Here is a 461,373-nt window from a genome sequence, read left to right as displayed (position 1 = left end):
TGAAAAATAGATGTAGGGGGAACTACAAATGAAATTAGCAAAGCGAGTAGCTGCTTTAACACCGTCTTCAACTTTAGAAATTACAGCAAAGGCACAAGCATTAAAAGCAGAAGGTCATGATGTAATTGGATTAGGAGCAGGAGAACCTGACTTTAATACACCAGAACATATTATGGATGCCGCGCATAAAGCGATGTTAGAAGGACATACGAAGTATACACCAACAGGTGGATTACAAGCGTTAAAACAAGAAATTGTGAAGAAATTTACTCGCGATCAAGGAATTGCGTATGATCCATCTGAAATTATTGTATGTAATGGTGCCAAGCATGCATTATATACATTATTCCAAGTGTTACTTGATGAAGGAGATGAAGTTATCATCCCAACTCCTTACTGGGTAAGTTATCCAGAACAAGTAAAACTCGCTGGTGGTAACCCAGTTTATGTAGAAGGTCTAGAAGGCAATGAGTACAAAATTACAGCAAAGCAGCTGCGTGGGGCAATTACAGAGAAAACGAAAGCAGTTATTATTAATTCACCGAGCAATCCAACAGGGATGATTTACAGCAAAGAAGAATTACAACAGCTTGGAGAAGTGTGCTTAGAACATAATATCTTAATTGTTTCAGATGAAATTTATGAAAAATTAATTTATGGTGCTGCAGAATATACTTCGATTGCCCAGCTTTCTAATGAATTAAAAGAACAAACACTTATTATTAATGGTGTATCTAAATCACATTCTATGACAGGATGGCGCATTGGATATGCAGCAGGAAATAAGCAGCTTATTAAAGCGATGACGAACTTAGCGAGTCATAGTACGTCAAACCCTACTTCAATTGCTCAATACGGTGCAATTGCTGCGTATGCAGGCTCACAAGAACCTGTAGAAACAATGCGTCAAGCGTTTGAAGAAAGATTGAACATTATTTATGATAAATTAATTCAAATTCCTGGTTTCACTTGTATCAAACCACAAGGTGCTTTTTACTTATTCCCAAATGTAAAAGAAGCCGTAGCGTTAGCTGGGTATGATACAGTTGATGAGTGGGCAAAAGCATTATTAGAAGAGGAAAAAGTAGCTCTTGTTCCAGGTACAGGATTTGGTGCACCAAATAACGTTCGATTATCGTATGCGACATCTCTTAAGCAAGTAGAGAAAGCATTAGAACGAATTCATACGTTCATGAAAAGCAAAGTACAGGCGTAATCTTCTGTCTTTTATAGTAAATGGCAAGTAACCTCCCTATATATAGGGAGGTTTTTTTGACGAATTGTGGCAAAAAGAAATGGCTGAAGGTGTGTTATACTAGAGAACGAGGTGTTTGGTGATGAAAAAGAAAATGATGTTACAATGGTTTGAACAGGGAAGCATAGCAATTCCTAAATTGCTTATGATGCATTATAAAAAGCTAGGCTTAAATGAAACGGAATTTATGGTGGTACTTCATGTACACACATTTTTAGAATCAGGTAATTCGTTCCCGACTCCTTCAGAGATTTCAGAGCGGATGACGATAACAGAAATGAAATGTATGGAAGTGATTCAGACATTAATCCAAAAAGGTTTTTTAGCGCTAGAAGGTGGACAAAGATCAGAAGCGATGATGTGTGAAAGTTATTCTTTACAACCACTTTGGGAAAAAATATTGCATTTTTTAATGGATGAATCAATAGAGGAAGAACAGCAAGAAAAAAAGAAACTTCAAGTAAATTTATATACAGTATTTGAAAAAGAATTTGGAAGACCGCTCTCACCGTTTGAATGTGAAACATTAGGAATGTGGGAAGATCAAGATCAACATCATCCGAATTTAATTCAAGCTGCTCTCAGGGAAGCTGTTATGAGTGGTAAACTTAATTTCCGGTATATTGATCGTATTTTATTTGAGTGGAAAAAGAACGGAATTAAAACGATAGAGCAAGCGCAAAATCAAGGCCAAAAATTTAGAGCGAATCAGCAACGTACACAACAAACAACAAAACAAGAAACAAAATTTACTGGGAAAGTGCCTTTTTACAATTGGTTGGAGCAGTAATGTAGGAGGAAAGACATGTTGAATAAAACGCAAATTCGCTATTGTTTAGATACAATGGCGGATATGTATCCAGAAGCGCATTGTGAATTAATTCATGATAATCCATTTGAACTTGTAATCGCAGTGGCATTATCTGCGCAATGTACAGATGCACTTGTGAATAAGGTGACGAAAAACTTATTCCAAAAATATAAAACACCAGAAGATTATTTAAGTGTGTCTTTAGAAGAATTACAACAAGATATACGTTCCATTGGATTGTTTAGAAATAAGGCGAAAAACATTCAAAAATTGTGCCAGATGTTGCTAGATGATTATAACGGGAAAGTTCCAGAAGACCGTGACGAGCTGACGAAGTTATCAGGAGTAGGGAGAAAGACAGCGAATGTAGTTGTTTCGGTAGCTTTTGGGATTCCAGCGATTGCTGTTGATACGCATGTAGAGAGAGTGAGTAAACGGTTAGCAATTTGTAGATGGAAAGATTCTGTGTTAGAAGTGGAAAAGACGTTGATGAAGAAAATTCCAATGGATGAGTGGGGAGTTACACACCACCGTATGATTTTCTTCGGACGTTATTACTGTAAGGCGCAGCGACCACAATGTGAAGAGTGCCGATTACTAGAAATATGTCGCGAAGGAAAGAAACGAATGAAGGGGAAATAAAGGGTGGAGCGAGTTATAGAAATACCGAAAGAGTTTCGGTGCGTACCATTTTTTAAAGAGAGTGCAAATTCGATTACGTATCACACAGACCAATCTTTTGAAGAAATAATACAAAATACTTACTTTATATTTGATATTGAAAGACAATATGAGCCATGGAATGAAATTGAAACAAGTATTCCAGCGGTGTTAAATATATGGAAAAGCAAGCATGAAGAAATTGCTACACTATTTCGGAACAGAAAAAAACAAGAAGCTGAGGGTCCGATGATTCTTTTTGCAGCTCACTTTCTATCGGTTATATATTGGTTAAATGAGCAGCCTGTTCATAGTTTGAACGAGATGCAAGTAAATACGAATAAATTGGAAGTACAACCTGTTAATTTTATGGAGCGATATTCATTTATTATAAAGAAACCGAGTAATTACCATTCATATATTCAATTAGCACAGTTGTATATCGAAATAGAAAAGCTATATGTAAAGAAAATGATAACAAAAAAGAAGTCGGTTTCTCGTTAAGAGAAACCGACTTCTTTTTTTGTTTATTAAGACTCTGTTGTAACAACATTTCCGTCTGCGTGAGGTGTATCTCCTACGGTATGTTGTTGTTGCTGTTCTTCTTCAGCTTTTTTTCTAGCTTCTTCTTCAGCTTTTCTCTTAGCTTCTTCTTGTTTTAGCTTATCTTCATTGGCCTTTTTCTGTGCTTCTTCATCAGCCTTCTTCTTAGCCTCTTCGTCAGCAGCCTTCTTTTGAGCTTCTTCTTGCTGTTTACGTTGTTCTTCTTGCTGTTTACGTTGTTGTTCTTGTTGCTGTTGTTGTTGTTGATCTTGTTGTTTGCGCTGATCTTCGTCAGCTTTTTTCTTAGCTTCTTCTTGTTTTAGTTTATCTTCATTGACCTTTTTCTGTGCTTCTTCGTCAGCTTTTTTCTTAGCTTCTTCGTCAGCCTTCTTCTTAGCCTCTTCGTCAGTTTTTTCCGCATTTGGAGTTCCGCCAGGCGCAGTGAAGGATGCACCAACTGCAGGACTTGTTCCAGTACCCTTTTTCGCTACTACAGAGAAGCTGTAAGTAACACCTGGTTTAATACCACCAAGAGTAGCTGTCGTACCGCTTACTGATAAGCTACCACTAGAACCGTCAGTAGCTTTATAGCTTGCTGCGTATGCATCAACATTTGATGATGGTCCAGACCAGTTCAGTGTCACTGTGCTAGCGCCATCGAAAGCGACATTAAGGCCACTAGGTGGATCTACTTTAATTTGTTTAACTGCATCTTTTTTCGCACCTTTTACGTACAATTCTTCATTTATTTCTTGTACAGAAGAAGGACGTTCGAAACGAGATTTATCTGTAGCGAATTTGCTCATCATTACTTGGAACATTTGTTGTGCAATTTTAGTATAACGATCGCTAATGTAATTTTCTGGACCATTCTTTTCGTAACCAGTCCACACAGCCATCGTATATTGTGGTGTATATCCAGCGAACCAGCTATCTCTGTTTGCATCAGCTGGGATGCCATATTTTTTTATATCTTTTGCATCAAAGTTTTGTGTTCCTGTTTTACCAGCAACGTCGAATCCAGAAACATATGCTGTTGGCCCCGTACCGCCAGAACCAGGTTTTACTACGTCACGAAGAACATCAGTAACCATATAAGCTGTATAGTCGTGCATTGCACGTTGTTCTTTCGGTTTAAAGCTTTTCTTTTTCCCGTCTGGGAAGATGACTTCTTTTACGAAGTGAGGTTTATTATAAACACCGTCATTACCAAACGCTGCATATGCACCTGCTACTGCTAATGGAGAACTATCGTTACTACCAATTGCAGTAGATTCATGTACTCCATTTTCAAACGTCATGCCTAAACCTTCAGCAAACTCTTGTGACTTAGTAAGACCAACTGTTTGAGCTGTCTTTAAAGCCGGGATGTTTAATGACTTCTTCAATGCTTCACGAAGTGAAACGTCACCTTTAAAATTACCTGTAGCATTTTTAATCTTTGTGCCATTAGAGTAAGTGTAATCAGAGTCATTTAATTGATGATAAGTAGACCATTGAAGATTCTCAATTGCTGGACCATAGTCGAAAATTGGTTTCATTGTTGAACCAACTTGGCGTTTTAAATCAACTGCCATATTATGACCTTTGAAAGTAGACTTACTTTCTTTACGCCCAGCACCAATTGCTCGAACTTCTCCAGACTGTGTATCCATAAATACAAATGATCCTTGGAACTGATCGTTTGGATACTTAATGAGATTGCCATCCATAATTTTTTCAGCGTAATCCTGAGCATCTTGATCAAGTGTTGTATGAATCGTTAAACCATCTGAACCGATATTTACATCAGGGTATTCTTTTTCAACTTCCTTTACAGCAGCATCTATAAATGCTTGATACTTCATTTCAGTCACTTCTGAAGATGGAAGAAGTCCTTGTGTTACAGGGATTTGCATTGCATCATTCATTTCTTGTTTCGTTATATACCCGTGTCGGTTCATTAATGTTAATACGATATTACGACGTTTCGTTGCTCTATCAATGTTATCTGGTTTTGTTGGGTCATAAATGTTAGGACCTTGGGGTAAACCAGCGAGCATTGCAGCTTCGTGTAGTTGTATGTCTTTTAAATCTTTGCCGTAATATTTTTTGGCAGCTGTTGAAATACCATAAGAGCGATTACCTAAGTTAATCTTATTTAAGTACATTTCTAAAATTTCATGTTTTGAGTACTGTTGCTCTAACTTATAAGATAAGTACCATTCCTGCACTTTTCTCTTTGCAGTTTTGTCCATCGTTAGAAAATAGTTTTTAACTACTTGCTGTGTAATCGTACTACCACCTTGTGAGCCAAAGCCACCAGTGACATTTTCCATAATTGCCATTCCAGTACGTCTAAAATCAATTCCATCATGCTCATAGAAGCGAGCATCCTCAGTCGCAAGGAATGCACTTTCAATTACTTTGGGAATTTGATCGTAAGTAACATGGGTTCGTTTTTCAGCACCGTATTCATAGAAGAAGTTCCCGTTTTTATCAAGGAATTTTGTTGATAAAGGATTGACAAGTTTTGATTTGTCTAATTTCGGAGCGTCCTTTACCATAACAAAGAAAGCCGAAACGCCAGCTACGAGGCCGACGATACCAAGAAGTAGACAACCTATAAGGAATTTCTTGAAAAAGGAACCTTTTTTCTTTGGCTTTTCTTCTTTATGAGTTTCTTTCGTTTGATTTTTTACATGATTTCGTTCTGTACGAGAACGATAATTATCTGACATTATACTTTCTCCTACCTTTCATTCTCTCCCCCAAAAGTCGAAAAAAGAGCCTTAGTGATGACTCTATCACGAAAAATAAACCGTGTCTAGTACGCGGATATAATCAATTCGAGGGTGATAACCGCATGATAATAAAGACCCATGCTCTTCTATTTCTTGTTTTGTAATCGATTTACGTCCACCAGTATTTTGACGATTCCAAAATGCAATAATATGTTTTGCATCTAATAAATAAAATTCATCAAAAAGTGTAAATTTAATAATAACAAATGCAATTCCATTATGAGCGACTACTTGCTTCATATGTTCAATTTGATGAAGGTGGAAGTTTTGAAGTGGAAAACTGGTTTTATTTTTAGTCTCTTTCGCTTCAAAATCGATATATTTCCCTTTGTATACACCGTTGTAATCTGTTGTAGAAGGTTGTTTGAAATACGCTTCTTTTACCACTGCAGCACTTCGAGCGGGGTAATCTACTTTTACAATTTGAAGAGGTGTAGGTTTTTTATGTACGCATGCAATATTATGGGTTAAGTAATATTGATTGGTTTCATTCAATTCCTCTTCAAGGGACATACCTCTATTACTGTAAGTATGTTTTTTTATTGGTGTTTTATGAGGTTGTGAAGCTTGATCGTACCTTTTTCCATTTGGGTAACGAATGGTCATATTTTGTCCACTCCCAACTTGATAAGATTTACTTACAAAGGTGATTATATCAAAAAATGAAAAAAGATGTGACCTTTTTCAAGAAAGGTATGGTGACTTACTCATGTTTCGATGGAATGATTACGAAAAAATTAAACAGAGCCGTAATGATATTTTTTGTACAGAAGAGGAAAAAGCTATAGTTCTTAATATTAAGGAGAGAACGGATGTAGCTAACGTAGATAATATTTCACGTACACAATCTTACCAAGAATATTATTTGAGAAATAGAGAAATTAGATGGTCTTTTTTAGCAAGCATGGTTTCAAGGAATGGGGGATGGAACATGACAGATTTAGAAGGGGAATATTATTCTAATCTTTTATCTCAAACAGTTAAGAGACGATTATTTCATTTGTATGAGAAAGCCAATTGGCTCATTTTCTTAGATGCATTTCCTCAACTATTACTGTATGAGGAAAGTAAAAAGAGATGTGCGCCGCTCTTTCATTTGTTACAATTTTTCAACATATCAATTTTTATGGAAAAAGAATGGATCGCGTTTTGGGAGAAAAAAGATATAAATAGGCTTATGACGGCACTTATTATTAATGAACAAAATAAAATTCAAAAACCAGTAATTGAGAATGCATACTTTCAAAAACATGTATTTGATACTGCACTATTTAAATTTCAAGAAATATTTCACCTTAGTGCAGTTATTTTTCCGATGGTGGAAGGGGGAATGTATGGATTTTCAGTTTATCAATTTGAAACGTTGCAAAAACGTATAGAACTGGGGAAGCAATTAGCTTGGTTATTATTTCATTCAAAGTATAAGGCTTCTTTTTATAAATTTGCAGTGCAAACTAGGCATACAGGATCAAGGATGGATTATGAATGTAATATAAGGGGAATTAGAAAATCAGGTACGCCGGCTCTTAGGGATGTGTATTCTATTGTCACTCATGAAAAATTAATTGAAAAAGATTGGTTTAGTGAAGGATTGGAAATAGATTCTTTATTTTCACTTGAAAAACCTAAGGGGGAAATTAATATAACAGAATGGTATAGAAAGAAGAGGGAACAAATACATACTCTTTCTATATTAAGTAGTTTTGTTAAAAGAATAGATGAGTTCATGATATAATAAAGAAGTCCCGCCTTCCTAAATGAAGGCGGGGCTTCTTTATTAAAAGTAATATGCTCTACAATAAATTACTTTCTAAGCTGCTATTTGCCGGCAGTAAAACTCCCACCTCAAAATTTGGCTGGAGCAAAGAAGTTAGGTGGGAGCCCTGCTGCCCGTAAACGCCCGATTGGTGAAGGTTAATAATCAGTGGGGGATGAACAAAACCCCACTGATTAAAGTTTCACTTTATGTAGCGGGGAAATTTGGACCATCAAGCTTTGGATTACCAGTCTCAGGTTTATTTTGTTGTTTGTTTTGCTTTTTCTTTTTTTCGTTTTTATTTTTTGCCATCGTAATACACCTCCTTTTTGTATTGTTACCATTTCTAAAAATGGCATACTAAATGATTTCTTTGACGAATATCAACTAGTTTTGTCATGTGAGAAGGAGTAATCAATCAATCGGCGAAATTACATGACAAAGGAAAGGCAAAGAAGGGGGCGTTTTAAATATGGCGATGGTTCAGAAGGAAGATATTATGAAAAAAATGGATCAAATGTTAAGTTCTCTCGATTTGCTGGAAATGAATATTGGGATTAGAATGAATCATGCATTAAAGGGTAAAGGTGAAAAAATATGCAATAAGATAGAAATAACAGAAATGCATATAGAACATATGGAAAATAAATTAGTGCATCACGAAGAAAAAGGGAGCTGGGTAAAGACATTTCAAAACGTCGTAGTGAGTGCATAATAAGGTGGGAACAAAATGGGATATGAAGCATTAATCCAGTCCTCGGAGAAGTTAATGCAGTATAATGATGAAGCGAATGTGAAAAAAAGAGAAATGGCGGAATATGATTTTTATAAGGATATGAAGCCATTTGTTGATATTGTAGATGCGGAGTTAGAGATGTGGAAAGAATTAGCTTATAGGTGGATAAAGGAAGAACAACCTAAGTATATACATGTACAACAAATTGATCAAGTGTATGATAATTTGCAAACTAATGTGCTACAATGTTTTGTTAATAAGGGAAAAGGTAAACGTTTCTTTGAAACTCATCAAGCTATTTCGTATACTTTGCAAAATATCGTAGATCAATGTAAGTAACAAGAGGGAAAACCCTCTTGTTTTTTTTATGCTTCTGTCACTGTTGTAGGTTTTGTTGCACCGTTTATTTCTAACTCGCGTATTAATGTTCGGTAATCTGATATGCATACTTTTCCTTCAAGATAACAATGTCTCGCAAAGTCTAACAGTTCATTCGAATTTTCAGTGTAATACCCCTTTTTTTGAGAAAACGCTTGTTTTAAATCCCCTAATACCATGTTGATTCCTCCCCAATGAGAATCTTCTTCCTTATTATCATAGCATGGAAGGGTTTACTTTCTAATTTTTTTAAAAATTTAAACTTCCGACAAAAATAGACAGATACTCCGTTACACATTTTATTTTATAGGTACATATTCTATATGTAGAAACTTATGCGAAGGAGGAGAGAATGCATGTTTCAACAACCTAATGTATATCAGCAAGCAAATCCATATGCACAGCAAAATATGTATCAATATAATGAGGATACATATTTACGATATAATATGTATCCTTTCGAGCCTCATTATGGAAACCAAAATTATTATCAACCATTTGAAGTGTCGTTTGGGAATCAGCAGCAAGCACATATGAATCAACCGCAGCAAGCACATATGAATCAACCGCAGCAAGCACATATGAATCAATCGCAGCAAGCACATATGAATCAACCGCAGCAAGCACATATGAATCAATCGCAGCAAGCACATATGAATCAACCACAGCAAGCACATATGAATCAACCGCAGCAAGCATATATGAATCAACCACAGCAAGCGCATATGAGTCAGCCGCAGCAAATGTATACGAATCAACCACAGGAAGCGTATATGAATTCACAAAACTACATGTCGCCATCTCAATATGCAAATCAACAAGCTATGTTTTATCCACCAAAACAACCATATCCAACGATGAATAAACAAAAGCAACAGCAACCAAGTCAGTTTTCTAGTTTTGTTTCACAATTTAAATCATCAGATGGTAACTACGATGTAAATAAAATGATGAACACAGCTGGACAAATGATGAACGCGATGAATCAAGTAACAGGGATTGTTAAGCAAGTCGGGGGCTTTTTTGGTAAATAATATTAGGGGGTTGTCTATAATAGGTATTACGTATGAAATTGAATACTAGACAAATTTCCATGAAATAAATGGGTATATATAACAAGCGGCTTTACTTCCTTTCTCATATTGTAAAGTGTAATCAGATTTTCTTAACGAGAGAGGAGAGAAAAAACTATGCATCATTGTCATCCTTGCTTTGGAGGGCATAAGCCTGTAGGACCTATTTGTACAACTGCTCCTGTCATTCATCCGGCAAAACAGTGCGTAACACATTCTTTTTCAACAACGGTGGTGCCACACATTTTCCCAACGCATACAACACACGTACATCATCAACAAATTAAAAATCAAAACTTCTTCCCACAAACAAACTCGAACGTAAATGTTGTAGACCCTGGTGATCCAGGATCTGTTGGTGGATTCGGCGGAGGATGTGGACCATGCGGTCATGGCCATCATCACCATGGGCATCAAATATCACCATTTGGACCAGGACCGAACGTATCACCATTTGGACCAGGACCGAACGTATCACCATTTGGACCAGGACCGAACGTATCACCATTTGGACCAGGACCGAACGTATCACCATTTGGACCAGGACCGAACGTATCACCATTTGGACCAGGACCGAATGTATCACCATTTGGACCAAATATAGGACCAAACGTTGGTGGAATGTTTAAAAAGTAAATGATATGTTAGAACTAGCGAAATGCTAGTTCTTTTTTTGTAATTGGAGTGTTGATATGAAAGTTGTTGCTGTAACAGGATATAAGCCATTTGAGCTTGGAATATTTAAAAATGATCATCCAGGAGTAGAATGTATAAAAAAGGCAATTCATCGTAAATTAACTGCTTTTGTAGAAGAAGGTTTGGAATGGGTTATTATTAGCGGCCAGTTAGGAGTAGAGCTATGGGCTGCTGAAGTTGTTTTTGAAATTCAAGTAGAATATCCAGATTTAAAATTAGCGGTATTTACTCCTTTTTTAGAACAAGAAGAAAATTGGAAGGAAGATAACCGTGAATATTACGAATTTATTCTTTCGCAAGCAGATCACATTGATAGTATTACGAAACGGAAGTACGAAAGCCCAGAGCAATTTAAATTAAAGAATCAATTTTTTATTGAAAAAAGCGATGCACTTTTAGCTGTATATGATGAAGAAAAGTCTGGGAGCCCTAAATATATTGTAGAAGCAGCTAAGAAAAAAGGAGAAATAGAAAATTATCACAGTTATTTCATTCTTTTTTCTGATTTACAAGATATAATGGAAGAGGAACAGTGGAATAATGCAGAGTAAGATGTAATATAGTACTCGTATATTTGATTGACAAAAGGCATTGTTTCTGAAAAAATTTAGTTAATGAAAGCTTTGGCAAAAATTTGAGGTGAAGAAAATGATTTCGGATAAAATTAAATTAACAGCGAAAGATGTTTTAGAAAAAGAATTTAAAACAGGTATGAGAGGTTATCAACAAGAAGAAGTAGATAAGTTTCTTGATATGATTATTAAAGATTATGAAGCGTTTCATAAGGAATTTGATCAATTAAAACAACAAAATGCTCGTTTGAAACGTGAATTAGAAGAGCAGAAAGTAGCGGCAACACAAGTTCCGCAACAACCGGTACAAACACCAGTTGCACAACCTGTATATAACAATACGAATACGGATATTTTAAAACGTATATCTAATTTAGAAAAAGCTGTATTTGGAAGTAAGTTATACGAATAATGTAAGGTGGTAAAAAGGTTAAAGCATTTTACATAGAAAAAAACATTGCAAAATCTTTTTGTTTCCACTATACTAATGTTTGTCATAACGTTTGGGTAATCGCTGCAACGCCAACGTTGTAGAGGAAAGTCCATGCTCGCACAGCCTGAGATGGTTGTAGTGTTCGTGCCTAGCCAAGTCATAAGCTAGGGTATTCTGGCTGTGAGGCTGGTTTAACGGCAGGGAAAAAACCTAAGTCCTTTCGGATATGGTTTGACTACCTTTAAAGTGCCACAGTGACGAAGTCCTTGAAGAAATGATAGGAGTGGAACGAGGTAAACCCCACGAGCGAGAAACCCAAATAATGGTAGGGGAATCTTTTCCAAGGAAATGAACGATGGGAAAGGACAGGTTTTCATAACCTGTAGATAGATGATTACCACCGGAGTACGAGGCGTGGGCCGTTTGCAGTACAAAGGAACAGAACATGGCTTACAGAACGTTATGAACCAACTATGAAATAACTCAGCTCTCCTTTGTTAGAGGAGGGCTTTTTATTTGTATGAATTTATAAGTTGTGAGTTAAAATGGTAAATGAGAATATTCTTCGTGATATGTGATAATTAATAGGACAACATGTTATTAATTATTGTTTGATTATACATAAGAGGTGAATATAAATGGGAAAAGTTACTTTAATTGCAACAGCGGCAATGGGTATTGAAGCGTTAGTTGCCCGAGAAGTTCGCGATCTTGGTTATGAATGTGAAGTGGAAAACGGAAAGGTGACGTTTGAAGCGGATGAAAAAGCGATTTGTCGTACGAATTTATGGTTACGTACTGCAGACCGTGTGAAAATTAAAGTCGGCGAATTTAAAGCAACAACATTCGATGAGTTATTTGAAAAAACAAAAGCGTTAAACTGGGGAGATTATATTCCAGAGAACGGAGAATTCCCTGTTATTGGGAAATCTTTAAAATCAACATTATTTAGCGTTTCAGACTGCCAACGTATCGTTAAAAAGGCTGTTGTTGAGAAATTAAAAACAACGTATAGACGCACAACTTGGTTTGAAGAAGATGGTCCGTTATTCCGTATTGAAATTGCAATGCTCAAGGATATTGCAACATTAACAATCGATGCGAGTGGTGTAGGTCTTCATAAACGTGGATACCGTCTTGAGCAAGGTGAAGCGCCTTTAAAAGAAACATTAGCTGCGTCTTTAATTAAGTTAACAAACTGGAAGCCGGATCGTCCTTTCGTTGATCCTTTCTGTGGATCTGGTACAATTCCAATTGAAGCTGCATTAATTGGACAAAATATCGCACCAGGATTTAACCGAGGCTTTGCATCGGATGAATGGGGCTGGGTTGGTAAACAAAATTGGCGCGAAGCTCGTCAAGAAGCTGAAGATTTAGCAAATTATAATCAATCATTGCAAATCATTGGATCAGATATCGATCACCGTATGATAAGAGTTGCCCAAGATAACGCAGATGAAGTTGGATTAGGGGACCTTATATCATTTAAACAAATGCAAGTAAAAGATTTCACGACAAAAGAGGAATATGGCTATGTTGTAACGAATCCTCCATACGGAGAACGTTTAAGTGAAAGAGCGCTTGTTGAAAAATTATATAAAGAAACGGGAGAGGTATTCCGCCCATTAGATACGTGGTCAATGTATTTATTAACAAGTTATGAAGCATTTGAGAAGTGTTACGGAAAAGATGCATCGAAAAAGCGTAAACTGTTTAACGGATTTATCCGTACAGATTACTATCAATACTTCGGAAAACGTCCACCGCGTAATTCATAGTATAAAACTCCTCCAGCGCGCATATACTGGCTATTATGTAATGCGTAAAGGAGGAAGTGATATGGATAGTTTCCAATTATCAATGATTCAAAAAGCTATTCACCGTACGTATGATGAGCTCGGAAAAGAAGTGGATAGTCAAGGTGCGATTGTAGATGAAATACAAAAAGCGCAGGAAGAATATTTGTCAGCTCTTTCACATGAAACAGCGATTGATAAACGGTATTTAAAGTCATTAATATAGAAAAAAATTTTCCTTTTTCGAAAGGAAAATTTTTTTTCGTGTATTTCTATGTATTGCAACAGGGGAAAGTGGCTGCACACATGTGAGTAGCAGTTGCTATATCTTTTTATAGAAAAATTGTTTGGTTGGAGGCTAAGGATGTTTACTGAGAATAGGTTACCATTTGAAGTAGGGAAACAAGATAATTTTTATGATAAGTTGAATGAGTGGATTGGAGATGTGTTTTACGACATTCTTCCGGAAAAAGGCTTTGAAGAGCGTGATGAACAGATTTTTATGGCGTTTCAGTTAGAACGTGCTTTCCAAGAGAAGAAAGTTATGTTTGCAGAAGCAGGTGTAGGAACAGGGAAAACAATTGTATATCTTCTATATGCAATTTGTTATGCACGTTATACAGGGAAGCCAGCTATTATCGCTTGTGCAGATGAAACGTTAATTGAGCAGCTTGTGAAAGAAGAAGGAGACATCGCTAAGTTATCTGAAGCATTAGGGCTATCTGTTGATGTTAGACTTGCGAAATCAATGGATAATTATTTATGTTTGCGTAAACTTGAAGATGTTATGAGTGGACGAGCTCCAGAAGTAATTGAAGATGTATATTACGAATTACCTCAGTTCGTATTCGATCATGGTACGATGCAGAACTTTACTCACTATGGTGATCGAAAAGAATTTCCACTGTTAAATGACGAGGAATGGTCAAAGGTAAACTGGGATTACTTCCAAGATTGCTTCACTTGTGATTCTCGTCATCGTTGTGGTCAAACACTTTCTCGTGAACATTATCGTAAAGCTGCAGATTTAATTATTTGTTCTCAAGATTTCTATATGGATCATATTTGGACATATGATGCACGTAAACGTGAAGGGCAAATGCCATTGTTACCTGAAAGTAGCTGCGTTGTATTCGATGAAGGACATCTTGTAGAGTATGCAGCGCAAAAAGCTTTAACATACCGTTTAAAGCAAACGATGATGGAGCAACTTTTAACGAGATTATTACAAAACGATATTCGTGAAGAGTTCGCACATTTAGTAGAAGAAACAATTTGGCAAACTGAACAATTCTTTGGGGTACTACAAGAGAATAAAAAGGAAATTGAAGGTTCTGATCGTTTAGAAATTACTGTGACAGAAAAGGTAACTGCTGAGGCAGAAAGACTTTATGCGAAAATCGGTGAAGTCGGTGATGCATTAGTATTTGAAAGTGAAATGCATACAGTAAACACATACGATTTAAATATTGTTGATGAGCATTTAGATGTGTTAGAGCATTCACTTCGTCTTTTCATGCACGAGAAAAATGTAATTACATGGGGTGAAGAAGGTGATGGTGCCTTTACGTTAGTTATTATGCCGCGTGCAGTTGAAGAAGTGCTACAAGAAAAAGTATTCTCGAAGAAGATTCCGTATATTTTCTCTTCTGCGACATTATCTGACAATGATTCGTTCGCATTTACTGCAAATAGTCTAGGGGTAAAAGATTACTTATCATTCTCAGTTGCTTCGCCGTTTGATTATGAAGAGCAAATGACTGTAAACTTACTTCCGTATACGAAAGAAAATGAATGGGAAAGAAAGTGTCAATATACACTTGAAAATATACAAAAAACAAATGGACGTACACTCGTATTATTCCGTACAACGCAAGAACTTGCAGCGTTTAAAGAATATGTAAGTAAAGAGCAAATGTCAGTTCCGTTCCTATATGAAGGTGATCAAGAAATTAGTCAGCTCGTTTCTCGTTTCCAAAATGAAGAAGAGACTGTACTTTGTGCCGTTCATTTATGGGAAGGTTTAGACATTCCAGGTTCATCATTATCACATGTTATTATTTGGTCATTACCATTCCCTCCAAACGATCCTGTGTTTGAGGCGAAGCGTAAACATGTGAATGATCCATTTTGGGACGTAGATGTGCCTTATATGATTTTACGTCTTCGCCAAGGAATTGGACGTTTAATTCGTACAAGTGAAGATAAAGGTGCTATATCATTATTCTTATCAGATAATGAAGATGAAAAAGTGATAGAAGCAGTGAAGAAAGTGCTTCCGGTAGAAGGAAAAGTACTTTAAGCGAAAAAATGTTGTAGGGAAAAGTTTGGCATTTGCCAAGCTTTTTTTCTATTAGAAAAGGAATTTATGTTTTAATGTCGAAATAAGGTTGAGGTAGAAAAAGGAGGTTTTTTATACTATGACAGTTGCTACATATGAAGTAGAAAAACAATTTTTAGCATATGTGAAGAAGATAGAGAATTATGGAGAAGCATTAAGCTTAATGTTTTGGGATTTAAGAACAGGTGCACCAAAACAAGGAGTAGACCAGCGTTCAGAAGTAATAGGAATGCTTTCATCCGAAGTGTTTGCGATGTCGACTTCAGATGAGATGGGGAACTATTTAACTGAACTAGAATCTTTAATTGTTGAAAATAAACTTTCTGAAACGACAAAGAAAATGGTTGAAGAGTGTCGTAAAGAATATGATAGAAATAAGAAAATTCCACAAGCGGAATATGAAGCGTATGTGAAATTAGAAGCGAAAGCGGAAAGTGTATGGGAAGAAGCTCGCGAACAATCTGACTTCGAAATGTTCCGTCCGTATTTAGAAAAAATTGTTGAATTCAAAAAGAAGTTTATTACATATTGGGGTTACGAAACGTACAAATATAACACGCTATTAGACATGTATGAGCCAGGAATCACAGTAGAAGTGTTAGATCATGTATTTGGTCAACTACGTGAACGTATCGTTCCGCTTGTGAAAGAAATTTCTGAGTCTAAAAAAGAATTAAAAACAAATGCTTTATCCGAACATTTTTCAAAAGAAAAACAAAAGAATTTTACTTTAGAGTTATTAAAACAATTGAACTATAACTTTGAAGCGGGTCGTCTTGATGAAACGGTACATCCTTTTGAAATTACATTAAATAGAGGGGATGTTCGTATTACGACTCGTTACGATGAGAAAGACTTCCGTATGGCTGTTTTCGGCACGATTCATGAATGTGGTCATGCTGTATATGAGCAAAATGTTGCAGAGGAACTAGAAGGAACACCACTTTGCAGTGGAACATCAATGGGAATTCACGAGTCACAATCGTTATTCTTTGAAAACTTCATTGGCCGTAATAAGTCGTTCTGGAAGAAAAACTATGATTTGTTAAAGCGATATAGTGACGGTCAATTTGACGGTGTATCAGTAGACGAGTTTTATGATGCGATTAATGAGTCAAAACCATCCTTTATCCGTATAGAAGCCGATGAACTTACATATCCGCTTCATGTTATGGTTCGCTATGAGCTGGAGAAAGAATTATTTGATGGCACATTGCAAGTAAAGGACTTACCAGCGGCATGGAATGATAAGATGGAAACGTATTTAGGTATTCGTCCAGAGAATGATGCACAAGGTGTATTACAAGACGTTCACTGGGCTGGTGGTTCATTTGGATATTTCCCATCTTATGCGCTTGGTTATATGTATGCAGCGCAATTTAAACATAGGATGCTAAAGGATATTCCAAACTTTGATGTATTATTAGAAGAAGGAAACGTGACACCAATTCGTGAATGGTTAACAGAGAATATTCACCAATACGGCAAAACGAAAAAACCACTTGAAATTTTAAAAGATGTGACAGGTGAAGGTTTAAATGCAAATTACTTAGCTGATTATTTAGAAGCTAAATATAAAGAGATTTATGAGTTATAAAACAGGAGCTGCTTAATTGCAGCTCTTTTTTATGAGGGAGTGAGAGAAATGGACTATATGTTTACAGTAATGCCGCAAGCGGAAGCAGAAGAAATTGCATACAACTGGCATTATGAAGGGGAGTATTCTTTTTATGATATAGAGGCAGATCAAGAAGATTTAGTGGAGTTTTTAAATGCTCATATGAGAGGGAATACTACATTTGTCGTGAAAGAAAACGATATTATAATTGGCTTCTTTAGTTTTTGTAAAATAAATAATCAAACGGTTGATATAGGCCTTGGAATGAGACCTGATATAACAGGCAATGGATTAGGTTTACAGTTCGTAAAAGCTGGATTAGATTTTAGTAAAGAAAAATATAAATGTGACTATATAACATTATCAGTAGCGGCATTTAATGAAAGGGCAATCAAAGTATATAAAAAAGCAGGGTTCGAAGCAGTTGGGACGTTTATTCAAAAAACGAATGGCAGCTGTTTTGAGTTTTTGAAAATGAATTATATATGTAAAAATGATTAAGAAACAGAAGGGGGCTTCTGTTTTTTTATTTTGATGTAGTTAGAAGTTTTGAAATTTTGGAAGAGGGTGTGTATGATTGAACTTTAGTAGCAAATAGCAAGTTTAGTAAGGAGAGGTAGTATGATTACAATTAAAACGAAAAATGAAATAGATTTGATGCATGAATCTGGGAAGTTACTAGCTTCTTGTCATAGAGAAATTGCAAAAATGATGAAACCAGGTATCACTACACAAGAAATTGATACGTTTGTTGAAGCATATTTAGAAGAGCATGGTGCCAGATCCGAACAGAAAGGGTATAACGATTATCCATACGCAATATGTGCATCTGTAAACAATGAAATGTGTCATGGGTTTCCAACAGATGTTTCTTTAAGTGAAGGAGATATTGTAACAATTGACATGGTAGTAAATTTAAATGGTGCGCTTTCGGATTCTGCATGGACGTATATAGTTGGAGATATTTCTGATGAAGCAAAAAGGTTATTGTTAGTAGCAGAGAGTGCTTTATATAAAGGGATTGAGCAAGCGATAAGTGGTAACCATGTTGGAGATATTGGATACGCAATTGAAAGTTATGTAGCTTCTGAAGGGTTTTCTGTTGCAAGAGACTTTACGGGACACGGAATTGGTAAAGAAATTCATGAGGAACCAGCAATTTTTCATTTTGGTAAGCCAAGGCAAGGACCAGAATTACAAGAAGGAATGGTAATTACAATTGAACCTATTGTAAATGCCGGTATGCGATATTCTAAAGTAGATTTAAACGGATGGACTGCACGGACGATGGATGGGAAATTATCTGCACAATATGAGCATACAATTGCGATTACGAAGGATGGTCCTATCATATTAACGACGTTGTAATATGAAATGTGAAAGTTGGGAAAACTCGAACGAAAACGGTGTTTTCATAAAATTCGTACGTGTTTTTTCGATAAATGCTTTTCAAAGTGAAAAAAGTGCGTTATAATCCTTCTATAAATAAATAAGTTAGCTACACTCATATAATCGCGGGGATATGGCCTGCAAGTTTCTACCGAAGTACCGTAAATACTTTGACTATGAGTGAGGACGAATATATTTGCTTGTTTAGCATTCTTTTTTGCGAAACTCCAAAAGCACGTCTCTCACTTGTAACGAGTGGTGGCGGCTTTTGGAGTTTTTTATTTGCATAAGAGGAGGAACTAACATGAAAGTATTACAAGAAAAGATTTTGAACGAAGGAAAGGTTTTATCTGGTGATGTATTAAAGGTAGATGCATTTTTAAATCATCAAATTGATCCAGTACTTATGCAAGAAATCGGAAAAGAATTTGCTAAGCGTTTTAAAGAAGAGAACATTACAAAAATCGTGACGATTGAATCTTCAGGCATTGCGCCAGCGGTTATGGCTGCTTTAGAGCTTGGTGTAAAAGTAGTTTTTGCAAGAAAGCGTAAATCGTTAACGTTACAAGATAATATGTATGTTGCGAAAGTATACTCATTTACAAAACAAGAAACGAACGAGATTTCATTATCTCGAAATCATATTGATGAAAATGATCATGTATTAATTATTGATGACTTTTTAGCAAATGGTCAGGCTGCTTTAGGTTTAATAAGTTTAGTAGAGCAAGCCGAGGCAAGTATTGCGGGAATTGGCATTGTTATTGAAAAAGCATTTCAAGATGGAGGAAAGAAACTGCGTGAACAGGGAGTTCGTGTTGAATCACTAGCAGAAATTGCATCACTTGATAACGGCACAGTTACATTTGTACAGCAAGAAACTGCGGAGGTGAACTAACGATGAAGCAGCACCCATTTAAAATTGCATCGCTTGGCATTCAGCACATGCTTGCCATGTACGCTGGCGCAATTATTGTTCCGCTTATTGTTGGCGGGGGACTTGGTTTAAATCAACAAGAATTAACGTATTTAGTATCGATTGACTTATTAATGTGCGGCGTAGCAACGATTTTACAAGCATTATCAAATCGCTTTTTCGGTATTGGGCTTCCGGTTGTACTTGGTTGTACATTCACAGCGGTTGGACCGATGATTGCAATTGGTAAACAATACGGCGTGTCCTCTATATATGGAGCAATTATTGCTGCGGGATTATTTGTTGTTATTTTCGCGAAATTATTTGGGAAACTTGTAAAACTGTTTCCTCCTGTTGTAACAGGATCTGTCGTTACAGTCATTGGGGTTACACTTGTTCCAGCAGCTATTAATGATATGGCTGGAGGAGTTGGAAGCAAAGATTTCGGAAGTCTAGAAAATTTAGCTTTAGCATTTGGTGTTTTATTATTTATCATTATTATGTATCGGTTCTTTGACGGATTTATCCGTTCAATCTCTATATTACTTGGTCTTTTATTCGGTACAATCGTTGCAGCATTTATGGGGAAAGTAAGCTTGCAAGCGGTTGGAGAGGCAGATTGGTTCCACGGTATTCAGCCGTTTTACTTCGGTACACCAACATTTGAATTAACGCCAATTATTACGATGATTCTCGTTGCTTGCGTAGGGATTGTGGAAGCAACAGGTGTATATTTTGCATTATCTGATATTTGCAATAAAAAGATCGGTGAAAAAGAATTAACAAAAGGTTATCGAGCAGAAGGATTAGCAATGGTTCTAGGTGGTATTTTTAACGCATTTCCATACACAACATATTCTCAAAACGTAGGCCTTGTTCAATTAACTGGAGTAAGAAATCGCGTTATTATCTATACTTGTGGTGGTATGTTAATTGCTCTTGGGTTTATTCCTAAAATCGCAGCCATTACAACAATTATTCCGAAATCAGTACTTGGCGGTGCGATGTTAGCAATGTTCGGCATGGTAATGGCGTATGGTATTAAAATGTTAAGCAGTGTTGATTTTGGAAAACAAGAGAATTTATTAATCGTTGCATGTTCTGTCGGAATCGGACTTGGTGTTACAGTCGTTCCAACGTTATTCTCACAGCTTCCGGAAAATATTCGTATTTTAACCGATAACGGAATTGTACTTGGAAGTGCATCAGCAGTACTTTTAAATATTGTATTTAATATGGTGCCGCAGCGTAAAGTAAAAGAAGAGCCAGTTCCGATGCAAAGTGCAGTAAGAGAAGCATAGAAAAGCAAGGTCTCATTATGAGACCTTGCTTTTCTTTTTAAGTGGCATCATCTTACCGTACGTACCAAGGCGCCAAATGTATTCAAGTGGTCCGTATTGATAACGAGAAAGCCACCAGCGGCTAATGAAGATTTGTAACGTATAGAAACCGATACAAAATAGTGGTCCGACCCATAACGGAGCGGGATAATAATTTTTGAAAAATAGACCGAATACAAGTAACGTAACAATGGTATGGGTGATGTAATTTGTTAACGCCATTCGTCCGACATATTGGAATGGGCGTAATAATTTTTGCCATCTTTCTTTTTGTAATAAGCGCATGAGTGTGAAAATGTAAAAGATGAATAATGTTTTTCCGCTTATCATCGTAATGCCCATAAGGGTAAATGGTGTATAAGGTTGGTTGTTAATAAAGAAGTGAATCATAATAAACCACATCGGCAATGTTAAAATGAACATAATAATTTGCCATTTTTTTAGTTTTGGATCTAATTCTTTTGCACGACGGAAAATATCTTTTTTACCAGCGTATAATCCGAGTAAAAACAACCCTAGTGTTTCAGGAAGCATAATGAAACTGTTTCCTATTGCTTCCGAATAGAATGAATGGAATCTGTCTTCGATTTGTAAGCCCCAGTTTTCTAACGGTATAATTGCTGAGGAAAGGTCTAATTCATTTAACGGCACTAGTGCCATTAGAAGAGAACCTAATAATGTGAACAATTGTATGAAACTTAATAGTACAATTGACCATATTAAAATAGTACGTGGCTCTCTCTTATAAAATAGAAATAAGAAAAATCCAGCGATTGCATAACTATGTAAAATGTCCCCGTCCCATAAAAGAACGTAATGCAAGAACCCAAATAATAATAAAATAAGCAAGCGGCGAACAAATAAAGTTTTCGGACGATCTGTTTTCGCCTCAGCACGATTCATAAAGATATAAAAACCTAATCCGAATAAAAATGAAAAAATAGTATAAAACTTCGTTTGAATAAACATGTCATAAAACAAGCGAATATAGCTGTCTAATCCATCATAAACGCCGGAAATGTCTCGAGAATCAACACCAGCGATAACTGGCCAGTTAACAAGAAAAATACCGAGTACAGCTATTCCTCTAATAATATCAATTGAGTGTATCCTCTCGCCTTGTGAAAGATCTTGTGTCATTATTTTCCTCCTTGTTAAGTAATTCCCTTTTATCCTGCATTAACAAGCAGTAAGACTCCCACCTCAAAATTAAGTGAATACGAGGAAGTTAGGTGGGAGATCAACTGCTTGTAAAAGCCCGATTTGTTCAACTAATAATTAGTGGTGATGGGAAAAATCCCCACTAATTACAGTTTCACTTTATTATACAAAATGTAAGAGGGAGGGGATAGGGGAGATTTCCAATTTTTAAAACTGTTAAGATGTGTATTATGAGATATAATAAGAGTGCACAGCAAGTTTTAAACTTCTTCAAAACAGGCAGTAAAGCTCCTTTTCCCGAAGGAGCTTTCTTTTTTAGAAAATTGTTGATAATGATTCTCTTTAATGGTAAAATGTATTTAAAAGTGATAATCATTATCAAAAGGTTGGTGTATTAATATGGTGTATGCACTTGTTGCAGGAACGATTGCTATATATGTTGGTGTTACAAAGTATGTATTAAATGGAGTAGGAACAACAAAATGAATAATATTACATAAAATCCCTTTCATTTGTAAAAAGAATGAAAGGGATTTTTTATTTTTGATGTGAATATGCTGAAAATTTAGTATGATAATAAAGTGAAACTTTAATCAGCGGGGAGGTCTATCTCTCACTGATTATTAGCCCGCACGAAACAGGCTTTTACTGCCCACAAATAGCGGGATAAAGTATATACATCTTGGATAAAGGGGAACAAGGGGATGACAAACATAGTACAGACAAACGGTATGAAAAAACTTGTTTGTTTTTATGAAGAGTGGCAAAAAAACGGTGATGCAGAGAATAGTTTGAAGTTGTTTGAAGTGATTCAAAAATATAAACAAGAGCAGCTTATGCTAGCTTTTTGTGGTCATTTTTCTGCGGGGAAATCGACAATGATGAATCACCTATATAAAGCGCAATTATTACCGACAAGTCCGATTCCAACGAGTGCTAACGTCGTTAAAATTGAAAAGGGATCTGATCGCGTTGTTGTAACGATTAAGTCTGGAGAACAGTATGAATATGACGGCGCATATTCAGCAGAAGAATTAAAACAAATATGTAAAGACGGTGATGAAGTAATTGGTGTTCATATTTATCGAAATGATGCGCCAATTCCTGATGGGGTTATGTTAGTTGATACGCCCGGAATTGATTCTACGGATGATGCCCACCAATTAGCGACAGAATCAACACTGCATCTAGCAGATGTTATTTTCTATATGATGGATTATAACCATGTCCAATCAGAGGTTAACTTACAATTTGTTAAAGAATTGAAACAACGTAATAAAACGGTTTATCTCATTGTAAACCAAATAGATAAACATAAAGCAAATGAGATATCGTTTGAAGAGTATAGAGATAGTGTAAAACATTCTTTTTCTAACTGGGATATTGAAGTAGATGGTATTTTTTATACATCATTGCGAATGATGAATCATCCATACAATGAAATTCAAAGTTTAGAAGCATTAATTTTTTCTATCATGAAAGAAAAAGAGCAGTATGTAAGAAAGGGAATGGAGCGAGAAACAGAATATTTACTGCAAGAACATTGTTCGTTTATTCTTTCTGAAAATGAAAAACATCTTATGAAATATGAAGAAGAATTAACATCACCACTGTCACTTTCAGAGATAGTTGAAAAAAAGGAAGAGTTAACTGAAAATAAAAATCGCGCGGCTAGTAAAGAATCTGATGCGAGAAATGAATTTATAAAAGGTTTACAAGCCATATTAGATAACGCGTATTTAATGCCATTTGAAATGAGAGAATTGGCAAATGAATATTTAGAAACGAAATTAACGAAGTTTAAAGTTGGTTTGTTATTTGCGAAAGGAAAGACGGAGCAAGAAAAACAGAGACGTGTAGATGCTTTTTATTTTGCTCTTCAAAAGACTGTTGAAACGCAACTTGATTTTCATGTGAAAGAATTTATTGTAGCCTTCTTAAAAGAAGAAGGGTTATTTACAGAAGAAATAGGGAAAGACATATATGCGTTAGAGATTGCTTTCGGACCGGAAGTGTTGGCTGAAACAATTAAACAAGGGGCTGGATTTACCGGTGATTACTTACTTCTTTATACTGCTGACGTTGCAAATGAGTTAAAGAAAAGATACTTTATGAAATCTCAGCAAATTTTCGGGAAAAGTACGGGTATATTGCAGAAGAAAGTGAAGATAGAGATTGCTCGTATTGAAGAAGAAATTGAAAAACACACGATGTTACAAACAGCAAAAGAAACGAAATTACAATATATTAAGAAGTATGAGGAATATGAGAGCTATTTAGGAGATATTTGGAATGAACATGTTTCTATACCAGATGGATTGCAAATAGACGAAATATTACAAAGTAAAAAACAAGTTGTTAGTGAGAAGTTTACACTACAAGAGCAAGAAATTGTAAATGATAACGTAGCGGCTAGTGAAGAAGAGATTAAAGGAACGAAAGCTTTAAATATTCAGCGTATATTAGAAAAAGTGAAGAAAGCTGAAACGATATTAGATCCATTGCCTACACTGAAACATTTACAGCAAGAAGTAGTTGGAAAAAGACAGCGTGTAGAAACGAAGCAATTTACAGTAGCGTTATTTGGAGCTTTTAGTGCTGGGAAATCATCATTTGCTAACGCATTGCTCGGTGAAAAGGTACTTCCTGTATCGCCAAACCCAACGACAGCAACAATAAATCAAATTCTGCCAGTTACAGAAGATAAACCACATGGAACGGTAATTGTCCAGTTTAAGTCAGAGCAAGCGCTGTTAGAAGATATGAAAGCTGTTTATAAAATGTTTCACTATGAAATTGCTACATTGGGAGAAGCGTTAACGCAAATTGATAAAATTATGAAATATCCTTCACCAAGCGGGAAGCAAAAAACAACATTTAGCTTTTTACGAGCGGTACAAAAAGGATATGAGGCAGTTGCTAATCATTTAGGGGAACAAGTACAAGTTACGTTAGAGGAGTTCTCTGATTATGTAGCTAATGAAGAAAAATCATGCTTTGTTGAGCATATGGAGCTTTATTATGATTGCGCTTTAACAAGGCAAGGAGTAGCTCTTGTAGATACACCAGGGGCGGATTCTATTAACGCTCGCCATACGGATGTTGCATTCCAGTATATTAAAAACGCAGATGCTATTTTATTCGTAACATACTATAATCATGTTTTCTCTCGTGCAGATCGTGAGTTTTTAATTCAGCTCGGTCGTGTAAAGGATACATTTGCACTTGATAAAATGTTCTTCTTAATAAATGCTGCCGATTTAGCACAATCCGAAGAAGAACTTGAAATGGTAAAAGGTTATATTGCGGATCAGCTCTTGCAATACGGTATTAGAAATCCACGTTTATTTGCAATTTCAAGTTTATGTGCGCTTGAAGAAAAGCAAGGGAAAAGTATTGATAAAGAAAAGTATGGTATTTTACAAAACTCTGGGATTACTAAGTTTGAAGAATCATTTACGTCCTTTATGATGAGGGATTTAATGCTTGTATCTGTGCATGCTTTATATGGTACATTGCAAGGAGCGAATCAGCTTCTTGTAAATATGATAAATGGCGCAAAGCAGGGAAATGATGAGAAAGAGAAGCAAACAAAAAAATATGAAGCAGAGCGTAATCAGCTACTTCATATTATTTCATCATATAGTGTACTTGCTGAAGAGCAAGCAATGCAAAATGAAGTGAAAGAACTGCTTTACTATGTACACCAACGTCTATTTTTACGCTATAACGATGTGTTTACTGAATTTATTAATCCGGCGTCGTTACGAACAGATGGGAATGTGAAAATGCAGTTGCAACAATGTGTAATGGAATTAGTTTCATTTATTCAACATGATTTATTACAAGAAATGCGTGCGACATCATTACGTCTTGAAAAATGGATAGATGAAGCGATGAAGCGTGCAAAGGATGAAATTGTTGTGAATTGCAAAGTGGAAAATGAATCGATTTCTATGGGTGGAACAGTGGATTATGAATATAAAGTTATTACACATAAAGAGCCGTTTCCTTCAATAGAAATAAAAGATTTTAAAAAGGCACTAGCACATTTTAAAAATGAAAAAAGCTTTTTTGAAAAAAATGATAAAGCTTTTATGCAAGAAGACGCTAAAGGAGTGTTAGAACCTTTCGTATCAAACTATGTAGCTGATGAAGAAGATTTATTCGTTCATCATTATAAGCAAGAGTGGGATGCAAAATGGAACCTATTCCAAAAAGTGATGCAACAAGATGTTGAGAATTATTATGAAAGTATATTATTCGCATTAGCTGAAACAATTGATGTATCACTATATGAGCAAAGTAAAGAAGAGCTACAAAAGCAGTTAGTAGAAATTGAAAAAGAAATTTATAGTAAATAGCCGTTATGAAAAAAAGATTCGTTCAATTTTCTTTTGTAGTACAGTATCTAAAGATTTTACAAACCCTGCAAACTCATCAGTAGAAATCATATGGGTAAGAACTAAGCGTCTGCCGTCTGGTGTTTCACCGCATAAGACGAATGAAGAAAATTCATACGTTTTGTTTTCTACTACTAATTTTGGATAGGAATATGTGTCGCTCTTCTTTTTCTTTCCATCAATAGAGATGACGTTGCATTTTTTCTCATTGTTGTCCATGGTGAATCCCTCCTTTCTATTATCTATGGTAGACAAGGGGGGTTTAGAACAATAGGGAAGGGGGAATTTTTATGTCTGTTGTAATTGAGCGTATTTCGAAAGAAGCTATACCGAAATCTTTATTGCTCCTTGCTGATCCAAGTGAGAGCCAAATTGATGCATATGTACAGAGAGGATTTACGTATATAGCTAAACAAGAAGAAAGAATTATCGGTGTATATGTGCTTTTGGAAACAAGACCAAGGACAATGGAAATTATGAATATTGCGGTTGTAGAACATATGCAAGGAAAAGGTATTGGTAAGGGGTTATTGTTGCATGCAATAGAAAAAGCTAAAGAATATAATATGTACAAGCTTGAAGTTGGTACAGGTAATTCTAGCATTTCACAACTTACGTTATATCAAAAATGTGGATTTCGTATTTTTTCTATTGATTTTGATTACTTTTCAAAGCATTATGAAGAAGAGATTATTGAAAATGGAATTGTATGTCGTGATATGATTCGGCTTGCAATGAAATTAAACAAATAAGTATAAATTATTTAGGGGGAAGAGAAGATGGAAGTACATAAAGCAATTACAGCACATTCTCGTAAACAAAATGAGATTGTAAAAATATTTTTACAATTAGATGCGCAACGCGAAGCAGCGATTGAGGCTGCGATCGCACTTGCATCAAATGGAAAACATTTCTCAGTTGATGCAATTAATATGGTAACAAAGCAAATTAATGACCTTGCAAAACGCGGCGTTGCGCCGCAGCGTAAACTTGTTACAACAGATATGGTTATGGAGTATGTAGGTCGCGTGAACGAGAAAGAAGGGCGTTAAGGATGATTGTTACAGTCGAATGGTTGCGTGAGCATTTAGAAGATGAACATGTCCGTATAGTCGATTGTCGTTTTGATTTAGCGAATCCAAATTGGGGTAAAGAGAAGTATGAGGAAGAACATATTCCCCATGCGTTATATTTTGATTTAAATTTAGATTTATCAAGTTCTGTAATAGAGCATGGTGGTCGCCATCCATTACCGAATATAGAGCAGTTTGCAGACAAGCTTTCACAGGCTGGGATTGATGAACATACAACAGTGATTGCGTATGACAGTCAAGCTGGTGCAATGGCTTCTCGTTTATGGTGGTTATTAAACTATGTAGGACATGAGAAAGTGTATATATTAGACGGTGGATTTCCAGCTTGGAAAGAGAATGGATTACAGACAACGTCGAATATCCCATTTATTGCACGAAAACCTTTTATACCGGAAATACAAGAAAATATGCTTGTAACGATGGAAACGGTCAGAGAGAATATTCATGCAGGTATAGATATTACGTTAATTGATTCTAGAGAGCCGAAACGTTATGCAGGTGCGGAAGAGCTTGTTGATTCGAAGGCAGGGCATATTCCGACGGCAGTAAACTATTTTTGGAAAGATGGAATTTTAGAATCGGGACACTTTAAAAACGAAGAGGAACAGCAAGGGCGTTTCCAAAATCTTGATAAAGAGAAGGAAACAATCGTATATTGTGGTTCTGGTGTTACAGCGTGTCCGAACATAGTTGCATTAAAATTAGCTGGTTTTCAAAATGTTAAATTGTATACCGGTAGCTGGAGTGATTGGATTTCTTATCCAGAAAATCAAATTGCAAAAGAAGAAGATTAATCACTTGCATGCAAAAATAATTTGTATTAAAATAAGGTCACAAGCAAGAGATTGCTTCAAAAATATTATATTTTACACATTGGAAACAATGTGATAATATAACGACAAGTAAATAATACATCCTGCGGTGTACGTAACTTATTTATGTCTAAAACCGATGTTAGTTTTACGGAAGCTCAATATTTAGTGACCATTATCAAGCCTTCCTTGTGGAGGAAGATATACGGTAACTGTGAGGGCATCCACCTGCGAGTAGCGGGTTTTTGGACATTTACGAGGAACGGCACTTGCGGGGGTCTTATTTCAACTAACATTATATAAAATTCCTACGGTGTACGTGGCTTGTGTATGTCTTAAACCAATAAGTATAATATGGAAGTTCAATATTTAAATGTAGATAGCAGGCCATCTTTTTAAGAAGGAAGTTACAAACATTTGTGAGAACATCCACCTGTGAGAGCAGGTTTATGGACATCTATAGATAACGGCATATGTGGGACTATATAAAAAACCTTACGTTTTATACGTAAGGTTTTTTTGTTGAATAAATATGCTCATGTTATCTCGATTTACCTGTAAAGTTTCCATAATAAATATAGCACTTGCGGTCTTCATCAATTTCTCTTGAATCTAGAGTGAATTCCAAATGTATTTCATCCCGTTGAATATATATAATATCTGAATGGAGAGAGGGTAAGATGTCCTCGTAATTCCACACATCTTTACTTTCTATTATAATTGAGCTTGCTTCCTTTAGTTCTCTAATTTCAAAACCTATGTGCGAGTATGTAGGATCTGAAGGATCGTTGAAAAAAACTTCTTTTTGTATATATAACACTGCTGTCCCGTCTGGATCTACTGAAGTTGCAGTAACGACATATGTATTTCCATCTTTTATAAAATATTCACAAGTCATGCGCGTGACAATTTCAGAATTAGAAATATTTGCGTAGTTCCATAAAGCCGGATACCCGTTAGTTTCATCATTGAGCCGATATTCCAATCGCATTTTATCCCTCTTCTTCCTTTTTCTTCTACTTTATCATGACATCTTATATAATAGAAATATAATTTAAAAAGGGGAGTGCAAAGGTGACAAAAACGAAATGGCTAGTAGGTGGTGTCCTGACATCTTTAATGACGGGCACTTTATTTGGCTGCGCGCAAGATATTCCCCCCGAACCGAATGATAATAGTTGCTCTGATTGGGATTGGGATGATGAACTTGGTGTTTGGCAGTGTGATGATAGTAGTTCAGGTTATCGTGGACATTACTTTTATGGTGGTAAATACTATCAAAATAAATCCACCTTCAAAAATTCATCAGCGTTTAAAACTTATCAATCTTCGGCCGAATTTAAAGGTGGAATTGGAAGCGGTTCAAAAGGTGGATTTGGAGGTTAAAATATGTCGCAATACATAAAGGAACGAAAAGGATTTTATTCGAATTATCCGCATTTCTGGTCGGATTTATATGAATGTGAGTATAGTTTGTTTCATGCTTTCCCAATAACAGAGCAAACGATGAAACAATTACAATTAGCAACTCAACGAATGGGGAAAATATTTTTTAAGACTGCTAGACTTCTTCGGGATTTATCTAATGAACAGCTTCTTGAACTTGGTTTTCCAGCTGCAAGCTTGCCTTTTATTAGACTGAAAGGAATGTATCCTGAATCTGTTATTTCACGATTTGATTTTGCTTTAACAGATGATAATCGTATTAAAATGCTTGAGTTTAATAGTGACACTCCAACTTTTATTGTGGAATGCTTTCAAATGAATGGAAAAGTTTGTGAAAAATTAGGCTATGATGATCCAAATGCAAATCAAGAGCGCTTACTTTCTTCCGGTATTACAAAAGCCGTAATGGAGTTTACAAAAGGAATGGAAGATCCAAATGTTGTTTTCACAGCTCATCATGAACATATAGAAGATTGGAATACGACTATGTATTTGAGTGGGCTATGTCATGTTGAAAATAAAGTGATGCCAATGACAGAACTTAGAATTACAGATGATGCTTTAGTAGATAGAGATGGTGTACCAATTGATGTTTTGTATCGCCAAACATATCCAATTGAAGACTTAATTGAAGATCAAGATCCAAAAACGGGGGATTTGGTGGGAGTAGAACTTTTGCAACTTGTAAAAGAAGGAAAGCTTTTTATTATAAATCCTTTGTCGGCCTTTTTACTTCAGCCGAAATCAATTCAATGTCTTATTTGGGGATTAGCAGAAGAAGGTGCTTTTTACACAAGTGAGGAGCAAAAGTGGATTAACGAATATATGCTTCCTACATATTTAGAGCCAGATTTATTTTTTGGGAAAAGTCCTTTCGTTCAAAAACCTTCGTTCGGTAGGGAAGGTGACACGATTACGATTCGTGATAAGGATACAAATATTATGATTCGAAATGCACATGAAACGTATAAATCATCACTTCCTATATTTCAGAAATATACAGAGCTTCCAGTTGTATTTTTGGAAACTGAAAAAGGAATTGAGAGGCTGTCGTACGTGTTTGGGGCATTTTTAATTGCTGGAAAAGCGAGCAGCATCGGTATACGTGCCGGAGAAAAAATTACGGGAAATGAATCGTATTATTTACCGGTAGGTATTAAGAAGGAGGAAAATAAATGATTAATTTTTTACTATATTTAGTAGTATCACTTGCACTTTTATGTATCGGTCTTTTTCTTATGGAAGTGACAACGAAAGTTAAGGAATTTAAGTTAATGGCTCAAGGGAATAAAGCGGTAAGCTATGTACTTGGAGGAAGACTACTTGGTCTTGCTATCGTTTTATATTCAACGGCTGCTAATTCTATTTCAATTCTTGATATGGTTTCATGGGGGGCTGTTGGGATATTAGCTCAAATTATTGTCTTTTATTTAGCGGAATGGCTTACACCACGTTTTAATATTAATAAAAGCCTTGAAGAAGATAATCAAGCAGTTGGTCTTTTCCTTATGTTTTTATCACTTTCCATCGGAATTGTAATTGCTGGTTGTGTAACATATTAAAACCCTTACATTTTAACGTAAGGGTTTTATTTTTCATGTGCTAATTTTTTGCAATATGTGTTCAATTAATTTATGTAGCCGAACGCTGAGCAGGATGCGTATTAGTGTACTAAACTCGAGATAGTTATTGTAATAAGGAAAAGTTTCCATACAAAGTGTTGACATCTATTTTAAATAAGAGTAACATTTTCTATGTAATTATAATAAGTCTCTGTTAGGTGAGGCTCCTGTATAGAGAAATGCTACTGCCCAAAAATGTCGAGAGACGCCAATGGGTCAACAGGAATGATCGAATTAAGGTTTTTCTTAACGTAGCTGGTAATGAACCTATGCTATACAGTGCTAAAACTCGGCGAGGGAGAGGTCCGTAGATTTCTAATTATATTATATTGGGAATCGCTTATTTGTGTATGCAATGACCTTTGCTCTCTTATGAGTAAGGGTCTTTTTTGTTAGCAAGCTATGAGTAATTTCATAGTATAGATTATAACTAAAAAATTAAGGAGGAGGTGAGGAGCATGTCAAATTCTGACTCGGTTCCGTTACCCATATACTTCAAATCAAAAATATATGATGTAGGCAGGAAACGACTTGTTCCTCCCTCTATATTTATCATAATGTAGCGTTTATTCGAGTATTTAAGCGCTAGACACTTTCACGGTAAAGTGGATAAATTGAGAAACAAAGCGTTTCTTCCTATGTTGTAAAGGAGGAGACGATAATATGTTATATGTAAATAAAAGTGTGGGTAACACTTCGTATAAATTAAGTAAAAAAGCAATGAAAGAACAAACAATGCTTCAAAAAAATAAAGATCTATTAATTGAAATCGCAACAAGAGATGTAAAATCTGTATTTGCGTATTTTAAAACAACAAGAGACGGACTATCTATGAAAGAGGCACAAAAACGTATTCAAGTATACGGCCGAAATGAATTAACTTCAAAAAGAGCGCGTATTGCGGAAGTAATGATGAAGCTAAGTGGAATGATCCCGGGTCTTTCAAAACAAAATGTGTGTGATGAATTACAATGTGAAACAGTTACTGTTTCTAGAGTAGAAGCTTCTAGCATAACAGGGCTAAATAATGAATTGAAAATGATGAAATTGCCAGTACAAGAGCTTGTACCTGGAGATATGATTTTTCTTTCAGAGGGCGATACAGTGCCAGCAGATGTACGTATTATTTATGCAAATGATTTATTAGTAAATGAATCTATGCTGACAGGAAACGATGCTAGTATTGAGAAATTTGAAAGTTGCTATCATCTTGAACGTAAACGATTTATTCCATTAAAACGGATGAAAGACTATAATCCACTTGAACTTGAAAATGTATGTTTCAAAGGTACGTATATTGTTGGGGGAAATGCAAAGGCTGTAGTTGTTTCGACAGGTAAAAATACGTATTCAGGAATACTTCATACTTGTTGCGGTAGAATGTCTTAATGTGTTAATGATGCCAAATATACAAAAACAATGTATAATAGAAAAAGTTGAATAAAAACGTAGAATGGTAATCTATATATAACCTTACGTGATAACGTGAGGTTATTATTTTTTGTTAGTAGGAGAGGAATTATGAAAAAAGTATTATTAGTTGATGGTATGGCACTATTATTTCGTGCTTTTTACGCAACAAGTGTACATGGACAATTTATGAAACGACAAGATGGTACCCCGACGAATGGGATTCATGGTTATATGAAGCATTTATTAACAGCAACACAAGCAATCGAACCAACGCACATTGTAACGTGCTGGGATATGGGAAGTACGACATTTAGAACGGAATCTTTCTCGAATTATAAAGCAAACCGTGCAGCACCGCCGGAAGAATTAATTCCGCAATTTGATTTAGTGCAAGAAATGACTGCGAAATTATCTATGCCTGTAATCGGTATGAAAGGTTATGAAGCGGATGATTGTATCGGTACGCTTGCAAAACAATATTGCAATGAAGCGGAAGTTTATATTTTGACAGGTGATACAGATTTACTTCAACTTGTTGATACGAATGTTACAGTTATGCTTCTTCGTAAAGGAATTGGAAATTACGAGTATTACACACCGGAAAAAATCATGGAAGAGAAAGGTGTAGAACCTTGGCAAATTGTTCATGCGAAAGCTTTCATGGGAGATACAAGTGATAATTATCCGGGTGTAAAAGGTATTGGTGAAAAAACAGCGTATAAGTTTATTCAAGAATACGGGACAGTATCGGCAGTACTAGAAAATATAGCATCATTAACGAAAGCGCAGCGCACAAAAATTGAAAGTGATTTAGAGAATTTAAATATCTCTTTACAATTAGCGCAAATTCATTGTGAAGTTCCAATTTCATGTTCGTTAGAAGAAGGGTTACACACAATGAACGAAGAAAAACTACGATTCGTTTGCGACGAAATGAATTGGGGAAGACCTGAAATATTAATTAATATGCTTTAAAGAGCATGGAAAGGTTGATCAAATATATTTTTGATTAACCTTTCTTTTTTTTGTTCACAAAGTTGTCAGAAAATAAACGGAATTTTCATATGAAGTTCAAATGGAATTCACAACAATCAACTATTATAAGGACACACAGATAAATCCTTATCCCGCATTAACGGGAGATAGGACTTCTATCTCAGTATTATAGCTGAATAAAGAGTGATGATGGAAGAGTAACTCCCTGTAAAAGCCCGATTGATGTAGGCTAATAATTAGTGAGGGTAAATCCTCTCATTGATTAAAGTTTCAAGTTATCTTTTATATAAACCATCCCCCAAGGAGGAAAATAAACATGCGAAAAAAAGTGAGAAAATCCTTTAAACAATTATTAATAGAAAATAAACAATCCCTACTAACTAATAAAGAGAATATGAAAGAAATTGAAGAACGGATTGAGAAACGACATGTAGCATATAGTGCTGCTAGCAATTGATAATTTTGTTTATGAAAAAAGCTTGTAGTTTGGATATTATCCGAACTACAAGCTTTTTCTTTTTTGATTAACGCCACCAAATCCAAGTCCAAAAGTAATTTCGTATATTTCGAGGAGTAATGCGTATGAAACGTTCACCGTCAAAGAAACAATTTAAATTTGGAAGTGTTTTATCTGGATTTTCTGGAATAAAGGTGACGTTGTTTTCGTTACTTGTAATGGTTACTGTGATTGGTGGATCGGTAGGAGAGACTTGAAGTTGTAAAGAAACGTTTGCCGTGTTTTTAAATTCATTATTAATAGGTGGACTTATCACTTGTACTGTGAATAACACGATAATTGTTTCGTTCGGTTCCAAATTAGTAGCGACTAGGAAACCGATATTCGGATTCGCTAGTGGAGAGCGTTCCCCATTAATGAAGACCGTACCGTTCATAAATTGTAAACCTGCTGGAATGGTGTCTTGTAATGAAATATTTGAAAGTGAAATCTCGGAAGTATTCGTAATACGCACTGTATAATCAAAATATTGGTTTAAATAAGCAGAGCTGACAGAAGCATTTTTTATCACTGCTGCCGTTATAAATTGAACTGGTATACGAACAATATTCGAATTAACAATGAAAGTAATAATCGGATCCTGTGGTGTCAATTGGAAAGCGGCTGTAACTGTTGCAGAATTAATAATTGTACTGTTTGAAGGAATAGAAGTTACGAGAACTTTAAATGTTATAGTTGCTATTCCATCTGCAGCCAAGGAACCAATATTAATACCAGTGTCTGGTCGAATATTTGGAACCGGAGTACCGTTAATTGTTACACTGTTTTCTATAAATGTTGTACCAGCTGGAATCATATCTAAAACGGAAGTACTTACTGTAGGAATTGGGGAATGGTTAAATATCTCTAATGTGAATGTAATAATATCTCCTATAACGACAGAAGATTTGTCAGCGTTTTTCTCAATGCGCACCATTGGATCAACGATCATTGTTGTAACGGTATTTGTTTGCTTTGTAATTGTAATAGGTGGTTCGGTTGGATCGACGATAAACGTATAGGAGATAGTAGCATCGTTATTGATAGCAGATTGAAGAGTCAAAGAAGATATTGTTATTTGGAACGTAATGACAACAGATTCATTAGGAGCAAGGTTTCCTAATGTAATACCGTTTTCGGGATTCGCATTAGGTTGATTGATTCCGTTAATCGTAACACTACCAGTAACGAAGGTTGTATCTACTGGTACAGTGTCTACAATAAGAAGATCGTCAATAGTCACATTGCCACTATTAGTAATTGTAATTGTATACGTTAAAGTTTGACTAGGTAATGCATTCGTGGCATTAACAGATTTTATGGCAACGACATTATCATTTTGGACAGTTGTTGTGACGGTATTTGTTGTAGTCGTATTTGTAACAGGTAAGTTATTTGGGTTGACTATATAGTTAAAAGTAGTAATTGCGTTGTTGTTTAGTTCATTTGGTGTTGGAATAGAAGTTACAGTTACTTGGAACGAAGCGATAGCGTCTCCACCTACAATTATAGTACCAATTGGTATGCCGCTTACTGGATTCACTCCCGGAAGAGTTTCTCCGTTTACAATGACGCTATTTTCTATAAACGTAGTACCTTGAGGAATAATATCTTGAATGATTACATCATTTGCTGCAACATTACCAGTTTGATTTAGTGTAATCGTATACGTTAACGTATCACCAACTGTTGCAAATGCAAGGTCTACAGTTTTATTGCTATTCAAATTCGCGTGATGAATTTCTGTTACGGCAGCTGATGAAATAATAGTTTCGGTAATAGGTGGCCTATCTGGTACCGTGTATTCATATTCAATTGTACTCGTGTTAGAGATTGGGTTTGTTTGCGGAATGGAAGTAACCCGGACTTGGAATAGAATAGTTGCTGTCGTATTAGGCGGAATGTTATCAATTGGTATACCGCTAAGTGGATTGTCATTTGGACGAGCGTTGCCATTCACAATAACACTATTCTCTATAAAGCTCGTATTTGCTGGAATGATATCTGTAACAATAATGTTTTCCACTTGTATATTCCCGTTATTTATGATGGAAATTGTATAAGGGATAATAGCTTGTAGGTCAGCATATTGGATAGGCGTTGTTTTTGTAGCAATTACATTAGCTGAAATAACTTCAGTGAAGGTAATATTACTAGTCGATATTTGTTCTTCCACATTTATTGTATAACGAGAAGTTGATTGATTTTGAACATGGCCGCTAGCTGGAAGAGCTACGACGGTAACAGAAAATGTGACTGGGATAGAAATGTCAGGAGCAATCGTTCCTACAAGTATACCGGCACTTGGATTGGCGTTAAGCTGAGGAATATTATTTACTAAAACACTACCGTCTATAAAGGTTGTTCCATTAGGAATATTGTCTGTAAATACAACAGCAGTAGCATCTGTATTCCCTGTATTCGTTAAAGTTGTTGTATAAGTTAAAATGTCACCAATCGTTACAGAAGTCAAATCAACAGTTTTAAGTGAAACGATATCAGCATCATTAATTTGAACGAAAGTAGTGTTGGAAGTAGTAGATTTTTGAATTGGTGCAAAGTCAGGGTTGAAAATAAAGTCGTAGACGATGTTTGCAGTATTAGGTGTTGGATTTACAGCTGGTAAATTCGTAACGGAAACTTGGAATGTTATTGTTGTCGATTGACCTGATGTGATATTAGGAATGGAAAAGCCGATATTCGGATCTGCTGCAGGAAGTACAGTATTGTTAACTATTACACTTCCTGGAATAAATACTGTTCCATCCGCTATAGTATCTGTAAAAAAGATGGAATTAGTTGTAGTGGATCCGTTATTTTGAATGAATACTGTATATTCAATGGTTTCATCAATATTAGCTAATACTGTATTAGCGGATTTTGTAGCGATAAGAATAGCATCAATAAATTGTATATTTGTAGTATTAGAAGAGGTCGTTTCTGAAATTGGTGGTAAGCTTGGATCCGGTTGATACTCATAGTGGATGACGGCGATATTATTAATGTTATTTTGAGAAGGTGTAGAGACTACATTTACCTGGAATGTAACGATAATCGTATTATTTGGAAGGATAATATCAAGGGTGATTCCGGTAATTGGACTTTCGTTAGGCCTTGGTATGCCATCTACAAGAATGCTATTTGGAACGAATGTGGTGCCAGCTTCAATCGCGTCAATTAGGAGAGTATTTGTAATAGGTACTGTACCAGCGTTTGTAACCGCGACTGTATATGTGATGATTTGACCGATGCGTGTAATGGATCTATTGGCGGATTTAATTGCACTAACATTTGCTGTCCGCACTTCCGTGTTTACTGCATTTGATAACGATCTACGCTGAATAATTGGAGAACTAGGGTCAATTTGGTATTCGTACGAAGTGTCTGAAATATTAATGACTGTATTGCCGGACGGTATACTTGTAAGTTGTACTTGGAATGAAATAGTGACTGTTTCATTTGGTTGTATCGTGCCGAGAGTTACTCCGTTTTCAGGATTCGCGCCAGGCTGAATCACATTATTTATTGATAAGCTATCTTCAATGAATATAGTACCTTCTGGAATGTTATCAATGAACACAGTATTGTTAGCTGGAACGGTTCCTATGTTTTGTAGTGTATTTGTGTAGGTAATATTTTGCCCAATTGCTACGAAAGTTACATCCGCGCTTTTGACAGAAATAATATTTGCATTTTGAAGTGATGTTGTAACAACGTTAGAATTTGCAGAGCGATTCACTGGTGGAGCTGTAGGAATACTTACATATTGGTAAGTTGCTGAAGATTGATTTACAATTTCGGTTTCATTAGGTGGATTATTTGTTTGCACTTGAAATAGTATCGTTTTGGAACTGTTTGCTGCAATCGTTCCAATTGGTATGCCGTTTTCTGGATTTACACCTGGCTGAAGGACACCGTTAATTGTGACACTATCGGGAACGAATGTAGTCCCAGCTGGAATAGAATCTGTGAAAATAATATTTATTGCGTCAACATTGCCGATATTTTTCACTTCAGAAATATAAAGTATAGTTCCACCAATATCTACAGTTATTGGATTGGATGTTTTTGTAATTGTCAATTGTGCTTGCACGAAATTTGTAATGACGATATTACTTGTAGATGTTTCAGTAATAGGCGGCTGGCTTGGATCTGGTTGAATTGTATATGTTGTATTGGATTGATTTGTAATCGATTCTTGCGAGAATGGATCGTTAATAAGAATTTGGAACGAAATAAGGTGAGTAGCGTTTGCTGCTAGGTTAGGCAAAGTAACACCTACATTTGGATTTGCACCAATTATAGCTGTTCCGTTAAGTGTAAAACTATTTTCTACGAATGTAGTCCCTTGGGGGATAGTATCTGAAAATATGAGATTAGTAGCTGGAATATTTCCGGTATTTTCTAGTGTTATCGTATAAGTCAAAATATCACCTGTTGTTGCTTGTTGTGCATTGACTGCTTTTAAAGAAAGAACATTCGCATCCGAAATTTGTGTGAAAGCTGGATTAGACGTAATTGTTCGAGAGATGATAGGAGCAGTTGGATCGGCGATAAAAGTATAGTCAATACGGGCTATATTAGAAATTGGATTCACGCTTGGAATGGATTGAACGATAACTTGGAATGTGACGGTGACAATTTCTGACGGCGCAACGGAGTTTAATGGTATTCCTACGTTTGGATTGGCACCTGGAACTGAAACGGCATTAATGGTCACGCTATTCGGAATAAATGCAGTTCCTTCTGGGACCAAATCTGTTAAAGTAACTGTATTTGCAGTTGTATTGCCGTTATTTTGAACGACTACTGTATAAGTGATTGTACCGTCAGTAGATTGTACGAGAGAATCTGTATTTTTAATTGCGGATAGCGATGCATCAACGACAGCTGTATTAACCGTATTAGATGAGGATGTTGCTGTAACTGGAGGTTGACTTGGATCGACAATATATGTGTAACTTGTAATGGCTTGATTTATAATCGCGCCTTGCGGTGGAATAGAACTTGCAAGAAATTGGAACGTAATAGTAGCAGAATCACCTGGTGCGATAATACCAACTGGAATACCGAGAGTTGGACTGGCATCTGGAAGTGAAATCCCGTTTAGCTTAACACTATTTGGAACAAATAATGCCCCTTCAGGAACTCCGTTAATGAGTAATACAGAATTTGCAGGGAAGTTTCCAGTATTCGTTAATGTTGCTGTATACGTAATTACATCTCCGATAGATACGATTGTTCGATTTGCTTCTAAAACAGTTGTAACAGTAGCGTTATTAATTTGTGTTGAAGCGCTATTAGAATTTATGGTGCCTGTAACAGGAGGAGCTGCCGGATCAACAATGAATGAGTATTGAATAGATGCAACGTTTGTAATTGGGTTTGAAGGCGGAGTAGATGTAACTATGACTTGGAAAGTAACAGGTAATGAACTGTCTGCGTTAACGGTTCCGATATTAACTCCGTTATTTGGATTTGCCCCTGGAATGGTACTTCCATTTACAGAAAAACTATTTTCAACAAAAGTCGTTCCAGCTGGAATAATGTCTGAGAAATTTAAATTTGTAGCGTTTGTATTTCCGTTATTTTGAATAAGCACAGTATAAGTGATTGTATCTCCGATGTTTGCAAAGGCTGTATTAGCAGTTTTTACGGCCGAAAGTATTGCTGAATTAATAGAAGTAACGAAGACGTTCGTTTCCACATTTCCAGGCTGAGCCTGTAATGAATTGCCTACGTTATATTGGAAGTTAACAAATCCTAAGTTTTGGAGTTCAGGTGTGAACGTTGTTGGGTTGCTTACAATTTGAACTTGGAATACAATTGTTACGATTTGATTTGGAGTTATTGTATTTATGCCAACACCATCAATGATAGAAGCGGATGTTAATGGAGTTCCATCAACAATAACTGATCCTGCAACAAATTGTGTCCATGTCGGTATAGGGTCTGAGAAAACAACATTGTTAGCGGGGATATTTCCTATATTCGTAATAGTCGTTGTATACGTAATTGTATCACCAATAGTTGCAAATGCTTTATCTCCTATTTTAATAGTGTTTAAAATAGCACTTTCAATTTGTGTTGAAACGCTATTAGAAGTAATGTTTTTTGAAACTGGAGGATTAGCTGGATTAACGATATGTTGAAAACTAACGCTAGCTTGATTGGTAATTGGATTTATAGGCGGAATTTCATTGGCATTAATATGAAATGCTACGATGACAGATTCGTTTGGCGCGATATCACCAATTGGAACGCCTGTAATTATGTTTGCATTTGGGATGCTAGTTCCGTTAAGTGTAAAACTATTCGGTTCAAAGGAAGTTCCGTCTGGAATAAGGTCGGTAAAAATAACATTCGTCGCACTAACATTTCCGCTATTTGTAATTGTAACGGTGTAGACGATATCCTGCCCAATATCTACCGTTGACACATTTGAATTTTTTTGTGCAGTAAGGATAGCGCTATTAATTTGTGTTGTCGTTGTATTAGATTGATTGGAAGTTGTAATAGGTGGTTGGCTAGGATCAACGACATAATGATATGTGGTAGAAGCGGAATTAGAAATTGGATTAAGTGTCGGAAGTGTAGTAACAGTTGCTTGGAATGTAACGATTGCCGTATTACCACCACTAATTGAACCAATATTTACACCAGTAGATAAATCAGCGTTTGGAATGGTTTGCCCATTAACTGTGAAACTGTTTGGAACGAAACTTAAATTACTATCAAGAATATCGATAATAGTTACATCAGTTGCAGCGACATTTCCTGTATTAGGAAGGTTAAGTGTAAATGTTATTGTATTACCAACATCCGCAAAAGTAAGATTTGCTGTTTTTGTGCTCAAAATATTTGCATTGTTTATTTGAAGAAGTGTAGTGTTGGAACTAGCTGTATTCGATACCGGTGGATTACCTGGATCAACAGTAAATTCATACGTCGTTGATGCTGTATTCGGTGCTGGATTAAAAGGTGGGATGCTGTTAACCGTAACTTGAAAGACGATACTATATATTTCATTTGGCGGAAGTGCTGCCAGTAATACACCTGTATTTGGATTCGCATTAGGTTGTAAAACGCCATCGACAGTTAATGTGTTAGGAACAAACGTGATTCCACTTTGTAATACATCTGTGAATACAATGTTAGCTGCATCCGTATTTCCTATATTCGCAATAGAAGTAGTGTAAAAAGCAGTTTGCCCGATATCTGCATAGGATACACTTTCGTTTTTCGTCATGGATAATATGGCTTCTCTAATTAGCGTTGAAACAGGGTTACTAATCGAAGTTTCTGCCTCAGGTGGTGAGACCAATTGATACGATGTCGATGAGAAATTTACAATTGGGTTTTCGGTTGGTAATGACGCCACGTTTACTTGGAATGAAACAGTTACTGTAGACCCAGCTGTTATAGGCCCAATATTTACACCGTTCGATGGGTCCGCACCACTTTGAGAAACCCCGTTAATAGAAAATGAGTTTGCAATAAATGTAGTTCCGCTCGGCATTGTATCTGAGAAAATAACATTTTGTGCGGATGAGTTTCCATTGTTTGTTAAAGTAACAGTATAGGTGAGTGTGTCTCCAACACGACTAAAGGATTTATCGACTTGTTTTAATGAAAGAATGGTAGCTGTGTTAATTGTAGTGAACACTGTGTTTGAAGTAACATTCCTTGAAACAATAGGGGCATTAGGGTCAGCGATAAATGTGTAAGAAGCACTAGCCGAATTGGCAATAGGATTTTGAACGGGAGTAGAAGTAGCGGTAACTTGAAATGCTATTGATATTGAGTTGTTAGGAGCTATTGCTCCAATCGTTATACCTGTATTAGGATTAAGACCAATTTGCGTGATGCCATCTATTGTAACGCTATCAGTAATAAATGTTGTACCATCTGGTATAAGGTCAGTGAAAGTAATATTAGTTGCGTTTGTATTACCACTATTCGTTAAAATTGTCGTATAGGTAATGGTATCACCTAGCGTTACAAGTGTTTGATCGACTGATTTAATCATCGTAATCATAGCATCTAATACAGGGTTTGTAACAATATTCGTTGAAGTAGAAGTTGTAGTAGGAGTTCCGCTTGGATCAACAGTATAAGAATATAAAATTGTGTCATTATCCATAATCGAGCTTGAAGGGGGAATAGAAATAACATTTACTTGGAAAGTAACGGTTACTGTCGCGCCAGGAGCGATATTTGGTAAATTTACTCCAAGTGCTGGTTGCGCACCAGGTTGCTGAACTCCATTTACTGTAACTGAATTTGGTATGAATGTAGTGCTAGCTGGAATAGCGCTTGTGAATGTTATATTCGTTGCTGCTGTATTCCCTGTATTTGTAATAGTAGTGGTATACGTAATCGTATCTCCAACTGAAACTATAGATTTATCAGCACTTTTTTGGGTTGTTAAAATTGCACTATTAATAGTTGTCGAAACCGCATTAGATACATTCGTTTGTGATACGGCAGGTTGGCTAGGATCGACCACATGTGCAAATTGTACAGAACTAAAATTAGAAATTGGATTTATACTTGGAATGTTTGTAACAAGTACGTTGAGAGTAATAATGGCCGTTCCACCTGGATTTATATTTTCAATCTGTATCCCGCTAGCTGGATTTCCAATTTGCTGTGTACCAGAATCGCTTGTAAGAGTCCCGGAAATAAATGTCGTTCCGTCAGGTAAAATATCTGTGAAAATTATATTTTGTGAAGTGACATTTCCAGGGTTATTTAATGTAATTGTATAAGAAATGGTATCGCCGATCGTTGCGAAATTTTTATCCGCGGATTTAACCGCTACAATTTCCCCGGAATTTATTTGTGTCGAAACAGAATTGGATGTTGTACTTCGTGAAACGAGTGGTAAATTAGGTCCTGTCATAAATTGGTAATTAATAGAAGCACCGTTTACAACCGGTGAGTTTGGTCCCCCAGGCCCAATTGTGAAAATTGGATTTGGAATACTAACTACTTGCACGCGGAAGGTGACGTTTATAAAATCTCCTGCAATAATATCTCCAATTGGTATCCCATTCGCTGGATTTACTCCAGGTAATAAAACCCCACCTACTCGAACGCTATCTTCTATAAATACTGTATTATTTGGAATCGGATCTGTAAAAATGATATTAGTAGCAGTCGTGTTCCCTATATTTTCTAATAAAACAGTATACGTTAAAAATGAATTTCCAGGTGCTACGTCAGAAAAGATACGATCCACACTTTTCGTTGCTTGAATGATTGCTTCATTTATTTGAACTAAGACCGGATTACTAGTAGCCGTTTCTGTAACAGGCGGCTCGGTAGGATCAATAATAATAGAGTATGTTGTGCTAGATTGGTTCATCGTAGGGTTTGAAGCTGGTATTGAACCGACAATGGCTTGGAAAGTAATGGTTGTCGTTCCTCCAACTGGAATTGGGTCTAAAGGAACCCCGTTATCTGGCCTAAATCCAAGTTGTGGGATGGTATTAATTTGTACGCTATCAGGCACGAATGAAAGTTCAGGTGGTAATATATCTATAAAAACAGGTGTGTTTGCAGTTGTATTTCCGCTATTGGTAAGGGTTGTTGTATACGTAATTGTATCTCCAACAGCAGCAAATGCACTACTCGCAGTTTTTGTTGCGATAACGGAAGCAGTATTTACTTGTGTAAAAGTTTTATTGGATTTAACTGTTCGTGAAACAGGTGGTTCATTAATATCTACAATAAAACTATATTGAACCGATGATTTATTAGGGATTGGATTAGGATTGGGAATCGTTGCAATGTTTACTTGAAAGCTGAGTATAACTGATGCATTTGAATTTATGTTACCGATATTGATACCATTTTGTGGATTTGCATTAGGAATGGTTGTTCCATTTACTGTAAAACTATTTGGAATAAACGTTGTGCCATCTGGAATTAAATCTGTAAAAATAACATTGTTTGCGGTAGTGTTACCGGAATTAGTAATGGTGGAAGTGAAAGTAAGTGTATCTCCAATAGTAGCGAATGTTGAATTGACAGTTTTATTTATAGATAGAGTAGCATCAATGATTGGAGTAACTGTTGTGTTTGTAATTGTACTACCAACAGCAGGTGATTGGTTTGGATTCACTGTATATTCATAATTTACAAGGGCGTTATTTGTTAATGTGCCACTAGGCGGTATCGCTAAAATTTGTGCTTGAAAAGAAATAAATACAGTATTACCTGGTGGAATATCTGCTAAGTGAATACCAAGTGATGGATCTAATCCTGGTTGTGGAACATTATTGATAGTTACGGAGTTTTGGATAAATGAAGCTCCTGCGCCAAGCCCATCCGTTAAAACATTTGCACTAGCAGGGATATTTCCAGTGTTTGTAACTGCAATCGTATAGGTAACGATATCTCCAATTGCAGCTGTCGGTGTATTCACTGATTTAGTAGCGACGATCGTAGCATTATTAATTTGAGTTGTTATTACGTTACTTAACGCATTGGCGGATGCTGGAGGTAAGTTAGGATTTACGAAATATTGGTACGTTGTATTACTTTGGTTCGGGATTGGATTTGGACTAGGGATGGAATTTACTATTACTTGAAATGAGATTGTTGTATTTGTATTGGGGTTTATTGGATCAATTGCTACGCCATTTGCTGGATTTATATTAGGGAGTGTAGTACCATTTACTGTTACACTATTTGGAATAAATGAAGTCCCACTTGGAATGGCATCTGTAAATACTATATTTGATGCAAGTGTATTCCCGCTATTTGTTAAAGTAGTCGTGTACGTAATAATATCATTTACGTTAGCAAACTGTTTATCTGCAGATTTTGTAGCGGCAATTGAGGCGTTATTAATAGTTGTCTGTACCGTGTTAGAAGCCACCATCTGCATTACAGCTGGTTTGGATGGATCGTACGTATATTGGAATGTTGTGCCTGATTGATTCGTAATCGGATTTACAGCAGGGATAGTTGGTACAAGAACCTGGAATGCAACGGTTCGTGATGAATTCGCTCCTATCGTACCGATAAAAATACCGTTAGCAGGATTTGCATTTGCTATAGGGACATTGTTAATCGTTACAGTATTAGGAATGAACAGGGTACCCGCTGGAATGATATCTGTAAACGTTACATTAGAAGCAGGGATATTCCCGTTATTTGTTAAAATAGTCGCATATAATATGACATCACCAACATCAGCGAAATTTGTGCTTGTTAGTTTTGTAGCAACAATATTAGCAGTATTAATTTGTGTAGTTACTATATTGCTAGCAGCGTTTCTAACAACAGCAGGTAAACTCGGATCGGTGATAAAGCTATATTGAAGTGAAGCGCTATTTTGAATTGGATTTGGTAAAGGTAGCCCATTTGCACTTATTTGAAAAACAATCGTTGTAAAACCACCAGCAGGAATGGAGCCGACTTGAAGGCCGGTACTTGGGTCTGCACCTAGCTGTAAAGCGCCACCTATAAAAATACTATTTGGTACGATAGTGGTGCCGGGAGGGATTATATCGGTAACAATAACATTGTTTGCTGTAGTATTGCCAAGGTTAGCTAAGGAAATTGTATATGTGATTGGTTGCCCGACATCGGCAATGGTTAAATCTACCTCTTTGACAATAACAACATTTGCTAAATTAATTTGTGTACTTACAGTGTTACTTAAAGATGTTTCTATAGTTGGTGGATCGCCCGGATTTAGAATAAAGCTATACTGTGTACTAGATGAATTTATTGTTGGATTTTGTGTTGGTAAAGAGGTAACAATTACTTGATAAGAGACGGTAAGGGAGCCGTTAGTAGGAATGGAAGGTAACGGAACACCTATATTTGGATCTGCGTTATTTTGGAGTACACCGTTAATAAGGAAAGTGTTTGGAATAAAGGTAGTGCCATCTGGATTTGTATCTACGAAAGTTGGACTATCAGCAGAAACACTTCCTGCATTCGTTAAAATAACGGTATAAGTTAATATATCTCCAACGGTAGCGAACTCTCGATCCACTGATTTTGCCGAAATGACATTTGCATCGTTTACTTGAGTAAATGTAGTAGTTGAAGTTGTATTTTTACTTACAGGTGAAGCATTTGGATCAACAATAAAGTTATAGGAAATGGAAGCGCTATTTGAAATAGGATTTGGGTTTGGAATGCTAATTATTAATACTTGGAATGAAGCTGTAATTGTACTACTAGCATTGATACTACCAATATTAATGCTAACTGGTGTTGCGCCCGGCTGAGTAATACCGTTAACTATAACACTGTTTGGTACAAAGGAAGTACCGTTCGCAATTGAATCGGATAGTAATACATTGTTCGCCGCAACATTTCCATCGTTTGTAAGAGCAAAGGTGTAAGTTAATACATCTCCAACTTCCGCAAACGTTTTATCTACAGATTTACTAGCATGAAGATTTGCTAGTCTAATTGTTGATGTAACAGAATTAGAATTTGCAGTTTTTGAAGTTGGTGGCAGGCTTGGATTTACAGTGTAAATATAAGAGGCGAAAGCGTTATTAATGATAGGGTTTTGTGCAGTAATATTGATGACTGTTACTTGGAAGGATAAGGTGAAAGTAGCTCCGCCAGGAATTGTGCCGATAGGTAAAGCAACGAGAGAATCTACATTTTGCAAAACTCCGTTGAGCGTTACAGAACCTAATGTTAATATCGTTCCATTTGGAAGTGGATCTGTTAGTTGAACGTTATTAGCGGCCGTATTTCCACTGTTTGTAATAAGGATTGTATAACTTATCGTTTCGCCAATTGTGGCAAATTGTTTATTTGTAGACTTTGTTAATGTTAAATTCGCATTGTTAATTTGAGTAGTAACGATGTTAGAAGAAATGTTTTTCATAATGGGTGATTGGCTAGGGTTAACGGTGTACTGATAAGAAGCGCTTGATCCGTTAGATACGGCATTTGACGCGGGTATTGTGTTTACTACTACTTGAAATGAAACACTTTTGGTTGTGCCAGTTGGGATGGATCCTATGTTCACACCATTAGCGGGATTAGCGCCAACTTGTGTCGAGCCATCTATTGTTAAACTGTTTAGGACAAAAGTTGTTCCTGTAGGAATGACATCTGTAAAAATAACATTGTTCGCATTCGTATTACCTGTACCTGTAAAGGCAACAGTGTAAGTCAGTGTATCGCCAATATCTGCATAGTTTTTATCTACTGCTTTCGTCATTGTTACAGTAGCATTATTCACTTGAGTGGAGACAATATTCGTCGTGTCAGTCCCGCTTACTGCCGGCTGGTTTGGTACAGGAATGTATTGATATGTTGTTGTACCACTATTTAATATTGGATTTGTTTGGGGGATAGAAGGAACGAATACTTGAAAGGAAATAGTAGTAGTAGAATTTGCAGCAATAGATCCAATTGATATACCATTAGCGGGATTTGCTCCAGCTTGAGTAACTCCGTTAACAGTTACACTCCCTGGAATGAAAGTAGTCCCGCTAGGAATCGGATCTGTATATATAACATTAGTTGCAGCGATATTTCCTATATTAGCTAAGGTAATACTGTAAGTTAATGTTTCACCAATATCGGTAAAAAGTTTGTTAACTAATTTTGTACCATTAATATCTGCGAGGTTAATTTGTGTTCCTGCAGAGTTACTTGTTGCAATACCGTTAAATGTCGTTCCTCCGGCAATTGGAGTATATTGAAATGTAATATTAGCAGTGTTAGAGATAGGGTTTTGACTCGGAAGGGAAACGACAGTCGCTTGGAAAGTTACAGTACGAGAAGAGCCATTATTAATTGTTCCAAGAGAAATACCAGCAGCCGGATTTGCGTTTGTTTGTGGTACGTTATCTATCGTTACGCTTCCAGGTATAAAGGAAGTACCGTTAGGGAGTATGTCTGTAAAAGTAACGTTATTAGCGGGCAGAAGACCAGTGTTAGGAATAGTAACTGTATAAGTGAGAATATCTCCAATTGCAGCTACACTTTTATTCACGCTTTTCGTTGCTTGTATGTTAGGTGAGTTTATATTAATTTGTAAACCGACTGTATTTAACATATATGCATCTCCGTTAGTAGTTAAACGGATTGCGGCGGAAACTTGGGAGTTTGTTAAATAAGGAGAAATATCAATGGAAGTAATGTCCCACCCTTGCCTTCCTGCGGAGATGTTTGTACTTGTAGAAGCGCTTTGATTTCGCGTTCCAAATGTCCCAGTTGTATCTAAGTTTCCTGCGGCATTATTAATTTGAGAACCGAAGAAATTATTTATAGCATTGTTTGGTCCAGATAAAGCATTTAATGAACTGAAATTTGGTCCAAATAAAGCTTGATCCCCGGTTAAATCAGCATCTCCTTCTGTAGAACTTAAAAATAATCTCCCGCTTACAGGTCCTCCTGAAGGTGTTAAAAATCCTGAAACAGATACATCGGCACTACCAGTTTCTGCAGAAACACGGTTACCAGCTACATAAATTGTTAAGTTTCTTGCAGGTAATGTCCCGTTTTGGTAAGCGACGATAAGCGTCCATCCAGCCGAATTAATTGTTCCATTAGAAGCATCTATGGGATCTACAAGTCCAGGGACAGCTCCCGTAGTATAAGAACCAGAACCTCCAGCTTGAATAAGAGTTGTTACGTCTGCTGATCGTGTATAAAATCCAAATGTGACAGATCCAGAAACGAATGTTTGATTTGAAGCTGTAACAGCTGAAGGGGTAATTGAGTATGTTGACACAGGTGTTGTAAAAGAAACGGGGTTTCCTAATACACTCGTAATGTTTTGATCACGAGATAAATAGTTTCCGCCCCAAACAAGTTCTGCGTAAAGGATAGTACTACCAGCAGGGATATTTAAAATAGCGGTAGAACTATTTTGTGTATAGTTTAATGTTGTACCAGCAGGAAAAGTCGTTACTTGTAAAGCAGTATTCGTAGTTACGAATGCACCAATTGCCCCGATTGTACCAGCACGGTTTAGATTACTAATTTTACTTAAGCCTAGTGTATTTCCTGTAATAGCGAGTGCGCCGTTAGTGGTGGTAGAAAATCGATTCGTAATGGGCATGTTGTCACCTCATTTACATTATAGTCTTGGTCAAAATAGGATATGTGTATGACAGATAAAGGGAAACATGTACAAGTTGATTCGGAAAGAATGATTCAAACGTCTAAATAATGAGGTGGAGAATGATTGAATTGGCGTTTAGAGTGGAGCGTCTTAGGGAAGAAAAAATAGGGGATATTGTAGCATTATCTTCTTATATTGGGTGGGATTATAACAGAGAAGAAATTGAGACGATTTTGAATACGGGTATAGTATATGGTGTGGTAAATGCGAAGGAAGAGCTTATTGCTAGCGCGGCAATTATATTATACGGGGAGGCATTAGCTTCTATCGGAATGGTAATTGTACATCCAGATTATAAAGGAAGAGGGATTGGAAAGATAATAACGGATTCATGCGTTAAAAGCGTATCAACTCAAATCCCAATTATGCTTATTGCTACGGATGAGGGGAAGCCTTTATATAAAAAACTAGGATTTAGAGCTGTTAGTTATGTTTCTAAATACATATGTAACTCGTACAATGCGAATTATCATTGTGTAGGAAATGAAGAGCATATTGTGAATTATGAAGAATGTGATTTAGAAGAAATAATACAAATAGAGAAGAGTTTTTAAAGTATCGAATTATACAAAGTGAACAATGTATCGTTATAAAGGATACAAAACAAAATGTATTAGGATATGGTATAAGTATACAAACGCCAGAAAATAAAATAATAGGACCAGTTGTTGGTGAAAATGATGCGATGGCAATGAGAATGGTACATTATTTAGCAAAAGGGCATAAAGGTAAATTAAGAATAGATGTACCAGAAGGGAAAGTGAATTTTATGAAAGGATTAGAGAATTCTGGTTTTCGAAAGGTGAATATGCCGCCAATTATGATAAAAAATAGCAATCAATTATTAAAAAGGAATAATGAGTTATATAGCATTGCAGCACAAATTTTTGGATAAAAAAGAATCCTTTTCACGTAAGGATTCTTTTTTATCGTTAATTTAGTCGCGATATTGGTCATGAATTGGTTGAAAGATATCTTCCTCGACATCTCTAACAACGGAAAAATGATCAACATTATAATGACCGTGTAAAGTTTTATTATGATGTTCGATAATTTGCTGTGCAGTTAATACGTTAGAATCAGTTGTTGAATGGCCATTTTTAATTAATGTAACATCGAATCCTTGTACAGTTGCTGTTCTAACAGCTGTGTCAATGCAATGTTCTGTTTTACATCCACCTATAACGAGATGATGTATCTTCTCTTCTTTTAAAAGTTCAAGTAAAGAAGTGCCATAGAATGAATTTGTTGCTGCTTTATTAATAAGGATTGCAGACTGAGGTACTTTAATTTGATTATGTACTTCAAAGCCCACGCCGCTACCAGAGGCAACATCGGTATCTCTTACGAAAATAATAAGGGCATTTGAATCTATTGCTTTCTGTACGGCTGTATTTAGTGTAGATAATAGCTCGGTTTTACGAAAAACTTCATTTTCTTGTTCATTTCCATCAATTAATTCTTGCTGAGCATCGATAATTAATAGAGCTTGTTTCATTGTTTCTCCCCTTTAATACAGAATAATTTTCACTTTATATATTCTGTAATAGTGTATGAGAATCCTCTATCATTAGTGAAGTAGACGAGCGATTTACAAAGTTGTCAAAGAAATTTCATTCTCATAGAGTATAAAAACATGTATGATAGGAAGTGGAGAATTTTTGAGTAGGTGGGAATATCATGCAAACAGTAGAAGATTATCTTTCATTCTTACATACGAAAGGATTTAAATTATCAGAGGAAGCACACGGGTTTATTATGTTTGGACAAGGATATACTGGTGCATCTGATGGGATTGTGAACGTAGCAATAGAAGCGACGATTAAACATCAGTTACAGTTTGATGGCAGTTATTTTGTTGCGTTATTAGAACGATTGAAAGAAGAAGAAATTACAGATAAAAAAAGCGCTAAGGCTTTTATGCGGAAGTTGCAAGCGTAACTTTACGCAGCCCGCGCTTCTTTTTTTGTTTTTGAAGGTAATTCAACAAAAATCATACCTAGGAAAATACATAGACACCCAATAACAGCAGAAATAGAAAGCTGTTCATTTGCTACTAGAACGCCTGTTAATGCTGCAAAAACAGGCTCCATTGCGAAAATAATGGCTACTCTCGTTGGAGAAGTGTGTTTTTGTGCAGATGTTTGAATGAAAAAGGCAATTGATGTCGCAAACAGAGAAGTTAGAAATAGAGCGAATAAAAAGGAATGATTTGTCCATAGTGATACTGAAAGTAATTTTTCCCAATCTTCAAACAAAAAAGCGCAAATAGAAGAAAATATACCGACAGCTAATACTTGAGAAGTGCTTAGTAATAAAGGTGATATTTTCTTAGAAAAGAAACCGTTAACAAGAATATGGGCAGCGAAAGCGACAGCACAACCGAGAACGAGTATATCTCCAATGTTTAATTGAAAAGAATCACCAGCCGTTAATAAATATAAACCTGCTGTTGCTACAGTAATACCAAGTGCAATGAAAATTGTAGCTCGCTGTTTTAAAAAAATAAAAGACAAGATTGGAACCATAATGATACTAAGCCCTGTTAAGAAACCAGCTTTTGAAGAGGTTGTATAAAGTAAGCCGAATGTTTGTAATAAATAGCCAACACATAAAAAGAATCCAACAATCAATCCAGCAAGACTGCTATGTTTTATATCTTGTTTTGAAGTTTTTTGAGAGAAAATCATTTGAACGAATAATAAAATAATTCCAGCGAATAAAAAGCGAATAGCATTAAAAGTAAAAGGACCAACAAAAGACATAGCATTTTGAACGACAACAAACGTAGCTCCCCAAATAAAAGAGACAAATAATAATGCGAGAGGAGCAATCCACCCTTTTTTCACACTCATACCCCCGTTAATTTTGTGAAATAGCTTTTCTAGCTAATTCATCAGCGACTTTATTTTGACTACTTGGAATCCACTTAATAAAAAAGAGATCGAAATTTTTTATGTACTGCAGTGCTTCTTCTAGAAGCGGTGCAAACATTTTATTTTTTGCGTATTCTTTTTCAATAGCCCGCTCAACAAGTTGGGAATCTGTACGAAAAGATACAATGCTATAATTATGCGCTGCGCAATACTTTAATGCTGCAAGTAAAGCGTGGTATTCTGCTTCATGGTTGGACATTGTTCCAAGTGGTAATGACAATTGTACAGGTGGCTGTACTCCTTTAATAAAAACTCCCGCACCAGAAGGGCCAGGATTTCCTTTTGATGCACCATCGATATATACTTCAATCAAAATGAGAAACCTCCAGTTATAAGGTTATCCCCTACTTGAAAATCTTTTTAGAAGTAGGGGATAGAGTACTTATCCAATTGTAATGCTATAACGACATGTAAATGTTTCATTCGCTTGTAACGATTGAATTCCTTTTTTTTCTTTAAAATCTTTTGCTTGCTTTACTTCATCAGCAATTCCGTACCAAGGTTCAATACATAAGAAAGGTGCGTTATCTCCTGGTGTCCATATGCCGACAAATGGGAACCCATCAAATGCTACTTTTACAAATTTATTATGTTTATGTGAGCGAATAGAAATTTCATTCGTATTCATATTTTCAAAAATAAGCGCGTCATTTTTGAATAAATCATATGCCAGTGGCAATTCTTTCGTATTTTCAGCGATTAGTTGCTTTTCATTTGAAAGAAAAGGACCTTCTAATATGCTAGTTTCTAAACGTTCAGATCCGTTAAATGATAAATGATAATCTGCAAATGATTCGCCTTCTAATAAAGGACAGTTGAATCCAGGGTGTGCTCCGATTGAGAAGAACATCTCTTTTGAAGAAGGATTGTTTACTTCATATGTAACATGTATATTTTGTTCGTCTACTTCATAAGAAACGAGTAATTCAAATTCATATGGATACTTTTGTAACGTATCTTCATTACTAGTAACGACATAAGTGATTTTTGTTTCACTTTGTTCTTTAACAGAGAACGAAAGATCACGGGCAAAACCATGCTGTGTTAATGAATAAGGTTTATCTTCTACGTAGTATGTATTCTCTACTAATCGACCGACGATTGGAAACAAGATTGGTGCACGACGTCCCCAATAAGTAGAATCACCTTGCCATAAATATTCTGTATTGTCTTCTTTTAAGCGAACGCTTTGTAATTCTGCACCTTTGTCAGAGATGGAAACGATCACTTTTTCATTTTGAATTGTTGCTGTCATGAAGTGAAACCTCCTAAATCTTTCATATGTTTTATCCCGTATTAACTGTCCGTAAAAACCCGATTGGTGCGGGCTAATAATCAGTGGGGGATGGACAAAATCCCGCTGATTAAAGTTTCACTTTATTATACGTTGTCTAAAAGAAAAAAGGTAGTAAATGATAGGAATCTATTGACGAAAGAGTACCTATTGCGTAAAATATAATCTTGTTGCTTAAAAACGAATAACGTGGTTCGAAACCATCCCACGTAAAAAAACTAAGGAGATTTTGTCATGAATATAAGGACATTAGTCGGTAATGGTATTTTAGCGGCATTATATATTGCTGTTTCTATGCTTATTCAGCCATTTGGCTTTACCAGTGTACAGTTTCGTATTTCAGAGATGTTTAATCATCTCGTTGTATTCAATAAGAAAGCAATTTACGGGATTGTATTAGGTGTATTTTTAACGAATCTCTTTTTCTCACCTATGATCGCTTATGATTTAGTATTTGGAGTAGGGCAATCCATTCTTGCATTACTTGCAACTATTATTTCTATGCGCTTCATTAAAGGTGTTTGGGCTCGTATGATTTTTAATACAGTTATTTTTACAGTCACAATGTTTATGATTGCAATTGAACTTCATCTTGCGTTTGATCTGCCATTTTTATTGACATGGCTAACTTGTGCAGTTGGTGAATTTGTTGTAATGGCAATTGGTATGCCTGTAATGTACTGGATTAATAAGCGAGTGCAATTTGAAAGATTTATGCAATAGATGAAAGAGCTGTCCTTACTTAGGATGGCTCTTTTTGTATGTGATTAAATTGTATATAATACTGTGACTCTTGATAAAATATAATAAAATAAATATAAGAAGTCTTATAAAAGGGGAATCTAGTATGAAATATAAAATACATTGGTTGTATAAAACGAAGCGTGGTTTACAAACTGAATTAACAACAGATTATATGAATATAGAAGAAGTGCTTCAATTTGCGGAGGATTTTGAGAAAACAGGTAGGGTGAAAGAACTTTTATTTTACGATGAAATGGATGCAGAATGGTCATTAAAAGAAATGAAAAAACTGAGTAAGCAAGTGGAGGAAGATCCTCAAGAAATTCAAGTTTATTTTGATGGTGGTTATGATGTGCAGACGAAAGAAGCTGGGGTTGGCATATGTGTATACTACAAAAAAGGAAATACAAATTATCGAATTCGTCGCAATGCATACATAGAAGGCATATATGATAATAACGAAGCGGAGTATGCTGCATTATTATACGGGATGAATACACTCGAGGAATTAGGAATTAAATATGAAGCAGTTACACTTCGTGGAGATTCTCAAGTTGTACTGCAACAATTAGCCGGTGAATGGCCTTGCTATGATGAACATTTAAATCATTACTTAGACCAAATTGAACAAAAAGCGAAGCAAATGAAATTAAAACTTGTTTGTGAACCGATATCTAGAAAACAAAATAAAGAGGCACATCAATTAGCAGCGCAAGCATTAGAAGGGACGACAATTGATAGTCATAAAGAAATAACCGAATAGAGAGGTGCACACGTGAAGAAGAAGCAACTCATTACAGAGGTAAATGACTTATTAGAAACGTATTGCGGAGGGTGTTTCCTGCAGGAACATAATCGGAAAAATCATAGTAAATACTATGCCCATTCTTTTTGTATACGGCAATGTACGGTTGGAGAGAAGTTGAAAAAGTATGGGGAGCAATTGTCATAAAAAAAACATCCAGAGAATTTTCTCTGGATGTTTTTTAGTGCTTCGCTTCGTGTAATTGATGCTCGCATTTACTTAATTTTTTTTCTTCATTCATTAGAAATGGCTCATCTAAATCCGTTGCAACGGATTTCATGACTTCAAGCTGAGAACGAGCCGATTCTACTGCAGTAGTGGCATGCTCTAATGTGTCTGGATCCATTGAAATTGTTGCAGAACCTACCATTTTTTGTGCAGTTTCTACACGGAATTTTACTTCTTCAAAATCATTTACATGTGACCCCATTGTTATTGCCTCCTTTGGATTTTGCGCATTTCACATAGTTTTTGCTCTGTAAAACGGAAATATACAAAGGAATAACAAAGGAGGTTACCAAGTAAGGTAACCTCCTGTCATATGTGGGATTAAAGTTTTGCTACGTTAGCAGCTTGAGGTCCACGGTTTCCTTCAGTAATGTCGAAAGATACTTCTTGACCTTCCTCTAAAGCTTTGTAGCCGTCGCTTTGAATAGCAGAGAAATGTACGAATACATCTTCAGAGCCTTCCATTTCGATAAATCCAAAACCTTTTTCATTGTTAAACCATTTTACTTTTCCTTGCATGTCACAATTCCTCCTAAAAACGATTCCTTTTTTCATTTAGTGAAATTCATTTTAAAAAATAATATAAATAAAAAATGCTATTTTCTCGAATATTCTGCTAAATGATTAATTTAAATATACACGAATTGGTAGAATTTAGTCAAGTAAGCGCTTTGAAATCTTTGTATTTTTAAAAAGGTATAGGACAAGCCGAGTATGTAATATTCTTAAGTGAATGCTGTACATAATGAGGTGAAAGAATGGATGAGTCTTATTTATTAGATAATGAAGGAATGAAAAATAGAGGCGACATACCGAATTGGGTTGCAAAAGAATTTCAAAATTTTTCGAGTGTCGTGTTAGAACCAACTTTTCCGTGTTATTTCGGTTTAACAGCTTTGAAAAAGAATGAACTTCGTTATTCATTTCTCTCTCATAATGATTGGGGGCATTTACCCAATACAATGTTATCTTTTTTAGAGTTAATGAGAGAGCGGCCGATTGTAAGAAGGGGCTTTTTTCTTTTTGTGGAACCGGAATGTGAAGAAAAATCAATCGAATATTATCGAGATTATTTTTGGAAAGTACTACAATATTTACATGAACAAGATAATCAATTATGGCCAAAGCAAATCCCGAAAAATCCAGAGCATTATTTATGGGAATTTTCATTTGGTGGTGAACCAATATTTGCATTTGGGAATGCGCCAGCTTATAAACAGCGAAAGACTAGGCATTTAGGAAATTCTCTCGTTATTGGATTCCAGCCACGAACTATTTTCGATGGCTTAGAAGGAGATCGTCCTAAAGGTTCGTATTCAAGACAAATGGTCCGTGAACGAGTTGAAAAGTGGGATCAGTTGCCGAAACACCCTAACATTAGTCACTACGGCGATCCTAATCATCGTGAATGGAAACAATATTTCATAGGGGATGATATTGAGCCGATTAAAGGTAAATGTCCTTTTCATCATAGAGTAGAGAAATAAGAGCCATCAACAGGATGGCTCTTTTGTATATTTTGGATAAAAAAGGGTACTGTATTAGTGAATAATTTTTATGAAAGCTAGTCTATTTTCTATATTTACATCATTACTTAATAGTAAAAGAAGTAGAAAGGATAGAGCGATGTTTGGAGCAATTATACAACAAATAGTATTAGGTATTTCATTAGCTGCGCCTGTAGGTCCGATTAATATTGAAATGTTAAAAAGGGGAATTGAACGTGGATTTTGGCATGCATGGATTGTTGGAATTGGAGGAATGACTGCTGATATTTTGTTTATGCTTCTTATTTATTTCGGTTTATCTTCTGTGTTTATGTATACATATGTACAAGCTTTTATGTATTGCACTGGGTTTTTCTTGTTGTTTTATTTAGGGTTTCAAAGTGTGAAACAAGGAATTTCTCACTCTAATATGGAATATAAACAAGAAGAGATAGGTGGACTTAAACAATCTTTTATGGCAGGATTTTTTATCGCGATATCCAATCCATTAAATCTCGTTTTTTGGTTTGGCATATACGGAAGTACACTTAGCTCTTTGCTTACAAAAGTAACGAAACAAGAAGCTTTTTTGTACAGTCTTTGCATTATTGTTGGTATTATTTTGTGGAACTTAAATATTGCTTTTTCTGTACATTTCGGAAGAACTTTATTAAAGCAAAAAGCACTTGGCTATATTACAGCCGGAGCAGGTATTATTTTAGTAGGATATTCTATCCATTTTGCATACAAAGCTTTACAGTTGTTCATATAAGATTGAAGGGGAGATTTTTATGTATCGAACCACTATTGACGGAAAAGAAATTATCATCACTTTAGCACCAAAAATCCGAAAAGAAATTACTGATAGGAATCCACTATATGAAGCGGTATTTAAAAATGCAGCAAGGTTGCTGCAAACGAAACAACCAACGTTTGCGGTAAACCATGAAGTATTTGGGCTTATTATTGGAGAAGTACAAAGGGGTGAAGTAACAGTGTTTGCAGTAGAACACATTATCCCAAAGCAAAATATATTTGGTCCGAACACTTTTTTCTCGACAATAGAACAGCAGGCAAATTTGTAAAGTGAATAGAATAAGAATAAAATAGAAAAGAAATAGTCGTAACGATATGTTGCGGCTGTTTTTGTGGAGAAGGGGGAAGAAAGATGAAGAGAGTGGTAAAGGAGTTCTTTTTGCAACATGATATTGTTATTATGTATAGTGTTCTATTAATTTTTATCCTTATTTTAAAAATGCAATTTTTTACATGGATCGGTATGTTAGCGTGTCTGTTTGGGATTGTTTTTTATACGCTTAACGAATATATGACACATCGTTTTTTATTCCATTTAAAGCCGCCTAAAAACGCACTTTTATTAAAAATGTTAAGAAGATTACATTATGATCATCACGTCTATCCAGATGATTTAAAACTTTTATTTTTGCCTGTATGGTTTAGTATACCTAGCTTTACTATCTATTTACTTATATCATATGGTATTACAAAAAGTGTTACTGTTACACTTTCATTTGGAGTCGGAATGATTATCATGCTCCTCGTTTATGAATGGAAACATTATATTGCACATAAACCGATTCGTCCCTTCACTAAGTTTGGAAGATGGCTAAAAAAACAGCACATATTACACCACTATAAAAATGAAAAGTTTTGGTTTGGTGTTTCAAATCCAGTATTCGATTTTATATTTGGAACGCTTAAAGATGGAAAAGACGTTGAATTAAGCGAAACAGCTCGTAATTTAGAAAAGGAGACAAAGACAGAAGTAGTGCGATAAGCACTATTTTTTTTATCCCGCTATTTGCGAGCAGTAAGACTCCCACCTCAAAATTCGGCGAATACGAAGAAGTTAGGTAGGAGTCATGCTGCCCGTAACCCCCCCACGCTGATTAAAGTTTCACTTTATTCTGTTTTAACGGGAATAAAAGTTTAATCGAATCAATCAAATTTTATGTTAAAAAAGTATATTGAAAATTTAAGAGAAAATGACGAAAAATGTCTATCGAAAAATCTTTGCAGGAATGTACGGATTGTCTAAAATAAAAATAAGTTTCTGAATATTTGCAAGATTTATTCTTTTGGTATACAAGGGTAAATTGTATTTTAAGTTAAGAGAGGGGACCAGAGAATGAAACGAGATGATACGTCAGCACGTAAGTTACAAAGTGAGGTGAATTATACAGAAGTTGTTCAGTCTGAAGAGTTTCAATTGTTATTAAATACAAAAAAGAAGTTTATCATTCCGATGAGTATTTTCTTTTTAAGTTTTTTTATTACATTACCTATTTTAACATCGTATTCAAAGGTACTTAATACACCGGTATTTGGTGATGTTACATGGGCGTGGGTATTTGCTTTTGCGCAATTTATAATGACATGGGCATTATGTATGATTTATAGCAAAAAAGCAGAATCCTTTGATGAAATCTCGCAAAAAATTCTGCAAGATATGCAAAAAGGGAGGGGCTGACTTTGAACACAACCGCTTTTGCACTATTTTTAATTATCGTCCTCGGTACACTCGTTATAACCTATTTTGCATCGAAAAAAACGAAAAATGCGAGTGAATTTTATACGGCTGGCGGGGGATTAACTGGTTGGCAAAATGGTCTGGCTATTGCTGGGGATTACATGTCTGCTGCGTCATTTCTTGGCATCGCCGGAGCGATAGCTTTAACAGGATTTGATGGGTTCTTTTATAGTATAGGTTTCTTAGTTGCTTACTTAGTTGTATTGTACCTAGTTGCAGAACCGCTTAGAAATTTAGGGAAGTACACGTTAGCGGATATGATTGCGGCGCGTTTTGATGCGAAAAAGGTTCGCGGTATTGCAGCGCTTAATACGATGACGATTTCAATTTTTTATATGATTGCACAATTAGTCGGTGCGGGTGCACTTATTAAATTATTATTAGGTATCGAATATACAACATCTGTATTAATCGTGGGTACACTTATGACTGTTTATGTTATTTTTGGAGGAATGACAGCTACAAGTTGGGTACAAATTGTAAAGGCTGTACTACTTATGGCAGGTACATTTATTATTTCTGTTATCGTTTTCTCCAAATTTAATTTCAGTGTGACAGAAATGTTCGCTCAAATGAAAACAGCTACTCCATTGAAGGAATCATTTTTAAATCCAGGAGTAAAGTATAAAGATGGTCTGGATACACTTTCTTTAAATTTAGGACTAGTTCTTGGTACGGCAGGATTACCGCATATTCTTGTCCGCTTTTTCACAGTACGTGATGCAAAAACAGCACGTCAATCAGTAGTGTACGCTACGTGGTTAATTGGAGCATTTTATATTATGACGATTTTCTTAGGATTTGGTGCGGCGGCTTTTGTAGGGAATGAGGCAATTATTCAGGCAAATCCAGCCGGTAATATGGCAGCACCGTTATTAGCTAAAGCGTTAGGTGGCGATTTCTTATTCGCATTCGTATCGGCGATTGCTTTTGCAACAATTTTAGCTGTAGTAGCAGGTCTTGTATTAACAGCGGCTTCCGCATTTGCTCATGATTTTTATAACGAGATTATTTGCAAAGGAAAATCAACGGAAAAAGAACAAGTTTCAATGGCTCGTTATGCGTCTATTGGAGTAGCGATAGTATCTATTATACTTGCTTTATTTGCGCAAACATTAAACGTAGCATTTTTAGTATCACTAGCATTTGCAGTTGCAGCGAGTGCAAATTTACCAGTTATATTATTTACAATATATTGGAAGCGCTTTAATACAACGGGTGCAATTTGTGGTATGATCGTTGGTCTTGTATCAGCAATTGTTCTTGTTGGGTTAAGTCCAAACGTTTGGAATCCTGTGGTAGGGAAAGCTATATTTGTTGGAGAGGCGATATTCCCATATACGACACCTGGAATTGTTTCTATTCCGCTTGGATTCCTTGCAGCATATTTAGGAACTGTTTTCTCTAGTAAGAAAGAAGATGCAGCAAAGTTTGATGAAATTCTTGTGAAATCCAATACTGGTCATGGTATTAGTGATGCTTCTTCACATTAAAAAAAGAGGAGCTTTTCGAATTAAAAGAAAAGCTCCTCTTTCTTTTGGAATTTTCTTATAAATATTACTTTATTTTTGGTAGGATTTGTCTTGTGTTTGTGGAATGAAAATAGGCAGGGAGAAATTTAACTCATTATGGCACCAGCGCAGCTTTGTGAAAAATAAGTTGTTATGGAAGGTGGAAGAAATGATGAAGACAAAACAAACCGATGAATTATTAGCAAAAGATGAGCAATATGTTTGGCATGGAATGCGTCCCTTTAGCCCGAGTAGTACAATGGTAGGGGCAAAAGCAGAAGGGTGCTGGGTTGAAGATATAAAGGGGAAAAGATACTTAGACGGTATGAGTGGTCTTTGGTGTGTGAATAGTGGATACGGAAGAAAAGAGCTCGCAGAGGCAGCTTATAAGCAATTGCAAACATTATCATACTTTCCGATGTCACAATCACATGAGCCAGCAATTAAGCTCGCTGAAAAGTTAAACGAGTGGCTTGGTGGAGAGTATGTTATATTCTTCTCTAATAGTGGATCAGAAGCGAATGAAACAGCTTTTAAAATAGCAAGACAATATTATGCTCAAAAAGGTGAACCGCATCGTTATAAATTTATGTCACGTTATCGTGGTTATCACGGAAACACAATGGCAACGATGGCAGCGACTGGACAAGCACAGCGTAGATACCAATATGAGCCATTTGCGTCAGGGTTTTTACATGTAACGCCTCCAGATTGTTACCGCATGCCAGAAATGGAATCGCAAAATATTTATGATGTAGAATGCGTAAAAGAAGTAGATCGTGTTATGACATGGGAATTAAGCGAAACAATAGCAGCATTTATTATGGAGCCAATTATTACAGGCGGAGGTATTTTAATGCCGCCACAAGACTATATGAAAGCTGTTCATGAAACGTGTCAAAAACACGGTTCGTTACTTATTAGCGATGAAGTTATTTGTGGTTTCGGGCGTACAGGAAAAGCATTTGGATTTATGAATTATGACGTTAAGCCTGATATCGTTACGATGGCAAAAGGTATTACGAGCGCATACTTACCATTATCAGCAACAGCTGTGAAAAAAGAAATTTATGAGGCATTTAAAGGAACAGGGGAATATGAATTCTTCCGTCATATTAATACATTTGGTGGAAATCCAGCGGCTTGTGCATTAGCGCTTAAAAACTTAGAGATTATGGAAAATGAAAATTTAATTGAGCGCTCTGCCCAAATGGGTTCACTTTTATTAAATCAATTAAAAGAAGAAATTGGGGAACATCCGCTTGTTGGTAATATTAGAGGGAAAGGGTTATTAGTTGGAATCGAACTAGTAAATGATAAAGCGACGAAAGAACCAATTGATAACGACAAAATTGCAAGTATTGTAAATGCTTGTAAAGAAAAAGGACTTATTATTGGGCGTAACGGTATGACAACAGCGGGGTATAATAACGTTTTAACATTAGCACCGCCACTTGTTATTTCAAGTGAAGAAATTGCTTTTGTTGTTGGAACGTTGAAGACAGCGATGGAACGTATTTAATAAATAGAACGAGAGGAGCGAGCTGTAATATAAGGCCCGCTTTTGTTTACTAGGAGGAGCTTTTAATGGAGAAATATGATCCTAACAAACATTATCACATCGGATATTATGAAGACGGATATGATTTAGAAGTGACAGCGTACAAAAGAATAAATGAGCCAGTTTGGGATGCTTATATTCCAAAATATGAGGCAGACGATTTTTATAAAAAGGTGGAGGAAATGAAACTTGGGGAATATATAGATGACTATGGCATAAAAGTATATTCATTTCGTGATGATATCGATGATGAAGAAGCACGAACTATTTTTGAAAAATGGTTAAAGACGAATGAGATTGTTTAAAGGTGAAACGAAAAAGGAGATTGCTATCTTATAAGATAGCAATCTCCTTTTATTATAGTAAACTTATTTACTTGCTTTCATTGCTTTATCTTTTGCACCAAAAGTGTATTTTAACATTGGTGGTGTAATCATCGTAGTTAAAATAACGACAATAACGATTGCTGTAAAGTAATCTTGTGCTAATAGGCCAGAAGAAAGTCCTGTTCCTGCGATGATAAGTGCAACTTCACCACGAGAGACCATACCAGCACCGATAATTGCAGAAGACTTTGCATCAAATCCAGTGATTCGTGCACCGAATCCACAACCGATTAGTTTCGTTAATACAGCGATAACTGTTAATGCTAAGATGAACCAAATTTGATCACCAATACCGTCAAATGTAATATTCATACCGATACTAACAAAGAATACTGGAACGAACATAGCGTAAGCAATTGGTTCTACTTTCTTTTCTACTTCATGTTTGTAGTTCGTTTGAGAAATAGCGATACCAGCTGCGAAAGCACCGATAATACCAGCAATTCCTAATAATTCGCCGAAGTATGCGAATGAGAAACAGATGATAAGTGCTGCGCTAACGATAGACTCAGATACGCGTAGTGGTGATAACCAACGCATAATCGCTGGAACACCTTTCCATCCGATTAAAATAATAGAAGCAAAGAATACTACTTTCTTCAAGATAACCATTGTTAAATTCACATCATCTGTACCTAAGAAGCTCATTGCGAATGCTAATAAAATAACAACCAGAATGTCATCAAATACAGCTGCTCCAAGCATTGTTGTACTTTCACGTGTTTTCATCTTACCTAAATCGCGAAGTGTTTGAACGGAAATACTAACACTTGTCGCACATAGAAGTAATCCTAAAAAGACAGCGTTCCCTTGTTCCATGCCCATAACAAGACCGGCAACGTAACCACCTACAAATGGAAGAACGATACCTCCAATTGCGACTGCTAAAGAAGAATTACGGTTTTCATTTAATTCTTTTAAGTCTGTTTCAAGTCCAGCCATAAACATTAAAAGAATAACCCCGACATTACTTAATTGCGTTAGAAGTTCTGAATTCTCAATCCAACCTAATAAAGCTGGACCGATAACGATACCGACAATTAATTTACCCAGTACAGAAGGTTGACCTAATCTAACACTAAGGTCACCAGCGAGCTTTGTACTTAATAAAATAAGTGCAATTTGAAAGAAAAATTCGAATTCCATCTAATCCTCTCCTCATCATTTTTAGTTTTATCATACGATTTCTCGGAATTTGCCTAATGAAAATATGTAAAAAACCATTAAACAAAGGGTCTGATTACAAGTTCTTTTGAACTCGTAATTTGAACCTGTAATTAATATATAATAAAATTTACTAAAAATCAATGAAAAAATAGCAGATTTTCATGATAGGATTCGATTTAGGTATGGAGGGAATCACTATATAATAAGAAGAAATAAGGCTACATTTTTAATGAATTGGAGAAGGGCATATGTTATTAAATAAACGTTTTACAATTGGGGAAATGGCAAAAATGCATAATATAGCGGAATCTACATTACGTTATTATGATGAGAAAGGGATTTTTCATCCGTCAATTGTGGACCCGCAAACGAATTATCGCTATTACACAATTGATCAGTTTTCACTATTAGACACGATTAAATTTTTACGCCAATTGAATATCCCGTTAAAGGAAATAAAGAAATATATTGATGAACGAAATCCGTCTTATGCGCTGAATTTACTTGAAAAACAACAAGAAATGATGCTGAAAAAGCAAAGAGAAATCGAGTATGCTTTGGCAAAAATGGAACATAAAATCCATTTAATGAAGAAAGCGACGGAATCAGAAGCGAATCAAATTATTTATAAAACGATACCGAAGCGAAAAATAACAGCGATTGCAGTTGCACCAAATACAACGGATGATATGTTTGAATATTATATCCATTCGCTACAAAAAAATATGAAGCAAATTGATAATAGTTTATTTTCTGGAGATATCGGTGTAACAGTTTCCAAAAAAGCATTACTTCAAAATGAGTTTCAAGCATATAACAGTGTGTTTATTTTATTGGATTACATGCCTTTTCAATTGCATACCTCAGATGAAATAAAAGAAGGGATATTTGCTTGTTCTTATCACCATGGACCATATGAAGAAACAGACGCAACGTATACGAAATTATTAAAGCATATTGATAACGAAGGATACGAAGTATGCGGAGATGCGCTTGAGCTTGCGTTAATTGATTGGTCTGTAACAGAAAACCCGAAGGAGCAAGTAACGGAAATTCAAATACCTGTTGTTAAAAAATAGGCTTATATATTTTTCGATTCTCTATTGACCTTCAAGTAACTTGAAGGTTTAAACTGTGAACAGAGCATTGAAAAAGGAGCATTTATATGATGGAAACAACAGAAAAATTAAGAGAAAAACCTATTAAAAGTTTATTTATCACTTATTTAATACCAGCTGTTCTTGGGATGGTATTAATGTCGGTTAATATTGTGATTGATGCGGTCATGATTAGTAGAGGAGTTGGAGCGAACGGTTTGGCTGGAGTAAACGTAGCTATTCCAGCGTTTTCAATTTTCTTTTCTATTTCATTATGGATTGGAATGGGCGGAGCAACGTTATATTCCATTGCACTAGGGGAAAATAAACTGGAAAGAGCAAGGTCTATTTTTACTCAATCTATGACAGTGGCAGTTATTATCGTAGGTGTTTTAGCGGCTATTTGCTTATGGAGAATAGAAGATATAGCATATCTATTCGGTGCAAATGAAGTGATTTTGCCATATGCGTTAGACTATTTACAAGTGTTATTAACATTTGGAATGATATACGTTTTAGAAAATATTTTAAGCACATTTATACGAAATGACGGAAATCCTAATTTAGCAATGGCAGGTCTTGTCGTAACAGCTGTATTGAATATTATCTTTGACTATATCTTTATCTTTATCTTTGGATGGGGCGTAACAGGTGCTGCCTCAGCAACTATTCTTTCGGCGGCAATTGGTTTCCTTGTATTATTAACTCACTTCTTTAGAAAAAGTAGTGTTTTAAAGTGGACGAAATTCCATTTTGAATGGGATACGGTTAAACAAATTATGGTGATTGGTTTCCCAAGTTTTACAACTGAGATTACAGTAGCGATTGTAACGGTTGGTTTTAATATCGCTTTTGTTCAATATGCAGGAGAAGTAGGTGTCGCTTCTTATGCGATGGTCAATAGTATTCATGCAATGACATTATTATTGTTCTTCGGTGTTGGAGCCGCATTACAACCTATTGCTAGTTTCCACTATGGTGCAAATTTACCAGAAAGACTGCGTGAAGGATTACGGTTAGCTGTAAAAACTGCAGTTGTACTCGGAGGCGTAGCAATTGTTGTCGGTTTATTCTTCGGGAAATATATAATTGGTTTGTTTGATGTTCAATCCCCAGAACTATTGGAGTTAACGTTAACAGGTATTAGTTTATTCTTTATCCAATATGTATTTTTAGGCTATAACATTGTGTATGGAGAGTATTTCCAATCAGTGCGACAAACGACAAAATCAGTTCTTATTATTTTGAGCCGTGGTTTACTATTTATTATTCCATTGTTATGGATTATGCCGAAATTATTTGGTGTAAATGGAATTTGGCTCGTTATGCCAGTAGCGGAAATATTGACAGCAATCATTGTATTTACGATGAATCGTATGAAACATCCTGTTCCATTAAACTTGGCAGGAAAGAAAGAAGAAATATAGTGAAGAAAATCCCCTTGAACAAGTTAAGGGGATTTTTTTATTCTTTTAAACTAATCGCAAAAGATCCATCTGTCTCCTGAACAGAAGCGAAGGCCACATTTTTAATATTTGTAACGCCTTTCTCCATTAACTCTGCATGTAACCACTTTTCATTTTTATGGATTAATTTTAAGTTATCGTATTGAATTTGTGAATCAACGATAAGAGCGATTGGTAACCCTGCATACTTAACATCTATATTCATATCTTTTGGAGTCAATGGTACGAGTTCTCTCTTTGGCAAAATACTTATAGATCCATTTGATTCTAAAATTGCATATTCAATTTCATGAACACTTGGATATCCTGCTACTCGGAGGTTTGAGAGTAATTCGGCAATCGGGTATCTACTTTTCTTTAAGTTCTCAAAAATAATATCCCCATGTTTTATTAAAATAATGGGATGCCCAAGAATAAAGCGATTTAATTTATTGAATAAGCTTAGTTTTGTAAGAAGTAGATGTAAGCATGTAATGGTAACCATGCCGAAAAATGCTTGTAAAGCACCGTCAACTGGTATTGCTTGAAAGGCTAAATAAGATAAAAAAATAATAGCGCCAAAATCATGAGGGGTTAGTTGTGCTAGCGCGGATTTCCCCAATAACTTAAGTGACATTAAAAATAAAATAAAAAAGAACGATACATTACATAAAAAAACGAGCAATATGTACACTCCTTCGTGCGAAGTTGTACTTACTATTCCCAAAGATATGATTAATATTACTTTAGAGGGGAATTTATGCTGAATTGGAATTTATCTGTATACAAACGAATAAATGGATATTATCATGAAGGAAGTAAAGGAAATAGGAGTATATGAATATGAGAAAGAAGAAAATAATTAAGTACATTTTAGTTGTTATAATGATTTGCGCCGTGTATGCGGGGTTTTTACAATATAACATCTATAAGCATGGGCATATGAATGCAATTGACGATGCGGATTATATAATTGTACTAGGCTCGAAAGTAAATGGGACGAAACCATCTTACTCATTGCAATATCGTATTGATAAAGCAGCTGAGTATTTAAAATCACATGATAAAACAATTGCTATCGTATCTGGAGGCCAAGGAAAAGGTGAAGATATTACAGAAGCATTAGCGATGAAACAAGGATTAATGGAACAAAATATTGCAGAAGACCGCATTATAATGGAAGACCGTTCGACGAGCACAGATGAAAATATTAAATTTTCAAAACCTCTTATCCCGGAACATATGAAAAAAGGGATGATTGTAACGAACGATTTCCATATGTTCCGAGCAAAAAAGATTGCAGAAAAACAAGGAGTGACATTAGAAGGTCTTCCGGCGAAAACACCGAAGCCAATTGTTATTCAATCGAACGTTCGAGAATATTTAGCAATCACACAATATTGGTTATTAAATCGAATATAATGAAACTCAAACTAAAATCCACCTGGAATCAGGTGGGTTTTAGTTTGAGAAAAATCTTACAAAGATGTCATGTTCATGAAAGGTAAAGCGATAGTTTCTAAAGTGGTTTCCTGACATAATGAAGGTAACAAAAAACTTTAGAGGTGAATCGGATGAAAGGAAATAATATTTTATCTTCGCTATGTTACTTTAGTATCTTTTTTGCACCATTTTTACTGCCAATTATCGTGTACTTCGTTGCGGAAGATGAAGTGAAATATCACGCGAAAAAAGCATTTTGGTCACATATTTTCCCGTACGCAATCTTATTTGGCGGATTAGCTTTATCAGGGGTATACGGTTTAAGTTTCAATCAATCTGAGAGCGTTGGAATTGGAATGGTTATAACGTATGCAGTGTTTATTCTTGTAGGAATTTATTACTTCATTTGGAATATTGTCAAAGGAATTAAAGTTTTGAAAGCAGCTTAACAACAATTGCATAATAGCATATAAATCTTTCGTTATTTGTTGATAAGTCGATATCCTTTGTTGAAACGACCGATATAATTTCATATACCGTATTAATAGACATTAAAAAAGGAGTAATTCACAAAGAATTGCTCTTTTCGTGCTTATAAGTTGTGAATAATGAAAAAGATATGTTAATTTTTCATTATGAAGAGAAAAAAGGAGTGATTTTCATGAATGAGATGATACATAAAATGGAGCAACACGTTTCAGTTCGTAAATATAAAGAAGAACCAATTTCAAAAGAGATAGTAGAAAGAATGGTGCAAGCTGCTCAGCATGCGGCTTCCTCACATTTTGTACAGGCGTATTCTCTTATATATGTAACAGATCAAGAACTAAAGGCTAAACTAGCTGAATTATCCGGGAATCGTCACGTGAAAGACTGCGCAGCATTCTTTGTGTGCTGTGCGGATTTAAAACGTCTAGAAACTGCATGTGAGAAACATGGAACAGAAATTAAACATGAGGGAGTAGAGGACTTTATTGTAGCGACAGTAGATGCCTCATTATTTGCACAAAACTTAGCACTTGCAGCTGAATCATTAGGATACGGCATTTGTTATATTGGCGGAATTCGTAATAACCCGAAAGAAGTGAGTGAATTGCTTCATTTACCGGATAAAGTATATCCGGTATTCGGAATGACAGTTGGCGTACCAGATGAAGATCATGGAGTTAAGCCACGTTTACCGGTAGCGGCCATTCTTCATGAAAATGGATACGATGAAAAGAAATATGATGAATTATTAAACGAATATGATGAAACGATGAGTGCGTATTACAAAGAAAGATCGTCAAATCAAAAAAACGTAACATGGACGGAATCAATGAGCACATTTATGTCAAAAGAGAAGAGAATGCATATGAAAGAGTTTTTAAGTGAGAAAGGATTAAATAAAAAATGAGTAAAAGACAAACCTGAGATGTGGGTTTGTCTTTTTTTTGAGGAGAAATGTATTTTGTTTGCTATCATATATATAGAAATAAAAATTAATAAATTTTTACAAAAGTGATAGAAAATGAGAATGAAATGCCAATAGTAAGTAAAAGCAGCTGCTAAAGGGGAACTGAGGAAGGATGATGTTTATGATTTTCAATTCTGAAGAGGATTTAATTATAGCTATGAAAAAACGTGATCAAGATGCTTTGAAAGAAGTCATTGATCAATATGGAAAATTAATTTTATATATTATTCATAAATCATTAAGTACCCCTATTGAGAAACAATATGTGGATGATTGTTATAACGATGTATTTACTGTCATTTGGTTTAATATTGACCAATTTGATATAGAAAAGGGAAACTTAAAATCTTGGATGATTGGTATTACTAAATTAAAGGCATTGGAATATAAAAAGAAAGTATATAGAGAGAACAAAATGGATAAAGACGTAGAAATAGATAAAGGTATCCATGATAGTTATGAAATAGAACAAGAAGAAGAGATTATGGAAATAGTGCAAGATTTAAATAAAAAGGATCGATATATCTTTTTAAAGAGGTATATTGATGGATATTCCATTGACGATATTGCAAAAGAATTAAAAGTAACAGCGGATTATATATATAATGGAATTTCTCGAGGGAAGAAAAAACTTCAAAAACTGTGGAAGGGGAGTGTGTAATATGGATAAAAGACTATTATCGATGTTAAATGAGCTCCAATATTCAGAAGAAGAAATTACAAGTTTAGAGAAAGAAGCGAATGAGTCTATAAATATAGATAAGTATTATGTGAGAAATGGTGAACTGCTAAAAAAATTAACTTTACAAATGCTTGAAGAATCAATTCGCGAAGAGTTACAAGAAGATGAAGAAATTGAGAAGGAACTGTTAGTAGAAGAGGGATGCATGGTAAATACAAAAGTAATACCGAATATTTATACTGTAGGTGCAACTTTTTACTATTATATCGTTTTAACAAATAAAAGGTTGCTGATGAAAGGATTAGATTGTTATTTTAAAAAGGTAAATGAATACAGTATGTTAATAGAAGATATTCAAGCAATTTCACAACATAAAAAAATGAAAAACGTATACGGGATTAAATATAATAAAAAATATATACAATTTAGAAGTATAGAGCACGAACAGGAACTAGCTATGATTATTATGAAATTAAAACAGCATGGAGTAAAAGAAGAGAAATATAAAGATTTTGAGAAAGGCTGGATGATTTATTTCAATGTTCTTGTCATAGTAACATCCGGTCTTTTATTTTTAAAATATTTAATGTAAAAAGCGGCATAATAGCCGCTTTTTATGGTTTAGTTAGTATTCTATTGATGAACTTGTAGCTTTAAAATATTCTTCTCACGAAAGAATCATCAGTGGGATTACTAATTGTAAACTGACAATAAAGTTATTTAATTTAAAAACTTAAAACACGTATAACCCCGTTCTGATTTTAAGACGGGGTTAAAATAAATTTGTTTAATTTTTGATTTGAAATACTCCACTGCATTTAAAAATACAACAATAATTTCGTTTAAATCTATTTATTATTGCACAATTTAAAGCACCTTTTATCTTGAAAAACGTATTTATAATACATCCAAACTTTCAAGTAAAAGATAAATACCTGTACAACTCAAAAGGATATATGTAAATATTTTGAAAATCCGTTGATTAAGCCATTTGAAAATAATTTGGCCTATAAACAAACCTAGAAATACGATTGGAATTGCATAAAAACTTGATTCCCAAATTGTTTTGTTAGTGCCAGTAAAGAGTATTTGAGTTAGTAGACTAATGAAATATATAAATAGATAAAAAGCTAAAGTAGTTGCTCTCAACTTCTCTTTTTTCGTATCAGTTCCTGTAAAGTAAAGTAACAGGGGTGTTCCTGGCATACCGATACTGGTCGTTAAAAGCCCTGATAATCCACCAACTATAAAATCTCTAAATGGTGTTGATTTAACCTTAAAGTTGCATATTAGCATCAATGTTAATAGTAAGAGCAGGATGCTAATTGCTAATTTAAAAGCGGTTATATTAATGGAAATGAAGAGTAAAATACCAAAAGGCACACCAACTATACTTCCAATAGTTAACCTTTTCAGTAGAATAAAGTCAATGTCCATTCTTATTTTCCAAATGAGTGATATTGAAATAACTAATGATAAAATAATATTAATTTGTATAGCTTCTTGTGGTAAGAATAACATTAGTAAGAAAGGTGTTGCCATTATGGAAAAGCCAAAACCTGTACTTGTTTGCAAAACAGAAGCCACCAATATAATACATATGAAAATTAATGTAGTCCCCAAAATAGCCCCCTATTTAATCAAATTCAATAAATATTTTTTCACTATGAAAATCGAATTTAACTGATTCGAGCCTATAGATTAAGTGTAATACTTCACAATCTCACTTTTATTTTAACATAAATATTTAGTTTCTTCTCAAATAGTATTACTTACATTTTTAAACAATTTTATTGTTACTCAGCATTAATGAATGGTATCAAATAAAAATTAGCGAGGAGCTATTGATTATCAATAGGTTCTTCACTAAGTTCCCCACGATAAAACAAGAAAAGCCATATAAAACTAACAAAAATACAGCATATAGCTAACAAGCTACCAATCACTTGAGGAGAAAGGATTTCTAAAAACCATCCTGTAATAAACATAGATAACTGAATAAGCGATCCGTAGATGGAATAATGAAATGAAAAAACTTTACCAATCATGTTTTCTTGCGTATACGTTTGTAGTAATGTCGTATCAAGTGGAACGATGATTCCTCCTGCTATACGCATACAGAGTAATGTAATGATACCGATAATAAGTTGATCGGATAGAATGAATCCGAGAAAGAAAATTCCTTGTAGTAAATAGGCCCAACCAAATGCTCTTTTCATTTTGTCTTCATTTTTAGACATATAAAGATTAACGAAGAGACTGCCAATCATAAGTCCAGCCCCTTGAACCGCATATAAAATACCAATGTTAGTGTGGAAGATTCTTTCGGCATAGATTGTTAGAAGTAACTGATAGGCACCTCCAATAATGCCCCATGAAATGCCGACAAGAATTAATGTTAAAATAATTTTGCTTTGTAATATGTATGTATAACCATCTTTTATATCAGTGAAAAACGCTTTTTTCTTGCTAAAAGTGTCACGAGAAGGGATCTTTATTTTATAAATAATATAGGCTGAAATAAAGTATGATAGGCTATTAATAAAAAAGGCAATCTCGATACTTAAAGATTGTGCAATGAGCCCACCTAAAGAAGCTCCCATAATAGACATAAAACCATTGATTGTACTAGAAAGAGAGTTAGCGGTTACGAAATGCTTTTGATGTACGATATTTTTTAGAGTTGATTGCTTAGCAGGCTCGAATAAGCAAGAGAGTACTGATAAGCATATATTAGAAACGAAAATAATTTCAATTTTGTAGAATGCTAATAAATAAGTGAGGACGATAATTCCTCGTAAACTATCGGTAAAAATCATAATTTTCTTTTTTGAAAAACGGTCTACAATTCCGCCTATGAATGGGCTCAGAAGAAGTTGAGGTAACCCTTTGCTCATAAAGGTGAGTGCTAACATAAATGAAGATTCTGTTATGCTATAGACGAGTGTTAATAAAGCGACAGTATGAAACCAATCCCCAAGTACACTTAATGTTTGACCATAAAATAGTTTTTTAAAGTTTTTATTTGTTCTAAGAAGTGTGGAATAAGAAACTGATTGCACTGACATAAAAATTAATCCCTATCTATTGGCGATGTTTGTACATGCTTTTTCCATTCACTTAAATACATTTTCTCTGCTTTAGGTAGTCCAACAGGTAATTGTGCAATGAATTCTAAACTATTTCCATCAGGATCGTTAAAATATACGGAGGCGTGTGCTAATTCTGGAAAAACGATTGGCTCAATTGGCTCCATTCCAAAGTCTTTTCGCGCTGGAATTCCTTTCTGTTTGAGCCAGTGTATTGCGTTTTCTAAATCGTGTAAGCTTACTTGGAAAGCGATATGTCGTAAGGATGGATGATAATTGACTTTGTATTCTTTTCCTTCCCAAAGACCAATCCAACTTTCATTTTCTACAATCCAAAAGAAGGCGATATCGTTGTCTCTTTTATATAATTTTAACCCCAGTGATTCATAAAAAGGTATCGAAATTTCTAAATTACAGACAGGTAAATGTGCCTCATAAAGACCTTTAATCATTATAATCCTCCTTAGTAAAAATGTTTCTTATTCCATAGTAAACGATTTCTTGTTAGTTGAAATCACAAAAAAGATGGACATAAATTCATACGAAAGTATGAAAAAACAGCTCAAATATGAGCTGTTTTCGTATAGTTTTTAGTTAACATATTTCATTCATTTAGAGTTTAGCGAAAAGGATACGTATTATATTTAAAACCCTCCGCCGCCACCCCAACAGCTACATCCGATAATGATTAGAAGGATGAATAGCACGATGAGTAAAGCAAATCCACCGCCGAAACCAGCGCAACTACCACCAAAGCTCATGTTTTTTCCTCCTTTTTAGGAAATTAATCTATATAACTAATGGATTACTTTATAAGATATGTTTTTATTTAGAAAAGGAGCAAGTCTTACTTCTAATTAGACAAGAGCCTGTGATCGGATTTAAATGTGATATTTACTTTGTTTCATAGCGCTTTTTTAAAAATGGTAAAACAATATGGAAGTGTATACTAGGTGAATGTATTGCAAATGAAAGGGGTATGTAACTTACAATTACATTAAAATTTCTTTTCATAAATATAAAATTTGTAAAAAAAGCCATTTTTTTATTTTTTTATGAGTGGAAATGTACTATAATTTTACAAGTAATATTATGGGAAAAGGGAGTTTTAGTATAGAGATGGAGATGGGACAATTACACAATAAAATAGAACACAAAAAGAAAGAGTTAATTCAACTTGTTGCTAGGCATGGATTAGATCATGATAAAGTTTTGTTATTTAGTCGAGATTTAGATATAATAATTAATAAGTTTATGAATATAAAAGACAAAGTATGTAAGTGATTAATCTTTAATTTTTTATATTAGGGTTATTTACTGATCAAGGAGAGAACAGTTATTGGAACATTTACAAGAAGAGTTGTATAAACAAATAAAAGAAGAAAAAGGTGCAGTTACTATATTTCTAAAGAGCGGAGTAAGAATAGTAGGGGAAGTAGTTGGAGTAGATAGATTTACAGTATTAATATTAGTAGATGGAAAACAACAACTTATTTATAAGCAGGCAATATCAACAATTATGAAATAAGACACTCATTTTGAGTGTCTTATTTCATAATTAAATGGTTACTGTTTGCATGCTTCAACGTCAATGCCGGCAGCGAGTAATTTTTTTTCTCCGTCTTGTTCAATGATTTTTTGTAATTTAGATAAGAAAGAGTCAAAATCTGTATGTTTACCAACTTGGAAAGTCATTTTATGCTCAATTGGTAACCAAGTATCAATATCAGCTTCGTTATGCTGAATTTTCACTTCAAGTTTATCAAGTGCGTTAGCAACTTTTGCTTCATACGTTTCTTTCGCTTCGAACTCCATCCATAAATCGTATAATTCCACGCCGAGAGGACCTTCTAGTGTACGTTTAATATTTAAAATGGCCTCTAGCTCATTTTTCTGTTTTTGTAATTGTAATTCACGGCTATTCATCGTATCAAAGGCAGGAATATCACCAGCTTCTGCTTCGACAAGGTCATGAATAATAACCATTTTAAGTAATTTTTCTATATTTACTTTTTGATCCAAATAAGGCTCAACTAAGATAGCCATTAGGGACATACGCCACGTATGTTCAGCAACACTTTCTTGACGTCCGTTAGAAAGCCAACTATGTCGCATTTCATATTTTAGTTTTTCTGCTAATGCAATGACTTGTAAAATGTTATGTTCCATCGTGATCCTCCTCATATTTCCATACTATAATTCTAATATAGAAATGAAATGTGTCAATTTAATGAGTATATTGCGATAAATAGATGATACGCGTATAATGATTGTTATATGTGAAAACGCATTATTAAAATAAAAAAATGTTTTACGAAAACGAAAAAGGAAGGGCAGGAATATGGGAGACGAAAATCAAGGATTAGCTAGACCGCAAAGGAAAAAAAGGAAGTTTGATATTTCTAGCCCCTTTGGCATTGTAGTAGGTTTCGTTATTTTAATTGCAGCGATCATGCTTGGCGGTGGTGGAATAAAAGCTTTTAAAAATTTCTTAGATGTTTCATCTATTTTGATCGTTATAGGGGGAACAACAGCGACAATTATTGTGGCATATAGATTTGGAGAAATAAAAAAATATACGAAAAGTATTTTTACTGTTTTACATAGAAGAGAGGAAAATCTAGAACAGTTAACGGATTTGTTCGTTGATTTTTCAAAGAAGTCTAAAAAACATGGTTTACTCTCGTTAGAAGTTGATGGAGAGCAAGTAGACAATCCTTTTATTCAAAAGGGGATTCGTTTAATGTTAAGTGGATATGATGAAGCAGAATTAAAAGAAGTATTAATGAGAGATGTTGAAACAGAAGTATATGAGTTAAGAAAAGGAGCAACATTATTAGATAAGATTGGTGATTTCGCTCCAGCGTGGGGTATGATAGGAACTTTAATTGGTCTTATTATTATGCTCCAAAACTTGCAAGATACATCGCAAATTGGTACAGGAATGGCAGTTGCTATGTTGACGACATTGTATGGATCTGTTATTGCAAACATGATTGCAATACCGTTATCTGAAAAAGTGTATCGTGGCATTGAAGATTTGTATACAGAGAAGAAGTTTGTAATAGAAGCAATCACAGAGCTTTACCGAGGACAAATTCCTTCTAAGTTAAAGTTAAAACTTGATACATACGTATATGAAACGAAGATAAAAAAAGAAAAACGAGCAGCCTAATATTTCAAGGAGTGGTATGGTGATGATAAAACGACCGCAAAAAGGATCGCCTCGTTGGATGACGACTTTTACTGATTTAACGATGTTGTTATTGACTTTTTTTGTACTATTAGTTGCTACATCAAAACAAGATACAGTAAAATTATCGAAGATGCTTGAAAAGTTTAGTGATGCAGAACAAGTGGATGCGAAAGTAATGGAAGGTACAATACCAGATATTTCACATGAAAAAAATGATGAAAAAGCAGTTTCAAAAAAACGAATGGATGAATTGTATAAAAAGTTAAAAGCATATGTAGATAATAATGGTGTTAGTCAAGTGAATGTATATCGAGAAGATACAGGTGTTAGTATCGTTATAGTAGATAACTTAATATTCGATACAGGTGATGCGAATGTTAAGCCGGAAGCAAAAGAAGTAATTAGTCAATTAGTAGGGTTCTTTCAATCGGTACCAAACCCAATTGTTGTAGAAGGACATACAGATAGTAGACCGATTCATAATGAAAAATTTCCTTCCAACTGGGAATTATCTTCAGCACGAGCAGCTAATATGATTCACCACTTAATTGAAGTGTATAATGTAGATGATAAACGATTAGCAGCGGTAGGATATGCGGACACAAAACCAGTAGCATCAAATGATTCACCGCAAAATTGGGAGAAAAACCGGCGCGTTGTAATATATATTAAAGAATAATATATTTCCATTTTATTAATAAAATAATAAAAATACAGAAATTCTTTTAAAAAAATATTAAATTTTCTCGTTTTATTTTGTATAATGAGTGAGAATGATAAGATGAAATATTAAGATATATTTATACATAAAAGGAGAGAACCGAAAAGAATGGCACATAAAATTTTAGTTGTAGACGATGCGATGTTTATGCGAACAATGATTAAAAACTTATTAAAAAGTAATTCTGAATTTGAAGTTATCGGTGAAGCAGAGAATGGGGTAGAAGCGATTCAAAAGTATAAAGAACTTCAACCTGATATTGTAACACTAGATATTACTATGCCAGAAATGGACGGACTTGAAGCATTAAAAGAAATTATGAAAATTGATTCGAGTGCAAAGGTTGTTATTTGTTCTGCAATGGGACAACAAGGTATGGTATTAGATGCAATTAAAGGCGGGGCAAAAGACTTTATTGTAAAACCATTCCAAGCCGATCGTGTTATCGAAGCTTTAACAAAAGTAGCAAATAGCTAATATAGAAGGGGTGCCACAAAGAATCAAATCAATGATAGCGGATAGACGTGTGGCCCCCTTTTTTCTCGTTATAAAACACTAAATTGTTATACATAAATGAAATGTTTGTTAGACAGGTAGGGGATTAAAATGCAAACAGATCTATTAAATATATTTTTTGAAGAAGCAGAAGAACATTTACAGTCGCTAAATGAAAATGTGCTAAATTTAGAACAGAATCCTGCCGATATGGGTGTTGTAGGGGAAATATTCCGCTCAGCTCATACATTTAAAGGTATGTCTGCGAGTATGGAATTTGCGGAAATGGCAGATTTAACTCATAAGATGGAAAATGTTTTAGACGAAATCCGTCATGGAAATATGATGGTGAATGCTAATATTATTGATGTTATTTTTGAGTGCATTGATAATTTAGAAAAGATGGTTACAGATGTGCAGCAGGGCGGAATGGGTAATATTGATGTTGTATCTACAAAGCATAAATTAGAAGCATTATTAAATGGGAATGTAGAAGCTTCTATGGAACAAGTAGAGCAAAGTAGTATAAACAATGATGATACAGTTTCACATGAAGTATATATAACCGTCGAACAACAAGCCATTTTAAAAGCAGTACGTGCCATTATGTGTATTGAAGCATTACAAAATGTAGGGGATATACAAAAAACGGTTCCAAGCATTGAAGAAATCGAAGCGGATGCTTTTGGATTTGAGTTTACAGTATATATGGATACTGATCGTAGTGTTGAAGAATTGAAACAGGTGGTGCTTCACGTTTCTGAAATTGAGAAAGTAGAAGTGAAGCAAGGAAATATAGCTGAAGAAGGAATCGTACAATCTATTGCAGCAACGCAGCTGGATCCATCTCTAGAGGCACGAACTCCAACAGCTAGTACTACACCGGCTAAAAGTAATACAAAAACGAAAAATGCTAAAGTAGAGAATCGTTCTATTCGTGTTCAGTTAGAAAAAATCGAAAGATTAATGAATATGTTTGAAGAAAGTGTAATTGAGCGTGGACGAATTGATGAATTAGCAGAAACGATTCAAAATAAAGAATTAATCGAGCATTTAAATCGATTAGGGGATATTTCAAAAGATATCCAAAATGTATTATTAAATATGCGTATGGTACCGATTGAAACGGTCTTCAATCGTTTTCCGCGTATGGTACGTATGTTAGCGAAAGATTTAGGTAAAAAAATCGATTTACAAATTAAAGGTGAAGATACTGAAGTTGATAAAATTGTTATTGACGAAATTGGTGATCCACTCGTTCATTTAATTCGTAATGCAATTGATCATGGTATTGAAACTGTCGAAAACCGACGTGATGCCGGGAAAAATGAGACAGGTACTATTAAATTAGAGGCGTTTCATAGTGGAAATCATGTCGTAATTCAAATTACTGATGATGGAAATGGTATTCATAAAGGAAAAGTATTAGAAAAAGCGATAAAAAATGGTGTTGTAACGGAATCAGAGGCAAATAAATTAACGGATCGTGAAGTGTTTGATCTTATCTTCCAACCGGGATTTAGTACAGCGGAAGTTGTATCTGACCTTTCTGGACGTGGGGTTGGATTAGATGTTGTTAAACATACGATTCATAGTTTAGGTGGGCATTTAATTATTGATTCTGAAGAAGGAAAAGGAAGTACATTCAGAATTGAACTTCCTTTAACATTGTCTATTATTCAATCAATGCTTGTTCAAACAAATGATAAGCGTTATGCCTTGCCTCTTGGCAATATTGCTGAAGCCATTCGAATTAAGAAAGAAGACATACAATCGTTACAAGGGAAAGACGTTTTAAACTATCGCAATCAAATTATTGAAGTGAAACATTTAAGTACTGTATTTGGTGAAAAAACAGTAGATGAGGCGTTCGCATCATATGATAGTCAAATGGTTCCTGTGTTAATTGTTCGTAATACACATCGTAGCTATGGACTTATCGTAAACACAATTATCGGTCAAAGAGAAATAGTTTTAAAGTCATTAGGTGATTTCTTTGCAGAGAGCTCTAACTATTTCTCTGGTGCGACAATTCTCGGTGATGGACGAGTGGTCCTCATTTTAAACCCAGAAGGTTTATAATAGGAATGAAGGAAGCTCCCCACTTGTATACAATTGGGGAGCTTTTTGGGTAGAACTAATAATATAAGTATATGAAAACCGTCGTTTACACATATTGTGGAAATAAATACATGTTCACAATTCGGATGATAAGTTTGGTAAAATATAACGAGTGTAATAGAGAGTTTAAATCATTTGATAGAAAAACAAAAATGAGGAGGCAGGAAAAATGCCTGAGCAACACACAAAAGGGGATACTGGCACAATTGTGCTAGAAAAAGAAAATGAACATTTAACGCCTCAAGAATGCGATATTCTTGGCGAGATTGCTAATATATCATTTGGTTCAGCTTCGACTGTATTATCAACAATTTTAAATAGGCAAGTAAGTATTACTGCTCCTCAAGTAGAATTGGTAGATTTATATGATACAAGTGATGTTGAAATCCCACATGTTGTATTAAATATCCATTTCACAAAAGGATTAGATATGGAAAATCTTCTTGTCTTAAAGCAAGATGTTGCTTTATCTATTGCTGATTTAATGATGATGGGAACAGGTGAAGTTGAAGAGGGAAAAGAGCTTGGTGAATTAGAGCTAAGTGCAGTACAAGAAGCTATGAATCAAATGATGGGATTCGCAGCAACATCTATGTCAGAATTCTTCCAAGATACGGTAGACATGTCTCCGCCAACAATTAAAGTTGTGCAACTTACAGAAGAGATGGAGAAGATTTCTGGTATTAATGGGAATAATATGGTTGTTAAAGTATCGTTTGAATTAAAAATAGATAATCTTGTGAATTCTCAGCTTGTACAGGTTGTTTCAGTTGAACATGCGAAGCGAATGATAAATAAATTGTTACAATTATCTGGTGGTGTGGAAGAAGAGATAGATGAGCCGGCGGAAGTGCAGGAAACTGAGATTGTAGAAGAGCATGTAGAAAAAGAGCAATTAACACAAGAAGAGAAAGATGTGCTTGGTGAAATTGCGAATATTTCAATCGGTTCGGCTTCAACAGTACTATCGACGCTTTTAAATCAGCCGGTCACTATTAGTACACCAAATGTAGAGGCGATTAATGTTCGTCATTATGAAGGAGTACCGGTTCCGTTTGTTATTTTAAATGTCGATTTTGTTGAAGGACTAAAAAATGAGAATGTATTCGTATTTACGAAAGATGTTGCTTTAACAATGGTAGATTTAATGATGATGGGAACGGGTGAAATTGATCCGGAGAAAGAGCTAAGTGAATTAGAGTTAAGTGGCATTAAAGAAATTATGAACCAAATGATGGGGCATGCTGCAACAGCGATGTCAGAAATGTTTAAAGAAAAAATGGATATGACACCACCAGACGTTAAATTTGTTTCTTTAAAAGAAGAAATGGAATATTTGGGAGAGTCGATGGCAGTTGACGAACTCGTTCAAATTACTTTTAATCTTGAAATTGGTGATCTCCTTCAATCAAAGATGTATCAAATACTACCGATATCAGAAGCGAAAGAAATGGTTAGAAGACTTCTATATCCGATGGTGGAAGAGCAAGAAGAAATAGTTGAGGAAGTTGTTGAAGAGGAAGAAATTCATGCACCAGTCGTACAGCCAATTGAATATAAAGAAGTCAAGCAAGTTGAGCCAGTATATATGGATGCATCTATTCTACAAAATGTAGAAATGAATGTTAAATTTGTATTTGGAAGTACAGTGAGAACAATTCAAGATATTTTAAGTCTACAAGAAAATGAAGCGGTCGTACTTGATGAAGATATTGATGAACCGATTCAAATTTATGTGAACGATGTATTAGTGGCGTATGGAGAACTTGTAAATGTAGATGGATTTTTCGGAGTAAAAGTGACGAAATCGCTATAAGGCGTCAAAATAGGAGTTTGAACAAATAGATGAAAAACGTAAAGTTTTTTCTAGTTAGTTGGCTATTCTTACATATATGTATATTTTTACCATTACAAGGGAAGGCAGAAGAAAAAAGTGTACAAGATCAAAATATAAGCGAAGTGAATGACCAAGAGGGAAAAAATAAAGAAGTTCAGGAACAGCCGGAACAAGTGGAAATGCCCTCGGTTGAAGATGAAAAAAAAGCAGTAGAAAATGAGCAAGGGAAAGAACAAAAAGAAGAAAGAACGATAGAAACAGACCGAGGGGTTATTACAGTTAATAAGCAGGAGCTAAAGGTTGGCGAAGAAGTGTGGATTGCTGTAGAACCAAATGAAAAAAACATTCAAAGTGTAAAAGGCATATTACAATTACAAAAAAATGGTGAGCAGTACAGACAAGAGAGAATAATATCTTTTGAGTATGAAGAAGAAACGAAGCGATGGATCGCTAATTATAAGGCCGGAATATATGATTTACAAGGTGATTGGAACCTTAGGCTCGTTGAAAGCTATAAAGAAGATGAGAAGGAAGAAGTAATAGAGAACGAATTAAATGTCCCGCTCATTCGTATAAACAATGAAGCACCAACTATAGATAAAGAATTGCCGAAGTTAGAGAAAGTTAGTATTGATGAGGCAAAAGGGAACTTAATTGAACGGAAAAAGGGAGAATCCGTTCATATACGAGTACAAACGGTAGATATAGAATCGGTTGTTAAAGAAGTGCGCGTTATATTAAAAGGAAAAGAAGACGGTAACGATATTACTTTTTTATTAGACTATAATAAACACGACATGGATTGGCAGAAAATATTTGAAATAACAGAAGCTTTACCTGTTGGGCCGCATCAACTTATTGTGGAAGTAACAGATGGGGCAGGTAACAAACTTGTGACAGAGAGTGAATATATCGTTTCTATCATCGAACAAAAAGTGAAAGATGATGAAAAGATAGAAGAGCAAGAGAATCAAATTGAAGTAGAAGATAAGAAAGAAATTGAGAAGCAGGAAGATCCGAAAATAGAGATTTCGCTTCCAGAAGAAAAACTTCCAGTTGTTCAAATTCCAAAGCAAGAAGAGAAAGTGAACTCTTATATAAAAGAGCCGTTGAAAGAAAAAGAGGAAATCAACTACGTTATAAAAGAGTCGTTAACAGACAACAAGGAAGTAAATAATGTGAAGGTTCATAAAGAGAAAAAAAGCGGAAATGACAATCAAGTCGTTTCTAAAAAGAAAGAGAAAATAGAAGAACAACAAGAAAAGAAAGAGGAAAAAAGTGAGCAGGGAGTACAGGCTTCTAATGTGTTTGCTGTTATGTCAGGATTATTTGTACTGTTTTTAGTTTTAAAGAGTAATAAAGAATGGGGCTAATAATTTGATAGTAGTGGAGGCGCTTAAATGGAAATTAAACGTACGACAATTCAAAATAAGACGCTACAACCATTAAAACAGCCTGCAGCTATTTCAGAACATGAAATTCAGAAAGAACGAAAGCGGAGTAACCTTGTGTTTACTGGGCAGCCCAAAATCATTTCGAAAAACAATGAAATAGGGATTTTGCTTGCAAATTTAGGTGATGGAAAGATTGTAAAAGAAATGCTTTCTAAGGAAATGGATACGGTGTTGCAGTTGTTTTCAAAGTTACATATGTTGTCCGAGGAAGGAAAGCAATCGGAAAAAATATATGAACAAATTGTTAGAAGTTTACAAGGGATTATTAAGCAAGCGTATATAAAAGATATTCCGTTACTCGATGGGACGTATGATTTCGCTGAAGTACAGCTTTCATTCGGGCGAAAAGTACATATTCCTTTACTTGACGTAAGTGCTCTCATTTCTAGAGTGGAAAGTGATTCTTCAGAAGGAAATATAAATTTAATGATAACGGTTATTACAGCTTACATGACGAAATTGTCTAATGAAACAATCTTAATTAGCGGTACAGATCGTATTTCTAAAGAACGTGATGTGAGCGTGTGGAGAGCACTTGCAGAAATGAATATGACGCAATTATCTCATGCGTTGAAACATACGATTCAAGAGCATAAATGGTCTGTTACGGCTCTATTTCTCTTCATGTGGGTTATAGGTATCATATTGATTCGTATTATATAATAAAAAAAGGTCGTCATTTCAATTATGACGACCTTTTTTTATACTTTTTCGTAAAAGAATGTATCAAAGCGCTGAAGATTGTAGCGTTCAGGTGTTAAAATTTGTTCAGTGCTACCAACGAATAGTACGCCGCCCTTTCGTAATGAACGACTAAACTTTTCATAGAGCTTTACTCTTGCTTCTTCTGTAAAGTAAATCATTACATTACGACAAATGATTAAATCGTAATTTGTATCGAATGACTGCATTAATAAATCATGTTGTTTGAATGTGACTTGTTGTTTAATGTTTTGGTGCAATATATATGTATCATCTTCTTTTGTGAAATGACGCTGTTTCAAATCATTAGGTAATTCTTTTAAAGAGCGTTCTGTATATTGACCGCGTTTTGCTGTTTCTAAAATATGGTAATCGAGATCTGTTGCTTGGATTTCAAAGCGAAATGGAGTTAGATGCTTCGATAAGATTAAAGAGAGTGTATACGGCTCTTCACCAGCAGCACAAGCGGCACTCCACACTTTTAATTTACCATTATTTTGTTCAAGTAGCTTTGGTAGAGCTTTCGTCTCTAACGTTTGCCAGCGATCTTTATTTCTGAAAAATTCTGATACGTTAATTGTAATATAGTCAATAAAACTTAAAAATAACGTTTGATCAGTACGTAAATGATCTGAAAAGTTTGTGTAATTTTCAAAACCTTTTCTCGAAATGAAAGCATCGATTCTTCGGCGCATTCTATCTTGTTTATAGGAAGCAATATCCATATTAAATTGTTGTTTAAAACTCGTGATAAAATAATCATAATCTTGTTCAGTTTTCATATTTACAATAGGCACAATAACGATATTGTGCCTCCCCCTTTACATCATACGAATTTTTTGTTCAAAGCTTTTTTTCATCTGCTTTTCATGTAAGCCTGGTAAATCATAAATAACAGCATCAATTCCTGCTTCTTTTGCAACGTCAACGGGAATGACAGACGTATGTTTATCTCCGTTATAAAAACAGAGAACTAAATCGGTATCTTCGACAATTTGCTTTACAAAAAACATATAATCTGATCGATAAATGGAGTCGGAAGGATGATCAAAAGCAATATACTCGGCTCCGTGTTTTTTTAAGTAATCAACGACTTCTTGAAATTCGTCTGTTAATACTTGTAACGGTTGTAGTGTGTAAAGACATAAATTTTGAGCAAGTCTTTCGTTTTCAATGAAGAAACGAAGAACCTCATTTTCAATAGATTTATAACATAATATGTAAATTTTATGTTTGTGAGCATAGTCAATTAAAAATTTTTTTATTTCTTCCTGATCTAATGCTGTTAATTGATTTGAACCACAAAGAAAAATATTCATAGATTTGTGCCACCTCATGCTAAATTGTAACATATCTTCTATAAAAAATAACTGCAAAATATCATTGTACAGAGTATAATTATAAATAACTAGATTTTACGATTAAGTTTAGAAGGAAATAAAAAAATAAATAGGTGATATATATGCTGCGTTCTATCTCGCATAATCCAATTTTATCGCATATACCGCCTGCTACTCAAATGCCGAAAGAAGCAAATGTCAGGACAGGACTTGCTTTTTCGGATAATTTGCATGCGGATCCGAAAAACGATAAATTGTTAGAACAAATGGAAGCACTTGTTGATAACATTGGAGAAATTAAAGAGAAAATTGAACTAGAGTTAACGCTCGATAATGTAATGGAATACAAAAATACTGTAAAATCATTTTTGAATTTTTACGTTGATAACGTATTGCAGTATAAAGATGTTATGTCTCGTCATCCGCGTTACGGATATTCGCAGAAAATGACGATCGTAAAACAAGCTGAAATGGGATTAACTGAGTTAGAAGATGTTATGAATTTAATTAATACGAAAACAGGGCATTTAGAAATGTTAAATCAAATTGGAGAAATTCATGGTTTGATTGTAAATTTAGTCTTGTAAAGGAAAGGAAGCTATATGTACATACAATTATATGAAAAGCTCGTTATTATTCAAAAGGCATATGAAAATATTCAAACGCTTGGGGAACAAATATATGAGAATTTAAAAAATAAAAATGTAAATGCAGTTCAAAAGTTGCAAGTAGAGCAATTGCAGTACATAGAAGGTGTTAAAGGATTATCGCGATCTTTTGAGGAAATGGTTGTTCAGCTTTGTAAAGAAAAACAAGTTGAACCGTTGCGTATGCGTTCGCTATTTTCGTATTTTTCACAGGAAGAAAATGAAAAAATGGAAGAATTACAAAAAAGTTTAAATGAATTAGAAGAAAATGTAAAAATGATTCTTTTGAAAAATCAATATTACTTAAACGTACTATTAAAAACTACAGAAAGTATTGTGGATTCCGTTTCTGAATACAATTTGGAGAAAAACAATAATTCGCAAATCTTTATGAATGAACTATTGTAAAGGAGAAGTGAAGCATTATGAGATTATCTGATTATAATACGCCGTTATCTGGTATGCTAGCGGCCCAAATGGGATTACAAACGACAAAACAAAACTTATCTAACATTCATACGCCGGGTTATGTTCGTCAAATGGTAAATTACGGATCTGTTGGAGCAAGTAACGGTCATACGCCTGAACAGAGAATCGGTTATGGTGTACAAACATTAGGAGTTGACCGTATTACAGATGAAGTGAAAACGAAGCAATTTAATGATCAGTTGTCACAGTTCTCTTACTACGCATATATGAATTCTACTTTATCACGAGTAGAGTCTATGGTAGGAACGACAGGGGAAAATTCATTATCTAGTTTAATGGATGGATTCTTCAATGCTTTTCGTGAAGTTGCAAAAAATCCAGAACAACCAAACTACTACGATACATTAGTTTCTGAAACTGGGAAGTTCACAAGTCAGATAAATCGTCTTGCGAAAAACTTAGATACAGCAGAAGCACAGACGACAGAAGATATTGAAGCACATGTGAATGAATTTAATCGTCTTGGTGCTAGTTTAGCAGAGGCGAATAAAAAAATTGGACAAGCGGGGACACAAGTACCTAATCAACTATTAGACGAACGTGATCGCATCGTTACAGAGATGTCTAAGTATGCCAATATTGAAGTATCTTATGAATCTATGAATCCTAATATCGCGAGTGTTAGAATGAATGGTGTTTTAACAGTAAATGGACAAGATACATATCCACTTCAATTAAATAAAGAAAAAGAACCAATGTCTGTTGCGATTTATGGATCGGATATTCCTTTAAATGGTGGAGCAATTCAATCAGCGATAGATACGAAAGCGAAGATTGCTAGTTATAAGAAAAACCTTGAAGAATTAATGAGTTCTGTAAAAGGTCAAGTGAATACAGTGATGGGAAAAGATTTCTTCGTTGGAGATCATGCGAAAGATATTCAGTTAAACCCTGAGTTCGCAAAAGATGTTTCGAAAATGAAAATCTCCGCTGAAACAGCAAATAAACTAGCAGGAATTACAGATGGAGATTATAAAGAAGGTCTTTCTTATAAACAAGCATTAGACCAATTTATAGTTGGTGTAGCTTCTGATAAAAGTGCAGTGAATGCTTATCAAAATATTCATAAAGATTTATTAGAAGGTATTCAACAAGAAAAAATGAGTATTGAAGGCGTAAATATGGAAGAAGAAATGGTTAATTTAATGGCTTTCCAAAAATATTTTGTCGCAAACTCTAAAGCTATTACGACGATGAATGAAGTGTTTGATAGTTTGTTTTCGATTATTAGATAATGCGAAGTAGAAACGAAGCCCCTTTTTCTTTTATGTTTAGAGAGAGGGTCCTGCGTTGGGTAGAGGCGGACAGTGCCTATTAGTGGACCGAGCGATGTGAGACCAGAGATATGAAATGGTTGAAGGGTAAGCTAGCTAAGAGGAAAGCCATGTTTAGTGAATGCATCGCCCTCGTGTTAAATAAAAATGACAAAGCTCTCTTTTATGAGGAAAGAGAGTATCCGTCGTAGTGTAGAAGCAGAGAGCCGTATATAGTTGTGGTTGCTTCCCCGCACCAATTCAAATATAGATAAAGGAGAAGGTAAAGATGAGAGTATCTACATTTCAAAATGCAAACTGGGCAAAGAATCAGATGATGGATTTGAATGTGCAACAGCAATATCATCGAAATCAAGTAACTTCTGGGAAGAAAAATCTTTTTATGAGTGAAGATCCACTTGCGGCAAGTAAATCATTTGCGATTCAGCATTCGTTAGCAAATATTGAACAAATGCAAAAAGATTTAGCAGATTCGAAAAATGTATTAACACAAACTGAAAATACATTACAAGGTGTTTTTAAATCTTTAACAAGAGCGGATCAATTAACATTACAAGCGCTAAATGGGACGAATAGTGAAAAAGAATTGAAGGCAATCGGTGCAGAGATTGATCAAATTTTAAAACAAGTTGTATATTTAGCGAATACGAAAGAGCAAGGCCGTTATATTTTCGGTGGGGATAGTGCTGAACAGGTTCCATTTACAGAAGATGGTACGTATCAAGGTGGAAAAAATGATGTGAACTGGCAGCTAAATGATGGTTATGATTTAAAAGCATTTCGTAACGGAGAAGAATTATTATCACCAGTTATAAAAACGTTAAAACAGATGAGTGAAGCGCTGAATAACGGTGATCAAAAAGCTTTGCAACCGTTATTGGGAGAAAATAAGAAAAACTTAGATAGCGTCATTAACGGTACAACTGAAGTTGGTTCAACTATGAACACGATGGAGACGTTTAAAACAATTTTAAGCGAGCAAAATTTAGCGCTTCAAGAAAATCGTAAAGAAATTGAAGATGTTGATTTAGCGGTAGCAATTTCTGACCTAGCGTATATTAATGCAACTTATGAAGCAACGCTTAAAGCAGTTAGTACGATGAGTAAAACGAGCATTTTAGATTACATGTAAATGATAAGGAGTGAAAAATATGGCAGGGACAATATCTAATTATGGTGACAGACAGCAAATATGGAATTTAGGAAATAACATGATAGATACAAAGAAGTTAGTAGATTTAGAGTTACAAGCATTGGAAATGAAAAAATCACCATATACTACACAAAAACAAACGTTAACAAATGAAAACAAAGTGTATGCGAGCATGAAAAAAGAGTTTGCAAATTTTGTGCAAGTATTCAAAGATTTAAACACATTTAAAGGTGATGAAAAGAAAACAACTCTATCCAAAGATGGTTTTATGACAGCACAGGCGGATGCTGCTGCAATTCCTGGAACATACACAATTACAGTAGAGCGAGTAGCAGAAAGGCATCAAATAACTACAGCTCCACTTACTCCCCCAAAAACTCCTGAAGGTACGGAGCAAAAATTCAGTTTAGATTTAAAGCTTGGAGTAGATGATGTATTTCAGATAAATGGAAAAGAAGTTAAAATTTCGGAAGATATGACGTATAAAGATCTTGTCAATAAAATTAATAATGGAAATTATGGTGTATCCGTATACACATTAGGGGATCAACTATTTTTCACATCTACTATTGCAGGAAAAGAGGGAGAGCTGAAATTAACGGATGGTGCCAATGGCTTTTTACAAAATATAGGGCTGGTTACTTCTGCGAAAAATACGGATGGAACGAATGCCATTGCACATCAAGTGACAGGAGCAGTAAATGCAGAATATACAATAAATGGAATTAAAGGAACTAGTAAAACAAATAAGATTGATACAATTCCAGGATTAACTATTAACTTAGAAAAGGTAACTACAGAGCCAATTAAATTAACTATCGAAGATTCAGATATAAAAAATTCGATAGATTTAATCAAAAAAATGAAAGATGAGTATAATAACGCTGTTAAAAGTTTAGATTTGTTTTCTGGTGAAAATGGAGTAATGCAAGGGAATAATGTTTCATTTGCTATCAGTAATGCAATGACAAGCATTTTTAGATTTTCCCAAGATGATAAGTATTTATTTTCTTTTGGGATTCAAATTGATAAAACAGGAAATATGACTCTTGATGAAGAGAAATTGAAAATAGCTTTTAAAGAGAATCCAGAATCTACAAAACAATTTTTCTTTGGTTTTAATGGCATTGGTCATGATATAGATAAAAAGCTCGAGGGAATCTTTGGAGATGAAGGGATTATTGGAAAACGCTCTAAAAGTATTGAAAAGCAAGTAACTGATTTAGAGAGAAAAATTCAAGATATTGATACAATTAATAAGAAAAAACAAGAATCAATTATTGATAAATATGCAAAGTTGGAAAGCCAGCTAGCATTGCTTGATAGTCAGCTGCAGACAATCAAAGCAATGACAAAAACAAAAAGTGATGATTAATGAAAGCTGAGGAAGTGATTATATGCAAGCATGGCAACGTTATATGCAAAACGATATTATGACGAGTAATCCGATTAAAAATACAATATTTATTTATGAAAGATGTATCGTAGAGTTTCGTAAATTAGAAGAACTTTTAAATACATTTAAACTTCAAGAAGGAGACGACCTTCTTGAAAAGTTAGAACGTATATTTGAAGAGTTGAAGCTTCAATTAAATCCTGATATTTCGAAAGATTTATATGACAGTCTATTCGGTTTATACGATTGGATTAGCATTCAAATTCAAACGATGAAAGTAACGCGTGAAGCAAAAGACATTGATGCGATTGTACAAGTGTTACAAGATTTAATAGACGGTTACCGTGGAGCGCTCGAAAATGAACAATGATATTTATCGAACGTTTGTCAGTTGTTTTAATGGAATCGGTGAATTGCAGGTTTCAGATGAAGAATTTGCTGAGAAAAGTGAGATGTTAAATCGTTGGATGATGACATTGGATGAAGAAACGCGCGCAGATGTTGCAACGGAAGTTACCCCGTGGATTATTAAGGCAGCGCAGCATATTCGAGATAAGCAAAAGATTTTGGAAGAAATGATTATGGAAAATGATGGGAGAATGAAAGCTAATTCATTTTATGGTAAATATTAATGATAAAGTATGGAAACGGATTCCCCTTTTTAAAAGGGAATCCATTCCTTGTTTAAATAAAGAGTTCCGCTGATTGAGGTTTCACTTTATGCCTGTAATGAGAAAGTAATCTAAATAATATAAAAATTGAATTTGATTTGTATTTCATATATCGAAGTATTTCATGGATTACTACGTGTATACATTTTTTTGTATTCTTTTTTATATTTTTGTATTTTTCTAAAGACAACAATGGAAAAATGGAATAAAATATGTAAGGGTACATAATAGTTAATATTTTAATAAACACATATAAGAAAATAAATAATGAAGTGAAACTTCCATCAGTGGATCATTAAGGTAGAAAAGGAAGAGTGTGGAGTATGCCGGATTTAGTGAGTGATGTAAGCCATTATATGAATTATTTAGTGACGAAACGAAATACTGTTTCTAGTAATATTGCAAATGCGAATACGCCTGGCTATAAAGCAGAAGATGTAACATTTGCTGAGCAGATGAGTAAGAGTAGTGCGTTATATAAGAACAATGCGGCTGATTTAAAGAGTAATCCAGATTTATATCAAACGAATGAAATGCACTTACCGACAGTAAATATGAAAAATACATATGCAAAGATTCAAACGAAATCAATGCAAACGAATCAAGATGGAAATAGTGTGGATGTAACGACAGAAATGCTAGATTTAATGAAAGCAAATCAGTTATACGGTATTTCAATTAATGCAATTAATACACAATACGCAATTAACCAAGCAGCACGTGGACGTTAAAGGTAGAAGGAGAGACAACGATGTTTCAGGCAATCAATGCAAGTGGCTCAGGCCTAACTACAGCGAGAAAATGGATGGAAGTTACTTCTAACAATATCGTAAATGCAAATACGACGGGAGCACCGGGTGCAGAGCCGTATCACCGTCGAAGTGTGGTGTTAGAATCAAACAATAGTTTTGCAAGTATGCTAGATGGAGCTCCTACTAACGGAGTGAAAATAAAAAGTATTGAAACGGATCGAAATGAAAATCTTGTGTATGATCCGACGCATCCGCATGCAAATGAAGAAGGATATGTACGTTATCCGAACATTGATGTGACAGCTGAGATGACGAATGTAATGGTTGCTCAAAAAATGTATGAAGCAAATACAAGTGTATTAAATGCGAACAAAAAAATGCTCGATAAAGATTTAGAAATCGGCCGAGGATAAGAGGGAAGAGGGAAAATATGAAAATTCAACCAATGTTAAATACACAGCCATTTGGAGCGATTCAGCCGATTGGCACACAGAAAACTTCAGAAACATCTGTAGTTGAAGGCAAAAAGTTTATTGATTTATTGGAAGATATGAATCAAACGCAAAATAATGCCCAAACAGCAGTATATGATTTACTGACAAAAGGGGTAGGAGAAACGCATGACGTTTTAATTCAGCAGAAGAAAGCTGAATCACAAATGAAAACAGCTGCTCTCGTACGCGATAATCTTATTGAAAATTATAAGTCACTAATTAATATGCAAATTTAGGAAAATGGACGGGTGTATTTAAATGGAAAAGATAAAAAATGTTTTCCAATCGTTGAAAACGTGGCATAAGTTAGTGATTGGTGCTGCGCTTTTAGCGATTGCAACAGGAGCACTTTTATACTTCACCTTGCCAGATAAATATGTTGTTGTATATCAAAATTTAAATGATACAGATAAGCAAGAGATTACAGCAGAATTATCGAAGCTAGGTGTTGATTACCAATTAGCAGCCGATGGTTCGATTCGAGTGCAAAAGAACGATGCTCCATGGGTTCGAAAAGAAATGAATGGAATGGGCTTGCCGTTTAATTCAAAAAGCGGTGAGGAAATTCTATTAGAAAGCTCACTCGGTTCAAGTGAACAAGATAAGAAAATGAAGCAGATTGTCGGTACGAAAAAGCAATTGGAGCAAGATATTGTACGAAATTTTGCGACGATTGAAACGGCAAATGTGCAAATTACATTACCTGAAAAAGAAACAATTTTTGATGAAGAAAAAGCAAAAGGAACAGCGGCGATTACTGTTGGTGTGAAGCGTGGACAATTATTAACAGCTGATCAAGTTGCTGGTATACAGCAAATGATTAGTGCAGCCGTTCCAGGTGTGAAAGCAGAAGAAGTAAGTGTTATTGATAGTAAAAAAGGTATCATCTCAAAAGGAGCAGATGAAGCGCATTCTAACAGCTCCTCTTCTTATGAAAAGGAAGTAGAGATGCAGCATCAAATTGAAGGTAAATTAAAGCAAGATATTGACGCAACGTTAATGACGATGTTTAAATCAAATGAATATAAAGTGAATACGAAAGTGTCTGTAAACTACGATGAAGTTACACGTCAGTCAGAAAAATATGGCGATAAAGGTGTACTTCGCAGTAAACAAGAGCAAGAGGAAAGCTCTACTGCGCAAGAAGGAGCAGATACGAAGCAAGGTGCGGGTATTACAGCGAACGGTGAAGTGCCGAACTACGGTACGAACAATAATCAAAACGGTAAAGTTGTCTACGATAATAAAAATGGTAACAAAATTGAAAACTATGAAATAGATAAAACAGTTGAAACGATTAAGAAACATCCAGAATTAACAAAAACAAATGTTGTTGTATGGGTAGATAACGATACGTTAGTAAAACGAAAAATTGATATGACAACATTTAAAGAAGCGATTGGCACAGCAGCTGGGCTTCAAGCTGATCCGAATGGAAACTTTACAAACGGTCAAGTTAACGTTGTAACTGTTCAGTTCGACCAGCCGAAAGTTGAAAAAGAGAAAGAGCCAGAAAAAAGTGGTATGAACTGGTGGTTATTCGGTGGAATTACAGCTGGCTTGCTAGCACTAATTGGCCTAGTATGGTTCTTCTTAGCAAGACGTAAGAAAAAGAGAGAAGAAGAGGAATATGAAGAATACTTAGCAGAAGAGGAAGTTGCTGCTAGTAGTGAAAGTATTTTTGAAATTCCTGAAGAAAAAATAGTACCAGAACCAAAACCAGAGCCAGTAGAACCATCAGAGCCTACATTAGATGATCAAGTGCAGGAAGCTACGAAAGAGCATGTAGAAGGTACTGCAAAAGTAATTAAAAAATGGTTAAACGGACAGTAAGGGAGGAAAAACAATGTTAGATGAAATCTCCTCCAAAGAGAAAGCTGCCATCCTCATTCGTACATTAAACGAAGAGGTGGCAGCAAAAGTCATTGAATATATGACGGCTGAGGAAAAAGAAGTATTACTTCGTGAAATCGCGAAGTTTCGTGTATATAAACCAGAAACGTTAGAAAATGTATTAGGGGAGTTTTTGTATGAACTAAATGTAAAAGAATTGAATTTAGTAACTCCAGATAAAGAATACATTCGTCGTATATTTAAAAATATGCCAGAAGAAGATCTGGAAAAATTATTGGAAGACCTTTGGTACAACAAAGATAATCCATTTGAATTCTTAAATTCACTTACAGATTTAGAGCCACTGCTTACAGTGCTTAATGATGAATCGCCACAAACGATAGCGATTATTGCTTCTTATATTAAGCCGCAACTTGCTTCTCAATTAATTGAGAGATTACCAGATCATAAACGTGTAGAAACGGTAATGGGGATTGCAAAGCTTGAACAAGTAGATGGTGAATTAATTAATCAAATTGGTGAGTTATTAAAAGCAAAATTAAATAATATGGCATTTAGTGCTATTAATAAAACAGATGGATTGAAAACAATAGTGAACATTTTAAATAATGTTTCACGAGGTGTTGAAAAAACAGTCTTTCAAAAGTTGGATGAAGTCGATTATGCGTTATCTGAGAAAATTAAAGAAAATATGTTTGTCTTTGAAGACTTACTTGGTCTTGAAGATCTTGCGCTTCGCCGTGTATTAGAGGAAATTACAGATAACGGTGTTATCGCGAAAGCACTTAAAATTGCAAAAGAAGAAATTAAAGAGAAACTATTTACATGTATGTCTTCAAACCGTAGAGAGATGATTCTTGAAGAGTTAGATGGCTTAGGACCGCTTAAGATGACGGATGCTGAAAAAGCACAACAAACGATTACAGGTACGGTGAAAAAGTTAGAAAAAGAAGGAAGAATTATCGTTCAAAGAGGTGAAGATGATGTCCTTATTTAAAAACAGAATTCCGAAGAATTCTGTTTCTTTTTCTGAAGAAACGTATGAATTACAATTTCCGAAACCAGTATTAGTTCACATTGAAGAAGAGATACAAGTGGATCATGCAGAACTTCTTGCACAGCAAGATGCATTACATATTGAAATGAATCAGCTAAGGCAGCAGCAGCAAATGCTAGAACGAGAGCGTCAGCAGTTGTTGCAAGATAAAGAACAGTTTCAAATGCATATTCATGAACAAATGGAACAGATGGAAGCAGCGCGTATACAGTTTCAAAAAGAACAACAAGAAACAGCATACGAATGGACAGAGTTATTATGGAATCAATCTTTTCAGTTAGCAGAAAAAGTAGTGAATCAAGCGGTAGATTCGCGCTTATTAGACGTTTTGCCGATTTTAACAGGCATCGTGCAAACATTGCCTACTTCATTTGAAAAATTAATTATAACGGTTCATCCAGAAACATTTGAACGTATACAAGAAGAGAAAGAAAATACGAAAGAGTATTGGCTACTACAATTAGTAGAATGGAAGTATGATTTTTCTTTACAGTTTGGCGAATTTGTTCTGGAAGAAGAGAAAGAGTTTTTTGAATTTAAATTTGCACCGATATTTGCGAAGCTTCGTCATAAATGGGAAGAAGAGAAGTTGTTTGAGGAGCAAAACGTATGAACAACGAGCTAATGAATGAGCATAATAAATGGAATACATTTATTGAAACACCGTTTTATACGAAAGTTGGCAAAGTTCATAGTGTACAAGAGCAGTTTTTTGTAGCGAAAGGCCCAAAAGCGAAGATTGGAGATGTTTGTCTCGTTGGAGAGCATAGCGTCTTATGTGAAGTTATTGCAATTGAAAAAGAAAACAATATGTTACTCCCATTTGAACAGACAGAAAAAGTATGTTACGGAGATTTAGTTACATTAATTACAGAAGATGTCGTTGTTCCCCGTGGTAATCATTTACTTGGCAAAGTGTTAAGTGCAAATGGAAAAGTGTTAAACGAAGATGCCGAGAACATTCCACTGCAAAAAATAAAATTGGATGCACCGCCGATTCATGCATTTGAGCGTGAAGAAATTACAGATGTATTTGAAACGGGAATTAAATCAATTGATTCTATGTTAACGATTGGGATCGGTCAAAAGATAGGTATTTTTGCTGGATCAGGTGTTGGTAAATCTACTTTACTTGGAATGATTGCGAAAAACGCAAAAGCTGATATTAACGTTATAAGTTTAGTAGGTGAGCGTGGCCGGGAAGTAAAAGACTTTATTCGAAAAGAATTAGGCGAAGAAGGTATGAAAAAAAGCGTCGTTGTTGTAGCGACGTCAGATGAAAGTCATCTTATGCAACTCCGCGCTGCAAAGCTTGCAACATCAATTGCCGAATATTTCCGCGATCAAGGTAATAACGTACTACTTATGATGGATTCTGTTACACGCTTTGCTGACGCACGCCGAAGTGTTGATATTGCAGTAAAGGAATTACCAATCGGTGGTAAAACACTGTTAATGGAAAGTTATATGAAGAAGTTATTAGAGAGGTCAGGAAAAACACAAAAAGGATCCATAACAGGTATTTATACAGTACTCGTTGATGGTGACGATTTAAATGGTCCTGTACCAGATTTGGCGCGTGGTATTTTAGATGGACATATTGTATTAAAGCGTGAGCTTGCAACGCTTAGTCATTACCCTGCAATCTCTGTACTAGATTCGGTAAGTAGGATTATGGAAGAAATCGTATCGCCGAACCATTGGCAGGTTGCAAATGAAATGAGAAAAATTTTATCTATTTATAAAGAAAATGAATTGTATTTCAAATTAGGAACAATTCAAGAGAATGAAGAAAATGCCTATATTTTTGAATGTAAAAATAAAGTAGAAGGTATAAATACGTTTTTAAAACAAGGTCGAACGGATAGTTTTCATTTTGAAGATATTGTCCAAGCGATGCACCATATTGTATAAGACCTCATGCTCATGCCTTGGGGTCTTATTTTTTTGTTTTTTAATATTTCACAGATTTTTTTGTAAAAAAACTATATAATAGAAAAAGGTAACGTTATAATAGGAAGGAGCTATGAAAACAGGTGAATAAACAGCAGTACGACACGATTAAATTGCAGATTAATCAAGAGAAAGAACATATCTTGAAAGAAGTGTACGAACTAACAGCTGAAAAAAGAAAAATAGAACGAAAAAAAGAATATGATCTATATGTTGTGAAATCACGCAATAAGGTTGTACAAACGGGACAACGTATTATGGCTGGTATGCTGTCTTCACATACATTTTCACCTGAAAGAATAGAAGAATGGAATCGAAAAATTAAAAAAACAGAAGGTTTTATTCAAAAAAATGAAAGCCTTTTAGAGCAAATAAAAGAAAAAGAACGTGTCATTGATGAAATGTATCAAGAAGATTGTAAGAAGCTTGCGAAAGTAAAAGAAAAGCTGGAAGAAAAAATGCTTCTTGATTTAAAAATGTGTATGAACGGATGAGGTGGATGTAGTGATACAGTTTGTATTACCGGTGCAGCAAAGTTTACCTCCGCAAAAAGAAAAAGGGCTAGAAGTACAATCGAAAAATGAAAATTCTTCATTCGATAATACAATGAGAATTGAAAATAAAAAACAGCCGAAAACGGAGAAACCGAAACGAGAAGAAGCACCAGAAGAAGAGAAGCAAGAATATATTCTCGCAAAAAAAACGGTAACGAAAGAAGAGCCAATTGTAAAGAAAGAAGAAAAGAAAGAGACAGAACAATTATTACTAGCTGTATCTGAGCAGATGGTTGCAATTGAGCAATTGCGTGTGCAACCAGAATTGTTATATCAATACATACAAAAAATACAGGCGTTATATAAAGAATACGGAAATATTAAACTGAATGAATTGCCCGCAGCTGAATTACAGCAATTACAAGAGCTTTTTTCTAACATGAATATTAAAAATGCCATATGTTTAGAAGATACAATGCAAATGGTGCTAGACAAGGTGACGATGCCAGAGCAAACGTTGCAAGTATTAAAAGTCGTAGAAACAGAAACTTGTAATATCGCAAAGAAACAAGAGGAGTCCAAGGAAGTAGAACTCCAGAAAGCTGAAAGCGATGATGTGAAGTTAGAGTTACCAGAAGTCGATCAATTAAACGATTCAAGTTCGGCCGGAGCTGAATTATTAAATAAGGCAACGGGGACTGATCAAATAGGAAAACAAAATAGTGGAGCTGAGAAGGTTACATTACCTGACTTAGGCAAGAAAATGGAAGCACAAGTAGAGGCTCTGCAAAAGTTTGTAGTGAAACAAGAACGTGTTTTATTCCAGCTAAATCCAGAGAAACTTGGTTCATTAACTGTATTTATGAAAAAGCATGGAGATCAAATTGAAGTCCATGTAGAAATGGAAAAACACGATGCGAAAAAGCGTGTTGAAATAATTTTTGACGAATTGAAGCTGAAATTAAAAGAAAAAGAAATTAATATTCAAATAAGTTATTCAGAAAAAGATGAACAACGTAAAGAACAGCGAGAACAAGAGCAAAGACAAAAACAAAAATTAGCAAGTACGAAGCAAGAGAAACAAGAATCGAAAGAATTTGCAGGATTATTGGAGGAATAAAGCGTGCCAACAGTTGGATTAAACACAACGAGTACAAATCATATTCCATTGCAGGCAGGAGCGCAAAAAAGTAATGCACCTGTTAATGGTGTACAATCGCCAGTTCAACAAACAAACGGAGTATCAGAAAGTGCTCAAAAAACTCCTGGTGTAATGGGGAAAGACGATTTTCTAAAATTATTTTTATCGAGTTTCCAGCACCAAGATCCGTTCAATGCGATGGATATGAATCAAATGATGAATCAGACAGCGCAGTTATCTCTTATGGAACAAGTGCAGAATATGACAAAAGCAGTTGACTCTTTAAGAACGACGATGTATTCGACAGCGCTTGATGGTGGAATGAAATTTTTAGGGAAATACGTAAGAGGTATTGACGGTGAAGGGAACAAAGTAACTGGTCAAGTAGAGACAGTTCGCCTTGCAGAAAATAACGATGTACAGCTCGTTATTAATAATAAAGTAGTATCTCTTCGTTTCGTTGAAAGAGTGTCTGATAAACCGATTGGAGAAACGAATCCAGAAGATGCAAAGAAAGACGATCAAAAAGTAACTGAAGAAGTAAAAACTACAAATTCATAAGGAGTGTACATACGTTATGATTAAAGCGTTATATACAAGTATTACAGGAATGAACGCAACACAAAATGCATTAAGTGTAACTTCAAATAATATTGCCAATGCACAAACAGTTGGTTACAAAAAACAAAAAGCAATGTTTGATGATTTACTGTACAACAATTCAATTGGTTCAAAAGGTGACGATAGATACGCAGGGACGAATCCGAAAAGTATTGGTAACGGTGTGAAAATGAGCGGAACAGTTACAGACTATAGCGATGGTACAATTACGTTAACAGGTGGCAAAACACAAGCTGCGATGGAAGGTAATGGTTTCTTCGTAGTTGGTGATTCAAAAGGCGGCAACATGGAATTTACGCGTAAAGGTACGTTCGGGATATCTTCAGAGTATTATATTACGAACACAGAAGGGCAATATGTGTTCGCTTATCCAGCAGATCCAGCAACTGGTAATGTTAATTTATCTGGTATTCCAGGACCGTTGCAAATTCCGATGGGATCAGCAATCGGTGGCATTCGGACGTCAAAAGGCGTAATTGGAGGGAATATTCCAGCGGATGCAAAACAAATCACACAAGATTTACCTGTATATGATAATGCAGGGAATACATGGACAATGCGTGTAGAATTTAAACAAACGAGCGAACATAATTATACATATAAAGTACAGATGCGTAATGATTCGAAAAAAGAAACAGAGTTTCAGGATGTTCAAGGTGCAGGTGGTAATATGACATTTGATGCAGTAGGAAATCCAAATCAGCAAAATCCTGGAGCAGCTATTCCGTTTAATGGTGGAACAGTAAATTTAGATTTTAGTAAATTAACAAACCATCCGACAGATAAAACATTATCAGTAACAAACGTAGATGGTAGAGCGGCGGCGACTGTTAAAGATTGCTTTATTGCTGACGGTGGATATGTGATGGTAAAATATTCTGATGGAAGTATGAAATCTGCTGGTCAATTAGCTGTTGCGATGTTCCCGAATGAAGGCGGTTTGATGAAAACTGGAAATGGTAACTATACAGCGACGAATACAACTGGTATTTTAGCGTTAGGTGCATCTGGCCAAAACGGTGCAGGAAAAATACGTGGTGGTGCACAAGAAGGTGCAAACGTAGATTTATCTGTAGAATTCGTTGATTTAATGTTATACCAACGCGGATTCCAAGGAAATGCGAAAGTAATCAAAATTTCAGATGAAGTATTAAATGAAGTTGTGAACTTAATTCGATAATAAATCGTAAAGAAAAATTGTAACGTAGTAGAAAGGGTTTTATATTCGTATGACAAGACAAGAGCGAATTTTACAATTGCCTTTTTTCGAAAATAAACGTGAGCTTGCTGAGCAAGTGTTAAAAATAGAACGAGAAGAGCATGTATATTTACCAGATCAATTTGAAATCAAACAAGTGCCTCCATATTCGTTTGGTGAAAAACAAGCAATCATTGGCCGTATACACGAGTTTTATTTCGTAAGTATTGGTAGCGATAGTGTTTGGAAGTATCAACTGTTTAAAGATGAGATGAAGTGCCGTGAGTTTTTCGTTATGTTGCCTGATATTACGGATCAGCAGCTCGCTTTTTGGTTCAATAACATTGAGCTGTTGAAGGGGGCTTAAAATCTCTTAAAAGCTTTCTTTTAGGTTTTGAGAGAGGGCCTAGCGATGAGTAGTAGCGGTTAGTGCCTATGAGTGGCTCGCGGATTGTGAGAACAGAGATATGGAGTGGTTCTAGGTTAGTTGAAGAGGGGCGAGGACCTAGCTGAGTGTAGTAGAGGTCAGTTGCCTATGAGCGGCTCGTACATTGTAAGACGAGAGGTGTGGAGTGGTTCTAAGGTAGTTGAAGAGGCCAAAAGCCAAGTGTTTAGGTGGTGCCTCTGCACTTTTGGGAGAGAGGATTTATCCGAGTCTAGAAGCATTGATTTGAAATAGATTTAGATTAATTAAGATATTGTACAATTAGACTAAGTTTATATAAAAGGAGAGGTGAGGAGGATGGCGCAGAATAAGTATCGCGTTACATTCATTTCGCCAAGTGAGGTTGAGCAACGTACTGTAATGGCGGCGAGTAGTTTACCTAATTTAATACGTCAAGTAGAGAGTATTATTGCAGATCCGAACGGTTATTTTGTAAATGATAAAAAAAATAATTGCTATTTTAAAGTTATTAAAGAAAATGTTACGTATATTCAATATGAGTTACTATTTTCTGATAAGGAAATTCACATTGAAAAATTAAAGCATATGGCGCCTAGTGTACTGAAGAAATTATTTGAGAAAATAAATGATCCTGAACTATACGCTCTTTCGCTTATCGATGTTGATATAGCGACGAAAGAATATGTGCTAGGAGAAATGGGTCCAGAGCTAAGAATGAGAGTGGAAACAGAGCTTTCAAAAAAATGGGAAGCGATGCCGACAGAAATTGTAGGAGCACAAGAAGTGTTACTAGAGGCACTTGCTTCGTTTATACAAGATTAAGTTTTACCGGTAGTATTTCTACTTTAAAACTGTGAGGATCACTCAACTATCTATATTTTTCATATAGGTAGTTGACTTTTGGGGTTTAATAAAGCTTAATAATTAGATATACGGAATTAACGGAAGGGGAGCGACACCTTTATGTCACAAGCACAAAGTATTTTATTAGAAAGCGGAACAAACGAATTAGAAATCGTAACGTACACTGTTGGTGAAAATTTATTTAGTATTAATGTAATGAAAGTGCGTGAAATTATTAATCCATTCCCTGTTACAACTGTGCCAGAATCTCATCATGCAGTTGAAGGTGTTGTTCAAGTACGTGGTGAAATTTTACCTGTTATTAACTTAGCAACGGCTCTTAATTTAAAATCTATAAAACCACTTGATCAAACGAAATTTATTATTTCAGAATTAAACCAAATGAAAGTTATTTTCCGTGTTGATGAAGTGCATCGTATTCAACGTATTTCATGGGAACAAATTGATGAACCAGCTTCATTATCTATGGGACTAGAAGAAACGACGTCTGGAATTGTAAAGCTAGATGGGAAAATTATCTTACTGTTAGATTATGAAAAAATTGTTTGCGAAATTAGTAACACTGGTTATGACAATAAAACACTTTCAGGATTAGAGCAAAAAACAGATCGCGCTGAAAAAGTTATTTATATTGCAGAAGATTCAGCGATGCTTCGTCAAGTACTAGAAGAAACATTATCATCAGCTGGATATACGAAAATGAACTTCTTCAGTAATGGTGCTGAAGCATTAGCTCAAATTGAAAAATTAGCAAAAGAGCAAGTTGAAAGAATGTATGAGCATATTCACCTACTTATTACAGATATTGAAATGCCGAAAATGGATGGACACCATTTAACGAAAGTAATTAAAGATAGTGAAGTAATGAATCAATTACCAGTCATTATTTTCTCTTCATTAATTACAAATGAATTATTCCATAAAGGTGAAGCGGTAGGAGCGAATGCTCAAGTAAGTAAGCCAGATATTCAAGAGTTAATTGGGTTAGTTGATAAGTTAGTGTTGTAAAAAAGTTTTGAAAAGCTCTTTTTTAGTTGGGAGAGAGGCTCCAGCCAAGAGAGGAAGCGGTTAGTACTTAAAAGTGCCCTGTGCGTAGTAAGAACAGAGATATGAAGTGGGTTTTAGGTAAGTTAAAGAAGAGGGAGGCCGAGTTGTTGATGAACAGGCTTAAATTCTTTTCTTATTAGCTAAAATTGAGGAACTAGCCATTGTAGTAGTACTGGTTAGTTCCTTTTTAGTATCCCATGTTCTATAAAGGCAGAAAAATTGAACGTTTCTAATGTAGTCGCGGCTGTGTATATTCATAGTTTCTTTCGTCTTTTTAGTTGTTTTTATATTTGGAAATATAGATAGGTTTAATTGTTTTTTCTCATCTTTACTACTTGAAAATATAAGAGATAATGTCACTGGATTGTAGAGTGAGATTTCGTGATAGCGCAAACTTTTTCGGTGAAATCAAATTGGAAATACCATATAATATAATTAAACATATTTTATCGATATAATATTATGTTGTATTGCATTTTTTAATATTTTCTCAAAAATTTTTTCTATTATTTATAGACTTTTCATACCTTTTTGTATGTTAATTATTTGACAGATAATTTCGAAATGTTATAATATGGATATGTGGAAATTTCTATTTTCTTAAAAGACATGGGAGTCCGATGAGAATTGTGAAAGGATGAGGGGAGTGGCACAGATTATGTATCACCACACAGCAATCAATGTATTAAATCTTTTACAAAACATGTCAAATAATAAAACGAACGATAGGAAATTAGACGCGGAATTCAAAAAAATAGAGAAAGAATTCCGAATAAGGTATGAAGAGCTAATTGATTTATATAATAGAATGGTATTATTTCAAATAGATATAGAAAAAAATGGCGGTATGCGAGTATATGAAAAATCAACGATTACATGGTTGAAGTCTGAACTAGAACTACTGTATGAAGTATATCAATTTTGCCAACGTCACGGTTTAAACATCGCAAATATTTCAAAATATGTTAGTAAAAATGAATTGAATCTTTTTCCGAAAACGGAAAGCCAATTACAAAATACGTATTATAAATTAAAAAAACAAGAGATGCCGTTTGAAAATATTGAAAAACAAAAACCGGGGCGAAAACGAAAATATATATCTGTAAAAGAGACGATTGCTGAGACGAAACAAGAAAGCAAATGGGAAGTAAAAGAAGATGTTCGAGGTGAAGAGGATGAAAAAAGCCTCGTAACAGTTATATCGGGTATCGTTGACAACTTTGAAACAATTAGTCAATGTAATGAAAAGAAAGAACACGAATTGCATCAGTTCATGGCGGGGATTTATAAGCTTTCTAGCATGGCTGCCGAGCGTTCGAAAGATGAAAAAAACGCACGTGGTCTTGAAGGTGAATTACATTCATTACGAGCTGAAAATGAAAGATTAAAACGAGAGAAGGAAGAACTCGTTCATGATATTAAAGAGATGACGCATCATTTAATTCATTTCATTACGAGCTCTGATATCGATCAAATTCGTACATTGCCTTACTTCGTAAAAGAATGCAAACAAGATCTACATAAGCTAGGGTTATATAACGCTCAAGACGGAAAAATGAAAATTATGGTTGACCGTAGTGGACAAGTTATGACCGTAACACAATAAAAAAATTGGGTACAAAACAAAAGGGAGATACATAGTGTATATGTATTTCCCTTTTGTTTTGTATGGAATCATTTCGGGCAGAGGAAAAGTTATAATTAATTTTAGTAAATCAAAAATTTGTACAAAAGGAAGGAGCTAGGTCTTACTTTGTAGTATTGTGATCCGAAAAATACTGGGAATATGCGTATTGTCACTGTGAAAGGGCTTAATACATAATGATTTTAAAGATAAACCGACTCTTCCTCAATATTTAACTGATTTAATTGAGGTGAATAAGTTGTATAATCGTACAGTTGTTATTACATTTCATCAACAAACTTTTAATACGGAGAATTGAAGAGTAAAGTAGGATTCCAAAGCATAGCCAAAAAGGTGGCTGTTATAAGTTATTTGCCTACCAAAATAATCAATATTTGTTTAAAATATAAGATTACTATTTTATTATACCGAGTAATTATTCACATTATATAATAATTACTTACTACATAATTAACATGGTTATCTTACAAAAATGTAAGGTTTTTTTAATTGACACTCGTACATATAAGTAACTATACTGGTTACACGACGTTGGTGAATATATTTAATAGTCTCTGTCTATAAGTGTATGTCTCAGGATTCTTTTTGGAATAATAGTTAGATTTAAATTTATTATCTGTAATATAGTGATAATACCTATTTAATCTATTCTTTATTCTAGGTCGTATTATTTAAAGATTAACTATAAATGATATATTTACCAAGTTGTAATAATTTTTTAGAGGTGTTACATTTTGAAATACAAATTAATTGCTACAGGAATTCTTGCTGGAAGTCTACTATCCTATTCATCTAGTGCATTTGCAAATACTCATAAATTCCCAGATGTTCCTGCATGGGCTGACAAATCCGTTAATTATTTAGTTGATAAAAAAGTATTGAGTGGTTATCCAGATGGAACTTTTGGTTCAAGTGATACATTAGATAGGGCTTCTGCGGCAACAATTATGACAAAGGCCCTTGGTATACATATTGACTTAAATGCAAAACCATCTTTTACAGATTCACAAAACCACTGGGGAACGCCGTATATTGCCGCAGCTGAAAAAGCAGGAATAATTAAAGGTGAAGGAAATGGAATATTTAATCCTTCTGGAAAAGTTACTCGTGCTGCTATGGCTACAATGCTAGTGAATGCATATAAACTACAAAATATAAGCACTAGCAATGGACAAAGTAAATTTGAAGATTTAAAAGGACATTGGGGTGAAAAATTCGCCAATATTTTAATTGATTTAAAAATTTCAGTTGGTACAGATAACGGCTGGCAACCAAATAAATTCATAACACGTGCAGAAGCCGCACAACTTACTGCCAAAACAGATACCCTTCAATCCAGTCCGAAAAATCCTTTAGAAAATAAAACAATCATTATTGATCCTGGACATGGTGGCGAAGATCCTGGAAAAGCCACAAAGGGATTGCCTGAAAGTAAAATTGTATTAGACACTTCCTTACGCCTACAACAATTGCTTGAAAAACATACACCATTTACAGTTTTATTAACTCGTGAATCTGATACTAGACCTGGACATGATCAAAAAAGCTCTTTACAGGAACGTGTTAAATTTGCTAAGCAAAATGAGGGGGATATCTTTATAAGTATTCATGCAAATGCTTATAATGGTAATGCAAAAGGGACAGAAACATACTATTATAAATCTTCTGAATCCGAAAAAACAAATCCTCATGTGGAAGAAAGTCATGTGTTAGCGGAAAAAATCCAAGCACGTTTAGTAGAGGCCCTTCAAACACGTGATAGAGGCGTTAAACATGGAGATCTTCATGTTATAAGAGAAAACGGCATGCCAGCTGTGTTAACGGAACTGGCTTTTATAGATAATGGTATCGATTACAGTAAACTATCTACGGCAAACGGTAGACAGATTGCAGCACAAGCCATTTATGGAGGGATTTTAGATTATTATGAATGGAAAGGAAATAATGTATCTGAATATAGGTTGAAATAAGTAAAAGGGAATTTAGTAATTCTAGGAATAAGTAATTTATAAATTGCTAAAGTATAATTTTGTTATTTGTAATGTGTTTTAGTTTTATAGTGTATACTGGCGCCGACTTATTAAGGATTATAAATAAGTCGGTGTTTAAGTTAGCGTACTTAATGAATACTATAGAAGTTATGAAGAAAAAAAGATAAATAGATAGGGGCATACACCTACATTCATTATGTTTACGTGAAATTTTAATTTGAAAATAGTTAAGTTATATGATTCAGATGGGCAGTAGCTAATGAGTTCAAAGAAAACATTCTTTGAACTCATTAGCTATTAAATAAACTTGTTACATAAATAGTTCGTATAATAATAATTGATAGTGTTAAGGACATAGCTGTTCATATTTTTTGAAATTCCTGTTATGGAATTATTAAATATTTACAGGTGTAATGTAAGGCTGCTTTATTTTGAAAGAAATCTTTTGAAATGGCCATAATATGAATAATAATTAGAAACAAATTTTTGAAAAAATGATGAAAGACTTAAGAAGGTGAATATATTGCTTAAACATTCACATTTGCAATTTATCTTATTAACGATAGCTCTAATATTTTATATAAGCTTTTGTTTTATATTTTTATTTGTTTTTCCGAATCATTATTTTGTATCAGATTTTAATATCCGACTATCATCCTTAGTTGTTGAAACTACTGTATTTATCTCATTACTTTATTCTATATTATCCGGAAAAATTAAGTTAGGAGTATTCTGGGTTTGCATTACTATTGCAATAGGGTGTTTCTTGATCGGGAATTTTATATCCGCTTTTCAAGTACTTAATGTAGAATTGCCGATACAAAATTTTAATATCTCTGATGTGTTTTTGTTGTTTTTCTTATTCTTCTTTCTCTTTGCATTCTTTTATAAAATCATTATGGAATGTAACAAGTGGGAAAAAGCGTATTTAATTTGTGATTTATGTATTGTTGTTACTGCCATTTTTACATTAGAGTGGTACCTGTTTAATAAACCTTCTGCAAATATCTTATTCTTATCAATTGGAGATGTTTTTCTCTCATTTATTTTTCCGATTATAGATTTATTACTTCTTTTATTAGGAGTTAGTCTAATCTTTCGACCAGCTATTTTTAATGCGAAAAGTAAATTATTTATTTTTATTCTCGTATTAACTGGATTGGCTATTACGGACTACTTGTATTTTTACTTACAAGATGATTTGTCAGATCGTTCACTTATATTGTTAAGGTGTTTGTATAGAGTTTTCCTATTATTTATCGCTATTGCTGCTTCGATCTCAAAGAATGCATCTTCTAGAAGGAATTATTTTATTATTGATCCGACATTCGGAAAGAAACTTCTTGTCATATTTCCTTATCTTGCAGTTGCAGTCTTAATTGGTTTTACTCTTAAAGAGCAAACTTCCTCGGCTACACTTATTACTGGAAATTGTATTGCATTTGTATTTGTGCTGATTCGTCATACAATCGTACGAATGCAAAACAGAGATTTAACTGAGATGTTAAAAGTGTTTAATAATCAATTAGAACAAAAAGTATCTCAAAGAACAGAAGATTTAATAAACAAATCCAATGACTTGGTCAAAAATCAAGAGAGATTTAAGTCATTATATGAGTATCATCCAGATCCTATATTAACGATTGATTCAAATGGTACTGTGTTAAATATAAACCAGGCTGGAAGTATGTTATTAGGAAAAAACAGCGATGAATTAATAGGTAAAGAGTGCTTCTCAATTTTTTTAGATGAAGATAGATCTGAATTGGAAGCGGCTCTACAGGAAGGGAAACGATGCAGTTCGGCTTCGTTACAATTACGTGTGAAAAATAATAATGAGAAGGACATTCATTTTTGGTACGTCACCATTGTTCCTATTATGATAGAAGGGCAAACTTTTGGGAGTTATGTAATGGTAAAAGACATTACGAGAATGAAGCAACAACAAGATGAGATAAACTATCTAGCATTCCATGATACAGTGACGGGGATTGGAAATCGAATATTCTTCCAACAAGAATTAGAAAAATCCATTGGGCGTGCACAAAAAACGCAGGATGAATTTGGACTCTTGTATATAGATTTAAATCGTTTTAAGACCATTAACGATACACTGGGACATTCAATTGGTGACAGTGTTTTAAAAGAAGTTGCTAAACGTTTTAGGACATGTCTGTCACCGGCTATTCCTCTAGCGAGAATAGGGGGAGATGAGTTTGCGATCATAGTCCATAACCACACAGAGCAACAGCTATTGGATTTGTGTGAAACTCTATTTCGTATAACTGAAGAACCATTTGTAGTAAATCAGCATAGCTTTTACTTATCTCTTAGTATAGGAATAGCAGTGTATCCGTTTGGAGGAATAAATACTACTACACTTTTACAACATGCTGATATTGCTATGTATAGTGCAAAGGAAAAAGGTAATAATGCTGTTTGCATGTATGACGAGACATTATCAAAAAAAATAACAAGACGATTACGATTAGAACAGGATTTACCTAATGCATTAGAAAATAATGAGTTGTTTCTATTATATCAACCACAAGTTGATAGTAAGGCTGGTATGGTTATTGGTACAGAGGCTTTAATACGTTGGCAACATCCAGAGCTGGGGCTGATTTCACCTTTTGAGTTTATACCTATCGCGGAAGAAACATCGCAGATTATTTCAATTGGGAAATGGACTTTACAGGAAGCGTGTCGACAACTGAAAGAATGGCATTCTGCGGGCTATTCAAATCTAAAAATGGGGATAAATTTATCAGCTATAGAGTTTGAACAGAAGAACTTTGTTCAAACAATCATATCTACTATAGAAGAAGTAGGGGTACCTGCTAGTTCGATCGATTTAGAATTAACTGAGCGGATAGCAATGGTAGATGAAAAAGAAACGTTAGCGAAGTTAAAAGCATTAAAATCATATGGTGTACATTTATCAATTGACGATTTTGGCACAGGGTATTCTTCATTAGCATATCTCCCTTTGTATCCAATTGATACCTTAAAAATTCCAAGAGAATTTGTTAATAGGATCGGAAATTCTACTGATGGAAATGAAATTATTCATACCATTATTTCACTAGCGCATACTTTAAACATGAAAGTGATCGCAGAAGGGGTAGAAACGAAGGAACAATTAACAGTGTTACAACGTAATGCATGTTATCTAATTCAGGGCTATTACTACAGTAAACCTGTAAGTGAAGATGAATTCATCAAGTTTTTAAGCAGAATGTAGCGTCACCCTGTCTAAGAAAAACACAATCTAGACTTGTTTTTTGTTGAAATTATAACAAATAGAGGACAGCAAATTAACTGTCAAAATGTTTTAGCATTTAATTTGTCTTAATAGGAAATTCTATTGAGTAAAGACCTTATCTGATTTTAGTTTTAGAAAGGAGAGAAGCGGATGGATTCAATATGGCTAGAGTATGCGTGGGCATTATTAATTTTAATCGGATTAGAAGGTTTGTTATCGGCTGACAATGCCCTTGTACTAGCAGTTATAGCCAAGCATTTACCTGAAGAACAGAAGAAAAAAGCTATAAATTACGGAATTATTATGGCTTTTGTTTTTCGATTTGCAGCCCTGTTTGCGATTTCATTTATTGCAAATGTTTGGCAAATACAGGCGATAGGAGCAGCTTATCTTCTTTACCTAGGATTAAAGCATGTTATTCAGGCGCAATTCGGAAAAAACAATCAAAATATTCACAAGGAAGATGAAAAGGAAGCAGCAGGAAAAAGCTACTGGTTCACAGTAGGAAAGATTGCATTAGCTGACCTTGCTTTTGCGATTGATTCAATATTAGCTGCAGTCGCTCTTGCCCTCGGTCTTCCGGATTCACCGCTAGAAGATTTCGGTGGTATGGATGGAGGACAGTTCATAGTTGTACTTCTCGGAGGAATTGCCGGACTTATTTTAATTAAATTTGCGGCAACTTGGTTTGTACAATTACTGGAGAAACGTCCGGCACTGGAAACAACAGCATATGCGATTGTTGCTTGGGTCGGCGTCAAACTTGCTGTCATTACACTTGCCCATGAGGATATCGGTATTTTAGACCATGATTTCCCGCACAGTACAACTTGGACTTTAATCTTCTACGGAGTATTAGTTGCTATTGCACTAATTGGTTGGTTTGCACCAGGAAGTAAGTCATCTCAGAGTAATCCTAAAATGTAATACAAAGGTCAGAGCATTATGTGCTTTGTCCTTTTTAACGCATTATCCGAAAGAAGTCTCTTTTCTCAAGTACGTGAAGGACAATAGCTCAACGGTAGGTGGGAGATGAAATTCTGTTACCGATCGCTGTAATTTTCGCTGTCGATACTGTTATGTGGCGCGGACCAATGTTAAACAAATGGATTCAAAACTTCCTTGCGAACACGCACTGGGGAGAACTAGACTATCTTCTTCTTGATTTACCACCTGGAACAGGAGACGTTGCGATAGATGTCGCTGCGATGATCCCACAAGCGAAGGAAATTATCGTTACAACTCCTCATAACGTAGCTTCATTTGTCGCGTCTAGAGTAGGAGTAATGGCGAAACATACGAAACACGATATTTTAGGTATCGTTGAAAATATGGCATATTATGAAGAACAAGATGGTTCAAGAAACTATCTCTTCGGAAAAGGTGGCGGCGAAATGTTAGCAGAACAACTGCAAACAGAAGTAATCGCTCAAATACCGTTTGCGAAACGTGAAGAAAATAATGGTTCATGTGTATATGACGAAGATTCGCTTGTTGGGGAGATATTTACTTCTTTAGCTGAGGATATTATTTATAATGAATAAACTAGTGTAAAAGTAAAAGGGAGATACATAAACGCTATGTATCTCCCTTTTATCTTATTATGAATCATTCCAATAATTATGAAGGTATATTTACGATTGTAGTAACTTAGAAACCATTTGCGGTATTTGATTTGCTTGTGAAACCATACTAAGTGCAACTTCAGTTAACAATTTAAACTTAAAAAAATCGCTCATTTCCTGCGCCATATCCGCGTCTTCAATTCGAGAAGAAGCACCTGTTAGGGCCAGACTCTGATTATTTAAATTTTCAATATTAAACTGTAAACGCTTCATCATAGCCCCAAGATCAGCACGATGAAGTGATATATTTTGTAAAGCCTCTTCAATTTTACGAATCGCCACTTGTATACCACTCGCTCTCGCATGCATACGAGTCACAATAGCTACATTCGCTGGAGTATCAGAAGCAGTATTTAACTTCTTACCAGTCGCCATCTTCATGCGCTTCTCATTCTCATACAACGACTGGCTAGCATTCATACTCAAAACATTCGTACCAATACGCATAATAGACACTCCTTATAGATTGATATAGTTAGTGTTCTAAAAGTAATAAACGGCTATGGAAGGATAAAAAGACTTATGCTTATTTTATCTTTTTGTTTTAATACAAGGGACGAGGGTAAAGTAAGCCCTGACCGCTACTAAATATAGAGCTTCTATTTAAGCAAAAGAGAAGTCTTTAATCTGTTTATTCATGAAACTAATTCAAATGGCTTATTGTAATAATTTAGAAACCATTTGTGGAGTTTGGTTAGCTTGAGAAAGCATGCTGATGCCTGCTTCATTCAAGATTTTAAACTTTGTCATGTTAGACATTTCTTTTGCCATGTCAGCATCTTCAATTTGAGAAGCAGAAGATGCCATATTAGTAGCTTGGCTCGTTACGTTGTTTAAGTTATGGTCTAAACGGTTTAATTGAGAACCGAAAGTTGCTCTTGCGTCAGCAATACCTTGAATAGCAGTGTCAAGAGCTGTGATTTGAGCTGGTGCAGAAGCTGCATTTAAAGCCTTATCTGGGCCTGTAGCTGTAGCTGTAGCTAAAGTTGCAGTTGTTATAGCTTTTGTATCGATAGCTGTGATTTTCATTGTATCACTTGAAGCATCAGAAAGTTGAATCGTGATATCTTTCCCACCAGCACCAGTACCACCTAAAAATGCGTTACCGTTGAAATTTGTTTTATCAGCAATATGATCAATTTCTTGTGCTAATGCTTGATACTCTTTGTCCATAGATGCGATATCTTTATCGTTGTTTGTACCGCTTGATGCTTGTGTTGCAAGGTCACGCATACGAAGTAAGATGTTTGAAACTGAACCTAATGCAGCGTCACCAGTACGTAAAGCAGACATAGCGTCTTGTGTGTTACGTGCTCCAACGTTTAAGCCGCCTTCTTTCGCACGCATACGAGTAGCGATAGCTAAGCCAGCCGCATCGTCAGCTGCACTGTTGATTGATTTACCGCTAGATAAACGGTTCATAGATGTATTCATTTTGTCTTGGTTTTGTCGCATGTACTCTTGTGTACGCATGCTGTTAATGTTTGTATTAATTCTCATGATAAGAACCCCCATTAATTTTTAATTATTTAAAAGAAAACTCTTTATATACTACAGAGAGTATATGTTCAAATGGCTTATTGTAATAATTTAGAAACCATTTGTGGTGTTTGGTTAGCTTGAGAAAGCATGCTGATGCCTGCTTCGTTTAAAATCTTGAACTTGGTCATGTTAGACATTTCTTTTGCCATATCAGCATCTTCAATTTGAGAAGCAGAAGCTGCCATATTAGTAGCTTGGCTCGTTACGTTGTTTAAGTTATGGTCTAAACGGTTTAATTGAGAACCGAAAGTTGCTCTTGCGTCAGCAATTTCTTGAATAGCAGTGTCAAGAGCTGTGATTTCAGTTGCTGCAGTTGTAGCATTTAAATTCTTAGTTGCAGAAGCTGGATCAGCTCCAACTGCTAACTTAGTAGTTGTTATAGCTTTTGTATCGATAGCTGCGATTTTCATTGTATCACTTGAAGCATCAGAAAGTTGAATCGTGATATCTTTCCCACCAGCACCAGTACCACCTAAAAATGCGTTACCGTTGAAATTTGTTTTATCAGCAATATGATCAATTTCTTGTGCTAATGCTTGATACTCTTTGTTCATAGATGCGATATCTTTATCGTTGTTAGTACCGCTTGAAGCTTGTGTTGCAAGATCACGCATACGAAGTAAGATGTTTGAAACTGAACCTAATGCAGCGTCACCAGTACGTAAAGCAGACATAGCGTCTTGTGTGTTACGTGCTCCAACGTTTAAGCCGCCTTCTTTCGCACGCATACGAGTAGCGATAGCTAAGCCAGCCGCATCGTCAGCTGCACTGTTGATTGATTTACCGCTAGATAAACGGTTCATAGATGTATTCATTTTGTCTTGATTTTGGCGCATGTATTCTTGTGTACGCATGCTGTTAATGTTTGTGTTAATTCTCATGATAAGAACCCCCATTAGTTTTTAATTATTTATAAAAAAACTCTTTATATACTACAGAAAGTATATGTTCAAATGGATTATTGTAATAATTTAGAAACCATTTGTGGTGTTTGGTTAGCTTGAGAAAGCATGCTAATGCCTGCTTCGTTCAAGATTTTAAACTTTGTCATGTTAGACATTTCTTTTGCCATATCAGCATCTTCAATTTGAGAAGCAGAAGCTGCCATATTAGTAGCTTGGCTCGTTACGTTGTTTAAGTTATGGTCTAAACGGTTTAATTGAGAACCGAAAGTTGCTCTTGCGTCAGCAATTTCTTGAATAGCAGTGTCAAGAGCTGTGATTTCAGTTGCTGCAGTTGTAGCATCTAATTTCGTTGTTCCATCAGTTGCTAAAGTACCAGTTGTTAATTTCTTTGTTTCGATAGCTGCGATTGTCATTGTATCACTTGAAGCATCAGAAAGTTGAATCGTGATATCTTTACCCTCACCAGGATTCGTACCTTTATTTAAAAATGCGTTACCATTGAAATTTGTTTTATCAGCAATATGATTAATTTCTTGTGCTAATGCTTGATACTCTTTGTCCATAGATGCGATATCTTTATCGTTGTTTGTACCGCTTGAAGCTTGTGTTGCAAGATCACGCATACGAAGTAAGATGTTTGAAACTGAACCTAATGCAGCGTCACCAGTACGTAAAGCAGACATAGCGTCTTGTGTGTTACGTGCTCCAACGTTTAAGCCGCCTTCTTTCGCACGCATACGAGTAGCGATAGCTAAGCCAGCCGCATCGTCAGCTGCACTGTTGATTGATTTACCGCTAGATAAACGGTTCATAGATGTATTCATTTTGTCTTGGTTTTGTCGCATGTACTCTTGCGTACGCATGCTGTTAATGTTTGTATTAATTCTCATGATAAGAACCCCCATTTTTTTATATTGATTTTTCTGTTAATTGATAAACGTAAATATGCAAAAAAATCAATTTCGAGATTAATTGTAATCCTTGGTATATATCGTGTCAACGATTAATTGTAATTATTGAATATAAAAAATGATAATTTTCTATTTGTTCATTTTTTTATTACAATATTATCAAAAGGATTATTGCAAACTTTAAAAAAAAACTCTAATATTAGATTATCTTTGTTTACCGAAAAGGTGATATTATGGTAGTTGGAAATATAGTAAAAGAAGTGCTTGCATATAAGAAAGGACAAATTCAGCAGAAGCTAAGCAGTCCACAAGCATTCGTTAGTAGTCGTTTTCAAGAGAAGTTGCAGAGTGAACCTGCGAAGGAGACGAAGGGTACTACGCAGCCGGCAAACATAGAAGATATGAGTCAGCCGGTACAATCTACGAAAATAGAAACGGTTGTTAATAAGCCGGAACAATCTATTAATAAAGTAGAGGAAGTGAGTAAGCCTGAAGAAAAAGCTGAAACGAAGAAAGTAGATGAAGTGCAAGTTGCACAAAAAGAGTTTGAACGACGTTTCCCAGAAACGAAAAATGAGCCTGCTGATACGTGGGAATTAACGAATAAGTATAATATTCAAAAAATACGTTCTTCTAATGAAGGTAAGTATGAGGATATTATTGATCGCGCTAGCAGTACATACGGAATTCCGAAAACGTTAATTCAAAAAATGATTGAAGTAGAGTCTAATTTTAATCCGAAAACGGTGTCACATGCAGGGGCGATGGGGCTGATGCAGCTTATGCCAGCGAATGTGAAAGAGATGGGTATAAAAAATCCATTTTCACCAGCTGAAAGTATTGAGGGTGGCGTGAAAGAGTTAAGCGGTTATTTAAAGAAAAATAACGGTGATCTCGTATTGGCACTTGCTTCTTATAATGCTGGTCCTGGTAATGTGAGAAAGTACGGAGGCGTACCGCCATTTAAAGAAACGCAAGGATATATTAAAAAAATATTGAATATAGACGTTTCGAAATAGAAAATTTCATTATATAAATAGAGGACATGAAATTTTTGTGAACATGATATGGGAGTTGGCTAGATTTGAAATTACAAGATGATATTCCGTTAACAATTTATTTTGAAATCGGAAATACGAAAAAGAAAATTGAAGATCTGCTTCATATTACGAAAGGTACATTGTATCGTCTTGAAAATTCAACGAAAAATACGGTGCGTCTTATGCTTGAGAATGAAGAGATTGGAACCGGAAAGATTTTGACGAAGAATGGGAAAATGTACGTTGAAATCGTTGAATTGAAAAGGTAGGGAAGGGGATTGTCATGAGTGGCGAAAAATTAAGCCAAGAGCAAATTGATGCCCTGCTGAAGGCGGTGAATGAAGGCGAGGAAATGCCAGCTTTCGCACAAGAAGCAGGGAAGCAAGATAAATTTCAAGAGTATGATTTTAATAGACCAGAGAAGTTTGGTGTTGAACATTTACGTAGTTTGCAGGCGATTGCGTCTACATTTGGAAAGCAGACGTCACAGACGTTGTCAGCTCGTATGCGTATTCCAATTGAACTAGAGCCTTCAACGGTTGAGCAAGTTCCATTTACGAGTGAGTATGTAGAGAAAATGCCGAAAGATTATTATTTATATTGCGTGATAGATCTAGGTTTACCAGAGCTTGGAGAAATTGTTATTGAGATTGATTTAGCGTTCGTTATATATATTCATGAATGCTGGCTTGGCGGAGATAGTAAGCGTAACTTTACGATGCGTAGACCGCTAACGGCGTTTGAATTTTTAACGCTTGATAATATATTCTTGCTTCTTTGTAAAAATTTAGAGCAATCATTTGAAAGCGTTGTTGCGATTGAACCGAAGTTTGTAACGACGGAGACAGATCCGAATGCGCTTAAGATTACGACGGCAAGCGATATTATTTCATTACTGAACGTAAATATGAAAACAGAGTTTTGGAATACGACGGTTCGTATTGGAATTCCGTTCTTATCTGTTGAAGAAATTATGGATAAGTTAACGTCTGAAAATATTGTCGAACATTCTTCGGATAAGCGTAAAAAGTATACGTCTGAAGTAGAAGTGAAAGTAAATCAAGTGTACAAACCTGTTCACGTTGCGATTGGTGAGCAAAAGATGACGATTGGTGAGATTGAGAAAGTTGAAGAAGGCGATATTATTCCGCTTCATACGAAAGTTTCAGATCAACTACGTGGTTATGTAGATGGGAAACATAAATTTAATTGTTTTATTGGGAAAGATGGAACGCGTAAGGCGCTCCTATTTAAAAGTTTTATAGAGTAGGAGGATCCATATGAAGCATGAAGTATCTCCTGTGTCATTAATGGGATTAGAAGAATTTGCAGGGAAGCGAAATGAAGCAGGTAAAGCGCATATTGATACCGTTTCGGATATTTCGATTGAACTTGGTGTAAAGCTTGGGAAGTCATCGATTCAGCTTGGCGATGTGAAACAATTAAAAGTTGGCGATGTTCTTGAAGTAGAGAAAAATTTAGGACATAAAGTAGATGTATATTTAAGTGATATGAAAGTCGGTATTGGTGAGGCAATAGTAATGGACGAGAAGTTTGGCATTATTATTTCTGAAATTGAAGCTGACAAGAAACACGCGGCGCTTATGAAGGCGCAAAATCAAATGCAGGATAAAGAGTAGAGGAGGAGTCATATGTCGTATATGACGACCTTATTTCAAGTCGTTTTACTGTTTGGTGCGCTCGGCTATGGTGCATATTATATGACGAAAAAGACGCGCAAACAGCAGTTTTTTAAGCAAGGTGAAAACGGCCATATTCAAGTGAAAGACGGTGTGTATTTAAATCATCAAACGAGCGCCTTTTTGTTTGAAGTGGACGGAAAGCAAGTGTTCACTGTTATTAGTAATAACGGTGTGCAATCTGTGCAGTTAACAGGAACAGGAAATCAGTTTCAACAAGCGCTAGAAGACGCGGTGAAGAGTGAAACGAAAAAAGTAGAGGATCCATCATGAGAATAAAGAAACAGTTATCGTTATTTGCCGTTATTTTCGTATTTTCTATTATTTTTTCATTTGTTTTTGTAAATCCAGCGTATGCAGCCCCGAACGGTTTTATTAATTTCGAAAATGGAAAAGAGTTTACGAGTAATTCAAGTGTACAACTATTCGCACTCGTTACCCTTCTATCATTATCTTCTTCTATCGTTCTTTTATTTACGCATTTTACTTATTTTATGATCGTTCTTGGGATTACCCGTCAAGGACTAGGGGTTATGAATTTACCACCAAACCAAGTGCTTGTTGGACTCGCTTTATTCTTATCACTATTTACGATGCAGCCGGTACTCGGTCAGTTAAAGAGTGATGTGTGGGACCCGATGACGAAAGAAAAAATAACAGTAAGTCAAGCTGCGGAGACGACAGCTCCGATTATGAAAGAGTATATGTCGAAGCATACGTATAAGCATGATTTGAAAATGATGCTGAAAGTGCGCGGAGAAGAGTTACCTAAAGATTTGAAAGATCTTTCACTATTTACGCTTGTGCCATCTTTTACGTTAACGCAAATTCAAAAAGGATTATTGACGGGGATGTTCATTTATTTAGCGTTTGTCTTTATTGATTTAATTATTAGTACACTTTTAATGTACCTTGGGATGATGATGGTACCGCCGATGATTTTAAGTTTACCATTTAAAATACTCGTTTTCGTATATTTAGGTGGATATACAAAAATCGTCGATATTATGTTTAAAACGGTCGCCTGAAGCGTTTGATGCTATGTGATAGGAGTCATATAAATGAATACGTCACCAATTATAGATATTTTTCAAACCTTTTTTTATAAAGGGGTTATGATTTTAATGCCGGTTGCCGGCGTAAGTATGATTGTCGTTATTATTATCGCTGTTATTATGGCTATGATGCAAATTCAAGAGCAAACGTTGACGTTTTTACCGAAAATGGCGAGTATTGTACTCGTTATTATCATTTTAGGTCCGTGGATGTTTCAAGAGTTAACGACGCTTATTTTAGATTTATTTGATAAAATCCCATCGCTATTGCGTTCGTACTAAGATAGGTGAACTGAAATGAATATGGAATTATGGGCGGCGACGTTTTTTGCGTTTTGCCGCATTACTTCATTTTTATATTTTTTACCGTTTTTCTCAGGGCGATCGATTCCGGCGATGGCAAAGGTTACATTTGGACTCGCTCTTTCGATTACAGTAGCAGATCAAGTTGATGTCTCTCACATAAAGACAGTTTGGGATGTAGCTGCTTATGCAGGAACGCAAATTGTAATTGGATTATCACTTTCAAAAATTGTTGAGATGCTGTGGAACATTCCGAAAATGGCAGGGCATATTTTGGACTTTGATATCGGTTTATCACAGGCGAGTTTGTTTGATGTGAATGCAGGATCACAGTCTACGTTACTATCAACAATTTTTGATATATTTTTTCTCATTATTTTTATTTCACTTGGCGGCATTAACTATTTCGTTGCCACGATTTTAAAGTCGTTTCAATATACAGAGGCGATTTCAAAATTGTTGACGACTAGTTTTTTAGATAGTCTACTCGCAACGTTATTATTTGCGATTACATCAGCGGTTGAAATTGCTTTGCCGCTTATGGGAAGCTTATTCATCATTAACTTTGTCCTTATATTAATCGCAAAAAACGCACCGCAGTTAAACGTTTTTATGAATGCGTACGTGATTAAAATTACGTGTGGACTTTTGTTTATTGCGATGAGCGTACCGATGCTCGGTTATGTGTTTAAAAATATGACAGACGTATTATTGGAAGAGTATACGAAACTATTTAACTTTTTCTTAACGAAGTAGGGGGACACGCATGGCAAAGGATAATAAAACAGAAAAGGCCACCCCGCAGAAGCGTAAAAAATCGCGTGAAGAAGGGAATATCGCCCGGAGTAAAGATTTAAATAATTTATTTTCCATTCTCGTATTAGCAGTTGTCGTTTACTTCTTCGGAGATTGGCTCGGTTTTGAGATTGCGAATTCCGTAGCGGTGCTGTTTGATCAAATTGGAAAAAATACAGATTCGACCGAGTATTTTTATTTAATGGGCATATTACTTCTGAAAGTATCAGCTCCTATATTAATACTCGTATACGCTTTTCATTTGTTCAATTATATGATTCAAGTTGGTTTCTTATTTTCTTCTAAAGTAATTAAGCCGAAAGCGTCACGTATTAATCCGAAAAACTATTTTACGAGATTGTTTAGTCGTAAAAGTTTAGTAGATATTTTGAAATCGCTGTTTTATATGGGATTAATCGGTTACGTTTCGTACGTTCTCTTTAAAAAGAATTTAGAGAAGATTGTTAGTATGATTGGATTTAACTGGACAGCGTCACTTACTGAAATTATTAGCCAAATTAAATTTATCTTTCTAGCCATTTTAATTATTTTAATCGTTCTTTCTATTATTGATTTCATTTATCAAAAATGGGAGTACGAACAAGATATTAAAATGAAAAAAGAAGAAGTGAAAAGGGAGCATAAAGATAATGAAGGGGACCCGCAAGTAAAGGGGAAACGAAAAAACTTTATGCATGCCATCTTGCAAGGGACAATTGCGAAGAAGATGGATGGTGCAACGTTTATTGTGAACAACCCAACGCATATTTCGGTTGTGCTTCGTTACAATAAACAAGTTGATGCAGCGCCTATTGTCGTTGCAAAAGGGGAAGATGAGCTCGCATTATATATACGAACGCTTGCCCGTGAACAAGAAATACCAATGGTGGAAAACCGTCCGCTCGCTCGTTCTTTATATTATCAAGTCGAGGAAGATGAGACGATTCCAGAAGATTTATATGTAGCTGTAATTGAAGTTATGCGCTATTTAATTCAAACGAACGAACTTGAAGTATAATAGCGCGTTTGGAGGGGATCTCTTTGTTTAAGATGGATTCTGCAAGAACCTATTTTTCTATCTTTTTAGCAGCGTCATTCGTTGTGGCGCTCTTAATTCCACTTCCACCATTTATACTTGATATCGTTATCGTTTTTCTACTAAGTATGTCAGTGCTTATTTATATGCGAGCTACAAGTATTAATGAGTGGGATGAATTAAAGTCATTTCCGACGATGTTGTTATTAATCGGGATTTTCCGCGTATCGATTAACGTTTCGACGACGCGAGCGATTTTAACAGATGGAAATGCGGGTCATGTTATTGAAGAGTTCGGCCAGTTCGTAATTGGCGGAAACTTATTAATTGGTATCGTTATTTTTATAGTATTAATCATATTCCAGTTTATCGTTGCGAACGGTGCGTCTCGTACAGCTGAAGTTGCAGCTCGTTTTACACTTGATTCTTTACCAGGGAAACAAATGTCTATCGATGCTGACTTGAATCAGCGTCTTATTACGGAAAAAGATGCACAGGCAAAACGAAAAAAATTAAATATGGAAACAGAGTTTTACGGAGCGATGGATGGTGCCGGAAAGTTCATTAAAGGGGACGTTGTTTTCGGGATTGTCATTTTATTCGTAAATATTATTTTCGGTTTAATTGTCGGTATGATGCAGCAAGGAATGAGCTTTGCAGATGCGGCTATTCACTATACACAGTTAACTGTCGGTGACGGAATTGTAAACCAAATCGGTTCGTTAATGCTTGCGATTTCAACAGGTATTATCGTAACGCGTGTATTTGACGGTTCAGCTGATACAGTAACTGAAGGAATCTTTAAAGAGTTATTAGCGCATGAAGTTGTTGTATATGCACTCGGTGGTTTATTTATCGCAATGGGTGTTTTTACACCGCTACCATTTTTACCATTTGCTCTCGTTGGAGGCACGATTATTTTCTTAGGAGTTCGTAATAAAAAGCGAATAAAGAAAGAAAAAGAAGAAGAGCTTCAAAAAGAATTAGAAATGATTCAAGGCGATGAAGAGCAATTGCAACAAGTGGAAGATTCATTCGGAGTCTTTACAGATAAATATCCAATTATTGTAGAGCTAGGTTTAGATTTAGCGGCACTTGTAAAGCAGAAGATAAACGGGGAAACAGCTCGTGATAAAGTTGTTCTTATGAGGAAGTCGATTATTACCGATCTCGGTATTAACGTTCCTGGAATTAACTTTAAAGATAATACGAGTTTCAGACCGCGCGGACGTTACATTATTCGTATTAAAGGTGCGAAAGCTGCTGAAGGTGTTTTAAAATCAGGTTATTTACTAGCACTGAAAACGCCGAACGTAATGGCTGATTTAGATGCAGAACCAGCGAAAGATCCAATTTTTGGTGAAGATGGATATTGGATTTTGGAGCATATGGTACAAGATGCACAAATGAAGGGCTATCAAGTGTTAGAACCGCTCAGCATATTAATTACGCATTTAGATGTTGTCGTTAGACGTAATCTTCATGAGTTAATTCAGCGTCAACATGTGAAAGACTTGATTCACTCGCTTGAAACTGATAATGGCGTTTTATTAGAAGAAATTAAAAAGAAAGAAATCGATTTATCACTCGTGCAAAATGTTATTAAACAACTGCTGAAAGAAGGAATTTCAATCCGTGATTTACCGACAATTATTGAAGGTATTATTGACGGGAAAGAAATTTATCAAAACCATGTTGATGGTGTAACGGCGTTTGTTCGTGAATGTATTTCAAAAGTTATTTGTGAGAGTGCGAAAAATCCTGATGGGAAAATTTATGCGGCACTCTTCGCTGATTCGCTTGAGTTAGATGCAGATGTTGTCAATAATTCATACCAAGGTTATTTATTAAACTGGGATTTAGATTTAGAAACGCGTGTAGTAGAACAAGTACAGCGCGTTTTCAAACAAGCTCGTTTAATGGGAAGAGAGCCAGTATTATTAACGCGTAGAAAAGATTTCAGATTTGCGATTGTGAGACTTCTTGAACGTTATCAAATAGAAGCTAAAGTATTATGTATTAGTGAATTAGCACCAGAAATTGTTGTAGATCAAATTGCTTATATTGAATAGTAGGGGGTGAAGTAATGGAAAGTACAGAAAAAAAAGAAGCGTTAATGCGAATAAAAGCAGCTTCGAAAAATGAATTGTATCGAAAGTTATTTGACCAATATGGTACAGATTATTACTACGTTGTCGATGAAAGTGTAAAACGAAACATCCCGTTTTTTTGGAAAAAGAATTATGAAATGTTAGTCGCTTTTCCTGAAGGTAAACAGGATGAAAATAGCGAAGGAACAACTCAATTTCATGAACAATTAATGGATGTTGTAGGTGAACCTTCAGAAGAAATCGTGAAGGCAAATGGAATTCAATCGGTCTTGCACAATTTAGAAAACGTAACGACTACTATGTCGTACGCAGCGATGCAAACAGGAAATAGTGAAGAATGGGTAAGAAAAAAAGAGAAACTATTACAGCTGTTTGAAAAAGGTATTGTCGTTGTGAAACGTACGGAGGAGACGAAAGTAACTAAAAAACAGCCTGTTGTGAAACAAGCTATTCCTGTAAAGAAAGAAGAAGTAGTTATAAAAAAAGAAAAACAGGAATCTGTACCATTTATTATTCAAAAAGTAATTCGGATGTTAGAACAAAACGATGTGGAACAATATTTCATTCATGCATATGCTGAAAAATTAAAAGTGAAGTTTGAAAATGCAACGATGATTACAGAAGAAGAAGTCATCGGATACATATTGGAAGATATGAGATCTCATTTCAATACTGAAAACGTATTTGAAAAAGAGGTACAAACAATTGCATTAATCGGTCCAACTGGCGTTGGAAAAACGACGACACTTGCGAAAATGGCATGGCAGTTTCACGGTAAGAAAAAAACGGTTGGTTTTATTACGACAGACCACTCTCGCATCGGAACGGTACAGCAACTGCAAGATTACGTGAAAACAATTGGATCAGAAGTTATCGCTGTGCGGGATGAAGCCGCAATGGCAAGGGCACTTACTTATTTTAAAGAAGAAGCTCGCGTCGATTATATTTTAATAGATACGGCTGGAAAGAATTATCGTACGTCAGATACGGTTGAAGAAATGATTGAGACGATGGGGCAAGTAGAGCCAGATTATATTTGTTTAACGTTATCTGCTTCTATGAAAAGTAAAGATATGATTGAAATCATTACGAATTTTAAAGATATTCATATTGATGGAATCGTATTTACGAAATTTGATGAAACAGCGAGTAGTGGTGAATTGTTGAAAATTCCAGCTGTATCATCAGCTCCAATTGTATTAATGACAGATGGACAAGACGTGAAGCAACATATACATATCGCTACAGCTGAACATTTAGCAAAACAAATGTTACAAACATCGTAAGAAGAGAGGTGAAGAATAAGGCGCCTGCCTTATTCAAACGAGTATGAACGGTCTTTATATAGGTTCTATGGGTATGATGAATTACATGCAGCGTTTAAATGTACACTCTAATAACGTCGCAAATGCCCAAACGAAAGGGTTTAAAGCAGAAAACATGACTTCTAAAGTATTTGATGTGCAAGACACATATCGCCGCGGTGACGGCGCGATGACAAATATCGGTTCGGTTGATTACGCTGTAGTACCAGCTGCGACGCATGTGAACTTAGTACAAGGAAATGTACAAATGACAAATAGTGCTACAGATTTCTTTTTAGACGACGGTGCGGCTGGTACATCATCATTTTTCGTTACTTCTAAAAATGATGAAACATTTTTAACGAGAGACGGTAGTTTTACATTAAATAGTGATCGTTATTTACAAACAGCATCTGGTGCTTTCGTAATGGGTGAGAATAATGAACGTATTCGTATTCCAGAAGGAGCAAAGATAGCTGTACAAGCAGACGGTACATTATACGATGAAGTAACACAAAATAATATTGGCCGCTTGCAAACGAAGACAGTAGACACAGAAACAAACGCTCGCCTCGTGCAACGTGAAAACAAAAGTTTTACACTAGCAGAAGGAAACGTTGCTGATTTACCGAATGGAACAGGGATTGTGAAAAATCATATGCTAGAAAATTCAAATGTTGATATGACGAAAGAGATGGCAGATTTAATGACGAATCAAAAAATGATTCAAGCATCGCAGCGCATCATGACTTCGTTTGATAAAATTTATGAAAAAGAAGCGAATGAAATATTGAGATAAAGTGAAACTTTAATCAGTGGGGGGGCATCCCCCACTGATTATTAGTTGAACCAATCGGGCATTTACGGGAAGTTATTCCCCGCCTAACTTCTGGTTTTGAGCTAGGAGCCGTACTGCCCGTTAATGCGGGATAAAGGACTTCCCATTAGAGGGAGTCTTTTTTTGTTGCTTTTATTTAGGTTACATCATAAAATGATAATGATTATCAATATCATTTTATCTTTAATAAGAATAGAAGCTGCGATGGTCGTATCACTTGTTTAATTAGGTGAATTAAAAACTAAGGGGAAGGTGTGTACATATGTCTACCAAAAAACATCTTTGCATTGGGTTATGTTTGATTTCTAGAAAGAAAGAACAAGAGAATAAGTTTGATTCAGGAATCGATGAACAAGTAGAGTTAGCAAGACTGGCAGAGAAAGCTAAGTTAGATTTTGTTTTTAAAGCGGATTATTTAGTGGCACATCCAGATTTAATTGCACGTAATAAGGGGAATGTAATTTTAGATCCAACATTACTTTTTACTGCAATTGCTTATGCGACAGAAAAAATTGGAGTGGTTACGACCGCTTCAACATCATTTTATCCACCATATATACTAGCGAGGCAACTACAATCTTTAAATTGGATTAGTAACGGCCGAGTAGGCTGGAATATTGTCACATCCATTGACGGTGCTGAAAACTTTGGTGAGACAGGGATGCCACCATCTGAAGAGCGATACGCGAAAGCGGCAGAATGTACAGATTTAGTAAGAAAACTTTGGAGGAGCCATCCTTATGAAGTTTTAAAAGAAGACAATGCAGATGTAATTAGAGAAATGGTACAGCCAATTGAGCATAGTGGTGAACATTTTGAGGTGAAAGGTCCACTTAATGTTCCGCAACATATTTCTGGGGAAATGCCTTTATTTCAAGCTGGTGCTTCAGAGTCTGGCAGGAATTTTGCTGCTTCTGTTGCGGATGCAATTTTCGCCGCGATGCCAGATGTAGAGTCAGGAATCGAACTTCGTCAAGATTTAAGAAGAAGAGCAGAAAAGCATGGCCGAAAGCAAGAGGATATACGTGTATTGCCTGGTTTATATTTCTTTATTGGTGATTCATATGAAGAAGCACTAGAAATGCACAGGCAAGCTCATCAACACCTTACAAAAGAGAAGAGGTACGCTTTACTCGAAATGGTTCTCGGGTTAGACGTTAGAGGGATACCATTAGAAAGTAAGGTTACTGAACATATGATACCGAGTAGGAATCAAACTGTACGCAGTAAAACACATGCCGAATTATTACGGAATTTTATCATTAAAAATGAACCAACTGTTGAGCAAATACTAGAACGACCAGAAGTTGTTGGTTCTGCTCATTGGGTCGCTATTGGCACACCACAAGACGTTTTCAAACAAATTATGGAAAGATTTGAAGCAGGGGCACTAGATGGATTCATTGCAATTCCAGGTGGACCTCCTAAATCATTGGATTTATTCTTTAGTGAAGTGATTCCTTTATTCGTGAGAGCAGGTGTATTTAGAGAAGAGTATACAGGTTCAACTTTACGTGAGCATTTGGAGGATAATATATCAAATTCTTTGCAGTTAAAATAATAGGAACATTATGTACAAAAAGCCTTTTAAAAGAAGGCTTTTTATTTCTGTTCGAAAATTGGGAATTATCAGTTGACTGCAAGGGACTTCTTTTCTATATTAGTAGTTATAATAACAACTACTATCAGAAAACAGAATAGGAGCTATATAGATTGTGAGGGATTACTTTGGTACTAATAAGTTAGATACGTTATGGCGAGAAAATATAGATTTAGTTCATGTCGTAACAGGAAAACGTAGTATGGAAGAAATGGAGGGAGAGAAAGATGAATAAAGCTCAGGCACATATGACATTGCAGAGCGATGATACATTTCAACAAGGTGTAAAGGATTGTTTACCAACTGTATTTGGATATTTGAGCATTGGTATAGCGGCTGGTGTAATTGCGAAAACAGCTGGTTTCTCCATAATTGAAATTGCTTTTATGTCCACTTTAATTTATGCAGGTTCTGCTCAATTTATATTAGCAGGTATGTATGCTGCGGGTGCTCCGGCTTCGGCAATCATTTTTACCGTATTTTTTGTTAATCTACGGCACCTTTTAATGAGCGCTGCGCTTGCGCCCTACTTCACGAAAATTCCTCTATTTAAAAACTTAATAATCGGTTCACAAATTACAGATGAAACTTTCGGCGTTGCAGTGCAGCACGCAGCGCAAAAAGGTTATTTAGGTGAAAAGTGGATGCTGGGATTAAACGTAACAGCATATTTAAATTGGATTATAGCTACAATTATTGGCGGACTCTTTGGCGAGTGGATACCAGATCCTCATACGTACGGGATGGATTATGCCTTGCCAGCGATGTTTATTGGATTATTTGTTCTCCAGCTTATAAGTAGTAAACCGAAACTAGCAATTCATCTTACGGTTGCGATTGTAGCTATTATTATTGCATACGTTTCACATTTGTTTATGCCAGATAGCATAGCAGTTATTATCGCAACACTGTTAGCTGCGACTATAGGGGTGGTGATTGAGAAGTGGAAATAAGATTAGATATATTATTACTTTTACTAGCGGCAGGAGCAGTTACACTCGTGCCACGTATATTACCTCTTCTCGTATTTAGCAAACTGCAAATTCCAGATTGGGGCTTAAAATGGTTGAATTACATACCGATTGCGATATTAGCAGCACTTTTAGCGCAAGTATTATTTATGCATGAGACAGTGCAGTGGGATTATATCATTGCGGCAATTCCGACATTTTTAGTAGCGATATATACTCGTAGTTTATTAGGAACAGTATTAACAGGAGTCATTGTGATTATTTTGTTACGTTTATTTTTCTAAAAAGGATTCAGCTCATAGAATAGCGAAAGGTGTAATAACATGAAATATATAGGGGTGGTGTTATGATACTTTTAACGATAGGAGCAATTTTGTTAACGGTATTCATTTTCTTTATTATCGGTTTTATTACGTTTATGATGGTTGTTGATAAGGCGACACCTCAAATTTACTACACACCTTGTGAATCAGTAACAGTGAAATCTAAAGGTAAAAATAGAAGGAAGAAAAGTTGATGTTGGGCTTTTCTTCCTTTTATTTTTACATTCCCGAAAGAACTAACAACAATAACCCAAATAGAAAACTAATAAAGTGAAACTTTAATCAGTGGGGGGTTTTGTTCATCCCCCACTGATTATTAGTTGAACCAATCGGGCGTTTACGGGCAGTTAATCTCTCACCTAACTTCTTTGCTTCAGCCGAATTTTGAGGTGGGAGTCTTACTGCCCGTTAATGCGGGATAAAAGAAAGAAAACCAATAGATATGGAAAAAATACGATTGTTCTTCCATTCGCGTACGAAAACGATAAAGCCTAAAACGCAAAGGAAAAACCAAATAGGTAGAAATATAAATCGACTAACTTTCTCAGGTAGTAATGAATAAAAATTTGTTAAATATAATATCCAATTCGCAAAAAATAAAGCGCATACGATGAATGATTGGAAGTAGGGACGGTTTAAAAATGTCCCTTTTTTAACTGTTATAAAAATGAGAGTTAACGCTGAAATAACGGGAATTATTATGAAAATAAGTAAGAGTAATGTAAGTGACATATGAAACTGCTTTACAAAATAGTTTTCATAAGAAATGAATCTATTATGTTGTATACTTGCTTTGCAGATTGCTCGTTATATTTTTCAGAGTATGGATTTAAAAATCCATGTTCACCATGTAGTTGTTTTATTTCTACTAAAGGGTTATTTTGTTGCTGTAATGTTTGCATGAAGGAGGATACTGAAAAATTAGTTTCTTTTTCAGGGAAAATAAGTAATGTTGCACACGAAGGTTTCATGTGAACATAGTCGCGTATACGGGAACCGTAACATCCAATGATAAAATCTAGTTTTGGATTGTTATTGTTACTACAGAGCCAGGCGATGGTAGCTCCAACACTAAAACCGATAAGTCCAATATGTGTGTAACTACTGGAAAGGCTAGTAATGAGTTCTTCAATTTGCTCTTTTCCATCATCAAATCCAATTTGATTCATAAAATACTGATATGCTTTTTCTTCATCACTATAATGAAATGCATTTTGTAATTGTAGAAGGTTAGGACAAAATACATCTATATTAGATGAAGTGAAGCGGTCTATAACGTGCTGCATATGATCATTTCCGCCATATATTTCATGAACAACAACGAGAGCTAATTTTTTCTTCATAGTTACAATGTACCTCTATGAAACTTATATTCTTTCTCAACAAGGCAGATACGCAGGTGGAAGTTTTCGTACCATTGCTCACGGCCCCTTTTTTTCGCTTCTTTATGTAAGGCGTTCTTTTTCCAATTTTCAATTGCTTCAAGTGATTCCCAATAAGAAATTGTAATTCCAAGTCCCGAATTATCACGTGAGCTTTCTACACCTAGAAATCCAGGTTGCTGTTTTGCAAGTTCCTCCATCTTTTCGGAAACGGTACTATAGTCTGTTGTGTTATTTGAAAGTTTAGAAGTAAATATAACAGCATAATAAGGGCTAGTTTTTTGTGGAGTGTTCTCCATACATTTTCCCCCTTTAAAATCAGTTCATAGTTTGTATTTTAGCACGTAATAAAAAGAAAAGAAGCATGAGGCTTTTTTTCTTCCTCTAATTGATGCATAAAGAAATCTTGTTCAGGGATTAGCATTATAAAATACTTACGGTGCTTGAACAAACACAACATTATTTTTAGAAAAATAGCCAACCGTTCGTTAAATAAAATAAATGACATTACTAAAGAAAAATAAATGATCACAAAACCTTTCATTTTAGAAGATTGGATGATCGTTTTTCCTATTGTTATTATTTGTATCGTTCTTCTAATGATCTATTTGAAAAAACGAAAATAGTATGTATTGAGTGTGTGAGAAGAGGATTTATAAGTTTATTATTGTTCCTCGTAGGGCTTGCATTAGTTATATACATAATTGTATAAACAATTATGTATATAAAACAAGAGTAATACGGTTTCCAGTAAAAAGGTTTCAATTCATCTGGGAACTCTTTTCGTATATAGCGGGAAGTGACGGTTTTAAAATTATTCACAACATTAGCTAAGTGAATTTGTGGCGGAATATCAAACAGATATGTATGTGATCCTCTTCACCGTTCATTTCAATCATTATATAATTCCACTTTGTAAATAGGTTGTGGGCAATTTCCACGAGCTATTTTTTTATGTTTTCATTAATACAAGATGTCTATATTTTGTAACTATAATTAAAAGATATGTTAGTTTATATATTGCATGTCTATTCTTGTTACATTCATGCGTGAAACCATCCCTTATTATTTTACAACTAAATTAATATAGGTTACATTTTTAACATACTCAAATACGAAAAGGAAGGAGGGTTTGTTGGATGTCCGCGACAAAATCTAAAACGTTAAAACATAAAATAACAAATCAAACAAACATATTTGAACTAACGATTCAAATTTTTAATGAAGCCCTTTCGTATTTTATGAATGTTATTGATAAAGAATTTTTAAGTTTGGACGATTGGAATACAAAAGGAATCGTACCGGCCGTTGAAAGGTTGACGCATACGACGAAAACAAACCCACTTCCTAAATATAAAGAGTTCAACCAACAGTTTTACAAGTTCCCTAGTTATTTCAGGCGCGCGGCTATCGCTTCCGCCTTCGGAAAAGTGAAAAGTTATCGTTCCTTACTCCGAAACTGGATAGAAGAAAAAGAACAAGCGAAACAAGAGGGGAAACGTTTTTCAAAACGGCCACCTTCTTTTCAACTTGAACACAATGAATTTCCTATTTTCTACCGCGGTAATATGTTTGAAAAAAGAAGTAACCATGAAGCGAAATTAAAGTTATTTATAAAAAAAGATTGGGTTTGGATAGATATTACATATAAACCAATGGATTTAGAAAAGAGAGGCGTTTCAGGTTGGAAAGAATGCAATCCAAAGCTGATAAAAAGTGGGAAGAAATACTACCTAGCTATCTCCTATGAGAAGAAAATTCCGTTAAATAAAACAAACATAAAAGACCAAACGATTATTTCTGTGGACCTTGGAATGACCAATTCTGCGGTATGTTCTGCTATTCGTCCCGATGGAACTGTCATTGGACGTACATTTATTAACCAGCCAATAGAAAAAGACCGGATGGATCGAATGAGTAAGAACGTAAAAATCGCACAAAATAAATATGGGTACATTTCCGCTCCTAACCTTTGGAGAAAGATAAACGGTCTACAAAAGCACATCGTAATAGATACAGCTCGACGCATCGTAAACTTTGCGGAACAGCAACGTGCTGATGTGATCGTATTTGAATTTTTAGGGGAAATGAAATTTCCACCTAACACTTACGGAGCCAAACGACTCAAACAAAAATTACATCATTGGTGCAAAAATGGCATTCAAAATAAAGTACAACAAATGGCGCACTACCGAGGAATTCGTATTCGCCGAGTAAATGCTGCAAATACTAGTAAATTAGCCTATGATGGCTCAGGTGAGGTTGTACGTAATCATAAAAAAGACCTCGCAACATTCCAAAATGGCAAGGTCTACCATGCTGATTTAAATGCAGCTTACAATATAGGTGCACGTTATTTCTTACGTGAGCATCTTAAAGCTTTTTCTGAAAAGAAAAAGTTGAAACTTGAGGCAAAAGTACCTCAAGTTTTAGCCAGAACACAGCAATCCTTATCTACATTCATTAGTTTTCTTCAGGCGGTCGCACTAGCGGTGTGAAAATGCTTGAGTTAACCGTATTTATGATAAAGGATGCTCCATCAAAATCTATGATTTAGGTGGAGAGGTTCACGTGGCATTGCTTATATTTCCTCTAAGCTATTAACTGGAACTGTTAATTCGCGTTTTGGATTTGTTACTTCATATATGCGGGCGGTTTCGTTGCTTTCGTCAACGTGTTGAATCATAACAGGCATGCCTTGGAAACTGACATTGGCTTCTTCAGATGACTCGGAAAGCTCTTTTGCGCGTTGTATATTCATTTATATTCCTCCCATCATTATTATCTTTGCAAAAAAGGAGGAATAATATACCATTTCGAGACATTTTTAAAATTTTTGTATTATTCGTAATGTTTCTTTAATAAATGAAGAGAAGATGGAATCCGGATAGGATTTTATCTTTTGAGCGGCTTCTGTAGCTTCCTCAAGAGCTCTTTTTTTATCGTTAAGTTTAACATAACAAAGGGCACGATATGCACCAGCTGTTGTAAGCCACGCTTGATCAAGTGGATGGTTCATATAATCCGGCATGATACCACGTTGCAATGTTTGTAAAGCCTCCTCATAACGTTTTAAGCCGTATAAAGCTTTCCCTTTTTCAAGATAATACAATCCGTCGTCTTGAAAAATTGGCTCATCTTTAAGTTTTTCTCGAAATTGTTCTAGGTGTTCTAATGCAATTGTATATTCATTAGTAATTGTGTTGTAGTAGTAAGCTTTTAAAAGATCAATAATAGCAATGGATAAAGTATCTTCTGTAAAAATGGCGAATTGCTCCGATTTTTTTATGTAATATAAATATTTTTCTTTATCAGCTGTAATGACTTTTTGGTAAGATAAAATACGGTAAAATTCGTCTGTTTTATAATACACTTGATGTTTTTTTGAAAATGCGAGTGCTTCTAATATGTTTTTTTCACATTGTTCATAATCGCCACATGCTAGTAAAATGATGGCTTCATATAAACATAACTCGATATGTATAATGAGATCCATTTCTAAATGTTTCTCTTCATAGTCATTTCGGATACTAGCTATAAGTTGTAAACATTCAGCATATTTTTTACGTGTGAATATCGTAAAGGATAATTTTAATTTTGTTTCCGTACTGTCACGGTATAAAGTATATTTTTCAAAAATAGAAGTAGCCTTTTCAACGTAATATTCAATGTTATAATCTTTCATAATCGCTGCAGCTGTTACAAATTGTTTATATAAACGAGCGGTATTTAAAGTAGAAGGTAGCTCTTTTTGAACGATAGGTAGTAAAGTCTCATATACTTCATCACATTTATTTGCCTTTATTAGTTGTTCCATTTGTTGAATGAGTTCTACCATTTCTACATCATCTTCTTCTAGTAAAAAACTCGTTTCGCATCCAAGTTTTTCAGCGATATATTGTAATGTTTTCATGGAAGGTGTAGCTTTTCCATTTTCAATTTGACTTAGCATACTTTTTGTCAGTTCTGAACCTGCTAGCTCAGTTTGAGTAAACTTTTTTTCTTTTCGTAACGTTTTAATTTTTTCGCCTAGAGTAGCCATCACATGCTCCTTTATAATTAAAAAGTTAAATACAATTAAACTTTTCGTTGTAAAAATTGGAAGGTTGATTATATAATAAGTTTAACACAATTTAACTTTTAAGGGGAGAGTGTCATAATGGGGGATGTAAGTATAGGTCAAAATGATTCAAAAATGAAGATTGCAACGAGAAATATTATGCTAATGATGATTGGGAAAATGACATCTTTATTAGGTGCAGGTATTTATACGTTTGCAATGGGATTATACGTATTAAAGACAACGGGTTCAGGAATGGGATTTGCAATTACGCTAATTTGCGGATCAATACCAAGAATGATCTGTGGACCAATTGCAGGTGCTGTAGCTGACCGCGTCAATCGAAAATGGCTTGTCATTGGCACAGATTTATTAAGTAGTTTAACGATGCTTATTATGTTTATTCTTACTACTATATTTGGACCATCACTTCTGTTTATTTATGTTTCAGCAGCATTATTATCAATTTGTGCAAGTTTTTATTCTGTTGCATTAACTTCGTCTATTCCTAATTTAGTAGATGAGGAGCGTATTCAAAAAGCGAGTGCTTTGAACCAGACGGCAGCATCTTTATCAAATATTTTAGCGCCAATTATTGGCGGAGTTGTATTTGGTTTCTTTTCGATTAAATCGTTTTTCCTGCTAAATAGCATTACATTCTTTTTAGCGGTTATTGTGCAATTATTTATCGTATTTGATTTATATAAAAAAGAAATGGCTGAAAGTAAAGAGCATTTCTTGACGAGTATAAAAGAAGGTTTTTCATATGTAAAACGACAGCATGAAATATATGGGCTAATGAAAATTGCACTATGGGTGAACTTTTTTTCGAGTGCACTTTTCGTGGCACTTCCATATATTATCGTTCAAAATTTACATTTATCTTCGAAGCAATTAGGTACTGTAGAGGGAATGTTAGCGGTCGGAATGTTAATTGGTGCGATTGTTTTATCGATGCGTAAGGAAACGAATAATCTGTTTCGCTCTGTTTATGTTGGGTTATTTTTATTTGCAAGCTTAAGTGTATGTACGATTTTTCCATTGTTAGTTACCATTCCGAAAGTAGCAAGCTTCATGTATTATATCTTATTTATGCTTTTAACGGGTATGTCAATGATGATAGTAAATATACCGATGCAAGTACATATTCAAAAGACGACAGACCCAAGCTATTTAGGGCGTGTATTCGGTTTACTTGAAACAATTTCTACCGCAATCGCACCGCTCGGTATGATTGTATATGGATTTTTATTAGATATGTTGCCGACTAGCATTGTTATGATGACATTAGGCGGAGGATTATTGTTAGTTGTATTAGTGGGAGTAAGAAAGCATGTGGCGAAAAAGCAAGTGGATGTGTCGGTTTAAAAATAAGAAAGTATTAAAAAATTGACTGGAAACAATAAAAATGACCAAATTAGTATTTAAGTTTTTGAAACTCTTTTTCATGTATGTTACAGTAAAGTGAGCAGGCAAAGAAAAGGAGAAAACATCATGAAAAAATTAAGTTTTGTAATGCTTTTTCTGTTAGTCGTAATGACTGGATGTAGTAATTATGACACGTATATTGAAACAGGTATGCAATCATTGAAAAATGAAAAATATAGTGATGCGATTATGTGGTTTGAAAAAGCGGAAAAAGAGAAAACAGGAAATGAAGTGAAGGCATATAAAGAAGTCGCTCAGTTACTAGATCACGGTGCGACAGCATTAAAAGACGGTAAGTATGCAGAAACGAAAGATATTGCAAATGAAGTGTTACAAAAGAAAAAAGACGATGCACTTGAAAAAGCTGTGACATCAAATGCAGAGAATATGCTTCAAAAAGCAAAAGATGTGGAAGAGAAAGTAAATGAAAGAGTGGCAAAGCATAGAAAGATAGAAGAAGAAGGAATCGATAAACTTATTAAAGCTGTCGATAGTATAGATGAAGTGAAAGAAAAAGAGAAAAAAGTTTCAGAAGCATTAGATAAGGCTGAAGAGGCACAAGCAAAAATTGAGGAAAAGAAAAATAAATAGAGTTATAGTGTAAAAGGCTGTCGTGTATAACGACAGCCTTTTAATTTTTTGCTGCAAAAGAAGTAATGCTATGTAGTAAAAAAGAAATTATTTTAGAATTCCATCTGTCCTCATGATGAATGGTGTAAATATTACGCTGAAATTCAAAATCAGGGATCGGTATATAGCATAGCTCATTTCGTTGTACTTCTTGCTCAATAGCAAGTTTTGAAATAAAGGCAACCCCATTACCATATTTTAAAATTTGTTTCATCGTTTCTAATGAATCTAGTTCAATTTCTGATTGAAAGAAGCTGTTATGTGCTAACGTCCATTGTGTAAGTAAATCTCTCGTTGTAGATGGGTTACGATGCAATAATATACGTTCTTTTTCGATATCTTGTAATGATACATTTGTTCTTTTAGAAAGATGATGTTCTTTGGAAAAGGCAAGAACAAGTGTATCAGGCATTACATTCATTTGTTTTAGAAGTGGTTCGTCAAACGGTGCCGCAGAAATTACCCCGAGATCAATTTCATGATTTTGTAGCATCGTTCGAATTTCAGGAGCTGTTTTTACTATGAGTGTTATTTTTATATTTGGAAATTCGCATTGAAATTGGTGAACAACTTCTGGTAAAAGATAAGTCGCTGGTACATAACTAGCACCAATTGTTATAGCGCCTTTATTAAAATCTTTAAACTCTTGTGTGACCCGCCTAGCTTCTTTCATAAGTGCATCTATTTTACAAGCATAATGATGCAACGCCTCACCAGCTTCTGTTAAGAAATACCTTCCGGAACGTAATTCAAATAAAGGTACACCAAGTTCCTCTTCTAAGCTTTTTATATGGAACGTAATAGTAGGTTGTTTAACGCCAAGTTTTTCTGCAACGATAGTAAGCTTTTTGTATTTCTTAATAAGCACTACAATTTCTAATTTTAAGAGATTCATTATAAGTTGGCCCCTTTTTCTTCTAACTATAGAAAAAATCTATAGAAATAAATAGTTTATTAGAGATTTTTTAATTTAATCTTTACAGTACATTAACATTCAGTATAAATCTTCCAGATAGAATGAAAGCAGGTTAAGAATGAGGGGAGAGAGGTGAAACGATGGATATTAAAATTCATGGATTAGAAAAGGCATTTGGAAAAACACAGGCGTTAAAGCCGTTACAGATTGTAATGAAAAAAGGGGAATTCACCACACTTTTAGGACCTTCAGGATGCGGGAAAACGACTTTGCTTAGAATGATTGCAGGACTTGAAGAACCGGATAAAGGAGAAATATATTTTGGAGATAAGTGCATGTATTCGTCTACAAAAAAGGTAAAAACATCTCCTCATGAACGGAATATCGGTATGGTATTTCAAGATTTTGCTTTATGGCCGCATATGACTGTTTTTGAAAATGTTGCATTTGGTTTAAGGGCTACAAAGCAAACGAATCATTTACGCGAAAAGGTAGAAGATGCGATAAAGCGAGTTCGCCTGCAAGGTATGGAGAAAAGATATCCACACGAACTTTCTGGTGGACAGCAGCAACGTGTCGCATTTGCTAGAGCAATTGTAACAAAGCCTCATTTTATTTTGTTTGATGAACCGTTAAGTGCACTCGATGCAATTTTACGAGAAGAAATGCGCTTAGAGCTTATGGATATCGTTCATTCCATTGGTTTAACGGCATTGTATGTAACACACGATCAAACAGAAGCTATGTCAATGTCAGACCAAATTATTGTAATGAAACAAGGGGAAGTATTACAAAAAGGAACACCAGAAAATATTTATGTGAAACCGTCTCATGAATTTGTTGCAAAGTTTGTTGGTAAGGCAAATTGGCTTGTAGAGAATAAACAAATGATTCGTCCAGAGCACGTGAGCTGGACAAAAAATGAAGTGTGCGATACGTATACAGGTGAAATTCAGTACGTTACATATGTAGGAGAACGTTATGAAGTGAAAGTAAATATGGGGACACTCGGTGTATGGACAGCTTATAACAATAGTAAGCTAAGCATCGGTAAACCGGTATCGTTATATGTACCAAAAAAATGTATTCATCATATAGGGGGAGAATCGTATGAAGAAATTCAGTTCGCTTAAGTCTTTATTTGTATGTACTTTACTATTTTCTGCTGTAGTAGCAGGTTGTAGCTCAAAGACAGGTAATGTAGATGCAAAAAATAAAAATTCTAATGAAAAGAAAATTGTTGTATATAGTGCAGGACCGAAAGGATTAGCAGAAAAAATTCAAAAGGACTTTGAAAAGAAAACCGGTATAAAAGTGGAAATGTTTCAAGGAACAACAGGTAAGATTTTAGCGAGAATGGAAGCTGAAAAGAAAAATCCAGTCGTTGACGTTGTCGTACTCGCTTCTTTACCAGCTATGGAAGGATTAAAGAAAGATGGTCAAACGTTAGCTTATAAAGAAGCGAAACAAGCTGATAAGCTTCGTTCTGAATGGTCGGATGATAAAGGACATTATTTCGGATATAGTGCTTCAGCATTAGGAATTGTGTACAACACAAAAAATGTGAAGACAGCGCCTGAAGACTGGAGCGATATAACAAAAGGAGAATGGAAAGGGAAAGTGAATCTTCCAGATCCAGCGCTTTCAGGTTCGGCTTTAGACTTTGTAACAGGATACGTGAAAAAGAATGGACAAGATGGATGGAAGTTATTTGAACAGCTTAAGAAAAATGAAGTTACAGTAGCAGGGGCAAACCAAGAAGCGTTAGATCCAGTTGTAACAGGTGCGAAAGATATGGTAATTGCTGGTGTTGATTATATGACGTACAGTGCAAAAGCAAAGGGTGAACCGGTTGATATCGTATATCCAAAAAGCGGAACAGTCATTAGTCCACGGGCAGCAGGCATTATGAAGGATAGTAAAAATGTAGAAGGTGCAAAAGAGTTTATTGATTATTTATTATCAGATGATGTGCAAAAACAAATTTCTAAAGCGTATTTATTGCCTGGTAGAAAAGATATAAAAGCTGAAAATAGACCAAATGTAGAAGAGATCCCAGTATTAAATATTGATTGGAAAACAGTTGAGAAAGAACAAGATGAAATAGGAAAACAATTTAAGAAAGTATTTCAATAAGATGGTGATTACATGGTAAATCGATTCGTATCAGTAAGACAAGTTGGAATGACAGTAGCATTGTTACTTGTGGTGATGTTAATCGTCATTCCGCTTTTTCTCATTTTATTTTCTAGTGTATATGAAAATAGCAATTGGAATTTTTTAAAGCCTTTTGAAGTCATGAAGAGTGGTGGATTAGCTGGGATTTTTCTAAATTCGATGCTTCTAGGTGTACTCGTTGTAATAGGAGCTACAATATTTGCATTTCCATTGGCATTCATTATGAGCAAAACAGATGTAGGAAAGTATAGTAAGTTAGATATTATTTTTATGATTCCATTTATGACGCCGCCGTATATTGGATCGATGGGCTGGATTTTGTTCATGCAACCTAACGGCTATTTTGAACAATTTTTTCCGATGCTAAAGACGATTTCATCTTCGTTTTTTAGTTTAGGAGGTATGGTTCTAATTATGAGTCTGCATTTATTCCCATTCCTTTATTTCATGTTAAAGAACACGTTACTTCAGATTGGGAGTAGTAAAGAAGAAGCTGCAGCAGTTCATGGGGGTGGATTCTTCTATCGTTTAAGAAAAATAATATTACCGTTATTATTATCAAGTTATGTAATGGGTGCTTTACTTATTTTCGTAAAGACGATTGCAGAATTTGGAACACCAGCTACATTTGGACGTAGAATTGGTTTCCATGTGTTAACATCTGAGATTCATAAATTTATTTCGAGTTGGCCGATTGATTTTAGTAGTGCAACAGCATTATCTTCTTTATTACTTAGTGCGTGTATGCTCATTTGGTATATGCAAAATGTATTGAATCGAAAGTACTCATATGCAATGGTTAGTGGAAAAGGTGTGAAATCTAAAAGATATACTTTGTCTACATTTACACGTTTTATAGCATGGGTTTATGTAATTGCTTTACTAATAGTAGCAATTGGAATCCCATACTTTTCTATACTTATTGCTTCTTTGTCAAAATTAAGAGGCGGTGGCTTACATTTAAATAACTTTACAACAAGCCATTATGAAGCATTGTTTACAATAGGTTCTCCAGGATTAGAAGCTTTATGGAACAGTTTTCTTTTTTCACTCGTAACAGCGATTGTTGCTGTAATTGTTGGGGTCTTTTTGGCACTTATGATTCGAAAGGGGAAAAAGTCCTCTGAAAAATGGCTTGATATGTGCGGTATGTTACCGAATATGGTACCAGGAATAGTGATGGTTGTAGGGCTTATTTTATTTTGGAATTCACCATATATACCTATATCAATTTACAATACGCCTGTCATGGTTATAGTAACGTATGTTGTTCTTTTTTTACCTTATACGGTGCAGTATGTAAAAGCATCGCTCGGACAAATTGATGATTCTCTTGTACAGGCAGGGAGTATTTTTTCTGGAAATTATATTTATATTTTTAGAAAAATAATATTGCCTCTTATTATCCCAGGCATTCTTGCTGGATGGGCGATGACATTTACGATTTCGATAAGAGAGTTAGTAGCATCGCTTCTCGTACTACCTCCATCAGTAGAAACGTCAGCAACGTTTATTTTTGCTCAATTTGAACAAGGGGAAGTATCTATAGGAATGGCGATGGCCGTTGTTTCTGTTGGGCTTACAACAATGTGCTTATTACTTCTGCAACATATGGAGCAAAAACGAAAAGGGGTAGCATGATGAGGATGGAAGTATGGGGAGGAGCGGGAGAATACGGTCGTTCCTGCTATTTTGTAAAAAATAAAGAGATGAAAATAGTATTTGATTGTGGTATTAATCGATCCTATGAGGAGAGTTATCCAAAAATAGAAAGAGAAATAGTTACATTTTTGGATGCGGTATTTTTATCACATATTCATGAAGATCATACGATGGGATTACCTTTATTGACGAAGTATGGATATAAGAAAAAAATTTGGACGACTCGTTATACGAAGGAGCAACTGCCAGCTTATTTTGAAAAATGGAGAAACTGCAATCTTTCAAAAGGGTGGGATTTACCTTATAACGACCAAAATATTAAAGATTTAAATTATGTATGTATTGATGAGATTAGTAATCCAAATGAATGGATACAGATTACACCAACGTTGCGGTTTCAATGGGGGTATAGTGGGCATGTATTAGGAGCTGTTTGGTTTTTAGTGGATATGTGTAATACATACGTATTTTATTCTGGTGATTATTCAGCAGAATCTAATATACTACGAGCTAATTTACCTGGAAATTTGCGAAGCGATATAAAAATTGCAATTGTAGATGCCGCTTACCACACTGATGATGTTTCGCAAAATGAAAGATTAGACGATCTATGTACAGAAATTGAACGAGTTATGCAAAATAAAGGAATAGCATTACTACCGCTGCCGCAACTTGGTAGGGCGCAAGATATAGTATTGTATTTATATGAACGATATAAAGAATTTCCGCTTATAGTAGATAAAGAAATTTTGGCTGGATTTGAAGAGATGTTCATATATAAAGATTGGATAAAAAATAATGAAGAACTTCAATGGATTATGGAGAGTTTGAAAAGAAACATAATAGTTATGGATAATGACATTAGTATGCAAAATAGTTACGGAATAGTTGTAATGAGTGATGCGAATATGCAAACGAAAAGAGCACAGTTATACTATGAACAACTTCGGCATGAAGAACGGAATTCCATTATTTTTACAGGACATATTGCTAAAGGGAGTTTTGCAGAAAAAGTTATGAAAGAGCATGTAAGGAATACATGTAGGGTGAATCGAGTTCCGTATAAAGTTCATCAAAGTATAAGTGATGTTAAGGAAATGTTAAATACATTATTACCAGAACATACGGTGTTAGTGCACGCTCTTAAAGAGGATACGGATCGATTACAACAAAAGCTAAGTACAGCAGGATATGAAAATATATATTCACTTGCAATGGAACGTATAGAAGTAATTTAAAATGTAAAGGGGATAGGTATATGAAAAAAGTATTTGTATTCGTAAGCATTTTCTTTTGTTGTTTCCTTTATAACGTTAAGGAAGGGTTTGCTGCTAGTCCAATGAAACCTAGTTTTGAAGTGAAGTTATTATTAAAGCCAGAACAAGTATTAGGTTATAACAAAGAGATAAAGCAAGAGGTACTAGAACATTTCCAGGCAGGTACAAATTATGAAAGAATACAAGTGCAATTTTTAGATACGGCGAATAAAAATTTAAGTAATGAAGGTTGGTTTGCTAGAATTCGAAAGAAAGAATTTAGTAAAGATTTTGAGCTAACATATAAAAAGAGATACCCGATTCAAAATGGTATAATTCAAGATGCATTAGAAGTAGCTAAGAAGGATGGATTTGATAGTAAAACTGATAACTATGAGGCAGAAATAGATTGGGGATTTGAGAAGAAAACATTAAGTATTTCAAATAAGAAAAGTTACAGTGCTAAAGGATATGGGATACTTGATTTACCAAATGAACGGGATGCTCAAAACATGTTAATAGAGAAATTACCAGGGAAAATGAACAAATGGCTGTATACGAATTGGGGAGAAGAAATGCTCAACGATTCTCATATTTACGGTCCTGTATTAATGAAGCGCTATACAGGTAAATTTGAAAATATAAAAACGAATATTGAAATTTGGCAACTAAGTGATACAGGGAAAATAGAAGACGACTTCGTAATAGAAGTGTCATTTAAAACAAATGAAGAAAGTATTGCGGCAAAACAAAGAGAATTATTAATGGCGAGTATAGAGAAAAAAGGTTGGTTGTTACCGAAAGATAGTTTGAAGACAGAGCTTATTTTTCGGTGAGTATGACAAAAGGAATCCATATGTCTATGGATTCCTTTTTCTAATATATGAGCATTAAGCTAAATCTGCTGACACGAACATATCATTATTTTGAAGGTTTTTAGAGCGTAAACTATAAGCGATCACTTTCTTTTTATGTTGTTTGACAACATCAACATGCTCTTCATGACTATAAATATAAAATGTAAAATCTTTTTTGCCACGTATTGCATTAATAATTAATGGAGTGCTCTCATTTTGTGGTGGTGCATAATAGCGATCTAAAAATAAACCTTCATTAAAATCATTAATAATTTGAGATTTCTTTTCGCCTTCTAAGCTATTTCCATTGATTGTAACAGTCACATTCTCTTCATCAAGTTGCGGATGTGTTTCATATCGGCTAATAATTGATTCAATAACGGAGTTTGGAAGACTAGAAACGATAATTTTAAATGCCCCAAATACAACTAACAGTACAATAAACCAAGTCGTCATATTGTATCATCCCCTTTACACTATTAAATAATATAACCCATATGGTAATAGTACATATGGTGAAGTTTTGTATATTTTGTGAAAAATTTTCCTTTTTCGAACGTTTTTTAACAAATGGAGATGTTTAAAGAATATAAGGTGATATTTGGTAGGATAAAAATATAAAGTCTTTTTATTTATTTGTTAGAAAAATCAATTTTGTTACAAAAAGTTGAAATCGAAGTATTTTAAAAGAAAAAGGTTTATAATAAAAATATAACTAATTACAAGGAAGTGTAACTATGAGTACTGTAGCTATCGTGTATGGTATTATTCTTTCCACAATTATTATTTTATTTTTCGTAGGGATTTCACGTTATATTCATAAATGGAAAGAAGGAGTTGCGAAATTAAATCACATTGAAGAAGAACTTAGTGATTTAATGTTACATCATGGTAAGTAAAAAATTTATTTTTTAACTAAACAATGTGAAGAATATCACAAAACATGCTCTCTTTATGAAAGCATGTTTTTTTATTATGTGCTGAATAGGCACATATCATCTATTTTCCCCATACGATACATCGTTAAGTACAGAATGTTCGGAGCGGGAAAGAGGGATAAAATGAGTAATTCAGGTTATGTTACAGATAATAAAAATTTAAAGAAAAGCTCAGGAACGCCAAATCTTTTCTTTGATTCAAGAAAAAATGTCTTTTTTAAAAGAGACGAGAAAAATGTTGCGTATGAAGTAACGTCAACACAGTTACCGGCGATGATTGGAGGAGCATTTGTTGATTTATTTATGACGAAGGGGCATATGCGAGAACCACATTGGCATCCGAATGCTTGGGAGTTAGATGTTGTTGTCTCTGGGGAAGCCGTTACTTCTATATTAAATCCTGAAACGAATCAATTGCAAAATTATCATTTAAAAGCGGGGCAAACTGTCTTTATTCCAATGGGATGGTGGCACTGGATCACAGCAGTAACAGAAGAAGTACAATTACATTTATTCTTCAATAATGATCAGTTTGAAACAGCAGAAGGATCGGATGTACTTAGATTAACGCCTCCAGAAGTATTTCAAGCTGCTTACGGTGTAAGTGCAGAGAAGCTAGCAATTGATCTTTCGCCAATTAAAGAATCAGTTGTAATTGGGCCGCCCACATCAAATCGTCTAAAAAGTGATAAACAGATTGATGATTTAAATATAGTAGTTACGTTAAATGGACAAATAACTTCATGTGAAATAGAATAACTTTTTCTTTTTTAGGAAGAGTTATTCTGTTTTGTATAAAATTGTAATTTATTTCGGTATAATTAATATATAGAAGGCAATTTGTTAGAGGAGGCACATTGTGAATATATTAAAGATTATAGGGATAATCGCGGGAGTTATTATAGTAGTTGTTATAGCTTTCTTTGCAGTTATGAAATATTATTTGTCAAAAGAAGATCCTGATTATGTATTAAACTACATAAAAGAACATAAAGGTGATGAAACATGTTCATTACTTATTAGAAAAAATGGTGAAGTAGTAACATCTGTAAATGAAAATAAAAAATTACCATTAGCAAGTATGGCAAAAATCGTAATAGCAGTTGAGTTTGCTAAACAAGTGTCAGAAGGAAAAATCCGCCGCGATGAACAAATTTCATTGAAAGAACTAGAAAAATACTACGTTAAAGATCCTGATGGTGGAGCGCATCCTGCATGGTTAGAAGATGCCAAAGCTAGAGAGTTAGTGAAAAATGAACAAATCACTTTAGAAGAAGTTTCCAAAGGGATGATTCATTATAGTTCTAATGCAAATACAACATATTTATTAGAGAAACTTGGGATAGATAGGGTAAATGAAAGTATAAAAGAGTTAGAGCTTACTAGTCATGATACGTTCTCTTCGTATACTGCTTCACTATATATGAGAGGATACGTAGAAAAAGAGCTTCATGAGTCAGAGGATCAATCGTTAGAAATGATACGTAACATGTCTAATGATGAGTATAATAAACATGTGTTACAAATACATGAATGGATGAAAGATGAAGAAGAATGGAAAAAGCGAGATATCCCATTAAAAATAGATATGGAATTCCAACGTATTTGGTCAGATAGATTAGTGAGTGCAAATGCTAAAGATTATTTGAGTTTAATGGAAAAGATAAATAGTAGAAATTATTTTTCAAAATCAATGCAAGATGAAATGGAGAATGTTTTTAAAGGAACAGTTCAAAATAGTAAATTCGAATATGCTGGTCAAAAAGGTGGTTCTACCGCATTCGTATTGACAAAAAGTTTGTATACTACAGATAAAAAGGGAAATAAGGCTGAGGGTGTAATAATGTTTAATAATATAGATAATCAAATTACATACCAAAAGCTTAGAAATAATATAGATTACTTCATTCGAGATGCTATAACAGATGAAGAATTCATAATAAAATTATAATGAAATAATCTTATTATGTAAACAACGGGCGCTTATTTGAAAGCGTCCTTTTCTTTTACTGATACAGGATTTCCTATTTACTCCATTGAATATAGATTGAAACTAAGAAAGGAAGAGGAACAAATGACTACAATATATTTCGTTCGCCACGCTCACTCTACATATACAAAGGAAGAAAGGGAACGCCCCTTATCTGAGAAGGGTTGGTTAGATGCACAAAACATAACAAGCTTGTTAAAAGATGAGAAGGTTGATGTTGTTATTTCTAGCCCATACGAAAGAGCGATGCAGACCGTTGAAGGAATTGCGAATGCCAATAAACTATCAATACAACTGGAAGAAGATTTACGAGAAAGGTTATTAAGTAAAGAGCCAGTAGAAGATTTTTATGACGCTATTCAGAAGGTGTGGGAAGACTGGACTTTTGCATACGAAGGCGGGGAATCAAGTGATGTAGCGCAAAGGCGTGCTGTATTATGTATGCAAAATATAATGGGGAAATATAAAGGGAAGAATATTGTAATAGGTACTCATGGGAATATTATGGTATTAATAATGAATTATTTTGATTCGAAATATGATTTTCAGTTTTGGAAAACACTTCATATGCCTGATGTGTACAAATTAACTTTTGATAATAATCGTTTCATTTCTGCTGAAAGAATAGAGAAAACGGGTTATCAGATTAATAATTTGTAAAAGTTTATCAAAAAAAGAGGAAAGAGAGAAAGTATTGTAGAAGTATGACTTTGTAACATAAAAAAATATTTGTTAAAGGAGGCTGTTTACATGTTTGAGAAAGAGAAAGAAGGGCTTATTGAAGTTCACAACGTATATGAAATCGCACCAGCAGATGGAGCAATTATAGGTATGGCAACGGAAGAAGAAATGGAGATTGCTGCTGAACTAGAGTTACAGTACTATGCCCATTCTCGTTTATTAGAAGCAAATATTCAGTTAGACGGTTCCTCCTATAAAGAGTTACTTCAGGAGTTCCAGGAGTACGAAAGAAAATCAATGAACTTTTGGAGAGCAATACATAAACGTTTAGCTGTGCCATGGGCATGGGTATTACGTATTGATGTTGCGAATGGTCCTATATATGTAAGCAATGGGAGTTCGTATTATGAAGAAGTTGATGATAACGAAGAAGACTATGAATAGATAAGTAAGGAAGCAGCTTTAGTTGCTTCCTTTTTTTATTTACAATGAGTGAATGGTTTCAATGATAGTATCTGGGCAATCATTTTCTATACCGTGACCAGCACCTTCAGCCAAAATGTATTGGCTGTTTATTGAGAGATTTAATTGTTCACGAATAAGTTCTTGCCACATATCTTCAAGTTGTGTAGCTTCTTCTTTTGGCATACCGCCCTCAATCAATTGAGCAATAGAATATTGAGGATCTCTACCGATAACGATTAATGGTATTTTTAATGTTTTATGTTGTTTTTTTATTGAGCGAGCACAATTTTTCCACTCGGACAGTTCAGAAGCTATCGCTTTATATAATGAAGGAGATGTAGAAAATTTGATATGCTGTTTTGTTGTATTGACGAGCATAGGTTTTAGTTCAGTATAAAGTGCGTCTGCATCCATGTTGGAGTAAGTATGATATTTGTGTAGCCAAATATCATCAGAATCAGTTTGATCTGAAACTGGTAAATGAAGCTCATCTAATCGGTGTAAGTTCATGGAAGTAGAATCAACTAAAATAAGTGCTTCAATTTGATTCGCATGTAATATCGCAAAATGTTGTGCGCATAAACCTCCATAGGAATGACCGATTAAAATGATTGGCTCATAAATATCTAGTTCATGTAGTAACATATGTAGTTCTTTTACAACTTGCATTGTTGTACGTCGATTAGTTCCTAGCTCACTTTTTCCGTAACCTGGGCGATGATATGAAATGACTGTAAATTTTTGTGAAAGCTTTTCTATAATAGGAAGCCAATCATAAAATGAGCAACTCATTCCTGTTTGAATGACTACAGTTTGTTTACTGTTACCTCTTATATATACTTCTACAGTTTGTCCAAATATCTCTATTGATCTATTAATAGTAATTCCCCCTAAGCTTGAAATACTTTTTGGCAAGTAAAGACGATACACCAGGCACATATGCCGAAGAGTATAGATGTACTAAGTGAAAAGGAGTTCTTTAAACCGATATAAACAATAAATAATAGTAGTGCGGATGCAGGAAATCCATATAATACGCCTAAAGCGAATTGACTTAATTCTTGTTTACTCCCACCTTCGAAAGAAATCCAAAATAGGCTTAGTAAACTAACGAGTGGAAGGGCAGCAATAAAGCCGCCTATCGTACTATAATGTTTAGCGACTTCAGTAATAACGCCGATAATAAGTGCCGAAACGATTACTTTAACGAGGAAATGCATATTTTGCCTCCTTAGCTAATAACGAAAAGGCTTTTGCTATTAGTTGTTGCTCTTCTTTTGATAACTGTGATTCTAATATTTTTATCTTTTCTTTATCTAGTAAAGTATGCTTTTCTAATACTTCAATGCCTTCTTTCGTTAAAGTAAGGTTTACAACCCTTTCATCGTGCTTGTTTCTTTCTTTTATAATAAATCCTTTTTGAATAAGGCGCTTTACGTGTTCAGATGCTGTGTTATGAGAGAGACTAAGCTCAGTAGCAACTTTTCCAATTGTTATATCTTTCTCACGAGAAACGATTTGTAAAATACGAATAGCTTGGTGAGAAAGGTTGTCTTCATATTCATATCGTAAGTGATAATAAATACTTTCCCAATGTTGATTAATGTCTTTCATAATGATAAATCCTCCTATTTTTATATCGTATAGTAAGATATATTCGCTGATTCAGAAATAAAATCCTTTTATTTTCATTAAAAATGTTGAAAAAGTTTATTTTTATTGAAATATAAGGTAATCTATGTGTAAAGGTATACATTTAGCAAGAGAGAGGATGATAGCTGTGAATACATTTAAATGGATTAGTCATGAAAAGATGTATGTAGATCAAATACATGTTGAAAAATGTGGTCCTCTTTCAGTCGGCGTATATGGAGGAAATCAAGAGAGTGATGCATATGAAAGAGGAGATGCAGTGCTAGCTTGGTGGGATCCGAAATTAGAATTTGAATTTGTTATGATTTTTGATACACATCACAAAACGAAAAATATACATCATATAATAGAAGCAATTTCAGAAAGAAAAGAGAAGTTAAAAGAGTTATTTTCATATCCAATCCATTTAGCTTTTCATCATACACATATGTATTTATTAGCGTTATTTACAGATGAGCTATTTATCGAGAAATGTGACCAAGATGATGAGGAACTTGCATGTTTAATTTGTTTACGAAAAGGCGAGTTCTTATATTGGCTATCAGTTGGTGATTGCTTCGCGTATTTATTCCATTCAGAGCAAAAGGAAAATGGAAAAGGTAGGCTAAATAAGCGTAAGAATTATGAATATATAGGAAGAAAAAATGTTTTTGCGGCGAATACCCCTTGCTTTACATCAGGAATAAGGGGATTAGAAAAAGGTCAGAATCACATTGTAATGGCAACGGATGGTATTTTAGAATGTGATAAACGAAAGTTTGATGATGATCAATCTTTAGTAGAAATATTACACGACGGAACTTGTTTACAGATTGAGCCGGTATTAACAAATGTACTTCAGTGGAAAGGTAGAGATTGTGCCACTATTATTGGATGGTCCATCGATACTGAAGATAGACAATGTGCCAATTAATAAATGAAAGGGAGTTCAAGGTTTTTTGTCCTTGAACTCTTTTTTGTTAAGCAATATGAATATGATACGTTTTTAACCATTCATTTACTTGTAGCATATACTCCATAGCACTTCTTGCTTCAAAATTGTTAACCACTTTATTACTTTGATCAGCAATTGCAAGTAAGATGGAATGGTTAATAAGTGAGAAAACAGGGTTGTTTTTATTGCTGCACATATCAAGTGTTAAATTACGGATTGTTTGTAAATAGTGTGGATCTTGTGAAGTAGGATAAGCGCTTTTTCTTCTATTTCGTACATCATCAGGTAAAGCAGGTTTCAGTGCTCTACGTAAAATACCTTTTTCAATATTATCAATACTTTTGACGTTAAAAGGTACGTTCCATAAATATTCGACTAGTCTATAATCACAAAACGGTACACGAACTTCAAAACCTACAGCCATACTCATACGATCTTTACGGTCGAGTAAAAAGGGAAGGAATCTTGTTAAAAATAAATAAAACATTTGACGTTGTTTCGCTTCTTTTTTACTTTCACCTTCAAGAGTAGGAACTTCAAGAGCAGCCTCATGGAATCGTTTATTAATATAATGCTCAGGATTACATTGAGTCGTTACGTCATTTAATAATAGAGAAGATGTGTTTTTCCAGTTTGTTAACCACGGAAACTTATCTACATATAATAGTTCTTCTTGATGAAACCAAGGATATCCACCGAATACTTCATCAGCAGATTCGCCAGATAAAGCCACGGTTGCGTCTGTTTTCATTTCGCAAAATAGTAAATATAGTGAAGTTTCCATTTCACCAGCACTCGGTAAATCTTTCGCATGAAGGGGAACAAATAAGTGATTTGCTAATTCTTCTGCATTGACAATAATGTCATGATGCGACGTCCCTACGTGCTCAGAAACACGTTTTACCCAAGGAGCATCTAGACCAGTGCGAGCAAATGTAAGTTCGAAATCTTTAGCGCTGTTTACAAAATCAATCGAATACGTGTGGAGTGTTTTGTGTTCCTCTGCAAATTCTTTACCTGCCAGTGCAGTAATACCACTAGAATCTAATCCGCCTGATAACATACAAACGAGGGGAACATCGGCAATTAATTGTCTTTTTACTGTATCTTGTAAAATAGATAAAATGTGTGAAGATGTATCATCAACAGAATCTGTATGGATCTTACTTTCTAAATTCCAATACTTCTTAACTATTTTTTTATCACGTGTGAACGTTATAGAATGTCCAGCACGAACTTCTTGAATATGTTTAAAGACGCCACAACCTGGAGTTCGAAATAAGCCTAATCCAAATATTTCATTTATTCCATCCGTATCAAGTTCAGCAGGAACAGATGGGTGAGCTAATAGGGCTTTTATTTCAGAACCGAAAATAATGCTGTTATTTCTTTCTATATAAAAGAGTGGTTTTACCCCTAAATGATCTCGTGCTAAAAATAATTGTTGCTTCTGATCATCCCATATAGCAAAAGAGAAAATTCCATTTAAATGTTGTACGCAATCTTCTCGCCATTCTAAATAAGCATGTAGTAGCACTTCTGTATCTGAGTGTGTTTCAAATGTATGACCTTGCTTTTGAAGTAATTCTCTAAGCTCACGGAAATTATAAATCTCACCATTATAGGTAAGAGCATACGTATAATCCCCAGCACGAAATGTTTTTGGCTGCGTTCCTCCTTTAGGATCGATAACAATTAAACGACGGTGTGCAAATGCCGCCCGAGGTGAAAACCAAAACCCTTCAGCATCAGGTCCACGATGCTGAATACTATTTGCCATCTTTTCTAAAATAACATGTTGATTTGAAAGGTCTTCTTTCCAATCTACCCAGCCTGTAATTCCACACATACACATCTCATCTCCTAATTTTAAATAGTATATTAATGAAATAAAATGTACACCAAGTTAAAGAGTGGTTATGTAAATAGTGTACTACATGAATTAACATGCAGACTTGAGAAAATTTTCTTCGAATGCATAGTTATGTGAGATAATGGCTAAGGAAAAGTATTCCATTACATACAAAAAATAATAAAAAAGATGAGAGAAAACTTTTTTCTGGACGTTATATAGGGTGTAAAAGCTTTTACAAAAAAATAAGGGGAATCGCTACATGAAATCAAATGAGCAAAATTTTATTAAAAGATTACAGCGGCAAAAAGAAGATGCGTTAGAATTTGTTGTCGATACATACTTACCACTCATAAAAGGGATAACGCATAAAGTTCTTCTTCCAGTTCAAAATGATGGACTCATAGAGGAATGTGTAAATGATATATTTCTTTCCATTTGGAATAACGCAAATAAATTTCATGGAGAGCCGAGTGATTTTAAAAAATGGATTGCGGCGATTGCGAAGTTTAAGGCAATTGATTATTACCGGAAAGCGACTAGAAAAGTAGAAATCATTTCAGATGAGTTTCATATTAGTACGGAAAAGTCAGCGGAAGACGAATTAATCGTTATGGAAGATAGGGAAGAATTATTGAAGCTTATTAATCAATTAGAACCGTTAGATCAAAAAGTGTTCATTATGAAATATCTTCTCGGTATGAAGACAGAGGAAATAGGAGACAAGTTAGGATTAACTCGAGCGGCGATTGATAATCGTGTGTACCGAGGAAAAAAGAAACTACAACAAAATGCTACGAATATTAGTTTTGGAGGTAGTGCAATATGAAAGACATTTATGAACTATTAAATGACATTGATATAGATGAAAAAGAATTTGAGGAAATTGAGGCTTCTGAAATTGAAAAAGAAAAAGTAAAACGTAATGTAAAACAATCGATATGTACGAAGAAAAAGATGAAAAGTTGGAAGAAGGGTGTAGCGGCTGCATCTATTTTAGTAGGGTTATCAGTTGCAACACTCGGTATCGGATTTCCTACATATGCTAGAGGATTGCCTATAGTAGGTGATATATTCCGATTTTTAGATAATGGTAAAACAGGGTTATATGAAAATTATAAAGAGTTTTCGACTGAGTTGAATATGACGAGAGAGAGTAATGGGGTTAAGGTTACAATTAATGATGCTGTGTTCGATGGTAGAACAATTACAATCACATATTCTATTGAGAGCGAAAAAGATTTAGGAGAGAAACCGTTCCCATTTGGAAGGCCGCAAGTTATGGGCTTTAATGGCGGAGGAGGTAGTTCGAACGTTACAAAAGTTGGAGAGGGAAAATATGTAGGTATGACTACGATGAGTGATCATGGTAGTGAAAGGTTAGATGTTGCAAATGTTTGGTGGGATATAGAGGCAATTGAGTTGGATTATGAAGGTAATGCAATAAAGGGGAATTGGAATTTCGCGCTTAGTTTAAAAGCAATGGATAGTAAGGAAGTAAAGGTTAATAGGGTTTCTGAAAATGAATTAATAAAAGTAAATATAGACAAAATGGAAGTAACCCCGATGTCATTTATCGTTTTTTATAATCAAGAAGAATCTAAGGCATTAAGAAGTATATGGGATAGTGCGGATGTTGAGTTAGAAATAAAAGATGATTTAGGAAATCATTATGCTGGTGAAGGAAATGGCGGAAGTAGTACAGTAGCAGAACCGCATAAAAGTAGTTGGAGTGCTACATTCCAAAAGTTGAACGAAAATGCAACAAAGCTTATCGTTACACCTCGTGTACACTTGCGAGTTCATACACCTGAAAATCATGGTGGAGTGGAATATGTGAATGGAAAAGAGAAGAAAATTGAAGTGCCGAAAAAAGAAGCGAAGAGTAAAGATATTGTTCTAGATGATATTGTAATTGATTTAAAGAAATAAAAGAGAGACTGCCTAAAAACATTAGGCAGTCTCTTTTTCGTTAAGAATTAGTAACGAGTAACGCATGCGGATGCTGCGTTTTATATTCATCTTTCCACGGAATATTTAGTTGTTCCCACGATTCGCCGCTATCATTGGATTGAAAGACGCCATTATTATTTAAAGTATAAAACGTATGTGGTTCTGCTGGATTTGTAGCAAACATCGAAATGACTGTACCAATTGCAGATGGTAGTCCTTGCTGCACTTGCTCGAACGGAGTATCTTTCGTTTTCCGATAAATATAAGATTCATAAGGAATACGGTGATGAGCAAGGTCGGCACTTGGTGCGGCAGAAACGAGAATTGTATCGCAATCAGCCGGATCGATAGCCATGCTGTATAAATAATGATGTTCAAGTCCTTCACTGCATGAGATCCAGCTGTTTCCGCTATTATAACTTTCAAGGTATGCGCGATCAGGTCCGCCCATAAATCCGTCACCACATGATGCATAAAGGCGATTTGGGGCTTCAGGGTGCATGAGTAATTGATGAGCATCGATAGGAGCACCGAATTTTTTATCAATCCATGTATGCCCTTTATCATTACTTTGAATAACAGCACCAGCTTCGATTGAAACATGGAGTGTATTTGAATTGTTTGGATCAACTGTAATCCAGCGTACGTGATGGGTAAAAGGTCTAGGCGGAAAAGCCCACGTATAGGAAGATAATAATGATTTCATATTTTTAAGTTCAGTCCACGTTTCACCACCATTTTCTGAACGGAATAAAGCACTAGGCTCTGTACCTACATAAACGACACCATATCCGTTAACTTGTTCATTAGGGCTTATCGTAATGGAAGTAATCGAAGAATGTAAAATACCATCCTCTTTAGGGAAATCAAAGTAACGATATGAATCTCCAATTGGTCTCCACGAATCCCCGCCATCGTCACTTAGCCATAAACCTCGTCCAAATGTGCCGCAATAAACACGATTTGTTTGGAATGGATCAACCACAATACAGGTAGGTTGCATATTTTGTAAATGATATGTGGTTTCATAGTTACCATATTGTTCTTTTACTACAACAAGTTCACGCTCCATGCAGAGAAATAGTCGTTTCAATTTTGTAACCCCCTTAAAAATTCTTTCATTAGTAAACAATATGAAAATAAAAAAGAAGTAGTCTTGTTTTTAGTTGAGAAAAAGGACTTGTTTGAAAAGTAGCGAAGTTTGTATACAGAGGAAGCGGGATAAAGTGAAACTTTAATCAGTGGGGTATTGTTCATCTTCTACGGATTAGTAGCATTCACTATCGGGCGTTAATGGGGGATAAAGATAGGGAATGTGTTTCATACTAACATACAGATATTACACTTAAAGGAGCATTTGTATGGGACACTCACATGATCACGGTCATTCAAAAAATAAAAAGGCGTTATTAATTGCCTTCTTATTAACAACAAGCTTTATGATTGCTGAAGTTATTGGCGGATTTGTAACAAATAGCTTAGCACTATTGTCTGACGCAGGGCATATGTTAAGTGATGCAGTATCCTTAGCTTTAAGTTTACTTGCGTTCAAGCTTGGGGAAAAAACGGAAACGGCCGCGAAAACATATGGGTATAAGCGAGTCGAAATGTTAGCGGCATTATGTAATGGTGTCGTTCTTATTGTCATTTCAGTATATATTTTTATTGAAGCAATTCGTCGTTTTAAGGAACCAGTTGAAATCGCTAGTAATGGAATGCTCATTATTGCTGTGCTTGGTCTGCTTATTAATATTGTATCAGCTTGGATATTAATGAGAGGCGGAGATGTGAAAGGTAATTTAAATTTAAGAAGTGCGTTCTTACATGTACTAGGCGATTTATTAGGTTCAGTTGGAGCGATTATTGCTGCGTTACTTATTAAATTTTTTGGATGGACTGCTGCAGATGCGGTTGCTAGTATTCTTGTGTCTATTTTAGTCATTATAAGTGGATGGCGTGTAACACGTGATACAGTTCATATATTAATGGAAGGTGCACCGCAGCACATAGATGCTGAAGAGGTGAAAAATACATTATTAAATATTACTATTGTAAAAGAAGTTCATGATTTACATATATGGTCTGTAACATCAGATTTTCAAGTATTAACTTGTCATCTTATTATCGAAGGTAATGAAACGCAAAGCGTATTGAAAGAAGCAACGGATGTATTAAAGGGGAAATTTCATGTAGAACATGTCACCATTCAAGTTGAAATAGAAGGTGAATTTAACCATAATGAGACAACTTGCAAAGTATGAAAGAAAAAGGGTATGAAAAAGTGTCATAACATTTTTCGCGTGGCATACATATATATAATGTGGCCACAAATACTTTGTAAGGTAAATATTTCATAAGATTACTTTACTTATTAAGAATCATCTTTTATAATCAAAAGTGGTGATTGATAAAGATTATCATTTTCAATGATCGTAGAAAGGAGTTTTTTAAAAGATGAGTAGTCAACTCCGTTTTGCTGTTGAAAATCGTAAGAGACATTTAATTGATGAGTTAATTGGAGCAGGGGTGTTTAAGATTCGCGACCGACAATTATACGAGCTGTCTTTAGAGGAATTGGAAAAAGAGTACGAGCATATTGAAGATTACGCAAATATTCAGGCATAGCATATAGATTATTAAAGAAGGAGCTGGTTACACTTTTGTGTAACCAGCTTTATTATTTCATAGAAATTATTTTTTGTATTTCTTTCATTGGACGGAGCCAGTTTTGAGACATCATTTGTTCCATTCGTTTTTCATCCTGTTTTTGTAGTGCTTGAATTATAGAGTGATGTTCTTTAATAGATTGACTTGCAGGCACGAATTTTTGGAAAAATAAATATTCAAGGCGTAAAATGTGAAGTTGCATATTTTCTAGAAAAGGTTCAATATATCGGTTTTTAGCAATAGAAGTAATTGTATTGTGAAATCGTATATCTAGTTCTAAAGCTTTTTTTGAATCTTTTTCATGTATAGATTGTTGAAAAGCATCATTTATCTCGGAAAGTAGTTTAATATCAGCGTCTGTAACTTTTTGAAGTGCTTGCTTTCCTATAATTGAGTGAAGACCAGCTATAGTCTCATAAATGATAGATACGTCGTCTAACTTAATAGGCGCGATTTTCGTTTTTTGCCCAGGTACCATTTCAACTAATCCAGAAAGCTCTAAAATTTGTAAAGCTTCTCTAACAGGTGTTCTGCTTACTCCTAGTGCTTCTGCCAATTCCCCATCATTTATTTTCTCATCAGGTCGTAAAACACCTTCTATAATCCAATCTTGCAGTTGATTTAAAACGAGTGACTTTGCTGAAACTCTTCCTGGTTTTTTATAATTTTGAGGGACAGGCATAGTGAATTCAATCCTTTCATTGTATATGTTTCTTTTTCGTATTAACAAGCTTTAATTTTGGTTTTCCTTTATCCGGTTTTTGGCCTAATATGAGCACCATTACAATTACACAAAAAGCACCTAATAACTAAACGGTACGTGCAAAATAAGCACAGAAGAAATAATAGCTGCGAGTGGTTCTGTACAGCCAAATAATGTTGTTTCTTTAGGCGTAAGGTATCTTATGCTATCTAAGTATAAATAAAATGCGATGAGTGTCCCGAAAATGACGACAAATGTAATGAGCGGGAGGGTACTTAGTTTTACATATTTCATAGTTGATAATAAAATGAATTCGTTTGTGGAAATAAAGTGTAAAATCGTTACGCCAATCCCCCCAATGATCATCCCCCATCCAACGATAACGGATGAAGACCACTTTTCTAACAATTCTTTTGAATACAAACTATAAAATGCGAGTGATAGTCCAGATAAAATGCCCCAAATGATAGCTGGTGTGGAAACAGCTAAGTTTTGAACAGACCCGTTTGTTAGTAAGAGGAAAGTCCCTAATAATGAGAGTGCAATTGAAATAAAATCAATTTTTGATGGACGGACGTTCCATTTGAACAGTAAGTATATAGTGATAAATATAGGGGCTAAATATTGTAACAAAGTTGCAACAGCAGCGTTTCCTTCTTTAATAGAAGCGAAGTACGTGTACTGTACAGCAAGCATGCCTAAAAGACCGAACAAAATCATCTTATTTGCATCAGACTTTTTTTTCCAGATGCCGAATATTTCTTTTTTGTTCGTTCCAAATGATGACATAATGAGCAAAATAGCACCGGATATAAGTAAACGGATTGTAACTAGCCATTCAGTAGAAACATTTTCATATTGAAATAGTTGTTGCGTAGCTGTTCCGGATAAGCCCCATAAACAAGCACCGATTACAACCATAATAATTCCTTTTAAACGATTTGAATCCATAAAATATATAAGTCCTCCTTTTAAAAATATATATTGGATACAATATGCAATATATCACAGAATGGAATATTAATAAACTGAAATTTCTAATTAAAAATAAAATTGTTTATCCCGCATTAACGGGCAGTAAGACTCCCACCTTGAAATTCGGCGAGAGTCGTGCTGCCCGTAAATGCCCAATTGGTGAGGGCTAATAATCAGTGGAGGATGGAAAACCCCCACTGATTAAAGTTTCACTTTATTAAGAACGATAATCTTTTTTGTGTATAGTAAAATATTGTAGGGGGGAGTTATATGCTAGCAGGATTTTTGGTTTGTTTATTTGTTGGATTACTTATCATTTTTTTAGGGTATCAAATACATGTGAAAAAGAAATTGTTTTTGTTGGCAGGATATCAAGCAGAAACGTTTGTTGGAGATAAAAATAAATTAGCGAAGCTTTCAGGTGTGTTTTCCTATATAGTCGGAGTTGCTACTATACTATTACCGTTTGGCTTAGAAAAAATAGGTGATGTAGTTGGTATCGTATATGCTATCTTAATTGTTTTAGGTACAATTGTGTTTCTTATTAAAGCAAATATGTTAAATAAGAGTACTACAAAGTGAAAAAGGCTCCATGCTACGGAAACCTTTTTATTATGAAGTGAAAGTAAAAGCCGGAATAGGATCAACAAATGTATTTCAATCTTGTTTCATTTCTTTTTCTGTTAATAGAACGATTCATATCGATGCCGATAAATACAAGTTCAGTTATTTGATCTCCATATCGTTCATCCAAGTTTTTCAATGCTTCTGGTTCTAAGGAATGCTATTTCCACTTGTGAAAATAAGTAAAGTAGAGAAGATTAAGAAGCCAGCAAATCCATATGTATATGAAGAATTACCCCAATAAGAATGGGGTAATTCTTCATCTTTTTGTGAAATATAATCATAATCGCGACGCCCAAAAAATAAAGATAAGAGTAATTTGGTTTGTTAAAAATATGTGTATAAGGAGATACGCGATGAACTGGGTTACTCATAAACCATCGTTTGAATTTGAAAATTTTAGTCCTATTATTCGGTCACAATCTGCGTGGAGTGGGCATTTAGATTTCGCATATGATTTAGTAAGATTTGAAGAACCAGCAACTTTAGTTGAGTTAGGTACGCATTTAGGTGCTTCCTTTTTTAGTTTTTGCCAGGGGGTAAAAGATGGTGGGTTAGCCACAAAATGTTTTGCTGTAGATACTTGGGCTGGAGATGGGCATACAGGTCCATATGGAGAAGGGGTTTTTCAAATAGTAGAAAAAGTGGTGAGCGATAACTACCTGAATATAGGAAATTTAATTCGGTCTACTTTTGATGATGCTCTGGATCAGTTTCAAGATGAAACGATAAATCTTTTGCATATTGATGGCTATCATACGTATGAAGCTGTTTCTCATGATTATAAAACATGGTTACCTAAAGTTGCGAAAAACGGTATTGTATTATTTCATGATATTGAAGTTAAAAACGGTGATTTCGGTGTGTATAAGTTTTGGGATGAGGTCAAGGTGAAACACCCTCATTTTCAGTTTGGGCATTCATATGGACTCGGAGTTTTATTTCCGAAAGGTTGTAGCGATAAGTTTTCGGAAATACTTAAAAATAAAGAAGAGATACAAAATATGTATAAATAAAAGAGGGGCATGCATCGATTAAATGATGTGTGCTCTTTTTTTATGTGGAAATATATTATTACATATGAGGTGAAAGCGGTATTAAAAAGTTTTGTTGAGGCAAATATTAAAAAGGTGATTATGGGTTAATAATGAGTTGGGGATGGGTAAAATCCTTACTGATTAAAGTTTCACTTCATTAAGTAGTTCTTTCGAAAGAAATAAAAATACAACATTTTTTATATTTTTCATTGCGAAAAGCGCAATCTACTTTTACAATAGAAAGGGTTGTGAATATATTATACTGAAAAAATAAATCGAAATAATATGAAAATTTTGTTTTGTCTTCGCTAATTGTATACTACATACACGTAAGACTACATACATCATGTTATCGACTTGTAAGGAGAGAAAAAAATGAAAAGTGTAAGATTACCATCGATGCTAGAAATTATTATTCTTTTATGCCTATTTCTTGCTGTCGTCTTTTCCTTCCAAACGATTTTTGATCTCCCAATTCAATTAGCGCTATTTATTTCATGGTTTTTAGTTATTGCGCTTGGATTAAGATTAGGATTTCGTTATCAAGAATTGCAAGATGCAATTACGAAAGGGATTTCTAATGGATTAGAAGCAATTCTTATTTTAGTTGCAGTTGGGGCTTTAATTGGAACGTGGATTGCTGGTGGGGTTGTACCTACATTAATTTATTATGGATTAGAATTCATTCACCCTAGCATATTCTTATTGGCAACTTTAATTATTTGTTCAATCACTTCTATCGCGACAGGAACATCATGGGGAACAGTTGGAACTGCAGGTATTGCTATGATGGCGATAGGTGAAGGGCTTGGATTACCACTTCCGCTTGTTGCGGGTGCAGTTCTTTCAGGAGCTTATTTTGGAGATAAATTATCACCACTTTCTGATAGCACAGTTCTTGCAGCTTCTATGGCGAAAGTAGATGTTATTGCTCACGTTCGAGCTATGCTCGTCTTAGACGTTCCAGCTTATATTATTACCAGCATTATGTTTACTGTTGCTGGATGGATGTATGGCGGGGATAATGTAGATTTAAATAGAGTTGAGTTTTTAAAAGAATCTTTATTAAAGCACTTTGATATTAAAATATGGATGCTTGTTCCAGCGGTAATTGTTATTGTGCTATTGGCGATGAAGAAACCATCTATGCCAACAATTGCTATGGGAGCTTTAATTGGTGCAATTTGGGCAACTCTTTTCCAAGGAATGAACTTTGGAGAGGCAATTGGAACAGCATATAACGGATTCTCAATTCAATCTGGTGTCGAGTTTGTCGATAAGTTATTAAACCGTGGTGGAATTAATGGTATGCTTGGTTCAGTAGCCGTTATTATTTTCGGCTTAGGTTTTGGTGGATTACTTGAAAAGCTAGGTGTTCTAAAGGTAATTGTATCGAAATTTGAGAAGAAATTAAATTCTGCAGGTAATGTAACATTGTCTACACTAATCGTTGCATTTTTAGCTAACATATTTGGTTGTGCGATGTACGTATCACTTATTTTAACACCAAAAATTATGGAAGAAAGCTATGATAAATTAAAAATAGATCGCCGCGTATTAGCACGTAACTCAGAAGTAGGTGGAACTTTGACTTCTGGTATGGTTCCATGGTCTGATAATGGTATTTTTATGGCTGGTATTTTAGGTGTATCAACATTATCATACGTTCCATTTATGTGGCTAAGCTTCGTATCACTCATTTTAGCAGTTATTTATGGATATACAGGCAAGTTCATTTGGTATGTAGATGATGCAGATAAAGGAAAGCAAGCATCATAAAATAAAAAATCACCTTCTACAATATGTAGAAGGTGATTTTTTATTTTATAATAGGAGTTGAAGAAGTTATTTCGTCCTCATATTTAGCAATTTTTTGTTGTATCTTTTTTAAGTTTTTTTCAGTGTCTTGAATGAGCTGTAAGACATTGGTCTCCTGTTGTTTCATTAATTCCAACCGTTGAAGGATGGTAGATTCCCCCACCATAGACCAGTCGATAAATTTTTTTATTTTTTGAATTGGCATACTGGTGTTTTTTAAACATAAAATCATCTCTAAATATTTCAGTGCTTCTTCATCAAAAGCGCGATCTCCTTTTTCATTTCTTTTAAGAAAAGGGAACAGTCCTTGTTTATCGTAATAACGTATTTGAGAAATAGTTAAGTGGTGCATTTTGGCGACTTGCCCAATTGTATAATACATATCATTCATCCCTTTATTACCAAGGTATAATGCCGTCTTTATTTAGTATTTTACCATTATAGTTTGTTTCACTTAATGCATATTTAATAATAATTTTAGCACTTGCATTGGTCGTATGGCCACCTGGGGAATTTCCATTTAGGTCAGTAGTTGTAAAACCAGGGGTTACTCCGAAAATTGCTGGACCGTTAGTACCAAATTCTTTGCTAAATGCTAATGTTAAAGCATTAATAGCTGTTTTTGAAGAATTATATCCTAATGTATTAATTGGGTGTGTTTCACCGCTAGCAAACATTGTTAGTGAGGCCATGTCAGTTGTTACATTTATAATTTTACTGTTGCTTGATTTCTTTAATAATGGTAAAAAGGCTTGCACCATTTGGAATGTTCCAAAAAAGTTAACTTCAAATCCTTGGCGTAAAGTTTCAATATTTAATTCACTAGGTAGCGTATGGAAGTCGAGTGCTATGCCTGCATTATTGATTAATAAATCTAAGTGGTCAGTCGTTTCATGGATTTTTTTGATTGCTTCTTGAATGGATTGAGCACTAGAAATGTCTACTTGAATATAGGAAACGTTTGAAACATTTAAAGATTCTACGGCTTGTTTTCCAAGTTGTTTATTACGAGCACCTAAAAATACGTGATAGTCTTTTTCTGCTAATTGACGAACCAATTCATATCCGATCCCTTTATTCGCACCTGTTATGAAAGCATATTTTTTCATTTTGAATTCCTCCAGTGTCGTTATAGTAGGTTACAATGGAAAGGATACAGCCTAAACCTAAGTTTAGGTCAAGAGGAATTTCTGAAAAAAATATTGAATATTTGTATATATGAGTGAGAATTCTTATCATTTGATTAAAAGTCTGTTAATATAAGAGATGTAGGTATTATATTTTCAAGGGGATGAAAAAATGGAGTACAGAATTGAAAGAGATACATTAGGAGAAATAAAAGTTCCAGCTGATAAATTATGGGCAGCACAAACACAACGTAGTAAAGAAAACTTCCCGATTGGAACAGAGCAAATGCCGCTTGAAATTGTAAAAGCATTTGCCATTTTAAAGAAGAGTGCAGCGCTTAGCAATCAAAAATTAGGAAAGTTATCAGAAGAAAAAGCAGAAGCAATTGTGGCAGCAGCTGACGAAGTAATTGCAGGGAAATGGAATGAACATTTTCCGCTTGTTGTATGGCAAACGGGTAGCGGTACACAGTCAAACATGAATGTGAATGAAGTAATTGCAAATCGAGGGAATCAAATTTTGAAAGATAAGGGATCTGACGTACATATTCATCCGAATGATGATGTGAACATGTCTCAAAGTTCAAATGATACATTTCCAACAGCGCTTCATGTAGCATGTGTAATTGCAGTAGAAAATCACGTATTACCGGCAATTACGGAATTAAAAGAAACTTTAGCAGAAAAAGTAACTGCATTTGAACATATTATAAAAATTGGTCGTACACACTTACAAGATGCAACACCGTTAACATTAGGACAAGAAATTAGCGGATGGCACCGTATGCTTGAAAAAACAGAGCGTATGATTGCAGAGAGCAATACATATATGAAAGAGCTTGCAATTGGTGGTACTGCAGTTGGAACAGGTATTAATGCTCATCCTAAATTTGGTGAGATGGTGTCAGAGGAAATTAGCCAATTTACAGGTAAGCAATTTATTTCTGCACCAAATAAGTTCCACGCATTAACGAGCCATGATGAAGTTGTATATACGCATGGTGCATTAAAGGCATTAGCAGCTGATTTAATGAAGATCGCTAACGATGTACGCTGGCTGGCAAGTGGTCCACGTAGTGGTCTAGGAGAAATTATTATTCCGGCAAATGAGCCAGGAAGCTCTATTATGCCAGGTAAAGTAAATCCAACGCAAAGTGAAGCGTTAACGATGGTTGTAGCGCAAGTGATGGGAAATGACGCAACAATCGGATTTGCTGCGAGCCAAGGTAATTTTGAGCTAAACGTATTTAAACCAGTTATTGCATATAACTTCTTACAATCCGCTCACTTATTAGCAGATGCAATTGTTTCATTTAATGATAATTGTGCAGTTGGCATTGAAGCGGATGAAGAAGTAATTAAAGAGAATGTGAATCGTTCATTAATGCTTGTTACTGCATTAAACCCGCATATCGGATATGAAAATGCAGCGAAAATTGCGAAGCATGCTCATAAAGAGGGGTTAACTTTAAAAGAAGCAGCATTGCAATCGGGCCTATTAACAGAAGAGCAATTTGATGAAATTGTAGATCCGAAAAAAATGATTGCTCCGAAAGAGTAATAGAAAAAGCCAAGGTTCTTAGTTTAGAATCTTGGCTTTTTTTGATATTTATTTTATGTTTCCGCCACTTGTACTACTGCAAGCTCCAAAAGATATTATTTGTTAGAAGACGTATTCATTACTTTCATATGTGGGCAGTTCTCTTTTAAGAGTGAAATGAATTTTTCTTCTTCTTGTGGTACGAAAGTTGTCACAGAGTCAAATAAATTATAATCAATTTCTAATTGCTGCCTAGTCCATTTTTCTGAACGGAGTGTTTTGCCAGAGTATTTAATGTGACGAATATCTTCAAATGGAATTTCAGTACGTAATATGAAACCGTGTTTTACAATAAGAGAAGATTCCGTTATGTTGTAGTGAGAGAAATAGAATGAAGAGAGATTCACGATATTTAACAGCATCATAAGAGTGAAAAAAATAGAATTTTCGTTTTGGAAGAATAGCGAAATGAAAAAAATAATTATAAATAATGTAATAAAAATGACGTGAAATGGATTTTTTTTCGCTTTAAACTTCAAGTTAGTCACCTCGTTATACGTGTTATTTAACTAAATTAAATCACAACATCGTAATAAACCGAAAGAATATGCAGAATTGCATATTCTTTCGGTTTATTATTCGTGTAAAATTTTTTGATAGGATAAATTTAAATGAAGTTTTTAATAGTGGAGTGGCATAAAGTGACTAACAAGAATAGAAGTGTAGTGCTAGTCATAATTAGTTGTATGATGATTATGAATGGCTGCTCAAATAGATTCGTTGAGGATGGAAAGCGAAAACATGTATTTGTACAAGCGAGTAAAGTTTTAGTGGAAGTTGTTTATAAAATATATAAAGGGTAAAAAGGGTGTTTCTATATGTGGAAACACCTTTTTTGTAGTTAAAATTGAATACTGAAGTTTTGGAATGAGTGAATGCCGGTTCCATGTTGAACGAGGTTGTTATCACTTAAATATTGAATAGCGTATTTTACTTCTTTCAATATAGTAGGAGAAAGACCAAGTGTATGATGTGAACCGTAAATTTGTTTAATAGGAGAGAAGTTTGTAATTTTGTTTAGAGACTGAACTAAGTCTACAGGATTTGTCGATGGATAAAACGCAAAAATCGTGCCTTCATAAAGTAAATCTCCTGTGAATAAAAACGCAGTTTCATAATCGTATATACAAATATGTCCTGGTGAGTGACCTGGGGTATGTATAATTTGAATTTTCCTATTTCCGATATCAATAATGTCTCCATCCTGTAGTAATTTTGTTGGTGTTCCTTGAAATGGATTGAATGTTTCAGGTTGAAATGTTTTAGGTGTAGGTTTAGTAATGTCACGAGCGATGTCGTGCCTAATTTGAGTAATAGGAAGTCCTTTTATGCCGTTAATGAGCCAATCTTCTTCTAAAGCATGTACATAGATTTCTTCATATTGTGAGTGACTACCGATATGATCCCAATGAACGTGTGTTGTGACAACTGTAATTGGTAAGTTTGTTAGTTGGTCCGTTATACGTTTCATATTATCGATACCTAGTCCAGTATCGATAAGGAGTGCGGTAGTATCGCCTACAAGTAAGAAGGAATGTACTTTCTCCCAATGTCCATATTCACTAATCGCATATGTATTTCGAGCGATTTGTTTAACAGTAAACCAAGGGTCGTGCAGAATAGTCATGTTTTGTTTCACATCCTATAGTAATTCATTTATTAAATACATTCGCTTTTCGTTGCTTTAAGTCCTTTTTTAATTTGTTTAATAGATTTTTTTATAAAAGTTTATAAAATGGGTAAACGGAACGTTGAAATGTTTGTTTGTGTTATGTTAAGATGGTGAAGTGGTAATAAACGTTATTGCGATTTGTTTAGTTTTTGAATAAACGTTTTGAAGGAGTGTTTAGTGTGAGTGATATTTCAGAGAAGTTTTGGGATGCATCGGTTGAGGAATTGAAGAAAGGGTATGTGTTTGAAGCGGAAGCAGAGGAATATATTTGTTTAGCTTGTGGAGAAGCGTTTATTAAGGGGGTTATTTATCAAGATAATCAAGTTTTGTATGAAGCAGAGAAGTTTGTGCAATTGCATGTGCAAAATGAACATACGTCTATGCTTGATTATTTATTAAATCTTGATAAGAAGTATACGGGTTTAACGGATTTGCAAAAGAAAATGGTTCAGTTTTTCCATATGGGGCTAAATGATAAAGAGATTGTAAAAGAGATGGATGGCGGAAGTACATCAACCATTCGTAATCATCGATTTACACTTCGAGAGAAAATGAAGCAAGCGAAAGTGTTTTTAGCGTTAATGGAACTGTCAGAAAAAAAATCAAAAGTACAAACGAAATTTGTACCCATTCATAGAACAGCAACGATGGTGGATGATCGCTACAATATTACGGAAGAAGAAAATGAGGAAGTATTAAAAGCACATTTTACAGAAGGATTAGATGGACCGCTTTCTAAATTTCCGAAGAAGCAAAAGCGTAAATTAATTATATTACGCCATTTAGTGACGAAGTTTGATAGTAATAAAAAGTACAATGAAAAAGAAGTAAATACTGTCATAGAAAGTGTATACCCGGATTTTGTAACTTTAAGAAGATATTTAATCGAATATGGGTTTTTAGATAGAACAGCTGATGGAAGCCAATATTGGGTGAAGTTATAATAATACGGAAAAGAAAATGAATGGAAGCACATCGTTATAACAACTATACAAAGAGATAGAAGTTGAAAAACAGATTTTTAGTAAAAGGAGAAATGAAATTTGAAACCACCTACAGATAACAATAAAGAAGGTGTAGAGTCACAGAAGTCAGAAACGGAACATAAGCCGATATGGAAATCGATGTCCATGTTTTTAGTGCCGTTACTTTTAAGTAATGTATTACAATCAGTTGGACAGTTATTTGGAATGGTAGTAGTAGGAAGATGGCTTGGCGTAAATGATCTAGCAGCTATATCGGCATTTTTCCCGTTATTTTTCCTACTCGTTTCATTTGTAATTGGAATTGGTTCTGGTAGTTCAATTTTAATTGGTCAGGCATTTGGTGCTAAAAATGAGGAGCGCTTAAAAGCTATCGTTGGTACGACGCTTACGTTTACTTTTATTATCGGAGTCGTGTTGGCGATAATAGGTAGTATTTTTGCGATGGATATTATGCGTCTTATGGGAACGCCAGAAAATATTATTGAAATAAGTGTGCATTACGCAAGAATTTTATTTATATCTATGCCAGTATTATTTTTATATTTTGCATACACAACATTTATGAGAGGTACAGGAGATTCTAAAACGCCATTTTACTTTTTAATCGTAAGTACAGCGCTAAATATGATTTTATTACCAATTCTTATTTTTGGCTGGTTAGGAGCTCCGAAATTAGATGTTTACGGAGCAGCCTATGCTTCAGTTATATCTACAGTTATTACGTTTATTGTCATGCTAGTGTATTTAAAGAAGAAAAATCATCCACTACAATTAGACGGGACAGTAAGAAAATATCTTCGTATGGACTGGGAGTTATTAAAATTATTGTTACGCCTCGGTATTCCAGCGAGTATTAATATGATATTAGTTTCATTATCAGAGATCGCGGTAATCGCATTTGTAAATCGGTACGGTTCAGATGCAACAGCGGCGTATGGTGTTGTGAACCAAGTTGCAAGTTATGTACAAATGCCAGCAGTTAGCCTCGGCATTACCGTATCAATTTTTGCAGCGCAATCAATTGGTGCAAACCAATTTGATCGATTACAGAAAGTTGTTAAGGCCGGAATTATTATGAATTATATCATTGGTGGTGTATTAATATCGCTTATTTACTTATTCTCAAGAGATATTTTAGCACTATTTTTGACAAGTCAAACTACAATTGAAATTGCTCATAGCTTAGTCATGATTACATTATGGAGTTACTTAATTTTTGGTCATGCGCAAATTATTAGTGCCACAATGCGAGCAAGTGGTACTGTACTATGGCCAACTGTAATCAGTGTTGTATCAATTTGGCTTGTTGAAGTACCTGTGGCGTATTATCTTTCTTACCATACGAGCCTTGGAATAGAAGGGATATGGATTGGGTATCCAGCTGCATTCATCGTTAGCTTAATATTACAGTATGCATATTATAAGCTTTCATGGCAGAAGAAACGAATTACACGATTAGTGAGTTAAAAGATGAAAATGTCCCTAAGTCATTATACTTAGGGACATTTTTTTATGAATGCTTATAAATAACTTTTTAAAGTTATGTCAAAATGTTGTCTAATGAGTTCTCCATTATTCATATAAAACTCCCAAGCTGTATCTGGCTCACCGATAATTTCAAATGAACCTTCTGTAATATATAAAGCGCAATTATCTTCTAATGCAATACCTTCTATATTACCTTGGTGAGTTTGTAAAAACGTATGGAAGGCATTCATTCTATTTAATTGATTGTAATGGGGGCAAAATCTTTTGTTAACAATACCCCAGCCACTACTTTCTATATAACCGGAACCTTCATAATCTGAACGAATGCTAGATGTGAACCAGCACATAGCACCGGCACTATATCCTGCAATAAGTGTTCCACGTTTTAAAGCAAATAGTAACTTTTCATCTAGTTTATGTTCTTTCCATTGTTCAAGCATGTGAACGTAATTTCCACCGCCAAGGTAAATTAAATCGGCAGAATGAATCATCTCATCTATTTCATATTTAGTAGGTGTTTCGGTTGAAATGCGTAAAATTTGAACCCCACAATGTAATTGCTTTTCAAATGTTTCTAAAAATAACTTTATATATCCTTCATCATCACGACTAGCTGTAGGAATGAATAATACTTTTGGGTATTGTTTATTCGTTAATTCTATAAGTCGTTCATTAATATGCAAGTGATTTGGATCTTGTAAATCACCGCCACCAATGACAGCTAATTTCATAGTAAAGCACCACCTAATAATATTTGTTATGTAAAAATTCGATAGTGGGGAGTTACATTCCTTCTGTGATTTAATGAATAAGGGGAAATAAAGTGAACAATATATTGAAATAGCATAAGGAGTCGATAGCTGTGGATAGAAAGGAATTAGAAGCAGTTTATCCCGCTATTTGCGGGCAGTAAACTCCCGCCTCAAAATTCGATTGGAGCAAAGCAGTTAGGTGGGAGCCCTGCTGCCCGTAAACGCCCGATTGGTGTGGGCTAATAATCAATGGGGGATGAACACCCCCCATTGATTAAAGTTTCACTTTATTGATATATAATACTGGAAAATATTGTTTCAAAATATGGGAACAATATGTTTAAATGAATATAACGACGTACTAATGAATGTTGAAAGAGTATTTATATTTAAAAAGTACAGGGAATACCAAAAGTTTTACAAAAGTGTTTTTTACTTTTTATAGGAACTTATTTTATAATATAGTTAAATTATATTAATATATTTATTAGCGTAGACTAAAAAGAGGGAGCGTGAAAGAGTGGATTTTCGATTTGAGTTCGCAGCGAAGGTGAAAGAATATTTAGATGATGAAAAAGATGAAAAAATAATAAAAGATGGACACAGAGATATAATTTATAAATATTTATATCCGTTAGAGAGTGAAATTGGAATTTTTAAAAACCCTAACTTTACTTTTTTTGCATCAGGAAGACGTTCACATATAGTATTAGAAAATATTGAATTTAAAACAGAAGTAAACGTAGAAAGTAATATAATTGAAATTACAAAAATAGTGGATAATGTGGTGATTCCATTAGATACTATCGTAGCTAAAGATCGGGAATTATTTGCACTTGGGCGTAATGAGAAATTTAGTGTGCAAATATTAGAATATTATCTCTATGATACATTTGGAGAGAAGTTAGGTTTACAATGAATCGAACGTGGTACAGATAACTAATTAGTGGAGATTAGGATTCATTTAAGTATCAGTTAATATCATTTATGTTTGACCTTCTATATATTTTATACTACAATCTGTAGTGTGAAAGGGGCCATACGATGTTTACTCAAAACTACAAGTTAAATGAGCAAGGGTTAAATCACTTTTTCGGACCGCTTGAAGCGAAAATAATGGAAATTGTTTGGGCTACTGAGGGTATTACCATTAAAGATGTGCAACAGAAATTAAGTGAAGAATCCCCGGTGAATTTTAATACTGTAATGACAGTTATGAACAGATTAGTAGAGAAAGCACATTTAGAAAAGCATATTGTGAAAAGAAGTGGTATGTATCGTACTACACAAACGAAGGAAGAATTTTTATCTAATCAAACGAAGAAAATGACACAGGAATTAATGGGTGAATTTGGAGATCTTGTTGTGAACCATATGATAGATGAGTTAGAACAAGCTGATCCATCTTTAATAAAAAAATTAGAAGAGAAATTAAGTCAGCTAAAAAAAGAGGACCGATAAAATGAAGTGGCAAATGCGTAAAATCGTTTTGTTAGCAGTGACTATTAGTGTGCTTTTTTTAAGCATGTTAGTATACTACGTTACATACCCATTTCTTTTTCAAAATAAAGCATTTTTCCTTTCGCAATTTTGTTTATTTGAATTACAAAAACATATGAGGGAACTATCAATACTTCGTATAATGATAGCCGGATTACTGTTATTTACTGTAATCATTATGAGTAAAAGAATTTGGAAGCAATTTTTTTATAGTAAAAGATTGAAAAGAAATCTCGTGTCTATTACTAGAAAAGGAAAGCAAGTGTACGTATTATCAACGTTACAGATTACGGCATTTACAATTGGATTATTTCGACCGAAAATTGTCATTTCAGAAGGAATGTTTCAGGCATTTTCTGAGGAAGAAATTGATGCGATTGTATTACATGAGGAATATCATCAAAAAAATCGAGATCCATTAAAGTTATTTTTCTTTACATTGTTAGCTGAGGGAATGATGTATATTCCTATATTAAAAGGGATGTTGCAGCGTTATCATGTATATCAAGAGCTATCAGCAGATAAATATGCGATGCAAAAAATGAAATCTTCATTTGAGCTAGGTAGTGCATTATTAAAGTTAATTAAAATAAAGACGATGCAAAATCAATGTATTACAGCGTCGTTTGCGAAAACCGCAATTAATTTACGAATTGAGCAAGTGTTGAATGAGAAAGTTGTTAAGCTGAATATACCATTACATACAAATTCAGTATATGTAACGTTAGGGCTATTTTGTATGTCGATTGTACTTATTGTCGGAGAGTGCATATAGCCTCTTTTTTTAATAATTAACACTACGCATCGTAGTGTGTTTAGGAGGGATAAAATGAATGCGGCGGATTTAACAATTTGGCTAGTAGTAGGGGCTGGGATACTTTCATTTATATCACCATGTTCTTTACCGCTATATCCATCTTATTTATCATATATTACAGGTGTGTCTATTCAAGATTTAAAAGAAAATCGTGGGATTATGCAAAAGTCAGCGATTATACATACAGTATTTTTTATGATCGGTTTCTCGGTTATATTTTATGCGTTAGGTTTATCGGTGAGCTGGATTGGGATTACTTTTTCATCTAATCAAAGATTGATTCAGCAAATTGGTGGGATTTTTATTGTTTTGATGGGGTTATTTATGACTGGATTGTTTCAGCCTAAGTGGCTTATGGCAGAGAAAAAAGTGCAGTATAGAAGTAAATCGACAGGATATATTCGCTCAGTTTTGGTCGGCATGACATATGCAGCAGGATGGACACCGTGTGTTGGTCCGATATTTTCTGCAGTGCTTATGCTCGGGGCGACCAATCCTGAAAGTGCGCTTCTTTATATTACGGCATATACTCTTGGCTTTGCAGTTCCGTTTTTCGTGATGGCATTTTTTATTGGAAAGGTAAAATGGATTGTTACTTATGCCAATGTCATGATGAAAATCGGCGGTGGAATGATGATTTTAACAGGGGTTTTATTATATACAAATCAAATGACGAAAATTACAGCGTTCTTTATTCGTCTATTCGGCGGATTTACGGGATTTTAGAAATGAGGAGGAAGAAAAGTGAAAAAACTAATTGCTATTATACTGGCCGGGGCACTAATTTGGGCAGGGGTTAATTTTTATAATACAAAGAAAGAAGAAAAAGAAAGAAAAGCGAAACAAGTGGAGTTACAAGAGAAAGAAGTATTGCCACAAGTGGGATTTAAAGCACCAAACATAACATTAAAAGGATTGGACGGGAAGCTGTATTCGTTAAATGATGCAAAGGGAAAACCATATGTTATTAATTTTTGGGCATCATGGTGTGGCCCATGTGAAATGGAGGCTCCTGACCTAGTTCGTTTGTATGATAAATATAAAAAGAATGTTGAAATCTTTGCGGTAAATGCAACAATCGGGGATCCAGTACAAGAAGCGAGTGCATTCGCAGATCGTCACGGATTTAAATTTCCTGTTCTATTAGATATGGACGGAGTAGCTGGATTAGATTATAAAGTATTCTCTTTACCAACGACATTTTTTGTTAATAAAGATGGAATTATTGTAGATCAGGCACGAGGTGTATTACCTCCAGATCAATTAGAAGAGAAGTTTAAGAAAATAATTGAGAATTAAGAGGGGATTTCATAGTGATGGAATGGATGGTGAGGTTACAACCAGTTTCCCTTATAATAGGAAGTCTATTTGGATTTACTCTGATGAAACTAAGGATGAAAAAGCAAAATATTCAATATGAAAAAATGATGGATGCAGTAACGAATGGTTTTCTCATCATTGTATTAGTATGGAAATTCGCACCGGCAATTTTAAATCCGGTATGGGCCATTGGGGCGCCGGTGCAAGCATTATTAGCTGTAGGAAGTATTCAACATATTATAGTAGGTTTTATTATGGCTAGTATATACATTGTTTGGAAAAGTAAAAAAGAGCAATTTTCTCTTCGAATTTTACTTGATACATTACCCTTTGGACTATGTATGAGTATTATCTTTTATTTTCTATTCCATCAAGAAGTAGGTGCACAAACGACACTCCCATGGGGAATGAAAATATATGAATCAAAATTTTTGTATCATCCTATTTTCATGTATGAGATTATACTCGCACTCGGTATAATTGGCTCGTTATGGATTAAAAATGAAAGAGTAGGGAATGGAAAGAATATAAGCTTTTTTCTAATTTGCGAGGGAATTGCTCATATCATTATTTCACTTATTAGTGAACAAAATTCAGTTCTATTTGGTCTTTCAATACAGCAAATACTCAGTTTTTGTGTTATTAGTTTAGGGATTTTGTTAGTACCAAAAAAATAAAAATAGCCATGTACGGAGAGCATCCTCCATGCATGGCTATTTTTTTATCATCACATGAATTAAAAAATCGGCGGAGTAACAGAGAATAAAACAATCGCATTTTTCTCGAATTGATTTACCCATTTATGGTTTAAATAAGCTGGTATTTTTACACTATCACCAGTTTCTAATGTGTATTCTTCTTCATTTAAGTGCAATGTGACTTTTCCGTCTAATACAAATGCTAATTCTTCTCCTTTATGTTCTAGCACATTTTCTGATGAAGCAGTATTTGGTGGGATAGTCATAATTGCTGTGGCTAAATTTCCTGTGAAATTAGGTGACAACAATTCATATGATAAATTATCGATAATCATTTTTTTTCTTTTATTAGAACGCACTATTAGATCATCTGTATTATTTTCTTCAAGTAAAAAACTAAATGTTGGAACATCAAGAGCTTTTGCGAGTACCTTTAATGTTTGAATGGAAGGGTTAGCAGAACCATGTTCAATTTGACTAAGCATTGATGGTGTGATTTCGGCCATCTTTGCTAGTTCTTTACTAGTTAATCCTTTTTCTTTTCTTTGTTTTTCAATTTTTTTACCGATATCTATATTTTCCATAATAAATGCTCCTTAATAATTATTTAAATTATATTTAAGTAAATTAAATTAAAATTAACTGAAACTGAATTTTATGTTAAACTATATTAAAATTAATTTAATTATAATTTATTATATGGCTAGCTACAAGAATATGAGGAGGAAGAGAAATGAAGGGGATAGAGGCATTAAAAGAGCGATACCCACTATTAAACAACCTTATTGCAACGGAAGAAGTATTTTGGATGAATCCGAATACAGAAAAGTATGAAACGGCAATAAAAGGTTCGCCGCTTAATGAAGAAAATGTAAAAGATGCGGAAGAGAGATTAAAGCGCTTCGCACCATATATTGCGAAAGTTTTTCCTGAAACGAAAGAAACGAGCGGAATTATAGAATCTCCTTTAGTAAAAATACCTTCTATGAAACAATCTTTAGAGAAAAATTACGAGCAACCTATATGGGGAGAATTATTATTAAAGTGTGATAGTCATCTTCCGATATCAGGATCAATAAAGGCAAGAGGCGGAATATACGAAGTGTTGAAACATGCAGAGCAATTAGCATGGCAGCATGGAATGTTAACAGAGAAAGATGATTATTCAATTTTAGATAGTGATAGATTTAGAGGTTTTTTCGCGAAGTATTCAATTGCAGTAGGTTCGACAGGAAACTTAGGACTGAGCATTGGGATTATGAGTGCAAAACTAGGATTTAATGTAACTGTTCATATGTCAGCAGATGCGAAACAATGGAAAAAAGATTTATTAAGAAGTAAAGGTGTAAATGTTATTGAATATGAAGCGGATTATAGTAAAGCAGTAGAAGAAGGAAGACTGCAAGCAGATGCAGATCCTAGCTGCTATTTTGTTGATGATGAAAACTCACATGATTTATTTTTAGGATACGCAGTAGCAGCGTCGCGTTTACAAAAACAATTAGAAGAGTTAGAGATTGCAGTAGATGAAGAACACCCTTTATTCGTTTATCTTCCGTGCGGGGTGGGCGGGGGACCTGGCGGAGTAGCATTCGGCTTAAAGTTATTGTATAAAGACAATGTGCATTGTTTCTTTGCTGAGCCTACGCACTCTCCGTGTATGCTACTCGGCTTAATGACTGGACTTCATGATAAAATTGCCGTTCAAGATATCGGGATTGATAATGTAACAGATGCGGATGGACTTGCGGTAGGAAGACCCTCTGGATTTGTCGGTAAAACGATGGAACCATTTTTGAGTGGAAATTACACAGTAAGTGATGAAGAGTTATATAGATTATTAAAAGAACTGGCTGATACTGAAAATGTTTATTTAGAGCCTTCTGCGTTAGCAGGTATGATAGGGCCATTGAATGTATGTAAAGCTGAAAATGAGTATTTACAAAAATATAGGTTAACAGAAAAGGTGAAGAATGGTACTCATATTGTGTGGGGAACTGGCGGTAGTATGGTTCCAGAAGACGTGATGAGTGGTTATTATAAAAAAGGTTCGGAATTAACGAAAGCAGAGTAAGGAAGAATGAGGCGATTTAAAGCCTCATTTTTTCATGTACATAAAAATCTTTGTTATTTTCACATTAGTTCTTTATAGTATAGTTATAAAGGATTATTCATATCGATTAAATATAATAAAAAAGCGTTATTTTACATAATAAGAGGATGTGTGTATACGATGTCATTACAGACAAAATATATAGCGGGTATTTCGCTTGGGGTTATGGGCGTAGGTTTTGCGGCTTCAATCCCTTTTCAAGGAACGGTAGCTGGGGAGATTATTCAAGGGGGATTTGAAGCGGGGTTAGTTGGTGGACTTGCGGATTGGTTTGCGGTTACAGCTTTATTCCGTCATCCGTTGGGAATCCCAATTCCGCATACAGCATTATTACCAAAAAATCGTAAGCGGGTAACAAAGGGGCTCGTTTCTACGTTAGAAAATGAATGGCTGACGAAAGAAAGTATTACAAGTAAAGTAAAAGAAATGCAGCTAGCACAAATGGTACTGGAAATTGCTGAGAAAGAGTTACAGTCTGACGCTGTGAAAAAAGGAATTGTAACAATTGCTGAGAAAGCGATTCTTCAAATAGATACGGAAAAATTAGCAGTTATTATTGAAAAAGAATTAAAAACGTATTTGCATACAATTAACACAAGCAACATATTACAAGTTCTCGTGGATCAATTAGTTGTGCAAGAATATGATGAAAAAACACTTGATTACATATTAGTAAAAGTGAAAGATTGGACAGCTCAAGATGAAGCACGTTATCAGCTAGGAAGCTTAGGTATGAAGGCGATGGAAAACATAAAAGTAGATGGATTTTTACAGTTTACTTTGAAATCATTTATGAATATTGTAGATGAAGATAAAATTGGAGGCATTTTGCAAAAGTTTATTATTAGCAATATTAACAGCTTGCAAGATGCTGATAATAGCACAAGACAACTTATATTAGCGAAGATTCGTCAAGAAATTATAAATGTAAAAGAAAATGAATCTTTATTACAGGAATTAGAGAATTGGAAAGAAAAATGGATTACCAATTGGGATGCTACTGACAAAATAAAAGAGATGCTTGAGCAAGTACAACAAAGGGCAGTTACCTTTGTGAAGAATGAAGAATTTGCCGATAAATATGTTGTTCCATTCTTACAAACACAAATGAATAAAATAAAAGAAGATGAACTGACTGTTCAAAAAATAGAAGATTGGTTACAAAAACAAGTTGTTACTATTGTTGAAAAAAATCATTCGAAAATTGGAAAGCTTGTGCAAGAAAACCTTGATAAGTTAGATGATAAAACATTAATCGAAATGATTGAAAATAATGTCGGGAAAGATTTGCAGTGGATTCGTGTGAACGGGGCTGTTTGTGGCTTTATGATTGGATTAGTTTTAGAAGGAATAAAAGCGATTATATGAGAGAAACCTTCCACAATTGTGGAAGGTTTCTTATTTTTCGATAATACTCATATTTATATTATAAGCTTTCTCGATATTTAATTTGTACGTCCCATTTCCTGTTTTTATCGAGTTTTTATACCAATGTTCTTGCGCATTTAATTCTGGATTTTCTTCTGAAGAATTATTTTCTTTTTTCGTTAAATCTTCTACTTGTTCCCAAGGTGTGTTTCCGTGAGTTTCTTTTTTGTTTGTTATGGCGATTAAAGATACATCACTTTCTTTTGCTAAATGAACAGATACATTTGAACTTTCTTGTACAAACCAATTATTTTGTAATTGACCTGGATAAAGTGATAGTTCGTTATTTGAAGCGCGAATCTCTACATTTTTATTTTGCGGAAGAACGAGTGTTTGTTTCACCTGTGGTGCTGAGTTAAATAACGTATGCTGAACAGGTAATGATTTTAAAGTTATATACATCGTTTCTCCAGCTGTTTGAACTGAAAGGAAATCCTCTCGTTTTAAATTGAGTTTTTCATTTGCTTTCGTCGTCATTTCATATGTCCCAAGAAGATGAATTTGATTTGTATTATTTCCCTCTATTGTTAGAGGGTGATGCCCCGCATCCACTACGATTTTTTTGATAGATTCAGGTATATCAAGTTGTTCATCCGGAATATTAGTCGTTTGCCTAGTTGTGTTAATAGAATGACGAACTTCTTCTAGTAATCCAGTTGATAATAAACAGTAAAAAGCAATTCCAACGCTTCCTAAAACTCCGATAAAGAAAATACTAAAAATATCATATTTAATAAATGATTGTTCCTTCTTAGAAAATAGAAGGTATAGTAAAATTTCAGCGCCAAGTATAATAAGTAAAACAGGCCACCATGCTGTTAATGTATCCAATACTTGAGTGCCTTTAATGACTGAAAATAGTAAGAAACAACCTAATGTAATAATGGAAAGCCCCATTGAGAATGTTCCAACGCGCCATGTTCTCATTCGTTTGTACCACCTTTGTTTTCTTTATTTCCAAGTAACAATTTAAAGCCGCCACCAATTAAAAGGAGAGCAACGATAGATGTTTGGAAATAGTGATAATATAGTTCGCTAAGATGAATATTAAATATAGTTACAAAATAATCATTCAAAATAGGAAGGACTGTTTGATCTAATAAATAATAACCACCTAATGCAATTAATCCGATACCGATCCATCTTTGATGATTTATAAAATAGTCGATGATAGGTTCGTCATGAACTCGTTCTTTTCCGTATTTTGCTGTTTGCTGTAATGTGTCAAAAAAGCTATAAAACCAAATGATTGGTACTAAAAATAAAAACGCAGAGAGTCTTAATAAATCAAGTAAATAAATAGATAGTAAAAAGGCTGCCATAAGCTGAAGGCCACGGCGTTGTAAGCCTAAATACATATGTCCTGCTCCAGGGAACATTGCTAAAATAGAAGCGAATGTTTTACTTTTCTTTCCTTGTTCACGGTGCTCTTCAAATTCTTCAAAAATAGTACGATCAACTAATTGCTCGCCGCGTTCTTTTTTCTGTAGTTGTTGAACAACGTCGAAGAAGTTATAAATCCATAAAACAGGTAGTATAACGAGAAAGATAAGAAAACTTCCTTGAGATGTTAAGAGTGCAACGAATATAATCATGCTTCCTATCCCTGTACAAGCTACTAAAAATGTAAGGCCTCGCTGCATAAGTCCTAATTGGAAATGTCCAAGTCCAGGAATGATGGATAAGAGAATGATATAAAATCGCTCGCTATCTTTAGAGGACTCTGTAAATTGTCCGGCTGCTTGTTTTTTCGATTGATTTATAATAGTGAAAATTAAATCAATTAAGTTGATTACCCATAACATTGCTAGTAAAAATAAAGAAAGAAAAGCAATATCGCGCGCTCCTAATGCTATTGTACAAAATGCTGCAAAGATAAATAGGAATAAAGATCCACCGCTATATAAAATAAACCGTCCGAATCTCTTTAAATATAAATGTCCAAGCCCAGGAATTAGCCCTAATACAAGTGCTAAAAAGGGATTTTTATTCATGCTTTAAACCTCCGTCCTTTTTTGATGTGTGCACTGTTTTGTTTACAAGTTGTTGTGAGATAGAAGTCTCATTGTGTTTCGACGATTTTTCGAAATTTGATGTCGCTGTGAAAATATAATGGAATAAACCACTTACCATAAAAATGATTGTAGCCGCAGTCGCAATTATGTAATGAATGATCGTACGCTTTAGCTGGTTTGATTTCATATTTTCATTAAGCTGTAACGTTTCAAAATTAATTTGCGCCATAACTTCGTTTGTAAATGAATCATCATTTATCATTGGAAGGTTTTCGTTTTGTTCGTCAATAATTTCCATATAAAGTGCTAAACAATGATCACATTCATAAAGATGTTCTTCCATAGATTCACGTTCATTGTTTGATATAATGTCTAATGTATAATTGCACCAATCTTCTTTTGAGTAATGCATCATAAAAACTCTTCCTCCTTCCAATGTTTTTTGATCCACTTTCTTGCCCGATACAGCTTCATTTCGACTGTTTTCACTTCAATGTTTTCCTGCAAAGCAATTTCTTGATAGCTTTTTTCTTCTAAGTAATGTGCGAGAACAACGTCACGGTAATTTTCGGGTAGTTCTCTTAGCTTTTGAGCAATGAGTAATTTTTGCTCTTTCGTCAATAATAAAGCCTCAATATTATGAGAGGATTTTATATTTTCTTCCGTTTCTCTACATAAGGAGAGTTCTTCGTTTTCTCTAGCATTCTTCCTCTTATAATCAATAGCGTGATTGGTAGCAATACGTGCCATCCATGTTTTTAATCCGCGAAATTGATAATTTGGGAGAGAGGCGTGAATTTTTACGAATACTTCTTGTGTCACATCTTTAGCATCTTCTTCATGTCTTAAAATAGAAAATATAACTTGGAAAATATAATGACGATACGTTTGTACAAGGATGCGAAAAGCATGCTCACTTCCTTGTTGTGCTTTTTCAATTAATTGTTTTTCCTCAATCGCTTTCTCCCTCCTTTTTGACGCATTCTATTATATAGACGTAAGAAACGATAAGTCACCCTACACATGTTATAAAAAAAGAATAATATATTTTTAGCAGGAGGGCTATATGAAAAAGGTGTGAAAAAATGGTAAAGAGAAGTATATAATGAGCAAGAAGGAAATGTTACACAGAGAAAGGATGTGAATGTTAGTAGGGGAAGGGCCATACTAACAAACATGAAAATTAAAATATTAATTGCGGACGATAATTCATTTATAAGAGAAGGCATGAAAATTATTTTAAATACATACGAAGAGTTCGAAGTGTTAGATACTGTAAATGATGGAAAAGAGGCTGTAGCGTATTGTAAAAAGCATGAAGTTGATATTGCCCTTTTAGATGTTCGTATGCCAAACATGAACGGGGTAGAGGCGACGAAGTTAATTTGTGAAGAGACAAAAACGAAGCCTCTCATTTTAACGACATTTGATGATGATGAATATATTTTGGACGCAGTAAAAAACGGAGCGAAAGGTTATTTATTAAAAAATAATGATCCAGAGCGTATTCGTGATGCAATAAAAGGCGTATATAACGGCCAAACTGTCATGCAAGATGTAGTGCTTGATAAAATTAAGTCTAATTTAATGGAAAGTAAAGAGGAAGCCTCTAAAATTGATAAGAGTCTTTTTACAGAAAGAGAGCTTAGTATTATCGCACTAATTGCGAAAGGTTTCTCAAATAAAGAAATTTCGAAGCAACTTTTCATATCTGAAGGAACGATTGCAAATTATATTACATCAGTTTTAGGGAAAACTGGACTAGAACATCGCACGCAAATTGCGATTTATTACTTAACAGGGAAAGTAGATTAATGTTATGGAATTTTGGTTAACTGTAAGTAAATTAATTGTATTTATATATATTGTGTTTAGTTACATTCACTCAAATGTTGCAAACTTACCATGGGTTATATTTACGCTACTTATATATCTTTCTGTAAACGTAATGATCTCGATATTAAAAAATGATACGTATAAAAGGGTTTTAATTTGCGTGTCAATTGGTGTAGTAATTTTATTTACATGGAAGGTGCATCCATTTTTTATTTTGTTTTTACCTTTGAACTTATACGAAATTACATCAAATTATATCGAGAGGAAATGGCAGCTCTTTTTCATTATGATGCTTCCTATTACTTTTACAAATGAAAGTATTCAAATGACATATGGACTAATTGTTGCATTTTCTTTTCTCGTTTTAACTATGGCAGACCGATATATATCGCGTGTATTAAAGCTTGAATCACAAAATGATAAGATGCGAAAAGATATGCAGCGACTGACGAAAAGCCTAAATGAAAATAAAGAGTACATAAGACAATCTGAATACACATTTAAGTTAGAGGAAAGAAATCGATTATCACAAGAAATTCATGATAAAATTGGTCACTCGATGACGGGTGCGCTTATTCAAATGGAAGCAGCGAAGAGATTGATGGAAATAGATAAAGTAAAATCTGCGGAGTTATTACAAAATGCCATTCATATTTCAAAAGATGGAATTGAAAGTATTCGGATTACATTAAAAAATATGAAGCCGCCAACTGAGCAAATTGGCATTCACCGCATGAAATTATTCATAGAGGAATTTGCCGGTAAGCATGATGTAAACATTCCTTTCGTATATAAAGGAAACTTAGATATGATTTCGCCAATTCAGTGGAAGATTATCGGTGAGAACGTTACGGAGGCGTTAACAAATACGATGAAATACGCTGATGCGACAGTCATTTCAATAGATATTCATGTACTTAATAAGATGATCAAAGTACAAGTGAAAGATAATGGAAAAGGTGCAGCTCTTGTTAAAAAAGGCCTCGGCATTATGGGGATGGAGGAGCGAACAGCGTCTGTAAACGGGAAAATTATTGTAGATAGTACAAGTGGTTTTTCAGTAACAATGTTGTTGCCAATATAGTAAGGCATGATGAGGATGAATCATCTCATATGAAAAAAGTGAATATTCTCATGTGAAAAGAATGAACTTCTGCACTGAGCAGGTTCATTCTTTTTGTTTATAATAAAGTGAAACTTCAATCAGTGGGGGTTTTGTTTTTCCCCGCTGATTGTTAGTTGAACCAATCGGGCATTTTTACGGGCAGTTGATCTCCCACCTAACTTCTTTGCATCAGCTGAATTTTGAGGTGGGAGTCTTACTGACCGCAAATAGCGGGATAACAGCAGAGAAAACGAAATAGGGGTGAAATGATGAATACATTGGAAATTAAAAACTTAACGAAAAAATTTGGTGATTTCATTGCGGTAGATAATATGTCTTTATCTATTAAAGAAGGAGAAATATTTGGCTTTTTAGGTTCGAATGGTGCTGGTAAGAGTACAACGATTAATATGATTGCTGGTTTGTTACGAAGTAATGAAGGTGAAATTAGCATACTAGGAAAAAATATAAAGAAACATAATCGATTTGCGAAGATGAACATCGGTATTGTTCCGCAAGATATTGCGATTTATGAAGAGCTAACTGCCTATGAAAATGTGAAATTCTTTGCGGGATTGTACGGATTAAGAGGCGCTGAACTAAAAGCGAGAGTAGAGGAAGCACTTCAATTTGTAGGTCTTAGTGATAAGCATAAAAGTTATCCGAAAAACTTTTCTGGCGGGATGAAACGAAGACTGAATATCGCTTGTGCAATCGCACATAGACCGAAGTTAATTATTATGGATGAGCCGACAGTTGGAATTGATCCGCAGTCAAGAAACTATATTCTCCAGTCTGTCCGAAAACTAAATGAAATGGGAAGCACCATTATTTATACGAGTCACTACATGGAAGAAGTAGAAGAGATTTGTACGAAAATAGCAATTGTAGATCACGGTAAAGTGATTGCAGAAGGAACGAAAGAACAGTTAAAAGCGATTATTACAGATACGAAAGACATTTGGATTGAAGTGAAGTCAATAGAAAATTTAGATGTAGAAAAATTAAAAGAGATAAACGGTGTGAAAGCTGTTCAAATCGAAGAGAACGTAATTAAAGTGAACTCTGATGCAGGATTGAATAATTTAAATAAAATTATTCAACACTTTATTAATCATGACGTTGAAATTCGCTCGTTAGAGGAGCAGGCCCCGAACTTAGAAACTGTATTCCTTACGTTGACTGGAAGAAACTTACGAGATAAATAAAAGGTAAATGGAGAAAAGGTAAAGGGAGGTTCATCAATTGAACATCTTCAATATTGCATTGATGCACATTAAAAGAGATTTCAGGGACGTAAGAACTTTAGTTTTTATGTTAGCATTTCCGATTGTGCTTATGCTTGTATTAGGAACAGCGTTAAGTAACGCATTTAGTAGCGATAGTCAGTCGATTAAAGATATTCAAGTGCTATACAAAGATGAAGCGAGTAGCGCGTTTTCTCAATCGTTTGAAGCATTTACGAAAGAAGTCGATAAAGCGGGTATTCATTTTAAGAAAGCTTCCGAAGGTATAGATGGGAAAGAGGAAGTGAAGCAAAATAAATATGCTGCCTATGTAGAAGTAAATAAAGATGGTGCGAAATTTTACGGAAGCGACAGAAGTAGTATTGAAGGAAGTATTGTGGAAGGAATGCTTACGACATTTGTTGATAAGTACAATGTAGCGGCCGAAGTTGCAAAAGTAGATCCTAGTAAGGTTAGCGCAGTTATTTCAAACGGAAATCATAATGATTATATTAAAGAAACATCTTTACAAGCTGCGAAAAAACCAGGTTCTATGGATTACTATGCGGTTGTAATGACAACGATGATAGCACTGTATGCCGCGATGGGGGCGAGTTTTTTAATTCGAGGAGAACGATTACGTAAAACAGGAGATCGTCTCATTGCGGCACCTATAAGTAAAGCTGAAATTTTCATTGGGAAAGTGCTCGGAAGTCTTGTAGCAAATGCACTTTGTCTATTACTAGTCGTTTTATTTAGTAAATTTGTTTTTCAAGCAAATTGGGGTGACCATCTTGGAATCATATTTATTATTTTACTAACAGAAGTCTTTCTAGCAATTAGCTTCGGTTTAGGGATTGGATATATTACAAAAACAGGTGAATCATCTAGAGCAATTATTATGGTTGTTGTGCAATTAGCTTCTATTTTTGGTGGTGCATATTTCGTAGTGGAAGAAAATGTCGTTACGAATTTATCGCCATTAACGTGGGCGAATACAGCCATTATGAAAATTATTTATGCAAATGATATTGGAGCAGCACTGCCAGTAATATCTTTAAACCTCGGAATTTCAGCACTCTTTTTATTAATTGCGATTATTGCATTACGTAGACGGGAGGGGCTATAGTATGAAAGATATTTTATGGCTTATACAAAAAACGTTATCTGTACTTCTGAAAAATAAAAAAGGTTTATTAATTATTATTAGCTTGCCGATAATAGGAACACTCATCTCCTTTTCAATATATGGAAATGTAGGGCAAGGAACGTTAAATATCGGGGTTATAAATAAAGAAAATCAGCCAATAGCTAATGATACAGTAAAATTTTTAGAAGAGTTAAATCATGTCAATATAAGTAAAGTGAAGGAATCTGAAGTAGAAGATAAACTTACTTCAAAAAAACTTGATGGTGTTATTACATTAGATTCTGGTTTTTCCGAAAGTGTTCGAGAAGGAAAGCCAAGTCACATTGAAATTTCATCGATTAAAGGCGATCAAGTAACAGGGTTTATAAAAGCATATGTATATAACTATATTGATAATGTAGCTGCGATTAGTAAAGTGGCAGGGACCAATCAAAGTACGTTTAATAGTATGTACGCTAGTTATCAAAAAAGTTCATTTAAAGTAAAAGCAGAGACACTTGAAGATACTTCAAAAAATAAAGATATGACAAATCAAACGATGGGTTATCTCATCATGTTTATGCTATTTTCAGCAGTGAACTTATCAGGATTTATCTTAAAAGAAAAAGAGAATAGAACGTACTTTAGATTATTATCAACGCCGATAGATGGGAAGAAATTTATATTATCTAATGTTGCAGTAAATATGATGATATTAACAATACAAATTGTCATTGCGGTATCATTTATGACGAATGTTTTTCATACAAACATAAATATGCCTTTCATAGTGATGATTGGTGTACTCATGCTATTTGCTTTAATTGCAATTGGTTTATCATTAGTCATTGTGTCTTTTTCAAAAAGTTCAACTGCTTCAAATGCAATGCAAAATATAGTGATAGTACCGACATGTTTGCTCGCTGGATGTTATTTTCCATATGACATTATGCCGAAAGCAGTACAAAAGGTAGCTGATTTTCTTCCGCAGCGTTGGTTACTAGACACAATTTCAAAACTACAGCAAGGGATACCATTTTCTGAGTTGTATTTAAACATTTTAATTTTATTCGCTTTCGCGATAGCATTCTTCTTAATTGCCATTTATAAATTTGGAAGAAATAATGATGCGAGGAATTTTGTTTAATGAGAAAAGGTGTGGCGTAATACCACGCCTTTTTTGTATTCGCAAATAAAAGTAAGAAAGACATTTCGTATGAAAAAAAAATTTAATGAAACACTACGAAATAGTAAGTAATATGAGCGGAAGGAAATCAAAATGATTAAAAAAATATTGCGAGTTACTTCTATTATTATTGCTATTTTCGTTTTTATTTTAATTTGGATGCATATCGATGTTACTTTAGGCAGGAAAATGGAAGCTGGGAAAAATATGCCGACAGAGTATGCGCCTCATTATAGTGACTTTCAATTATATGTAGAAGGGAAGTCGTTTTATAAACAGTTGTTTACTGATATAAGGGAAGCGAAAAGCTCCATTTACACTTATTTTTTCATTTTATCGGATGATAAAAGTAGCCATACTTTTTTAAACTTATTAAAAGAGAAGGCGAAAGAAGGGGTAACTGTATATTTATCGGTTGATTTAATTAATGATTTATCATTTGAAAGAAAGATGAAAAAAGAATTACAGGAAAGTGGTGTTCATTTCACGTATAGTAGAAAACAAGAATTACCATTCGGATTTTATTCACTTCACCATCGTAATCATCGCCGCATTACGACGATTGATGGGGAGATTGGCTATACGGGTGGCTTTAATATCGGGGATGAGTACTTAGGAAAAGATAAGAAATTTGGATACTGGCGTGACTATCATGTGCGGTTAAAGGGAGAAGGAGCAAAAGATTTAGAAGAACAGTTCGCTTTAGATTGGAAACGAGACACGAAAGAGGATATAAAAAGGAGTACGAATAAAGCTAGTAAAGGGAATACATTACATACTATGGCTAGTTACAATGGGCATCACGTCGCTGAAAAATATATAAAGTTAATAAAACAAGCGCAGCATTCGATTGTAATTACAACGCCTTATTTTATAGCGAAAAATAAAGAACTAATGAATGCTTTAATTGGAGCGCAAAAGCGTGGTGTTACAGTAAAAATACTTTGGTCATATAAACCGGATATTCCTCTTATTAAAGAGGCGGCATACCCTTACATCCGTCAAGCTGTTAATAACGGGATTACGGTATACGGTTATAAAAAAGGGATGTTTCATGGAAAGTTAATGCTGATTGATAATGAATTAACCGTTATCGGTACAACGAATATAACTGCACGTAGCTTTTATATAAATGATGAGATGAATTTGTATATTCACGGTGGACCTATCATAGCGCAAGTGAATGAGGCGTTAACGCAAGACATTAATGATTCGAAAGAGATGACAGAAACATTTTTTGATAACTTATCTTTCTGGGAGCGTTGTAAGGAGAAAGTAGTTGGATGGGTTGATTTTTATTTATGATGATTAATGAGGAAAGGGTGTCTACAAAAGACACCCTTTTGTTGATGGGGAAAATTATTATTCATGCACAAGCATCGAAGCGTCATCATTAATCAATGTCCCTACATGTTCTCCTAAACATATTTTCTTCATAACCCCAGGCTCATCAAAGTTAAATACATGTGCCGGCAAATTGTAGTCCCGAGCAAGTAATAAAGCTGCTTGATCCATTACTTGTATGTTTTCCCTAACAACATCATTATAGTTCAGTTTTTTATACATTTTCGCTGATTTATTATGTTTTGGATCACTGGTAAAGACACCATCTACCCCTTGTTTTGCGACTAAAATGGCGTCACTATTCATTTCAATTGCTCTCTGTACACTTGGATAATCTGTTGTAACGAATGGTTGCCCGTTACCACCACCGAATATGACAACATAACCGTTATCTAAATGATGTACTGCTCTGAGGCGAATATAAGGTTCGGCTACTGCATTAAATGGGATGGAAGTCATAACGCGTACTTCTTTCTTTGTTTTACTTGTTAGAACGCCGCGAAGCATTAAACTATTAATAATTGTACCTAACGTACCAATATTATCAGCTTCTACACGGTCAATTCCCCATTCTTCAGCTAGATGACCTCTGAAAATGTTACCGCCACCAATGACGATGGAGACCTCGATACCTAAATCAACAATCGATAAAATTTCATTTGCAATATGTTCTAATCGTTTGGAGTTAAAGCTATTTCCCGATTGGTCGGCAAGTGCTCCGCCGCTTAATTTAATTAAGACACGTTTATATGGCTTCATAACAATTCCCCCTATATAGATTGCAATAAAAAAGGAACAAAGGCGAATGCCTTTGTTCCTTCGTAAGAAAATGAAATAGAAAAGAAATAGATATGATGAACTTCTTCACGTGATTTTTCATAACATCCACTCCTTTTCATCCCCATTTATTTTGAATACGTATATCTTTTAGATTATACGAAATAATCTGATGTTTTATCAAGGTTATTTTATTTCTTTTTTATAAAAAGTGTCAATGAATATTATAAGAAAAAAATTTGAATTTTTTGTGACAAACTTGTAGGTTTTTGTATGATTTTGTAGGTTCGCCTATATGATGTGTGAGTAAGCTTTTATAAATACTAAATGAAAGCGTTCGCATAAAGGGGATGAACATAAATGAAAAAATTCGGATTGGCAACACAAATTTTTGTCGCACTTGTTTTAGGGATTGTAGTAGGGGCAATCTTTTATGGCAATAAAACGGCGATTTCTTATATCACACCAGTTGGGGATATATTTATTCATTTAATTAAGATGATTGTAGTACCGATTGTTATTTCAGCATTAATTGTTGCGGTAGCTGGTGTAGGTGATATGAAAAAGCTTGGGAAACTGGGCGGGAAAACAATTCTTTATTTCGAAATTATTACGACGATTGCTATTTTAATGGGATTACTTGCGGCAAATATATTCCAGCCAGGTACTGGCGTTGATATGAATAATTTGCAGCAAAGTGATATTTCTTCTTATAAACAAACAGCAGATGCTACAGAGAAGAAAGGTTTTGCTGAAACGATTGTTCATATTGTACCGAAAAACATATTTGAATCTATCACACAAGGTGACTTATTACCGATTATATTCTTCTCAGTACTATTCGGTTTAGGAGTTGCGGCAATTGGAGAAAAAGGAAAGCCTGTCTTTAACTTTTTTGAAGGTGTGCTCGAAGCGATGTTCTGGGTCACAAATCAAGTTATGAAATTTGCACCATTTGGTGTATTCGCATTAATTGCTGTTACGGTTGCAAAATTTGGTGTAGTGACACTACTTCCTTTAGGAAAATTAGTGCTAGCTGTATACGTAACTGTTATACTATTCGTTGTGATTGTATTAGGTATTAATGCGCGAATGGTTGGAATAAACATTTTTACATTAATGAAAATTTTAAAAGAAGAACTTATTCTTTCATTTACGACAGCAAGTTCAGAAGCTGTTTTACCTAATATAATGAGAAAGATGGAAGAGTTCGGTTGTCCAAAGGCAGTTGCCTCTTTCGTAATTCCGACAGGTTATACATTTAACTTGACTGGATCAGCTATTTATCAAGCGTTAGCGGCATTGTTTGTTGCACAAATGTACGGTATACACATGTCACTGACGGAGCAAATAACGCTATTATTCGTTCTCATGTTAACATCCAAAGGTATGGCGGGAGTTCCGGGGGCATCATTCGTTGTTGTATTAGCAACGTTAGGATCAATGGGATTACCACTAGAAGGCATCGCATTAATTGCGGGAATTGACCGCATTTTAGATATGATTCGCTCAGCTGTCAATGTATTAGGAAATGCATTAGCTGCCATTGTTATGTCGAAGTGGGAAGGCGAATTCGATGATGAGAAAGCAAAACAATATTTAGAAACAGTCAAACAAACAAAAGCAGCGTAAGAAATCGTTAAGGAGTGAGTAATCATGGCAACATTAACTGAAGTTAAAAATGGAGTACGAATTGAAAAAGATTTTTTAGGTGAAAAAGAAGTACCAAATTATGCGTACTACGGCGTACAAACAATGCGTGCAGTAGAGAATTTCCCAATTACAGGATATAAAGTCCATGAAGGTTTAATTAAAGCGTTAGCAATTGTAAAAAAAGCGGCAGCACTTGCTAATGCAGATGTAGGAAGATTGGAATTGAAAAAGGGTGGTGCTATCGCAGAAGCATCACAAGAAATTCTTGATGGAAAATGGCATGATCATTTCATCGTTGATCCAATTCAAGGCGGCGCGGGAACTTCAATGAATATGAATGCAAATGAAGTCATTGCCAATCGCGCTCTTGAATTATTAGGAATGGAAAAGGGAGATTATCATTATATTAGTCCAAACAGTCATGTTAATATGGCACAATCAACTAATGATGCATTCCCAACAGCAATTCATATTGCAACATTAAATGCATTAGAAGTCTTATTACAAACGATGGGTTATATGCATGATGTATTTGAATTAAAAGCAGAACAGTTCGATCATGTTATTAAAATGGGTCGTACACATTTACAAGATGCTGTGCCAATTCGTCTTGGACAAGAATTTAAAGCGTATTCTCGTGTGCTTGAACGTGATATGAAACGTATCAAGCAATCACGTCAACATCTATATGAAGTAAATATGGGAGCAACTGCAGTTGGTACAGGCTTAAATGCGGATCCAGAATATATTGAAGCAGTTGTAAAACATTTAGCTACAATTAGTGAACTACCACTTGTTGGTGCAGAAGATTTAGTAGATGCAACCCAAAATACGGATGCGTACACTGAAGTATCTGCAGCACTTAAAGTATGTATGATGAATATGTCTAAAATTGCGAACGACCTTCGTCTAATGGCATCAGGTCCACGCGTTGGATTAGCGGAAATTATGCTACCAGCTCGTCAACCAGGTTCATCTATTATGCCAGGGAAAGTAAACCCTGTTATGCCAGAAGTAATTAATCAAATTGCGTTCCAAGTAATTGGTAACGACCATACAATTTGCCTTGCTTCAGAAGCAGGACAATTAGAATTAAATGTTATGGAACCAGTACTTGTTTTCAACTTACTTCAATCTATTAGCATTATGAATAACGGTTTCCGTGCCTTTACAGATAATTGCTTAAAAGGAATTGAAGCGAATGAAGATCGCTTAAAAGAGTATGTTGAGAAGAGTGTAGGAATTATTACAGCGGTGAACCCTCATATCGGCTATGAAGCAGCAGCTCGCGTTGCGAAAGAAGCAATTGCGACAGGGCAATCCGTTCGAGAACTATGTGTGAAAAATGGTGTATTGTCACAAGAAGAATTAGAGTTAATTCTAGATCCATTCGAAATGACACACCCAGGGATTGCAGGAGCAACTCTTTTAAAGAAAAATTAAAAGAAGAGGGGACAATCCCCTCTTTTTTGTTTACAATATAGAAATGTTATATATGAATAGAGGTAGGGATGTTATGAGTAAGTTTACAGTGGCTTCTAATGGTTCATTAGAAACGAAATTAAGAGGAGTAGAAGTATTATCAACACCACTTTTAAATAAAGGGGTAGCTTTCACGCAAGAAGAAAGAGAAGAATTAGGTTTAAAAGGGTTATTACCGCCAGCAGTTTTAACGCTAGATGAACAAGCGCGTAGAGCGTATGAGCAATTTTGTTCTCAGCCGGATGATTTATTAAAGAATGTATATTTAACAGCGTTACATGATCGAAATGAAGTATTGTTTTATCGTATTTTAACAGAGCATTTACGTGAAATGTTACCAATCGTATATACACCTACTGTTGGTGTAGCAATTCAAAGATATAGTCATGAATATCGTAAACCACGTGGGGTTTATTTATCAGTTAACGATCCTTCAGGTATTGAAGAAGCGTTCTCAAATATTGGTGCAACAGCTGAAAATATTGACTTAGTCGTTGTAACAGATGGAGAAGGCATATTAGGAATTGGTGACTGGGGTGTTGGTGGTATTAATATTGCGATTGGAAAGCTAGCTGTTTATACGGCCGCAGTTGGAATCGATCCTAGTCGCGTGTTACCTGTAATTTTAGATGTAGGTACAAACCGCGAGGACCTATTAAACAACCCATTTTATATTGGAAATCGTCATCCACGTGTAACTGGTGAAGCTTACGATGAATTTATTGATACATTTGTACAAGCAGTAGGCAATAAGTTCCCGAAAGCACTTTTACATTGGGAGGACTTCAGTTCTCGTAATGCACGAAAAATTTTAGATAAATATCGTCATGACGTATGTACGTTTAATGATGACATTCAAGGTACAGGTGCAGTTTCACTTGCTGCAGTATTATCGGCAGTGAAAGCTTCTGGTGTACCTTTAAATGAACACCGAGTAGTTGTGTTTGGTGCGGGTACAGCTGGAATCGGTATCGCAGATCAAGTGAGAGATGCGCTGGTTCGTGTAGGATTATCAGAGCAAGAAGCACATGAGCGTTTCTGGTGTATTGACCGTAACGGGTTAATTACAGAGAATATGGAAGATCTTCTTGATTTCCAAGTTCCATATGCGAGAAAAGAAGCGGAAGTAAGTGAGTGGAAACAAAATGGTGTGATCGGACTTGCTGAAGTTGTGAAACATGTAAAACCAACAATTTTAATCGGTACATCAACTGTTGCTGGTGCATTCAAAGAAGAGATTATTAAAGAAATGGCTTCTCACGTAGAAAGACCAATTATTTTACCAATGTCGAATCCAACGCCACTTGCTGAAGCGAAGCCAGTAGATTTAATCGAGTGGACAGAAGGAAGAGCGTTAGTTGCAACAGGAAGTCCGTTTGATCCAGTTACATACAATGGTGTAACGTATGTGATTGGACAATCAAATAATGCACTTATTTTCCCAGGTCTTGGTCTTGGAACAATTGTTGTTCGTGCAAGCGTAATGACAGACGGTATGTTTGCGGCGGCAGCAGAAGCGGTTGCGAGTATGGTAGATACAAGTCAGCCGGGTGCACCTATCTTACCAGAAGTGGAAGAGTTACGTAATATCTCTGAAATGGTTGCAATTGAAGTAGCGAAAGTTGCAGTTGCAGAAGGTGTTGCTAGAGAGAACTTAAGTGATAACGATATTAAAATTGCAGTGAAAGAATCAATGTGGAAGCCTGAGTATCGTCAAATAAAAGCGGTAGAAAAGGTTAGAATATAGAAAAAAAGCCCGTTTATTATAATAAGCGGGCTTTCCTTATTCATTTTTGAAAAAATACATAGGAAGTGGCATCTTTGAATTGGAATCAATTATGGAAGAAAGATATATCTCTTTTAATTATTTTAATGATTGTTGTCCCAATTGCTGGAGAGCTAAATTTTCATCCTTTCAACGATACGTTTCGCGTTAGTTTTGGGACACCGCTTTTCTTCTTTTTATTACTATTTTTAAGAAGAATACCAGCGGCGGTTGCAGGTATTCTGGCCGGAATATCTGTAGTCTTATTCCGTGTATGTCTTGACTGGGTATTGCAAGGGTCATTTCATATGACAGAATCATTTTATTTGCGCTATCCTGTTTTCTTTTATTATTTTATATATGGAAGTCTTTTTTCGATTTGTAGGGTGAACAAATTCCATCAGAATCCAATTGTTATAGGATGTCTTGGAATCACAATTGAAATTATCGCAAGTATGTCAGAACTTGCGATTTATCATCTGTTAGTACTTGGTACAACGATAACAATTTCTGAAGTGAATAAACTAATCATTATTGCTATTTTTCGTAGTTTCTTTGCGCTTGGTTTTTTAAATATGATGAATTTGTATGAAACAAAATTAAAAGAATCACAAGTGCGAAAAGAAAATGAAAAAATGTTGCTGCATCTTTCTAGCTTATATGTGGAATCTGTTCATTTGAAAAAAACGTTACAAAATGCGGAGTTAATTACACAAACAGCGTATCAATTATATCGGAATTTACAAGCGAACGATGATTCGAGTAGTAAAACAGCATTGAAAATAGCGGGAGAAGTGCATGAAATAAAAAAGGATAATCAAAGAATTTTTGCAGGGTTATCTAAACTGTTATTAGATAAAAATGTGGCTGAGTATGTAGAAGGACATGAGCTTGCGGAAATGATTGTGAGAATAAATGAGAAGTACGCTGAACTGTTGGGAAAAGATATACGTTTTTCTAAACATATAGAAGGTGAGCATGCAGAATATCATGTATATACGGTCTTATCAATTTTTAATAATTTAGTTGCAAATGCGGTTGAAGCAATTGAGGATAGTGGTGCTATCATTATTAAGTTATATAAACTTGATAAACGTATATTTTTTGAAGTAATTGACGATGGGCCTGGTATTGCGCAAAAATATAAAAAACTAGTATTTAAGCCAGGATTTACTTCAAAGTATGATCAAACGGGAACACCATCAACAGGAATTGGACTTTCTTACATAAACGAAATGGTAACAGAGCTCGGAGGAGAAGTAAGATTGGAAGACCTGGAAACTGGTGAAGGGTGTAAGTTTGTCGTTTGTTTACCGGAGTGCAGTTTAAAGCGGGAAGGGGAATAAAGTTGTATTATTATATCGTAGATGATGATGAAGTTTTCCGCTCTATGCTTTCACAAATTATTGAAGATGGTGATCTTGGGGAAGTAATTGGAGAATCGGAAGATGGAGCTTTTATTGAAGCCGACCAACTAAATTTTAAAAAAGTAGATATTTTATTTATTGATTTATTAATGCCAATGCGAGACGGGATTGAAACAGTTCGCCATATTACGTCCTCTTTTTCAGGGAAAATCATCATGATTTCTCAAGTTGAATCGAAACAGCTTATTGGTGAGGCGTATACACTCGGTGTTGAATATTATATTACAAAACCATTAAATAAAATTGAGGTTATATCTGTTGTACGTAAAGTAATGGAACGTATTCGTTTAGAGCGCTCTATACATGATATTCAAAAATCATTGAATAACGTTTTCAAGTGGGAACAGCCGCAAGTTCGAAATGAGCCAATGCAAGAAGGGAAAAGAATAGCAGATTCAGGGCGCTATTTATTATCAGAACTCGGTATTGCGGGAGAGAATGGAAGTAAAGATTTACTTAGTATGTTGGAATATTTATATGGACAAGAAAAAGAGCAAACGTTTGAATTTGGATTTCCTGCGCTAAAAGATATCTTTCACCATATAACTATAAGAAAATTAGAGAATATAGCTTCAGATGCACATATAGATAAGGAGAGAAAAGCATCTGAACAAAGGGTACGTAGAGCGATTTATCAATCGTTAAATCACTTAGCTTCCCTTGGATTAACAGACTTTTCAAATCCGAAATTTGAAAGCTATGCTCCGAAATTTTTTGATTTCACTGTAGTTAGAAAACGAATGACAGAAATGACAAAGGAAGAAGTAGCAACTTCTGGACATACGCGAATTAATACGAAAAAGTTTATTCAAGTGTTGTATTTTGAGGCGAAACGGTTGATGGAGATAGCGTGAAAAAAGGTGCTTATAAATGAGCATCTTTTTTTATTAAATCTACATTTTATATTTTCTCGTGAAGCATGTAAAATGTTAGTTAAGAGAAACTGGTGTTAAATTAAGGAAGTGTCAAAACAATGGGTTTTACATTAAACAAATCGATTATTAAGGAAGTATGCGGAGAGACCTCATATAAAAGAGGTGAAGTTTATTATAAATCAAATAAAGTAATAATAAATCATTATGATGAAGATAAAGAAATTTGTGAGGCGACGGTAAAAGGGAACGAAGATTTTTATGTTACAGTAGAAAAAGCTAAAAAAGATGATGTTGTTGCGAAATGTAGTTGTCCTTCGTTAGCGTCTTTTCAAACGTACTGTCAACATGTTGCGGCAGTATTGATACAAATAAATTATAATCAGCAAACCGGTGGAATGCTGCCTATTAGTAGCGGAAACATGAGCGGAAATGAACAATTAACAAGCGGGATGTTTCAGTTGTTTGCAGAACAACCACTGAGGCCAAAAAGTAAACAACACCGTTTTGATACACGTGAAATACTTGATATTGAGTTTAATTGTACACCAGTAGTTACGAAAAATGGTGGGGCACTTCTTGGGGTTCAGTTGAAGCTCGCCAAAACGTATTTCGTAAATCATATTAGAGAATTTCTTTCTAAAGTGGAGAAAAGAGAGTCTTTTAATTGTTCCAATGAATTTACATACACACCAGATGTACATAGCTTCAGGCAAGAAACGGATGCGATTATTCAGCAACTTATTAAAATGTATCATAACGAAAAAATGTATGAAGATACACTAGAAGTACACGCAAAACAAGATGATAGCATGATTTTAATACCGCCAGCTTCGTGGATGGATATGCTTTCTTTGCTTTTTAAAACTGAGTGTGTGAGACTTAATCAAGATGGAAAATCTTTTCACGGTTTACAAATTTCAAAAGGGCTACTTCCTTTACATTTTGAGTTTAATAAAGGGAGTAACGGTGGGTTTACACTTTATATTGACGGCTTACAACAAGTAGAAGTAATGGATACGTATAGTTATGCTCTATTTGGAGGGAAACTGTATCAGTTGAACGCTGAGGATTGCAAGCGGCTTATCGAATTACAAAAAATGATGAATCGTTCTAGTAGTAACCAATTGTATATTCCAGCAGATAAGATGGAACACTTTGTAGCAAAAGTTGTACCAGGGTTAATGAAGCTAGGAACTGTGCGAATAGATGAGGTAGTATCAGATTGTGTTGAAACACCCGCATTAAAAGCGAAATTATATTTAGATCGAGTGAAAAATCGCTTATTAGCAGGTCTTGAATTTCACTATGGAAACGTCATAATTAATCCGTTAGAAGAGGATGGACAGCCATCTGTTTTTAATCGTGATGAGAAAAAGGAAAAAGAGATTTTAGACATTATGAGTGAAAGTGCCTTTGCAAAGACAGAAGGCGGTTATTTTATGCATAATGAAGAAGCTGAGTATAACTTTTTATATCACGCTGTTCCAACGTTAAAAGGTTTAGTTGATATTTATGCGACGACAGCAATCAAATTACGAATTCATAAAGGAGATACAGCTCCTCTTATAAGAGTTAGAAGGAAAGAGAGAATTGATTGGTTATCATTCCGCTTTGATATAAAGGGTATTCCAGAGGCGGAAATTAAAGGGGTATTAGTCGCTCTTGAGGAGAAACGAAAATATTATCGTTTAGCAAGTGGTGCTCTACTATCACTTGAGAGTAAAGAGTTTAATGATATTAATCAGTTTATAAAAGAATCTAGTATTCGAAAAGAATTTTTAAAGGGCGAAGAAATAGATGTCCCTCTTAGTCGTAGTGTGAAATGGATGAATTCACTGCAAGAAGGAAACGTGTTAAGTTTAGATGAGTCTGTTCAAGAATTGGTAGAGAACATTCAAAACCCTAAAAAGCTGAAGTTTACGGTGCCAAGTGGCTTAGATACGATAATGAGAGAGTATCAAACATACGGATTCCAGTGGATGAAAACACTTGCCTATTATCGTTTTGGCGGCATTTTAGCTGATGATATGGGACTGGGGAAAACGTTGCAAAGTATTGCTTTTATAGACTCTGTTTTGCCGGAAATTCGAGAGAAGAAACTGCCTATATTAGTTGTTTCTCCGTCGTCCCTCGTTTACAACTGGCTTAGCGAGTTAAAAAAATTCGCTCCACATATTAGAGCAGTTATTGCCGATGGAAATCAAGCAGAGCGCCGAAAAATTTTAAAAGATATAACGAAAGTTGATGTTGTCATTACGTCATATCCTTTACTACGAAGAGATATAAGATTATATGCAAGGCCATTTCATACGTTATTTCTTGATGAAGCACAAGCGTTTAAAAATCATACGACGCAAACTGCGAAGGCAGTAAAAACGATTCAAGCAGAGTACCGTTTTGGATTAACGGGAACACCTGTAGAGAATTCATTAGAAGAGCTATGGTCTATCTTCCACGTTGTCTTCCCAGAATTATTACCGGGAAGAAAAGAGTTCGGTGATTTAAGACGTGAAGATATTGCGAAGCGCGTAAAGCCTTTCGTGTTAAGAAGGTTAAAGGGTGATGTATTACACGAACTCCCAGAAAAAATAGAGCACTTACAATCATCAGAACTATTACCGGACCAAAAAAGGCTCTATGCCGCTTATTTAGCAAAGTTAAGAGAAGAAACGTTAAAACATTTGGATAAAGATACGTTACGTAAAAATAAAATTCGGGTTTTAGCTGGTTTAACGAGACTACGGCAAATTTGTTGTCATCCAGCTTTGTTTGTTGATGACTATAAAGGTAGTTCAGCTAAATTTGATCAGCTGCTAGAAATTTTGGAGGAATGCAGAAGTACAGGGAAGAGAATTCTTATATTTTCTCAATTTACGAAGATGCTTTCAATAATCGGGCGAGAATTAAACCGTCAAGCAGTTCCATACTTTTATTTAGATGGGAGTACACCAGCGCAAGAACGTGTAGAGCTATGCAATCGGTTTAACGAGGGAGAAGGGGATCTATTTCTTATTTCGTTAAAAGCTGGTGGCACAGGACTAAATTTAACGGGTGCAGATACAGTTATATTGTACGATTTATGGTGGAATCCAGCTGTTGAACAACAAGCAGCGGATAGAGCGTATCGAATGGGACAAAAAAATACAGTGCAAGTGATTAAGTTAGTAGCACATGGAACAATTGAAGAAAAAATGCACGAGTTACAAGAGAGTAAGAAAAATTTAATCGCTGAAATTATCGAGCCAGGAGAAGAGAAGTTATCTTCTATTACGGAGGAAGAAATCCGTGATATTCTTATGATTTAATATGGAAAAAGCTATGCTTTCACAGAGATGAGAGCATAGCTTTTTTGTTGTAATAATTATATTTTGTTTTGTACAAAGTAAAGAGATAAAGTGAAACTTTAATCAGTGGGAGTTGTTCATCTCCCACTATTTATTTTATTTCTTTGTACCTTTACTTTTGTATGGTTTTGCAGCTTTCTTTTTCGCACTTGATTGCCAACGGTTCCATCCTTTACTTCCTGTACCTTGTCCTACACCTTTTTTCGGTTTTGCTTTCGTTTTACTCATATGATCACTCCGTTATATAAAAAATCTGATTTGATAATAGCCAATGTTTTAGAAAAATACTATCGATAAATGACTATGCTTGCTTTAAATAAAAACAAACTGCTTGAATGCTATAGTATATCATGAAATTGCGAGTAAACTGAAAGGAATTATAAAGAAAATGAAAATAATAAGAAATACTGCGGATTCTATTTTTCGAACGATCACATTACTGGTTGTGTATATGTTAGTTTCAATTAGTGAAATGTTTTTTGGATTGAAGAGACAAAGGAAATAAAAATGTTATATTAAGAACAGTCGGTAAAGGCATAAAATAAAGAATTGAAAAATATTTTAAAACTTTTTGTTGACTTTATCTATTTTTTGTATAGAATAATCATTAATAAAATGTTTCAGAGATGTGACAACAAAACGACTATGAAAGGACGAGTAGTAGTAGGATGTAGTTTAAGCGAGTCAGGGACGGTGTGAGCCTGATACGAAGCCTATTATGAAGAACCTCCTGGAGTCGCTAACCGAAATCCTTTATAGGAAAGTAGACTTAGCCGGGAACTTCGCCGTTACAAGAAGAACAGTATCGAGATTTTTTAATCTCCGTACTGTATAAGTGAGCAACCTCTGTTGCTAATTTGGGTGGTACCGCGGAACCAAAGTCTTTCGTCCCAGTTTTTTGGGAAAGAAGGGCTTTTTTTGTTGGCTTTTTTCCACAACATCCAAACATTTTAGGAGGAAACCACCATGTATCAATCATTAATGACAGTAAGAGAGACTCAAATCGCAATTAAGGAAGTTAAAACATTTTTCGAGGATCAATTAGCAAAACGCCTTGAACTATTCCGCGTATCTGCACCATTATTCGTAACGAAAAAATCAGGATTAAACGATCACTTAAACGGTGTAGAACGTCCAATTGAGTTTGATATGTTACATTCAGGAGAAGAATTAGAAATTGTGCATTCACTAGCGAAGTGGAAAAGATTCGCATTACATGAATACGGATATGAAGCTGGTGAAGGTTTATATACAAACATGAACGCGATTCGTCGTGATGAAGAACTTGATGCAACACATTCCATTTATGTGGACCAATGGGATTGGGAAAAAATCGTTCAAAAAGAATGGCGTACTGTCGATTACTTACAAAAAACAGTACAAACAATTTATGGAATATTCAAAGAATTAGAAGATCACTTATTTGAAAAATATCCGTTCCTCGGAAAGTATTTACCAGAAGAAATTGTTTTCATTACTTCTCAAGAACTGGAAGATAAATATCCAGAATTAACACCGAAAGATCGTGAACATGCAATTGCGAAAGAACACGGTGCAGTCTTTATTATTGGAATTGGTGATGCACTCCGTTCAGGTGAAAAGCACGATGGACGCGCATCCGATTATGATGATTGGAAATTAAACGGTGACATTTTATTCTGGCACCCAGTACTACAAGCTTCATTCGAATTATCATCAATGGGAATTCGTGTTGATAGTAAAGCACTTGATGAGCAATTAACGAAAACTGGTGAAGACTTCAAACGTGAGTATGATTTCCATAAAGGTATTTTAGAAGACGTACTACCATTAACAATTGGTGGTGGTATCGGCCAATCAAGAATGTGTATGTACTTCTTACGTAAAGCACATATCGGTGAAGTTCAATCTTCTGTATGGCCTGACGATTTACGTGAAGCTTGCAAGAAAGAAAACATTCATTTGTTTTAATATAAGTGAGAGGGAGAGTAGCTGTGGAATAAGAGCTACTCTCCCTTTTTTACTTTGACGTGAAAAAAGTTATTTTGAATGAATATAGATCGTTTTTTCAAGGGAAAGAGCGAAAGGGTATATGTGATAAGAAATAAGAAGAGTCATTTATATTTCCTAGGAAAGGGTATAAAGAATAATCTAATTGTTTTATAATGATCTTCGGATATCGATAACAAGATAAAAAGCTGTCTGCATAGATTTTTAAAATTCTATGTGGACAGCTTTCTATTTATATAGGAAGGAAATAGATTAATATAATTTGTTGTAAGTTTTACTGGCGGAAATTAAATCATTTGTACTAAAGGCTCAATTTTCGCCATAAATGATTGATGGAGTGCTTCAACGCCATCTACTAAGTGAATACGGTCAATGACAACTGATACTTTAATTTCAGATGTACTTACCATTTTAATATGAATACCGCCTTCTTTTAAAGTAGTGAACATATTCGCAGCAACTCCCGGGTTAGATACCATACCAGATCCTACAATTGATACTTTCGCTAAATGATTTTCATGTTCTACAGATTCATAGTGAAGTGCCTCTTGATTTTGTTCTAACACTTCTAATGTTTCTCTTAAATCATTAGAATGGATCGAGAAGGAGAGGTGAACAGTTCCTTCATTTGTAATACTTTGAATAATAATATCTACATTAATATGTGCCGCTGCTAATGTAGAGAAAACTGTTGAAAGTGCACCTTGTTCTAATCCTTTAATTGTGATGCGTGTAATATTATCCTCAAATGCAATACCTTTAACGATTGATTGTTGTTCCATGTTACATTCTCCCCTTACAATTGTTCCGTTTTCTTGTTCCATACTTGAGCGAACTTCTAAAATTACATTATGATTTTTAGCAAACTCAACAGCGCGTGGGTGTAATACGCCAGCACCGAGGTTGGCAAGCTCTAACATTTCGTCATAAGAAATTTCATCTAATTTATAAGCATCTTGTACAACTCGTGGATCAGTCGTATATACGCCTGACACATCCGTATAAATATCACATTTTTTTGCTTTTAGTGCCGCAGCTAATGCGACAGCAGTCGTATCGGAGCCACCGCGGCCAAGTGTGGTAATTTCATGTTCTTCACTTACTCCTTGGAAACCAGCTACTATAACAATCGTGCCATCAGCAAGATAGGATTGAATACGACCAGTATTAATGTCAGTAATCCGTGCACTACTATGTACAGATTCTGTCGTAATACCAGCCTGCCATCCTGTTAATGAAATTGCGTTATAACCTTTTGTTTGTAGTGCCATTGTTAATAATGAAATGGTTACTTGTTCTCCTGTAGATAGGAGCATATCCATTTCACGTTTACTTGGATTTTCAGTAATAGCGTTAGCAAGTGCTACAAGTTTATCCGTACTTTTCCCCATTGCTGAAACGACAGAGACAATACTATGTCCTCGTTCATATTCTTCAATAATTAAATTTGCTACATGTTGAATGCGTTCGACGCTTCCGACAGAAGTACCGCCAAATTTTTGTACAATCGTTTCCATTACGAATTCCTTCTTTCGTCCATTTTTAAGAATAGGTTAGGACATATACAAATCCCAATATGCCTGTAGTTACCAGAGAGAAAAACAAAAAACACCATCTCAAATAAGTGAGGATGGTGCTGTTACAGGAAAAGGGAAACAGAAAACGGAGCTAATAAAAAAACCGCCAAAAAAGGAATATCATAAAAATGATATCTCTTTTTTGTAGATAGCTCTTCATACGTACACGTCTGTACATATGACAGTTCTGTTTCTATTCGAAAACAGCCCCAATTGATAAATGCAGAGAAATTTATCAATTTCGGCAACACTTCCTTTCCTCTAAGATCATAGACATCTCTGTGTCTCCTTTAGAATACTTATAAGCGTTGCAACCTCTATCTCACGTTTTAGGCGAGAGTGTATGATTTATGAAGTTGTTGGTAACATTTGTTTTATAATAATTTAAATTTTTCAGGGAATCAAGTGTTTTTTGTATTTTTTTGAAATTCTATCTTTTTATTAAATTAGTTTGTGAAAAATGTAGCAAAATAAATTCGTTGCATGTACATTAAAAATATAGAGCATGGGAGGTGGAAGGATGGGCAAGAAAAAGCCTATTTATGTAGCAACAGAAATGAACACAAAAATGAAGAAATTATGGGCATATACACAAGAGCCTGATATACATACAGAGTGGGATGCCCGTTTTACGGAAATTTCGTATTTAGAGAAAAAAGAAGGGGAGCCGCAGAAGTTTTTATATAAAACGAAGATTGGTTTCGGGCTTGAAATAGCCGGAGAAGGGGAATCGATAGGTGAAATAAGAAAAGAAACTGGAGAGCGCATTTCCTCTTTGAAATTTTGGACAGACAATAAGCTATCACTTATACAAATAGGACGAGGTTATTGGAAGTATACCCCGAATGGAGAACATATTCATTTTGAAACGCAATATGATTATGATACAAGGTTTGGTCGTATAGGGAATGTGATAGATTCATATATTTTTCGTCCGCTATTAGGTTGGGCAACTGCATGGAGTTTTGATGCTTTAAAATTATGGTTAGAAAAGGGACTTCATCCTAAGTTGCTAATTAGAAGAACGATGACGTATTGGCTCGTTTGCTTTTTATTTGCTTTCGTATGGTTATATCAAGGGATTGTACCGAAATTGATGTTTACTCATTCAGAAGAAGTAAAGATGCTTTCTGCACTAATCGAATCGAATGAAAGTAGTATTTTTATACTTAAAATAGTTGGATTTTTAGAAATAATATGGGGTGTTATGTGGCTATTGCCATTTCAAAAACGAAAGTTGTTTATATTGCATATTGTTATGTTAATAGGCTTAACTATAGTGGCAGGAGTTACGAATATCACAAGTTTTACAGAGCCGTTTAATCCGATTACATTAAATTTTCTTCTAATAGGGTTATCGATTGTCGGTTATATGAATAGCACTAATTTGCCGAGTGCAAAAAATTGTAAGAGGACGAGAAAGGGATAAGTATATGGTTAATATTTATGAAAGATTATTAGGGGATTCTTATAAAAGGCTTCATCCAAAATTGCAGGAACGATATGCGATAACAAAGGGAAATAGCTTTATTGGGGAAGGGGAAATGGATGAAATTTATGGAGGATCTTTTTTCGTTAAATTAATATTAAAAATTACATCGAAGTTCCGTATGTTTTTCTCTGAGCGAGGGCAAAAAGTTCCGTTTGTGATACATAATACCGCTGAGCGAGATGGACAGGGGAAAGAATTTGTACGGTGGAATCGTACTTTTTATTTTCATAATAAGAAAAGATATTTTAACGCTGTTATGAAGTTGGATGAAGAGAATAATGAAATTGTAGATTATTTTGGCGAACCGCATATACTCGTTTCTACGTTGAATTTTTATATTGATGAAAAAGGCGGGATGCATATTTTTTCAAAGAAACAATGGTTTTTTATGTTTGGAAGAAAAATACCGTTACCTAGATTTTTATACGGAGAGGCAAAAATTGTAGAAAGTTATGATGAAACACTACAATGTTTTCGAATTCATGTACAAGTACGAAATCCGTTAATTGGTTCGTTATTTTCATATAAGGGAACATTTGTGGAAAGGGAATAAACGATATGAAAAATATACTATTTGGGCTTGTTTGTTATATTATATTTCTAATATACGAGTGGTCGAATGTAAATCCTGTTGAAGCAATTATATTGTTATCTATCTTATTATTTATACCGATGTCATTTTGTATTATTGACAAAGAAACAAGAAATGGAACGTATTTATTATTTTATAAATTTGTATCGTTTTTATATCCAATTGCAGCAATCAGTGCAATGCTAGCTTTCGTAACAAATCACTATTTCTTTGCGCTACTTTGGTTTGCATATACAGGAATCGTTGCATTATTTGGTATAAGTAGATTGCTAGAAAGAGGATGGAAGCCGTTAGAGGAAGCAGCTATAGATAGTGCTTTTATTTATTTGTTTTTAGGTGGTTTTTGGTTTTTTGCTTCTGTAGCAAAATTCCCCATTATGCATTTTAGTTCTGACATAGTTTTACTCACAGCTGCACACTTTCATTACTCGGCATTTCTATTGCCGTTATCAGCTGGTTTACTTGGAAGGAAAAGAGAACGGGGAAGTAAGTTATATGACGCTATTATGTTTATCATCGTCATTTCTCCAATGACAGTTGCGATAGGAATTACGTATTCGAGGGTGTTTGAATTTTTTGCAGTGTTCGTATATTTATTTGCCATTTACGGATATGGAGTTTACGTGTGGAGAACGAAATTTAATGCTATAAGTACAAAGATTCTCCTTACTCTTTCATCCAGCACACTTATGGTAACGATAATGTTTTCACTCATATATTCATACGGGAATTTCAAACAAGTAATGACGATTACAATTGCACAAATGGTTTGGATCCACGGTGTTGTCAATGGAATTGGAGTAGCGTTACCAGCATTTGTCGGCTGGATGATTGAAAAGAGTGCTCCGAATTATAAATATTACGGGAAACCAATGAGCAGGTTAAGAGGAAATGCGACAGTTGGTGAAGCATTTTTACATAACAGAAATTTAATAGATAACAAGGAATACAAAGGTTTAGTTGATAAAATGAATGATTTTCATAGTGAGGCATTTGACGCGACGAAGATTCCTTTAAGTATTATTTGTTTTTATGAAAATACAAAAGAGTATGAGTTACAATCGCATATTAAATGGACTCGTTGGTTTCGCCCGCTTGCATTTTGTTATGAGAAAATGAGTAAGCGTGTAGGACAAATACATTTAGGAATGGGTGGTAAGTGGGAAGCAATGCAAGGTTCTATTATTGGTGTGAAAGATGCAAGAGATGGTAGGGAAAATGTGAGGGCTTGGCTAAGAAAGAATGAAGAGGGGCAAACGATTTTTGTAGCCCTTTATTCAAAGCATGCATACAAGAACGATACATATATGAATATCGCATTGCCTTTACCATATTCGAATATGACGGGAGTTTTGAAATTATGTAATAAGAGTAATGATTTAATCATTACTAGTAAGCTGAGAAGAAATGGTAAGGGAGATGAGGGGATTTATTTACATACTCGTTTCTTTACAATACGTTTACCATTAGCAGAGACTTTTATTATTAAAGAGAGCAAGGATCAAATATTAGAAGCTAATCATAGAATGTGGATATTTGGAGTTAAGTTTTTAGAAGTTGATTATGAGATTAAGAAAATAGAGGGAAAGTAAGAAAAGCTTGGAGAGATTCCAAGCTTGTTTACGTATGGGTAATTGTCATAGCAACTTGTTTATCTAAGTCTCGATCCAAAACACGTTGAATTTCGAAAGTGCTTTTTTCAAAAAAAAATGGGAATCTTTCTTTAAACCACCCTTGCATAGGAAGATGTAACGCGGAATCAATTGGAACCCATGTTAATTCCCCTTCTGGAGGGTGAGGAAGAAGGCTACCTTCAAATGAATTTGTCCAATAATTGAAAACCATATAGCGAACCTGTTCTTTTGGATTTACATATTCGTCTAATCCTTTAAAAATTAAATTGGAAACAAGTAATCCAGTTTCTTCTTTTACTTCTCGTATAGCAGCTTGAACGATACTTTCTGGGAAATCTACTTTTCCACCCGGAGCGATGTAACCAGGGAAACCTAGATGATCTGGCCGTTGTATTAGTAATACTTCGTTATTACGCTGAATCATACACATTGTATAAATGCGGTGTTCGATACTTTTCCAATTCGTACTCATGCGAATCTCTCCTCTTATAAAATGAGTATCTTATAGTTTAACTATAGTTATTCGTTCCAAAAAATACAATAATAAGACAAAATTATACAAATTACGATTGACTATTACTAATTTTCAGAACTATAATTATTCCGTTATATAAAAATATTGTACTTGAGAGGGGAATATATTCTATGAAAAATAGAATAATCGCAGCAGGAGTAATCGCAGCTAGTATATTATCTTATTCATCTAGCAGTCTCGCACAAACAAAAACATTTCCAGATGTCCCAGCTAAACACTGGGCAGAAGATTCTATTAACTACTTAGCAGAAAAAGGCGCAGTTACAGGTAACGAGAAAGGAATGTTCGAGCCTGGAAAAGAGATCACTCGTGCAGAAGCAGCTACAATGATGGCTAAAATCTTAAACTTACCATTCGATAAAGATGCTAAACCATCTTTCGGTGACTCTCAAAACGGATGGTATACCCCATACATCGCAGCTGTAGAAAAAGCTGGTGTTGTTAAAGGGAAAGATGTCGGCGTATTCGATCCAACTGGAAAAATCGACCGCGTTTCAATGGCATCTCTTATTGTAGAAGCTTACAAATTAGATTCTAAAGTAAACGGTACTCCAGCAACTAAATTCAGTGATTTAGAAAAAAGCTGGGGTAAAGCAAAAGCTAACATCCTAGTTGAATTGGGGATTTCTGTTGGTACTGGTAACAAATGGGAGCCTGAAAAAATTCTAACTAAAGCAGAAGCAGCTCAATTTATTAAAAAGGCTGATTCAATTAAAGTTGGAAATCCATTAGTGGAAAAGGTAGTTATTATTGATCCTGGTCATGGAGGATTTGATCCAGGGAATCCAGGGCAAGGTGTAAAGGAAAGTGAAATTGTATTTGATACATCTTTAAGATTACAGAAGTTGTTAGAAAAAAATACACCTTTAAAAGCTTTGTTAACACGTGAAGAGAACGGAAATCCAGGAAGTAACAAGAATGAATCTCTTGTGAATCGAGTGAAATTTGGTCAAGAGAACAATGGAGATATATTTGTAAGCATTCATGCAAACTCTTCTGAAAATCATGATGGTCATGGAACGGAAACATATTATTATAAAAAATCCAAGTCTGGGGAAGAGACACAGATTGAAAAGGATAGCGAAGTATTAGCACAAAAAATTCAAAAACGAGTAGTAGAAGCACTACATACAAGAGATAGAAATATAAAAGATGATCATTCATTTTATGTAGTAAATAAAAATACAGTACCAGCAGTCTTAACAGAGCTTGCCTTTATAGATAATAATATAGATAATGGAAAATTAGCTACTGAATCAGGAAGGCAAATTGCTGCAGAGGCAATTTATGCTGGTATTTTAGATTATTATGAGTGGAAAGGTTTCAATGTTTCAAAGTATCGTTTAGCTAAATAAAAAAATATCGTTTGCTAAGCCCATCGTCTATATAGAGATGGGCTTTTTATATGAGTTTATATAATTTTGTATCGAAATAAAAAGATATATCGTATTATGCTGATTATAAATAAAATAATGGTAGATTAGTTTATTTTTATCACGTATACTTTTACTGTTGACTAATTAATTGAATTAAGAGTTTGTTAGTTTAATAGGGAAAATTTTATTATAAAGGGAGGCAAGTTAACACGGGACAAGCATATACATAACGTGTTAAAAAATATGAAAAAAATTATTTCTAATGTGTTAGCAGTGACAGTCGCACTTCAAGTAGTGATGGCTCCGGCAACTTCATTTGCAGCTGAAAAAGATTTTCCAGACGTTCCGAAAGGTCATTGGTCGTATAAAGCAATTACTAATTTAACGTCAAAAGAAATTATTGCAGGATATGATAATGGGAAGTTTGGATTCGGGGATGTTGTAACTCGTGAGCAAGTAGCTGCATTAATGTATCGTGCGTTAAAGGCAGAAGCGAAAAGCGAATATAAAAATCCATACTCTGATATTAACGAAGGGACAACAATGTTCCAAAAAGAAATTTTAGCTTTAACAGATATGGGGATTTTCGTAGGTAATGGTAAAGGAACATTTAGACCGAAAGAATCTGTAACTCGTGCTGAAATGGCTGTAATTTTACAGAAAGCCTTTAAACTAAAAGTAAAAGCTAATCATACATTTAATGATGTTCCGAAAGATCATTGGGCAAATGAAGCGATTAGTGCATTAGAGTCTAACGGTGTTGCTGCAGGTAATGGAGCTGGTGCATTTAATCCAACAGGTGTTTTAACACGGGAAGAATATGCACAATTTTTATATAACGCCATGGCATCATATATCGATTTAGATGTAACATTACCTTCTAATGTAACAGCTCAAGAGATTGATAATTATATTAAAAGATATCATCCCGATAGTCCGCTTGTTGGAGTTGGACAAGACTTTATTAAAGCACAAAACGAGTATGGCGTGAACTCTTTATATTTAGCAGCACATGCAATCTTAGAGTCTGGATACGGGAAATCAGAAATTGCATATCGTAAACATAATTTATTTGGACTACGAGCGTATGATTGGGATCCATTCGCACATGCAAAATATTTACCATCTTATGGATTAAGTATTTCATACAATGCTGATTATGTGAGAAAGAATTACTTAGAACAAGGTGCTAAGTATTTCAAAGGTTACACATTACCTGCGATGAATGTAATGTATTCAACTGATAAAGAATGGGCTGGCAAAATCGCTAATATTATGGAACGTATTAAGCCTTTCAATAACAAAGATTATCAAAATGTAAAACGATTATCGAAAAACCCTAATACATTAAATGTAGAGGCATTAGGCGCAGAAATTCCATATAAAGATTATGCAAAAGACGCAAAAACTACTGTTCAGTCGGTAGGGTCTTACTATCAAGTTCCATTCCCGTTTAACAATCCAATTAAGAGTGTACCAAACGTTACACAAAATGAAGTTGGAAAATTAGAGAATGGTACAAAAGTAAATGTATATCGTGAAGATCCAAATGGCTGGGTAGAGTTCTCGCTTGAAAATGCTCAAGAAAAGTATTGGACATTGAAGAAGAACTTAAAATTATAAAGTGGAAAGGTGTTTTCATATATGAAAACACCTTTTTTATTTATATTCAACACTTAATATTTGTAGATTCATTATGATTTTCTTTTTTGTATTTTTACCAATAATTTAACAGTTTCATATATAATTAAAGGTATTAAAGATTGAATTTTCTGTGTTTAATCTTAGATATTAACTAAATTTGAAAAGAGGAGAGAGATATGCAAGGAGAAATACCAACAGAGAAAAATTTAGGTTATGTCGGTAAATTGTTATTGCCAGTTAAAGTGTCACCACACTTTAAGTTTTTATGGATTGGGCAATTACTTTCGACTTTAGGTAGTTCGATAACGATGGTTATTCTGCCAGTCGTTGTGTATTCATTAACTGGTTCAACAGTTGTAATGGGAATGACTATGGCAATGTACATGCTTCCTAATATTCTTGCGTTACCATTTGCTGGATTAGTCGTGGATCGAATTGACCGGGTGAAATTGATGTTATTTACAGATATAATCCGCTGCATATTAATGCTATTACTTGCAACACTTATATTTATGGATTTGTTAACGATTACGCTATTATATGTACTCGTTGCATTATATGGACTTATGGAAGGTATATTTCAGCCGGCGTATGCGGCTGTAAGAGCGAAAGTATTTGTACCGGAAATTCGAAATGCAGCTAACGCATTAACGCAAATGAGTAATCAAGGCATACGATTAATTGGCCCAGCACTTGGTGGGTTAATAGTATCAGTTACATCTGCAGGGATAGGTTTCGGACTAGATGCAGCAACGTATTTGCTATCATTTGTATGTTTATTATTTTTAAAAGAAATAAAGTTTAATAAAGTACAGAAATTTGAAAGGTATAAAGTCAATTACAAACAAGATTTTATGGAAGGGATTCTTGTTCTAAAAAGCCATCCGTGGTTGTGGATTACTATTCTAGTTTTTTCTTTCGTTAATATTTGTTATGCAGGCATTATCGTTGTATTAATTCCATGGTTGTTTAATGTTCATCATCATTTTGAAGCTTATGTATATGGATTGGGTATGGCTGCTTCTGGTGCTGGAGCTGTAATTGCAGCGCTAATTTTTGGTGGGAGGCAGCAGTGGCATAAGAGAGGATTACTTGCGTATGGCGGTGTTTTAATAAGTGGAATGGCACTATTAATTATGCCTTTCGTTTCTTGGGCACCTGCCTTAATTGGATTAATGGCAATTGAAGGATTCGGTATTATGATATTTGGGCTCATTTGGGAAACAAGTTTACAAGAGCTTGTACCAGAAGAAGCATTTGGAAGAGTGGCAAGCCTTGATATGTTAGGTTCATTTGCTTTATTGCCATTAGGGTATGTGGTTGTAGGCTGGTTAGCTACTGTAATAGGTGGAAAGATAACAATTATAATGCTAGCTATTTTAGTACTCATAACAATTGGAGTGGCATTGTCTGTACCAAGTATTCGGCGGTTCGATTGATCATGTAGGCTAAAAGGGGGATATGGTATATGACTATAGAAAACCTAAACGATTTAGTAGTAGCAGAGTTGGGATGTAAATACGTTGTGGAAGAAAAGGTATTTGAAGCAAAGAATTTTACGGTGTATATTGCTACCCCTATAGAAAATAAAATGACATATAATCGATTCATCTTAATTAAACATTTGTCTAATGAAGAGCCTTCCGTACATGTTTGGGACAAAAAAATTTGTGCAGACGCTACAAAAATACATATTGCAAAAGAAGTGACAGAAGCAATTCAATCTGGTTTTGTAAATAAAGAGTAAGCCCTAATCAAATTAGGACTTACTCTTCGTTAAACACAAATGTTTGCTTCATTTTTTTACCCTCATGTACTGGATGGCCGTTGTAAGAGAAATTCTTTTCTTCCCAAGTAATGACGACTTTGAAATTATGGCTATTAAAGTCTAATGGGAACACCATGTAATCAAAACTTGTATGACTTTTTGAAACGTTGTTATTTGATGTAGTAGGATTAAAGGTAGCTTTAGATGTAGGGTTATTATCAAGTATTTCCACGGATACATTTGATACATCATTACCAATATTTTTTAAGAGTAAACTATACGTATCATATACACCTTGTTTTGGCTGCACCGCTTGCTTGTTTGAGTTATGAGATTTGTCAATTTCGATATACCACTGTTTAGACTTTGACGCAGTTGGTAGTGATTGAAATGTGTATGCACTAGCTTGTATTGGTAGTGCTAAGCAGATAAGGGAAAAAAGAGATATTATTTTTCGTTTCATTTTGAAAAACCCCCATTCTTTAACAAAGTTATTTGTTATTATTCGCTCTGTTCGAGAAAATATACCATATAATGTAAGGTGATAGGGGTATGAGTATGAGTCTCGGCTTAGGAATCATTATAGTATTCGCTACGGTTATACTTGACACGTCTGCTTAATAGTTGGTATATACGCGATCCATATGCTGATACACATCAAATCCAGTCAAAGTGAATTGTAAGGGAGAACATTATATTGAAAGTACTAGTAAGCACGGGGAGTAGTATTTTTCTACAATTATTATTTTTGTATATATTTATTTCGGGTGTTTTATTGGAAGTTAATCTTTGGTATGCGGTAGTTGTGTATATAAGTGTAGCAATATTAAGTCTATTAATCGGGATATATTCAATTATTTTCTCTATAAGGAAAAGTTCGACTGCTATCTTTCTTACAATACCGGTTGGAGTTGTAACGTCGTTATTTGCAATATTAATTATCGGCTTTACAGTGTTTGCTTATTTTTTACCGGAAGCAGGTATTCCACCGGTAATTAGTTTGTAGTATAAGTGGATGTGTCAAAAGATAAATGCTATTAAAGTGATATATTAAGGGGAATTAGATAAGGAAGCTGTGTAGAGATTTTTCTACACAGCATTTTTTGTGTCTAGCGTTCAATTACATCTGTTTGTTGGTACGTATATCACGCTTTTGTATCAATTTATTGAACTAAAGATGGAGAGTCTTACGTATGAATCAAAAGAATAATAATATGAAAAAATTACCAATAAATATGTTAAAATAACATTGTCATATAACAAGGGGGATTCGCATTATGGAAAAAGAGCATCTTGCTAAAGTAGATTTAACGAAAAGAATTGAATCAAAATCTAAGTACAATAAGAAACTGGAAAAATATCAAATGCGCTTATTGGCACTACAGCAAATATTAAAAGAAGAGAAAATAGCCGTTATGATGGTTATGGAAGGTTGGGATGCGGCAGGTAAAGGCGGAGCGATTAAGCGAGTGACTGAACATCTTGATCCACGTGGATTCCAAGTAAATCCAATTGGCGCGCCTGCTCCTCATGAAAAACGGTATCATTATTTGCAACGTTTTTGGCGGAAACTTCCTCAGTACGGGCAAATTACTATATTCGACCGTTCATGGTATGGGCGTGTATTAGTTGAACGTGTTGAAGGTTTTGCTATAAAAGAAGAATGGACGAGAGCGTATGATGAAATTAATGATTTCGAAAAACTATTAACAGATGATCATTACATAATAGGGAAGTTTTTCTATCATATTAGTAAAGGCGAACAGTTGAAGAGATTTAAGGAAAGAGAGACTAATCCTCTTAAAAGATGGAAAATTACAGATGAAGACTGGCGTAATCGTGAAAAATGGGATGAGTATGTCGAAGCAACGGAAGACATGTTTGAAAACACAGATAAACCGAATGCTAAATGGCATATTATTGCGAGTAATGATAAATTATACGCCCGTTTGAAAACATTAAAAGTGATTATTTCATTAATTGAGGAGTATTTCTTAGAACATAATATAGAATTACCTTTTTATTATAATGAAATAAAAGAAGGAAAGAAAAAGGACATTAAATCTGTGCAAGATGTAGGGGTTAAAAAGTAAAGTTTGTATAGGGGCTGCCTTGTAATTTGTTTTAATCAAATTACAAGGTAGTTTTTATTTAGAAACATTTTACAATTTGTAAAATAAGGTATATAATCAACATTCATATTAACATTGTTAATATGAATGTTGATTATATACTATGCGGGGGTCTTAATTTGAAGGGAAGAGATGTTGTTTTAGGCTTATTAATGCAAAAAGAATTGTCTGGTTATGATATTAAAATCGTTTTTGAAGACGTATTTACTCATTTTTTTGATGGAAGCTTTGGAATGATTTACCCAACGTTACGTCAGTTAGAAAAAGAGGGGAAAATAAAAAAAGAGGTTATCATGCAAGAAGGGAAACCAAATAAGAAAATGTACTTTATTACAGAGGAAGGGCGTGAAGAGTTTTATCAATACATGCAAACAGATGTAGAGAAAGATATTTTACGTTCAGATTTTTTAATGAGGATGTATTTTGGTAATTATAGTGATGGTGCGAAGGTGAAAAAATGGATTGAGGACGAAATTGAAAGGAAAGAAGCGTACATTGCGGACCTTCGCTTGAAATATGAAAAATGGAGAGAAGGTATTACGTTTGTTGAAGAAATTTCGCTTGATGTAGGTATTGCAACATATAGTGCACAAGTAGAGACGCTGAAGAGAAAATTAGAGCAGCTAGAAACGAAAGAAAATAATAAAACAGAAGAATGAAAAATGTGTTCAAAATAAATAAAGGGGTAGATGAACATGGAGCAATCAAAGGGACTGAAAATTGTCTTTTTAATGTGCTTAGGTATTTTTCTTTGTATGATTGATACAACGATTATGAATATAGCTTTACCAGCTATACAAACAAGTGTGAATACTTCATTAGAAAAGATGTCATGGGTATTAAATGTATATACAATGACTATTGCAGTACTCGCAATTCCGCTAGGACGGATAGCTGAGATTTTTGGAAAAGCAAAGATGTATATTCTTGGTTTGGTGATTTTCGGTGGTGGGTCAGTACTTTGTGCTTTTGCTAATACAGGTGACTTCCTCATTTTTTCTCGTTTTATACAAAGTGTTGGAGCAGCAATTTTATTTCCGACAAGTATGGTAATTGGTGTATCAGCTATGCCGTTAGCAAAGAGGCATGTTGCACTTGCTATTTTAGGAGTAACGCAAGGATTTTCAGCTGCACTTGGTCCGGTAATAGGCGGAATTATTACGCAAAATGTAGGATGGAGATGGGTGTTCTTCGTCAATGTTCCGATTTGTATTCTTGGAATCATTTTATGCTGTATTATGTTACAAGTAAAAAATGAAGAACGTATTATTTCAAAAATTGATTGGATTGGACTTATATTAAGTAGTTTAGCGATTTTTTCTTTTACTCTCGTATTAGTGAAAGGCAATACGTGGGGATGGCAAAGTAATATCGCTTGGTCTTGTTATGCAATTAGCACTATTTCTCTTATTCTATTTGTTTTAGTGGAACGAAAGATTCATAATCCGATGGTGAATTTAAAATTATTTAAAGATCGAATGTTTGTAGGAGCGTCTATAGTTGTTGTATTAAGTAATTTGTTTTTAATTGGAGTAACTGTGTTGCTTCCAACATTCTTAACAAAAATACAATACCGAACGGAAATTGAAGCTGCTTTTTTAGTGACACCTATTTCAGCAATGATATTTTTTGTCTCACCGGTTGCAGCAACTTTAATTAAAAAATTTGGAAAAGTAACTATTATTTTGTCAGGGTTTCTTGTTATGGGTCTATCCTACTATTGGTTGCAAATGATTGGCATCAATTCAACAAATATAGAAATTATTATTCCGTGTATGATATTAGGTGTTGGATATGGTTTAGTAGTAGGTCCAATTACGGTTTTAAGTGCATCTTCGTTTGAAGGGGAATTATTAACTGCTTCTCAAAGTGTTGTATCGATGTTACGGCAAGTAGGTATTGTATTAGCGGTAGCGATATTCGTATCTAACTTAACTCACAATTTATCTATAAATAAAGAGAATGTATATCATTATGCAGAAAAAAAAGTGCGTAATATTCATGTGGTTAGTGCTCAGCAAGATGAGATATTACAAGTAACAAAAGAAAAAGTAGAGAAACAAAGTATAGAAACAAATGTAGAAAAGAAACAAAATGAAACATTGGTGGGATTAAATAAAGAGAAAAAAGACGAATTAATTCATCAAAAAGTGGATGAGGTATTAAGTGAAGTTCCAGTAGAATATAGAGAGATAAAAAGAGAAGAAGTTACGAATCGAGTAACAAAAGAAGTTGAAAAACAAGAAGAGAATATAAAGAAAGAAATACTCGTATTTTCAAATGACGTGAATCATTATGCTCAGAATCAGATGGCTATGAGTTTTACAGATTTATATAAAGCGAGTGTTCCAATTATTTTAGTTTGTGCTTTAGTAAGTTTGTTATTTTGGGAAGGGAAATCTTTAAGTAAAAGAAGAGGAAGAAGAATAGCAGGGGAAGTGTAAAGAAAACAGGCTGAAATTAGCCTGTTTTCTTTACACTAGTATGGAAGATCTGGGTTTAGTTCATTAAACTTATGACTATAATGCCTTTTATTATTAAAACCAACAAAACCAATTCCGACGCAAGGATCTATATTACCATCTACAACATTAGAATCCACGAAGCTTAAATGATTTAACTTTGGTAGTTCTTTAATGAAATGTAGATTTTGTATGTTACCACAACTTGATAAGATGAGTCAATGATAAAGTAATGAATACAATTATCATTAATTATGAAAATATAGTACATTAATAAGAGTAATGAATTTTATTAAGTAGGTGAGAAAATGCTAGGTAAGGCGGATGCTTCAATAAGTAACCATATGTATACAGAAGAAGACCAACAAAGATTATATAAACGAACGTTACTAATCGTAAGTATTTCACAAATGTTTGGCGGAGCGGGATTAGCTGCTGGAATTACAGTAGGTGCACTTCTTGCACAGCAAATGCTTGGAACAGATGCATATGCAGGATTACCGGCTGCTATGTTTACATTGGGATCTGCGATAGCGGCTTTCGTAGTAGGAAAGCTTTCGCAACGATATGGGCGCCGAGTAGGACTTGCAACAGGTTTTATGGTAGGGGGACTTGGAGCTATTGGAGTTGTAATGGCAGCTTTAACAAATAGTACTATTCTCTTACTTGTTTCTTTGCTTATTTATGGTGCGGGTACAGCTACGAATCTACAAGCTCGTTATGCAGGTACAGATTTAGCAGATAAGAAGCAACGAGCAACCGCAGTTAGTATTACAATGGTTATGACGACTTTCGGTGCAGTAGCGGGACCGAATTTAGTAGGTGTAATGGGCAATTTTGCTCATTCAATTGGAATTCCTGAACTAGCTGGTCCGTTCATATTATCGGCAGCGGCATTTATACTTGCGGGACTTGTACTTTTCGCTCTGCTTCGTCCAGATCCGTTAATTATTGCTAACATAATAGAAAGATATAAACAGGAACATACATATAAAGGACAATCGGTAACTAATGAAACGTTAGAAAATAAAAGGGGCATTACCGTCGGAGCAATCGTTATGATACTTACTCAAGTAGTTATGGTTGCGATTATGACTATGACTCCAGTACATATGGGACACCATGGTCATGGACTAAGTGAAGTAGGGCTAGTCATTGGATTCCACGTAGGGGCAATGTACCTTCCGTCACTTGTTACAGGAATTTTGATTGATAAAGTTGGCAGGACAGCGATGAGTATAGCTGGTGGAGTTATATTGCTTGCTGCCGGTGTACTAGCTGCGATGGCACCAAACGACTCTTTAATACTATTAGTTGTAGCACTTTCTTTACTTGGATTAGGATGGAACCTCGGAATAATAAGTGGTACTGCTCAAATTGTTGATTCAACGGAGCCTTCCACACGTGCAAAAATACAAGGGAAAGTAGATGTATTTATTGCACTAGCTGGAGCTTCTGGTGGAGCAATGTCAGGAATGATAGTAGCTAATTCAAGTTATGCGGCATTATCATTAGCGGGAGGAGCTATAGCCTTACTGCTTATTCCAGTTGTGATATGGTCTCGGACAGGTAAATAAAATTTAGATAAAAGAAGCGGCGTTCAAAGGGAGGTAACCAATCTTTGAATGCAGCTTTTTTGTGATTAACTAATAGTTGAACTGGAATCGTTGATATACTTTGAGTTGTGATAGATAAATTCAGAAAATCGTTTATATAATTTCATTTACCGTAATGTTAGTTGTATAAAAGGAAATTTCAGTTTAAATCCCACTCCACGATAAGTCCTAAATGCGTAAGGCCGCCGCCAAGTCCATATAGTAAAAGTGTATCTCCATTATTTAATTTTCCTTCTTTTCTAAATCGTTATTAGACAATATTTGATCTGGAACATAAGTACCAATTGCAGTAATACGAGATTTAGAATGCATAGGATCATCTCCTAATTTTTATTTTGCAATCTGATACTAATACCAGGTTTTAAAAATGTCAATATAGACTTTTGTTGTATTGAAACGATAATGCTTAACTTACTATGAAGGAATTTGGCGAGTGTTGTAAAAATAATATACGAGAAGTTTCTAAAATTGATAATGAAGAGAGGTGAGCTCCTTGAATAGAATTTTACACATGTTTCCTGTTGTCATTATTTGTAGCTTTATTCTTATTATTTTTCCAGAAAAATCTTATGCTTGTGATTGTATTAACGTATCAGCAGAAGATGCATTTCAAAAAAATGATGTAGTGTTTGAGGGTAAAGTAATTGAGGTTGGAAGGAAAGAAGGGGGTGGAATTGAAGTGTTATTTGAAGTGAAGAAAATTTGGAAAGGGACAACTTCTTCGCAAATTATCGTATATACAAATGGTGGTGATTGTGTGTTTCACTTTGTAGAAGGAGGAGAGTACTTAGTATTTTCTTCTCAAAGAGAATCAGAAAAACAATTATACACACATAGTTGTAGTAGAACGAAGAGATTGGATGAGGCAGGGGCGGACAAAGTGGCTTTAAGTCATATTACAAAAGAGCATGTTCCAACGAAGAAAGTGGATTTAAAAGGGGAGATGGTGAGTGGCTTAAGTTGGTGGCAAGTTGCTATCATTTCCATCGGTCTGTTATTGATAATTGCTGTTGTTATTTTCATTGTGAGAAGAACTCGCAAAAAATGACGATTAAAGTAAAAATATAAAGATTTTCTTTCTGTTTCTATAGTTGGTTTAATCTTGTGAAAGCGAATTACTTATGCTACACTTTATGTAACTTAAAATGAACGGAGGGGCTTCCTTTGATCTTAATCAGATTACGTCTCAATACTTTGTGCCGATAATTGAATAGCGCTCAAAGACTCTGTCTGTGTGCAGAGTGAACGGGATTGGTCTGCCTATTTTAAAGGAACCCTTTATTAAGCTTATATGTGAAAAAGAGGGAGGGACGAATACGCCCTCTTTTTGTTTTGCCTTTATAAATAGAATGGGCTAGTATAGGTGAACACTTGTTGGATACGTATACTATCTTAGGACTTTTTGACCATGATATAGGACGAAAGCACTGCTTTCTTCTATTTCTTTGGTGAACCCTTATCCGTTTACGAAAACACAGGCAGTGACCTGTGTTTTTTATTTTGCGTAATCGAAATGGAGGAATAAATATATGGAAGAATTATTACAAAGAGCAATATTAGTTGGAGTAAATTTAGGTAAGGAAGCTGATTTTGCATATTCGATGGAAGAGTTAGCAAATCTTACGGAAGCTTGTGATGTGGAAGTAATCGGTCAAGTGACGCAAAATTTACAACGAGTAAATCCGTCGCATTATATTGGAAAAGGGAAGATTGAAGAAGTAGCAGCGTATGTGAAAGAAGCAGATGCAAATATGGTCATCTTTAATGATGAATTATCTCCTTCACAAATTCGAAATTTAGAAGAGGATTTAGATTGTAAAGTAATTGATCGTACCATTTTAATCTTAGATATCTTTGCGCAACGTGCGAAAACGAAAGAAGCGCAGTTGCAAGTAGAAGTGGCCCATCTTCAGTACATGATGCCTCGTTTAATCGGTCTTCGTGAATCTTTAGGAAGACAAAGCGGGGGAGTTGGCACGAAAAATAAAGGTGTCGGTGAGAAGAAGTTGGAATTAGATCGTCGTAAAATTGAAGAACAAATTGCGACTCTAAATAAAGAATTAGAAGCACTTGTTGCGCAGCGCCAAACGCAGCGTAAACAACGTAAGAAAAATGAAATTCCAGTTGTGTCATTAGTAGGATATACGAATGCAGGTAAATCAACGATAATGAATACGATGCTTGAAATTTTTAATGGAACTGTAGAGAAACAAGTATTTGAAAAAGATATGTTATTTGCGACGTTAGAGACATCTGTACGAAATATTGAGTTGCCAGATAATAAATCATTTTTATTAACGGATACAGTTGGATTTGTAAGTAAATTACCGCATCATCTTGTGAAAGCATTTCGTTCAACGCTAGAGGAAGTGGCGGAAGCAGATTTACTCATTCACGTCGTAGATTACTCAAATCCCAATTATGAGCAATTAATTGATATTACAAATGAAACGTTAAAGAAAATTGGCGTGAAAAATATCCCGACGATTTATGCATATAACAAATCAGATTTGGTAGATGTTGAAATTCCGAAAGTGCAAGAAGATCGCGTTTATCTATCTGCGAAGAAACATGTTGGAATTGAAGAGCTTGTAGAAGTGGTTCGTTCACACATTTATAAAGAGTATACGAAGTGTGAAATGTTAATTCCATATGATCAAGGACAGGTAGTTTCGTATTTCAACAATCATTCACACGTTTTATCTACGAGTTATGAAAACGAAGGTACGAAAATGGCACTAGAATGTAAGACGAGTGATTATGAGAAATATAAGCGTTTTTCTATTTAATAAAAAAAGGCGATCCTAATATGTTTTAGGATCGTCTTTTTCTTCATAGTTGCAAGCCTTCCTTTCATCCTGTCCCAGTATAAAAGAAAATACAAAGAGTTCATATAAATAAATCCGACAAAGCATATAGAAAAAATATATATTTTGTACAAGTTGAATTTCTGGAAAAAGAAATGAAACCAGTATAGAATAGAAATGTTTCAAAACTCAGAATTTATTACACTTAATGTAATAAATATATATTTTGTACAGGAAGGAGCGATTCGTATATGCAGGCAGTTTCACAAAAAAATACAGTAGAAACACCGACGATATATCGAATATTATTTGCGATTAGTTTCGGACATTTTTTGAATGATTCGATGCAAGCAGTTGTGCCAGCGTTGTTTCCTATTTTGGAAAAAACGATGAATTTATCCTACATGCAAGTAGGGTGGATAGCGTTCGCGTTAAATATGACGTCATCGATTATGCAGCCGGTTTTTGGTATGTATTCAGATAAGAAGCCGTCACCATTTTTATTACCACTCGGTATGTTTTCGAGCATGCTTGGGATGATTGGGCTCGCGTTTGCCCCGAATTTTATTATTGTTATTATTTCTGTTTTATTTATTGGATTAGGTTCCGCAGTCTTTCATCCAGAAGGTGCCCGAGTTGCTTATATGGCGGCAGGTGCCAAACGTGGTTTAGCACAAGCGATTTATCAAGTGGGAGGAAATACAGGGAATTCGCTAGCACCTATTTTTACAGCGCTCATTTTCGTTCCACTAGGTCAAATTGGTTCTCTAGGTTTTACTGCTTTCGCAGCGGTAGGGATTGTATTGTTATTTTTTGTTTCAAATTGGTATAAAAATGAATTAGCGACTGGTGCTGTAAGAAGGAAAAAGAGGGCTGCACTTGAGGCTGAAAATGCGATTGTAGGTACGCACATTAAATTTGTTATTATACTTCTTGTTTTTCTAACATTCGTACGTTCTTGGTACGGTGCTGGTATCGGGAATTTCTATCAATTTTATTTAATAGAGCATTACGGTTTATCTATAAAAAATGCACAGTATTTCGTCTTCGCTTTTATGATTGCTGGTGTATTAGGTACTTTCTTTGGTGGTCCGCTAGCGGATCGATTCGGTAAGAAAAAGATCATTGTCTTTTCGATGCTCGGTTCAGCGCCGCTAGCACTATTGTTACCTCACGTTTCTCTTATGTGGGTTGTACCGTTATTTTTATGCATTGGATTTATTAGCTCTAGTAGTTTTAGTGTAATCGTTGTATATGCACAAGAACTTGTTCCAGGGAAAGTTGGAATGGTATCTGGTTTAATTGTCGGCCTTGCGTTTGGACTTGGAGCATTAGGTGCTGTAGTTCTTGGGAAATTGGCTGATATGTATAGTCTTCAGTTTATTATGCTATTATGTAGTTGTTTACCATTAATTGGACTAACTTCATGGTTACTGCCAAATGATAAGAAAACGATAGAATAGGAGATGCGCTATGAAAGTATGTGAAAACGTTACAGAATTAATAGGAGATACACCTGTCGTTCGATTATCTAAATTTATTCCAGAAGACGCAGCGGATGTGTATGTAAAACTGGAAATGTTTAATCCGTCACGCAGTGTGAAAGATCGTGCTGCTTATAGTTTAATTCATATTGCGGAGGAACACGGCCTCATTAAGCCGGGGGATACAATTATTGAACCGACGAGTGGCAATACAGGAATTGGTTTAGCGATGAATGCAGCAGCCAAAGGATATAAAGCAATTTTAATTATGCCAGACAATATGTCCAAAGAGCGTATTAATTTATTGAAGGCATACGGCGCAGAAGTAGTTTTAACACCGGCAGAACAAAGAATGCCAGGAGCAATTGCAAAGGCGGTAGAGTTGCAAAAAGAAATTCCAAATAGTTTTATTCCGCAGCAATTTGAAAACCCAGCAAATCCGGATGTTCATCGTTATACGACTGCACTTGAAATTTATGAACAAATGGATGGAGAGCTTGATGCATTTGTAGCAACCGCAGGAACAGGTGGAACAATTACAGGGACCGGTGAAACATTAAAAGAGAAACTACCAAACTTATATATTGCAGTAGTAGAACCGAAAGGGTCACCAGTGTTATCTGGTGGTGTTCCAGGCCCTCATAAACTAGTCGGAACAAGTCCTGGTTTTATTCCAAAAAACTTAAATACAGAAGTGTATAACGAAATTATTCAAATTGCAGATGAAGAGGCATTAACTACAATGAGGAACTTAGCAAGACAAGAAGGATTACTAGTAGGGCCATCTTCAGGAGCCTCTGTTTACGCCGCAATTATGATAGCGAAGCGTCTAGGTGCTGGTAAAAAAGTTTTATGTATTGCACCGGATACAGGGGAACGTTATTTAAGTATGGGGCTATTTGAATAAAAGTGATAGAGGCACCTTAATAGTAAGGATGAAAATCCGCTATTAAGGTGCTTCTTTTAGAAAAATAGAGAATGGGTGAGTGGGGAGAATGACAATGAAGCTATTGAAACCAACATATGAATATAGCGAACAAATTATAGAGTATAGGCAGGCATTTTTACAGTCAGGAGAACAACCGCACGGTAGTTGTTCTTTACAAAATTTCAATTCTATTGGTGAATGGTTTGAAAAATTGAGTATACAAGAATTGGGAGAAAACTTACCGCCTAATCGAGTGCCGTCTAGTCAGTTTTTAAGTGTAGAGAAATAGTCGGGTTTGTTAATATTCGTCATCGCTTAACGCCAGAATTGATGATGGAGAGTGGACATATCGGTTATAGTGTGCATCCTCATAAACGTCGTCAAGGCTATGCAACTGAGCAACTGCAACTTGCATTAGTTGAGGCGCAAAAATTAGGATTAAAGAAAGTATTAATAACTTGCGATAAATCAAATATCAGTTCGGCTAAAACAATACAGAAGGTTGGCGGTGTATTAGAAAATGAAGTAGTTTCTTCTAATTCTGGCGAAATTGTGCAGCGTTATTGGGTAGAAATTTGATTAAATGAATTTTGAAAAGCTGAAAGTGGTAAAGGGAATGCAAGATGTAAAATTGAAATAGATAAATATAAAAAAGAGAAGGGTATAGTTATAGGGGGGAATGAGATGGGATTAAAAGAGAAAGCGATAGAAATGTCGGAGATTTATAGGGAAAACCCGAAAGTCGAAGCTATTATTTTAGCAGGCTCTGTAGCGAGAAAATTAGAAGATGAACATTCGGATATCGAATTACATATTTTATGGTCAACACCACCAGAGGATGAAGATCGTCTAGGTCCGATTAACAATATTGGTGGAACAATTTTGTCATATCATCCATACGAGGAAGAAGAATGGTCGGAAACGTATTTGACGAAAGAAGGAATTAAACTAGAGATTAGTAATTTTTTAACAGTGACAGTAGAAAAGGTTATTTCAGAAGTTGTAGAGCAGTATGATATAAATTATGAGAAACAATGTATTGTATCATCGGTTCATGATGGTGTGAGTTTGTATGGAAAAGTGAAAGTACATGCTCTAAAAGATAGGGTTGAAGCATATCCAGAAGAACTGGCGAAAAGGATGATCTCAGAAAATCTTTGGTTTAGTAACCGTTGGCATAATCGAGAGGCGCTTTTAAAACGGAAAGATTGGCTTATGCTATATGATGTCATTTGTGAAGTGCAAAGGGATTTATTCGGTGTTTTATTCGGTTTGAATAGAATGTACGTGCACCATCCTGCATTTAAATGGATGGCTTATAATGTAGAGCGTATGACTATCAAACCTGAAAATCTATATGAGCGTATGGCGAATACGTTGATAGGGAAACCGGAGTATAGTGTACAGGAGTTAGAAGTGCTAATTGAAGAGGTATCACATTTAGTAGAACAACATGCGCCGGAATTAAATATCGCTGAACAACAAAAGCGTATTCAATATGCGAAGTGAAAAAACAAGAGATGTAACAACGAGTTACATCTCTTGTTTTTTATTTTACTAACTTTCCTAATACAGGTAAACGTTGAATACGATTACCGAGAATATGCGAAGCGAGTCCACTCGTTAATACGAATAGAAGATAGACAAGTCCTCCTGCTGAGGCGCATATAAATACAATAATCAGTGATTCTACATAAGATTGGCCAGGAATAATCCAGCTTATAAATGCTCTTAATGCAATTACAACAGCAGACATTGCCGCGGAGTAAATCGTAATAAGAAATACTGTTTTTGCTGTTTCGCCAATTTTAAATTTCGCAAACTTAACGATGCAGTACAACATAATAATATTTGAAACTAGATATCCAAGAATTGTTCCAAGTACAGCACCATGTCCACCGAATAAGTGTAAAAGTGGTGTGTTCAGCACAATTTTAACGAGAATACCGACTGAGAATGCAATCATTGTTTTTCTTTGATAATCAATGCCTTGTAATATAGCTGCTGAAACTGTGAAAATCGCACTTAATATAGCAGACGGTGCAAATGAAATTAAATATTGTGATCCACCAAGTGCAATTTCAGGATTTACATAAACCATGCGGAATGCATCGTAAGCGATACTAGCTAAACCGAATGCTGCTGGGATAGTGAAGAATAGCAATACTTGAAATATCTTTGAAATTTGTCCTTGTAATTCTTCTAGTTTCCCGCTTGTAAATGATTTCGTTATAGCCGGAATAATTGTTAATGAGAAACCAGTTGCAAGTGAAGCTGGAATCATAATTAACTTTTGTGCATAGTTCGTTATATAAGCGAAAACGGCATTCGCGGTTTCTAAAGGCTCTCCCATCGCCCTAAGGACATCAGCTACGGTATATTGATCTACTAACGTATAGAGTGGAATTGCAATACCAACAAATACAATGGGGATTGCATATCGAAGTAATTCCATGTAAATATTTTTTAATGGAATATCGGATGCCCCTGACTTTAATTCACCTTCAGGAGGCTTTAATCCGTTATACTTTTTCCAGTACAGCATTAAAATAGAGACGCTGGCAATTGCTCCGATAACAGCGCCAAACGTAGCAACTGCAACAGAAGAAGCTACTGAGCCTCCTAATAGTTTGGAGACGATAAAACTACCAACTAAAATGAAAACAACGCGCGCAATTTGTTCCACAACTTGAGATACAGCACTAGGTTTCATATGTTGAAAACCTTGGAAATAACCACGTGTAACACTCATAGCTGGTACGATAATAAGCGCGAAACTTAATGCTCGCATTGTAAGTGTTACGTCGGCGATAAATTGTGGATCTGGCGTTTTCGAGCGAATGATAAATTGTGATATGTACGGTGCTCCAATAAATAAAGTTAAAAATCCTAAAAAGCCCATAAACAACATCAATTTTACGCTCGAGTTATACAATTTTTTACTTGTACTATAATCACCAAGCGCATTATGTTTTGCAACAAATTTTGAGACGGCAATTGGAATACCAGCTGTTGAAAAGCTTAATAAAATACCGTACCAAGAGTATGCATATCCGTATAAAGCAACCCCTTGCGTTCCAACTAATAATTGGAAGGGGAAAAAGTATATAAAACCTAAAATTCGTGAAATCATTGTTGCACCACTTAATAAAGCAGTACCTTTTAAAACTTTTGAAGTAGACAAAATTCTTTCCTCCTACTCGTGCTGCCTTGCATTTATCCCGCTATTTGCGGGCAGTAAGACTCCCACCTCAAAATGCGACTGGAGCAAAGAAGTTAGGTGGGAGTCGGGCTGCCCGTAAACGCCCGATTGGTGAAGGCTAATAATCAGTGGGGGATGAACAAAACCCCCACTGATTAAAGTTTCACTTTATCGTATACTACTATAAACCTGTTAGAGAAGTTAATACAGTATAAACCATAAATGTTCTAATACTATTCATTTGAAAGTCATATTTTGAATTTTAAAATAGAATGTAATGCATAAAATTTCAAAATATAAGTTGACACTATTTTTAATGTATGATAAAAATGATAGTAATCAATTCGGAAAATAATATTTGAGCAATGAAAGGGTATAGTAGTGAAAATCTCCCTATTTCAGAGAGCTGATGGTTGGTGTGAATCAGTATATAGATTATTCATGAAGTTCGTCCTGGAGCATCTTTCATAAATCTCACATTGTGAGGAAATGAAAGACGGTAGTGCATACCGTTATCAAATAAAGTGGTGAAGATTTTTTTCACAACTAGGGTGGTACCGCGATATATATCGTCCCTACGTATTTACGTAGGGACGTTTTTTATTTAGGTCTTAACTTTGTTGTGTCTTCATAACTAGGGTGGTACCGCGATATTTTATCGTCCCTACGTATTTGCGTAGGGGCGTTTTTATTTAGGGATTACTTTTGTTGTATCTTCATAACTAGGGTGGTACCGCGATATTTTTTGTCGTCCCTACGTATTTACGTAGGGGCGTTTTTTATTTGGGAGGAAGTGGGCGTATTAGAAAAGAGTGTAGATAGAATTATATAAATATCGAATTGTAAACTGAAACAGATACAGAGAGGAGATTAACAGATGAATTCACAGCAATGGACATCGAAATTAGGTTTCGTATTAGCTGCAGCAGGTTCAGCAATTGGTCTTGGGGCGATTTGGAAATTCCCATATATGGCCGGCATCGGAGGAGGCGGGGCATTCTTCCTTATTTTCATCGGTTTCACATTATTAATTGGTTTACCGCTATTATTAGCTGAATTCGTTATTGGAAGAAGTACACAAAAAGAGGCTGTTGATGCGTATAGAGAGATTGCTCCTAAAACGTTATGGCCGTGGTTAGGTAAATTAGGGATTGTAACATGTTTCATATTACTTTCTTTCTACAGTGTTGTAGGGGGTTGGATTTTATTATACTTATGGAATGCAATTACAGGTAGACTATGGGAAGGAAATGGAGCATACGAAGCTACGTTTGGTGAAATCATTTCCAATCCGTATTTAGCAGTTGGATCACAGCTATTATTCATCCTTATTACTATTTTTATCGTAAGTAAAGGTGTACAAAATGGTGTTGAAAAAGTAAATAAATATTTCATGCCAGCGCTATTCGTTTTATTCTTTGTATTAATTGTTCGTGCACTTACGTTAGACGGTGCTGGAGAAGGAGTTCGATTCTTCTTACAACCTGATTTCTCAAACGTAACATCAGAAATCATTTTATATGCAATGGGGCAATCGTTCTTCTCGCTATCTGTCGGTGTAGCCGTTATGGTAACGTATAGCTCATACTTACCGAAAGAAGAAAGTTTACCGCGTTCAGCATTTTCTATCGTAGCTTTAACACTTGTTATTACATTACTTGCAGGACTTGCAATTTTCCCAGTTGTGTTCGCATTTGGAATGGAACCATCTCAAGGACCAGGACTATTATTTATCATATTGCCAGCTATTTTCAGTAAAATGGCGTTCGGAAAATTATTCTTCATCGTTTTCTTATTACTATTCTTCTTTGCTACTGTTACATCAGCAATTTCAATGCTAGAAATTAGCGTTGCATCTTTAACAACAAAAGGTAAAAGCAAAGGGAAACGTGAAAAAATGGCATTAATCGTAGGATTATTAATTTTCGTTGTTGGGGTACCATCAGCATTATCATTCGGTTTGTTAAGCGATGTGAAACCATTTGGAAAAACAATTTTTGATTTAGCAGACTATGCGGTTAGTAACATACTAATGCCGCTTGGTGTTTTATTAGTTTCCATCTTTGTTCCCTTGAAAATGAAGAAAGATGTATTAATGAAAGAGCTTGGTGTAAGTAAAAATAAAGGCTATAAACTATTCGTATTATGGTTATTCTTACTTCGCTATATTGCACCAATTGCGATTATTATCGTATTCCTAAATGTGCTTGGAATTATATAAAAGAAAGGTAGCGTATCGTGGTATGATACGCTACCTTTTTATTTTGCTCTTTTTTGCAGTTCATTTACTGTTACGAATTGATACCCCTTTTTAGATAAAGAGTCTAAAATACCTTCAATGGTTTGCAGATTTTCATTAGATTCATCGTACATAGAGTGCAATAAAATGATAGAACCAGGTTTTATATTCTTATTGACGTAATCAACTTTATCAGCCGCAGATTTATAAAAAGTATCAGGCTCAAGATTCCATGTGATAGTTTCAATATTATTTTTGTTTAAATAGTATGGTAGTCCTATTAGTTTCTTACCGTTGGGTGGCCTAAAATCAATTTCGCCGGTAAATCCTGTTTGGCGAATTAATGAATTTGTTTTTTCTATTTCTTCTTTAATAAAAGAAGGTGATTTAAAAACCATTCTGTTATGAGAATATGTATGATTTCCAAGTTGGTGTCCAGATTGAACAATCGCTTTACCTAATGGTAAATTGTTTTCTAATTCATTTCCGATAACAAAGAAAGTAGCTTTCGCATTGTACTTATCTAGCAGTGGTAGTATTTGTTTTACATTGTTAGTAGGGCCATCATCAAAAGTTAAAGCAATCACTTTTTCATTCGCTTCAATGCGATTTGTTAAGTCTCCAAATAATTGAAAGCTTCTTGCGTTCATTAATTTGTACGTGCCGAATAATGATATAACAATAATAAGTAGTGTAACTAATATAATGATGATTATTTTTTTCTTCTTCATAATACAACCTCACATTTATTTTTGATTTGATTAAAAAGTATTATATCAAACTAAGTAACTTGGTGCTTTGAAAAGGGATGAAGATGCAAGGAGAGGAAATTTATCATATAATAAAATGCAAAAGGTATATTAGGAGGTGTTTATATGGCGATTACAATTCAATTGCCAGACACTGCAGCGTCTCATGCAAAGCCAAGTATGGAAATGGCGATACTTTGCGTGAGGTAGACAAGTAATATACAATCAATCGCCAAAATGAGCTCGTATCATTTTTTATATTTGGCTTTGCACCTTATTGAAATGAACCATAAAAATAAGGGGCGAGCAGAAATGAAATACGTAAAAGCTGCGACTGTTTTACCAGAAAGTTTAATTGCTGAAATTCAAAAGTATATACAAGGTGAAACAATTTACATTCCAAAACAAGAAACAAAACATTATAAATGGGGTACACGATCTGGCGGAAGAAAACAACTAGATGAAAGAAATAAAGCAATTAAAGAAGCATTTAAAAGTGGAATTGCCATTCATCAACTTGCAGAAGAGTATTTTCTTTCTGGAGAAACAATTAAAAAGATTGTGTATTCTAAGTGAATAAAAGTGAAAGGGTCTGGTTCATATGTTATTGTGAATCAGGCTTTTTTATTTTGTACGCATTGGATATATTGGGTGTGAGTGGGCAAGATAATACCAAAAATGCAACGTCCTTTTACTAAATAGAATACATAGCGTGTGGATGAAAAGTAGGGGTCTTATTTCGTAAAGCAGAAAGGTGAACATATATGAATCATATCGGACAAATAACTATAGAGCTTTTAGTTGGTTTTTTTGTTCTATTGGTTGCTACAAAAATATTAGGGAAAACACAAATATCTCAGCTAACACCTTTTGATTTTATTTCTGCTATCGTTCTTGGTGAGCTTGTTGGAAATTCAATATATGATCCTAAAATTAAAGTGTGGTCTATTTTATATTCAGTATTTGTTTGGGTCATATTAATTTACACAATAGAAGTGATAACGCAAAAAATAAGAGGAACAAGAAGGTTTTTTGAAGGATACCCTTCTATTATTATTCGTAATGGGCATATTGACCGAGAGCAATTAAGTGCAAATCATTTGGACATAAACCAATTACAGCAAATGCTAAGACAACAAAAAGATATTTTTTCAATCCGAGAAGTTGAATATATGATATTGGAACCTAACGGAAACATAAGCGTTCTGAAAAAAAGTAAATATGAAACTCCCAATATAAATGATTTAAGTTTAAAACATAAGCCAGTATACTTACCCATTTCATTAATTAGTGACGGGAAAGTAGTTAAGGATAATTTGAGGGAAGCGGGTTTTGATGAAGGGTGGCTTTATAAGCAAATTAAGCAAAAAGGAATTACTAAATTTGAGGATGTTCTATATGCGGAATGGAAAACAGATGATGGTTTCTTTTGTCAGGAGATGAATCGGTAGAAAATAATCGATGCAGTTATGTAATTTTCATTTCTAAACTATCTTTTACATATCAAAAAACTGAATCATTGTATACAATAAAGTAAAACTAGATCAACAATTTGTATGGAGTGATAAAGATGGAAGCTTTTATTAGAAGTGATCAATATAATTTTATAAAGTCACAAGCTTATATTTTAGCAAATGGACATGCGACGGCAAATGATAGAGGAGTAATTCAAGCGTTAAAATCACTTGCAATTGAAAAGATAATACATGTATTTGAGAATTTAACGGATGAACAGAAAGAGTTAATTGATACGGTATTAACAGTTGAAAATAGAGAAGGTGCAGAATCGTTTTTACTGAAAATAAATCCGTATGTAATACCGTTTCAGGAAGTTACAGCACAAACGTTAAAAAAATTATTCCCAAAAGCGAAAAAATTAAAACTTCCTGATATGGATGAAATTAATATGAAAGAAACGTCTTATTTAAGCTGGATTGATAAAGGAACAAGCAGGAAATTTATAATTGCAAAAAACAATAATAAGTTCGTTGGTCTACAAGGAACGTTCCAAAGCATAAATAAAAAAAGTATTTGTTCATTATGTCATGGGCATGAAGAAGTAGGGATGTTTTTAGTTGAAATAAAAGGAAAGATCCCAGGAACGTTTGTTAAAAAGGGGAATTATATTTGCAAAGATGGTGTTGCTTGTAACCATAACATGAAATCGCTTGATAAATTACAGGATTTTATTGAGAGATTGAAGAAATAAATAGAAGACCTCTAGTACTTAAACTGGAGGTTTTTATTTTTTGAAGAAGTAGTAATAGATTTCCTTTGTAGATGTAGATTAAAAATAAAGTTTGATCAAAATATCTATTTCGATACAAGTGCTTATTTTTAACAAAAGATGAGGTGTTAAAGGTGAAACGATGGCCTAAAGATACGATAGTGGCTGGTCGTGGTCATACCGTTGGTCTTAAATCGGATGGCACGGCGGTAGCAGTGGGGCGAAATAAAGAAGGTGAATGCAATGTAAGCGGCTGGCGTGATATTGAAGCGGTCGCGGTGGGTAATGTTCATATGGCGACGAACACAGGTAATGCTCATACAATCGGTCTTACAACTGACAGTACTGTGGTAGCAGTGGGTTGGAATAAGCATAACCAATGCGATATAAACGACTGGAATAATATTGTAGCAGTGGCGGCGGGGTGGCGTCGTACCATTGGTCTTAAATCGGATGGCACGGTGGTAGCAGTGGGGCGAAATAAAGAAGGTGAATGCAATATAAGCGGGTGGCGTGATATTGTGGCGGTCGCGGCGGGTGACTGGCATACAATTGGTCTTAAATTGGACGGCACTGTGACGACTGTGGGTAATAATCGGTATGACCAATGCAATGTAAGTGGCTGGCGTGATATTGTGGCGATAGCGGCGGGTTATCTTCATACAGTTGGTCTTAAATCAGACGGCATGGTGACGGCTGTGGGTAATAATAAACATGGCCAATGTGATGTCAGTGGCTGGCGTGATATTGTGGCGATAGCGGCAGGGAGTAATCATACAATTGGTCTTAAATCAGACGGCATAGTGACGGCTGTGGGTAATAATAAACATGGTCAATGTGATGTAAGTGATTGGCGCGATATTGTAGCGATAGCGGCGGGTTGTGCCCATACAGTCGGTCTTAAATCAGACGGCACGGTGGTAGCGGTGGGTGATAACGAATATGGCCAATGCGATGTAGGCAGTTGGCGCGGTATTCGACTGCCTAGTAATTAGTTTTAACAGCAATTGTTTTTTTCATTGTATGGTACCTTTTTCAAAGATAAAAACGCATCGTATTTTTAAAAGAAAGCACGATGCGTTTTTATTATTTTTTTTGCCAATTTTCGTTAATAAAATCTTCACGACCAGATTCTTTACGTTCTAAAGCGTACTTTTCTGGGTTCTTTTTATAAAAATGTTGATGGTATTCTTCGGCCTCATAAAAAGGTGCAGTCGGACGAATTTCAGTCACGATTGGATCTTTAAACATACCGCTTTCTGCTAGAGTTTGCTTCGATTTTTCTGCAAGTTCTTTTTGTGTTTCATTATGATAAAAAATTGCTGTGCGGTAAGAGGGGCCACGATCGAAAAATTGTCCATCATCATCAGTCGGATCGATTTGTGGCCAATATAAATCTAATAATTTTTGATATGGGAAAATAGAAGGATCGAATGTAATTTGTACGACTTCTAAATGTCCAGATGTTCCAGCCTTTACTTGTTCATATGTTGGGTTTTCTACATGACCACCTGCATAGCCGGAAAGCACTTTATGAATACCAGGAAGTTCATCAAATGGCTTTACCATGCACCAAAAACAACCACCTGCGAAGGTTGCGAGTTCGTATGTTTTTTCTGACATTGCTGTAATCCTCCTAAATATATATGTTTTATATAGTATTATATAAATTGTTTTATTGCGCAATAAAAAAGATTTGAAAATATATGTTTTTTATAAACAAGATCCTCCGCTCACATCAATCAATTGGCCAGTAACCCAACGACTATCAGGGGAAGCGAGAAATGCAGCGGTATCGGCAATGTCTTCTACTTCACCTAATCGATTGAAAGCTGAAATGTTAGTAGCATATTGTTTCATCATTGGATCGCTCAAGAGTTCCGCGTTCATATCTGTTTTGATAAAGCCTGGAAGTATTGCATTCACCGTTATTCCTCTTGCTCCAAGCTGCTTTGCAAGCGTGAAAGTCATTGTGTTAATTGCACCTTTCGTCATACTATATGCAACGAAATCAGGTAAAGAAATGCGGGTTGCGGCTGATGAGATATTAACAATCCGGCTATTGTCACGTAAACGTGGTAGAGCTTGTTGGATGATGAAGAATGGTGCTTTTGCATTTACTGAAACGATTCTATCAAAAAATTGTTCAGTCGTTTCTTCAATAAAAGCACCAGGTCCAATTCCAGCGTTGTTTATTAAAATATCAAATTCCGTTCCACCAGTTCGCTTTTGCAATTCAGTATCTAAAGAGTTATATAGATTTTCTACACCGTGTAAAGATTCAAGATTTGCACCGATAGAAAAAGCTGATCCGCCATTTGATTGAATTTCATGAACAGTTTCTTCAGCATCTTCTTTTCGGTTACCATAATGAACAGCAACTAATGCACCGTCGTTTGCTAAACGCTTTGCGATAGCACGTCCAATTCCTCGGCTTGCTCCAGTAACTAATGCTATTTTACCTTTTAACATAGTTCTCTCATCTCCTCATAAATTTTTTATATGTTTTTAAGTTGTTTTTCTTTATGTAGAAAAGCAAACATACTTAAGCAATATATGAGTACATGTAAGGAGGTCATTCCGATTTTGTTTTGAGAAAAATAAATATCCTTCTAGTGAATGAATTGAACTTTTAAAAAAATGAAAAATATATTGACAATGAAAAGGACAAAGTCCTATAATACGTTTAACAAATAAAAGTTAATTAAGAATTTTCTGAATTAATATTTTGTATATGCAAAGAAGAGGAAAGTAGATGATTATGATCGTTTCAGAGAGCTACTCCAAGGCTGTGAGAGTAGTAACAATCGAATCATTGAATATCACCTCGGAGCATCGCTTGCGAAAGGGAAACTGAGTAGAGGGCGGCGGCATCGTCTCCGGTAAAAGGACGGGGGTCTGGTTGGACCTACAAAGCTTATATTTCGTGAGAAGTGTAAGGAAGCTGAGTGGTAACGCGAAACTCTCGCCTCAGCAATCAAAGCTACTATTAAGTAGTAGTTGATTGCTGAGGTGAGAGTTTTTATTTTAAAAAATAGAGTAAATAAGAGAAAAAATGTGTAAGAAGGGATTTGACAAGATGAGAAGTGACATGATTAAAAAAGGTTTTGATAAAGCTCCGCATCGTAGTTTATTAAAAGCAACTGGTTTAAAAGATGAAGATTTTGATAAACCATTCATAGCAATTTGTAATTCTTTTATTGAAATTATTCCAGGTCATAAGCACTTAAATGAGTTTGGGAAACTTGTTAAAGAAGCAGTACGTGCAGCAGGCATGGTTCCATTTGAATTTAATACAATTGGAGTAGATGACGGTATTGCGATGGGCCATATCGGTATGCGTTATTCGCTTCCGAGTCGTGAAATTATTGCAGATTCAGTAGAAACGGTTGTAAATGCACACTGGTTTGATGGAATGATTTGTATTCCAAACTGCGACAAAATTACGCCAGGTATGATGATGGCTGCACTTCGTGTAAACATTCCAACTGTTTTTGTTTCAGGTGGACCGATGGCAGCGGGGAAAACATCTAAAGGGGAAGTTGTCGATTTAAGTTCTGTTTTTGAAGGGGTAGGAGCCTATCAATCTGGGAAAATTTCAGAAGAAGAATTAAAGGATATTGAAGATCATGGCTGTCCATCTTGTGGTTCTTGTTCCGGTATGTTTACAGCGAACTCTATGAACTGTTTATGTGAAGTGTTAGGCTTAGCTCTTCCTGGTAACGGGAGTATTTTAGCAATTGATCCAAGACGTGAGGAGTTAATTAAACAAGCAGCAGAAAAATTAAAAATTTTAATTGAAAGAGATATTAAACCACGCGACATTGTAACAGAAGAAGCAATTGATGATGCGTTTGCACTTGATATGGCGATGGGTGGATCAACGAATACAGTATTACACACGTTAGCACTCGCACAAGAGGCGGGGTTAGATTACGATATGAATCGCATTGATGCAGTTTCAAGGCGTGTACCGCATTTATGTAAAGTAAGTCCAGCTTCTAATTGGCATATGGAAGATATCGATCGCGCAGGCGGGATTAGTGCAATTTTGAAAGAGATGAGCCGAAAAGAAGGGGTACTTCACCTTGATCGCATAACTGCTACTGGGCAAACGTTACGAGAAAATATCGCTCATGCAGAGATTCAAGATAAGGAAGTGATTCATTCTCTCGAAAATCCTCATAGTGAAGAAGGGGGATTACGTATATTAAAAGGAAACCTTGCGAAAGACGGAGCGGTTATTAAAAGCGGAGCAACCGAAGTAAAACGATTTGAAGGACCTTGCGTTATTTTTAATTCACAAGATGAGGCGCTTGCCGGCATTATGCTTGGGAAAGTTAAGAAAGGGGATGTAGTTGTTATTCGCTATGAAGGACCAAGAGGCGGACCTGGTATGCCGGAAATGTTAGCACCAACATCAGCAATTGCTGGTATGGGATTAGGAGCAGATGTTGCACTTTTAACTGATGGTCGCTTTTCTGGTGCTTCACGTGGTATTTCAGTAGGGCACATTTCACCAGAAGCAGCTGCTGGCGGAACGATTGCACTTCTTGAACAAGGAGATATTGTATGTATTGATGTTGAGGAACGCTTGTTAGAAGTGAGAGTTAGTGATGAGGAATTAGAGAAGCGTAAAAAAGGATGGAAACGACCAGAACCAAAAGTGAAAACTGGTTGGCTTGGACGTTATGCACAAATGGTAACATCGGCGAATACAGGTGCAGTTCTGAAAATCCCGAATTTTGATTGAGCCAATATAAACAGAGATAAGGATGATAGAAAATGGTGCAAAATGTAAAGGAGAGAGTGAAAATTGAGGATATCTTAATGGCTCATAATTGCATGAAAGATATTGTTATTAAAACACCGTTACAACGAGATTCAGTTTTATCTGAGAAATATGAATGTGACGTATACGTTAAGCGAGAAGATTTACAAGTTATTCGTTCTTTCAAAATTCGTGGTGCGTATAATTTAATTCAAAGTTTACCGAAAGAAAAGTTACAAAATGGTGTTGTTTGTGCAAGTGCTGGTAATCATGCACAAGGTGTTGCTTATACTTGTAATTTATTGAAGATTCCGTCAAAAATTTTCATGCCGACAACCACACCTAAGCAAAAAGTATCACAAGTTGAATTTTTCGGTGGTGATTTCGCAGAAATTGTATTAGTTGGTGATACATTTGATAGTGCTTTCCAAGAGGCGCAGCGCTATTGTGTGGAAAATAGGATGACATTTGTACATCCGTTTGATGATCCGTATGTCATTGCTGGTCAAGGAACAGTCGCTGTTGAAATTATGCATGATATGGAGAAACCAGTTGATTACATATTTACAGCAATTGGCGGTGGTGGATTAGCATCTGGTATTGGTACATATGTAAAGGGGATTAGTCCTACTACAAAGGTAATCGGTGTAGAACCGATGGGAGCTGCATCTATGAAAGAAGCCTTTCTTCAAAATAAAAATGTTGCATTAGATAAGATTGATAGTTTCGTTGATGGAGCAGCTGTTAAGAAGGTAGGAAAGTTAACTTTTGAAACTTGTAAAGATGTAATTGATGACATTGTTTTAGTACCAGAGGGAAAGGTTTGTACAACGATTTTAGAATTGTATAAGAAAAATGCGATTGTAGCTGAACCGGCTGGAGCGCTTTCTATTGCGGCACTTGATCTATACAGAGATGAAATAAAGGGAAAAACAGTTGTATGTACGTTAAGTGGTGGGAATAATGATATTGATAGAATGCAAGAAATGAAAGAACGATCCCTTATTCATGAAGGATTAAAGCATTACTTCATCATTGAATTTCCTCAACGTTCAGGAGCACTACGAGAGTTTCTGGATAAAGGATTAGGACCGGAAGATGATATTACTCGCTTTGAGTATATTAAGAAACATAATAAAGAAAATGGTCCAGCTTTAGTGGGGGTAGAATTAAAACATAGGGAAGACTATGAAGCTTTAATTACTCGTTTTCAAGAAAATAACATTCAATTTGTGGAGCTTAATAAAAATCCTGTGCTGTTTGATTTACTTATTTAATAAAAGAAAAGAATTAACATACAATTCTACTTGAAATAAAAAAGATAGATACAAGCGGCGGGAAATCCTGCTTGTTCTATCTTTTTTATTCTTTGAAAGTTAAACGAAATACGTTCCATATTTAAGAAGGATAAAGCTAGTTAACCAAAAAAGTATTGCAATACGAATGATTATGTACATTGTAAATTCAAAGGGAGAAAGTTTTCTCTCTCGCTTTATTTTTCTTAGAAGTCTAACCGAAAAAACGGAACATAAAAGCAGGATCGCTATAGATAGTTCATACACTTTTTCTAGCAGACTTATATTTTCTAACAAGTTTTTCAGCATATTCATCACCTTTTTGTAATGTATATCACAGAGAAATGGATTTCATGCTGTTTAGTTGCGTTTGTTTATTATTTTCCCAGTATCATCAATTTCTACATCAGTTGAAACCGTTTGTAAATATTGTAGAGCTTTTTTCTTTTCTTCTTCATTTACAGGGGAAACTTGGTTGTTGCGAATGATGTAAGGATTGAATGACATTTGGACATCCTTTCCTTTAAAGGTTAAAGTTAATACGCCAGTTTCGGCGCTTTTTCCATTCACATAACTTGGGAATAAAAAGTTTCCTAATGAGTAAGCGATAGGCACTTTATTATAATACTCAAACCCTTGTAACCAATGCGGGTGACTTCCAACAATCGCATCAGCACCCGCCTCTACCATTTTCGGAACATATTGTTTCTGGTATTCTATCGGGCGATTTGATTTTTCGACGCCCCAATGCATATAGACGATTACATAATTAGCATCTTTCTTTTGCTCTTGAATTGTTTTTGTTACAAGATCTAGATCATATCCGTTTGCAACGCCGGGTTTATTGTCACCAGCTACCCAATTAAAGTTAGGCATAAAGCGTACAAAGGAAAGAAATTTAAACTTTTTTCCTTTTACAGTTAGTTCACGAGCGGTATAAGCATCTTCAGTATTTTTTCCGGCTCCAGTGTAAGGTAGTTTTAATTTTTCGACGTGAGAAATGGTGTCTAGTAGTCCATCTTGTCCATAATCAAGCGTATGGTTATTGCCAATATTGACAATATCGTATCCAGTATTTTTAATTGCTTGTAGTGTGGATGGATCACTTTTAATCCAAAATTGTTGCCCAGGTACTTTTTTTTCTCTCGTTGTAAATGCTGACTCTAAATTAACAAAAGAAATATCAGCTTTTGTTATTTCTTCTTTTACATGTTGAAACGGATAATCAGCCCCATTTTTTTCGATTACAGGACGTAATTGCCAATCGAACATTGTATCACCAGAGAAGGTGAGTGTAATTTCAGGGTCTTCGTTTTTCTTTTCGGTCGTTGAATTTGCTTTGGTTGATACGTTTTGTACATCTGGTTTATTTTTTGCTTTTGAAATGTAAGTGTAATTGATTAATAAAACAATTGGTGTAATGAAAAAGGCTATTAAAATAAGTCGTTTTAATAAAGTTTTCATAGCTACCGTCCCTTTTGGTTTTGTCCCGCTTTGTTCAACTGATAAAAATCTATCACTGACTAAAGGTTCCCTGTATACCGTAATCGTGAACTTCCACAATGAATGTAGTGAAAATAACGTATAGATAGATTCATAGATGCTAAAAAAGCGGGTTTTTAGTAATGGAAATCATTTGTTAATATTCTCAATATTAAGTTAACATATAGGTAACCTTTAAAGCAATGTGTAATCCAGAATATAGTAATAAAGAATTCAGAGGATGGAGAATGTAATATGGTTATATTAGGAGCAGTTGTAAATGGGGTCTGCATTATAATTGGAACTTTGTTTGGTAAATTATTTAGTAATATTCCAGAAAGTATGAAAGGGACGATTATGCATGCAATTGGTTTAACGGTTGCTGCACTTGGACTTCAAATGGCATTGAAGAGTGAAAGTTTTCTCGTTGTGATTTTAAGCTTAGTTATTGGTGCGGTAATTGGAGAATGGCTACAATTAGAAGAAAGATTAACACATTTAGGAGAATGGCTAGAAAATAAAGTTGGATCGAAAGGTAAAGGAAGTATATCAGAAGGTTTTGTAACAGCTACGCTTATTTTTGCAATCGGCGCAATGGGGATACTTGGAGCATTAGACAGTGGGATTCGCGGAAATCATGATATTTTATTCACAAAGGCGATTATAGATGGATTCATTTCTATTATATTAACGACAACTCTAGGAATTGGCGTAGTATTTTCAGCGATTCCAGTGATTTTATATGAGGGAGGTATTGCAGTTTTTGCAACGCAAATTAATAGTTTTGTACCAGAGAAATTAATGAATCAATTTATAGTTGAAATGACAGCAACTGGTGGTATTATGATATTTGCAATCGGATTAAATTTACTTGGATTTATTAAAATTAAAGTGGCAAATTTACTTCCAGGCATATTAATGGTTGGAGTAATTGTTTCTATTATATATGGTTATGGTTTGATAATAAGTCATTAGGGGAAGGGATATAGATGGTGGAATTCCAATTTACAAAACGTGCATATAAAATATTGGAGATTGCAACGCGAGAGGCTGAGTGTAATAAAGGAATTATTCATCCAGTTCATCTATTTATAGGAGCTTGTAAGGAAGGGACTGGAGTTTGTGCGGAGTTACATCTGTATTTATTTCACACGGTGGGTATGGATTTTTTAGCAAAAATATCGTTGCTCCAACAATATTATACAAATGAAATAGAATACATAAATGTTGGGGAGTTTAAAGTTTCAAATAAGACGATAGAAGTTTTAAAAGTAGCAAAGAAACGGATGGACCGTTTTCAGCAAGTATTAATAAATGAAGGGCATGTTTTATATGCACTGTTTCAAGTTGATACAGTTATTGAAAAGGTTATAAGTAAAAACGTGCAAAAAGAGGTATTGCAAATTACATCTGAGCCAAGAGACTTAACGGTCGCATTAAAAAGATTTAATCCTATTTATAATAATTTAAACTGTAATATTAGAAGAGCTGTCTCTTCTGATTTTAAAAAATTGGCACGTTTTGTTAAGGGTGAATTTGGTGAGCGTTGGTTAAAATCTTTAGATTATGGATTTCGGACACATAAAGAAGAGTTACCTATTTTTATTGCGGAGGAAGGAGGAGAAATTATTGGTTTCGCTTGTTACGATGTTGTGAGAGGAAAGAAAGGATTGTTTGGCCCGATGGGTACAGCGAAACATAATCGTGTGAACGGTGTTGGGAAGGAATTGTTACATCATTGTTTATATAGTATGAAGCAAGATAGATATGAATATGCAATTATTGGACAAGCAGGTCCGATTGAGTTTTACGAGAGAAGTTGTAATGCGAGTTTAATACAGATAGAGAATAATTAACCAACTTCATATAGGGGAGTTGGTTTTATTATGAAAGCGTTGTAGGAATGTAGTGATTCTTACTAGAAAATAACGGATTTTGTAGTAAATCTTACATGTAAAGCAAATTACTAAACTTTTTCTAGAAAACGGTGTAGAATGGGTATCGAATGAAAGAAGGTGTGAAAATGGCCAGCTGGAAACGAAATTTAATGATTTGTTGGCTAGGTTGTTTTACCACTGCAGCCGGTATGAGCTTAGTAATTCCTTTTTTATCTTTTTATATTGAGGAATTAGGAGTGACTGGCACTTCGAGTATTGCACAGTGGTCGGGACTTGCATTTGGTGTAACATTTTTAATGGGTGCGATCGTATCACCAATATGGGGAAAGCTAGGTGATATACATGGACGGAAATTGATGCTTATTCGTGCTAGTCTTGGTATGGCGGTAATTATGACGCTTATGGGGTTTGTGACGGACGTGTATCAACTAGTCGCACTTCGGTTTTTAATGGGAGCGGTATCTGGTTTCCTTTCTACAGCGATGACATTTATTGCTGCAGAAACACCGCGAGAACATTCAGGTTGGGCAATTTCTACAATCTCAACTGGAGGCGTGAGCGGTTCATTACTTGGGCCGATACTCGGAGGTTATTTGTCTGAATTAATCGGAATGCGTCATGTTTTTCTAGTTACAGGAGCTTTCTTATTCCTTTCCTTTCTCATCGTCTTTTTCTTCTTACATGAGGAGAAACATTCTGCTAAAGCAAAAAAGGCACAGCCGAAAAAAGTATGGACGATGGTCCCTGCAAAACATTTAATAATAAGTTTATTTGTAGCAACGTTTATTATCCAGCTTGCAAATATGTCGATTCAACCTATTATTACGTTGTACGTAAAGCATTTGGCAGGACCAGGAACAGATCATATTGAAATGCTTGCAGGTGCAGTCATGTCTGCGACAGGATTAGCAGTTATTTTAGCAGCCCCTAAGCTAGGAAGATTATCAGATCATATTGGACCTCAAAAAACGTTAGTTGTAGCGTTGTTTGCTGCAGGAATTATTTTTATCCCGCAAGCATTTGTAACCTCAGCTTGGCAACTATTAATTCTTCGCTTTTTATTAGGTATTGCACAAGCAGGACTATTACCTTCCGTACAAACTCTACTAAAACAACATACACCAACCCATGTAACGGGACGAATATTTGGATATAATCAATCGTTTCAGTTTTTAGGAAATATGATTGGGCCAGTACTTGGTGGACAAATTGCAGCTCATGCGGGATTCCAATATGTTTTCTTCTCTACATCATCATTATTATTTATTGCATGTATTTGGGTTTATTTTCATAGTAAGAATGCAGAGGTATCAGAAAAACAACATTTGGAAGTTAGTTAACTATGTGAACGAAAAACAGAAAAAGGATGGAGCAATATTGCTGCATCCTTTTTCATTAAAATTGAAGGCAAAGATAACTTAATGTACCAAGCTCGTAGCTACGGTGAATGACTTTACCGTCGTTCTCACCACTACCCATCGCGATAAATAGAGGAACAAAATGTTCCGCTCTTGGTACAGCTAATTGTGCATGAGGCGCATTTTTCTCCCAATTAAACAATGTATTTTTATCATTAGTCTGAATATGTTTAATAATCCAATCATCAAATTCAATTGCCCATTTTTCAGGTGTGGTTTGATTCCATTTCAAGGCCCGTAAATTATGAACAGTAACTCCGCTGCCGATTACTAAAATATCTTCTTGTCCAAGTCCTTTTAGTGCTTCTCCAATTTCAAATTGTTCTTTTGCAGGAAGGAATGGATTTACTGATATTTGTACGACAGGAATATTTGCTTCTGGATACATGCGATGCAGGAGTGTCCATGAACCATGATCTAAACCTCTCGTCATATTATGATGGACTGGAATGCCTTTGTTTTTAAATTTTGTTTCTAGCATAGACGCAATGCTAGAAGAGCCTTTCGCACGATATTTAATTTCGTATAACTCAGGAGGAAAACCTCCAAAGTCATAAATTGTTTCATATTCTTCATCTGAAGAGGAAATCGTTAATACTTCACTTTCCCAGTGAGCGGTAAAAATAACAATAGCTTTCGGTTTATATGTTTTCCCAAGTGTCTTTAAAAAGCGTGTATAGTCTGTATCTTGAATAGCAAGCATAGGTGATCCGTGTGCTAAAAATAATGATGGCATCATAATAGAAACCTCCTAAAAATATAATGATTACTTTATGTAAGTAACTATATAATTTTATTTATTGTTCGTCAACATAATAGTTTGAGAGTTAATCGGAAAAGTGTGATATTTGTCATAATGAGAGCAATTGCATATAATACATAATAAGAATAATGAATGTTATTCATTATAAAAAAAGATATACATAATAGATTTGGAGGCTGTCGGAATGAGCATACAGGAAAATTTCGTTACGGCATTGGATGAATCGGAAATTTATTTACGCAAGTGGTTACCAGAAGGTGATCTGCGGGGGATTGTTCAAATCGCACATGGCATGACAGAACATGCAGGTGTTTACACCGAATGCATTGATGCTTTATTAGAAGCAGGATACGGTGTTTATGCGCATGATCATAAAGGGCATGGGAAAACAGTAAAAAGAGAAGAGGATTATGGTCATTTCGAGCCGGATATAGGCTGGAATCAGGCTGTGTCTGATGTGATTTTTGTATCGGAAACTATAAAAAAAGAACAGAACTGTCCACTGTTTTTACTTGGACATAGTATGGGCTCATTTTTATCTAGACGTGCTGTACAACTTAGAGGTGAATTATATGATGGATTTCTCATTTCGGGAACTGGGGGAAATCCGGGGTTTTTAGGCATCGTTGGTCATAAAGTAGCGACAATTGAGATGAAACTGCGCGGAAAGAAAACGAAAAGTCCGATGCTGAACTTCTTATCTTTCGGAAACTTCAACTCACACTTTAAGCCAAATCGTACGAAATTTGATTGGTTATCTTCAGATATAAATCAGGTTGATAAATATATCGCCGATCCATTATGTGGATTCATTTGTACGACGAGTTTTTATCGAGAATTATTTCATGGTGTACTTGAAGTAAATAAATTAGAAGAATATGAGAAGACACCGAAAGAACTTCCAATACATATTTTCTCTGGAAATCGTGATCCTGTTGGGGATATGGGGAAAGGTGTAAAAGAAGTATACGAAAACTATAAAAAATGTGGTGTGAAAGATGTAACACTTCGTTTATATGAAAATGGTAGACATGAAATGTTCCATGAAGTGAATAGAGAAGATGTATTTCAAGATTTGATTTCATGGTTAGATGAGCATATTGTATAAGAAGAAACCTCACTTCATGCTGAAGTGAGGTTTTTTGAGAAATTGGAGGATTGATTATGAGTGAATTTGTAAATAAAGAATATGTAGAAATAGATTTTCAAGATGTTTTGATTAAAGAAGAGGAATTGAAAAATTGTACCTTCATAAAATGCCGTTTTAGAGGGATAGATGCATCAGAAGTTTTTACTCAAAATTGTAATTTTATAGAATGTGATTTTACTGGTACTCTTTTTAATGCTTCTATTCACCAAGGAACTACGTTTGCTAATTGTAGGTTTTTTGGTGCGAATTTATTTGTCTCTAAGTTTGAAGAATGTAAAATGACTGGTTCTGACTTCGAAGAGGCGAATTTAGACGGAATAACAATTATATCAGGCGATTGGTCATATACGAACCTAAGGTTTGCGAACTTAAGTAAACAAATGTTAAAGGGTATTCGTTTAATTGAAGCTGACTTATATGAATGTAATTTAGAAAAAGCAGATTTGCGTGAAGCAGATTTAACGGGTGCTCAATTAGGTAAGGTGAAACTTAGTGGGGCGGATTTAAGGGGAGCTGTAGTTGATAGAGTTGATTTTAAAAGTTTTGATTTAAAAAATGTGAAATTAGATATAGCGCAGGCGGTTGCAGTTGCGAGATGTTATGGAGCGAAGGTGAATTAAATCATTTGTAACACCGTTCAATATATTGAACGGTGTTACAAATAGTAATAATTTTAAAAAATCGCCTTTTACCGCTTTTACAATAGGATGTGTAAAACTGCTAATGTCAGGGGATGCTGAAAATGGATAGCATAAAGATTAAACAACTATATGAAGCATTAAGAAAATCTTGGTCAATAGAAACGAGTTCTAAGTGGACGAGCGAAAGCCCAGCAAAGGGACAATGTGGTGTAACGGCCCTTATTGTCCAAGAATTGTGCGGGGGAGAGATAATAAAGACGAAGATAGGTGAAGTATGGCATTTCTACAATACAGTAGATGGGAAAAGGTATGATTTTACTTGGAACCAGTTTCATGAAACATTAAACTATATGGACATGAAGTCGAGCTGTGAAGAAGCATTTGCAGATACAAATGAAAAACAATATGACATTTTGAAGGAAAAGATAGTTAAAGAATTAAAATTATCTTTTGACTCTTAATCTTCGATAAGTTACTATAGTGGTGGTAACTAATTAAAGGGAATTTCATAGAGTTGAAAGGGGAAATACTTTTGAAAACAGCTTATGTAAGCGCTACGATTGTAACGTTGAATGAACAAAATGAAGTGTTAGAAAACGGATATATCATTGTAGAAGATGATCAAATTATAGAAGTGAATAGCGGAGAAATCCCTTCTCATTATGAAGTGGATGAAGTGATAGATATGCAAGGGAAGTGGGTTCTACCAGGGCTTGTCAATACACATACACATGTTGTTATGAGCCTTTTGAGAGGTATCGGAGACGATATGTTATTACAGCCGTGGCTAGAGACGAGAATTTGGCCACTTGAAAGTCAGTTTACTCCAGAACTTGCGGTTGCTAGTACGGAATTAGGATTGCTTGAAATGGTGAAAAGCGGTACAACTACATTCTCTGATATGTTTAATCCAATTGGAGTAGACCAAGATGCAATCATGGAAACGGTATCAAAAAGCGGGATGCGAGCCGCTGTTTCAAGAACTTTATTCAGCTTCGGAACGAAAGAAGATGAAAAGAAAGCGATAGAAGAAGCTGAGAAATATGTGAAGCGTTATTATAACGAAAGTGGTATGTTAACTACGATGGTTGCACCACATAGTCCATATACATGCTCTACAGAATTGTTAGAAGAGTGTGCACGTATTGCAGTAGAAAATCAAACTATGGTTCATATTCATCTTTCTGAAACAGATCGTGAAGTACGTGATATTGAAGAACAGTACGGAAAACGTCCAGTAGAATATGCGGCAAGTTGCGGATTGTTTAAACGCCCAACAGTTATTGCGCATGGTGTGGTATTAAATGAAAATGAGCGTGCATTTTTAGCAGAACATGATGTTCGAGTAGCTCATAATCCTAATAGTAATTTAAAACTAGGTTCTGGTATAGCGAATGTAAAAGCGATGCTAGAAGCAGGAATTAAAGTAGGAATTGCAACGGATAGTGTTGCGTCTAATAATAATTTAGATATGTTTGAAGAAATGCGCATAGCAACATTATTACAAAAAGGTATTCATCAAGATGCAACAGCATTACCAGTTGAAACAGCTCTTTCTCTTGCAACGAAAGGAGCAGCGGAAGTAATTGGGATGAAACAAACGGGATCACTTGAGGTTGGAAAGTGTGCCGACTTTATTACGATTGATCCATCTAATAAGCCGCATTTACAACCAGCAGATGAAGTATTATCACATCTTGTGTATGCTGCTAGTGGAAAAGATATAAGCGATGTAATTATTAACGGTAAACGTGTTGTTTGGAATGGTGAATGTAAAACATTAGATGAAGAGCGTATTATATTCGAAGCAGGTCGTTATAAACGAGGTTTACAAAGATAGGTAATTATATACAAGTTGAGAAAGCTATCATTTTTTAAAAGGATAGCTTTTTTTCTTGAACGAATAAATATTCAAAAGAATGTCGCATCTTTCTGTTAGTATTTCTGCTATAATATATAACGATTTATAATATCTTATTTTTAAGGAGAACAATTCATGAAGCGAAAAAAGAGCCATTTAATGGTAATGGCACTTGTTACATCTTTATTTTTAACAGCTTGTAATAATAAAGTGAATAAAAGTGATGCAGAAGCTAAAAAACAAGTGTTAAATGTAACAGTATCAGAAGAAATTCCTTCTCTTGATACTGCAAAAACGATGGATGGTACATCAGCGCACGTTATGCAAAACATATTTGAAGGATTGTATGTGCTAGATGAACAGGATCATCCTATTCCAGCAGTAGCAAAGTCGTTTGAAAGAAGTGAAGATGGTAAAAAATATACATTTGATTTGCGTAAAGATGCAAAGTGGTCAAATGGAGACTCAGTAACAGCAAATGATTTTATGTTTGCGTGGAGACGGGCGGTAAGTCATGAAACAGCGTCTCAATATGCATACATGCTGTTTTATATAAAAAATGCGAAAGAAATAAACAAGGGAACAATTCCTCTCGATGAACTTGGTGTAAAGATAATAGATGATTATAAGCTAGAAGTTGAACTAGAGCAGCCAATTCCGTATTTTTTACAGTTGCTAGCGCTACCTATATACTTACCACAGCATGAGTCATTTTTGAAAGAACAAGGGAAAAATTACGGGCTTGAACCTAATAATCTCATATATAATGGTCCATTCGTGTTAGAGACATGGAAGCATGAACAAGAATTTCAATTGAAGAAAAATGGTTCATATTGGGATAAAAAGAAAGTGGAATTAGATGAAATAAACTTTCAAATTGTGAAGGATACAATGACAGCGGTAAATTTATATGAAGCTGGCGATTTGGATCGAGTACCAATTAATTCTCAATTTGTAGACAAGTATAAAGGGAATAAGCAATTACATATGTCGAGCGATCCTGGAATTGCAATGCTACGTTTTAATGAAAAAAATAATGCGTTAGCAAATAAGAAAGTGCGTCAGTCTATCTCATTAGCGTTAAATAAAGAAGATTTCGTTGATCACTTTATTAATAATGGGGCAAAATCTGCAAGTGGACTTGTACCAGTTGGTCATATAAATGAAGAGACTGGTAAAGATTTTAGAAAAGAAAACGGAGATATTTCTCTATATGATTTACAAAAAGCGAAAGAGATTTGGGAAGAAGCGAAAAAAGAACTTGGGATAGAACAGGTAACACTGGAGTTCTTAACGTTTGAACAAGATAACGCAAAACTTATGGCGGAATATATAAAAGGTGATTTAGAAAAGCATTTGCAAGGATTAACGATACAAATTAAACAACAGCCATTTAAGCAAAAATTACAATTAGAACAAACAGGTGATTACGATATATCTATGGCAAATTGGGGACCTGACTATAAAGACCCCATTAGTTATTTAGAGTTATTTACGACGGGTAATCCGAATAATAAAATGAATTATTCTAACCTTCACTACGATGAACTAATAAAAAAAGCTAAAAGTGACCTAGTACTAGATCAGAAGAAAAGGTGGGAAACTCTGCAAGAGGCTGAGCGTATTCTATTAGAGGACGCTGCGGTAGCACCGCTTTACCATATTGGTTCAGCTTATGTACAAAAGGATTATGTAAAAGGAATTGAAAAGCATCAATTTGGTGGCGTTTATACTTATAAGAATGCTTATATTGATAATAAGTAAAATTATTTATATAAAAAAAGAAACCTTACTTTTAAGAGTGAGGTTTCTTTTTTATATAATTTCTATTAAACCGATTTTAATAAAGAATAAAAATTCGTATCATATGGAATATCATCTTGATACATATAATTTTTCAGAACACCTTCTTTTTCAAATCCTAATTTTAAAAGCACTTTATTTGACGCTTCGTTTTCAAGAAAGACAATTGCACCGATTCGTTTTAAATGTAGCGTGTGGAAACCATATGATATAACTTCAGAAACCGCTTCAGTGGCATATCCATTTCCCCAGTGTTCAGGGAGAAAGGCATAACTTATATTTGCTCGTTTATGCTCAGAAGACCAATCGTGAAAACCAATTGTTCCAATGAGCTCTTTCTTGTCTTTTAATTCGATGCCCCATTTAATACCGCTTCTTGCGTTGTAACTCAACTTAAAATTATTAAGGATTTGTTTTACTTGATCCAAATTTTGTAATGGCTTTTGGCCATAATGGCGCAGGACATCGGTATTCGAAAAGCAATGTAATATACCCGGTGCATCTTCTTCAGTAAGTTCTCGTAAAATAAGTCGCTCAGTTTTTAATATAGGAAACATGCCTTCACTCCTGTTCATATGAAACTAGAATGTATTTGTTATTATATAATTTAATCTGAAAATAAAGATTATTCAAGGTGTAAGGGTGATTTTCAGTCAATGGCAGGAAATCACATTTATATACAGCTAGATGAAACAGGAACATTTTTAGTTCTTGCCCACTTAAAGAAAGGGTCAATTAAAGTTAAAGAAGGACAACACGTAAATGAAGGAGACGTTCTTGCTCAAGTCGGTAACTCAGGAAGTTCCAGTGAACCACATTTACACATCCATCATCAGAGACAGGATCCATCCAATACGAGTATGTTTCTTACGGAAGGATTGCCACTTTACTTTCGAACGGAAGAAGATGTGATGATGCCGGAAAGAGGTACATACATAAGTGGTAATTAGAAGAAATTTATTTCGCTGAAAAAGGGTATTCCAAATTAAAATTGGAATACCCTTTTTCATTAACCAACAAATGTTTGATACAGTAAGAAAATATTTAAAACGATAACGAGTGCAGCGATTAACCATGCGATGAATGTTGTTATACGGTGGTTAACGAGTGCGCCCATAATCTTTTTATTACTTGTAAACATAATAAGTGGTACTAATGCAAACGCAATACCGAATGATAATACAACTTGGCTCATTACAAGAGCGTAAGTTGGGTTTACGCCTAAAGCGATAATAACGAGAGGCGGAATCATCGTTATAAATCGGCGTAAATATAACGGAATATGCATTCGAATGAATCCTTGCATAATAATATCACCGGACATTGTACCGACAGAAGAGCTAGATAATCCGGCTGATAAGAGTCCAATTCCAAATAAAGCAGCGGATACAGGACCGACTAAATTACTAAATTGATTGAAAGCAACATCAAGATCTTCAACATGTAGACCATTTTTAAAGAATAGTGCAGCAGCAACAATTAGCATACTTGCGTTAATAGCTCCAGCGATAACCATCGCAATAATAATGTCAATGAATTCGAAGCGGAAAATCTTTTTCTTTTGTTCATCATTTGTTCCGACTACGCGGCGCTGCGTTAAGGCCGAATGTAAATAAATTGCGTGCGGCATTACTGTCGCGCCTAAAATTCCAGCTGCTAATAAGATGCTATCCACACCTTGGAATTTTGGAGTAAATAGTCCTGAAAGAAGAGGGCTTAATTCCGGTTTTGCGTAAAAGACTTGGATACCAAAAGCGATAACAACGATAAAAATCATCCCTGTAATAATAGCTTCTAATGGACGAAAGCCTCTGCGTTGAAATTCAAGAATAATAAATGATCCAATCGCTGTAATTAAAGCAGCTGGTAACATCGGAATTCCAAATAGTAAGTATAAGCCGAGTGCTGCCCCGATAAATTCAGCTAAATCTGTAGCCATAATAACGAGTTCCCCTTGTATCCATAAACCGATGGAAACTGGTTTGGGGAAGTTTTCGCGAGCTACTTCAGGAAGGTTTCTTCCAGTAGCGATTCCTAATTTAGCTGATAAAGTTTGGATTAATACAGCCATTAAATTAGAAGCGAGTATTACCCAAAGTAATAAATACCCATATTGGGATCCAGCAGCAATATTCGTTGCGAAATTCCCAGGATCAATATAAGCAACTGATGCGATAAAAGCAGGGCCTAAGAATGGTAACAGTCTTTTAAATCCTTTTGTTTGTCCACTTAACGCTAAATGAGCTGATTGAACTGTTGTACTTTGAGAAGGGACTTGTTCATCTTTTGATATATCTTTATTCATAGTAGTGTTCACCTTATTCTTACTCATTATTTCAATACATTTAGATATGTTATGTGATGATTTTATTTGAACATAAAAGTTTCCTTAATGCAAATTATATGACTGTGTGCAATGAATGGTGTGACAAGGCGAAAATTTTTTAGGAGTTTATGGTTGCTGGCTGTGGGGGAAGATAATAAATAAAAGGGTTATTTATGAAATTTATGTGAACATACAGCCTATATTACAGCATATTAATTGAAGGAAATGAAATTGTATGATATATAATATATTGGGATTACAACTTAACCGTAGTGTTTTGTTCTGTAATCTTGTTTTTATTTCTGTTAACTTATAGAAAAAATTGTAAATAGAAGAAAATAGGCTAAGTACAATTTTGTATGTATTTTCTTATTATATATGTTTTGATATGAACGTTAACTTATACATGATTTTAAAATTTAGATAGGTGGTAGAAATACATTGGCAACTACAAAACCATATAGAGTATTACTATATTACATGTACACAACAATTGAAAACCCAGAAGAATTTGCTGAACAGCATTTAGAATTTTGTAATTCACTTGAGTTAAAAGGAAGAATTCTTGTAGCAACAGAAGGAATTAATGGAACTGCTTCAGGTACTGTTGAGCAAACAGAGAAATACGTGGAAGCAATGAATAATGATCCACGTTTTGCTGGAATCGTGTTTAAAATTGATGAGGCAGATGAACATGCATTTAAGAAAATGCACGTACGCCCTCGTCCAGAGTTAGTTACACTTCGTCTAGAAGACGACATTAATCCGAAAGAAATAACTGGTAAATATTTAGAGCCAAAAGAGTTCTATGAGGCAATGAAACAAGAAGATACAGTTATCATTGATGCACGAAATGATTATGAATTTGATTTAGGACACTTCAAAGGTGCAATTAAACCAGATATTGACTCATTCCGTGAATTACCGGATTGGATTAGAGAAAATAAAGAAACACTTGAAGGCAAAAAGATTTTAACGTACTGTACAGGCGGAATTCGCTGTGAGAAATTCTCTGGTTGGTTAGTTCGAGAAGGCTATGAAGATGTAAGTCAGCTTCACGGCGGAATTGTAACGTACGGAAAAGACCCAGAAGTACAAGGTGAGCTTTGGGATGGTCAATGTTACGTATTTGATGAGCGTATCGCTGTACCAGTAAACCAAAAAGAACATGTTATCGTTGGTAAAGATCATTTTACAGGTGAACTTTGTGAGCGCTATGTAAATTGTGCTAATCCAGAATGTAACAAGAAAATTTTATGTTCTGAAGAAAGTGAAGCAAAACATTTACGTGCATGTTCTCATGAATGTCGTGTACACCCACGTAACCGTTATATCGTGCAACACGAATTAACAGAAGAGCAAGTAGCTGCTACATTAGAAAAAATCGAAGCAGGGAAGTAAGCATAATAAAAAACAGATGGTAGCATCGTGCTGCCATCTGTTTTTTATTTACTTTGTACTATCCTTCTCTTTCACAGCAGAAAGTACAGTTTGTTTTACCCATGCTTTTCTTCGTTTATGTTGTACACCCCATTGGTATAAACTTTGTGTACCTAAAATAAGTGAAATGACTATGCCACTAATCGCTATTAATAGAGCGAAAAATTCAAAAGGCGATGATATTTTGTTTGAATCGGTGTTTCTTAAAAGATCAATCATAGTAAACCCTAACATTTGGCCTACAACAGAGTAGAGCGTTAAAATTAATAATAAGAGGCTATCTTTTTTTGAAGCAACATTTTCTTGATATTTAAATAAACTATCGAGATTTTGTTTCGCGTTCGTGTACAGTACTTCAATGTTAAAAAGTTTTCTTAGACGAAAGAAAATATCTTCACTTTGTGATTGGGATACTAATTCTAAAGAAAAATAATTAGCTGTAAACGAATTTATTGAATAAATTAATTTCTCTATCTCATTTGTATCTTGTTCAATATTTAATTCAGCATAGGCGTTTGCCATCTTTAATAAAACAACTTTATGAAATAAATTTAATAATAAAGCGTAATAAAACTCCCCGTACATTTGACTAGCAAGTTTAGTGACTGCTTGTTCACCTTCATTTGTAATACATGTGAAAATATGTTCTTCCATAATAAAGTAACGGTTAGGAGCCCATCTTTGATAAGAATGTTTTGTTAAATAATCGTGAATATAAGGAACATTATTTGCACTAATATATGGCTTACCATCATCTGATAATCCGGAAAGACTGGAAGCTCGATATACATCGATTATATGAAGGTCTGACTCTTTGTTTATGGATAATAAAGTTTGTACATACATTCGCTGGTCTTCAAAGAAAGGGAATGTTTGAAAGTAAGAACTCCGCAATCTCTTGTTCTCAAAGAAGTCTGTTAAACCATGAAATAAATCACCGAATATAAGTTTTTCTACTTGTGAATATTTTTTTCCATCACATTCAATACAAATAGTTTCAGTCGTATCACTTTTAGTTTCAAGTACACGGAAGCGAGCCGCGAATTCAATCGCTTCTGATAATGTCATGTTTGGAGCGGTTTTTATTTCTGTCCGAATTGTTAAAAAGCCAAGCTCATAAGGACAAAGTGTTACATCGATTGAGTGTACTGTGAACGGGACGGATATAAGATTTGTTGTTAAATGTCCGTTTAAATTAAGATTTTTAGAATAGCGTTGTAATCCTTTTTGATGTTCTGAATGAGGAAAGAGAATCTTATTCGTAAATGAAAGATAGTAAGCTTCCATATTTTGATGTGAAACTTTAAACTCCCCATAATATGTATTCTCATCTTCGAGATGATCGAGTCGAAAAGGCCGGAAATCATTTTTTTGTAAGAAAGGGAACATATTTTGTTCGTATCCACTTTTGAATGAAAATGGGAAAATAAATTGAAAAATAGCTGTTGTTACATATTTTTCTTCGATTGTTTGTATTGCCTCCATTTATATTGTTTCCTTTCAATGTAAGCTATAGAAACAACATGCCCTAATTTGCTAAAAAATAACCGCGGGATTTTCACATAAATAAGAATGAAAATTCAGCTTATTTATTAGGCGACATGTATAATGTTATGTATACTAAAAGGAGTATAATTGTGTTTGGAAAAAGGGGGATGTAATATGCGTATTTTAGTATTAGGAGCTGGAGGCGTTGGTGGATTTTTTGGCGGACGATTAGTAGAAAAGGGAGAAGATGTAACTTTTCTTGTACGTAGTAAACGGAAACAACAATTAGAGGAGAAAGGTTTAGTTATCCGAAGTATTAATGGAGATTTTTCAGTTCAACCGAAATTAATAACGAAAGAAGATAGAACTGCTCCGTTTGATGTAATATTATTCTCAACAAAAGCGTATCACCTAGACGAGGCAATAACAGATTTGAAACCATTTATAGGTGAGAATACAGTCATAATCCCATTGTTAAATGGTATCGCTCATTTATCACTATTACAAAAGGAATTCGGCGTGGAAAAAGTGATTGGCGGTTTATGCTTTATCGAGACGACGTTAAACGATCAAGGAGAAATTGTACAAACTAGTGCTGCCAACCGACTTATATTTGGGGAAATTAAGCCTCAAGATGCAGAGAGAATAAAGCCTATTTCTAAAGTGTTTGCGGGTACAAAAGCAAGTTTTGTTTTAAGTGAAAATATTACGCAAGATATGTGGCATAAATATTTATTTATCACTGTAATGTCAGGTGTGACAACATTAATGCGTGCACCAATAGGACCGATTCGTGAAAGTGAAGGTGGACGTGAATTTATCCGAAATTTATTTGAGGAATCTGTACAAATTATGAGGGCATTGGGAGCTCCGGTTAAAGATAATATTGTTGAGGAACATATGAAAACGATTGATAAAATTTCTTATGATATGAAGTCATCTATGCAGCGTGATATGGAAAAAGGTTCGCTCATCGAAGGGGAACATTTACAAGGATACTTACTGGATGTAGCAGAGAAATTTTCTATAGAAGCACCTTTATTAGGCGCTGTATATCAAAATTTAAAGGTGTATGAAGAGATGATACGAAGTAAGGAAATAGTATGATTTTAATAGTATGAAAATGGATAAAGGATAGCAAAATATAACTACGTTGCTATCCTTTTTTGTGGTTATCCCGCTATTTGGCGGGCAGTAAAACTCCCACCTCAAAATTCAGGTGGAGCAAAGAAGTTAGGTGGGAGTCGGGCTGCCCGTAAACGCCCGATTGGTCAAGGCTAATAATCAGTGGGGTATGAACAAAACCCCCACTGATTAAAGTTTCACTTTATTGTGAAGATTTATTCGTTTCTTTTAATTCTTTCTGTCGTATTTTTTTCTTTATCACGGTTACCATATAATTGATTAATTTCGCTTGCTAATGCATCTAAATATGAATCGGAAAAAAGCGGTTTCTTTTCTTTAGACATATGGGTCTCCTTTGTGGATTTTTTAGTATTCATTATGTATATTTATCGGCGGATTATGCGCAATCATTTTGAATTTTTTATTTTTAAAAATTTTTGTTTACATTTTGAAAATAAAGGAGTATTATAATCCACAGTTTCAATTTTCTAAATCGCTTAAACCGCATGGTGCGGGGGACCCGTTTTAATGAATTAGTGCATAATTCAATGGGGTGAATCCTTGAAAAAGGTAGGGCTACTCATAGGCCCGAATCCGACAGCTAACCTCGTAAGCGTTATATTGAGAAGGAAGGTGGAGCTTGTGCGACAAAAAATATAATGTCTACAAGTCTATTTCTTGACGGCTTGTAGACATTTTTTGTTTTCTAAAAAAGTTTATGGGCTGAAACAAGCAGAAAAGTTCGTACAAAATTATTGGAGAGTGGACAGCAGTGGTTTCATCTATTAAAAGATTTTTAATTGGAAGACCGTTAAAATCAACTGAGTTAGGCGAACAAAAGCTCAATAAAACGAAGGCACTAGCAATTTTATCTTCTGACGCATTGTCATCGGTTGCATATGGTCCAGAACAAATATTAATTGCTTTAGCAGGACTTGGAGCAATAGCTTATTGGTATTCCATTCCGATAGCTGTTGGGGTATTAGTATTATTGACAGCTCTTATTTTATCTTATCGTCAAATTATTTTTGCTTACCCTCATGGTGGGGGCGCATATGTTGTATCAAAAGAAAACTTAGGGATGAATCCAGGCTTAATAGCTGGTGGATCTTTATTAGTCGATTATATTTTAACTGTTGCAGTAAGTGTATCTGCAGGTACAGATGCGCTCACATCTGCTTTTCCTAGCTTACATGCACATAATGTAATCATTGCGATTATATTTGTCATATTGATTACTATCTTAAATTTAAGGGGCGTAACGGAATCAGCTTCCGTTTTAGCATATCCGGTTTATTTATTCGTTTTAGCATTATTTATATTAATTGGTGTAGGAATATATAATATTTTAACTGGGCACGTTTCACCTACTTTACATGCGCCAATTGGAACACCAGTTGCGGGAATTAGTTTGTTTTTACTGTTAAGAGCATTCGCATCAGGTAGTTCTGCATTAACAGGTGTTGAAGCAATTTCTAATGCAATTCCAAACTTTAAAGATCCTGCCCCAAACAATGCAGCAAAAACATTGCTTGCAATGGGTGCATTACTTGCGGTTTTATTCACAGGAATTGTCTTTTTAGCTTATTATTACGGAGTTACACCGAGTAAGGAAGTAACAGTCGTATCTCAAATAGCTGAACAAACATTTGGGCGTAATTTCATGTACTATTTCATACAAGGTACAACAGCTTTAATATTAATTCTTGCTGCTAACACAGGTTATTCTGCATTTCCGTTATTAGCAGTTAATCTTGCGAAAGATAAATTCATACCAAGAATGTTTACGATTAGAGGAGACCGTCTAGGTTATTCAAACGGTATTATTATACTTGGAATTTCTTCAATTATTTTAATTGTAGCTTTCCAAGGGCGAACAGAACATTTAATTCCATTATATGCGGTAGGGGTATTTATTCCGTTTACACTTTCTCAAACTGGAATGGTATTAAAATGGCTTCGTGAAAAACCTGAAGGATGGGTTTTGAGATTAACGGTTAATTTAATTGGTGCAGTCATTAGTTTTATCGTAATGAGCATGTTCTTTTTAACTAAATTTGCACAAGTTTGGTCGATCCTTATTTTCTTACCTGCTATTATCTTCTTGTTCCATCGAATTAAGAAACATTATGATGCAGTGGGCGATCAATTAAGTTTAAAAACTTGTGAACGGATTGTTCCGATAGAGGGGAATGTAATTGTCGTTCCTGTAGCTGGTATGACTCATGTAGTAGAAAATTCATTGAACTATGCTAAAGCTCTTTCTGCAGATCAAGTTATCGCTGTGTATGTTGCTTTTGACAGAGAAGAGGAAAAGAAATTTGAAGAGAAATGGGAGAAGTGGCAACCTGAAGTAAGGCTTGTTACATTACATTCTCATTATAGAAGTATTATTCAGCCGCTAACAAAATTTATTGATACAGTACAATATAAGGCGAGTGAATCAAATTACCGAGTTACGGTCGTTATACCACAGTTTATTCCGAAAAAAGGTTGGCATAACATTCTTCATAATCAGTCTAGTTTACTCATTCGTGCGTATTTACTCTATAAAAGAAATGTTGTTATTACGACAGTTCCATATCATTTGAAAAAGTAAGAAGATTTTTTAAGGATAGTTTCACGAAAGTGAAGCTATCCTTTTTGTGTATACGCTATGCATAATTGCATATCCGTCTAAAAAATTATATCAATATAATTTTGTTCATTGTGAGTAATTAGTGTTTTCTGTTGTGATATATGGATATTTTAATCAGGGAAGTGAATCGAATTTTATTTTGGAATAAGGACATGAGAGCTTGAAAATAAAGGGAATGAAAATACTTCTTTACGTTATATAAATAGCTGTGTTTAAATGACCTTACAGTACAAAACTTACATGAAAACAAAACGAAATTTCATACTTTCATACGTTAATTAGTTTAAAATGAATAATATTTTCATGTAATATATTCACTGTGTGAATGTGGAAATTGCAATAAAATAGAAAATTCATACAGTTTTATTCATACTAAGCACATACGAAAAATTATGGAATGTTTTATAACGATAAGTAAGTACTGTAGCAATAAAATTTGAGAGAGGTGGTTAGTACATGAACCACGGTGAGAATGTTCTCTATTTTAATCATCTCAAACCATTTGCAAGAAAATAGAATAATAAAATGCGATAGTAATAGTTGCTAATACATAGGAGGAGTTAAAGTGAAAAAGACTTTAATTACAGGGTTATTGGTTACAGCAGTATCTACGAGTTGCTTCGTTCCTGTAAGCGCTTACGCTAAGGAGGGGCAAACAGAAGTGAAAACAGTATATGCGCAAAATGTAATTGCTCCAAATACATTATCCAATTCAATTAGAATGTTAGGATCACAGTCACCGCTTATACAAGCATACGGATTAGTTATTTTGCAACAGCCAGACATTAAGGTAAATGCGATGAGTAGTTTGACGAATCATCAAAAATTTGCAAAGGCGAATGTACGAGAGTGGATTGATGAATATAATCCGAAGTTAATCGACTTAAATCAAGAGATGATGAGATACAGCACTAGATTTAATAGCTATTATAGTAAGCTCTATGAACTGGCAGGAAAAGTAAATGAAGATGAACAGGCAAAATCAGATTTTACAAGCGCATATGGAAAATTACAATTGCAAGTACAAAGCATCCAAGAGAGTATGGAGCAAGATTTATTAGAGTTAAATCGATTTAAAACGGTATTAGACAAAGACAGTAACAACTTATCAATTAAAGCTGATGAGGCAATAAAAACACTTCAAGGATCAAGTGGAGATATTGTGAAATTAAGAGAAGATATTAAAAGAATTCAAGGGGAAATTCAAGCTGAACTAACTATTATTTTGAATAGACCTCAAGAAATTATTAAAGGTTCTATTAATATCGGTAAACAAGTATTTACAATTACAAATCAAACTGCACAAACGAAAACAATCGACTTTGTTTCTATCGGTACTTTAAGTAATGAAATTGTAAATGCTGCAGATAGTCAAACGAGGGAAGCAGCTCTTCGTATTCAACAAAAGCAAAAAGAGTTATTACCACTTATTCAGAAGTTATCACAAACTGAATTAGAGGCGACTCAAATTACATTTGTTGAAGATCAAGTAAGTAGCTTTACAGAACTAATTGATCGCCAAATTACAACTTTAGAAACGTTATTAACGGATTGGAAAGTTTTAAATAATAATATGATCCAAATTCAAACAAATATTGAAGAAGGCACGTATACAGACAGTAGTTTACTTCAAAAACATTTCAATCAGCTCAAAAAAGTAAGTGATGAAATGAATAAGCAAACGAATCAATTTGAAGATTACGTTACAAACGTTGAAGTACATTAAACAGAAAAATAATTAGCGATATAGGGAGAGAAGAAAAATGACAAAAAAACCTTATAAAGTAATGGCTCTATCAGCACTTATGGCAGTATTTGCAGCAGGGAATATTATGCCGGCTCATACTTATGCAGCTGAAAGTACAGTGAAACAAGCTCCAGTTCATGCTGTAGCAAAAGCTTATAATGACTATGAAGAATATTCATTAGGACCAGAAGGCCTGAAAGATGCAATGGAAAGAACAGGTTCAAACGCTTTAGTAATGGATCTGTACGCTTTAACAATTATTAAACAAGGCAATGTTAATTTTGGTAATGTATCGTCAGTTGATGCCGCTTTAAAAGGAAAAGTGATTCAGCATCAAGATACAGCTAGAGGAAATGCGAAACAGTGGCTAGATGTATTAAAGCCACAGCTTATTTCAACAAATCAAAATATCATTAATTACAATACGAAATTCCAAAACTATTATGATACTTTAGTTGCTGCGGTTGATGCAAAGGATAAAGCAACACTTACGAAAGGTTTAACTAGATTATCAAGTAGTATTACTGAAAATAAAGCGCAAGTAGATCAGTTAGTAGAAGACTTGAAGAAATTCCGAAATAAAATGACGTCGGATACTCAAAATTTCAAGGGAGATGCAAATCAAATTACATCTATCTTAGCTAGTCAAGATGCTGGAATTCCGCTTCTGCAAAATCAAATTACAACGTATAATGAAGCAATTAGTAAATATAATGCAATTATTATCGGTTCATCTGTTGCGACAGCATTAGGACCAATTGCAATTATCGGTGGTGCGGTTGTTATTGCTACGGGAGCAGGAACTCCGCTAGGAATCGCATTAATTGCAGGCGGTACTGCAGCTGTAGGTGGTGGTACAGCTGGAATCGTATTAGCGAAGAAAGAGCTTGATAATGCACAAGCAGAAATTCAAAAGATAACAGGACAAGTTACAACTGCTCAATTAGAAGTAGCAGGATTAACAAACATCAAAACACAAACGGAGTATTTAACAAATACGATCGATACTGCAATTACAGCGTTGCAAAATATTTCAAACCAATGGTATACAATGGGATCAAAATATAATTCTTTACTTCAAAATGTAGATTCAATTAGTCCAAATGACCTTGTTTTCATTAAAGAAGATTTAAACATCGCGAAAGATAGCTGGAAAAACATTAAAGACTATGCAGAAAAGATTTATGCTGAAGATATTAAAGTAGTAGATACGAAAAAAGCATAATAGCAACTAAACTGCTACAGCATTATGTATAGATTGATGATTTTTATATAATAGTGAGCTCCTGTTCAGTAGTGAGCAGGAGCTTTTTTTACCTCTAACGTTTCATATCCTCATAAAAAGAATAGGTGATAAGTATGCGTAATAATTTCTATAAAAAATGTCTTTTAACGATAATGATTGCTGGAGTCGCAACGAGTAATGCGTTTCCTTTACAGCCTCTTGCAGCAGAACAAAACGTAAAAACATTACAAGAAAATGCGGGGAATTATTCTCTCGGACCAGCAGGATTCCAAGATGTAATGGCGCAAACAACATCGAGCATATTCGCAATGGATTCATATGCAAAATTAATTCAAAATCAGCAAGAGACTGATTTGAGTAAAATAAGTTCGATTAATGGTGAGTTTAAAGGAAGTATGGTTCAGCACCAAAGAGATGCAAAAATTAACGCGGCATATTGGTTAAATAATATGAAGCCTCAAATTATGAAAACGGATCAAAATATTATTGATTACAACAATACTTTTCAAGCGTACTATAGTGACATGCTATTAGCGATTGATCAAAAAGATAGCGTAAAGTTAAAAGCGGATTTAGAAAAGTTGTATGAGGACATTTTAAAGAATCAAAATGAGGTAGATATTTTATTAGGAGATTTAAAAGCTTATCGCGATAGAATGGCGAAGGATACAAATAGCTTTAAAGAAGACTCGAATCAATTAACAGCGATTTTAGCAAGTACGAACGCTGGTATTCCAGCTCTGGAGCAACAAATAAATACATATAACGATTCGATTAAAAAGAGTAATGATATGGTCATTGCTGGTGGCGTACTTTGTGTAGCATTAATAACTTGTCTTGCGGGCGGACCGATGATTGCGATTGCGAAAAAAGATATCGCAAATGCAGAACGAGAAATAGCCAATTTAAAGAATAGAATTTCTGGAGCGCAAGCAGAAGTGGCAATTTTGACAGATGTAAAAAATAAAACAACAAATATGACAGAAACAATTGATGCAGCAATTACAGCACTGCAAAACATATCAAATCAATGGTATACGGTAGGTGCGAAATATAATAATTTACTACAAAACGTAAAAGGAATGAGTCCTGAAGAATTTACGTTTATAAAAGAAGATTTAAATACAGCGAAAGATAGCTGGAAGGATGTAAAAGATTATACAGAAAAATTACATGAAGGCGTGACGAAATAAACAGTGGGCTAGTTCCGCTGTTTATTTTTTATCCCGTTTTTTATCAATGTAACTTTGGGATAATGTTTGGTCAAATTGATACTAATAAACTCGATAAACTCCTGATCACGCTTTTTATATTTAATGTTTTAAGGAAAAAAGCTATACTATAGGAAAAACTAAAAATTGGAAAGGAACTACTAGAACATGGAAAATTATTTGTTATTTATCCTTACAGCAATCCTAATCATAATAATGCCTGGTCCCGGTTTTGCCTTAGTTACAAAAAATACTATCTCGCATGGTAAAAATGGTGGGATAAAGACCGTCTTAGGAACGGTATCTGGAATGATGATTCATACAATAATGGCTACACTAGGACTTTCTGCTATCCTAATGAAATTTGCTATGCTATTTACATTAATAAAATATGCTGGGGCTTTTTATTTAATTTACTTAGCTGTAAAGTCAATTAAAAGTGCCTTTTCTAAAAAAGAAGATATGTCAGGTTCAGTGGAAATGAACTCTAAGGATATTGGTACGATTAAAAGCTTTAGACAAGGATTTACCACGGCAATCTTAAATCCGAAAACGGCTGTATTTTTCCTAAGTTTTCTACCCCAATTTATTGTGAGCAATCAAAGTCATCTCTTCCAATTTCTGTTGTTAGGACTCACATTTACGACTTTGACAGCAACATGGTATTTACTTTATATCTCACTAATACGTCAATTAAGAACTTTTTTAAGAAAAGAAAAAGTGAACCGTACAATAGAGGGTATTACTGGCACAGTATTATTAGTATTTGGAGTTAGGTTATTTTTCCAAAAATAAATATGTATATGAAAAGAGAAATAATCAATGGCGGTTATTTCTCTTATTCACTTATTCTAAAACTACCATTATAGATTTCTAGAGGTGAGATGATTTTTTGTTGGGTATTTATGTTACTATCACTGTAAAAATTGTGAAGAAATGTACTTAAACTAACGGGGCAGGATAGTTGAATAAGAATAAAAATATTTTTATAAGTTAAATTTATTGAATATCATAAAATATTTATAATTAAACTTTTTTCTAAATCAACACTCGATGGCGATGTGGTGTTACCTCAAATATAATTATTTTATTTGAAGGTCTCATTTTAATTTTTTCAAATCTTTTCATAGGTTGATATACAAAGACGTGTAGTGATAAGCCTATAACTGCAGTAATGTTTAAAATAATACTTATAATCATTAAAGACCATTCTATAACTGGAGAAAAGTATCCGTCCGTACTTAATGTAGAAGAACTTAAATCTAGTATTAAAATAACTATTAGTATAAAGGTAAGTTTAACCAATTTGAATCCCCCCCTTTTAAGGGTAATATCTTTATATTATTATATTAAAAAAATAAATTATATAATTAATTATAAGATAGTTATCTATGAGAATTTAACTTGTTTTTTCGTTTTGGGGTGTTAAAAAATTCTTAAGTTGATGGGTATGGGATAGCACAACATGCCCATGAACTTAAGAACAGAAACTTACGCTTGAACATAATATCAAATTTAGATGAGCAAAGCTATTTCAAGTGAATAGAATCCACTCTTTAAGAATACATAAAATATATACATACAAGCTTAGTCTGATCACTACATCATTAGTGAAAGTAGGATTCTATAGATTTTGGAGGAAGAGATATGAAAAAAAAGGTTCTCCTGTTTACAGATTTGGGGATTGATGATGCGTTTGCTATACTGTACACCTTTTTTCGTAAAGACATTCAACTTGTAGGAATTGTAGCCGATTATGGAAATGTATCCAGAGAAAATGCAATAAGAAATATTAACTATTTGAAGTACATTGCGGGAAGAGAAGAGATACCCGTATTCCTTGGTGCTTCTGTACCGTTGACAGGTATATTGATTCAGTATTTCCCTGAGGTACATGGAAAAGTCGGATTAGGACCTATCATTCCCCCTGAAATTTCATATCCAGTTTATCCTTTAAATGATATTTATCAAATTATAGAATCAAATTTAGAAGATCTTACAATTATCAATTTAGGAAGACTTTCTTCGCTAGCTACGACTTTTGTGTTGAATTTAGAAACAATGCGAAACGTAAGAGAATGCATTTGCATGGGGGGAGCTTTTTTCTATCCAGGTAACGTAACTGCTGTGGCTGAAGCTAACTTTTACTCAGACCCTTATGCAGCAAACTTAATTCTGCAGCATGCAAAGAACTTGACAATTATTCCTTTAAATGTGACTCAACATGCGATTGTTACACCCGAAATGGTCCAGCAAATTGATGCATTTCATCGGAATACACAGGACCTTGCAGGACTCATCATCAAACCTATGTTAGACTATTATTATAAATTCTACTCCAAGTCTAATCCTGGTATAAGTGGAAGCCCTATGCATGATTTTGTAACAGTGTGGTATTTGCTGAATCAAGAGGCTGTTGGCCTTTCAAGAGTACCCATTAAAGTAATTCCTGATCAAGGAGAAGGATTTGGTCAAAGTATTGCAGACTTTCGTTTTGCTACTAATCCAGGCTATAAAGCGCATAATGTAGCTTTTCAGCTTGATTATGAAAGATTCAAGAAGGATATTATGGAAACGTTTTTAAAGAAGAGAGTGTAAAAGACTTTATTAACTTCAGATAATAGGGATTATTTGAATGAAATGCCACTTCACTTAACGTACAGGAATTCGACTTTTTTAGGTTGAAATTCGCTTAGCATATAAAACTTCCAAAATGTTGGCTGTATCCCATCACTATCAAGCTAACAAAACAAAATCCCCCTAAAATGAAAAAATCCGCTGACTTCTCAAAGTAATTAACTGTAGTGAAAGAAAATTTTTATTTTGGGGTACATTAAAACTTTAGCTTGATGGCCATGGGGTCTCGCCATCAAAACGTGAATTTCGTACGCTAAGGAATTTCTATGTTAAAAAACTTGGTTTTACCGTACGTTAAGGAAGTTCCATAAATAATATTCAATGTTTGTTATTGAAGGGTTTTGTTATCGTTACTACAGAAAGAACAAAAAGAATGAATTGAATATGAATCGATTTATCCCGCTATTTGCGTGCAGTAAGACTCCCACCTCAAAATTCGGGGAATGCGGGGGATTTAGGTGGGAGATCAACTGCCCGTAAAAGCCCGATTGGTGAGGGCTAATAATCAGTGGGGGATGGACAAACCCCCCACTGATTAAAGTTTCACTTTATCTGCTTCAAGATCATCTGTATTGAGTTTATGAAGCTACACAATAAAGTTTCATTGTATATACTAAGTGGAATAGAAGTTTAGGTGGATAAAATTCGGTAGTCGAAATTTCTTGCATAAAGCTGTATAATGCTTGTAACGAAAGGGAAATACAGGAAAGGGTTTGTAATAAGTTACTATGGAAAAAGATAAACAACAGTTAAGCGTTGAAGTTGCAAGATTATATTATCAATCAGATTATAGTCAGCAAGAAATTGCTAACAAATTAAATATTTCAAGACCGACGATCTCTAGATTATTAAAGTACGCAAAAGAAAAAGGATTTGTTCAAATTAGCATAGCCGATCCGTTTGCTGATTTAGATAACGTTGGGAATTTACTTAAAGAAAAGTACAACCTGTTAGAAGCGCATGTCGTATTTTCTCCAGTACCAGAATATGCAACGATTACGGAGTATATTAGTAAGTATGCTGCTGAGTATATGGAAAAGACCGTGAAAACTGGTGATATCGTTGGTGTAAGCTGGGGAATGACGATGTATGAAATCGCTAGAAAAATCGTGCCGCAACATGTGAAAGGTGTAGAGGTTGTCCAATTAAAAGGTGGCATTAGTCACTCAAGTGTAAATACATATGCGAATGAGACGATTGCTTTATTTGCAGATGCTTTTCAAACGACGCCAAGAAATCTACCCCTTCCAGTTATATTTGATAATGCAGTGACAAAAGAATTAGTGGAGCAAGATAGACATATTCATCACATTATCGAAATGGGAAAACAAGCGAATATTGCAGTTTTCACTGTTGGAACAGTGCGAGACGAAGCGCTATTATTCCGATTAGGATATTTCGATAAGGATGAAACGAACATTTTGAAAAAACAATCGGTCGGTGACATTTGTTCACGTTTCTTTGATGGAGACGGAAATATTAGTAGCGAAGAAATTAATAAGCGTACAATTGGAATTGAGTTAGAGGAACTTAAATTAAAGAAACGTTCTATTTTAGTTGCAGGTGGTAATAGAAAAGTAAAAGCAATTGATGGTGCGTTACGTGGCGGGTATGCAAATGTATTAATTATCGATCAGCATACGGCGAAAGAATTGTTACATTATCAAAAAGATTAGAAATAAAAGGCTTTCTCAAAATATTAATTTTGAGAAAGCCTTTTATTTTGTTATGTATAAAGTATAGGAGTCCTTCTTGGAACACAAACTTCCTTTTTAAAAATAATTATGGATATTGAGATACATACTACCAGTGTTAACATAAAAATTTTGATTTCAACTTGTGATGTATATGAATTGTTTCTCAGCTAGAATGCACCGTATCTACTACAAGAAATTCCCTTTTGTAAAAGAGTGAACAAAATTTCAAAAGTGTATTTACATTTGTTCAACTAAGAGTTAGAATGAAGTTGTTAAAAGATATGAGGAGTGAAGATAATGAACATTGCAAAGTTAATTGACCATACAATTTTAAAACCAAATTCTACTAAAGAAGATGTTATGAAAGTAATCGAAGAGGCAAAGCAATACAAATTTGCTTCAGTTTGTATTAATCCTACATGGGTAAAGCTAGCTGCTGAAGAATTAGCTGGACATGATGTAGACGTTTGTACTGTAATCGGTTTCCCATTAGGAGCAAGCACTACTGAAACAAAAGCATTCGAAACAAAAGATGCTATCGCAAAAGGTGCAACTGAAGTTGATATGGTAATCAACGTAGGTGCTTTAAAAGATGGCGACAATGAGTTCGTTGAAAAAGATATTTATGAAGTAGTACAAGCAGCAAAAGGAAAAGCTCTTGTAAAAGTAATCATTGAAACTTGCCTTCTAACAGACGAAGAAAAAGTTCGTGCTTGTGAATTATCAGTAAAAGCTGGCGCTGATTTCGTAAAAACTTCAACTGGATTCTCAACTGGCGGAGCAACTGCTGAAGATATCGCATTAATGCGTAAAACAGTTGGACCAAATGTTGGCGTGAAAGCATCTGGCGGCGTTCGTACACGTGAAGATGCAGACAAAATGGTAGAGGCTGGAGCTTCTCGCGTTGGAGCAAGTGCTAGTGTTGCAATCGTATTAAATGATGCAAAAGGTGCTACAGATAACTATTAATCACTAATGAAGTAAAGAGCAATAGATACACGTTTAAAGTAAAGTGTATCTATTGCTTTAACAATTGAAAAGAATGTAAGCGGATACGAATGGGAGGAGACGACTTATGAAATACTTAATAGGTGTTTTTGGCCTCGTATTGATTTTAGGTATCGCTTGGCTTGCTAGTAATGATAGAAAGAAAGTCAAATATCGTCCAATCATAACGATGGTTATATTACAATTCATTTTGGGATTTTTATTATTAAATACAAGCATAGGGAATATATTAATTAGCGGAATAGCAGATGGTTTTGGAGAATTATTAAAATATGCCGCTGATGGTGTGAATTTCGTATTTGGTGGATTAGTAAATCAAAAAGAGTTTTCATTCTTTTTAAGTGTATTAATGCCAATCGTATTTATATCAGCTTTAATAGGTATTTTGCAACACATTAAAGTATTACCTATTATTGTGAAATCTATCGGTCTAGTATTAAGTAAAGTAAATGGAATGGGGAAACTAGAATCATATAACGCGGTAGCTTCTGCGATTTTAGGACAATCTGAAGTGTTTATTTCAGTTAAGAAACAACTAGGATTATTGCCAGAAAAAAGAATGTATACATTATGTGCATCTGCAATGTCTACAGTTTCTATGTCTATCGTTGGATCATACATGGTTTTATTAAAACCGCAATATGTTGTAACGGCTTTAGTACTTAACTTATTTGGTGGATTTATTATCGCTTCTATTATTAACCCGTATGAGGTTACTGAAGAAGAAGATATGTTAGAAGTACAAGAAGAAGAGAAAAAGACCTTTTTTGAAGTATTAGGGGAATACATTATAGATGGATTTAAAGTTGCGATTACAGTAGCGGCTATGTTAATTGGTTTCGTTGCTCTTATCGCATTCATTAATGCAGTATTTAAAGGTGTAATCGGTATCTCATTCCAAGAAATTCTTGGTTATGTATTTGCACCATTTGCATTTATTATGGGTGTTCCTTGGCATGAAGCAGTTAATGCCGGAAATATTATGGCAACAAAATTAGTATCGAATGAATTTGTCGCTATGACAGATTTAGCACAAGGAAACTTTAATTTCTCAGATAGAACGACAGCGATTATATCTGTATTCTTAGTATCATTTGCAAACTTCTCTTCAATTGGGATTATTGCAGGGGCAGTTAAGAGCTTAAATGAAAAACAAGGGAATGTAGTCGCAAGATTTGGTTTGAAATTACTTTTTGGTGCAACATTAGTAAGTTTCTTATCAGCAACAATCGTTGGCTTATTATTTTAACAGATTCATATAATATAAAAAGGAATGGTGATTGTAATGAGAATGGTAGATATTATTGCGAAAAAACGTGATGGAAAAGAATTAACGACTGAAGAAATTAATTTCTTTATTAATGGATATACAGATGGAAGTATTCCTGATTATCAAGCGAGTGCACTTGCAATGGCAATCTTCTTCCAAGATATGACGGATCGTGAACGCGCAGACTTAACAATGGCAATGGTTGAATCTGGAGAAACAATCGACTTATCAGCAATTGAAGGCATTAAAGTAGATAAGCATTCAACTGGCGGTGTTGGTGATACAACAACATTAGTATTAGGACCATTAGTTGCTGCTTTAGATGTACCAGTAGCAAAAATGTCTGGTCGTGGTTTAGGACATACGGGCGGGACAATTGATAAATTAGAAGCAGTGGAAGGATTCCACGTTGAAATTACGAAAGAGCAATTCATTGATATTGTAAACCGTGATAAAGTGGCTGTTATCGGACAAACAGGAAACTTAACACCTGCTGATAAAAAAATCTATGCACTTCGTGATGTAACAGGAACAGTAAACTCGATTCCTCTAATCGCAAGTTCAATTATGAGTAAAAAAATTGCAGCTGGTGCTGATGCGATCGTACTTGATGTGAAAACAGGTGCTGGTGCATTTATGAAAACAGAAGAAGATGCAAAAGAATTAGCTCATGCAATGGTACGTATCGGAAATAATGTTGGACGTCAAACGATGGCAGTAATTTCAGATATGTCACAGCCTCTTGGTTTTGCGATTGGTAACGCTCTAGAAGTGAAGGAAGCAATTGATACTTTAAAAGGTGAAGGTCCAGAAGATTTAACAGAATTAGTACTTGTATTAGGTAGCCAAATGGTTGTACTTGCGAAAAAAGCAAATACATTAGAAGAAGCTCGTGAAATGCTAATTGAAGTTATGAAAAACGGAAAAGCAACTGAGAAATTTAAAGAGTTCTTAAGCAATCAAGGCGGAGACAGTTCGATTGTAGACAATCCAGAAAAAATGCCACAAGCGAAGTATGTAATTGATGTACCTGCAAAAACTTCAGGTGTTATTTCAAACATTGTTGCAGATGAAATCGGTATCGCAGCTATGTTACTTGGTGCAGGTCGTGCAACGAAGGAAGATGAAATTGATTTAGCTGTAGGTTTAATGTTACGTAAAAAAGTTGGCGACGCAGTAAAAGAAGGTGAGCCATTCGTAACGATTTACGCAAATCGTGAAAATGTAGAAGATGTAAAAGCAAAAATTTATGAAAATATTTCTATCTCTGAAACAGCAGTGGCTCCTAAATTGGTTCATACAGTTATTACTGACTAATCATAATTACATTTACTTTGAGGAGGAAATAATATGGATAAGAAAAAATATATTGAAGAAGCAAATAAGATGTTATCAAAAGCGTATATTCCGTATTCAAAATTTCCTGTTGGTGCAGCGTTAGTTACAAAAGAAGGTAAAATCTATACTGGTTGTAATATAGAAAATGCTTCTTACGGTTTATGTAACTGTGCAGAAAGAACGGCAATCTTTAAAGCAGTATCAGAAGGTGAGCGTGACTTTAGTTACTTAGTCATTACAGGCGAAACGGACGGACCGATTTCACCATGTGGTGCATGTAGACAAGTTATTGCTGAATTTTGTAATCCGAAAATGCCAGTTTTACTAACGAATGTAAAAGGCGATGAAAAAGAAGTGACTGTAGAGCAGTTATTGCCTGGTGCCTTCTCAATTGAAGATTTAAAATAAGTTAGAAGGCCATTCCACAATTAATAGTTGTGGAATGGCCTTTTTATTTTCAAGAAATAAAAAACCAAACTAACAATGTAATACTCTGTTCATATTCCGTTCATAAACTTTGCGTAAAATGATTGCAGTGAATATGGAAAGTGACGATATTAATTGTCGTTCTACAGCAGGAGGAATATAATGAAGAAATTATATAATGCAGCATTCATTTACTTAATTATTGGTTTATTATCAGGTGTATTTGCTAGAGAGTATACAAAAGCGCAAGGAATTAAAGGATCCACTATGTTGCAATTAGTGCATACACACGTATTAGTGCTCGGCTTCGTATTCTTTTTGGTCGCTTTGGCTCTATTTAAAGTATTTAATGTCCGTGAAACAAAAAGTTTTCGTGCATGGTTTGTTGTGTATAACATAGGATTAATTTTTACAATCGCTACAATGGTATTTAGAGGTATTTTACAAGTAAACGGAACAGACTTTAACGGTTTAAGCCATATGGCTGGATTAGCTCATGTCATTATAAGTGTCGGGCTTGTTTGGTTTATGATTTTGCTCAAAAAGTCTTTTAAATAGATAGGGGTGGAGAGTATGAGTTTAGCACTTTTATCAAGTATCGTAGCAGTTTGTATGGCCGTTGGAGTAATGTTTCTTCGATTTAAGTCAGCGAAAAAACCGGTAACGAAAAAGAAAATTATATTACCGCCAATCTTTATGAGTACTGGCGCATCGATGTACTTCTTACCAGAGTTTCGGTTAACATCGTTAGAAATAGTAGAGGCAATTAGTATAGGACTTATTTTCTCTATATTTCTTATTAAAACATCTAAGTTCGAAATAAAAGGTGAAGACATATATATGAAACCGTCAAAAGCGTTCATATTTATTTTAGTTGGATTATTAGCTGTACGAGTAGGACTTAAATCATATTTAAGTCAATCGATTGATTTAGCACAATTAAGCGGGATGTTTTTCTTACTTGCCTTTGCGATGATCGTATCGTGGAGAATTGCTATGTATCGCTCGTATACTAAATTAGAAAAGACAATAAAAAGAGCTGGAATTTCTATATAGGAATTTCAGCTCTTTTTATGTTTTATTGAATGTATTCTTTAGCACGGAGCTCATTCGCTAAATTTCAAACGGTCTTGGGCATGCTGTAAAGCAAGTGGAGTAATATTTTCTCCGCTAGAATCTACAATTGTTGTATTTAGTAAAATGGAATCTAAACTTCCGCGGAATTCTTTCGTATAGCTTTTTCTTAGCATTTGTTGCTCTTGTTTTTCTGCACTATTTAATCCTAAAATTTTTTCTTTTTTTGCTAATTCATTAATACGGAATAAAATGTTTTTCATTTCTTTCACCTCTAAGATTCTTATTATAAATTAGTAACTTACTAATTTATAGTTATTGTAACCTATCTTTTATAAGGTGTCAATGCCTGTAAAAAATCAACTCTTTATACTGTATATAAAATAGTATGGAGAAACTAAGTAGATAAGTAATACTTGAAATATGAAAATTATTTGTATACAATACCTAAGTAGGGTATGCAAAGGTTCTTTGTATTGACCGCATTTATACAAGCATAATGAAAAGAGAGAATAAAAGGAGTATGTAATAATGGATTCAGTAATTTCAAGGAAAGAGACAATTATTTCATATAGCATTGCAATTCTATTTATTTTAGCAATGGTCGCAGCTGGTGTACTATTAGATGATCCAGAAGTAATTTTGCCGGAAATAGCTGCGATGGCAATAGCTTTATGGGCATATCGTGAGCCGGGATGGCTAAGACAACCAGAAAAAATCTTTATTGCGCCGTCAATAACAGCTGTTATTGGTTTTGCAGTGAATCAAATGGATATTTCCTATATAGGAAAAGTTATCTTAACACTTATATTAATGATGTTGTTTTTACGTGTTATTCAATCCAATTTAGCACCGTCAATTGCAACTGGTTTATTACCTCTAGTAACAAATGCGACTGAATGGTCATTTATTATATCGGTCTTTATTTTGACATTCATATTGATGCTAGGTGTTCTTATATTTAAACTGAATAACGGTCTTGAGAGAAAAGTAAAAATACAATATAAATATATGGTTGTATTTTTAATACTAAATTTTGTATGGATAAGTATATGTTGGATCACTGGTTATGAACAATTAGCGGCTATTCCGCCAATATTAGTTGTTGTGTATGAATCGCTTCAAAAACCGATGTACAATGAAAAAATGGCATTTAAACAAATACTAGTATTAACTATATCGGCAGCTGTTGGAACTTTATTGTACTTTGCAATCGATTCATGGATTGTAGTTACTTTATTAAATATGATATTGATGCTTGTTTTGTTAAAAATCGTTGGGGTACGTATTCCAGCAGCTTATGCATTTCCGTTACTTCCACTCGTATTTCCTGATGAAATGATAAAAATGTTACCAGTAGGTTCATTTATTGCGGGGGTATTCTTATTTGGGGCAGTACTACTGTATAAAAAGTGGGAGATGAAGCAAAAGGGAATGCAAATGTAGAGGAAGTAATGACAGGTTCTAGTTAGCATAAAAAAATAGACACCCGCGGGTGTCTATTTTTATTAAATGAAATTTAGCTTAATTCATTTAAGTAATTAACAAGTTCTGTTGTTTTAGAAAAGAATGGTGAATGATCAGCTTCCAAAGTAATTATTTTCGTGCAAGGAGTTTCTGTATTCATTCGGCGCTGAAAATCAATCGGAATCGCTCTATCTAGAGTTGTTTCGATATAAATACGATTTACAGTTCCAAAGTTCTCTTCTGATATTTTTAGCTCTTGTTGGAACGGTCCTAGCGGTTGAGGGCGCATTTGATTAAAAGATGCTTCTTTAATAGAACCGTCTTCTGTAGCATTTAAAAATGTTTGTTCAATCAACTCTGGTATAAGTTCTGCAGTCAAGTCTTTCTCATTTATAGAGAATTGTGGTCCGGTTTCGCCATTTAATTTACTACCAAGACTTTCACCGTTTTGTGGTAAGAATGCGCAAAGATAAACTAATTTATCGATTTTATTTGGTATATATTCAGCTGCTTGTGTAATAACAATGCCGCCCATACTATGTCCAATGAGAATAACATTTTCATTTTGTTGATGTATCGCATCCGTTACTGCATTAACATAGGAATCTAACGTTACATTCTGAGAAGGAGTCGTATCTTTACCGCTTCCAGGTAAGTCTAGTGTAATAACTGTATGTCCGAAAGCCTCTAACTGAGGTTTTACAAATTCCCATGCCCATTCGCCTTGCCATGCTCCATGTACTAAAACGTAAGTACTCATTGAATCAACACTCCTCTAATGTTTATATGCTTATTTTTTCGTAATATTGATGATGTATAATTAGTGTATATGAAGTGGGTTGATAAATATAATGAAGCTTATTTATAGATGATATAAATATCTTTTATATAAGGAGAACAGAATGAACGTTTTTGATTTTAAAGTTTTTAAATACGTGGCTCGTTTGAACAGCATTAGTTTAGCGGCGAAGGAATTACATATGACACAACCAGCAATAACGCATATCATTAACAAATTAGAGAAAAGATATGCTTTAACTTTATTCGAGCGATCTAGACAAGGAACGGTGTTAACTGAAAATGGAAAAGAATTTTTAGTTTGTGTAGATCGACTTCTAATGGAGTATGAAAACCTTGAAGAAACAGCTTTACAATTAAAAAATAATAACTTGTATAAGATTGTATTAGCTACATATCCTTCAGTTACTGTATATTGTTTGGCGGAGTGTATCGAATTAGATAATTTTGATCAAAGTCAGTATGTACTTGCAGTTCGAGAGGGAAGCTATCAAGAAGTGTTAGATTGGTTGTCTTCTGGAAGTGCAGATTTTTCAATTTCTATAAAAGAAAATTTAATACCAGGATTTCATTATGATGTAATTGGTGAAGATCCGTATGTTATGGTTTCTTCTAAGTCTGTTCCATCTGATCTGACAATGAAAGAGTTGAAAAATTATCCTTTTATTATGCCGCTTTCTGGTTGTAAAGAAGTACTTGAACCATATTTGATGAAAAATGAAATAGTAGTTAATAAAGTGATGGAATCAGAAACAATTAGTTCAGCATTAGCACTTGCTTTACAAGTTAACGGTATAACAATTGTTCCAGTATCAGGACTACATAAGCAAATTATTCATGACTTCATTGTGCAACCGATAGAAATTAAAATCCCGCGACAACTTATTATGCAATGGTCACCTAAAAAAGAGAATGATCCGCTGTTTCTAGCATTTGTTAAAAATTTACTAGATCAACTACAACAAAAGAAAAAATAAATAAAATGATACAAAAGGTAAGCTCATTTCACTGAAGCTTACCTTTTGTATGTATTACCAATATAGAGTAGTATCATAAAGTCCAAATAAAATGAGTAGTATCCCTGCTATAAGCTGAATGTTTTTTCCTATTTTTCGGCTCTTTTTAAGTAGTGCCCCATTTAATCCAAGGTAGGAGATGATGAACAGTAATATAACGATAGGGAGAGCAGTTCCTATCGAAAAGAATGTTGGAAACAAGTAACCATAATTATATGAGAAAGATAAAGGGATTAACGTTCCAAAAAATAGAACGAACATAGTCGGACAGAAAGCTAAGGAAAAGAAGAATCCAAGTAAAAATGAGCCAACTTCATTTTGTTTTCGTATAAATTTGATCGAGAAGAAATTTCTGCTCTTTATAATACCTGCCAACATTAGCCCCATTAAAATTAATAAAGGTCCAATTATTTTTCGTAACCACGGGAAGTACAAAGTTAATATTTGCTGAATCTCTTTTCCTAAAAACCATACTAATAGTCCAAGCGTTGTAAAAGCTATTATTTTTCCTAAAATGAATAACAATATATGTTTCCATGCATGTCCTTTTTGTAAAGATTGATTGCCATAAAGTGAAACTTTAATCAGTGGGGGTTTTGTTCATCCCCCACTGATTATTAGTTGAACCAATCGGGCATTTACGGGCAGTTGATCTCCCACCTAACTTCTTTGTCCTATCCGAATTTTGAGGTGGGAGTTTTACTGCCCGTTAATGCGGGATAAAGTGAAATAGCACTAATGTTTCCTGTTAATTGGCAAGGAGCAAGGGTACCTACTACGCCTAATAAAAACGCAAATAAAAGAGGTACTGATTTCGTAGCATTCGCGACATTCATTAAAGGAGACATGAGTTGATAGCTCCATTCACTAATTGTTGAAAACAAGTTAAATTCACCTTTCTAATTAAATTGGAATGTTCCCTCTTTAGTAATCTGTTTCCACGTTTTACCCTCATCTGTAGAAAGGAACACATTTGCTTTCATTGTAGCAAATACTATTTCAGCTGAATTTTGAGGGTTTTGTGAAATATACATAATTGCATCTTTAGGATCTAAAGGTGGAGTTTGTATGTTTGTCTCTTCATTTGTAGCAATTGATTTCTTCGTTACGATTTGCTTATTGATAGGGGCGTAAATAACATCTTCATTACTTAATGTAACTGCGGTCGATTCAAGTGATGTAGAGAATATTTCAAATGTATTTCCGTAATCTGTAGATAAGTAAACGCCATCTTTAGCACTTACCACGACTACACTAGATTGATCCGGATGTACGGAAAAGGAATGAATTGTACTTGAAAGACCTTTTAACTTACTATTTTTCCAATCTTGTCCGTTGTTCGTACTGAAATAAAAACCTTGTTGCAATTTAGAATTTGGACGCTCATTGTATAAATAAATTGCTTCCGTATTGTATCCGACAGCAAGGTTATGAAAATCAGATTCTCCATAAAAGGCTAGCTTTTCAAGGGTATTTCCGCCATCAGAACTTTTCATTAACCCTAAAGGGTTTTTTAAATTTGCACCTGGTTCAGGATGACCGCTGGCAAAGAATCCGTTCTTTGTTGCCTGAAATCCCATATAATCATGTAGCTCAGTCGTAGTTTCAAACCATTTGCCATTTTGATAAACTTTTATACCACTGTGAGTTGCGATAGAAACCCCAGGCATATTTCCTGCATAGCCAATTCCATGAATGTGCTCGATTTTTCCAGATGTAATTTCTTTATAGAAGCTTGATGGAACTGCAGTTGCAGTTTCTTTATTTTTTGGCTGAGATTGAACTGTTTCTTTTTTCACTGGTGCTGTTTCTACATTGTTAGAACATCCTGTAATTATAAATAATGAAGTAATGGCTAGTCCTACGTAATGTTTCACGTTTGTAGGCTCCTTTCCTATATGTATGAGATTTTAAGTATATGGAATAAATGTCAAGAAATTGTGGAGTGGTATGCATAATCTCGAGTGGAATAGTAATGAAGATTTTATCCCGCATATATGCGTGGTAAGAAACCCGGTAATGAAAGTTTTATTTTCAAAATGAACACTATTAATTGACGAAAAATTATAACAATAATAGAATGAATTGTATTGGATAATTAGTTTTAAAAGCATACATAGAACGCAAGGGGGATTATTATGAAGTCAACATTTTTTACTCAAAATAGAGAACGATTAGTAAACACATTACCAGATGAATCGATTACTATTTTATTTGCTGGACAAGCACCTCATATGTCAGCGGATGCACATTATAAATTTGTGCCGAATCGTAATTTTTACTATGTAACAGGAATCGATGAACCAAATGTTATTTTCATGTTGAAGAAGTTTGGAAATAGTGTTGAAGAAACACTTTTCATTGAAAAGTCAGATCCAGTAATGGAAAAATGGGTCGGTAAAACAGTTTCTAACGAAGAAGCAGAGAATATTTCAGGTATAAAGAAAGTTGTATATTTAGATAGCTTTGAAAAGACAATGTCAAATATACTTTTTACAGAAAATGTGAAGCATCTATATTTAGATTTAGAGCGTCGTGAGTGGAATGGTAGGGAGACAAAAACGCTAGCGTTTGCTAAGCATGTAAGAGAACAGTATCCACACGTTTTGATTGGTAATGTATACCCAAACATTTGTGAATTACGAGTGTTTAAAACAGAGGAAGAAATTGAAATCATTAAAGAAGCGATAGCTGTTACTAAAGAGGGCATTTATAACGTGCTGAAGCATGCAAAAGCAGATGTGATGGAATATGAATTAGAAGCCCATTTTGATTTTACGCTTAAATCATCTGGAATTAAACATCATGCGTTTAATACAATTTTAGCGAGCGGTAGAAATGCGACTGTACTGCATTATGAAGATAACGATGCACAAATTCAAAATGGTGATTTAGTACTGCTCGATTTAGGTGCTCAAAAAGATTACTACAACGCTGATATTAGTTACACATTCCCAGCTAGTGGAACATTCTCTAGTCGCCAAAAACAAATATATAATATCGTGTTAAAAGCATTGAAAGAAACAACTGAGCTTATTAAGCCAGGATTAAAGTTTGCTGCATTAAATGAGCATACAAAAAAAGTACTAGCAGAAGAGTGTAAAGCAATTGGCTTAATTCAAGAAGACGAGGAACTATCTAAATATTATTATCATGGTGTTAGTCATTTCCTAGGTTTAGATACTCATGATGTAGGAACATACAAAGATAGAGTATTAGAAGAAGGTATGGTCATTACGATTGAACCAGGTCTATATATTGAAGAAGAATCAATTGGAATTCGTATTGAAGATGATATCCTTGTAACAAAAGATGGGTTTGAAAACTTGTCAAAAGATATCGTTAGATCAGTTGAAGAGATTGAAGAGTTTATGAGAGAAAATAATGTAAATGTAAAAGAAGATGAAGTTGTTACGAAATAATAATTAGAAGAGGCGCTCAATTTTGGGCGCCTTTTTATTTTGTACATTTAACATCTCCATATTTTCTTGAAAATTGTCTTCTATAATAATCTTGAAAAAGAAAAAGGAGGAATTTTCCATGAAGGGATTTGTATTAACAGCAGTTACAGTCTCCGTAATATCTTTAATTGCTGCATGTTCTGCGACCACAAATACAACAAATGATCATAATAATATGAACGATAAAAAAACAGCACAGACTGAAACGGCTACAAAACCATTGAAAGTTGTAAAGGGACCGGAAGTTACTTTAGTAGCGAAAGAAGAAAAACAAAAGCTAAGTAACGGTGTTATTGTTCCAGTCTGGACATTTAATGGTTCATCTCCTGGTCCAGAAATTAGGGTAAAAAAAGGTGAAAAGGTCAAAGTGACATTGAAAAATGAATTATCTGCACCAGTATCTATTCATTGGCATGGGTATCCTGTCCCAAATAACATGGATGGAATTCCAGGCGTGACACAAGATGCGGTTGAATCTGGAAAAAGTTTCACCTATGAATTTGAAGCGAACGTACCAGGAACGTATTGGTATCATTCACATCAAGATTCTGTAAATCAACTAGATAGAGGTTTGTATGGTGCTCTTATTGTAGAGGATACAAATGAAAAGTATGATAAAGATTACACATTAATATTAGATGAATGGGTAACAGATAAAGAAGAAATTAATAAGCAGTTAAAAGAAATGACAAAAGGGGAAAAAGGTAATAAATCTAAGGATAATGAAAATACGAAAAAGAATGATGATATGAAAGGCATGGATCATTCCGGTATGGACATGGGCAGTGATAAAAAAGACTCGGGTAATATGACAGGAATGGACCATGGAAATATGAAGATGGAAAGTCATGATATGAGTATGTATGACTTATTCACAATCAATGGTAAAAGCGGTGATTTAGTAGAGCCATTAAAAGTGAATAAGGGGGATAAAGTTCGTCTTCGACTCGTTAATGCCGGTTATCTATCACATGATATACACGTTCACGGTCATGATATAAAAGTAATTGCAACAGATGGTCAACCAATTAATGATCCAAAAGTTATAAAAGACAAAGTAATTTCAATTGCACCGGGGGAACGTTATGATGTTGAATTTACTGCTAACAATCCTGGAAAATGGTATGTTGAAGACCATTCAGAAAATAAAGGTGCAAAAGGAATGAAAGCTGTTATTGAATATGATGGAAGCAAAGAGATGAAAGACAAAGCAGATGAAAAAGAAAAATTACCGAAATTAGATATGACGAAGTATGGTACTAAAAAGGTAGGAAGTTTTACATTAGACCAGCAGTATACTGCCACATATAATATGGACTTGAATACGCAAATGAATGGAAATGAAATGGTATATACAATTAACGGAAAAGTATTTCCGGATATTGACCCAATTCCAGTGAAAAAGGGTGATTTAGTAAAGGTAAAATTGGTAAATCAATCTAAAATGGACGATCACCCGATGCATTTACATGGTCATTTCTTTCAGGTGTTGAGTAAAGATGGGAAACCGATAGAAGGTTCTCCAATTGTTAAAGACACTTTGAACTTAAAACCAGGAGAAGAATATGAAGTAGCCTTTGTAGCAGACAATCCAGGTGAATGGATGTTCCACTGTCATGATTTACACCATGCTTCAGCGGGGATGGTAACAGAAGTGAAATACACAGATTATAAATCTGATTATGTTCCAAACCCTAACATTCCTAATAAGCCAGAATAATATAAAATTCATGTAGTTTATCATAATGTAAAGCAGTTATCTTAATAGATAGCTGCTTATTAATTTTCGTTGCAAGTGTTAATGCATATGTTGATCGTGCCCGGATGAAGATGGGGGAGTATGATCTGGGAATGTCACGAATACAGTAAGAACAATTACTATGCTAATGGAAAGTAATAATAGAAACCGACGATGGATATAAGTAGAAAAGGTTTCTGATAAAAGCTGAATCATACATGACATAGTTATCGTTATAGTAAGTAAAAGACTAATAAACAGAATACTATGAGCTTGTTGAGCGTTTAACATTTCTGTAATCATTGCTCCCATCATACTTGCCATTAAACCGGAGAACATTCCTTCTAAGGCAGTGTACAGGTGAAAACGAATACCGACTAAAAAACCGATAACACCACTAATCAAAATAGCAAGCAAAGTAGAATATAGTAATTCTCCTTTAAAGAGAATACCTAAATAAAAACCCATACTTAAACCGATACTCATACTAAAAGACATAATAAATACCATATACTCCATTAGGGTACCCTTACGTTTAGAAATATATGATGTGATAATAATCGAGATACAACAAAGTGTTAAGGCAGTTAATGTATAAGCGAACATCATGATACCTCCCTGTCCTATCATTCACTTCATCATATGTTCAAATGGAGAGTACTTATGCTAATATATATCTGCAAATTATCTGCACAATTTAAAAAAGGTAAGTTCAATATGATTTTTAAATAATGATGGTTATCTTAGTAGACGATGCTTCATAAGGAATTGTTGTATTTTAAATTTTATAGGATATATGAAAGCAAATAGTAGTGAATGGAAAGGACGCTAGATTTTTGATCGTCTTTTTTGTTTGTGAGCATGCGAAAGAAATTGTTATATGATGAGTTTCTATTGTGAAGCCATAAAGAATAAGCGTATAATATTATAGGTCTCCCATTTGTGAGACAAACCGTGAATGATAAATAAGATTGTTGTATTATCATCGCTTCTAAACATATAGACAATGAAAGTAACACTGGAATGCAGATAGGGAGTTATAAAATGAAATTAATTATTGCCGAGAAACCAGATCAAGGTTTGGCCCTTGTTTCACAGTTTAAATATCGCCGGAAAGATGGTTATTTAGAAGTAGAAGCAAATGAGTTATTTCCAAATGGAGCGTACTGTACATGGGCAATTGGTCATTTGACGCAGTTATGTAATCCAGAACATTATCACGCAGAGTGGAAAAAATGGTCATTAAATACATTACCGATGATTCCAGAGCGTTTTCAGTTTGAGGTAACAAAGTCAAAGTATAAGCAATTTAACGTTGTGAAACAGCTGTTACATAATCCACAGGTAACAGAAATTATTCACGCGGGCGATGCTGGGCGTGAAGGGGAATTGATCGTACGAAACATTATTAATCTTTGCAATGTGCAAAAGCCAATGAAGCGTCTTTGGATTTCATCTTTAACGAAGCAAGCTATTTATCAAGGGTTTAAAAATTTACTAGATGAAGCAGATACGATTAATACGTATTACGAAGCATATACAAGATCTTGCGCTGACTGGGTCGTTGGTATGAATGCATCGCGTGTCTTTAGTATTTTGCTAAAGAAAAAAGGAATGAACGATGTATTTTCCGCTGGTCGTGTACAAACACCAACATTAGCACTCATTGTAAAGCGTGAAAAAGAAATAGAGAACTTTAAGTCAGAGCCGTTTTGGGAAGTGTTCGCAACCTTTAATATAGAAGGAAAGAAATATGAGGGGAAATGGGAGAAAGATAATGAGTCCCGCTTAAATGACCCTGATTTGGCAAATAAAATTGCAGCGTTTTGTCAAAACAAACCGGCTGTAGTAAAAGAAATGAAAACGGAGCGTAAAGAGTTTCAGCCGCCGTTTTTATTTAATTTATCAGCACTGCAAGCGACAGCGAATAAAGCCTTTAAATTTTCACCGAAAAAGACGCTAGATATAACACAAGCACTATATCAAAAAGGGATTGTCTCTTATCCTCGTTCGGATTCTAACTATGTTACACAAGGAGAAGCAGCGACGTTCCCTGATATTTTACAGAAGTTAAGTCAGTTTGATGAATATAAAGGCTTATTGCCAGCACCAATTGAATCGATTATGAATAATAAGCGTTATGTGAATGAAAAGAAAGTTACAGATCACTACGCAATTATACCGACAGAGCAAGTTACAAACCCAAGCAAGCTATCAGGTGATGAAAAGAAAATTTACGATATGGTCGTAAGAAGACTTATTGCGGCGCATTATGAAGTAGCAATCTTTGATTACACAACGATTACAACTCTTGTAGACGAACGTGCTGCGTTCATTTCGAAAGGAAAACAGCAAATTCAAGAAGGTTGGCGTAAAGTTATTTTCCAAGACGATAAAGATGACGAAACAATTCTTCCAATTGTCGCAGAAGGTGAACAAGGAAAAGTTGTAAAGGTGAAAGTGAAAGAGGGAAAAACACAGCCACCGAAACGTTATACAGAAGGACAACTTATTACGTTAATGAAAACGGCCGGTAAGTATTTAGAGAATGAAGAGCTTGAGAAAGTATTGAAGAAAACAGAAGGTTTAGGTACTGAGGCCACTCGTGCTGGTATTATTACAATGCTGAAAGACCGTAAATATATAGATGTGCAGAAAAACCAAGTGTACGCAACCGATAAAGGGAAAGTATTAATTACAGCAATCGGTGATAAAATACTGGCTTCACCAGAAATGACAGCAAAATGGGAGCAACGCCTTGCGGAAATTGGTGAAGGCACAGCTTCACCAGCGACATTTATGGAACAAACGAAAAAACTATCAGCTAAAATTATTGAAGATGCGGTAGAAATGTCGGAGAAATGGGATTTCACCGGATTACATGTTGAATCGATTGAACGAAAAGGATCGAAATTTACAACAGGTAAAAAGGTTGGGAACTGCAAAAAATGTGATGGCGATGTTATCGACAAGTCCACGTTTTACGGTTGTTCAAACTACAATACAACACAATGTGACTTTACCATTTCGAAGAAGATATTAAGTAAAACAATTTCGCAAAAAAACATGACGAAGCTATTAAAAGGTGAGAAGACCGATTTAATTAAAGGCTTTACAAAAGGCGAGAAAACGTTTGATGCGAAGTTAGAGTGGAAAGATAATAAGATTAATTTTGTGTTTGAGAATTAAGTGGTTTTAACAAATAAAAAAGTTCTTGCCCGAGTGAAAGTTGTTATAACGGATTAGATTTGAAAAAAATATTGATAGAAAAGAAAAGCATGACATAAAATGAAGTGCCCCCCGAAAATTAGACAGGTCGTTTCATTAGGAAGCCTCTAGGGTATGAGCCCGGTATTATACCGGGCTCATACCCTTTAATTTCGCCTTACTCCTTTTGAAATTATAGTATTTTAATATACTTTTTATTATGCCGCAGTTCTTAAGAGAATGACGGTATTGTTTCATTTGATAGTGCCAACCTTGATCAGAATGAATGAGGAGTTTATTCTGATCTGTTGCACGTTCAAAGGCCTTTTTACCTGAAGATTCATATCGTCTAATCCACTCATATAGTACAACAGGAGTAACTCCTATAGATTTAGCAATTGTTTTCCCACTTTCTGTACCATCTAAATATCGTTTTACCGCCTGGATTTTTTCTGTTGAAGAAAATTTATCCATAAAAAATGCACCCCAATTATTAGAACATGTCTAACGATTGGGATGCACTTCACTTTATTAAAGGGCATCTAAGAACGGCTTTCTTCATTGACAATTTAATATGGTACATTGGATGCGGGTTACGATTACAAAGCAATTTATACACAACTTCATCGTATGAAAGCCAAAGCGATCATTATCTATAACAAGCGAAACGAAGGAGAGTTCCTTGGGTTTGATGAGCGCTTCGCTCCCACTTGTGTTCGGGAGCATTTGTTTCGATATGACAGCTTTGATGAAACATATCAAACCCTGAAATACACGAAACCAAATGAATGTAAGACCTGTCCACTCGCTCATGATTCTCTATGTCAAAAGATCTACAAAACGCCCCAGGTCGTGGACCAGAAACATGGAAAAAGCTTTACAATCACAGAAGCGCCGTCGAATTCGTCAACGCATACCTAAAAGAATTCTTTCAGTTAAAAAATGTCCGATACCGAACAGAAAAGCGATCAAAAATCCATTTCGATTTTGTGACGCTTGTTTATAATGCTCCGAAATTGGCTGTAGATCGAATCAATCAAAAAATAAAAGAAATGAATCAAGCCGCTTAGTATTTTAAAAAAACTTACCTTTAAAATTCTACCCATCCAACTGAGGAAAAGAAACCATTATGAAATGGATTCAAGTGAAAAAGAAGTTGTTTTCGGAAAATTTAAAAGTTTCATATTTTAATCTATTGACATCCAAATATTGTAATGCTAATCTAAACATACCGACATCCTGTATGTTTAGATTAGAAGAAGGTGTGTAAATGAAAATTAAAGATTCAAAGCAAACAATTGAAAAAATATTAACGGTGTCAGCAACGCTGTTTAGTGAGAAAGGATTTGATAAAACGAGTATACAAGATATTGTTGATTCTATTGGAATGTCACGTGGTGCTATTTTTCATCATTTTAAGTCGAAAGAAGATATATTAGATGCAGTCATAGAACGACATTTAAATTATACTTACGAGATGTTGGAGCAACTAGCTAACAGTGTTGATTCAGTAAATAGTAGGGATAAGCTGATAAAAATCTTAGAGATACTTACATCAGATAAGAATATTCATACGATTGATAGTGTTCTAAATGTCCAAATTAAAAATCCGCAGTTTGTTATTCAAAGAATAAAAAAAGGTGTAACAAAAGAAGCGTTAATTTTCAGGGAAATTATAGAGCAAGGAATAGCTGATGGATCAATTGAAACTGAATATCCTAATGAATGTGCAGAAGTTTTTATGTTTTTGATAAATATTTGGACGAATCCAGTTCTATTTAATCGTAAAAAAACAGAAACAATTAGACGGCTGATCTTTATGCAATATATGATGAGGCAACTAGGGGTTGATATTGTGAGTGACAAATTAATAGAATCACTTATGGAGAATTATCCGAATGTAGAAAGTGGTGATATAGATGAATAGTATTGCGGTAAAAATAGATAAATTGGTAAAAACATTTGATTGTTCAGAGGTCATTAAAGGAAGCACAATGACGGTGAAAGCCAATACTATTTATGGATTCTTAGGTGCAAATGGTGCAGGGAAAACAACAGTGTTTAAAATTTTATCAGGATTATTGGTTCCTACATCTGGGAAGGTTGAAATTTTTGGAATGGATATAATGGAAAAGCGCGATTTGATATTAAAAAATATAGGGACTTTAATTGAAGTCCCAGTATTTTATGAGCATTTATCAGCAACTGAGAATTTAAAATTGCATTTAGCATATATGAATGTTGAAGGATTTGAAATTTCCAAATCCTTAGAAATGGTAGGTCTTACTCAAACAGGCGAGCAACCAGTTTCTAAATTTTCATTAGGAATGCGACAAAGATTAGCAATAGCACGTTCGTTCATTCATAAACCTAAGCTTTTAATTTTGGATGAGCCAGTAAATGGACTAGATCCACTTGGAATTCAAGAAATGAGGGTGTTATTTAAAAATTTATCTAAAAATTACGGGATGACCATTCTTATTTCAAGCCATATTCTTAGTGAACTTGAACATATTGTAGATTCAATTGGAGTCATTATAAATGGAGTGATTGTAGAAGAAGCACTTCTGGAAGAAATAAAGAAAAAATCCCCGAAAGGATTAGAAGAGTATTTCTTTAAAATTATGTCGGGAGGAAAAGTATGTGTTTAATATAATACAACTTGAAATTAGAAAAAATAAAATAAATACGTTTATTTTGACGAGTGTTATTTCTAGTATTGGTTTACTTGCGTTTATCTATTTTGTTGCGTTTGTTGCACAACAAACAAATGAAGTTCAATTTCAGAATTATACTAATATCTATAAATTTACTACTTTAATGGGGATGATTGTTTTTTCATGTATATCATCTGTAATGTATACTCGCTTTATTATTGAGGAATATAAAGGTAAACAAATGACAGTGTTATTTTCTTATCCTGTTAATCGAAAGAAAGTTTTACTTGCAAAGTTACTTATTGTACTTGGTTTTACTACGGTGTCTATGATTATTTGCACTGCTATACCTATCATTATTTTTAGTTTAACAGAAAAAATTTCTCCTATTGTTCCAGACACTCTTTCACAGCAAGATATTTTTTCTACATTGTTAATGATTGTAATTACTGCTTTTATAACAAGTATGGTAGCCCTTATTGCTATGAGAATAGGTTTTATTAAAAAATCAGTTCCTATTACAATTATTTCTTCTTTCGGATTAATTGCACTTTTAGGGAATACTGTGGCATCTGGTTATGATAATCCTATGTTAGGTGTCATTATATTAGTAATAATTGCTGCTATTGGAATCTTAGTTTCTCTTGAATTGATGCAGAGAGTAAATCGGATGGAAATAGATTAATTGAGGAGGGAAACTAATGGATAATTACCAGGAAATAGTTGAATTGAATGGGAGACGTAAAATAGAGATTCATATTAAAGGAGGAATTATTTTTTGTCATGCAATAAAAGGAACAAAATTAGTTATAAATGGATCGTTAGGACGGCATTGTAAGGGAATGGAAATAAATCAACTATCGAATTGTTTAATTTTAAAACAAAAAGTTCGCTTTACTCCAATTCTTATGGTTGGATTTCCTAAATCAGTTTATTTAGACATAGGTATTCCAGAGGATATGATCGATTATCTAATTATTAATCAAGATATTGGTGAACTGACCCTTGAGGGACTGCGAGGTGAAAAAATAGAAGCTAAAACGAAGGCTGCAAAGTTGAATGTAAAAGATGTCTTATGTGATTCTTTAGATTTAAAGGTTGGCAGTCGTCCAGCAGATATTCAATTATTAAGAAAAATCCGACATACTAATGTACAGTCTATTTCAGGGAAAATTAAACTAGAGATGGCCGAAGTAGGTGGGGATTTGAATTGTTCACCTGGTGCAGCAGGGGCTTATATTAAGATTCCACCCAGGGCAAATGTACAAATAAATAAAAGTGGGATTAGAAAGTGTGCAGTAAAGGCTATATTATCAGGAGAGCAACTTTATCAATTCAATTTAAAAGCAAATTTAGGAGATATAAGAGTTGTAAATTAACAAAGAAAAAGGGGGGAGAGTATGGAAAAAATTAAGTTGTTTTGTCTGCCATATGCAGGTGGATCAGCATCTATGTATTATCAACTAAAAGGATATATGCATAAAATAGTAGATGTAATCCCAATTGAATATTCAGGGCATGGAGAACGTATTTCAGAAAATTATTATGCAAGTTTCAAAAATATGGTAGACGATATAGCAAGTAAGATAATTGATTATTTGGATGATGATCAGTTTTCTATTTTAGGTTATAGTATGGGAAGTTTAGTAGCTTTTGAAGTTTACTATGAAATACTTAAGCGTACAGGGAGAAAGCCACTTCATCTTTATTTTGTAGCAAATGGTCCTCCGGAAGAAAAAGATAATAATTTAAAAGTATCTAATATGTCATCTGATAGAGTAGTTGAAAATATAAGAAGTCTAGAGGGTTATGATTTTTTGGTAGAAGATAAAGAACTATTAGATTTGTGTATGGAAAATTTTGAAGTTGATTTTAAACTATATAAAGAATATAAATACACTAAAAAAGAAGAAAAATGTTTGTCTAACATATCAATTATTTATTCTGAGGAAGATAATGTAAATGATAATATTTTTAAATGGACAAAGTATACTGCAAGATTTTGTAATTATAAAAAAATGAAGGGGAATCATTTCTTTATTAATACTCATATAAAAGAATTGGCAAAAGAAATAAATGATACGTTATTAATGGAACTTAAGTACTTATAAACAAATATTATTTAATTTTAGGTGGGAGAATATGCTGAAAAATAATGCGGATGTCAAATTTCAAAAAGCTGATAATTCTAGAGAGAAAGCAATAGAAACTTTTTTATTTGATGAACATGTGTATCAATCAATTGTAAATTTTTGTGATAAAAATAATGTTAAACTACTACAATTTTTTTCTGCATTATGGGCTTTTCAAACTGGTAAGTCGATGGGGAACGATATTGTAACCATAGGTAACTTTGATATTGAGAATTCATTTAATTATAAAAGTTACGAGATAAATATGGAGCAAACAATTATAGATTTAATTAATAGCAAAAAGGATAAATCTTCTACAAAATTAACTGATTTGAATTTTGGGAATTTTGAATATGATGATTTTTTAGGTGTAGTTTTATACCAGTTAGAAAAAAACAGAAATTCAGTCAACAAAGGGAGCTTTCAATTAGAAATTGGTTTGCAGCAAACAGAGGGTAAACTGGAGATAGTTTATAATTTTGATACAGATTCTATTAGTAGTATGATGCTAAAGCTTTTACATAATAGAATAGAAATGATATGTAAACAAGTTATGTCAAGGCAAGCAATCTTACTAAAAGATATAGAAATATTACATGAATTAGAAAAACAACAAGTTTTAATAGAATATAATGAAACGTATTCTGAATATCCAAACAATAAAACAGTCATTGAATTGTTTGAGGAGCAAGTAAATAAAAACCCTAATGCTATTGCTATAGAATTTGCAGGACAAGAACTAACTTATCAACAGTTCAACGCTAGAACTAACTATTTAGGTAAGTTACTGAGAGAGAAGGGGGTAGGACCTGATAAGATTGTAGCTATAATAACAGATAGATCGATTGAAATGATCTTGGGGATTTTTGCAGTCTTAAAAGCTGGAGGTGCTTATTTACCTATAGATCCTTCTCAACCAATTGATAGGATAAATTATATTCTTGAAGATAGTGGTACAGATATTTTGTTATCAGGGCAGGGTGCTGACAATGTAATTAATAATATTATTAACAATGTAGCTATTATCGACTTAATTGGTTGTAAGGAAGAGATAGCAACGAATCTAGAACATATATCAAAACAAAATCATTTGGCTTACGTCATATATACATCAGGTACTACTGGGAATCCTAAAGGGGTTATGGTCGAAAACAGGAATTTAATGAATTTAATTTATTGGATGCTTAAAGATGACTTTAAAGAAACAGAAGTAATTATGCAAAAAACAACATATGCATTTGATTTATCGATTTGGGAAATGTTCTTATGGTGTATAAGAGGTGCAAAATTATTTCTTTTGCCTAAAGAGGATGAGAGAGATTTTCAAAAAATTGCAGAGAAAATCAAGAAGCATAATGTTACGAGATTATCCTTTGTACCATCAGTATTAGAAGAATTCCTTTTTTATACAGATGTGAATAAATTGACTTCACTAAAAAGAATACAGTTATCAGGTGAGGCGCTTCCTGTAGAACTAGCAAATAAATATAATGAAAACTATTGTGTTGGCGCAAATCTTGTAAATTCATACGGTCCAACTGAAACGACAGTATTTGCTACTTCACATATGGTTCCGATAAATGAGAAACAAAAAGGAATTCATATAGGAAAGCCTATCGCAAACACCCAAATATATATTATGAATAACGAACACCTTTGTGGTGTTGGGATGGTTGGTGAAATATATATTGGTGGTGAAGGAGTAACGAGAGGTTATTTAAATAAACCTCAGCTTACAGCGGAAAAATTTGTAGAGAATCCGTTTAAACCTGGAGATACAGTATATAGAACAGGTGACTTAGGTCGCTGGTTAGAAAGTGGAGATATTGAATACTTAGGTAGAATTGATGATCAAGTAAAAGTAAGGGGATACCGAATAGAGCTTGGGGAAATAAAAACAAAAATAAGAGAAATTGAAGGTATTCAAAATGCTGCAGTTGTACTGAAAGAACTAGATAGCGAAAAATATTTATGTGGTTATATAGTTGCTGACAGAAAGATGAATGTGAAGCAAGTAAAAGTTCAATTAGAAAAAAATTTACCAGAATATATGATTCCAACATATATTATCCAAATGGAAAGTTTGCCGGTAACAAGAAATGGGAAATTGGATAAGAATGCCCTACCAAATCCCCAAAATATTTCTTATGAGAAATATGTTGCACCAAGAGATGAAACGGAACGATATATTTCAGAGATATTTCAAGAAATCTTAAGGGTAAATCGAGTGGGAATTGATGACAGTTTCTTTGAACTGGGAGGGCATTCTCTAAGAGCGATAAGACTTGTGAATATGCTTGAACAAAAGTATGGGACACGGATTCCTCTACGAAAAATTTTAGAAAATAGTACAGTGCAAAAGCTAAGCGAAGAAGTAAAGAGGGATGCAAATCGAGGACAGCATGTACCGATTAAAAAACAACCTAGAAAAAATTACTATGAAATGAGTTCAGCGCAAAAAAGGTTGTATGTAATTGATCAGATGCAAGAACCGAATATTACATATAATATTCCACTAATGATTAAATTTGATGAGAAGATTAATACTAAGCAGCTATATAATGCGTTAACTAAACTTACAGAACGGCACGAATTATTAAGAACGCATTTTGAGCAGATAAATAACAAATTTATTCAGGTTGTAGAAGATCGAGTAGAAATCGATTTTAGTCATATAGAGGAAAAAAGTACAGAAATATTAAATGTTTATAAGAAGTTTATCAAGCCTTTTGATTTAAAAAAGGCACCTTTGATGAGAGCGATGGTTATTGAAACTGAAAACAATGAAAGCATTCTATTAATTGATATCCATCATATTATTTATGATGAGGGATCAGCTCAAATATTATTAAATGATTTAGCTAACTTTTATAACGGAAAAAAATTATTAGAACTTAATATTCAGTATAAGGACTATAGTGTATGGGAGAATGCTAGAGATTTAAATGAGCAAAAGCAATATTGGTTAAATGAATTTTCTGATGAAATACCTTTACTTAATTTGAAAACTGATTTTCCAAGGCCGCAGTATCAAAGTTATTCTGGGAAAAGAGCTATTACAAAACTAAGCAAACATATAAAAGAATTAGTAAGAGGCGTTCAAGTAAAAACAGGTGCTACGGAATATATGATTGTATTGTCTACTTTTATGTTGTTACTTAACCGGTATAGTCGACAAGAAGAAATTGTAATAGGTAGTCCAGTAGCTGGAAGGACTCATGTAGATACTCAAGATATATTAGGGATGTTCGTAAATACATTGGCTATTAAAGGAAAATTACATCCTGATATGAAATATATTGAGTTAATACAACAACTCAAAGAAAAATGTTTAAGAGCACTTGAAAATCAAGATTATCCATTTGAAGAATTAGTAGAGAATATAAGGGTCGAAAGAGATGCATCAAGAAACCCTATTTTTGATGTTATGTTTGTGTTGCAAAATAATGAATCTACCGAGCTAACATTTGGAAAACAAAAAGCAAAAGCAATAGAAATGGATAATAACACGGCAAAATTTGATTTAACAGTTAGTATGACGGAAAGTGAAGATGGGTATGAGCTCATTTGGGAATATAGCACGGATTTATTTAAAGATGAAACGATTGAACGTATGAGCCAACATTTTTCACAGTTATTGACTAATACTTTGAAAAATCCACAAAAGGAACTATGTGAATTTGAGTTGTTGAGTGAGGAAGAGCGACAAAAAGTACTAATTGAATTTAATGATACAGAGGTTACGTACCCTCAAGATAAAACGATTATTGAGTTATTCGAAGAGCAAGTGGAGAGAACGCCTGATAATATAGCATTAGAATTTGGACAAATATCTCTTACTTATAGAGAACTTAATTCTAAAGCTAATTATTTAGGAGAGGTGTTGAGAAAAACAGGGGTGAAACCAGACTCTGTTGTGGGAATAACTTCAGAAAGATCTCTGGAAATGATTATCGGAATATATGGAATTTTAAAATCTGGAGCAGCATATTTACCAATTGATCCAAAGAGTCCAAGAAACAGAATGGAATTTATAATTAAAGATTCTAATATTAAAATAATGTTAGGTGGTCCTGGTAGTAAGGACTTGTTAAATGGTTTATCTGATATTGTGATTGTTGATATTACAGAATGTAATGAAGAAAGAGAAAGTAACTTAAAGGTGATATCAAAACCGAATCATTTAGCGTATGTAATTTATACGTCTGGGACTACAGGTATGCCTAAAGGAGTAATGATTGAAAATAGAAATATTGTCAATCAAGTATTTTGGCAAATAGAGAACGGTAATTACACTGAAAAATCAGTTATTGTTCAGAAAACAGCATTTTTCTTCGATGGTTCAGCTTGGGAAATTTTCCCTTGTTCAGTAGCTGGATGTAAACTGAGCATACTTAATGAGGATCAAAATAAGGATCCAGGGGAACTTATAAAGCTTTTACCTCATAATCAGATAGCTCTCACACCATCAATGTTGAGGATGATATTAGAATATATAGAGGACCATGATCAAGCTGAGGTATTTCAATTAATTAATAAATTATATTTAGCTGCAGAGCCAATATCAAAAGATTTATTGGAAAGGTTAAGAGAATTGATGGGGGGAAGATTTGGTAACTTATGTAATTTATATGGACCTACAGAAACTACAGTTACTGCAACTTCTTATCATTTTAGTAATCAGGCAAATATAGATAAAGTTCCAATTGGAAAGCCAATATCTAATACACAAGTTTATATAATGAATGGAAATACCTTATGTGGAATTGGAGTGCCAGGCGAATTATGTATAGCGGGAGCAGGTGTATCGAGAGGTTATTTAAATAATCCTATGTTAACTGCTGAAAAATTTGTAGAAAATCTGTATAAACTAGGAGAGAAAATTTATCGTACTGGAGATTTAGCTTGTTGGCTAGATGATGGTAATATTGAATATTTAGGTAGAATTGATGATCAAGTTAAGATTAGAGGATTTAGAATTGAACTTGGAGAGATTGAGGAGAAAATAAGAACTCTACCAGGAATCCAAGATGCTGTTGTAGTTGTGAAAGAAAATAATGATGAAAAATATTTGTGTGGTTATTTAGTGTGTAAAGCAGAATGGAATGTTTCTGAAGTTAAAATGAAACTTAAAAGTATGTTACCTGATTATATGGTACCCACATACATTATGCAGATAGATAAGCTTCCAATTACTAGAAATGGGAAGTTGGATAAGAAGGCGTTGCCATGCCCTGAATTTGTATTAGCAGAAAGTTACGTCGCGCCAAGAAATAAAATTGAATCAGCTATTATAGAAATGTATAAAGAAATTTTGCATATAGAACAAGTTGGAATAGATAATGATTTCTTCGAATTAGGTGGGCATTCATTAAAAGCGACAGTTTTAGTGAATAGTATAGAACGAAAATTTGGAATGAGAATTCCATTACGTAAAGTAATGGAATTAAAAACTGTTCGGAATTTAGCTGAAGAAATTAAAGAGGTGGATGGCTATAAACTATATTCGCCAATTGAAAAGCAAGTAGATCGTCATAGTTTTGAACTGACTTCAGCTCAAAAAAGACTGTACATCATTGATCAAATGCAAGGGGAAAATATTATTTATAATACCCCTCAAATTTTAGAAGTGAATGGTTACCTTGATTTGAATAGGTTGGAAAAGGCATTTCAAAAGTTGATACAACGTCATGATATTTTAAGAACTCATTTTATTATGGAAAATGGAACACCAATTCAAAAAATAACTGACAGTATTGAATTTTTGTTAGAGTTTGAAGTGATAAATAAGGAACTAGATATTCAGCAATTATTAAATGAATTTGTAGAACCATTTAACTTAAGTGAATCGCCATTATTAAGAGCAAAAGTTGTACAGATTACAGAAAATAAATCAATTTTAATAATTGATATTCATCATATTATTTGTGATGGAGTTTCAAAGAAGACTCTATTGGGAGATTTATCGAAGTTCTATGAAGGGAAATATTTAGCAACTCCAGAAATTCAATATAAAGACTATAGTGTATGGGAAAATAATAGGGAATTGTTTGGACAAAAGAATTATTGGTTAAATGAATTCGCAGAAGAAATACCGGTACTTGATTTAATTACAGATAATCCAAGAACTCAGAAGAAAAGTTTTAAAGGACAAAATATTATAACTAAATTAGGACTAAAATATAAGAATGCTATAAAACAGTTAGAAAAAGAAACAGGGGCAACAGAATATATGGTATTGTTGTCAACCTTCATGTTATTGCTAAGTAGATATAGCAGACAAGAAGAGATTGTTGTGGGAAGTCCTATATCTGGAAGAACTCACTCGGATACAATTGATATGATGGGTATGTTTGTAAATACTTTGGCGATTAAAGGGAATATACAATCTTCACAAAGATTTATAGATTTGGTGGCACAATTACGAGAAAAATGCTTAAATGCGTTTGATAATCAAGAATATCCATTTGAAGAGTTAGTAGATCAACTTAGTGTTGAAGGGGATCCTTCTCGAAATCCAATTTTTGATGTCATGTTTGCATTTCAAAATAATGAGAATGAAAAGATAACATTTGGAGAAGCTGATGTTGTTTTATTGCCAACACCAAATAATGTATCAAAGTTTGACTTAACAATGAACATTGAAGGTATTGAAGATGGATATGAGTTGAATTGGGAGTATTGTACGGACTTATTTAAAGAAAAAACAATTGCTCGTATGAATGAACAATTTGTCCAATTATTGAAAAATGTTTTGAAAGACCCACAAAAGAAACTGTGTGAAATTGAATTATTAACAGATACAGAAAAAGAAAAAGTTATTTATGAATTCAATAGGACACATATTGAATATCAAAACGATAAGACGATTATTGAAAGATTTGAGGAACAGGTGGAAAAAACTCCAGATAAAATAGCTGTAGAATATGAAGGGGAGAGCCTTACCTATAGACAATTGAATGCAAAAGCAAACACCATTGGGAAAAATTTAAGAGACAAGGGAATACATACAGAATCCATTGTCGGAATTGTAACAAAGCGTTCGCTAGAAATGATTGTTGGGATTTATGGTGTACTAAAAGCAGGTGGGGCGTATTTACCAATTGATTCAGAATATCCGGTAGAGAGAATTAATTTTATGTTGAATGATAGTAAGGCAAAAGTATTGTTAGTGGGTGAAGGTAATCAAAGTATAGTAGATCATATAGATGCTTCAACTATACTTGTTAATCTTACAAATTGTGAAGAGGATCAGATAAACCCAGTTCATATCTCTCAACCAGATAGTTTGGCATATGTCATTTATACTTCTGGTACAACAGGAACACCGAAAGGTGTAATGGTTGAAAATAGGAATGTAATGAATCTATCTAATTGGCAAATCGATGAAGGGAAGTATGGAGAAGATACGGTTGTTCTTCAAAATTTAAACTATATCTTCGATGGTTCAGTTTGGGAAATTTTCCCTGTAACTTTGTCAGGAGGAAAACTGTTAATTATTTCTGAAATACAAAACAAAGAACCTAGAGAGTTATTAACTCTTTTAGAGAAAAAGCAAGCTCTGTTAGTACCATCAATGTTCAGAATGTTGTTGGAACATGCAGAAAAAAATGGAAAAGCGGATGAATTAAAGCAGTTTGAAAGACTATATTTAGGAGCTGAACCACTTACTAGTGATCTGATAGCGAAGTATGAGGAGATAACAGGGGCAAGTATAGACAATATAAACAATTTATATGGTCCAACTGAAGCTACGGTTGTAGCTACTTCATATCGATTTAACGGGAAAGATAATAGAGAAATAATTCCGATAGGAAAGCCAATTGCCAATACTCAAATATATATTTTGAATAACAAGAGTATATGTGGAATTGGTATGCCGGGAGAATTATGTATTGGTGGTTCAGGTGTTTCTAGAGGGTACTTAAACAGAGCAGAACTGACAGCTGAAAAATTTGTAGTTGATCCTTACAGACCAAATGAGAGAATCTATCGAACTGGAGATTTAGCTCGTTGGAATGAAGATGGGAATATTGAATATTTAGGTAGAATAGATGAACAAGTTAAAATTAGAGGGTTTAGAATTGAATTGGGAGAGATTGAAGAAAGAATTAGGGATGTAGAAGGAATCAGTGATGCCGTTGTTATAATTAAAGAAAACAATGGCGATAAATATTTATGTGGCTATGTAATAAGTAGTGAATCTATCGATATTAAATATATTAAAGAGAAATTAAGGGGAAATTTACCGGAATACATGATTCCGACGTATATCATGCAATTAGATAATTTCCCATTGACAAAAAACGGTAAATTAGATAGAAAATCTTTTCCAGATCCACAAATTACGGATAGAGAAGATTTTGTTGCGCCTAGAGATAATGTAGAGGAAGGTATCATGGGAATTTTCAAAGAGATTTTAGAATTTGAAGTGATTGGTATAGATGATAGTTTCTTTGAACTAGGAGGACACTCATTAAAAGCGACTAAATTGGTAAATGCATTAGAAGAAAAGTTTAAAGTTAGAGTTCCGCTAAGTACGATATTAACAGAAAAAACAATTAGAAAAATAGCTGAAAAAGTAAGAAATACAGAAGTGAAATCAAATAGTGATACTATTGCCTATCCAGAATTGATAGTAGCAGTAGAAGAGGAGGTATAAGTACCAATGAATAGAAAATATAAAATGAGTTCTGTCCAAAAAAGTTTATATGTAATTGATCAAATGCAGGAATCAAATATCACTTATAATATCCCAATCATGTTAGAAGTCGAGGGGGAAATTGATAAAGAACGCTTACGCATAGCTGTAAAACAGCTATGCGTGCGTCATGAGTTATTAAGAACTCATTTTGCACATGTGAAAGATAAATTTCTCCAAATTATTGAGGATACAGTTGATATAGAGTTAGAGCATGAAAAAAGCATACAAGAATATGTGCAACGAGTTTTCAAAGAATTCATTCGACCTTTTGATTTAAGTGAAGCACCTTTAATAAGAATAAAAATACTTGAAGTAAAAGGTGAAAATACAATTTTGATGTTGGATATCCATCACATAATTTGTGATGGTGGTTCAACAGGTCTTTTAATAGAAGAAATGTGTAGATTGTATAATGGAGAGGAACTTTCTCCAGTGGGTATGCAATATAAAGACTACAGTGCTTGGCAAAATTCGAGAGATATGACGGAACAGAAAAATTATTGGCTTGATGAGTTTTCTGAAGAAGTACCAGTTTTAGATCTAATTACAGATTTTACTAGACCTAAGCAACAGAGTTATAAAGGTAGTAGTAATACCATAAAAGTAGATCGTAAAACTAGTAATGCTGTTAAACTCTTTAGTAAAGAAACAGGGGCAACAGAATATATGATATTGATGGCGAACCTTATGATGCTGCTAAGTAAATATACGAGACAAGGTGAGATTGTTTTAGGTACTCCTGTTTCAGGACGTACTCATCCAGCAATCCAAAATATGTTAGGTATGTTTGTAAATACTTTGGCGATTAAAGGGAATTTGCAATCTTCACAAAGATTTATAGATTTGGTGGCACAATTACGAGAAAAATGCTTAAATGCGTTTGATAATCAAGAATATCCATTTGAAGAGTTAGTAGATCAGCTTGGCGTGGAAAGAGAGCCTTCTCGAAACCCTATTTTCGACATTATGTTTACATTTGAAAACAAAGAAATGAACTCGCTGAGCATGGGGGATTATAAGGTAAATGCTGTGAAAGTTGATAGTAAGGTAGCAAAGTTTGATATTACTGTTACTGTTATAGAAACAAGTGACGGATACGATGTAGAATGGGAGTATTGTACGGACTTATTTAAAGAAAAAACAATTGCTCGTATGAATGAACAATTTGTCCAATTATTGAAAAATGCTTTGAAAGACCCACAAAAGAAACTGTGTGAAATTGAATTATTAACTGATACAGAAAAAGAAAAAGTTATTTATGAATTCAATAGGACACATATTGAATATCAAAACGATAAGACGATTATTGAAAGATTTGAGGAACAGGTGGAAAAAACTCCAGATAAAATAGCTGTAGAATATGAAGGAGAGAGCCTTACCTATAGACAATTGAATGCAAAAGCAAACACCATTGGGAAAAATTTAAGAGACAAGGGAGTACATACAGAATCCATTGTCGGAATTGTAACAAAGCGTTCGCTAGAAATGATTGTTGGGATTTATGGTGTACTAAAAGCAGGTGGGGCGTATTTACCAATTGATTCAGAATATCCGGTAGAGAGAATTAATTTTATGTTGAATGATAGTAAGGCAAAAGTATTGTTAGTGGGTGAAGGTAATCAAAGTATAGTAAATCATATAGATGCTTCAACTATACTTGTTAATTTTACAAATTGTGAAGAGGATCAGATAAACCCAGTTCATATCTCTCAACCAGATAGTTTGGCATATGTCATTTATACTTCTGGTACAACAGGAACACCGAAAGGTGTAATGGTTGAAAATAGGAATGTAATGAATCTATCTAATTGGCAAATCGATGAAGGGAAGTATGGAGAAGATACGGTTGTTCTTCAAAATTTAAACTATATCTTTGATGGCTCGGTTTGGGAAATTTTCCCTGTAATTTTATCAGGAGGAAAACTGTTAATTATTTCTGAAATACAAAACAAAGAACCTAGAGAGTTATTAACTCTTTTAGAGAAAAAGCAAGCTCTGTTAGTACCATCAATGTTCAGAATGTTGTTGGAACATGCAGAAAAAAATGGAAAAGTGGATGAATTAAAGCAGTTTGAAAGACTATATTTAGGAGCTGAACCACTTACTGGTGATCTGATAGCGAAGTATGAGGAGATAACAGGGGCAAGTATAAACAATATAAACAATTTATATGGCCCAACTGAAGCTACGGTTGTAGCTACTTCATATCGATTTAACGGGAAAAATAATAGAGAAATAATTCCGATAGGAAAGCCAATTGCTAATACTCAAATATATATTTTGAATAACAAAAGTATATGTGGAATTGGTATGCCGGGAGAATTATGTATTGGTGGTTCAGGTGTTTCTAGAGGGTACTTAAACAGAGCAGAACTGACAGCTGAAAAATTTGTAGTTGATCCTTACAGACCAAATGAGAGAATCTATCGAACTGGAGATTTAGCTCGTTGGAATGAAGATGGGAATATTGAATATTTAGGTAGAATAGATGAACAAGTTAAAATTAGAGGGTTTAGAATTGAATTGGGAGAGATTGAAGAAAGAATTAGGGATGTAGAAGGAATCAGTGATGCCGTTGTTATAATTAAAGAAAACAATGGTGATAAATATTTATGTGGCTATGTAATAACTACCCAAAATATAGATGTCGCTAACATTAAGAAGAAGTTAGGCGAGAACTTGCCTGAATATATGATTCCAGCATTCATTACGCAGTTAGAACGATTACCAGTAACAAGAAGTGGGAAAATTGATAAAAAAGGATTGCCTGAACCTAATATTACAAGTTCCGAGAGTTATATTCCTCCAAGAGATGAGATAGAGCTAGATATCGCTAAGGTATTTCAAGAAATTTTAGGAACAGAGCGTGTAGGTATTGATGATAGTTTCTTTGAATTGGGTGGTGATTCGATTAAGGCAATTCGTATTGTATCTAGATTACGAGAATATGGATACGAAATAAATGTTCGAACAATTATGCAAAATAGAACTATACGTAATATTAGTACGAGAGTAAATAAAGCGGAAATAAAAGTGGTAAATCAACAAGAAGTCGTTGGTAATATAGAGCTAACACCGATTCAAATGGATTTCTTCCATAGCAATCTAGCTCATCCTGAACATTTTAATCAATCAATTATGCTAGAAAGTAAACAAAGAATTGATCGAAAGAAAATTGAAAATACACTAGCTACAATTGTTAAGCACCATGATATGTTAAGAGCAGTATTTCAAGATGGAAAGCAAAACATAAAAACCATTACAGATAGTGAATTATATGAATTACAATACATTGATTTATTGGAAATCAGAGGAATGGAAGACGTATATTCAAGAATTAATGATCAAGTAAATAAGCTTCAAATGAGTATGGATTTAGAAAAGGGACCGTTATTAAAAGCAGCAGTAATTAAAACTGAGAAAAATGATTATTTGTTTCTTTGTGCCCATCATTTAGTAGTAGACGGCGTATCGTGGAGAATTCTTATAGAGGATATAAATATAGGGTACAATAGTAAAGATGGTACTCCTACATTACCATCAAAGACAATGTCATATAAAGAGTGGAGTAATTTATTGCGAGAATATCGTAGTAGCCATATTTTAAAGAAAGAAATTCCTTATTGGAAACAAATTGAAGAGAAAGTAAAAGAGAGTTTAATAGAAAAAATATCAAACGAAGATAAATTTAACATGGAGCATATAGAGCTAGCTTTAACACAAGAATTAACAAATAAAATGTTATATAAAGTTAGTAAGGCCTATAATACAGAGATTAATGATTTATTACTAACAGCTTTATCTAGAGCGGTAAATAAAGTAACAGGAAAAAGTACAGTAGCTGTCAATATGGAGGGGCATGGAAGAGAAACGATAGAGGGTGTTTCAGAAATTGACAGGACCGTAGGGTGGTTTACTAGTGTATATCCTGTTGCAATAAGTGATATTGGTAAAAGTATTCGAGAGGATATTCGGAATACAAAAGAAACATTGCGAAAAGTACCTAATCGTGGAATGGGATATGGTGTATTAAAAAGGTTGGGAGAAAGTGTCATAGAAGGTGTTACACCAGATATTACTTTTAATTATCTTGGAGAATTTGTTCAAGAAAATAGCCATGGGAATTTTGTAATGAGTGATTTACCATGTGGAAAGAACGTTTCAGACGATAATGATCTTGGGACACCAATCTCCTTTAATGGAGCAATTTCTAATAATGTATTCCACATGATAATAAGTTATGATAAATCAAAATTTAATACTGAAAATATGGAGTTAATGAAAGAAAGCTTTAAAAAAGAGCTAATAGAAGTTATAGAGCATTGTATTATGGTTGAGCAATGTGAACATACAGCATCCGATTTTGGAGAATTGAATTGGAGTGATAATGAATTTGCTTTAGTGAAGAATAAGCTTCAAGAGCAAGGATATGATATAGAGAGAATTTATCCTATGACACAAATGCAAGAAGGAATGCTATATCATAAATTACACAATGAAGATTCAACAAGTTATGTAGTTCAGACTGTATTCCAGTCCAATATCGCTATAAATGAAAAGATTTTGAAAGAATCTTTTGAGTTACTTGTAGCAAAACATGAAGTTTTACGAACAAATATAGTTTTCAAAGATGTAAGTGACCCTAGACAAGTGCTATTAAAAGATAAAAAAATTGAATTTACACAAATTGATTTAACAGAAATAGAAAATAAGCAAGTAGAATTAGGTAAAATAAGGGGAATGGATGTAAGAAGAGGTTTTGATTTTGAAAAAGAAAGCTTCCTTCGAGTAATTTTAGTTGAATTGGATGAGAAAGATTATCGACTGATTATAAGTTTTCACCATATCATTATGGATGGATGGTGTCTATCCATATTAATGAATGATTTAATTTGGTTTTATGAACAGTTATACATGAAAAAAACAAAGAGTGATTTGAAAGAGTCTATTCAAAAAACATCTAGTTACGAAGATTATATCCGATTAACACAAAATAAAGATAAGGAAATAGCTCTTAAATATTGGACAAGGCTTTTAGAAGATTATGAAGAACCGGCAGGTATAAAGACGATAGGCAATAGAAAGAATGAAGAAGCTAGCGAAGAAGTTCAAAGAATGGAAATAAGTTTATCTAAAGAAGAAACTCAAAAGCTAGAGAAAATGAGTAATAAGCTTGGGGTTACTGTTAACACTGTAATAGAAACTGCATGGGGAATAGTTTTACAGAGATATAACAACACACAGGATGTAATTTTTGGGAAAGTAGTATCAGGAAGAAACGTTAATTTAAATGGAATTGAAGAAATGGTAGGTCTCTTTATTAATATGGTACCTGTGAGAGTGAAAAATCAAGGAGACGATAGCTTTTCAAGCATAGTATCAACCTTACAAGAACAAGCTTTACAAACCTCACAATATGACTATAGTTCATTAGCAGAGATACAAAATTGTAGCATATTAGGTAATGATTTAATTCAAACTATGATTGCGTTTGAAAATTATCATTCAGAAGAGCGTAATTTAAATACGAGATTGAATTTAATGATGGTAGACGGAAGAGAGCAAACGAATTATGCTTTGACTTTAAGTGTAAATCAAACGGAAGTATTAAATTTAGGCATGATCTTTGATACTGAGTTATTTGGAATACATGAAGTGAAAAGAATTCTTAATAGATTATCTTTGATTCTGAAAAGTGTTATAGAGAATCCAGAGATAAAGGTAAATAACATTGAATTATTAAATGAGGAAGAAAAAATATTGGTGTTGAATGGATTCAATTCAACTAAGACAGAGTATCCAGACAATAAAACAGTTGTTGAACTATTTGAAGAGCAAGTACAAAAAATCCCTAATGAAATTGCTATTGGTTCAGAAGATCAAAGAATTACTTATCATTATTTGAATGAACGAGCGAATCAAGTGGCAAGAAAGCTCAAAAAGCTCGGAATGGAACAAAACCAATTTGTTGCAATTATGGCTGAAAGAAAAATAGAAACTATTATTGGGATTTTAGGTATATTAAAAGCAGGTGGTGCTTATTTACCGATAGATCCGAAACAACCAATTGAAAGAGTAAAATACATTCTTAAAGATAGTGATGCACAATTCATTTTAGCAACTGATATAAATGCTTCATTATTTAATAATTTATCTTTAGAAAAGATTAGTTTACAGAAAGCAGCACTTAAAGATGAATTATCGTCAAATTTAAATATAGTAAATACATCTAGGGATTTAGCGTATTTAATTTATACATCTGGTACTACAGGAACTCCTAAAGGGGTAATGGTAGAACATCGAAATATAAATCGTTTAGTGAGAAATGCGGATTATGTGGATTTTGAAAATGTTCGAATCTTACAGACGGGATCCCTTGCTTTTGACGCATCTACGTTTGAAATTTGGGGAGCTTTGTTAAATGGAGGTAGTCTCTATTTAGTTGATGATGAAGTAGTAATGAATCCTAAGCTACTGCAACAAATGATATCTAAATTTGCAATAAATACGATGTGGTTTACAACTACTCTATTTAATCATTTAATTATTTCTAATTATAAGATTTTCGATTCGTTAGACCAAGTTCTATTTGGTGGAGAAGCGGCATCAGCAGAACATGTTCGACAATTGATTGCTCGAAATAAGAAAATTAAATTATGCAATGGTTATGGCCCAACTGAAAATACAACATTTACAGCTTGTTATCCAATAAGTAATGATTTTGATGGAGGCAACATTCCAATTGGAAAGCCGATATCTAATACGCAGGTTTATGTTTTAGACAATAATAAAATATGTGGCATTGGAATGCCTGGAGAACTATGTGTTGGTGGAGATGGATTATCAAAAGGATATTTAAACAGACCAGAGTTGATGAAAGAAAAATTTATTAATAATCCATATAATTCAAGTGAAATTATATATAAAACCGGTGATTTGGTAAGATGGTTAGAAGATGGTAATTTGGAATATCTGGGAAGAATAGATGAACAGGTTAAAATTAGAGGTTTCCGAATTGAACTTGGTGAAATAGAGAATACTATAAGAAAAATAGAAGGTATTCGTGATGTGTCGGTGATTGTAAATGAAGAGAAACATGAAAAGCATTTATGTGCGTATGTTTGCTACGATGATGGAATAGAATCGAGAGATATATTGAATTATTTAAAAGGTAGTCTACCAGAATATATGATTCCGACATATATTGTTCAACTTGAAAAATTACCTATAACTAGGAATGGAAAGTTAGATAGAAGAGCTTTACCAATGCCAGAACATAAAGGGACAGAGCAATACATTTCACCTAGAAACAAAATTGAGTTAGTTATTGCAGAAGCATTTCAAGAAATTTTAGGAATTGAACAGGTTGGCATTGATGATAGTTTCTTTAGATTAGGAGGACATTCATTAAGAGCAACTAGATTAGTAAACAAAATAGAGCAAAAATTAGGGACTAGAATTCCATTGAGAGATGTGATGGAAGAGAAGACCGTGCGTAGAATTTCTCAGAAATTACAGCAATCTACCGATTTAGAAAAGTATAAGCCTATTGAAAAACAGCCTAAAAAACCAAGTTATGAAATGAGCTCAGCTCAAAAAAGATTATATGCTATTGATCAAATCCAAGGTGAGAATACCACATACAATATGCCGGGAATGATGAGAGTACAAGGTAGTCTCGATTTGGAGAAGTTGCAGCAAACGGTCAATGCTCTGATTAAGCGCCAAGAAGTATTAAGAACACATTTTACTATGAAGAATGGACAACCAGTCCAAATAATTGAAGACAATGTTGAACTTTCTGTTGGATACAGAAAAGGGAATAAGTTAAATATTGATAAGATCTATAAGGATTTTGTGCGACCGTTCGATTTAAATAAAGCTCCATTGATGAGAGTGCAAGTGGTAGGAATTTCAGAAAATGAATCGATATTAATGTTAGATATTCATCATATTATTTGTGATGGTGGTTCAATTGGTGTATGGTTTGAAGAATTTTCGAAAATATATAATGGCGAGGATTTGCCGGAATTAAAAGTACAGTACAAAGACTATAGTGTATGGCAAAATTCTAATGTTATGAAAGCGCAAAAGAAATATTGGTTAGATGAATTTTCTGGTGAATTACCATTGTTAAATTTAAAAACAGACTATCCAAGGCCACAAAAACAAAGTTTTAAAGGTAACTGTATTAAAACGAAATTGAGTAGTAGTACAAGAGAAGCAGTAAAGTTGATAAGTAAGGAAACTGGGGCTACAGAATATATGGTTTTATTATCAACATTTATGTTATTGCTTAGTCGATATGCTAGAACAGAAGAGATTATTGTTGGAACACCTATCGCTGGAAGAACCCACCCTGAAACACAAAATATGCTTGGAATGTTTGTCAATACATTAGCGATTAAAGGAGATATGCAGCCAAATCTTACTTATCTACAATTAATAGAGCAGTTAAAAGAGAAATGTTTGAAAGCGTATGATAATCAGGAATATCCATTTGAAGAATTAATTGAGAATTTAGATTTAGAGAGAGATATTTCAAGAAATCCTTTATTTGATGTTATGTTTGCATTGCAAAATAATGAGGAAAGCCATTTAAAATTAGGAAATACGAAATTAGAGCAAATTGAATCAGAAAGTGAAATATCTAAATTTGACTTGACAGTTAGTATGACAGAAATTGAAAGTGGCTATGAGCTGTTATGGGAATATTGTACAGACTTATTTAAACAATCCACAATAGAACGAATGGGATTACACTATTCCGAGTTATTAAAAAATGCAATGGAAAATCCAAAAAGAAATATTTATGATATTCCATTGATGGATTATTCTGAGTATAAAAAAGTACTTGAAGAATTTCATATAACAACAACTGAAATTCCTGATGAGAGTACAATTGTTGAGCTCTTTGAAAAACAGGTTGAAAAGACACCTGAAAAAGTAGCTGTTATTTCTAATGGTCTTGAATATACGTTTGGTTATTTGAATAAAAGATCAAATCAATTAGCACACCAGCTTCAAAAGTTACAAGTACAACCAAATGATTTTGTAGGAATATGGGCTACACGTAAAATTGAAACTATAATAGGGATTTTAGCAATATTAAAAGCAGGTGGAGCTTATCTACCAATTGATCCGAAACAACCTATAGATAGAACTCGTTATATGCTTAGAGATAGTCGAGCAAAAGTGCTTCTTACGGAAGTTGAGAATTTACCAGAGCTGCTTGATAGTTCTTTAACTGTTCTTAATTTAAAACAAGAAGATACTTATGATATGTCTTGTGAAAATCCTACAGTCATGAATCAAACAACCGACTTAGCATATTTGATCTATACTTCTGGGACTACAGGTGAACCTAAAGGAGTTATGGTAGAGCATAGAAATGTAATTCGTCTAGTAAAAAATACAAATTATGTTGATTTCGATGATGTAGGGATTCTACAAACGGGATCATTAGCTTTTGATGCATCCACATTTGAAATTTGGGGTTCTTTATTAAACGGTGGAAGATTTTACCTTGTTGAACAAGATGTATTAATGGACGTAGAAGCATTAAAACAAATATTAGCTGAATATGAAATTAACACGATGTTTATTACAACTGCTTTATTTAATCAATTAGTTATTACAGATTGTACAATTTTTGATTCATTAGATCAGTTGCTCTTTGGTGGAGAAGCTACGTCAGAAGAACATGTTAAAAAATTAGTTAAGAGCAATAAAAAATTAAAACTTTCAAATGTGTATGGGCCGACTGAAAATACGACATTTACAACACATTATCCTATTTGTTCAGAAGAGTTATTAGAAAAAACTCCAATCGGAAAGCCGATATCTAATACAACAGTTCATATCTTAAATGGAAATAATTTATGTGGAATTGGTATTCCAGGAGAATTATGTGTCGGGGGTGCTGGTGTAGCAAGGGGATATTTAAATAAAGCGGAATTAACAGCTGAAAAATTTGTTGTAAATCCACTGGTTCCTGAAGAAAAAATCTATCGTACAGGGGATTTGGCACGCTGGCTTGAAGATGGGAATATAGAATATTTAGGCAGAATTGATGAACAAGTTAAAATTAGAGGGTTTAGAATTGAACTTGGGGAAATTGAAAGTAAACTTAGAGAGATACCTTATATTCAAGATGTAGCTGTTACTTTAATAGAAAAGAATAATGACAAATATTTATGTGGTTATGTAGTTAGTAAACAAAAAATCATAACCGAAGAAATTAAGAATCAATTAGGGAAAACTCTTCCACAATATATGGTTCCAACATATATTATGCAACTAAGCGCTTTACCGATGACACAAAATAGGAAAGTGAATAAAAAGGAATTGCCTATCCCTGATTTTGATAATTCGAATCATTATGTTGGTCCAAGAGATGAAATTGAATTATGTGTAGCAAGAGTGTTTGAGGAAATTCTTGGTATTGAACGTATAGGAATCGATGATAGTTTCTTTGAATTAGGAGGAGACTCAATTAAGGCGATTAGAATTGTTTCAAAGCTACGTGAGAACGGGTACGGAACGGATGCTCGTAATATTTTGCAAAATAAAACTATTCGTAAAATATGTCTAGGTATAAGTAAAGCGAGAAACATAATAATTGATCAAAGTGAAGTAACGGGAGTTGCAGCATTAACGCCAATCCAAATTGATTTCTTTAATAGTCAATTAGAAAAGCCAAATCATTTTAACCAATCATTTATGTTGGAAAGCAGTGAAAGAGTGAATGAAGAGCATCTTAATAAAGCACTTACTGCAATTGTAGAGCATCATGATACATTAAGGACTGTATTTAGAAGTGGAGAACAGGTTGTTCAGTCGATAAAAGAAAGTGCATTGTATGATTATCACTCCTATGATTATTCTCATATTCAAAATAAAGAGGAGTTATATGAGAAAATTAATAATAGTTCTAATAGTATACAGGCCAGCTTTGAAATTTCTGAAGGGCCTTTAGTTAAAGTTGTATTATTCCGAACAAAAGAAAAAGATTACTTGCTAATTTCTATGCACCATTTGGTAGTAGACGGAGTATCATGGAGAATTATTATTGAAGACTTGAATAAAGGGTATACTCTTTCTAAACAAGGAAATGAGGTAATTCTTCCTAGAAAAACTATGTCGTTCAAACTTTGGAGTGAGGCTTTAAATAAATATAGAGAAAGTGAATCGCTAAGAAAAGAGATACCATATTGGCAAAAAGTCGAGAGGTTAGTTAAGGAAAGTAAGTTACCTACAGATCAATTAGGAGAGAATTATTTACCTAGAGAATTAGTGATGCATTTATCAGAATCCGAGACAAGTTATTTACTGTACCAAGCAGGGAGAGCCTACAATACTGAAATTAATGATTTACTTTTAACAGCGGTATGTAGGGCTGTAAATAAATTGGATGGTAAAGAAACTGTGGCATTGAATCTTGAAGGACATGGAAGAGAAATGCTAGATCAAAATATGGTGATTGATCGAACGGTTGGTTGGTTTACAAGCGTATATCCAGTAGCTGTAACAGGGATAGGAGATTCTATTACAAATGATATACAAAAAACAAAAGAGGCATTAAGCTCAATTCCAAACAAAGGTCTAGGATATGGAGTGTTAAAGGCATTGGGAGAAAATGTTTTGGAAAATGTTAAGCCTGATATTACCTTTAATTACTTAGGAGAATTAGATCAAGAAAGTGGATCAGATTATTTTAATATGAGTGATATACCACGTGGTGAAGAGATTGCAATAGAGAATGAATTTAGTACTGGTCTTTCTATAAATGGAGCTGTAACTAATAAAAAACTTCGAATGGTTGTAATTTATAATGGCTCAAATTATAGTGAAAAATTTATGCAAGCATTGAATGATGAGTTTAAAAAACAATTGTTAGTTATTATTGAGCACTGTATTGAAAAGAGAAAGAATGAAAAGTATATAGAAAATACTAGAAGTCATTTAAACAGAGATGAAGCTATCACTCAAGTAATATGGGAAGAATTTGGATTAGACAGTATATTGAAATCTATAACTGTTGAGAAAAAAGAGCACTCAGTTCTGTTTGTGACAGATTTGAGTAGTGAAAAGAGAGGCGAGATTAAGGGGGAAATAATCAATAAATTATCATTTTTACAGATTCCAGATTATATCGTTGATATGAATAAGTATCCATTAGTTTCAGGGAATATGGAGGAGGAACAATTTATAAGCTTGTGCAGTGAGTTAGAGAATACAAATAATATATCGTTACCGAAAATTACTAAAGATGGTGAAATGGATGAAGTTATAGAGGGATATACACCTTCAATCATGCAAGAATTGTTTTTATCAACACCGAATACTATGATAGAGGAAAAGATTATAATAGAAGGGGATTATGATAAAGACAGCGTTATAGCCGCTATAGAAAAAGTTGTTCAAGAACAATCTATTTTAAGAAGTACTTATCAAAAAATAGCGGATAGATATATTATTTGTGAACATGATTACAATACGTTTTGGAAGCCAAATTACTTTGATCTAAGATATGCTACTTCTACTTATATTACTGCAGTATATGATTTAATTCATGGAATGCGGAGAAAAATGAGTACAAGTATATTAACTGAAAATAATATGCTAAGCAATATTGTAATTACACAAAAGACCGAAAGAGAATATTGTATTTATGTGATTATTCATCATAGTATTTGGGATAAGGCAAGTAATCAGATTTTTAAAGAGAAAATTATAGACATTTTGAATTTAAAAGCAAAATATTTAAAAATAAATGAAACGTATAAACAATATGTAAATGAAGTAACAACTAGTAAAATATATGCGGAAACCCATAACTTATCGAACTTAGAAAAATTTAAAGAGAAAACGGATGAGTATGTAAAGCGTAATATAAATAATGTGTTAGAAAAGTCAGTTGTTTCATTATTTAAAATGGGTTCGGCTACAGAAAAGCTTTATAACGACAAACCTTGGTCACTATTCGCGTATATTTTGAACATACTTGCTAGAGAAAATAAATTAACAAATATCCATACTGAACCTTTACCAATACTTATTTTACAAGAAGATAGAAGATATATGACAAATGATTATAGTAATACACTTGGAGAGTTTTTAGATTGGTTACCATTGCTAATTGAGGGATCTAAAGAGAATGAGTTGCTAGACTGGCAACACAAGGTTAATGAAATTCAAAATGTAAAAAAAGAAAATCATTATAGTTTTGTTGAACTATTAAACTACAGCACAGTCGAGATGAGAAATATGATGGCATCAGTTCTTTCAATCAATTATCAAGGTGGGTTTAGTATTGAGTATGAGGAGATGCAAGAGATACTAAAAAATGATGATTATAATAAGAGTACAGAAGTTTTTGTAAATAGCTATTCTAATTATTTAATCTTGTCGTATCCAATTTTTAGTAGTTGTTCAGGAGATATAGAAGAAGTCATTCAAAATGAATTAAATCAATTGGAAGACTTACTAAATAAGAAAGTTGAAAGTGAGCAATTTGAAAAAGTAGTAATTAAACATTAAAAAATGATAATATGAGACCTCTAAATAGATGATTGCTGAGTTTATTAAATTGAAGTAGAGGGATTCTATTATTTTTAAAACATAGTAGAATGTATTTTATCATTTATCATGGTTAGTAACATGAATTTAAGGTCATACTATTCTCTTTGCACTTTGAGGAGATGGTATGATCTTAATTTTTGAAGAATGATATATACGTAAAACTTTTGAGTAAGAATATAATTAATGAGAGGTTTATAAAACATGTTAGAACTTTATTTAGCAAATATATTAAATATGAATAAAGCAAATTACCAAAGGTTATATTCTGTTATGGATGATTTTATAAAGATAAAAGTGGATGAAATGAGAAAGTTTGAGGATAGACAGAGGACAATATTAGGAAATTTCCTTGTGAAATATTTTATCGCAAAAAAAGTAAATGCCAATATAGAAGATATAAAATTAGAGGAAGATGAATTTGGTAAGAAAAAAATAGTAAATCATGGTGGGTATTGTTTTAACATTTCTCATTCAGGAGAATGGGTATTTATAGGTATTGCAGAATCTGAAATAGGTGTAGATGTTGAAAAAATAGAATCTTTGGATTTCTTGAATATTGCTAGCTATTTTAGTAAGGAAGAAAAAGAATATTTAACAAAATTGGATTCAAAGGTTCTTGAGATGGAGTTTTTTAGGATTTGGACAGCGAAAGAGAGTTATATAAAATATAAGGGGTTAGGTATGGTAATTCCGTTAGAATCATTTAGTGTACCGTTATCTGAAAATGATAATTTTGTTAAAACGTTGTATGAAAAAGAATCAAAAGAGGCATTTGTTACATCATCAAAAATAAATGAAGAATATTATATAAGTGTATGTGCAAATTCTGCTATGGAACAATTAGAGTTAATATATTTAGATTTAAAAAATGAAATAGGATTATCAGATTATTTTTCCTCTATGAATGATGGATAAGGGGATATAAGATATTAATATTTATATTCCTGAAAAAAATGTATTTTCTTGTACAATACAATTTCCTATTAACATAAAAGGTTCGATTATTCGAAAAAGTGAACCTTTACGGATAAAAAACTCCTTAGTTAGAAGGAGGACACTGAAAAAGTCCACTTCATAAGAAAAAGAGGTAACCATCTACTGTATACAGGCGGTTACCTCTTTTTCTTTTTAGATATATTGAAAAGATATATGATATTTTTTCAAAGCTTTCACTTTTTCAGTCGCCTTGCTAGAAGGGGGTGCTTTTTTGATGTAACCCTGAAATAAAGTTTAATTAAACTAACTCTATAAACGATGATAAAAGAGCAAATAGAAAAGTGTGTTTTGAAAAAAGATTGATCAAAACACACTTTTAATATATTCAACTGAATCATTTTTTATAAAAATGTTTGATTATCTTTGTAACCGTTATTCCATTAATTGACCCCTTAATGAAATAACGTGACTGACATTTTTAAACAACACTATTATGTTTTAAATGACTTGATTGTCACTCACACTACCATCGATACTACACCTCGTGAGCCACATTATTAAAGATTTAATGATTTAGTCGAGATGGACTCACTTTTTGAATTTGAACAAGTATGTCAAACGATTTACCTAATGATATATCAACAGTTTTCGGTATGTCAGGGCCTTCGGTAGTTATTCCGGAAAAAATTGGATGTTTTTCGTTTAACCAAGTATTTGTCATTCCGTTTGCTTTACGTAAATCAAGTAAAAATTGGTCATTTTTTACTTGTCCAAAGGTATAGTTATAGCTGTTTGGATCATCTGATTTTAATATTCCATATGGGCCAAATTCACGGTTACTATTATAAACATTATATCGGCCTTCAAAAACAGAGGTTCCAATAGATACATACCGTTTTCTATAATGTTCTGCTAAATGTTGCCCTGCTACTTTAGGGTATATAAAAGGTATCATATTTGTTTTCGAAACGTGTCCATTATGTGCCCATACAATTGTTTTTCCTAGGTTTTCTTCTGTCCACTTCACATTTTCATACATTGCAATATCATGTTTCAAAAAAAAATCCGATGGGTTATCAGGAAATGATGCTGCCATTGTAGTAAACTGCTCGATAATACGGGCAGTTTGTTTTATCCATGCAAACTCTTTGGAACTTCCATTTAGAGTATTTTTATTTTGTTCTAATAAAGCACTGATTTGTTTAGCATCTGAAATATATTTTGCTTTATTTTCTTTCGTAAGGCCGCTAAAGATATTAATATCCTTTGTTACAGGAATAAGGTCTTTTATCTTCTCTTCTAAACTAGGCAAAAGATCTGGATTGTTTCTGTGTACATATTCTGTTATATTATTATAAATATTTTTGCTTACTGATTGTATATCCATCCCAATGACACGCACTTTGGATTTATGCTTTGGATTAGTGTTATATTCTTGTATCCAATTAATAAGATCTAATATCTCTTTCGTGTTAAATTCAGGTGATAGATGTTGGTTTGGGTTCCCTTTACCAGTAAGAACATAACGATCAAGTTTTAAAGCTCTGTCCCATCCCTCTTCTAAAACTAAGTTGGTAAAGCCCTTTTCAGATACTAAATAATGAACAATGCGATGTTTCATTGTAAAAACTTCATGAGCCCCATGCGTAGTTTCACCTAAACCCACGATTGAAGCTGATCCTACCATATCCTTCAGTGGTTTTAAATCATTAAGAGATGCAGTTGGATTAGTTGTTTTTAAAGGCTTTACATGCTCTTCTAACCATTTGGCTATTGGATTAATATTGTAGGGATCTGTAAAGGAAACTTCTGTGTCTGAAGCTACATAAGTATTTTCTGTAAAATTAGTCGATAATATAGTAGACGTAGGAATTGTAGTAGTCATTTTTTTCATAAAAACCTCCTAAAATATTTATTTGAATCAATTTCATAATCCTCAAGTTTAAACGATGGAAAAGCCGCGATTCCTTTATTAAAGGGCTTTCAAGATTGGCTTTCTTCATTGACGATTCAATATGGTACATTGGATGCGGGCTACGATTATGAAGCAATTTATACACAACTTTATCGTATGAAAGCTAAAGCAATCATTGCCTATAACAAGCGAAACGACGGAGAGTTTCTTGAGTTTGATGAACACTTCGCTCCCACTTTCGGAAACATTCGTATCAATATGACAGCTTTGATGACAAATATCCAACCTTGAAATACACGAAACCAAATGAATGTAAAACCTGTCTACTTGCTCATGATTCTCTATGTCAAAAGGTCTATAAAATCAAAATGGAAACGGATATCCGAAAATACAACGCCCTAGGCCCGTGAATCAGAAGCATGGAAAAAGCTCTATAATTAGAGCGGCGCTGTCGAACGAGTAAATGCATACTTAAAAGAATTCTTTCAGTTAAAAAATGGCCGATATCGAACAGGAAAGCAAGTGAAAATCCATTTCGATCTTGTGACGCTTGTTTATAATGCCTCGAAATTGGCTGTAGATCGAATCAATCAAAAAATGAAAGAAATGAATCAAACCGCTTAGTATTTTCAAAAACATACTTCTAAAATTCTGCCATTTCAACTGAGGAAAAGAAACAATTATGAAATTGACTCATTTATTAGTTTTTTGACATGTTCTAAGAGCATCTGTTTGAATCATTAATTCTCCTCTCACAAATTTATTCTATTTCCTAAAACTCACTTATTTCTTAATAGATTCTTAAGAAATCATTAATTTACTCATGCCAATAAAAAAAAAAATAACTTGCCACCTAAAAATATAGGAAGCAGGTTATTTTGTTTTTTATTTTTTAATTACAGGGTTTTGTGTGCTAACAATAAAAAAATATTTGAAAAGATAGTATTAAATAGGACGTTTATATTATCCCGCATTAACCGGCAGTAAGCCCCCCACCTCAAAATTCAGCGAAAGCAAAGAAGTTAGCTGGGGGATCAACTGCCCGTAAAAGCCCGATTGGTGAAGGCTAATAATCAGTGGGGATGAAGCCCCCCACTGATTAAAGTTTCACTTTATCTTTATTATTTCTTTTATATAAAGGGAAAATAAGCAATTAAGAGAACAACTGAAAGTAGCTTATACTGATGTTTGTAAAAATGTACAATAAAAATATTATCTAAAATAATAAAAATTTATTGCGAAACGATAAATTTTATATTAAAATCAAAATCAGAATAAATAAGTGTGGTGCTTTTTATGGAAAAGGTAACAACGTTATTTTTAAAATTAGAGGAGGTATAACTATGGATATTAACAATTTGATTATTGAAAATATGGATAACCCTCATGAGTTGGAGAGAATGTATAGAAAAGACCCGAAAGCTTTTAAAAAGTCATTCTCACAAGCATGGGCCCAAAACCCTGATTCTCAGGTGCTAGGTGCTTGGTATGAAAGGTTGCATTTCAAGGAGACGGCAAATACAGAAGAACCTTCATTGTTTCAAAAAGGTTTCTTATTCATGGGCATTTTAGCTATTCTGGCAGGGCTAAGCACCAGGGTAATCTTCCATTTTGTCGAACAGGGAGCAATTGCTCCAATTAACCTGGCTTTTGGTGTAATTCCTTTTATTGCTGCTTATTTTGTTTACAATAATACTCCGAAAAAAAGTATTATTTATTCTCTTGCAGCGTTGTTCCTAATTTCCGGGTTGTATCTTAATATGTTGCCATTAAATTATAAAGACAGCATGATCCTTGCTTATTTACATCTTCCTATATTCTTATGGGTCTTAGTAGGGCTTGCATTTACAGGGAATGAATATTCAAAAGGCAGTACAAGATTAGCTTATATTAAATTTAATTTGGAATATTGTATTCTCTACGCCAGCATGGCAGTTAGCGGAATGGTACTAGCGGCATTAACCATGCAGTTATTTAGGTTTGTTGACTTGAATATAGAAGACTTCTATTTTAGTAATGTTGTTTTATTTGGAGCTGCTTCTCTCGCTGTAGTGGCTGCATACTTGGTATCAATGAATCTTAAACTTGCTAAGAATATTACACCATACATAGCTAAAATTTTTAGTCCTCTCGTCCTGATCACATTGTTGATCTATCTTATAACGGTTATATGGGTCGGAAAAAATCCGTTCTTGGATCGCAATTTCCTGATGGCTTTCAATGGGATACTCTTTGGTGTATTGGCCGTTACCATATTTTCCATTGTTGAGAGTGACTCAGACGAGAAAAAGAACATTTCAGATTATATAAATTTCTCCTTAATTGTTCTTGCGCTTATTATTGACACTGTAGCTTTGTCAGCTATCGTATTCAGACTTTCTTCTTACGGGATTACACCTAATAGACTTGCTGTTTTAGGAGTGAACATACTGATCTGGGCAAATCTAATTTGGATTATGTTCTCCTATATGCGTTTTCTACAAAATAAATCCGGACCTTCAACTATCCAAGATGCCGTTACGAAGTATTTGCCAATCTACGGACTTTGGGCAGCTTTCGTTATATTTACTTTTCCTATACTTTTTAATTAGAAAGGCTCTGTTAATGTAACGAAAAGTTAATCTTTTATTATATCATTTTTCTTAATGAGTAAGAGACGATAAGTATCGTTAATTCTATAATTTCTCGACAATAAAAACCGTCCCGCAGTGGGACGGTTTTTATTATGTGTATTGCTTTTTTTTCTTAATAAGCAGCAACACTTGCGAAATGCTAGCAAGCACAGGCAATTCAATTAACGGTCCAATGACCAAGGCAAGTGCAATAAGAGGTTCGTCTGGAAAAGCAGTCACAGCAACTGCGAGTGCAACAGGCGAGTTTCTCGCTAATGTTGTTAAGCTTAGGCTTACAGTGTCTTCATAGGATAAATGCATCATACGTCCTACAAACTGTCCTAGTATAAAGTTAATCATGAAGAACAGTAATACTGGTATAAGTAACAATAAAACAACATTCATATTTTGTAATAAGTACTTACCTTGTGAGGCAAACATTGCTAATATTGCTAAACTTAAAAATACAATTTGAGCAGAGCTGAAAAACGGAATGAGTTTATTCTCAAGTGTTTCAACTTTTTTCATTTTATGCATAATGAATTTTGTAGCGTGCGCAAGTAAAAATGGTAAAACAAGTACAATAACGATACTTTCTACTAAAATAGAAATTTCTACTGCTTTCATTACACCAGCAAATAAAAATAAATACACGGGCAGCAATAATACTTGTAAAATTAAATTTACCGGTAGAATTGATGTAGATAATGCGACGTTACCTTTTGCGATCTCTGTGAAAATTAAATACCAATCTGTACACGGAGTAACCATTAACATAATAAAGCCAACCCAAAGTGCTGGGTGATCTGAAAGAAATAAAGCGCCTAATCCCCAAGCGAGAAAAGGTGTCCATATAAAATTAATACCTAGGCTTGTTCCAGCGAATTTTAAGTTGCGGAATCCATTTTTTATATCCTTTAAGGGGATGCTGAGGAATAATCCATAAAGCATTAAAAATAAGAAGGGGACAATAAATTTTTCTGAATACATATGTATCATATTAAATTGTCCTAATATAATCCCAAATATAACAGCTGCAAGAATGATAAAGGTTTGAATCTTTTCTAAAGTACTCATTAATAAATCCTCTCTATAGATGAATTTCCCTTTCTAGTTGTATTATACAAGGTATTTATGTGTTTTTGAATGTATCATTTTGACTGAGGAAATATCTTTATTTAATATTTTTAATCCGAGATACTTTCCTTTTTTAAAAGTTACTTGACTAAAGTAAGTGAGTGTACTATACTCACTTACATAAGGTAATTAAATAAATAAAAGTTAAATGTTCGGTTTAGATAATGTATTTAAATGAGATAGTTTCAGCGATACATGATGAAACCTTTTCTTGGAATAAGATTTTTAATGCTGATGAATAATGAATATGATAAGAAAGTTTAGGTGAAGAGAATGGGATTATTTAGCTCATTATTTGGTAAAAAAGAAGAAAGTACAAAAGTAGAGGAGAATAAAACTATGTCAAAAGTATTATTTGTAAAAGCGAACGATCGTCCAGCGGAGCAAGCAATTAGTTCAAAAATGTATGAAACATTTGTAAGTGCTTATAAGGAAGCAAATCCGAATACAGAAATTACGGAGTTAGATTTATTCGCATTAGATCTTCCGTATTACGGAAATATCGCTATTTCAGGTGGATATAAACGTAGTCAAGGAATGGAGATAACAGCTGAAGAAGAGAAGGCAGTTGCTACAGTAGATAAATATTTAAATCAATTTTTAGAGGCTGAAAAGGTTGTATTTGCGTTCCCATTATGGAACTTTACAGTACCAGCACCATTAATCACGTATATTTCATACCTTTCTCAAGCCGGAAAAACGTTTAAATATACAGCGAACGGTCCAGAAGGTTTAGTTGGTGATAAGAAAGTAGTTGTATTAGGCGCTCGTGGTTCAGATTACTCTTCTGAACAAATGGCTCCTATGGAAATGGCTGTTAGTTACGTTACAAACGTACTTGGGTTCTGGGGAGTTACAAATCCAGAGACAGTTGTAATTGAAGGGCACAATCAATATCCAGATCGCTCACAACAAATTGTTGAAGAAGGTTTAGAGAACGTTAAGAAAGTAGCGTCGAAATTTTAATTAATGATAGTAAATGTAAAAACCAACATGGATGACCATGTTGGTTTTTTAGTCTATTTTCCATGTTAAAAAATGTATATTCATAAAATAAATGAAAAGTTTGAAAATAGTATTGCAAAATATTATATATCAAACTATAATGAGTTCAAGAATAGTTGATACTTAAATTAAATATTCAGAAAATTCAATTAGTTAAAATTGGAAATAAGATAAGGAAATTTGAATGGGGGTTATATTATGGCGAATAAAGTACCGTTTTCGTTCATAGTAGTTATCGGATTAATGTTATTTGCACTATTTTTTGGAGCAGGAAATTTAATATTCCCAGCGATGCTTGGTCAATCGGCAGGAGAGAATGTATGGATTGCTAACGCTGGATTTTTAGTAACAGGAGTAGGTTTACCATTACTAGGTGTATTAGCATTTGGTTTTTCAGGTAAAGATGATTTACAGTCATTAGCAAGTCGTGCTCACCCAGTGTTTGGGATTGTATTTACAACAGTTTTATACTTAGCAATCGGTCCGTTATTTGCAATACCAAGAACGGGAAATGTTTCTTATGAAATTGGTCTTAAGCCGTTTATGCCAGAGGGATTAGGTTCTACACCGTTAATTCTTTTTACAATTATATTCTTTAGTATTACTTGTTTTTTTTCGCTAAATCCTGCGAAAATTGTCGATATTGTTGGAAAAATCTTAACGCCAATTAAATTAACATTCATCGGTATTTTAGTAATCGTTGCTTTTATTCATCCGATTGGAGAAATGCAAGCACCAGTTGAAGGATATACATCACATGCATTTTTCAAAGGATTCCAAGAAGGATACTTAACAATGGACACGCTTGCATCGTTCGTATTTGGGATCATCATTATTAATGCAATTAAAGAAAAAGGTGCGAAAACGAAAACACAAATTATGGTTGTTTGTGCAAAAGCAACACTGATCGCTGCATCTATTTTAGCAATTATTTATACAGCTCTTTCTTATATGGGAGCTTCAAGCGTTGCGAAGCTTGGACATTTAGAAAACGGCGGAGAAGTATTAGCAAAAGTTTCTAACTACTATTTCGGATCATATGGCGGGGTATTATTAGGGTTAATGATTACAGTTGCTTGTTTAACAACAAGTGTGGGACTTGTATCAGCGTGTTCTTCATTTTTCCATAAGCTATTCCCAAATGTTCCTTACAAGGTAATTGCAATTACGTTATGTGTGTTTAGTGCTATTGTTGCAAACGTAGGATTAACACAATTAATCGCAGTTTCTGTTCCAGTATTAACAGCAATTTATCCACTAGCAATCGTGCTGATTTTCTTAACATTCTTCCACTCGTTATTCAAAGGTAGAGCTGAAGTTTATCAAGTGAGCTTAATCGTAACATTTATCATCAGCTTATTCGATGGATTAAGTGCAGCTGGAGTTAACATTGAAGTAGTAAGCCAAGTGTTCACTAAATTCCTTCCGATGCAGGAAGTAGGATTAGGATGGATCTTCCCAGCGATTATCGGTGGATTTATCGGCTATGGTATTAGCGTTGTAAAAACGAAAAATGGAGTGCAACCAGCAGCTGATGCAAATAAGAAAATAAGTTAAATGAAAAAAGTTATAGAATTTTAAAATGTACCCTATAGAATAGACACTGAAAAAAAGTCTATTCTATAGGGTATTTCTTGTATAATGAGAGAAAATTGGGATCGGAGAAAGTTCAAAATGACAAAAAAGCTATTTACAGAAAGAGACATTCAAATTCTATCAAATAACCCCTACATAAAATCTGTAAGTCAGAAAGGTATCACTTATACAGATGAATTTAAGCGTATTTTTATTGAGGAAAATGAGAAAGGAAAACTACCTCGAAATATTTTTGAAGAATGTGGTTTTGATATAGATATGATTGGAATGAAACGAATTATGTCATCAGGAAGTAGGTGGCGTGCTGCTTACAGAAAAAATGGTGTATTTGGTTTGCGAGATACACGCACCCAAAACGCGGGAAGAACTCTTGAGAGAGAGCTTACGTTAGAAGAGAAGTATGCTCGTTTAGAAGCCGAACGGAACTTACTAAAGGCAGAAAATGAATTGTTAAAAAATAAAACTTATGGAAGGGAGGATGAGAAGGAAATAACGTTATCACCTAGTCAGAAATATATCCTGATTCGTTCTGTCATCATAAAATATAACTTAAGAAATATGGTGAGTTATTTGTGTAAAGTAGCTGGTGTATCCCGTTCGGGATACTATAATTATTTTTCCATTTCATCTCAAGAACAACGGAAACAAAAGAACAATCAAGATGAAATCGTGAAAAAAATCATATTAAAAGCACTTCGATTTAGAAATCGAAAGAAAGGGGCTCGTCAAATAAAAATGACATTGGTGGGTCATTTTCAAGTTGTCTACAATTTAAAGCGTATCCGTAGAATCATGAAAAAATATGAGATTATCTGTCCGATTCGGAAAGCAAATCCTTATAAAAGAATGCTGAAAGCTTCAAAAGAACATCGAGTAGTGCCGAATCAATTAAATCGAGAATTTAAACAAAACACCCCAGGAAAAACGCTTCTTACAGATATCACTTATTTAGTTTACGGTAAGAATAAAAGAGCTTATTTATCTACAATTTTAGATGGCTCAACCAATGAAATTTTAGCTTACCATGTTTCAGAACAGATGACATTAGACCTCGTAACAACAACTCTTCATAAACTAAAACGGAATAAGAGGATTCGATTGACTGAAGGTGCATATATTCATTCAGATCAAGGAGCCCACTACACAAGCCCTACCTACCAAAAATTAGTCAAAAAGCTAAAGCTCGGACAATCTATGTCAAGAAGAGGGAACTGTTGGGATAACGCTCCACAAGAATCATTTTTTGGTCATCTGAAAGATGAAGCACATATAAAACCTTGCGAGTCTTTTACTGAGTTGAAACAAGAGATTAAGAAATATATGACGTACTATAATCACTATAGATATCAATGGAATTTAAAAAAGATGACTCCTGTTGGATACAGAAATCATCTTCTTGATGTTGCCTAACTTTTTTAAAAATGTCCTTTACAAAGGGTACAGATTATTTGATTCTATAACTTTTTTTGTTACTATTGATAAGAATAGAAAAAATAAAGTAGTAGGGGAAATAAAATGAAAAAAACAATTGACCATATCGGGATCGCAGTTCGTGATATAGATAGTACGATACATTTTTATGAAAAGGTTTTATCAGGGACTTTAATAGATCGATACGTAAGTGAAGCACCCGGTGTTGAAAGCGAAGTAGCCATTCTTGAAGTTGATGGTGATAGAATCGAATTACTTGCACCGACGAATAACACAACTTCTCCAATAGCACGATTTATAAAGCAAAAAGGGAAAGGTGTCCATCATGTTGCATATCGTGTAGATGATTTAGATGTAGCTTTAGAAGAATTAAAGGAACAGGGTATTCGAACGTTAGAACATACGCTTCGAATGAATAAACATGGTAGAAGGTTAATTTATCTTAACCCAGCGGATACGGAAGGGACGATTATTGAATATTGTGATTATCCGGAAGTGAAATAAAGGAAGTGTATTTTTGTGAAAGGTGTTACGTACTAATGTAACGCCTTTTTATTTGTATACTTTTCAATATTTCGACGAAAGTATTTCGGAATGTTGAATATATATTATGAGAAGCTATCCACTATCCTGTAGGAGTGGGCATGATTTTTTTAGTATTTGCGAGCAAATGGAGCCGACTATAGGGTAAGCAATCCTCATTTTGCACAGTAATATATGAAAGAAAAAGAGTGCTTTATAACCAACTATATATTTTATGCAATACATATAATATAAATTGTGAATTTCATGTATTGGAGAGTGGTTATCTGTGGAGATTTCAAATAGTGCTGAAAATTTTAACGTATTATTTGTTACATCTAGTGTTCCTGTCTATTTTCCGGTGCTAGAGGAATCTATATATAATAGTTTGAAAAAGGCAATTCGTAATGTAACGATGGTAACATACGAAAACTTGGTGAAAACGGCTTTAAAGATAAAACCGGCACTCATTATTGTATTTCATGGTTTTGAAGAAGGGATAATTAAGGGAATTCAAGATTTAAAACAATACAACTTTAAAACTGCACTCTGGCTTACAGATGACCCTTACTTTACAGATGTGACGAAAAACTTAGTGCTTGATTATGATTATGTGTTTACGCAAGATACAGGATGTATTGATTTTTATAAAGATTTAGGTTGTGATAATGTATATTATTTGCCTTTAGCAGCAGAACCTCCTGTATATACGCCGATACTTAGGGAAGAGGAATACATATTTGATATTAGTTTCATAGGGACTGCTTTTGATAATCGGCTCGCATTTATTGATTCAATTGCAGAGTACTTAGTGACTAAAAACACTCTAATTATAGGTTGTAATTGGGATAGACTAAAAAGTTATGAGTTATTGAAAGATAAAATTTTACTTTTACCATTTTTGGTTTACGAAAACAGTATAGGATATTACAAAAAAAGTAAAATCAACATGAATATACATCGCTCGATAGAGGATTTAACATTTAATAGAAATAGAGTAAAAGTAAATGCTTGTTCTATTAATAATCGTACATTCGAAATAGCTAGTACAGGTTCTTTTCAAATGACGGATATTCGTTCAGATTTAGAAAAGTGTTATATTCCAGGGGTACAAATTGAGACATTTACCTCAGCGGTTGATTTTATAGAGAAAGCTGAAAGATATTTATCGAACCCGGCACAAAGAAAGAAAATTGCGATGGAAGGGCTGAAGAGAACGCTAATCGAACATACATATGATAAAAGGGTACAACAGCTGTTAAAAATAATTGAAATGAACCCTAAAAAAGAAAATGAAATTTAAAAATAGGGAAAGAATGTGTTGAAACACAACATATTTAAAGAACAAGGTATTTGAATGGAAGAGCATACACTTCGAATGAATAAGCATGGTAGAAGATTAATTTATCTTAACCTAGCAGATACAGAGGGCACGATCATTAATTACTGTGATTATCCGGAAGAGAAGTAAAGGAAGTGTATTATGGAGAAAGGGTGTTGCGTAATAACGTAATACCTTTTTTATTTATCCCGCTATTTGTTGGCAATAAGATTCCCGCTTCAAAAGTCGGAGAATGCGAGGGATTTAGGTGGGAGATCGAATGCCCGTAAAAGTCCCACTGATTAAAGTTTCACTTTATGTATTTCACATTTTCTTCACAAATGATTCACGATAACTTTTCTTCTTTAGAAACTTACATAAATATATTTTATGCTATAATGATAATCTACTTTAAAAATATAAGTAATATATATATAAGTAGCTACTATTTTGTTAGAAGTGTAGAGGTGAGGAATAAATAGAGAGTGATACTAAATAAAACCTTATACTTAATCAGGTTAATATTTTATCAAGAAATAAAACTTGGGAAGTAAAAAGTAATGAAAGTGTAGTGACGAAAAAGAAAGAAGTGAAATGATTGTGAAAGTAATACGAAGGTTAGGGGCATGGCTATTAATAGCGTGCGTGTTTATCATATTGATACCAAAAAGCACATCCGCTCATGCGTATGTTGTGAAATCAAACCCTACTGAAAATGAAACGTTGAAGAAAGCACCACCTATTGTGAAAATTGAATTCGATGAGGACATACAAGTTTCAAGTTTTAATACATTGTTCGTAAGAGATACCTCAGGTAAAAGAGTAGATTTAAAAGATGCTCATATTGATAAGAAAAACAAAAAATTATTAGAAGCTGGGTTAAAAGAGAATCTCAAAAATGGTCTTTACTCTATTCAGTGGAAAGCTATTTCAGCTGACGGGCATCCGATTCAAGGAGTTATTCCATTCCGGATTGGATTAGCAGAAGCGGGGACAGACGATATACAAGTAGAAGAGATGGGCTATGTTCCGCAAATCGATATGATCATGGAACGTGGGGTTCTATATACAAGTTTCTCACTATTTTTAGGAGTTCTATTCTTTAATCTTATTATGTATAAAGGGAATGCAACCCCAGTTCAATCAAGGAGTAAGAGAATAATATGGATATCATTATTTGGGATATTTATTAGTTTACTATTCAATCTACCATTGCAAGCGAAAATAAATGCTGATGTTTCATGGTTAGAGGCATTCGATCCTATATTATTAAAAGAAACATTACAGCTATCTGTTTTTGGTTATGTATGGATAACCCAAATGGCTCTTATTAGTATGCTTATGATTGTTACATATTTTGCAGTGAAGAGTGAGAGGCTTTCGTCGTTTAAAGTATGGAGCATTCCAATTGTATTATTTATTGGGTTACTTGTTATGAAAGCCTTCAATAGTCATGCATATGGATTAAAGTTTAAAGAAATTGCTGTCGTTATGGACTTTCTGCATTTATTCGCAGCTTCGTTATGGATTGGAGGGCTATCATCGATTGTTCTTCTTTTACGTAAAGAGGATGACAAGTGGACTATGTATTGGGATGCGATTAAGCGTTTTTCGCCATGGGCAACAGGTGCCGTCATAGTGATTTTATTAACGGGTCTTTTTAACAGTACATTTTTTATTCCCACGATCCATTCCCTATTTGATACGAAGTATGGATTGGCCTTATTAGCAAAGATACTTTTATTCGTGTGTATGGGGATATTGGGAATTATTCATTATGTGAAAGGGAGAATGCGAGCACAGCAAAGGTTAGGAGCTACGGTGAAAGTAGAGTTTATCATTGGAATTATCGTTTTTGTAATCGTAGCTTTTATGACAAATGTACAAACGCCGCCGATGCCTCCTACGGGACCTGTTACAGAGAGTAAACAATTAGATAATGGATATGAACTTACTTTACATGTAAGTCCTAATAAGGTAGGACAGAATACATTTCATATTACTTTGAAGGATGAGAATGGACAGCCTGTTACTGATATGGAACAAATTGTATTGACGACTCAATCTTTAGATATGAATATGGGCAAAGGTTCATTTAAAGTTTCGGCAGTTTCACCAGGAGAATATGAAGCGGAAGGCATGTATATTAACATGACAGGAAACTGGAATATACATGTTCATGGATTAACAAAATCTCTTGATAGCTTCGATATAGATTATAAATTTATTGTAGGTGGCAGGTAAAGAGACGTTATAGATGAAAAGGAGTTAATAGAAAATGAAGCGTATAAAAAAATTAGGAACAACAATGATAGCAACAATAATTGCAATGGGAATTTTTTCGTTACCTGTTAGTGCTCACGTAACTGTGCAACCAGCAACTTCGGATGTTAACTCATGGGAGACTTACACAATAAAGGTACCAGTTGAAAAGAATGTGGCAACAACAAAAGTCACACTGAAAATACCGTCTGGAGTTGAGTTTCAACAGTATGAACCAGTGCCAGGATGGAAAGTAGAAGAACAAAAAGATACAGCTGGAAAAGTTAAAACTGTAATATGGGAAGCAACAGGAGAGGGGATTGCACCTGGTCAGTTCCAACGATTTACTTTCGTTGCTAAAAACCCAGATAAAGAACAAAAAATAGCTTGGAATGCATATCAACAATATAAAGATGGAGAAATTGTTGAATGGACAGGCGATGAGAAAGCTGAGAAGCCCCATTCACTTACTACGATTGCAAAAGGTACATCATTAACAGGAGAACATGGTGAAGTATCTAGTGTGGAAAAAAATGAAGGTACAAGTAATATGCAAACAATAGCAATTGTCTTATCAGTTTTAGCGATTGTATCTTCCATAGGTACGTGTGTTTTTGTAGTACGTCGTAAAAAGTAGGGAACATTGAAAGGTCTCATTGAAAGGTCTCATTGAAAGTAATGAGACCTTTGTTAATAAAATTTTGAGATTAAGCAGCTTCGAGGGGGATTAGAGCTACAAATACAACATGGTTTATTAAGATAAGGAACTCAATTGACTGTCATTACTTCTTCTGGTAGGTTATCATGCTTAAGCCAGTTTTCAATTAAAGTATTAAATAGTTTGGGATTTGCTAAAGGGATTCCATGACCGATTTTAGGAATGATAATACCTGTGCAATTAGGATTGCTTTCAAGGATTGCAGTCATCGAGTCTTTCATGATTCTTTTTTCGTTTTCTCCAACAGTCACTAATATATTGCTACTAGCATTCTCGAAACCTTTTGGTATTGTAAACGACATATTTTCTTCTAATATCCTCACAAATGTATTTTTACTTATTTGACAACTTTCATGATAATAGTTATCAAATTGTGTTTCATCTATGCACATTGATTTTGCTTGTATTTTGGAAAACGTCTTACTCTTTATAAGTGGATAGGTTAAGCCAAGGGATCTTATTAATGTTTTAGCGAAAGGAATTAGTTTAACTAATGCGCTATTTATCATAGCGTATTGAATTAAGTTTGGTTTCATGCTGAGCATTGCAATTAATACTTGAGCACCTAACGAAAAACCGATTACTATAACAGTTTTACCTTGTCCTTTTTCTTCAACTAATTCGATGATTTTTTCAGCACTAAAGTGTATTGAAAAATGATCCTTACTACTATTTTCCCCTTGCTCGGGTAAATCAGGAACAAGGCAGTGAAAGTTAGTAAAATGTTTAATTTGTTTGTCCCACATCCATCCACTGACTCCGCCCCCATGAATAAAAACCATAAGTGGAGAGCTTGAATCTCCAAATTCTTTATACTGTAAAACCATATAATTCCCCCTTATGATTAGAATTGTTAGTCCATACATATGTATTAGAGATAATATTTTCTACTTAATTATCATCATACAATAAAAAAGAAAAATTTTCCTTTTGCTAAGATGTTAAGTGACTGTACTCATAAAATGGTAAAAAAGAAAGAGCCTACAAGTGGTGGACTCTTTCTCATATCTATTTATTTCACTTCAACTTGCTGCCTTACAGCAAGTGCTTTCGGCTTTATATTTACAAAACAAATGCTTACGATAATAAATAAAAGTCCGATGAATAAGCTAATTGTAATGGCCTCATGTAAGAAAATTGAACTTACAATAATAGCGATCAGTGGGATAAGGAACGTATAAGCCCCAACTTTACTTGCCTCACCAGCTCCTACAAGTGTAAAGTAAGCGAGCCATCCCATTGCAATAACAAAGACTGAGATGAATAGTAGTACACTTACAAATGGTATACTCCAAGCGATGTTAGACCAGCTTTCAAATTCTGAACCAAATCCGATTAAGCAAAGTCCGCCAATAATAAGCTGAAGTGTTACCATCCAAATGGCATTAACGCGGTGTCCAGTTTTCTTAATAAATACTGTGCCGAGTGCCCAGCCGATAGCACAGCCTAAAGCAAGTAGAACGCCGATAATAGAAATATGTCCAGTTAAACTACTAGAACTAATAACCCCTACACCAATAAATCCAAGAATAAGTCCGAAAATTTTCAAGCCATACATTGCCTCTTCAAGCCAAATCCATGAGAAAATACCGAGTAAGACAGGTTGGAGAAATACGATTGCGGAGAATAGTCCGGCGGGCATGTATTGAAGTCCGACAGTTTGTAATCCGTAAAATAAAATAATATTGAGTAAAGATGAAATAAAGTATAGATGCCACGTTTCCTTTAAATTTAACTGTTTGTATTTCGGTAATGCGAAAATAAGTAGGATAAATCCTCCTATTAATGTTCTAATCCCTGCAAAGAGTACGGGTGGTGTGTAATGCAGAGCGAATTTTGATAACGGCCAATTAATTCCCCACATAATAACGAGAAAGGTAAGAATTATGGCCGTCTTAGTTCGAGAAAGCTGTGTCACTGTAAGACCCCCTTGTTGTTATTCATTTCACTATGATATGATATCGACTATGATAAATAAAATGAATCTTTTTTATAAGGAGTATAAGTGATTAGTTATGACCATTACACAACTGCAAGTATTAATAAAAACTGTTGAGTTAGGTAGTTTTACGAAGGCTGCTAGGGTGTTAAATATGACACAGCCAGCTGTAAGTCATGCGATTTCAAGTATTGAGTCAGAGTTAGGAGTTACCATTCTTATACGCGATAAACGAAAAGGGCTAATTGTTACGGATGTTGGAAATAGAATTCTGGTACATATTAGAGAAATCTTAAACGGCGTTGAGAAGATTGAACAAGAAGTGGCGATGGAGAAAGGGCATGAAGTCGGAACAATTCGAATCGGGAGTTTTCCGAGTGCCTCGGCATATTTTTTACCCAAAATGATTAATATCTTTCGTGAAAAGTATCCGAATTTAGAATTAGTTCTTTGCGAGGGTACACTTAAAGAAGTAGAAGATTGGCTAGTATCACGAGTAATTGATATCGGAATTGTTATTTTGCCTAATAAAGATATGGAGATCGTGCCCTTAACGAAGGGGAAAATGGTTGTTGTCTTAAGAGAGGATCATCCTCTTTGTAAGAAAGATTCTATTACAATAAATGATTTAGAGAATGAACCGATCATATTATGTAAGGGTGGGTACGAACCACCCATTATCGATATGTTTAAACAAGCGAACGTACCACTTCGGGCCGAATATATAATTTCAACAGTTACAACAGCTTTAAATATGATTCAAGAAGGATTAGGACTCGCAATTTTGGCTGAGTTATCTTTGACGAGTTTACCAAAAAATATACAAACGAGAGAATTGGAACCGCAAGTATGGAGAGAAATCGCTTTAGCTGTTCCTTCATTAAAGGATTCTTCACTCGCTGTACAGCTATTTATTGAAGAATTCCAAGAGTTGTTTGCAGAATAAGAAGAGGTGTCTCATATATTGTAATGGGGCACTTTTTTAGTTTGCTTAAAAAAATCTATAAAAAGGATTGACTTATCTTTTTGTTGTAACTATAATGATTACAACGAGGTGGTGATTACGATGAAAATTAGTAGCCGCTTTTCTATAGCTGTTCATATGTTATCGATTTTGAAAAACAATCCATCTTTAGTTTGTACTTCGGACTATATGGCCGAAAGTGTAAATACAAATCCGGTAGTCATTCGTAAAATCATGTCTTACTTGAAACAAGCTGGATTTGTTTACGTAAATCGTGGGCCAGGTGGTGCGGGATTATTAAAGGATTTACATGAAATCACATTGTTAGATGTGTATCATGCAGTGAATGTAGTAGAAGAAGATAAACTATTTCATATTCACGAGCAACCAAATCCAGATTGTCCAATTGGAGCAAATATTCAAGCTGTGTTAGAAGTTATTTTAATTCAAGCTCAATCTGCGATGGAAGAAGTTTTGAGAAATATTTCGATGGGGCAGTTATTTGAATCTTTACAACAAAAAATGAATGCATAATATGATAATCGCAAGTCTCTAAAAGAGAATGCATATTTTTTTCTTAAAATTGTAACTGTTTCGGTTACATCTAAAAATAAAAAGAAGGTAAGGTGCAAATAATATGACTGTAAAAATGAAAGTATACTCAGATTTTATATGCCCGTTTTGCTTTTTAGCAAAAGGTCCATTAGATGAAGTAGCGAAAGAGAAAGATGTGGAAATCGAATGGATGCCATTTGAATTGCGTCCAAGTCCATATTCAAAAATAGATCCTTGGAACGAACCAGATAAGTTAGGTTCATGGGATGCTTTCATTCTTCCTACTGCAAAAAAATTAGGGGTTGAAATGCGTCTGCCCCGTGTTTCTCCGCATCCATATACACATTTAGCTTTTGAAGGGTGCCAATTTGCGAAAGAGCGTGGACTTGGAAATGAGTATCATCACCGAGTATTTACTGCGTTTTTCCAAGAAGAGCAAAACATTGAAGATATTGATGTATTAACGAAATTAGCGGTAGAAGTAGGGCTTCCTGAAGCTGAATTTAAAGATGCTTTAGTAAATCGTAAATATAAAGAAAAACATCAAGAAGCAATTCAGCATGCATATGATGAAGCAAATATTATGGCTGTTCCAACTGTAATGATTGGAGATGAAGTCATTCAAGGACTTGCTAGTAAAGAAACGCTACAAAGAGTAATTGATAAAGAAATCGAAAAGGATAAAACAAATTCATTTGAAGGTATGCAATGTAAGACGGATGGATATTGCTAATTCGTCTTGCATGAAAGAATCAAGTTGATTTGTTTAAATAAAAATAATAAAACATATATTTGGAGGAATTAAAATGTCAGCAACTACAACAAACTTAAAAGAAGCAATTGTGAACCGTCGTTCAATTCGTAAAGTAACAAAAAGCGATGCAATTACGAAAGAAAGAATTGAAGAAGTTTTAAAAACAGCTTTACATGCACCAACGTCGTTCAATATGCAAAGTGGCCGTATGGTTGTATTAATGGATGGAGAGCATGAAAAGTTTTGGGATATCGTAAAAGAAACACTAAGAGCCCGCGTACCAGCAGAAAACTTTGAAGCGACTGTAGAAAGACTAAAAGGCTTCCATGCAGGTGTAGGAACAGTACTATTCTTTGAAAATCAAGCAACGGTAGAAAAAATGCAAGAAAATGCACCATTATATAAAGATCAGTTCCCATTCTGGTCTCATCAAGGAAATGCAATGTTACAACATACTGTATGGATGCTATTATCTGCTGAAGGAATTGGAGCGTCATTACAACATTACAATCCAATCGTAGATGCTGAAGTGAAAGCAACTTGGAACATACCAGCAGAGTGGAGCTTAGTAGGACAAATGCCATTTGGTGAGCCAAATGAACAACCAGGGGAAAGAACATTCTTACCTACTGAAGATGTAGTGAAATTTTATTAAGAAATTCAATATGTAACAAGAAGGGATTTGTTACATACTTATCAAATTTAAAGGACAGCCCATATTATAATATGGGCTGTCCTTTAGCATAATAATGAAAAAGTTGTTATAGGAACAAATTTTTAAATATGGATTGATGACTTAAAATGAAAAATCTATTGTGTTTATCCCACTATTTGAATGCAGTCCCACTGATTAAAGTTTCACTTTATTTTTTTGAAATGACAGTAAACATCCCCGTCATGTTTGGTGAGTAATCTTTAAAATCATATTTTTCATAGAAAGATTCTTTACCTTGCGATGCAAACAAACCGACAAACGCCTTATCAGGGGCATTCTGATTTAAGTATTCAACCAAAATATGCATTATTTCTTTCCCAATACCATTTTTCTGATAATCTGGATGAACCACTATATCTTGAATATAGAAATAGATAGCCCCATCACCAACAATTCTCCCCATGCCCACAATTTGTTCATTATCTTTGACTGTGATGCAGTGGATAGAATTCTTTAGTGATGTTTCCACCACTTCAAAATTCATATAATTAGTCCATCCAACAGACTCGCACAAATATTTGTACTCTTCCAATGTTGGAATGTTATTTTTAAACTCATATTTCTTCAAAATGTATCCTCCAAGTCCTCAATTTCAACAAATAAATAAATTCGACATTTTTTTATCTATTCCTCTTATGCAACTAAACTCCCTTTAGCTATTTAATTTAGTACAGCTTATTTGTGTTAATTTATAAGAGTTTAGGGAAGAAATATAAGAAATGATCTGGTGAAAAAGGAAGTGGAAATATGAGTGATGAGAAAAAATATACAGTGGTAGGTACTGATGTCGAGGAAGTAAAGCGTTTAAACAAAAATTCAGGTTTAACGTATAACCAAGTGAAGGAATTGTTAGCGAAGCAAATGCAAAAAAAAAATAATTAAGCTTTTCATTTAGCATTTTTCTAGAGAGAGTTAAGTAATAGATAACTCTCTTTTTTCAATATGAAAAATCTACTAAGGAGCAACAGTCTAAAAATAGACGTTCTCCTAAAATATAGATTTGAAAAATAGTTTTTAGAAAAGTATTAGATGAAAAATCCGACATTAGAAAAGAAAAAAAGGATTCTTCCTAATTAGTAAGAAAGATTGTCTATAGAAGTTCATAAAATGTAATATATTCAATTTCCATCCATTGAAGGGGGAGGTTAATTTTTAATGAATGAAGTGAAAAATTTCTTTCGAAGTAGAGGGTTTCAACGGTTTCTCGTTTTAATAATATTAGTGCTTGTATTGTATGGATTAAAAAGTATGATTAATTTAATATTAATTACGTTTATTCTCACGTTTTTGATGGATCGATTTCAAAAGTTTATTTCAAAAAAATTGAAAGTAAATAGGAAAGTGGTTATTGCTGGTTTATATATTGTATTAGTGACGTTTATTGTAACTACACTATATAAATATTTGCCTGTACTAACGATACAAATTTCACAATTAATTTATCAATTTAAATTGTTTTTTCAGAACCCACCTGATAACGAGATAATTAAATATGCACTTTCGACAATTAATGGAATGGAAGTATCGAAATATATCGAACAAGGTGTAGATGTCATATATCAATCGATAGCAAACATAGGAAAAGTCAGTTTACAAATACTACTTTCTCTTATTTTAAGCTTATTTTTCTTATTAGAAAAAGAACGCATTATAGCATTTACTTCGAAATTTAAAGATAGTAAGCTGAAAATTTTTTATGAGGAGATTGCATATTTTGGTGAAAGATTTGCAAGATCGTTCGGAAAAGTAATTGAAGCACAGTTTTTAATTGCGGTTGTCAATTGTGTGCTCACTGTAATTGCACTTGTCATTTTAGGATTTCCGCAGCTTCTTGTATTGGCTGTCATGGTCTTTCTACTCGGTTTGATTCCAGTTGCTGGTGTTATCATTTCATTGTTTCCACTTTGTATCATTGCCTATAACGTCGGCGGGGTTATGTATGTTGTTTACATACTAGTGTTCATTACAGTAATCCACGCTCTTGAAAGTTATTTATTAAATCCAAAATTTATGTCTGCAAAAACGAATTTACCTGTTTTTTATACATTTATGATTCTTATTTTCTCAGAACATTTCCTTGGAATATGGGGGCTTATTATTGGGATTCCAATCTTTATCTTTTTATTAGATGTACTTGATGTAAATAATGATGAACCGATTAATGATACTAAGTGATAGAAAATGACCGATGTTTTCTCTTGATGAAAACATCGGTCATTTGTTATTTTTTCTTTGGAGGAGGTAGTTTAACGAAGGTATTTGCAATTAAAGCTATAATAACAGCAGCAAAAATAAAGACTGCGATTACACCAACTCCCATACCTGCCCATCCTCCTATAAGGAAGATACTTATCGGTATTGCTAACAAGCTTAAAATAAGTAGAATCAATCCGAGATTCTTATCATATTTTTTAGTTGGAAATAGCGTTCTGATGATTAAGAAGAGGAAAATTATTAAGGATGCTACAGCTAGCAAGAGGATTACAATCGTCCAAGAATCATTCATGAAATCACTCCTTTTTATAGATAATATTACCGTTTAAATTGAGGGGGAACTATAAAAATATAAAAAAGCAATCCAATATAAATCGGATTGCTTTTTTGATTGAAAAATATGATTAAAGAACAGGAGCCATTGTTTCTTTCAATACTTGAACAGAGTGATCGAATTTTAATTCTTCCTCTTCACTTAGTTCAACTTCTAAAATTTCACGAACACCGCCGCGGTTTAAAACAGCAGGTACGCCGATATAAACATCTTGTTGGCCGTATTGACCTTCAAGATATGCTGATACAGTTAATACGCTGTTTTCATTGCTTAAGATTGCTTTCGTAACACGTAAAAGTGACATGCCGATGCCGTAGTATGTAGCACCTTTTCGTTCAATAATGTGATAAGCTGCATCACGAACGTTTACGAAAATATCATCTAAATCTTTTTGGTTATATGTGTTGTCTTTTTCAAGAAGCGTTTGTAGTTTTTGAATACCAATTGATACGTGACTCCACACCGGAAGTTCTGTATCACCGTGCTCTCCGATAATATAAGCGTGAATGTTATGAGGTCCAATATCGAAGTACTCACCTAGCATATAGCGGAAACGAGCAGAATCAAGAGTTGTACCAGAACCGATTACGCGTTCTTTCGGTAATCCAGATTCTTTCCAAGTTACGTAAGTTAAAATATCTACAGGGTTTGTTGCGATTAAGAAGATACCGTCAAAGCCACTATCCATAATGCTCCGAACAATTTGCTTGAAAATTTTAGCGTTTTTCTCAACTAAATCTAAACGTGTTTCACCTGGCTTTTGTGGTAATCCAGCTGTAATTACAACAAGATCTGCGTCTTTACAATCTTCATAACTACCTTTCCAAACCTTTGTTGGAGCTGGTGCGAAAGGAACGGCATGGCTTAAGTCCATTGCTTCTCCTTCAGCTTTTGCTTCATTTACATCAACTAAAACAAATTCTTCAGCTACAGCTTGGTTAATCATGCAGTAAGCATAGCTACATCCAACTGCTCCTGTTCCTACTAATACAACACGGTTAATACCTTTTTTCATTTCAAAATTCCTCGCTATTTCATAAATTTTATTATGTAAGATAATACGTCTTACTTCTATAGTTTCATATCTATTTTATTACATTTTATAAAAGATATTCAAGTGATTGAAAATGTATCCACTCAATTACTTGAATGAAACATAGGAATCCTGTTAAACGAATATAATTCAGTAAAATCCTTCGTAAAAGGGGAATTGGCATGGGGAATCCATTATCGATGGAACAAATGCTTCAAATTGTTCATGAAGGGCTTGCCAAAACGAATAACCCCAAACGGATTACAGTTGCCGGTGCAGGGATATCTGGATTAGTTGCAGCATCTTTATTAAAAGAGGCTGGGCATGAGGTAACGATTATAGAAGCAAATAACAGAATAGGTGGCAGGGTGTATACGATTCGTGAACCATTTAGTGCAGGATTATATTTTAACGCAGGTCCTATGCGTATTCCGGATACTCATGATTTAACTTTAGCCTACATTCGTAAATTTAAACTACCGTTAAACCTTTTTATTAATAAAACTTCTTCAGATATAATTTATACGAATAACAAAAGAACGAGATTGGATGTGTTTGAAAAGGATCCAAGTGTACTTGGATATCCAGTTTTAGATAAAGAAAGAGGGAAAACGGCAGAAGGGTTAATGTTAGAGGTATTGGAACCGATACTTAATTATATTAAGAAAGATCCTGATAAAAACTGGATTATTGTTGAAAAAAAGTATAAAACATATTCGCTCGCTTCATTTTTAACTGAGTATTATTCAGATGGAGCAATAGATATGATCGGAGTACTTCTTGATATGGAAGCATACATGGGAATGTCTTTAATTGAAGTATTACGCGAAATGATCTTTTTCACTTCAACGACGAAATATTATGAGATAACGGGCGGGATGGATAAATTACCAAATTCATTTTTACCAGAGCTAAAGGATAATATTTTTATGTCGTATAAAGTAGAAAAAATTATACAGGAAGATAATAAAGTAATGCTGCAAGTAACACATGAACAAACGTTAAATTCATTTATAGTAACTGGTGACATCGCTATTGTCACAATTCCATTTTCAGCTTTGCGATTTGTAGAAATCCAGCCATATAATTTATTCTCTTATCATAAAAGGCGGGCAATTCGTGAATTAAATTATATTGCTTCAACTAAAATTGCGATAGAGTTTAAAAGTAGGTTTTGGGAAAGAGCAGGACAATATGGTGGTAAGTCCATTACAGATTTACCTATCCGCTTTACATATTATCCGAGCTACGGCATTCATGCATCAGGATCAGCGATTATTTTAGCCAGTTATACGTGGGCAGATGAGGCATTAACATGGGATAGTCTCTCGCATAGAGAACGTATTCGTTATGCGTTGAAAAATTTAGCGCAAATATATGGAAACGTGGTTTATAGTGAGTATGTTGCAGGAGAATCTTTTAGCTGGAGTCAAAATCCGTATTCTTGCGGAGCATTTACAGCTTTTGAACCAGGGCAAGAGCTTGAAGTATTTCCATATATTACGCCGCCAGCTGGCAGGGTGCACTTTGCAGGAGAACATACGACGTTAACACATGGATGGATGCAAGGAGCGATTGAGTCTGGAATTAGAGTTGCCCATGAAGTGAATGAAAATGAAACGATAATCTAGCAGTTTTGTTTACAAATAGTTGTTCTTTTAATAAAATGATAAATATAAATCGTAATTATTACGCTTTGAATACGTTTAGAATAAAGAAATGGATGGTCGATCGAATGAATAAAGTAGAAATTCATATATTAGGTGGTTTTTTAGGTAGTGGAAAATCAACATTGCTGCAAAATTTATTATTAGCAGAAAAGAAGAAAAATCGAAAAGTTGCAGTTTTGATGAATGAAATCGGCGAATACTCGGTAGATACAGATATTATTGGAAAAGAGAATGTGTTAAGGGAACTCCTGAAAGGATGTATTTGTTGTACGTTGAAAGAAGAGCTTGAAATACAATTACATTCTTTATATCAACAGGAAAGACCAGATGTAATTTATATAGAAACAACAGGCGTCGCACATCCAATTGAAGTGTTAGATGCATGTGTATCACCAATTTTAGCTCCTTTCCTTGAAGTGAAATCCATAGTAGTCGTATTAGATGCGGTAAGATGGTTAAACCGAAGTATATTAAGTGCAAATGTACAACAGCTATTACATGAGCAAATGAAATATGGAAGTCATATTCTTATTAATAAATCAGATTTATTAACAGATGAAGATAAAAATAAAGTATTTGAAGATGTAAAAGCAATAAATAATCATGCGAAATTGTTTGAAACAAAATATTGTAATATATCTTTAAATGATATAGAAGAAGCTGAATTTGCGAGTGGTGGAGAACATGCGACACTTCATGTTAAACAGCATTTACATATACAAACAATGACGTATCAATTTACGAAATCGATTGATCAAGACAAATTATATGAATGGCTTTCGAATTTACCAGATAGTATTTATCGTGTGAAAGGTTTTGTGAAATTTCATGGAGATAAATACCCCCATCTATTCCAATATTCGTTTGGGGTACCAACTTTATTGGAACAAGACTTCGGTTACCCGACAAACTTGGTAGTAATAGGGGAAGGATTAGATAAGAAGCAATTGGTTGAAGGATTAGAGAAAGTCGAAAATAATTAATCAGTTTTTCTAATCGTTTTTTTAAGTAAGCTGCAAATAATTGACTTAATGAATTAAGTTAATTATTTGCAGCTTTTTGCGTGATGATTACTGTAATGAAACAGTAATTTCATTTGAACAACGGAATATATATTGATTGTATGTCCGTTTCCATTTAATAGGAAGGTGATTATAGATTTGTGCCGAATGTAGAGGTTACTACAAGAGTTTTCCATTACCAATTTTAAAGACATGATTACAGACAAGGGAATTTGTCGTGTTTGATTCTATCAGAAAGTAAAGTATGGGGAGGATCACAATGTCGATGGAAAAACGTAAATGGCTAAGAACGGTGGTTACTGGTTGTGTTTTAGGGTCGTTATTAGTAACAGCAGCTTGTTCAGGAAAAAAGACAAGTACAGAAGATGAAAAAACGATTAAGGTAGGGGTTCTTGCTTCGATAACAGGTCCACTAGAATCGTATGGAAAACAAACAGTAAATGGATTTGAATTAGGCTTAGACTATGCAACTGGTGGAACAGGGAAAGTAGAAGGAAAGAAGATTAAGTTTGTTGTGGAAGATACAGAAACGAAAGCAGATGTAGCCGTTAAGAAGGCTACGAAATTATTAGAAGAAGAGAAAGTTGATTTTTTAGTCGGATCGTCTAGTTCAAGTGATACATTAGCAGTTTTACCACTAGCTGAAGAGTATAAAAAGATTATGGTTGTAGAACCGGCAGTTGCTGATAGTATTACCGGGAAGAACTGGAATAAATATATTTTTAGAACAGGAAGAAACTCTTCGCAAGATGCGATTGCTGGGGCTGCCTCAATTGCTAAAAAAGATGTAAAGATTGCGACGTTTGCTCCAGATAATGCTTTCGGTCGTGAAGGAATTGCAGCATTTAAAGCGGGAGCGAAGAAATTAGGTGCGAATATTGTAAACGAGCAATATGCGGATACGAATTCAACTGATTTCACTGCGAATATTCAAAATATTATTAGCTCAAAACCAGATTATTTATTTATCGTTTGGGCAGGTGCGAATTCACCGTGGAAACAGTTGAAAGATATGAATGTGGAAGCGCAAGGCATTAAAATTTCTACTGGTGCACCTGATATACCAGCATTAAAAACGATGGATGCGCTAATAGGGATGCAAGGGTTTTCCGTTTATTATCACTCACTTCCAAAGAATAAGGTGAACGATTGGTTAGTAGAAGAACATAAAAAACGATTTAATGGTGCTGTTCCAGATTTATTTACAGCAGGAGGAATGTCAGCGGCAATTTCTATCGTCGAAGCTTTAAAGAAAACGAAGGGCGATACAGATGTAGATACACTTATTAAGAAAATGGAAGGGATGGAATTTGAGACACCGAAAGGAAAGATGAAATTTAGAGAGAAGGATCATCAAGCATTACAAACTCTATATTCTATAACGCTGAAAAAGCAAGATGGTGTTGATTATCCAGTACCAGTGTTAGAGAGAGAATTAACGATGAAAGAGACAGAACCGTCAATTCAAAACAAATAGACTGAATTTTCTGTTGTTTTTATATAAAGAGGGGATACCCTCTTTATACTTATTTCTTTCATAAACATGGCTTTCAGTGGGAGGGATTTCATGACACATTTGTTAGAGACGAAAAATCTTTGTGTATCTTTTGGGGATCATCATGTTATTAAGGATGTTAATTTAACGGTACAAAAAGGAAAGCTCATTTCAATTATTGGACCGAATGGTGCTGGAAAGACAACACTGTTCAATTTACTAAGTGGGCAAATTTCTCCGACGAAAGGTGAAGTTTATTTTAAAGGGCAGGATATTACAAAATTATCAATTTCAGATCGAACGCGTTTGGGCATTGGTCGTTCTTTTCAGTTGACAAATATTTTTCCAGAGCTAACAGTACTTGAAAATGTGCGTCTAAGTGTTCAATCGTTTGTTCAGGATTATTACAGTTTCTTTCCGAATGCAGCCAAGTTAAAGCAGCAAACAGGAGAAGCGAGACGTCTTTTGAAGACAGTACTCCTTCACGAGAAAGGGGACGTATTAGCTAAGGATTTAGCTCACGGAGAAAAAAGAAAGTTAGAGCTTGCTATGTTGTTAGCATTAAAGACAGATGTATTACTACTAGATGAGCCGACAGCAGGTATTTCAGTTGAGGAAGTTCCAGCTATATTACAAGTAATCGAAAATATTAAAAAGAATCCAGAGAGCACAATCGTACTTATCGAACACAAAATGGATATGGTGCTAGATTTATCAGATCATCTTATCGTTTTATTTCATGGCGAGTTATTGGCTGAAGGATTGCCGGAAGAAATGATGAAAGACGAACGAGTACAAAGTGCTTATTTAGGGGGATTATATAGTGGCACTACTACAAGTGAGTAATATAGAGACGTATTTAGATCAGTTTCATATTTTACAAGGAGTGTCCCTTTCGGTTGAGAAGGGAACGATTACAGTATTGTTTGGAAGAAATGGAGCTGGAAAAACAACAACATTGCGCTCAGTTATGGGGTTTCACCGGATAGAAAATGGAGAAGTTTATTATGATAACACAAAAGTAAATGGATTATCTACACATTTAATTTCCAGAAAAGGTATAGGTTATGTACCAGAAAATCAAGGTATTTTTCATGATTTAACAGTAGAAGAGACATTCGCACTTGCTAGGGGGAAGATAGGCAAAGAATCTGAAGAGAAAATAGATTGGATGCTCGAACTATTTCCAGATTTAAAGCAGTTTTGGAATAAGAAAAGTGGGCTCTTAAGCGGGGGACAAAAGCAAATGTTGGCTATTTCAAGAGCATTTATTAATAGTGATGGACTATTGCTTATTGATGAGCCGAGTAAAGGGCTATCTCCAATTATGATAGAAAAATTAATGGTAGCTATTTTGAAAATGAAGGAAAAAACGACTGTTTTACTTGTTGAACAAAATTTTATGATGGCTAGTCAAATCGGTGATTATTTTTACATTATGGATAATGGGCGTATTGTGCATAACGGTTTCATGGAGGAACTGCGAGAGGATAAGGAAACATGTCATAAATATTTAGGTATTTCTTAACATTGATACGGGGGGATAGAACGTGGATGTGCTAATTAACTTATTTGTAAACGGCGTTTCGACAGGGATGCTTATTTTTTTATTAGCGTCTGGTCTATCACTTATTTTCGGTTTAATGAGTGTACTAAATTTTGCGCATGGCGGTTTATTTGCATGGGGAGCATTTACAGGCGTTTGGTTATTTAATATGACAGATAGTTATTTATTAGCGCTAATTGGCGCAGTCGCTATGGGTATGTTTCTTGGTTTCATTTTAGAAAGGTTTCTTATTAGACCAGTGTATGGAAACCATGTTCGGCAGCTTCTCGTTACACTCGGAGGAATGCTCGTTCTTAGCGAGTGCATCAAAATATTTTGGGGTCCTAATCCAATCGCTGCAAAATTACCGTTATGGCTTCAAGGAAGTTTTACATTTGGAGGAGTTATCTTAATAAAATATCGCCTATTCGTTATTTTAGTTGGGATACTAATTTACATCGCTTTACTATTATTGCTGAAAAAAACAAAGATAGGACTTATGATTCGCGCGGGTGTAATGGATAAAGAGATGGCTCAAGCTCTCGGAATTAACGTAAAAGCGATATTCTCGTTTGTTTTTTTATTAGGAGCAGGGATGGCGGCGTTAGGTGGTTTTCTACTAGCACCATATTCAGGAGTTATTTTCGCTGAGATGGGTATGCAGTATGCAATTTTAGCCTTTATAGTAGTTATCATTGGAGGATTAGGTAGCGTACAAGGTTCAGCGCTCGCTTCTTTAATCGTCGGATTAGCCGGTGCTTTTACAGCGTATTTTATACCAGATTTATCTCTTGCAATCAATATGTTAATGTTACTATTTTTCTTAATAGTGAAGCCAACGGGACTCGTTGGTGAAAAGGGGTGACATGGTGAACAGCATATCGGGTCGAATTAAAGTATACTTCGGAGTATTTATGCTCATTTGTTTAAGTGTATTTCCATTCGTAAATGATTCACGGAGCTTGTTAATTTTGTTTACTCAAATCTTCATCTTTGCTATTTTCGCTATGAGTTTTGATGTTCTCCTTGGATATACAGGTATTGTTTCATTCGGTCATTGTATGTTCTTTGGTATAGGGGCGTATGGGGTGGCACTCTTGTTTGATCGGCAAGGAGTATCCATAATGAACTTTTTCATAGGAATAGCAGCCGCAATTATTGTATCAGCCATCGTTAGTTATATAATCGGTATGCTTTCATTACGTTTGAAAAGTCATTTTTATGCAATGTTAACGCTCGCTATTTCTCAGTTGTTTTTTGTACTTGCTGAAAAATGGCGTTCGCTGACTCACGGAGGAGATGGATTTACATTTCGTGTACCAGATATATTCCGTGATCGTTTTACGTATTATTACGTAACACTTATATGTTTAATCAGCATCTTCATTTTGTTACGTCTTTTCACAAGGTCTTCTATTGGAAAAGTATTAAAGGCTATTTCACAAAATGAACAACGTGTTGAAGCACTTGGCTATAAAGTTCTCCATTATAAAATTATCGCAAGTGTAGTGGCAGGAGTAGTAGCTACAATTAGCGGTGGTTTATTCGTTATCACATTGCGTTTTGTAAATACGACGGTATTTTCAATTGAAATGACACTAAACGCATTATTGATGACAATGATTGGAGGAGTTGGAACGTTAATCGGAGCAATCGCTGGAGCTGGGATTATTGAATCATTGAAGTATTATTTATCCGAACTAGCAACGGAATATCCGATTTTTGAAAGATGGACGATTATTCTTGGTTTATTGTATATTATCGTGCTACTAGTTTTTCCGAAAGGGTTAGTTGGAACAGTTAAAAAGTTGAAGAATTTTAAAAGGGGTAAGAAGGAGAAGAGTACGGAGGTGGAACAGAACGTGTAAAAAATGGGTGGAAAAGGTTTTAAGTGAAGTTATAGTATGAAACCCCCTCCTTTAGATAAGTTAAAGGAGGGATTTTTCATTTCTAGAAAGAGAACTCTGGCTTATGTAATTCATGAAATTGATATTTTTTAAAAAAGTCAATTGTTTTAATTGAATAGTTCAATGGGAATCTTTTTTTCTAATTCTCGATGCGTAAAAAAATTAATAGATAGGTTTTCTAGTGGCATATCTTCAATTGGTGCTAATTTATCATTTCTAATCGGTAAAAAGGCTATCCCGTTCCCCTCAGCGATGAATTCTTCAATAAGTGAATAAGAGTCTAATTGTTGAAGTTGACGCTGAGATAGATTGTTATCTTTTAGAAATTGTATTGTCCGATTTCTAAAAGGGCACTTCGTATCGTTACTAACGAAAAAAAGTTCCTTTGAATAGTCGATGTAACACTTTTCTTTTGCTTTTAATAAGCCAATAGAAATTGTTGTACTGAATACTTTTTTAAATGCTGAATCTAGATTATCTTCATAACTTATGATCATATCGACTTTTTGCTTTTGTAGCAGTTTTTGCAAATGACTACTACTTTCTATGTATATTTGATAATTCCTGAAATTTTCTTTAATACGCGTACTCAAATAATTAGTTAAAATAGATTGTGACGTCGCTATTCGATAAGATGTACAACTCATTTTAATTTCATCTTTTGCTTCTTCTAATAAAGTTAATATTTTGCTAGTGTAATCTAATAAAATTTCACCTGAGGGTAACAGTGAAACCCCCTTGTTATCTCTATGTAGTAAAGCTGTTTCTAATTCTTGTTCTAATTTTTTGATTCGCTCAGTTACATTTGGTTGAACATAACCTAACTCTTTAGCAGCTTTACTAATAGAGCCCTCATTCGCTACAGTTTTAAATATGATAAGATCATTTATTTCCATTCATTTCAGCCCCTTATACGGTATCATTATAAATGATAGCAAGCATAATTTATACCTATTTTACACCGATCCAACATCGATTTATCATTATGTATATAATATCGAAAGTGAGTGATAAACATGATTGGAATGCAATATAAGGTCATTTTGCCAAAGGATTATGACATGGAGATTATTAGGAAAAGGGTAATGGATAATGGGTATAAAACAGATGGTTTTCAAGAAATGAATTTTAAAGCCTATTTAATTGCTGAGGCGGGTAAGAATGGGAATTTCTATAATTGTTATGCACCTTTATATATTTGGAATAGTCATGAAGGGATGAACAAATTTATCTTTGAAGGATATTACGATAATATTTTACAATCATTTGGATGGCAACAAATAAATATAGGTGTTCCTTTAGTTGTTAATCTAAGTGATGATTTTAAGAAAAGTAGATATGTTGTTGAATGTGAAGGAAGTATTTCTCAAAGTAAATCATTGATTGGTACTCAATTAAATACAATGAACGAAAATGTAAAAAATACAGAAAAGTGTTTAGGTAATGTAATAGTTTATAATCCAGATAAATGGGGTTATAGTCAATTCAATTTTTATAATGAGAAGCCTGAAATAGATGTAATGGACAATGTTACAATATATGAGATTTTACACATTTCACAATAAAATCTTCTTGAATGCCAAAATAAGAAAAAGGAATGAGAATATATGCCTTTTGTAAACGTTTATTATTCTGAAAGTACATTAAATAAAGAAGAGTTAAAAAAGATAAGTGAATGTATCCACCTTTCGTTAATTGATCATTTTAATATCCCTGAAAATGATTATTTTCAAATGTTTTTACCTTATCAACCAAACCAATTTTTTTACAGTCCACATTATTTGTTAGAGCGAGAAGAAAAGAGAGCAGAGAACATAATGCATGTTTCTATTACATGTGGACCAGGAAGAACGCTAAGGCAGAAAAAGGATTTGTATCAATCAATATCTAATAAAATTTCTGAGTATATTAATATTAAACAGGCTGACATTTTTATTACGCTACATGAGGCATCTGCTGAAAACTGGTCATTTGGTCAAGGGGTGGCACAACTAGTGAAGAGGAAGGGGGAGTAAAATGATGAATGAACCAATTGAATTTTATATTCAAAAGAAAATGAGAGAAATGGCACCTGCATTTGCTCATTATAGTGAAGAGATATTGTTTGAAGAAGTGTGGCGGGATGCCACTTTAACATTAAGAGAAAGAAGTTTATGTACAGTGTCGGCACTAATCAGTCTTGGTAATACAGAACAATTACCATTTCATTTGCGACTAGCTAAACAACATGGGATCGCGGAAAATGAAATGATTGTATTAATAACACATATGGCTTTTTACGTTGGTTGGCCAAAAGCTGTGGCAGCTTTAAATATAGTAATGAATGAAATTTTAAATATATACTGCTGTTGATATTTAAATCTTTATACTTGCATTACTATCACTTGAGTGGTAAAGTGATAGTGAGATTCACGATAGGAAGTGACAATACATGCGTGAAAATACGATAGGATCGTTAATCTGGTTACGTTTAATACGATTTACTAACCAAAGTAATCAGATGTCAAATGAGTTTTTGAAACGTTTTGATTTGACGACAGCTCAATTTGATGTACTTATGCAAATACGGATTTATCAGCCCCTTACACAAATGGAGTTAGCCGAAAAAGTTACTGTGACGCAAGGTGGTATTTCTAGAATGTTAACACGCCTTGAAAAAGAAGAGTATATAGTCCGTAAACAAGATTGGAAAACGAAAATGATTAGCCTTACTGAGAAGGGTGAAGCAGTATTAGAAAGAGCATTGCCAGAGCAACTTGCATTCCAATCATCCTTTTTTGATGATGTATTAGATGAGGAAGAACAGAAAATACTATACGCGTTAATGACAAAAGTTCATAAGCATAGTGAAAAAAAAGAATTACCACATGAGTAATTTTTTTTACACCATCAATTGACTAATCAAGTGATGGTTAGAGGAGGAAATATTATGTATACAATTCCAGGGCATCACCACATTTCTATGGTGACAAAAAATGCGAAAACAAATAATGATTTTTATCAAAAAGTATTAGGATTACGCCGAGTGAAAAAGACAGTCAATCAAGATAATCCATTTATGTATCATTTGTTTTATGGCGATTTAACAGGGAGTGCCGGAACTGAATTATCATTTTTTGAAATGCCGAATGTAGGAAGAACAATCCGTGGTACAAATGCAATAACACAAATAGGCTTACTCGTACCTTCAATAGAAAGTCTTACATTTTGGAAGAGACGTTTTGAGTCGCTCCAGGTGGCGCATGGGGAAATTACAACTTACGCCGGAAGAGACGCACTGCACTTTGAAGATCCAGATGGCCTACGGTTAGTACTGTTAAATAATAACGGTGAAGAGGTGCCTGAATATTGGACTGCATGGGAGGAATCTTCTGTAGAGCAGAATCATCGTATTTTAGGTATGGGGACAGTTGAAATGACAGTGCGCAGTTTAAATAAATTATCAAAAACATTAACAGGCTTGTTTAGTTATAAAGAAGTATCTCGTTCAGACGATGAGGGGATTTATCAATCTATAGCTGGTCAATCTTTTGGAGAAATTTTGGTGAAACAGCAAGAGGGAGAGAGTGAAAGACCTGGAAAAGGGAGTATTCATCATTTAGCTATTCGTGTAAAAAATGATGAAGAACTGAGTTATTGGAATGAAGCGGTGAAAGATAAAGGGTTCCAATCAACAGGCATTATCGATCGCTTTTATTTTAAAAGTTTATATTTCCGTGAGTCAAATGGCATTTTATTTGAGATTGCGACGGATGGACCAGGATTTACAGTAGATTCAGCAGTTGAAGAATTAGGAAAAGAGCTGGATTTACCACCATTTTTAGAAGAGAGAAGAAAAGAGATTGAAGAGAAATTAATACCGCTTTATTAAAAGGGAGAGAGCAACTGTGGAAAAATATCGTATTGATACAAGTAAAGGAATTGAATTTGGATTATATTCAATTGGAGATCATATTTTAAATCCGCATAATGGTTCGAAAATAAGTGCAGAAAAAAGAATTCATGAACTAATTGAAACAGCTAAGTTAGCAGATGAAGCTGGAATTGATGTGTTTGCTGTCGGTGAAAGTCATCAAGCGCATTTTACAACGCAAGCTCATACAGTTATTTTAGGAGCTATTGCACAAGCTACGAAAAATATTAAAATCGCGAGTTCTGCAACAGTATTAAGTACGTCAGATCCAGTTCGTGTATATGAGGACTTTGCCACAATCGATTTAATTTCTAATGGTCGTGCTGAAATCGTTGCTGGTCGTGGATCTCGTATTGGGGGATATAGTTTACTTGGTTACGATGTAAATTATTATGAAGAACTATTTGAAGAGAAGATGGATCTTTTATTAAAAATAAATAAAGAAGAAAGTGTAACATGGAAAGGGCAGTTTAGAACACCACTTGAACATGCGGCAATTATACCGAGAGCTAAAAATAACAATATGCCAATTTGGCGTGCTGTTGGAGGGCCACCTGCTAGTGCGATTAAGGCAGGACGCGCAGGTGTACCAATGATGCTTACGACACTTGGTGGCCCAGCTGTTAATTTTAAAGTTTCGGTTGATGCATATCGTGAAGCTGCTGAGCAAAGTGGTTTTGATCCAGCAACATTGCCAATTGCGACAACAAGTTTATTTTATGCAGCAGAAAATTCACAAGATGCACTTAGTGAATATTATCCTCATATTAATGCTGGTATGCTTGCACTACGTGGTGGTGGGTATCCGAAACAACAATTTACTAATGTAGTAGATCACCGTGATGCGTTAATGATTGGTAGCCCACAACAAATTATTGAAAAAATGCTTTATCAATATGAATTATTTGGGCAACAACGTTTTATGGCACAAATTGATTTTGGCGGTGTACCATTTGATAAGATTGAGAAAAACATTGAATTAATTGCTACTGAAATTATGCCAGCTGTAAGAAAATATACAAAAAAATAATGATAAAAGTACCGGGAATATAATCTATTCTCGGTACTTTTTTATATTTAGCTCGCTATTTGCGGGCCGCCCGACTGGCGTGGGCTAATATTCAGTTAGAAAAAATGACAAAAAAACGAATTTTATGTCTAGAGAAAGGGAAGTTTTTTTCTATTTGTGAATAACAATATTATTGATTTGAATTTTGGAAATACATTTTTCTCTTGACAAAAATCTAGCGTATTTTCGGATTTGATTCGAGGACATTTTTCAAGAGTAAAGTCAAGCGTATGAAGAGAAAAACGTAATAATAATTGATATAAGAGTATGTTATATGTTTGAAAAATACATTTTTTAAATGTGAGAAATCTAATTCAAAAAAATTACAAAAGACATATTTCAGACAAAATCCTGTCAATAATACGTCAAAAATCACCTGAATTTATTATGTAAGTATATTATACAATTCGATTAGCGAATAAAACACTACTGAAATAGTGAAAAGGTAAATCGTATGAAGAAAGTTCTTTTGTAATTATCTAAAAAACTGACAATCTATATTTTCAGAAAGTACATAAACGAATTTATCTTTTTGTATTTCCAAATGATTGAATTGTTCGTTATGAAGTGAATTCATACAATTCAATCGATATTACGATATAAAAAATTATGAAGGAAGTGACTTTAGCATGGAAACGCTCGAATTGGCACGAATACAATTTGCATCTACAACGATTTTTCATTACTTTTTCGTTCCGTTATCTATTGGTTTAGCTTTTATCATTGCGTTAATGCAAACGTTGTATGTGGTAAAGGGACAAGAAGTTTATAAGAAAATGACAAAGTTTTGGACACAAATATTCCTTGTTAACTTTGCAGTAGGTGTTGTAACAGGTATTTTACAAGAATTTCAGTTTGGTATGAACTGGTCAACATATTCACGTTTTGTTGGTGATGTTTTCGGACCGTCACTGGCAATTGAAGGTTTATTAGCATTTTTTATTGAGTCTACATTCCTAGGTTTATGGGTATTCGGTGAGGATAAACTCCCGAAGCGAGTTCACCTTTTATGTATTTGGCTCCTCTCAATAGGAACAATGTTATCAGCATTTTGGATTTTAACTGCAAGTGCATTTATGCAGTCCCCAGTAGGATATGAAATGGCTGCAGATGGACGTGCGCAGATGAATGATTTCTTGGCGATTATTCAAAATCCACAACTATGGGTGCAATTCCCGCATACAATTACAGCGGCACTTGCAACTGGTGCATTCTTTATTGCAGGTGTTAGTGCATGGAAAATTGCAAAACAACAAGGGACTGAGGTGTTTAAGAAGTCTTTCCGAGTTTCTATCGTTGTTGGAACAATTTCAACAGCATTGGTATTATTTTTCGGTCATGCACAAGCACAAAATTTAATTAAGACACATCCGATGAAAATGGCAGCAGCTGAAGCATTATGGAATACGAGTGAGGATCCAGCGCCATTTACAGTATTTGCAAAAATTGATACAGAGAAGAAAGAAAATTCGTTTGAAATTCAAATCCCTTATATGCTAAGTCTATTGTCATATGATAAATTTAGCGGTCAAGTTGAAGGGATGAATCAAATTCAAAAACAATATGAAGAAAAATATGGACCTGGAGATTATATTCCGCCAGTACATACTATGTTCTGGAGTTTTAGAGCGATGGTAATGAGTGGAACGTTCATGCTTCTTCTAGGAGTATACGGCTGGTTCTTATCAAGAAAAGATCGTTTAGTTGAAAAAACTTGGTATTTAAAATTAATGGTATATGCAATTGCACTTCCGTTTATCGGAAATACAGTAGGTTGGATTATGACTGAAATGGGACGTCAGCCTTGGGTTGTCTTCGGTGTTATGAAAACAGAAGATGCAGTATCTCCAAATGTTTCATTTGGAGAAGTATTATTCTCTCTTGTTTCATTCACATCACTATATGTAATTATTGGAGGCATTACTGTTTACTTATTCGTTCGTATCATTAAAGGACATGCGAATAAGAAAACGAAAAAGGATTATCAGAGCCATGATCCATTTGATAAGGAGGAAGAGTATGTTATCTCTTAATGAGTTGTGGTTTCTAATTATCTCAACCTTATTCGTTGGCTTCTTTGTACTTGAAGGTTTCGATTTTGGTGTAGGAATCGTTTCAAGGTTTTTAGGGGAAAATGATTTGGAAAAGCGTATATATTTAAATACAATTGGACCGTTTTGGCATGCAAATGAAGTATGGCTTGTTTGTGCTGGTGGCGCTATGTTTGCGGCATTTCCGCACTGGTATGCAACTTTATTTAGTGGGTTCTATATTCCGTTTGTGTTTATGCTTCTTGCTTTAATTATAAGAGGCGTTTCCTTTAAATTCCGTGCGAAAATAGAAAACCATAAGTGGAAAAATTTCTGGGATTGGGGCATGTTTATTGGAAGCTTGCTACCGCCTATACTTTGGGGAGTTGCAATCGCAAACTTTATGACAGGTGTACCAATTGATGAAAGTAAAAATATGGTAGGCGGATTCATGAAGTTACTTCACCCATTTGCGTTACTTGGGGGAGTTATGTTTCTTCTTCTATGTATTGTTCATGGTTTGCAATTCCTTACTATACGTACAACAGGAAAATTACGAGAACGCGCACGTATTGCCGCGACAAAGATTGCACCTTTTGCATTAATAACACTTCTTGTTTTTGCAGCTGTAGGATTATGGAAAACAGATATTTTCACCGCACATGGTTCAGAGTGGCTAATGGTTCCAGTTGGAGCTTTTGTAGCGCTATTTGTTTCTACTTTATTAAATAAAAGAAGAAGAGATGGTTGGGCTTTCTTTATGACGAGTTTAACAATCATTTTGCTAAGTGCAAGTGTGTTCATCGGTATGTTCCCGCGTGTCATGATTAGTTCATTAGGAGCGGTAAATGATTTGACAATTTATAATGCGGCATCAGGACCTTATGCATTAAAACTGATGAGTTATTTCTCTCTTGCTATTTTACCGTTTGTTATCGGTAGTCAAATATGGAGTTTCTATGTATTTAGACAACCTGTTAAGTCAGACAAAGATTTGGAGTACTAATGAAAAGAAAAAGAGGACTTCCGTCGTATCCTGGTAGCCGAGTTTTATATGTAACTTTAAGTCTTATTAGCATTTTAGAGGCGTGTAGTATCATTGCGCAGACAGTGTTTTTAGCACGAGCAATCACATTTTTATTTCATGGAGAAACAGTGCAAGCTGTGCTAAATGAAACTGTTTATTTTGGGATCACGTTTGCAGCACGCCAAATGTTGGTGCGAGCATCGCAAATATTGGTTGAGCGTTTCGCTGAAAAAACAGGATTGGCATTACGTAAACAGTTAATAGAAGCATATTTTACATTAGGGCCGAGATTTGTCCAAACGAATGGGACTGGCCATCTGGTTACTTTATCGATAGAAGGTATTGAGAAATTTAAAACTTATATTGAATTAACAATTCCTAAAATGATCAGAAGTAGTATCGTTCCGGGGCTAATTGTTCTATATGTTTTTACACTAGACATTAAGTCGGGAATCATTTTAGTTGTAACGATTCCAATTGTGATTATATTTATGATACTTCTAGGGTTAGCAGCGCAGAAAATGGCGGATAGCCAATATGAGACATATCGTGTACTTTCTAATCATTTTGTAGATACGTTAAAAGGATTAGAAACATTAAAGTATTTAGGGAAAAGTAAACAGCACGAAGGAAAGATTGAAAAAGTAAGTAAACGATATAGAAAAGCAACGATGCGTACTTTGCGAGTTGCTTTTCTTTCTTCTTTTGCATTAGATTTCTTTACGAGTTTATCAATTGCATTTGTAGCAGTCGGATTAGGGATACGGTTAATAGATGGAACGATAATACTGTTACCAGCTCTTACGATTTTAATTTTAGCTCCGGAATATTTTCTGCCAATAAAACAAGTTGGAGCGAATTATCATGCTACATTAGATGGACAACTTGCAATGGAGCAAATAGAAGAAATTCTACAGAAACAAAAAGAAATAGAAAAGAAAGATTCAAATGTAGATATAGTATGGAATTCTTCTAGTAGCTTGAAATTACAAGATGTAAAAGTAAATAATGATGAATCTGAAAAGGCTATATTAGAGGGAATTGATTTTACTTGGCAAGGTAACGGTGCTATAGGCATTATTGGTGAAAGTGGGGCAGGGAAATCAACGTTAATCGATGTGTTAGCAGGATTTCTCCCTCCTTCGGGTGGGAAGATGTTAGTAAATGGTGTGGAAGTTGATGAATCTACTCGAGAAGATTGGCAAAAAAATATTGCTTATATTCCGCAACAACCTTATATTTTTCCACTTTCGTTAAAAGATAATATTTGTTTCTATGAAACGAATACACTTGATGAAGAAGTTGAGAGAGTTATAAATGAAGTGGGCCTTCGTTCGCTCGTTGCATCATTACCACATGGGATGTACGAAAGGATTGGAGAAGGTGGACGTATGCTTAGTGGCGGACAAGAACAACGTGTCGCTATGGCACGTGCACTTTTAAGTAAAAAGCCAATCATTTTATTAGATGAACCTACAGCACATCTTGATATTGAAACTGAATTTGAAATAAAGCAATCGATGTTACGTCTGTTTGAAGGTAAGTTAGTGTTTCTTGCAACGCATCGTCTGCATTGGATGAAGCAAATGGATCATATTCTTATTTTAAATAAAGGGGAAATTAAAGAAAGTGGAACATATGAAGAACTTTTAAAGAATGAGACATTACATTTTCATAGGGAAGAGGGGGGAGAGCGATGAGTAACTGGATTAAACCTCATATACAGCAAAATAAAGGTAGAATGACGTTGACTATTTTCCTCGGGCTTCTTGGAGTTAGTTCAGGTGCGATGTTACTTTTCATTTCAGGTTATTTAATTTCTAAATCTGCTCTCAGACCAGAAAATGTAATGGCTGTATATGTTCCTATAGTTGCAACGCGTGCGTTTAGTATAGGGCAAGCTGTCTTTCATTATTTAGAGCGTTTAGTAGGGCATGACGTCGTTCTACGAATTTTAGAAAAAATGAGGACAAAACTATATAGAATTGTAGAACCACAGGCGTTATTTTTGCGCTCAAGATTTCAAACTGGTGATGTACTAGGTGTATTGTCTGATGATATAGAACATTTACAGAATCTATATTTACGTACAATATTCCCTAGTATATTAGCGTTAGTTGTATATAGCATTTTCGTACTTGTTATCGGTGCATTTGACTTAGTATTTGCACTTATCGCAGCTTGTATGTTAGCTGTTATTGTTTTTCTTCTTCCATTCGTATCACTACTTTTGATGAAACGACATCATGTTGCTCTGAAGCGAGGAAGAAATCGTTTGTATCAACAATTAACAGATGCTGTATTTGGGTTATCTGATTGGCAGGCGAGTGGTAGAAAAGATGAATTTATTAATGCGTATGTAGAGCAAAATGGCCAGTTGTTAAAGATAGAAAAGAGAGTGAAACGCTGGTACCACATTCGAGACAGTATCATTCATTTAATAGTGGGTATTGTAGTTATTTCAATGATTATGTGGACTGGAAATCAATCAGCAAGTGAACAAATTGCTCCTACAGTTATTGCAGCATTCGTATTAATGACATTATCTGTGACGAATGTGCTTATTCCTGTATCAGATGCTATTGATCGAATTCCATCTTATATAGAATCTGTTCATCGGCTTAATGGCGTAGAAAGTGATAGCGCTTTGGATGATGGTAAGGAGTTACCTGGAGATAAAGAATACGTTATACCAAAACATGTAGATATTGAACTGAGTAATGTGTCGTATAATTACCCGAATAGTAATGAATCTGTATTAAAAGACGTATCATTGCAAATAAAGGCAGGAAAGAAAATTGCTATTTTAGGTAGAAGTGGAACAGGAAAATCTACTTTACTAAAATTGTTAACTGGGGCACTACGTCCGGTGAATGGCCAAGTTATATTGAATGGTGAACAAGCTCATACGGATTTTTTGTCAAAATATATTTCTATATTAAATCAAAAACCACATTTATTCGATACGACAATTGGAAATAATGTGCGGATTGGTAAACCAGAGGCTAATGATGAAGAGATATGGAAAGCTTTAGAAAAAGCGCAGCTAGCACCGCACATTGCTTCTCTTCCTGATGGATTACAAACAAAAATGCATGAAATGGGAAAGAGGTTTTCTGGCGGAGAAAGGCAAAGGGTAGCATTTGCAAGAACTCTTATGCAAGAAGCACCAATCATTGTACTTGATGAACCGACTATCGGTTTAGACCCTAAAACAGAATTAGCCTTAATAGAAACAATGTTTTCTGCAACAGAAGAAAAGACTGTTATTTGGATTACACATCATCTTGTAGGAATTGAACATGTAGATGAAGTGATTTTCCTTGATAGTGGTCAAATCGCTATGAAAGGTAGTCACGAACAGCTACTGAAAGAAAATGAGAAATATCGTAGGTTATACGAGCTTGATAAAGGTATATAAGAATGAAATGCAAAAAACACAAATTCTTGATAGTTCAAGGTTTGTGTTTTTTGTATTTGTGGTGAAATCATATAAGCCGTATAAGCTAGTTGAGCATGAAATGGTTATATATTGTTAGAAAGGGTGTTTAAAACCTATCCTTTCAAGGCAATACTTGAGCCATAGTGAATGGATTGTTGGAAGGCGTGATTATATGTTTGAAGAGGATGGCATTGTTTTAATTCTGGAGCCTGCTGATGAACGGAATATGAGGAAATTTATTTTTACAGTTCCGAAATCAGTTTATGAAAAAAAAGAGATTTCATTACATTACGGAACACCTTTAGGCCAAGGATATACGGACATTATAGAAGATATTATTAGTGTACATATAGACATAGATATTGTAACGGTAATAGGGCGTGTGAGAGGATAAAGAGAAACTTTAATTAGTGGGAGTAATACTTACCTGGAAAACAGACGTACTTAAAATAAGTATGTCTGTTTTTATATTTAAATGAAGATAGTTTCGAGGTACATGTTGAACAGGATAATAATGATTTTTCTAGAATGTATAAGAGGAAGATTAAAAAATAAGATATGATGTGATAAAGTGTATAAGAAGAAAACAAAGTGTTTATAAATGAATAAAAGTATGACAATTATTTAGGAGGTCAAAATGAAGTTTACAAAAACAATGTTACTTTCAATTGTAGTTTCAATTGGTTTGATGGGATGTTCGCTAGTGGAGGAAGGGAAGAACTCCATAGATTACGCTCAAAAAGCGACAGACTATGTAAATGAAATAAGTGCATTTGCAAATGAAGCGCCAGCATTAGCTGAAAAGGCTGTTAATGATGGAGAAGCTCGAAAAGAACTAGAAACGAAACTTACTGAAATTAAACAAGATATACCAGCTTTTAATGAATTAACACCACCGGATGTAGCGAAGGATCTTCACCAGCAAATCGTCGGATATAATGAAAAGTTAAATACATTAATTGATACCTCTATGCAAAAAATAGAGGAAGGAAAAATGAATGTAGAGCAGTTTAAAAACTCTGAGCTTATGCAGACGATAGAACAAGTTCAGGATTTAAAAGATAAAGTTCAAAATTTAGGACAATAACAAAAAGATCCGTTTATGATAAACGGATCTTTTTATTATTGTATACAATAGATGATTACACCAATGACAATAATAATGTTGCCAATGATTTTTCGTTTCGTTATTTTCTCCCCTAGGAAGTACCAACTGAAAATTAAAATGATGATATAACTTAATGATTCTAATGCAGATGCTTGCTTTAATGCCAAGCCTTTTAAGGCAATCACATTTAATCCGGCATTAATTACAAATAAAAAGTAGCCGATGATAACATAAGGATTCGTATATTCTTTTATTCTAGAATCGTATTGTTGTAAAGTAGCCTTTTTTAATAATATTTGTGAGTAATTGGCTAAAATTATCCCGAAAATAAATAATAACATATAACTATTCATCTTTTGTCACCACCACAATTCCGACGATAATAATAGCTGCGCCAAGTATGTGATTCCACTGTATCGTATCTCCAAATAGGAATACTGACCAAAGCATTGACCATAGTATTATAATCCCACGGTGTGAATATGCTCTAGAAATTTCAAAATTCTTAATGACTTGTTGCCATAGAATTGCATATCCGAATAAAAGTACAACAAGCCCAAAGTAAGCAATAAAAAATGAAATTGATGCAATAGGGAATTGAGCTGCCCATTTCATGTAAACCATAATGATAGAATATATCAAGAAGGCCACATGTAAAAATACATAGTTTTTAATAGTTGGTTTCATATATTCACTCTCTTTTACTTTATATACACGTATGTAAACTCGATGTATATAATCAATAGCTTCTTATTATATATAAAAGGCATATTGAAATGATTTTTGTTTATTTCTTCACATTCCAAAATATATAGTAACATGTCTTCTAATGTAAAACAATAGAAGGCAATACGTAGCTTTAGAGCTGAAAATAATAGAGGTAGTAGAGTTAGATTTTCCACTGTTCTATAATTTGTATCGTTTTATTTGTTGCATTCATCTCTACTTGAATACCTATTGGCAAAGTAATCATTGGATGAGTATGACAACAATCAAAATCGGCTAGAAAAGGAAGTTTTTGATTTTGTAATACTTCTAATAATATTTCGTAAGGTTTTCTATTTGTACCACAATCATCAAATTGCTCATGTTTTCCAAGGATGATACCTGAAACTTTATCAAAAACGCCGTTAATTTTAAGTAATGAAAAACTTCTTTCGATAGTAGCTGCATCTTTTGAGCTATCTTCAATAAAGAGAATGTCACCTTCTTGAATATGTGGCATATAGGGACTACCCCAAATACCTTGTATAGTGTTTAAATTCCCACCAATAATACGTCCAGTAGCTTTTCCACCAATTACTGAAATCCAATTGTTCGGTAGAAGATCTTTTTCTTTTGTTTTTTCTTCCCAATTAATAAATTCATCTGACCAAAATAACGGCTGGTTTATGTTGTAAGGAAGGTGTTGATCAGTTAATAAAGTATCCGCAAAATATTTGTACGTGCAATCTACGAAAGGCTCAAATTCACCAAAAGAAGGAACAAGTGCTGGACCATAAAATGTAGGAATTCCTGTTTTTGCATAAATTCCTAGTAATAATGCTGTTGTGTCTGAATAGCCAATCATTAATTTAGGATTCTTTTGAAAAGTCTCATAATCAATATAAGGTAGTAATGAATTTGAATTCAGTCCCCCAATTGTCGACATGATACAAGAGACGTTAGGGTTTCTAATCAAGTCATTTAATTCATCAGCACGTTCTTTAATGCTCCCGGAGCGATAATAATCATATTGACCTGTTAGTGAACCTTCTAATATATGAAAACCTTTCTGTTCTAAATATAATTTTGCTCGCTCAAATCTCTTTGGAGAAGTATAGGTTACTGGTGAAGAGGGAGAGTAGATGCCAATTGTATCGCCATATTTTAATGCTTTTGGAAGTATCATTTGTATAAATCCTTTCTATTATATAGTGTTTTTGCGGTTTGATATTATTGAATATTCTTATATTTTATTGTTTTTAGTGTAACACATATGAAAAAGAGAACGAGGTTGAAATTATAATTGCTGTAGATGAATAAATATACTTTTTACCTTGACGATATAAAGTAATTGTTGTTATGGTTAAACATGAGTGTATAAAAGGTTTGCTAAAGGAGTTTTAGAATGAAGCGGTTAAAATGGGGAAGATTAACAATCCTATTAGTAGTAATTCTGGGTATATGTTGGTTCTTTTTCCAAGGGGTTCAAAAGAGTGAAACAAAAGTAGATACTCAGCCTTTACAAGTGGCAGAGCTACCTAAAACAGGGCTATCTGAAAAAGTAGTTCCACCAAAATATATACCACCAGAAATTGATGCAAAAGCAGCTATTATTATCGATGCGAGTAATGGAGAAGTTATTTATCAAAATAATGAAAATGAAGCTGTTGCCCCTGCTAGTATGTCAAAAATGATGACAGCATATCTCGTTTTAGAGAGTATACATAATGGGAAAGTCCACTGGGAAGATCCAGTGAAAATAAGTGCAAAGTCGGCACAAACAGAGGGTGCAAAAATCCCGATGCAAGCAAATGATACATTAACTGTTAAGGACTTATATCATGCGTTAATGATTGAATCGGCTAATAATTCGGCTGTCGCTTTAGCGGAACATGTAGCTAAGACAGAAAAAAACTTTGTTCAACTTATGAATGAAAAAGCAAAGCAGTTAGAAATGTCAGATAAAGCTAAATTCGCGAATGCTTCCGGATTGCAGGAGCCCGACGGAAGTGAAACAAAAATGACAGCAGCTGACGTATCGAAATTAGCGTATCATCTTATAAAAGATTACCCAGAGATATTAGAAGTGACTCACTTACGTCAAAGTCAGTTAGCATTTAATAATATTAATGTTACAAACACAAATGATATGTTAAACAAAAATAATAAAGCTTTATATATAGAAGGAATAGACGGTTTAAAAACAGGGTTTACAGATAGCGCAGGGTATTGTTTTACAGGTACTGCAAAGCAAGGCGATAATCGTGTTATTACAGTTGTTATGGGGACAAAAAGTAAAACAAAACGTTTTACAGAAACAAATAAATTAATGTCCTATGCATTTCAATTGCTTAATTAGGTGAAGAAAGAAGTAATTTAGATTGTTATAAAAATAAGACAGACAGTTTATTGAACCTTGATTTTGGTGACAATAAACTGTTTTTTTATTTTTTGACGTATAGGAAGTGAAAACTCAAGTGATATCATTTGAGTTTGTTTTTGTTTGTTGATATTATTAAGTTAAGAACTTATTAATAATAAGTTCGAGAGGCATTATATGCTTCGTACATATGATACTGCCTCAAATGAAAATTGGAGGGAATTTTAATGGCAAAAGATTTTTACTCAGCAATTGAAGACAGAAGATCTATTTACGCGATTAGTAAAGAGCAAGTAGTTTCTGATGAAAGAATTCAAGAAGTGATTTATCATGCTGTGAAACATACACCTTCGGCTTTTAATTCTCAAAGTGCAAGAGTTGTTGTATTACTAGGTGAACAACACGACAAATTATGGGATGTTACGAAAGAAACGTTACGAAAAATTGTACCTGAAAATAATTTTGCACCTACGGAAGAGAAAATGAATGCATTTAAAAGTGGCTATGGGACAGTTTTGTATTTTGAAGATAGTAAAGTAGTAGAAAGTTTGCAAGAGAACTTTGCACTATACAAAGATAATTTTCCTACATGGTCTCAGCAATCTTCTGGAATGTTGCAATTTTCGATTTGGACAGCATTAGAGATTGAAGGTTTTGGTGCTACATTGCAGCATTATAATCCGTTGATTGATGAAGAAGTAAGGAAAGAATGGGATGTACCTGGAAACTGGAAGTTAACTGCGCAAATGCCATTTGGTAAACCAGTAGTTTCTGCAGGAGATAAAGAATATCAGCCATTAGAAACTCGTGTGAAAATTTACAAATAAAATAAAGTGAAACTTTAATCAGTGGGGGTTTTATCCATCCCCCACTGATTATTAGCCTTCACCAATCGGGCTTTTACGGGCAGTTTCTCCCACCTAACTTCCTCGCATTCGCCGAATTTTGAGGTGGGAGTTTTACTGCCCGTTAATGCGGGGTGAAAAATAAAAGGTGAACAGAGATATAATCTGTTCACCTTTTTATACATGGTATGAGTTTTTATGCTGAATTGTTTTCATTTGCTCTTTTAGTTCGTTTTTCTTTGTTTCAATGATTGTTACCTGTTTAAATGTTGTAAACGATAATAAGTGAGTAAGAGCAGAGTAAAGTTCGATATTATTATTTATGTGATCGTCTATTATTTTTTCCACAAATGCAACTCCTCTTTTTATGTGATTATACATATTCTATCAATAAAACCCTAATAATTCCATGTTTAGTAGGGAAACAAAATAGTCAATTGTGTTTTTGGGATGAGAGTGCTCTCGAGGGGGGGCGTGAAATCTTACAAATCATCACGGTGTTTAAAATCATACATAGTATAGAGAATTCATTTTCTTAAAATATTATACTATTGATTAATAAAGTGTTTTTTGTCATGATAAGAGTGTGCCTCATGAAAAAGAACTTTCTAGAAAAATATAGTGTGTTTATGTATTAGATTAATGGAATTTTCATATTAGATAGAAAGTGTAAAATCTATATTGAAATAACGTATGAAATTTTAAATTTTGATGTAATACATAAGGAATTTGAAAAAATCGTTGCAAAAACACACTGTTTAATGATAAAGTTCACATGAAGTTCACACTAAATTCACTTCAATCGTTTAAAATAAACGATGTGTGAAAAATAAAACTCTTGCTAAAAAATGGAACTGGATGAATATTTTACTTTGATAATATTGTAAAGTACTAAGTTTATAGTTTTCTCAAGAGGATAGTAGGGAAAGGAAGTAAAGACAACTTATGAAAAAAGTAATCGCAGGTTTAGCAGCAGCATCTGTAGTAGGTGTAGCAGTTCCTGGAATGGATTCTGCTCATGCACAAGTTTCAAATGATGCGCTAAAAGAAATTAATGGACAAACTCAAACTCAAACTCAAACGACTGTAACTGAAACAAAAACGGTAGAAACAACTTCTGAATTAAAATACACAGTAACAGCTGATGTATTAAATGTACGTTCAGGTGCTGGTACAGGACATAACGTTATTTCTAAAGTGAAATCAGGTCAAGTACTTCAAGTAATTGGACAAGAAAACGGTTGGTTCAAAGTTAGTGTAAATGGTCAAACAGGTTATGTAAGTGGGGACTTCGTAACAACTGGTGGCAATAAAGGAACTACTACTACTGTTCAGCAAGGAACAGGTACTTACACAGTAAACGTTTCTTCATTAAACGTACGTACAGGCCCAAGTGCATCTCATACTGTTTTAGGTTCTGTAAATAAAGGAAAAACAGTTCAAGTTGTAGGTGAAGTTCAAGATTGGTTTAAAATTAACTTCAATGGTGGAACTGGATACGTAAGCAAAGACTTCGTAACAAAAGGTGGTTCAGCTGTATCTAACGAAACTCAGCAACCAACTACAAACAACAACAACAATACTACTACAGTTCAAACTGGTGGATCATATGTTGTTAACACAGGTGCTTTAAAAGTACGTACAGGTCCAGCTACATATAACCCTGTAATTGGTGGGGTAACAAACGGTACAGTATTAAACGTTACTGGCGCTGAAAATGGTTGGTATAAAATTAACCATAATGGCCGCACTGGTTACGTAAGTGCAGACTTTGTTAAGTTTGTAAAAGGCGGAGTGAACAATGTAGTTACTGGTGGTAACCAAGGTACGAACCAAGGTACGAACCAAGGTACGAACCAAGGTACGAACCAAGTACAAAAACCAACAGCACCAACAGGTGGAGATACATCTTCAATCGCTGGATTCGCTAGATCTTTAAATGGTTCACCATACAGAACTGCTGGTACAACACCTGCTGGTTTTGACTGCAGTGGATTCATTCACTACGTATTAAATCAAACTGGTCATAAAGGCGCTCGTCAAACAGTTGCTGGATACTGGAGCTCTAAAACAAAGACTAACAGTCCACAACCAGGTGATTTAGTATACTTCCAAAATACTTATAAATCAGGTCCTTCTCACATGGGCGTTTACTTAGGTAATGGACAGTTCATCAGTGCAGAAACTGACGCAACTGGCGTACGCATTAGCTCTGTAAGCAACTCTTACTGGAGTAAGCACCTATTAGGTTACACAAAAGCATACTAAGAAAAAGTATTTTATATACTATTCGTATAGAGAAAAGGCTTTCCAGGGAAACTTGGGAAGCCTTTTTCATAGTTGGATAAACTAACAGTATAGTAGTATTTATCCTGCTATTTGCGGGATAATAATCAGCGGGGGATGGACAAATCCCCGCTGATTAAAGTTTCACTTTATGTCAATTTTCCATGCAAAAACTTAGCATATAAATCATGAAAATAGTTTGGACGGAATAAGTTTGCTGCATGACCTGCTAATGGAATTTCTTTATATAAAACGTTCGGAAGAATGGACTTCAAATCAAAGAGACAAGATTTATAGAGATGATCATGTTCTCCCATCACCCATAATATAGGATGGGGAAGTGCTTTTAATTTAGATTTCAAGTCGAATTCTAAGCGGTGTCGTAATGACTCAGCAATAATGGACGAGTGTAATTGTAATCCGAAACGGTAATAAATATTTCGTGAAATAACAGCGAACGGATTTGCCCTTAGTATTCCACTTGGAAAAATAGTACTAGCATACTGAGAAAGCCAAGATGAATATTCATCACCACGTTTTTCCCAAAATTTCTGAAAAACATTATATAAACGGGAAGGGTTATTATAATGTCCACCAATATGACAAATGCTCAATACTTTTTCTGGATGCATTTGTGCAAATGTCGTAGAGATATAACAGCCATAGCTTAGAGCACAAATATGAGCCTTTTTAATTCCCTCTTTCTCATACAAGTTCAATAATTGATCTACGAGGCGCTGTATTGAAAAGTCGATAGCTTCTCCTTTATCGTCGCCGTGACCTAATAAATCATAAGTTATAATGTTGTAGGAGGCAGAAAATCGTTTATGCTCTTTTTTGAAGGCGCGGCGATTTCCAACTAATCCATGAATAAAAATGATTGTTTCCTTTTCGGAATGTTTATTTGTTTGCAAAAAGGATACTCCTTTCAATGCTGGAGATTTATATAGTGTTTTAAATTAGCTAATTGATAAAATTAGTTATATATTTTCTATGCGTAGTCTTTTACATAGAATAATAATAAGTACCAGGTAATAATATCAGATATTTATACTTGTTGTAAAGATGAGTTTATATGTATATTTTGTAAAATTAGAAAAAAGTGTGTTTACATTCAGTTTACATTTATAGCGTATTCTAGTTTTAGAAAGAATAGTTTTGTTTATAACGAGGAGATGAACGACAATGGAAGTTAGGAATACAGAAAAGAAAAAAGGGAATTGGAGGCAGTTTTTACGTCTCATTAAAGATACAAATCCACCGAAAGGCATTCTTATTTTTGCATTACTAATGAGCTTACTTTCTACTGGAGCGAGTTTGTTTATTCCAATGCTGACAAAAGGTTTAGTTGATAATTTTTCACTTTCCTCAATTAGTACGGGACAAATTGTTGGATTAATTGCATTCTTTATTATTCAAACAATTGCTGCGGGATTGTCTATTTATTTACTGAATTATATTGGACAAAAAATTGTGGCTGGACTTAGGGAACGATTGTGGAAAAAGGTACTTATTTTACCAGTGTCTTATTATGATCAAAACAGAACGGGAGATACAATTAGTCGTATGACAAATGATACAGGTGTTGTTAAAACATTAATTTCTGAGCATTTGTCAAACTTATTAACAGGCGGTATCTCAATTGTTGGGTCATTAATTGTATTATTTGTTTTAGACTGGAAAATGACAATTTTACTTTTAACGGTTATTCCATTATCGGTACTAATTTTAGTTCCACTTGGACGGAAAATGTATAAGATTTCAAAAGCACTTCAAGATGAAACGGCTTCTTTTACTAGTGTATTAACACAAGTACTATCAGAAATTCGTTTAGTAAAATCTTCAAATACGGAAAAAAAAGAATATGAAACAGGTAATACAGGTATCCAAAAATTATTGCAATTTGGTTTGAAAGAAGGAAAAGTGCAAGCATTAATTTCACCTGTTATGTCGTTTGTTTTAATGGCATTGCTTGTTATTATCGTAGGGTATGGTGGAATGCGAGTTTCTAGTGGTGCATTAACAACAGGTGAACTTGTAGCATTTATTTTGTATTTGGTTCAAATTATTATGCCAATGAGTCAGTTATCAATGTTCTTTACTCAGTTCCAAAAAGCAATTGGTGCAACCGAAAGAATTAATACGATTTTAGAATATGAAGTAGAAGATCATGAGACAGGTATGAATGTTACAAATGCGAAGCAGTCGATCGTTATTGAAAATGTACATTTTGAGTATAACGAAGAAGAGAAAGTGTTGAAAAATATCGACTTCACGATTGAATCTGGAAAAGTAACAGCGATTGTAGGACCAAGTGGTAGTGGAAAAACAACTTTATTCTCGCTGTTAGAACGTTTTTATGAGCCAACTAGTGGTTTCATAAAATTAGGGAAAGAACCAATTACAGCATATTCATTACAATCATGGCGACGTCAAATTGGTTACGTTTCACAAGATAGTCCGTTAATTGATGGAACGATTCGTGATAATATTTGCTACGGTGTTGAGGGTGAAGTGACGGATGAAGAAATTGAAAAAGTAGCAGCGATGGCGTATGTTGATGCGTTTATTCATGATTTACCAAGTGGATACGCAACAGAAGTTGGAGAGCGTGGTGTGAAGCTTTCTGGAGGGCAAAGACAACGAATTGCGATTGCTCGAGCGTTACTACGAAACCCGCAAATCCTTATGTTAGATGAAGCGACGTCAAGTCTTGATAGTAAATCGGAATCGGTTGTTCAGAAGGCGTTAAATAACTTAATGAAAGGTAGAACAACTTTAGTTATTGCGCATAGACTTTCTACTGTTGTAGATGCAGATAAAATTATCTTTATTGAAAAAGGGAATCTTACAGGAAGTGGCTCACATGATGAGTTATTACGGACACATGACATGTACCGTGAATTTGCAATGCAACAATTGAAAATTAAAGAAGGAGCATTATAGAATGAAAACAATCAGTGAAGGGGCACTTCACTGATTGTTGATTTTAGAGTGCTAAAAAGTATGTTAAGCAGAAAGGATATGATTCCTTGATACCCAAAATTTTAATTGTAGATGATGATCCGCACATTAGAGAACTTGTTTCTGTATTTTTGGAACGAGAAGGTTTTCAAACATATGAGGCCGTTGATGGATTAGATGCTCTTCGAAAAATAGAAGAAGTGAAAGTCGATATGTCGATTATTGATATTATGATGCCAAATATGGATGGGTTTGATTTATGTTATGAATTAAGGGAATATTATGATATCCCAATTCTTATGCTGACTGCTAAAGGAGAAACATCTCAAAAGATAAAAGGGTTTCACCTCGGAACAGATGATTATCTTGTGAAACCATTTGATCCTTTAGAATTAGTTGTGAGAGTGAAGGCATTATTGAAACGTTACCAAATTACAGTATCGCAATCTATTCAAGTTGGGAATGTACTGTTAAATCGTAAAACATTTGAAGTTAACGCCGGAGAACAAACGGTCACATTGCCGCTAAAAGAATTTGAGTTACTCTTTACATTAGGATCTAAGGCGGGAAGAACTTGTTCAAGAGAGCAATTAATTGAAGACGTATGGGGATATGATTTTGAAGGGAATGAACGCACGCTAGACGTTCATATTAATCGGTTGCGTGAAAAGTTTCAAGAAGAGCAATCGAAGTTTAGTATAAAGACGATAAGGGGTTTAGGGTATCGCTTAGAGGTAAGTAAATGAGACAAAGAAAACGAATGAGTAAGATGAAGATGTTAAAAATAATGGGGGCGATAATAACGCTCTTTACTTTTCTTACTATAATTTGGTCTATAGCCTTTTTTGTATCGTCTAGTGTAATGAAAGCTTTGGAAATAAACGTATCGCCTTTTGTTACGTTTCTAATTAGTGATATGGTCGGCTTTGTATTCATTGTTCTTATTTGGGTATTGATCGGAATATTAATGAGACCGAAGCGAGAAGCGATGATTTGGACGATCATTGAACCGATACAAAAAATTGCAAAAGGAGATTTCTCCGTAAAAATACGAAATGAAGAAAAGTATGATGGAGAGATTGGAGTACTCGTAAAAAGTATAAATGATATGACAGATGAACTGAATGCGATGGAGAAACTGCGCCAGGAATTTGTATCGAATGTTTCTCATGAAATACAGTCACCATTAACTTCTATAAAAGGATTTGCTAGAGCGCTACAAGATGATAATCTACCCGTTGAAAAAAGAAAGCATTATCTTACCATTATTGAAACTGAAACAACGAGATTATCTAAACTGAGTCAAAATTTATTAAAGTTAACACTTTTAGAATCAGAAGAGTATGTACCAGAAAGAGTGACTTATCGATTAGATCAGCAGTTAAAGCAAGTTGTATTAAATAGTGAACCGCTTTGGGCTGAAAAAGAAATTGAGTTAGACCTTGATTTAGAAAAAGTGCAAATGGCTGCTGACCAAGAAAGTATGAGTCAAGTATGGATAAATTTAATTCATAACAGTATTAAATTTACTCCAAGTGGTGGTACGATTACAATTCAGTTAAAAGAACATGCGGAGTTCCTGGAAGTAAGTATTCATGATACGGGAATTGGTATATCAGAAGAACAGAAGCAACATGTTTTTGAGCGTTTTTATATAGCGGATTCTTCACGAAACCGTGCTTATGGAGGCAGTGGCCTAGGTTTAGCGATTGTAAAAAAAGTACTCGATCTTCATCAAGGAGAAATAAAAGTCGAAAGCGTGGAAGGGAATGGTACAAAATTTATTGTACGTATTCCAAATCATGAAGAAAAATAGTGTTAGGAGGAGAACCTTCTAACACTATTTTTTTTAAAAATGCATTTACCATTACCATAGTTACCTATAAGTAACCTACGCACATGAAAGTGCATCATTGCCTTTTTGCATAAATGTAGATACACTTTTAATATAATAAACAACTGAGATGATTAAGGAGTGTTACACTTGGCAGAATTATTACAAGGAAAAAATGCTTTAATTACAGGAGCAGGTAGAGGGATTGGTCGCGCTGTAGCGATCGCATTAGCGAAAGAAGGCGTAAATGTTGGTCTTTTAGCTCGTTCAGAAGAAAACTTAAAAGCAGTTGCGAAAGAAGTAGAAGCAGAAGGCGTAAAAGCTGTTATTGCGACTGCTGACGTATCTTCATATGAAGAGGTGACTACTGCAATTGAAACGTTAAAAAATGGTTTAGGATCTATCGATATTTTAATTAATAACGCTGGCATTTCTAAGTTTGGTAAGTTTTTAGAACTAGAAGTTGCTGATTGGGAAAAAATCATTCAAGTAAACTTAATGGGTGTATACTACGCAACTCGCGCCGCTTTACCAAGCATGATTGAACAGCAATCTGGTGATATTATTAATATTTCATCTACAGCAGGACAAAAAGGTGCACCTGTAACAAGTGCATATAGTGCTTCTAAATTTGGTGTTCTTGGTTTAACAGAATCGTTAGCAATGGAAGTTCGTAAACATAACATTCGTGTAACAGCTTTAACTCCAAGTACAGTAGCAACTGACATGGCTGTAGACTTAGGATTAACTGATGGAAACCCTGATAAAGTAATGCAAGCGGAAGATATTGCAGAGTTTATCGTAGCGCAGCTGAAATTAAATAAACGTACATTTATTAAATCAGCAGGACTTTGGTCTACTAATCCGTAAGGGATAAATTTATAAACAAAGAAGGGACATCTATTCTGTAATGGAATGGGTGTCCCTTTTTTATTTTTTTGTATGTAAAGCAGAATTGTCGGTATAATGAGAAGTGAATGGTAGAAAAGCATGAAAAACTTGAAGGGGATGGTATTTCCATGAGTACGATTGAGAAATGGACGGCTGTTGATCAATATATGAGTGATGTATTAATACCGAAAGATTCTATATTAGAAGAAGTTCTTCAAGCAAATGCTTCAGCTAATTTGCCGGCACATGATGTATCGCCAACTCAAGGGAAGTTTTTACAACTATTAGTACAAATCCAAGGAGCTCGTAACATTTTAGAAATTGGCACTCTAGGCGGATATAGTACAATATGGCTTGCAAGAGCATTGCCATCTGGAGGGCGAATTGTTACATTAGAAGCAAGTGAAAAGCATGCTGAAATTGCACGGAGCAATATTGAGCGTGCCAATTTGAATAATAGAATTGAAATACGATTAGGATTAGCGTTAGATTCTTTAAAACAAATAGAAAATGAGAAGTATGAACCATTTGATTTTATTTTCATAGATGCGGATAAACAAAATAACCCTGCTTATTTTGAATGGGCACTGAAACTATCACGCCCTGGTACTGTAATTATTGGGGATAACGTAGTACGTGAAGGTGAAGTTATTGACAATACTAGTAGCGATCCTCGTGTACAAGGGATACGCCATTTCTATGAGCTAATAGCTGCTGAGCCGCGTGTAAGTGCTACTGCGCTTCAAACTGTAGGAAGTAAAGGGTACGATGGGTTTGTAATGGCAGTCGTAACAGAGTAATGTAAGGAGGAAAAAGGGATGAAAAAGAAGTTTCAAAAATTATAACGTGTATCTTGTACAACGAATTTAGCTCGTGGACCTCCAATTTACATAGCTTTATATTATATATTAAAAAATTGGAGGCTATAAGAAGATGAGAACTGAAAAAGAAATGTTAGACTTAATTATAAATACAGCAAAAGAGGATGAAAGAATTCGAGCTGTCATCATGAATGGGTCACGTGTGAATCCAAATGTGAAAAAAGATTGTTTTCAAGACTATGATATTATTTATGTTGTAAAAGATATACAATCTTTTACGTGTAATCATAGTTGGATTAATAGATTTGGAGAAATAATGATTGTGCAAATGCCGGAAGAAATGTCGTTACTTCCAGCTGATAAAGACGGGAAATTTCCGTATTTAATGCAGTTCATGGATGGGAATCGAATTGATTTAATGCTAGTTCCAGTTGATTTAATAAATAAATTTATTGGACAGGATAGTTTAAGTAAATTACTACTGGATAAAGACAATTGTATTGGAGAATTTCCGCCAGCAAGTGATAAAGATTACGTTATAAAAAATCCTACAGAAAAAGAGTTTTTCGATTGCTGTAATGAATTTTGGTGGTGCAGCACAAATGTAGGGAAAGGGTTATGGAGAGAGGAACTTTCTTATGCGAAAGGAATGCTTGAAGGCCCAATGCGAGATATGTTAATCGTAATGATAGAATGGCATATTGGCATGAAAACAAATTTTACAGTGAATACCGGAAAGTTTGGTAAGCATTTCGAGCAATATGTTGAAACAGATGCGTGGGAGCAATTTAGAAAGACATTTTCAAATGCAGAATATGAAAATATTTGGCAGTCATTCTTTGTAATGGGAGATCTATTTAGAGAAGTTGCGAACGAAATTGCTAACGCTTATGGATATCAATACCCGCAAGGTGATGATGACAGGGTGACAAGTTATTTAAAACACGTGAAAGTTTTGCCGAAAGATAGTACATCGATTTATTAATATTATAAAGTAGTAAGACTGTTCTAATTATGGACAGTCTTATTTTTGTATATTGATAAGAATTTCTCTAACAAAGTGCAGATAAATCACATATGAAATTTTAGGGAGGTTTTTATCATGTATTATTTTTATGCGTCAGAAATGTTTGTTCCATTTCAGTTGGGGACAGAACGTAATATTTCGTATGCTTATATGCCATATCATTCATTTTATTATGGAGACTATATAAACGCATTGCCATACGCATTACATGGTCCTCAAAATTATGAAGTCCAAATGAAAGAAGAGGATCGTGGGTCATGGACACCGTTTTCATGGGTCGAAAAATATGCATATGCATTTTCAGGTCCATATAATAAAGCGGAAGTCGCTCTTACATTTGATGATGGACCAGATTTAGTATTTACGCCAAAAATTTTAGATAAGTTAAAACAACATAATGTGAAAGCTACTTTTTTCTTGCTTGGTGAAAATGCAGAAAAGTTTCCGAATGTAGTAAAGCGTATTGCGAATGAAGGGCATGTAATTGGTAATCATACGTATAATCATCCAAATTTAGCGAAAGTAAATGAGGCTGAGTACCATAATCAAATTATAAAAACGGAAGAAATATTAAATCGTTTAGCTGGTTATGCACCGAAATTTATTCGTCCACCATATGGTGAAATACTTGAAAATCAATTGAAGTGGGCAACAGAGCAAAATTTTATGATTGTACAGTGGAGTGTTGATACAGTTGATTGGAAAGGGGTAAGTGCTGATACGATTACAAATAATGTGCTAGGGAATTCATTTCCAGGTAGTGTCATACTTCAACATTCGACTCCAGGTGGACATTTGCAAGGGTCTGTAGATGCGCTAGACAAAATCATTCCGCAGTTAAAAACGAAAGGAGCACGTTTTGTAACACTTCCAAGCATGTTCCAGACATCGAAAGAAAGAAAATAAACAAATATGCCACTAATTGGAAAATTCAAGGTTATACCGTATAATGAAAGTGTAAGTTAGGGGGGGATATAATTGATGGATGCACTAGTAAACATAGGAATAAGCATATTGATTGGTATTATATTTATACTTGCGGCCCTTATTCTTCAAAAAAATCCACCGACGGATATTAATGCAGCATACGGTTACCGTACGAAACGATCTATGAAAAATAAGGAATTATGGGATGCAGGTAACAGGTATAGTGCAGAAGTGATGAAACAAAATGGATTCATTATGATGTTAATTGGAAGTGTTATTAGTATACTGTTTAGATATCCACATACAATGATAGCGATTATGATTGTTATGCTGTTGTTAATCATTCGTTTATTTATGCGAGTAGAGAAAAGATTAAAGATACTTGAACAATAATGAGAAATAAAATAGGACTCCCGCACAATATAAGCTGGGAGTCCTATTTTATTTACAAACTATTATTTTTTAGTAATTCTTTACCTTGTTCTACAACAAATTCATAGTATTCAAGGTCATATGGATAAATATCTTCAAATGTTATCGTTATCGGTTTACTGTTTAGAGCAGAAATAGTTGATATACATGAAATATCCCTTTTTAATAGTTGTAGAAAGGAAGTTGCATGTACTTTCATCACATCGTCTACTTCTTCACCTGGTGCAAATGGAAGTGGTTGTATTACATTATGGAAATACATATGACAAAACTCACGATCAGTAAGATTTGAAATTTCATAATCTATTTTATAGATTCCTTTGTATGCTAAATCAGTAGTTTGAAAGGAAAGCCCCAATTCTTCTTCAATTTCACGAAGGCCGCCAATTTGTACATTTTCATTATGCATAATATGTCCAGCGGATGTAATATCCCATATACCCGGAGCTTCTTTTTTATTTATAGAGCGTAATTGGAAATATAAGAACATATCTTCATCATCTTTTTCTACAAACCAACAATGAAATGTTTCGTGCCAATCACCATCGCGATGCACTTCATCACGTAATTTCTTCCCAAGTGTATTTCTTTCAGGATCAAATATTGTTAACCACTCTGTCATTTTAATTCCCCTTTCTGCAAATTTTATTATACAATAATCGTATTGAATTTTGGGAAAATAAAGAAAAAGGAGTGAGTATAAGTGGAAATAGAGAGTGAGAAAATAAAATCGATAATTTCAACTGAGGAAGAATTAAGACAAATATTGGGGCAACCGAGTGAGCGGGCTTTGAAAAAGGTTATTTCATCACTTGATCACCATTGTGTAGATTTCCTATCTAAATCTCCTTTTCTAGTATTGTCTACTGCAAATAAATTAGGAGAGTGTGATGCTTCGCCTAGAGGAGATGCACCTGGATTTGTACATGTATTAAATAAAAATAAAATTATCATTCCTGAAAGACCGGGTAATCGTCGTATAGACTCAATTTTAAATATTATTTCAAATCCGCACGTAGGGTTAATCTTTTTTATTCCTGGTCTTGGGGAAACACTCCGAATAAACGGTAAAGCATATATTACAAACGATGAAGAAATTTTGAAAGAAATGCAGGCGAATGGACGTAATCCGTTACTTGGAATTGTTGTTGAAATAGAAGAATGCTACATTCATTGTGCAAAAGCTTTTATTCGTTCAAAAATGTGGGATCCAGAGTCATGGTTAAATAAAACAGAGCTACCTTCAGCAGCGAAAATGTTAATGGAGCATGCGAAAGTGAATGCTTCAGAAGAGGATGTTGCGCGTTCTTTAGAAGAAAGTTATACGAAAAGATTGTATTGAACAATTGTAACTACTCAGTCATTCTATGAAAAACCGACAGAAAAGCACTTTTTTAATGGTCGAGAGGGGCTGGCTATGTATAGGAGCGGTCAGGGCCTTTTCCTGCCATGCGCAAAGTTTTAAAATAAAGGAAGGTAGCAAGGTGTAGGTCCATTTTTTATCTTCATGGCAGCAATCTATATGCTAAAAAGTGAAAGTAACTTTCTATAGGTAATAAGGGGCGGATTTTCGCTGGAATAATACTCCTTACCAAACTCCTAAATGAAATGTATGGCTGAGTAGGTACAAATAATTCACTTTATAAATATGGTGTTAAAGCGTAAAACTCTTTTTGTTTTAGAAAGAAATTTTAATATGGATATTGTTGGCTTGTCTGTGATGAATATATGTGACAGAGAATAAGTTTGTTTTAGATAATTTGTTATTGTAAAATATAATAATGTATTTCCTTTAAAATAGTAAATAAAAATAGGCTTGCTTTTTAAAATTTTCATAACTATAATAAGTTAACAAATAGACATGAACGAAAAAGTAACGATAAGGACATGAGATGATTTTTACGGTTTACAGAGAGGGAAGCCAAGGCTGTGAGCTTCCTAACACGAAAAATGATCTTACCACCTTTGAACTTCAATAGTGAACGAGTAATCTAGTAATTATTGACGGTATCAGCCGTTATCTGAACTTGAGCAACCTAGAAGGAAATAAGCCTGGGTTGGAACAAGGGTGGAACCACGAAAACACATTCGTCCCTTTCCTAGGGATGAGTGTGTTTTTTTATAGTAATTAGATTGAAAATTAAAAATAATTAAAAAATAGTATTGATTTTGTTTTTTATGCGAGTATAATGAGTTAACAAATATATATGAACGGAAAAGTAACGATAAGGACATGAAATCATTTTTACGGTTTACAGAGAGGGAAGCCAAGGCTGTGAGCTTTCTAACACGAGAAATGATCTTACCACCTTTGAACTTCAATAGTGAACGAGCAATCTAGTAATTATTGACGGTATCAGCCGTTATCTGAACTTGAGCAATCTAGAAGGAAATAAGTCTAGGTTGGAACAAGGGTGGAACCACGAAAACACATTCGTCCCTTTCCCAGGGATGAGTGTGTTTTTTTATTACTTTGAAAGGAGGTGCGGTAACATGAAACGATTAGTACGTACGGAAATAACCACCACCTGCATGAAAAAATGGCAGAGCAAGGTGATTGATAGAGATAAAAAATAAAATTTTAGGAGGAGATTAGAAGATGAATAATGTTATTAATGTTGGGGTATTAGGGTTAGGTACTGTCGGAAGTGGTGTTGTCCATATTTTGAAAGAACATTATAAAAAAATCACTCTTGATACAGGATATGAAGTAAAGGTAAAGACAGTCGTTGTACGTGATTTGGAAAAAGAACGTGATGTTTGCATTGATGGAATCGTAGTAACAAGTAATGTTGATGAAGTTCTAAATGATTCAAATATTGATATTGTAGTAGAGGTAATGGGCGGAATTGAAGAAGCGAAAGAGCATATTGTGAAGGCTTTACAAAGTAAGAAACATGTCGTAACAGCAAATAAAGATTTAATGGCCGTATACGGTGCGGAGCTTTTGCAACTGGCAAATAAAAATGAATGTGATTTATGTTATGAAGCAAGTGTAGCGGGTGGGATTCCGATATTAAGAGGATTAACAGACGGGCTAGCGTCAGATCAAATTGAAAAAATAATGGGAATCGTAAATGGAACAACAAATTATATGTTAACAAAGATGAGTCAAAATGGATGGTCGTATGAAGAGGCTTTACAGGAGGCACAAAAATTAGGTTTCGCAGAATCCGATCCAACAGCGGATGTAGATGGGCTAGATGCTGCGAGAAAGGTAGCAATTCTTGCTAACTTAGGTTTTTCGATGAATGTTTCTTTAGATGATGTTCAAGTTAGAGGTATTCGAAAGGTTGAAAAAGAAGATTTAGAGATGGCCGAAAAATTAGGATTTACTATGAAATTAATTGGCAAAGCTGAGAAACAAGGATCATCCATTCACTTAAGTGTAGAACCGACTTTATTACCAAGTCATCATCCGCTATCGAATGTGAATAATGAATTCAATGCGGTGTATGTTCACGGTCAAGCAGTAGGAGAAGTGATGTTTTACGGACCTGGAGCTGGGAAGTTACCAACTGGTTCTGCTGTAGTAAGTGACATTATTTCAATCGTTAAAAATATGAATCAAGTTCCGAAAAATAAAAGTGTATTAAAAGAACCGGAGCCGTATGAATTACAAGGAGATGAAGAAGTAGTTTCGAAATACTTTTTGCGTATTTCATTACGAGATGAGCCTGGGATGTTACAAAAAATAACAGAATGTTTCGTTGATTATTCTGTGAGTTTAAAAGAGGTAATTCAATTACCTTTGAATCGTGAGCTTGCAGAAGTCGTTGTTGTGACGCATCGAACTTCAAAATATCAATTCGAACAAGTTTTAGGGGCGATAGAAGATGTCGCAAGTGAAATAAACAGTTACTACATTATTGAGGAGGAAAAACAATATGTATAAAGGACTATTAAAACAGTATGCTTCTTATTTACCAGTGAATGAAAACACACCTGATGTCAGCTTAATGGAAGGAAATACACCCCTTATTCCATTATTAAATATATCAAAACAATTAGGGATTCAGTTATACGGAAAGTATGAAGGAGCGAATCCAACAGGTTCTTTTAAAGATCGTGGTATGGTAATGGCTGTTGCAAAGGCGAAAGAAGAAGGGGCAGAGGCAATCATTTGTGCATCTACAGGTAATACATCGGCATCGGCTGCAGCTTATGCGGCACGCCTCGGGATGAAATGTATTATCGTAATACCAGAAGGGAAAATTGCGCATGGGAAATTAGCGCAAGCAGTTGCTTATGGAGCGGAGATTATTTCAATAGAAGGGAATTTTGATGATGCACTTAGAGCTGTAAGAAATATTGCTGCAGAAGAGCCGATAACATTAGTAAACTCAGTGAATCCTTATCGAATTGAAGGGCAAAAAACAGCGGCATTTGAAATTTGTGACCAGTTGCAAAACGCACCAGATGTTCTAGCTATCCCTGTTGGAAATGCTGGGAATATTACAGCATATTGGAAAGGGTTCTGTGAATACGAGAAAGAAAAAGGATATAAGAAGCCAAGAATTCACGGCTTTGAAGCGGAAGGAGCGGCGGCAATTGTAAAAGGACATGTCATTGAGGTACCTGAAACGATTGCAACAGCGATTCGCATCGGTAATCCAGCAAGTTGGTCGTATGCAGTAGAGGCAGCCGAGCAGTCTAATGGTGAAATAGATATGGTGTCAGATGAAGAAATATTACATGCGTATAGATTGTTAGCAAAAACTGAAGGAGTTTTCGCAGAGCCAGGATCGAATGCTTCATTAGCGGGCGTAATTAAACATGTTCAATCTGGAAAAATCAAAAAAGGCGAAACAGTTGTTGCAGTTTTAACTGGAAATGGTTTAAAAGATCCTGATATCGCAATTTCTTCTAATAAATTTGATATTGCAAGTGTGTCAAATGATATAGAACAAATTAAAGATCATATTAAAGGGGTGATTATGTCGTGATACCATTAAGAGTTCGTGTTCCTGCTAGTACAGCGAATGTTGGACCAGGATTTGATTCTGTTGGAATAGCTTTGTCATTATATTTAGAAGTAAGTGTAAAGGGAGAAGCTGATAAGTGGCAAGTGATACATTCTTTTGACGATTCAATTCCAACAGACGATAAAAATTTAATTGTTAGCACGGCATGTAAAGTATGTCCTTCTTTATCACCCCATATAATAGAAGTTACTAGTAATATTCCGCTGACAAGAGGGCTAGGAAGTAGCGCATCAGCGATTGTAGCAGGAATAGAGCTTGCGAATCAACTTGGAAATTTACATTTAACAACTGATCAAAAGGTTCAAATTGCTACAAATTTTGAAGGACATCCAGATAATGTTGCTGCTTCTATTTTAGGTGGAACTGTAATCGGAGCACTGGATGGAAAGAATGTTTCGGTTGTAAGGATTGAAAGTAAGGAATTAGGCGTAATTTCTCTTATTCCGAATGAAGAGCTAAATACGGAGGAAAGTCGATCTGTATTACCAGAGATGTTTCCGTTTCATGAAGCGGTTAAGGCTAGTGCGATAAGTAACGTATTAGTAGCTGCGTTATGTCAAAAGAAGTGGGAAGTTGTAGGTGAAATGATGGAAAGAGATCATTTCCATGAGCCATATCGTTTAGAACTTGTACCGTTATTACCATCAATTCGTAAATGTGCAAAAGAATTCGGAGCATATGGTACAGCTCTTAGTGGCGCGGGACCATCCATTTTTATTTTAACTCCGTATGAGAAGCGTCAAGAAATTGCTGACCAATTAGCAAGAGTATTTGCCGCTATGAAAGTATGTGAGCTTGAAATCGATCATAAAGGGATTATTGTAAATAAGGAAGAACATATTGGATTATAAAGAAAGCTAGCATCGCTAGCTTTCTTTAAATTATGGAGAATCTATTTTAACGGGAATTTTTCAGGAGAAATAATGTTTTAAAAAGAGAATATAAAATGAATATTAATTTTAGAGGTGATTATATGAGTTCAAAAGAGTCACCAGAAGAAAAAAGAGAACGTATGAGACAAGGTGAATTGAAAAATAACCCTACCGGTTCTTTGAATGATGGACTCAATAGAGCAGAATCAGGTAGCCCTGTTGATATGACAGGGGGGATGAATTGGAAAGGTACAGGGATATTAATTTTAGTGTTAGTTTTAGGATATATTATATACAGTTACTTTTTCAGTTAAGGGGATATTGTTGAAATTTTGATTTGTTTGAACTCGTAATTAGTAAAAATGAACTTATTTTTATACTTTGAAGAGGGCCGTCCCAAAAGTTTTTTTGGACGGCCCTCTCTTGTTAATAGGTAGGATATGATTGTCATATTTTGTAGTTAAGTCGATATATTTCAATTTGCGTCAATATAAGTAGAATTGTGATTGTTATAATTTCATGTATCGTTGCAAATTTACCCAATAAGAACATGACTCCATTTCAAAGTTCGGCTTTTGGGACATTCTTTATTATTTTTTGCCACATTCCTGTAACAAAGCTCCTGTATATTCAGTGGTGGAGGTGCAGAAGATGAAAAAAATGATAGCAATATGTCTTCTTACTACTATGTCATTTTCGACTTTAGTCGGGTGTGATGTAAAAGGTAATAATGCTTTACAAGAGTCTAAAATAAAGAAAGCGACGTATAAAGATTTTACTTACGATGTAAATCCAGAGACTTTTACGTTAACTGTAGAACATGGTGGTGTAAAGGAACAGGCATCGCAACCGTTACCGAAAATGAAGGTATCGAATTTAAAAAAAGACAAGGATCGCACATCGTGGGAATATCCAGATCAAAAAGTAAAAGTAAACTTAGAAAAGAAAAAAGATCACTTAAATATTGAAGTGGAATCGACTGGTGCAGAAAGTTTTACATGGCCGAAAGTACAAGCTGAAAATTATACACTTCCGTTATGGGAAGGTAAGCAAATTCCAAGTAATGATGAGAATTGGAAGAAGTTTTTAAAGGATGATGTATATTCATTTGCTGAATCATTTGCCATGAAGTTTTTCGCATTAAATGGGTCGAAATATTCGATTGTATATATTGCGAACAATGTGTTTAATAATGAATTGAAATTTCATTCGGACCCGAAAATAGGGTTTGATTTTACACATGAATTCCCGAGTATAAATAAAAATAAAACATATGGATTTCAGTTATATGTGACAAATAATGATGCAGTAAGTATTGCTAAGCTATACAAAGACAACATTGTTGAAAAAGGTGAATTTAAAACATTACAAGAAAAGGCTAGAAAAAATAAAGAGATTGAAAAACTTTACGGTGCCGCTCATTTTTATTTTTGGAATCAAAATGGTTTATCAGCAAGTAACATAAATTGGCCGAAGTTAAGAGAGCAAATAAATAGCCGGGTGTTTAGCCATATAAAAGAGCTTATTCAAAAAAATAGTTCAGAGCCTGGGGAATTGAATGTATTTGAGCAAGTAAGTAAACAAGATTTCATTGATAAATATCAAAAAAATGTTATTTTGCGTTATATAAACGAAGTATTATCAATGAAGGAATTGTATAAAGAGGATATTTTCCCGAAAGTTGATCAGGAAGCGAGTGCGCTATTAAAAAAAGGTGTAGATCACTTATCGAAGGCGGAACTGTATAGCTTAAATAAGCATTTATTAAAGTCAGTACTCGGTGATGCAGTTGAAGATGTAAGTAAATGGGGAACCGCAGATGGAACGGATATAACAAAGGAAATGAAAGAAGCAGGGATAGACAAAGCATGGATTGGTCTACCAAACTGGGAACAAGGATATATGCAACCTAATTTTGTTACAGAAGCTAAGAAAATGGGATATTTAGTTGGTCCGTATGATTCTTATCATTCCATTCACGAAAAAGGTGATAAAAATTGGAACACAGCGTCCTTTAATGATCCATCGTTATATGAAGAGGGTACTGTAACGAAGAAAAATGGAGAAAAGGTGCAAGGATTTTTAGGGAGAGGGCGAAAATTAAATCCGACATTATCACTGCCTAGTGTAAAAGAACGAATGAACGATATATTACAAAATGGTCCTAAATATAATTCATGGTTTATTGATTGTGATGCGACGGGTGAAATTTATGACGATTATTCAACAAAACATGTAACGACACAAGAACAAGATTTAAAAGCACGATTAAAACGAATGGATTATATCGCGCAAGAAAAAGGGATGGTAGTAGGTTCTGAAGGTGGAAATGATTTTGCAAGTAGTACAATTGCATTTGCTCATGGCATTGAAACACCAGTTATTAAGTGGGACGATGAAGATATGAGGAAAAACAAAACAAGCCCGTATTATGTCGGTGGGTATTGGTCGCCAAATCAAAATGTTCCTGAAAAATATGCAAAACAAGTACCGTTGAAAGAAGAATATAAACAAGTATATTTAAATCCGGTATATTCGGTACCGTTATATAAATTAGTATACAATGATTCCGTTATTACAACGCATCACTGGGAATGGGGAAGTTTGAAAGTAAAAGATGAGGTAGGAAATCGTATGTTGTATGAGTTATTGTATAATGTTCCTCCTTTGTACCATTTAGATGAAGTAGAGTGGAATAAGCATAAAAAAGAAATTACAGAGCATCTGAAAGTTTGGAATGAAGTTCATGAAAAGGCAGTAAAAGAAGAAATGACGAACTTTTTATATCTGTCAGAAGATAAGCTGGTACAATCTGCTTCATATGGAAAAAACATTAAAATTATTGTGAATTTCTCTAATGATGATGTGGAAATAGAAAAAACGAAAATAAAAGCAAAGTCAGCTTTAATTAATAATAATGGGAAGCAAATAATATACACACCGAATGAGAAATAATAAAATGAAACTTCAATCAGTGGGGGGATTTATCTCTCACTGATTATTAGTCATCACCAATCAAAATTTCACGGCACAAACTTGACTCTTTATTCTTGCTAAATTGTGAGGTGAAAATCTTACTACCTGCAAATAACAGAATGATAAATCTGTAAATTTTAATGTTCTGAAGTATTGATTTTTTTAAGTTGATAAATAGTGACTTGCTAAAAATAAGCACGAGAGTATAATGTGAAATGGAATACATGTTGGATTCATGAAGTAACCTTACAAAATTGTAAGGTGATTGAAAGGAAATTCAATATGAAGATTACTAGACATACATTATACTAGGAAAAGAGAAAGAGAGGAGAATGAACATGAGCTCTGAATTAGAACAAGATACGAGAAGCAGTAAAAAACGTTCTAAAAGAAAGTCAATAAAATGGTTCATTTTAATTCCATTTTTCCTACTTATTTTTGGAGGAGTAGGATATGGATCGTTTATATATAACAAAGCAAAAGCTGTTGTAAGTGATGCGTATGCAAAAATTGATAAGTCATCAAAGCGTGATAAAGAAGTTGAACCGTTAAAGGATAACATTTCAATATTAATTATGGGTGTAGATGGAAGTGAAATGAGAAAAAGCCAATATGGCGAAGCGGTTCGAACAGATGCACTTTTATTAGCGACAATTAATAAAGATGATAAATCCGTTAAATTAGTTAGTATTCCGCGAGATTCACGCGTTTATATTCCATCTAGAAAGAAATTAGACAAAATTACACACGCACACGTATTTGGTGGTGTTGAAAGTACAAGAGATACAGTGGAAAGATTTTTAAATGTTCCAGTTGATTATTATGTGAAGTTTAACTTTGAGTCATTTGTACAAATTGTAGATTCAATTGGTGGTATTGATATTGATGTACCGGTTACTTTCACAGAACAAGATAGTAAAGACCAAGCAGGTATGATCCATTTAGAAAAAGGTTACCAACATTTAAATGGTGAACAAGCCCTTGCACTTGCGAGAACGCGTAAAATTGACAGTGACGCAATGCGTGGTCAAAGACAACAACTTGTAATTGAAGCAATTGCGAAAAAAGCTATGTCTGTTCAATCAATTAGCAAAATGGGCTCTTTACTTGATGCAGTGGATAACAACATGAAAACAAACTTAACGTTTGATGATATGCTTGCTATTACGAAAAATATGGCTGGATCTGACCTGCAAATGGAAAAAATGCAAATTGAAGGTACTGATAAACGTATTGGTGGTATTTATTATTACATTCCAAACGAAAAAAATGTAAAAGATATTTCAAAAAAATTAAATGATCATTTGGGTATAACACCAAAACCAGCTCGAAACGAATAGTAAAAAAAGATTGGCCTTTGCCAATCTTTTTTTATGGAAATATATTTGTAACTTTTCTGTAACGATTTTTTATATTAGAAAAACTATACTCATATGTATGAGAATATTGGAGAAGCAAATAGTATAAAAAATACTTAAAATTTGTAGTAAGGAAAGATATCATATGCAGAAATGGATAAGTATTTTGGGAATCATTTTTATATTGACTGGATGTAAAATGTCTGAAGCTCCAACAAGTTTAATGGGAGCTCCTGCAAATGAAAAGTGGATTAATGAATTAAAAGAACAAATAGATAAAGATTTGCCTGTTAATTATCGGTTGCTTACTCCAATGTCTAATAAAGATAAACAGATGATTTGGTCAATGGATTTTAAACAAGATAATAAGAAAGAAGCGATCGTATTTTATAAAGTACCGAATGAAGATCGGAGTATATATTTAGCTATTTATGCGGAAAGCAGCAATGGCTGGAAACTAAAGTCCACTCATACATTTGAGGGTGGGAATATAGATATTGTTAAAGTCGGTGATTTTACAGGGAACGGGAAGCGAGAGTTATTAATTGGAATCTCTGTAAGTCGTGAATCTTTAGAACATGTAATGTATGTTTTTTCGGAAGAAAATGATGATATGAAGGAGATTTATAATCGGCAATATACGAAGTTATTTATAGATGATTTAAATGAAAATGGCCTTAATGATATAAGCCTTGTTACTTATAAAAAAGATGAGCAATTGAAAGTTGAGTTCATTGAACAGTTTAAGACTATGTCTGAAGTTACATTTGATCCATATATAAATAGTATTCAACGAATACAAATGGGACGTATTTCTAACAAGTCAAAGGCAGTTGTAATTGATGCAGGAGTTGGGGCTCATTCAGGTATAACATATGTAGCAAAATTTGATAAGGATCATTATGAGGGGCTACCTATAGACGGGAAAGAAGATTTATTCAATGATTATGTTGTGGAAAGTAAAGACGTTAATGAAGACGGCATTATTGAATTTGTTCGTACTGTGCGTCCAAAAGGTTGGGAAGAGGTATCGTACGGAGAGAGCACGATGTTTGAGCGTTATATACAGTGGAGTGAAGAGGGAATTAAACCGATAGAAGAAAGATATGTCAATATAGAGAAAGGTTATTTTGTTAAAATTCCTCCAGCACTAATTGGAAAAATAACTGTCCCAGTTCAGCAAGAAGCACCGGATGTTCAAAAATTTATAGATGCAACTACAAATGAAATATGGCTTGAAGTCCATATTTTTAAGCGGAAAGAATGGTTCAAAATAAAAGGATACGAGGCAGCAGTTAAAACGGCTTCTCATGTATATGCAGTACCGAAGCAATCAAAATTTGAAAAAATGAAAGCATATATAAAACCGCTAGCGGATTATCAACAAGAGTAGGGAGGAGGGAATTATGTCAACAATTTTAGTTTTAGAAGATGAAATACCAATCCGTAGCTTTATTGTCTTAAATTTGAAACGTGCTGGATTTTATGTATTAGAAGCTAGCACTGGAGAAGAAGCGTTTCAGATTTTAAGTGAACATACTGTTGATGTAGCGTTACTTGATGTTATGTTACCGGGGATCGATGGTTTTCAAGTTTGTAAAGCTATCCGGGAAGAAAATGAAAAAATGGGTATTATTATGTTAACCGCACGTGTACAAGATGAAGATAAAGTACAAGGGCTAGGAATTGGTGCAGATGATTATATCGCAAAGCCGTTTAGTCCAGTAGAATTAACTGCACGAATACAATCTTTATTAAGAAGAATAGAAGTACATGAAGAAAAAACGAATACAATCACGTCTGGTCCGTTTTCGTTAAATATCATAGAAGAAAGATTATATAAAGGTGGACAATTAGTTGATTTAACCCCTACAGAGTACATGATATTACAGTATTTAATGAATCAGGCTTCGAAGCCGGTTTCGCGTGATGAAATTTTAAATATGATCTGGGGAACCAATTACGTAGGCGAGACGAAAGTAGTCGATGTAAATATGAGACGGTTACGTCAAAAGGTAGAATGTAATCCGTCAGAACCAGAGTTTATCCATACTGTGTGGGGAAAAGGATATGTGTGGAAGGAAAATATAAGATGAGACGGAAAGTGACTTTATATTTTATGACGGTCATTACACTAATGCTTGTATTATTTGAAGTAGCATTTTCAGTTTCTATTTATCGATATTATTATAACGGCATTGTGCAATATGTTGAATCGCATGCAAAGACAAGTACACGTTTTTTCTCTGAATACAATTCACTATATTTTATTCGTTTGCAAGAATATAGCGGAGAAATAATTGAGAGTTTCCAATTAGAAGGAACGGAATTACAATTGATTGATCGGCACGGTACAATTATACAATCGTCAAGTGGGCAAAAGGTTGAAGGTAAAGTGAGTATTCCTTATTCTTTACTAGAGGGGGAAATGTATCACCAAGTTATTACTACGAAAGATAACGTGAAACAATTAGAAGTATTAAGTCCACTCGTACATCAAGGGCAAACTATCGGTGTTTTAAAATATACGACTGTTTTAACACATGTAAATGCAAAGATTATTGAAATTATTATGTTTACTATTTCAGTTGGAATTATCATTTCAGGTATCGTATTCTTAATCAGTAGACGATTGGCGAATTCGTTTGTGAAACCTATCGAATCTATTATTCATGCTTCTTCGCAAATTGCGGAAGGTACATTAAAGGAGCAAATTAAAGAGGATTATCCTGGTGAATTAGGTGAGTTAGCGCATAGTTTAAATTATATGGCCGATAAAATAGAAAAGGCTGAGCAAATGAAAAATGAATTTATTGCTTCTATTTCTCATGAAATACGAACACCTTTAACAGGAATTAAAGGGTGGAGTGAGACGTTAAAAACAGTAGATCATTTAACAGATGAAGAAGTAAAGCAAGGTATGGGAATTATTTCAGGTGAAACAGACCGATTGATTCATTTAGTAGAAGAGTTACTAGATTTTTCAAGATTGCAGTCAAATCATTTTAATTTATATAAACAAAAGGTGCAATTGTACGATATACTAGAAGAGACGATTTGGCAATTAACTCCTAAATCAGAAGAGAAACAGATTCATCTAGTTGCTAATTTAGAACGAGTAGAACTAGTAGGAGATCGAAATAGACTAAAACAAGTTTTCCTAAATATTATTCATAATGCTATTAAATATTCAAATGAAAAAAGTACAGTTTACATTGAATCGACCAAAAGTGAAGGACAAGCCGTGATTAAGGTGACAGATCAAGGTATTGGAATTGCTAAAGAGCATCTACCATTTATAGAGCAGTCATTTTATCAGATTAATAACCATAGTGAAGGCGCAGGCATTGGATTAGCTATTGTAAAAAAAATGGTGGATTTTCATGGTGGTACGCTTAGTATTACAAGTAGAGAAAGCGTAGGAACAACAATTTTGATAAAACTCCCACTATAATTTATATAAAGTTTATATAGTGTAATAAGAATAAATAGATGTATAATTATATTGGGTGATTTATATATGAGATTAATAGGGAGAGGAATTCGATAGAATGGAAAAGGCTTTTAAAATTAAACGAGTTGCAGTTGTTTTAATAGCGATTGCAATAGTAGCTATTGGGTATTTCATGTTTCAATCTATTACTTCACCAGCAAAAGCTGTTGCGAAGCAAGAAAATATAGTGCAGCTTGCAAGTGAACAATCGAAAGTTGAAATGAATAAAACGGCACCAAGTCGTTTTAACGGAATGGAAAGAAAAGTTGCTTATCTTACATTTGATGATGGGCCAGGAAAATATACGGCTGAATTATTAAATATGCTAAAACAGCACGATGCGAAGGCGACATTCTTTTTAATCGGAGCGAATGTAAAAGCGTTTCCTGATTTAGTAAAACGTGAAAATGCAGAGGGTCATTATGTTGGAATGCATAGTATGACACACAATTTTGCGAAGTTATATAAAAATGGCGAATATGTTAATGAAATGAAAGAAGATCAAAGCTTAATCGCAAATATTATTGGAAAATCACCTCAATTAACACGTCCACCATACGGATCGATGCCTGGTTTAAATGAAGGCCTTCGAAACAAAGTAGTAGAGGGTGGTCTTAAAGTATGGGACTGGACAATTGATTCTTTAGACTGGAAATACAATAAAGTACCAGTCGATGCAGCGGCAGCACAAATCGCTCAAAATGTATTAGCTGGTGCAACAAATCCTCAAGAAGTCATTTTAATGCATGACATTCATCCGCAATCAGTTGCAGCTGTGCCAGCAATATTAAAGGGTCTAAAAGAAAAGGGTTATGAGTTTGAAGCATATCATGAAGAGAATCACTTCCCAGTGAACTTCTGGCATGATAACCGTATGTAATGGAGGAATTGAAGTTGAAATATGGAAAAGTAGCAGTAGTTGGAGCATTAGCAGTAGGATTACTATCAGGTTGTTTTGGTGAAAAGCCAGAAGAAAATTTATTTACGGCTTTTGAAGCAGCATCTACACAAGAAAAATCTTTAGCAGATGACACAAAAAAATTAGAGAAGTTAGAAAAGCAAGGACAAGAACTTTATTCTCAAATTTTACAAGAAGGTAAAGAGCATAATGAAGCAGTTTCAAAGAAAATAGAGCAAGCTACTGCAAATGTAGACGAGCGTGAAAAAGTATTGAAAAACGAGAAGGAACAGTTAGAAAAAGCGCAGAAAGAAACGAAATCTGTTCAAAGTAATATTGAAAAACTCGAAGATAAGAAATTACAAAAACAAGCAAAAACAGTAGAAGAATCGTATAAAAATCGTTATGATGCCTTCCAAAAGATGAATGAGAATTACACGAAGGCGTTAGCGACTGAAAAAGAACTGTATGAAAAATTAAAAGTAAAAGAAACGAAGTTAAAAGAAATTGGTGAAAAAGTTAAAACTGTTAATGAGTTAAATGTGGAAGCGCAAAAGGCGAAAGAACAATTTAATAATTATACAAAAGAGTATAATGATAATAAATTAGCATTTTATAAAGATGCACAAATTAAAATTAAAGAACAAAAATAAAGAAAGATTTTAATTATAATAAAAAGCCGGGGAAACATTGTCAAAAATGTTTTTTCGGTTTTTTACTTTAAATGAATAGAAAAGACTGGAATTGATATCATAAAAGAGTTATAGTGAAATATTCGAAGGGAAACATTGTAAAGTAAGGAGAATGAATTATGTCATATGAATTTTTATTCAAATTAGGTTTAGCACTCTTTTTAGGATTATTCATCGGAATAGATAGGCAGCTAAAGAATAAACCGCTTGGTGTGAAAACAAGTATGGTTATTTCCGTAGCGAGTTGTTTAATTACAATGGTTTCAATTGAATCAGTGAATGTTTATTCTGTACCGGGTCATACAAACATGGATCCAATGCGTCTCGCTGCTCAAATTGTTAGTGGGATTGGTTTTCTTGGAGCAGGGGTAATTTTACGAAGAAATAATGACGTTATTTCAGGATTAACGACAGCTTCTATGGTATGGGCCGCTTCAGCACTAGGTATTGCGATTGGTGCAGGGTTTTATATACAAGCGACGGTTGCCATGATTTTAATTATATTAGCGATTAATGTACTTCCTCAAATTGTGAAAATTGCAGGACCGTATTCATTGAGACAAAAGGACTTGTCGATAAAAATTACCGTAAACAAACATCGAGAGTTAGACGGGATTTTTAAGCAAATTAAAAATTTAAATATGCAAGTGAAACGAGTGAAAATTAAAGATATTGATAATGGGGCATCTCAGCAATTGGAAATGGTCATTTTAGCTCCAGAAGATTTATATACAACTGAATTATATAGTTCTTTAAAAGAAATCGATCATGTTGTTTCAGTAGAAGTTGAAAGTAGATAAAAAGAGTGATGAAAATTCACTCTTTTTTTAATGCATACAAAACATTTTGCTATAATTATTTTCTAAGGGGGATGAGTATGGTGGAGATACATATTAGAAAGGCAATGAAAGCTGATATTGCGGCAATAGCGAAAGTGCATGTGGAAAGCTGGAAAACGACGTATACTGGGATATTCGCTAACGAAATTTTAGAAAATGTAACATTTGAACAAAGAAAAAAGCAATGGGAAAACATTTTTCAAAAAGAAGACAATCTGCAATATAGATTTGTAGCAGAGACGTTAACTGGGGAGATTATCGGATTTATCGATGGGGGAGTTGAAAGAACAGGTACATATAATTGTGATGGGGAATTATATGCAATATACATTTTACAAAAATATCAAGGAATGAAGATAGGACAAAGATTATTTCAAGCATTGCTATCGGAATGTAAAAAAGATAATATGCAATCTCTGTTAGTTTGGGTGGTTGCTAATAATCCTTCTAAAAAGTTTTATGAAAAATATAATCCGGAAAAAATTGACACGAAAATTTTAGAAAGACTAAATGTAGAAGAAATAGCATATGCTTGGCGAGATATGGATTGTTTATACAAATCACTAACAATTTAGAACGCGATAATATTATTATGTAAACTTAATCTGCAAGAATGAAAAAATACATCAATTATTATATTGGTGTATTTTTTGTTGACGGATTAAATGTTTTGAAAAGGTGAAAAGTTTAGCTAGATAAAAAAATTCTGAAATATATCTTGAAATGATTATCATTATCAATTAGAATCATAGTTGATAATAAAATTAAACTGTCATAAGTTTTACAAAAAAATGATAGTGTTCGTCTAAAAGAGGAGGAGCAGTATGCAGCATGCGAAACAAATCGCGGAACATGCAACAATACAAAGCTTTTTAAATTGTTATTTAAGAGAAACAGGAAGTGGAGAATGGATTACGGAGGATAAAAGGGTAGAAAATATTTTCTGCCATTCATTTCAAAGAGACGCTATCCCCACTTATTTATGCTGTCGGTTATCGGCACAAAACGTTACTTTGTATGGGGAAGTGATATATAAATCGTCAACGGACCGTCATCTATTTGGAGAACAATTTTATTACCAAATTGGCGAAAATAAAAATGTTATTAAAGCAGATTATATTACGGTTATTATGTTTTTAATAAAGGAAATGTCTATTAACTATGGAGATGGCACGAATCCTGATGAACTTATGCTTCGAGTTATTCGTAGTTGTCAAAATATTGAGAAGTTTATACAAGGAAGGGAGCAAGATACATCTGAATTATATGGTTTCCATACAACTTTTATAGAGGCGGAGCAATCTTTATTATTTGGACATTTAACTCATCCTACACCAAAGAGTAGACAAGGCATATTGGATTGGAAAAGTTCAATGTATTCTCCTGAATTAAAAGGGGAGTGCCAACTTCACTATTTTCGGGCACATAAAAGTATAGTAAGTGAAAAATCATTGTTACAAGATTCCACAACGGCGATGATAAAAAAGGAATTAAAGAACGATGAAAAGGTAGGTCAAGAATTTATTGAAAAGTACTGTCAAGAAGATGAATATTCACTAATTCCAATCCATCCACTACAAGCAGAATGGCTATTACATCAATCTTATGTGCAAAATTGGATGAATCAAGGTGTACTTGAATATATTGGTCCAGTAGGTAAGTGTTATATGGCGACATCATCACTTAGGACGTTATATCATCCTCATTCCAAGTACATGCTTAAATTTTCATTCCCTGTAAAGGTCACGAATTCAATGCGTATTAATAAATTGAAGGAACTTGAGAGTGGACTTGAAGGGAAGGAAATATTGAATACTAAAATTGGAGAGGTGTTAGAAAAGTTTCCGGGATTTGATTTTATATGTGATCCGGCCTTTATTACTTTAAAATACGGGGCACAAGAGTCTGGATTTGAAGTGATTATACGAGAAAATACATTTTATAGTGAAAATGAAAATGATGCAACGCTTATCGCTGGATTAGTACAAGATGCAATTCCAGGTGAAAGAACTCGTTTAGCGAATATTATCCACCGCTTAGCAGATTTAGAAGGTAGAAGCTGTGAAGAAGTAAGTTTAGATTGGTTTAGACGATATATGAATATCTCTTTAAAGCCGATGGTATGGATGTATTTACGTTATGGCGTTGCATTAGAAGCGCATCAACAAAATAGTGTTGTTCAATTGAAAGATGGTTATCCAGTTAAGTTTTACTTCCGTGATAATCAAGGTTTTTATTTCTGCAATTCAATGAAGTCAGTGCTAGATAATGAACTAGCGGGTATTGGCGAACGTACTGGGAATTTATATGACGATTACATTGTAGATGAAAGATTTCGTTACTATTTAATTTTCAATCATATGTTTGGACTAATTAACGGTTTTGGTACAGCAGGATTAATAAAGGAGGAAACTCTTCTTTCAGAATTAAGGTCTGTACTTGAATCGTTCCTTCCATATAACCGTGAACCTTCTACATTTTTAAGTGAATTGTTGGAAGAAAATAAATTGGCATGTAAAGCAAATTTGCTAACGAGATTTTTCGATGTTGATGAACTGACAAATCCTTTAGAGCAAGCAATTTATGTACAAGTAGATAATCCACTCGTTAGAGAAGTGGCTGTTCGTTCATAAGTAGTGCTAAAATTTCACGTAATACAAATAATGGAATTCGATATTCCGTATTATAGCGGAGGGATTTATGAAAGAAGAAGTTTATCAAGCAAAAATATTGAAAGCACTCCAATCAAAAGAGTACATTTCAGTAAGAAGAAGAGTATTCCGGCAATTAGTAGAATCGTTAATTTATGAAGAAATCATTACGCCGATGCGTATACAAAAGGGAGAGCAAATACTTTTTATTATACAAGGTCTTGATGAAAAGAATCAAAATGTAACGTACCAATGCTATGGACAAGAACGTATGACATTTGGGCGTATTTGTTTACATGACTCATTAATAATGAGAGTTCAAGATGAGGAAGAAGAAATACAATCAGTTTCACAATTTTTACAGGAGATTTTTCGAATTGTTCAAGTTGATCGAACGAAATTGGATTCTTTTATTCAAGAATTAGAACAAACAATCTTTAAAGATACGATTGCACAATATGAGAGAAGTTGTGAAAAAGACTATCTTGCGAAATCTTATGATGAGCTTGAAAGTCATTTAATAGATGGACACCCGTATCATCCTAGTTATAAAGCACGCATCGGGTTTCAATATCGTGATAATTTTCAATATGGATTTGAATTTATGCAACCAATGAAAATTATATGGATTGCAGTTCATGAGAAATATACGACTGTAGGATATGAAAGTGAAGAGAGTTATAACTGTACCTTTAAAGAAGAAATTGGTGAAAAGAAAATCGAAGAGTATATGGATCGTATTCGAAAAATGGACTGTGATTCGAAGAAGTATATGTTTATACCTGTTCATCCTTGGCAGTGGGAGAACTTTATTATTCCGAATTATACTGACCATATACAGGATAAATATATTATTTATTTAGGGAAATCAGAAGATGATTATTGCGCGCAGCAGTCGATGCGGACATTAAGAAATGTTACGAACCGAGCGAAACCATATGTAAAGTTATCAATGAATTTACTCAATACTTCAACTATCCGTACATTAAAACCGCATTCGGTTGTGAGTGCACCTGCTATATCGAATTGGTTAAAAGATATAGTAGATCATGATCCTTATTTAAGGGATGAATCGCGCTTAATTTTGTTAAATGAATTTTCGAGTGTTACGTACGATGTGAATAAAAAAGCTACATATGGCTCATTAGGATGTATTTGGCGTGAAAGCGTTCATAAATATTTAGATAAGAAAGAAGAGGCAATCCCATTTAACGGTTTATATGCCAGGGGAAAAGATGGGATACCAATTATTGATTTGTGGTTAAAGAGATATGGAGTAGAAAGCTGGTTAAGATTGCTTATTCGAAAGGCAATTATCCCAGTTGTACACCTCGTTGTAGAGCATGGAATCGCATTAGAATCACATGGACAAAACATGATTTTAGTTCATGAAGAAGGACAACCAGTCCGTATTGCACTAAAAGATTTTCATGAAGGACTGGAGTTTTATCGTCCGTTTTTGAAAGAAATCGAAAAAAGTCCTGACTTTACTAAAATGCATAAAACATATACGAATGGTCAAATAAATGATTTCTTTGAAATGGACCGTATTGAATGTTTACAAGAAATGGTTTTAGATGCGCTTTTCCTGTTCAATCTAGGTGAACTGGCTTTCGTGCTGGCAGATGAGTATCAATTGCAAGAGGAACAATTTTGGATCATTCTTGTTGAAGAAATAGAAGATCATTTTGAAAGATTTTCACATTTGAAAGAACGTTTTGAAGCATTACAATTATATGCACCTACATTTCATGCAGAGCAATTAACGAAGCGACGCTTATATATGGATGTGGAATCGCTTGTTCATGAAGTTCCAAATCCGTTGTATAGAGCAAGGCAACTTACAATACAAAAATCAGTTGTTACAGGGGGAAATCATGCTAATCGTTAATAAACAAGAATTTAGCAAAAATGATTTTGAATTGAGATTACAAGGTTACGAGGGAGTGGAACAATTTCAAGAAGCAGAAGGAAATAGATTTGCACTTTGTCTGAAAGATCCATTCGATATTATTACGCTTGTGTTTTTCTTAAAAGAAAAAAGAGCATCTGTACTACTTATTCATGAAGATACACCGAAGGATACAGCTATTGAAATGGCAAAGCGCGCAAAGTGTACTGCACTTTTATACGGAGAAAGTAACGACTTTACAAAATTAGAAGTTCCAAATCTATTACAAGAAGAACCGTCTTTATTACAATATAGTTCAGGCACAACAGGAGAGCCAAAACTAATTCGTAGAGCATGGACGGAAATTGAAACAGAAATTGCTGCTTATAATGAAGCTTTAAAATGTGAAGAAGACGAAGTACCAATTGTAATGGCTCCAGTTTCACATTCATACGGATTAATTTGTGGCACGTTATCAGCAATTACGAGAGGTAGTAAGCCTATAATCATTACAAATAAAAACCCTAAATTCGCATTAAATATAGTTCGTAATACCGAAAAACATATCATATATGCAGTACCACTTATGCTACATATTATGGGGAGTTTTCCACAAGGAACTCTTCAGTTTCATAAAATTATGACATCAGGATCACCTTTGCCAGAAACGCTATTTTATAAGTTAAAGGGCATGACGAAATACATGATGCAGCAGTACGGCTGTTCTGAAGCTGGTTGCATTAGTATATGTCATGATATGAAGACACATTTAGACTTAGGGAAGCCACTTTCTCATGTAAGTATTAACATAGGTTCAAATGAAGATGAACCTGAAGAAATCGTAGTGAAAATTGCTGGAAATGATATTTATACAAAAGATTTAGGGTATAAATCTGAGCAAGGCCTTCATTTCATGGGGCGAATAGATGATGTTATTAATGTGTCCGGTCTAAAGGTATTTCCTATAGAAGTGGAAGAAACGATGCTTCGATTAGAAGGTATTCAGGAGGCGATTGTATACCGCGGTAAGCATCCTGTGATGGGGGAAATTGTAAAAGCCAAAGTAGTCTCTCATATTGAACCAGTACAAATAAGAGAATGGTGCATACAGCATTTACCGTCTTATAAAGTACCGCATGAAATTGAAAGTGTAGCAGAGATTCCGAAAAACAAAACAGGGAAAGTAAGTCGTAAGTTATTAGAGATGGGAGAGATAACAACATGAGTCGTGAAATGTTAAAAGAAGCAGTTTTAAGCATTATGAGAGAAAAAATGGAACTGAAAAATGTAACGCATTTAGAAGAAACGATGCGTTTAAATCAAGATTTATATATAGATTCGGTAATGATGTTACAACTTATAGTATACATAGAAATGGATTTAAAGCTATGCGTTCCAGAGGATGAGATAGACCCAAAGGCGTTTCTTACTGTAGGGTCTTTGCTTGACTTTATGGAAGAGTTGCAGCCGTTACACGAAGTAAATGTGAATAACTAACCTTTTAGGAAAGTGGATGAGAGTATGACTTCAATTAAAGTTCACTGTTTAGTGAGTTGTTTTTGTGAAATTATAAAAAGGCGTAGCGATATAGATTTCCGTCCATTTTATTTCGGATTATGGGATGGAGATTTTGATATAACAGAAGGCGGGATTATTTCTTATCATTCCGAAAACATTAACCATGATAACTACTTACGCTGGTATGAAAAATTGTATGGTATTAAAGTGAACGAATGGTACGATCATTCAAAAGATAAAAGTAGCAATGTAGAAACATTTTTAGAATTAGTAGAAAATAAGCCGGAAAATCGTTACGTAATTGTAATGGTTGATATGTCTTTATTGCCTGAGAGAGAAAATAAGTTTCATCAAAAACCGTTTCCGCATTACTTAATGATATCGAAGACAGAGAAAGAAGATGAATGGTTCATGCTTGATCCTGATTTTCGCTGGGAAGGGAATATGGAAAGAGAAAAAGTGCTCCATTCTGTTAAAGATAACCCATTTGGTGGAGGCTATTTCATTGATATAGAAGGAATTCAGGAGCCAACACAAGAGATGGTAGAAAGTTATTTCATGGAAACATTCAAAAAGGATGATAATGAATTAACTATGGAATTAAAAAATTTAATAATAAAAATGGTAAATGAAGAGGGTGGGTATTCACTTTCTGGGCTCGTAACGGCAGTAAAGCAAATACCCGTATTGGCAATACGGAAATATAGCTATGAACATGCCTTTGCATACTTCCGTGAAACTTTACAATATTCGGAGCAAGAATTTGATTATTGGTGTGATCGAGTGGAGGACATTGTACAAGGATTTACAAATGTACAGTACCGCGCAATCAAAATGGCAATGACAAAAAATAAAGATATGTTATTACCAATTGTTGAGAAGCTTGATGAAATGAATACAATTGAACTGCAAATTAAGGATGAATTAGAGAGACAGTTTCTGTCATGGAAAGAAATGATAACAAATCAGTCTGTCTTAACTAATACAAGTTCATTGAATTTAAGATAAGGGAGTTCAAACCAATGAAATATTCGCTATGTACAATTTCATTTCGCCATCAACTAATTTCATTTACTGATATTGTTCAATTTGCATACGAAAACGGTTTTGAAGGAATTGAGTTGTGGGGGACCCATGCACAAAATTTATATATGCAAGAGCGTGAAACGACAGAACGAGAAATAGATTATTTAAAGGATAAAAATTTAGAAGTTACGATGATAAGTGATTACTTGGACATATCATTATTAGCGGATTTTCAAAAAACGATGGAAAAATGTGAACAGCTGGTAACACTAGCTAATTGGTTTAATACAAATAAAATTCGTACGTTTGCCGGGCAAAAAGGTAGTGAGGATTTCTTGGAACAAGAGAGAAAAGAGTATGTGAAGCGAATTCGAATGATTTGTGATCTATTTGCTCAGCATAATATGTATATACTATTAGAAACACATCCAAATACGTTAACGGATACTTTACCGTCTACTTTGAAATTGTTAGAAGAAGTAAATCATCCATATTTAAAAATAAACCTTGATTTTCTTCATATATGGGAGTCTGGTGCAGACCCGATAGATAGTTTCCAGCGACTAAAGCCGTGGATACAACATTACCATTTTAAGAATATATCATCAGCGGAGTATTTACACGTGTTTGAACCAAATAATGTATATGCCGCTGCTGGAAGTCGTATAGGAATGGTTCCATTATTTGAAGGTATCGTAAATTATGATGAAATCATCCGGGAAGTGAGAAATACTGATCATTTTGCTTCGCTTGAATGGTTTGGGCATAATGCGAAAGATATATTAAAAGAAGAAATGAGAGCATTAACAAATAGAAAATTAGAAGTAGTAACCTCATAAGATGAAATGATGTAAGAGTCTCGTTTAAGAGACTCTTTTTTTACGGAATAAATAACCAAAAATTACCATGTATTTAATTTCGGATTTGGTACAATTTAATATATATAAGGAGGTGATCGGTAATGGCTAGAAATCGTAACGCTAATCAATTAGCATCACATGGAGCACAAGCAGCTCTAGATCAAATGAAATATGAAATTGCACAAGAGTTTGGTGTACAGCTTGGGGCTGATACTTCTTCACGTGCAAACGGTTCTGTAGGCGGTGAAATTACAAAGCGCCTTGTAGCGATGGCAGAACAACAGCTTGGTGGCGGATATTCTCGCTAAATGTAGAAGGTTATAGGAGAAAGGAAGGATTCTTCCTTTCTTTTTTATTTTCAATTAATTGGTATGGATATATTGTGAACAGGATTCAAAGAATAGGAGTAATGCTATATTTTACCCAATTTCTTTTGTTGTAAATGGAAAGTAGTAAAGATGAAATAGCCCTGGTGGAATGTAAACATAATTTCCAGCAGGGCTATTACATGGTAAGAAATATATGATGAAAGGTTCCGAAATCAACATGTTAAAAAAAGAAAACTGTTGTTTAATTGCACTTGCATCAGTTCCACTTGTTATGACGTTAGGTAATTCAATGCTTATTCCAATCCTGCCAACCATTGAAAAGAAATTACATATTTCATCTTTCCAGGTATCCATGATAATTACAATTTATTCTATCATTGCAATTATACTTATACCGATTGCTGGTTATTTATCAGATAGATGGGGACGAAAGATGGTAATGGTTCCAAGTTTATTAATTGCAGCTATTGGAGGAGCGATAACGGGCTGGGTATCATGGAAAGTTGATAACCCTTACGTTTGGATTCTTATCGGAAGAGCAATTCAAGGGATAGGTGCTGCTGGTGCTATGCCAGTTGTCATACCATGTGTAGGTGATTTATACAAAGATGAAAAACAGGTTAGTGCAGGTTTAGGAATCATTGAGACGTCAAATACATTTGGAAAAGTATTGAGTCCTATATTAGGATCAGCTCTTGCAGCTATTGTATGGTTCTTACCATTTTGGGCGATTCCAGTTTTATGTGTAATATCGATTGTTTTATTACTGGTACTAGTAAAGGCGAAGAAACAAGAAGAAGAAGTTCCACCACTTAAAGAATTTATTCAATCTATTATCTCTACGTTTCGAGAAAAGGGAAGATGGTTAATTGCCATTTTTATACTAGGTGCAATTATTATGCTTATTTTATTCGGAATACTTTTTTATCTGTCAACTATACTGGAGTCGAAGTACGATATTCATGGTATATGGAAAGGGTGTGTACTCGCTATTCCTTTACTTGTACTATCACTTAGCTCATATATGGCTGGTAAAAAAATTGGAGATAAACAAGATATTATGAAAAAGTGTATCTATATTGGATTTTTACTGGCTGCTGCATCTGTATTCTTACCTTTATTTCTAAAAGGAATCTATTTACTACTTCTTTGTCTCGTTATTATGGGGGGAGGAATTGGTATGGCGTTACCGTGTCTAGATGCTCTTATTACACAAGGGATTGAAAAAGAGCAGAGGGGGACAGTTACGTCATTTTATAGTTCAATGCGATTTATCGGTGTAGCAGCTGGACCACCCCTGTATTCTTTTTTTATGAAAGGGTCGGACCATGAAGTGTTTTATTTAACAAGCATCTTCGCTGCTATTGGTGCTGTCATAGCAATTATTTGGATTAAACCAGCAAAAGATAAAATGATGTTAAAACAGAAACCGGAACCAACTTCATAATGCGAAAGAGAATTGCATGCTAATTACATAACATGCAATTCTCTTTAATTAGTTAGGCAAAATAACTTGTTTTAACATATAAAGTGCGACTCCCCATATGATTAGCCCTGAAAATTTATTTAATACTACAATCGTTTTTCCTGTCGAGTCAAATCCTTTTAGAAATTTTCCAGCAAAAGCTAAACTAATAAACCAAATCCAAGAAACTATAATTGTTGCAAAAGTGAAAGCCCATTTCTCACTTCCTATGTACTGTATAGAGTTTGTTCCGATTACACCAATTGTGTCTAAAATTGCGTGTGGATTTAGTAATGAAACCGATGCGGCGAAAATAATTTGATTTTTTAAAGGCATGCTTTTTTCTTATTTTACATCATTTGAAGGATCGCTTCTCCAAATAACCCAGCCCATATATATAAGAAAGAAAAATCCAATCATATACAGAGTAGTTGTTAACCAAGAGAAAGTTAGGAGGACAAGGGAGACACCTTGTACAGCAATTAATATTAATAATGTATCACATATAGATGCAGTCAAGACTACAGGAGCAGCTCGCCAAATATTTGGTTGACTAGCGCCTTGGTTAAAGACGAAAACATTTTGGACACCTAATGGAATGATAAGACCAAATGCAAGGATGATACCGTGAATAATTGCTTCACTCATCATATTACCTCCTACTTAATGTGATTAATTATGATAATCTATATTGTATAGAAGAAATGAAAATTTGTATCCATCCATAGGGTTGGGTAGGTTACCAACCATAAAGTATGTGAGGTGAGATAATGGAAAGGCTCGTTTGGAAACCTAATATGTCTTCGTCTATTCCTTTATATAAACAAATAGAATCTTATATAAAAGAAAGAATTGTTAATGGGGAATGGACAGTTGGAACTAAATTACCTTCACAAAGAGATTTGGCGCATACGTTTGAAGTGAATCGAAGTACAATTGTAATGGCTTTCGATGAATTAGTAGCAAAAGGGTATATTGAGGGGAATGGCCGGAAGGGAACAATTGTTATAAATAATAGTGAGAGTACTTCTACATATGCCCCGCCTCCAAATTGGCAGTCTTATGTAGAAACGGGACTTCATTATCCGAATCTTCCTGCTGTACAAGAGATTAATCAAGCTGAATTTACTCCCAATGTAATTCGATTAGGAACAGGTGAACTTTCACCGAGTCTCTTGCCTGAGAAAAAGATGAAGGGTATTATTAATAAAATTTTACAATCAAATGTTACACTTGGGTATGAGGAACCGAAAGGAAATCTCCATTTAAGAGAAAAAATTGCGGAATATTTAAAAGGGCATGGGGTATATGTATCTCCTGACTCTATTTTAATTGTTTCGGGAGCAATCCAAGCACTGCAACTTATTTCTATGGGGCTTCTTCCGAAAGGAGCGTCAATTTTATTAGAAAAACCATCATATTTATATTCGCTTAATGTATTTCAATCAGCAGGAATGCGCTTGATTGGAATACCAATGAATGAGAATGGTATAAATACTTCCTATATCACAAAATATAAGAAACAATTTAACGCATCTATCTTATATACAATCCCATCTTTTCATAATCCGACCAATTTTAGTATGAACGCTAAGAAGAGGGAAGAAGTGATGGAGATATGTAATGAAATTGGATTACCTATTATTGAGGACGCGGTATATCAAGATTTATGGTTCGATGCACCAGTTTCAAAGCCCTTAAAGGCATATGATAAAAATGGGATTGTGCTACATATTGGAAGTATGTCCAAAGTCATTAGTCCTGGTTTAAGAATTGGATGGGTTGTTGGATCAGAATCAGTTATTCAAAGATTAGCAGATATAAAAATGCAAACTGATTATGGTTCAAGTTCTATATCCCAGCAGATTGCAGCGGAGTGGTTTGAAAATGGATTGTATGATGAACATTTACAGTTTGTAAGAAGTGAATTGAAAAAACGTAGAGATTTTATGATAAGTATGTTAGAAAATTATTGTAGTGGCATTGCAACTTGGCATGAGCCAGTAGGAAGCTTTTACATTTGGCTACATATAAATCTACCAATTTCGAATCGTAGTTTATTTGACAAAGCTTTACAAGAAAAGGTGTTATTAAACCCAGGCACTTTGTATGATAGAAGTGCTAACCAATTTTTACGTCTTTCTTATTCCTATGCAACTGTAGAAGAAATTGAAGTTGGAATAAAAAAGATCGCGCAATTAATTAAAGGGTAAAAGGAGAAAACCATGAAACAATATGTGATTTGCCAAATGATTGATGGAGAGAAATATTTAGCTGCTTATGCGGAAACAAAACAGGATGCAATTGAAAAAGCAGAATTGTTAGGTTTAAGAACTGGAAATCGTTACATAGTAATTACCGCAGAAGAAGCAGAAGGGTTAACTTATCCTTAAATAATGGGAGAGTACATAAGAAGTAAATAAGCCTAATAATGTACTATATTATTAGGCTTATTTACTATTAAAGTGTGATAGGGAAAATAATATAATTATGAGTCAAGTTGACGGAAATACCGATTTGTTTTTCGATCCTGATTTCCGTCTCTATATTCATCAACATATTGCCTGAAGTTCCAGGATTGTAAAAACTTATTAGCGGCATTATAACCAGAGTTATAGAGCCATTCTTTCTCTTCTTTAGTTAATTGAAAATCAGTACTTGTAATGGTTCCTGTTGGAATTGTAATAGTTCTAGCCTTTGATTCTTTATCTAAATGACGTAAATCATGAGCTTGCATCATTGTTTTAAATAGTCCTTTGAACATGGAAATAGGTTCTTCATAGTGGGCGGGATCAGCTTGAATCTCATCTTTTACAAAATGAAATCCAAAGGTAGGCCAGCGAGGAGAAGTCGGTGAATCGAAAATCCAAATTGGATAATTACTTAAAATACCGCCGTCAACCATATAACAAGGTTGTTTCCATTTTGGTGTTCTCCATTTCACTGGTTCGAAGAAGAAAGGAATGGTTCCACTCATTCTTACTGCTTTAGCGATAGGGAAGCGATAATTTAAAAATCCGTAGTCTGGCAAGTCATCGGGAAAAATAACCATTTTACCATTGCTTATATCTGAAGCGATAATTTTGAGTTTATTCAAATCAGGTAAGTCTGTAAATAGATGAATGCCTTTTTTTCTAAGCAAATCTTCTAGCCATTCTTCGAGAAATACATTGGAATAAATACCTAGAGTAGACCAAGCGCTTAATCCTTTACCGATAAAGGGGATTCTATCAAGAAAAGTTTTTTTAGTGAATTTTTCATAATCAATGTCTGTTACAATTGTTTTTAATTCGGAACAAGAATATCCTGCTGCTAAAAGCGCTGCGATAATAGCACCAGCTGATGTCCCTGCAACACGTTCCCACTCATAGCCTTTTTCAGCTAACGCGCAAATTGCTCCTACGTGTGCAATTCCCCGTACACCGCCTCCCTCGAAAACACCATCAATCTTCATAAACATACTCCCTTTCATATAAAAAATTTTGAAATGGCAAAAAAGCACGTATTGTACGCGCTTTTTTATAATAGTTTTTAAGTTTACTAGCAGCTTGCAAAGCCGCCCCAACAGCTAGCTCCAATGATGATTAGAAGGATAAATAAAACGATTAATAAAGCGAAACCTCCATAACCACAACCACCGCCGCAACTACCGCCGTAACCGTAACCACCGCCGTAACCACCGCAACTATATCCGTAACCCATGTGGAATTCCTCCTTATATTAAAAGTGAAAATGAACGAGGGAAAGTATACTGTAAGAAATTATGAGATATCATGTTTGTAGGAACAATGTATACTATGCTTATTTAAACTTGTTCGCGTACGAGGGAAGAGCCCGTTTTTTCTTGAGCTTGTTGAATTTACAATGAACGGAGTATAATCTTTGTGCTATGATACAAATAAGTATGTAAATGTAAGGAGAATTTATGAAACAAAAAATTGAAGTATTAATTGATAAATATGAACTAACACATTTGAAACAGGAGCTTGTAAATACTATATTTCCTTGTATAAAAGTTGTGCCAAAGGAGCAGGAGATAATCGAAAAAGGTAGTTCAACAATGGGCGGAGTTCCTGATTTGCCAAATACATTTGAATATCCAACATACAAAGAGAATCCGCTACGGTTTATCGCACAGTTTAATTTAAGTGATTTACAAAACGTTGGTATGGATCACAAACTTCCTAAGACAGGGATGTTATATTTCTTTAGTATTGAAAATTACTTTGAAGAAGATGTGGATCCAACCGAAGCTGGACGTGTACTTTATTATGATATCCCTGTAGAGCAATTACGTAGAGCAGATGAAATACAAGCGAAATATAACCAGTGTACAATTACTTTTGAACTGACATATAAATTGCCAGAGCTTTTCATTGAAGATGAGGCTGATTCAGATCGTTTCTTGCAATTACTTGAAGAGCTAATCCCAGACAACTATGATAATCATCAAATGTTTGGAGAACCATTCTCTGTACAAGATGAGGTATTGTACGAGACTGGACAATATATGGGGATAGATCCACAGCATATGACGCTCTTATTCCAAATTGATTCAGATACTAAAAAGTGTAATATGATGTGGGGAGATTTAGGGATGCTTTATTTCTGTATTGGAAATGAAGACTTGAAAAATCGCCAGTTTGAAAATACATGCTGTGTGTTACAAACTTGCTAAAAAAAAGGGGTTGTTCTTTTTCTAAAAGAACAACCCCTTTAAAAATGTTAAATATGCATAATCTCATATGACCTATTTAGAAAAGTATTGTATACTCTGAAACTATACGGTACTTTTTCGTATAGTTATAGAATGTAAGGAGTGACGAGATGGGAAAGACAAGTAAGTATGTGACAGCTGCCGCACTTTGTTCAACTATAGTAATGGGAGGCTTACACGCGTCATCTGTATCTTATGCAGCTACGAATCCGACTACAGTGACAACACAATCAGATGCAAAGTTGTTAAATGATTTCAGCAAAGAATTAAAAAAACAGATTGATAATCGAGAAGAAAATATTACAATCACATATAAAACAAAAGATAGAAATGCTAGAAATATTATGGATCAATTGTATGGCGAGTTTAATAAAATTGTAGATGCAGATGAGTATGTAAAATATAATGTAGCTTCTACTAAATACTCTATTAAAGGGATGCCGGGGAACTATACGTTTACACTGCAAGTGAAATACCGTGAATCAAAAGAGCAAACACAGTATGTAAAGTCTCAGGCGAAAGCAATTGTAAATTCTATTATTAAACAAGGCATGGATGAACATGAAAAAGTGAAAGCTATTCATGATTATGTTGTGAAACAAGTATCATATGATACGTCTTATCAAGCATATACAGCGTATGAAGCGTTAGCGAATCGTTCTGCCGTTTGCCAAGGATATACATTGTTAACATACCAATTACTAAAAGAAGCAGGTATTCAAAATCATATTGTAACAGGTACAGGGAATGGACAAGCTCACGCATGGAATTTAGTGAACATTGATAACAAGTGGTACCACCTTGATACTACATTCGATGATCCAGTTCCAGATAAAGCTGGGCGCGTAACATATTCATATTTTAATATGTCCGATGAACAATTAAGCAAAGACCATGAATGGGATCGTAGTAAATATCCAGCGGCAACTACAAGCTACTTCAACGAATTAACAAGTAAAATAAAAGCCGGAAGTTCAAAAACTGCTGTATATGAACAAATGTTAAAAGAAACAAATTTAAAGTATTTATCTGCACAATACGGAGCGGAAAATTACAATGAGTTTAAGAAAAAATTACAGCAACAATTTGCTTCCAAGCCAGAAAAAGTAGAAGTACGATATAAGCAGTCAATGGATGGAACGATGCAAGATATAAAGAAAGTATTAAATGAAATAACTTGGCCAAAAGGTGCAAAGCGTGTATCTTATCAAGTTGCGCCATATAGTGCAATGACAGGTTATTCATTAGCGACAATTACATTTACGTATTAATGAAAAAGAGCATCTTTAAAAGGTGCTCTTTTTGCGTTTGATTTATAATATTGTTGACTATTTAGAATTGAGTGATAAAATAATCAGGAATAGAGGATGTGATAGCTGAATGAATTTGTTCGAAAATAATATATTTGCATTGATATATTTTTGTCTAGTAATCGGGCTTATCGTTTTGTTTTTTGTATCATTTACTCTGTTCATTAAAAGATTATTGCAAAACAACACTATGAAAAAACAACATGTGATTAATATGAATCAGAAGCTAGATCGGATTATTGAATTGCTTGAAAAAGATAAAAAAGAATGATGGAAGATGTATAAAAAGGAGAAACAAATGGCTAATTATATAAAAGAATTACGTGAAAAAATAGGGCATGATTATGTTATTTTGAATTTTGCAGGTGGTTGTGTGTTTAATGAATTTGGTGAGGTGCTTCTGCAAAAAAGAGGAGACTTTAATGCTTGGGGCTTTCCGGGCGGTGCAATGGAAATTGGGGAGTCTGCGGCAGAAACTGCGATCCGAGAAATTAAAGAAGAAACAGGATATGATGTGGAAATTGATGAGCTCATTGGTGTGTATACGAAATATTTTCAAACATATCCGAATGGAGATCAGGCACAGGCAATTGTAATATTCTTTAAATTTTCAATCGTTGGAGGGAACAAAAAAATAGACGGTGATGAAACATTAGATCTGAAGTTTTTCCCGGTAGACAAAATGCCGCCATTGTTTAATAAACAACATGAAGATTGCTTGCAGGATTTATTAGAGAAAAGAGTAGGGGTATTTCGTTAATATATAGAAAAAGAAGCTAAATGAGATTAGCTTCTTTTTTATGTTCTATTTCCACCAATCATCAAACATTGACGCTGGTACTTGTCTTTTATGTTCACTCACTTTGTAACGCTTCTCGACCTTTTCAGCAACGTCAGCTGGAACGGATTTACCTTCTAAATAGTCATCTAATTGATCGTAAGTAATGCCTAGCTCTGTTTCATCAGCTTGACCTGGTTTTTCATCTAATAAATCAGCTGTTGGCATTTTTAAGTAAAGTCGCTCGTCCGCACCTAATTCTTGTAATAGAGCACGTCCTTGGCGTTTCGTTAATCCTGTTAATGGTAATAGGTCTGCACCACCATCTCCGAATTTTGTAAAGAATCCTGTTACAGCTTCAGCAGCGTGATCAGTTCCGATAACAAGTAATCCTTGTTGTCCGCCAATTGCATATTGTGTAACCATGCGAATACGTGCTTTTACGTTTCCTTTATTGAAATCTGTTAATGATTCACCTAATAAGTTTTCATATTGATTTGAGAAGGAATCAACAGTTGAAGCGATATCAAAAGCAACAGATTGATCAGCTTGAATAAATTGTAATGCTAATTGTGCATCATCTTCATCTTTTTGTACTTTGTACGGAAGACGTACGGAGATAAACTTTGCGTTACCACCTTCATTACGAACTTCTTCGACTGCAAGCTGCGCTAAACGCCCTGCAAGTGTAGAGTCTTGTCCGCCGCTAATTCCAAGTACAAATCCTTTTGCGCCTGTTTTTCTTACATAATCCTTTAAGAAATCAATTCGTTTACGAATTTCTACTTTCGGATCAATTACAGGCTGAACATGTAATGCTTTCATAATTTGTTCTTGTAATGTCATTATGTTTTCCTCCTATTCATATTAAAGCGGTAAATAAGTTTATATGTATATTGGTACATACTTCTATCCTTTATTATTTCGCAAAACTAACGAATATACAATAGGATGCGTGTATGAATAGTAGCTATTATAAATAAACTGTTTTATATAAGCAATTGTTTAAAACCTTTCAATAATGTAAGGTTTTTGTCATTTGAATCGATGGAAGGTATTTCCGAACTTTACTAATATAAAAGCATAGTTAGTAGAAGGGCGGAGAAGTAGTATGAACATTAGAGAACTCGCATTTCGAAATGTAACGCGAAATAGACGAACATACTCAGCTTATTTTTTGAGTAGTGCATTTGCCATTATGGCCTTTTTTGTGTATTCATTTTTTGCGTTCCATCCGGCATTAAGTGCGGGAGAATTAGGACAGTACGTATTCGTAAGTATGTCTTTTGCACAGTCTATTATTTACTTATTTACATTCTTCTTTATTTTATATTCAATGGGAATGTTTTTAAAAACGAGAAAGCGTGAACTAGGAATTTTAATGATGCTAGGTATGACGAAATATCAATTAAAGCGTCTTATCTTCTTTGAAAATATTATGATTGGAATAGGGGCAATAATTTTTGGGATTCTTTCAGGTATGTTATTTTCAGGAATATTAATATTTGTAGCCCCGATGATTTTAAAATTAGATATTTCTTTATCCTATTACATACCGATGAAAGCGATTGTTGTAACGAGTATTATGTTTTTCGTATTATTTATGATTATTTCATTGTTCAGTGCAGGAATGGTTCGTAAAAATAAAATTATGAAATTGTTTAGAGGATCAGCAGAGGCGAAACCAGAACCGAAGGCATCCATAATTTCTTCTATATTAGCAGTAGTATTGCTTAGTGCTGGTTATGCAGGAGCTCTTATGTCACATGGTGCAATGGTATTTGTAATGATGATTCCTGTTACAACGGTAGTCATTATTGGTACGTATTTACTGTACAAGCAGTTGAGCGTCTTTATTATTCGATTATGTAAAAAAAGTAAATGTTTCTATTGGACACAGACAAATATTATTACTTTGTCAGATTTAGCATACCGTATGAGAGATAATGCAAGGATGTTCTTTATTGTAACAATTATTTCAACAGTAGCATTTTCAGCAATAGGTACATTGGTTGGGTTTGCTTCGATGACGAAAGAAATTATGGACAGACCAATTGCGTTTCACTATCATTCTAAGCAAGGTAATAGCAATGAGTCACAGCATATGCAGATCATTGATGAAGTATTAAAGAAACATAATATAGCAGCTTCAAAAATAAATATTTCATCGAAGACAACGGAGGAGCAGTCGTTAAGAAGCGCCAGTTTTATAAAAGAATCAGATTATAAGGAATATGCAAAGTTAACAGGAGAACTATTTAATACTGTATCAAATAAAGAGGCTTTATTTTTGTCAGTCGAAATACCCGGACCACCGATGAAAGAAAGAAAAGAAATTACTTTACCAAATATGAATGAACCTTTAAATGTGAAAAAAGTTAATACTTCTTCATTAAGTAAAATACTAAGAGGTAATGTGTATGTAATCTCTAAAAATCAATATGATTCATTACAAGGTGGATTTAAAGAAGAAAAAGATTATATGTATAAAACACAAGGAGCGAAAGATGAAATTGAGGTTGGTAAAGAGCTTACGAATCAGATTAAGCCTTATCAAGAACATGCAACGTTTAGTGCAGAAGAGTACGATCAAAATCAAAGTTTACAAATCGCAGGACCCATTTTATTTGTAGGTTTCTTTATTGGTATTGTATTTTTCGTTTGTGCAGGAAGCTTCCTTTACTTCCGCTTATTTTCTGATTTGGAGGACGATACTCGTTTATTTGAAATGATTCGAAAAGTTGGATTGACGAGAGGCGAATTATCGAAAGTAGTCACAATCCGCTTAGCGCTTTTATTCTTCGTTCCAGTTGGAGTTGCAACATTACATGGGGCAGTAGCATTAACAGCATTAGGACAAATGTTTGAGTACTCACTTTTTAAAGAGAATACGATTGTATTAAGTATTTTTGTAAGTATTCAAGTTCTATATTTCATCATTATACGATCTCGTTATTTAAAACAATTGAAAGAAAGATTGAATATTCGTTAAATGTTTTTTTTTAACTTTTGTACTATATTTTCTAAAAAGAGTAAGGCATTACCAAATATATAGTGATAAAATGAAAATAGCGAGGTGAAAAAAATAATAGAGAGTAAGGGGGGAGTAACATGAAAGCAACAGGAATTATTCGAAAAGTAGATGAATTGGGACGGATAGTTATTCCTAAAGAATTACGAGATGTATTAGGAATACAAATCAAATCACCACTTGAAATTTTTGTAGAAGAAGACAAAGTCATTTTACAAAAATATCAACCTTACAATGCTTGTCAAATAACAGGTGATGTTTCAGACCAAAATATTTCATTAGCAAATGGAAGCATTACTGTTAGTATAGAAGGGGCAAAACATGTAATAAAAGAAATTGAGCAGTTTTTGAACAAGAGTGAGATTTAGTCTTAATTTATATTATTCTTTTGAAAAACTGAAAAAGAAAAGGACCATAATGGGTCCTTTTCTTTTGTTTATTGAGAAACATTTGAGAGGAAGGGAAATGGAACGAATAAAACGAATGTTAAATCTAAACGCATTCAATAGTGGTCTGAAATGAAAATAATATATTTTCAGGAGGGATTACGATGAATAGTAGTACAGCGAATAAACAAAAAGGCATTAAATTAATTCCGTTTACTGTAAATAAAGTGGTTGAACAAGTAAATGAAATTCCACCAGGTGTACAACTGATCCATGCTCCGCAAGTATGGGAAAAGAGTGCGAAAGGGAAAGATATCGTCGTTGCCGTTTTAGATACAGGTTGTGATGTAAGTCATGTAGATTTAAAAGATTGTATTATTGGTGGGAGAAATTTCACAAAAGATTATGAAGGTGATCCAAAAATTTATCTTGATAATAATGGGCATGGTACTCATGTAGCGGGGACGATTGCAGCGACTGAAAATGGTGTCGGTGTTTTAGGAGTCGCACCACTTGCTAAAATGTTAGTTTTAAAAGTATTAGCTGGAGACGGTTCTGGAAGCTATGAGCAAATTATTGAGGCCATTCATTATGCTGTAAATTGGAGAGGACCGAATAAAGAGAAAGTAAGAATTATTTCAATGTCACTTGGTGGTCCGCAAGATGTACCAGAATTACATGAAGCTATTCAAAATGCGGTAAAACAAGACGTACTTGTCGTGTGCGCTGCAGGAAATGATGGAGATTGTAACGATGATACTGAAGAATTAGATTTTCCAGGTGCTTATTCTGAAGTAATTGAAGTAGGTGCTGTTAATTTAGAGCGGAAAATTTCATGCTTTAGTAATTCAAATCAAGAAATTGATTTAGTAGCGCCAGGTGATGAAATATTGTCTACGTATCCAGAGGGGAAATATGCGGTATTAAGTGGTACTTCAATGGCGACGCCGCATGTCGCTGGGGCGCTAGCACTTCTCATAAAGCAGTGTGAGAGAGAGTATGGTAGAAAATTATCAGAGCCGGAAATATACGCGCAACTTATAAAAAGGACTGTACCTTTAGGGTATGAACGTACATCTGAAGGGAATGGATTAATAGATTTATTAAAAGAATAGTAATTACTAAAAAACATCTCATATGTATATGAGATGTTTTTTAGTATGGCTCAGTTGCGTTTAGTACGACATTTAATAAGCCAGGGAAATCTAGCATTTAAGTCTTCTTCACGAATTGAGATAAAACGCTGTGGAAAATAGCTTAAGAAGATTATATTGATTTATATTATTTACACTTTACAAATCCTGAAACAAGTTACATAGATTCAATTGGAGAGCTTACTCGTCTAAAAGAAGAAGGGAAAATCCGTTCAATCGGAATATCCAACGTAAACATAGGGCAATTAAAAGAAGCAAATCAACATGGTCATATAGATGTTGTACAATCGCCTTACAATATGTTAGATCGTACTGCCGAGGAAGAACTATTACCGTATTGTATAGAAGTTGGTATTTCATTTATTCCGTATGGACCTCTTGCCTTTGGAATACTAGGTGATAAATATACAGAAAATTTTAAATTGAACAAAGTCGATTGGCGCCAAAGTGTAAATCTATTTGAAGAAAATACATATAAGAGTAACTTTAAGAAAGTTGAAAAGTTAAAAGACTTAGCTAAAGAAAATAATATTGAAGTATCTCATTTAGCGTTAGCATGGTTATTAAACAAAAAAGGAATTGATACTGTTATTCCTGGCGGAAAGCGGGTAGCGCAAATAAGAGAAAGTGTTAGAGCAGTGGACGTTTTATTGAATGAGATGGATATGAAGAAAATCAAATCTATATTAGAGGATTAATAGAAAAGAGGGGTATTACCCTCTTTTCATATATAAGGAGATGGCAAAAATGAAAAGGGAGTTGCATCATAGAAGCGTTCTAAAGAAAAAGCACCGTTTAGTTATGTACTAAAACAGTGCTTTTCGTTTAGATTGAACCGTCGCTGCGTTTTCATCATGTATTCCAGCTTCTTCAATGACTCGTTTTTTTACTTTATTTAATAGATGGTCTACTGCCTCACCAAAATAGTTAGCTTCGCTTTTTGTGCGGGCTTCTCGTAAACATTTATAGTTTTCTAGCAGTTCCTCTTTTTCGGAGTTTGTTAAGAAATCTTCTATTTTCTTTTTTGTCATACGAAACACCCTTTCTTCTGACAAACGACGCAATAGAAAATATTTATTTTTCATTATAACAATAATTTTTAAAGAAAGTATAGATTAACGTCGTAATAATTTGTCAATTTCTTGAATTTTCTCATCAGCTTTCCCAATTTGTGAATTTTTAGCCTGTTCACCACCTAGAGCTTGATGAAGTAAAAATGTTTGACCTGAAATAGCGGTTACAATAGATACTTTTATAATTTCTTTAATTAAGGTGACATCGAATAAAACAAGTCCAAGAAGTGCAGCTAGGCTACCGGTAAATATATCGGTTAAAAACCCAAAATGGAAAAACGTTTTTAAACGGCGTGGAAGCAATAACTTACCTTGGTTATTGATCAGATGGGAAACGAAGCCAGTAACGCCACCAACTAGAACAGCAGTTAGCCATTGATACATTTCCATCGAATCCACTCCTTTTAGTGAATAAGATTCGATTTTTACATATTGATTCCTTTTAATATTTCATATAAGCATATTGAGAAAGTTTATTTGGGTATATTCCTTATTCAATTTAATTATAACAGAAAAATCTGATGTATTTCAGTCTATTATATGAAGCCTTTTTTCATTAATATGAATTCAGAAAGGGGTGCGTGAAATGTATATAGATTATCGAATAAGAAGTGTAGATGGTTATACAAAAAATATAGGGGAACTTGTAAGTATGATGGAGCATACGCGGGCAGTAACATTACAGGAAATAGAGGATTTAGCAGTGGAGCAATTGGATTTAATAATGCCGAGTGGTGAGAATTCAATTGGTGCTTTACTAAAGCATATAGCGGCTATAGAAAAAGTCCATCAGCTTATTTCTTTTCAAAATCGTGATTTTACAAAAGAAGAATTAGAAATATGGGAAGATGCACTGTATTTAGGGGAAGCGGGGAGATCTATCCGTCGTTATGAAATACAGTATTATGTACAACTTTTACAGAAAGTTCGAGAGGAAACAATAGAGTGTTTGAGACAACAGGATGATGAATGGCTAATGTCAGAAAGAAAGTGGCCTAATGGTGTAGCGTATAATCAGCACTACCTTTGGTTTCATGTGCTAGAAGATGAAATTAGTCATCGTGGACAAATTAAAATGTTAAAAAACAAGTTATTCGAAAATTATGTTAAATGATGTAGCTTTTTAATGAGATATTCCATATAATGAGAGTAATTAAATTTAGAACGGAGTGATGTATTATGGCGAATATGACTGATATGAATAATAAATCAAATACAAAGGTGGATGGAAAGGGCGATATTATATAAGATAGTTCGCAATCCTTCCACTTAGTACAAACTAGGGAGGATATTTATTTGAATCAAAATATTTTAGAATCGTTCGGCTGGGATTCATTTTTTGAAGAGCAAGCTGTAGAGAAGAATTATGAAGTAGGGCGTATTTTACTTGAGCATAAGCATATATATCGCATTATTTGTAGTGACGGTGAATATATGGCAGAACTGTCTGGGAAGTTTCGGCATGAAGCGTTAACGAAGGGGGATTATCCGGCAGTTGGTGATTGGGTGTATATAAAGAAAATAGAAAATGAGAAAAAGGCAATTATTCACCGTATTTTTCCAAGAAGAAGTTCTTTTTCAAGACAAGAAGCTGGTAACAGAACTGAAGAACAAATTATTGCAGCAAATGTAGATTATCTATTTTTAGTGAATGCTCTTAACCATGATTTCAACGTAAGAAGGATGGAACGTTATTTGCTGGTGGCTTATGAGAGTGGTGCAATGCCTGTTATTGTTTTAACGAAGAGTAGTTTATGTGAAGATGTGGAACAGAAAATTGCAGAAACTGAAGCAGTAGCAATCGGTGTTCCGATATTTGTTGTTGATAGCTTAGTGTACGTCGGAATAGAATCATTGCAACAATTTGTTTCACCAGGAAAAACAGTTGCTTTAGTTGGATCTTCAGGTGCAGGGAAATCTACTTTGTTAAATGCATTAATAGGAACAGATGTAGCAAAAACCGGAGATATACGTGAAGAAGATAGTAAAGGAAGACATACGACAACTCACCGTGAATTGTTCCAATTACCGAGTGGCGGTTTAGTAATTGATACTCCTGGTATGAGGGAACTTCAGCTTTGGGAAGGAAGCGCGGCAATTCAAACTACATTTTCTGATATTGAAGATCTTGCAAATACTTGCCGCTTTCGAGATTGTAAGCATGAGAATGAACCAGGATGCGCAGTGCGAAGTGCTATAGATAACGGAATTATAACCGTAGAGCGCTTGCTAAGCTATAAAAAGTTGCAAAGAGAATTGGCGTATTTTATGAGAAAACAAGATGCTATTCTCGCAAGAGCTGAGCGTGATAAGTGGAAGAAGATTTCTAAACAACATAAAAAAATGTAAAAAACCAAAGGAATATTCCTTTGGTTTTTTGTATTTGTAAATTTTATAATAATATTATTCATATATATAGACAAAGGGGGAATATTTGTTTAAACTTTACAAGGTGTTTATCAAAAACGAATTGTAAAAATAGAGGATAGGGAATGGGATATATTCATAATCGGTTATTTATCTTTAAAACTTAATATTTAAATGTAGGAGGTTTATAATGAGTAAACTGTTAAGGTGGTTTCGAGATATAAAAGTAGCAAAAAAGCTATTAATTTCATTTTTGATAATTTTAATTGCAGCTGTCTCTATTATTGGAGGAATGTCTTATCAAACGGCTAAAAAGAATTTTGAATCACAAATTACGAGTAGTGCTCACGATAATATAAAAATATTAGATAATTTAATCAATCAAATGATTGAGGCGAAATTTAACGAAGTAAATAACTTTGCACGAGTGATTCATAGTGATATGTATCAAGGAGATAATCAAGATGAATTAAGAAAGGTATTATCTCAATATATTAATTTAAATAAAGATATTGAACAAGTATATGTTGCCGGCAATGATAAGAAGTTTGTGCAAGAACCAAATATACAAATGGCAGCAGATTATGATCCAACAACTCGTTCTTGGTATAAAGATGCAGTGAGTAAACAAGGTGGAATCGTGGTCACTGAACCGTATAAGGCGAAAGGAAATGGACATATTGTCGTAACGATTGCGAAACAAACAGAAGATAAAAATGGTGTTGTTGCGGTAGATTTAAGTTTAGAGAATTTATTGAAAACAACAAAGTTAATCAATATTGGTAAAAAAGGATATACTTTCATTTTAGATGGAAAACAAAAAATAATTGCGCATCCTCAAGAAAAACCAGGAGATAAAGCAGCTGATTCTTGGGCAAAGAGAATTTACGAAGATAATCAAGGCACTTTTTCATACACGTATGATGGTAGTGAAAAGAAAATGGTATTTGCTACAAACTTAAAAACAGGTTGGAAAATCGGTGGAACGATGTACTCAAATGAAGTAATTGAAGCTGCTCAGCCTGTATTTTATAATATGTTAATTGTTATGCTTATTTCATTAGTTGTAGGAGGGGCACTTATTTATTTTGTAACTCTTTCTATTACAAAACCTTTAAAGAGATTAGTTGCCACTTCTAAAGAAATAAGTGAAGGAGATTTAACGCAAACAATTGAAATTCATTCAAACGATGAAATCGGTCAACTTGCAAAAGGTTTTAATGAAATGACAGATTCACTAAGAACGTTAATTGGAAGAATTAATGATTCGGCCGGGCATGTAGCAGCGGCATCAGAAGAGCTAACTGCGAGTGTAAGACAAGCGAGTGAAGCAACGGAACAAATTACAATGGCAATGGATGAAATATCAAGTGGGGCAACGACGCAAACAACAAGTGTAGAAAATGGTGCGATGTTACTGTTTGATGTAACAGAAGGAATTCAGCATGTAGCAAATAGTTCATCATCTATTAATACAGCTTCTACTCATACTCGTGAAAAAGCAGAAGATGGTGGGAAGCTAGTAGGGAAAACAGTAAATCAAATGCAGTCTATTGCAGAATCTGTTTCACAATCTGATGCAGTTATACAGTTATTAAATAATAAATCAAAGCAAATTGGTGACATATTAGAAGTAATCCAAAATATTGCAGATCAAACAAATCTTCTTGCTTTAAATGCTGCAATTGAAGCTGCAAGAGCTGGCGAGCACGGAAGAGGATTTGCGATCGTTGCAGATGAAGTACGTAAATTGGCAGAGCAATCTAGCGTATCTTCCAGTGAAATTAGTAAATTAATATGTGAAATACAAGATGATATGAGTAAGACAGTAAAATCTATGGGTCATGTAAATGAAGAAGTTCAATCTGGACTTGTTATTGCAAATGAAACGAAGCAAAACTTTGCTGAGATTTTACAATCTACAAATGAAATTGCTAATCAAATTAAAACGATGGTTGAAACGGCTAATGGGATGTCAAAAGGTGCCAATGAAGTATCTATTTCAGTAGGGAAAATTGCAATGACAGCACAGAATAATGCGACGAGTACACAAAGTGTCGCAGCGTCTGCTGAAGAACAATTAGCTTCGATGGAGGAAATTGGTTCCGCAGCTGGTACATTATCTCAAATGGCTGAAGAGTTGCAAGGATTAATTGAAAGATTTAAAGTTTAAAAAGAGGAGGCTGTCTCAAAATAGCATTAGTGCTATTAGAGACAGCCTTTTTAGCTGATAAACGGATTAGAGGTTCAATGTATTTAATGTTTGTCGAAAAATAGAGGAATTTGTTAAGTGGGTGTATAATTAATACATTATAGACTACGTTTAAAGGAGATCAATATGGGAGTGTATTGGGGAACGAAAAGACATTCTTGGCTTAGTTATGTCTCGTTTTGGTTAAGTATTTTATTCTTTGTTGTTTTTTTAATTGAAGTGTTTGTATTTAAAGCACTTTCAAATAGTTCATTACAAATCGTTAAATATTTTTATTTGATATTTGTCCCATTAAATATCATTCTTAGTTTAAGGTTATTATCTAAGAAGAATGAAAAGAAAATATTACCGATTTTTAGTTTAATTGTATCACTATTATTTGCAAGTTTAATTATAGTATTAGCATTAGCAGCTACAGGAAAAGGCTTATGAGGAGAGTGATATAAATTACTCTTCTTTTTTGTGGGATTTTTTAAGTAGTGTAAAAGAAATAAGGGAAGTGATAAGTTATCAGTAAGGGGGACGTACTAGTGAATAGAGAATGAACTGAAAATACTATATGTTTTGTATGTGTTTATAAAGCAAATGAATGCGGTAAGATTCGTGATATATGGTACAATAAACATGGATAGTGATAGAGATAAAGGGTATATAAAATACTCATCGTTTTTTAGTAAGAGAGGGGTTATCTTATGCTATACGAGGGTTTGATGACATTATTCCAAGCTGCGCCGATAGAATTGGATAGAGGCGGCTGGAAATATATAATCCAGGAACAAAATGATAATTATGAAATTGTTGATGAAATGTTAAAAAAGAAAATGAATGTTGAATTGTATTTTAATGAGTATGATGAGGTGAAAATCACTTTATATAAAGATGGAAGCCCTATTACTACTATGCAAAGAATTGCTATTTCAAAAGTTGAGTTAGATGAAGAGGAAGAAGGCATTCAATTCGTATTAGAACGCATGCCAAGTCGAATGATTCGTTTGCAATTAAAGCCATACCTTGCAGTAGAAATGGGGCCGTACTGGGAAGTATGTGAAGACTGTGAATGAACATGAAAAAACATCCGTATATACGGATGTTTTTTCATGTTTTTTGAAGTTGTTTAAAGGCAATAATCGGTAGTAAAATGATGCTCACCCAACCGATAATAGGGTATAGAATATGAAGTAATTCACTATATCCGATGAAACTAAAGCAATAACTAATTAGTAATATGAAGTAAATAATGTTATTACTTTTCCATCCGGTAATGGATTGCATTTGTTTTGTCATTCCGAATATATTCCCAACTAATGTTGTGAATACTTCACCAAAAATGATAAGAACAAAGAAAAAATGGAAAGTTGCATTAAACCTTCTTACAACTTCAGCCATTGGGATGTTATATTGATAAAATTGATCAACTGATAACATTGCTAAATGGCTACATAATAAAATAAAGCAAAGCCCCGCGCCTCCTAAAATGCCACCCCATAAAATAGCTTTTCGATCTTTTACTTCACTGGCCAATGGGACGAGAACACTTTGGGCGAGAGAAAGATTTAATGCGACATATGTAATAGGGCTAGTAATCCATTTCATATTCCAACTTTCGGTAGGAACAGTTTCAATAATAGGAGTTGTACCATGAATAAAGGTTGTAATAGCAAGTCCGATAATAAAAATCATCATAATAGGTACGACAAGTGTATTCACTTCAAAAACACCTTGTAATCCCCGGCTTCCAATAATGAGGCAGGCGATGACTGTGATGAAAATACCAAGTTGTCTCGGGAGACGGAGTTGTTCTTCAAATACTGCCCCGGCTCCTGATAACATAACGCTAGTTACGCCAAATAATACGAGTAATAATAAAGTATTTACGACATTTCCAAATACATCCCCAAATAAATATTTATTAAATTCTTGCGCTGAAAATGCCCCGATTTGTGATGAAAGTAACATCATTTTTGTACCGAGCCAAATAAAAAAAAATCCACTTATACATATGCCGATGGTCCCGTACAATCCGTTAACTGTAAAAAATTCAACAATTTCTCGCCCAGTAGCAAATCCAGCTCCAACGACCGTTCCGATATAAGTAGCAGCGACTTTCTTTGCTACTTGCCATTGTTGATTGTCCATGTTATCCCTCTTTCTTCTATGATGAGCTTGACTTACTATTATGCATATGTGTGAGCTTGGACAATTAGACATATGAAGTAGTTGAAAGGATACATGAATTATATGATATTAGGGAAATATTAAGGTTGTTAAAACTTTGTTACATATAAGCTGTTCATTCGGAAGAATAGGGAATGTATGGTAAAATGAAGTTAGGTTATTAAAAGATAGTAACATGATAAGAGGAGTGGATTGTATGAGTACGAAAACAAATGTTGTTGAAGTATTAAACAAGCAGGTAGCAAACTGGAATGTATTATATGTGAAACTGCATAATTATCATTGGTATGTGACAGGACCACACTTCTTTACATTACATGAGAAATTTGAAGAGTTTTATAATGAAGCAGGAACGTACATTGATGAGTTAGCAGAGCGTATTTTAGCGTTAGAAGGAAAACCGTTAGCGACAATGAAAGAGTATCTAGCAACTTCAACTGTAATCGAAGGGACAAGCAAAGAGTCTGCAGAAGAAATGGTACAAACTTTAGTAAACGATTTTTCTGCACTTATTCAAGAATTAAAAGAAGGTATGGAAGTAGCTGGTGAAGCTGGTGATGAAACGTCAGCTGATATGCTATTAGCAATTCATACGACATTAGAACAACATGTATGGATGTTAAGTGCATTCTTAAAATAAACATAAATTGATTTTTAAAAAACTCTATCGAAAAATTCTTTCAATAGAGTTTTTTATAATTTTTCAGTTTTCTTTTATGCTATAATATAGTAAAAAGGAGGCGATACGATGTTTCGCTTTTTCAGAACTGGAAAAGAAGATAGGGAAATTACGAAAGACGAATTAGAACAAGCGATGGCTAAGTTTCTAGAAACAAATGCTAATATCGTTTATACAGTCTTAGTAAATGATGATTACACAGTAAATTATGATTTGTTAAAGCCATATTTACCTGCATTTCCAACAAATTTTTTTCTGATAACGAAGGAAACGCTTGAAGTATTTGAACATACAGAAGAAAATTTAAACCTAGTTAAAGAAATTGATATCGTACAAAAGGCCGTAGATCAATATGTAACAGAAAAAGAAATGTTCCCAATTGTTGAAGATAGTGAAGATCGCCTCATATGCGGAGTGAAGCTAGGACCATATTTAAATCGTATATTAAAAAGAAACTTATATATTTCAGAAAAGCATTATCTAGTTTCAAGTAAACCAGATAAGAAAAAAAAGAATAGTGGGCAGATGTTATGAGAACAACAATAATATTATTGTTGTCTTTTTTTATTGTCAAAACATTGATTTTTCAGTCTATTTAACTTTATACTACAACTAGTGGATAGGAAGGAGTGGTGTATTATGCGTATACATACATTAATTATTAAATATCATTCTGAGAATCAGGTATTGTTAAGTTGAATTGTAGAATTCACCTACTTATACCGTGACCCTAGAATGATAGGAATATTGGAGAAACAATTATTATAAAAGGTTACGGGGGAATTTCTATATGAAAAATAGTATGACTTATATTAAGTTATTAAATGAAACGTTACATTGTTATGCAAATAAAGGAAGTTTTGAGGCGTATTCTTACATAGTGAAAAACGCTAAAGATGTAATGGGTAATGAAGCACAAATATATAATTTTAAATATGCATTAGCAAGTGCAGCAGGACTTGAAGGAGAAGCGTTGCATTTAATGAAGAAAGCAATTATAGAAAATGGATTTTGGTATGGAAGTGAGTATTTAATTTCCGATGATGATTTAAAACCACTACATAAATTTGAAGAGTTTCATAGAATGGTTCAATTATGTAAAGAAAGAGAAGAATTAGCAAAGAAATCGGAACAAGCAGACGTGAAATATACATACAGCAAACAAAATGAAAATCTATTAATAACGCTGCATGGGGATCAAGAAAATATACAAATAATAGAACCATATTGGAACTCTGTAATGGAACAAGGTTTTATGCTAGCGTTGCCTCAATCTTCCCAAATTCAATTTTCAGATGGATATGTTTGGGATAATGTCGAAAGAGGAAGAGAAGAGTTAAAAGGACATTACAATAAGATTATATTGAATAATACATTTGAAAATATTATTATTGGTGGCTTTTCTGCTGGGGCAAGAGTAGCGTTACATTCCATGTTACAAGGTGAAATAGAAGTGAACGGTTTTATTTTTGTGGCACCTTGGCTCCCGAAAATGGAAGAATGGGAAGAAATGATTGGAATATTACATGATAAAAGCATAAAAGGATATATAATATGCGGGAATCAAGATGAAGATTGTTTTGAAGGTACACAGCAATTTGTACAGTTATTAAAGGATAAAAACATAGAACATAAGTATAAAGTTGTGCCTAACTTAAATCATGATTATCCTCATAATTTTGATGAGTTATTAAAAGAAGCTATTGAATATATAGGAAGAAAAAACAATTGATTGGTAGTAAGAAAGGGAGATGCATCATATGTGATGTATCTCCCTTTCGCTATTATAAATTAAAAGCGTTTGCCAATAGGCGATAAGAGTTTAGTTTATGTTCAAATTGATGAGTAATCGTGACAATCATAAATTCGTCAGTATTATACGCTTTGCTTAAGTTTAATATTTTTTCTTTCACAGAAGACGGATCACCGACGATCATACGTTGACGATTTTCTTTTATACGGAATAAATCATAAGCACTATACGAATAATTTTGAGCAGTTTCAATAGAAGGAGTACCAGTAGTCCGTTTTCCTTGTTCTAATAGTAAAATCGATAAATCAAGGCTTGATGCAATCTTCTCCGCTTCTTCATTTGTTTCTCCGCAAATAACAAAAATAGATACGATTGATTTTGGTTTATCACCTAAATAGGAAGGTTGGAATTGTTCGTGATAAGCTTTCATTACTTCAGGGCCACCGTATCCGTTAATGAACTGTGCAAATGCAAAAGAAGCGCCTTGTTTTGCGGCAATCATTGCACTTTCTCCGCTAGAACCGAGCATCCACATTTCAGGAGATGTTGTGATAACTGGAGTAGCCTTTAAGTTTGCATAATGATGATTTTCTGGTACTTGATCATGTAAGTACATAGCAACATTTGCAATTTGTTCTGGATATTGATCAAGTGAGACCATTTTACCTTCTTGAAGTGCGCGAGTTGCTATCGGCATACCACCAGGTGCTCTCCCGACACCAAGGTCGATGCGGCCCCTATAAAGTGCTTCTAGAACGCGGAAATTCTCGGCAACTTTATATGGACTATAATGTGGCAGCATAACACCACCAGAACCAACTCTAATACGATCAGTTTTCGCGGCAATATGTGAAATGAGTATTTCTGGACTTGAACCAGCTAAGCTAACTGAATTATGGTGCTCGGATACCCAAAAACGTGTGAATCCTAGTTTTTCAACTTCTTGTGCAAGCGTAACTGTATGTGAAAAAGCTTCAACTGCTGTGCTACCATCTGAAATAGGTGATTGGTCTAATACACTTAATTTGATCATAGAATATACCTCTCAATCTTAATGTACATTCTATTATATATTTACTTACGAAAAATGCGTAGTGAAATGCTCACACAAAAAAGAGGGTGATATTATATCCGCTTTTAACGAGAGAATCCTCGTTCATAATGATTCATTTCGACTAAGTTTAATATATATTCGTAGTTATCGATCTCGAGTTTTATTTGTTCACGTTCTTTATTAGATAATTTCATATTACTAAGTTTTTTGCATAGGTGTTGTTTCTTTAATTCCAAATGCTTTTTTGTAGCATGGTAGTCATAAGTATGTTTCATTTATCTAACTCCTTCCTTACCGTTTCCTTATTATATGAAGCATGGGGAGATGCGAGAGCTATACCTTATGTATTTTTAGTGAATATTCCAATTGCTATGGTGTTATGTTTAAGGGGATTCCTGAATAAAATGCACTAAACCACTAATGCATATTTTATCCCGCATTAACGGGCAGTAAAACTCCCACCTCAAAATGCGGCTGGAGCAAAGAAGGTAGGTGGGAGATCAACTGCCCGTAAACGCCCGATTGGTGTGGGCTAATAATCAGTGGGGATGAACAAAACCCCCACTGATTAAAGTTTCACTTTATGAAGTAAGGGGTGGAATTGTGCAGAAAGATATAATGTTTAACACTGAGATGGATGAAACGTTAAAAGTTATAGATAAAGGATTGAAGACGACGACACGCCCGAAACAAATTATTGTAGTAGGGGCTGGTATGGCGGGATTAGTTTCGGCATCTTTATTAAAGGCTGCAGGACATCAAGTGAAGATTTTTGAAGCAAACAACCATGTAGGGGGCCGGATAGAGACGGTTAGAATGGAAGATACCGGATTATATCTAGATGTTGGAGCAATGAGAATACCATATTCGCATACATTAACGATGGCATATATAAGAAAGTTTGGGCTACAGGTGAGCCCTTTTATGAATAGGAATGAGACAGATATCATCTACGTAAATGGTCGGAAAACGACATTAAAACAATACGAAAAAGATCCAAGTATTTTAAGATATCCTGTGGAAATGAATGAAGTTGGGAAAACGTCTGAGGAACTATTAATGTTAGCGGTACAGCCCATTATAAATTTTATAAAAAAGAACCCAGAGAAAAATTGGGATATTGTAGTAAAGGATTTTGGGAGATATTCTACAGGTCAATTTTTAAAATATCATCCTTATCAATATAATACGTATTTTTCGCCAGTAACGATCGAGATGATTGGTGTTCTATTAGATTTAGAAGGTTTTTTGGAAAGGTCATTCGTTGAGACGTTACGATTTTTATACATTATGCAAGAGGAAAGTGGATTTTGCGAAATAATAGGTGGGAATGATAGATTACCAAAGTCTTTTTTACCACAATTAGAAGAAAATATTATATATAATCAAAAATTAATGAAGCTTCATCAACAAGCCAATGGTGTAACAGCCTATTACCGAAATGAGGAAACTTTTGAGTATAGTAGTATAACTGGCGATTTAGTTATTGTTACAATTCCTTTTTCAACAATGCGCTTTGTAGAAGTAGATCCATTTGATTCGATATCTCATGCGAAGTGGAAAACAATTCGCGAATTGCATTATATGCCGGCTACAAAAATAGGGATTCAATTTAAAAGTCGTTTTTGGGAGGAACAAGGGCAATTAGGTGGGAGAATTATAACAGATCTTCCTATACGTTATGCGTATTATCCAAGCCATGGAATCGGAGAGAAAGGACCTGCTATGATGTTAGGAAGCTATACATGGTCTTATGATGCATTGTTATGGGATGGGCTATCAAAGGGGGATCGTATCTATTACACACTACAAAATTTAGCAACAATATTAGGTGGTCAAGTATATGATGAGTTCATGTCTGGAATATCAAAAAGTTGGACATTAGATCCATATGCGCTTGGAGGGTTTGCACTATTTCAAGCTGGCCAAGAATCTGAATTACAGCCAGTCATTGTAAAACCAGAGGGGAGAATATATTTTGCTGGTGATCATACAACACTGTATCACGGATGGATTCAAGGTGCGATTGAATCCGGAGTGCGTGTGGCAGTAGAGGTGAATGATTAAAAAGTGTAAAATTCAGAAAAATATTTACTTTATACCTTGAGATGGATATTATTAAATATAAAATTATGGGGAGTGTTTACTTTGAATCCATTGTTATTCGATTTTCCTTCTGAATTTTATACTGAAAGGCTTTTAATTCGAATGCCAAAACCAGGTGACGGTAAGGTTGTATATGAAGCGATTCAAGCTTCGATGAAAGAATTAAAGCCTTGGATGGTCTTTGCACAAAAAGAGCAAACAAAGGAAGAAGTAGAAGAGAGTATTAGAAAATCGCATATTCAATTTTTGCAGCGTGAGGATTTGAGATTACTAGTGTTTTCGAAAGAAACAGGTGAATTTATTGCATCTGCCGGATTACATCGTATTAATTGGGATATACCTCAATTTGAAATCGGGTATTGGGTTGATTCAAGGTTTAGTGGAAAGGGCTATATGGTAGAGGCCACAAAAGGTATAACGGAGTATGCTTTCACTGAACTGAAAGCAAACCGGGTAGAAATTCGTTGTGATTCTCTAAATAAGAAGAGTAGAGCGATACCTGAGAAATTAGGTTTTAAATTAGAGGGGATTTTAGAAAGTGCGAGTGTTGCGGTAGATGAAAGTGGATTAAGAGATATGTGTGTATTTGCAATGACGAGAAATACATATGAAAAAGAAGAGCTGTAAAGTAACGGCTCTTCTTTTTGTACATTATGGGACAGGATGTCCGTTAGAGCTTTCGAAAATTGTAAACCATTGTTGACGGTCTAAATTAACTTTTGTTGCCATTGCAGCCGTTTTTACTCGATCTAATTTGCCAGATCCAACAATTGGCATCATTTTAGCTGGATGAGCAAGTAACCATGCATACATAACAGTATCGATGCTATCAACGCCTAGCTCAGTAGCAATTTTTTGTAAAGTTTCACGTACACGTACGGCGCGTTCTGATTGACCAGTAAAGATTTCTCCACCAGCAAGAGGTGACCAAATCATTGGATTGATTCGTTTTTCTTGGCATAAATCAATCGTACCTTTTTCAAAATGCTCAATTTGCATCGCAGATACTTCAATTTGATTTGTAATGAGCGGGAAATCTAAATATGAACTTAACATATTAAATTGAGAAGGTAAAAAGTTAGAAACACCGAAGTGACGAACTTTTCCTTCTTGCTTTAAGCGTGAGAACGCTTCTGCCACTTCGTTTGGGTCCGTGAATGGATCAGGACGATGAATGAGCAATACATCAATATAATCTGTATGTAAGTTTTGTAACGAATCCTCCGCGCTCTTTATGATATGTTCAGCACTCGTATTGTAGTGAGCAACATATCGCTCTGGAAATTTCGGTGATGGGGGAGCGATTCCACATTTTGTGATAATTTGCATGTTTTCGCGTAAGGAAGGCTTGAGTTGTAACGCTTCTCCAAACAATCCTTCACACGTATACCCACCATAAATATCAGCGTGATCGAAAGTAGTAATCCCCAAATCCATACAGTCTTCAATAAAAGAAAGTAATTCTTGTTTCGTCATATTCCATTCTGCTAAACGCCAAAACCCTTGAATAATACGAGAAAATTCTAGTGTTTCGGCCATTTGAACTCGTTCCATTATAAGTACCCCCTTGATGAATGATAATGTTTTTGAAAAGGCTTTCTTGCTACATATTATTATATAGTTACAGGGTCGTACATACAATAAATATGTTTTGCTACAAAAACGATTTTTTCTATATGCTATAATATAGAAACATTTAGCTATAAGGAGAGGTACGAAATGATTCCAGTAACAATATTAACGGGTTTTCTTGGATCAGGGAAAACAACATTATTAAATCGAATTTTAACAGAGAATCACGGTCGGAAATTAGCAGTGATTGTAAATGAAATCGGGCAAATTGGTATCGATAATCAATTAATTATGAACGTTGAAGAAGAAATTATGGAAATGACAAACGGTTGTTTATGCTGTACTGTGCGAGAAGATTTACTCGTTGCTTTAAAACAATTACTGGACGTAAAAGCAGAAGGGAAAATGGAATTTGATGGTTTAGTAATTGAAACAACGGGTCTTGCAAATCCAGGTCCGATTATTCAAACTTTCTTTTTAGATCCAGTTATTCAATCAGCGTACCAAATAAACGGTGTTGTAACAGTTGTAGATAGCTATCATATACATAAACATTTTGAAAAAGGACTAGAAGCAAAAGCACAAATTGCCTTTGCTGATGTTGTGTTAGTTAATAAATTAGATTTAATTGAAGAAAATGAGAAAGAAAATCTCTTGCATGAACTTCAAGGAATTAATCCGACTGCAAAGTTAATCGAGGCTACTAACTGTGAGGTAGATATTCCATCATTACTACAAATACAAACGTTTAAAACGAAAGATACGTTGCAAATTTATCCTCATACTGAACATAACCATCTAGAAGGTGTAAAATCGTTTGTACTACGTGAAGAACGTCCGTTAGATTTACAAAAATTGAATGAGTGGATGTCAGCTGTCGTTCAAGAACTAGGGGAGTATTTATATCGCTACAAAGGAATTTTATCTATTGATGGAGTAGACAAACGTATCGTTTTCCAAGGTGTACATACACTGTTTGCTGCTTCGTACGATAGAGAGTGGCAAGAGGGCGAAGAGCGAGTGAGTGAAGTAGTTTTCATCGGAAAAGATATTAATAAAGAATGGTTCCAAGAACATTTTGAAGAATGTGTGAAATAAGTCTGCGTAAATCGCAGGCTTATTTTTTATGAGTATTTCAATGAGATAATACAAGATTACAAAAATGAAGTATATAAGGGGAAGAAACTAAAAATAGAAAATATAACATTGATAAACGTATAATAAAAAGCCTATTTTCACAGGCTTGTATTTTCATCTATAAGTAATTCCATTACAACACCTACAACTGGGCCTTCGTCATCAATATCCCCGTTTAAACGGAAGCCAAATGACTCATATAGCCCCATTGCGTGTTTGTTGTCAGGATGTAAACTTAAATAAATTATTTTACATTCGAATTTTTGTTGCAAGAATTGAATTAGTAAGCGAAGGAAACGTTTTGCGTATCCTTTTCCTTGGAATTGTTGGTCGATCATAAAACGATCTAACCATACGCTTTCATGTTTTTTCCAATACCATCCATACATTGCATATCCAACAAGTGTTTCTTCATCATATAGACCTACTGACATCCCGTTATCTTCATATAATGATTCCGCTAAGGAAAACGCATTACTTTCAATAAATTGCTGCTGGTCTTTTGTTACGCTTAAAGCAGCTACTGAACGCCAATTTTCTGCTGTTACTTCACAAATGTGAAGATTCATAGTTCCAACTCACCTTCTAAATTAGTATAGCTTAAAAGCTAATATGGATTATTTTACTTGTTATTTTAGTCAAGTCAAGGACAAATACAGAAAAGGCAGCTGAATGACATATTCAGCTGCCTAGAAAATATAGTTGATTAGTTTGTTGCTTCTTTTAAATTATTTACGTTTTCTTCCATTAATGTGAAGTAATCTTTATTGTTCTTTGCATCATCCTCAGAAATAGTAGCAAGGTGATTTAAGCGTAAAATTTTTGTGCCTGTTTCTTTTTGAATAACTGATGCTACTTTTGGAGTAGAGAATGTTTCAAATAAAATATATTGTAGACCGTGCTCTTTTACTGTTTTTGTAATGTCAGCAAGCTGCTTTTGAGATGGTTCATCAGATGCTGAAATTCCAGCGATTGGAATTTGTTTCAAACCGTATCGTTGTTCCCAGTAGCCGTAAGCTGCGTGTGAAACTAATATTTCTTTCGTTTTTGCATTTGCAACAACTGCTTTAAATTGATCATCTAAATCAGTAAATTTTGTTTGTAGTGCTGCGAAGTTTTTTTCGAACTCTTTTTTATGTTCAGGCTGTAATTCTACAAGTGCATTTTTAATTTTTTCTGCTTGTTTCATCGCAAGAGTAGGATCTATCCAAACGTGTGGATCTTTATCGTGATGATGTTCATCTTCTTTATGACCGTCTCCATGATCGTGCTGCTCTTCTTCAGATGAAACACGAAGTTCGATATCTTTAGATGCATTTACAATTTTTACGTTTTCTTTTTTTAATGATTTTTCCATTTTTTCGGCAAATGGTTCTAATTCTGCGCCGTTATAAACAAATAAATCGGCTTTCGCAACTTGTACAGTCTGCTTTTGACTTGGTTCAAATGTGTGGGAATCCGCACCAGGTGGGTAAATTGTTTCTACATTTACATAATCACCACCGATTTTTTTTGCAAAGTCAGCGAGTGGGAAAATGGTTGTATAAACAGAGAGTTTCCCATCTTTTTGCGCTGCACCTTCTTTGTTGTTAGAACATCCAGCAAAGATGAGTGTGAAAATAAGTATAAATGAAAATAGAGCTAATTTTTTAGGCATATATTTCTCCTCTTTTCTTTTTTACAATTATATTTTCTCCAAATATAAGAAGAAAATATCGTTTTAATACAAAACGGAATAATTACGTTTTAGGTTGCGAACCTAGTATAATACATCTTTATGAAAGTTGCAATAAATAATAATCATTACGATTTGATTTTGTAATAAATCTGTCAAAAAGAAAGGTATTAATTTTTATGATTGGTGCATATGTGACAATGTTACTTTCATATATTGGGAGGGAGCAGAAAAAAGGGGATGAGCGCTTGGGTTACTTCATGGAAGCTATCTTATTAATACTTGCGGTTGTTTTGCCATTATCTTTTGTTTTAATTTTTTTAAGAAGACTAATAAGTAATTTAGGGGATGCTACAACAATTACAAAATTGCCAGCAGAAGAAAAAGAAGAGAAAAAAGAGTAAGTAAAGCACTATGCATACGCATAGTGCTTTACTTATGGTAAAATGGGAGAACGGAAACTCCTGTTAGCGACGATTAGCTATAGGAGAGAATAGTAAATAAAGAGGTATACACATATATGAATAAGCGAACAGCGTTAGTACTTGGCGCAAGTGGGTTAGTTGGACAAGAAATAACGCGACTATTACTTGACTCAGATTACTACGATTCGGTTACTATTTTTGTAAGGGAACCATTACAATTACAGCATGAGAAATTGCAACAGAAACAGGTGGATTTTTCAGTATTAGAGGAATACAAAGAATTTTTTGCAGTAGATGATGTTTTTAGTTGCTTAGGAACAACGATAAAAAAAGCGAAGTCGAAGTCGAATTTTAAAAAAGTAGATTATGAATATACATTACGAGCTGCCTGCTTAGCTGAAAAACAAGGCGTGCAAAATTTTCTTGTTATTTCATCAATGGGAGCAAAACCTAAATCATTTTTCTTTTACTCGCAAGTGAAGGGGAAAATGGAAGAGGAGCTGAAAAAGCTAGTTATTGGTGGCATACATATTTTCAGGCCGTCATTATTAGTTGGAAATCGACAAGAATATCGTTTGGGGGAAAGAATGGCTGAGAAATTATCTCGTATTCTTCCGTTTATATTTAAAGGGGCTTTTAAAAAGTATAAACCAATTTCAGCTAAAGATGTGGCGAAAGGAATGTATATAACAGCGCTACGTGAAGAATCTGGTATTCATATTTATAGTTCAAACGATATTATAGAAATAAAATAAGTAAAACCGAGAAGAATAATTTAAACGTACTATAATTATTAGTGGATACTATGTTCAGTATAGAGCATGGTATCCACTTTCTTTTTATATAATAAAATTTTATACAGATATAAAAGGATACGTCTTCTATATACAGAATATTAACTCAATAATAGATTTTTAAACAGCGGAGGGCATAGCCCATAGCGGGAGGCGTAGCGCGGTTTTTGACCGAGCGTAATAAACAAAGCTTTAGGTGGTGAAGAACTTGAAGGTTCAAGAAGTGATATTAGACGATAACAGAAAAAGGTATATGTTATTAGATTGCAAGGGATTTCCTATTCTTCCTGTGATAAGGTATTTGAAGTATTTAGATGTAACTGGTAAAAGTAGAAATACACAAAAGACGTATTGTTATGCTTTAAAAAAGTATTTTACATACTTGAAAGAAACAAATAAAGATTACAAGAGTATACGTTTAGAGGATTTAGCAAAATTTGTGGGTTGGTTACGAAATCCTTATGAAAGTACAAAGATTACTTCTTTTAGACCTGTACAGGCAAAGAACACAGAGAAGACAGTGAACCTGACGGTCACCACTGTCACAAACTTCTATGACTACTTGTATCGTAATGAAGAGTTACCAAATGACATGAGTGAAAAATTAATGAGACAGATCTTCACAGGAGGACGCACACGATACAAGAGTTTTCTGCATCATGTTAATAAGAACAAGTCTTCTGTGAGAAATGTATTAAAAGTGAAAGAACCCCGTAAAAAGGTACAAACACTCACTAAAAAACAAGTACAACAAGTAATTGAGGCAACAACCAATATACGAGACGCATTTCTAATCCAATTATTATTTGAGACAGGATTACGTATTGGAGAGGTTCTATCCCTCTTCATGGAAGACTTTATCTTTGACCATCAAAATGGACATCGGATTCGTTTGACGAACCGAGGAGAATTAGAAAACGGAGCAAAATTAAAAACAGGTGAACGAGAAATTTTTGTTTCACAAAATTTAATGGATTTGTACGATGATTATCTGTATGAAGTTGTTGATGAATTAGATTTCGATACAAACTTTGTATTTGTAAAATTGCGAGGGAAAAATGTAGGACAACCAATGAGATATTGGGACGTAGAATCTCTTTTTAAACGTTTGAGAAAAAAATCTGGAATAGATGTTCATCCTCACTTATTTCGCCATACCCACGCAACAATGTACTATCAGGAAACGAAAGATATCAAGCAAGTACAAGAACGATTAGGGCATGCTCAAATACAAACAACTATGAATCTATATATTCATCCTTCGGAAGAAGATATCCGTGAGGATTGGGAAAAAGCACAACATGCATTTGAAATGAAGAAAAAGAATTATATGGGGTTGAGAGGATGAAACGGATTCAAAAAGTACACACAGAAAAATTAGGATTTCATGAACAATTACAGCAGGAATTATTCACCTATCCAGAGAAAACTGTTCACAAAGATGGTTCAGTTACAGTTAAACAAGTAAAAAATCCATATTTTTTAGTAAATAGTATATGGAACATTAACTTTTTAAAACAGATAAAGCAGTTTAAAAAAATGACAGCAAACCATAAAATCCAAAATAAAAATGTTCATTTTCGATTCATAAGTCCCACTATTAATTTGGAAGTGAAATATGTATGGTATTACAAATTATTCGAGGATGAATGGAGTTTGAATAGTATATTTCAAGGGCAAGCGTCTATGCTGAATAAATTAACATTATTTATGAATCAAAAATATCCCACTCTCTATTCTCTACTTGATTTGAATATCGACAACGTAGAACGAGAGTGGCTATTTTGGTTAGGGGAGCAAGGAATCGAGACTCAAAAAATTGTTCGAACTATAACTTATGGTGAATATACAAATAAAACAGGCACAGCAAACTTTTTAAGACTCATCCATTCAAAACTCTTTACGTTAACAGATACACGTGAGGAATGGGTAAAAGACCGATGGGATGTACGCATATTACATGATACATATGGGATTTCATATAACAAATGTACGACTATGTATTACATAGATTTCACAAAAATTAAAGAAGGAAATATGCGTAAACAAATAAAGAAATATATTAAACAACGTCTTCTAAGCAATAACAATTTCTCTTGGGCTTCAGCAAGGAGCTACTTGAATGAACTATCCAAATTTGTGTCTTTTATATGCTCATTAGAGCCTACATGGAATGATTTAAAGGGGCTCAAACGATCTCATATGGAGCAATACATAGAATGGTTACACATGTATTCCAAAAGTAATGTAAAACAAAAAAACGCACACCCTAAGAGCTATGTAACAAAGAATTTAACATTAATAGGGAAATTTTTAGAAGATATTCAACAATATGAATACGACATTTCTCCTGAAACACCTACGCGGTTATTACTCTTTCCAGCGGACAAGCCAAAGCTCAGAAAAAAAACTATCGACCAAATTGACCATATCCCTGACTTTGTATTAGAGCAACTATTCACGCACATCAACGATTTACATGAGGAAATCATACCTATCGTATGGGTAGCTTTTAAAACAGGGCTTCGCATTTCGGATGTATTAGGATTAACCTTTGATTGTTTAGGGTGTTTAAATGGTAAATACTCCATTGTCACAGATATTGAAAAAACCTATGTAAAAGGGCATCGAATACCTATAGATGAGGAATTAGCAAACATCCTGGCTGTTCTCATTCAACAATCTAAAGAGAACAGCAATCAAGATAACAACCCTGAAGCGTTCATCTTTGTACGTTATCATGGTACTCGTAAAGGAAAACCTTATGACCAATATTGGGTTAGAAAGCAACTGAATATCTTGTCAAACGAGAAAAACATTGTAGACGAGAAAGGGGATATTTTTCACTTCAAAACACATCAATTTCGTCACACCTATGCGATAAAAATGTTAAACGGTGGTGCAGACATATTGACCGTACAAGAATTGTTAGCCCATGCTTCTCCTGAAATGACATTGCGATACGCAAAATTATTGGATGACACAAAGAGGAAGACTTTTGAAGCTGTCATGAATCAAGGTATATTCAGTTTTGACTTGAACGGTGATGTGAAGAAAATCAAAGTTGACGAAGACATTCCTAATGATATTTTAAATGCTTTGTGGCAAGACCATAAACTAAATGCAATGGACAATCCCTACGGGACGTGTCACGCTCGTTTAAATGGTAATTGTCCTCACATGGAAGCACCTCCTTGTCTCACATGTAACGGTGGAAGCCCTTGTAAAGACTTAGCTATCGGATTTTCAGAATTAGATGTGCAAAAATATGAATTGCTAATTAAAACAACAGCAAAAGCTATGGATGTATCAAAGCAACGTGGGCGAGAAGAGATTACAGAAAAACATAATATAAATTTACAACTTTATAAGGGGATTTTGAGCAATATTCAACAAGGGAATATTATTTTTGGTAGACAAGACCGTATAAAGAGAAAGAGAGGTATGAAGAATGGTTAAATATGACCGTATAGCTCATATGAAAAGTATTCATGCCCAACGAAAGGCAAGTACTTATGCGAAAGTAGATGAAGCTATTCAAAGACTTATTCGAGCCAATGAAACGATAAATTTTAACAGTGTAGCAAGTGAATCTGGTGTTAGCAAAGGTACTTTATATAATACCTCAGACCTTCGTGAAAGGATTGAAAAATTAAGATTACAACAATCTCAAACACTTACAAAAAAACAATTAAAAAGAGAAATGAATGATGCTAACAAAGGTGCACTTATAGAAACATTGAAACGAAAAATAAAAAAAATAGAAATCGAAAATAAAGAACTTCGAGAACAACTGAAAGTGGCATATGCGGATGTATACAAGAGGATTTAGGGGATGAGGTGTACATTGACAATAAAATTGTTTTATTTATAATAAAGTCGTTTAAAAGTTAATAAAGTTGTTTCATTTTAAATGCTTTTTAGCGAAGGATAGTTTAGCAGGATGTGATAAAATTAAATAAAAGTAGGGTTTTTTAGGGGGATTATATGAAATATACATGTCCATGTTGTGGTTATAAAACATTAGAGGAAGAGCCACCAGGTACATTTGATATTTGCAGTATCTGTTTTTGGGAAGATGATAACGTTCAATTTGATGATCCTGATTATGAAGGCGGAGCGAATGAAGAATCTTTGAGACAATATCAAAAAGCCTTTTTAATGAGGCATGTTAATCAAAAACTACCTGATAATAATGAACGTGATCCTAACTGGATACCACTTTTCGAAAAATAACACTTGTTAAACTCGTCAACTAATAACTTGAGTTTTAAATAACTTTATTATTGCTGATTTTTTTAAAATTAGTGAAGGATAAATCAAATTAAACACTTATTTTTTAACATCGTTTGATTGTTCAGACGGTGTAATGCGTGTTTATAGCATAGAAATTAAACAACTTTATTATCATTACACATGAGGAGAACAGCGTTCTCCTCCCTTTTCTTTTTAAGCCTTAAAAGAAGGCTGTTTTCGTTGTAGCTTTGAAATAAAGTTTGATCAAAAATACCTCGCAATCCCAAGTTTTACGATAAATAAAAAGAATCCATTTTGAAGAAAGATTGATCAAAATGGATTCTTCTCCAGCAGATTTAAGCTTGGTTTTTATAAAAAAGATTGATCATTTTCTACCTTTAATCTTCAACAATCGCGCCCGATTGTTGAAGATCGTTTTTCTTATTGAACTAACGCATCTGTTCGTTAAGTGTAACTCTTCCCAATTACTTGATATTATATAGGTGAATAGAAAGATAAATTAAAATTTAGTTTAGTAGTTGTAAAAGTAGGTTATTTATATTATTCTATTATAATTTTTCGAAAAGGAGAGTTTATGAAAAAGATTATTGTTTTTGTATTAACGATATTTATATTATTCTCAGGATTCGCAACACAAAGTTATGCGTTGTCTGATTCGAAATCTGCGGCAATACAAGCGTTGCTAGATGATGCCTCTCGTATATCAGGTGTGCCGGGAATGTCAATCTCAATACTTGCTGATGATGAAGTGTTCTACTTTTCTTCAGGGTATGCTGACCGTGAAAAGGGGTTGTCTGCAAGTGAAAATACACTCTATGAGTTAGCCTCGGTCAGTAAAGCTTTTACCGGTATGGGTATTATGCTGTTGGAAGAGCAAGGGCTGCTCTCAATGACTGACCCTGTCCAAAAATATTTACCTTGGTTTACGTTAAAGTATCAAGGGAAACCTGTTGATATGCAAAGCCTTACACTAAATAACTTTCTTCACCATACCAGTGGTCTAACAAATATTAGGCATACTCAAAGTATTCCACAAGGCAATACACCGGATATGTTGCAAAAGACTGTGGAAATGCTCGTAGATGCTGAATTGGCGTTCCCTCCCGGTGAACAGTATAACTATGGAACCGTTAATTATGACGTATTGGGCTTGGTTATTGAGATTGTGTCGCGACAAAGCTATGAAGACTTTATGAGGGAACAGGTATTTCAGCGGTTAGGTCTTCACCAGACGTATGTTTATAAAGAAGATGCTCAAGCCACTGGACAGTTGGCACAGGGCTACCGTTCTTCCTTTTTTATGACAACTCCATTTAAAGCTCCGGATTATGCTGGGAATAAGCCCGCAGGCTACATCATTTCTAATACAAAAGATATGGCGCGTTGGATGGGCATACAGATGGGTATTGTGCAGGACATACCCGAAATATTTCACACGGTTATCGAAAAATCACATAGGGGTGATATGTCTGTTTCGGCTGTCAACGATATGTATTATGCGGCAGGCTGGTCGGTAAACGCCGACCAAACGATTATAGAACACACTGGGGGCAATCCAAATTTCAGAACCGAAGTAGTCATACTGCTAAATGAACGAACAGCCGTCTGCTTGCTGAGCAACGGCGCAAATACCAATATAAACCTGGTACTAAAAGTTAAAGATATATTAGACGGTAATCTAACTCAGTCATATGAAATAAGCGGCACACAGCTTTTGGATATCATTTTGTCGTCTATCACTATTATTCTTTGCCTATTGGCCGTTCTCCTATTTCTCTTAGGATTACGCAGAAGGAAAACGAATGAGCGGCAGCCAATGACAAAAAAGAGAATAATCGTAACAGTTATTTTCCTGATCGCTACGATTGCCCTGGGTATACTGTGCTGTGCTTTCGATTGGTCAACGATACTTATTTGGCAAACATATAGTGTTCTTACAGCTTTGATTTCGTCAGCATTATTAACAGCAAGCATTACATGGTTTGTATACACTCACCGATAAAATACCTCGCTCCCAAGATAAGCATAATGTTAAGTAATTAAATTTCAATTTATCGGTATGCTTAATTTGAAAAACATAAGACACTTCGGTGTCTTTTTTAATATCATCGACAATTTTCCCAGTCAAACCTAATTACTATTGCTTCCACTAACCTGCTCCGTTCGTGGAATAAGGATTTTTAAACAACTAATATTATTTTTCAAATGACTTTATTGTAAATTAAACAACAATATTATTTTTGCACAAGCGTCGTTAGATAACATTTCTTAAAAGACTGTTGTTCAACAATCTGGCCCTTTAACGGAATAATCTTTTCACGCACGATAAAACACCCCTTTATTTAGATAAAGGGTTAGCCAAAAGGGGCGAAGCTTCGCAACATTTTTATAAACATCGTGACTTTGTTTTAAATCCACATCTATTGTTTGCTCTACTTAAGGTAAATCATAAAATGTGTCGCAGTGAATAAATTCTATATATTGTTCAATTATGCCTATTTTAGTCAATTTATCTCTAAAAGTTTCAATATCATTCTCACCGTAATAATAAACATGCCATTCTGTATTTTCATTAACTCGTTCCTTAACTTCTTTAAAATATGGTAAATCCACATCACCTAAAGAATGTCCAATTATAATTACTCTTTCAACAGCATCAAAATTCAATGGAAATAGTTGATCTATATAATTATTTACATCTTTATATGTTTTAGAACAATAGTCAGTTAAAACTTTATATATTGGTGCCCTTTGTTCATCAAGTATATTTTGATAGTCTGTATAATTTTCGTTAAAGTAATCTATTCTTGATGAATTTGAATGCCCTAACACTAATTCATCATCTGAATCTACTACACCGTGTATATGTAAAACATTCGATCTTGAAATATTGTAAATATCCTCCAAAGTAGTGGTGTAATTAAAGTTTATAAATATATCTTGATGGTTTTCATTGATTAAAGATGTCCTTCTATTTATAACGTCCAACTCTAGATTTACTACTTCAATCCATTCTTTTAAATAGATAGTTAATTCTTCAATGTACTTAAATTTGTCTCCGAAGTAATTATTCAAAGTATCTTCTATACCAATATTTCCACTTTCCAGCCCCAAATCCGTACTTTGAAGCATTTGTTCAATCAATACATATTCATCAATATTAGCTAAATTACATTCTAAATCATTCCATAGATAAGTTTGTAACCCTTTTCCCCCAAAATAATATTTCTCTTCGAAATCCCTCAAGAAGTCTCCTCGATGTTCTTCTAAATAGCAACGAAAATTCCAATACCTCGTATGTAAACCATGTCCTAAATCAAATCCATTCCCAATAATAAATAAATCCACTTATAACACCATCCCAATTAAAAATCTGTAATAAGATTACAATAAAACGTATAAATTACGCTTAAAAAAACAACTTGAACGTTTACCAACGGTTTATAATCTACTCCGCGCCCTGTTCCTCGTCCTTCTTTTAACCACTAATCATTTTTAGATGTTCTAGTTCTTTTAGACATAAAAACAGCCCGTTAGACAATCATATCTAAAGGGGTAAAACGGTGCAACTTTTTTATAAACGGTACATTTTTTTTACAAACGGTACGACTTTATTTTAAATCCACATTCGTAAACTTTGTTGTTTTTTGAATGTAATTAAATAGAGAAAAATACAATGCAAATTCAGTTTCAAAAATCAGTACCAAAATATAAGGGTCCCAACATATTAGTCATATATAATATGTTGGGACCCTTATATTTTAAGTTTTTTTGGATTTAGGTCTTGATAAGAATAACTTCTCGGTTTTATTTATTAGTTTTAATTTTCCTGGGTGCTCGTCGGTACTGATATGGTTCTTTTAATTCAAAGCCAAGTTCATTGGCAGCTATTCTTGGGAAGTATGGATTACGAAGTAACTCGCGTCCGATAAAAATTAAATCTGCTTCGTTATTATTTAAAATTTGCTCTGCTTGTGATCCGGTTGTAATTAATCCTACCGCACCAGTCGCGATGTCAACATGCTCCTTAATATGTTTAGCATATTGTACTTGGTAACCAGGATACACATCAATATGTGCGGGTACAACAGCACCAGAACTACAATCGATTAAATCTACCCCTTGTTCTTTCATCCATCCTGTATACTGCACATAATCTTGAACCGTTAACCCGTCAGGATGATAATCATTTGCTGAAATACGAACAAATAACGGTCCGTTCCAAACTTCATTTACAGAGTCAATGATTTCGCGTAAGAAACGATAGCGATTTTCAGGTGAACCCCCGTATTCATCAGTCCGCTTATTTGAAAGCGGAGAAAGAAATTCATTAATAAGATAACCGTGAGCACCATGTAATTCAATAACGTCAAATCCCGCTTGTTTTGAACGTAACGCAGCTTTTTGAAAAGCTAATACGGTGTCTTTAATTTGTTGCTTACTCATTTCCACGGGTATTTTCATTCCATCGTTAAACGGAATTGCTGAAGGAGCTAAAGCGTCCGTTTCTAATTCAGCCTTTCTTCCGGCATGAGCGAGTTGAATGGCAGCTTTTGCGCCGTTATCATGTATAAATGCTGTCGTCTTATGTAAGCCTTCAATTAGATTATCATCCCAAATGCCTAAGTCTTTGTTAGAAATACGTCCTTCAGGTAACACAGCTGTTGCTTCAATCATAACTAAGCCTACTTGGCCAGCAGCCCTGGTTCCATAATGAATGAGATGAAAATTGGTTACTCGGCCATCCTCATTCTCTGATGAATACATACACATAGGCGACATAACGATACGGTTTTTTAGCGTAACGTCCTTAATTGTATAAGGTGAAAAAAGTTGAAGCTCCATCAAATATCCCCCTTGATTGAATTTTCTTACATTGTATCATCCTCTTTTTTGTTTCCCTAATAAAACGCTTATACGAAAAATTTTGTCTATTCGTGTTACAATGGCTAATATGAATTGAATTGGAGGATGACATATGTATCAGGCTTATTATGAAAGTGAATTAGGTTTGCTGGAAATTACAGCGAATACGAAAGGGATTACGTCTGTTATATTTGTTGAAGAAAGAAAAGAAGAACATAAAAATGAACTTGTTGAACAATGTATAAATGAATTAGATGAATACTTTGAAGGAAAAAGAAAAGAGTTTACAGTTCCATTGTCTGCTGAAGGAACACCATTCCAAAAGAATGTATGGGAAGCACTTTACACCGTACCATATGGCGTAAGTGCTTCATATTTAGATATTGCAGATAAGGTTGGGAATACGAAAGCTGTACGAGCGATAGGAGGGGCAAATAGCCGGAATCCAATTTCAATTATCGTTCCATGTCATCGTGTAATAGGAAAGAGTGGAAAACTTGTTGGGTATGCAGGTGGTTTATGGAGGAAAGAGTGGTTATTGAAGCATGAAGGCATATTAAAATGAAGTATGGATGGAAAGAGGGATTGTTTTGAAATGTATAAATTGTGGGCGACCTTGTATTAATGATCAGTTGAATTGTGCAAATTGTCAACGGAACTTGCATAATAAACAAGGTGAAGAAAGCTCGCTAATAGACAAAGAATTAGAAGTATATGTAGGGAGACAATATCCATATTACAAAAGAAAATGGGAGCTTGAGAATAAGCGAATTGCTAGGTGGAGCTGGAATGGTTTGGCTGCTATTTTCAATGTAGGTTGGCTTGGATATCGTAAGTATTATTTACCTGCTGCTTTATTTATACTGTTATTAGTAGCATGTGATGCATTTTCTTATTATATGGGGTTCAACGTAGCGTTGCCAATCATTAATATGGTGCCTCTTACGTTTTTATTACTCATTTTCATTCTATTTGGGATGGGGATTTTTGCAAATGGATTATATTATCAATTTGCAGAAAGGCGTATATATCGAATAAAAGCACGGGGAATTAAAGATGAATCGGTTGAAAATTATCTGATCCGTGATAGTGGTGGAACGAGTAAAATGGGAGCAACAATCGTTACTATTTTAGCAGTTGCTAGTATTTTTTTCAGTCATTTCTTTTTTCCGACTGATCGAGATATTATACAAAAAGTACGTACAAGTTCGCTTTATGAATATCCGTTCTTTTCGATTGGTGAATCGTTTGAAAGCTATTTTCAAAATTCAGGGTGGATATATTATCGTGGTTCGGAAGGTATGGAATTAGTAGAATTTCAAGGATACAGCCCAGGGATGCCAAGACAAAAAGTTACAATTCAATTTATTGTTGATTATAAATTGAGTGAAATTGAGCCATATTCCCTTACGATTAATGGTGAATCTAAAAATGAAGAAGAGTTTTTGAAGATGATGGAAGAAATATTCAAGGTTCAAAATCCGTTTGAAATAGAGGATGGATTGCAAGTAAATGCTATTCAACAAAGCGGAGGGAAAGCAATTTCTGACCGCTTTTTTTCTTTTTATGAAAATAAATATTTAAAATAATCAGAATTTTTTGTATAATAAAATATATTATACAAGTTTTAACTTATACATATAGATTGGGGGAAGGAAGAATGAAGAGAAAGGTAACAACGATTGCTGCAGTTGCATTATCGGCTAGTGTATTGGTTGCAGGTTGCGGAAATGGGGAGAAGGCATCTACAACGAAGAAAGAAGCAGGTAAGGGAGTAGCGGATAAGCAAGTATTAAACTTACTAGAAACAGCTGAAATTCCTTCAATGGATACATCTAAATCAACAGATTCTGTATCTTTCCGTGTATTTGTAAATGCAATGGAAGGATTATATCGTCTAGATAAAGATAATAAACCAACTCCAGGTATGGCCAAAGACGTGAAGATTAGTGAAGATAAAAAGACATATACATTTGAATTACGTGATGCAAAATGGTCAAATGGTGATCCAGTTCGAGCACAAGATTTTGTATATGCATGGCAACGTACATTAGATAAAGCAATAGCAGCAGAATATGCATTTATTTTATTTGATGTGAAAAATGCACAGAAAGTAAATAAAGGAGAAGTACCGTCGGATCAATTAGGTGTTAAAGCGAAGGATGATAAAACGTTGGTAGTAGAATTAGAGCAACCAGCACCTTATTTCCTTGAGCTTACTTCGTTCCCTACATTCTTCCCATTAAATGAAAAGTATGTAAAAGGACAAGGGGATAAATACGGATTAGAAGCAGATAAATTATTGTACAATGGACCATTTACAATGAGTGAATGGAAACATGAACAAAGTTACCAGTTAAAGAAAAACCCAAATTATTGGGATAAAGATGCTGTAAAATTACAAGAAATTAATGTGGGTATAGTAAAAGAGACAAGTACTGGGGTAAATTTATATGATAGTGATCAAGCAGACCGTGTCATTTTAAGTTCTGAGTTTGTAGACAAATATAAAAAGAATAAACCAGATGAATTTAAAACGAAGCTAGACCCACGTATGTATTTCCTACGTTTTAATCAAAAAAATGCAACGTTTAAAAATCAAAAGGTTCGTGAGGCGATTGATTTAGCGTACGATAAAAAAGGAATTGCGGATGTAATTTTGAATGATGGATCATTGCCAGCGTATTTCTTAGTACCTGAAAAGTTTACGACAGGACCAGATGGAAAAGACTTCCGTACTGTAAATAAAAATTTCCGTGACAGTAAAGATAATGCTGCGAAAGCAAAAAAACTGTGGGAAGAAGCGAAGAAAGAACTTGGTCAAGATACAATTACAGTAGAATTACTAAATGATGATAACGGTAGTCGTAAAAAAGTGGGCGACTTTATTAAAGAAGAATTAGAGAAAAACTTACCTGGTATTAAAGTGAATTTGAAGCAACAACCATATAAGCAGAAGTTAGATTTAGAAAAGAAATTTGAATATGAATTCTCATTATCTGCATGGAGTCCAGATTATCCAGACCCAATGACATATATTGATATGTTCGTTACTGGAAGCTCATTTAATGAAATGGATTATTCAAATCCGAAGTACGATGATTTAGTAGCAAAATCAAAAGGAGAACTACTAAAAGATGACGCAGCACGCTGGAAAGCACTTGCAGAAGCTGAAAAAATCTTAATTGGTCAAGATGCTGCAATCTCTCCTACGTACCAACAAAGTACAGCTTACTTAGAGAAGACGTATGTAAATGGTATTGCTAACCATACGTTCGGTGGCGACTTTAGTTATAAATGGGCATATATTACAAAGAAATAGTATAATAAAAGATGAGTGAATTTTCGCTCATCTTTTATTTGTTTAGGGAGGAACGTGGAGTGTTGAAAGGAATCAATCATCTTTGTTTTTCAGTATCAAATTTAGAAAACGCTATTATGTTTTATGAAAGAGTGCTAGAAGGAGAACTATTAGTTAAAGGGAGAAAACTTGCATATTTCAATATATGTGGAGTATGGATAGCACTGAACGAAGAGGCACATATTCCAAGAAAGGAGATTCATCAATCTTATACGCACCTCGCATTTTCTGTTGAACAAGAAGACTTTGAACGCTTACTGCAGCGATTAGAAGAAAATAAAGTTCATATTTTACAAGGAAGAGAGCGTGATGTGAGAGATTGTGAGTCTATATATTTTGTTGATCCTGATGGTCATAAATTTGAGTTTCATTCAGGGACGTTACAAGACCGTCTAAATTATTATAGAGATGAGAAACCTCATATGACATTTTACTAAGGGGGGAAGAAGTTGCATGCACTTGTAATTGGTGGAACAGGAATGTTAAAGAAAGTTTCTATGTGGCTTTGTGATCAAGGATTTCGTGTGTCTGTTATTGGACGAGATGAAGTGAAATTAGAAAATGTTAAGCAAGCTAGTTCCGCACCAGAAAATATTACATGTCTTCCTTTAGATTATCAAAATGACGATGATCTAAAGCGATCTATTACAAATATAATTGAACAGAATGGTCCAATTACATTAGTTGTTGCATGGGTACATTCGAGTGCTAAGCATGCATTACGACTCATTTGTAATGAGGTTGAATTGTCATCGGAAAAGTATAGTTTATTTCATATATTAGGTAGTAGTGCATCGCGTACGAAGTCACAAAAAATAGGTGGGACATTATGTAGTTATTATAGAATTATATTAGGGTTTATTTTAGAAGATACATATGCAAGATGGCTTACTCATGAAGAGATTGCTGACGGAGTTATAAAAGGAATTGAAAGTAAATGCACAGAATGGATTGTAGGGAGAGTAGAGCCGTGGGAATCGCGGCCGAAATGGTAAGGGGGCATGTGAAATGAAGACAACGGTATATGTAACAAGGCACGGTGAGACAGAATGGAATGTAGCAGGGCGGATGCAAGGACGGAAAAATTCAGCATTAACAGAGAATGGTATGATACAAGCGAAACAATTAGGGGAGCGTATGAAGGATTTACCACTCCATGCCATATATAGTAGTCCAAGCGAAAGAACGCTTCATACTGCTGAATTGATTAAAGGGGAACGCGATCTTCCAATTATAGAAGATGAACGTTTCTATGAAATAAACATGGGGATATGGGAAGGGCAAACAATTGCTGACTTGGAAATGCAATATCCAGAAGAAGTACATTTATTTTGGAATGAACCACATCTTTTTCAGTCAACATCAGGGGAAAACTTTGCGGCCGTTCATAAAAGAGTAATTGAAGGGATACAATTTTTTTTAGAAAAGCATAAAGGGGAAAATATTTTAATTGTCTCTCATGCTGCAGCAGCGAAATTACTTGTAGGACATTTTGCAGGTGTTGAAATTGAACATGTATGGGGAGAGCCATTTATGCATAGCGCGAGTCTTAGTGTGATTGAATTTGATGAAGATCTTGGTAAAGTAAAACAATTTGCAGATATAAGCCATTTTCAGTAAACGTAAAAAAGGCCGCAATGCGGCCTTTTTTGGTGGGTATAAAAAACTAGCAATTACGTTTTTTATACCAGAAGTGATCGAATTTTTTATTCTTGCAAGAAGAAGACTTGTGTCTGCAATCTTTGCAATCATTCCATTTGTGCCCGTCATCGTGACAGTCTTTACCATGATCACAATCGTCATCGCAAGAGCTACCGTGTCCGTGAGGGAAGAATTCGCATTTTTTACAGAAACTTCGTTTTGTCCAGAAAAATTTCTTTTCAAAGCGTATGCATTTTGTAACGAACGTACAATGTTTTCTGCGAGTACGTTTTGTAACTAAAACGCATTCTTTTCTACGAGTAACTTTTGTAACGAAAGTCCATTTTTGAACGCGTACACGAGTACATTTTGTAACGAATGTCCATTTTTTTACATGCGTACATTTTGTAACGAACGTACAATGTTTCACGCGAGTACATCTTGTTCTTGGACATTTACCCCCAGTTGTACATTTACATCCAGTTGTACATTTATGATGAGAGAATTTATCATCATCGCACTCAAAAGTACTTGGATCTTGGTGTAAGAAATCCTCCATACCAGCACTTTTGATTTCTTCAACAGCTTTTCTAATATCACGTTTCATAGAAATCCTCCTTATCGAGTGTTAAATTGAAAAGGTATTCTTTTTCCTTAACATGATATGAGATTCGACTTCTTTCTGAACAGGACAAGAGTGTAATTTTATATAAATAGATGATAGCGGATGTATGGACAAGGCAAGGCGCATACATTGAATGAAGAGAACTGAGAAGGGATGAGAAAACATGCTGCCTTCATATGATTTTTTTGTTCATCCAATGTACTTAGTGGAATTGAAAAAGGACATTTGGTCAGATAGTCCAGTGCCAGCAAAATTAACTTATGGAAAAAAGAAGTATGACATTGATATCGTATACCGAGGGGCTCATATTCGCGAATTTGAGAAAAAGTCTTATCATGTTATGTTTTATAAACCGAAAAAATTTCAAGGCGCGAAAGAGTTTCATTTGAATTCTGAGTTTATGGATCCGTCTCTCATACGAAATAAATTATCTTTAGATTTTTTTCATGATATTGGTGTACTTTCGCCAAAATCACAACATGTATTTATAAAAATTAATGGTCAAATTCAAGGTGTGTATTTACAGTTAGAATCAGTTGATGAAAACTTTTTGAAAAATAGAGGGTTACCGAGTGGTTCTATTTATTATGCGATAGATGATGATGCGAATTTTTCGTTAATGAGTGAGCGAGATAAAGATGTTAAGACAGAGCTCTTTGCGGGTTATGAATTTAAATATTCGAATAAAAATAGTGAAGAACAACTGAGTGAATTTGTATTTCAAGCGAATACTTTGTCGAGGGAAGATTATGAAAAAGAAATCGGGAAGTTTCTACATGTAGATAAATATTTACGATGGTTAGCTGGAGTTATTTTTACGCAAAACTTTGATGGTTTCGTTCATAACTATGCACTATATCATAACGATGAGACAAATTTATTTGAAGTGATACCGTGGGATTATGATGCGACTTGGGGGAGAGATGTACAAGGGAGACCACTTAATCATGAATATATTCGTATTCAAGGTTATAATACGTTAAGTGCAAGATTGTTAGATATACCTGTATTTAGAAAACAATATCGAAATATATTAGAAGAAATTTTAGAATTACAATTTACAGAATCCTTTATAAAACCAAAAGTAGAAAATATGTGTGCATCCATTCGTCCATATTTACTTCAGGATCCATATATGAAAGAGAAAATAGAAGTTTTTAATCAAGAGGCTGAGATGATTTTTCAATATATAAATAAAAGGAGAAAATATATACAAGAACATCTTCATGAATTGGGATGATTTTGAAGGAGATTGAAACATTATCAATCTCTTTTTTTGTATACTAAAGATAGAGAAAGAAAAAAGTGAAATAATATTTAGTAGAATGGGGTTGTGTAAAAATGACGGTTAAATGGATTGATTGGGTAAAACAAATACAATCAATAGCACAAGCAGGTTTAACGTACTCCAAAGATGTGTATGATCTAGAGCGTTTCCAACAATTACGAGACATTTCAATTGCGATGATGTCACATTACACAAAAACAGATTGGGAAGTAGTAGAGAATTTATTTGCAAGTGAGACAGGCTATCAAACACCTAAAGTTGATATACGGGCAGTAATTTTTCAAAATGAAAAATTATTATTTGTGAAAGAAAAAAGTGATGGGAAATGGGCATTGCCAGGTGGATGGGCCGATATTGGTTATACGCCAACAGAAGTCGCAGCAAAAGAAGCATTAGAAGAGACAGGTTATAAAGTAGATCATTTTAGGCTACTAGCAATATTTGATAAAGAAAAACATCAACCGTCCCCATCAGCAACCCATATATATAAGATTTTTATAGGTTGTGAGATTGTTGGTGGAGAAAAGAAACTAAGTATTGAAACAGAAGATATAGATTTTTTTAGTGAAAATGAAATACCTGATTTATCAATCGCTAGAAATACCGAATGGCAGATTAAAGAAATGTTTGCGTTTATGAAAGATCGAAATAAGGAAAGGATACTTGATTAATTAAATGAATCAAGTATCCTTTTAGGGTATATTGATGAAGGGTTGTACATATTCTTATAACAAAAAAGAGTCTAGTGTAGTCTTCTTTAAAGTCTATGAGTTAGGTGAAGAGATTCACATGATTATATTGGCAGATGGCAATCTTTATGTGATAATGGGAGGGTATGTGAAGAAAAAAGGAGATAGAAAAGAATATGTTAGCGAATATAATAGATCAGTTATTGCAATTCTTTGCAAGTCTAGGATACTTTGGAGTAGCACTAGGTTTAATGATTGAAATTATCCCAAGTGAGATTGTACTTTCGTATGCTGGATTTTTAGTGGCAGAAGGGAAAATTAGTTTTGTCGGTGCTGTTATTGCCGGAACAATCGGTGGTACTTTAGCGCAAATCTTTTTATACTGGCTTGGATACTACGGAGGGCGTCCGGTTGTTGAGAGGTTTGGGAAATATCTGCTTATTAATAAACATCATTTAGACATAGCAGAAAATTGGTTTAAGCGTTATGGAGCTGGAGTGATATTTTCGGCACGTTTTATCCCAGTTGTACGTCATGCAATTTCTATTCCAGCAGGATTAGCAAAGATGCCGTTAAAGCTCTTTACACTGTATACAGTAGTAGCGATTATTCCATGGTCAATTCTTTTTATATATTTAGGAGAAAAGCTTGGTGGAAATTGGAGACATATTAAAGAATATGCATCTGATTACACACATTACATAATTATAGGTGCGGTTTTCTTTATTGCTTTATACTTCGGTTTAAAGCTTTTGAAAAAGAGAAAAACAACTCATTAAAGTCAATGATTTTTCATTGGCTTTTTTTAATTGTTTCGGTTCTAAAAAAAAGGAGTTGTCCATAATGTGTAATAATAAAGCGTAGCGGGGGAATGTGATGAAAGGATCACCGTTTTTACGTGGAACGATATTTTTAACGATGGCAACGATGATATCTAAAATGTTAGGGTTCATATATATTATACCATTTACAGCAATGGTGGGTACGAGTGGGTACGTATTATATACGTATGCATACCGTCCTTATACAATTATGCTCAGTATTGCAACGATGGGATTGCCACTTGCCGTTTCGAAAATGGTATCAAAATATGATCAACTCAATGATTATCATACGGTTAAAAGAGTATTAAAGAGTGGTATCGTTTTTATGTTTATAATGGGAGTTATTTCATGTTTTACACTATATATATTAGCTCCACATTTAGCTAAACTTGTAATTGATGGAAATGATCAAACCGGAAATAGTATAACGGCGGTCACTAATAACATTCAAATTGTAAGTTTTGCGCTAATACTTGTACCAGTAATGAGTTTATTAAGGGGCTTCTTTCAAGGATTTCAATCGATGGGACCTTCTGCACTAAGTGTAGTTGTAGAGCAATTTTTTCGGGTCTTAACCATTTTAATAGGAAGTTTTGTCGTTTTATATGTTTTAAAAGAGTCTATTTCGCTAGCGGTCGGTATTTCAACGTTTGGTGCATTTATGGGAGCTATAGGTGGATTAACGGTTTTAAGTGCGTATTATGTAAAGAGGAGAAGGCACTTAAAGAAAAAAGAGATGGTAAGTATACCACAAACAACGAAATCTTTTTTCTCGTTATATAAGGAGCTCTTTACATATTCAATACCGTTTGTTGTGGTTGGTTTAGCAATTCCGTTGTATCAGACAATTGATACATTTACAATTAATAAGTTACTTATACAAATAGGATATATGCAAGGAGAAGCTGAAAAGATTAATGCGATAATTGGTCTTGTTCAGATGGTTGTACTTATCCCGGTTTCTGTTGCAACGGCTTTTAGTATGTCCCTTGTACCTGAAATGACGAAAGCTTATACAGCGGGAAATGAGAAGCTACTGTATAAACACTTTACAAGGACAAATTTATTAGTGGTAGGAATTACTGTACCGGCGGCGATTGGAATGATGGTTTTAGCAAAACCAGTATATACTCTTTTATTTGGTGCTGGAAATGATCCAGAGATGGGCAGTACTATTTTGCAGTATTATGCTCCTGCTTGTATACTATTCTCACTGTTTACAGTAACCGCTGCCATGTTACAAGGAATTAATCAACAACAGAAAACAGTGCTAGGATTAGTAATCGGAATAACTGTGAAGATAGTTTTAAATATTGTATTGCTACCGTATTTTGATTATGTAAGTTTTATCATTTCAACATACGCTGGCTATACGATTTCAGTCGGCTTTAACTTGTGGATGCTTTCTAAATATGTTATAAAGGCAACATAAGCTTTTTAAAAGGCAGAGAACACTCTGTCTTTTTCTATGTTTACAAGATTTTTCTTAAAAAAACGTTTTCAAAATAATTTTTCTATTGAAATTTAATCGTTTGTTTCATATGCTGAAAATAGCGGTTCAAAAACTGTTGTTTAAGTGAGGTAGATTCCCACATGTAAAAAGAATCGGGGTGATAGTATGTTAAATATTTATTTAACAGACCGAAACGGAAAACTACAAGAGATTGAGGAAATGCAAAAGGGCTGCTGGATTAATGTACTTCATCCAACAGAAGAAGAAATTCAGTATCTAGTACAAACTTTAAATGTAGACTTAGATTTCATTAAAGACCCTTTGGATGATGAAGAACGCTCTCGTATTGAAAAGGAAGACAATAATACTTTAATTATCGTGGATATTCCGACAGTCAGACATGATGAAGAAGGAAATTCAATTTATGACACGATTCCAATAGGTATGATTGTAATGCCAGATTGTTTTGTTACTATTTGCTTAGAAGAAAATCCAATTTTTGAACGCTTTATTAATCAACGTATTAAAGAATTTTATACGTTTAAAAAGACGCGCTTCGCACTTCAGCTCTTATATACAATTTCTACTTATTATTTAAGATACTTAAAGCAAATTAATCGAAAAACAATCGATTTAGAGCACCAATTAAATAAGTCGATGAAAAATAAAGAAATTTTCACATTGCTCGGCCTTGAAAAAAGTTTAGTTTATTTTACAACATCATTAAAGGCAAATAAAATTGTAATTCAAAAATTAATGCGAAACAGTACATTTTTGAAAATGTATGAAGACGATCAAGATTTACTAGAAGATGTATTAATTGAAAATAAACAGGCTATTGAAATGGCGGAAATATATAGTCACATTTTAAGTGGAATGATGAATACATTTAGTTCGGTTATTTCTAACAATTTAAATAGTGTTATGAAACTGTTGACTTCTATTACAATCATTTTATCATTACCAACGATGGTTTCTAGTTTCTTTGGAATGAATGTAAAGGTTCCATTTGAAGGGGAAGCATATGGTTTTGTAATTGTACTTATAATATGTGTAACATTATCTTTCACTTTAGCATTTGTTTTTTGGAAGAAACGTTACTTTTAATGATAGGAAAGCTGCGCTAGCATAGTTATAAAACTGTGTTAGCGCAGCTTTTTTGCTATGAAATCTCAATTTTGGAATAGAATATAACTTGTAAAATGTAATGTGTATGAAGGTTATGAATTCCGTATAACTCTTGTTCAAATAATGAAATGGGGTTAAAATTACATATTGTTAATGAAAAGTTGGAGGAAATACATCATGGAATTGTTTCAATTACCGAAAGCATTCCTGCAAATGAATACAATCTTTATCTCAATATTAATCGAAGCACTTCCATTTGTGCTAATTGGTGTATTTATTTCAGGATTCATTCAAATGTTTGTGACAGAAGATATGGTGGCAAAATGGATGCCGAAGAACCGATTTCTGTCTGTTTTATTAGCTACTTTTTTAGGTATGATGTTTCCTGGGTGTGAATGTGGAATTGTTCCGATTGTAAGAAGATTAATCGGAAAAGGGGTTCCACCCTATGCAGGAATTGCATTTATGTTAACTGGACCGATTATTAATCCAGTTGTATTATTTGCAACATATGTTGCTTTTGGAAGTAGTATGCACATGGTATGGTATCGTTCTATTGTGGCGATTATCGTAGCAATTATCGTTGGAATTATATTATCATTTATGTTTAAAGAACATCAATTAAGAGATGATCACTTCCCAGAAGTGAATCATAAGCGTCCGTTACGTAAAAAAATGTGGGATGTATGTACACATGCTGTTGAGGAATTCTTCTCAATGGGAAAATATTTAGTGCTAGGTGCGTTAATTGCAGCTGCGGTTCAAACATTTGTACAAACTTCAACATTGCTTGCAATTGGACAAGGTCCGTTTTCTTCATCAGCTGTTATGATGGGACTTGCTTTCATTTTATCACTTTGTTCAGAGGCAGATGCATTTATTGCTTCTTCATTCCAAAGTACATTTTCAACAGCGTCACTAGTCGCGTTCCTCGTATATGGACCGATGGTGGATATTAAAAATATGTTTATGATGCTTGCGACATTTAAAACAAAATTTGTAATTGTTGTGACGGTTACAGTTACACTTGTTGTTTATGCAAGCTCACTACTCATTTATGCGATGGGGTGGTAGGTTATGTTTCGAGCATATATATTATTAGGTTTTACAATTTTAATTGGACAGCTTCATATTTCCGGTAACATTACGAAGTATATAAATATGAAGTATGCCTATTTATCAAAAACGGCAGCTATTATTTTAGGTTTCTTAACGATTATACAAATTATTATCGTTTTCCAGAAAGAGCATCAAAAGGAAAAAGAGAAACATGATTGCAATTGTGATCATAGCCATTGTGGGCACGATCATTCGAAAGATGAAAATACATGGTGGAAACGAACGTTTTCTTATATTCTGTTCTGTTTTCCGATTATTTCAGGATTGTTTTTCCCAATTGCAACATTAGATTCGGACATTGTTAAGGCGAAGGGATTTCACTTTCCTGTTGCACAAGCGGAAAGTAAAGATCCATTTATGACAAGACAATTCTTAAGACCGGATACGAGTATTTATTACGGGAAAGAAGGATATCGTGGTGTAATGGAAAAAGGGAAGAAAGAGTTTGTTACGAAAGACAATATCACTTTAAAAGATGAAGATTTCTTAAAGGGTATGGAGACAATTTATAATTATCCTGGTGAATTTACTGGTAAAACCCTGTCTTATAAAGGATTTGTTTTCCGAGATGATTCTTCTAAAAAGGAACAATATTTCTTATTCCGTTTCGGTATTATACATTGTGTTGCGGATTCGGGTGTATATGGTATGTTAGTTAAAAAACCAGAAGGTGTAGAGTGGAAAAATGATGATTGGATTCAGGTGGAAGGAGAAATTTCAACTGAATTTTATCAGCCGTTTCATGCGAATATTCCAGTGTTAGAAGTAACGAAATGGAATAAAGTTGAACAGCCGAAAGAACAATATGTATTTAGAGGAGCCGATTGATAAAATCGGTTCTTTTTTGTGGACTAAAAGTTCTAAAAATTGTTAATATTAAACGTGTAGTTCATGAGATGTAGTAAATGTTTGGATATTAGGGATATATAATTAAAGGGGTGATAACAATGACTGAAGTAAAGGGTAAAACAGCTAATGAATCAAGAGTTTTTAAAACGAGTCGAGTATTTCCAACGGATTTAAATGATCATAACACGCTATTTGGTGGAAAGATATTGGCGGAGATGGATATGGTTGCTTCAATTTCAGCAACGAGACACTCGAGAATGGAATGTGTCACAGCGTCTATGGATTGGGTAGATTTCTTATATCCAGTACGTTCTTCAGATTGTGTTAGTTATGAATCTTTCGTAATTTGGACGGGAAGAACTTCTATGGAGATATTTGTGAAAGTAGTAGCAGAAGATTTAATTTCAGGTGAAAAACGTGTAGCAGCAACTTCATTCGTTACTTTTGTTGCGCTTAGTAAGGAGAATAATCCAGTCCCTGTACCGCGTGTTATCCCTGAGACAGAAGAGGAGAAAGAATTGCATCGAATTGCTGTGTTACGTGCAGAACAGCGCCATATTCGTAAGGCAGAGAGTAAGAAGGTAGCTACACTGCTAACTTTTTGATGTAAAATACTTTCCTAGTGGTACTATTTTTTTTATAGGCTAGGAGATTTTTGAAATGAAAAGCGGACACCTAAAATAGGTGTCCGCTTTCATAGTTTTTTCATCCCCATATCGTATTACAATAACTGCTTAGCAGAAGCAAGCAGCACCGACGATAATTAAGAGGATAAATAATACGACTAGTAGCGCAAATCCATTACCATGTGCGAAGCCCATTGTTATTTCCTCCTTTATTTTAAGATACAACATACAATATGCAGATGAGCTCCTGTTTGATATGGACGTATATCATGCAATGACATATTTTTTGTATGATAATGTTTAAAAAAAGGAAAGATATAGGAATAACAGTAGTTAGAGAAAGGAACGTATCCATGAAGCACTTTTTAATTGTAATAATTTGTTTTATAGGTGTATTCATATGGATGAACGTTGATGTGGAAATGGGGAAGAAAATGGCTAGTGGATATGAATTAGAAAAAATTCGGTCAGGGGATTTTCAATTATATACGAACGGTGACGAGTTATATAGAAGTTTATTTGAGAATATAAATCGTGCAGAAAAGAATGTGTATATTCATTTTTATATTGTAGGTAAAGATGAGGTAAGCAAAGAATTCTTACAATTATTAGAGAAAAAAGCATCTAGCGGAGTAGATGTGAAATTGTCAGTAGACCGCATTGGCGGATATAAGCTTAAGAAAAAGATAATTAATCAATTAAAAGAAAAAGGCGTGAAGTTTACATTTAGTAAAAAACTTAAATTAAAAAACTTATTTTATTCTTTGCATCAACGTAATCATAGACGCATTGTTACTATAGATGGGAAAGTTTCGTACATTGGTGGCTTCAATATCGGAAAGGAATATCTTGGGCAGGATCCTAAATTTGGTCCGTGGCGTGATTATCATGTACGCATCGAAGGGAATGGAGCTACTGATATGGAACGGAAATTTGCGGAAGATTGGCAAGAAGATACGGGAGAAAAGGTCCCTATACGTCAAGAGTTACCTGTACAAGGAAATGTAAAATATCAATATATATTTTCGAATGGAAAAGGCTTATGGGAAAAGTACAGTGCACTATTAAAGAAGGCAAAACACTCCTTAATTATTGCTACACCATATTTTGTACCGAGTAAAGAAATGGTAAAAGGACTGAAAGATGCATTAAATCGTGGTGTCCGTGTGAAAATTCTCGTTCCCTTTAAAAGTGATGCCGTATTGTTAAAACAAGCTGCCTATCCTCATTTGAAAGATATGTTAGATGCTGGGGCGGAGATTTATCAATATCGAAACGGATTTTTTCATGGGAAAGTGACAATCATTGATGAGGAAATCGTCGATATTGGTACAGCGAATTTTGATAATAGAAGCTTTTATTTAAATAACGAATCAAACTGTGTCATATATGATAAGACAGTCGTTGCTGATGTCTGGAATCGACTAAAAGAAGACTTTCATAAGTCAAAACGATTTTCAGAAGAAGATTTTGAGAAAATTAGTCGCTGGGATTGGTTTCTAGGAAGAATAGCGAATGTTATCGCATCATATTTATAGTATATAGATGGAAAATAGGAAGGGAGGCACTTTAATGGATTGTATGAAAGAATTGATGACATATAGTTACACACTTATATATAAAGTTGGAGAGTACACGGGCAAGGTTCGAGATGAAGAATTAAAGGATATTTTAAAGCATCATTTACCGTATATGTTGCAAGCATATAATGAACAAGTAAATTTTCAAGAAGGAGAAAATGTACAGCATATAACTTGTAAACAAATGTGGCCGGAATTTACAGAAATGGATAGGGAAACAGATAATGAATATACAGGGGATATGGGGATTGCTATTTGTTATATTACACATTTGAAGCGATTAGCATTAAAGTTTGCTCAAGTGGCAGTAGAAGTTGCGAACCCGGAGTTTCGTTCTTTTCTGGAAAATTGTTTTGTGAAAATGAATCGTTACGCATATAATGTTTGGCAATATGTTGTGAAGAAGGAATATAAGATTAAACATGTATATGAAAATGAAAAATTTGCGTGAAAAGCTAAGGTGGAATGAAAGGCGCCTTAGTTTTTTTATGTCTAATTAGAGGGGGGGATTAAAAATTGGTTATGTTATCAGAAAATTTACAATAATTTACTATATCTTTACTATTTTTAAATCTTTCCTTTAAAAATAAAGAGTAATATGGGATTGTACATATTCTATCAAAGGGAGGAAACGCAAATGAACAAATGGGTTAAGTCATTAACTGCTATGGCACTTGCAAGTTCTTTATTAATGGTAGGTTGTAGTAAAGATGAGGATAAAAAGAAAGAGGATGACACAACTTCGCAGCAAGATGGAAAGAAAGATAAAGAAACAAGCGGAACAGACAAGTCTTCTGATTCGAAAGAAAAGAAATAAATGGATAATAGAGCTTCCTCACATATATGAGGGAGCTTTTTTGTTGCGTATTTGTAAGTTTTGCGGAAAAATAGAGAGAAAGAATTGAAAAGGAGAAAGTAAATGAAAGTATGTATATTAGGGGCGACAGGTAGAGTAGGATCACACATTATGAAATTGGCATTACAAGATTCATATGAAGTAACGGTATTAGTTCGTGATTTGAGTAGAGTGGAAATAGAGCATGAAAGGTTGCATGTTATTAAGGGAAATGTATTAAGCGGAGATGATATAAAGGAAGCAATTAAAGGATGTGATATTGTAATTAGTGCTCTTGGAACTGATCGGAATGGGACGTTAGAGAAGAGTATACCGATTATTATAAAGCAAATGGAAGAAGAGGGCATAAAAAAAATTGTTACAATAGGAACGGCTGGTATTTTACAAGCGCGAACAAACCCAAGTATATATCGTTTTCAATCAAAAGAATCGAAAAGAAAAATGACAACAGCTGCGGAAGATCACTTAGCTGCTTATGAAGCGCTGAATAATAGTAAACTATGTTGGACTGTTGTTTGTCCGACTCATTTAATAGATGGTGATGTAACAGGTGTATATCGAACTGAAAAAGATATGTTGCCAACAGATGGATCGGAAATCACAGTTGGTGATACCGCTCATTTTACATGGAGTTTACGTAATAAAAGCTTATACGAGAAAAGCCGAGTAGGTATTTCATATTAAAAAACCATCCCAAAATAGGGATGGCTAAAAAATGATATAGCATACAAAGATGATAATCATAATGATTTGGAGAATGGCTTTGGCTACTGTACTACTTAAAAAACCGACTACAGTTGCAATTCCGACTAAAAGGGCGTCTTTTGGCGCCTTTTTATGCATTAGTTCCGTAATAAATACAGATAAGAACGGTATGATAATAAGCCCGAATGGTGGGAAGAAGAACGATCCGACAATGATAGAAACCATGCCAATACGTTCGCCCGATTTTGTACTTCCGTATTTTTTTAGGAAGTATCCATTTGCAATAAAGTCAGCAACGAAAATGAAGAGTGTAAAAATGACTTGAATAATCCAAAAAGATGTCGTTAACTCTCCGCCATTTATTCCAAAATGATAAATGAAATAGCCAGCCCATACGGCAAGGATGCCAGGGATAATGGGGTATATAAAGGCAAGAAATGAAACAATGAAACAAGCAATGATACAAATTGTTAGTAAAACAGTCACTTTATAGCTCCTTTGTAGTATCTAATTTATGTACAGCAATCTTTTTAATTTGATGCCCATCAAGTTCTAATGCTTTAAATTGAAAACCATCATATTCAACTGAATAGCCAGCCTCAATATTTAAATCAATTGATTGAGAGAGAAGCCAACCACCAATTGTATCTAAATCACTTTCATCGATATGTAGGCCAAACATATCATTTACTTCAGAAATGAGTACTTTCCCATCTAAAACAGTAAGCTTAGGAGTACGCTTTTCAATCATTGGTGATTCGTCTGCGTCAAATTCATCTTGAATTTCTCCGATAATTTCTTCGAGAATATCCTCCATCGTTAAAAGGCCAGCAGTTCCACCGTATTCATCCATAACAATCGCCATTTGTACGCGGTTCTTTTGGAGATGTATTAACGTTTTACGAATGGGAACTGTTTCAAATACAGTTAAAACAGGATGTATGTAGGCATCAAGTGGTTTGTAAATGCCTTTTGTTTGATTATGAAAAATCTCTTTCGTATTTATCATTCCGATAATATCATCCTTATCCTTTTCAATAATAGGATAACGTGTATACTTTTCAGTTGCAACGATTTTCATATTTTCTTCTAACGTATTTTCAGTAGATAAACAAACCATTTCAGTTCTAGGTACCATAATTTCTTTAGCAACACGATCATCAAATTCAAAAATATTATTTACATATTTATATTCGGTTTGATTAATTTCGCCGCTTTTATAGCTTTCACCTAAAATGAGTCGTAGTTCTTCTTCGGAATGAGCAAGTTCATTTTCTTTTGCAGGTTCTAAACCTAATAATTTAGTGGAAAATACAGCTGAACTATTCAGTAACCAAATGAATGGATACATAATTTTATCAAACAAAATAAGCGGTTTTGCAAATTTTAATGTGATTGCTTCAGCTTTTTGGATTGCGAAAGACTTAGGAACTAACTCGCCTAATACAACATGGAAAAAAGTAATCACACTAAAAGCAATAATAAAGGATAACGTGTTAGCCATTGTTCCAGTAATATTGATTTTTTCAAATAGTGGTCGTAGTAAATGTTCTACAGTTGGTTCACCAAGCCAACCAAGTCCTAAAGAGGTGATAGTAATACCGAGCTGACAAGCAGATAAATAAACGTCTAAGTTAGATAAAACGCTTCTTGCAGCTAATGCTTGTTTATTACCTTCATTAGCAAGCTGGTCAATTCGACTTTTTCGTACTTTTACGACAGCGAATTCTGAAGCAACGAAAAAACCAGAAATAAGGATAAGTATAAAGATGAGAAAAATATTTAATATGTCCAAGTGTGTTCTTTATTCCTACTTTGGAATAAAGATGTCACCTCCTGCAATTATGTTATACGTTTATAATAAATCTAAATGAAAAGATTAGTCAAAGAAAATGGGTAAATAATGGTAGGTTTTACTAGTAGTTTTTTAATTTGTTGTTATTTTGTCCTCTATATAATAGGAATAACCGTCTACTTTTAATTTAGGTAGACGGTTATTCTATGTTATGGTTTCGAAATACTTCTAGTTAAAGTATACGTGTTCTGTTTAGCGTAGTTTGTTGTCCATAAAGCTTGGAGAAACGATAAGATGCTATATGGAATATAAAGTAGTAATAAACCAATTGTGACAACTATAGGTGCATTTTTGCCAAATTGGACGATAAATTGTAATAGTCCATTTGTATGAAAAATACATTCCATAAAAACGAATGAAAGAATAATGGAACTCAAAATAGATTTATGATTGGAAGTAAGCGCAATAAATAACGTATCAACAAGGAAAGATGAATTTTTTATTTCGTATTCATTAGTAGTATTTAAGAACGGTAGCCATTTTTTAATTGCTTGCATAACGATTATCATAGAAGTGCTACATACGATGATAAAAGAGGAGAAGAAAGGAAACTTTATGAATTTTGCGATGTAGAGAAGTGATAATAGGATTAAACATTGTAATATCACAGTGCCAAAAGAATACGGTATCCAGCGAAATAAAGAACTACACTTTTTTAATGAGTTTGGTGCTTTTAAAAATAGATGGCCAATTCCTAGACTTATAAAGAAACCGATTACAAGAGTGAATGTGAAACGAACGATCGATAAAAAATATATTTCCCATATGTAGGGGAACAGTGGTGACGAATGGCTAGAGGTATGTATTATATTCTGTGTATGTATAAGCTGATTTGCTGAGAAAAGGATAGGTTCATGCATCCAATCAATTGTTGGAATTGAAATGGAAGAAGACTGCACTAAATTATGGAAAATACTTACAAATCCAGTTAAGTAGGAATAATTATGTGTAATGAATAATGCTGGAAGAGGACTTATGACAAAAATAATCAAAACACCGGCTATAAATTTACATATATGTGAGCGCAATAAGGACATTCAATCACCTGCTCTTTGAATATTCAGAAAATTCTTATTCTTATTTTAGCTTTTTTCGGATGAAGTTACAACACATTTTTCTCGAAGTAAGTTAGAGAGAATATACTATACTGAGATTATCCCGCTTTAACGGGTAGTAGACTCCACCTCAAAATTCGGCGAATGCGTAGAAGTTAGGTGGGGAGATCAACTGCCTATAAAAGCCCGATTGGTGAAGGCTAATAATAAATGGGTGGAAAAATCCCCACTTATTAAAGTTTCACTTTAAACAAGTGTATGATTAATGAATAAATTATGACGGAAAAATGAATAATTTTCAGAAAAGTAAAATAATATATTTATTTTTTTCTGAAAATATAATATAGTTATGGCACAGAAAGTATTTTAGCATAAGGAGGCTTTTTTTATGAGGATTAAAGGGAATTATGTGCCAAAGAGGGAAGTTTTGTTTTGCTCAAGTTCAATTACGATAGGGGAAATGCTGGAGCATTTAAATAAAACGGGGTATCGTTGCGTACCAGTTTTAGATGAAAAAAAAGAGAAGTTTTTAGGGAATGTATACAAAGTAGATATTTTAGAATATAAAGGTTCACTTGAAGATAATGTATTACAATTATTGAACGATAAGAATGGGTACGTGAGAGAAGACTCTTCCTTCTTTAAAGTATTTTTTACAATTAAAAAACTACCGTATTTATCAGTAGTTGATGAAAAAGGGGTCTTCCTTGGTATTTTGACTCATAAAAAAGTTTTTGAACTATTAGAAGATGCATGGGGGGTCCATTCTAGTAAGTATTCTGTCATGATTGGAACACAAGATTATAATGGGGCCATTCAAAAATTATCGACAGTGCTAAAGAAATACACTGGTATTCAAAGTTTAATGACTTTTGATAATGATGCTTTATTAGTACGTAGAATTATGTTTACATTGGGAGAAGAGTTTGAAGATAGTGAATTAGAAACATTGCTAAAGGATTTAGAAGATCATGGATTTAGAGTTGTGTATGTTGAAGAGATGAAGAATCCACGTGAAGTTGAAACGATAGACTAAAAAGTAAAAGCCATCTTATTTTTTGATGGCTTTCACTTTTTTTGTATAAAAATATTCAAATATAATAAAGTATAAAAATCGTAAATTTTTAAAAATATTTGCGTAATAGAATAAATAAAGGAGGTATGTGTGGATAATTTTGATTTTCAAAAAATTCTATTTAAAAATATGTTTTTATTTTTCAGCCAAATATGTTACTATATGTGTGATAAAAACAAAGAGGTCTGACAACTAAACTCCACGTTATAACACTCTAACGACTTAAATTTTCAAAAAAATCAAAATTTATCTTTTAGAGTAATTAAAAGGGGAATGGAGAAATTATGGAGAAAGACATTGCTTTGTAAGGGGCATATTTTATGATTATGAACAGAGAGGAGGATGCATAGCATATTGTGAGAATAGAGAAAAACAATGAAAAAGTGCTATGCAAATGAAAGAGATGAAGGGACGATTAAGGCCAGGTGATACGCTAGCAATCGGTTTAATGTTATTTGCATTATTTTTAGGAGCAGGAAATTTAATTTTTCCGCCAGTTTTAGGTCAACAAGCAGGAGAAAATGTTTGGATTGCTACAATTGGATTCCTAGTAACGGGAGTCGGATTACCCCTATTGGCTGTCACAGCTGTGGCGTTTGTAGAGGGGGACTTGAAAGCGCTATCTTCTAGAGTTCACCCTATATTTGCGTTTGTTTTTCCACTGGTTAGTTATTTAGCAATTGGACCATTCTTTGCGATCCCGCGTACTGGAGCTGTTTCATTTGAAATGGGAATGAAGCCGTTTTTATCAGAAGCAATGGTTTCAGAATGGTACATGCTGTTCCTTTACACTATAGTTTTCTTCGGAGTAACGTGGTATTTATCATTAAATCCATCTAAATTAGTTGATTGGTTTGGAAAGTTCCTTACACCGTTGTTAGTATTAATAGTTGCTGTTATTGTCGGAAAGGCAATTATTGATCCGATTGGAACACCGGCGGAACCGTTAGCTGCTTATAAAGAAAATGCTTTCTTTGGTGGGTTTATTCAAGGGTATTTAACGATGGATGCAATTAGTGCTCTTGTATTTGGAATTGTTGTTGTACAAGTTATTCGCTCAAAAGGAATAAAAGAGAGCGGACAAATTGCAAAAATAACAGTCGTATCAGGAGTAATTGCTGTAATAGGTTTAACGTTAATATATTTATCACTTGCTTATCTAGGTTCAACAAGTACATCACTTGGTGTTTCAGAGAACGGTGGTCTTATATTAACGAATGTTGTAAATGAGTTGTATGGAACGAGTGGGAAAATTTTATTAGGACTTGTTATTACACTTGCTTGTTTAACGACTTCGGTTGGATTAGCATCTGCCTGTGCAGGGTTCTTTACAAACTTATTCCCGAAATTTTCGCATAAAACGATTGTAACAATAGTATGTGTATTTAGTTTAATTGTATCTAACTTAGGATTGACGCAATTAATCGCAGTAACTTTACCAGTGTTAATGATCATTTATCCAGTTGCAATTGTATTAATCGTGCTTTCATATTTCCATAAATGGATTGGAAAGCGCAATACAATTTATATTGGTGCAATATTAGGTGCATTGTCAATTAGTTTATTTAATGGCTTAGAAAGTGCGAACATAAAAATTGACGGGGTTTCAAATGTACTACAAATGTTACCATTATATAAAGAAGGAATAGGATGGTTAATCCCAGCATGTGTTGGCGGGGTTCTCGGTTTCTTCTTCTATAAATCAAATGAATCAAGTGAGTTACAAAAGAAAGGTGCCTAGGCGCCTTTCTTTTTTTGAAGGGGATTTTTATGTTTCGTCTAAGTAATAATTGGGAGGATTGATAAAATGGCTAGTTTTGAAGATTTTTTAACTTTGGATTTGCGTATTGGGACGGTAAGAAAGGCGGAGGAATTTAAAGAAGCGAGGGTTCCTGCAATTAAGTTAGAGATTGATTTTGGAGAGTTAGGGGTTAAGCAATCAAGTGCTCAAATTACGAAAAGATACAATCCAGAAGATTTGATCGGTCAACAAGTCGTTGCTATAGTGAATTTCCCACCAAAGCGTGTGGCAGGATTTAAATCGGAAGTGCTTGTACTTGGCGGAGTTCCTGAAGCTGACGATGTTGTTTTACTTCAGCCTAATATGGAACTACCGAATGGAACGAAAATTAGTTAGTGTGAAGGTAGGTGTTAATTTGGATATTGGACGAGAGTATTTAAAATGTGCAATTTCGAATTTCAAAGCAACACAAAACCAAGGAGAACGAGTACTTTCTCAATTATCTTATGAACAAATAATGTGGTCTTCTCATGAGGAGACAAATAGTATTGCGATTATTATTAAGCATTTACATGGTAATATGCGTTCAAGATGGACGGATTTTTTAACGTCTGATGGTGAAAAAACAGATCGTAACCGAGATGGTGAATTTGAAGGGGGCTATCGTTCTAAGGAAGAAGCCCTTGCAGCGTGGCAAGAAGGGTGGGAATACGTTTTTAAAACGATGAATACTATAATGCATGAACACTTATTAAAGACAGTATACATTCGCGGTGAAGCACTTACTGTCATACAAGCAATTGAAAGACAAATTTCTCATTATGCTTTGCATATTGGACAGATTATTTACATGGGCAAAATGTTAAAAGAAAATGAATGGGAGTGTTTAAGCATTCCTAGAGGTCAGTCTACTAGTTATTTAGAGAAAAAACGTTTAACGTAATAATAGGAAAGAAACCGATATAAGATAGGAAGCAAAAAAATAAGCCAAACGATAGATGGCTCCGTGAACATTAGAATGCTACCAGCAATAAGTCCATATATAATAAGAAAGCAACTAAAGAGTGTATTTATAGGAATAAAACGTGAGACAAATAATTGCTGATTTTTGAAACATGTGTTGTGAAATAAATAAAAGCGGAAATGCCATGTAGAGGTAATAAGATCTTTCTTTCTTGCTATTCTTTTTTTACATGTATGACAGATGAATGGTGGCTGCATTTCGTTACGCTCCATTTTTTATATTCATTAGTTTCATAATAATTTGAGACAAAATTAAGTACAAAGTGTATATACCTATATATGCTCCTGCAAGTAGAAAAAATGGATTTAGTAAAATTCCATGAATGCTTGTCATGAAAACAAGGCCCTGCATTAAAACATCATATATATTAATAGAAATAATTGTCCCGAGTACATACAGTGCTAAGTATGCGAAAATATGTAGCACAATACGAATTTTAGGATGTACAGCAAGTAAATAAAAAGTAATTGATAAAGCGATTGGTAATGCTCCTATTAGTAGCTTCAATTCATTTCACCTCATTAACAATATAGCCGGAATTTAAGCGGTCTATTCTCTAGAGCTTGTACATAACTTGAAATAGAGAGGGTGATAGTATGAATCGAGGCTTTTTTTACGTGAAATTAACAAGTGTACGCAAGTTAATTATATTTGTTATTACTACGGTATTAGCGACTTTCTTTCTTATTAGTGTAATGGTAACTTCCATGAAAGAGACAAAGTCAACGTATTTATATAATTGGTTAAATGAGTTATCAATGAATGGTTACATGTATGTTATTGGGAAAGAGAATCATTATTTTACACAGGAGTACCGGAATTTGAATCAAGACTTTTCTATTTCTTCATTCCTCTTTTCGATGGCTACGAATATTCGTTTTGATGATGTACGTAGTTTTGTCGGGAAAGAACTTCCGGGATTTGGGAAGTATGATACAGAAATCGTTATAGCAGGTGAAGGAACAAATTACTCCAACTTACCGATAGAATCGAGTGTTCCTCTTGAAGAAGTAGTGAAGGAACGGACTGGGGAAGCTGGACAAGTTCCTAAGCCTGATCCGAATAAAGAGAAGAAACAACCATCTCAAACGACGGGAAAAAGACAAGTTGCATTTATTTATCATTCACATAGCTGGGAATCTTATTTGCCGTTACTCAACTTAACGAATGATCCAAATCCAAATAAAGCAACGAGTTCTGTAACGAATATTTCAATAGTTGGCGATCGATTGCGTGAACAGTTAGAAGGCGAAGGAATCGGTGCTACTAACGATAAAACTGATGTTGGTCAAAAATTAATAAGTAAAGGATTAAATAGTAATAGTTCTTATAAACTGTCACGAGAAATTGTACAAGAAGCGATGGCTGGTAATAAAGAACTCCAATATTTTTTCGATTTGCACCGTGATAGTGCACGGAAAAATGTCACGACAAAAACAATTGGAGATAAACCATATGCAAAGCTTGCTTTTGTAATTGGGAAAGGAAATAAAAATTATGAAAAGAACTTACAATTAGCAACAGCTCTTCATGAGGAAATTAATAAGAAATATCCAGGAGTGAGCCGTGGTGTCATTCAAAAAGGATTCCAAACAGGAAATGGAGTCTATAATCAAGACTTATCAGGACAGGCGATTTTAATTGAAGTTGGTGGCGTAGATAATACAGAGGAAGAATTAAATAGATCGATTGATGTTCTTGCTAAAGCATTTGGAGGGTATTTTTGGCAAGCGGAAAAAGTGAATGGATAAAGTGGGAATTTAATTAGCCCTCATCAATCGGGATACCCGTTAATACGGGAAAAACGTAAGCGAGAAGCTTACGTTTATTTTGTTTGTTCATAATCTATAGGTAGAGAGAGATGTCACATTATAGACAAAATTCCCTATTATTATATTGATATCGAAATTTGTCTATTTATAGTTAGAAATTTAGAAAGGGATTTTCGGAATAGTGGAGAAAATCTTTTTACAAGGAAAGTTTTCAACTAACAGGATGGGTAGGAGATCAAGGTGATACGAGAGATTAGAGTAGAAGATGCAACATCGTTTTTGCAATTAAATAAGCAATTGGACGAAGAGACGAAATTTATGTTATACGAACTAGGAGAAAGAAAAACGACAGTAGATCAACAAGAAAAGATGGTCCACCGTTTTATAGAAAATGAATATGCGACAATATTTGTAGCAGTTGAAGAAGAGAGAATAGTAGGGTTTATTCTAGTTAATGGAAATAATATTCAAAGAAAGAGACATGTGGCAGGCATTGTAATTGGTATTTTGCAAGAGTATAGTGGCCGAGGTATTGGAACGAGTTTGTTTAAAGAAGTAGAGAAGTGGGCAAGATTACATGATGTATGGCGTTTAGAATTAACGGTAATGGCCCACAATACAAGAGCTCAGGCACTATATAGCAAAATTGGATTTGCACAAGAAGGTGTCAAAAAATCTGCTCTTATCATCGATGGAAAAGGTATCGATGAGTATGAAATGGCCAAATTATTAAAATAAGAGGTCGTTATATGAAAAAAAGATGGGCACTACTTGGTACCATAGCAATGATACTGATTGTTGGAGTAGCAGGAATAAATTATAAGATGTACAAGGAAAAAGAGGCGCGGGAAGTGAATGTAAACAATATATTCCCGAAAGCTAAAGAAACGATTGCTAATATGGATGGGGATATCGCAGTCATTAGTAATCCAAATTCGATGCTTGTACTTGTGAATAAAAATAGGCGTTTACCAGATGGGTATAGACCGCCAGATTTAGTTGTTCCGAAAGTACGTTACTCTAGTGAAGGTGATCAAGAAAAGAAAAAGATGAGGAAAGAGGCAGCGGTGGCACTTGAGGAAATGTTTCAGCAAGCCGATAATGAGCGGATTTTCCTTTTTGCAGTCTCTGGATTTAGATCTTTTGATAGACAAAAAGCATTAAATACGATGTATAAAAGGCAAGATGGGGAAGCAAAGACAGCGATGTCTAGTGCAGTCCCTGGAACGAGTGAGCATCAAACAGGACTAGCTATGGATATTACATCTCAATCAGCTAAGTTTCAGTTAGAAACTGTTTTTGGGGAGACGAAAGAAGGAAAGTGGCTTTCTGAAAATGCCCATAATTTTGGTTTTGTTATTCGATATACGAAAGAGAAAGAAGGGATTACCGGTTATCGTTATGAACCGTGGCATGTACGGTATGTTGGGAATCCGCAAGCTACATATTTATATGAAAACCAACTGACGATTGAAGAAGTAACGGAGTAATAAATTGAGGGGAGAGGGCTAAGATGACGATGTTATATAAGAAAAAGGTACATGCATATATTACGAGAGAAAAAGAAGGGGTTATGCAACTGCTCGTTTTTAAACATCGTGATATACGAGAGGCTGGTATCCAAGTGCCAGGTGGGACAGTAGATGACGGGGAAACGTTAGAGGCAGCAATTTTACGTGAAGTGCAAGAAGAGTCAGGACTACGCCATTTTTGTATCGAGCGCTTCCTTTCTGATTACATTATTTATATGAAAGAAAAAAAGGAATATCAAAAACGTCATTTTTTCCACATTTCATTATTAACAGATGTGAAAGATACGTGGGAACATATAGTAAGTGCTGGTGAGGAAGACAAAGGTTTGGTATTTTGTTATGAGTGGATTGATATTAACAAATGCCCTGAATTAGCAGGTAAACAAGGAGAGTTTTTACATTTGCTAGAAGAGGTATATGTAAAATAATAAAAAGGGTCTGAGGCGATATTGAATTCGGTTCAGACTCTTTTTATTTCTCTGGAAATTAAAAATTTTTAAATAGGTGAGTTGAATTCCTGTATAGGAATAGTAGTTGTTAATGCGAGGAGCGGAGAAAATGAAAAAGTAATAGATATACGTCATATATATAAGGGCTTATAAAAGGGGAATGAAAATGGAAATTCAGTTCAATACACTATTGCAAAAAGAATTAACAATTCATGATATACAAACTGCGATGGAGGATGGGAAGTTAACTTCAAAAGAATTAGTCATGTATTATCTTCATAGAATCGCAAAGTATGACCAAGATGGTCCGAAAATCAATTCTATTTTAGAAATCAATCCGGATGCTATCTTTATTGCAGAAGCGCTAGATCATGAAAGAAAGACAAAGGGTGTAAGAGGCCTATTACATGGTATACCTGTTTTACTTAAAGACAATATTGAAACGAGTGACTCAATGCATACAAGTGCAGGTACGATTGCTCTGGAACAAAATATAAGTAGTGAAGATGCATTTCTTGTTAAAAAGCTCCAAGAAGCAGGTGCAATTATACTAGGGAAAGCAAATATGACAGAGTTAGCAAACGGAATGTCTTTTGAAATGTGGGCTGGATATAGCGCTAGGGGCGGTCAAACAATAAATCCTTACGGAACAGGAAAAGATGATATGTTTGCCGGTGGATCGAGTACAGGGTCTGCCGTTGCAGTTGCTGCTAACTTTACAGTATTATCCGTTGGTACAGAAACAGATGCTTCTATTTTAAGCCCAGCTGTTCAAAACTCTGTTGTAGGTATTAAACCGACTGTTGGTTTAATTAGCCGTAGAGACATTATTCCGTTCACATATTCTCAAGATACAGCCGGTCCGTTTGCTAGAACGGTAACAGATGCTGCTATTCTACTAGGGAACTTGACGGGAGTGGATGAGGTAGATACAGCCACTCACAAAAGTGAAGGAAGGACAGAGCAGGATTATACAACTTATCTTGATATTAATGGGTTAAAAGGAGCGAAGATTGGTGTGTTTAGTAATGCACCAGAAGATTATTACGAATCTGGTGAGTATGATGAAAAATTGCTTATAGAAACGATTCAAGTGTTACGTAATGAAGGGGCGACAATAATAGGGGATATCGATATTCCATCTTTTCATAGGGAATGGAGTTGGGGAGTACCGCTTTATGAACTGAAGCATAGCTTAGATAACTATCTTTCTAAATTACCTTCCAATATTCCAGTGCATTCGATTTCAGAACTAATTGATTTTAATAATCA

432 protein-coding genes, 3 other RNA genes, 20 pseudogenes, 5 riboswitches and 4 other annotated features (2 of these 464 cut by a window edge) are annotated in these 461,373 nt (G+C 34.4%); of the genes and pseudogenes, 341 read left to right on the top strand and 114 right to left on the bottom strand.

Annotated features, from left to right (window positions below; genetic code table 11):
- The 5 genes from ACE38F_RS20190 to ACE38F_RS20170 form a co-directional block, all read left to right on the top strand.
- Positions 1–10, top strand: partial view of a cell wall elongation regulator TseB-like domain-containing protein gene (locus ACE38F_RS20190; protein ID WP_215555795.1) — the final stretch only. The gene continues 494 nt to the left of window position 1, outside the view; the window shows 10 of its 504 coding nt (coding positions 495–504); its start codon lies beyond the left edge, outside the window; it ends in the stop codon at positions 8–10.
- Positions 11–28: 18 nt separating this feature from the next.
- A complete protein-coding gene (aspB, locus tag ACE38F_RS20185; RefSeq protein WP_375369774.1) occupies positions 29–1,216 on the top strand; it encodes an aspartate transaminase AspB in 1,188 nt (395 codons plus the stop codon).
- 121 nt (positions 1,217–1,337) lie between these two features.
- Positions 1,338–2,045, top strand: coding sequence for a DNA replication protein DnaD (dnaD, locus tag ACE38F_RS20180; RefSeq protein WP_078181042.1), 708 nt, complete (start codon positions 1,338–1,340; stop codon positions 2,043–2,045).
- A gap of 15 nt (positions 2,046–2,060) precedes the next feature.
- A complete protein-coding gene (nth, locus tag ACE38F_RS20175) occupies positions 2,061–2,708 on the top strand; it encodes an endonuclease III (protein ID WP_375369773.1) in 648 nt (215 codons plus the stop codon).
- Between the two features lie 3 nt (positions 2,709–2,711).
- Positions 2,712–3,230 (top strand): YpoC family protein, encoded by a 519-nt coding sequence (locus ACE38F_RS20170; RefSeq protein ID WP_215555798.1) that lies wholly within the window; start codon positions 2,712–2,714, stop codon positions 3,228–3,230.
- A 26-nt stretch (positions 3,231–3,256) separates the two neighbouring features.
- Here ACE38F_RS20170 and ACE38F_RS20165 read toward each other — a convergent pair whose 3' ends face one another.
- Positions 3,257–5,989 carry a PBP1A family penicillin-binding protein gene (locus ACE38F_RS20165; protein ID WP_375369772.1) on the bottom strand — a complete coding sequence of 911 codons (2,733 nt, stop codon included), beginning with the start codon at positions 5,987–5,989 and terminating at the stop codon, positions 3,257–3,259.
- 66 nt (positions 5,990–6,055) lie between these two features.
- Complete coding sequence (gene recU, locus ACE38F_RS20160; protein WP_000155584.1) at positions 6,056–6,658, bottom strand: Holliday junction resolvase RecU; 603 nt, start codon at positions 6,656–6,658, stop codon at positions 6,056–6,058.
- A gap of 103 nt (positions 6,659–6,761) precedes the next feature.
- Between recU and ACE38F_RS20155 the strand changes: the two genes are divergently transcribed.
- Positions 6,762–7,787: a DUF2515 domain-containing protein gene (locus tag ACE38F_RS20155; protein WP_215555800.1), complete on the top strand. Its 1,026-nt coding sequence runs from the start codon at positions 6,762–6,764 to the stop codon at positions 7,785–7,787.
- A 228-nt stretch (positions 7,788–8,015) separates the two neighbouring features.
- Here the strand turns inward: ACE38F_RS20155 and ACE38F_RS20150 are convergent, their stop codons facing one another.
- A complete protein-coding gene (locus tag ACE38F_RS20150; RefSeq protein WP_306475192.1) occupies positions 8,016–8,162 on the bottom strand; it encodes a phage portal protein in 147 nt (48 codons plus the stop codon).
- 118 nt (positions 8,163–8,280) lie between these two features.
- On the opposite strand from ACE38F_RS20150, the gene ACE38F_RS20145 reads away from it, so the two are divergent.
- Together ACE38F_RS20145 and ACE38F_RS20140 are read left to right on the top strand one after the other, a co-directional pair.
- On the top strand, positions 8,281–8,523 hold the full coding sequence (locus ACE38F_RS20145) for a hypothetical protein (RefSeq protein WP_215555801.1): 243 nt from the start codon (positions 8,281–8,283) through the stop codon (positions 8,521–8,523).
- A gap of 15 nt (positions 8,524–8,538) precedes the next feature.
- The gene (locus tag ACE38F_RS20140) at positions 8,539–8,883 is read left to right on the top strand and encodes a YppE family protein (RefSeq protein ID WP_215555802.1); all 345 of its coding nucleotides are present in this window, start codon (positions 8,539–8,541) and stop codon (positions 8,881–8,883) included.
- A 26-nt stretch (positions 8,884–8,909) separates the two neighbouring features.
- Here ACE38F_RS20140 and ACE38F_RS20135 read toward each other — a convergent pair whose 3' ends face one another.
- The gene (locus ACE38F_RS20135; protein WP_002030817.1) at positions 8,910–9,101 is read right to left on the bottom strand and encodes a YppF family protein; all 192 of its coding nucleotides are present in this window, start codon (positions 9,099–9,101) and stop codon (positions 8,910–8,912) included.
- A gap of 177 nt (positions 9,102–9,278) precedes the next feature.
- Here ACE38F_RS20135 and ACE38F_RS20130 point away from each other — a divergent pair, with 177 nt between their 5' ends.
- The 13 genes from ACE38F_RS20130 (at position 9,279) to pbuX (ending at position 21,057) form a co-directional block, all read left to right on the top strand.
- Positions 9,279–9,956, top strand: coding sequence for a YppG family protein (locus tag ACE38F_RS20130; protein ID WP_375369771.1), 678 nt, complete (start codon positions 9,279–9,281; stop codon positions 9,954–9,956).
- Between the two features lie 156 nt (positions 9,957–10,112).
- A complete protein-coding gene (locus ACE38F_RS20125; RefSeq protein ID WP_462782389.1) occupies positions 10,113–10,631 on the top strand; it encodes a CotD family spore coat protein in 519 nt (172 codons plus the stop codon).
- A 56-nt stretch (positions 10,632–10,687) separates the two neighbouring features.
- Positions 10,688–11,242: an SLOG family protein gene (locus ACE38F_RS20120; protein WP_215555805.1), complete on the top strand. Its 555-nt coding sequence runs from the start codon at positions 10,688–10,690 to the stop codon at positions 11,240–11,242.
- Positions 11,243–11,339: 97 nt separating this feature from the next.
- Complete coding sequence (gene gpsB / locus ACE38F_RS20115; protein WP_215555806.1) at positions 11,340–11,675, top strand: cell division regulator GpsB; 336 nt, start codon at positions 11,340–11,342, stop codon at positions 11,673–11,675.
- 87 nt (positions 11,676–11,762) lie between these two features.
- Positions 11,763–12,154, top strand: an RNA gene (gene rnpB / locus ACE38F_RS20110) — RNase P RNA component class B.
- Positions 12,155–12,334: 180 nt separating this feature from the next.
- On the top strand, positions 12,335–13,474 hold the full coding sequence (locus tag ACE38F_RS20105; protein WP_215555807.1) for a THUMP domain-containing class I SAM-dependent RNA methyltransferase: 1,140 nt from the start codon (positions 12,335–12,337) through the stop codon (positions 13,472–13,474).
- Positions 13,475–13,535: 61 nt separating this feature from the next.
- Positions 13,536–13,718, top strand: coding sequence for a DUF3921 domain-containing protein (locus ACE38F_RS20100; protein WP_000376895.1), 183 nt, complete (start codon positions 13,536–13,538; stop codon positions 13,716–13,718).
- A gap of 138 nt (positions 13,719–13,856) precedes the next feature.
- Positions 13,857–15,794 (top strand): ATP-dependent DNA helicase, encoded by a 1,938-nt coding sequence (locus tag ACE38F_RS20095; protein WP_215555808.1) that lies wholly within the window; start codon positions 13,857–13,859, stop codon positions 15,792–15,794.
- Between the two features lie 118 nt (positions 15,795–15,912).
- Entirely contained in the window at positions 15,913–17,430 is a 1,518-nt protein-coding gene (gene ypwA, locus ACE38F_RS20090) for a carboxypeptidase (protein WP_375369769.1), read from the top strand.
- 48 nt (positions 17,431–17,478) lie between these two features.
- Positions 17,479–17,952, top strand: coding sequence for a GNAT family N-acetyltransferase (locus tag ACE38F_RS20085; RefSeq protein ID WP_375369768.1), 474 nt, complete (start codon positions 17,479–17,481; stop codon positions 17,950–17,952).
- A 120-nt stretch (positions 17,953–18,072) separates the two neighbouring features.
- Positions 18,073–18,819 (top strand): type I methionyl aminopeptidase, encoded by a 747-nt coding sequence (locus ACE38F_RS20080; RefSeq protein WP_215555811.1) that lies wholly within the window; start codon positions 18,073–18,075, stop codon positions 18,817–18,819.
- Positions 18,820–18,935: 116 nt separating this feature from the next.
- A riboswitch (purine riboswitch) is annotated at positions 18,936–19,037 on the top strand.
- A 107-nt stretch (positions 19,038–19,144) separates the two neighbouring features.
- A complete protein-coding gene (locus tag ACE38F_RS20075; RefSeq protein ID WP_215555812.1) occupies positions 19,145–19,738 on the top strand; it encodes a xanthine phosphoribosyltransferase in 594 nt (197 codons plus the stop codon).
- A 2-nt stretch (positions 19,739–19,740) separates the two neighbouring features.
- Positions 19,741–21,057 carry a xanthine permease PbuX gene (gene pbuX / locus ACE38F_RS20070; RefSeq protein ID WP_002126498.1) on the top strand — a complete coding sequence of 439 codons (1,317 nt, stop codon included), beginning with the start codon at positions 19,741–19,743 and terminating at the stop codon, positions 21,055–21,057.
- A 15-nt stretch (positions 21,058–21,072) separates the two neighbouring features.
- Here pbuX and ACE38F_RS20065 read toward each other — a convergent pair whose 3' ends face one another.
- Positions 21,073–22,236, bottom strand: coding sequence for a DUF418 domain-containing protein (locus ACE38F_RS20065; RefSeq protein ID WP_375369767.1), 1,164 nt, complete (start codon positions 22,234–22,236; stop codon positions 21,073–21,075).
- A gap of 725 nt (positions 22,237–22,961) precedes the next feature.
- Between ACE38F_RS20065 and ACE38F_RS20060 the strand changes: the two genes are divergently transcribed.
- Positions 22,962–26,621: a dynamin family protein gene (locus ACE38F_RS20060; RefSeq protein WP_375369766.1), complete on the top strand. Its 3,660-nt coding sequence runs from the start codon at positions 22,962–22,964 to the stop codon at positions 26,619–26,621.
- 3 nt (positions 26,622–26,624) lie between these two features.
- On the opposite strand, the gene ACE38F_RS20055 is transcribed toward ACE38F_RS20060, so the two are convergent.
- The gene (locus tag ACE38F_RS20055; RefSeq protein WP_000369740.1) at positions 26,625–26,879 is read right to left on the bottom strand and encodes a DUF3931 domain-containing protein; all 255 of its coding nucleotides are present in this window, start codon (positions 26,877–26,879) and stop codon (positions 26,625–26,627) included.
- A gap of 71 nt (positions 26,880–26,950) precedes the next feature.
- On the opposite strand from ACE38F_RS20055, the gene ACE38F_RS20050 reads away from it, so the two are divergent.
- The 5 genes from ACE38F_RS20050 to ssrS (ACE38F_RS20030) all read left to right on the top strand — a co-directional run bounded on the left by ACE38F_RS20050 (position 26,951) and on the right by ssrS (ACE38F_RS20030) (position 29,052).
- Positions 26,951–27,412 (top strand): GNAT family N-acetyltransferase, encoded by a 462-nt coding sequence (locus ACE38F_RS20050; protein WP_375369765.1) that lies wholly within the window; start codon positions 26,951–26,953, stop codon positions 27,410–27,412.
- Positions 27,413–27,439: 27 nt separating this feature from the next.
- Positions 27,440–27,712, top strand: a complete 273-nt coding sequence (locus ACE38F_RS20045) for a DUF2533 family protein (RefSeq protein ID WP_002149260.1) — start codon at positions 27,440–27,442, stop codon at positions 27,710–27,712.
- Between the two features lie 2 nt (positions 27,713–27,714).
- Positions 27,715–28,548 carry a sulfurtransferase gene (locus ACE38F_RS20040; protein ID WP_375369764.1) on the top strand — a complete coding sequence of 278 codons (834 nt, stop codon included), beginning with the start codon at positions 27,715–27,717 and terminating at the stop codon, positions 28,546–28,548.
- Between the two features lie 116 nt (positions 28,549–28,664).
- Positions 28,665–28,847, top strand: a non-coding RNA gene (gene ssrS / locus ACE38F_RS20035) — 6S RNA.
- 21 nt (positions 28,848–28,868) lie between these two features.
- Positions 28,869–29,052: non-coding RNA, 6S RNA (ssrS, locus tag ACE38F_RS20030), on the top strand.
- Between the two features lie 55 nt (positions 29,053–29,107).
- On the opposite strand, the gene ACE38F_RS20025 is transcribed toward ssrS (ACE38F_RS20030), so the two are convergent.
- Positions 29,108–29,557 (bottom strand): hypothetical protein, encoded by a 450-nt coding sequence (locus ACE38F_RS20025; protein WP_375369763.1) that lies wholly within the window; start codon positions 29,555–29,557, stop codon positions 29,108–29,110.
- A gap of 83 nt (positions 29,558–29,640) precedes the next feature.
- Here ACE38F_RS20025 and ACE38F_RS20020 point away from each other — a divergent pair, with 83 nt between their 5' ends.
- The 6 genes from ACE38F_RS20020 to ACE38F_RS19995 all read left to right on the top strand — a co-directional run bounded on the left by ACE38F_RS20020 (position 29,641) and on the right by ACE38F_RS19995 (position 34,500).
- Positions 29,641–29,952, top strand: a complete 312-nt coding sequence (locus ACE38F_RS20020) for a hypothetical protein (protein WP_002158538.1) — start codon at positions 29,641–29,643, stop codon at positions 29,950–29,952.
- 3 nt (positions 29,953–29,955) lie between these two features.
- Positions 29,956–31,191, top strand: a complete 1,236-nt coding sequence (locus tag ACE38F_RS20015; protein WP_375369762.1) for a glutathionylspermidine synthase family protein — start codon at positions 29,956–29,958, stop codon at positions 31,189–31,191.
- Positions 31,188–31,574, top strand: coding sequence for a DUF350 domain-containing protein (locus ACE38F_RS20010; protein ID WP_375369761.1), 387 nt, complete (start codon positions 31,188–31,190; stop codon positions 31,572–31,574). Before ACE38F_RS20015 ends, ACE38F_RS20010 begins: the two co-directional genes overlap by 4 nt.
- Positions 31,575–31,777: 203 nt before the next feature.
- Positions 31,778–31,943, top strand: a riboswitch (M-box (ykoK) riboswitch).
- 354 nt (positions 31,944–32,297) lie between these two features.
- A complete protein-coding gene (locus ACE38F_RS20005; RefSeq protein ID WP_341307229.1) occupies positions 32,298–33,023 on the top strand; it encodes a P-type ATPase actuator domain-containing protein in 726 nt (241 codons plus the stop codon).
- A gap of 132 nt (positions 33,024–33,155) precedes the next feature.
- Positions 33,156–34,022 carry a 5'-3' exonuclease gene (locus tag ACE38F_RS20000; protein ID WP_215555819.1) on the top strand — a complete coding sequence of 289 codons (867 nt, stop codon included), beginning with the start codon at positions 33,156–33,158 and terminating at the stop codon, positions 34,020–34,022.
- A 337-nt stretch (positions 34,023–34,359) separates the two neighbouring features.
- Entirely contained in the window at positions 34,360–34,500 is a 141-nt protein-coding gene (locus ACE38F_RS19995; RefSeq protein WP_001228051.1) for an FbpB family small basic protein, read from the top strand.
- A gap of 67 nt (positions 34,501–34,567) precedes the next feature.
- On the opposite strand, the gene ACE38F_RS19990 is transcribed toward ACE38F_RS19995, so the two are convergent.
- Positions 34,568–49,600: a DUF7507 domain-containing protein gene (locus tag ACE38F_RS19990; RefSeq protein WP_375369760.1), complete on the bottom strand. Its 15,033-nt coding sequence runs from the start codon at positions 49,598–49,600 to the stop codon at positions 34,568–34,570.
- 122 nt (positions 49,601–49,722) lie between these two features.
- Here ACE38F_RS19990 and ACE38F_RS19985 point away from each other — a divergent pair.
- Positions 49,723–50,558, top strand: a pseudogene (locus tag ACE38F_RS19985) (GNAT family N-acetyltransferase).
- 42 nt (positions 50,559–50,600) lie between these two features.
- On the opposite strand, the gene ACE38F_RS19980 reads toward ACE38F_RS19985, so the two are convergent.
- Positions 50,601–51,161 carry an isochorismatase family protein gene (locus ACE38F_RS19980; RefSeq protein ID WP_375369759.1) on the bottom strand — a complete coding sequence of 187 codons (561 nt, stop codon included), beginning with the start codon at positions 51,159–51,161 and terminating at the stop codon, positions 50,601–50,603.
- A gap of 182 nt (positions 51,162–51,343) precedes the next feature.
- Here ACE38F_RS19980 and ACE38F_RS19975 point away from each other — a divergent pair, with 182 nt between their 5' ends.
- A complete protein-coding gene (locus ACE38F_RS19975; protein WP_002158528.1) occupies positions 51,344–51,604 on the top strand; it encodes a DUF6123 family protein in 261 nt (86 codons plus the stop codon).
- A 2-nt stretch (positions 51,605–51,606) separates the two neighbouring features.
- On the opposite strand, the gene ACE38F_RS19970 is transcribed toward ACE38F_RS19975, so the two are convergent.
- The 3 genes from ACE38F_RS19970 to ACE38F_RS19960 form a co-directional block, all read right to left on the bottom strand.
- Positions 51,607–52,512: a DMT family transporter gene (locus tag ACE38F_RS19970; RefSeq protein WP_375369758.1), complete on the bottom strand. Its 906-nt coding sequence runs from the start codon at positions 52,510–52,512 to the stop codon at positions 51,607–51,609.
- A 13-nt stretch (positions 52,513–52,525) separates the two neighbouring features.
- Positions 52,526–52,912: a reverse transcriptase-like protein gene (locus ACE38F_RS19965; protein ID WP_375369757.1), complete on the bottom strand. Its 387-nt coding sequence runs from the start codon at positions 52,910–52,912 to the stop codon at positions 52,526–52,528.
- A gap of 69 nt (positions 52,913–52,981) precedes the next feature.
- On the bottom strand, positions 52,982–53,854 hold the full coding sequence (locus ACE38F_RS19960) for an aldose 1-epimerase family protein (protein ID WP_375369756.1): 873 nt from the start codon (positions 53,852–53,854) through the stop codon (positions 52,982–52,984).
- Between the two features lie 222 nt (positions 53,855–54,076).
- A riboswitch (PreQ1 riboswitch) is annotated at positions 54,077–54,121 on the top strand.
- Between the two features lie 6 nt (positions 54,122–54,127).
- Between ACE38F_RS19960 and ACE38F_RS19955 the strand changes: the two genes are divergently transcribed.
- The 3 genes from ACE38F_RS19955 (at position 54,128) to ACE38F_RS19945 (ending at position 55,589) form a co-directional block, all read left to right on the top strand.
- Positions 54,128–54,616, top strand: a complete 489-nt coding sequence (locus ACE38F_RS19955; protein WP_002011909.1) for a QueT transporter family protein — start codon at positions 54,128–54,130, stop codon at positions 54,614–54,616.
- Between the two features lie 124 nt (positions 54,617–54,740).
- Positions 54,741–55,400, top strand: a complete 660-nt coding sequence (locus ACE38F_RS19950; protein WP_215555825.1) for a ribonuclease H family protein — start codon at positions 54,741–54,743, stop codon at positions 55,398–55,400.
- Between the two features lie 12 nt (positions 55,401–55,412).
- Positions 55,413–55,589 (top strand): zinc-finger domain-containing protein, encoded by a 177-nt coding sequence (locus ACE38F_RS19945; protein WP_002011906.1) that lies wholly within the window; start codon positions 55,413–55,415, stop codon positions 55,587–55,589.
- A 34-nt stretch (positions 55,590–55,623) separates the two neighbouring features.
- Here the strand turns inward: ACE38F_RS19945 and ACE38F_RS19940 are convergent, their stop codons facing one another.
- Together ACE38F_RS19940 and cspB are read right to left on the bottom strand one after the other, a co-directional pair.
- Entirely contained in the window at positions 55,624–55,872 is a 249-nt protein-coding gene (locus ACE38F_RS19940; RefSeq protein WP_002158521.1) for a DUF2564 family protein, read from the bottom strand.
- 119 nt (positions 55,873–55,991) lie between these two features.
- A complete protein-coding gene (gene cspB, locus ACE38F_RS19935) occupies positions 55,992–56,189 on the bottom strand; it encodes a cold shock-like protein CspB (protein ID WP_002011904.1) in 198 nt (65 codons plus the stop codon).
- Between the two features lie 239 nt (positions 56,190–56,428).
- Here cspB and ACE38F_RS19930 point away from each other — a divergent pair, with 239 nt between their 5' ends.
- From ACE38F_RS19930 to ACE38F_RS19895, 8 genes are all read left to right on the top strand, one after another.
- Complete coding sequence (locus ACE38F_RS19930; RefSeq protein ID WP_002158520.1) at positions 56,429–57,157, top strand: YqcI/YcgG family protein; 729 nt, start codon at positions 56,429–56,431, stop codon at positions 57,155–57,157.
- Between the two features lie 139 nt (positions 57,158–57,296).
- A complete protein-coding gene (locus tag ACE38F_RS19925) occupies positions 57,297–57,929 on the top strand; it encodes a LysE family transporter (RefSeq protein WP_016104364.1) in 633 nt (210 codons plus the stop codon).
- 19 nt (positions 57,930–57,948) lie between these two features.
- The gene (locus ACE38F_RS19920) at positions 57,949–58,242 is read left to right on the top strand and encodes a hypothetical protein (protein WP_002011898.1); all 294 of its coding nucleotides are present in this window, start codon (positions 57,949–57,951) and stop codon (positions 58,240–58,242) included.
- A gap of 83 nt (positions 58,243–58,325) precedes the next feature.
- A complete protein-coding gene (locus ACE38F_RS19915; RefSeq protein WP_016104365.1) occupies positions 58,326–58,955 on the top strand; it encodes a sterol desaturase family protein in 630 nt (209 codons plus the stop codon).
- 351 nt (positions 58,956–59,306) lie between these two features.
- Complete coding sequence (locus ACE38F_RS19910) at positions 59,307–59,648, top strand: DUF485 domain-containing protein (protein WP_215555829.1); 342 nt, start codon at positions 59,307–59,309, stop codon at positions 59,646–59,648.
- A 2-nt stretch (positions 59,649–59,650) separates the two neighbouring features.
- On the top strand, positions 59,651–61,201 hold the full coding sequence (locus ACE38F_RS19905; protein WP_215555830.1) for a solute symporter family protein: 1,551 nt from the start codon (positions 59,651–59,653) through the stop codon (positions 61,199–61,201).
- 190 nt (positions 61,202–61,391) lie between these two features.
- On the top strand, positions 61,392–62,741 hold the full coding sequence (locus ACE38F_RS19900) for an aspartate aminotransferase family protein (RefSeq protein ID WP_375369755.1): 1,350 nt from the start codon (positions 61,392–61,394) through the stop codon (positions 62,739–62,741).
- A gap of 65 nt (positions 62,742–62,806) precedes the next feature.
- Positions 62,807–63,085, top strand: coding sequence for a DUF3986 family protein (locus tag ACE38F_RS19895; RefSeq protein WP_002201090.1), 279 nt, complete (start codon positions 62,807–62,809; stop codon positions 63,083–63,085).
- Between the two features lie 63 nt (positions 63,086–63,148).
- Here the strand turns inward: ACE38F_RS19895 and ACE38F_RS19890 are convergent, their stop codons facing one another.
- Positions 63,149–64,312, bottom strand: a complete 1,164-nt coding sequence (locus ACE38F_RS19890) for a cation:proton antiporter (RefSeq protein WP_375369754.1) — start codon at positions 64,310–64,312, stop codon at positions 63,149–63,151.
- Positions 64,313–64,581: 269 nt separating this feature from the next.
- On the opposite strand from ACE38F_RS19890, the gene ACE38F_RS19885 reads away from it, so the two are divergent.
- On the top strand, positions 64,582–65,412 hold the full coding sequence (locus ACE38F_RS19885; protein WP_002158512.1) for a MerR family transcriptional regulator: 831 nt from the start codon (positions 64,582–64,584) through the stop codon (positions 65,410–65,412).
- Between the two features lie 86 nt (positions 65,413–65,498).
- Positions 65,499–66,857, top strand: coding sequence for an MATE family efflux transporter (locus ACE38F_RS19880; RefSeq protein WP_375369753.1), 1,359 nt, complete (start codon positions 65,499–65,501; stop codon positions 66,855–66,857).
- A gap of 37 nt (positions 66,858–66,894) precedes the next feature.
- Here the strand turns inward: ACE38F_RS19880 and ACE38F_RS19875 are convergent, their stop codons facing one another.
- Positions 66,895–67,560: a DUF421 domain-containing protein gene (locus ACE38F_RS19875; RefSeq protein ID WP_341036046.1), complete on the bottom strand. Its 666-nt coding sequence runs from the start codon at positions 67,558–67,560 to the stop codon at positions 66,895–66,897.
- 158 nt (positions 67,561–67,718) lie between these two features.
- Here ACE38F_RS19875 and ACE38F_RS19870 point away from each other — a divergent pair, with 158 nt between their 5' ends.
- From ACE38F_RS19870 to ACE38F_RS19850, 5 genes are all read left to right on the top strand, one after another.
- Positions 67,719–68,297, top strand: a complete 579-nt coding sequence (locus ACE38F_RS19870; protein ID WP_341036047.1) for a YdcF family protein — start codon at positions 67,719–67,721, stop codon at positions 68,295–68,297.
- A 152-nt stretch (positions 68,298–68,449) separates the two neighbouring features.
- Positions 68,450–68,767: a magnetosome magnetite crystal formation protein family gene (locus tag ACE38F_RS19865; RefSeq protein ID WP_002158508.1), complete on the top strand. Its 318-nt coding sequence runs from the start codon at positions 68,450–68,452 to the stop codon at positions 68,765–68,767.
- A gap of 212 nt (positions 68,768–68,979) precedes the next feature.
- Entirely contained in the window at positions 68,980–69,714 is a 735-nt protein-coding gene (nfsA, locus tag ACE38F_RS19860) for an oxygen-insensitive NADPH nitroreductase (RefSeq protein ID WP_215581202.1), read from the top strand.
- A 175-nt stretch (positions 69,715–69,889) separates the two neighbouring features.
- Positions 69,890–70,435 carry a sigma-70 family RNA polymerase sigma factor gene (locus ACE38F_RS19855; RefSeq protein WP_375369928.1) on the top strand — a complete coding sequence of 182 codons (546 nt, stop codon included), beginning with the start codon at positions 69,890–69,892 and terminating at the stop codon, positions 70,433–70,435.
- Position 70,436: 1 nt separating this feature from the next.
- Positions 70,437–71,048: a flagellar motor switch protein FliG gene (locus ACE38F_RS19850; protein ID WP_375369752.1), complete on the top strand. Its 612-nt coding sequence runs from the start codon at positions 70,437–70,439 to the stop codon at positions 71,046–71,048.
- 305 nt (positions 71,049–71,353) lie between these two features.
- Here ACE38F_RS19850 and ACE38F_RS19845 read toward each other — a convergent pair whose 3' ends face one another.
- From ACE38F_RS19845 to ACE38F_RS19830, 4 genes are all read right to left on the bottom strand, one after another.
- A complete protein-coding gene (locus ACE38F_RS19845; RefSeq protein WP_375369751.1) occupies positions 71,354–72,079 on the bottom strand; it encodes a sulfite exporter TauE/SafE family protein in 726 nt (241 codons plus the stop codon).
- 218 nt (positions 72,080–72,297) lie between these two features.
- Positions 72,298–73,524, bottom strand: a complete 1,227-nt coding sequence (locus ACE38F_RS19840) for an MFS transporter (RefSeq protein WP_375369750.1) — start codon at positions 73,522–73,524, stop codon at positions 72,298–72,300.
- A 5-nt stretch (positions 73,525–73,529) separates the two neighbouring features.
- Positions 73,530–73,997, bottom strand: a complete 468-nt coding sequence (locus tag ACE38F_RS19835) for a VOC family protein (RefSeq protein ID WP_033730498.1) — start codon at positions 73,995–73,997, stop codon at positions 73,530–73,532.
- 192 nt (positions 73,998–74,189) lie between these two features.
- A complete protein-coding gene (locus ACE38F_RS19830; protein ID WP_000007805.1) occupies positions 74,190–74,306 on the bottom strand; it encodes a YjcZ family sporulation protein in 117 nt (38 codons plus the stop codon).
- Between the two features lie 304 nt (positions 74,307–74,610).
- On the opposite strand from ACE38F_RS19830, the gene ACE38F_RS19825 reads away from it, so the two are divergent.
- Positions 74,611–74,829 carry a Spo0E family sporulation regulatory protein-aspartic acid phosphatase gene (locus ACE38F_RS19825; protein WP_375369749.1) on the top strand — a complete coding sequence of 73 codons (219 nt, stop codon included), beginning with the start codon at positions 74,611–74,613 and terminating at the stop codon, positions 74,827–74,829.
- A 55-nt stretch (positions 74,830–74,884) separates the two neighbouring features.
- Positions 74,885–75,073, top strand: coding sequence for an RNA chaperone Hfq (gene hfq / locus ACE38F_RS19820; protein WP_002012071.1), 189 nt, complete (start codon positions 74,885–74,887; stop codon positions 75,071–75,073).
- Between the two features lie 38 nt (positions 75,074–75,111).
- On the opposite strand, the gene ACE38F_RS19815 is transcribed toward hfq, so the two are convergent.
- Positions 75,112–75,714 (bottom strand): HD domain-containing protein, encoded by a 603-nt coding sequence (locus tag ACE38F_RS19815; protein WP_002012070.1) that lies wholly within the window; start codon positions 75,712–75,714, stop codon positions 75,112–75,114.
- 172 nt (positions 75,715–75,886) lie between these two features.
- Between ACE38F_RS19815 and ACE38F_RS19810 the strand changes: the two genes are divergently transcribed.
- The 7 genes from ACE38F_RS19810 (at position 75,887) to ACE38F_RS19780 (ending at position 84,032) form a co-directional block, all read left to right on the top strand.
- Positions 75,887–76,720: a flagellar motor protein MotP gene (locus ACE38F_RS19810; protein ID WP_002012069.1), complete on the top strand. Its 834-nt coding sequence runs from the start codon at positions 75,887–75,889 to the stop codon at positions 76,718–76,720.
- Positions 76,721–76,742: 22 nt separating this feature from the next.
- The gene (locus tag ACE38F_RS19805) at positions 76,743–77,420 is read left to right on the top strand and encodes an OmpA family protein (RefSeq protein ID WP_002012067.1); all 678 of its coding nucleotides are present in this window, start codon (positions 76,743–76,745) and stop codon (positions 77,418–77,420) included.
- A 150-nt stretch (positions 77,421–77,570) separates the two neighbouring features.
- Positions 77,571–77,939, top strand: coding sequence for a response regulator (locus ACE38F_RS19800; protein WP_000940577.1), 369 nt, complete (start codon positions 77,571–77,573; stop codon positions 77,937–77,939).
- Positions 77,940–78,068: 129 nt separating this feature from the next.
- Complete coding sequence (locus tag ACE38F_RS19795) at positions 78,069–80,039, top strand: chemotaxis protein CheA (protein WP_002012065.1); 1,971 nt, start codon at positions 78,069–78,071, stop codon at positions 80,037–80,039.
- 208 nt (positions 80,040–80,247) lie between these two features.
- Positions 80,248–81,894 carry a flagellar motor switch protein gene (locus ACE38F_RS19790; protein WP_375369748.1) on the top strand — a complete coding sequence of 549 codons (1,647 nt, stop codon included), beginning with the start codon at positions 80,248–80,250 and terminating at the stop codon, positions 81,892–81,894.
- Between the two features lie 29 nt (positions 81,895–81,923).
- Positions 81,924–83,288: a transglycosylase gene (locus ACE38F_RS19785; protein WP_375369747.1), complete on the top strand. Its 1,365-nt coding sequence runs from the start codon at positions 81,924–81,926 to the stop codon at positions 83,286–83,288.
- A gap of 27 nt (positions 83,289–83,315) precedes the next feature.
- Positions 83,316–84,032, top strand: coding sequence for a hypothetical protein (locus tag ACE38F_RS19780; protein ID WP_375369746.1), 717 nt, complete (start codon positions 83,316–83,318; stop codon positions 84,030–84,032).
- Between the two features lie 38 nt (positions 84,033–84,070).
- Here the strand turns inward: ACE38F_RS19780 and ACE38F_RS19775 are convergent, their stop codons facing one another.
- A complete protein-coding gene (locus ACE38F_RS19775) occupies positions 84,071–84,853 on the bottom strand; it encodes a CheR family methyltransferase (RefSeq protein WP_375369745.1) in 783 nt (260 codons plus the stop codon).
- A gap of 39 nt (positions 84,854–84,892) precedes the next feature.
- Positions 84,893–85,390: a flagellar motor switch protein FliG gene (locus tag ACE38F_RS19770; protein WP_002030924.1), complete on the bottom strand. Its 498-nt coding sequence runs from the start codon at positions 85,388–85,390 to the stop codon at positions 84,893–84,895.
- Positions 85,391–85,533: 143 nt separating this feature from the next.
- Here ACE38F_RS19770 and ACE38F_RS19765 point away from each other — a divergent pair, with 143 nt between their 5' ends.
- The 27 genes and pseudogenes from ACE38F_RS19765 to ACE38F_RS19635 form a co-directional block, all read left to right on the top strand.
- A complete protein-coding gene (locus ACE38F_RS19765; protein WP_002141107.1) occupies positions 85,534–85,998 on the top strand; it encodes a YaaR family protein in 465 nt (154 codons plus the stop codon).
- Positions 85,999–86,013: 15 nt separating this feature from the next.
- Positions 86,014–86,466 carry a flagellar export chaperone FlgN gene (locus tag ACE38F_RS19760; RefSeq protein WP_002064619.1) on the top strand — a complete coding sequence of 151 codons (453 nt, stop codon included), beginning with the start codon at positions 86,014–86,016 and terminating at the stop codon, positions 86,464–86,466.
- A gap of 17 nt (positions 86,467–86,483) precedes the next feature.
- Positions 86,484–87,782: a flagellar hook-associated protein FlgK gene (gene flgK / locus ACE38F_RS19755; protein WP_375369744.1), complete on the top strand. Its 1,299-nt coding sequence runs from the start codon at positions 86,484–86,486 to the stop codon at positions 87,780–87,782.
- Positions 87,783–88,089: 307 nt separating this feature from the next.
- Positions 88,090–88,953, top strand: coding sequence for a flagellar hook-associated protein 3 (locus ACE38F_RS19750; RefSeq protein WP_375369743.1), 864 nt, complete (start codon positions 88,090–88,092; stop codon positions 88,951–88,953).
- 19 nt (positions 88,954–88,972) lie between these two features.
- Complete coding sequence (locus ACE38F_RS19745; RefSeq protein WP_012260664.1) at positions 88,973–90,349, top strand: flagellar hook-associated protein 2; 1,377 nt, start codon at positions 88,973–88,975, stop codon at positions 90,347–90,349.
- Positions 90,350–90,371: 22 nt separating this feature from the next.
- The gene (locus ACE38F_RS19740) at positions 90,372–90,740 is read left to right on the top strand and encodes a flagellar export chaperone FliS (protein WP_012260665.1); all 369 of its coding nucleotides are present in this window, start codon (positions 90,372–90,374) and stop codon (positions 90,738–90,740) included.
- A complete protein-coding gene (locus ACE38F_RS19735) occupies positions 90,730–91,002 on the top strand; it encodes a hypothetical protein (protein ID WP_002135383.1) in 273 nt (90 codons plus the stop codon). Before ACE38F_RS19740 ends, ACE38F_RS19735 begins: the two co-directional genes overlap by 11 nt.
- A 362-nt stretch (positions 91,003–91,364) precedes the next feature.
- On the top strand, positions 91,365–91,772 hold the full coding sequence (gene flgB / locus ACE38F_RS19730; protein ID WP_002135385.1) for a flagellar basal body rod protein FlgB: 408 nt from the start codon (positions 91,365–91,367) through the stop codon (positions 91,770–91,772).
- A gap of 20 nt (positions 91,773–91,792) precedes the next feature.
- Entirely contained in the window at positions 91,793–92,206 is a 414-nt protein-coding gene (flgC, locus tag ACE38F_RS19725) for a flagellar basal body rod protein FlgC (protein WP_002030933.1), read from the top strand.
- Positions 92,207–92,223: 17 nt separating this feature from the next.
- Positions 92,224–92,523: a flagellar hook-basal body complex protein FliE gene (fliE, locus tag ACE38F_RS19720; RefSeq protein WP_002064631.1), complete on the top strand. Its 300-nt coding sequence runs from the start codon at positions 92,224–92,226 to the stop codon at positions 92,521–92,523.
- Positions 92,524–92,545: 22 nt separating this feature from the next.
- Positions 92,546–94,120, top strand: coding sequence for a flagellar basal-body MS-ring/collar protein FliF (fliF, locus tag ACE38F_RS19715; protein ID WP_012260667.1), 1,575 nt, complete (start codon positions 92,546–92,548; stop codon positions 94,118–94,120).
- A 13-nt stretch (positions 94,121–94,133) separates the two neighbouring features.
- The gene (locus ACE38F_RS19710) at positions 94,134–95,138 is read left to right on the top strand and encodes a flagellar motor switch protein FliG (RefSeq protein ID WP_002012042.1); all 1,005 of its coding nucleotides are present in this window, start codon (positions 94,134–94,136) and stop codon (positions 95,136–95,138) included.
- Positions 95,125–95,811, top strand: coding sequence for a FliH/SctL family protein (locus ACE38F_RS19705; RefSeq protein WP_375369742.1), 687 nt, complete (start codon positions 95,125–95,127; stop codon positions 95,809–95,811). The genes ACE38F_RS19710 and ACE38F_RS19705 overlap by 14 nt, the downstream gene beginning before the upstream one ends.
- The gene (gene fliI / locus ACE38F_RS19700; RefSeq protein ID WP_016119939.1) at positions 95,808–97,112 is read left to right on the top strand and encodes a flagellar protein export ATPase FliI; all 1,305 of its coding nucleotides are present in this window, start codon (positions 95,808–95,810) and stop codon (positions 97,110–97,112) included. The genes ACE38F_RS19705 and fliI overlap by 4 nt, the downstream gene beginning before the upstream one ends.
- 122 nt (positions 97,113–97,234) lie before the next feature.
- Complete coding sequence (locus ACE38F_RS19695) at positions 97,235–97,645, top strand: hypothetical protein (protein ID WP_012260670.1); 411 nt, start codon at positions 97,235–97,237, stop codon at positions 97,643–97,645.
- Between the two features lie 10 nt (positions 97,646–97,655).
- Entirely contained in the window at positions 97,656–98,765 is a 1,110-nt protein-coding gene (locus ACE38F_RS19690) for a flagellar hook-length control protein FliK (RefSeq protein ID WP_016119940.1), read from the top strand.
- Between the two features lie 3 nt (positions 98,766–98,768).
- A complete protein-coding gene (locus tag ACE38F_RS19685; protein WP_002086480.1) occupies positions 98,769–99,347 on the top strand; it encodes a flagellar hook assembly protein FlgD in 579 nt (192 codons plus the stop codon).
- A gap of 16 nt (positions 99,348–99,363) precedes the next feature.
- The gene (locus ACE38F_RS19680) at positions 99,364–100,587 is read left to right on the top strand and encodes a flagellar hook protein FlgE (protein ID WP_088031640.1); all 1,224 of its coding nucleotides are present in this window, start codon (positions 99,364–99,366) and stop codon (positions 100,585–100,587) included.
- Positions 100,588–100,636: 49 nt separating this feature from the next.
- Complete coding sequence (locus tag ACE38F_RS19675; protein ID WP_002012031.1) at positions 100,637–100,972, top strand: DUF3964 family protein; 336 nt, start codon at positions 100,637–100,639, stop codon at positions 100,970–100,972.
- A gap of 375 nt (positions 100,973–101,347) precedes the next feature.
- Positions 101,348–101,833 (top strand): hypothetical protein, encoded by a 486-nt coding sequence (locus ACE38F_RS19670; protein WP_012260675.1) that lies wholly within the window; start codon positions 101,348–101,350, stop codon positions 101,831–101,833.
- Between the two features lie 141 nt (positions 101,834–101,974).
- Positions 101,975–102,883: a chemotaxis protein gene (locus tag ACE38F_RS19665; protein ID WP_215555854.1), complete on the top strand. Its 909-nt coding sequence runs from the start codon at positions 101,975–101,977 to the stop codon at positions 102,881–102,883.
- Between the two features lie 697 nt (positions 102,884–103,580).
- Positions 103,581–104,528: a DNA-binding domain-containing protein gene (locus ACE38F_RS19660; RefSeq protein WP_215556573.1), complete on the top strand. Its 948-nt coding sequence runs from the start codon at positions 103,581–103,583 to the stop codon at positions 104,526–104,528.
- 95 nt (positions 104,529–104,623) lie between these two features.
- Positions 104,624–104,853: pseudogene (locus tag ACE38F_RS19655) on the top strand (Ger(x)C family spore germination protein); the annotation flags it as partial.
- A gap of 448 nt (positions 104,854–105,301) precedes the next feature.
- Positions 105,302–106,537: an N-acetylmuramoyl-L-alanine amidase gene (locus ACE38F_RS19650; RefSeq protein ID WP_375369741.1), complete on the top strand. Its 1,236-nt coding sequence runs from the start codon at positions 105,302–105,304 to the stop codon at positions 106,535–106,537.
- Between the two features lie 544 nt (positions 106,538–107,081).
- Positions 107,082–109,802 carry a sensor domain-containing protein gene (locus tag ACE38F_RS19645; protein ID WP_375369740.1) on the top strand — a complete coding sequence of 907 codons (2,721 nt, stop codon included), beginning with the start codon at positions 107,082–107,084 and terminating at the stop codon, positions 109,800–109,802.
- A gap of 171 nt (positions 109,803–109,973) precedes the next feature.
- On the top strand, positions 109,974–110,750 hold the full coding sequence (locus ACE38F_RS19640; protein ID WP_375369739.1) for a TerC family protein: 777 nt from the start codon (positions 109,974–109,976) through the stop codon (positions 110,748–110,750).
- A gap of 149 nt (positions 110,751–110,899) precedes the next feature.
- A pseudogene (locus ACE38F_RS19635) lies at positions 110,900–111,367 on the top strand (P-loop NTPase); the annotation flags it as partial.
- 90 nt (positions 111,368–111,457) lie between these two features.
- Here the strand turns inward: ACE38F_RS19635 and ACE38F_RS19630 are convergent.
- From ACE38F_RS19630 to ACE38F_RS19615, 4 genes are all read right to left on the bottom strand, one after another.
- Positions 111,458–111,895 (bottom strand): flagellin, encoded by a 438-nt coding sequence (locus ACE38F_RS19630; RefSeq protein WP_375369738.1) that lies wholly within the window; start codon positions 111,893–111,895, stop codon positions 111,458–111,460.
- A gap of 210 nt (positions 111,896–112,105) precedes the next feature.
- Positions 112,106–112,948: a flagellin N-terminal helical domain-containing protein gene (locus ACE38F_RS19625; RefSeq protein ID WP_353824765.1), complete on the bottom strand. Its 843-nt coding sequence runs from the start codon at positions 112,946–112,948 to the stop codon at positions 112,106–112,108.
- 77 nt (positions 112,949–113,025) lie between these two features.
- The gene (locus ACE38F_RS19620; RefSeq protein WP_375369737.1) at positions 113,026–113,871 is read right to left on the bottom strand and encodes a flagellin N-terminal helical domain-containing protein; all 846 of its coding nucleotides are present in this window, start codon (positions 113,869–113,871) and stop codon (positions 113,026–113,028) included.
- A 77-nt stretch (positions 113,872–113,948) separates the two neighbouring features.
- Positions 113,949–114,785 (bottom strand): flagellin N-terminal helical domain-containing protein, encoded by an 837-nt coding sequence (locus ACE38F_RS19615; RefSeq protein ID WP_375369736.1) that lies wholly within the window; start codon positions 114,783–114,785, stop codon positions 113,949–113,951.
- A gap of 254 nt (positions 114,786–115,039) precedes the next feature.
- On the opposite strand from ACE38F_RS19615, the gene ACE38F_RS19610 reads away from it, so the two are divergent.
- The 17 genes and pseudogenes from ACE38F_RS19610 (at position 115,040) to ACE38F_RS19530 (ending at position 128,076) form a co-directional block, all read left to right on the top strand.
- On the top strand, positions 115,040–115,825 hold the full coding sequence (locus ACE38F_RS19610; RefSeq protein WP_012260683.1) for a lytic transglycosylase domain-containing protein: 786 nt from the start codon (positions 115,040–115,042) through the stop codon (positions 115,823–115,825).
- Between the two features lie 65 nt (positions 115,826–115,890).
- On the top strand, positions 115,891–116,115 hold the full coding sequence (locus tag ACE38F_RS19605) for a flagellar motor switch protein FliN (RefSeq protein ID WP_000775712.1): 225 nt from the start codon (positions 115,891–115,893) through the stop codon (positions 116,113–116,115).
- A 14-nt stretch (positions 116,116–116,129) separates the two neighbouring features.
- Positions 116,130–117,116 carry a flagellar motor switch protein FliM gene (gene fliM, locus ACE38F_RS19600; protein WP_016103080.1) on the top strand — a complete coding sequence of 329 codons (987 nt, stop codon included), beginning with the start codon at positions 116,130–116,132 and terminating at the stop codon, positions 117,114–117,116.
- A gap of 10 nt (positions 117,117–117,126) precedes the next feature.
- A complete protein-coding gene (gene fliN, locus ACE38F_RS19595; RefSeq protein WP_002064660.1) occupies positions 117,127–117,486 on the top strand; it encodes a flagellar motor switch protein FliN in 360 nt (119 codons plus the stop codon).
- Between the two features lie 12 nt (positions 117,487–117,498).
- The gene (locus ACE38F_RS19590; RefSeq protein ID WP_000121176.1) at positions 117,499–117,819 is read left to right on the top strand and encodes a hypothetical protein; all 321 of its coding nucleotides are present in this window, start codon (positions 117,499–117,501) and stop codon (positions 117,817–117,819) included.
- Positions 117,816–118,574, top strand: coding sequence for a flagellar type III secretion system pore protein FliP (locus ACE38F_RS19585; RefSeq protein ID WP_215555862.1), 759 nt, complete (start codon positions 117,816–117,818; stop codon positions 118,572–118,574). The genes ACE38F_RS19590 and ACE38F_RS19585 overlap by 4 nt, the downstream gene beginning before the upstream one ends.
- 33 nt (positions 118,575–118,607) lie before the next feature.
- Entirely contained in the window at positions 118,608–118,883 is a 276-nt protein-coding gene (locus ACE38F_RS19580; RefSeq protein WP_001098085.1) for a flagellar biosynthetic protein FliQ, read from the top strand.
- Between the two features lie 15 nt (positions 118,884–118,898).
- A complete protein-coding gene (locus ACE38F_RS19575; protein WP_215555863.1) occupies positions 118,899–119,660 on the top strand; it encodes a flagellar biosynthetic protein FliR in 762 nt (253 codons plus the stop codon).
- A 10-nt stretch (positions 119,661–119,670) separates the two neighbouring features.
- Entirely contained in the window at positions 119,671–120,717 is a 1,047-nt protein-coding gene (gene flhB / locus ACE38F_RS19570) for a flagellar type III secretion system protein FlhB (RefSeq protein ID WP_215555864.1), read from the top strand.
- 23 nt (positions 120,718–120,740) lie between these two features.
- Positions 120,741–122,807, top strand: a complete 2,067-nt coding sequence (gene flhA, locus ACE38F_RS19565) for a flagellar biosynthesis protein FlhA (RefSeq protein WP_215555865.1) — start codon at positions 120,741–120,743, stop codon at positions 122,805–122,807.
- Positions 122,808–122,821: 14 nt separating this feature from the next.
- Positions 122,822–124,132 carry a flagellar biosynthesis protein FlhF gene (flhF, locus tag ACE38F_RS19560; protein WP_375369735.1) on the top strand — a complete coding sequence of 437 codons (1,311 nt, stop codon included), beginning with the start codon at positions 122,822–122,824 and terminating at the stop codon, positions 124,130–124,132.
- A 43-nt stretch (positions 124,133–124,175) separates the two neighbouring features.
- Positions 124,176–124,949, top strand: a complete 774-nt coding sequence (locus tag ACE38F_RS19555) for a flagellar basal-body rod protein FlgG (protein WP_375369734.1) — start codon at positions 124,176–124,178, stop codon at positions 124,947–124,949.
- Positions 124,950–125,250: 301 nt separating this feature from the next.
- Entirely contained in the window at positions 125,251–126,549 is a 1,299-nt protein-coding gene (locus ACE38F_RS19550) for an NtaA/DmoA family FMN-dependent monooxygenase (RefSeq protein ID WP_375369733.1), read from the top strand.
- Between the two features lie 166 nt (positions 126,550–126,715).
- Positions 126,716–126,823, top strand: a pseudogene (locus tag ACE38F_RS19545) (TrmB family transcriptional regulator); the annotation flags it as partial.
- Positions 126,816–127,541: an AzlC family ABC transporter permease gene (locus ACE38F_RS19540; RefSeq protein ID WP_341307187.1), complete on the top strand. Its 726-nt coding sequence runs from the start codon at positions 126,816–126,818 to the stop codon at positions 127,539–127,541. The pseudogene ACE38F_RS19545 and the gene ACE38F_RS19540, both read left to right, overlap by 8 nt.
- Complete coding sequence (locus tag ACE38F_RS19535; RefSeq protein WP_215555870.1) at positions 127,532–127,843, top strand: AzlD domain-containing protein; 312 nt, start codon at positions 127,532–127,534, stop codon at positions 127,841–127,843. The genes ACE38F_RS19540 and ACE38F_RS19535 overlap by 10 nt, the downstream gene beginning before the upstream one ends.
- Positions 127,844–127,905: 62 nt before the next feature.
- Complete coding sequence (locus tag ACE38F_RS19530) at positions 127,906–128,076, top strand: DUF3951 domain-containing protein (RefSeq protein WP_002135439.1); 171 nt, start codon at positions 127,906–127,908, stop codon at positions 128,074–128,076.
- A 214-nt stretch (positions 128,077–128,290) separates the two neighbouring features.
- On the opposite strand, the gene ACE38F_RS19525 is transcribed toward ACE38F_RS19530, so the two are convergent.
- From ACE38F_RS19525 to ACE38F_RS19515, 3 genes are read right to left on the bottom strand one after another with little or no spacing between them, the layout of a single operon-like run.
- The gene (locus ACE38F_RS19525; protein WP_375369732.1) at positions 128,291–128,614 is read right to left on the bottom strand and encodes a hypothetical protein; all 324 of its coding nucleotides are present in this window, start codon (positions 128,612–128,614) and stop codon (positions 128,291–128,293) included.
- 11 nt (positions 128,615–128,625) lie between these two features.
- Positions 128,626–129,225, bottom strand: coding sequence for a dienelactone hydrolase family protein (locus ACE38F_RS19520; protein ID WP_375369731.1), 600 nt, complete (start codon positions 129,223–129,225; stop codon positions 128,626–128,628).
- Between the two features lie 2 nt (positions 129,226–129,227).
- A complete protein-coding gene (locus tag ACE38F_RS19515) occupies positions 129,228–129,563 on the bottom strand; it encodes an antibiotic biosynthesis monooxygenase family protein (protein WP_215555874.1) in 336 nt (111 codons plus the stop codon).
- 228 nt (positions 129,564–129,791) lie between these two features.
- Between ACE38F_RS19515 and ACE38F_RS19510 the strand changes: the two are divergent.
- Positions 129,792–129,890 (top strand): annotated as a pseudogene (locus ACE38F_RS19510) (class C sortase); the annotation flags it as partial.
- Here the strand turns inward: ACE38F_RS19510 and ACE38F_RS19505 are convergent.
- Positions 129,844–130,086, bottom strand: coding sequence for a hypothetical protein (locus tag ACE38F_RS19505; RefSeq protein ID WP_319805991.1), 243 nt, complete (start codon positions 130,084–130,086; stop codon positions 129,844–129,846). The pseudogene ACE38F_RS19510 and the gene ACE38F_RS19505 sit on opposite strands and share 47 nt — an antisense overlap.
- A 317-nt stretch (positions 130,087–130,403) precedes the next feature.
- Between ACE38F_RS19505 and ACE38F_RS19500 the strand changes: the two genes are divergently transcribed.
- Positions 130,404–131,762, top strand: coding sequence for an RNA-guided endonuclease TnpB family protein (locus tag ACE38F_RS19500; protein ID WP_375369730.1), 1,359 nt, complete (start codon positions 130,404–130,406; stop codon positions 131,760–131,762).
- Positions 131,763–131,845: 83 nt separating this feature from the next.
- On the opposite strand, the gene ACE38F_RS19495 is transcribed toward ACE38F_RS19500, so the two are convergent.
- Positions 131,846–132,025, bottom strand: a complete 180-nt coding sequence (locus ACE38F_RS19495; protein WP_001025736.1) for an H-type small acid-soluble spore protein — start codon at positions 132,023–132,025, stop codon at positions 131,846–131,848.
- Positions 132,026–132,091: 66 nt separating this feature from the next.
- Entirely contained in the window at positions 132,092–133,306 is a 1,215-nt protein-coding gene (locus tag ACE38F_RS19490) for a helix-turn-helix domain-containing protein (RefSeq protein WP_375369729.1), read from the bottom strand.
- A gap of 117 nt (positions 133,307–133,423) precedes the next feature.
- Between ACE38F_RS19490 and ACE38F_RS19485 the strand changes: the two genes are divergently transcribed.
- Positions 133,424–134,692, top strand: coding sequence for an MFS transporter (locus tag ACE38F_RS19485; RefSeq protein ID WP_215555876.1), 1,269 nt, complete (start codon positions 133,424–133,426; stop codon positions 134,690–134,692).
- Between the two features lie 126 nt (positions 134,693–134,818).
- Positions 134,819–135,343, top strand: a complete 525-nt coding sequence (locus ACE38F_RS19480; RefSeq protein WP_215555877.1) for a COG3014 family protein — start codon at positions 134,819–134,821, stop codon at positions 135,341–135,343.
- Between the two features lie 40 nt (positions 135,344–135,383).
- Here ACE38F_RS19480 and ACE38F_RS19475 read toward each other — a convergent pair whose 3' ends face one another.
- On the bottom strand, positions 135,384–136,277 hold the full coding sequence (locus ACE38F_RS19475) for a LysR family transcriptional regulator (RefSeq protein WP_341307182.1): 894 nt from the start codon (positions 136,275–136,277) through the stop codon (positions 135,384–135,386).
- A gap of 161 nt (positions 136,278–136,438) precedes the next feature.
- Between ACE38F_RS19475 and ACE38F_RS19470 the strand changes: the two genes are divergently transcribed.
- Genes ACE38F_RS19470 through ACE38F_RS19450 form a run of 5 tightly spaced genes read left to right on the top strand, consistent with a single transcriptional unit; the run spans position 136,439 to position 142,230 of the window.
- On the top strand, positions 136,439–137,431 hold the full coding sequence (locus ACE38F_RS19470; protein ID WP_375369728.1) for an ABC transporter ATP-binding protein: 993 nt from the start codon (positions 136,439–136,441) through the stop codon (positions 137,429–137,431).
- Positions 137,409–138,434: an ABC transporter substrate-binding protein gene (locus ACE38F_RS19465; protein ID WP_375369727.1), complete on the top strand. Its 1,026-nt coding sequence runs from the start codon at positions 137,409–137,411 to the stop codon at positions 138,432–138,434. Before ACE38F_RS19470 ends, ACE38F_RS19465 begins: the two co-directional genes overlap by 23 nt.
- A gap of 12 nt (positions 138,435–138,446) precedes the next feature.
- Positions 138,447–140,117: an ABC transporter permease gene (locus ACE38F_RS19460; protein WP_375369726.1), complete on the top strand. Its 1,671-nt coding sequence runs from the start codon at positions 138,447–138,449 to the stop codon at positions 140,115–140,117.
- Complete coding sequence (locus ACE38F_RS19455; RefSeq protein ID WP_375369725.1) at positions 140,114–141,376, top strand: MBL fold metallo-hydrolase; 1,263 nt, start codon at positions 140,114–140,116, stop codon at positions 141,374–141,376. The genes ACE38F_RS19460 and ACE38F_RS19455 overlap by 4 nt, the downstream gene beginning before the upstream one ends.
- A 20-nt stretch (positions 141,377–141,396) precedes the next feature.
- Complete coding sequence (locus tag ACE38F_RS19450; RefSeq protein WP_375369724.1) at positions 141,397–142,230, top strand: hypothetical protein; 834 nt, start codon at positions 141,397–141,399, stop codon at positions 142,228–142,230.
- A 54-nt stretch (positions 142,231–142,284) separates the two neighbouring features.
- Here ACE38F_RS19450 and ACE38F_RS19445 read toward each other — a convergent pair whose 3' ends face one another.
- Complete coding sequence (locus tag ACE38F_RS19445; RefSeq protein WP_375369723.1) at positions 142,285–142,707, bottom strand: YfmQ family protein; 423 nt, start codon at positions 142,705–142,707, stop codon at positions 142,285–142,287.
- Positions 142,708–142,748: 41 nt separating this feature from the next.
- On the opposite strand from ACE38F_RS19445, the pseudogene ACE38F_RS19440 reads away from it, so the two are divergent.
- The 6 genes and pseudogenes from ACE38F_RS19440 (at position 142,749) to ACE38F_RS19415 (ending at position 146,304) form a co-directional block, all read left to right on the top strand.
- A pseudogene (locus ACE38F_RS19440) lies at positions 142,749–142,938 on the top strand (hypothetical protein).
- Positions 142,939–142,988: 50 nt separating this feature from the next.
- Positions 142,989–143,150, top strand: a complete 162-nt coding sequence (locus ACE38F_RS19435) for a hypothetical protein (protein ID WP_002011945.1) — start codon at positions 142,989–142,991, stop codon at positions 143,148–143,150.
- Between the two features lie 162 nt (positions 143,151–143,312).
- The gene (locus ACE38F_RS19430; protein WP_215555885.1) at positions 143,313–143,948 is read left to right on the top strand and encodes a cupin domain-containing protein; all 636 of its coding nucleotides are present in this window, start codon (positions 143,313–143,315) and stop codon (positions 143,946–143,948) included.
- Positions 143,949–144,048: 100 nt separating this feature from the next.
- Entirely contained in the window at positions 144,049–145,140 is a 1,092-nt protein-coding gene (locus ACE38F_RS19425) for a serine hydrolase (RefSeq protein ID WP_375369722.1), read from the top strand.
- A gap of 123 nt (positions 145,141–145,263) precedes the next feature.
- Complete coding sequence (locus tag ACE38F_RS19420) at positions 145,264–145,839, top strand: histidine phosphatase family protein (protein WP_375369721.1); 576 nt, start codon at positions 145,264–145,266, stop codon at positions 145,837–145,839.
- Positions 145,840–145,929: 90 nt separating this feature from the next.
- The gene (locus tag ACE38F_RS19415; protein WP_215555888.1) at positions 145,930–146,304 is read left to right on the top strand and encodes a hypothetical protein; all 375 of its coding nucleotides are present in this window, start codon (positions 145,930–145,932) and stop codon (positions 146,302–146,304) included.
- Positions 146,305–146,343: 39 nt separating this feature from the next.
- Here the strand turns inward: ACE38F_RS19415 and ACE38F_RS19410 are convergent, their stop codons facing one another.
- From ACE38F_RS19410 to ACE38F_RS19400, 3 genes are read right to left on the bottom strand one after another with little or no spacing between them, the layout of a single operon-like run.
- Positions 146,344–147,264 (bottom strand): alpha/beta fold hydrolase, encoded by a 921-nt coding sequence (locus ACE38F_RS19410; protein ID WP_375369720.1) that lies wholly within the window; start codon positions 147,262–147,264, stop codon positions 146,344–146,346.
- Positions 147,216–147,545: a DUF3147 family protein gene (locus tag ACE38F_RS19405; RefSeq protein ID WP_002086410.1), complete on the bottom strand. Its 330-nt coding sequence runs from the start codon at positions 147,543–147,545 to the stop codon at positions 147,216–147,218. Before ACE38F_RS19405 ends, ACE38F_RS19410 begins: the two co-directional genes overlap by 49 nt.
- Positions 147,529–147,939: a MarR family winged helix-turn-helix transcriptional regulator gene (locus ACE38F_RS19400; RefSeq protein ID WP_375369719.1), complete on the bottom strand. Its 411-nt coding sequence runs from the start codon at positions 147,937–147,939 to the stop codon at positions 147,529–147,531. The genes ACE38F_RS19405 and ACE38F_RS19400 overlap by 17 nt, the downstream gene beginning before the upstream one ends.
- 124 nt (positions 147,940–148,063) lie before the next feature.
- Between ACE38F_RS19400 and ACE38F_RS19395 the strand changes: the two genes are divergently transcribed.
- Entirely contained in the window at positions 148,064–148,891 is an 828-nt protein-coding gene (locus tag ACE38F_RS19395; RefSeq protein ID WP_215555891.1) for a protein phosphatase 2C domain-containing protein, read from the top strand.
- 46 nt (positions 148,892–148,937) lie between these two features.
- On the opposite strand, the gene asnB is transcribed toward ACE38F_RS19395, so the two are convergent.
- Positions 148,938–150,761, bottom strand: coding sequence for an asparagine synthase (glutamine-hydrolyzing) (asnB, locus tag ACE38F_RS19390; RefSeq protein WP_375369718.1), 1,824 nt, complete (start codon positions 150,759–150,761; stop codon positions 148,938–148,940).
- Between the two features lie 265 nt (positions 150,762–151,026).
- Here asnB and ACE38F_RS19385 point away from each other — a divergent pair, with 265 nt between their 5' ends.
- Positions 151,027–151,593, top strand: coding sequence for a sigma-70 family RNA polymerase sigma factor (locus tag ACE38F_RS19385; RefSeq protein WP_215555893.1), 567 nt, complete (start codon positions 151,027–151,029; stop codon positions 151,591–151,593).
- Positions 151,590–152,696 (top strand): DUF4179 domain-containing protein, encoded by a 1,107-nt coding sequence (locus ACE38F_RS19380; RefSeq protein ID WP_215555894.1) that lies wholly within the window; start codon positions 151,590–151,592, stop codon positions 152,694–152,696. Before ACE38F_RS19385 ends, ACE38F_RS19380 begins: the two co-directional genes overlap by 4 nt.
- A 40-nt stretch (positions 152,697–152,736) precedes the next feature.
- Here ACE38F_RS19380 and ACE38F_RS19375 read toward each other — a convergent pair whose 3' ends face one another.
- The gene (locus ACE38F_RS19375; RefSeq protein WP_215555895.1) at positions 152,737–153,810 is read right to left on the bottom strand and encodes a beta propeller repeat protein; all 1,074 of its coding nucleotides are present in this window, start codon (positions 153,808–153,810) and stop codon (positions 152,737–152,739) included.
- A gap of 268 nt (positions 153,811–154,078) precedes the next feature.
- Here ACE38F_RS19375 and ACE38F_RS19370 point away from each other — a divergent pair, with 268 nt between their 5' ends.
- Together ACE38F_RS19370 and fbpA are read left to right on the top strand one after the other, a co-directional pair.
- A complete protein-coding gene (locus ACE38F_RS19370) occupies positions 154,079–154,978 on the top strand; it encodes a cation diffusion facilitator family transporter (RefSeq protein ID WP_375369717.1) in 900 nt (299 codons plus the stop codon).
- 193 nt (positions 154,979–155,171) lie between these two features.
- Positions 155,172–155,342, top strand: coding sequence for a Fur-regulated basic protein FbpA (fbpA, locus tag ACE38F_RS19365; protein ID WP_002012091.1), 171 nt, complete (start codon positions 155,172–155,174; stop codon positions 155,340–155,342).
- Between the two features lie 52 nt (positions 155,343–155,394).
- On the opposite strand, the gene ACE38F_RS19360 is transcribed toward fbpA, so the two are convergent.
- On the bottom strand, positions 155,395–156,066 hold the full coding sequence (locus ACE38F_RS19360; protein WP_375369716.1) for a GntR family transcriptional regulator: 672 nt from the start codon (positions 156,064–156,066) through the stop codon (positions 155,395–155,397).
- Positions 156,067–156,082: 16 nt separating this feature from the next.
- Positions 156,083–157,038 (bottom strand): annotated as a pseudogene (locus tag ACE38F_RS19355) (DMT family transporter).
- A gap of 294 nt (positions 157,039–157,332) precedes the next feature.
- Between ACE38F_RS19355 and ACE38F_RS19350 the strand changes: the two are divergent.
- Positions 157,333–157,644 carry a DUF3784 domain-containing protein gene (locus ACE38F_RS19350; RefSeq protein WP_375369715.1) on the top strand — a complete coding sequence of 104 codons (312 nt, stop codon included), beginning with the start codon at positions 157,333–157,335 and terminating at the stop codon, positions 157,642–157,644.
- Positions 157,645–157,719: 75 nt separating this feature from the next.
- Here the strand turns inward: ACE38F_RS19350 and ACE38F_RS19345 are convergent.
- A pseudogene (locus ACE38F_RS19345) lies at positions 157,720–157,837 on the bottom strand (GTP-binding protein); the annotation flags it as partial.
- Positions 157,838–158,042: 205 nt separating this feature from the next.
- Between ACE38F_RS19345 and ACE38F_RS19340 the strand changes: the two are divergent.
- Entirely contained in the window at positions 158,043–158,702 is a 660-nt protein-coding gene (locus ACE38F_RS19340; protein WP_375369714.1) for a class I SAM-dependent methyltransferase, read from the top strand.
- Positions 158,703–159,098: 396 nt separating this feature from the next.
- Positions 159,099–160,502 (top strand): Na+/H+ antiporter NhaC, encoded by a 1,404-nt coding sequence (nhaC, locus tag ACE38F_RS19335; RefSeq protein WP_002135474.1) that lies wholly within the window; start codon positions 159,099–159,101, stop codon positions 160,500–160,502.
- Between the two features lie 40 nt (positions 160,503–160,542).
- Here the strand turns inward: nhaC and ACE38F_RS19330 are convergent, their stop codons facing one another.
- Positions 160,543–160,932, bottom strand: coding sequence for a MerR family transcriptional regulator (locus ACE38F_RS19330; RefSeq protein WP_375369713.1), 390 nt, complete (start codon positions 160,930–160,932; stop codon positions 160,543–160,545).
- 7 nt (positions 160,933–160,939) lie between these two features.
- Positions 160,940–161,650 carry an SDR family NAD(P)-dependent oxidoreductase gene (locus ACE38F_RS19325; protein WP_375369712.1) on the bottom strand — a complete coding sequence of 237 codons (711 nt, stop codon included), beginning with the start codon at positions 161,648–161,650 and terminating at the stop codon, positions 160,940–160,942.
- Positions 161,651–161,840: 190 nt separating this feature from the next.
- Here ACE38F_RS19325 and fumC point away from each other — a divergent pair, with 190 nt between their 5' ends.
- The gene (gene fumC / locus ACE38F_RS19320) at positions 161,841–163,229 is read left to right on the top strand and encodes a class II fumarate hydratase (protein WP_375369711.1); all 1,389 of its coding nucleotides are present in this window, start codon (positions 161,841–161,843) and stop codon (positions 163,227–163,229) included.
- Positions 163,230–163,324: 95 nt separating this feature from the next.
- Here the strand turns inward: fumC and ACE38F_RS19315 are convergent, their stop codons facing one another.
- Positions 163,325–163,747, bottom strand: a complete 423-nt coding sequence (locus ACE38F_RS19315) for a PH domain-containing protein (RefSeq protein ID WP_044441536.1) — start codon at positions 163,745–163,747, stop codon at positions 163,325–163,327.
- Between the two features lie 132 nt (positions 163,748–163,879).
- Between ACE38F_RS19315 and ACE38F_RS19310 the strand changes: the two genes are divergently transcribed.
- The gene (locus ACE38F_RS19310; protein WP_375369710.1) at positions 163,880–164,071 is read left to right on the top strand and encodes a hypothetical protein; all 192 of its coding nucleotides are present in this window, start codon (positions 163,880–163,882) and stop codon (positions 164,069–164,071) included.
- Between the two features lie 38 nt (positions 164,072–164,109).
- On the opposite strand, the gene ACE38F_RS19305 is transcribed toward ACE38F_RS19310, so the two are convergent.
- Entirely contained in the window at positions 164,110–164,895 is a 786-nt protein-coding gene (locus ACE38F_RS19305) for an MBL fold metallo-hydrolase (protein WP_375369709.1), read from the bottom strand.
- A gap of 224 nt (positions 164,896–165,119) precedes the next feature.
- On the opposite strand from ACE38F_RS19305, the gene ACE38F_RS19300 reads away from it, so the two are divergent.
- Together ACE38F_RS19300 and ACE38F_RS19295 are read left to right on the top strand one after the other, a co-directional pair.
- Positions 165,120–165,884, top strand: coding sequence for a DUF2087 domain-containing protein (locus tag ACE38F_RS19300; RefSeq protein ID WP_375369708.1), 765 nt, complete (start codon positions 165,120–165,122; stop codon positions 165,882–165,884).
- 99 nt (positions 165,885–165,983) lie between these two features.
- Positions 165,984–167,393: an MATE family efflux transporter gene (locus ACE38F_RS19295; protein ID WP_375369707.1), complete on the top strand. Its 1,410-nt coding sequence runs from the start codon at positions 165,984–165,986 to the stop codon at positions 167,391–167,393.
- A gap of 53 nt (positions 167,394–167,446) precedes the next feature.
- Here the strand turns inward: ACE38F_RS19295 and ACE38F_RS19290 are convergent, their stop codons facing one another.
- Positions 167,447–168,145, bottom strand: coding sequence for a peptidase E (locus ACE38F_RS19290; protein ID WP_375369706.1), 699 nt, complete (start codon positions 168,143–168,145; stop codon positions 167,447–167,449).
- A gap of 541 nt (positions 168,146–168,686) precedes the next feature.
- Between ACE38F_RS19290 and ACE38F_RS19285 the strand changes: the two genes are divergently transcribed.
- The 6 genes from ACE38F_RS19285 (at position 168,687) to ACE38F_RS19260 (ending at position 172,480) form a co-directional block, all read left to right on the top strand.
- Positions 168,687–169,085 carry a DUF3942 family protein gene (locus tag ACE38F_RS19285; RefSeq protein ID WP_002031084.1) on the top strand — a complete coding sequence of 133 codons (399 nt, stop codon included), beginning with the start codon at positions 168,687–168,689 and terminating at the stop codon, positions 169,083–169,085.
- 125 nt (positions 169,086–169,210) lie between these two features.
- Complete coding sequence (locus ACE38F_RS19280; RefSeq protein ID WP_078175715.1) at positions 169,211–169,627, top strand: BlaI/MecI/CopY family transcriptional regulator; 417 nt, start codon at positions 169,211–169,213, stop codon at positions 169,625–169,627.
- 1 nt (position 169,628) lies between these two features.
- Positions 169,629–170,441, top strand: coding sequence for a M56 family metallopeptidase (locus ACE38F_RS19275; RefSeq protein ID WP_341307156.1), 813 nt, complete (start codon positions 169,629–169,631; stop codon positions 170,439–170,441).
- 54 nt (positions 170,442–170,495) lie between these two features.
- On the top strand, positions 170,496–171,209 hold the full coding sequence (ccdA, locus tag ACE38F_RS19270) for a cytochrome c-type biogenesis protein CcdA (protein ID WP_002064714.1): 714 nt from the start codon (positions 170,496–170,498) through the stop codon (positions 171,207–171,209).
- Between the two features lie 18 nt (positions 171,210–171,227).
- Positions 171,228–171,782: a TlpA family protein disulfide reductase gene (locus tag ACE38F_RS19265; RefSeq protein ID WP_375369705.1), complete on the top strand. Its 555-nt coding sequence runs from the start codon at positions 171,228–171,230 to the stop codon at positions 171,780–171,782.
- Between the two features lie 17 nt (positions 171,783–171,799).
- Positions 171,800–172,480, top strand: coding sequence for a prolipoprotein diacylglyceryl transferase family protein (locus ACE38F_RS19260; RefSeq protein ID WP_215556574.1), 681 nt, complete (start codon positions 171,800–171,802; stop codon positions 172,478–172,480).
- A gap of 59 nt (positions 172,481–172,539) precedes the next feature.
- Here ACE38F_RS19260 and ACE38F_RS19255 read toward each other — a convergent pair whose 3' ends face one another.
- Positions 172,540–173,085: a helix-turn-helix domain-containing protein gene (locus ACE38F_RS19255; RefSeq protein WP_375369704.1), complete on the bottom strand. Its 546-nt coding sequence runs from the start codon at positions 173,083–173,085 to the stop codon at positions 172,540–172,542.
- Positions 173,086–173,234: 149 nt separating this feature from the next.
- Here ACE38F_RS19255 and ACE38F_RS19250 point away from each other — a divergent pair, with 149 nt between their 5' ends.
- On the top strand, positions 173,235–174,575 hold the full coding sequence (locus tag ACE38F_RS19250) for a D-serine ammonia-lyase (protein ID WP_375369703.1): 1,341 nt from the start codon (positions 173,235–173,237) through the stop codon (positions 174,573–174,575).
- 159 nt (positions 174,576–174,734) lie between these two features.
- Complete coding sequence (locus ACE38F_RS19245) at positions 174,735–175,982, top strand: DUF445 domain-containing protein (protein WP_002158418.1); 1,248 nt, start codon at positions 174,735–174,737, stop codon at positions 175,980–175,982.
- 30 nt (positions 175,983–176,012) lie between these two features.
- Here the strand turns inward: ACE38F_RS19245 and exsE are convergent, their stop codons facing one another.
- From exsE to ACE38F_RS19225, 4 genes are read right to left on the bottom strand one after another with little or no spacing between them, the layout of a single operon-like run.
- Complete coding sequence (gene exsE, locus ACE38F_RS19240; RefSeq protein WP_375369702.1) at positions 176,013–176,969, bottom strand: exosporium protein ExsE; 957 nt, start codon at positions 176,967–176,969, stop codon at positions 176,013–176,015.
- Complete coding sequence (locus tag ACE38F_RS19235; RefSeq protein WP_088078271.1) at positions 176,966–178,036, bottom strand: hypothetical protein; 1,071 nt, start codon at positions 178,034–178,036, stop codon at positions 176,966–176,968. The genes exsE and ACE38F_RS19235 overlap by 4 nt, the downstream gene beginning before the upstream one ends.
- Positions 178,029–178,472: a hypothetical protein gene (locus ACE38F_RS19230; protein WP_375369701.1), complete on the bottom strand. Its 444-nt coding sequence runs from the start codon at positions 178,470–178,472 to the stop codon at positions 178,029–178,031. Before ACE38F_RS19230 ends, ACE38F_RS19235 begins: the two co-directional genes overlap by 8 nt.
- Positions 178,469–178,957, bottom strand: coding sequence for an RNA polymerase sigma factor (locus ACE38F_RS19225; protein WP_088078272.1), 489 nt, complete (start codon positions 178,955–178,957; stop codon positions 178,469–178,471). Before ACE38F_RS19225 ends, ACE38F_RS19230 begins: the two co-directional genes overlap by 4 nt.
- A gap of 276 nt (positions 178,958–179,233) precedes the next feature.
- On the opposite strand from ACE38F_RS19225, the gene ACE38F_RS19220 reads away from it, so the two are divergent.
- The 6 genes from ACE38F_RS19220 (at position 179,234) to ACE38F_RS19195 (ending at position 185,844) form a co-directional block, all read left to right on the top strand.
- Positions 179,234–179,872 (top strand): response regulator, encoded by a 639-nt coding sequence (locus ACE38F_RS19220; protein ID WP_375369700.1) that lies wholly within the window; start codon positions 179,234–179,236, stop codon positions 179,870–179,872.
- Positions 179,873–179,876: 4 nt separating this feature from the next.
- Complete coding sequence (locus ACE38F_RS19215) at positions 179,877–180,977, top strand: sensor histidine kinase (RefSeq protein ID WP_375369699.1); 1,101 nt, start codon at positions 179,877–179,879, stop codon at positions 180,975–180,977.
- 290 nt (positions 180,978–181,267) lie between these two features.
- Positions 181,268–182,206, top strand: a complete 939-nt coding sequence (locus ACE38F_RS19210) for an ABC transporter ATP-binding protein (RefSeq protein ID WP_098323323.1) — start codon at positions 181,268–181,270, stop codon at positions 182,204–182,206.
- Positions 182,207–182,243: 37 nt separating this feature from the next.
- Positions 182,244–183,353 carry an ABC transporter permease gene (locus ACE38F_RS19205; RefSeq protein ID WP_375369698.1) on the top strand — a complete coding sequence of 370 codons (1,110 nt, stop codon included), beginning with the start codon at positions 182,244–182,246 and terminating at the stop codon, positions 183,351–183,353.
- A 1-nt stretch (position 183,354) separates the two neighbouring features.
- A complete protein-coding gene (locus tag ACE38F_RS19200; RefSeq protein WP_375369697.1) occupies positions 183,355–184,500 on the top strand; it encodes an ABC transporter permease in 1,146 nt (381 codons plus the stop codon).
- A 132-nt stretch (positions 184,501–184,632) separates the two neighbouring features.
- The gene (locus tag ACE38F_RS19195) at positions 184,633–185,844 is read left to right on the top strand and encodes a phospholipase D-like domain-containing protein (RefSeq protein ID WP_375369696.1); all 1,212 of its coding nucleotides are present in this window, start codon (positions 184,633–184,635) and stop codon (positions 185,842–185,844) included.
- Positions 185,845–185,901: 57 nt separating this feature from the next.
- On the opposite strand, the gene pyrH is transcribed toward ACE38F_RS19195, so the two are convergent.
- Positions 185,902–186,642 carry a UMP kinase gene (gene pyrH / locus ACE38F_RS19190; protein ID WP_215555922.1) on the bottom strand — a complete coding sequence of 247 codons (741 nt, stop codon included), beginning with the start codon at positions 186,640–186,642 and terminating at the stop codon, positions 185,902–185,904.
- 378 nt (positions 186,643–187,020) lie between these two features.
- Here pyrH and ACE38F_RS19185 point away from each other — a divergent pair, with 378 nt between their 5' ends.
- The 6 genes from ACE38F_RS19185 to ACE38F_RS19160 all read left to right on the top strand — a co-directional run bounded on the left by ACE38F_RS19185 (position 187,021) and on the right by ACE38F_RS19160 (position 197,167).
- Complete coding sequence (locus ACE38F_RS19185) at positions 187,021–188,292, top strand: cation:dicarboxylate symporter family transporter (RefSeq protein ID WP_341307142.1); 1,272 nt, start codon at positions 187,021–187,023, stop codon at positions 188,290–188,292.
- 24 nt (positions 188,293–188,316) lie between these two features.
- Positions 188,317–189,756, top strand: coding sequence for an aspartate ammonia-lyase (gene aspA, locus ACE38F_RS19180; RefSeq protein ID WP_215555924.1), 1,440 nt, complete (start codon positions 188,317–188,319; stop codon positions 189,754–189,756).
- A 73-nt stretch (positions 189,757–189,829) separates the two neighbouring features.
- Positions 189,830–191,542 (top strand): oxaloacetate-decarboxylating malate dehydrogenase, encoded by a 1,713-nt coding sequence (gene malS / locus ACE38F_RS19175; protein ID WP_215555925.1) that lies wholly within the window; start codon positions 189,830–189,832, stop codon positions 191,540–191,542.
- A 65-nt stretch (positions 191,543–191,607) separates the two neighbouring features.
- On the top strand, positions 191,608–192,906 hold the full coding sequence (locus ACE38F_RS19170; protein WP_375369695.1) for an ATP-binding protein: 1,299 nt from the start codon (positions 191,608–191,610) through the stop codon (positions 192,904–192,906).
- Positions 192,907–192,908: 2 nt separating this feature from the next.
- Positions 192,909–193,841 (top strand): response regulator, encoded by a 933-nt coding sequence (locus ACE38F_RS19165; protein WP_215555927.1) that lies wholly within the window; start codon positions 192,909–192,911, stop codon positions 193,839–193,841.
- A 119-nt stretch (positions 193,842–193,960) separates the two neighbouring features.
- On the top strand, positions 193,961–197,167 hold the full coding sequence (locus ACE38F_RS19160) for an SNF2 helicase associated domain-containing protein (protein WP_375369694.1): 3,207 nt from the start codon (positions 193,961–193,963) through the stop codon (positions 197,165–197,167).
- A 135-nt stretch (positions 197,168–197,302) separates the two neighbouring features.
- On the opposite strand, the gene ACE38F_RS19155 is transcribed toward ACE38F_RS19160, so the two are convergent.
- Positions 197,303–197,434 carry a DUF3934 family protein gene (locus ACE38F_RS19155; RefSeq protein ID WP_000047589.1) on the bottom strand — a complete coding sequence of 44 codons (132 nt, stop codon included), beginning with the start codon at positions 197,432–197,434 and terminating at the stop codon, positions 197,303–197,305.
- 408 nt (positions 197,435–197,842) lie between these two features.
- Positions 197,843–198,102: a binding site (T-box leader), on the top strand.
- 70 nt (positions 198,103–198,172) lie between these two features.
- Here ACE38F_RS19155 and asnA point away from each other — a divergent pair.
- Both asnA and ACE38F_RS19145 read left to right on the top strand, forming a co-directional pair.
- Positions 198,173–199,156, top strand: coding sequence for an aspartate--ammonia ligase (asnA, locus tag ACE38F_RS19150; RefSeq protein WP_016104478.1), 984 nt, complete (start codon positions 198,173–198,175; stop codon positions 199,154–199,156).
- A gap of 47 nt (positions 199,157–199,203) precedes the next feature.
- Positions 199,204–199,293 (top strand): annotated as a pseudogene (locus ACE38F_RS19145) (helix-turn-helix domain-containing protein); the annotation flags it as partial.
- Between the two features lie 189 nt (positions 199,294–199,482).
- On the opposite strand, the gene ACE38F_RS19140 reads toward ACE38F_RS19145, so the two are convergent.
- On the bottom strand, positions 199,483–200,712 hold the full coding sequence (locus ACE38F_RS19140; protein WP_375369693.1) for an aspartate kinase: 1,230 nt from the start codon (positions 200,710–200,712) through the stop codon (positions 199,483–199,485).
- A gap of 201 nt (positions 200,713–200,913) precedes the next feature.
- Positions 200,914–201,100, bottom strand: a riboswitch (Lysine riboswitch).
- A 192-nt stretch (positions 201,101–201,292) separates the two neighbouring features.
- Between ACE38F_RS19140 and ACE38F_RS19135 the strand changes: the two genes are divergently transcribed.
- Genes ACE38F_RS19135 through ACE38F_RS19125 form a run of 3 tightly spaced genes read left to right on the top strand, consistent with a single transcriptional unit; the run spans position 201,293 to position 204,448 of the window.
- Entirely contained in the window at positions 201,293–202,201 is a 909-nt protein-coding gene (locus ACE38F_RS19135; protein WP_375369692.1) for a DoxX-like family protein, read from the top strand.
- A gap of 4 nt (positions 202,202–202,205) precedes the next feature.
- Positions 202,206–202,817, top strand: a complete 612-nt coding sequence (locus tag ACE38F_RS19130; RefSeq protein WP_375369691.1) for a DUF4166 domain-containing protein — start codon at positions 202,206–202,208, stop codon at positions 202,815–202,817.
- Between the two features lie 5 nt (positions 202,818–202,822).
- Entirely contained in the window at positions 202,823–204,448 is a 1,626-nt protein-coding gene (locus ACE38F_RS19125) for a YndJ family protein (RefSeq protein ID WP_375369690.1), read from the top strand.
- A 28-nt stretch (positions 204,449–204,476) separates the two neighbouring features.
- On the opposite strand, the gene ACE38F_RS19120 is transcribed toward ACE38F_RS19125, so the two are convergent.
- A complete protein-coding gene (locus ACE38F_RS19120; protein ID WP_375369689.1) occupies positions 204,477–204,962 on the bottom strand; it encodes an 8-oxo-dGTP diphosphatase in 486 nt (161 codons plus the stop codon).
- Positions 204,963–205,135: 173 nt separating this feature from the next.
- On the opposite strand from ACE38F_RS19120, the gene ACE38F_RS19115 reads away from it, so the two are divergent.
- The 4 genes from ACE38F_RS19115 (at position 205,136) to ACE38F_RS19100 (ending at position 209,792) form a co-directional block, all read left to right on the top strand.
- Positions 205,136–206,380, top strand: coding sequence for an N-acetylmuramoyl-L-alanine amidase (locus tag ACE38F_RS19115; protein ID WP_375369688.1), 1,245 nt, complete (start codon positions 205,136–205,138; stop codon positions 206,378–206,380).
- A gap of 264 nt (positions 206,381–206,644) precedes the next feature.
- Positions 206,645–208,024 carry an S-layer homology domain-containing protein gene (locus ACE38F_RS19110; protein ID WP_375369687.1) on the top strand — a complete coding sequence of 460 codons (1,380 nt, stop codon included), beginning with the start codon at positions 206,645–206,647 and terminating at the stop codon, positions 208,022–208,024.
- A gap of 197 nt (positions 208,025–208,221) precedes the next feature.
- On the top strand, positions 208,222–209,484 hold the full coding sequence (locus ACE38F_RS19105) for an MFS transporter (protein ID WP_215555937.1): 1,263 nt from the start codon (positions 208,222–208,224) through the stop codon (positions 209,482–209,484).
- Between the two features lie 29 nt (positions 209,485–209,513).
- Positions 209,514–209,792 carry a hypothetical protein gene (locus ACE38F_RS19100; RefSeq protein ID WP_215555938.1) on the top strand — a complete coding sequence of 93 codons (279 nt, stop codon included), beginning with the start codon at positions 209,514–209,516 and terminating at the stop codon, positions 209,790–209,792.
- Positions 209,793–209,811: 19 nt separating this feature from the next.
- Here ACE38F_RS19100 and ACE38F_RS19095 read toward each other — a convergent pair whose 3' ends face one another.
- Positions 209,812–210,276, bottom strand: a complete 465-nt coding sequence (locus ACE38F_RS19095; protein ID WP_215555939.1) for a hypothetical protein — start codon at positions 210,274–210,276, stop codon at positions 209,812–209,814.
- Positions 210,277–210,510: 234 nt separating this feature from the next.
- Between ACE38F_RS19095 and ACE38F_RS19090 the strand changes: the two genes are divergently transcribed.
- From ACE38F_RS19090 to ACE38F_RS19070, 5 genes are all read left to right on the top strand, one after another.
- Positions 210,511–210,819, top strand: coding sequence for an alpha/beta hydrolase (locus ACE38F_RS19090; RefSeq protein WP_215555940.1), 309 nt, complete (start codon positions 210,511–210,513; stop codon positions 210,817–210,819).
- A gap of 271 nt (positions 210,820–211,090) precedes the next feature.
- Entirely contained in the window at positions 211,091–211,906 is an 816-nt protein-coding gene (locus ACE38F_RS19085; RefSeq protein ID WP_375369686.1) for a polyphosphate kinase 2 family protein, read from the top strand.
- Positions 211,907–212,064: 158 nt separating this feature from the next.
- The gene (locus tag ACE38F_RS19080; protein ID WP_215555942.1) at positions 212,065–212,604 is read left to right on the top strand and encodes a PadR family transcriptional regulator; all 540 of its coding nucleotides are present in this window, start codon (positions 212,065–212,067) and stop codon (positions 212,602–212,604) included.
- Between the two features lie 36 nt (positions 212,605–212,640).
- The gene (locus ACE38F_RS19075; protein WP_375369685.1) at positions 212,641–214,389 is read left to right on the top strand and encodes an MFS transporter; all 1,749 of its coding nucleotides are present in this window, start codon (positions 212,641–212,643) and stop codon (positions 214,387–214,389) included.
- Positions 214,390–214,715: 326 nt separating this feature from the next.
- The gene (locus ACE38F_RS19070) at positions 214,716–215,984 is read left to right on the top strand and encodes an MFS transporter (RefSeq protein ID WP_375369684.1); all 1,269 of its coding nucleotides are present in this window, start codon (positions 214,716–214,718) and stop codon (positions 215,982–215,984) included.
- A gap of 178 nt (positions 215,985–216,162) precedes the next feature.
- On the opposite strand, the pseudogene ACE38F_RS19065 reads toward ACE38F_RS19070, so the two are convergent.
- Together ACE38F_RS19065 and ACE38F_RS19060 are read right to left on the bottom strand one after the other, a co-directional pair.
- A pseudogene (locus tag ACE38F_RS19065) lies at positions 216,163–216,264 on the bottom strand (ketoacyl-ACP synthase III); the annotation flags it as partial.
- Positions 216,246–216,335, bottom strand: coding sequence for a 3-oxoacyl-ACP synthase (locus ACE38F_RS19060; RefSeq protein ID WP_215555945.1), 90 nt, complete (start codon positions 216,333–216,335; stop codon positions 216,246–216,248). The gene ACE38F_RS19060 and the pseudogene ACE38F_RS19065, both read right to left, overlap by 19 nt.
- 181 nt (positions 216,336–216,516) lie before the next feature.
- Between ACE38F_RS19060 and ACE38F_RS19055 the strand changes: the two genes are divergently transcribed.
- From ACE38F_RS19055 to ACE38F_RS19030, 6 genes and pseudogenes are all read left to right on the top strand, one after another.
- The gene (locus ACE38F_RS19055; protein ID WP_341307125.1) at positions 216,517–217,071 is read left to right on the top strand and encodes a cobalamin biosynthesis protein CbiN; all 555 of its coding nucleotides are present in this window, start codon (positions 216,517–216,519) and stop codon (positions 217,069–217,071) included.
- Positions 217,072–217,552: 481 nt separating this feature from the next.
- Positions 217,553–218,812 carry a GTPase HflX gene (hflX, locus tag ACE38F_RS19050; RefSeq protein WP_375369683.1) on the top strand — a complete coding sequence of 420 codons (1,260 nt, stop codon included), beginning with the start codon at positions 217,553–217,555 and terminating at the stop codon, positions 218,810–218,812.
- A gap of 269 nt (positions 218,813–219,081) precedes the next feature.
- Complete coding sequence (locus ACE38F_RS19045; RefSeq protein WP_341307123.1) at positions 219,082–220,293, top strand: MFS transporter; 1,212 nt, start codon at positions 219,082–219,084, stop codon at positions 220,291–220,293.
- A 10-nt stretch (positions 220,294–220,303) separates the two neighbouring features.
- Positions 220,304–221,221 (top strand): cysteine synthase A, encoded by a 918-nt coding sequence (gene cysK, locus ACE38F_RS19040; RefSeq protein WP_375369682.1) that lies wholly within the window; start codon positions 220,304–220,306, stop codon positions 221,219–221,221.
- Between the two features lie 94 nt (positions 221,222–221,315).
- Positions 221,316–221,821: pseudogene (locus ACE38F_RS19035) on the top strand (GNAT family N-acetyltransferase).
- A gap of 105 nt (positions 221,822–221,926) precedes the next feature.
- Positions 221,927–222,751: a DUF4037 domain-containing protein gene (locus ACE38F_RS19030; protein WP_375369681.1), complete on the top strand. Its 825-nt coding sequence runs from the start codon at positions 221,927–221,929 to the stop codon at positions 222,749–222,751.
- 40 nt (positions 222,752–222,791) lie between these two features.
- Here the strand turns inward: ACE38F_RS19030 and ACE38F_RS19025 are convergent, their stop codons facing one another.
- Positions 222,792–224,426, bottom strand: a complete 1,635-nt coding sequence (locus tag ACE38F_RS19025; RefSeq protein ID WP_375369680.1) for a putative polysaccharide biosynthesis protein — start codon at positions 224,424–224,426, stop codon at positions 222,792–222,794.
- Between the two features lie 374 nt (positions 224,427–224,800).
- Positions 224,801–225,024: a binding site (T-box leader), on the top strand.
- A gap of 297 nt (positions 225,025–225,321) precedes the next feature.
- On the opposite strand from ACE38F_RS19025, the gene ACE38F_RS19020 reads away from it, so the two are divergent.
- Entirely contained in the window at positions 225,322–226,665 is a 1,344-nt protein-coding gene (locus ACE38F_RS19020; RefSeq protein WP_375369679.1) for a sodium-dependent transporter, read from the top strand.
- A 38-nt stretch (positions 226,666–226,703) separates the two neighbouring features.
- Here the strand turns inward: ACE38F_RS19020 and ACE38F_RS19015 are convergent, their stop codons facing one another.
- On the bottom strand, positions 226,704–227,414 hold the full coding sequence (locus ACE38F_RS19015; protein ID WP_341307121.1) for a polysaccharide deacetylase family protein: 711 nt from the start codon (positions 227,412–227,414) through the stop codon (positions 226,704–226,706).
- A gap of 330 nt (positions 227,415–227,744) precedes the next feature.
- On the opposite strand from ACE38F_RS19015, the gene ACE38F_RS19010 reads away from it, so the two are divergent.
- From ACE38F_RS19010 to ACE38F_RS18995, 4 genes are all read left to right on the top strand, one after another.
- Positions 227,745–228,008 (top strand): CD3324 family protein, encoded by a 264-nt coding sequence (locus ACE38F_RS19010; RefSeq protein WP_087980154.1) that lies wholly within the window; start codon positions 227,745–227,747, stop codon positions 228,006–228,008.
- Positions 228,009–228,196: 188 nt separating this feature from the next.
- Positions 228,197–228,883 carry a DUF421 domain-containing protein gene (locus ACE38F_RS19005; RefSeq protein ID WP_215555954.1) on the top strand — a complete coding sequence of 229 codons (687 nt, stop codon included), beginning with the start codon at positions 228,197–228,199 and terminating at the stop codon, positions 228,881–228,883.
- Between the two features lie 119 nt (positions 228,884–229,002).
- Positions 229,003–229,641 (top strand): FusB/FusC family EF-G-binding protein, encoded by a 639-nt coding sequence (locus ACE38F_RS19000; RefSeq protein WP_375369678.1) that lies wholly within the window; start codon positions 229,003–229,005, stop codon positions 229,639–229,641.
- 143 nt (positions 229,642–229,784) lie between these two features.
- A complete protein-coding gene (locus ACE38F_RS18995; RefSeq protein WP_375369677.1) occupies positions 229,785–230,654 on the top strand; it encodes an RCC1 domain-containing protein in 870 nt (289 codons plus the stop codon).
- 91 nt (positions 230,655–230,745) lie between these two features.
- On the opposite strand, the gene msrA is transcribed toward ACE38F_RS18995, so the two are convergent.
- Both msrA and ACE38F_RS18985 read right to left on the bottom strand, forming a co-directional pair.
- The gene (gene msrA / locus ACE38F_RS18990) at positions 230,746–231,282 is read right to left on the bottom strand and encodes a peptide-methionine (S)-S-oxide reductase MsrA (RefSeq protein ID WP_215555957.1); all 537 of its coding nucleotides are present in this window, start codon (positions 231,280–231,282) and stop codon (positions 230,746–230,748) included.
- A 90-nt stretch (positions 231,283–231,372) separates the two neighbouring features.
- Complete coding sequence (locus ACE38F_RS18985) at positions 231,373–232,131, bottom strand: SDR family oxidoreductase (protein WP_002141274.1); 759 nt, start codon at positions 232,129–232,131, stop codon at positions 231,373–231,375.
- Positions 232,132–232,738: 607 nt separating this feature from the next.
- On the opposite strand from ACE38F_RS18985, the gene ilvD reads away from it, so the two are divergent.
- Complete coding sequence (ilvD, locus tag ACE38F_RS18980; RefSeq protein WP_215555958.1) at positions 232,739–234,412, top strand: dihydroxy-acid dehydratase; 1,674 nt, start codon at positions 232,739–232,741, stop codon at positions 234,410–234,412.
- Positions 234,413–234,444: 32 nt separating this feature from the next.
- Entirely contained in the window at positions 234,445–235,707 is a 1,263-nt protein-coding gene (ilvA, locus tag ACE38F_RS18975; RefSeq protein WP_375369676.1) for a threonine ammonia-lyase IlvA, read from the top strand.
- Between the two features lie 99 nt (positions 235,708–235,806).
- On the opposite strand, the gene ACE38F_RS18970 is transcribed toward ilvA, so the two are convergent.
- Together ACE38F_RS18970 and ACE38F_RS18965 are read right to left on the bottom strand one after the other, a co-directional pair.
- Positions 235,807–236,034: a hypothetical protein gene (locus ACE38F_RS18970; protein ID WP_080013725.1), complete on the bottom strand. Its 228-nt coding sequence runs from the start codon at positions 236,032–236,034 to the stop codon at positions 235,807–235,809.
- A 51-nt stretch (positions 236,035–236,085) separates the two neighbouring features.
- On the bottom strand, positions 236,086–237,189 hold the full coding sequence (locus tag ACE38F_RS18965; RefSeq protein WP_375369675.1) for a CapA family protein: 1,104 nt from the start codon (positions 237,187–237,189) through the stop codon (positions 236,086–236,088).
- A gap of 273 nt (positions 237,190–237,462) precedes the next feature.
- Between ACE38F_RS18965 and ACE38F_RS18960 the strand changes: the two genes are divergently transcribed.
- The 3 genes from ACE38F_RS18960 (at position 237,463) to ACE38F_RS18950 (ending at position 240,445) form a co-directional block, all read left to right on the top strand.
- Positions 237,463–238,182 carry a DUF554 domain-containing protein gene (locus ACE38F_RS18960; protein WP_375369674.1) on the top strand — a complete coding sequence of 240 codons (720 nt, stop codon included), beginning with the start codon at positions 237,463–237,465 and terminating at the stop codon, positions 238,180–238,182.
- Between the two features lie 14 nt (positions 238,183–238,196).
- Complete coding sequence (locus ACE38F_RS18955) at positions 238,197–239,063, top strand: GNAT family N-acetyltransferase (protein ID WP_375369673.1); 867 nt, start codon at positions 238,197–238,199, stop codon at positions 239,061–239,063.
- 167 nt (positions 239,064–239,230) lie between these two features.
- The gene (locus tag ACE38F_RS18950; protein ID WP_016100296.1) at positions 239,231–240,445 is read left to right on the top strand and encodes a multidrug efflux MFS transporter; all 1,215 of its coding nucleotides are present in this window, start codon (positions 239,231–239,233) and stop codon (positions 240,443–240,445) included.
- A 55-nt stretch (positions 240,446–240,500) separates the two neighbouring features.
- Here ACE38F_RS18950 and ACE38F_RS18945 read toward each other — a convergent pair whose 3' ends face one another.
- On the bottom strand, positions 240,501–241,262 hold the full coding sequence (locus ACE38F_RS18945) for a DODA-type extradiol aromatic ring-opening family dioxygenase (protein ID WP_002158359.1): 762 nt from the start codon (positions 241,260–241,262) through the stop codon (positions 240,501–240,503).
- A gap of 208 nt (positions 241,263–241,470) precedes the next feature.
- Here ACE38F_RS18945 and ACE38F_RS18940 point away from each other — a divergent pair, with 208 nt between their 5' ends.
- The 5 genes from ACE38F_RS18940 (at position 241,471) to ACE38F_RS18920 (ending at position 246,702) form a co-directional block, all read left to right on the top strand.
- Entirely contained in the window at positions 241,471–242,394 is a 924-nt protein-coding gene (locus ACE38F_RS18940) for an alpha/beta fold hydrolase (protein WP_215555965.1), read from the top strand.
- Positions 242,395–242,450: 56 nt separating this feature from the next.
- Complete coding sequence (locus ACE38F_RS18935) at positions 242,451–243,056, top strand: pentapeptide repeat-containing protein (protein WP_215555966.1); 606 nt, start codon at positions 242,451–242,453, stop codon at positions 243,054–243,056.
- 122 nt (positions 243,057–243,178) lie between these two features.
- A complete protein-coding gene (locus ACE38F_RS18930) occupies positions 243,179–243,538 on the top strand; it encodes a YunG family protein (RefSeq protein ID WP_215555967.1) in 360 nt (119 codons plus the stop codon).
- A 53-nt stretch (positions 243,539–243,591) separates the two neighbouring features.
- The gene (locus ACE38F_RS18925; protein WP_375369672.1) at positions 243,592–244,917 is read left to right on the top strand and encodes a bifunctional S-methyl-5'-thioadenosine deaminase/S-adenosylhomocysteine deaminase; all 1,326 of its coding nucleotides are present in this window, start codon (positions 243,592–243,594) and stop codon (positions 244,915–244,917) included.
- A gap of 156 nt (positions 244,918–245,073) precedes the next feature.
- Positions 245,074–246,702 (top strand): peptide ABC transporter substrate-binding protein, encoded by a 1,629-nt coding sequence (locus tag ACE38F_RS18920; protein WP_375369671.1) that lies wholly within the window; start codon positions 245,074–245,076, stop codon positions 246,700–246,702.
- A gap of 65 nt (positions 246,703–246,767) precedes the next feature.
- On the opposite strand, the gene ACE38F_RS18915 is transcribed toward ACE38F_RS18920, so the two are convergent.
- Positions 246,768–247,298: a GNAT family N-acetyltransferase gene (locus tag ACE38F_RS18915; RefSeq protein WP_341307108.1), complete on the bottom strand. Its 531-nt coding sequence runs from the start codon at positions 247,296–247,298 to the stop codon at positions 246,768–246,770.
- 84 nt (positions 247,299–247,382) lie between these two features.
- Here ACE38F_RS18915 and ACE38F_RS18910 point away from each other — a divergent pair.
- Positions 247,383–247,691: pseudogene (locus ACE38F_RS18910) on the top strand (M23 family metallopeptidase); the annotation flags it as partial.
- Positions 247,692–247,750: 59 nt separating this feature from the next.
- Here ACE38F_RS18910 and ACE38F_RS18905 read toward each other — a convergent pair.
- Positions 247,751–249,046, bottom strand: a complete 1,296-nt coding sequence (locus ACE38F_RS18905; RefSeq protein ID WP_375369670.1) for an Nramp family divalent metal transporter — start codon at positions 249,044–249,046, stop codon at positions 247,751–247,753.
- A gap of 462 nt (positions 249,047–249,508) precedes the next feature.
- On the opposite strand from ACE38F_RS18905, the gene trhO reads away from it, so the two are divergent.
- Positions 249,509–250,468: an oxygen-dependent tRNA uridine(34) hydroxylase TrhO gene (gene trhO / locus ACE38F_RS18900; RefSeq protein ID WP_375369669.1), complete on the top strand. Its 960-nt coding sequence runs from the start codon at positions 249,509–249,511 to the stop codon at positions 250,466–250,468.
- Positions 250,469–250,516: 48 nt separating this feature from the next.
- On the opposite strand, the gene ACE38F_RS18895 is transcribed toward trhO, so the two are convergent.
- On the bottom strand, positions 250,517–251,992 hold the full coding sequence (locus ACE38F_RS18895; RefSeq protein ID WP_375369668.1) for a hypothetical protein: 1,476 nt from the start codon (positions 251,990–251,992) through the stop codon (positions 250,517–250,519).
- A gap of 177 nt (positions 251,993–252,169) precedes the next feature.
- Between ACE38F_RS18895 and panE the strand changes: the two genes are divergently transcribed.
- Positions 252,170–253,102, top strand: a complete 933-nt coding sequence (gene panE, locus ACE38F_RS18890) for a 2-dehydropantoate 2-reductase (protein ID WP_375369667.1) — start codon at positions 252,170–252,172, stop codon at positions 253,100–253,102.
- A gap of 233 nt (positions 253,103–253,335) precedes the next feature.
- Here panE and ACE38F_RS18885 read toward each other — a convergent pair whose 3' ends face one another.
- On the bottom strand, positions 253,336–253,464 hold the full coding sequence (locus ACE38F_RS18885) for a hypothetical protein (protein WP_375369666.1): 129 nt from the start codon (positions 253,462–253,464) through the stop codon (positions 253,336–253,338).
- Positions 253,465–253,604: 140 nt separating this feature from the next.
- Positions 253,605–253,751, top strand: a riboswitch (cyclic di-AMP (ydaO/yuaA leader).
- 141 nt (positions 253,752–253,892) lie between these two features.
- On the opposite strand from ACE38F_RS18885, the gene ACE38F_RS18880 reads away from it, so the two are divergent.
- From ACE38F_RS18880 to ACE38F_RS18860, 5 genes are all read left to right on the top strand, one after another.
- The gene (locus ACE38F_RS18880; protein ID WP_375369665.1) at positions 253,893–255,719 is read left to right on the top strand and encodes an APC family permease; all 1,827 of its coding nucleotides are present in this window, start codon (positions 253,893–253,895) and stop codon (positions 255,717–255,719) included.
- Positions 255,720–256,323: 604 nt separating this feature from the next.
- Positions 256,324–257,484 carry a non-hemolytic enterotoxin NHE subunit A gene (nheA, locus tag ACE38F_RS18875; protein WP_375369664.1) on the top strand — a complete coding sequence of 387 codons (1,161 nt, stop codon included), beginning with the start codon at positions 256,324–256,326 and terminating at the stop codon, positions 257,482–257,484.
- A 37-nt stretch (positions 257,485–257,521) separates the two neighbouring features.
- Positions 257,522–258,730 carry a non-hemolytic enterotoxin NHE subunit B gene (gene nheB, locus ACE38F_RS18870; RefSeq protein WP_215555979.1) on the top strand — a complete coding sequence of 403 codons (1,209 nt, stop codon included), beginning with the start codon at positions 257,522–257,524 and terminating at the stop codon, positions 258,728–258,730.
- A 134-nt stretch (positions 258,731–258,864) separates the two neighbouring features.
- On the top strand, positions 258,865–259,944 hold the full coding sequence (gene nheC / locus ACE38F_RS18865) for a non-hemolytic enterotoxin subunit C (RefSeq protein WP_375369663.1): 1,080 nt from the start codon (positions 258,865–258,867) through the stop codon (positions 259,942–259,944).
- 186 nt (positions 259,945–260,130) lie between these two features.
- A complete protein-coding gene (locus tag ACE38F_RS18860; RefSeq protein WP_375369662.1) occupies positions 260,131–260,757 on the top strand; it encodes a LysE family translocator in 627 nt (208 codons plus the stop codon).
- Positions 260,758–261,000: 243 nt separating this feature from the next.
- On the opposite strand, the gene ACE38F_RS18855 is transcribed toward ACE38F_RS18860, so the two are convergent.
- Entirely contained in the window at positions 261,001–261,267 is a 267-nt protein-coding gene (locus ACE38F_RS18855; protein ID WP_375369661.1) for a hypothetical protein, read from the bottom strand.
- Positions 261,268–261,609: 342 nt separating this feature from the next.
- Between ACE38F_RS18855 and ACE38F_RS18850 the strand changes: the two genes are divergently transcribed.
- The 8 genes from ACE38F_RS18850 (at position 261,610) to ACE38F_RS18815 (ending at position 269,394) form a co-directional block, all read left to right on the top strand.
- The gene (locus tag ACE38F_RS18850; protein ID WP_002158329.1) at positions 261,610–262,560 is read left to right on the top strand and encodes a nucleoside hydrolase; all 951 of its coding nucleotides are present in this window, start codon (positions 261,610–261,612) and stop codon (positions 262,558–262,560) included.
- A 767-nt stretch (positions 262,561–263,327) separates the two neighbouring features.
- A complete protein-coding gene (locus tag ACE38F_RS18845) occupies positions 263,328–264,275 on the top strand; it encodes a sugar-binding transcriptional regulator (protein WP_204207822.1) in 948 nt (315 codons plus the stop codon).
- A 318-nt stretch (positions 264,276–264,593) separates the two neighbouring features.
- Complete coding sequence (gene deoC, locus ACE38F_RS18840; RefSeq protein ID WP_002012110.1) at positions 264,594–265,265, top strand: deoxyribose-phosphate aldolase; 672 nt, start codon at positions 264,594–264,596, stop codon at positions 265,263–265,265.
- Between the two features lie 106 nt (positions 265,266–265,371).
- Positions 265,372–266,553, top strand: a complete 1,182-nt coding sequence (locus tag ACE38F_RS18835) for a NupC/NupG family nucleoside CNT transporter (RefSeq protein ID WP_375369658.1) — start codon at positions 265,372–265,374, stop codon at positions 266,551–266,553.
- Between the two features lie 36 nt (positions 266,554–266,589).
- A complete protein-coding gene (locus ACE38F_RS18830) occupies positions 266,590–267,891 on the top strand; it encodes a pyrimidine-nucleoside phosphorylase (RefSeq protein ID WP_002158325.1) in 1,302 nt (433 codons plus the stop codon).
- A 33-nt stretch (positions 267,892–267,924) separates the two neighbouring features.
- Positions 267,925–268,320, top strand: coding sequence for a cytidine deaminase (locus ACE38F_RS18825; RefSeq protein WP_002158324.1), 396 nt, complete (start codon positions 267,925–267,927; stop codon positions 268,318–268,320).
- A gap of 180 nt (positions 268,321–268,500) precedes the next feature.
- Positions 268,501–268,896, top strand: a complete 396-nt coding sequence (locus tag ACE38F_RS18820; protein WP_002158323.1) for a DUF2871 domain-containing protein — start codon at positions 268,501–268,503, stop codon at positions 268,894–268,896.
- Between the two features lie 15 nt (positions 268,897–268,911).
- A complete protein-coding gene (locus ACE38F_RS18815) occupies positions 268,912–269,394 on the top strand; it encodes a CcdC family protein (protein WP_002202406.1) in 483 nt (160 codons plus the stop codon).
- Between the two features lie 50 nt (positions 269,395–269,444).
- On the opposite strand, the gene ACE38F_RS18810 is transcribed toward ACE38F_RS18815, so the two are convergent.
- Positions 269,445–269,675 carry a DUF896 domain-containing protein gene (locus tag ACE38F_RS18810; protein ID WP_375369657.1) on the bottom strand — a complete coding sequence of 77 codons (231 nt, stop codon included), beginning with the start codon at positions 269,673–269,675 and terminating at the stop codon, positions 269,445–269,447.
- Between the two features lie 268 nt (positions 269,676–269,943).
- Between ACE38F_RS18810 and ACE38F_RS18805 the strand changes: the two genes are divergently transcribed.
- The gene (locus ACE38F_RS18805) at positions 269,944–270,858 is read left to right on the top strand and encodes a hypothetical protein (protein WP_375369656.1); all 915 of its coding nucleotides are present in this window, start codon (positions 269,944–269,946) and stop codon (positions 270,856–270,858) included.
- Between the two features lie 73 nt (positions 270,859–270,931).
- On the opposite strand, the gene ACE38F_RS18800 is transcribed toward ACE38F_RS18805, so the two are convergent.
- Positions 270,932–271,639 carry an alpha/beta fold hydrolase gene (locus ACE38F_RS18800; protein WP_375369655.1) on the bottom strand — a complete coding sequence of 236 codons (708 nt, stop codon included), beginning with the start codon at positions 271,637–271,639 and terminating at the stop codon, positions 270,932–270,934.
- Positions 271,640–271,781: 142 nt separating this feature from the next.
- Here ACE38F_RS18800 and ACE38F_RS18795 point away from each other — a divergent pair, with 142 nt between their 5' ends.
- Positions 271,782–272,654: a LysR family transcriptional regulator gene (locus ACE38F_RS18795; protein ID WP_375369654.1), complete on the top strand. Its 873-nt coding sequence runs from the start codon at positions 271,782–271,784 to the stop codon at positions 272,652–272,654.
- Between the two features lie 54 nt (positions 272,655–272,708).
- Here the strand turns inward: ACE38F_RS18795 and ACE38F_RS18790 are convergent.
- Both ACE38F_RS18790 and ACE38F_RS18785 read right to left on the bottom strand, forming a co-directional pair.
- Positions 272,709–273,577 (bottom strand): annotated as a pseudogene (locus ACE38F_RS18790) (urease accessory protein UreH domain-containing protein).
- 15 nt (positions 273,578–273,592) lie between these two features.
- Entirely contained in the window at positions 273,593–274,570 is a 978-nt protein-coding gene (locus tag ACE38F_RS18785; RefSeq protein WP_375369653.1) for a F510_1955 family glycosylhydrolase, read from the bottom strand.
- A 261-nt stretch (positions 274,571–274,831) separates the two neighbouring features.
- Here ACE38F_RS18785 and ACE38F_RS18780 point away from each other — a divergent pair, with 261 nt between their 5' ends.
- Positions 274,832–276,115: an aminopeptidase P family protein gene (locus ACE38F_RS18780; protein WP_375369652.1), complete on the top strand. Its 1,284-nt coding sequence runs from the start codon at positions 274,832–274,834 to the stop codon at positions 276,113–276,115.
- A gap of 118 nt (positions 276,116–276,233) precedes the next feature.
- Entirely contained in the window at positions 276,234–277,874 is a 1,641-nt protein-coding gene (locus ACE38F_RS18775) for a multicopper oxidase family protein (RefSeq protein WP_375369651.1), read from the top strand.
- A gap of 78 nt (positions 277,875–277,952) precedes the next feature.
- On the opposite strand, the gene ACE38F_RS18770 is transcribed toward ACE38F_RS18775, so the two are convergent.
- Entirely contained in the window at positions 277,953–278,498 is a 546-nt protein-coding gene (locus ACE38F_RS18770; RefSeq protein WP_375369650.1) for a hypothetical protein, read from the bottom strand.
- A 438-nt stretch (positions 278,499–278,936) separates the two neighbouring features.
- Between ACE38F_RS18770 and topB the strand changes: the two genes are divergently transcribed.
- Positions 278,937–281,081, top strand: coding sequence for a DNA topoisomerase III (topB, locus tag ACE38F_RS18765; RefSeq protein ID WP_215555996.1), 2,145 nt, complete (start codon positions 278,937–278,939; stop codon positions 281,079–281,081).
- 330 nt (positions 281,082–281,411) lie between these two features.
- Here topB and ACE38F_RS18760 read toward each other — a convergent pair.
- A pseudogene (locus ACE38F_RS18760) lies at positions 281,412–281,573 on the bottom strand (transposase); the annotation flags it as partial.
- Positions 281,574–281,672: 99 nt separating this feature from the next.
- Here ACE38F_RS18760 and ACE38F_RS18755 point away from each other — a divergent pair.
- From ACE38F_RS18755 to ACE38F_RS18715, 9 genes and pseudogenes are all read left to right on the top strand, one after another.
- Positions 281,673–282,169: pseudogene (locus ACE38F_RS18755) on the top strand (transposase); the annotation flags it as partial.
- 200 nt (positions 282,170–282,369) lie between these two features.
- Positions 282,370–283,026 (top strand): TetR/AcrR family transcriptional regulator, encoded by a 657-nt coding sequence (locus tag ACE38F_RS18750; RefSeq protein ID WP_215555998.1) that lies wholly within the window; start codon positions 282,370–282,372, stop codon positions 283,024–283,026.
- Positions 283,019–283,750, top strand: coding sequence for an ABC transporter ATP-binding protein (locus tag ACE38F_RS18745; RefSeq protein ID WP_375369648.1), 732 nt, complete (start codon positions 283,019–283,021; stop codon positions 283,748–283,750). The genes ACE38F_RS18750 and ACE38F_RS18745 overlap by 8 nt, the downstream gene beginning before the upstream one ends.
- Positions 283,743–284,441, top strand: a complete 699-nt coding sequence (locus ACE38F_RS18740) for an ABC transporter permease (protein ID WP_375369646.1) — start codon at positions 283,743–283,745, stop codon at positions 284,439–284,441. Before ACE38F_RS18745 ends, ACE38F_RS18740 begins: the two co-directional genes overlap by 8 nt.
- Positions 284,442–284,457: 16 nt before the next feature.
- Positions 284,458–285,135 (top strand): DUF4097 family beta strand repeat-containing protein, encoded by a 678-nt coding sequence (locus ACE38F_RS18735; protein WP_375369645.1) that lies wholly within the window; start codon positions 284,458–284,460, stop codon positions 285,133–285,135.
- 21 nt (positions 285,136–285,156) lie between these two features.
- Positions 285,157–285,867 carry a thioesterase II family protein gene (locus ACE38F_RS18730; protein WP_375369644.1) on the top strand — a complete coding sequence of 237 codons (711 nt, stop codon included), beginning with the start codon at positions 285,157–285,159 and terminating at the stop codon, positions 285,865–285,867.
- Positions 285,868–285,898: 31 nt separating this feature from the next.
- Positions 285,899–294,550, top strand: coding sequence for an amino acid adenylation domain-containing protein (locus tag ACE38F_RS18725; protein ID WP_375369643.1), 8,652 nt, complete (start codon positions 285,899–285,901; stop codon positions 294,548–294,550).
- A gap of 6 nt (positions 294,551–294,556) precedes the next feature.
- Positions 294,557–308,134 (top strand): amino acid adenylation domain-containing protein, encoded by a 13,578-nt coding sequence (locus ACE38F_RS18720; protein WP_375369642.1) that lies wholly within the window; start codon positions 294,557–294,559, stop codon positions 308,132–308,134.
- A gap of 243 nt (positions 308,135–308,377) precedes the next feature.
- Positions 308,378–309,091: a 4'-phosphopantetheinyl transferase family protein gene (locus ACE38F_RS18715; RefSeq protein ID WP_215556005.1), complete on the top strand. Its 714-nt coding sequence runs from the start codon at positions 308,378–308,380 to the stop codon at positions 309,089–309,091.
- Positions 309,092–309,677: 586 nt separating this feature from the next.
- On the opposite strand, the gene ACE38F_RS18710 is transcribed toward ACE38F_RS18715, so the two are convergent.
- Entirely contained in the window at positions 309,678–311,006 is a 1,329-nt protein-coding gene (locus tag ACE38F_RS18710; RefSeq protein ID WP_215556006.1) for an erythromycin esterase family protein, read from the bottom strand.
- A gap of 39 nt (positions 311,007–311,045) precedes the next feature.
- On the opposite strand from ACE38F_RS18710, the pseudogene ACE38F_RS18705 reads away from it, so the two are divergent.
- Positions 311,046–311,651 (top strand): annotated as a pseudogene (locus tag ACE38F_RS18705) (transposase); the annotation flags it as partial.
- A gap of 719 nt (positions 311,652–312,370) precedes the next feature.
- Positions 312,371–313,618 (top strand): DUF4153 domain-containing protein, encoded by a 1,248-nt coding sequence (locus ACE38F_RS18700; protein WP_375369640.1) that lies wholly within the window; start codon positions 312,371–312,373, stop codon positions 313,616–313,618.
- Between the two features lie 132 nt (positions 313,619–313,750).
- On the opposite strand, the gene ACE38F_RS18695 is transcribed toward ACE38F_RS18700, so the two are convergent.
- On the bottom strand, positions 313,751–314,716 hold the full coding sequence (locus tag ACE38F_RS18695) for an arsenic resistance protein (protein ID WP_375369638.1): 966 nt from the start codon (positions 314,714–314,716) through the stop codon (positions 313,751–313,753).
- A 333-nt stretch (positions 314,717–315,049) separates the two neighbouring features.
- Here ACE38F_RS18695 and ACE38F_RS18690 point away from each other — a divergent pair, with 333 nt between their 5' ends.
- The 8 genes and pseudogenes from ACE38F_RS18690 (at position 315,050) to ACE38F_RS18655 (ending at position 323,550) form a co-directional block, all read left to right on the top strand.
- Complete coding sequence (locus tag ACE38F_RS18690; protein ID WP_375369637.1) at positions 315,050–315,742, top strand: FMN-dependent NADH-azoreductase; 693 nt, start codon at positions 315,050–315,052, stop codon at positions 315,740–315,742.
- A gap of 237 nt (positions 315,743–315,979) precedes the next feature.
- A complete protein-coding gene (gene brnQ / locus ACE38F_RS18685; protein ID WP_085310473.1) occupies positions 315,980–317,338 on the top strand; it encodes a branched-chain amino acid transport system II carrier protein in 1,359 nt (452 codons plus the stop codon).
- 117 nt (positions 317,339–317,455) lie between these two features.
- Complete coding sequence (locus ACE38F_RS18680) at positions 317,456–318,787, top strand: IS3 family transposase (RefSeq protein WP_462782388.1); 1,332 nt, start codon at positions 317,456–317,458, stop codon at positions 318,785–318,787.
- 105 nt (positions 318,788–318,892) lie between these two features.
- On the top strand, positions 318,893–319,312 hold the full coding sequence (locus tag ACE38F_RS18675) for a VOC family protein (RefSeq protein WP_085310475.1): 420 nt from the start codon (positions 318,893–318,895) through the stop codon (positions 319,310–319,312).
- Positions 319,313–319,619: 307 nt separating this feature from the next.
- Entirely contained in the window at positions 319,620–320,633 is a 1,014-nt protein-coding gene (locus ACE38F_RS18670; protein WP_033730339.1) for a CgeB family protein, read from the top strand.
- A 60-nt stretch (positions 320,634–320,693) separates the two neighbouring features.
- Positions 320,694–320,801, top strand: a pseudogene (locus tag ACE38F_RS18665) (glyoxalase); the annotation flags it as partial.
- Between the two features lie 444 nt (positions 320,802–321,245).
- Complete coding sequence (locus ACE38F_RS18660; protein ID WP_375370622.1) at positions 321,246–322,895, top strand: copper resistance CopC/CopD family protein; 1,650 nt, start codon at positions 321,246–321,248, stop codon at positions 322,893–322,895.
- A 34-nt stretch (positions 322,896–322,929) separates the two neighbouring features.
- Positions 322,930–323,550: a YcnI family copper-binding membrane protein gene (locus ACE38F_RS18655; protein ID WP_375370623.1), complete on the top strand. Its 621-nt coding sequence runs from the start codon at positions 322,930–322,932 to the stop codon at positions 323,548–323,550.
- A gap of 131 nt (positions 323,551–323,681) precedes the next feature.
- On the opposite strand, the gene ACE38F_RS18650 is transcribed toward ACE38F_RS18655, so the two are convergent.
- Positions 323,682–324,458 (bottom strand): alpha/beta fold hydrolase, encoded by a 777-nt coding sequence (locus tag ACE38F_RS18650; protein WP_087995671.1) that lies wholly within the window; start codon positions 324,456–324,458, stop codon positions 323,682–323,684.
- A gap of 185 nt (positions 324,459–324,643) precedes the next feature.
- Complete coding sequence (locus ACE38F_RS18645) at positions 324,644–325,549, bottom strand: DMT family transporter (RefSeq protein ID WP_375370624.1); 906 nt, start codon at positions 325,547–325,549, stop codon at positions 324,644–324,646.
- A 97-nt stretch (positions 325,550–325,646) separates the two neighbouring features.
- Here ACE38F_RS18645 and ACE38F_RS18640 point away from each other — a divergent pair, with 97 nt between their 5' ends.
- The 4 genes from ACE38F_RS18640 (at position 325,647) to ACE38F_RS18625 (ending at position 328,498) form a co-directional block, all read left to right on the top strand.
- A complete protein-coding gene (locus ACE38F_RS18640; protein WP_341307076.1) occupies positions 325,647–326,516 on the top strand; it encodes a LysR family transcriptional regulator in 870 nt (289 codons plus the stop codon).
- Between the two features lie 120 nt (positions 326,517–326,636).
- Positions 326,637–327,068: an Rrf2 family transcriptional regulator gene (locus ACE38F_RS18635; RefSeq protein WP_375370625.1), complete on the top strand. Its 432-nt coding sequence runs from the start codon at positions 326,637–326,639 to the stop codon at positions 327,066–327,068.
- Between the two features lie 103 nt (positions 327,069–327,171).
- Positions 327,172–327,822 carry a DsbA family oxidoreductase gene (locus ACE38F_RS18630; RefSeq protein WP_341307075.1) on the top strand — a complete coding sequence of 217 codons (651 nt, stop codon included), beginning with the start codon at positions 327,172–327,174 and terminating at the stop codon, positions 327,820–327,822.
- A gap of 73 nt (positions 327,823–327,895) precedes the next feature.
- Positions 327,896–328,498, top strand: coding sequence for a nitroreductase family protein (locus tag ACE38F_RS18625; protein ID WP_375370626.1), 603 nt, complete (start codon positions 327,896–327,898; stop codon positions 328,496–328,498).
- A gap of 208 nt (positions 328,499–328,706) precedes the next feature.
- Here the strand turns inward: ACE38F_RS18625 and ACE38F_RS18620 are convergent, their stop codons facing one another.
- On the bottom strand, positions 328,707–329,126 hold the full coding sequence (locus ACE38F_RS18620) for a GNAT family N-acetyltransferase (RefSeq protein ID WP_199671706.1): 420 nt from the start codon (positions 329,124–329,126) through the stop codon (positions 328,707–328,709).
- A 179-nt stretch (positions 329,127–329,305) separates the two neighbouring features.
- On the opposite strand from ACE38F_RS18620, the gene ACE38F_RS18615 reads away from it, so the two are divergent.
- Both ACE38F_RS18615 and ACE38F_RS18610 read left to right on the top strand, forming a co-directional pair.
- Positions 329,306–329,440, top strand: coding sequence for a hypothetical protein (locus ACE38F_RS18615; RefSeq protein WP_375370627.1), 135 nt, complete (start codon positions 329,306–329,308; stop codon positions 329,438–329,440).
- A gap of 273 nt (positions 329,441–329,713) precedes the next feature.
- A complete protein-coding gene (locus ACE38F_RS18610; RefSeq protein WP_002158297.1) occupies positions 329,714–330,733 on the top strand; it encodes an AI-2E family transporter in 1,020 nt (339 codons plus the stop codon).
- Between the two features lie 46 nt (positions 330,734–330,779).
- Here the strand turns inward: ACE38F_RS18610 and ACE38F_RS18605 are convergent, their stop codons facing one another.
- Entirely contained in the window at positions 330,780–331,064 is a 285-nt protein-coding gene (locus tag ACE38F_RS18605; protein ID WP_375370628.1) for a YesK family protein, read from the bottom strand.
- 112 nt (positions 331,065–331,176) lie between these two features.
- Positions 331,177–332,121, bottom strand: a complete 945-nt coding sequence (locus tag ACE38F_RS18600; protein WP_002012312.1) for an L-lactate dehydrogenase — start codon at positions 332,119–332,121, stop codon at positions 331,177–331,179.
- Between the two features lie 200 nt (positions 332,122–332,321).
- Here ACE38F_RS18600 and ACE38F_RS18595 point away from each other — a divergent pair, with 200 nt between their 5' ends.
- From ACE38F_RS18595 to ACE38F_RS18565, 7 genes are all read left to right on the top strand, one after another.
- The gene (locus ACE38F_RS18595) at positions 332,322–333,770 is read left to right on the top strand and encodes a flavin monoamine oxidase family protein (protein ID WP_375370629.1); all 1,449 of its coding nucleotides are present in this window, start codon (positions 332,322–332,324) and stop codon (positions 333,768–333,770) included.
- 104 nt (positions 333,771–333,874) lie between these two features.
- The gene (locus ACE38F_RS18590) at positions 333,875–334,792 is read left to right on the top strand and encodes a CobW family GTP-binding protein (RefSeq protein ID WP_375370630.1); all 918 of its coding nucleotides are present in this window, start codon (positions 333,875–333,877) and stop codon (positions 334,790–334,792) included.
- 298 nt (positions 334,793–335,090) lie between these two features.
- A complete protein-coding gene (locus ACE38F_RS18585) occupies positions 335,091–336,308 on the top strand; it encodes a substrate-binding domain-containing protein (protein WP_375370631.1) in 1,218 nt (405 codons plus the stop codon).
- Between the two features lie 90 nt (positions 336,309–336,398).
- The gene (locus ACE38F_RS18580) at positions 336,399–337,172 is read left to right on the top strand and encodes an ABC transporter ATP-binding protein (protein ID WP_002135736.1); all 774 of its coding nucleotides are present in this window, start codon (positions 336,399–336,401) and stop codon (positions 337,170–337,172) included.
- Positions 337,150–337,854, top strand: a complete 705-nt coding sequence (locus ACE38F_RS18575) for a branched-chain amino acid ABC transporter ATP-binding protein (RefSeq protein WP_375370632.1) — start codon at positions 337,150–337,152, stop codon at positions 337,852–337,854. Before ACE38F_RS18580 ends, ACE38F_RS18575 begins: the two co-directional genes overlap by 23 nt.
- A 22-nt stretch (positions 337,855–337,876) precedes the next feature.
- Positions 337,877–338,737 carry a branched-chain amino acid ABC transporter permease gene (locus tag ACE38F_RS18570; protein ID WP_375370633.1) on the top strand — a complete coding sequence of 287 codons (861 nt, stop codon included), beginning with the start codon at positions 337,877–337,879 and terminating at the stop codon, positions 338,735–338,737.
- Between the two features lie 49 nt (positions 338,738–338,786).
- Positions 338,787–339,740 (top strand): branched-chain amino acid ABC transporter permease, encoded by a 954-nt coding sequence (locus ACE38F_RS18565; RefSeq protein ID WP_375370747.1) that lies wholly within the window; start codon positions 338,787–338,789, stop codon positions 339,738–339,740.
- Between the two features lie 146 nt (positions 339,741–339,886).
- On the opposite strand, the gene ACE38F_RS18560 is transcribed toward ACE38F_RS18565, so the two are convergent.
- Positions 339,887–340,675 carry a LysR family transcriptional regulator gene (locus ACE38F_RS18560; protein ID WP_375370634.1) on the bottom strand — a complete coding sequence of 263 codons (789 nt, stop codon included), beginning with the start codon at positions 340,673–340,675 and terminating at the stop codon, positions 339,887–339,889.
- A gap of 120 nt (positions 340,676–340,795) precedes the next feature.
- On the opposite strand from ACE38F_RS18560, the gene ACE38F_RS18555 reads away from it, so the two are divergent.
- The 12 genes from ACE38F_RS18555 to ACE38F_RS18500 all read left to right on the top strand — a co-directional run bounded on the left by ACE38F_RS18555 (position 340,796) and on the right by ACE38F_RS18500 (position 352,347).
- A complete protein-coding gene (locus ACE38F_RS18555) occupies positions 340,796–341,344 on the top strand; it encodes a DUF4865 family protein (protein ID WP_375370635.1) in 549 nt (182 codons plus the stop codon).
- A gap of 42 nt (positions 341,345–341,386) precedes the next feature.
- Entirely contained in the window at positions 341,387–341,794 is a 408-nt protein-coding gene (locus ACE38F_RS18550) for a tautomerase family protein (protein WP_215556030.1), read from the top strand.
- Between the two features lies 1 nt (position 341,795).
- Entirely contained in the window at positions 341,796–342,131 is a 336-nt protein-coding gene (locus tag ACE38F_RS18545; RefSeq protein ID WP_375370636.1) for a carboxymuconolactone decarboxylase family protein, read from the top strand.
- Between the two features lie 79 nt (positions 342,132–342,210).
- Positions 342,211–342,654 (top strand): MarR family winged helix-turn-helix transcriptional regulator, encoded by a 444-nt coding sequence (locus tag ACE38F_RS18540; protein ID WP_002148721.1) that lies wholly within the window; start codon positions 342,211–342,213, stop codon positions 342,652–342,654.
- Positions 342,655–342,708: 54 nt separating this feature from the next.
- Positions 342,709–343,650: a ring-cleaving dioxygenase gene (locus ACE38F_RS18535; RefSeq protein WP_375370637.1), complete on the top strand. Its 942-nt coding sequence runs from the start codon at positions 342,709–342,711 to the stop codon at positions 343,648–343,650.
- A gap of 16 nt (positions 343,651–343,666) precedes the next feature.
- Positions 343,667–344,722 (top strand): LLM class flavin-dependent oxidoreductase, encoded by a 1,056-nt coding sequence (locus ACE38F_RS18530; RefSeq protein ID WP_375370638.1) that lies wholly within the window; start codon positions 343,667–343,669, stop codon positions 344,720–344,722.
- Between the two features lie 668 nt (positions 344,723–345,390).
- Positions 345,391–346,794: a cytochrome ubiquinol oxidase subunit I gene (gene cydA / locus ACE38F_RS18525; RefSeq protein WP_375370639.1), complete on the top strand. Its 1,404-nt coding sequence runs from the start codon at positions 345,391–345,393 to the stop codon at positions 346,792–346,794.
- Entirely contained in the window at positions 346,781–347,797 is a 1,017-nt protein-coding gene (gene cydB, locus ACE38F_RS18520; RefSeq protein WP_375370640.1) for a cytochrome d ubiquinol oxidase subunit II, read from the top strand. The genes cydA and cydB overlap by 14 nt, the downstream gene beginning before the upstream one ends.
- On the top strand, positions 347,797–349,518 hold the full coding sequence (gene cydD, locus ACE38F_RS18515; protein WP_375370641.1) for a thiol reductant ABC exporter subunit CydD: 1,722 nt from the start codon (positions 347,797–347,799) through the stop codon (positions 349,516–349,518). The genes cydB and cydD overlap by 1 nt, the downstream gene beginning before the upstream one ends.
- On the top strand, positions 349,515–351,239 hold the full coding sequence (gene cydC, locus ACE38F_RS18510) for a thiol reductant ABC exporter subunit CydC (RefSeq protein ID WP_375370642.1): 1,725 nt from the start codon (positions 349,515–349,517) through the stop codon (positions 351,237–351,239). The genes cydD and cydC overlap by 4 nt, the downstream gene beginning before the upstream one ends.
- 193 nt (positions 351,240–351,432) lie before the next feature.
- A complete protein-coding gene (locus ACE38F_RS18505; RefSeq protein WP_215556038.1) occupies positions 351,433–351,654 on the top strand; it encodes a hypothetical protein in 222 nt (73 codons plus the stop codon).
- A gap of 243 nt (positions 351,655–351,897) precedes the next feature.
- Positions 351,898–352,347 carry a DUF6376 family protein gene (locus tag ACE38F_RS18500; RefSeq protein WP_070141860.1) on the top strand — a complete coding sequence of 150 codons (450 nt, stop codon included), beginning with the start codon at positions 351,898–351,900 and terminating at the stop codon, positions 352,345–352,347.
- 35 nt (positions 352,348–352,382) lie between these two features.
- Here ACE38F_RS18500 and ACE38F_RS18495 read toward each other — a convergent pair whose 3' ends face one another.
- The 3 genes from ACE38F_RS18495 to ACE38F_RS18485 form a co-directional block, all read right to left on the bottom strand.
- Positions 352,383–352,721, bottom strand: coding sequence for an EamA family transporter (locus tag ACE38F_RS18495; RefSeq protein ID WP_375370643.1), 339 nt, complete (start codon positions 352,719–352,721; stop codon positions 352,383–352,385).
- Positions 352,714–353,055 carry an EamA family transporter gene (locus ACE38F_RS18490; RefSeq protein ID WP_070141862.1) on the bottom strand — a complete coding sequence of 114 codons (342 nt, stop codon included), beginning with the start codon at positions 353,053–353,055 and terminating at the stop codon, positions 352,714–352,716. The genes ACE38F_RS18495 and ACE38F_RS18490 overlap by 8 nt, the downstream gene beginning before the upstream one ends.
- Positions 353,056–353,257: 202 nt before the next feature.
- Positions 353,258–354,259, bottom strand: a complete 1,002-nt coding sequence (locus ACE38F_RS18485) for a S66 family peptidase (RefSeq protein WP_375370644.1) — start codon at positions 354,257–354,259, stop codon at positions 353,258–353,260.
- 219 nt (positions 354,260–354,478) lie between these two features.
- Here ACE38F_RS18485 and ACE38F_RS18480 point away from each other — a divergent pair, with 219 nt between their 5' ends.
- Both ACE38F_RS18480 and ACE38F_RS18475 read left to right on the top strand, forming a co-directional pair.
- Positions 354,479–355,432, top strand: coding sequence for a D-alanyl-D-alanine carboxypeptidase family protein (locus ACE38F_RS18480; RefSeq protein WP_375370645.1), 954 nt, complete (start codon positions 354,479–354,481; stop codon positions 355,430–355,432).
- Positions 355,433–355,680: 248 nt separating this feature from the next.
- On the top strand, positions 355,681–356,280 hold the full coding sequence (locus ACE38F_RS18475; protein WP_375370646.1) for a nitroreductase family protein: 600 nt from the start codon (positions 355,681–355,683) through the stop codon (positions 356,278–356,280).
- A gap of 195 nt (positions 356,281–356,475) precedes the next feature.
- On the opposite strand, the gene ACE38F_RS18470 is transcribed toward ACE38F_RS18475, so the two are convergent.
- Positions 356,476–356,646, bottom strand: coding sequence for a hypothetical protein (locus ACE38F_RS18470; RefSeq protein ID WP_002158267.1), 171 nt, complete (start codon positions 356,644–356,646; stop codon positions 356,476–356,478).
- 597 nt (positions 356,647–357,243) lie between these two features.
- Between ACE38F_RS18470 and entFM the strand changes: the two genes are divergently transcribed.
- Positions 357,244–358,566 (top strand): enterotoxin EntFM, encoded by a 1,323-nt coding sequence (gene entFM / locus ACE38F_RS18465; RefSeq protein WP_375370647.1) that lies wholly within the window; start codon positions 357,244–357,246, stop codon positions 358,564–358,566.
- A gap of 167 nt (positions 358,567–358,733) precedes the next feature.
- Here the strand turns inward: entFM and ACE38F_RS18460 are convergent, their stop codons facing one another.
- Entirely contained in the window at positions 358,734–359,498 is a 765-nt protein-coding gene (locus ACE38F_RS18460; protein WP_002086164.1) for an alpha/beta fold hydrolase, read from the bottom strand.
- Between the two features lie 271 nt (positions 359,499–359,769).
- On the opposite strand from ACE38F_RS18460, the gene ACE38F_RS18455 reads away from it, so the two are divergent.
- The 8 genes from ACE38F_RS18455 (at position 359,770) to ACE38F_RS18420 (ending at position 367,441) form a co-directional block, all read left to right on the top strand.
- On the top strand, positions 359,770–361,530 hold the full coding sequence (locus ACE38F_RS18455) for an ABC transporter ATP-binding protein (RefSeq protein ID WP_375370648.1): 1,761 nt from the start codon (positions 359,770–359,772) through the stop codon (positions 361,528–361,530).
- Positions 361,531–361,616: 86 nt separating this feature from the next.
- Positions 361,617–362,294, top strand: coding sequence for an envelope stress response regulator transcription factor HitR (hitR, locus tag ACE38F_RS18450; RefSeq protein WP_375370649.1), 678 nt, complete (start codon positions 361,617–361,619; stop codon positions 362,292–362,294).
- Positions 362,291–363,364 carry an envelope stress sensor histidine kinase HitS gene (gene hitS / locus ACE38F_RS18445; RefSeq protein WP_375370650.1) on the top strand — a complete coding sequence of 358 codons (1,074 nt, stop codon included), beginning with the start codon at positions 362,291–362,293 and terminating at the stop codon, positions 363,362–363,364. Before hitR ends, hitS begins: the two co-directional genes overlap by 4 nt.
- Before the next feature lie 168 nt (positions 363,365–363,532).
- Complete coding sequence (locus ACE38F_RS18440) at positions 363,533–364,252, top strand: 3-ketoacyl-ACP reductase (protein ID WP_002012353.1); 720 nt, start codon at positions 363,533–363,535, stop codon at positions 364,250–364,252.
- 149 nt (positions 364,253–364,401) lie between these two features.
- The gene (locus ACE38F_RS18435) at positions 364,402–365,073 is read left to right on the top strand and encodes an O-methyltransferase (RefSeq protein ID WP_375370651.1); all 672 of its coding nucleotides are present in this window, start codon (positions 364,402–364,404) and stop codon (positions 365,071–365,073) included.
- A gap of 133 nt (positions 365,074–365,206) precedes the next feature.
- Complete coding sequence (locus ACE38F_RS18430) at positions 365,207–366,079, top strand: aminoglycoside 6-adenylyltransferase (protein WP_375370652.1); 873 nt, start codon at positions 365,207–365,209, stop codon at positions 366,077–366,079.
- Between the two features lie 117 nt (positions 366,080–366,196).
- Positions 366,197–367,027, top strand: coding sequence for a peptidoglycan-N-acetylglucosamine deacetylase (locus tag ACE38F_RS18425; RefSeq protein WP_375370653.1), 831 nt, complete (start codon positions 366,197–366,199; stop codon positions 367,025–367,027).
- Positions 367,028–367,102: 75 nt separating this feature from the next.
- Positions 367,103–367,441, top strand: a complete 339-nt coding sequence (locus ACE38F_RS18420; protein ID WP_215556048.1) for an SdpI family protein — start codon at positions 367,103–367,105, stop codon at positions 367,439–367,441.
- Between the two features lie 52 nt (positions 367,442–367,493).
- Here ACE38F_RS18420 and ACE38F_RS18415 read toward each other — a convergent pair whose 3' ends face one another.
- Positions 367,494–368,102 carry an NUDIX hydrolase gene (locus ACE38F_RS18415; protein WP_215556049.1) on the bottom strand — a complete coding sequence of 203 codons (609 nt, stop codon included), beginning with the start codon at positions 368,100–368,102 and terminating at the stop codon, positions 367,494–367,496.
- Between the two features lie 81 nt (positions 368,103–368,183).
- On the opposite strand from ACE38F_RS18415, the gene ACE38F_RS18410 reads away from it, so the two are divergent.
- The 22 genes from ACE38F_RS18410 to ACE38F_RS18305 all read left to right on the top strand — a co-directional run bounded on the left by ACE38F_RS18410 (position 368,184) and on the right by ACE38F_RS18305 (position 393,315).
- Positions 368,184–368,822, top strand: coding sequence for a pyridoxamine 5'-phosphate oxidase family protein (locus ACE38F_RS18410; RefSeq protein ID WP_375370654.1), 639 nt, complete (start codon positions 368,184–368,186; stop codon positions 368,820–368,822).
- Between the two features lie 525 nt (positions 368,823–369,347).
- Positions 369,348–369,579 (top strand) — a binding site (T-box leader).
- A 114-nt stretch (positions 369,580–369,693) separates the two neighbouring features.
- Positions 369,694–369,925 (top strand) — a binding site (T-box leader).
- Between the two features lie 154 nt (positions 369,926–370,079).
- Entirely contained in the window at positions 370,080–371,375 is a 1,296-nt protein-coding gene (locus ACE38F_RS18405) for a homoserine dehydrogenase (RefSeq protein WP_341036227.1), read from the top strand.
- On the top strand, positions 371,368–372,426 hold the full coding sequence (thrC, locus tag ACE38F_RS18400; protein WP_375370655.1) for a threonine synthase: 1,059 nt from the start codon (positions 371,368–371,370) through the stop codon (positions 372,424–372,426). The genes ACE38F_RS18405 and thrC overlap by 8 nt, the downstream gene beginning before the upstream one ends.
- Positions 372,423–373,316, top strand: coding sequence for a homoserine kinase (gene thrB, locus ACE38F_RS18395; protein WP_375370656.1), 894 nt, complete (start codon positions 372,423–372,425; stop codon positions 373,314–373,316). The genes thrC and thrB overlap by 4 nt, the downstream gene beginning before the upstream one ends.
- A 122-nt stretch (positions 373,317–373,438) precedes the next feature.
- Entirely contained in the window at positions 373,439–373,651 is a 213-nt protein-coding gene (locus ACE38F_RS18390) for a DUF6366 family protein (RefSeq protein ID WP_215556054.1), read from the top strand.
- A 337-nt stretch (positions 373,652–373,988) separates the two neighbouring features.
- Complete coding sequence (locus ACE38F_RS18385) at positions 373,989–376,292, top strand: glycoside hydrolase (RefSeq protein ID WP_375370657.1); 2,304 nt, start codon at positions 373,989–373,991, stop codon at positions 376,290–376,292.
- Positions 376,293–376,651: 359 nt separating this feature from the next.
- On the top strand, positions 376,652–377,653 hold the full coding sequence (locus ACE38F_RS18380) for an LCP family protein (protein ID WP_341307038.1): 1,002 nt from the start codon (positions 376,652–376,654) through the stop codon (positions 377,651–377,653).
- 163 nt (positions 377,654–377,816) lie between these two features.
- On the top strand, positions 377,817–379,064 hold the full coding sequence (locus ACE38F_RS18375; protein ID WP_375370658.1) for a hypothetical protein: 1,248 nt from the start codon (positions 377,817–377,819) through the stop codon (positions 379,062–379,064).
- Positions 379,065–379,077: 13 nt separating this feature from the next.
- A complete protein-coding gene (locus ACE38F_RS18370; protein WP_375370659.1) occupies positions 379,078–379,767 on the top strand; it encodes a response regulator transcription factor in 690 nt (229 codons plus the stop codon).
- Positions 379,764–381,125, top strand: coding sequence for a sensor histidine kinase (locus ACE38F_RS18365; RefSeq protein WP_375370660.1), 1,362 nt, complete (start codon positions 379,764–379,766; stop codon positions 381,123–381,125). The genes ACE38F_RS18370 and ACE38F_RS18365 overlap by 4 nt, the downstream gene beginning before the upstream one ends.
- 97 nt (positions 381,126–381,222) lie before the next feature.
- Entirely contained in the window at positions 381,223–382,044 is an 822-nt protein-coding gene (locus ACE38F_RS18360; RefSeq protein WP_215556060.1) for a peptidoglycan-N-acetylglucosamine deacetylase, read from the top strand.
- Between the two features lie 14 nt (positions 382,045–382,058).
- Positions 382,059–382,715, top strand: coding sequence for a YkyA family protein (locus ACE38F_RS18355; RefSeq protein WP_375370661.1), 657 nt, complete (start codon positions 382,059–382,061; stop codon positions 382,713–382,715).
- Positions 382,716–382,873: 158 nt separating this feature from the next.
- Positions 382,874–383,554: an MgtC/SapB family protein gene (locus tag ACE38F_RS18350; RefSeq protein ID WP_002012374.1), complete on the top strand. Its 681-nt coding sequence runs from the start codon at positions 382,874–382,876 to the stop codon at positions 383,552–383,554.
- A gap of 77 nt (positions 383,555–383,631) precedes the next feature.
- Positions 383,632–384,168, top strand: a complete 537-nt coding sequence (locus ACE38F_RS18345; protein WP_375370662.1) for a GNAT family N-acetyltransferase — start codon at positions 383,632–383,634, stop codon at positions 384,166–384,168.
- A 249-nt stretch (positions 384,169–384,417) separates the two neighbouring features.
- A complete protein-coding gene (locus ACE38F_RS18340) occupies positions 384,418–386,226 on the top strand; it encodes an IucA/IucC family protein (protein WP_375370663.1) in 1,809 nt (602 codons plus the stop codon).
- A 67-nt stretch (positions 386,227–386,293) separates the two neighbouring features.
- Complete coding sequence (locus tag ACE38F_RS18335; RefSeq protein WP_375370664.1) at positions 386,294–388,135, top strand: IucA/IucC family protein; 1,842 nt, start codon at positions 386,294–386,296, stop codon at positions 388,133–388,135.
- Complete coding sequence (locus ACE38F_RS18330) at positions 388,122–389,360, top strand: AMP-binding protein (RefSeq protein ID WP_215556065.1); 1,239 nt, start codon at positions 388,122–388,124, stop codon at positions 389,358–389,360. Before ACE38F_RS18335 ends, ACE38F_RS18330 begins: the two co-directional genes overlap by 14 nt.
- Positions 389,357–389,632: a petrobactin biosynthesis protein AsbD gene (asbD, locus tag ACE38F_RS18325; RefSeq protein ID WP_002158241.1), complete on the top strand. Its 276-nt coding sequence runs from the start codon at positions 389,357–389,359 to the stop codon at positions 389,630–389,632. Before ACE38F_RS18330 ends, asbD begins: the two co-directional genes overlap by 4 nt.
- 24 nt (positions 389,633–389,656) lie before the next feature.
- Entirely contained in the window at positions 389,657–390,661 is a 1,005-nt protein-coding gene (locus tag ACE38F_RS18320; RefSeq protein ID WP_341307029.1) for a DUF6005 family protein, read from the top strand.
- A 14-nt stretch (positions 390,662–390,675) separates the two neighbouring features.
- Positions 390,676–391,518: a sugar phosphate isomerase/epimerase family protein gene (locus ACE38F_RS18315; RefSeq protein WP_375370665.1), complete on the top strand. Its 843-nt coding sequence runs from the start codon at positions 390,676–390,678 to the stop codon at positions 391,516–391,518.
- 122 nt (positions 391,519–391,640) lie between these two features.
- Positions 391,641–391,847, top strand: a complete 207-nt coding sequence (locus ACE38F_RS18310; protein WP_215556068.1) for an alpha/beta-type small acid-soluble spore protein — start codon at positions 391,641–391,643, stop codon at positions 391,845–391,847.
- Positions 391,848–392,064: 217 nt separating this feature from the next.
- On the top strand, positions 392,065–393,315 hold the full coding sequence (locus tag ACE38F_RS18305) for an MFS transporter (RefSeq protein ID WP_375370748.1): 1,251 nt from the start codon (positions 392,065–392,067) through the stop codon (positions 393,313–393,315).
- Between the two features lie 48 nt (positions 393,316–393,363).
- Here the strand turns inward: ACE38F_RS18305 and ACE38F_RS18300 are convergent.
- Positions 393,364–393,981: pseudogene (locus tag ACE38F_RS18300) on the bottom strand (LysE/ArgO family amino acid transporter).
- Between the two features lie 122 nt (positions 393,982–394,103).
- Between ACE38F_RS18300 and ACE38F_RS18295 the strand changes: the two are divergent.
- Both ACE38F_RS18295 and ACE38F_RS18290 read left to right on the top strand, forming a co-directional pair.
- Positions 394,104–395,546: an aminotransferase-like domain-containing protein gene (locus ACE38F_RS18295; protein WP_375370666.1), complete on the top strand. Its 1,443-nt coding sequence runs from the start codon at positions 394,104–394,106 to the stop codon at positions 395,544–395,546.
- Between the two features lie 12 nt (positions 395,547–395,558).
- Positions 395,559–395,726, top strand: a complete 168-nt coding sequence (locus ACE38F_RS18290; RefSeq protein WP_375370667.1) for a DUF3933 family protein — start codon at positions 395,559–395,561, stop codon at positions 395,724–395,726.
- Between the two features lie 95 nt (positions 395,727–395,821).
- On the opposite strand, the gene ACE38F_RS18285 is transcribed toward ACE38F_RS18290, so the two are convergent.
- Entirely contained in the window at positions 395,822–396,787 is a 966-nt protein-coding gene (locus tag ACE38F_RS18285) for a patatin-like phospholipase family protein (RefSeq protein WP_375370668.1), read from the bottom strand.
- A gap of 86 nt (positions 396,788–396,873) precedes the next feature.
- Positions 396,874–397,035: a YjcZ family sporulation protein gene (locus ACE38F_RS18280; protein WP_341307024.1), complete on the bottom strand. Its 162-nt coding sequence runs from the start codon at positions 397,033–397,035 to the stop codon at positions 396,874–396,876.
- A 223-nt stretch (positions 397,036–397,258) separates the two neighbouring features.
- Between ACE38F_RS18280 and ACE38F_RS18275 the strand changes: the two genes are divergently transcribed.
- The 4 genes from ACE38F_RS18275 (at position 397,259) to ACE38F_RS18260 (ending at position 400,120) form a co-directional block, all read left to right on the top strand.
- A complete protein-coding gene (locus ACE38F_RS18275; protein WP_375370669.1) occupies positions 397,259–398,011 on the top strand; it encodes a YwqG family protein in 753 nt (250 codons plus the stop codon).
- 149 nt (positions 398,012–398,160) lie between these two features.
- Complete coding sequence (locus ACE38F_RS18270) at positions 398,161–399,321, top strand: transglutaminase domain-containing protein (RefSeq protein ID WP_375370670.1); 1,161 nt, start codon at positions 398,161–398,163, stop codon at positions 399,319–399,321.
- Positions 399,322–399,430: 109 nt separating this feature from the next.
- Positions 399,431–399,631 (top strand): DUF4083 domain-containing protein, encoded by a 201-nt coding sequence (locus ACE38F_RS18265; RefSeq protein ID WP_002141377.1) that lies wholly within the window; start codon positions 399,431–399,433, stop codon positions 399,629–399,631.
- Positions 399,632–399,658: 27 nt separating this feature from the next.
- Complete coding sequence (locus ACE38F_RS18260) at positions 399,659–400,120, top strand: NUDIX hydrolase (RefSeq protein ID WP_375370671.1); 462 nt, start codon at positions 399,659–399,661, stop codon at positions 400,118–400,120.
- A gap of 45 nt (positions 400,121–400,165) precedes the next feature.
- Here the strand turns inward: ACE38F_RS18260 and nadE are convergent, their stop codons facing one another.
- Positions 400,166–400,984, bottom strand: a complete 819-nt coding sequence (gene nadE, locus ACE38F_RS18255; protein WP_375370672.1) for an ammonia-dependent NAD(+) synthetase — start codon at positions 400,982–400,984, stop codon at positions 400,166–400,168.
- A 265-nt stretch (positions 400,985–401,249) separates the two neighbouring features.
- On the opposite strand from nadE, the gene ACE38F_RS18250 reads away from it, so the two are divergent.
- The 3 genes from ACE38F_RS18250 (at position 401,250) to ACE38F_RS18240 (ending at position 404,670) form a co-directional block, all read left to right on the top strand.
- Positions 401,250–403,130 (top strand): FtsX-like permease family protein, encoded by a 1,881-nt coding sequence (locus ACE38F_RS18250; protein ID WP_375370673.1) that lies wholly within the window; start codon positions 401,250–401,252, stop codon positions 403,128–403,130.
- 119 nt (positions 403,131–403,249) lie between these two features.
- Complete coding sequence (locus ACE38F_RS18245; protein WP_002148618.1) at positions 403,250–403,537, top strand: AbrB/MazE/SpoVT family DNA-binding domain-containing protein; 288 nt, start codon at positions 403,250–403,252, stop codon at positions 403,535–403,537.
- Between the two features lie 182 nt (positions 403,538–403,719).
- Positions 403,720–404,670 (top strand): serine protease, encoded by a 951-nt coding sequence (locus ACE38F_RS18240; RefSeq protein ID WP_375370674.1) that lies wholly within the window; start codon positions 403,720–403,722, stop codon positions 404,668–404,670.
- 40 nt (positions 404,671–404,710) lie between these two features.
- On the opposite strand, the pseudogene ACE38F_RS18235 reads toward ACE38F_RS18240, so the two are convergent.
- Positions 404,711–404,801: pseudogene (locus ACE38F_RS18235) on the bottom strand (transcriptional regulator); the annotation flags it as partial.
- Here ACE38F_RS18235 and ACE38F_RS18230 point away from each other — a divergent pair.
- Positions 404,795–405,407, top strand: a pseudogene (locus ACE38F_RS18230) (aldo/keto reductase); the annotation flags it as partial. The pseudogenes ACE38F_RS18235 and ACE38F_RS18230 overlap by 7 nt on opposite strands.
- 108 nt (positions 405,408–405,515) lie before the next feature.
- On the opposite strand, the gene ACE38F_RS18225 reads toward ACE38F_RS18230, so the two are convergent.
- Positions 405,516–405,740, bottom strand: coding sequence for a hypothetical protein (locus tag ACE38F_RS18225; RefSeq protein WP_375370675.1), 225 nt, complete (start codon positions 405,738–405,740; stop codon positions 405,516–405,518).
- Between the two features lie 84 nt (positions 405,741–405,824).
- Entirely contained in the window at positions 405,825–406,172 is a 348-nt protein-coding gene (locus ACE38F_RS18220) for a DUF4257 domain-containing protein (RefSeq protein WP_002158224.1), read from the bottom strand.
- 196 nt (positions 406,173–406,368) lie between these two features.
- On the opposite strand from ACE38F_RS18220, the gene ACE38F_RS18215 reads away from it, so the two are divergent.
- The 5 genes from ACE38F_RS18215 (at position 406,369) to ACE38F_RS18195 (ending at position 411,422) form a co-directional block, all read left to right on the top strand.
- The gene (locus tag ACE38F_RS18215) at positions 406,369–406,896 is read left to right on the top strand and encodes a DinB family protein (protein WP_375370676.1); all 528 of its coding nucleotides are present in this window, start codon (positions 406,369–406,371) and stop codon (positions 406,894–406,896) included.
- Between the two features lie 182 nt (positions 406,897–407,078).
- Positions 407,079–408,131 carry a ribosome small subunit-dependent GTPase A gene (gene rsgA / locus ACE38F_RS18210; RefSeq protein WP_375370677.1) on the top strand — a complete coding sequence of 351 codons (1,053 nt, stop codon included), beginning with the start codon at positions 407,079–407,081 and terminating at the stop codon, positions 408,129–408,131.
- 208 nt (positions 408,132–408,339) lie between these two features.
- Positions 408,340–410,322, top strand: a complete 1,983-nt coding sequence (locus ACE38F_RS18205) for a methyl-accepting chemotaxis protein (protein ID WP_375370678.1) — start codon at positions 408,340–408,342, stop codon at positions 410,320–410,322.
- Positions 410,323–410,487: 165 nt separating this feature from the next.
- Positions 410,488–410,793 carry a hypothetical protein gene (locus ACE38F_RS18200; RefSeq protein ID WP_199671646.1) on the top strand — a complete coding sequence of 102 codons (306 nt, stop codon included), beginning with the start codon at positions 410,488–410,490 and terminating at the stop codon, positions 410,791–410,793.
- 260 nt (positions 410,794–411,053) lie between these two features.
- On the top strand, positions 411,054–411,422 hold the full coding sequence (locus ACE38F_RS18195) for a DUF3979 family protein (protein WP_199671645.1): 369 nt from the start codon (positions 411,054–411,056) through the stop codon (positions 411,420–411,422).
- Positions 411,423–411,456: 34 nt separating this feature from the next.
- On the opposite strand, the gene ACE38F_RS18190 is transcribed toward ACE38F_RS18195, so the two are convergent.
- Positions 411,457–412,497 (bottom strand): YkvI family membrane protein, encoded by a 1,041-nt coding sequence (locus tag ACE38F_RS18190; protein WP_215556082.1) that lies wholly within the window; start codon positions 412,495–412,497, stop codon positions 411,457–411,459.
- A 235-nt stretch (positions 412,498–412,732) separates the two neighbouring features.
- On the opposite strand from ACE38F_RS18190, the gene ACE38F_RS18185 reads away from it, so the two are divergent.
- From ACE38F_RS18185 to ACE38F_RS18175, 3 genes are all read left to right on the top strand, one after another.
- A complete protein-coding gene (locus ACE38F_RS18185; RefSeq protein WP_002200786.1) occupies positions 412,733–413,176 on the top strand; it encodes a Dps family protein in 444 nt (147 codons plus the stop codon).
- Positions 413,177–413,284: 108 nt separating this feature from the next.
- Entirely contained in the window at positions 413,285–413,749 is a 465-nt protein-coding gene (locus tag ACE38F_RS18180; RefSeq protein ID WP_000488199.1) for a DUF3939 domain-containing protein, read from the top strand.
- A 256-nt stretch (positions 413,750–414,005) separates the two neighbouring features.
- Positions 414,006–414,947 (top strand): alpha/beta hydrolase, encoded by a 942-nt coding sequence (locus ACE38F_RS18175; RefSeq protein ID WP_375370679.1) that lies wholly within the window; start codon positions 414,006–414,008, stop codon positions 414,945–414,947.
- A gap of 52 nt (positions 414,948–414,999) precedes the next feature.
- On the opposite strand, the gene ACE38F_RS18170 is transcribed toward ACE38F_RS18175, so the two are convergent.
- Both ACE38F_RS18170 and ACE38F_RS18165 read right to left on the bottom strand, forming a co-directional pair.
- Complete coding sequence (locus tag ACE38F_RS18170) at positions 415,000–416,001, bottom strand: LLM class flavin-dependent oxidoreductase (RefSeq protein WP_375370680.1); 1,002 nt, start codon at positions 415,999–416,001, stop codon at positions 415,000–415,002.
- Between the two features lie 104 nt (positions 416,002–416,105).
- The gene (locus ACE38F_RS18165) at positions 416,106–416,297 is read right to left on the bottom strand and encodes a DUF3896 family protein (RefSeq protein ID WP_016104605.1); all 192 of its coding nucleotides are present in this window, start codon (positions 416,295–416,297) and stop codon (positions 416,106–416,108) included.
- A 328-nt stretch (positions 416,298–416,625) separates the two neighbouring features.
- Here ACE38F_RS18165 and ACE38F_RS18160 point away from each other — a divergent pair, with 328 nt between their 5' ends.
- Entirely contained in the window at positions 416,626–418,089 is a 1,464-nt protein-coding gene (locus tag ACE38F_RS18160) for a flavin monoamine oxidase family protein (protein ID WP_375370681.1), read from the top strand.
- 81 nt (positions 418,090–418,170) lie between these two features.
- Entirely contained in the window at positions 418,171–418,755 is a 585-nt protein-coding gene (locus tag ACE38F_RS18155) for a GNAT family N-acetyltransferase (RefSeq protein WP_375370682.1), read from the top strand.
- Positions 418,756–418,779: 24 nt separating this feature from the next.
- Here ACE38F_RS18155 and ACE38F_RS18150 read toward each other — a convergent pair whose 3' ends face one another.
- Complete coding sequence (locus ACE38F_RS18150) at positions 418,780–419,682, bottom strand: aldo/keto reductase (protein ID WP_375370683.1); 903 nt, start codon at positions 419,680–419,682, stop codon at positions 418,780–418,782.
- Positions 419,683–419,847: 165 nt separating this feature from the next.
- Between ACE38F_RS18150 and ACE38F_RS18145 the strand changes: the two genes are divergently transcribed.
- Complete coding sequence (locus tag ACE38F_RS18145) at positions 419,848–420,798, top strand: CobW family GTP-binding protein (protein WP_375370684.1); 951 nt, start codon at positions 419,848–419,850, stop codon at positions 420,796–420,798.
- A gap of 137 nt (positions 420,799–420,935) precedes the next feature.
- Here ACE38F_RS18145 and ACE38F_RS18140 read toward each other — a convergent pair whose 3' ends face one another.
- Together ACE38F_RS18140 and ACE38F_RS18135 are read right to left on the bottom strand one after the other, a co-directional pair.
- Positions 420,936–421,406: a GNAT family N-acetyltransferase gene (locus tag ACE38F_RS18140; protein WP_375370685.1), complete on the bottom strand. Its 471-nt coding sequence runs from the start codon at positions 421,404–421,406 to the stop codon at positions 420,936–420,938.
- Positions 421,407–421,543: 137 nt separating this feature from the next.
- Positions 421,544–422,494: a metal ABC transporter substrate-binding protein gene (locus ACE38F_RS18135; RefSeq protein WP_375370686.1), complete on the bottom strand. Its 951-nt coding sequence runs from the start codon at positions 422,492–422,494 to the stop codon at positions 421,544–421,546.
- Between the two features lie 197 nt (positions 422,495–422,691).
- Here ACE38F_RS18135 and ACE38F_RS18130 point away from each other — a divergent pair, with 197 nt between their 5' ends.
- The 7 genes from ACE38F_RS18130 (at position 422,692) to ACE38F_RS18100 (ending at position 429,990) form a co-directional block, all read left to right on the top strand.
- Positions 422,692–422,916, top strand: coding sequence for a hypothetical protein (locus ACE38F_RS18130; protein WP_002012427.1), 225 nt, complete (start codon positions 422,692–422,694; stop codon positions 422,914–422,916).
- A 116-nt stretch (positions 422,917–423,032) separates the two neighbouring features.
- Positions 423,033–423,692: an oxidoreductase gene (locus ACE38F_RS18125; RefSeq protein ID WP_375370687.1), complete on the top strand. Its 660-nt coding sequence runs from the start codon at positions 423,033–423,035 to the stop codon at positions 423,690–423,692.
- 247 nt (positions 423,693–423,939) lie between these two features.
- Positions 423,940–425,079 carry a tyrosine-type recombinase/integrase gene (locus tag ACE38F_RS18120; RefSeq protein ID WP_375370688.1) on the top strand — a complete coding sequence of 380 codons (1,140 nt, stop codon included), beginning with the start codon at positions 423,940–423,942 and terminating at the stop codon, positions 425,077–425,079.
- Positions 425,076–427,190 (top strand): tyrosine-type recombinase/integrase, encoded by a 2,115-nt coding sequence (locus ACE38F_RS18115; protein WP_375370690.1) that lies wholly within the window; start codon positions 425,076–425,078, stop codon positions 427,188–427,190. Before ACE38F_RS18120 ends, ACE38F_RS18115 begins: the two co-directional genes overlap by 4 nt.
- Positions 427,183–427,563: a DUF6262 family protein gene (locus ACE38F_RS18110; RefSeq protein ID WP_375370691.1), complete on the top strand. Its 381-nt coding sequence runs from the start codon at positions 427,183–427,185 to the stop codon at positions 427,561–427,563. Before ACE38F_RS18115 ends, ACE38F_RS18110 begins: the two co-directional genes overlap by 8 nt.
- Before the next feature lie 155 nt (positions 427,564–427,718).
- Positions 427,719–427,967, top strand: coding sequence for a CPCC family cysteine-rich protein (locus ACE38F_RS18105; RefSeq protein WP_002035324.1), 249 nt, complete (start codon positions 427,719–427,721; stop codon positions 427,965–427,967).
- A 595-nt stretch (positions 427,968–428,562) separates the two neighbouring features.
- Positions 428,563–429,990 carry a serine hydrolase domain-containing protein gene (locus ACE38F_RS18100; RefSeq protein WP_000720967.1) on the top strand — a complete coding sequence of 476 codons (1,428 nt, stop codon included), beginning with the start codon at positions 428,563–428,565 and terminating at the stop codon, positions 429,988–429,990.
- Between the two features lie 434 nt (positions 429,991–430,424).
- Here the strand turns inward: ACE38F_RS18100 and ACE38F_RS18095 are convergent, their stop codons facing one another.
- On the bottom strand, positions 430,425–431,336 hold the full coding sequence (locus tag ACE38F_RS18095; protein WP_375370692.1) for a bacteriophage abortive infection AbiH family protein: 912 nt from the start codon (positions 431,334–431,336) through the stop codon (positions 430,425–430,427).
- A gap of 459 nt (positions 431,337–431,795) precedes the next feature.
- Positions 431,796–432,833 carry an NADPH dehydrogenase NamA gene (gene namA, locus ACE38F_RS18090; protein ID WP_375370693.1) on the bottom strand — a complete coding sequence of 346 codons (1,038 nt, stop codon included), beginning with the start codon at positions 432,831–432,833 and terminating at the stop codon, positions 431,796–431,798.
- Between the two features lie 133 nt (positions 432,834–432,966).
- Between namA and ACE38F_RS18085 the strand changes: the two genes are divergently transcribed.
- The 6 genes from ACE38F_RS18085 to ACE38F_RS18060 all read left to right on the top strand — a co-directional run bounded on the left by ACE38F_RS18085 (position 432,967) and on the right by ACE38F_RS18060 (position 437,835).
- Complete coding sequence (locus ACE38F_RS18085) at positions 432,967–433,419, top strand: methylated-DNA--[protein]-cysteine S-methyltransferase (RefSeq protein WP_002031467.1); 453 nt, start codon at positions 432,967–432,969, stop codon at positions 433,417–433,419.
- Between the two features lie 25 nt (positions 433,420–433,444).
- The gene (locus tag ACE38F_RS18080) at positions 433,445–434,443 is read left to right on the top strand and encodes a DUF2628 domain-containing protein (protein ID WP_002148567.1); all 999 of its coding nucleotides are present in this window, start codon (positions 433,445–433,447) and stop codon (positions 434,441–434,443) included.
- 71 nt (positions 434,444–434,514) lie between these two features.
- Positions 434,515–436,176, top strand: a complete 1,662-nt coding sequence (locus ACE38F_RS18075; RefSeq protein WP_002189364.1) for a peptide ABC transporter substrate-binding protein — start codon at positions 434,515–434,517, stop codon at positions 436,174–436,176.
- A 59-nt stretch (positions 436,177–436,235) separates the two neighbouring features.
- Positions 436,236–436,652 carry a FosBx1 family fosfomycin resistance bacillithiol transferase gene (fosB, locus tag ACE38F_RS18070; protein WP_002126995.1) on the top strand — a complete coding sequence of 139 codons (417 nt, stop codon included), beginning with the start codon at positions 436,236–436,238 and terminating at the stop codon, positions 436,650–436,652.
- 12 nt (positions 436,653–436,664) lie between these two features.
- Positions 436,665–437,210, top strand: a complete 546-nt coding sequence (locus tag ACE38F_RS18065; RefSeq protein ID WP_375370694.1) for a short-chain dehydrogenase — start codon at positions 436,665–436,667, stop codon at positions 437,208–437,210.
- Positions 437,211–437,223: 13 nt separating this feature from the next.
- On the top strand, positions 437,224–437,835 hold the full coding sequence (locus ACE38F_RS18060; RefSeq protein ID WP_375370695.1) for a phosphoserine phosphatase 1: 612 nt from the start codon (positions 437,224–437,226) through the stop codon (positions 437,833–437,835).
- 46 nt (positions 437,836–437,881) lie between these two features.
- Here ACE38F_RS18060 and exsB read toward each other — a convergent pair whose 3' ends face one another.
- Positions 437,882–438,463, bottom strand: coding sequence for an exosporium protein ExsB (gene exsB / locus ACE38F_RS18055; protein ID WP_375370696.1), 582 nt, complete (start codon positions 438,461–438,463; stop codon positions 437,882–437,884).
- Positions 438,464–438,644: 181 nt separating this feature from the next.
- On the opposite strand from exsB, the gene cotH reads away from it, so the two are divergent.
- From cotH to ACE38F_RS18015, 8 genes are all read left to right on the top strand, one after another.
- Entirely contained in the window at positions 438,645–439,721 is a 1,077-nt protein-coding gene (gene cotH, locus ACE38F_RS18050; RefSeq protein WP_375370697.1) for a spore coat protein CotH, read from the top strand.
- A gap of 101 nt (positions 439,722–439,822) precedes the next feature.
- A complete protein-coding gene (locus ACE38F_RS18045) occupies positions 439,823–440,440 on the top strand; it encodes an NUDIX hydrolase N-terminal domain-containing protein (RefSeq protein WP_215556096.1) in 618 nt (205 codons plus the stop codon).
- A 194-nt stretch (positions 440,441–440,634) separates the two neighbouring features.
- On the top strand, positions 440,635–441,237 hold the full coding sequence (uptA, locus tag ACE38F_RS18040; protein ID WP_016104621.1) for an undecaprenyl phosphate transporter UptA: 603 nt from the start codon (positions 440,635–440,637) through the stop codon (positions 441,235–441,237).
- 97 nt (positions 441,238–441,334) lie between these two features.
- Positions 441,335–442,714: a putative polysaccharide biosynthesis protein gene (locus ACE38F_RS18035; protein WP_375370698.1), complete on the top strand. Its 1,380-nt coding sequence runs from the start codon at positions 441,335–441,337 to the stop codon at positions 442,712–442,714.
- A 186-nt stretch (positions 442,715–442,900) separates the two neighbouring features.
- Positions 442,901–443,842 carry a magnesium transporter CorA family protein gene (locus ACE38F_RS18030; protein ID WP_002148556.1) on the top strand — a complete coding sequence of 314 codons (942 nt, stop codon included), beginning with the start codon at positions 442,901–442,903 and terminating at the stop codon, positions 443,840–443,842.
- Positions 443,843–444,040: 198 nt separating this feature from the next.
- Positions 444,041–444,937: a permease gene (locus ACE38F_RS18025; RefSeq protein WP_002118586.1), complete on the top strand. Its 897-nt coding sequence runs from the start codon at positions 444,041–444,043 to the stop codon at positions 444,935–444,937.
- 3 nt (positions 444,938–444,940) lie between these two features.
- Positions 444,941–445,810: a TIGR03943 family putative permease subunit gene (locus ACE38F_RS18020; protein WP_341306995.1), complete on the top strand. Its 870-nt coding sequence runs from the start codon at positions 444,941–444,943 to the stop codon at positions 445,808–445,810.
- Between the two features lie 119 nt (positions 445,811–445,929).
- A complete protein-coding gene (locus ACE38F_RS18015) occupies positions 445,930–446,436 on the top strand; it encodes an acyl-CoA thioesterase (protein ID WP_002200764.1) in 507 nt (168 codons plus the stop codon).
- A 129-nt stretch (positions 446,437–446,565) separates the two neighbouring features.
- Here ACE38F_RS18015 and ACE38F_RS18010 read toward each other — a convergent pair whose 3' ends face one another.
- Positions 446,566–446,652, bottom strand: a complete 87-nt coding sequence (locus ACE38F_RS18010) for a YjcZ family sporulation protein (protein WP_000505094.1) — start codon at positions 446,650–446,652, stop codon at positions 446,566–446,568.
- 158 nt (positions 446,653–446,810) lie between these two features.
- Between ACE38F_RS18010 and cls the strand changes: the two genes are divergently transcribed.
- The 4 genes from cls to ACE38F_RS17990 all read left to right on the top strand — a co-directional run bounded on the left by cls (position 446,811) and on the right by ACE38F_RS17990 (position 449,577).
- Positions 446,811–447,995, top strand: a complete 1,185-nt coding sequence (gene cls, locus ACE38F_RS18005; RefSeq protein ID WP_341306994.1) for a cardiolipin synthase — start codon at positions 446,811–446,813, stop codon at positions 447,993–447,995.
- Between the two features lie 34 nt (positions 447,996–448,029).
- Positions 448,030–448,488 carry a spore coat protein gene (locus ACE38F_RS18000; protein ID WP_016104624.1) on the top strand — a complete coding sequence of 153 codons (459 nt, stop codon included), beginning with the start codon at positions 448,030–448,032 and terminating at the stop codon, positions 448,486–448,488.
- Between the two features lie 186 nt (positions 448,489–448,674).
- Positions 448,675–448,854, top strand: a complete 180-nt coding sequence (locus ACE38F_RS17995; protein ID WP_215556101.1) for a hypothetical protein — start codon at positions 448,675–448,677, stop codon at positions 448,852–448,854.
- A 102-nt stretch (positions 448,855–448,956) separates the two neighbouring features.
- The gene (locus tag ACE38F_RS17990) at positions 448,957–449,577 is read left to right on the top strand and encodes an NAD(P)-dependent oxidoreductase (protein ID WP_341306993.1); all 621 of its coding nucleotides are present in this window, start codon (positions 448,957–448,959) and stop codon (positions 449,575–449,577) included.
- Between the two features lie 24 nt (positions 449,578–449,601).
- On the opposite strand, the gene ACE38F_RS17985 is transcribed toward ACE38F_RS17990, so the two are convergent.
- The 3 genes from ACE38F_RS17985 to ACE38F_RS17975 all read right to left on the bottom strand — a co-directional run bounded on the left by ACE38F_RS17985 (position 449,602) and on the right by ACE38F_RS17975 (position 452,490).
- Positions 449,602–450,084: a DUF456 domain-containing protein gene (locus ACE38F_RS17985; protein ID WP_215556103.1), complete on the bottom strand. Its 483-nt coding sequence runs from the start codon at positions 450,082–450,084 to the stop codon at positions 449,602–449,604.
- 1 nt (position 450,085) lies between these two features.
- Positions 450,086–451,393 (bottom strand): hemolysin family protein, encoded by a 1,308-nt coding sequence (locus ACE38F_RS17980; RefSeq protein WP_215556104.1) that lies wholly within the window; start codon positions 451,391–451,393, stop codon positions 450,086–450,088.
- Positions 451,394–451,602: 209 nt separating this feature from the next.
- Positions 451,603–452,490: a hypothetical protein gene (locus tag ACE38F_RS17975; RefSeq protein ID WP_215556105.1), complete on the bottom strand. Its 888-nt coding sequence runs from the start codon at positions 452,488–452,490 to the stop codon at positions 451,603–451,605.
- A 406-nt stretch (positions 452,491–452,896) separates the two neighbouring features.
- Between ACE38F_RS17975 and cbpA the strand changes: the two genes are divergently transcribed.
- From cbpA to ACE38F_RS17955, 4 genes are all read left to right on the top strand, one after another.
- Positions 452,897–453,544, top strand: coding sequence for a cyclic di-AMP binding protein CbpA (cbpA, locus tag ACE38F_RS17970; RefSeq protein ID WP_002031550.1), 648 nt, complete (start codon positions 452,897–452,899; stop codon positions 453,542–453,544).
- A 442-nt stretch (positions 453,545–453,986) separates the two neighbouring features.
- On the top strand, positions 453,987–455,324 hold the full coding sequence (gene brnQ4 / locus ACE38F_RS17965; RefSeq protein WP_445979252.1) for a branched-chain amino acid transport system II carrier protein BrnQ4: 1,338 nt from the start codon (positions 453,987–453,989) through the stop codon (positions 455,322–455,324).
- A gap of 66 nt (positions 455,325–455,390) precedes the next feature.
- On the top strand, positions 455,391–455,720 hold the full coding sequence (gene csaA, locus ACE38F_RS17960) for a chaperone CsaA (RefSeq protein WP_078182131.1): 330 nt from the start codon (positions 455,391–455,393) through the stop codon (positions 455,718–455,720).
- Complete coding sequence (locus tag ACE38F_RS17955) at positions 455,701–456,267, top strand: DUF1572 domain-containing protein (protein ID WP_375370700.1); 567 nt, start codon at positions 455,701–455,703, stop codon at positions 456,265–456,267. The genes csaA and ACE38F_RS17955 overlap by 20 nt, the downstream gene beginning before the upstream one ends.
- On the opposite strand, the gene ACE38F_RS17950 is transcribed toward ACE38F_RS17955, so the two are convergent.
- Positions 456,240–456,545: a permease gene (locus ACE38F_RS17950; protein WP_375370749.1), complete on the bottom strand. Its 306-nt coding sequence runs from the start codon at positions 456,543–456,545 to the stop codon at positions 456,240–456,242. The genes ACE38F_RS17955 and ACE38F_RS17950 overlap by 28 nt on opposite strands.
- Before the next feature lie 4 nt (positions 456,546–456,549).
- The gene (locus ACE38F_RS17945; RefSeq protein WP_375370701.1) at positions 456,550–456,855 is read right to left on the bottom strand and encodes a hypothetical protein; all 306 of its coding nucleotides are present in this window, start codon (positions 456,853–456,855) and stop codon (positions 456,550–456,552) included.
- Positions 456,856–456,944: 89 nt separating this feature from the next.
- Between ACE38F_RS17945 and spoIIP the strand changes: the two genes are divergently transcribed.
- From spoIIP to ACE38F_RS17920, 5 genes are all read left to right on the top strand, one after another.
- The gene (gene spoIIP / locus ACE38F_RS17940) at positions 456,945–458,099 is read left to right on the top strand and encodes a stage II sporulation protein SpoIIP (protein WP_375370702.1); all 1,155 of its coding nucleotides are present in this window, start codon (positions 456,945–456,947) and stop codon (positions 458,097–458,099) included.
- Between the two features lie 261 nt (positions 458,100–458,360).
- Positions 458,361–458,858: a GNAT family N-acetyltransferase gene (locus ACE38F_RS17935; RefSeq protein ID WP_215556111.1), complete on the top strand. Its 498-nt coding sequence runs from the start codon at positions 458,361–458,363 to the stop codon at positions 458,856–458,858.
- Between the two features lie 11 nt (positions 458,859–458,869).
- The gene (locus ACE38F_RS17930; protein WP_215556112.1) at positions 458,870–459,610 is read left to right on the top strand and encodes a M15 family metallopeptidase; all 741 of its coding nucleotides are present in this window, start codon (positions 458,870–458,872) and stop codon (positions 459,608–459,610) included.
- A 23-nt stretch (positions 459,611–459,633) separates the two neighbouring features.
- Positions 459,634–460,080 (top strand): NUDIX hydrolase, encoded by a 447-nt coding sequence (locus ACE38F_RS17925; protein WP_375370703.1) that lies wholly within the window; start codon positions 459,634–459,636, stop codon positions 460,078–460,080.
- A gap of 187 nt (positions 460,081–460,267) precedes the next feature.
- Positions 460,268–461,373, top strand: partial view of an amidase family protein gene (locus ACE38F_RS17920; RefSeq protein ID WP_375370704.1) — the 5' portion only. It continues 370 nt past the right edge of the window; 1,106 of the gene's 1,476 nt are visible here — the first part of the coding sequence; the start codon lies at positions 460,268–460,270; the stop codon falls past the right edge of the window.

The organism is Bacillus altaicus, assembly GCF_042136375.2.
Taxonomy (GTDB): Bacteria; Bacillota; Bacilli; order Bacillales; family Bacillaceae_G; genus Bacillus_A; species Bacillus_A cereus_U.
Note: the sequence above shows the minus strand (reverse complement) of the source record. Positions and strands in the feature narration are given on the sequence as shown.

Bases quoted from the DNA above. Each gene is read 5' to 3' on its own strand.
- ACE38F_RS19220 (WP_375369700.1), top strand. From the start codon at position 179,234: ATGAAAATTAAAATATTAATTGCGGACGATAATTCATTTATAAGAGAA.
- ACE38F_RS18205 (WP_375370678.1), top strand. From the start codon at position 408,340: ATGAGTAAACTGTTAAGGTGGTTTCGAGATATAAAAGTAGCAAAAAAG.
- ACE38F_RS19350 (WP_375369715.1), top strand. From the start codon at position 157,333: ATGCTAGCAGGATTTTTGGTTTGTTTATTTGTTGGATTACTTATCATT.
- ACE38F_RS18145 (WP_375370684.1), top strand. From the start codon at position 419,848: ATGATTCCAGTAACAATATTAACGGGTTTTCTTGGATCAGGGAAAACA.
- ACE38F_RS18135 (WP_375370686.1), bottom strand. From the start codon at position 422,494: ATGCCTAAAAAATTAGCTCTATTTTCATTTATACTTATTTTCACACTC.
- ACE38F_RS18115 (WP_375370690.1), top strand. From the start codon at position 425,076: ATGAAACGGATTCAAAAAGTACACACAGAAAAATTAGGATTTCATGAA.
- ACE38F_RS19045 (WP_341307123.1), top strand. From the start codon at position 219,082: ATGCAGGCAGTTTCACAAAAAAATACAGTAGAAACACCGACGATATAT.
- ACE38F_RS18350 (WP_002012374.1), top strand. From the start codon at position 382,874: ATGTCATATGAATTTTTATTCAAATTAGGTTTAGCACTCTTTTTAGGA.
- ACE38F_RS18560 (WP_375370634.1), bottom strand. From the start codon at position 340,675: ATGGAAATAAATGATCTTATCATATTTAAAACTGTAGCGAATGAGGGC.
- ACE38F_RS19580 (WP_001098085.1), top strand. From the start codon at position 118,608: ATGAATACGTCACCAATTATAGATATTTTTCAAACCTTTTTTTATAAA.
- ACE38F_RS18730 (WP_375369644.1), top strand. From the start codon at position 285,157: ATGGAAAAAATTAAGTTGTTTTGTCTGCCATATGCAGGTGGATCAGCA.
- ACE38F_RS18030 (WP_002148556.1), top strand. From the start codon at position 442,901: ATGTTAAATATTTATTTAACAGACCGAAACGGAAAACTACAAGAGATT.
- cydA (WP_375370639.1), top strand. From the start codon at position 345,391: ATGGAAACGCTCGAATTGGCACGAATACAATTTGCATCTACAACGATT.
- ACE38F_RS19880 (WP_375369753.1), top strand. From the start codon at position 65,499: ATGATGGAAACAACAGAAAAATTAAGAGAAAAACCTATTAAAAGTTTA.
- ACE38F_RS19110 (WP_375369687.1), top strand. From the start codon at position 206,645: ATGAAAAAAATTATTTCTAATGTGTTAGCAGTGACAGTCGCACTTCAA.
- ACE38F_RS19500 (WP_375369730.1), top strand. From the start codon at position 130,404: ATGTCCGCGACAAAATCTAAAACGTTAAAACATAAAATAACAAATCAA.
- ACE38F_RS19590 (WP_000121176.1), top strand. From the start codon at position 117,499: ATGTCGTATATGACGACCTTATTTCAAGTCGTTTTACTGTTTGGTGCG.
- ACE38F_RS18660 (WP_375370622.1), top strand. From the start codon at position 321,246: ATGATTGTGAAAGTAATACGAAGGTTAGGGGCATGGCTATTAATAGCG.
- exsB (WP_375370696.1), bottom strand. From the start codon at position 438,463: ATGAAACGTGATATTAGAAAAGCTGTTGAAGAAATCAAAAGTGCTGGT.
- ACE38F_RS19155 (WP_000047589.1), bottom strand. From the start codon at position 197,434: ATGAGTAAAACGAAAGCAAAACCGAAAAAAGGTGTAGGACAAGGTACA.
- ACE38F_RS19010 (WP_087980154.1), top strand. From the start codon at position 227,745: ATGAAATACGTAAAAGCTGCGACTGTTTTACCAGAAAGTTTAATTGCT.
- ACE38F_RS18495 (WP_375370643.1), bottom strand. From the start codon at position 352,721: ATGAATAGTTATATGTTATTATTTATTTTCGGGATAATTTTAGCCAAT.
- ACE38F_RS19785 (WP_375369747.1), top strand. From the start codon at position 81,924: ATGAAAAACGTAAAGTTTTTTCTAGTTAGTTGGCTATTCTTACATATA.
- ACE38F_RS19120 (WP_375369689.1), bottom strand. From the start codon at position 204,962: ATGAGTACGAATTGGAAAAGTATCGAACACCGCATTTATACAATGTGT.
- ACE38F_RS18150 (WP_375370683.1), bottom strand. From the start codon at position 419,682: ATGGAACGAGTTCAAATGGCCGAAACACTAGAATTTTCTCGTATTATT.
- ACE38F_RS18555 (WP_375370635.1), top strand. From the start codon at position 340,796: ATGATTGGAATGCAATATAAGGTCATTTTGCCAAAGGATTATGACATG.
- ACE38F_RS19885 (WP_002158512.1), top strand. From the start codon at position 64,582: ATGTTATTAAATAAACGTTTTACAATTGGGGAAATGGCAAAAATGCAT.
- ACE38F_RS18015 (WP_002200764.1), top strand. From the start codon at position 445,930: ATGACTGAAGTAAAGGGTAAAACAGCTAATGAATCAAGAGTTTTTAAA.
- ACE38F_RS19680 (WP_088031640.1), top strand. From the start codon at position 99,364: ATGATTAAAGCGTTATATACAAGTATTACAGGAATGAACGCAACACAA.
- asnA (WP_016104478.1), top strand. From the start codon at position 198,173: ATGTATCAATCATTAATGACAGTAAGAGAGACTCAAATCGCAATTAAG.
- nfsA (WP_215581202.1), top strand. From the start codon at position 68,980: ATGAATGAGATGATACATAAAATGGAGCAACACGTTTCAGTTCGTAAA.
- fliM (WP_016103080.1), top strand. From the start codon at position 116,130: ATGAGTGGCGAAAAATTAAGCCAAGAGCAAATTGATGCCCTGCTGAAG.
- ACE38F_RS20065 (WP_375369767.1), bottom strand. From the start codon at position 22,236: ATGACACAAGATCTTTCACAAGGCGAGAGGATACACTCAATTGATATT.
- fliI (WP_016119939.1), top strand. From the start codon at position 95,808: ATGAACAACGAGCTAATGAATGAGCATAATAAATGGAATACATTTATT.
- cotH (WP_375370697.1), top strand. From the start codon at position 438,645: ATGCTGCCTTCATATGATTTTTTTGTTCATCCAATGTACTTAGTGGAA.
- ACE38F_RS18595 (WP_375370629.1), top strand. From the start codon at position 332,322: ATGGGGAATCCATTATCGATGGAACAAATGCTTCAAATTGTTCATGAA.
- ACE38F_RS19360 (WP_375369716.1), bottom strand. From the start codon at position 156,066: ATGCCTGTCCCTCAAAATTATAAAAAACCAGGAAGAGTTTCAGCAAAG.
- nadE (WP_375370672.1), bottom strand. From the start codon at position 400,984: ATGACATTACAAGAACAAATTATGAAAGCATTACATGTTCAGCCTGTA.
- ACE38F_RS18770 (WP_375369650.1), bottom strand. From the start codon at position 278,498: ATGTTCGCTTATACATTAACTGCCTTAACACTTTGTTGTATCTCGATT.
- ACE38F_RS18820 (WP_002158323.1), top strand. From the start codon at position 268,501: ATGAAGAAATTATATAATGCAGCATTCATTTACTTAATTATTGGTTTA.
- ACE38F_RS19525 (WP_375369732.1), bottom strand. From the start codon at position 128,614: ATGTCACTTACATTACTCTTACTTATTTTCATAATAATTCCCGTTATT.
- ACE38F_RS18640 (WP_341307076.1), top strand. From the start codon at position 325,647: ATGACCATTACACAACTGCAAGTATTAATAAAAACTGTTGAGTTAGGT.
- ACE38F_RS18735 (WP_375369645.1), top strand. From the start codon at position 284,458: ATGGATAATTACCAGGAAATAGTTGAATTGAATGGGAGACGTAAAATA.
- ACE38F_RS19995 (WP_001228051.1), top strand. From the start codon at position 34,360: ATGCGAAAAAAAGTGAGAAAATCCTTTAAACAATTATTAATAGAAAAT.
- ACE38F_RS19795 (WP_002012065.1), top strand. From the start codon at position 78,069: ATGCAAACAGATCTATTAAATATATTTTTTGAAGAAGCAGAAGAACAT.
- fumC (WP_375369711.1), top strand. From the start codon at position 161,841: ATGGAGTACAGAATTGAAAGAGATACATTAGGAGAAATAAAAGTTCCA.
- flgK (WP_375369744.1), top strand. From the start codon at position 86,484: ATGAGATTATCTGATTATAATACGCCGTTATCTGGTATGCTAGCGGCC.
- ACE38F_RS19230 (WP_375369701.1), bottom strand. From the start codon at position 178,472: ATGATGCATTACTCAAAAGAAGATTGGTGCAATTATACATTAGACATT.
- ACE38F_RS18375 (WP_375370658.1), top strand. From the start codon at position 377,817: ATGCAGAAATGGATAAGTATTTTGGGAATCATTTTTATATTGACTGGA.
- ACE38F_RS19400 (WP_375369719.1), bottom strand. From the start codon at position 147,939: ATGAAAGACATTAATCAACATTGGGAAAGTATTTATTATCACTTACGA.
- ACE38F_RS19210 (WP_098323323.1), top strand. From the start codon at position 181,268: ATGAATACATTGGAAATTAAAAACTTAACGAAAAAATTTGGTGATTTC.
- ACE38F_RS19530 (WP_002135439.1), top strand. From the start codon at position 127,906: ATGATACTTTTAACGATAGGAGCAATTTTGTTAACGGTATTCATTTTC.
- ACE38F_RS19920 (WP_002011898.1), top strand. From the start codon at position 57,949: ATGTATCGAACCACTATTGACGGAAAAGAAATTATCATCACTTTAGCA.
- ACE38F_RS18580 (WP_002135736.1), top strand. From the start codon at position 336,399: ATGACACATTTGTTAGAGACGAAAAATCTTTGTGTATCTTTTGGGGAT.
- ACE38F_RS19900 (WP_375369755.1), top strand. From the start codon at position 61,392: ATGAAGACAAAACAAACCGATGAATTATTAGCAAAAGATGAGCAATAT.
- ACE38F_RS18130 (WP_002012427.1), top strand. From the start codon at position 422,692: ATGATTGGTGCATATGTGACAATGTTACTTTCATATATTGGGAGGGAG.
- ACE38F_RS19465 (WP_375369727.1), top strand. From the start codon at position 137,409: ATGAAGAAATTCAGTTCGCTTAAGTCTTTATTTGTATGTACTTTACTA.
- ACE38F_RS20005 (WP_341307229.1), top strand. From the start codon at position 32,298: ATGTTATATGTAAATAAAAGTGTGGGTAACACTTCGTATAAATTAAGT.
- ACE38F_RS18500 (WP_070141860.1), top strand. From the start codon at position 351,898: ATGAAGTTTACAAAAACAATGTTACTTTCAATTGTAGTTTCAATTGGT.
- ACE38F_RS18385 (WP_375370657.1), top strand. From the start codon at position 373,989: ATGAAAAAAATGATAGCAATATGTCTTCTTACTACTATGTCATTTTCG.
- ACE38F_RS18280 (WP_341307024.1), bottom strand. From the start codon at position 397,035: ATGGGTTACGGATATAGTTGCGGTGGTTACGGCGGTGGTTACGGTTAC.
- ACE38F_RS20050 (WP_375369765.1), top strand. From the start codon at position 26,951: ATGTCTGTTGTAATTGAGCGTATTTCGAAAGAAGCTATACCGAAATCT.
- ACE38F_RS19735 (WP_002135383.1), top strand. From the start codon at position 90,730: ATGAACAATGATATTTATCGAACGTTTGTCAGTTGTTTTAATGGAATC.
- ACE38F_RS19130 (WP_375369691.1), top strand. From the start codon at position 202,206: ATGGTTAATATTTATGAAAGATTATTAGGGGATTCTTATAAAAGGCTT.
- ACE38F_RS20130 (WP_375369771.1), top strand. From the start codon at position 9,279: ATGTTTCAACAACCTAATGTATATCAGCAAGCAAATCCATATGCACAG.
- ACE38F_RS19495 (WP_001025736.1), bottom strand. From the start codon at position 132,025: ATGAATATACAACGCGCAAAAGAGCTTTCCGAGTCATCTGAAGAAGCC.
- ACE38F_RS19925 (WP_016104364.1), top strand. From the start codon at position 57,297: ATGTTTGGAGCAATTATACAACAAATAGTATTAGGTATTTCATTAGCT.
- ACE38F_RS17950 (WP_375370749.1), bottom strand. From the start codon at position 456,545: ATGCAGCCACCATTCATCTGTCATACATGTAAAAAAAGAATAGCAAGA.
- ACE38F_RS18540 (WP_002148721.1), top strand. From the start codon at position 342,211: ATGCGTGAAAATACGATAGGATCGTTAATCTGGTTACGTTTAATACGA.
- nth (WP_375369773.1), top strand. From the start codon at position 2,061: ATGTTGAATAAAACGCAAATTCGCTATTGTTTAGATACAATGGCGGAT.
- ACE38F_RS20040 (WP_375369764.1), top strand. From the start codon at position 27,715: ATGATTGTTACAGTCGAATGGTTGCGTGAGCATTTAGAAGATGAACAT.
- ACE38F_RS17925 (WP_375370703.1), top strand. From the start codon at position 459,634: ATGACGATGTTATATAAGAAAAAGGTACATGCATATATTACGAGAGAA.
- ACE38F_RS18105 (WP_002035324.1), top strand. From the start codon at position 427,719: ATGAAATATACATGTCCATGTTGTGGTTATAAAACATTAGAGGAAGAG.
- ACE38F_RS20010 (WP_375369761.1), top strand. From the start codon at position 31,188: ATGATTAATTTTTTACTATATTTAGTAGTATCACTTGCACTTTTATGT.
- ACE38F_RS18895 (WP_375369668.1), bottom strand. From the start codon at position 251,992: ATGGAGGCAATACAAACAATCGAAGAAAAATATGTAACAACAGCTATT.
- ACE38F_RS19100 (WP_215555938.1), top strand. From the start codon at position 209,514: ATGACTATAGAAAACCTAAACGATTTAGTAGTAGCAGAGTTGGGATGT.
- ACE38F_RS19195 (WP_375369696.1), top strand. From the start codon at position 184,633: ATGATTAAAAAAATATTGCGAGTTACTTCTATTATTATTGCTATTTTC.
- ACE38F_RS18715 (WP_215556005.1), top strand. From the start codon at position 308,378: ATGTTAGAACTTTATTTAGCAAATATATTAAATATGAATAAAGCAAAT.
- nhaC (WP_002135474.1), top strand. From the start codon at position 159,099: ATGAAAAGTGTAAGATTACCATCGATGCTAGAAATTATTATTCTTTTA.
- ACE38F_RS18860 (WP_375369662.1), top strand. From the start codon at position 260,131: ATGGAAAATTATTTGTTATTTATCCTTACAGCAATCCTAATCATAATA.
- ACE38F_RS18365 (WP_375370660.1), top strand. From the start codon at position 379,764: ATGAGACGGAAAGTGACTTTATATTTTATGACGGTCATTACACTAATG.
- ACE38F_RS19215 (WP_375369699.1), top strand. From the start codon at position 179,877: ATGGAATTTTGGTTAACTGTAAGTAAATTAATTGTATTTATATATATT.
- ACE38F_RS20135 (WP_002030817.1), bottom strand. From the start codon at position 9,101: ATGGTATTAGGGGATTTAAAACAAGCGTTTTCTCAAAAAAAGGGGTAT.
- ypwA (WP_375369769.1), top strand. From the start codon at position 15,913: ATGACAGTTGCTACATATGAAGTAGAAAAACAATTTTTAGCATATGTG.
- asbD (WP_002158241.1), top strand. From the start codon at position 389,357: ATGAGTCGTGAAATGTTAAAAGAAGCAGTTTTAAGCATTATGAGAGAA.
- ACE38F_RS18020 (WP_341306995.1), top strand. From the start codon at position 444,941: ATGTTTCGAGCATATATATTATTAGGTTTTACAATTTTAATTGGACAG.
- ACE38F_RS19310 (WP_375369710.1), top strand. From the start codon at position 163,880: ATGAAGTTTTTAATAGTGGAGTGGCATAAAGTGACTAACAAGAATAGA.
- ACE38F_RS18505 (WP_215556038.1), top strand. From the start codon at position 351,433: ATGTTTGAAGAGGATGGCATTGTTTTAATTCTGGAGCCTGCTGATGAA.
- ACE38F_RS19890 (WP_375369754.1), bottom strand. From the start codon at position 64,312: ATGGAATTCGAATTTTTCTTTCAAATTGCACTTATTTTATTAAGTACA.
- ACE38F_RS19275 (WP_341307156.1), top strand. From the start codon at position 169,629: ATGAAGTGGCAAATGCGTAAAATCGTTTTGTTAGCAGTGACTATTAGT.
- ACE38F_RS18810 (WP_375369657.1), bottom strand. From the start codon at position 269,675: ATGAAAAACATTTTATTCCGTATTAATGAATTAGCAAAAAAAGAAAAA.
- ACE38F_RS18680 (WP_462782388.1), top strand. From the start codon at position 317,456: ATGACAAAAAAGCTATTTACAGAAAGAGACATTCAAATTCTATCAAAT.
- ACE38F_RS19825 (WP_375369749.1), top strand. From the start codon at position 74,611: ATGTACTATAATTTTACAAGTAATATTATGGGAAAAGGGAGTTTTAGT.
- ACE38F_RS18225 (WP_375370675.1), bottom strand. From the start codon at position 405,740: ATGACAAAAAAGAAAATAGAAGATTTCTTAACAAACTCCGAAAAAGAG.
- ACE38F_RS20015 (WP_375369762.1), top strand. From the start codon at position 29,956: ATGTCGCAATACATAAAGGAACGAAAAGGATTTTATTCGAATTATCCG.
- namA (WP_375370693.1), bottom strand. From the start codon at position 432,833: ATGGAGCTTCAACTTTTTTCACCTTATACAATTAAGGACGTTACGCTA.
- cysK (WP_375369682.1), top strand. From the start codon at position 220,304: ATGAAAGTATGTGAAAACGTTACAGAATTAATAGGAGATACACCTGTC.
- ACE38F_RS19840 (WP_375369750.1), bottom strand. From the start codon at position 73,524: ATGTCAGTGCAATCAGTTTCTTATTCCACACTTCTTAGAACAAATAAA.
- ACE38F_RS18175 (WP_375370679.1), top strand. From the start codon at position 414,006: ATGAAAAATAGTATGACTTATATTAAGTTATTAAATGAAACGTTACAT.
- ACE38F_RS18825 (WP_002158324.1), top strand. From the start codon at position 267,925: ATGGATAAGAAAAAATATATTGAAGAAGCAAATAAGATGTTATCAAAA.
- ACE38F_RS19940 (WP_002158521.1), bottom strand. From the start codon at position 55,872: ATGGGGTCACATGTAAATGATTTTGAAGAAGTAAAATTCCGTGTAGAA.
- ACE38F_RS18260 (WP_375370671.1), top strand. From the start codon at position 399,659: ATGGCTAATTATATAAAAGAATTACGTGAAAAAATAGGGCATGATTAT.
- ACE38F_RS18110 (WP_375370691.1), top strand. From the start codon at position 427,183: ATGGTTAAATATGACCGTATAGCTCATATGAAAAGTATTCATGCCCAA.
- ACE38F_RS18600 (WP_002012312.1), bottom strand. From the start codon at position 332,121: ATGAAAAAAGGTATTAACCGTGTTGTATTAGTAGGAACAGGAGCAGTT.
- ACE38F_RS19255 (WP_375369704.1), bottom strand. From the start codon at position 173,085: ATGGAAAATATAGATATCGGTAAAAAAATTGAAAAACAAAGAAAAGAA.
- ACE38F_RS18630 (WP_341307075.1), top strand. From the start codon at position 327,172: ATGACTGTAAAAATGAAAGTATACTCAGATTTTATATGCCCGTTTTGC.
- ACE38F_RS20140 (WP_215555802.1), top strand. From the start codon at position 8,539: ATGGGATATGAAGCATTAATCCAGTCCTCGGAGAAGTTAATGCAGTAT.
- ACE38F_RS20125 (WP_462782389.1), top strand. From the start codon at position 10,113: ATGCATCATTGTCATCCTTGCTTTGGAGGGCATAAGCCTGTAGGACCT.
- ACE38F_RS18010 (WP_000505094.1), bottom strand. From the start codon at position 446,652: ATGGGCTTCGCACATGGTAATGGATTTGCGCTACTAGTCGTATTATTT.
- ACE38F_RS17955 (WP_375370700.1), top strand. From the start codon at position 455,701: ATGGAACGAAAATTAGTTAGTGTGAAGGTAGGTGTTAATTTGGATATT.
- ACE38F_RS19470 (WP_375369728.1), top strand. From the start codon at position 136,439: ATGGATATTAAAATTCATGGATTAGAAAAGGCATTTGGAAAAACACAG.
- ACE38F_RS19070 (WP_375369684.1), top strand. From the start codon at position 214,716: ATGCTAGGTAAGGCGGATGCTTCAATAAGTAACCATATGTATACAGAA.
- ACE38F_RS18475 (WP_375370646.1), top strand. From the start codon at position 355,681: ATGGCAAAAGATTTTTACTCAGCAATTGAAGACAGAAGATCTATTTAC.
- ACE38F_RS19340 (WP_375369714.1), top strand. From the start codon at position 158,043: ATGAACTGGGTTACTCATAAACCATCGTTTGAATTTGAAAATTTTAGT.
- ACE38F_RS18185 (WP_002200786.1), top strand. From the start codon at position 412,733: ATGAGTACGAAAACAAATGTTGTTGAAGTATTAAACAAGCAGGTAGCA.
- ACE38F_RS20165 (WP_375369772.1), bottom strand. From the start codon at position 5,989: ATGTCAGATAATTATCGTTCTCGTACAGAACGAAATCATGTAAAAAAT.
- ACE38F_RS19005 (WP_215555954.1), top strand. From the start codon at position 228,197: ATGAATCATATCGGACAAATAACTATAGAGCTTTTAGTTGGTTTTTTT.
- ACE38F_RS18390 (WP_215556054.1), top strand. From the start codon at position 373,439: ATGAGTTCAAAAGAGTCACCAGAAGAAAAAAGAGAACGTATGAGACAA.
- ACE38F_RS18320 (WP_341307029.1), top strand. From the start codon at position 389,657: ATGACTTCAATTAAAGTTCACTGTTTAGTGAGTTGTTTTTGTGAAATT.
- ACE38F_RS19475 (WP_341307182.1), bottom strand. From the start codon at position 136,277: ATGAATCTCTTAAAATTAGAAATTGTAGTGCTTATTAAGAAATACAAA.
- ACE38F_RS19980 (WP_375369759.1), bottom strand. From the start codon at position 51,161: ATGAAACAAGCTCTATTAATTATCGATGCTCAGCAAGAATTAATTGAT.
- ACE38F_RS19020 (WP_375369679.1), top strand. From the start codon at position 225,322: ATGAATTCACAGCAATGGACATCGAAATTAGGTTTCGTATTAGCTGCA.
- ACE38F_RS18845 (WP_204207822.1), top strand. From the start codon at position 263,328: ATGGAAAAAGATAAACAACAGTTAAGCGTTGAAGTTGCAAGATTATAT.
- ACE38F_RS18275 (WP_375370669.1), top strand. From the start codon at position 397,259: ATGAAACAAAAAATTGAAGTATTAATTGATAAATATGAACTAACACAT.
- ACE38F_RS19550 (WP_375369733.1), top strand. From the start codon at position 125,251: ATGTCTACCAAAAAACATCTTTGCATTGGGTTATGTTTGATTTCTAGA.
- ACE38F_RS18480 (WP_375370645.1), top strand. From the start codon at position 354,479: ATGAAGCGGTTAAAATGGGGAAGATTAACAATCCTATTAGTAGTAATT.
- ACE38F_RS18490 (WP_070141862.1), bottom strand. From the start codon at position 353,055: ATGAAACCAACTATTAAAAACTATGTATTTTTACATGTGGCCTTCTTG.
- ACE38F_RS18340 (WP_375370663.1), top strand. From the start codon at position 384,418: ATGCAGCATGCGAAACAAATCGCGGAACATGCAACAATACAAAGCTTT.
- ACE38F_RS19855 (WP_375369928.1), top strand. From the start codon at position 69,890: ATGTTTATGATTTTCAATTCTGAAGAGGATTTAATTATAGCTATGAAA.
- ACE38F_RS18295 (WP_375370666.1), top strand. From the start codon at position 394,104: ATGGAAAGGCTCGTTTGGAAACCTAATATGTCTTCGTCTATTCCTTTA.
- ACE38F_RS18180 (WP_000488199.1), top strand. From the start codon at position 413,285: ATGTTTCGCTTTTTCAGAACTGGAAAAGAAGATAGGGAAATTACGAAA.
- ACE38F_RS18970 (WP_080013725.1), bottom strand. From the start codon at position 236,034: ATGCTGAAAAACTTGTTAGAAAATATAAGTCTGCTAGAAAAAGTGTAT.
- ACE38F_RS18335 (WP_375370664.1), top strand. From the start codon at position 386,294: ATGAAAGAAGAAGTTTATCAAGCAAAAATATTGAAAGCACTCCAATCA.
- brnQ (WP_085310473.1), top strand. From the start codon at position 315,980: ATGGCGAATAAAGTACCGTTTTCGTTCATAGTAGTTATCGGATTAATG.
- ACE38F_RS19585 (WP_215555862.1), top strand. From the start codon at position 117,816: ATGAGAATAAAGAAACAGTTATCGTTATTTGCCGTTATTTTCGTATTT.
- ACE38F_RS19660 (WP_215556573.1), top strand. From the start codon at position 103,581: ATGTATCACCACACAGCAATCAATGTATTAAATCTTTTACAAAACATG.
- ACE38F_RS19740 (WP_012260665.1), top strand. From the start codon at position 90,372: ATGCAAGCATGGCAACGTTATATGCAAAACGATATTATGACGAGTAAT.
- aspA (WP_215555924.1), top strand. From the start codon at position 188,317: ATGGCAACATTAACTGAAGTTAAAAATGGAGTACGAATTGAAAAAGAT.
- ACE38F_RS18920 (WP_375369671.1), top strand. From the start codon at position 245,074: ATGAAGCGAAAAAAGAGCCATTTAATGGTAATGGCACTTGTTACATCT.
- ACE38F_RS19975 (WP_002158528.1), top strand. From the start codon at position 51,344: ATGCAAACAGTAGAAGATTATCTTTCATTCTTACATACGAAAGGATTT.
- gpsB (WP_215555806.1), top strand. From the start codon at position 11,340: ATGATTTCGGATAAAATTAAATTAACAGCGAAAGATGTTTTAGAAAAA.
- ACE38F_RS18360 (WP_215556060.1), top strand. From the start codon at position 381,223: ATGGAAAAGGCTTTTAAAATTAAACGAGTTGCAGTTGTTTTAATAGCG.
- ACE38F_RS19910 (WP_215555829.1), top strand. From the start codon at position 59,307: ATGAAACGAGATGATACGTCAGCACGTAAGTTACAAAGTGAGGTGAAT.
- ACE38F_RS19430 (WP_215555885.1), top strand. From the start codon at position 143,313: ATGAGTAATTCAGGTTATGTTACAGATAATAAAAATTTAAAGAAAAGC.
- ACE38F_RS20155 (WP_215555800.1), top strand. From the start codon at position 6,762: ATGTTTCGATGGAATGATTACGAAAAAATTAAACAGAGCCGTAATGAT.
- ACE38F_RS20075 (WP_215555812.1), top strand. From the start codon at position 19,145: ATGAAAGTATTACAAGAAAAGATTTTGAACGAAGGAAAGGTTTTATCT.
- ACE38F_RS19445 (WP_375369723.1), bottom strand. From the start codon at position 142,707: ATGACGACTTGGTTTATTGTACTGTTAGTTGTATTTGGGGCATTTAAA.
- ACE38F_RS19670 (WP_012260675.1), top strand. From the start codon at position 101,348: ATGGCGCAGAATAAGTATCGCGTTACATTCATTTCGCCAAGTGAGGTT.
- nheC (WP_375369663.1), top strand. From the start codon at position 258,865: ATGCGTAATAATTTCTATAAAAAATGTCTTTTAACGATAATGATTGCT.
- ACE38F_RS18830 (WP_002158325.1), top strand. From the start codon at position 266,590: ATGAGAATGGTAGATATTATTGCGAAAAAACGTGATGGAAAAGAATTA.
- ACE38F_RS19380 (WP_215555894.1), top strand. From the start codon at position 151,590: ATGAAAGACATTTATGAACTATTAAATGACATTGATATAGATGAAAAA.
- ACE38F_RS19485 (WP_215555876.1), top strand. From the start codon at position 133,424: ATGGGGGATGTAAGTATAGGTCAAAATGATTCAAAAATGAAGATTGCA.
- ACE38F_RS19490 (WP_375369729.1), bottom strand. From the start codon at position 133,306: ATGGCTACTCTAGGCGAAAAAATTAAAACGTTACGAAAAGAAAAAAAG.
- ACE38F_RS18750 (WP_215555998.1), top strand. From the start codon at position 282,370: ATGAAAATTAAAGATTCAAAGCAAACAATTGAAAAAATATTAACGGTG.
- ACE38F_RS18610 (WP_002158297.1), top strand. From the start codon at position 329,714: ATGAATGAAGTGAAAAATTTCTTTCGAAGTAGAGGGTTTCAACGGTTT.
- ACE38F_RS18605 (WP_375370628.1), bottom strand. From the start codon at position 331,064: ATGAATGATTCTTGGACGATTGTAATCCTCTTGCTAGCTGTAGCATCC.
- hitS (WP_375370650.1), top strand. From the start codon at position 362,291: ATGAGACAAAGAAAACGAATGAGTAAGATGAAGATGTTAAAAATAATG.
- brnQ4 (WP_445979252.1), top strand. From the start codon at position 453,987: ATGAAGGGACGATTAAGGCCAGGTGATACGCTAGCAATCGGTTTAATG.
- ACE38F_RS19395 (WP_215555891.1), top strand. From the start codon at position 148,064: ATGTGTAAAGGTATACATTTAGCAAGAGAGAGGATGATAGCTGTGAAT.
- ACE38F_RS18045 (WP_215556096.1), top strand. From the start codon at position 439,823: ATGACGGTTAAATGGATTGATTGGGTAAAACAAATACAATCAATAGCA.
- ACE38F_RS19990 (WP_375369760.1), bottom strand. From the start codon at position 49,600: ATGCCCATTACGAATCGATTTTCTACCACCACTAACGGCGCACTCGCT.
- ACE38F_RS19850 (WP_375369752.1), top strand. From the start codon at position 70,437: ATGGATAAAAGACTATTATCGATGTTAAATGAGCTCCAATATTCAGAA.
- ACE38F_RS18345 (WP_375370662.1), top strand. From the start codon at position 383,632: ATGGTGGAGATACATATTAGAAAGGCAATGAAAGCTGATATTGCGGCA.
- ACE38F_RS18025 (WP_002118586.1), top strand. From the start codon at position 444,041: ATGGAATTGTTTCAATTACCGAAAGCATTCCTGCAAATGAATACAATC.
- ACE38F_RS19800 (WP_000940577.1), top strand. From the start codon at position 77,571: ATGGCACATAAAATTTTAGTTGTAGACGATGCGATGTTTATGCGAACA.
- ACE38F_RS18035 (WP_375370698.1), top strand. From the start codon at position 441,335: ATGAAAGGATCACCGTTTTTACGTGGAACGATATTTTTAACGATGGCA.
- ACE38F_RS19960 (WP_375369756.1), bottom strand. From the start codon at position 53,854: ATGACAGCAACAATTCAAAATGAAAAAGTGATCGTTTCCATCTCTGAC.
- ACE38F_RS19410 (WP_375369720.1), bottom strand. From the start codon at position 147,264: ATGTGCCTGGTGTATCGTCTTTACTTGCCAAAAAGTATTTCAAGCTTA.
- ACE38F_RS18815 (WP_002202406.1), top strand. From the start codon at position 268,912: ATGAGTTTAGCACTTTTATCAAGTATCGTAGCAGTTTGTATGGCCGTT.
- ACE38F_RS20025 (WP_375369763.1), bottom strand. From the start codon at position 29,557: ATGCGATTGGAATATCGGCTCAATGATGAAACTAACGGGTATCCGGCT.
- fbpA (WP_002012091.1), top strand. From the start codon at position 155,172: ATGAGTAGTCAACTCCGTTTTGCTGTTGAAAATCGTAAGAGACATTTA.
- csaA (WP_078182131.1), top strand. From the start codon at position 455,391: ATGGCTAGTTTTGAAGATTTTTTAACTTTGGATTTGCGTATTGGGACG.
- ACE38F_RS19765 (WP_002141107.1), top strand. From the start codon at position 85,534: ATGCTGCGTTCTATCTCGCATAATCCAATTTTATCGCATATACCGCCT.
- ACE38F_RS19870 (WP_341036047.1), top strand. From the start codon at position 67,719: ATGAGAAAGAAGAAAATAATTAAGTACATTTTAGTTGTTATAATGATT.
- ACE38F_RS19000 (WP_375369678.1), top strand. From the start codon at position 229,003: ATGGAAGCTTTTATTAGAAGTGATCAATATAATTTTATAAAGTCACAA.
- ACE38F_RS18565 (WP_375370747.1), top strand. From the start codon at position 338,787: ATGCTCATTTGTTTAAGTGTATTTCCATTCGTAAATGATTCACGGAGC.
- ACE38F_RS19575 (WP_215555863.1), top strand. From the start codon at position 118,899: ATGAATATGGAATTATGGGCGGCGACGTTTTTTGCGTTTTGCCGCATT.
- ACE38F_RS18965 (WP_375369675.1), bottom strand. From the start codon at position 237,189: ATGAAAACTTTATTAAAACGACTTATTTTAATAGCCTTTTTCATTACA.
- ACE38F_RS18265 (WP_002141377.1), top strand. From the start codon at position 399,431: ATGAATTTGTTCGAAAATAATATATTTGCATTGATATATTTTTGTCTA.
- ACE38F_RS17990 (WP_341306993.1), top strand. From the start codon at position 448,957: ATGAAAGTATGTATATTAGGGGCGACAGGTAGAGTAGGATCACACATT.
- ACE38F_RS18370 (WP_375370659.1), top strand. From the start codon at position 379,078: ATGTCAACAATTTTAGTTTTAGAAGATGAAATACCAATCCGTAGCTTT.
- ACE38F_RS18220 (WP_002158224.1), bottom strand. From the start codon at position 406,172: ATGGAAATGTATCAATGGCTAACTGCTGTTCTAGTTGGTGGCGTTACT.
- ACE38F_RS18430 (WP_375370652.1), top strand. From the start codon at position 365,207: ATGAGAACTGAAAAAGAAATGTTAGACTTAATTATAAATACAGCAAAA.
- cydB (WP_375370640.1), top strand. From the start codon at position 346,781: ATGTTATCTCTTAATGAGTTGTGGTTTCTAATTATCTCAACCTTATTC.
- ACE38F_RS19640 (WP_375369739.1), top strand. From the start codon at position 109,974: ATGGATTCAATATGGCTAGAGTATGCGTGGGCATTATTAATTTTAATC.
- ACE38F_RS19105 (WP_215555937.1), top strand. From the start codon at position 208,222: ATGCAAGGAGAAATACCAACAGAGAAAAATTTAGGTTATGTCGGTAAA.
- ACE38F_RS20045 (WP_002149260.1), top strand. From the start codon at position 27,440: ATGGAAGTACATAAAGCAATTACAGCACATTCTCGTAAACAAAATGAG.
- flgB (WP_002135385.1), top strand. From the start codon at position 91,365: ATGCCGGATTTAGTGAGTGATGTAAGCCATTATATGAATTATTTAGTG.
- ACE38F_RS18710 (WP_215556006.1), bottom strand. From the start codon at position 311,006: ATGAAAAAAATGACTACTACAATTCCTACGTCTACTATATTATCGACT.
- cls (WP_341306994.1), top strand. From the start codon at position 446,811: ATGAAGCACTTTTTAATTGTAATAATTTGTTTTATAGGTGTATTCATA.
- ACE38F_RS19075 (WP_375369685.1), top strand. From the start codon at position 212,641: ATGGAGCAATCAAAGGGACTGAAAATTGTCTTTTTAATGTGCTTAGGT.
- ACE38F_RS18650 (WP_087995671.1), bottom strand. From the start codon at position 324,458: ATGGTTTTACAGTATAAAGAATTTGGAGATTCAAGCTCTCCACTTATG.
- ACE38F_RS20085 (WP_375369768.1), top strand. From the start codon at position 17,479: ATGGACTATATGTTTACAGTAATGCCGCAAGCGGAAGCAGAAGAAATT.
- ACE38F_RS20105 (WP_215555807.1), top strand. From the start codon at position 12,335: ATGGGAAAAGTTACTTTAATTGCAACAGCGGCAATGGGTATTGAAGCG.
- ACE38F_RS18800 (WP_375369655.1), bottom strand. From the start codon at position 271,639: ATGAGTACTTACGTTTTAGTACATGGAGCATGGCAAGGCGAATGGGCA.
- ACE38F_RS19805 (WP_002012067.1), top strand. From the start codon at position 76,743: ATGATAAAACGACCGCAAAAAGGATCGCCTCGTTGGATGACGACTTTT.
- ACE38F_RS18170 (WP_375370680.1), bottom strand. From the start codon at position 416,001: ATGATCAAATTAAGTGTATTAGACCAATCACCTATTTCAGATGGTAGC.
- ACE38F_RS17930 (WP_215556112.1), top strand. From the start codon at position 458,870: ATGAAAAAAAGATGGGCACTACTTGGTACCATAGCAATGATACTGATT.
- ACE38F_RS18250 (WP_375370673.1), top strand. From the start codon at position 401,250: ATGAACATTAGAGAACTCGCATTTCGAAATGTAACGCGAAATAGACGA.
- ACE38F_RS18285 (WP_375370668.1), bottom strand. From the start codon at position 396,787: ATGAAGATTGATGGTGTTTTCGAGGGAGGCGGTGTACGGGGAATTGCA.
- ACE38F_RS19710 (WP_002012042.1), top strand. From the start codon at position 94,134: ATGTTAGATGAAATCTCCTCCAAAGAGAAAGCTGCCATCCTCATTCGT.
- ACE38F_RS18585 (WP_375370631.1), top strand. From the start codon at position 335,091: ATGTCGATGGAAAAACGTAAATGGCTAAGAACGGTGGTTACTGGTTGT.
- ACE38F_RS19620 (WP_375369737.1), bottom strand. From the start codon at position 113,871: ATGAGAATTAACACAAACATTAACAGCATGCGTACACAAGAATACATG.
- deoC (WP_002012110.1), top strand. From the start codon at position 264,594: ATGAACATTGCAAAGTTAATTGACCATACAATTTTAAAACCAAATTCT.
- ACE38F_RS19745 (WP_012260664.1), top strand. From the start codon at position 88,973: ATGGCAGGGACAATATCTAATTATGGTGACAGACAGCAAATATGGAAT.
- ACE38F_RS19665 (WP_215555854.1), top strand. From the start codon at position 101,975: ATGTCACAAGCACAAAGTATTTTATTAGAAAGCGGAACAAACGAATTA.
- ACE38F_RS18455 (WP_375370648.1), top strand. From the start codon at position 359,770: ATGGAAGTTAGGAATACAGAAAAGAAAAAAGGGAATTGGAGGCAGTTT.
- ACE38F_RS19370 (WP_375369717.1), top strand. From the start codon at position 154,079: ATGGGACACTCACATGATCACGGTCATTCAAAAAATAAAAAGGCGTTA.
- panE (WP_375369667.1), top strand. From the start codon at position 252,170: ATGCGTATTTTAGTATTAGGAGCTGGAGGCGTTGGTGGATTTTTTGGC.
- ACE38F_RS18615 (WP_375370627.1), top strand. From the start codon at position 329,306: ATGAGTGATGAGAAAAAATATACAGTGGTAGGTACTGATGTCGAGGAA.
- ACE38F_RS18850 (WP_002158329.1), top strand. From the start codon at position 261,610: ATGAAAAAAAAGGTTCTCCTGTTTACAGATTTGGGGATTGATGATGCG.
- ACE38F_RS18330 (WP_215556065.1), top strand. From the start codon at position 388,122: ATGCTAATCGTTAATAAACAAGAATTTAGCAAAAATGATTTTGAATTG.
- ACE38F_RS18780 (WP_375369652.1), top strand. From the start codon at position 274,832: ATGAAGTCAACATTTTTTACTCAAAATAGAGAACGATTAGTAAACACA.
- ACE38F_RS20120 (WP_215555805.1), top strand. From the start codon at position 10,688: ATGAAAGTTGTTGCTGTAACAGGATATAAGCCATTTGAGCTTGGAATA.
- ACE38F_RS19085 (WP_375369686.1), top strand. From the start codon at position 211,091: ATGGAAAAAGAGCATCTTGCTAAAGTAGATTTAACGAAAAGAATTGAA.
- ACE38F_RS19385 (WP_215555893.1), top strand. From the start codon at position 151,027: ATGAAATCAAATGAGCAAAATTTTATTAAAAGATTACAGCGGCAAAAA.
- ACE38F_RS19830 (WP_000007805.1), bottom strand. From the start codon at position 74,306: ATGAGCTTTGGTGGTAGTTGCGCTGGTTTCGGCGGTGGATTTGCTTTA.
- ACE38F_RS19615 (WP_375369736.1), bottom strand. From the start codon at position 114,785: ATGAGAATTAATACAAACATTAACAGCATGCGTACGCAAGAGTACATG.
- ccdA (WP_002064714.1), top strand. From the start codon at position 170,496: ATGAATGCGGCGGATTTAACAATTTGGCTAGTAGTAGGGGCTGGGATA.
- ACE38F_RS19015 (WP_341307121.1), bottom strand. From the start codon at position 227,414: ATGAAGAAGAAAAAAATAATCATCATTATATTAGTTACACTACTTATT.
- ACE38F_RS19450 (WP_375369724.1), top strand. From the start codon at position 141,397: ATGAAAAAAGTATTTGTATTCGTAAGCATTTTCTTTTGTTGTTTCCTT.
- fliE (WP_002064631.1), top strand. From the start codon at position 92,224: ATGAAAATTCAACCAATGTTAAATACACAGCCATTTGGAGCGATTCAG.
- ACE38F_RS19555 (WP_375369734.1), top strand. From the start codon at position 124,176: ATGAACGGTCTTTATATAGGTTCTATGGGTATGATGAATTACATGCAG.
- ACE38F_RS18720 (WP_375369642.1), top strand. From the start codon at position 294,557: ATGAATAGAAAATATAAAATGAGTTCTGTCCAAAAAAGTTTATATGTA.
- ACE38F_RS19865 (WP_002158508.1), top strand. From the start codon at position 68,450: ATGAAAGGAAATAATATTTTATCTTCGCTATGTTACTTTAGTATCTTT.
- ACE38F_RS18420 (WP_215556048.1), top strand. From the start codon at position 367,103: ATGGATGCACTAGTAAACATAGGAATAAGCATATTGATTGGTATTATA.
- ACE38F_RS18935 (WP_215555966.1), top strand. From the start codon at position 242,451: ATGAGTGAATTTGTAAATAAAGAATATGTAGAAATAGATTTTCAAGAT.
- ACE38F_RS19455 (WP_375369725.1), top strand. From the start codon at position 140,114: ATGATGAGGATGGAAGTATGGGGAGGAGCGGGAGAATACGGTCGTTCC.
- ACE38F_RS19200 (WP_375369697.1), top strand. From the start codon at position 183,355: ATGAAAGATATTTTATGGCTTATACAAAAAACGTTATCTGTACTTCTG.
- asnB (WP_375369718.1), bottom strand. From the start codon at position 150,761: ATGTGTGGAATTACAGGCTGGGTAGATTGGAAAGAAGACCTTTCAAAT.
- ACE38F_RS18315 (WP_375370665.1), top strand. From the start codon at position 390,676: ATGAAATATTCGCTATGTACAATTTCATTTCGCCATCAACTAATTTCA.
- ACE38F_RS19815 (WP_002012070.1), bottom strand. From the start codon at position 75,714: ATGGAACATAACATTTTACAAGTCATTGCATTAGCAGAAAAACTAAAA.
- ACE38F_RS19325 (WP_375369712.1), bottom strand. From the start codon at position 161,650: ATGAAAAAATATGCTTTCATAACAGGTGCGAATAAAGGGATCGGATAT.
- ACE38F_RS19675 (WP_002012031.1), top strand. From the start codon at position 100,637: ATGACAAGACAAGAGCGAATTTTACAATTGCCTTTTTTCGAAAATAAA.
- ACE38F_RS18075 (WP_002189364.1), top strand. From the start codon at position 434,515: ATGAAGAGAAAGGTAACAACGATTGCTGCAGTTGCATTATCGGCTAGT.
- ACE38F_RS19140 (WP_375369693.1), bottom strand. From the start codon at position 200,712: ATGGAAACGATTGTACAAAAATTTGGCGGTACTTCTGTCGGAAGCGTC.
- cspB (WP_002011904.1), bottom strand. From the start codon at position 56,189: ATGCAAGGAAAAGTAAAATGGTTTAACAATGAAAAAGGTTTTGGATTT.
- ACE38F_RS18215 (WP_375370676.1), top strand. From the start codon at position 406,369: ATGTATATAGATTATCGAATAAGAAGTGTAGATGGTTATACAAAAAAT.
- ACE38F_RS20080 (WP_215555811.1), top strand. From the start codon at position 18,073: ATGATTACAATTAAAACGAAAAATGAAATAGATTTGATGCATGAATCT.
- ACE38F_RS18930 (WP_215555967.1), top strand. From the start codon at position 243,179: ATGGATAGCATAAAGATTAAACAACTATATGAAGCATTAAGAAAATCT.
- ACE38F_RS18380 (WP_341307038.1), top strand. From the start codon at position 376,652: ATGAGCTCTGAATTAGAACAAGATACGAGAAGCAGTAAAAAACGTTCT.
- ACE38F_RS18635 (WP_375370625.1), top strand. From the start codon at position 326,637: ATGAAAATTAGTAGCCGCTTTTCTATAGCTGTTCATATGTTATCGATT.
- ACE38F_RS19060 (WP_215555945.1), bottom strand. From the start codon at position 216,335: ATGCATTCTAAATCTCGTATTACTGCAATTGGTACTTATGTTCCAGAT.
- msrA (WP_215555957.1), bottom strand. From the start codon at position 231,282: ATGTCAGAAAAAACATACGAACTCGCAACCTTCGCAGGTGGTTGTTTT.
- ACE38F_RS18655 (WP_375370623.1), top strand. From the start codon at position 322,930: ATGAAGCGTATAAAAAAATTAGGAACAACAATGATAGCAACAATAATT.
- ACE38F_RS19610 (WP_012260683.1), top strand. From the start codon at position 115,040: ATGGTAGTTGGAAATATAGTAAAAGAAGTGCTTGCATATAAGAAAGGA.
- ACE38F_RS17995 (WP_215556101.1), top strand. From the start codon at position 448,675: ATGAACAAATGGGTTAAGTCATTAACTGCTATGGCACTTGCAAGTTCT.
- ACE38F_RS18085 (WP_002031467.1), top strand. From the start codon at position 432,967: ATGTATCAGGCTTATTATGAAAGTGAATTAGGTTTGCTGGAAATTACA.
- ACE38F_RS19520 (WP_375369731.1), bottom strand. From the start codon at position 129,225: ATGAAGAAAAAATTAGCTCTCGTTGTTGTTCATGAAATATATGGCGGA.
- ACE38F_RS18195 (WP_199671645.1), top strand. From the start codon at position 411,054: ATGCTATACGAGGGTTTGATGACATTATTCCAAGCTGCGCCGATAGAA.
- ACE38F_RS18775 (WP_375369651.1), top strand. From the start codon at position 276,234: ATGAAGGGATTTGTATTAACAGCAGTTACAGTCTCCGTAATATCTTTA.
- ACE38F_RS18435 (WP_375370651.1), top strand. From the start codon at position 364,402: ATGAGTACGATTGAGAAATGGACGGCTGTTGATCAATATATGAGTGAT.
- ACE38F_RS18060 (WP_375370695.1), top strand. From the start codon at position 437,224: ATGAAGACAACGGTATATGTAACAAGGCACGGTGAGACAGAATGGAAT.
- ACE38F_RS18240 (WP_375370674.1), top strand. From the start codon at position 403,720: ATGAATAGTAGTACAGCGAATAAACAAAAAGGCATTAAATTAATTCCG.
- ACE38F_RS19810 (WP_002012069.1), top strand. From the start codon at position 75,887: ATGGGAGACGAAAATCAAGGATTAGCTAGACCGCAAAGGAAAAAAAGG.
- ACE38F_RS19305 (WP_375369709.1), bottom strand. From the start codon at position 164,895: ATGACTATTCTGCACGACCCTTGGTTTACTGTTAAACAAATCGCTCGA.
- ACE38F_RS18405 (WP_341036227.1), top strand. From the start codon at position 370,080: ATGAATAATGTTATTAATGTTGGGGTATTAGGGTTAGGTACTGTCGGA.
- ACE38F_RS18985 (WP_002141274.1), bottom strand. From the start codon at position 232,131: ATGTTAAAAGGTAAAATAGCATTAGTTACTGGAGCAAGCCGAGGAATT.
- ACE38F_RS19030 (WP_375369681.1), top strand. From the start codon at position 221,927: ATGGGATTAAAAGAGAAAGCGATAGAAATGTCGGAGATTTATAGGGAA.
- exsE (WP_375369702.1), bottom strand. From the start codon at position 176,969: ATGAGAACATGGCGCGTTGGAACATTCTCAATGGGGCTTTCCATTATT.
- ACE38F_RS18945 (WP_002158359.1), bottom strand. From the start codon at position 241,262: ATGATGCCATCATTATTTTTAGCACACGGATCACCTATGCTTGCTATT.
- ACE38F_RS19930 (WP_002158520.1), top strand. From the start codon at position 56,429: ATGGATGAGTCTTATTTATTAGATAATGAAGGAATGAAAAATAGAGGC.
- ACE38F_RS18835 (WP_375369658.1), top strand. From the start codon at position 265,372: ATGAAATACTTAATAGGTGTTTTTGGCCTCGTATTGATTTTAGGTATC.
- ACE38F_RS19895 (WP_002201090.1), top strand. From the start codon at position 62,807: ATGGAGAAATATGATCCTAACAAACATTATCACATCGGATATTATGAA.
- ACE38F_RS19160 (WP_375369694.1), top strand. From the start codon at position 193,961: ATGGGTTTTACATTAAACAAATCGATTATTAAGGAAGTATGCGGAGAG.
- flgC (WP_002030933.1), top strand. From the start codon at position 91,793: ATGTTTCAGGCAATCAATGCAAGTGGCTCAGGCCTAACTACAGCGAGA.
- ACE38F_RS18625 (WP_375370626.1), top strand. From the start codon at position 327,896: ATGTCAGCAACTACAACAAACTTAAAAGAAGCAATTGTGAACCGTCGT.
- pbuX (WP_002126498.1), top strand. From the start codon at position 19,741: ATGAAGCAGCACCCATTTAAAATTGCATCGCTTGGCATTCAGCACATG.
- ACE38F_RS18545 (WP_375370636.1), top strand. From the start codon at position 341,796: ATGATGAATGAACCAATTGAATTTTATATTCAAAAGAAAATGAGAGAA.
- ACE38F_RS18725 (WP_375369643.1), top strand. From the start codon at position 285,899: ATGCTGAAAAATAATGCGGATGTCAAATTTCAAAAAGCTGATAATTCT.
- ACE38F_RS18915 (WP_341307108.1), bottom strand. From the start codon at position 247,298: ATGTTTCCTATATTAAAAACTGAGCGACTTATTTTACGAGAACTTACT.
- ACE38F_RS19780 (WP_375369746.1), top strand. From the start codon at position 83,316: ATGGAAATTAAACGTACGACAATTCAAAATAAGACGCTACAACCATTA.
- ACE38F_RS18245 (WP_002148618.1), top strand. From the start codon at position 403,250: ATGAAAGCAACAGGAATTATTCGAAAAGTAGATGAATTGGGACGGATA.
- ACE38F_RS19775 (WP_375369745.1), bottom strand. From the start codon at position 84,853: ATGAAAACTGAACAAGATTATGATTATTTTATCACGAGTTTTAAACAA.
- ACE38F_RS19435 (WP_002011945.1), top strand. From the start codon at position 142,989: ATGAGTACTGTAGCTATCGTGTATGGTATTATTCTTTCCACAATTATT.
- ACE38F_RS18165 (WP_016104605.1), bottom strand. From the start codon at position 416,297: ATGAAACATACTTATGACTACCATGCTACAAAAAAGCATTTGGAATTA.
- ACE38F_RS18590 (WP_375370630.1), top strand. From the start codon at position 333,875: ATGAATAAAGTAGAAATTCATATATTAGGTGGTTTTTTAGGTAGTGGA.
- thrC (WP_375370655.1), top strand. From the start codon at position 371,368: ATGTATAAAGGACTATTAAAACAGTATGCTTCTTATTTACCAGTGAAT.
- ACE38F_RS19245 (WP_002158418.1), top strand. From the start codon at position 174,735: ATGTCATTACAGACAAAATATATAGCGGGTATTTCGCTTGGGGTTATG.
- ACE38F_RS19835 (WP_033730498.1), bottom strand. From the start codon at position 73,997: ATGATTAAAGGTCTTTATGAGGCACATTTACCTGTCTGTAATTTAGAA.
- ACE38F_RS18940 (WP_215555965.1), top strand. From the start codon at position 241,471: ATGAGCATACAGGAAAATTTCGTTACGGCATTGGATGAATCGGAAATT.
- ACE38F_RS19185 (WP_341307142.1), top strand. From the start codon at position 187,021: ATGAAAAAATTCGGATTGGCAACACAAATTTTTGTCGCACTTGTTTTA.
- ACE38F_RS18885 (WP_375369666.1), bottom strand. From the start codon at position 253,464: ATGTCTAAAGAAAAGAAACCGCTTTTTTCCGATTCATATTTAGATGCA.
- ACE38F_RS19115 (WP_375369688.1), top strand. From the start codon at position 205,136: ATGAAAAATAGAATAATCGCAGCAGGAGTAATCGCAGCTAGTATATTA.
- ACE38F_RS20060 (WP_375369766.1), top strand. From the start codon at position 22,962: ATGACAAACATAGTACAGACAAACGGTATGAAAAAACTTGTTTGTTTT.
- ACE38F_RS18200 (WP_199671646.1), top strand. From the start codon at position 410,488: ATGGGAGTGTATTGGGGAACGAAAAGACATTCTTGGCTTAGTTATGTC.
- ACE38F_RS18745 (WP_375369648.1), top strand. From the start codon at position 283,019: ATGAATAGTATTGCGGTAAAAATAGATAAATTGGTAAAAACATTTGAT.
- ACE38F_RS19630 (WP_375369738.1), bottom strand. From the start codon at position 111,895: ATGCGTATTGGTACGAATGTTTTGAGTATGAATGCTAGCCAGTCGTTG.
- ilvA (WP_375369676.1), top strand. From the start codon at position 234,445: ATGGTGCAAAATGTAAAGGAGAGAGTGAAAATTGAGGATATCTTAATG.
- ACE38F_RS18955 (WP_375369673.1), top strand. From the start codon at position 238,197: ATGGTGGAATTCCAATTTACAAAACGTGCATATAAAATATTGGAGATT.
- ACE38F_RS18485 (WP_375370644.1), bottom strand. From the start codon at position 354,259: ATGATACTTCCAAAAGCATTAAAATATGGCGATACAATTGGCATCTAC.
- ACE38F_RS18905 (WP_375369670.1), bottom strand. From the start codon at position 249,046: ATGAATAAAGATATATCAAAAGATGAACAAGTCCCTTCTCAAAGTACA.
- ACE38F_RS18675 (WP_085310475.1), top strand. From the start codon at position 318,893: ATGAAAAAAACAATTGACCATATCGGGATCGCAGTTCGTGATATAGAT.
- ACE38F_RS18000 (WP_016104624.1), top strand. From the start codon at position 448,030: ATGGATTGTATGAAAGAATTGATGACATATAGTTACACACTTATATAT.
- cydD (WP_375370641.1), top strand. From the start codon at position 347,797: ATGAAAAGAAAAAGAGGACTTCCGTCGTATCCTGGTAGCCGAGTTTTA.
- ACE38F_RS19915 (WP_016104365.1), top strand. From the start codon at position 58,326: ATGAAGAGAGTGGTAAAGGAGTTCTTTTTGCAACATGATATTGTTATT.
- ACE38F_RS18535 (WP_375370637.1), top strand. From the start codon at position 342,709: ATGTATACAATTCCAGGGCATCACCACATTTCTATGGTGACAAAAAAT.
- ACE38F_RS19135 (WP_375369692.1), top strand. From the start codon at position 201,293: ATGGGCAAGAAAAAGCCTATTTATGTAGCAACAGAAATGAACACAAAA.
- recU (WP_000155584.1), bottom strand. From the start codon at position 6,658: ATGACCATTCGTTACCCAAATGGAAAAAGGTACGATCAAGCTTCACAA.
- ACE38F_RS19750 (WP_375369743.1), top strand. From the start codon at position 88,090: ATGAGAGTATCTACATTTCAAAATGCAAACTGGGCAAAGAATCAGATG.
- ACE38F_RS20095 (WP_215555808.1), top strand. From the start codon at position 13,857: ATGTTTACTGAGAATAGGTTACCATTTGAAGTAGGGAAACAAGATAAT.
- pyrH (WP_215555922.1), bottom strand. From the start codon at position 186,642: ATGAAGCCATATAAACGTGTCTTAATTAAATTAAGCGGCGGAGCACTT.
- ACE38F_RS19950 (WP_215555825.1), top strand. From the start codon at position 54,741: ATGAAATATAAAATACATTGGTTGTATAAAACGAAGCGTGGTTTACAA.
- flhB (WP_215555864.1), top strand. From the start codon at position 119,671: ATGGCAAAGGATAATAAAACAGAAAAGGCCACCCCGCAGAAGCGTAAA.
- ACE38F_RS18550 (WP_215556030.1), top strand. From the start codon at position 341,387: ATGCCTTTTGTAAACGTTTATTATTCTGAAAGTACATTAAATAAAGAA.
- ACE38F_RS18125 (WP_375370687.1), top strand. From the start codon at position 423,033: ATGAATAAGCGAACAGCGTTAGTACTTGGCGCAAGTGGGTTAGTTGGA.
- cbpA (WP_002031550.1), top strand. From the start codon at position 452,897: ATGAGGATTAAAGGGAATTATGTGCCAAAGAGGGAAGTTTTGTTTTGC.
- ACE38F_RS19705 (WP_375369742.1), top strand. From the start codon at position 95,125: ATGTCCTTATTTAAAAACAGAATTCCGAAGAATTCTGTTTCTTTTTCT.
- ACE38F_RS19260 (WP_215556574.1), top strand. From the start codon at position 171,800: ATGGAATGGATGGTGAGGTTACAACCAGTTTCCCTTATAATAGGAAGT.
- ACE38F_RS19415 (WP_215555888.1), top strand. From the start codon at position 145,930: ATGTTTGAGAAAGAGAAAGAAGGGCTTATTGAAGTTCACAACGTATAT.
- ACE38F_RS19540 (WP_341307187.1), top strand. From the start codon at position 126,816: ATGAATAAAGCTCAGGCACATATGACATTGCAGAGCGATGATACATTT.
- aspB (WP_375369774.1), top strand. From the start codon at position 29: ATGAAATTAGCAAAGCGAGTAGCTGCTTTAACACCGTCTTCAACTTTA.
- ACE38F_RS20145 (WP_215555801.1), top strand. From the start codon at position 8,281: ATGGCGATGGTTCAGAAGGAAGATATTATGAAAAAAATGGATCAAATG.
- ACE38F_RS19480 (WP_215555877.1), top strand. From the start codon at position 134,819: ATGAAAAAATTAAGTTTTGTAATGCTTTTTCTGTTAGTCGTAATGACT.
- ACE38F_RS19330 (WP_375369713.1), bottom strand. From the start codon at position 160,932: ATGAATGATATGTATTATACAATTGGGCAAGTCGCCAAAATGCACCAC.
- ACE38F_RS18700 (WP_375369640.1), top strand. From the start codon at position 312,371: ATGGATATTAACAATTTGATTATTGAAAATATGGATAACCCTCATGAG.
- ACE38F_RS18190 (WP_215556082.1), bottom strand. From the start codon at position 412,497: ATGGACAATCAACAATGGCAAGTAGCAAAGAAAGTCGCTGCTACTTAT.
- ACE38F_RS17975 (WP_215556105.1), bottom strand. From the start codon at position 452,490: ATGTCCTTATTGCGCTCACATATATGTAAATTTATAGCCGGTGTTTTG.
- ACE38F_RS18415 (WP_215556049.1), bottom strand. From the start codon at position 368,102: ATGACAGAGTGGTTAACAATATTTGATCCTGAAAGAAATACACTTGGG.
- ACE38F_RS18950 (WP_016100296.1), top strand. From the start codon at position 239,231: ATGGCCAGCTGGAAACGAAATTTAATGATTTGTTGGCTAGGTTGTTTT.
- entFM (WP_375370647.1), top strand. From the start codon at position 357,244: ATGAAAAAAGTAATCGCAGGTTTAGCAGCAGCATCTGTAGTAGGTGTA.
- hflX (WP_375369683.1), top strand. From the start codon at position 217,553: ATGGAAGAATTATTACAAAGAGCAATATTAGTTGGAGTAAATTTAGGT.
- ACE38F_RS19405 (WP_002086410.1), bottom strand. From the start codon at position 147,545: ATGCATTTCCTCGTTAAAGTAATCGTTTCGGCACTTATTATCGGCGTT.
- ACE38F_RS20055 (WP_000369740.1), bottom strand. From the start codon at position 26,879: ATGGACAACAATGAGAAAAAATGCAACGTCATCTCTATTGATGGAAAG.
- ACE38F_RS19235 (WP_088078271.1), bottom strand. From the start codon at position 178,036: ATGAATAAAAATCCCTTTTTAGCACTTGTATTAGGGCTAATTCCTGGG.
- ACE38F_RS18795 (WP_375369654.1), top strand. From the start codon at position 271,782: ATGAACGTTTTTGATTTTAAAGTTTTTAAATACGTGGCTCGTTTGAAC.
- ACE38F_RS18690 (WP_375369637.1), top strand. From the start codon at position 315,050: ATGGGATTATTTAGCTCATTATTTGGTAAAAAAGAAGAAAGTACAAAA.
- ACE38F_RS20100 (WP_000376895.1), top strand. From the start codon at position 13,536: ATGGATAGTTTCCAATTATCAATGATTCAAAAAGCTATTCACCGTACG.
- ACE38F_RS20000 (WP_215555819.1), top strand. From the start codon at position 33,156: ATGAAAAAAGTATTATTAGTTGATGGTATGGCACTATTATTTCGTGCT.
- uptA (WP_016104621.1), top strand. From the start codon at position 440,635: ATGTTAGCGAATATAATAGATCAGTTATTGCAATTCTTTGCAAGTCTA.
- ACE38F_RS19955 (WP_002011909.1), top strand. From the start codon at position 54,128: ATGAATATAAGGACATTAGTCGGTAATGGTATTTTAGCGGCATTATAT.
- ACE38F_RS19250 (WP_375369703.1), top strand. From the start codon at position 173,235: ATGAAGGGGATAGAGGCATTAAAAGAGCGATACCCACTATTAAACAAC.
- ACE38F_RS18100 (WP_000720967.1), top strand. From the start codon at position 428,563: ATGAAAAAGATTATTGTTTTTGTATTAACGATATTTATATTATTCTCA.
- cydC (WP_375370642.1), top strand. From the start codon at position 349,515: ATGAGTAACTGGATTAAACCTCATATACAGCAAAATAAAGGTAGAATG.
- topB (WP_215555996.1), top strand. From the start codon at position 278,937: ATGAAATTAATTATTGCCGAGAAACCAGATCAAGGTTTGGCCCTTGTT.
- ACE38F_RS19760 (WP_002064619.1), top strand. From the start codon at position 86,014: ATGTACATACAATTATATGAAAAGCTCGTTATTATTCAAAAGGCATAT.
- ACE38F_RS18270 (WP_375370670.1), top strand. From the start codon at position 398,161: ATGGGAAAGACAAGTAAGTATGTGACAGCTGCCGCACTTTGTTCAACT.
- ACE38F_RS19290 (WP_375369706.1), bottom strand. From the start codon at position 168,145: ATGAAATTAGCTGTCATTGGTGGCGGTGATTTACAAGATCCAAATCAC.
- ACE38F_RS19280 (WP_078175715.1), top strand. From the start codon at position 169,211: ATGTTTACTCAAAACTACAAGTTAAATGAGCAAGGGTTAAATCACTTT.
- ACE38F_RS19625 (WP_353824765.1), bottom strand. From the start codon at position 112,948: ATGAGAATTAATACAAACATTAACAGCATGCGTACACAAGAGTACATG.
- ACE38F_RS18425 (WP_375370653.1), top strand. From the start codon at position 366,197: ATGTATTATTTTTATGCGTCAGAAATGTTTGTTCCATTTCAGTTGGGG.
- ilvD (WP_215555958.1), top strand. From the start codon at position 232,739: ATGAGAAGTGACATGATTAAAAAAGGTTTTGATAAAGCTCCGCATCGT.
- ACE38F_RS19790 (WP_375369748.1), top strand. From the start codon at position 80,248: ATGCCTGAGCAACACACAAAAGGGGATACTGGCACAATTGTGCTAGAA.
- ACE38F_RS18140 (WP_375370685.1), bottom strand. From the start codon at position 421,406: ATGAATCTTCACATTTGTGAAGTAACAGCAGAAAATTGGCGTTCAGTA.
- ACE38F_RS18305 (WP_375370748.1), top strand. From the start codon at position 392,065: ATGAAAGGTTCCGAAATCAACATGTTAAAAAAAGAAAACTGTTGTTTA.
- fliN (WP_002064660.1), top strand. From the start codon at position 117,127: ATGAAGCATGAAGTATCTCCTGTGTCATTAATGGGATTAGAAGAATTT.
- ACE38F_RS18290 (WP_375370667.1), top strand. From the start codon at position 395,559: ATGAAACAATATGTGATTTGCCAAATGATTGATGGAGAGAAATATTTA.
- malS (WP_215555925.1), top strand. From the start codon at position 189,830: ATGAGTAAGTTTACAGTGGCTTCTAATGGTTCATTAGAAACGAAATTA.
- spoIIP (WP_375370702.1), top strand. From the start codon at position 456,945: ATGAATCGAGGCTTTTTTTACGTGAAATTAACAAGTGTACGCAAGTTA.
- ACE38F_RS19770 (WP_002030924.1), bottom strand. From the start codon at position 85,390: ATGAATATTTTTCTTTGTGGTTCAAATCAATTAACAGCATTAGATCAG.
- nheB (WP_215555979.1), top strand. From the start codon at position 257,522: ATGACAAAAAAACCTTATAAAGTAATGGCTCTATCAGCACTTATGGCA.
- ACE38F_RS19420 (WP_375369721.1), top strand. From the start codon at position 145,264: ATGACTACAATATATTTCGTTCGCCACGCTCACTCTACATATACAAAG.
- ACE38F_RS19515 (WP_215555874.1), bottom strand. From the start codon at position 129,563: ATGGAGAACACTCCACAAAAAACTAGCCCTTATTATGCTGTTATATTT.
- ACE38F_RS18310 (WP_215556068.1), top strand. From the start codon at position 391,641: ATGGCTAGAAATCGTAACGCTAATCAATTAGCATCACATGGAGCACAA.
- dnaD (WP_078181042.1), top strand. From the start codon at position 1,338: ATGAAAAAGAAAATGATGTTACAATGGTTTGAACAGGGAAGCATAGCA.
- ACE38F_RS19095 (WP_215555939.1), bottom strand. From the start codon at position 210,276: ATGAAACGAAAAATAATATCTCTTTTTTCCCTTATCTGCTTAGCACTA.
- ACE38F_RS19460 (WP_375369726.1), top strand. From the start codon at position 138,447: ATGGTAAATCGATTCGTATCAGTAAGACAAGTTGGAATGACAGTAGCA.
- fliF (WP_012260667.1), top strand. From the start codon at position 92,546: ATGGAAAAGATAAAAAATGTTTTCCAATCGTTGAAAACGTGGCATAAG.
- ACE38F_RS19125 (WP_375369690.1), top strand. From the start codon at position 202,823: ATGAAAAATATACTATTTGGGCTTGTTTGTTATATTATATTTCTAATA.
- ACE38F_RS18805 (WP_375369656.1), top strand. From the start codon at position 269,944: ATGGATTCAGTAATTTCAAGGAAAGAGACAATTATTTCATATAGCATT.
- ACE38F_RS18695 (WP_375369638.1), bottom strand. From the start codon at position 314,716: ATGAGTACTTTAGAAAAGATTCAAACCTTTATCATTCTTGCAGCTGTT.
- ACE38F_RS18960 (WP_375369674.1), top strand. From the start codon at position 237,463: ATGGTTATATTAGGAGCAGTTGTAAATGGGGTCTGCATTATAATTGGA.
- flhF (WP_375369735.1), top strand. From the start codon at position 122,822: ATGGAAAGTACAGAAAAAAAAGAAGCGTTAATGCGAATAAAAGCAGCT.